Origin of the sequence: Flavobacterium sp. 270 (assembly GCF_004368785.1) — a bacterium.
Lineage (GTDB): Bacteria > Bacteroidota > Bacteroidia > Flavobacteriales > Flavobacteriaceae > Flavobacterium.
Window position 1 is genome coordinate 1 of sequence record NZ_SODM01000002.1, and the last position, 461,373, is coordinate 461,373.

The 461,373-nt window shown below is 33.6% G+C and carries 390 protein-coding genes, 7 tRNA genes, 1 pseudogene and 3 riboswitches (1 of these 401 only partly in view); of the genes and pseudogenes, 199 read left to right on the top strand and 199 right to left on the bottom strand.

Features of this window, described 5'->3' with window-relative positions; all coding sequences use genetic code 11:
- The 12 genes and pseudogenes from EV144_RS07365 to EV144_RS07420 all read right to left on the bottom strand — a co-directional run.
- A pseudogene (locus EV144_RS07365) lies at positions 1-4,076 on the bottom strand (DUF11 domain-containing protein); the annotation flags it as partial.
- Between the two features lie 516 nt (positions 4,077-4,592).
- On the bottom strand, positions 4,593-5,513 hold the full coding sequence (queG, locus tag EV144_RS07370) for a tRNA epoxyqueuosine(34) reductase QueG (RefSeq protein WP_134147588.1): 921 nt from the start codon (positions 5,511-5,513) through the stop codon (positions 4,593-4,595).
- A gap of 1 nt (position 5,514) precedes the next feature.
- A complete protein-coding gene (locus EV144_RS07375) occupies positions 5,515-6,330 on the bottom strand; it encodes an alpha/beta hydrolase (protein ID WP_134147590.1) in 816 nt (271 codons plus the stop codon).
- A gap of 3 nt (positions 6,331-6,333) precedes the next feature.
- The gene (gene ruvB / locus EV144_RS07380; RefSeq protein WP_134147592.1) at positions 6,334-7,359 is read right to left on the bottom strand and encodes a Holliday junction branch migration DNA helicase RuvB; all 1,026 of its coding nucleotides are present in this window, start codon (positions 7,357-7,359) and stop codon (positions 6,334-6,336) included.
- A gap of 109 nt (positions 7,360-7,468) precedes the next feature.
- Entirely contained in the window at positions 7,469-9,271 is a 1,803-nt protein-coding gene (locus EV144_RS07385; protein WP_134147594.1) for a cbb3-type cytochrome c oxidase subunit I, read from the bottom strand.
- A gap of 33 nt (positions 9,272-9,304) precedes the next feature.
- Positions 9,305-10,492 (bottom strand): cytochrome c oxidase subunit II, encoded by a 1,188-nt coding sequence (locus EV144_RS07390; RefSeq protein WP_134147596.1) that lies wholly within the window; start codon positions 10,490-10,492, stop codon positions 9,305-9,307.
- A gap of 19 nt (positions 10,493-10,511) precedes the next feature.
- Positions 10,512-11,906 carry a quinol:cytochrome C oxidoreductase gene (locus EV144_RS07395; RefSeq protein ID WP_134147598.1) on the bottom strand — a complete coding sequence of 465 codons (1,395 nt, stop codon included), beginning with the start codon at positions 11,904-11,906 and terminating at the stop codon, positions 10,512-10,514.
- A gap of 28 nt (positions 11,907-11,934) precedes the next feature.
- The gene (locus tag EV144_RS07400) at positions 11,935-12,480 is read right to left on the bottom strand and encodes a c-type cytochrome (protein WP_134147600.1); all 546 of its coding nucleotides are present in this window, start codon (positions 12,478-12,480) and stop codon (positions 11,935-11,937) included.
- Between the two features lie 8 nt (positions 12,481-12,488).
- Positions 12,489-13,013 carry a DUF3341 domain-containing protein gene (locus EV144_RS07405; protein ID WP_134147602.1) on the bottom strand — a complete coding sequence of 175 codons (525 nt, stop codon included), beginning with the start codon at positions 13,011-13,013 and terminating at the stop codon, positions 12,489-12,491.
- Positions 13,006-14,409, bottom strand: coding sequence for an NrfD/PsrC family molybdoenzyme membrane anchor subunit (gene nrfD, locus EV144_RS07410; RefSeq protein ID WP_134147604.1), 1,404 nt, complete (start codon positions 14,407-14,409; stop codon positions 13,006-13,008). The genes EV144_RS07405 and nrfD overlap by 8 nt, the downstream gene beginning before the upstream one ends.
- A 38-nt stretch (positions 14,410-14,447) precedes the next feature.
- Positions 14,448-17,501, bottom strand: coding sequence for a TAT-variant-translocated molybdopterin oxidoreductase (locus EV144_RS07415; protein ID WP_134147607.1), 3,054 nt, complete (start codon positions 17,499-17,501; stop codon positions 14,448-14,450).
- Between the two features lie 32 nt (positions 17,502-17,533).
- Positions 17,534-18,865 (bottom strand): c-type cytochrome, encoded by a 1,332-nt coding sequence (locus EV144_RS07420; RefSeq protein ID WP_134147609.1) that lies wholly within the window; start codon positions 18,863-18,865, stop codon positions 17,534-17,536.
- A gap of 219 nt (positions 18,866-19,084) precedes the next feature.
- Here EV144_RS07420 and EV144_RS07425 point away from each other — a divergent pair, with 219 nt between their 5' ends.
- Entirely contained in the window at positions 19,085-19,474 is a 390-nt protein-coding gene (locus EV144_RS07425) for an SPOR domain-containing protein (RefSeq protein ID WP_134147611.1), read from the top strand.
- 155 nt (positions 19,475-19,629) lie between these two features.
- On the opposite strand, the gene infB is transcribed toward EV144_RS07425, so the two are convergent.
- The 3 genes from infB to rimP are packed head-to-tail and all read right to left on the bottom strand — an operon-like array spanning position 19,630 to position 24,306.
- Positions 19,630-22,515 (bottom strand): translation initiation factor IF-2, encoded by a 2,886-nt coding sequence (infB, locus tag EV144_RS07430; protein WP_134147613.1) that lies wholly within the window; start codon positions 22,513-22,515, stop codon positions 19,630-19,632.
- A gap of 59 nt (positions 22,516-22,574) precedes the next feature.
- Entirely contained in the window at positions 22,575-23,828 is a 1,254-nt protein-coding gene (gene nusA / locus EV144_RS07435; RefSeq protein WP_089052704.1) for a transcription termination factor NusA, read from the bottom strand.
- A 13-nt stretch (positions 23,829-23,841) separates the two neighbouring features.
- Entirely contained in the window at positions 23,842-24,306 is a 465-nt protein-coding gene (gene rimP / locus EV144_RS07440; protein ID WP_166670552.1) for a ribosome assembly cofactor RimP, read from the bottom strand.
- 176 nt (positions 24,307-24,482) lie between these two features.
- Here rimP and EV144_RS07445 point away from each other — a divergent pair, with 176 nt between their 5' ends.
- The 3 genes from EV144_RS07445 to EV144_RS07455 all read left to right on the top strand — a co-directional run bounded on the left by EV144_RS07445 (position 24,483) and on the right by EV144_RS07455 (position 27,777).
- Complete coding sequence (locus EV144_RS07445) at positions 24,483-25,307, top strand: universal stress protein (RefSeq protein WP_134147617.1); 825 nt, start codon at positions 24,483-24,485, stop codon at positions 25,305-25,307.
- A gap of 182 nt (positions 25,308-25,489) precedes the next feature.
- Complete coding sequence (locus tag EV144_RS07450; RefSeq protein ID WP_134147619.1) at positions 25,490-26,905, top strand: aldehyde dehydrogenase family protein; 1,416 nt, start codon at positions 25,490-25,492, stop codon at positions 26,903-26,905.
- A gap of 68 nt (positions 26,906-26,973) precedes the next feature.
- On the top strand, positions 26,974-27,777 hold the full coding sequence (locus EV144_RS07455) for a helix-turn-helix domain-containing protein (RefSeq protein ID WP_134147621.1): 804 nt from the start codon (positions 26,974-26,976) through the stop codon (positions 27,775-27,777).
- A gap of 163 nt (positions 27,778-27,940) precedes the next feature.
- Here the strand turns inward: EV144_RS07455 and EV144_RS07460 are convergent.
- Both EV144_RS07460 and EV144_RS07465 read right to left on the bottom strand, forming a co-directional pair.
- Positions 27,941-28,011 (bottom strand) — tRNA-Gln (locus EV144_RS07460).
- A gap of 108 nt (positions 28,012-28,119) precedes the next feature.
- Positions 28,120-28,190, bottom strand: a tRNA-Gln gene (locus EV144_RS07465).
- A gap of 246 nt (positions 28,191-28,436) precedes the next feature.
- Between EV144_RS07465 and EV144_RS07470 the strand changes: the two genes are divergently transcribed.
- On the top strand, positions 28,437-31,715 hold the full coding sequence (locus tag EV144_RS07470; RefSeq protein ID WP_134147623.1) for a DUF2723 domain-containing protein: 3,279 nt from the start codon (positions 28,437-28,439) through the stop codon (positions 31,713-31,715).
- Between the two features lie 97 nt (positions 31,716-31,812).
- Positions 31,813-32,454: a polysaccharide deacetylase family protein gene (locus tag EV144_RS07475; RefSeq protein WP_134147625.1), complete on the top strand. Its 642-nt coding sequence runs from the start codon at positions 31,813-31,815 to the stop codon at positions 32,452-32,454.
- A gap of 23 nt (positions 32,455-32,477) precedes the next feature.
- Here the strand turns inward: EV144_RS07475 and EV144_RS07480 are convergent, their stop codons facing one another.
- The 6 genes from EV144_RS07480 to EV144_RS07505 form a co-directional block, all read right to left on the bottom strand.
- Complete coding sequence (locus EV144_RS07480) at positions 32,478-32,780, bottom strand: thioredoxin family protein (protein ID WP_110347818.1); 303 nt, start codon at positions 32,778-32,780, stop codon at positions 32,478-32,480.
- A 73-nt stretch (positions 32,781-32,853) separates the two neighbouring features.
- Entirely contained in the window at positions 32,854-34,089 is a 1,236-nt protein-coding gene (locus EV144_RS07485; protein ID WP_134147627.1) for a metallophosphoesterase, read from the bottom strand.
- 193 nt (positions 34,090-34,282) lie between these two features.
- Positions 34,283-34,477 carry a hypothetical protein gene (locus EV144_RS07490; protein WP_134147629.1) on the bottom strand — a complete coding sequence of 65 codons (195 nt, stop codon included), beginning with the start codon at positions 34,475-34,477 and terminating at the stop codon, positions 34,283-34,285.
- 107 nt (positions 34,478-34,584) lie between these two features.
- The gene (locus EV144_RS07495) at positions 34,585-35,922 is read right to left on the bottom strand and encodes a sensor histidine kinase (protein WP_243854637.1); all 1,338 of its coding nucleotides are present in this window, start codon (positions 35,920-35,922) and stop codon (positions 34,585-34,587) included.
- Between the two features lie 12 nt (positions 35,923-35,934).
- Positions 35,935-36,609, bottom strand: coding sequence for a response regulator transcription factor (locus EV144_RS07500; protein ID WP_134147631.1), 675 nt, complete (start codon positions 36,607-36,609; stop codon positions 35,935-35,937).
- 193 nt (positions 36,610-36,802) lie between these two features.
- Complete coding sequence (locus EV144_RS07505) at positions 36,803-37,021, bottom strand: hypothetical protein (RefSeq protein ID WP_134147633.1); 219 nt, start codon at positions 37,019-37,021, stop codon at positions 36,803-36,805.
- A gap of 291 nt (positions 37,022-37,312) precedes the next feature.
- On the opposite strand from EV144_RS07505, the gene polA reads away from it, so the two are divergent.
- Entirely contained in the window at positions 37,313-40,156 is a 2,844-nt protein-coding gene (polA, locus tag EV144_RS07510) for a DNA polymerase I (RefSeq protein ID WP_134147635.1), read from the top strand.
- Positions 40,157-40,254: 98 nt separating this feature from the next.
- Here the strand turns inward: polA and EV144_RS07515 are convergent, their stop codons facing one another.
- On the bottom strand, positions 40,255-41,280 hold the full coding sequence (locus tag EV144_RS07515) for a LacI family DNA-binding transcriptional regulator (RefSeq protein WP_134147637.1): 1,026 nt from the start codon (positions 41,278-41,280) through the stop codon (positions 40,255-40,257).
- Positions 41,281-41,770: 490 nt separating this feature from the next.
- Here EV144_RS07515 and EV144_RS07520 point away from each other — a divergent pair, with 490 nt between their 5' ends.
- The 6 genes from EV144_RS07520 to tsf all read left to right on the top strand — a co-directional run bounded on the left by EV144_RS07520 (position 41,771) and on the right by tsf (position 46,434).
- Positions 41,771-42,517 carry a ferritin-like domain-containing protein gene (locus EV144_RS07520; protein ID WP_134147639.1) on the top strand — a complete coding sequence of 249 codons (747 nt, stop codon included), beginning with the start codon at positions 41,771-41,773 and terminating at the stop codon, positions 42,515-42,517.
- Positions 42,518-42,544: 27 nt separating this feature from the next.
- Positions 42,545-43,357, top strand: a complete 813-nt coding sequence (locus EV144_RS07525) for a ferritin-like domain-containing protein (protein WP_134147641.1) — start codon at positions 42,545-42,547, stop codon at positions 43,355-43,357.
- A 192-nt stretch (positions 43,358-43,549) separates the two neighbouring features.
- Positions 43,550-44,005: a 50S ribosomal protein L13 gene (gene rplM, locus EV144_RS07530; protein ID WP_134147643.1), complete on the top strand. Its 456-nt coding sequence runs from the start codon at positions 43,550-43,552 to the stop codon at positions 44,003-44,005.
- Entirely contained in the window at positions 44,005-44,391 is a 387-nt protein-coding gene (gene rpsI, locus EV144_RS07535; protein ID WP_134147645.1) for a 30S ribosomal protein S9, read from the top strand. Before rplM ends, rpsI begins: the two co-directional genes overlap by 1 nt.
- 176 nt (positions 44,392-44,567) lie before the next feature.
- Positions 44,568-45,335, top strand: coding sequence for a 30S ribosomal protein S2 (gene rpsB / locus EV144_RS07540; RefSeq protein WP_134147647.1), 768 nt, complete (start codon positions 44,568-44,570; stop codon positions 45,333-45,335).
- Positions 45,336-45,471: 136 nt separating this feature from the next.
- On the top strand, positions 45,472-46,434 hold the full coding sequence (tsf, locus tag EV144_RS07545; RefSeq protein WP_134147648.1) for a translation elongation factor Ts: 963 nt from the start codon (positions 45,472-45,474) through the stop codon (positions 46,432-46,434).
- A gap of 73 nt (positions 46,435-46,507) precedes the next feature.
- Here tsf and EV144_RS07550 read toward each other — a convergent pair whose 3' ends face one another.
- Positions 46,508-48,613 carry a M3 family metallopeptidase gene (locus EV144_RS07550; RefSeq protein ID WP_243854638.1) on the bottom strand — a complete coding sequence of 702 codons (2,106 nt, stop codon included), beginning with the start codon at positions 48,611-48,613 and terminating at the stop codon, positions 46,508-46,510.
- A 190-nt stretch (positions 48,614-48,803) separates the two neighbouring features.
- Between EV144_RS07550 and EV144_RS07555 the strand changes: the two genes are divergently transcribed.
- The 14 genes from EV144_RS07555 to EV144_RS07620 all read left to right on the top strand — a co-directional run bounded on the left by EV144_RS07555 (position 48,804) and on the right by EV144_RS07620 (position 58,982).
- On the top strand, positions 48,804-49,484 hold the full coding sequence (locus tag EV144_RS07555) for a queuosine precursor transporter (RefSeq protein ID WP_134147651.1): 681 nt from the start codon (positions 48,804-48,806) through the stop codon (positions 49,482-49,484).
- Complete coding sequence (locus EV144_RS07560) at positions 49,484-49,663, top strand: hypothetical protein (RefSeq protein ID WP_134147653.1); 180 nt, start codon at positions 49,484-49,486, stop codon at positions 49,661-49,663. The genes EV144_RS07555 and EV144_RS07560 overlap by 1 nt, the downstream gene beginning before the upstream one ends.
- A gap of 191 nt (positions 49,664-49,854) precedes the next feature.
- Positions 49,855-50,112, top strand: coding sequence for a hypothetical protein (locus EV144_RS07565; RefSeq protein ID WP_134147654.1), 258 nt, complete (start codon positions 49,855-49,857; stop codon positions 50,110-50,112).
- Positions 50,113-50,238: 126 nt separating this feature from the next.
- Positions 50,239-50,685: a lipocalin family protein gene (locus EV144_RS07570; protein ID WP_134147655.1), complete on the top strand. Its 447-nt coding sequence runs from the start codon at positions 50,239-50,241 to the stop codon at positions 50,683-50,685.
- 72 nt (positions 50,686-50,757) lie between these two features.
- Entirely contained in the window at positions 50,758-51,318 is a 561-nt protein-coding gene (locus tag EV144_RS07575) for a DNA-3-methyladenine glycosylase I (RefSeq protein ID WP_134147657.1), read from the top strand.
- Positions 51,319-51,439: 121 nt separating this feature from the next.
- Positions 51,440-51,537, top strand: a riboswitch (TPP riboswitch).
- 64 nt (positions 51,538-51,601) lie between these two features.
- Positions 51,602-51,808: a sulfur carrier protein ThiS gene (thiS, locus tag EV144_RS07580; RefSeq protein WP_134147659.1), complete on the top strand. Its 207-nt coding sequence runs from the start codon at positions 51,602-51,604 to the stop codon at positions 51,806-51,808.
- A 147-nt stretch (positions 51,809-51,955) separates the two neighbouring features.
- Positions 51,956-53,779 (top strand): phosphomethylpyrimidine synthase ThiC, encoded by a 1,824-nt coding sequence (gene thiC, locus EV144_RS07585; RefSeq protein ID WP_134147661.1) that lies wholly within the window; start codon positions 51,956-51,958, stop codon positions 53,777-53,779.
- A 72-nt stretch (positions 53,780-53,851) separates the two neighbouring features.
- Positions 53,852-54,457 (top strand): thiamine phosphate synthase, encoded by a 606-nt coding sequence (locus EV144_RS07590; RefSeq protein ID WP_134147663.1) that lies wholly within the window; start codon positions 53,852-53,854, stop codon positions 54,455-54,457.
- Positions 54,415-55,170 carry a hydroxymethylpyrimidine/phosphomethylpyrimidine kinase gene (locus EV144_RS07595; RefSeq protein WP_134147664.1) on the top strand — a complete coding sequence of 252 codons (756 nt, stop codon included), beginning with the start codon at positions 54,415-54,417 and terminating at the stop codon, positions 55,168-55,170. Before EV144_RS07590 ends, EV144_RS07595 begins: the two co-directional genes overlap by 43 nt.
- A complete protein-coding gene (locus EV144_RS07600; protein WP_134147666.1) occupies positions 55,160-55,798 on the top strand; it encodes a thiamine phosphate synthase in 639 nt (212 codons plus the stop codon). Before EV144_RS07595 ends, EV144_RS07600 begins: the two co-directional genes overlap by 11 nt.
- Entirely contained in the window at positions 55,779-56,555 is a 777-nt protein-coding gene (locus EV144_RS07605; RefSeq protein WP_134147668.1) for a thiazole synthase, read from the top strand. Before EV144_RS07600 ends, EV144_RS07605 begins: the two co-directional genes overlap by 20 nt.
- A 133-nt stretch (positions 56,556-56,688) precedes the next feature.
- Positions 56,689-57,066, top strand: coding sequence for a GxxExxY protein (locus EV144_RS07610; RefSeq protein ID WP_134147670.1), 378 nt, complete (start codon positions 56,689-56,691; stop codon positions 57,064-57,066).
- 36 nt (positions 57,067-57,102) lie between these two features.
- On the top strand, positions 57,103-58,215 hold the full coding sequence (gene thiH / locus EV144_RS07615; RefSeq protein ID WP_134147672.1) for a 2-iminoacetate synthase ThiH: 1,113 nt from the start codon (positions 57,103-57,105) through the stop codon (positions 58,213-58,215).
- Positions 58,216-58,268: 53 nt separating this feature from the next.
- Positions 58,269-58,982, top strand: a complete 714-nt coding sequence (locus EV144_RS07620) for a HesA/MoeB/ThiF family protein (protein WP_134147674.1) — start codon at positions 58,269-58,271, stop codon at positions 58,980-58,982.
- Here the strand turns inward: EV144_RS07620 and EV144_RS07625 are convergent.
- The 4 genes from EV144_RS07625 to EV144_RS07640 form a co-directional block, all read right to left on the bottom strand.
- The gene (locus tag EV144_RS07625; RefSeq protein WP_134147676.1) at positions 58,979-59,773 is read right to left on the bottom strand and encodes an MOSC domain-containing protein; all 795 of its coding nucleotides are present in this window, start codon (positions 59,771-59,773) and stop codon (positions 58,979-58,981) included. The genes EV144_RS07620 and EV144_RS07625 overlap by 4 nt on opposite strands.
- A 1-nt stretch (position 59,774) precedes the next feature.
- Positions 59,775-60,413 (bottom strand): leucyl/phenylalanyl-tRNA--protein transferase, encoded by a 639-nt coding sequence (gene aat, locus EV144_RS07630; protein WP_134147677.1) that lies wholly within the window; start codon positions 60,411-60,413, stop codon positions 59,775-59,777.
- A gap of 180 nt (positions 60,414-60,593) precedes the next feature.
- Entirely contained in the window at positions 60,594-60,965 is a 372-nt protein-coding gene (locus EV144_RS07635) for a DUF3127 domain-containing protein (protein WP_134147679.1), read from the bottom strand.
- A 34-nt stretch (positions 60,966-60,999) separates the two neighbouring features.
- The gene (locus EV144_RS07640) at positions 61,000-61,875 is read right to left on the bottom strand and encodes a flavin reductase family protein (protein ID WP_134147680.1); all 876 of its coding nucleotides are present in this window, start codon (positions 61,873-61,875) and stop codon (positions 61,000-61,002) included.
- 159 nt (positions 61,876-62,034) lie between these two features.
- Here EV144_RS07640 and EV144_RS07645 point away from each other — a divergent pair, with 159 nt between their 5' ends.
- Positions 62,035-63,186, top strand: a complete 1,152-nt coding sequence (locus EV144_RS07645) for a sensor histidine kinase (RefSeq protein ID WP_134147682.1) — start codon at positions 62,035-62,037, stop codon at positions 63,184-63,186.
- A 74-nt stretch (positions 63,187-63,260) separates the two neighbouring features.
- On the opposite strand, the gene EV144_RS07650 is transcribed toward EV144_RS07645, so the two are convergent.
- Positions 63,261-63,650, bottom strand: coding sequence for an HIT family protein (locus tag EV144_RS07650; RefSeq protein WP_134147684.1), 390 nt, complete (start codon positions 63,648-63,650; stop codon positions 63,261-63,263).
- Positions 63,651-63,661: 11 nt separating this feature from the next.
- Positions 63,662-64,138, bottom strand: coding sequence for a transcription elongation factor GreA (greA, locus tag EV144_RS07655; RefSeq protein WP_029271926.1), 477 nt, complete (start codon positions 64,136-64,138; stop codon positions 63,662-63,664).
- Between the two features lie 155 nt (positions 64,139-64,293).
- Here greA and EV144_RS07660 point away from each other — a divergent pair, with 155 nt between their 5' ends.
- A complete protein-coding gene (locus EV144_RS07660) occupies positions 64,294-64,710 on the top strand; it encodes a hypothetical protein (protein WP_134147686.1) in 417 nt (138 codons plus the stop codon).
- Between the two features lie 55 nt (positions 64,711-64,765).
- Here the strand turns inward: EV144_RS07660 and EV144_RS07665 are convergent, their stop codons facing one another.
- The 5 genes from EV144_RS07665 to EV144_RS07685 all read right to left on the bottom strand — a co-directional run bounded on the left by EV144_RS07665 (position 64,766) and on the right by EV144_RS07685 (position 71,057).
- Positions 64,766-66,928 carry a TonB-dependent receptor gene (locus tag EV144_RS07665; RefSeq protein ID WP_134147688.1) on the bottom strand — a complete coding sequence of 721 codons (2,163 nt, stop codon included), beginning with the start codon at positions 66,926-66,928 and terminating at the stop codon, positions 64,766-64,768.
- Between the two features lie 281 nt (positions 66,929-67,209).
- A complete protein-coding gene (gene arfB / locus EV144_RS07670) occupies positions 67,210-67,614 on the bottom strand; it encodes an alternative ribosome rescue aminoacyl-tRNA hydrolase ArfB (RefSeq protein ID WP_134147690.1) in 405 nt (134 codons plus the stop codon).
- Positions 67,614-69,728 (bottom strand): DUF4301 family protein, encoded by a 2,115-nt coding sequence (locus EV144_RS07675; RefSeq protein WP_134147692.1) that lies wholly within the window; start codon positions 69,726-69,728, stop codon positions 67,614-67,616. The genes arfB and EV144_RS07675 overlap by 1 nt, the downstream gene beginning before the upstream one ends.
- Positions 69,692-70,312 carry a nicotinamide riboside transporter PnuC gene (pnuC, locus tag EV144_RS07680; RefSeq protein WP_134147694.1) on the bottom strand — a complete coding sequence of 207 codons (621 nt, stop codon included), beginning with the start codon at positions 70,310-70,312 and terminating at the stop codon, positions 69,692-69,694. Before pnuC ends, EV144_RS07675 begins: the two co-directional genes overlap by 37 nt.
- Before the next feature lie 16 nt (positions 70,313-70,328).
- Positions 70,329-71,057: a geranylgeranylglyceryl/heptaprenylglyceryl phosphate synthase gene (locus EV144_RS07685; protein ID WP_134147696.1), complete on the bottom strand. Its 729-nt coding sequence runs from the start codon at positions 71,055-71,057 to the stop codon at positions 70,329-70,331.
- 92 nt (positions 71,058-71,149) lie between these two features.
- Here EV144_RS07685 and EV144_RS07690 point away from each other — a divergent pair, with 92 nt between their 5' ends.
- From EV144_RS07690 to EV144_RS07700, 3 genes are all read left to right on the top strand, one after another.
- Positions 71,150-71,746, top strand: coding sequence for a Crp/Fnr family transcriptional regulator (locus EV144_RS07690; protein WP_134147698.1), 597 nt, complete (start codon positions 71,150-71,152; stop codon positions 71,744-71,746).
- Positions 71,747-71,827: 81 nt separating this feature from the next.
- Positions 71,828-72,115, top strand: coding sequence for a hypothetical protein (locus EV144_RS07695; protein WP_134147700.1), 288 nt, complete (start codon positions 71,828-71,830; stop codon positions 72,113-72,115).
- Positions 72,112-72,522, top strand: coding sequence for a group III truncated hemoglobin (locus EV144_RS07700; RefSeq protein ID WP_134147702.1), 411 nt, complete (start codon positions 72,112-72,114; stop codon positions 72,520-72,522). Before EV144_RS07695 ends, EV144_RS07700 begins: the two co-directional genes overlap by 4 nt.
- Positions 72,523-72,629: 107 nt before the next feature.
- Here EV144_RS07700 and EV144_RS07705 read toward each other — a convergent pair whose 3' ends face one another.
- Positions 72,630-73,034, bottom strand: a complete 405-nt coding sequence (locus tag EV144_RS07705) for a DUF1761 domain-containing protein (protein ID WP_134147704.1) — start codon at positions 73,032-73,034, stop codon at positions 72,630-72,632.
- Positions 73,035-73,181: 147 nt separating this feature from the next.
- Positions 73,182-73,832, bottom strand: a complete 651-nt coding sequence (locus tag EV144_RS07710) for a 4'-phosphopantetheinyl transferase family protein (protein ID WP_134147706.1) — start codon at positions 73,830-73,832, stop codon at positions 73,182-73,184.
- Between the two features lie 266 nt (positions 73,833-74,098).
- Here EV144_RS07710 and ahcY point away from each other — a divergent pair, with 266 nt between their 5' ends.
- The 8 genes from ahcY (at position 74,099) to EV144_RS07750 (ending at position 79,551) form a co-directional block, all read left to right on the top strand.
- Complete coding sequence (gene ahcY, locus EV144_RS07715) at positions 74,099-75,415, top strand: adenosylhomocysteinase (RefSeq protein WP_134147708.1); 1,317 nt, start codon at positions 74,099-74,101, stop codon at positions 75,413-75,415.
- A gap of 217 nt (positions 75,416-75,632) precedes the next feature.
- Positions 75,633-75,917 (top strand): hypothetical protein, encoded by a 285-nt coding sequence (locus EV144_RS07720; RefSeq protein ID WP_134147710.1) that lies wholly within the window; start codon positions 75,633-75,635, stop codon positions 75,915-75,917.
- A 211-nt stretch (positions 75,918-76,128) separates the two neighbouring features.
- Positions 76,129-76,461 carry a DMT family transporter gene (locus EV144_RS07725; protein WP_134147712.1) on the top strand — a complete coding sequence of 111 codons (333 nt, stop codon included), beginning with the start codon at positions 76,129-76,131 and terminating at the stop codon, positions 76,459-76,461.
- A 9-nt stretch (positions 76,462-76,470) separates the two neighbouring features.
- A complete protein-coding gene (locus EV144_RS07730; protein WP_134147713.1) occupies positions 76,471-76,659 on the top strand; it encodes a hypothetical protein in 189 nt (62 codons plus the stop codon).
- Positions 76,660-76,868: 209 nt separating this feature from the next.
- Entirely contained in the window at positions 76,869-77,720 is an 852-nt protein-coding gene (locus EV144_RS07735; protein ID WP_134147715.1) for a bifunctional helix-turn-helix domain-containing protein/methylated-DNA--[protein]-cysteine S-methyltransferase, read from the top strand.
- Positions 77,721-77,849: 129 nt separating this feature from the next.
- Positions 77,850-78,563 carry a 2OG-Fe(II) oxygenase gene (locus EV144_RS07740; RefSeq protein WP_134147717.1) on the top strand — a complete coding sequence of 238 codons (714 nt, stop codon included), beginning with the start codon at positions 77,850-77,852 and terminating at the stop codon, positions 78,561-78,563.
- 147 nt (positions 78,564-78,710) lie between these two features.
- A complete protein-coding gene (locus EV144_RS07745) occupies positions 78,711-78,956 on the top strand; it encodes an Ada metal-binding domain-containing protein (protein WP_134147719.1) in 246 nt (81 codons plus the stop codon).
- Positions 78,943-79,551 (top strand): alpha-ketoglutarate-dependent dioxygenase AlkB family protein, encoded by a 609-nt coding sequence (locus EV144_RS07750; protein WP_134147720.1) that lies wholly within the window; start codon positions 78,943-78,945, stop codon positions 79,549-79,551. The genes EV144_RS07745 and EV144_RS07750 overlap by 14 nt, the downstream gene beginning before the upstream one ends.
- A gap of 53 nt (positions 79,552-79,604) precedes the next feature.
- On the opposite strand, the gene EV144_RS07755 is transcribed toward EV144_RS07750, so the two are convergent.
- Both EV144_RS07755 and EV144_RS07760 read right to left on the bottom strand, forming a co-directional pair.
- The gene (locus tag EV144_RS07755) at positions 79,605-79,922 is read right to left on the bottom strand and encodes an MmcQ/YjbR family DNA-binding protein (RefSeq protein WP_134147722.1); all 318 of its coding nucleotides are present in this window, start codon (positions 79,920-79,922) and stop codon (positions 79,605-79,607) included.
- A 24-nt stretch (positions 79,923-79,946) separates the two neighbouring features.
- On the bottom strand, positions 79,947-80,702 hold the full coding sequence (locus EV144_RS07760; RefSeq protein WP_134147724.1) for an NUDIX hydrolase: 756 nt from the start codon (positions 80,700-80,702) through the stop codon (positions 79,947-79,949).
- Between the two features lie 315 nt (positions 80,703-81,017).
- Between EV144_RS07760 and EV144_RS07765 the strand changes: the two genes are divergently transcribed.
- Both EV144_RS07765 and EV144_RS07770 read left to right on the top strand, forming a co-directional pair.
- The gene (locus EV144_RS07765; protein WP_134147726.1) at positions 81,018-81,275 is read left to right on the top strand and encodes a hypothetical protein; all 258 of its coding nucleotides are present in this window, start codon (positions 81,018-81,020) and stop codon (positions 81,273-81,275) included.
- Between the two features lie 318 nt (positions 81,276-81,593).
- Entirely contained in the window at positions 81,594-83,615 is a 2,022-nt protein-coding gene (locus tag EV144_RS07770) for a DUF3857 domain-containing protein (protein ID WP_134147728.1), read from the top strand.
- An 81-nt stretch (positions 83,616-83,696) separates the two neighbouring features.
- Here the strand turns inward: EV144_RS07770 and EV144_RS07775 are convergent, their stop codons facing one another.
- From EV144_RS07775 to EV144_RS07815, 9 genes are all read right to left on the bottom strand, one after another.
- Positions 83,697-85,919, bottom strand: a complete 2,223-nt coding sequence (locus tag EV144_RS07775; RefSeq protein WP_134147729.1) for a glycoside hydrolase family 3 N-terminal domain-containing protein — start codon at positions 85,917-85,919, stop codon at positions 83,697-83,699.
- A 13-nt stretch (positions 85,920-85,932) separates the two neighbouring features.
- Complete coding sequence (locus tag EV144_RS07780; RefSeq protein WP_134147731.1) at positions 85,933-87,357, bottom strand: glycoside hydrolase family 30 protein; 1,425 nt, start codon at positions 87,355-87,357, stop codon at positions 85,933-85,935.
- A gap of 1 nt (position 87,358) precedes the next feature.
- Positions 87,359-88,198, bottom strand: coding sequence for an endonuclease/exonuclease/phosphatase family protein (locus EV144_RS07785; RefSeq protein WP_134147733.1), 840 nt, complete (start codon positions 88,196-88,198; stop codon positions 87,359-87,361).
- A gap of 94 nt (positions 88,199-88,292) precedes the next feature.
- On the bottom strand, positions 88,293-90,038 hold the full coding sequence (locus EV144_RS07790; RefSeq protein ID WP_134147735.1) for a cellulase family glycosylhydrolase: 1,746 nt from the start codon (positions 90,036-90,038) through the stop codon (positions 88,293-88,295).
- 31 nt (positions 90,039-90,069) lie between these two features.
- On the bottom strand, positions 90,070-91,536 hold the full coding sequence (locus EV144_RS07795) for a glycoside hydrolase family 30 protein (RefSeq protein WP_134147737.1): 1,467 nt from the start codon (positions 91,534-91,536) through the stop codon (positions 90,070-90,072).
- Between the two features lie 27 nt (positions 91,537-91,563).
- Positions 91,564-93,030 carry a glycoside hydrolase family 30 protein gene (locus EV144_RS07800; protein WP_134147739.1) on the bottom strand — a complete coding sequence of 489 codons (1,467 nt, stop codon included), beginning with the start codon at positions 93,028-93,030 and terminating at the stop codon, positions 91,564-91,566.
- Positions 93,031-93,126: 96 nt separating this feature from the next.
- The gene (locus tag EV144_RS07805; RefSeq protein ID WP_134147741.1) at positions 93,127-94,581 is read right to left on the bottom strand and encodes a glycoside hydrolase family 30 protein; all 1,455 of its coding nucleotides are present in this window, start codon (positions 94,579-94,581) and stop codon (positions 93,127-93,129) included.
- Between the two features lie 165 nt (positions 94,582-94,746).
- Complete coding sequence (locus EV144_RS07810; RefSeq protein WP_134147743.1) at positions 94,747-96,255, bottom strand: RagB/SusD family nutrient uptake outer membrane protein; 1,509 nt, start codon at positions 96,253-96,255, stop codon at positions 94,747-94,749.
- A gap of 13 nt (positions 96,256-96,268) precedes the next feature.
- Positions 96,269-99,385, bottom strand: coding sequence for a SusC/RagA family TonB-linked outer membrane protein (locus EV144_RS07815; RefSeq protein WP_134147745.1), 3,117 nt, complete (start codon positions 99,383-99,385; stop codon positions 96,269-96,271).
- 345 nt (positions 99,386-99,730) lie between these two features.
- Here EV144_RS07815 and EV144_RS07820 point away from each other — a divergent pair, with 345 nt between their 5' ends.
- On the top strand, positions 99,731-102,601 hold the full coding sequence (locus EV144_RS07820) for a triple tyrosine motif-containing protein (RefSeq protein WP_134147747.1): 2,871 nt from the start codon (positions 99,731-99,733) through the stop codon (positions 102,599-102,601).
- A gap of 44 nt (positions 102,602-102,645) precedes the next feature.
- Here EV144_RS07820 and EV144_RS07825 read toward each other — a convergent pair whose 3' ends face one another.
- Both EV144_RS07825 and gldJ read right to left on the bottom strand, forming a co-directional pair.
- Positions 102,646-103,932 carry a UDP-N-acetylmuramoyl-tripeptide--D-alanyl-D-alanine ligase gene (locus tag EV144_RS07825; protein ID WP_134147749.1) on the bottom strand — a complete coding sequence of 429 codons (1,287 nt, stop codon included), beginning with the start codon at positions 103,930-103,932 and terminating at the stop codon, positions 102,646-102,648.
- Positions 103,933-104,050: 118 nt separating this feature from the next.
- Positions 104,051-105,736 (bottom strand): gliding motility lipoprotein GldJ, encoded by a 1,686-nt coding sequence (gene gldJ, locus EV144_RS07830; protein WP_134147751.1) that lies wholly within the window; start codon positions 105,734-105,736, stop codon positions 104,051-104,053.
- A 214-nt stretch (positions 105,737-105,950) separates the two neighbouring features.
- On the opposite strand from gldJ, the gene porU reads away from it, so the two are divergent.
- From porU to EV144_RS07870, 8 genes are all read left to right on the top strand, one after another.
- Positions 105,951-109,787 carry a type IX secretion system sortase PorU gene (gene porU, locus EV144_RS07835; RefSeq protein WP_134147753.1) on the top strand — a complete coding sequence of 1,279 codons (3,837 nt, stop codon included), beginning with the start codon at positions 105,951-105,953 and terminating at the stop codon, positions 109,785-109,787.
- A 44-nt stretch (positions 109,788-109,831) separates the two neighbouring features.
- Positions 109,832-111,037, top strand: coding sequence for a type IX secretion system outer membrane channel protein PorV (gene porV / locus EV144_RS07840; RefSeq protein WP_134147755.1), 1,206 nt, complete (start codon positions 109,832-109,834; stop codon positions 111,035-111,037).
- 78 nt (positions 111,038-111,115) lie between these two features.
- Positions 111,116-111,598 (top strand): cytidine deaminase, encoded by a 483-nt coding sequence (cdd, locus tag EV144_RS07845; RefSeq protein WP_134147757.1) that lies wholly within the window; start codon positions 111,116-111,118, stop codon positions 111,596-111,598.
- Between the two features lie 156 nt (positions 111,599-111,754).
- Positions 111,755-112,753, top strand: a complete 999-nt coding sequence (gene pdhA, locus EV144_RS07850; RefSeq protein ID WP_134147759.1) for a pyruvate dehydrogenase (acetyl-transferring) E1 component subunit alpha — start codon at positions 111,755-111,757, stop codon at positions 112,751-112,753.
- A gap of 4 nt (positions 112,754-112,757) precedes the next feature.
- Positions 112,758-114,431: a pyruvate dehydrogenase complex dihydrolipoamide acetyltransferase gene (locus tag EV144_RS07855; RefSeq protein WP_134147760.1), complete on the top strand. Its 1,674-nt coding sequence runs from the start codon at positions 112,758-112,760 to the stop codon at positions 114,429-114,431.
- Between the two features lie 109 nt (positions 114,432-114,540).
- Positions 114,541-116,400: a hydrolase/aminopeptidase gene (locus EV144_RS07860; RefSeq protein WP_134147762.1), complete on the top strand. Its 1,860-nt coding sequence runs from the start codon at positions 114,541-114,543 to the stop codon at positions 116,398-116,400.
- 197 nt (positions 116,401-116,597) lie between these two features.
- Positions 116,598-117,137, top strand: coding sequence for a carboxymuconolactone decarboxylase family protein (locus EV144_RS07865; protein ID WP_134147764.1), 540 nt, complete (start codon positions 116,598-116,600; stop codon positions 117,135-117,137).
- Positions 117,138-117,222: 85 nt separating this feature from the next.
- On the top strand, positions 117,223-118,098 hold the full coding sequence (locus tag EV144_RS07870; protein ID WP_134147766.1) for a helix-turn-helix domain-containing protein: 876 nt from the start codon (positions 117,223-117,225) through the stop codon (positions 118,096-118,098).
- Here the strand turns inward: EV144_RS07870 and EV144_RS07875 are convergent.
- Positions 118,095-119,339, bottom strand: a complete 1,245-nt coding sequence (locus tag EV144_RS07875) for a glycosyltransferase (RefSeq protein ID WP_134147768.1) — start codon at positions 119,337-119,339, stop codon at positions 118,095-118,097. The genes EV144_RS07870 and EV144_RS07875 overlap by 4 nt on opposite strands.
- Positions 119,340-119,453: 114 nt before the next feature.
- Here EV144_RS07875 and EV144_RS07880 point away from each other — a divergent pair, with 114 nt between their 5' ends.
- Together EV144_RS07880 and EV144_RS07885 are read left to right on the top strand one after the other, a co-directional pair.
- A complete protein-coding gene (locus EV144_RS07880) occupies positions 119,454-120,035 on the top strand; it encodes a tRNA-(ms[2]io[6]A)-hydroxylase (RefSeq protein WP_134148906.1) in 582 nt (193 codons plus the stop codon).
- A gap of 62 nt (positions 120,036-120,097) precedes the next feature.
- The gene (locus EV144_RS07885) at positions 120,098-122,854 is read left to right on the top strand and encodes an AsmA-like C-terminal region-containing protein (protein WP_134147770.1); all 2,757 of its coding nucleotides are present in this window, start codon (positions 120,098-120,100) and stop codon (positions 122,852-122,854) included.
- Positions 122,855-122,982: 128 nt separating this feature from the next.
- On the opposite strand, the gene EV144_RS07890 is transcribed toward EV144_RS07885, so the two are convergent.
- From EV144_RS07890 to rplU, 3 genes are all read right to left on the bottom strand, one after another.
- Positions 122,983-124,281: a hypothetical protein gene (locus tag EV144_RS07890; RefSeq protein WP_243854639.1), complete on the bottom strand. Its 1,299-nt coding sequence runs from the start codon at positions 124,279-124,281 to the stop codon at positions 122,983-122,985.
- A gap of 147 nt (positions 124,282-124,428) precedes the next feature.
- Positions 124,429-124,689 carry a 50S ribosomal protein L27 gene (gene rpmA / locus EV144_RS07895; RefSeq protein WP_017497241.1) on the bottom strand — a complete coding sequence of 87 codons (261 nt, stop codon included), beginning with the start codon at positions 124,687-124,689 and terminating at the stop codon, positions 124,429-124,431.
- Between the two features lie 24 nt (positions 124,690-124,713).
- Entirely contained in the window at positions 124,714-125,160 is a 447-nt protein-coding gene (rplU, locus tag EV144_RS07900) for a 50S ribosomal protein L21 (protein ID WP_134147771.1), read from the bottom strand.
- Positions 125,161-125,432: 272 nt separating this feature from the next.
- Here rplU and EV144_RS07905 point away from each other — a divergent pair, with 272 nt between their 5' ends.
- Complete coding sequence (locus tag EV144_RS07905) at positions 125,433-126,755, top strand: M16 family metallopeptidase (RefSeq protein ID WP_134147773.1); 1,323 nt, start codon at positions 125,433-125,435, stop codon at positions 126,753-126,755.
- A gap of 12 nt (positions 126,756-126,767) precedes the next feature.
- A complete protein-coding gene (locus EV144_RS07910) occupies positions 126,768-128,816 on the top strand; it encodes a M16 family metallopeptidase (protein WP_208326842.1) in 2,049 nt (682 codons plus the stop codon).
- Between the two features lie 279 nt (positions 128,817-129,095).
- On the opposite strand, the gene EV144_RS07915 is transcribed toward EV144_RS07910, so the two are convergent.
- Positions 129,096-129,989, bottom strand: a complete 894-nt coding sequence (locus EV144_RS07915; RefSeq protein ID WP_134147775.1) for a DMT family transporter — start codon at positions 129,987-129,989, stop codon at positions 129,096-129,098.
- Between the two features lie 100 nt (positions 129,990-130,089).
- Here EV144_RS07915 and EV144_RS07920 point away from each other — a divergent pair, with 100 nt between their 5' ends.
- Positions 130,090-130,470, top strand: coding sequence for a heavy-metal-associated domain-containing protein (locus EV144_RS07920; protein WP_134147777.1), 381 nt, complete (start codon positions 130,090-130,092; stop codon positions 130,468-130,470).
- Positions 130,471-130,633: 163 nt separating this feature from the next.
- On the opposite strand, the gene gldD is transcribed toward EV144_RS07920, so the two are convergent.
- Genes gldD through mutY form a run of 4 tightly spaced genes read right to left on the bottom strand, consistent with a single transcriptional unit; the run spans position 130,634 to position 134,056 of the window.
- Positions 130,634-131,194: a gliding motility lipoprotein GldD gene (gene gldD / locus EV144_RS07925; RefSeq protein ID WP_134147779.1), complete on the bottom strand. Its 561-nt coding sequence runs from the start codon at positions 131,192-131,194 to the stop codon at positions 130,634-130,636.
- 1 nt (position 131,195) lies between these two features.
- Positions 131,196-132,491, bottom strand: coding sequence for a gliding motility-associated protein GldE (locus EV144_RS07930; protein ID WP_134147781.1), 1,296 nt, complete (start codon positions 132,489-132,491; stop codon positions 131,196-131,198).
- A gap of 24 nt (positions 132,492-132,515) precedes the next feature.
- A complete protein-coding gene (locus EV144_RS07935) occupies positions 132,516-132,956 on the bottom strand; it encodes a single-stranded DNA-binding protein (protein ID WP_134147783.1) in 441 nt (146 codons plus the stop codon).
- Between the two features lie 53 nt (positions 132,957-133,009).
- Entirely contained in the window at positions 133,010-134,056 is a 1,047-nt protein-coding gene (mutY, locus tag EV144_RS07940; RefSeq protein WP_134147785.1) for an A/G-specific adenine glycosylase, read from the bottom strand.
- A gap of 140 nt (positions 134,057-134,196) precedes the next feature.
- On the opposite strand from mutY, the gene EV144_RS07945 reads away from it, so the two are divergent.
- Positions 134,197-134,487 carry an HU family DNA-binding protein gene (locus EV144_RS07945; protein WP_007805026.1) on the top strand — a complete coding sequence of 97 codons (291 nt, stop codon included), beginning with the start codon at positions 134,197-134,199 and terminating at the stop codon, positions 134,485-134,487.
- Between the two features lie 400 nt (positions 134,488-134,887).
- Complete coding sequence (locus tag EV144_RS07950) at positions 134,888-136,432, top strand: ribonuclease E/G (protein ID WP_134147787.1); 1,545 nt, start codon at positions 134,888-134,890, stop codon at positions 136,430-136,432.
- A gap of 137 nt (positions 136,433-136,569) precedes the next feature.
- Here the strand turns inward: EV144_RS07950 and pbpC are convergent, their stop codons facing one another.
- From pbpC to EV144_RS07965, 3 genes are all read right to left on the bottom strand, one after another.
- Complete coding sequence (gene pbpC, locus EV144_RS07955; RefSeq protein WP_134147789.1) at positions 136,570-138,945, bottom strand: penicillin-binding protein 1C; 2,376 nt, start codon at positions 138,943-138,945, stop codon at positions 136,570-136,572.
- Between the two features lie 110 nt (positions 138,946-139,055).
- Positions 139,056-144,740, bottom strand: coding sequence for an alpha-2-macroglobulin family protein (locus EV144_RS07960; RefSeq protein ID WP_134147791.1), 5,685 nt, complete (start codon positions 144,738-144,740; stop codon positions 139,056-139,058).
- 203 nt (positions 144,741-144,943) lie between these two features.
- Positions 144,944-145,387: a nucleoside deaminase gene (locus EV144_RS07965; RefSeq protein ID WP_134147793.1), complete on the bottom strand. Its 444-nt coding sequence runs from the start codon at positions 145,385-145,387 to the stop codon at positions 144,944-144,946.
- 61 nt (positions 145,388-145,448) lie between these two features.
- Between EV144_RS07965 and EV144_RS07970 the strand changes: the two genes are divergently transcribed.
- The 3 genes from EV144_RS07970 to EV144_RS07980 are packed head-to-tail and all read left to right on the top strand — an operon-like array spanning position 145,449 to position 149,200.
- The gene (locus EV144_RS07970; protein ID WP_134147795.1) at positions 145,449-146,321 is read left to right on the top strand and encodes a hypothetical protein; all 873 of its coding nucleotides are present in this window, start codon (positions 145,449-145,451) and stop codon (positions 146,319-146,321) included.
- Between the two features lie 59 nt (positions 146,322-146,380).
- Complete coding sequence (locus EV144_RS07975) at positions 146,381-148,168, top strand: 1-deoxy-D-xylulose-5-phosphate synthase (RefSeq protein ID WP_134147797.1); 1,788 nt, start codon at positions 146,381-146,383, stop codon at positions 148,166-148,168.
- A gap of 30 nt (positions 148,169-148,198) precedes the next feature.
- A complete protein-coding gene (locus EV144_RS07980) occupies positions 148,199-149,200 on the top strand; it encodes a DUF3078 domain-containing protein (RefSeq protein ID WP_134147798.1) in 1,002 nt (333 codons plus the stop codon).
- Here the strand turns inward: EV144_RS07980 and EV144_RS07985 are convergent, their stop codons facing one another.
- The gene (locus tag EV144_RS07985) at positions 149,201-150,547 is read right to left on the bottom strand and encodes a deoxyguanosinetriphosphate triphosphohydrolase (RefSeq protein ID WP_134147800.1); all 1,347 of its coding nucleotides are present in this window, start codon (positions 150,545-150,547) and stop codon (positions 149,201-149,203) included.
- A gap of 76 nt (positions 150,548-150,623) precedes the next feature.
- Positions 150,624-150,890 (bottom strand): Lrp/AsnC family transcriptional regulator, encoded by a 267-nt coding sequence (locus tag EV144_RS07990; RefSeq protein WP_243854640.1) that lies wholly within the window; start codon positions 150,888-150,890, stop codon positions 150,624-150,626.
- A 315-nt stretch (positions 150,891-151,205) separates the two neighbouring features.
- Between EV144_RS07990 and EV144_RS07995 the strand changes: the two genes are divergently transcribed.
- Complete coding sequence (locus tag EV144_RS07995) at positions 151,206-152,702, top strand: P-loop ATPase, Sll1717 family (protein ID WP_134147802.1); 1,497 nt, start codon at positions 151,206-151,208, stop codon at positions 152,700-152,702.
- Between the two features lie 58 nt (positions 152,703-152,760).
- On the opposite strand, the gene EV144_RS08000 is transcribed toward EV144_RS07995, so the two are convergent.
- Both EV144_RS08000 and EV144_RS08005 read right to left on the bottom strand, forming a co-directional pair.
- A complete protein-coding gene (locus EV144_RS08000) occupies positions 152,761-153,345 on the bottom strand; it encodes an outer membrane beta-barrel protein (RefSeq protein ID WP_134147804.1) in 585 nt (194 codons plus the stop codon).
- Positions 153,346-153,527: 182 nt separating this feature from the next.
- The gene (locus tag EV144_RS08005) at positions 153,528-154,112 is read right to left on the bottom strand and encodes an outer membrane beta-barrel protein (RefSeq protein WP_134147806.1); all 585 of its coding nucleotides are present in this window, start codon (positions 154,110-154,112) and stop codon (positions 153,528-153,530) included.
- A gap of 151 nt (positions 154,113-154,263) precedes the next feature.
- Here EV144_RS08005 and gldA point away from each other — a divergent pair, with 151 nt between their 5' ends.
- Positions 154,264-155,160: a gliding motility-associated ABC transporter ATP-binding subunit GldA gene (gene gldA, locus EV144_RS08010; protein WP_134147808.1), complete on the top strand. Its 897-nt coding sequence runs from the start codon at positions 154,264-154,266 to the stop codon at positions 155,158-155,160.
- A gap of 78 nt (positions 155,161-155,238) precedes the next feature.
- Here gldA and EV144_RS08015 read toward each other — a convergent pair whose 3' ends face one another.
- The 17 genes from EV144_RS08015 to EV144_RS08090 all read right to left on the bottom strand — a co-directional run bounded on the left by EV144_RS08015 (position 155,239) and on the right by EV144_RS08090 (position 177,695).
- Complete coding sequence (locus tag EV144_RS08015) at positions 155,239-156,648, bottom strand: pyridoxal phosphate-dependent decarboxylase family protein (protein ID WP_134147810.1); 1,410 nt, start codon at positions 156,646-156,648, stop codon at positions 155,239-155,241.
- Between the two features lie 75 nt (positions 156,649-156,723).
- On the bottom strand, positions 156,724-159,792 hold the full coding sequence (locus EV144_RS08020) for a T9SS type B sorting domain-containing protein (protein WP_134147812.1): 3,069 nt from the start codon (positions 159,790-159,792) through the stop codon (positions 156,724-156,726).
- Positions 159,793-159,927: 135 nt separating this feature from the next.
- Positions 159,928-161,151 carry a dicarboxylate/amino acid:cation symporter gene (locus EV144_RS08025; RefSeq protein WP_134147813.1) on the bottom strand — a complete coding sequence of 408 codons (1,224 nt, stop codon included), beginning with the start codon at positions 161,149-161,151 and terminating at the stop codon, positions 159,928-159,930.
- 141 nt (positions 161,152-161,292) lie between these two features.
- A complete protein-coding gene (locus EV144_RS08030) occupies positions 161,293-161,946 on the bottom strand; it encodes a class I SAM-dependent methyltransferase (protein WP_134147815.1) in 654 nt (217 codons plus the stop codon).
- Positions 161,947-162,153: 207 nt separating this feature from the next.
- A complete protein-coding gene (gene metF / locus EV144_RS08035; RefSeq protein WP_134147817.1) occupies positions 162,154-163,110 on the bottom strand; it encodes a methylenetetrahydrofolate reductase [NAD(P)H] in 957 nt (318 codons plus the stop codon).
- Between the two features lie 91 nt (positions 163,111-163,201).
- Positions 163,202-165,877: a methionine synthase gene (gene metH / locus EV144_RS08040; protein WP_134147819.1), complete on the bottom strand. Its 2,676-nt coding sequence runs from the start codon at positions 165,875-165,877 to the stop codon at positions 163,202-163,204.
- A gap of 242 nt (positions 165,878-166,119) precedes the next feature.
- Complete coding sequence (locus EV144_RS08045) at positions 166,120-166,554, bottom strand: hypothetical protein (protein ID WP_134147821.1); 435 nt, start codon at positions 166,552-166,554, stop codon at positions 166,120-166,122.
- A gap of 94 nt (positions 166,555-166,648) precedes the next feature.
- Positions 166,649-167,647, bottom strand: coding sequence for a homocysteine S-methyltransferase family protein (locus tag EV144_RS08050; RefSeq protein WP_134147823.1), 999 nt, complete (start codon positions 167,645-167,647; stop codon positions 166,649-166,651).
- Between the two features lie 316 nt (positions 167,648-167,963).
- Positions 167,964-168,079, bottom strand: a riboswitch (SAM riboswitch).
- Positions 168,080-168,333: 254 nt separating this feature from the next.
- Positions 168,334-168,468 carry a hypothetical protein gene (locus tag EV144_RS24405; RefSeq protein ID WP_262712219.1) on the bottom strand — a complete coding sequence of 45 codons (135 nt, stop codon included), beginning with the start codon at positions 168,466-168,468 and terminating at the stop codon, positions 168,334-168,336.
- 268 nt (positions 168,469-168,736) lie between these two features.
- The gene (locus EV144_RS08055; RefSeq protein WP_134147825.1) at positions 168,737-169,789 is read right to left on the bottom strand and encodes an NAD(P)/FAD-dependent oxidoreductase; all 1,053 of its coding nucleotides are present in this window, start codon (positions 169,787-169,789) and stop codon (positions 168,737-168,739) included.
- A 97-nt stretch (positions 169,790-169,886) separates the two neighbouring features.
- Entirely contained in the window at positions 169,887-170,468 is a 582-nt protein-coding gene (locus EV144_RS08060; RefSeq protein ID WP_134147827.1) for a bifunctional precorrin-2 dehydrogenase/sirohydrochlorin ferrochelatase, read from the bottom strand.
- Between the two features lie 301 nt (positions 170,469-170,769).
- Complete coding sequence (gene cobA / locus EV144_RS08065; RefSeq protein WP_134147829.1) at positions 170,770-171,546, bottom strand: uroporphyrinogen-III C-methyltransferase; 777 nt, start codon at positions 171,544-171,546, stop codon at positions 170,770-170,772.
- Positions 171,539-173,629, bottom strand: coding sequence for a HEPN domain-containing protein (locus tag EV144_RS08070; RefSeq protein WP_134147830.1), 2,091 nt, complete (start codon positions 173,627-173,629; stop codon positions 171,539-171,541). Before EV144_RS08070 ends, cobA begins: the two co-directional genes overlap by 8 nt.
- A 23-nt stretch (positions 173,630-173,652) precedes the next feature.
- A complete protein-coding gene (locus tag EV144_RS08075) occupies positions 173,653-174,897 on the bottom strand; it encodes a sulfate adenylyltransferase subunit 1 (RefSeq protein ID WP_134147832.1) in 1,245 nt (414 codons plus the stop codon).
- 111 nt (positions 174,898-175,008) lie between these two features.
- Entirely contained in the window at positions 175,009-175,908 is a 900-nt protein-coding gene (cysD, locus tag EV144_RS08080) for a sulfate adenylyltransferase subunit CysD (RefSeq protein ID WP_012023580.1), read from the bottom strand.
- 151 nt (positions 175,909-176,059) lie between these two features.
- The gene (locus EV144_RS08085; RefSeq protein WP_134147834.1) at positions 176,060-176,770 is read right to left on the bottom strand and encodes a phosphoadenylyl-sulfate reductase; all 711 of its coding nucleotides are present in this window, start codon (positions 176,768-176,770) and stop codon (positions 176,060-176,062) included.
- Positions 176,771-176,792: 22 nt separating this feature from the next.
- Positions 176,793-177,695, bottom strand: a complete 903-nt coding sequence (locus EV144_RS08090; protein WP_134147836.1) for a sulfite exporter TauE/SafE family protein — start codon at positions 177,693-177,695, stop codon at positions 176,793-176,795.
- Positions 177,696-178,009: 314 nt separating this feature from the next.
- Between EV144_RS08090 and EV144_RS08095 the strand changes: the two genes are divergently transcribed.
- On the top strand, positions 178,010-178,792 hold the full coding sequence (locus EV144_RS08095; protein WP_134147838.1) for a sulfite exporter TauE/SafE family protein: 783 nt from the start codon (positions 178,010-178,012) through the stop codon (positions 178,790-178,792).
- 96 nt (positions 178,793-178,888) lie between these two features.
- Here EV144_RS08095 and EV144_RS08100 read toward each other — a convergent pair whose 3' ends face one another.
- The 12 genes from EV144_RS08100 to EV144_RS08155 all read right to left on the bottom strand — a co-directional run bounded on the left by EV144_RS08100 (position 178,889) and on the right by EV144_RS08155 (position 193,222).
- The gene (locus EV144_RS08100; protein ID WP_089354631.1) at positions 178,889-179,299 is read right to left on the bottom strand and encodes an RrF2 family transcriptional regulator; all 411 of its coding nucleotides are present in this window, start codon (positions 179,297-179,299) and stop codon (positions 178,889-178,891) included.
- A 218-nt stretch (positions 179,300-179,517) separates the two neighbouring features.
- The gene (locus EV144_RS08105; RefSeq protein WP_134147840.1) at positions 179,518-180,015 is read right to left on the bottom strand and encodes an RDD family protein; all 498 of its coding nucleotides are present in this window, start codon (positions 180,013-180,015) and stop codon (positions 179,518-179,520) included.
- 28 nt (positions 180,016-180,043) lie between these two features.
- Positions 180,044-180,457 carry a hypothetical protein gene (locus EV144_RS08110; RefSeq protein ID WP_134147842.1) on the bottom strand — a complete coding sequence of 138 codons (414 nt, stop codon included), beginning with the start codon at positions 180,455-180,457 and terminating at the stop codon, positions 180,044-180,046.
- 99 nt (positions 180,458-180,556) lie between these two features.
- Positions 180,557-181,729 carry a trans-sulfuration enzyme family protein gene (locus tag EV144_RS08115; protein WP_134147844.1) on the bottom strand — a complete coding sequence of 391 codons (1,173 nt, stop codon included), beginning with the start codon at positions 181,727-181,729 and terminating at the stop codon, positions 180,557-180,559.
- Between the two features lie 173 nt (positions 181,730-181,902).
- On the bottom strand, positions 181,903-182,331 hold the full coding sequence (locus tag EV144_RS08120; RefSeq protein WP_134147846.1) for an OsmC family protein: 429 nt from the start codon (positions 182,329-182,331) through the stop codon (positions 181,903-181,905).
- Positions 182,332-182,475: 144 nt separating this feature from the next.
- On the bottom strand, positions 182,476-184,890 hold the full coding sequence (gene thrA / locus EV144_RS08125; RefSeq protein WP_134147848.1) for a bifunctional aspartate kinase/homoserine dehydrogenase I: 2,415 nt from the start codon (positions 184,888-184,890) through the stop codon (positions 182,476-182,478).
- A gap of 1 nt (position 184,891) precedes the next feature.
- Positions 184,892-185,875 (bottom strand): alpha/beta fold hydrolase, encoded by a 984-nt coding sequence (locus tag EV144_RS08130; protein ID WP_134147850.1) that lies wholly within the window; start codon positions 185,873-185,875, stop codon positions 184,892-184,894.
- A gap of 77 nt (positions 185,876-185,952) precedes the next feature.
- Positions 185,953-186,061: riboswitch (SAM riboswitch) on the bottom strand.
- A 190-nt stretch (positions 186,062-186,251) separates the two neighbouring features.
- Positions 186,252-186,452: a hypothetical protein gene (locus EV144_RS08135; protein ID WP_134147852.1), complete on the bottom strand. Its 201-nt coding sequence runs from the start codon at positions 186,450-186,452 to the stop codon at positions 186,252-186,254.
- A 625-nt stretch (positions 186,453-187,077) separates the two neighbouring features.
- Positions 187,078-188,166 carry an aspartate kinase gene (locus EV144_RS08140; protein ID WP_134147853.1) on the bottom strand — a complete coding sequence of 363 codons (1,089 nt, stop codon included), beginning with the start codon at positions 188,164-188,166 and terminating at the stop codon, positions 187,078-187,080.
- Positions 188,167-188,352: 186 nt separating this feature from the next.
- Positions 188,353-189,657 (bottom strand): O-acetylhomoserine aminocarboxypropyltransferase/cysteine synthase family protein, encoded by a 1,305-nt coding sequence (locus EV144_RS08145; RefSeq protein ID WP_134147855.1) that lies wholly within the window; start codon positions 189,655-189,657, stop codon positions 188,353-188,355.
- Positions 189,658-189,738: 81 nt separating this feature from the next.
- Positions 189,739-189,924 (bottom strand): hypothetical protein, encoded by a 186-nt coding sequence (locus EV144_RS08150; RefSeq protein WP_134147857.1) that lies wholly within the window; start codon positions 189,922-189,924, stop codon positions 189,739-189,741.
- A gap of 451 nt (positions 189,925-190,375) precedes the next feature.
- A complete protein-coding gene (locus EV144_RS08155; RefSeq protein WP_134147859.1) occupies positions 190,376-193,222 on the bottom strand; it encodes a TonB-dependent receptor plug domain-containing protein in 2,847 nt (948 codons plus the stop codon).
- Positions 193,223-193,763: 541 nt separating this feature from the next.
- On the opposite strand from EV144_RS08155, the gene metK reads away from it, so the two are divergent.
- Positions 193,764-195,014 carry a methionine adenosyltransferase gene (gene metK, locus EV144_RS08160; protein ID WP_134147861.1) on the top strand — a complete coding sequence of 417 codons (1,251 nt, stop codon included), beginning with the start codon at positions 193,764-193,766 and terminating at the stop codon, positions 195,012-195,014.
- 109 nt (positions 195,015-195,123) lie between these two features.
- Here metK and EV144_RS08165 read toward each other — a convergent pair whose 3' ends face one another.
- The 4 genes from EV144_RS08165 to EV144_RS08180 form a co-directional block, all read right to left on the bottom strand.
- Positions 195,124-196,590, bottom strand: a complete 1,467-nt coding sequence (locus EV144_RS08165; RefSeq protein ID WP_134147863.1) for a M28 family metallopeptidase — start codon at positions 196,588-196,590, stop codon at positions 195,124-195,126.
- Positions 196,591-196,734: 144 nt separating this feature from the next.
- Positions 196,735-198,978 (bottom strand): hypothetical protein, encoded by a 2,244-nt coding sequence (locus EV144_RS08170; RefSeq protein ID WP_134147865.1) that lies wholly within the window; start codon positions 198,976-198,978, stop codon positions 196,735-196,737.
- Positions 198,979-199,068: 90 nt separating this feature from the next.
- Complete coding sequence (locus EV144_RS08175; RefSeq protein WP_134147867.1) at positions 199,069-201,756, bottom strand: carboxypeptidase-like regulatory domain-containing protein; 2,688 nt, start codon at positions 201,754-201,756, stop codon at positions 199,069-199,071.
- Between the two features lie 27 nt (positions 201,757-201,783).
- Positions 201,784-202,695, bottom strand: coding sequence for a GLPGLI family protein (locus EV144_RS08180; protein ID WP_134147869.1), 912 nt, complete (start codon positions 202,693-202,695; stop codon positions 201,784-201,786).
- A 234-nt stretch (positions 202,696-202,929) separates the two neighbouring features.
- Here EV144_RS08180 and EV144_RS08185 point away from each other — a divergent pair, with 234 nt between their 5' ends.
- From EV144_RS08185 to EV144_RS08195, 3 genes are all read left to right on the top strand, one after another.
- Entirely contained in the window at positions 202,930-203,745 is an 816-nt protein-coding gene (locus tag EV144_RS08185) for a hypothetical protein (protein ID WP_134147871.1), read from the top strand.
- Positions 203,745-204,359 (top strand): deoxynucleoside kinase, encoded by a 615-nt coding sequence (locus EV144_RS08190; protein WP_134147872.1) that lies wholly within the window; start codon positions 203,745-203,747, stop codon positions 204,357-204,359. Before EV144_RS08185 ends, EV144_RS08190 begins: the two co-directional genes overlap by 1 nt.
- A gap of 86 nt (positions 204,360-204,445) precedes the next feature.
- The gene (locus EV144_RS08195; RefSeq protein WP_134147874.1) at positions 204,446-204,814 is read left to right on the top strand and encodes a type II toxin-antitoxin system HigA family antitoxin; all 369 of its coding nucleotides are present in this window, start codon (positions 204,446-204,448) and stop codon (positions 204,812-204,814) included.
- 81 nt (positions 204,815-204,895) lie between these two features.
- On the opposite strand, the gene EV144_RS08200 is transcribed toward EV144_RS08195, so the two are convergent.
- The 5 genes from EV144_RS08200 to EV144_RS08220 form a co-directional block, all read right to left on the bottom strand.
- Positions 204,896-207,439 carry a sodium-translocating pyrophosphatase gene (locus EV144_RS08200; protein ID WP_134147876.1) on the bottom strand — a complete coding sequence of 848 codons (2,544 nt, stop codon included), beginning with the start codon at positions 207,437-207,439 and terminating at the stop codon, positions 204,896-204,898.
- A gap of 112 nt (positions 207,440-207,551) precedes the next feature.
- Positions 207,552-208,082, bottom strand: coding sequence for an inorganic diphosphatase (locus EV144_RS08205; protein WP_055097158.1), 531 nt, complete (start codon positions 208,080-208,082; stop codon positions 207,552-207,554).
- A gap of 111 nt (positions 208,083-208,193) precedes the next feature.
- Positions 208,194-208,793 carry a DNA-3-methyladenine glycosylase family protein gene (locus EV144_RS08210; protein WP_134147878.1) on the bottom strand — a complete coding sequence of 200 codons (600 nt, stop codon included), beginning with the start codon at positions 208,791-208,793 and terminating at the stop codon, positions 208,194-208,196.
- 245 nt (positions 208,794-209,038) lie between these two features.
- Positions 209,039-211,540 carry a DUF5686 family protein gene (locus EV144_RS08215; RefSeq protein ID WP_134147880.1) on the bottom strand — a complete coding sequence of 834 codons (2,502 nt, stop codon included), beginning with the start codon at positions 211,538-211,540 and terminating at the stop codon, positions 209,039-209,041.
- A gap of 66 nt (positions 211,541-211,606) precedes the next feature.
- Positions 211,607-212,584, bottom strand: coding sequence for a pyruvate dehydrogenase complex E1 component subunit beta (locus tag EV144_RS08220; RefSeq protein WP_127337862.1), 978 nt, complete (start codon positions 212,582-212,584; stop codon positions 211,607-211,609).
- Between the two features lie 489 nt (positions 212,585-213,073).
- Between EV144_RS08220 and EV144_RS08225 the strand changes: the two genes are divergently transcribed.
- The 5 genes from EV144_RS08225 (at position 213,074) to EV144_RS08245 (ending at position 217,135) form a co-directional block, all read left to right on the top strand.
- Positions 213,074-213,820, top strand: coding sequence for an electron transfer flavoprotein subunit beta/FixA family protein (locus tag EV144_RS08225; protein ID WP_134147882.1), 747 nt, complete (start codon positions 213,074-213,076; stop codon positions 213,818-213,820).
- Between the two features lie 74 nt (positions 213,821-213,894).
- Complete coding sequence (locus EV144_RS08230; RefSeq protein ID WP_134147884.1) at positions 213,895-214,863, top strand: electron transfer flavoprotein subunit alpha/FixB family protein; 969 nt, start codon at positions 213,895-213,897, stop codon at positions 214,861-214,863.
- A 165-nt stretch (positions 214,864-215,028) separates the two neighbouring features.
- Complete coding sequence (locus EV144_RS08235; protein ID WP_134147886.1) at positions 215,029-215,652, top strand: bifunctional nuclease family protein; 624 nt, start codon at positions 215,029-215,031, stop codon at positions 215,650-215,652.
- Positions 215,653-215,684: 32 nt separating this feature from the next.
- Complete coding sequence (locus EV144_RS08240; RefSeq protein ID WP_134147888.1) at positions 215,685-216,287, top strand: hypothetical protein; 603 nt, start codon at positions 215,685-215,687, stop codon at positions 216,285-216,287.
- Positions 216,284-217,135, top strand: a complete 852-nt coding sequence (locus EV144_RS08245) for a thymidylate synthase (protein ID WP_134147890.1) — start codon at positions 216,284-216,286, stop codon at positions 217,133-217,135. Before EV144_RS08240 ends, EV144_RS08245 begins: the two co-directional genes overlap by 4 nt.
- Before the next feature lie 40 nt (positions 217,136-217,175).
- On the opposite strand, the gene EV144_RS08250 is transcribed toward EV144_RS08245, so the two are convergent.
- Positions 217,176-217,472 carry an isoamylase early set domain-containing protein gene (locus EV144_RS08250; RefSeq protein ID WP_134147892.1) on the bottom strand — a complete coding sequence of 99 codons (297 nt, stop codon included), beginning with the start codon at positions 217,470-217,472 and terminating at the stop codon, positions 217,176-217,178.
- A gap of 238 nt (positions 217,473-217,710) precedes the next feature.
- Here EV144_RS08250 and EV144_RS08255 point away from each other — a divergent pair, with 238 nt between their 5' ends.
- The 4 genes from EV144_RS08255 to EV144_RS08270 all read left to right on the top strand — a co-directional run bounded on the left by EV144_RS08255 (position 217,711) and on the right by EV144_RS08270 (position 220,571).
- The gene (locus EV144_RS08255) at positions 217,711-218,055 is read left to right on the top strand and encodes a 2TM domain-containing protein (RefSeq protein ID WP_134147894.1); all 345 of its coding nucleotides are present in this window, start codon (positions 217,711-217,713) and stop codon (positions 218,053-218,055) included.
- 12 nt (positions 218,056-218,067) lie between these two features.
- On the top strand, positions 218,068-218,550 hold the full coding sequence (locus EV144_RS08260) for a dihydrofolate reductase (protein WP_134147896.1): 483 nt from the start codon (positions 218,068-218,070) through the stop codon (positions 218,548-218,550).
- 574 nt (positions 218,551-219,124) lie between these two features.
- Positions 219,125-219,856 carry a bifunctional demethylmenaquinone methyltransferase/2-methoxy-6-polyprenyl-1,4-benzoquinol methylase UbiE gene (ubiE, locus tag EV144_RS08265; protein ID WP_134147898.1) on the top strand — a complete coding sequence of 244 codons (732 nt, stop codon included), beginning with the start codon at positions 219,125-219,127 and terminating at the stop codon, positions 219,854-219,856.
- 1 nt (position 219,857) lies between these two features.
- Positions 219,858-220,571 (top strand): porin family protein, encoded by a 714-nt coding sequence (locus tag EV144_RS08270; RefSeq protein WP_134147900.1) that lies wholly within the window; start codon positions 219,858-219,860, stop codon positions 220,569-220,571.
- Positions 220,572-220,580: 9 nt separating this feature from the next.
- On the opposite strand, the gene EV144_RS08275 is transcribed toward EV144_RS08270, so the two are convergent.
- Positions 220,581-221,309: a TrmH family RNA methyltransferase gene (locus EV144_RS08275; protein ID WP_134147902.1), complete on the bottom strand. Its 729-nt coding sequence runs from the start codon at positions 221,307-221,309 to the stop codon at positions 220,581-220,583.
- Positions 221,310-221,346: 37 nt separating this feature from the next.
- Between EV144_RS08275 and EV144_RS08280 the strand changes: the two genes are divergently transcribed.
- From EV144_RS08280 to EV144_RS08295, 4 genes are all read left to right on the top strand, one after another.
- Positions 221,347-223,905 (top strand): BamA/TamA family outer membrane protein, encoded by a 2,559-nt coding sequence (locus tag EV144_RS08280; protein WP_134147904.1) that lies wholly within the window; start codon positions 221,347-221,349, stop codon positions 223,903-223,905.
- Positions 223,906-223,965: 60 nt separating this feature from the next.
- The gene (gene fbaA / locus EV144_RS08285; protein WP_072970385.1) at positions 223,966-225,033 is read left to right on the top strand and encodes a class II fructose-bisphosphate aldolase; all 1,068 of its coding nucleotides are present in this window, start codon (positions 223,966-223,968) and stop codon (positions 225,031-225,033) included.
- Positions 225,034-225,114: 81 nt separating this feature from the next.
- Complete coding sequence (gene accD / locus EV144_RS08290; RefSeq protein WP_035686148.1) at positions 225,115-225,969, top strand: acetyl-CoA carboxylase, carboxyltransferase subunit beta; 855 nt, start codon at positions 225,115-225,117, stop codon at positions 225,967-225,969.
- A gap of 81 nt (positions 225,970-226,050) precedes the next feature.
- A complete protein-coding gene (locus EV144_RS08295) occupies positions 226,051-226,659 on the top strand; it encodes a hypothetical protein (protein ID WP_134147906.1) in 609 nt (202 codons plus the stop codon).
- A gap of 3 nt (positions 226,660-226,662) precedes the next feature.
- On the opposite strand, the gene EV144_RS08300 is transcribed toward EV144_RS08295, so the two are convergent.
- Both EV144_RS08300 and EV144_RS08305 read right to left on the bottom strand, forming a co-directional pair.
- Positions 226,663-227,544 (bottom strand): cupin-like domain-containing protein, encoded by an 882-nt coding sequence (locus EV144_RS08300; RefSeq protein WP_134147908.1) that lies wholly within the window; start codon positions 227,542-227,544, stop codon positions 226,663-226,665.
- Positions 227,545-227,638: 94 nt separating this feature from the next.
- Positions 227,639-228,886: an ABC transporter permease gene (locus EV144_RS08305; protein WP_134147909.1), complete on the bottom strand. Its 1,248-nt coding sequence runs from the start codon at positions 228,884-228,886 to the stop codon at positions 227,639-227,641.
- Positions 228,887-229,050: 164 nt separating this feature from the next.
- On the opposite strand from EV144_RS08305, the gene purH reads away from it, so the two are divergent.
- The 6 genes from purH to rodA all read left to right on the top strand — a co-directional run bounded on the left by purH (position 229,051) and on the right by rodA (position 236,305).
- Positions 229,051-230,577, top strand: coding sequence for a bifunctional phosphoribosylaminoimidazolecarboxamide formyltransferase/IMP cyclohydrolase (gene purH / locus EV144_RS08310; protein WP_134147911.1), 1,527 nt, complete (start codon positions 229,051-229,053; stop codon positions 230,575-230,577).
- Between the two features lie 54 nt (positions 230,578-230,631).
- Complete coding sequence (locus EV144_RS08315) at positions 230,632-231,660, top strand: rod shape-determining protein (RefSeq protein ID WP_007804822.1); 1,029 nt, start codon at positions 230,632-230,634, stop codon at positions 231,658-231,660.
- A 112-nt stretch (positions 231,661-231,772) separates the two neighbouring features.
- Positions 231,773-232,597, top strand: a complete 825-nt coding sequence (gene mreC / locus EV144_RS08320) for a rod shape-determining protein MreC (RefSeq protein WP_134147913.1) — start codon at positions 231,773-231,775, stop codon at positions 232,595-232,597.
- Positions 232,590-233,096 (top strand): rod shape-determining protein MreD, encoded by a 507-nt coding sequence (locus EV144_RS08325; protein WP_134147915.1) that lies wholly within the window; start codon positions 232,590-232,592, stop codon positions 233,094-233,096. Before mreC ends, EV144_RS08325 begins: the two co-directional genes overlap by 8 nt.
- Positions 233,093-235,054 (top strand): penicillin-binding protein 2, encoded by a 1,962-nt coding sequence (gene mrdA / locus EV144_RS08330; RefSeq protein WP_134147917.1) that lies wholly within the window; start codon positions 233,093-233,095, stop codon positions 235,052-235,054. The genes EV144_RS08325 and mrdA overlap by 4 nt, the downstream gene beginning before the upstream one ends.
- A 15-nt stretch (positions 235,055-235,069) precedes the next feature.
- Entirely contained in the window at positions 235,070-236,305 is a 1,236-nt protein-coding gene (gene rodA / locus EV144_RS08335) for a rod shape-determining protein RodA (RefSeq protein WP_134147919.1), read from the top strand.
- A 145-nt stretch (positions 236,306-236,450) separates the two neighbouring features.
- Here rodA and EV144_RS08340 read toward each other — a convergent pair whose 3' ends face one another.
- The 6 genes from EV144_RS08340 to xrtF all read right to left on the bottom strand — a co-directional run bounded on the left by EV144_RS08340 (position 236,451) and on the right by xrtF (position 241,197).
- Positions 236,451-237,131 carry a DedA family protein gene (locus tag EV144_RS08340; RefSeq protein ID WP_134147921.1) on the bottom strand — a complete coding sequence of 227 codons (681 nt, stop codon included), beginning with the start codon at positions 237,129-237,131 and terminating at the stop codon, positions 236,451-236,453.
- A 128-nt stretch (positions 237,132-237,259) separates the two neighbouring features.
- A complete protein-coding gene (locus EV144_RS08345) occupies positions 237,260-237,601 on the bottom strand; it encodes a heavy-metal-associated domain-containing protein (RefSeq protein ID WP_134147923.1) in 342 nt (113 codons plus the stop codon).
- Between the two features lie 64 nt (positions 237,602-237,665).
- Positions 237,666-239,672, bottom strand: coding sequence for a TonB-dependent receptor plug domain-containing protein (locus tag EV144_RS08350; RefSeq protein ID WP_134147925.1), 2,007 nt, complete (start codon positions 239,670-239,672; stop codon positions 237,666-237,668).
- A gap of 107 nt (positions 239,673-239,779) precedes the next feature.
- Positions 239,780-240,178, bottom strand: coding sequence for an HYC_CC_PP family protein (locus EV144_RS08355; RefSeq protein ID WP_134147927.1), 399 nt, complete (start codon positions 240,176-240,178; stop codon positions 239,780-239,782).
- Between the two features lie 46 nt (positions 240,179-240,224).
- Complete coding sequence (locus EV144_RS08360) at positions 240,225-240,671, bottom strand: exosortase F system-associated membrane protein (RefSeq protein ID WP_134147929.1); 447 nt, start codon at positions 240,669-240,671, stop codon at positions 240,225-240,227.
- Positions 240,661-241,197, bottom strand: coding sequence for an exosortase family protein XrtF (xrtF, locus tag EV144_RS08365; protein WP_134147931.1), 537 nt, complete (start codon positions 241,195-241,197; stop codon positions 240,661-240,663). The genes EV144_RS08360 and xrtF overlap by 11 nt, the downstream gene beginning before the upstream one ends.
- Positions 241,198-241,268: 71 nt before the next feature.
- Between xrtF and EV144_RS08370 the strand changes: the two genes are divergently transcribed.
- From EV144_RS08370 to rpe, 13 genes are all read left to right on the top strand, one after another.
- Positions 241,269-241,724, top strand: coding sequence for a GAF domain-containing protein (locus EV144_RS08370; protein ID WP_134147933.1), 456 nt, complete (start codon positions 241,269-241,271; stop codon positions 241,722-241,724).
- A 33-nt stretch (positions 241,725-241,757) separates the two neighbouring features.
- Complete coding sequence (locus EV144_RS08375; protein WP_134147934.1) at positions 241,758-242,453, top strand: hypothetical protein; 696 nt, start codon at positions 241,758-241,760, stop codon at positions 242,451-242,453.
- Between the two features lie 141 nt (positions 242,454-242,594).
- The gene (gene rpsO, locus EV144_RS08380) at positions 242,595-242,861 is read left to right on the top strand and encodes a 30S ribosomal protein S15 (protein ID WP_134147936.1); all 267 of its coding nucleotides are present in this window, start codon (positions 242,595-242,597) and stop codon (positions 242,859-242,861) included.
- Positions 242,862-243,082: 221 nt separating this feature from the next.
- Entirely contained in the window at positions 243,083-245,218 is a 2,136-nt protein-coding gene (locus tag EV144_RS08385; RefSeq protein ID WP_134147938.1) for a polyribonucleotide nucleotidyltransferase, read from the top strand.
- A 178-nt stretch (positions 245,219-245,396) separates the two neighbouring features.
- Entirely contained in the window at positions 245,397-246,122 is a 726-nt protein-coding gene (locus tag EV144_RS08390) for a hypothetical protein (RefSeq protein ID WP_134147940.1), read from the top strand.
- A 12-nt stretch (positions 246,123-246,134) separates the two neighbouring features.
- Entirely contained in the window at positions 246,135-248,888 is a 2,754-nt protein-coding gene (locus EV144_RS08395; protein WP_134147942.1) for a carboxypeptidase-like regulatory domain-containing protein, read from the top strand.
- Positions 248,889-248,894: 6 nt separating this feature from the next.
- A complete protein-coding gene (locus EV144_RS08400) occupies positions 248,895-250,100 on the top strand; it encodes a DUF4249 domain-containing protein (protein ID WP_134147944.1) in 1,206 nt (401 codons plus the stop codon).
- Positions 250,088-251,824, top strand: a complete 1,737-nt coding sequence (locus EV144_RS08405) for a hypothetical protein (RefSeq protein ID WP_134147946.1) — start codon at positions 250,088-250,090, stop codon at positions 251,822-251,824. Before EV144_RS08400 ends, EV144_RS08405 begins: the two co-directional genes overlap by 13 nt.
- 114 nt (positions 251,825-251,938) lie before the next feature.
- The gene (locus EV144_RS08410; protein ID WP_134147948.1) at positions 251,939-253,258 is read left to right on the top strand and encodes a hypothetical protein; all 1,320 of its coding nucleotides are present in this window, start codon (positions 251,939-251,941) and stop codon (positions 253,256-253,258) included.
- Between the two features lie 62 nt (positions 253,259-253,320).
- Positions 253,321-253,872, top strand: a complete 552-nt coding sequence (locus EV144_RS08415; protein ID WP_134147950.1) for an RNA polymerase sigma factor — start codon at positions 253,321-253,323, stop codon at positions 253,870-253,872.
- A complete protein-coding gene (locus EV144_RS08420) occupies positions 253,862-255,331 on the top strand; it encodes a porin family protein (RefSeq protein WP_134147951.1) in 1,470 nt (489 codons plus the stop codon). Before EV144_RS08415 ends, EV144_RS08420 begins: the two co-directional genes overlap by 11 nt.
- 85 nt (positions 255,332-255,416) lie before the next feature.
- A complete protein-coding gene (locus tag EV144_RS08425; protein ID WP_007804760.1) occupies positions 255,417-256,280 on the top strand; it encodes an RNA polymerase sigma factor RpoD/SigA in 864 nt (287 codons plus the stop codon).
- Between the two features lie 325 nt (positions 256,281-256,605).
- Positions 256,606-257,268, top strand: coding sequence for a ribulose-phosphate 3-epimerase (rpe, locus tag EV144_RS08430; RefSeq protein WP_134147953.1), 663 nt, complete (start codon positions 256,606-256,608; stop codon positions 257,266-257,268).
- Here the strand turns inward: rpe and EV144_RS08435 are convergent.
- Both EV144_RS08435 and EV144_RS08440 read right to left on the bottom strand, forming a co-directional pair.
- A complete protein-coding gene (locus tag EV144_RS08435) occupies positions 257,245-258,042 on the bottom strand; it encodes a DNA/RNA non-specific endonuclease (RefSeq protein ID WP_134147955.1) in 798 nt (265 codons plus the stop codon). The genes rpe and EV144_RS08435 overlap by 24 nt on opposite strands.
- A 94-nt stretch (positions 258,043-258,136) precedes the next feature.
- Complete coding sequence (locus EV144_RS08440) at positions 258,137-260,320, bottom strand: carboxy terminal-processing peptidase (RefSeq protein ID WP_134147957.1); 2,184 nt, start codon at positions 260,318-260,320, stop codon at positions 258,137-258,139.
- A gap of 203 nt (positions 260,321-260,523) precedes the next feature.
- Between EV144_RS08440 and surE the strand changes: the two genes are divergently transcribed.
- From surE to EV144_RS08465, 5 genes are all read left to right on the top strand, one after another.
- A complete protein-coding gene (gene surE, locus EV144_RS08445; RefSeq protein WP_134147959.1) occupies positions 260,524-261,303 on the top strand; it encodes a 5'/3'-nucleotidase SurE in 780 nt (259 codons plus the stop codon).
- Positions 261,296-261,568 carry a hypothetical protein gene (locus EV144_RS08450; RefSeq protein ID WP_134147961.1) on the top strand — a complete coding sequence of 91 codons (273 nt, stop codon included), beginning with the start codon at positions 261,296-261,298 and terminating at the stop codon, positions 261,566-261,568. Before surE ends, EV144_RS08450 begins: the two co-directional genes overlap by 8 nt.
- Before the next feature lie 65 nt (positions 261,569-261,633).
- On the top strand, positions 261,634-262,752 hold the full coding sequence (gene lpxB / locus EV144_RS08455; RefSeq protein ID WP_134147963.1) for a lipid-A-disaccharide synthase: 1,119 nt from the start codon (positions 261,634-261,636) through the stop codon (positions 262,750-262,752).
- Positions 262,753-262,764: 12 nt separating this feature from the next.
- Positions 262,765-263,250 (top strand): C40 family peptidase, encoded by a 486-nt coding sequence (locus tag EV144_RS08460; RefSeq protein ID WP_134147965.1) that lies wholly within the window; start codon positions 262,765-262,767, stop codon positions 263,248-263,250.
- 52 nt (positions 263,251-263,302) lie between these two features.
- Positions 263,303-265,339 (top strand): ComEC/Rec2 family competence protein, encoded by a 2,037-nt coding sequence (locus EV144_RS08465; protein ID WP_134147966.1) that lies wholly within the window; start codon positions 263,303-263,305, stop codon positions 265,337-265,339.
- A 12-nt stretch (positions 265,340-265,351) separates the two neighbouring features.
- On the opposite strand, the gene EV144_RS08470 is transcribed toward EV144_RS08465, so the two are convergent.
- From EV144_RS08470 to EV144_RS08495, 6 genes are all read right to left on the bottom strand, one after another.
- Positions 265,352-265,753, bottom strand: coding sequence for a thioredoxin family protein (locus EV144_RS08470; protein ID WP_243854641.1), 402 nt, complete (start codon positions 265,751-265,753; stop codon positions 265,352-265,354).
- 304 nt (positions 265,754-266,057) lie between these two features.
- Positions 266,058-266,510: a thioredoxin family protein gene (locus EV144_RS08475; protein WP_134147970.1), complete on the bottom strand. Its 453-nt coding sequence runs from the start codon at positions 266,508-266,510 to the stop codon at positions 266,058-266,060.
- A 227-nt stretch (positions 266,511-266,737) separates the two neighbouring features.
- Positions 266,738-267,205, bottom strand: a complete 468-nt coding sequence (locus tag EV144_RS08480) for a thioredoxin family protein (RefSeq protein ID WP_134147972.1) — start codon at positions 267,203-267,205, stop codon at positions 266,738-266,740.
- Between the two features lie 52 nt (positions 267,206-267,257).
- Positions 267,258-268,742, bottom strand: coding sequence for a peptide MFS transporter (locus EV144_RS08485; protein ID WP_134148910.1), 1,485 nt, complete (start codon positions 268,740-268,742; stop codon positions 267,258-267,260).
- A gap of 1 nt (position 268,743) precedes the next feature.
- Positions 268,744-270,420, bottom strand: coding sequence for a peptide MFS transporter (locus tag EV144_RS08490; protein ID WP_134147973.1), 1,677 nt, complete (start codon positions 270,418-270,420; stop codon positions 268,744-268,746).
- A gap of 45 nt (positions 270,421-270,465) precedes the next feature.
- The gene (locus EV144_RS08495; RefSeq protein WP_134147975.1) at positions 270,466-272,637 is read right to left on the bottom strand and encodes a S9 family peptidase; all 2,172 of its coding nucleotides are present in this window, start codon (positions 272,635-272,637) and stop codon (positions 270,466-270,468) included.
- Between the two features lie 182 nt (positions 272,638-272,819).
- On the opposite strand from EV144_RS08495, the gene EV144_RS08500 reads away from it, so the two are divergent.
- Entirely contained in the window at positions 272,820-274,133 is a 1,314-nt protein-coding gene (locus tag EV144_RS08500; protein ID WP_134147977.1) for a hydroxymethylglutaryl-CoA reductase, degradative, read from the top strand.
- A gap of 88 nt (positions 274,134-274,221) precedes the next feature.
- Complete coding sequence (locus EV144_RS08505) at positions 274,222-275,136, top strand: GYDIA family GHMP kinase (RefSeq protein ID WP_134147978.1); 915 nt, start codon at positions 274,222-274,224, stop codon at positions 275,134-275,136.
- 30 nt (positions 275,137-275,166) lie between these two features.
- Here the strand turns inward: EV144_RS08505 and EV144_RS08510 are convergent, their stop codons facing one another.
- The 7 genes from EV144_RS08510 to EV144_RS08540 form a co-directional block, all read right to left on the bottom strand.
- Positions 275,167-275,631, bottom strand: coding sequence for a hypothetical protein (locus EV144_RS08510; protein WP_243854642.1), 465 nt, complete (start codon positions 275,629-275,631; stop codon positions 275,167-275,169).
- A gap of 267 nt (positions 275,632-275,898) precedes the next feature.
- On the bottom strand, positions 275,899-277,998 hold the full coding sequence (locus EV144_RS08515) for a peptidylprolyl isomerase (RefSeq protein WP_134147980.1): 2,100 nt from the start codon (positions 277,996-277,998) through the stop codon (positions 275,899-275,901).
- A gap of 107 nt (positions 277,999-278,105) precedes the next feature.
- Positions 278,106-279,365: a hemolysin family protein gene (locus tag EV144_RS08520; protein WP_134147982.1), complete on the bottom strand. Its 1,260-nt coding sequence runs from the start codon at positions 279,363-279,365 to the stop codon at positions 278,106-278,108.
- 2 nt (positions 279,366-279,367) lie between these two features.
- The gene (locus EV144_RS08525) at positions 279,368-279,562 is read right to left on the bottom strand and encodes a hypothetical protein (RefSeq protein ID WP_134147983.1); all 195 of its coding nucleotides are present in this window, start codon (positions 279,560-279,562) and stop codon (positions 279,368-279,370) included.
- 11 nt (positions 279,563-279,573) lie between these two features.
- On the bottom strand, positions 279,574-280,125 hold the full coding sequence (gene lptC, locus EV144_RS08530) for an LPS export ABC transporter periplasmic protein LptC (protein ID WP_134147985.1): 552 nt from the start codon (positions 280,123-280,125) through the stop codon (positions 279,574-279,576).
- Between the two features lie 52 nt (positions 280,126-280,177).
- Entirely contained in the window at positions 280,178-281,407 is a 1,230-nt protein-coding gene (locus EV144_RS08535) for a hypothetical protein (RefSeq protein ID WP_134147987.1), read from the bottom strand.
- Entirely contained in the window at positions 281,400-282,134 is a 735-nt protein-coding gene (locus tag EV144_RS08540; protein WP_134147988.1) for a type III pantothenate kinase, read from the bottom strand. The genes EV144_RS08535 and EV144_RS08540 overlap by 8 nt, the downstream gene beginning before the upstream one ends.
- Before the next feature lie 99 nt (positions 282,135-282,233).
- On the opposite strand from EV144_RS08540, the gene EV144_RS08545 reads away from it, so the two are divergent.
- The 3 genes from EV144_RS08545 (at position 282,234) to EV144_RS08555 (ending at position 284,349) form a co-directional block, all read left to right on the top strand.
- A tRNA-Phe gene (locus EV144_RS08545) sits at positions 282,234-282,306 on the top strand.
- 313 nt (positions 282,307-282,619) lie between these two features.
- The gene (locus tag EV144_RS08550) at positions 282,620-284,113 is read left to right on the top strand and encodes an MFS transporter (protein ID WP_134147989.1); all 1,494 of its coding nucleotides are present in this window, start codon (positions 282,620-282,622) and stop codon (positions 284,111-284,113) included.
- A gap of 11 nt (positions 284,114-284,124) precedes the next feature.
- Positions 284,125-284,349, top strand: a complete 225-nt coding sequence (locus EV144_RS08555; protein WP_134147991.1) for a DUF6814 family protein — start codon at positions 284,125-284,127, stop codon at positions 284,347-284,349.
- Positions 284,350-284,424: 75 nt separating this feature from the next.
- On the opposite strand, the gene EV144_RS08560 is transcribed toward EV144_RS08555, so the two are convergent.
- The 4 genes from EV144_RS08560 to EV144_RS08575 form a co-directional block, all read right to left on the bottom strand.
- Positions 284,425-287,301: an alpha-amylase family glycosyl hydrolase gene (locus tag EV144_RS08560; protein WP_134147992.1), complete on the bottom strand. Its 2,877-nt coding sequence runs from the start codon at positions 287,299-287,301 to the stop codon at positions 284,425-284,427.
- 82 nt (positions 287,302-287,383) lie between these two features.
- The gene (locus tag EV144_RS08565; RefSeq protein ID WP_134147993.1) at positions 287,384-288,481 is read right to left on the bottom strand and encodes a SusE domain-containing protein; all 1,098 of its coding nucleotides are present in this window, start codon (positions 288,479-288,481) and stop codon (positions 287,384-287,386) included.
- 18 nt (positions 288,482-288,499) lie between these two features.
- Entirely contained in the window at positions 288,500-290,128 is a 1,629-nt protein-coding gene (locus tag EV144_RS08570) for a RagB/SusD family nutrient uptake outer membrane protein (protein ID WP_134147995.1), read from the bottom strand.
- Positions 290,129-290,165: 37 nt separating this feature from the next.
- Complete coding sequence (locus EV144_RS08575) at positions 290,166-293,141, bottom strand: SusC/RagA family TonB-linked outer membrane protein (protein WP_134147997.1); 2,976 nt, start codon at positions 293,139-293,141, stop codon at positions 290,166-290,168.
- Positions 293,142-293,377: 236 nt separating this feature from the next.
- Between EV144_RS08575 and EV144_RS08580 the strand changes: the two genes are divergently transcribed.
- The 15 genes from EV144_RS08580 (at position 293,378) to EV144_RS08650 (ending at position 311,451) form a co-directional block, all read left to right on the top strand.
- Positions 293,378-294,409: a LacI family DNA-binding transcriptional regulator gene (locus EV144_RS08580; RefSeq protein WP_134147998.1), complete on the top strand. Its 1,032-nt coding sequence runs from the start codon at positions 293,378-293,380 to the stop codon at positions 294,407-294,409.
- A gap of 175 nt (positions 294,410-294,584) precedes the next feature.
- A complete protein-coding gene (locus tag EV144_RS08585; RefSeq protein ID WP_134147999.1) occupies positions 294,585-295,940 on the top strand; it encodes an MFS transporter in 1,356 nt (451 codons plus the stop codon).
- Between the two features lie 16 nt (positions 295,941-295,956).
- Positions 295,957-296,610: a beta-phosphoglucomutase gene (pgmB, locus tag EV144_RS08590; protein ID WP_134148001.1), complete on the top strand. Its 654-nt coding sequence runs from the start codon at positions 295,957-295,959 to the stop codon at positions 296,608-296,610.
- Positions 296,611-296,790: 180 nt separating this feature from the next.
- On the top strand, positions 296,791-299,094 hold the full coding sequence (locus EV144_RS08595) for a glycoside hydrolase family 65 protein (RefSeq protein ID WP_134148002.1): 2,304 nt from the start codon (positions 296,791-296,793) through the stop codon (positions 299,092-299,094).
- Between the two features lie 28 nt (positions 299,095-299,122).
- On the top strand, positions 299,123-301,237 hold the full coding sequence (locus EV144_RS08600; protein WP_134148004.1) for a glycoside hydrolase family 97 protein: 2,115 nt from the start codon (positions 299,123-299,125) through the stop codon (positions 301,235-301,237).
- A gap of 185 nt (positions 301,238-301,422) precedes the next feature.
- On the top strand, positions 301,423-301,965 hold the full coding sequence (locus EV144_RS08605; protein ID WP_134148006.1) for a hypothetical protein: 543 nt from the start codon (positions 301,423-301,425) through the stop codon (positions 301,963-301,965).
- 26 nt (positions 301,966-301,991) lie between these two features.
- Positions 301,992-303,866, top strand: a complete 1,875-nt coding sequence (locus EV144_RS08610; RefSeq protein WP_134148008.1) for a glycoside hydrolase family 13 protein — start codon at positions 301,992-301,994, stop codon at positions 303,864-303,866.
- Positions 303,867-304,065: 199 nt separating this feature from the next.
- Positions 304,066-305,730: an alpha-amylase family glycosyl hydrolase gene (locus EV144_RS08615; RefSeq protein ID WP_134148010.1), complete on the top strand. Its 1,665-nt coding sequence runs from the start codon at positions 304,066-304,068 to the stop codon at positions 305,728-305,730.
- Between the two features lie 159 nt (positions 305,731-305,889).
- Positions 305,890-306,567 (top strand): glycerophosphodiester phosphodiesterase, encoded by a 678-nt coding sequence (locus EV144_RS08620; RefSeq protein WP_134148012.1) that lies wholly within the window; start codon positions 305,890-305,892, stop codon positions 306,565-306,567.
- 171 nt (positions 306,568-306,738) lie between these two features.
- Positions 306,739-307,947 carry an NAD(P)/FAD-dependent oxidoreductase gene (locus EV144_RS08625; RefSeq protein WP_134148014.1) on the top strand — a complete coding sequence of 403 codons (1,209 nt, stop codon included), beginning with the start codon at positions 306,739-306,741 and terminating at the stop codon, positions 307,945-307,947.
- Between the two features lie 7 nt (positions 307,948-307,954).
- The gene (locus tag EV144_RS08630; protein WP_134148016.1) at positions 307,955-308,602 is read left to right on the top strand and encodes an HAD family hydrolase; all 648 of its coding nucleotides are present in this window, start codon (positions 307,955-307,957) and stop codon (positions 308,600-308,602) included.
- Positions 308,603-308,604: 2 nt separating this feature from the next.
- Positions 308,605-309,177, top strand: a complete 573-nt coding sequence (locus tag EV144_RS08635; protein ID WP_134148018.1) for a Crp/Fnr family transcriptional regulator — start codon at positions 308,605-308,607, stop codon at positions 309,175-309,177.
- A gap of 67 nt (positions 309,178-309,244) precedes the next feature.
- Complete coding sequence (locus EV144_RS08640) at positions 309,245-309,907, top strand: MBL fold metallo-hydrolase (RefSeq protein WP_134148020.1); 663 nt, start codon at positions 309,245-309,247, stop codon at positions 309,905-309,907.
- Positions 309,908-309,992: 85 nt separating this feature from the next.
- On the top strand, positions 309,993-310,724 hold the full coding sequence (locus EV144_RS08645; RefSeq protein ID WP_134148022.1) for a hypothetical protein: 732 nt from the start codon (positions 309,993-309,995) through the stop codon (positions 310,722-310,724).
- Positions 310,725-310,734: 10 nt separating this feature from the next.
- Positions 310,735-311,451: a hypothetical protein gene (locus EV144_RS08650; protein WP_134148024.1), complete on the top strand. Its 717-nt coding sequence runs from the start codon at positions 310,735-310,737 to the stop codon at positions 311,449-311,451.
- 29 nt (positions 311,452-311,480) lie between these two features.
- Here EV144_RS08650 and EV144_RS08655 read toward each other — a convergent pair whose 3' ends face one another.
- Positions 311,481-311,957: a TspO/MBR family protein gene (locus EV144_RS08655; protein WP_134148026.1), complete on the bottom strand. Its 477-nt coding sequence runs from the start codon at positions 311,955-311,957 to the stop codon at positions 311,481-311,483.
- A 151-nt stretch (positions 311,958-312,108) separates the two neighbouring features.
- On the opposite strand from EV144_RS08655, the gene EV144_RS08660 reads away from it, so the two are divergent.
- The 7 genes from EV144_RS08660 (at position 312,109) to EV144_RS08690 (ending at position 317,670) form a co-directional block, all read left to right on the top strand.
- A complete protein-coding gene (locus EV144_RS08660; protein WP_134148028.1) occupies positions 312,109-313,221 on the top strand; it encodes a diphosphomevalonate/mevalonate 3,5-bisphosphate decarboxylase family protein in 1,113 nt (370 codons plus the stop codon).
- 31 nt (positions 313,222-313,252) lie between these two features.
- Positions 313,253-313,471, top strand: a complete 219-nt coding sequence (locus tag EV144_RS08665) for a hypothetical protein (RefSeq protein ID WP_134148029.1) — start codon at positions 313,253-313,255, stop codon at positions 313,469-313,471.
- Positions 313,471-313,773, top strand: coding sequence for a type II toxin-antitoxin system RelE/ParE family toxin (locus tag EV144_RS08670; protein ID WP_166670553.1), 303 nt, complete (start codon positions 313,471-313,473; stop codon positions 313,771-313,773). Before EV144_RS08665 ends, EV144_RS08670 begins: the two co-directional genes overlap by 1 nt.
- Before the next feature lie 8 nt (positions 313,774-313,781).
- On the top strand, positions 313,782-314,720 hold the full coding sequence (locus tag EV144_RS08675) for a mevalonate kinase (RefSeq protein WP_134148033.1): 939 nt from the start codon (positions 313,782-313,784) through the stop codon (positions 314,718-314,720).
- A gap of 111 nt (positions 314,721-314,831) precedes the next feature.
- Positions 314,832-315,419: a DUF502 domain-containing protein gene (locus EV144_RS08680; RefSeq protein ID WP_134148035.1), complete on the top strand. Its 588-nt coding sequence runs from the start codon at positions 314,832-314,834 to the stop codon at positions 315,417-315,419.
- 50 nt (positions 315,420-315,469) lie between these two features.
- Positions 315,470-316,426, top strand: coding sequence for a geranylgeranylglycerol-phosphate geranylgeranyltransferase (locus EV144_RS08685; protein WP_134148037.1), 957 nt, complete (start codon positions 315,470-315,472; stop codon positions 316,424-316,426).
- Between the two features lie 335 nt (positions 316,427-316,761).
- Positions 316,762-317,670 (top strand): pseudouridine synthase, encoded by a 909-nt coding sequence (locus EV144_RS08690; protein ID WP_134148039.1) that lies wholly within the window; start codon positions 316,762-316,764, stop codon positions 317,668-317,670.
- 65 nt (positions 317,671-317,735) lie between these two features.
- Here the strand turns inward: EV144_RS08690 and EV144_RS08695 are convergent, their stop codons facing one another.
- Both EV144_RS08695 and EV144_RS08700 read right to left on the bottom strand, forming a co-directional pair.
- Positions 317,736-318,338, bottom strand: a complete 603-nt coding sequence (locus EV144_RS08695) for a DUF937 domain-containing protein (RefSeq protein WP_134148041.1) — start codon at positions 318,336-318,338, stop codon at positions 317,736-317,738.
- A 280-nt stretch (positions 318,339-318,618) separates the two neighbouring features.
- Positions 318,619-319,119 (bottom strand): DUF456 domain-containing protein, encoded by a 501-nt coding sequence (locus EV144_RS08700; protein WP_134148043.1) that lies wholly within the window; start codon positions 319,117-319,119, stop codon positions 318,619-318,621.
- Positions 319,120-319,168: 49 nt separating this feature from the next.
- On the opposite strand from EV144_RS08700, the gene EV144_RS08705 reads away from it, so the two are divergent.
- Entirely contained in the window at positions 319,169-319,552 is a 384-nt protein-coding gene (locus EV144_RS08705; protein ID WP_134148045.1) for a hypothetical protein, read from the top strand.
- A 48-nt stretch (positions 319,553-319,600) separates the two neighbouring features.
- Complete coding sequence (locus tag EV144_RS08710) at positions 319,601-320,086, top strand: hypothetical protein (protein WP_134148047.1); 486 nt, start codon at positions 319,601-319,603, stop codon at positions 320,084-320,086.
- An 87-nt stretch (positions 320,087-320,173) separates the two neighbouring features.
- Here the strand turns inward: EV144_RS08710 and EV144_RS08715 are convergent, their stop codons facing one another.
- On the bottom strand, positions 320,174-321,277 hold the full coding sequence (locus tag EV144_RS08715; protein ID WP_134148049.1) for a glycosyltransferase family 2 protein: 1,104 nt from the start codon (positions 321,275-321,277) through the stop codon (positions 320,174-320,176).
- On the bottom strand, positions 321,274-322,218 hold the full coding sequence (locus EV144_RS08720) for a lysylphosphatidylglycerol synthase domain-containing protein (RefSeq protein WP_134148051.1): 945 nt from the start codon (positions 322,216-322,218) through the stop codon (positions 321,274-321,276). Before EV144_RS08720 ends, EV144_RS08715 begins: the two co-directional genes overlap by 4 nt.
- A 208-nt stretch (positions 322,219-322,426) precedes the next feature.
- Here EV144_RS08720 and EV144_RS08725 point away from each other — a divergent pair, with 208 nt between their 5' ends.
- The 9 genes from EV144_RS08725 to EV144_RS08765 all read left to right on the top strand — a co-directional run bounded on the left by EV144_RS08725 (position 322,427) and on the right by EV144_RS08765 (position 329,888).
- Entirely contained in the window at positions 322,427-324,103 is a 1,677-nt protein-coding gene (locus EV144_RS08725) for a WG repeat-containing protein (RefSeq protein WP_208326843.1), read from the top strand.
- Between the two features lie 6 nt (positions 324,104-324,109).
- On the top strand, positions 324,110-324,664 hold the full coding sequence (ruvC, locus tag EV144_RS08730; protein ID WP_134148055.1) for a crossover junction endodeoxyribonuclease RuvC: 555 nt from the start codon (positions 324,110-324,112) through the stop codon (positions 324,662-324,664).
- Between the two features lie 106 nt (positions 324,665-324,770).
- The gene (gene hemW, locus EV144_RS08735) at positions 324,771-325,904 is read left to right on the top strand and encodes a radical SAM family heme chaperone HemW (RefSeq protein ID WP_134148057.1); all 1,134 of its coding nucleotides are present in this window, start codon (positions 324,771-324,773) and stop codon (positions 325,902-325,904) included.
- An 82-nt stretch (positions 325,905-325,986) separates the two neighbouring features.
- Positions 325,987-326,769, top strand: coding sequence for a cyclase family protein (locus EV144_RS08740; RefSeq protein ID WP_134148059.1), 783 nt, complete (start codon positions 325,987-325,989; stop codon positions 326,767-326,769).
- Between the two features lie 59 nt (positions 326,770-326,828).
- On the top strand, positions 326,829-327,230 hold the full coding sequence (locus EV144_RS08745) for a GNAT family N-acetyltransferase (protein ID WP_134148061.1): 402 nt from the start codon (positions 326,829-326,831) through the stop codon (positions 327,228-327,230).
- A complete protein-coding gene (locus EV144_RS08750; RefSeq protein WP_134148063.1) occupies positions 327,227-327,589 on the top strand; it encodes a DUF4260 domain-containing protein in 363 nt (120 codons plus the stop codon). Before EV144_RS08745 ends, EV144_RS08750 begins: the two co-directional genes overlap by 4 nt.
- Before the next feature lie 41 nt (positions 327,590-327,630).
- The gene (locus EV144_RS08755) at positions 327,631-328,692 is read left to right on the top strand and encodes a DUF4421 family protein (RefSeq protein ID WP_134148065.1); all 1,062 of its coding nucleotides are present in this window, start codon (positions 327,631-327,633) and stop codon (positions 328,690-328,692) included.
- 7 nt (positions 328,693-328,699) lie between these two features.
- Positions 328,700-329,068, top strand: coding sequence for an MmcQ/YjbR family DNA-binding protein (locus tag EV144_RS08760; RefSeq protein ID WP_134148067.1), 369 nt, complete (start codon positions 328,700-328,702; stop codon positions 329,066-329,068).
- 109 nt (positions 329,069-329,177) lie between these two features.
- Entirely contained in the window at positions 329,178-329,888 is a 711-nt protein-coding gene (locus EV144_RS08765) for a PH domain-containing protein (protein WP_134148069.1), read from the top strand.
- A 159-nt stretch (positions 329,889-330,047) separates the two neighbouring features.
- Here the strand turns inward: EV144_RS08765 and EV144_RS08770 are convergent, their stop codons facing one another.
- From EV144_RS08770 to EV144_RS08785, 3 genes are all read right to left on the bottom strand, one after another.
- Positions 330,048-331,148 (bottom strand): DUF4407 domain-containing protein, encoded by a 1,101-nt coding sequence (locus EV144_RS08770; protein ID WP_134148071.1) that lies wholly within the window; start codon positions 331,146-331,148, stop codon positions 330,048-330,050.
- A 565-nt stretch (positions 331,149-331,713) separates the two neighbouring features.
- Positions 331,714-333,318, bottom strand: coding sequence for a phosphoenolpyruvate carboxykinase (ATP) (gene pckA / locus EV144_RS08780; protein ID WP_134148073.1), 1,605 nt, complete (start codon positions 333,316-333,318; stop codon positions 331,714-331,716).
- A gap of 202 nt (positions 333,319-333,520) precedes the next feature.
- On the bottom strand, positions 333,521-333,907 hold the full coding sequence (locus EV144_RS08785) for a DUF423 domain-containing protein (protein ID WP_134148075.1): 387 nt from the start codon (positions 333,905-333,907) through the stop codon (positions 333,521-333,523).
- Between the two features lie 188 nt (positions 333,908-334,095).
- Between EV144_RS08785 and EV144_RS08790 the strand changes: the two genes are divergently transcribed.
- Positions 334,096-335,460 carry a saccharopine dehydrogenase family protein gene (locus EV144_RS08790; RefSeq protein ID WP_134148076.1) on the top strand — a complete coding sequence of 455 codons (1,365 nt, stop codon included), beginning with the start codon at positions 334,096-334,098 and terminating at the stop codon, positions 335,458-335,460.
- A gap of 83 nt (positions 335,461-335,543) precedes the next feature.
- On the opposite strand, the gene EV144_RS08795 is transcribed toward EV144_RS08790, so the two are convergent.
- The 6 genes from EV144_RS08795 to EV144_RS08820 all read right to left on the bottom strand — a co-directional run bounded on the left by EV144_RS08795 (position 335,544) and on the right by EV144_RS08820 (position 340,740).
- Complete coding sequence (locus EV144_RS08795) at positions 335,544-335,972, bottom strand: energy transducer TonB (RefSeq protein ID WP_134148078.1); 429 nt, start codon at positions 335,970-335,972, stop codon at positions 335,544-335,546.
- A gap of 43 nt (positions 335,973-336,015) precedes the next feature.
- Complete coding sequence (locus tag EV144_RS08800) at positions 336,016-337,221, bottom strand: M56 family metallopeptidase (RefSeq protein WP_134148079.1); 1,206 nt, start codon at positions 337,219-337,221, stop codon at positions 336,016-336,018.
- Positions 337,218-337,589, bottom strand: coding sequence for a BlaI/MecI/CopY family transcriptional regulator (locus tag EV144_RS08805; RefSeq protein WP_134148081.1), 372 nt, complete (start codon positions 337,587-337,589; stop codon positions 337,218-337,220). Before EV144_RS08805 ends, EV144_RS08800 begins: the two co-directional genes overlap by 4 nt.
- A 78-nt stretch (positions 337,590-337,667) precedes the next feature.
- Positions 337,668-338,090: a hypothetical protein gene (locus tag EV144_RS08810; protein ID WP_134148083.1), complete on the bottom strand. Its 423-nt coding sequence runs from the start codon at positions 338,088-338,090 to the stop codon at positions 337,668-337,670.
- Positions 338,091-338,422: 332 nt separating this feature from the next.
- The gene (locus EV144_RS08815; RefSeq protein WP_134148085.1) at positions 338,423-339,166 is read right to left on the bottom strand and encodes an energy transducer TonB; all 744 of its coding nucleotides are present in this window, start codon (positions 339,164-339,166) and stop codon (positions 338,423-338,425) included.
- 185 nt (positions 339,167-339,351) lie between these two features.
- On the bottom strand, positions 339,352-340,740 hold the full coding sequence (locus EV144_RS08820) for a dipeptidase (RefSeq protein WP_134148087.1): 1,389 nt from the start codon (positions 340,738-340,740) through the stop codon (positions 339,352-339,354).
- 109 nt (positions 340,741-340,849) lie between these two features.
- Here EV144_RS08820 and EV144_RS08825 point away from each other — a divergent pair.
- The 5 genes from EV144_RS08825 (at position 340,850) to EV144_RS08845 (ending at position 343,907) form a co-directional block, all read left to right on the top strand.
- Positions 340,850-340,931, top strand: a tRNA-Leu gene (locus tag EV144_RS08825).
- 212 nt (positions 340,932-341,143) lie between these two features.
- Complete coding sequence (locus tag EV144_RS08830; RefSeq protein WP_134148089.1) at positions 341,144-341,890, top strand: hypothetical protein; 747 nt, start codon at positions 341,144-341,146, stop codon at positions 341,888-341,890.
- 73 nt (positions 341,891-341,963) lie between these two features.
- Complete coding sequence (locus EV144_RS08835; RefSeq protein WP_134148091.1) at positions 341,964-342,728, top strand: Abi-alpha family protein; 765 nt, start codon at positions 341,964-341,966, stop codon at positions 342,726-342,728.
- A gap of 103 nt (positions 342,729-342,831) precedes the next feature.
- Positions 342,832-343,482: a DUF1080 domain-containing protein gene (locus tag EV144_RS08840; RefSeq protein ID WP_134148092.1), complete on the top strand. Its 651-nt coding sequence runs from the start codon at positions 342,832-342,834 to the stop codon at positions 343,480-343,482.
- 2 nt (positions 343,483-343,484) lie between these two features.
- Positions 343,485-343,907, top strand: a complete 423-nt coding sequence (locus tag EV144_RS08845; protein WP_134148094.1) for a hypothetical protein — start codon at positions 343,485-343,487, stop codon at positions 343,905-343,907.
- Between the two features lie 116 nt (positions 343,908-344,023).
- Here the strand turns inward: EV144_RS08845 and EV144_RS08850 are convergent, their stop codons facing one another.
- The 11 genes from EV144_RS08850 to EV144_RS08900 form a co-directional block, all read right to left on the bottom strand.
- The gene (locus EV144_RS08850; RefSeq protein ID WP_134148095.1) at positions 344,024-344,683 is read right to left on the bottom strand and encodes an HAD family hydrolase; all 660 of its coding nucleotides are present in this window, start codon (positions 344,681-344,683) and stop codon (positions 344,024-344,026) included.
- A 219-nt stretch (positions 344,684-344,902) separates the two neighbouring features.
- Positions 344,903-346,486: an MFS transporter gene (locus EV144_RS08855; RefSeq protein ID WP_134148097.1), complete on the bottom strand. Its 1,584-nt coding sequence runs from the start codon at positions 346,484-346,486 to the stop codon at positions 344,903-344,905.
- A gap of 1 nt (position 346,487) precedes the next feature.
- Positions 346,488-347,540: an HlyD family secretion protein gene (locus EV144_RS08860; RefSeq protein WP_134148099.1), complete on the bottom strand. Its 1,053-nt coding sequence runs from the start codon at positions 347,538-347,540 to the stop codon at positions 346,488-346,490.
- A gap of 51 nt (positions 347,541-347,591) precedes the next feature.
- On the bottom strand, positions 347,592-348,899 hold the full coding sequence (locus EV144_RS08865) for a TolC family protein (RefSeq protein WP_243854643.1): 1,308 nt from the start codon (positions 348,897-348,899) through the stop codon (positions 347,592-347,594).
- Positions 348,900-349,310: 411 nt separating this feature from the next.
- Positions 349,311-350,135, bottom strand: a complete 825-nt coding sequence (locus EV144_RS08870) for an AraC family transcriptional regulator (protein ID WP_134148101.1) — start codon at positions 350,133-350,135, stop codon at positions 349,311-349,313.
- A 421-nt stretch (positions 350,136-350,556) separates the two neighbouring features.
- Positions 350,557-350,630 (bottom strand) — tRNA-Asp (locus tag EV144_RS08875).
- Positions 350,631-351,143: 513 nt separating this feature from the next.
- Positions 351,144-351,217: transfer RNA gene (locus EV144_RS08880), tRNA-Asp, on the bottom strand.
- An 86-nt stretch (positions 351,218-351,303) separates the two neighbouring features.
- On the bottom strand, positions 351,304-352,230 hold the full coding sequence (locus EV144_RS08885; protein ID WP_134148102.1) for a DUF58 domain-containing protein: 927 nt from the start codon (positions 352,228-352,230) through the stop codon (positions 351,304-351,306).
- On the bottom strand, positions 352,227-354,803 hold the full coding sequence (locus tag EV144_RS08890; protein WP_134148104.1) for a M1 family metallopeptidase: 2,577 nt from the start codon (positions 354,801-354,803) through the stop codon (positions 352,227-352,229). The genes EV144_RS08885 and EV144_RS08890 overlap by 4 nt, the downstream gene beginning before the upstream one ends.
- A 236-nt stretch (positions 354,804-355,039) precedes the next feature.
- The gene (locus EV144_RS08895; protein ID WP_134148106.1) at positions 355,040-355,618 is read right to left on the bottom strand and encodes a DUF4082 domain-containing protein; all 579 of its coding nucleotides are present in this window, start codon (positions 355,616-355,618) and stop codon (positions 355,040-355,042) included.
- Positions 355,619-355,690: 72 nt separating this feature from the next.
- Positions 355,691-356,236 carry a hypothetical protein gene (locus EV144_RS08900; RefSeq protein ID WP_134148108.1) on the bottom strand — a complete coding sequence of 182 codons (546 nt, stop codon included), beginning with the start codon at positions 356,234-356,236 and terminating at the stop codon, positions 355,691-355,693.
- Positions 356,237-356,461: 225 nt separating this feature from the next.
- On the opposite strand from EV144_RS08900, the gene EV144_RS08905 reads away from it, so the two are divergent.
- Both EV144_RS08905 and EV144_RS08910 read left to right on the top strand, forming a co-directional pair.
- Positions 356,462-357,169 (top strand): LytR/AlgR family response regulator transcription factor, encoded by a 708-nt coding sequence (locus EV144_RS08905; protein ID WP_134148109.1) that lies wholly within the window; start codon positions 356,462-356,464, stop codon positions 357,167-357,169.
- Positions 357,166-359,241: an ATP-binding protein gene (locus EV144_RS08910; protein ID WP_134148110.1), complete on the top strand. Its 2,076-nt coding sequence runs from the start codon at positions 357,166-357,168 to the stop codon at positions 359,239-359,241. Before EV144_RS08905 ends, EV144_RS08910 begins: the two co-directional genes overlap by 4 nt.
- A 207-nt stretch (positions 359,242-359,448) precedes the next feature.
- On the opposite strand, the gene trxA is transcribed toward EV144_RS08910, so the two are convergent.
- Complete coding sequence (gene trxA, locus EV144_RS08915) at positions 359,449-359,766, bottom strand: thioredoxin (protein ID WP_035686427.1); 318 nt, start codon at positions 359,764-359,766, stop codon at positions 359,449-359,451.
- Positions 359,767-360,007: 241 nt separating this feature from the next.
- Here trxA and EV144_RS08920 point away from each other — a divergent pair, with 241 nt between their 5' ends.
- Positions 360,008-362,476, top strand: coding sequence for an AsmA-like C-terminal region-containing protein (locus EV144_RS08920; protein WP_134148112.1), 2,469 nt, complete (start codon positions 360,008-360,010; stop codon positions 362,474-362,476).
- Between the two features lie 70 nt (positions 362,477-362,546).
- Positions 362,547-363,317 carry an HNH endonuclease gene (locus tag EV144_RS08925; protein WP_134148114.1) on the top strand — a complete coding sequence of 257 codons (771 nt, stop codon included), beginning with the start codon at positions 362,547-362,549 and terminating at the stop codon, positions 363,315-363,317.
- A 34-nt stretch (positions 363,318-363,351) separates the two neighbouring features.
- Here the strand turns inward: EV144_RS08925 and EV144_RS08930 are convergent, their stop codons facing one another.
- Both EV144_RS08930 and EV144_RS24130 read right to left on the bottom strand, forming a co-directional pair.
- Positions 363,352-363,510, bottom strand: coding sequence for a hypothetical protein (locus EV144_RS08930; protein WP_317129079.1), 159 nt, complete (start codon positions 363,508-363,510; stop codon positions 363,352-363,354).
- 31 nt (positions 363,511-363,541) lie between these two features.
- A complete protein-coding gene (locus EV144_RS24130; RefSeq protein WP_166670554.1) occupies positions 363,542-363,712 on the bottom strand; it encodes a hypothetical protein in 171 nt (56 codons plus the stop codon).
- A 219-nt stretch (positions 363,713-363,931) separates the two neighbouring features.
- On the opposite strand from EV144_RS24130, the gene EV144_RS08935 reads away from it, so the two are divergent.
- Entirely contained in the window at positions 363,932-364,246 is a 315-nt protein-coding gene (locus EV144_RS08935) for an HPF/RaiA family ribosome-associated protein (protein ID WP_134148117.1), read from the top strand.
- Between the two features lie 183 nt (positions 364,247-364,429).
- Here EV144_RS08935 and EV144_RS08940 read toward each other — a convergent pair whose 3' ends face one another.
- A complete protein-coding gene (locus tag EV144_RS08940; protein ID WP_134148119.1) occupies positions 364,430-365,098 on the bottom strand; it encodes a hypothetical protein in 669 nt (222 codons plus the stop codon).
- A 290-nt stretch (positions 365,099-365,388) separates the two neighbouring features.
- On the opposite strand from EV144_RS08940, the gene EV144_RS08945 reads away from it, so the two are divergent.
- The 5 genes from EV144_RS08945 (at position 365,389) to EV144_RS08965 (ending at position 369,618) form a co-directional block, all read left to right on the top strand.
- A complete protein-coding gene (locus tag EV144_RS08945; RefSeq protein ID WP_134148121.1) occupies positions 365,389-365,880 on the top strand; it encodes a nuclear transport factor 2 family protein in 492 nt (163 codons plus the stop codon).
- 262 nt (positions 365,881-366,142) lie between these two features.
- Positions 366,143-367,528: an ammonium transporter gene (locus EV144_RS08950; protein ID WP_134148123.1), complete on the top strand. Its 1,386-nt coding sequence runs from the start codon at positions 366,143-366,145 to the stop codon at positions 367,526-367,528.
- 196 nt (positions 367,529-367,724) lie between these two features.
- A complete protein-coding gene (gene trmB, locus EV144_RS08955) occupies positions 367,725-368,402 on the top strand; it encodes a tRNA (guanosine(46)-N7)-methyltransferase TrmB (protein WP_134148914.1) in 678 nt (225 codons plus the stop codon).
- 42 nt (positions 368,403-368,444) lie between these two features.
- Entirely contained in the window at positions 368,445-369,080 is a 636-nt protein-coding gene (locus EV144_RS08960) for a LysE family transporter (RefSeq protein WP_134148124.1), read from the top strand.
- A gap of 211 nt (positions 369,081-369,291) precedes the next feature.
- Positions 369,292-369,618, top strand: a complete 327-nt coding sequence (locus tag EV144_RS08965) for an MGMT family protein (RefSeq protein WP_134148126.1) — start codon at positions 369,292-369,294, stop codon at positions 369,616-369,618.
- Between the two features lie 206 nt (positions 369,619-369,824).
- On the opposite strand, the gene EV144_RS08970 is transcribed toward EV144_RS08965, so the two are convergent.
- Positions 369,825-371,150: a sensor histidine kinase gene (locus EV144_RS08970; RefSeq protein ID WP_134148128.1), complete on the bottom strand. Its 1,326-nt coding sequence runs from the start codon at positions 371,148-371,150 to the stop codon at positions 369,825-369,827.
- A 48-nt stretch (positions 371,151-371,198) separates the two neighbouring features.
- A complete protein-coding gene (locus tag EV144_RS08975) occupies positions 371,199-372,539 on the bottom strand; it encodes a sigma-54-dependent transcriptional regulator (protein ID WP_134148130.1) in 1,341 nt (446 codons plus the stop codon).
- A gap of 157 nt (positions 372,540-372,696) precedes the next feature.
- Between EV144_RS08975 and EV144_RS08980 the strand changes: the two genes are divergently transcribed.
- From EV144_RS08980 to EV144_RS08990, 3 genes are all read left to right on the top strand, one after another.
- Positions 372,697-373,941 (top strand): efflux RND transporter periplasmic adaptor subunit, encoded by a 1,245-nt coding sequence (locus EV144_RS08980; RefSeq protein WP_134148132.1) that lies wholly within the window; start codon positions 372,697-372,699, stop codon positions 373,939-373,941.
- 120 nt (positions 373,942-374,061) lie between these two features.
- Positions 374,062-374,769, top strand: a complete 708-nt coding sequence (locus tag EV144_RS08985; RefSeq protein WP_134148134.1) for an ABC transporter ATP-binding protein — start codon at positions 374,062-374,064, stop codon at positions 374,767-374,769.
- A gap of 105 nt (positions 374,770-374,874) precedes the next feature.
- On the top strand, positions 374,875-377,307 hold the full coding sequence (locus EV144_RS08990) for an ABC transporter permease (RefSeq protein ID WP_134148136.1): 2,433 nt from the start codon (positions 374,875-374,877) through the stop codon (positions 377,305-377,307).
- A gap of 104 nt (positions 377,308-377,411) precedes the next feature.
- Here the strand turns inward: EV144_RS08990 and EV144_RS08995 are convergent, their stop codons facing one another.
- On the bottom strand, positions 377,412-379,028 hold the full coding sequence (locus EV144_RS08995) for a murein L,D-transpeptidase (protein ID WP_134148138.1): 1,617 nt from the start codon (positions 379,026-379,028) through the stop codon (positions 377,412-377,414).
- 427 nt (positions 379,029-379,455) lie between these two features.
- Between EV144_RS08995 and EV144_RS09000 the strand changes: the two genes are divergently transcribed.
- The 4 genes from EV144_RS09000 (at position 379,456) to EV144_RS09015 (ending at position 382,054) form a co-directional block, all read left to right on the top strand.
- Positions 379,456-380,586: an Mrp/NBP35 family ATP-binding protein gene (locus EV144_RS09000; protein ID WP_134148140.1), complete on the top strand. Its 1,131-nt coding sequence runs from the start codon at positions 379,456-379,458 to the stop codon at positions 380,584-380,586.
- Between the two features lie 156 nt (positions 380,587-380,742).
- Positions 380,743-380,982: a NifU family protein gene (locus EV144_RS09005; protein ID WP_116753908.1), complete on the top strand. Its 240-nt coding sequence runs from the start codon at positions 380,743-380,745 to the stop codon at positions 380,980-380,982.
- 212 nt (positions 380,983-381,194) lie between these two features.
- Positions 381,195-381,677 carry a hypothetical protein gene (locus EV144_RS09010; RefSeq protein ID WP_134148142.1) on the top strand — a complete coding sequence of 161 codons (483 nt, stop codon included), beginning with the start codon at positions 381,195-381,197 and terminating at the stop codon, positions 381,675-381,677.
- A gap of 59 nt (positions 381,678-381,736) precedes the next feature.
- Positions 381,737-382,054, top strand: coding sequence for a 2Fe-2S iron-sulfur cluster-binding protein (locus tag EV144_RS09015; protein ID WP_047777672.1), 318 nt, complete (start codon positions 381,737-381,739; stop codon positions 382,052-382,054).
- A 161-nt stretch (positions 382,055-382,215) separates the two neighbouring features.
- Here EV144_RS09015 and EV144_RS09020 read toward each other — a convergent pair whose 3' ends face one another.
- The 4 genes from EV144_RS09020 to EV144_RS09035 form a co-directional block, all read right to left on the bottom strand.
- The gene (locus EV144_RS09020) at positions 382,216-383,205 is read right to left on the bottom strand and encodes an aspartate-semialdehyde dehydrogenase (protein WP_134148144.1); all 990 of its coding nucleotides are present in this window, start codon (positions 383,203-383,205) and stop codon (positions 382,216-382,218) included.
- A 176-nt stretch (positions 383,206-383,381) separates the two neighbouring features.
- On the bottom strand, positions 383,382-383,852 hold the full coding sequence (locus EV144_RS09025; protein WP_134148145.1) for a hypothetical protein: 471 nt from the start codon (positions 383,850-383,852) through the stop codon (positions 383,382-383,384).
- Positions 383,853-383,935: 83 nt separating this feature from the next.
- Positions 383,936-384,313 carry a large conductance mechanosensitive channel protein MscL gene (mscL, locus tag EV144_RS09030; RefSeq protein ID WP_134148146.1) on the bottom strand — a complete coding sequence of 126 codons (378 nt, stop codon included), beginning with the start codon at positions 384,311-384,313 and terminating at the stop codon, positions 383,936-383,938.
- A 58-nt stretch (positions 384,314-384,371) separates the two neighbouring features.
- The gene (locus tag EV144_RS09035; protein WP_134148148.1) at positions 384,372-386,840 is read right to left on the bottom strand and encodes a bifunctional UDP-N-acetylmuramoyl-tripeptide:D-alanyl-D-alanine ligase/alanine racemase; all 2,469 of its coding nucleotides are present in this window, start codon (positions 386,838-386,840) and stop codon (positions 384,372-384,374) included.
- A 189-nt stretch (positions 386,841-387,029) separates the two neighbouring features.
- Between EV144_RS09035 and EV144_RS09040 the strand changes: the two genes are divergently transcribed.
- Entirely contained in the window at positions 387,030-387,635 is a 606-nt protein-coding gene (locus EV144_RS09040) for a hypothetical protein (RefSeq protein WP_243854644.1), read from the top strand.
- Here EV144_RS09040 and EV144_RS09045 read toward each other — a convergent pair.
- Entirely contained in the window at positions 387,630-388,364 is a 735-nt protein-coding gene (locus tag EV144_RS09045) for a porin family protein (RefSeq protein WP_317129080.1), read from the bottom strand. The two genes, EV144_RS09040 and EV144_RS09045, sit on opposite strands and share 6 nt — an antisense overlap.
- Positions 388,365-388,554: 190 nt before the next feature.
- Between EV144_RS09045 and EV144_RS09050 the strand changes: the two genes are divergently transcribed.
- From EV144_RS09050 to EV144_RS09065, 4 genes are all read left to right on the top strand, one after another.
- Complete coding sequence (locus EV144_RS09050) at positions 388,555-388,908, top strand: hypothetical protein (protein ID WP_134148149.1); 354 nt, start codon at positions 388,555-388,557, stop codon at positions 388,906-388,908.
- 169 nt (positions 388,909-389,077) lie between these two features.
- Positions 389,078-391,285: a TonB-dependent receptor gene (locus EV144_RS09055; RefSeq protein ID WP_134148151.1), complete on the top strand. Its 2,208-nt coding sequence runs from the start codon at positions 389,078-389,080 to the stop codon at positions 391,283-391,285.
- A 223-nt stretch (positions 391,286-391,508) separates the two neighbouring features.
- A complete protein-coding gene (locus EV144_RS09060) occupies positions 391,509-393,617 on the top strand; it encodes a prolyl oligopeptidase family serine peptidase (protein WP_134148152.1) in 2,109 nt (702 codons plus the stop codon).
- 249 nt (positions 393,618-393,866) lie between these two features.
- Positions 393,867-394,862 (top strand): Gfo/Idh/MocA family protein, encoded by a 996-nt coding sequence (locus EV144_RS09065; RefSeq protein ID WP_134148154.1) that lies wholly within the window; start codon positions 393,867-393,869, stop codon positions 394,860-394,862.
- Positions 394,863-394,992: 130 nt separating this feature from the next.
- Here the strand turns inward: EV144_RS09065 and EV144_RS09070 are convergent, their stop codons facing one another.
- On the bottom strand, positions 394,993-395,964 hold the full coding sequence (locus EV144_RS09070; protein ID WP_134148156.1) for an outer membrane beta-barrel protein: 972 nt from the start codon (positions 395,962-395,964) through the stop codon (positions 394,993-394,995).
- Positions 395,965-396,142: 178 nt separating this feature from the next.
- Entirely contained in the window at positions 396,143-400,678 is a 4,536-nt protein-coding gene (gene dnaE / locus EV144_RS09075) for a DNA polymerase III subunit alpha (protein ID WP_134148158.1), read from the bottom strand.
- Positions 400,679-401,160: 482 nt separating this feature from the next.
- On the opposite strand from dnaE, the gene EV144_RS09080 reads away from it, so the two are divergent.
- The 7 genes from EV144_RS09080 (at position 401,161) to leuB (ending at position 408,968) form a co-directional block, all read left to right on the top strand.
- A complete protein-coding gene (locus EV144_RS09080) occupies positions 401,161-401,964 on the top strand; it encodes an SDR family oxidoreductase (RefSeq protein WP_134148159.1) in 804 nt (267 codons plus the stop codon).
- A gap of 66 nt (positions 401,965-402,030) precedes the next feature.
- Positions 402,031-402,951, top strand: a complete 921-nt coding sequence (locus EV144_RS09085; RefSeq protein ID WP_134148161.1) for a helix-turn-helix domain-containing protein — start codon at positions 402,031-402,033, stop codon at positions 402,949-402,951.
- Positions 402,952-403,456: 505 nt separating this feature from the next.
- Positions 403,457-404,851 (top strand): 3-isopropylmalate dehydratase large subunit, encoded by a 1,395-nt coding sequence (gene leuC / locus EV144_RS09090; protein WP_057121561.1) that lies wholly within the window; start codon positions 403,457-403,459, stop codon positions 404,849-404,851.
- Between the two features lie 97 nt (positions 404,852-404,948).
- On the top strand, positions 404,949-405,545 hold the full coding sequence (gene leuD / locus EV144_RS09095; RefSeq protein ID WP_134148163.1) for a 3-isopropylmalate dehydratase small subunit: 597 nt from the start codon (positions 404,949-404,951) through the stop codon (positions 405,543-405,545).
- An 88-nt stretch (positions 405,546-405,633) separates the two neighbouring features.
- Positions 405,634-406,206, top strand: coding sequence for an O-methyltransferase (locus tag EV144_RS09100; protein WP_134148164.1), 573 nt, complete (start codon positions 405,634-405,636; stop codon positions 406,204-406,206).
- Between the two features lie 36 nt (positions 406,207-406,242).
- Positions 406,243-407,763 carry an alpha-isopropylmalate synthase regulatory domain-containing protein gene (locus EV144_RS09105; protein ID WP_134148166.1) on the top strand — a complete coding sequence of 507 codons (1,521 nt, stop codon included), beginning with the start codon at positions 406,243-406,245 and terminating at the stop codon, positions 407,761-407,763.
- A 149-nt stretch (positions 407,764-407,912) separates the two neighbouring features.
- Entirely contained in the window at positions 407,913-408,968 is a 1,056-nt protein-coding gene (gene leuB, locus EV144_RS09110; RefSeq protein ID WP_134148168.1) for a 3-isopropylmalate dehydrogenase, read from the top strand.
- Between the two features lie 131 nt (positions 408,969-409,099).
- On the opposite strand, the gene EV144_RS09115 is transcribed toward leuB, so the two are convergent.
- Entirely contained in the window at positions 409,100-409,447 is a 348-nt protein-coding gene (locus EV144_RS09115) for an RNA recognition motif domain-containing protein (RefSeq protein ID WP_134148170.1), read from the bottom strand.
- Between the two features lie 134 nt (positions 409,448-409,581).
- Positions 409,582-410,064: a DUF6252 family protein gene (locus tag EV144_RS09120; RefSeq protein WP_134148172.1), complete on the bottom strand. Its 483-nt coding sequence runs from the start codon at positions 410,062-410,064 to the stop codon at positions 409,582-409,584.
- A gap of 210 nt (positions 410,065-410,274) precedes the next feature.
- Between EV144_RS09120 and EV144_RS09125 the strand changes: the two genes are divergently transcribed.
- The 4 genes from EV144_RS09125 (at position 410,275) to EV144_RS09140 (ending at position 412,751) form a co-directional block, all read left to right on the top strand.
- Entirely contained in the window at positions 410,275-410,835 is a 561-nt protein-coding gene (locus EV144_RS09125; RefSeq protein WP_134148173.1) for a 30S ribosomal protein S16, read from the top strand.
- Positions 410,836-410,850: 15 nt separating this feature from the next.
- On the top strand, positions 410,851-411,375 hold the full coding sequence (gene rimM / locus EV144_RS09130) for a ribosome maturation factor RimM (RefSeq protein WP_134148174.1): 525 nt from the start codon (positions 410,851-410,853) through the stop codon (positions 411,373-411,375).
- Positions 411,376-411,572: 197 nt separating this feature from the next.
- Positions 411,573-411,923, top strand: coding sequence for a four helix bundle protein (locus EV144_RS09135; RefSeq protein WP_134148176.1), 351 nt, complete (start codon positions 411,573-411,575; stop codon positions 411,921-411,923).
- A 120-nt stretch (positions 411,924-412,043) separates the two neighbouring features.
- Positions 412,044-412,751, top strand: coding sequence for a tRNA1(Val) (adenine(37)-N6)-methyltransferase (locus tag EV144_RS09140; protein ID WP_134148178.1), 708 nt, complete (start codon positions 412,044-412,046; stop codon positions 412,749-412,751).
- A gap of 32 nt (positions 412,752-412,783) precedes the next feature.
- Here the strand turns inward: EV144_RS09140 and EV144_RS09145 are convergent, their stop codons facing one another.
- The 5 genes from EV144_RS09145 to EV144_RS09160 all read right to left on the bottom strand — a co-directional run bounded on the left by EV144_RS09145 (position 412,784) and on the right by EV144_RS09160 (position 418,801).
- A complete protein-coding gene (locus tag EV144_RS09145) occupies positions 412,784-414,076 on the bottom strand; it encodes an HlyD family secretion protein (RefSeq protein WP_134148179.1) in 1,293 nt (430 codons plus the stop codon).
- A 2-nt stretch (positions 414,077-414,078) separates the two neighbouring features.
- Positions 414,079-416,271 carry a peptidase domain-containing ABC transporter gene (locus EV144_RS09150; RefSeq protein ID WP_134148181.1) on the bottom strand — a complete coding sequence of 731 codons (2,193 nt, stop codon included), beginning with the start codon at positions 416,269-416,271 and terminating at the stop codon, positions 414,079-414,081.
- 573 nt (positions 416,272-416,844) lie between these two features.
- Complete coding sequence (locus EV144_RS24410; RefSeq protein WP_262712221.1) at positions 416,845-416,973, bottom strand: hypothetical protein; 129 nt, start codon at positions 416,971-416,973, stop codon at positions 416,845-416,847.
- 47 nt (positions 416,974-417,020) lie between these two features.
- Positions 417,021-417,203, bottom strand: a complete 183-nt coding sequence (locus EV144_RS09155; RefSeq protein ID WP_134148183.1) for a hypothetical protein — start codon at positions 417,201-417,203, stop codon at positions 417,021-417,023.
- Between the two features lie 41 nt (positions 417,204-417,244).
- A complete protein-coding gene (locus EV144_RS09160) occupies positions 417,245-418,801 on the bottom strand; it encodes a vitamin K epoxide reductase family protein (protein ID WP_134148185.1) in 1,557 nt (518 codons plus the stop codon).
- A gap of 403 nt (positions 418,802-419,204) precedes the next feature.
- Here EV144_RS09160 and EV144_RS24280 point away from each other — a divergent pair, with 403 nt between their 5' ends.
- Genes EV144_RS24280 through EV144_RS09175 form a run of 3 tightly spaced genes read left to right on the top strand, consistent with a single transcriptional unit; the run spans position 419,205 to position 419,725 of the window.
- Positions 419,205-419,381, top strand: coding sequence for an rSAM-modified peptide (locus EV144_RS24280; protein ID WP_208326844.1), 177 nt, complete (start codon positions 419,205-419,207; stop codon positions 419,379-419,381).
- An 18-nt stretch (positions 419,382-419,399) separates the two neighbouring features.
- Entirely contained in the window at positions 419,400-419,537 is a 138-nt protein-coding gene (locus EV144_RS09170; protein ID WP_134148187.1) for an rSAM-modified peptide, read from the top strand.
- 50 nt (positions 419,538-419,587) lie between these two features.
- Positions 419,588-419,725 (top strand): rSAM-modified peptide, encoded by a 138-nt coding sequence (locus EV144_RS09175; protein WP_134148188.1) that lies wholly within the window; start codon positions 419,588-419,590, stop codon positions 419,723-419,725.
- 55 nt (positions 419,726-419,780) lie between these two features.
- On the opposite strand, the gene EV144_RS24455 is transcribed toward EV144_RS09175, so the two are convergent.
- The gene (locus EV144_RS24455; protein ID WP_410501176.1) at positions 419,781-420,038 is read right to left on the bottom strand and encodes a helix-turn-helix domain-containing protein; all 258 of its coding nucleotides are present in this window, start codon (positions 420,036-420,038) and stop codon (positions 419,781-419,783) included.
- 169 nt (positions 420,039-420,207) lie between these two features.
- Between EV144_RS24455 and EV144_RS24460 the strand changes: the two genes are divergently transcribed.
- The 4 genes from EV144_RS24460 (at position 420,208) to EV144_RS09195 (ending at position 424,576) form a co-directional block, all read left to right on the top strand.
- Complete coding sequence (locus EV144_RS24460) at positions 420,208-420,267, top strand: hypothetical protein (protein WP_410501177.1); 60 nt, start codon at positions 420,208-420,210, stop codon at positions 420,265-420,267.
- 1,428 nt (positions 420,268-421,695) lie between these two features.
- A complete protein-coding gene (locus EV144_RS09185; protein WP_134148192.1) occupies positions 421,696-422,874 on the top strand; it encodes an acyl-CoA dehydrogenase family protein in 1,179 nt (392 codons plus the stop codon).
- Between the two features lie 87 nt (positions 422,875-422,961).
- Positions 422,962-423,744, top strand: a complete 783-nt coding sequence (locus tag EV144_RS09190; RefSeq protein ID WP_134148194.1) for a DUF3050 domain-containing protein — start codon at positions 422,962-422,964, stop codon at positions 423,742-423,744.
- A gap of 67 nt (positions 423,745-423,811) precedes the next feature.
- Positions 423,812-424,576: an SGNH/GDSL hydrolase family protein gene (locus EV144_RS09195; RefSeq protein ID WP_134148196.1), complete on the top strand. Its 765-nt coding sequence runs from the start codon at positions 423,812-423,814 to the stop codon at positions 424,574-424,576.
- A 279-nt stretch (positions 424,577-424,855) separates the two neighbouring features.
- Here EV144_RS09195 and EV144_RS09200 read toward each other — a convergent pair whose 3' ends face one another.
- Together EV144_RS09200 and EV144_RS09205 are read right to left on the bottom strand one after the other, a co-directional pair.
- Positions 424,856-425,200 (bottom strand): hypothetical protein, encoded by a 345-nt coding sequence (locus EV144_RS09200; protein WP_243854645.1) that lies wholly within the window; start codon positions 425,198-425,200, stop codon positions 424,856-424,858.
- Positions 425,197-425,784, bottom strand: coding sequence for a hypothetical protein (locus tag EV144_RS09205; protein WP_134148198.1), 588 nt, complete (start codon positions 425,782-425,784; stop codon positions 425,197-425,199). Before EV144_RS09205 ends, EV144_RS09200 begins: the two co-directional genes overlap by 4 nt.
- A 164-nt stretch (positions 425,785-425,948) precedes the next feature.
- Between EV144_RS09205 and EV144_RS09210 the strand changes: the two genes are divergently transcribed.
- Entirely contained in the window at positions 425,949-426,353 is a 405-nt protein-coding gene (locus EV144_RS09210; RefSeq protein WP_134148200.1) for a lipocalin family protein, read from the top strand.
- A gap of 69 nt (positions 426,354-426,422) precedes the next feature.
- Here EV144_RS09210 and EV144_RS09215 read toward each other — a convergent pair whose 3' ends face one another.
- The 4 genes from EV144_RS09215 to EV144_RS09230 all read right to left on the bottom strand — a co-directional run bounded on the left by EV144_RS09215 (position 426,423) and on the right by EV144_RS09230 (position 430,196).
- Positions 426,423-427,913: a serine hydrolase gene (locus EV144_RS09215; RefSeq protein WP_134148202.1), complete on the bottom strand. Its 1,491-nt coding sequence runs from the start codon at positions 427,911-427,913 to the stop codon at positions 426,423-426,425.
- 409 nt (positions 427,914-428,322) lie between these two features.
- Positions 428,323-429,027: a hypothetical protein gene (locus tag EV144_RS09220; RefSeq protein ID WP_134148204.1), complete on the bottom strand. Its 705-nt coding sequence runs from the start codon at positions 429,025-429,027 to the stop codon at positions 428,323-428,325.
- Positions 429,028-429,179: 152 nt separating this feature from the next.
- Positions 429,180-429,266, bottom strand: a tRNA-Ser gene (locus tag EV144_RS09225).
- 60 nt (positions 429,267-429,326) lie between these two features.
- Entirely contained in the window at positions 429,327-430,196 is an 870-nt protein-coding gene (locus tag EV144_RS09230; RefSeq protein WP_134148206.1) for a LysR substrate-binding domain-containing protein, read from the bottom strand.
- A 90-nt stretch (positions 430,197-430,286) separates the two neighbouring features.
- Between EV144_RS09230 and EV144_RS09235 the strand changes: the two genes are divergently transcribed.
- Positions 430,287-431,528, top strand: a complete 1,242-nt coding sequence (locus EV144_RS09235; RefSeq protein WP_134148208.1) for an MFS transporter — start codon at positions 430,287-430,289, stop codon at positions 431,526-431,528.
- 92 nt (positions 431,529-431,620) lie between these two features.
- Here the strand turns inward: EV144_RS09235 and EV144_RS09240 are convergent, their stop codons facing one another.
- The 6 genes from EV144_RS09240 to EV144_RS09265 all read right to left on the bottom strand — a co-directional run bounded on the left by EV144_RS09240 (position 431,621) and on the right by EV144_RS09265 (position 438,115).
- A complete protein-coding gene (locus EV144_RS09240) occupies positions 431,621-432,649 on the bottom strand; it encodes an asparaginase (protein WP_134148210.1) in 1,029 nt (342 codons plus the stop codon).
- On the bottom strand, positions 432,639-433,775 hold the full coding sequence (locus EV144_RS09245) for a 1-acyl-sn-glycerol-3-phosphate acyltransferase (protein ID WP_134148212.1): 1,137 nt from the start codon (positions 433,773-433,775) through the stop codon (positions 432,639-432,641). Before EV144_RS09245 ends, EV144_RS09240 begins: the two co-directional genes overlap by 11 nt.
- A 60-nt stretch (positions 433,776-433,835) precedes the next feature.
- Positions 433,836-434,603, bottom strand: a complete 768-nt coding sequence (locus tag EV144_RS09250; RefSeq protein ID WP_134148920.1) for a TatD family hydrolase — start codon at positions 434,601-434,603, stop codon at positions 433,836-433,838.
- Between the two features lie 294 nt (positions 434,604-434,897).
- A complete protein-coding gene (locus EV144_RS09255) occupies positions 434,898-436,547 on the bottom strand; it encodes a S41 family peptidase (protein WP_134148214.1) in 1,650 nt (549 codons plus the stop codon).
- Positions 436,548-436,801: 254 nt separating this feature from the next.
- Positions 436,802-437,527, bottom strand: a complete 726-nt coding sequence (locus EV144_RS09260; protein WP_134148216.1) for a tetratricopeptide repeat protein — start codon at positions 437,525-437,527, stop codon at positions 436,802-436,804.
- A gap of 6 nt (positions 437,528-437,533) precedes the next feature.
- The gene (locus EV144_RS09265) at positions 437,534-438,115 is read right to left on the bottom strand and encodes an RNA polymerase sigma factor (RefSeq protein ID WP_134148218.1); all 582 of its coding nucleotides are present in this window, start codon (positions 438,113-438,115) and stop codon (positions 437,534-437,536) included.
- 124 nt (positions 438,116-438,239) lie between these two features.
- On the opposite strand from EV144_RS09265, the gene EV144_RS09270 reads away from it, so the two are divergent.
- The 6 genes from EV144_RS09270 (at position 438,240) to EV144_RS09295 (ending at position 451,323) form a co-directional block, all read left to right on the top strand.
- Positions 438,240-438,545, top strand: coding sequence for a hypothetical protein (locus EV144_RS09270; protein ID WP_134148220.1), 306 nt, complete (start codon positions 438,240-438,242; stop codon positions 438,543-438,545).
- 137 nt (positions 438,546-438,682) lie between these two features.
- On the top strand, positions 438,683-439,672 hold the full coding sequence (locus EV144_RS09275; protein ID WP_134148221.1) for a hypothetical protein: 990 nt from the start codon (positions 438,683-438,685) through the stop codon (positions 439,670-439,672).
- A gap of 110 nt (positions 439,673-439,782) precedes the next feature.
- Positions 439,783-441,735, top strand: coding sequence for a PKD domain-containing protein (locus EV144_RS09280; RefSeq protein ID WP_134148223.1), 1,953 nt, complete (start codon positions 439,783-439,785; stop codon positions 441,733-441,735).
- Between the two features lie 102 nt (positions 441,736-441,837).
- Positions 441,838-444,501, top strand: coding sequence for a CHAT domain-containing protein (locus EV144_RS09285; protein ID WP_134148224.1), 2,664 nt, complete (start codon positions 441,838-441,840; stop codon positions 444,499-444,501).
- On the top strand, positions 444,453-444,890 hold the full coding sequence (locus EV144_RS09290; RefSeq protein WP_134148225.1) for a retropepsin-like aspartic protease: 438 nt from the start codon (positions 444,453-444,455) through the stop codon (positions 444,888-444,890). Before EV144_RS09285 ends, EV144_RS09290 begins: the two co-directional genes overlap by 49 nt.
- An 88-nt stretch (positions 444,891-444,978) precedes the next feature.
- Positions 444,979-451,323, top strand: coding sequence for a T9SS type A sorting domain-containing protein (locus EV144_RS09295; RefSeq protein WP_134148227.1), 6,345 nt, complete (start codon positions 444,979-444,981; stop codon positions 451,321-451,323).
- Between the two features lie 75 nt (positions 451,324-451,398).
- Here EV144_RS09295 and EV144_RS09300 read toward each other — a convergent pair whose 3' ends face one another.
- The 6 genes from EV144_RS09300 to EV144_RS09325 all read right to left on the bottom strand — a co-directional run bounded on the left by EV144_RS09300 (position 451,399) and on the right by EV144_RS09325 (position 459,740).
- Positions 451,399-452,634, bottom strand: coding sequence for a TCR/Tet family MFS transporter (locus EV144_RS09300; RefSeq protein ID WP_134148228.1), 1,236 nt, complete (start codon positions 452,632-452,634; stop codon positions 451,399-451,401).
- Positions 452,635-452,755: 121 nt separating this feature from the next.
- Positions 452,756-455,932, bottom strand: coding sequence for an efflux RND transporter permease subunit (locus EV144_RS09305; protein ID WP_134148229.1), 3,177 nt, complete (start codon positions 455,930-455,932; stop codon positions 452,756-452,758).
- Between the two features lie 96 nt (positions 455,933-456,028).
- Positions 456,029-457,096, bottom strand: coding sequence for an efflux RND transporter periplasmic adaptor subunit (locus EV144_RS09310; protein ID WP_134148231.1), 1,068 nt, complete (start codon positions 457,094-457,096; stop codon positions 456,029-456,031).
- 9 nt (positions 457,097-457,105) lie between these two features.
- A complete protein-coding gene (locus tag EV144_RS09315) occupies positions 457,106-458,440 on the bottom strand; it encodes a TolC family protein (RefSeq protein ID WP_134148232.1) in 1,335 nt (444 codons plus the stop codon).
- 72 nt (positions 458,441-458,512) lie between these two features.
- Positions 458,513-459,112, bottom strand: coding sequence for a TetR/AcrR family transcriptional regulator (locus EV144_RS09320; RefSeq protein WP_134148233.1), 600 nt, complete (start codon positions 459,110-459,112; stop codon positions 458,513-458,515).
- 106 nt (positions 459,113-459,218) lie between these two features.
- On the bottom strand, positions 459,219-459,740 hold the full coding sequence (locus EV144_RS09325; protein ID WP_134148235.1) for a YceI family protein: 522 nt from the start codon (positions 459,738-459,740) through the stop codon (positions 459,219-459,221).
- Between the two features lie 255 nt (positions 459,741-459,995).
- On the opposite strand from EV144_RS09325, the gene EV144_RS09330 reads away from it, so the two are divergent.
- Positions 459,996-460,970 (top strand): polyprenyl synthetase family protein, encoded by a 975-nt coding sequence (locus EV144_RS09330; RefSeq protein WP_134148236.1) that lies wholly within the window; start codon positions 459,996-459,998, stop codon positions 460,968-460,970.
- A gap of 102 nt (positions 460,971-461,072) precedes the next feature.
- On the top strand, positions 461,073-461,373 hold the 5' portion of the coding sequence (locus tag EV144_RS09335; protein ID WP_134148237.1) for a hypothetical protein. Its footprint extends 53 nt past the window's final position; the window shows 301 of its 354 coding nt (coding positions 1-301); it begins with the start codon at positions 461,073-461,075; its stop codon lies beyond the right edge, outside the window.

Consider the following 461,373-nt stretch of genomic DNA (forward strand, 5'->3'; position numbering starts at 1 on the left):
GCGCTGTACCATTTAATTCCTGTTCCTGATGGAAGAAGATCACTTACCTTTTTAGCATCAGCCGAGCAGAATGTCTGCGCCGAAGCCGCCGGTGCTGACGGCGTAGTATTCACCGTTACACTAACTGAAGTTCTTGTGCTCTCGCATCCGTTTGTAGTCTGGCTTACAAAATAAGTACCTGTAGCCAATACCTCTGTGCCTGCATATAAAGTACCGCCTGTTGATGCGCTGTACCATTTGATTCCTGTTCCTGATGGAAGAAGATCACTTACCTTTTTAGCATCAGCCGAGCAGAATGTCTGCGCTGAAGCTGTCGGTGCTGATGGAATGCTGTTAACCGTTACTGCAGTCACAGCTGAAGATATACTTTTACATCCTGAAGCTTCACTAACCTGAACACTATAATTTCCTGAAGCTGTTACCGTGATAGACTGTGTAGTAGCTCCATTTGACCATAAATAGTTATAGCCATTGCTTGAAGTAAGAGTTACACTTCCTCCTGTACAGAATGTTGTTGCACCGCCTGCAGTAATTGTAGGCTGTCCTGGAGTTGGGTTAACTGTTACCGCTACTAAAGTTCTCGAACTCTCGCAGCTATTTAGCGTCTGACTTACATAATAATTTCCTGATGCAAGGGTTTCTGTCCCTCCATATAAGGTACCTCCTGTAGAAGCATTATACCATTTATATCCTGATCCGTTTGGACTCAGGTCGCTTACCTTTTTATTATCCGAAGAACAAAAAGTCTGCGCTGATGCTGTTGGTGCAGCTATATTGTTTACTGTAACTGATACTAAAGTTCTTAAACTTTCGCAGCTATTTAGAGTTTGACTTACATAATAATTACCTGAAGATAATGTCTCAGTTCCTGTATAAAGAGATCCGCCTGTATTAGCTGTATACCATTTTAAAGCCGTACCTGTCGCAGCTAGATCACTAACCTTTTTATTATCAGCAGCACAAAATGATTGAGAAGAAGCAGTTGGGGCAACAGTGTTGTTTACTGTAACAGAAACTGATCTTCTTGTACTTTCTCCACAGCTATTACTCTGACTTACATAATAAGTTCCTGTTGTAAGGGTTTCTGTACCTGTGTATAAGGTTCCTGCTGTTGAAGCATTATACCATTTTAAACTAGTTCCTGTGGCAGTTAAATCACTTACTTTTTTAGCGTCAGCAAAGCAAAATGCCTGTGATGAAGCTGTTGGTGCTGCCGGAATTGTATTAATAGTTACTACAACTAAGGTTCTTGCGCTTTCTCCACAACTATTAGCTGTCTGACTTACATAATAATTACCAGATACAAGATTCTCAGATCCGTTATATAAAGTGCCACCTGATGACGCATTGTACCATTTGTATGTTGGTCCGTTTGGACTTAAGTCGCTTACTTTTTTATTATCAGCAGCACAAAATGACTGAGCTGATGCTACAGGTGCTGAAGATGTAGAATTTACTGTTACAGATACTGAAGTTCTTGAACTTTCACATCCATTTGTGGTCTGGCTTACATAATACGTTCCTGTAACCAATGTTGCATTTACCGCATATTGTGTTCCGTTTGTTGAAGCATTATACCATTTTAAAGCGACTCCCGAAGCAACTAAATCACCAACTTTTTTATTTTCAGAAGAACAAAATGTTTGAGATGAAGCTGTTGGCGCTGCAGGTTTAAAAGTAACCACAGCTGGGGCTGATGCACTAGTTACACAACCCGAAGAACTTATTCTTTGTACTGTATAACTACCATCAGTAGTTACTGTAATTGTTTTAGATGTATCTCCTGTTGACCATAAATAGGTTCCACTACCCCCCGATGCAGTCAAAGTTACACTTCCTGTTGCACAGGTAGTGGCACCACCTATAGTGTTATTGCTTGATGGAAAATTAACTGTTACAACAACTGGTTTTATAAAAGTACATCCATCTGATGATACTGCTTTTATATAATAAGTACCTGCTGTAGAAACTGAAGATGGCGAAGACAAAGCAGTCGATGCATTAGAATTTGTCCAATATGAAAGTGTCAAATTTGAAGAACTTCCTGAAGTAATTGCCGGAACTGTTAAATCTACAGTTGACGGAGAGCAAACTGCCGCTGGATTTGTAACTACTAGATTCGCCACTTTTGGCGTAACTGCAGCACTGGCTGAATTATTTGCTGTATTAGTATCTATTGCATTTGGTAACGATGCTGTATTAGTATAGTTTCCAGATGAATTTACTGTAGCAACAATTTTTAATGTCATTGATGTTTGTGCTTCTACGTCACCAATAGTCCAGATACCAGTTCCTGAATCATAAACTCCTACTGATGGTGTTGAGCCAACGTAAGTATAACCAGAAGGAAGCAAATCATTTACTGAAACTCCCGAAACATTATTACCTCCTAAATTACTTACTTTAACTGTAAATTCTACATTAGATCCTAAACAAGGTGCAGCATTATCTACTGTTTTTGTAATTCCTAAATCTGTACATAATGTTACATTAACAGGTTTTGATTGAGTTTGGGTTCCACAAACTAAAGTAGAGCCTACTGAATAAGCTCCTGTTTTAGTAGCTGTATAAGTTGCTGAGTTAGCTCCAGTAATAGCAACTCCGTTATAATACCATTGATATGGTGCAAAACCTGCTGGTGTTGTTAATTCAGCTGTATTATTTGTACAGCCTCCACCTGAAATATAGGTTAAAGTTGGGTCTTCGGGCTGCGCTGCAAAATTTGAGAAAAATCCTGCCATAGAGAAACCCCCAGCCTGTTGTACAATCGAAACAGTCATTTTAGAGTTGCTCGCTATAGAAAGAACATCTGGACTTCCTATCTGTACACTATTAAAATTTATTATATACCAACCACTTGTACCTATTTGATAACGGGCACCAACACCAGATATGGTTGCAATATTAGTACCATTTACTGTTACAACATCTGTAGCACTTCTTAGAAGTATATATCCAAAATAATCTAATGTTCCTGAATTATAATTTCTAAATTTTGCGGTTTCAATAAAATTAGATCCTCCACATTCGGATACTGGTGCAATAGTTGAAATATCAACCTCACAGCCTTGAGCTGTTCCTGAATAAACAGCAACTCTTTTATCTGCAACAATACGAGATGCTGTAAAATTTGTGTTTGTAGAACCATTCACAAAAGTGTAAAAATTTCCTGCTTGCGCCAAAGTAACAGTATTGGTAGAGACAAGCGTCCCGGTAGTAGAGTAACCCTCTACTGTTACAACTGTATTGTCTTTTGTAGCCACAACGGTAGTTTGTTCAGCTGTACTGTTTCCAGTTCCTCTTTCCAAAAAATATTCTGTTCCTAAAACAGCTTCTGGAGGAACTTGATTATATGCACTATCTCCACAGCCATCCGGCGTATCTATTGCCGCACATGTATTCATCACAACAGGATTCGAAGATTCAACTAATGATCCAATATCTGCTTTAAACAAATAACTTTGACCTGAATTTAATGTAGTTGTAACAATACCATTAATTTTTATTGTCGTATTATCAGCAGTAGCCATAATACTATAAATAGGACGTTGATCTCCATAACCCCCAAAGTTTCCTAAAGAACCATTCCTGTAATAACCTATCCTAAATCTTATTCCTAGTCCTGCATCTCCAAAACCTGTCAATGCAGCATTTCCTTTAATATCTTTATCTACATCAGTACCTGCTAAAGCATCAGAAGCAACGTTTCTTAAATTAATAGCTACTGGAGCACTAGCTTTAACAATTAATCCTGCTCCTTTTAAAACAGTATTAAAAGCATATGCCTTAGTTGTATTTGGTACACCAGTAAATCTGTATACTGCGGGAGTTCCTTTAACTGCGGTTAAGTTAGTTACTAATGTCCCATCACTTTTAGACAGAACAATATTTACTGTGCTTGTAGAATTTGTCGCTATGACAATTTCATTAGCATCATTAAAATACTGCCAAGGAGCTGGCGCAATATAATGCTTGGTATAAAATTGAGCAGAAGCACTGAAAGTGATTAGTGAGAAAAAAGCAATAAGAAAGTTTAATCTAAAAAAATTAGATCGATTAAAAGTAATGTTACGCATAGACAGCTGAGATTTGTGGAACAGAAATATCAAAAGCCGACGAACCTGATGCGGTTTTCAGCTCATAGATGAAATACGAAAAAATAATGGGATTGGATTTTGCAAATTCAATAAAAATCTTAAAAAGATTTTTATAACAATTACATAGCATTTGGACCATAGTCATGATAGGTTCAAAGACACAAAATGTGTTTTAGGTTAATAGTAGTTTTGGAGCAGCGAAAATATGCAAAGCCCTAAAAACTAGCTACATTAGTCGATAAACTACCCATAAAAACGTTGAATAACACATTTTGACGACAAAAAAGCATTTTAGAAGTCGAAAACTATAGACATTTAACAACAAAAGTGTTAAAACGAGGTAAATTATTATTGACATCTTAAATTCTTACAAAATTTAATGCCAAATATTCAAAAAACACAAGGGTTTTCACGTGAGAAAATTACCCGTAAAAATAACTCAAAAGACTAAAATACAACCAATTAGACTAAAATTAAATTAACATTAATTTGATGTTATTTTAAAAAATTAATATTACGTTTTAGGCCTTCGAATTTTGTTCTTTTTATAGGTGAATTTTTAAAGACAACTCGAAAAGTTTCCTCGGTAATTTCAAGCCAATCTTTTTTAGAAAAAGAAAGTATTTCAGGATTTGGATTAAATAACGGTTCTGAATGTGGTTTAGAAAAACGATTCCAAGGACAGACATCTTGGCAGGTGTCACAGCCAAACATCCATTCATCAAATTTTCCTTTCATATCGTAAGGAATATTTTCTTTTAATTCGATGGTGTAATATGAAATACATTTACTTCCATCTACAACATAAGGTGCAACAATTGCTTGCGTAGGACAAGCATCAATACATGCGGTACAGGAGCCGCAGTGATCGCTTACAGCATGATCATATTCTAAATCTAAGTCTATAATAAGTTCGGCAATAAAATAAAAAGAACCCACTTTCTGCGTTAAGAGATTACTATTTTTACCAATCCATCCTAAACCACTTTTAGCAGCCCAAGCTTTATCTAAAACTGGAGCAGAATCTACAAAAGCGCGACCAGAAACATCACCTATGTTTTCCTGAATTGAATGCAGAAATTCTTTTAATTTTTCTTTAATTACAAAGTGATAATCCTGACCATAAGCATATTTTGAGATCTTGAAACTTTCATCATTTTGAGATACATCAGGATAATAATTAAGCAGAAGAGATACAACACTTTTAGCATCATCAACTAATAATGTTGGATCTAAACGTTTATCAAAATGGTTTTCCATGTATGCCATTTGGCCATTGCGATTATTCTTTAACCAATTCTCAAGTCTCGGTGCTTCTTGCTCTAGAAAACCAGCTTTAGAAACACCACAAGAAAGAAAGCCGAGTCTTTTAGATTCGGCTTTTATAAATTGCGTGTATTTTTCCTTATTAGTCAAACTATTTATTGTGATTTTTAACCCATGAGGCAATATCAGATATATTTTGAATTTCCGTATCAGGTGAATTCATTCCTACATCATGTCCTTTACCTGGCCTAATAATCAAATTAGACTCTATACCCTTGTTTTTTAATTCTTTATAGAGATTTTGAGACTGGCTTACATTTACAAGCGGATCAGCATCTCCATGTATCAATAATGTTGGAGTATTTGTTATATTGTTAAATGGACTTATAGCGGTAAATGCGGCATTGTCTCCATTTTCATTCAGCTTTGCTCCCGCTAGTTTTTCAATGATATCAATATGTCCATTCTTTTTAATAAAATCTAGTGATTCTAAAGAATCTAATCTTGATGGCGCACAAAGAGCAGTTATAGATTTCATGTTTTTCTTAGTGTAACCATAAAGCAAAGCTAAATGTGCTCCTGCACTAATTCCAACAATATGATAACCACTTTTAGCAAAACCATATTTGTTTGAAACATTAGACACATATCCTACAGCATCATCAATATCAGATAATAAATCTTTAGCCGATATTTTATCTGTTACATAGCGATAATCTACATTTGCTACCACAAACCCAAGATTCGAAATATCTTGTGCATGTTTACTTGTATATTCTAAACCACCCATAGACCACGCTCCCCCATGAAGTAATATTATTACCGGTGCATTATTTAAATTTCCATCAGGCAAATAAAGATCCAATACTTGTTGCGATGATTTTCCATAGGAAAGATGTTGCACCGTTTTAGCTTGCGCTAAAGAGCAAAAGTGAATCAGAAATAAAAAAAAGGTTAATTGTTTCATATCTTATTCGAATAAACCGCCTTGAATATTTGTGTTTATTTTTCCTAAATGTTTATAAGCTTTATCGGTAACTTCTCTACCTCTAGGAGTTCTCATAATAAAACCTTCTTGAATTAAAAAAGGTTCATAAACTTCTTCAATAGTTTCACTACTTTCACTCACAGCTGTTGCTAAAGTAGAAAGTCCAACCGGACCTCCTTTAAACTTACTGATAATAGTAAGCAAAATTTTATTATCCATTTCATCAAGACCATGTGCATCAACATTTAATGCTTTTAAAGCATATCGAGCAATCTCTAAATCGATAGTTCCATTTCCTTTAATTTGTGCAAAATCACGAACTCTACGCAATAAAGCATTTGCGATACGAGGTGTACCTCTGCTTCGTCCTGCAATTTCAATAGCAGCGTCAAGAGCAATTGGCATTTTTAATATAGAAGCACTACGCTCAACAATTGTCGTTAAGAGTTCAGTAGTATAATATTGTAAACGAGAAGAAATACCAAAACGAGCCCGCATAGGTGCAGTTAATAATCCTGATCGCGTTGTAGCTCCAATTAAGGTAAAAGGATTTAAATTGATTTGCACCGTTCTTGCGTTCGGTCCAGATTCAATCATAATATCAATTTTAAAATCCTCCATTGCAGAATATAAATATTCTTCTACGATAGGGCTTAAACGGTGAATTTCATCAATGAATAAAACATCTCTTTCGTCCAGATTGGTAAGTAAGCCAGCTAAATCGCCAGGTTTATCAAGAACAGGACCAGAAGTAATCTTTATTCCAACTTGAAGTTCATTAGCCAAGATATTAGCCAAAGTAGTTTTTCCTAATCCAGGAGGGCCATGAAACAAAGCATGATCCAATGCCTCGCCACGCTGATTCGCTGCAGCAACAAATACTTTTAAGTTTTCTAAGACTTGGTCTTGTCCTGCAAAATCATCAAATGAAAGAGGCCGAAGTCTTTTTTCAAGATCTAATTCTTCTGAGTTGTATCCGTTTGTAGTAGGATCTAAGTTTTCATTCATTTTACAAAGATATACAAAGTAATCAGTTTGTAAAACAGTAATGTGGTACAGAAAGAATTTTAACTAAGCAAAAAAGGCTGTCCAAATTGGACAGCCTTTTAAATATATTTTAGTGGTGTAAAACTTCTTCACCTTCTTTCATTGGTACATTTTGAGGAACAAAATCTACATCGTGATTCGGGTTACTGTAGTCATACGGCCAACGGTATACGTGAGGGATTTCACCTGGCCAGTTACCGTGAATATGTTCTACTGGAGTAGTCCACTCTAATGTTGTAGATCTCCATGGATTTTGTACTGCTTTTTTACCGTAGAAAATACTGCTAAAGAAGTTATACAAGAATACCAATTGGAAAGCACCTCCAACAAGAGCAAATGTTGTAATCAAAACATTCACATTTTGTAAATCATCAAATAATGGGAAGTTTGTATTTGTATAATAACGTCTTGGTAAACCAGCTAATCCAATAAAGTGCATTGGGAAGAAAACTCCGTAAGCGCAAACTGCTGTTACCCAGAAGTGAATATAACCTAAGTTTTTATTTAACATTCTTCCGTACATTTTAGGGAACCAGTGGTAAATACCAGCAAACATTCCGTAAAGTGCAGAGATACCCATTACTAAGTGAAAGTGAGCAATTACAAAGTAAGTATCGTGAACGTTAATATCTAAAGTACTATCTCCTAAAATGATACCTGTTAAACCTCCAGTGATGAAAGTAGAAACCATTCCGATAGAAAATAACATTGCAGGGTTAAATTGTAAGTTACCTTTCCATAAAGTCGTAATCCAGTTAAATGCTTTTACAGCAGATGGAATTGCAATTAATAAAGTAGTAAATGTAAATACAGATCCTAAGAAAGGATTCATACCTGAAATAAACATGTGGTGACCCCAAACAATTGTAGATAAAAATGCAATTGCAAGAACAGACATAATCATCGCTCTGTATCCAAAGATTGGTTTACGAGAGTTCGTAGCCATAATTTCAGAAACCAGACCCATTGCAGGTAAGATTACGATATAAACCTCAGGGTGACCTAAGAACCAAAATAAGTGTTCAAACAATACAGGAGAACCACCTTGGTAATGTAAAACTTCTCCAGCTATATAAATATCAGACAAGAAGAATGAAGTACCAAAACTTCTATCAAAAATTAATAATAACGCAGCAGATAATAATACCGGGAATGAAATAACACCAATAATAGCTGTTACGAAAAATGTCCAGATAGTAAGAGGAAGTCTAGTCATAGACATTCCTTTAGTTCTTAAATTGATAACAGTAACGATATAGTTCAAAGATCCCATTAATGAAGATGCAATGAAAATAGCCATTGAAACTAACCATAAAGTCATACCTGTTCCAGATCCTGGAATTGCTTGTGGTAAAGCACTTAATGGAGGATAAATTGTCCAACCTGCAGAAGCTGGTCCAGCTTCAACAAATAAAGAACTTAACATAATTACAGCAGATAAGAAAAACAACCAGTATGAAATCATGTTCATAAACCCAGAAGCCATATCTCTAGCTCCAATTTGAAGCGGAATAAGTAAGTTACTAAACGTTCCACTCAAACCGGCCGTCAGTACAAAGAATACCATTATGGTACCGTGAATTGTAACTAAAGCCAGATAAATATCATTTGCCATTACACCATCAGGTGCAAATTTGTCTCCTAATAAAACATTGAAGATTTTGAAAGACTCTTCCGGCCATGCCAATTGCATTCTGAAAAGCAAAGACATTGCAATACCAATAATTCCCATAACAATACCTGTAATTAAGTATTGTTTAGCAATCATTTTGTGATCAATACTAAATATATATTTGGTAATGAAAGTGTCCTTATGGTGATGTTCGTGCTCGTGATCGTGTTCGTGTCCGTGATCGTGTGCTTCTGCTGACATATATGTATACTTTAAATTTTCTTAATAATATTATTATTTCATTGCAACTTTAGCTACAACAGCTTTAACAGTGTCAATAACTGCTTTAACAGTATCTTGTACAGCACTATCTTTAGTAGTAGCTTTACCTTCTTCAGCTGGTTTTTCAGTAGCAGCTGCAGCTTTAATATCTTGAGCTAAAGTAGTTTTTTCGCTTAACCATTTTTTATAATCTTCAGGAGTATCTACAACTACTTTCATTTGCATGTTGTAATGAGAAGCTCCACAAATTTTGTTACATAATAATAAATAGTCAAAAGTATAAGGATCTAAAGCTGTACCACCTTTAGCAACTAACTCAACACTTTTTTCTGCTCTAAGTTTATTAATGTTTGAAACTTTTTCAACCATAAATGGCAATTCTCTATATTCTGCAGTTGTGTAAGTTGGAACGAAAGCAAATTCAGTAACCATACCTGGAACACAGTTCATCTGCGCTCTAAAGTGAGGCATATAAGCTGAGTGCAGAACGTCTTGAGAACGCATTTTGAAATGTATTTTTTTCCCTTTTGGAATATGTAATTCAGAAACTACGATATCATCTTGCGCATTAGGATCTGACATATCAACTCCTAAAGTATTGATACCTTCAATTAAACGAACGTTAGCTTTTCCTAAAACATTATCTTGACCAGCATATCTAGCCGTCCATTTAAATTGCTGAGCATATAATTCAATTTCGATTACATCTTCATCTTTATCAACAAACATAATGTTGTTCCAAGCGTACAATCCATAAAGAATCAAACAAGCTAAAACTACAGATGGAATAATACTCCAGATTGCTTCTAATTTATTACTGTCAGCAAAGAATAATGCTTTTCTATCTTTATTACCTCTATTTTTAAAAGAAAACCAATATAATAAACCTTGAGTAATAAATTGAACTATGAAGATCAAAACCCAAGTAATATTCATTAAACTATCTACTAAAAGACCATGCTCAGAAGCAGGAGTATGAAGCGCTAAATTACCCCATTTTAGTAGACCGTAAATAGTAAATATATATATGAAAGCTAAAAAGCCAAACATAACATATCCTTGAATATTATTATCATTATCTGATGCAACTTGAGAATCGTCCGAAGAAGATCCTACTTGAGTAAGATCAAATATCTTGGTCAATTGCCATAATGCAACTGCTAATAAAACTACAACTATAATTACCAACAAACTTGTCATCTGTTTATTTCTTTAAATATTAATAATGAAAATGTTTACTTTCTTCTATGAAAGGATTTCTTTTTGCTAACAGAGGAGCTTTAGTTAATGCAGTAAATACAACAAAAATAAATAAACCTAAGAAGAAAAGAATAGATGCAATTTCAGGAACTCCAATAAACCATTTATCTCCAACAGTACCAGGCATAATCATATTAAAGAAATCAACATAATGACCTAATAAAATTACAACACCAGCCATTACAATAATCCAATTAAGACGTTTGAAATCAGTATTAATTAAAATCAATAAAGGGAAAACAAAGTTCATAACAACAGCTCCAAAGAATGGAAGGTTATATAATTGAATTCTTGTTATAAAATAAGTAACCTCTTCCGGAATATTAGCATACCAAATCAACATAAATTGAGAGAACCATAAGTAAGTCCAGAAAATACTAATACCGAACATAAATTTAGCTAAATCGTGAATGTGGCTTGTATTTACGAAATCTAAATATCCTTTTGATTTTAAGTATACAGTAACTAAAGCAATAGCAGTAATACCACTTACAAAGAAAGAAGCAAATACATACCATCCAAATAAAGTACTGAACCAGTGTGGATCAAATGACATAATCCAATCCCAAGACATAATAGACTCAGAAACTATGAAAAACACTAAAAATCCAGCAGTTTGTTTGAAATTCTTTTTATAATTTAAATCATCATTAGCATCATCTTGAGCTAAACAATTTTTTCTAGTAGCATAATTATATAAATTCCACCCTAATAAAAACACTGCAGCTCTAACAATCCAGAAAGGAAAGTTTAAGTATCCAGATTTACCAGCAATGATAGCATCATAATTTGCATTTTTAGGGTCTGTAACCCCTTCTCCTAACCATACAAAAATATGATTAAAATGAAGTCCACATAATACTAAAATTATAAAAAAGATTAAAGAACCAACAGGTAAGTAAGCAGTAATACCCTGCATAACTCTAAACAAAACTGGAGACCAGCCTGCTTGCGCAACATGTTGAATAGCATAGAATGCTAAAACTCCCATAGAAAGAAGCAAGAAGAAAATACAAGCAACATATAATGCAGACCAAGGCTTATTTTGCAATTGGTGCAATACGTGATTTAAATGCTCTTCTTTTTCCTTAGAAGCGCTTACTTCTGCATGCTCGGCACCTTTGTGTTCTTCATAAGAAGCTACAGCACCTTCATGATGTTCTGCAGTTGTATGAGAAGCTTCAGCAGCTTCTCCATGTGCAGCACCATGAGATCCATGACCATCTGCTTCTAGAATTTTTTCAACTTCTTGAATATTTTTAGGTGCACTTAAAAAACCATATCCAATCCCTAATAAACCCAAAGCCATTAGGATGATAGAAAAAGTTTTTAATTTACTTGAAAATGTATACATATCTATTACGATCAGTTTTGTTCAACAATTATAATTGGCTTTTTAGTTTCAGAACATAGTCAGCAACTAACCAACGTTCGTGAGCACTTAATTGATTTGCGTGCGAACCCATTGCATTTAAACCATAAGTCTCAACATGAAAGATACTTCCTTCTGTGATATCTCTGTCTTTGTAGCTAGGTACTCCAAGAAATTTTTCTCTTTCAACCAATTTACCTTTACCGTTTCCAGCTGCACCATGACAACTAATACAGTAAATTTCGAAAAGTTCTTTTCCTTTTCCAGAATTTCTCTCTATAGAATCCAAAGGTGATTTTGAATTGGCTTTTGCTAACTCATAACCCGCAGTTGAATTTTCATATTCGTAAGGTTCAAAACCTCTATTAATAGTTCCTACAACAGGAAGCTGTCCTTCTTTTCCTCCTTTAAATATTTTTGCCTCTGCGTAAGGTTCATAACCTACTGATTCATACATATTAGGAAAGTACTGATAGTTTGGTGCCGAATTATTGTGGCAAGAAGAAACTAAAATCGTTATACCAACTAAAAGTGTTATTTTATATATCCTTTTCATAGCTACAATTAATTCTTTTCAATTACTTTAACTTCAACTGCTCCTGTACCTTCGAAGAAAGAAATCAATTCTGCTTCGTTATTGTTTACGGCAACCTCCATTAAAAAGTGGTCATCTGTTGTTCTTACATCAGGATTTTCAGCTTGTTTAAATGGCCATAATCTACTTCTCATATAAAAAGTGATAACCATTAAGTGAGCAGCAAAAAATACAGTCATCTCAAACATAATTGGCACAAAAGAAGGCATATTCTGAATGAAACTAAAACTTGGTTTTCCACCGATATCTTGTGGCCAGTCATGAATCATAATATAACTCATCATGAAAGTTGCAAAAGAAATCCCAACACAACCATAAAGGAAAGCACAAATTGCTAATCTAGATGGTGCCAATCCCATAGCTTTATCCAAACCGTGAACAGGAAATGGAGTAAAAACTTCTTCGATATGATGATGTGCTGCTCTAGTTGATTTTACAGCATTCATCAAAACATCATCGTCATTATAAATGGCGTATATTACTTTATTACTCATGATGTGAATTTTTATTTTCTTTTCTTTCTCTAATATAATTATCTCCAGTTCCTTTCAAAATTGTTTTTACCTCTGCCTGAGCAATTACAGGGAATGTTCTAGAGTATAATAAAAACAACACGAAGAAGAAACCAATCGTCCCAATAAATATTCCAATATCAACAAAAGTTGGAGAGAACATTGTCCAAGAAGACGGAAGATAATCTCTATGCAAAGAAGTAACAATAATTACGAATCTTTCAAACCACATCCCGATGTTTACTACAATCGAAATAATAAATGAAAACATGATACTTGTTCTTAATTTTTTAAACCACATAAATTGTGGAGAGAAAACGTTACAAGTCATCATTGACCAATATGCCCACCAGTAAGGTCCAGTAGCTCTGTTTAAGAAAGCATATTGTTCATACTCTACACCTGAATACCAAGCTACAAATAACTCAGTGATGTAAGCAACCCCAACGATAGAACCTGTAATCATGATTACGATATTCATTAATTCGATGTGTTGAAGTGTAATATAAGCTTCTAAGTTAGAAACTTTTCTCATGATGATCAACAAAGTGTTTACCATTGCAAATCCAGAGAATACCGCTCCAGCAACGAAGTATGGAGGGAAGATTGTTGTATGCCATCCAGGAATTACCGAAGTAGCAAAGTCCATAGATACAATCGTATGTACTGAAAGTACAAGTGGTGTAGCTAAACCAGCAAGAACCAAAGATACTTCTTCAAAACGCTGCCAATCTTTTGCTCTACCACTCCATCCAAAACTTAGGATAGAATATACTCTTTTATTAAAAGGCGTTATTGCTCTATCACGTAGCATTGCAAAGTCAGGTAATAAACCAGTCCACCAGAAAACCAATGAAACTGAAAGATAAGTTGAAATTGCGAATACGTCCCATAGCAATGGTGAGTTAAAGTTTACCCATAAAGATCCAAATTGATTTGGAATAGGTAAAACCCAGTATGCTAACCATGGACGTCCCATGTGAATGATTGGGAATAAACCTGCCTGAACTACCGAGAAGATAGTCATAGCTTCTGCAGAACGGTTAATTGCCATTCTCCAACGTTGACGGAAAAGTAATAATACCGCTGAAATTAATGTTCCAGCGTGACCGATACCAACCCACCAAACGAAGTTAGTGATATCCCAAGCCCAACCAACTGTTTTATTTAATCCCCACGTTCCGATACCGGTAGATACGGTGTAAATAATACAACCTAATCCCCAAAGGAAGGCTATTAATGCAATAGAAAATACAATCCACCATTGCTTGTTTGCAGGTCCTTCAACAGGAGCAGCTACATCTACTGTTACATCGTGATAAGATTTATCACCTATAACTAAAGGTTTTCTAATGGGTGCTTCGTAATGAGACGACATAATCCTTTATATTGTTTCTTAATTAATAATTTTTTGTACTACGTATTTCTAACTTTAACATGGTAAACCACATTAGGTTTTGTTCCAACATGTTCTAATAAGTGGTATGATCTTTCATCGGCAGCTAATTTAGCTACTTTACTTTCTTTATCATTAACATCTCCAAATATCATTGCCCCAGAAGAACAAGCGCTAGAACAAGCTGTTTGGAATTCTCCATCAGCAACTGGACGTCCTTCATTTTTCGCTTTTAATTTTGTAGCCTGTGTCATTTGAATACACATAGAACATTTCTCCATAACTCCACGAGAACGAACATTTACGTCTGGATTTAATACCATACGACCTAAATCATCATTCATGTGATAGTCAAATTCACTGTTTTTGTTGTACAAGAACCAGTTGAAACGACGTACTTTATACGGACAGTTGTTTGCACAGTAACGAGTACCTACACATCTATTGTATGCCATGTGGTTTTGACCTTCACGACCGTGAGATGTTGCAGCAACAGGACAAACTGTTTCACATGGTGCATGGTTACAGTGTTGACACATTACCGGTTGGAAAGCTACTTGAGGATTGTCCCCAGGTTTTTCCATTTCGTTAAATGTAGACAATGAACTAGATAAACCAGCAATATTTTCTTTTCTTTCGTTATCTCCAGCAAAAGTACTTTCAGAAGAGTAATATCTGTCAATACGCAACCAGTGCATATCACGACTTCTTCTTACCTCTGCTTTACCTACAACAGGAACGTTGTTCTCTGCATGACAAGCAATAACACATGCTCCACATCCAGTACAAGCGTTTAAGTCAATAGACAGGTTAAAATGATGTCCTGTAGAACGATCAAATGACTCCCATAAATCTACTGTTGTAGCAGCAACTTCTTGGTGATCTAAAGATACCCTTGGTTGTTCGTTCCAATGTTCAGCATCTTTAGTATTAAAGATCTCTAAAGTAGTTTCTTTAATAATATCTCCTCTACCCATTAATGTTTTCTGACCTTGAACACAAGCAAACTCATGTACTCCATCAGCTTTCGCTAAAGAAACAGATTGAACACCATTAAAGTTTTTATATAAAGCGTAAGCATTTAAACCTACTTGCATTTCTTCTTTTAAAGCAGCTTTACGACCGTAACCAACAGCTAAACCAATTGTACCAACTGCTTGTCCTGGCTGAACAATTACTGGAACATTTTCTAATTTAGCACCGTCAGCAGTAGTAATAGTAACATAACTACCATTTAAACCACCATTTGCAACAATTTCGTTAGATAAACCAAGTTTTTTAGCATCTGCATTAGAAACTGTAACATAGTTATCCCAAGAAACTCTTGTGATTGGATCTGGAAACTCTTGTAACCAAGGGTTATTTGCTTGTTGTCCATCACCCATACCCGTTTTAGTATATAATACTAACTCGTAATCTCCTGTTGATTTTGATTTTGAAACTGCAGATGCTGCAGAAGCATGATCAAAAGAACCAGCAGTTAAAGCTGTAGAACCTATTACAAATACACCATCATGTAAAACCTTGTTCCATGTAGAACCTACTACTATACCTGCAGAACTAACTTTAAGATAATCGTAGAAAGATCCAGAAACTCCGTTTAATGATAATAAAACTTCCTGAAATTGTTTTGTATTGAATATCGGACGAATAGTTGGCTGTGTTAAACTATAAGTTCCTTTAGTGATCTCAACATCTCCCCAAGACTCTAAGTAATGAGGCGCAGGAGCAGCAACTGTAACAATTGATGCAGTTTCGTCTTCTTTTAAAGAAAAAGCAACTGATGTTTTCACTTTTTTCAATCCTGATACAAAAGAAGCAGAATCTGCTAATGTATAAACAGGATTAACTCCACTCATTATTAAAGTATGAACACTTCCAGCATTCATATCTTTTAATAACTGTGCAACAATTGCATTAGAACCTTTTCTAATTTGTCTTGTTCCTACAGTACTAAAAGACTCACTAGCTAAAATTTGATTAATAGCTAAAACTAATAATTGAGCATTTTTATCTTCAATTCCAGATACTAAAACTCCTTTTGAACCTGCTGCTTTTAATTGCTGAGCAGCTTTAACTACATCAGCTTTAAATTTAGCATCTAAAGAAGTTCCAACAGAAGCACCTGCAATAATATTGTAAATTTCAACTAAAGCTTGCTTTTGATTAGCAGTATTCATCGGAATACGCTTGTCAGCAGCAGCTCCAGATAATGTCATGTTTGATTCGAACTGAAAGTGACGAGACATTTTTCCGTTTTGCGGAATACGTCCTTGTGCATATCCACTATCGTATCCACCACCTTGCCAATCTCCTAAGAAATCAGCACCAACAGAAACAATTAAAGAAGCTTTTGAAAAATCATAATCAACTAAAGCTCTTTCACCGTAAGCTGCTTCAAATGCATCTAATGCTTCTGATGACGAAACTGCATCATAAACAACATGCTTTGCATTTGGGTTTTTCGCGATAAATTCAGCAATTAATCTTTCTGTAGATGGACTTGCTAAAGTATTTGTTAATAATACTATCTGTCCGCCTTTTGCTTTTGCATCAGCTACACTTGATTTAATTTTTAAATCAACAGCTGACCAGCTGCTATTTTTTCCATCCAATTTAGGTTCTTTCAAACGCATACTATCATATAATGATAAGATAGACGCATGAATTCTTGCATTGGCTGCAAACTTAGCTCCAGAAATAGTATTGTTTTCAATTTTAATTGGACGACCCTCACGAGTTTTTACTAAAAGGTTAGCAAAATCAAAACCATCAAAAACAGTTGTTGCATAATAATCTGCAACTCCAGGAATGATTTGTTCTGGTTGTAACACATAAGGGATAGACTTGTGAACAGGACCTTCGCAAGCAGCAAGTGTAACCGCTGCAGTACTAAACCCTACGTACTTTAAAAAGTCACGACGTGAAGTTCCAGATGAAGCTAAAGCATCTGCATTTCCTAAGAATTCTTCAGTAGGAATTTCTTCAACAAATTCGTTATTTCTAAGCGCCTCAACAATAGAACTATTTTCTAGTTCTTCAACACTTTTCCAGTATTTTTTGTTTGATGACATTGTATATAAATATTAAAATCTTAATAATTCGATTAATAGTGGCATTTACCGCATTCTAAACCTCCCATTTGCGCTGCAGTCAATTTTTCTACACCGTATTTTTTAGAAAGTTCAGCATGAATTTTATCATAATATGCATTTCCTTCCATCTTAACATCAGTTTTTCTATGGCAGTCAATACACCATCCCATTGTTAATTTAGAATATTGCTTCATGATTTCAAATTCCTGCACTGGACCGTGACAAGTTTGACATTCAATTCCAGCAACAGAAACGTGTTGTGAGTGATTGAAGTAAACAAAATCAGGCAAGTTGTGAATACGAACCCATTTTACAGGCTGCGTTTTTCCAGTATAAGCTTGTTTAGTTTTATCCCAACCAACAGCATCATATAATTTCTGGATTTGAGCATCGTAAAAAGCTTTGCTGTACTCAGCTGTAGCTGTAGTTTCAGCAACTTCAGAGATGTTTTTATGACAGTTCATACAAACATTTAATGAAGGAATACCAGCAGTTTTACTTACACGTGAAGCTGAGTGACAATATTTACAATTGATCTCGTTATCTCCTGCGTGAATTTTATGAGAATAATGAATTGGCTGAATTGGTTCGTAGTTTTGATCTACACCAACCTGCATTAAGTAAGCATATACAAAGTAACCACTTGCCAAAAGCAAAAAGATAGAAGTAACCAATACTAAAAATTGATTTTTAGCAAAAGCTTTCCAAATTGGCGTTCTAGCTTCTCTAGGAGCAACCTCAATACCATTTTTATTTGCAACTTTAGTTAAAACCTTGTTTACCATGATTAACATGACAACCAAAATAGCCATTACTAAAGCAAGAGCACCTAAAATAATATTATTTGAGATTCCACTTCCCTCTTGAACACCACCAGTTGGCAATGTAGCTGTACCTGGCGCAGGAGCTGCGTCTACTTTTACTTCAGAAGTATAAGCAATGATATTATCAATATCAGCTTCTGCTAATTGAGGAAAAGAAGTCATTACAGACTTATTATTTTCTTCAAAAAGTTTAACTGCAACAGCGTCTCCTGATTTAATTACTTCAGAACTGTTGTGCACCCACTTGTAAATCCAAGCCATTTCATGCTTAGCCGCAACTCCTCTTAAAGCAGGACCTGTTGATTTAGCATCTAATTTGTGACATGCAGCGCAATTTGCATTAAAAAGTTCTTTCCCTTTTACTGGATCACCACCCGCTGTTGCGGCTGGAGCAGCAGCTGCAGGTGCCGCAGGAGCTGCAGCATCTTGAGCAAATGAAGTTAGGGAGAAAATCAGCGTTAGCGATAAGCTAAGCATTAATTTTCTTGAGATCGAATTATGGTTACCCACCTTTTTCATATAGTATAATAATTATCTACTAATTTTTGGTATGATTTTTTCTGTAATAAACCAGTTAAAAATATATACCTTCTTTTAAAACTTGCACAAAAATACGACTTATGAGTTATTCTCAAAACCTTAAAATACTCTTAAATACCAATTTATATCAATTCTAAATAAAATTAAAATTTTACACTCAAACTTTAAATACTATTTTTGCATAAAAACCATCACATTATGAGAATTTTAACTCCCTCTAAAAGTGTTTTCTTAACACTGACAATGCTAAGCTTAACATATAGCATTAACGCTCAAGACCAAAATTTAACATTAAACCAAGATCCCAAATTTGAGCAATTACTTAATGACAAGAGGAAAATTAACAATACATTAAGCACAAACGATACTTATAAAATTCAAATATTTAGCGGGAAAAGCGAGGAAGCTAAAAAGACCTTATCAGACTTTAAAAGAGAATATACCGATATTGACGGCACTATCATTTTCAACACACCGAATTACAAAGTAATGGTTGGCAATTTCAAAACAAGAATAGAAGCTGAGCGTAATTTAGGGGAAATTAAAAAAAGATACAAAAGTGTGTTTTTAATTAAACCCAGCAAATAAGCCCATTTAAAACAACACACAAGCCACTTAAGAACAACTTATGCGTTTTATTAATTAAGCCTCAATATATACTTTCCTAAAAAGATTTTCAAAAAGAGACATAACAAAAAAAGTCCCAATTTTCATTGGGACTTTTTTTGTTATAAACTTGAATTTTATTTCAATTTTTTCTTGATTGCAACTTCATGATATGCTTCAATAACATCTCTTTCTTCGATGTCATTGTATCCTTTTATTTGGATACCACAGTCGTAACCTTTACTCACTTCTTTAACATCGTCTTTGAAACGTTTCAAGGCCACAAGCTCACCTGTGTGCACCACTACTCCATCTCTAATAACTCTAATTTTAGAAGATCTTAAAATCTTACCATCAGTTACCATACATCCTGCAATAGAACCAACTTTAGAAATTTTGAAGATCTCACGAATTTCAGCAGTTCCAAGAATTTCTTCTTTCATTTCAGGAGCTAACATTCCTTCCATTGCATCTTTTAAGTCGTCAATAGCCGCATAGATAATAGAATAATAACGGATATCGATTTCTTCTTTATCAGCAAGCTGTCTCGCATTTCCTGCAGGACGAACATTAAATCCGATAATAATTGCATCAGAAGCAGAAGCCAACATAACGTCAGTTTCAGTAATTGCTCCAACACCTTTATGTATGATATTGATCTGAATTTCTTCTGTAGATAGTTTAGAGAACGAATCTGATAATGCTTCAACAGATCCATCCACGTCTCCTTTAAGAATTACGTTCAATTCTTTAAACTGACCTAGAGCAATACGACGACCAATTTCGTCTAATGTAATATGTCTTTGTGTACGTACTGATTGTTCTCGCATTAATTGAGAACGTTTAGATGCAATTTGTTTTGCTTCTTTTTCGTCTTCAAAAACGTTGAATTTATCACCAGCTGTTGCCGCACCATCTAAACCTAAAACTGATACTGGAGTTGAAGGACCTGCTTCTAAAACAATATGCCCTCTCTCATCATGCATCGCTTTAACTTTTCCGTGGTGTTTACCAGCTAACATATAATCTCCAACTTTTAATGTTCCGTGTTGAACTAATATAGTTGAAACATATCCTTTTCCTTTATCCAAAAATGCTTCTACTACAGTTCCCTGCGCTGCTTTATTTGGATTAGATTTTAAATCAAGTATTTCCGCTTCTAATAAAACTTTTTCAAGTAATTCTTTCACACCTGTTCCAACTTTTGCAGAAATATCATGTGATTGAATTTTCCCTCCCCAGTCTTCAACAAGTAAATTCATACTCGCCAAACGCTCTTTGATTTTCTCAACATTCGCATTTGGTTTATCAATTTTATTGATTGCAAATATAATTGGCACTCCCGCAGCTTGTGCGTGAGAAATCGCCTCTTTTGTTTGTGGCATGATATCATCATCCGCTGCTACTACAATGATTGCGATATCGGTAACTTGAGCTCCACGTGCACGCATCGCGGTAAACGCCTCGTGACCTGGTGTATCTAAAAATGCAATTTTTTGACCATTATCTAAAGTTACTCCGTAAGCCCCAATGTGCTGCGTAATACCCCCAGATTCACCAGCGATAACATTTTCTTTACGAATATAATCCAGTAAAGATGTTTTACCGTGATCGACGTGACCCATTACAGTAACAATTGGCGCACGAGCCACTAAATCTTCTTCTTTATCTTCAACTACCTCGATAGCTTCTTCAATATCTACTGTGATAAACTCAACTTCATAACCAAACTCGTCAGCTACAATAGTTAATGTTTCAGCATCTAGACGTTGGTTCATGGTTACCATGATTCCAAGCGACATACAAGTTCCAATTACTTTAGTAATCGGCACATCCATCATGATTGCAATTTCACCTACAGTAACGAATTCTGTAACTTTAATAGTTTTACTTCCTTCGTCAAGTGCTCTTTGCTCATCATCAGATTTCTGACGGTGTGTTTCTCTTTTATCTCTTCTATATTTAGCCGCTTTAGATTTTCCTCCTTTACCTTGAAGTTTTTCAAGAGTTTCTCTAATTTGGTTTTTTACTTCTTCTTCAGTAGGCTCTACTTTTGCTACGATTGCAGGACGATTTCCTTTTACAAAACCTGGTCTTGCACTTCTGTTAGCATTAAAACCTCCACCACCAGTATTTGGCGTAATTTTATTTGGATTTGGAGTTCCCGGCGCATTACCTGTTGCAGGTCTTGGCGCACCCGGCGTACCTGGTTTAGGAGCGATTCTTTTACGCTTATTTTTGTTAGCGTTATTATTATTTCCAGCTCCTGGAGCTCCCGGTTTATTTGGAGTTATCTTCGGATCTTCTTTCTTTTTCTTAGGCTTATTGAATTGAGACAAGTCAATTACCTGACCAGTAAGAGTCGTTCCTGATAATTTTTGATATTGAGTAGTAATAGCTTCTTCTGCAGTAGAAGGATCAGTTGAAACAACTGGTTCCGGAGCTGTTTTTGAAGTCTCAGCTTTTACTTCTTTTTTCTCTGTAATAATAGGTTTTTCTACCTTTTTCTCTTCAGAAACTACAGGAGCAACCACAGGCTCAGGCTGTACAATTTCTTTCTGAACAGGTTTTTCTGTTTGAACAGGAGGAGTAACAACCACTTTTGGTTCTTCAACTTTTACCGGCTCTTCAGTCGGAGCAACCGCAGCAGGTTTCTTTGGATTTAAATCAATTTTACCTACTTGAACAGGTCCTGTTACAACAGCTCTCGCTTTTATAATTTCCTGTTGCTTTTGACGTTCCTCGTCTTGTCTGCGTTTGTCTTCAATTTCTTTCTCACGCTCTACACGTAACGCTTCTTTTTCTTTTCTTTTCTCTTCTCCAACCTCTTTAGAAGCTTCCTTATTCCCCTTATCGCCCGCAAATTGGCTTTGTAGGATATTAAATTCGCTATCAGAAATTTTCGCATTTGGATTTGCATCAATAGCAATTCCCTTATCTTTTAGATAATCAACAGCTCTTTCTAACGAAATATTTAATTCCCTTAAAACCTTGTTTATTCTTATTACTCTCTCTTCAGACATATAACCTTTTTATTATTACCTTTTTCGTTGTGTTGTTAGAGCCAATACTCAGCTATCGCCTAGCTATCAAACTCTTCTTTTAGTATTTTCATAACGTCTAGAATTGTTTCCTCTTCTAAATCTGTTCTTCTTACTAAATCTTCTACTTCTTGTTTTAAGATACTTTTTGCTGTATCTAAACCTATTTTAGCAAATTCTTCTATTACCCATTCTTCAATTTCGTCAGAAAACTCTGTTAATTCAACATCATCTTCGTCTGCAACTGTACCGGCAACGTCTCCTTCACGAATTACATCTAATTCATAACCTGTAAGCTGACCTGCCAATTTAATATTATGGCCACCTCTACCAATTGCCTTAGAAACTTCTTCTAATTTCAAGAAAACTTCCGCTCTTTTATTTTCTTCATCAATTTTGATAGAAGAAACTTTTGCAGGGCTTAGTGCTCTTGTAATAAACAACTGAATATTGTTTGTATAGTTGATTACATCGATATTTTCATTTCCTAACTCACGAACAATTCCATGAATACGAGATCCTTTCATACCTACGCAAGCTCCAACCGGGTCAATTCTATCATCATAAGAATCTACCGCTACTTTTGCTTTTTCACCAGGAATACGAACTACGTTTTTAACTGTAATTAAACCGTCGAATACTTCTGGAATTTCTTGTTCAAATAATTTTTCTAAAAACTTCTCAGAAGTTCTAGACATGATAATTTGAGGCTTATTCCCTTTTAATTCAACGCTTTCAATAATTCCACGTACATTATCTCCTTTACGGAAAAAGTCAGATGGAATTTGTTTTTCTTTTGGAAGCACAATTTCATTTCCTTCATCATCAACCAAAATTACTACTCTTGGGCGCACGTGGTGTACCTCTGCAGTATAAATATCTCCAATAATATCTTTAAATTGCTTGTAAAGATTTGTATTATCGTGTTCGTGAATTTTAGATATTAAGTTTTGACGCAATGCCAAAATAGCTCTTCTTCCTAAATCAATCAGTTTAACTTCTTCAGAAACTTCTTCACCAATTTCAAAATCCGCTTCAATCATTCTTGCTTCTGTCAAAGTAATTTCTTCATTTTCAAAATCAAGATCTTCGTCAGCAACAATAACTCTTCTTCTCCATATTTCCATATCTCCTTTATCAGGATTTATAATAATATCGAAGTTATCATCAGAACCGTATTTTTTCTTTAATGCATTTCTAAACACGTCTTCTAAAATTGCCATAAGCGTTACACGATCAATAAGTTTATTATCTTTAAACTCTGAGAATGAATCGATTAATGCTAAATTTTCCATGCGAATTCTTTAATTAAAATGTTACTGTAACAATTGCCTCTTTAATTTCTGTATAAGGTATTTGTTGCTCTTTTTGAACTGTTTCTTTTCCTTTTCCTACTTTTTTCGGTTCTCTCGCTTCCCAAGACAAAATTATAAAAACATCATTAGCTTCCACTAATTCTGCTTCAATTTTTTCAGTATTTGTGGTAACAATCAACGTTCTACCTACATTTTTCTTGTATTGTCTTGTTAATTTTAAAGGAGAACCTACTCCAACTGATGCTACTTCCAGCGAAAAATCCTGCTCTTCACGATCCAGATTATTCTCAATTGCACGACTAATATCGATACAATCCTGCAGCGCCACTCCATTATCACCGTCTAAACCTACACTAATTTTGAAAGCATCCGAAACAGCCAGGTCAATCAAAAAGATTGATGGCTTTTCTAAAAGAGCCTCCGTAATTAATCTGTTTACTTTTTCTTTAAATGTCATAATTTTATAAAAAGAGGGGACAATTAGTCCCCTCATTATTTAGATTTTAATAAATAACAGTGCAAATATAGTGTTTTTTTTATAAATCAAAATAAATAGATTGCTCTAAAATATTTCTTATCTTTATAGTAGCATTAAATGTAACGGAATATTCATACTATTTAACCCAAAAAATTATGAAACGAATTTTAGTACCTACCGACTTCTCAGAACACGCAGAAGATGCTTTAAAAGTTGCTTCACAAATTGCTAAAAAAAATGATTCTGAAATTGTCATTTTACATATGCTCGAATTACCACACCAAACAACTGATGCCATTATGGGCGGTGTAAGCATTCCTGAAACGCTCTTTTTTATGAAAAAAGCCAACGAAATGCTGGACGAAGTATCCGCAAGACCTTATTTGGACGGAATTCCTGTGACTGAAATTGTAAAACTAGACAAGCCTACCCACGGAATTTCACAAGTTAGCAAAGAGTATGATATTGATTTGATAATAATGGGGTCTCATGGTTCTTCTGGTATTGAAGAATTATTAATAGGATCGAATACCGAAAAAGTAGTACGAAATTCTGAAATTCCGGTTTTAGTCATCAAGAAAGATATTTCTAATTTTAATGCCGCTAATATTGTTTTTGCTTCTGATTTTTCTTCGGAAACAAAAAAACCATTTGAAAAATTCTTGAATTTCACCAAATTCTTTGATTCAAAAATACATTTGGTTACAATCTGTACACCAAACAGCTTTAAACCTACTCATGCAATTCAAAAAGCAATGGGTGAATTTATTTCTGAATTTAACCTGACAAATTATTCTACCAACATTTACAATGACACTAATATTGAAAAAGGAATTATTAATTTCTCCAATAGCGTCAATGCCGATATCATCGGAATGTGTACGCACGGAAGAACCGGTTTTGCACACTTTTTTAACGGAAGTATTAGCGAAGGCTTGGTAAATCATGCGGTAAGACCTGTAATAACTTTTAAAGTTTAAATCAAAATATATGTAAGCAACATTACTTTTAGTTAATTACACCAAAAGCTTCTCGATCGGGAAGCTTTTTTTATGCAAAAAAAATGAGCTTTATAACAAAGTTAACTTGAGCTTTCCAGCAAAGTTAAAACAAGCATTTGTGAGGAACTTTGTCAAATATAAAAATCATAAATAAAAACAACATGAAAACAATTGACAAGATTTATATCAATGGTGAATTTGTAACACCAAAAGGAACTGAATATTTTGACCTTATAAGCCCAACAACTAATGAAAAATTAGGACAAGTTCTTTTAGGAAATAAAGAAGACACTATTGACGCGATCGAAGCAGCAAAAACAGCTTTTAAAACATTTTCCCTAACAACTAAAGCAGAACGTATTCAATATTTACAAAACTTGCAGGCTTCGATTAAAAAGAGAAAACAAGAATTCATAGATGTAATGATTGAAGAATATGGAGGCACTTTTCAATTTGCGACAGTTAGCTTTGATTATATTTTGAAAAGTTTTGACTCGGCAATAAACTTATTAGGCACTTATTCTTTCAACAAAACAATGGGACAATCTGAAGTTCAGATGGCACCAATTGGAGTTGTCGGAATTATCATCCCCTGGAACTCAAGTAACGGTTTTATATGCGGAAAATTAGCAACTGCGATTGCTGCCGGATGTACAACTGTAATAAAACCAAGCGAAATGAGTGCACAGCAAACACAATTAATTCTGGAATGTTTTCACGAAGCTGGCTTACCAAAAGGAGTTTTTAACATTGTTAATGGTTTAGGCGAAATTGTGGGTGCAGAAATTAGCCGTAATCCAGATATTTCTAAAATTTCATTTACAGGCTCAACTGTTGTAGGTAAAATGATTGCCAAAGAAGCAGTAGACAATTTAAAACGCGTAACATTGGAGCTTGGCGGAAAATCTCCAAACATAATTTTAGACGATGCCGATTTATCAAAAGCAATTCCGATGGCAGTTGCCGCGGCTTTTATGAACAGCGGACAAGCCTGTGTTGCCGGAACGCGTTTATTAGTTCAGGAAAATAAATTAGACGAAGTAAAAACATTAATTTCAAACATTGCCTCAAAAACAATTGTAGGCGATCCGAAAAACGAAAACACGGCTGTAGGACCAATGGTAAGCAACAAACAATTTGAACGCGTTCAGAACTATATTCAAATTGGAATTAATGAAGGTGCTGAAATTTTAGTTGGTGGATTAGGAAAACCAACAGGTTTAGAAAACGGGAACTTTGTAAAACCTACCGTTTTTGTAAATGTAAACAACCAAATGCGAATTGCAAGAGAGGAAATTTTTGGTCCGGTTTTATCTATTATTACTTATAAAACAGAAGAAGAAGCTATTGAAATCGCCAACGACACCACTTACGGACTACAAGCTTATGTGAGCTCTGCGGACGAAGAAAGAGCATATAGAGTTGCATCACAAATAAATGCCGGACGCGTTCAGGTAAACACAATCGGACATGATCCAATGGCACCATTTGGCGGATTTAAACAATCTGGAATAGGCAGAGAGTTTGGAACAATTGGACTTGAAGCTTATCTTGAACCAAGAGCTTTAATTAGATAATTAAAAAATCTTTAGATACAGAAAGTTTTCTACTCGAACTTTCTGTATCTTTTTAGTAATTTTACATTATGTCATCAATCAAAACAAGTACAAAACCCAAAATATTATATTCCTGCTATTTTGCGCGAAGTCGCGAAGGAGAACATTTTATTCCCGAACACGTGTTTAGTTTTCAAATAGCCGGAGAAATGATCGCTTCAGACAGCAAAAAGACGTATCATTCTAAGGCTGGTGATTTTCGTATCAGCAAAAGAAATCATTTAGCCAAGTTTGTAAAAATCCCGCCAGAGGGAGGCGAATTCAAAGTCATATCTTTGTTTTTAGATCAGGAAATTTTACGTGAGATATATCAGGAATACCAATTTAAAACCGAAAAAAAACCTCAGGACGATGCCATAATTCCGCTAAATCCACATCCATTATACCAATCTTTTATGACTTCGCTTTTATCTTATCTAGAAGTCGAACAGGAAAACAATGAAGTTTTGTTTAATTTAAAAATTAAAGAAGCCATTCATCTTTTACTAAAAATAAACCCTGAACTTAAAGATATCCTATTTGATTTTAATGAGCCTGGCAAAATAGACCTGGAAGCTTTTATGAACAAGAATTTTCATTTTAATGTTCATTTAAATCGTTTCGCGTATCTTACCGGAAGAAGTTTAGCAACCTTTAAGAGAGATTTTCAAAAAGTATTTCAGGAAACTCCCGGACATTGGTTATTAAACAAAAGACTTCAAGAAGCCTATTATTTAATTAAAGAAAAAGGAAAAGCTCCATCTGAAGTATATTTAAATGTTGGTTTTGAAGATTTGTCTCATTTCTCCTTTTCATTCAAAAAGAAATTTGGCGTTGTTCCTTCTTCCCTATAATGAAAAAGTAAATTCCAATTTCACACCTGCTTTAAAAAGAAATTCCAAATTCCAACTCTAAAAACTTAATCAGTTTAAAAGTTGGAATTTGGAATTTCTTATTTGGAATTTTCCAGAAAATTTATTGCATAAAAAAAGCCTCTCATTTCTGAGAGGCTTTATGTTGGTCTACAAGGACTCGAACCTTGAAAGACTGCACCAAAAACAGTTGTGTTACCATTACACCATAGACCAGCAGTGCTGTTAAGCGGGTGCAAAATTAGAACTTTATTTAAGTTATGCAAATTTTAAACGAAACTTTTTTCAAATAAAAAAAGCCTCTCATTTCTGAGAGGCTTTATGTTGGTCTACAAGGACTCGAACCTTGAAAGACTGCACCAAAAACAGTTGTGTTACCATTACACCATAGACCAGCAATGCTGTTAAGCGAGTGCAAATTTAAGGCTTTATTTAGTTTGTGCAAACTTTTTGACCAAAAAAAATCATTTATTTTATTTTTTTTAACTTCAAAAATCTTACTGCCAACCGAAGCACCTCATAAACAACGCATTACTTTTTAAAGATAGTTTTGTAGAATTTTATGTTAATGCTCTTTTCTTTCCATAAAAAAACATTTTCTTTGTAGGATAGAAAAACATACAAAATTATAACACCTAAATATGGCACAATTCAATTTCAATAAATGGAATACTATTATTGGTTGGTTTGCATTTGCAATCGCTTTAATTACCTACACACTAACTGTTGAACCTACCATGAGCTTTTGGGATTGTGGCGAATACATTGCTACAGCCGCTAAACTAGAAGTTGGCCACCCTCCGGGAGCGCCTTTGTTTCAAATGATGGGTGCTTTTTTCGCCATGTTTGCCATAGATGATCAACATGTGGCGGTAATGGTAAATATGATGTCTGTTTTCTCTAGCGCATTTACTATTCTATTTATGTTTTGGTCTTCGTCTATGATTTTGAAAAAAATTGTGGCTCGTTTTGCCGAAATTGATCAAAATAATTCAGTTGTTATTTTAGGAAGTTCATTTGTGGGTGCTCTTGCTTATACTTTCTCAGATAGTTTCTGGTTTAATGCAGTAGAAGCCGAAGTTTATGCAATGGCCTCTTTATTAATTGCTTTACTTTTCTGGCTTGGATTACGTTGGGAACAAGACATGGATAAACCTAAAGGAAATAAATGGTTATTAATCATTTCGCTTGTTATCGGGCTTTCTTTCGGAGTTCACTTTATGGCTTTGCTAACTATTCCTTCTATAGGCTTCTTATATTATTTTAAGCATTACGAAAAAGTTACCATCAAAAACTTCCTTATAGCGAATGTTGTTGTTATTGGTATCTTATTGTTTATTTTCAAATTGCTTTTACCGCTTACAATGGCTTTCTTCGGAAAAACAGAAGTTTTTATGGTAAACAGCATGGGAATGCCTTTTGATTCGGGAACTATTTTTGTCACTTTAGTTCTTATCGCTTTCTTTTATTTTGGATTAAAATTTACCAAACAAAAAGGATTTGTTTTCTATAACACGATCATTCTTTGTATTTTATTCATCTTAATTGGTTTTTCTACCTGGATGATGCTTCCTGTGCGTGCAAATGCAAATACGGTTATCAACGAAAATAAACCGTCTGATGCTGCCGAAGTTTTAGCGTATTACAATCGTGAACAATATGGTGTAAATCCTTTGTTTTATGGACCTCAATACACAGAAGTTTTTGCCGGTCTTGATGCAACAACTCCTTATTTGGACAAAAAACCTAACTACGAAAGAGATTATAAATCTGGTAAATATATTATTACCAATAATTTTAAGAATGCAGATCAGAATATGGATGACAACCAGAAAACGATTCTGCCAAGAATGTGGAGTACAGAAGTGCCACACATTCAAAACTATATCAATTTTACAAGTCCTCCAAAATTTAAAATAAATAATGATTATAATTTTGAAGATGATTTACAGAAATATGGTATTGATCCTACGAAATTAAGCGAAGAGGAATACAATAAGGCTATTGAACAATTACGTCACGAAGTTGAAAAAACAGTTTCTGAATTCAGACAAGCATATGCTCAAAAACAAATTGACAATGAGGGCTATGTTAAATTCTTAAAAAGTTACGGAGATTACTTGATTATTGAAAAACCATCAACAGCAGAAAATTTTAGTTTCATGTTCGAATATCAATTTGGATATATGTACTGGAGATATTTGATGTGGAATTTTGTTGGCCGTCAAAGTGACAATCAAGGTAAGTATGATAATCTTGACGGAAACTGGATTAGCGGCATTAAGGCTCTTGATTCTATACACTTAGGCTCTCAGGATAATTTACCAAGTGATGTTCTAAACAACAAAGGCCGTAACGTTTATTTCTTCCTGCCTTTTATTTTAGGTTTAATTGGAATAATGTATCATGCTAATAAAGATCTTAAAAGTTTTTATGTTCTTTTGGCTTTATTTTTATTTACTGGAATTGCCCTAAAAATTTACTTAAACGAAAGGCCTTTTGAGCCTCGTGAAAGAGATTATGCTCTTGTGGGATCTTTTTATGTATTTGCTATCTGGATTGGTTTTGGAGTTTATTCTCTTTATGAAAGCTTCCAGAAATATCTCGCTCCTAAAATTGCAGGTCCTGTTATTATTGCTGCAAGCTTATTAGCAGCTCCTGTTTTAATGGCTTCTCAAAACTGGGATGATCATGACAGATCTGGTAAATATACAGCTGTTGCAATGGCAAAAGCTTATTTAAGTTCTTGCGATAAAGATGCTATTTTATTTACTATTGGAGACAATGATACGTTCCCACTCTGGTATGCCCAGGAAATTGAGCACTACAGAACAGATGTTAAAATCGTAAACACAAGCTTAGTGAACACAGATTGGTATATTGACCAAATGAAAGCTAAAGCTTATGAATCTGATCCGTTACCAATCTCATTTACGCATGATGAATACGTAGGAGATAACCGAGATTATGTGGCTCATATTCAAAAAACAGAAACACGCTGGAACATTGTTGATTTTATTAATTTTATTAAAAATCCAAAATCAACGGTACAAATGCAAAATGGACAAACAATCCATTTTTATCCAACAGATAAAATTAGAATTAACGTTGATAAAAATACCATTATCAAAAATAAAGTCGTTAATCCTAAATACAATGATTCTATTGTACCATACATTGATCTTACTATAAAAGGAAGCGCGCTTTACAAAAACCGTTTAATTATGCTTGATATTATAGCTAATAATAATTGGAAAAGACCAATTTACTTTAGCGGCGGTGCTTTTGATGATGAAGATTATTTATGGATGAAAGATTACCTGCAATTAGACGGTATGGTTTACAAACTAGTTCCTATTAAAAATACGCCTTCAAAAGATGGCGGACCTATGGATATGGGACAAATTGATGCCGATAAAATGTACAATATCGTTATGAAATGGGATTGGGGAAATAGTAATGGTAATATCTATCATGATCCTGAAACCAGAAGAAACAGTATTACCTACAGAACTAATTTATCGCGCTTAATGGATCAGCTTATAGCTGAAGGTAAAATTGATAAAGCTAAAAATGTAATCAATCTGGCTATTACTAAACTGCCGTTGGATAAATACGGCTATTATTCGCTGGTAGAACCTTTTGCAAATGGATACTATAAAGTAGGAGAAACGGCAAAAGCTCAAGATTTGTTGAATAAACTGATTCAGAAGTATAAGGAAGACTTAAATTATTACAGCACTTTATCTGCTTCAGACCAAACTGATTTAGCAATTGATATTATTACAGATATCGAACGTTACAGAAGTTTATTGCAGGTTATGAAGGAAAACAAGGATGTAGCATTCTACGAAAAACACAAGAAAACTTTTAATACGTATGTAAATGTTTTTGAACGTTTTGGAAGAGAAAAAGAATAATAAGATACGAAAAATATACTGATTAAAAAAATGCAGCGCTGTTTGATAAATAGCGCTGCATTTTTTAATTTTACGTATATCTCTAAATCATTTCATCATGAGCTTTTATTGGGTAAAAACAAATTCATTTATAAAAAGGGTATTTTCTAAATATTGCTGGGACATTCCTAATAATGAAAAGAAGATATACCTAACTTTTGATGACGGTCCAACTCCCGAAATTACAGATTGGGTTTTATCTGAATTGAAAAAATTTGATGCAAAAGCCACTTTCTTCTGCATCGGAAAAAATATAAAAGCGAATTTAGCCTTATTCCAAAAACTGATAACCGAAGGACATTCTATCGGAAATCATACGATGAATCATGTAAATGGCTGGAAAATCCACACAAACGATTATATCGAAAATGTTAAGAATTGTGCTCATGTACTAGAAGAGCAGGAAAAAACATGCGATCGTTTATTATTTCGTCCTCCTTATGGAAAAATTAAAAAGACACAATCTAAGATACTCCGTAAATTAGGTTATAAAATTGTGATGTGGGATGTTTTAAGTGCAGATTTTGACCAATCTATTACTCCGGAAAAATGTCTTGAAAACGTTACTAAAAACGTAAAATCAGGAAGTGTGATTGTATTTCATGACAGTGTAAAGGCATCTCCGAATTTAAAATTCGCATTGCCTAAAACCTTACATTTTTTAAAAGAAAATGGATATTCATTTGATATTATTCACTAAATAACATCAACTTTAGAAGTGTATTATACCCCGAATTGTTCCTGAACAATTCCGATAATAGTATTTGCATCAAGTTCTCCTGACTGTCTCCAGATCATTTGACCTTCTTTATAAATCATTAAAGTCGGAAGTCCTTTTATACGAAGCGCTTCTGCCAGTTCTTGATTCTTATCTACATCAATTTTGATTACTTTGGCTTTATCACCAAGCGCAGCCGCAACATCCTTAATAACAGGATGCATAGAAACAGACGATTCATTCCAATCTGTGTAAAAATCAATTAACACAGGAACTTGAGCATTTATTAGTTCTCCAAATTTTGACATAAAACCAAAAATTTAAATTTTTTTTAATCTACAAAAGAGATCAATATTATACAAATGTAGCATTTTTAACGAATTAAGCCACATTGTTGCCCTTTTTTAGTTCTATAACTGTTATTTCGGGCATGATCCCAACTCTACCTGGATAGGCATGAAAACCAAATCCACGATTAACATAAACGTAACGACCGGCTTCTTCGTATAAACCTGCCCATTGTTTATAAATATATTGTGCGAGACTCCATTTAAAATAGCCCGGAATTTCGATACCGAACTGCATACCGTGCGTATGACCCGCTAATGTTAAATGAAAGTTCTTTGGATGCTTTTTAATTTCGTATTCCCAATGACTTGGATCATGACTCATTAAAACCTTAAAATCATCTTGATCAACATGCTGAGAAGCCTTGTTTAAATCACCGGCTTTTTTAAAATTCTGTCCCCAATTCTCTACACCAATCAACGCGATTTTATCATCACCTTTCTGGATGTAAGTATGCTCATTTAGCAAAAGTTCAAAACCAATTTTTCCGTATAAGTCTTTTATCGCTTGAAAATTCTCATCTTTTTCTTTTTCAGAAGGCCAGGTTACATATTCGCCGTAATCGTGATTTCCTAAAACAGAGAACTTTCCGTATTTATAGTTTTTTATTCTTTTAAAAGTCTCTAACCACGGATTCATTTCTTTTGCATGTGTATTTACAATATCTCCTGTAAACAAAATCATATCCGATTCTTGCGCATTAATCAAATCAATAGCATAATTGATCTTATCCGGATTATCAAAACTACCACTGTGCACATCTGAAATCTGAGTGATTCTAAAGCCATCAAAAGCGTCTGGAAGATCTGGAAAGAAAACAGTCTGCTTGATCACTTTAAAATTATATTTTCCTTCAAAAATTCCATAAATTAAAGACAAGAACGGAATCGCAGCAAGTCCTAAAGCGATCTGGCTGACAAACTTACGTCTGTCTGGCATTATTTCCTTTCGAGGCGCATTATACATGCAATAATTTAAAATACTAGCTCCGATTCTAAAAATATCTTCTCCAAATAAAATTAATGTAATTACAATTTTAGGAACATAAATTAAAAGCATCAATCCCATGGTAAACATGGTCTGTTTGGTTTGTCCAACAGAACGATCAAATTGCGTAAAAGAATAGATAATAAAAATTAAAAGCAGTAAGCTAATAATTTGATAACTAACCAGAACCCATCTAATTTTGATTAAAGTTCGAAAAGCTTGATAAGAATAAAACTCTACAAATAAAAAAAGAGCACAAAGGATTACAAAACGAAAGATCATTGGTTATAGTTTTAAGCAAAGTAACAAAGAATGAAAATTTTATTGCTTTTTATTATCAAAAATTTAACTCAATTAAACCGCAAAAAGCTGATAGATTTCTCCATCAGCCTTTTTTCTGTTAAAACTATTATTATCAACGTTGTTTCATAAACAAAATCCTAATCTATGAAACCAAAAAATCTAAATTAGATTTTTATTTTTTTGCTTCAGCTTTTGGAGCTGCTTCTGTTTTAGCTGTAGCTGCTTTTTTGTCTTCTTTTTTGTGGTGTTTTTTCTCTTTTGGAGCTTTAGTTTCTTTTGCTGGTGCTGCTTGTGCTGGAGTTGCTTGTGCACTTACCATTGCTGTTGTTCCTAAAACTGCTACTGCTAACATTACTAATTTTTTCATGACTTTAAATTTTATAAATTAATTATTATTTGATTATTTATAAGCCAAAGATATAATCAGTAAATGAAGATTAAATGAAGATTAATAGGGTTAAAAAAAATTAACTTTTAATTGGGTTTTGCAGTTTCCGGAAACGAAAGAACAAAGGTTGTACCTTCGTTAATTATTGAAGTTACGTTGATTTCGATATGATGAAAAGAAGCAATACTCTTAGCAATAGCAAGCCCTAATCCCTGCCCTTCCTGATCTGAACTGATTCGGGTAAATCGGTTAAATATTTTTTCGATCTGAAAAACATCCATTCCAATACCAGAATCTGCAATAGAAATAAAATACTGATCATCCTGAAAACCATCTGAAATAATAATTCCGCCATTTTCTCTATTGTATTTGATCGCATTGGTAATCAAATTATAAATTAGAATATGAATTAGAGTCTTATTTCCTTTAAAACTAAAATTATGCTGCATGGTATTCGTGAAACTAAGCCCTCTGTCTTCTATTCTATCCTGAAGGTCTTCCTGCATATCTGTTACCATTTCTCCAAAATGAATTTCTTCATCAGTAGCATATTGATTATTTTCGATTCTGGAAATCAGCAGCAAATTATTGATGATCTTTTTCAGCATGTCTAAAGTTCGCAGTGAACCCGCAATTTTATCTACTGCATTATCATCCAAAGAATCATTTTGCAATAAATTTTCGAATTTGTTTTTTAGAAGTGCAATTGGCGTAAGAAGTTCGTGCGAAACATTAGAAATAAATTGTTTCTCTTTTTTAAAAAGTTCCGCAATACGATCCATCATTTGATTTAAAACAAAATCCAGTTCTCTAAAATCCCGCGATGCCGCTTTTATCGGAGTATGATCAAAAGCTTCAGGTTCGTTTACGCGTCTAATTTTAGTATCAATAATTTTATAAAAAGGTTTTAGCAGATATTCAATATAAAAGGTATCGGCCAAAAAAGTAATCAAAAGCACCACAACGAAAACAATAATAATAAAAAAACGAATAATAAATGTAAGGTCTTTTATTTCGCTGATACTACTTCCTATTTCAAGTTGATAGCCTTGATTTTCATAAGTAAAAAAGTGACGCAGAATTCGGTATTCATTATCCTCTCCTTCTATAACTCTGTAATCATTGCTAAAAGTAGTTTTCTTTTGAGTAGGTTTTGCAGCAGCTCTTGAAAGCACCAAAAATTCACTGTGCAGTGTAGAAAATTGAGAATAAGTATCGGTAGAATCGGCAGTGTTTTCTATAAAATCATTAATTTCATTTCGATTTAAATGATCAATAAACTTTTTCTCTTTTTCAACCAGACTATTATTAATATGCCGGTAAACTACTTTTTCAACCAAAATGGGTAGCATCAGCCACAAAATCAAGATTAACAACAATCTTGTTAATGCATTAAAAATAGCCAGTTGGTGTTTTATTTTCAAAGTAATTTCTTTTTAAGCATTAATACGATAACCAACGTTTCGAACTGTTTCAAACCAGCTGATATCGGTATGTTTATCAAGTTTTTTTCGGAGATTTCTAACGTGCACATCTATAAAATTCGAATCTGAATTTACTTCCAGAATATCGCCCCAAATATGTTCTGTGAGCTGTAATCTGGTAATTACACGATTTTTATTTAAAACTAAATATTGAAAAATATCAAACTCCTTTTTGGTTAAATTAATCGGAATGTCATCATAACTTACTTTATAATCCTGCAGCTGCAGACAAAATCCGTGTACGATTAAATCATTCATCGTATAACCGTGCATTCTGCGAATAACCGCAAACAAACGCGCACTAAGTTCCGTTAAAGCAAATGGTTTTGTCAAATAATCATCGGCACCAAGATGAAGCCCATTAATTCTGTCGTCTAATTCGCCGCGGGCCGTAATTACGATAACAGCCATTTTTGATTTTGTTTTACGAACTGCTTTTAGAATTTCAAAACCATCGCCGTCTGGCAGGCCAAGATCCAAAAGCATTGCATCATAATCGTTACTGTTGATTTCTTCGAGCGCATCACTGCAATTATGAGCAAGTTTGCACACATAACCGCCATTGCATAAAAAATCGTAAACTTCTACAGCTAGTTCTTTATTATCTTCAACAACTAAAATATTCATAACTATATAGGATTGTAAGCGCAAATAAAAGTAAGAAATTATAGAAAGTACTGTTGCGCCTTATTAAAATATTAACGTATTAAAAAAAGCTGATAAATTTCTTTACCAGCTTTCCATCATCTGCATTTTTCTAATTACCCTTTCTGTTTTACTGCCCTTGTCATGTTTTTTGATAGTAAAACAAAATTTGCATTTATTTTTTCATTTTTGCAGTTTCTGTTTTAGAGGCTTCTTTTTTCTCTGTTTTAGCTTTTTTATCTGATTTTTTATCTGATTTTTTTTCAGCTTTAGCTTTTGGTTCTTTAATCGCTTTTACCTCTTTTGCAGGACCAACTTTTACTGCCGGAGGAAATGCATGTACCATTGCGCTTGTTCCTAAAACTGCTACGAGTAACATTAAAAAATTTCTCATGATTTCTATTGATTTAATTAATAACCTTTTAATTATAGACCAAATTTACCCCTGTAAAATGAAGAAAAAATGAAGAATACTGGCGTCATAAAAACTTTAACTTGATATTAACGAATGCCTTTTTTTCACCATATAAGTTATATAAGTAAATGTAAGCAAGATATCTTTAAATGAACTTATATAACTTATATGGTAAAAAAAGATTCTGTTACAAAACTTAACTATTTAAATTCGAAAAACAGAATCGATTTTAAACTCAATTGATTATTTTTACGGACTAAATTTTTTTATATGTCAACTCAAAAACGTCTTTTTCTTCTCGATGCCTATGCATTAATTTTTCGCGGATATTATGCTTTTATCAAAAATCCGAGAATAAACTCAAAAGGAATGGATACATCTGCAATTATGGGTTTTATGAACTCACTTTTGGATGTTATTAAAAGAGAAAAACCGGATCATTTAGCAGTTGCTTTTGATAAAGGAGGAAGTCATGTACGTACAGAAATGTATGTAGAATATAAAGCCAATCGAGACGAAACTCCCGAAGCAATCAGAATTGCAGTTCCTTATATTCAAGAATTACTGCGCGCTATGCATATTCCTATTATAGAATCTAATGGTTGTGAAGCCGATGATTTAATTGGTACAATTGCAAAACAAGCCGAAAAACAAAACTACAAAGTCTTTATGGTTACGCCTGATAAGGATTTTGCACAATTGGTTTCTGAAAATATTTTCATGTACAAACCTGCCCGTATGGGTAATGGAATTGAAATTTGGGGAATTCCTGAGGTTCTAGCCAAATTTGAAATCGAAAGACCAGAACAGGTAATTGATTTTCTTGGAATGATGGGCGATGCTGTCGACAATATTCCGGGACTTCCTGGTGTTGGTGAAGTTACCGCTAAGAAATTTTTGAAAGAATTTGGAACAATGGAAAATCTTTTGGCCAATACGCATTTGCTAAAAGGAAAAATGAAAGAAAACATTGAAGCTAATAAAGAAAAAGGTATTCTTTCTAAAAAACTAGCTACAATTATTATTGACTGCGATGTTACCTTTAATGAAGAAGATTATGAGTTAACTCGTCCTGATATCGAAAAAACAGACGCTATTTTTCAGGAATTGGAATTTAGAAGAATGGCGGAACAATTTGATAATTTATTTAAAGTTGGTGGAACTGCCGAAACTGCGAGCGCACCAGCTGATGCCAAATTATATAAAAAACCACAACCAAAAAATGAAGATCAATTTGATCTTTTTGGTGGTGGAAATACTGATGGAGAAAATACAGAGCAAGCAAGAACTTCATTTTACGAGACTTTAGAAACTACACCTCACTCCTACCAAGCAATTGAAGGTGATTTAGGAGTAAAATTGCTTTTACAGAACCTGCAAAAACAAACTGCGGTATGTTTTGATACTGAAACGACAGGTTTGGATGCTTTGCATGCAGAATTGGTTGGAATTTCTTTCTCTTATGAAAAAGGAAAAGGCTTTTATGTTCCGTTTCCGGAAAGTCAGGAAGAAGCACAAGTTTTAATTGAAAAATTTGTTCCGTTTTTTGAAAATGAAAACATTGAGAAAATTGGTCAGAATTTAAAATACGACTTGAAGATTTTATCGAAATACGGAGTTACTGTAAAAGGAAAACTTTTTGATACGATGATTGCGCATTATTTGATTAATCCGGATATGCGTCATAATATGGATATTTTGGCTGAAACGTATTTAAAATATTCTCCAAAATCTATTGAAACTTTAATTGGCAAAAAAGGTAAAAATCAAATCTCAATGCGTGATGTTGCTCTTGAAGAAATCAAGGAATATGCTGCAGAAGATGCCGACATTACGTTACAATTAAAAGAAGTTTTTACATCTGAATTAGACAATACCGAAACTAAAAAATTATTTGACGAAATCGAAATTCCGTTAGTAAGTGTTTTAGCCGATATGGAAACCGAGGGAATTCGTCTTGATGTAGAGTTTTTAAGCGCAATGTCTAAAGAAATGGATGTTGAAATTAAATCTTTGGAACAAAAAATTTACGAAACAGCTGGAGAAAAATTCAATCTGGCTTCACCAAAACAATTGGGAGATATTTTATTTGATAAAATGAAAATTGGTGGTGCCAAACAAAAGAAAACTAAAACCGGACAATACGCAACCGGTGAAGAAGTTTTGACTTATCTGGCAAATGACAACCCAATTGTAAAAGAAATTTTGGACTGGCGCCAAATGGTAAAATTACAGAGCACTTATATTTTGGCTTTGCCGGAACAAGTGGACAAAAAAACACTTAGAGTTCATACCGATTACATGCAAACCGTTGCCGCTACGGGACGTTTGAGTTCTAATAATCCGAACTTGCAGAATATTCCGATTCGTACTGAAAGAGGTCGCCAGATTCGTAAAGCTTTTGTGGCACGCGATGAAAACCACACTTTAATATCTGCCGATTACTCGCAAATTGAATTAAGAATTATTGCTGCTTTGAGTGGCGAAGAAAATATGATAGCCGCTTTTCAAAACGGAGAAGATATTCACCGAGCAACTGCGTCAAAAGTTTTTGATGTTGCTTTAGAAGAAGTTTCACGCGAACAAAGAAGTAATGCGAAAACGGTAAACTTCGGAATTATATACGGTGTTTCTGCTTTTGGATTGAGCAGCCAGACTTCATTATCAAGAAGTGAAAGCGCCGCTTTAATTGAAGCTTATTATAAAACATACCCAAGATTAAGATCTTATATTAATGAGCAAATAGAATTTGCACGCGAAAAAGGATATGTACAGACTATTCTGGGTCGTCGCCGTTACTTAAAAGACATTAATTCTGCAAATGCAGTTGTAAGAAGTGCAGCAGAACGAAATGCAGTAAACGCACCAATTCAGGGAAGCGCTGCCGATGTGATTAAAATTGCCATGATTAACATTCATAAAAAATTAAAAGAAGAAAACTGGAAATCTAGAATGCTGCTACAGGTACATGATGAGCTTGTGTTTGATGTTCACAATGATGAACTCGAAAAAATTCAGCCAATGATTAAACACGAAATGGAAAATGCATTTTTAATGGCAGTTCCTTTGGAAGTGGAATTAGGATTGGGTAAAGATTGGCTGGAAGCACATTAATATTAATTTCAGATTTTAGATTGTTGACTTTAGATTTGAAAAACATCTAAAATTGAGACATAAAAAAACCATCAGTTTCTGCTGATGGTTTTTCTTTTTTATTTTTTTCGAGTTGATTCTCTTTCTTTCAATTTTGTTTTGATGACAATCGTTTCGTAATTTGAAGTTTCTTCTTCCGATTCTTCTAATCTTTCGATTAATTTTTTGGCAGCAACTTCGCCAATCTCGATTCCGTGCTGACTTACTGTTGTTAAACTTGGCGACAAACGTCTCGAAGCTAAAATTCCGTCAGCAAAACCTATTATCGAAATATCTTCTGGAACTCTGTATCCTTTTTTCAAACTAACTCTTAATGCAGCAACTGAGTCATTTTCATCCAAAGCAAAAATTCCGTCGATTTTATTATCAAAAAGAACATCCAATTTACTTTTCATTTCATCTTCAGAATCTGTTCTAATAATAATTTTTTCGTTTACCGGAATATTATTATCTTTTAATGCTTTTAGATATCCATCTGCTCTCAATTTACCCACACTTAAATTATCTACAGAAGAAATAAGGGCAATATTTTTACATCCTAAATCAATTAAATGCTGTGTAGAATTTAAAGCCGAATCAAAATCGTCAACTACAACTTTATCGCATTCTACTTCATCAGCAATTCTGTCAAACATTACTATAGGAGTTCCATCATTTATAATAGCCGAAAAATGATTGTAATCCTGAAGTTTTTGCGCTTCCTGAGAAACAGATAAAATGAAACCGTCTATTGTTCCATTACTCAACATTTCAAGCGTGTGTACTTCTTTTTCTAAAGATTCATTAGAAATACACGTAATTACATTATAACCTTTTTTATCGGCAACTTTTTCAATACCGCTAAAAACCTTTGCAAAAAAGGAGTTTAATATATTAGGTATAATTACTCCGATCGTTTTGGTTTTACGATTCTTCAAATTCAAACCAATAACATTCGGTTTATAATTTTTGAGTTTGGCATACTCTTTAATCTTCACCTTTGTTTGTTCGCTGATTTCAGGGCTGTCATTTAACGCTTTAGAAACTGTCGACACAGAAACACCAAGTTCTTTCGCTATTTGTTTTAGAGTTGCTTTAGCTTTCATCCAATTGAATTTTATGTAATTAATACAAATATAATAGAATTACTGAAATTACAACAAAAACTACTGAAAAGCAGTGCTAAAATTGAGAATCATTTTACTTAGAAAACAAGTTTTTAAAAAAGAATCATTTGATATTTAAATTAGAAAAGAATCTTTATTATTAAGTAATAACTTACTTAATAGCTGTAAATATGTTAAAAAAAGATTACACTGATAAAAAAAATTATGAAAAAATTATTATTTCCGTTTTTTAAATAATAAGTAATTACAAGTGTTTTTTATTAAGAATTAACAAATAAATACATCTAAAACGCAACAAAACTAAGTTTTTTAATAATTATGTTAAAGAATTTTATTACAATTTTTAACGTATCTTTAATATAAATGATGCTAAAAAAAGAAAAAAGCAAAATAATTCAAAAACCGCATCTCCAAAAATTTCGTTAATAAGTTAAGACCAATGTTATTAACCTTATAAAAATCTATTATTATGAAAAACGAAGTTAAAATTCATGAAGTTGATCCTTCATTGAATAGCAGAAGGAGCTTTCTTAAGCTCAGTGGATTAACATTAGTGACCACCGGTTTGGTCTTGGCTGGTTGCAGCAACAATGATGATGATAATGATATGGAGGATACTTCTCTGCCTGGAGTTAGAAATGGTGTGTTTGATTTAGGCTCCGGTGATTTTGGAGTACTGACTTACGCTTATGCTTTAGAGCAGTTAGAAGCAGACTTTTATACTAAGGTAGTAAATGGCAGTATGTTTAATTCTGCATTCAGTTCTTTAGAACGAGAAGTCTTAACCGATTTATACCATCACGAAGTAGTACATAGAGATTTTTTTAAAGCAGCATTGACCGGAGCACTTCCTGATCCTAGTTCACAATTACTGCCTACTTTGGCTTTTAATTATGGTTCTTTAAATTTTAATAGTCGTAACGAGGTATTAGCAACTGCAAAAGCACTTGAAGATACAGGAGTTGCAGCTTATAATGGCGCGGGAAGATTAATTAAAAGTCCTGATTATTTATTATTAGCCGGAAAAATTGTTTCTGTAGAAGCAAGACATGCTTCTGCAATACGTAGTTTGATTAATCCAAATTCTAAAGATTTTGCTGGTGACGATATTGTAAGCGATTCAACCGGGTTGGATGTAGCTAAAGATCCTTCAAAAATTTTACCAGTTGCGGGAGGATTTATTACAACAAAATTTACCGCTAAATATCTACCTTAATACTAACCAGCTTAATACTTAGAAATTATGAATATTTTAAAATTAATAGAATCCTTCACTGATGATAATTTAATGAAAAGCACGGGTTCTCGCAGAGACAGTTTTTCACAGTTTGGAAATATCGGAAAAAATCTGGCGCTAGCATCAATTCCATTCGGATTATCAGCTCTTGCCAATAAAGCAATGGCAAAAGATATTACTGCAACTCCTGCAACTCCTATTGGAGCTTTGCAATTTGCATTGACCTTAGAATATCTTGAAAACGAATTTTACGCTATGGCATTAGATTCCGGAGTAATTCCGGCTTCTGAAAATGGCGGACGCGATTTAAAAGTTTTTCAGCAGATCGCTGCGCACGAATCAGATCACGTAAAATTTTTAATTGCAGGATTAGGCGGTACAGCAAGTGCCAATTTTGTCCCAAAACCTACTTTTGACTTTACTGTTGGTGGTGCATTTAATCCTTTTGGAGATTACCCAACATTTTTAGCATTAGCACAAGCTTTTGAAGATACAGGTGTTAGAGCATATAAAGGTCAGGCAGCAAACTTAATTACTACACCTGATTTATTAACTGCTGCATTGCAGATACATTCTGTAGAAGCACGTCATGCCTCTGAGGTACGAAGACTTCGCGGTTTAAAAGGATGGATTTCTAATGCCGAAAGAGGTGCAGGAATGCCTCCTGCAACACAAGCCGTTTATGATGGCGAGGGAGTAACTATGCAGGCAGGATTTAATACTGCATCTGCATTTGGAGCTGCCGCTGGATCAGAAGCTTACGATGAGCCTCTGACTACGCAACAAGTAGTTGACATTGCAAATATATTTATTGTTTAACAAAACAATTCTAAATATTGAACCGCCTTCACTTTATTGTGAAGGCGGTTTTTTTTTATTGTTTTAAATTAAAAACATAACCCCTGATTTTCAGCATATAAAATATTCTTTTAAGGTATTTGGTTTTAAAATAATTAATTGTACTTTTGCATCCCCTTTATTGGGGATGGAATGTTTAATTAAAATAATATTATGGACGCATTAAGCTACAAGACAGTTTCAGCTAGCAAAGCCACAGTAACTAAAGAGTGGATTGTTGTTGACGCTGAAGGTCATAACTTAGGACGTCTTGCTTCAAAGGTTGCAATGATCTTAAGAGGTAAGTACAAGCCAAGTTACACACCGCACGTTGACTGTGGAGATAACGTAATTGTTATCAACTCAGAAAAAATTAACCTTACAGGTACAAAGATGAATGACAAAATTTACATGCGTCATACAGGTTACCCAGGAGGACAAAGAACTTTAACTGCTAAAGTATTGCAATCTAAAAACCCTGCATTATTAGTAGAAAAAGCTGTAAAAGGAATGTTACCTAAAAACAAATTAGGAGCAGAACTTTTTAGAAATCTAAATGTTGTTGTAGGATCTGAGCACAAACAAGCAGCTCAAAAACCTAGAACTGTTAACCTTAACGATCTTAAGTAATGGGAGTTATTCACAAAATCGGTAGAAGAAAAACCGCTGTTGCACGTGTATATGTTTCTGAAGGAACAGGAAAAATCACTGTAAACAAAAAAGAATTCGCAACTTACTTTCCAACTGCAACTTTACAATACAAAGTTTTACAACCAATGTCTATGACAGAAAATGTAAACAACTTTGATGTAAAAGTAAACGTTTACGGAGGTGGTTCAACTGGTCAGGCAGAAGCTGTAAGAATGGCATTAGCTCGTGCAATGTGCGAAGTAAATGTTGAAAACAGAGGAATCCTTAAACCAGAAGGTTTATTAACAAGAGATCCAAGAATGGTTGAACGTAAGAAATTCGGTCAGAAGAAAGCTCGTAAGAGATTCCAATTCTCTAAACGTTAATATTACCTATCTTGTTCAGATGGGACAAGACATACTCAATTATTTATTGAAATTAAAAAACACAGTTATTGTTGCTCTCCTACCGAGGTAGGAAATAGTTTAGCATCTAAATGTATAAAGCCTGGGAAACCGCCATTTATACATTGCTAATCAACAGAACGTAAACTAGTACAAAAATGGCAAACAAAATAGAAGTTAAAGACTTACTAGAAGCAGGTGTTCACTTCGGACACATGACTAGAAAATGGGATCCAAACATGGCTCCTTACATTTATATGGAGCGTAATGGTATTCACATTATCAATCTATATAAAACAGCAGCTAAAATTGAAGAAGCTAACGAAGCTTTGAAAAAAATCGCTGCATCAGGTAGAAAAATTTTATTCGTAGCTACCAAAAAACAAGCTAAAGACATCGTTGCTGATAAAGCAAAAGCTGCAAACATGCCTTACATCACTGAAAGATGGCCTGGTGGAATGCTAACTAACTTCGTAACTATCAGAAAGGCAGTAAAAAAAATGTCTTCTATTGATAAAATGAAGAAAGATGGTACTTTCATGACTCTTTCTAAAAAAGAGCGTTTACAAGTTGATCGTCTTCGTGCTAAATTAGAAAAAAACTTAGGTTCAATTGCTGATATGTCTAGACTACCTGCAGCATTGTTCGTAGTAGATATCAAAGCTGAACATATCGCAATAAAAGAAGCACAAAAATTAAACATTCCAGTTTTCGCAATGGTTGATACGAATTCTGACCCAAGAGAGGTTGATTACGTTATTCCTGCAAATGATGATGCTTCTAAATCAATTGACAAAATTTTATCTTTAGTAACTGCTGCTGTAATCGAAGGTCTTTCTGACAGAGGTTCTGAAAAAGAAACTGAAGTTGCTGCCGAAGAAGCTCCTGCTGTTGAAGCTGAAGCTGCTCCTGCTACTGAAGAATAAATCAAACTTTAAATTCCAATTTTAAATTCCAAAATCCAAAATAAAATTAAAAACATTATGTTGATAATTTAATAAAATTGGAATTTGGGATTTAAAAATTGGAATTTTTACTTTTAACATTAAAATTCAAAATATTATGGCAACAATTACTGCTGCAGACGTAAATAAATTAAGACAAACTACAGGTGCCGGAATGATGGACTGTAAAAAAGCTTTAGTTGAAGCTGATGGAGATTTCGATAAAGCTATACAAGTCCTTAGAGAAAAAGGACAAAAAGTTGCTGCTAACCGTTCTGACCGTGAGTCTTCTGAAGGAGCTGCTGTTTCTTTTATCAATGCAGACAATACTAAAGGAGCTATCATTACTTTAAACTGTGAAACTGATTTCGTAGGGAAAAATGAAGCTTTCGTATCTTTAGCTAAAGCTTTAGTTGAAAAAGCAATCAATTTCTCTTCTAAAGAAGAATTTTTAGCTTCAGATTTCAACGGAATTACTGTTGCTGAAAAATTAATCGAGCAAACTGGTGTAATCGGTGAAAAAATCGAAATCGGTGGTTTCGAAATTTTAGAAGGAGCTTTCGTTGGATCTTACGTTCACGTTAACAAAATTGCTGCTTTAACAGCTATTTCTGCAAAAGTTGACAACGCTGAGACTTTAACAAAAGACATCTCTATGCAAGTTGCTTCTATGGGAGCTGATACATTATCTTACAAAGATTTTGATCCTGCTTTTGTTGAATCTGAACTTGCTGCTCGTATTGCTGTAATCGAAAAAGATAATGAAGAAGCTAAACGTTTAGGAAAAACTTTAAAAAATGTTCCTAAATATATTTCTTTCTCTCAATTAACTCCAGAAGTTATCAAACAAGCTGAAGAAGATGCTAAAGCTGAATTAAAAGCTGAAGGTAAACCAGAACAAATCTGGGATAAAATTATTCCTGGAAAAGTACAGCGTTTCATCTCTGACAATACTACATTAGATCAAGAGAAAGCTTTATTAGACCAAAACTTCATCAAAGATGACAGTAAAAAAGTTAGTGATTACGTTAAAGGATTCAACGTTGAAATTACAGGTTTCAAAAGAGTTACTTTAGGTTAATATATTATTTTTTCAATACAAAAAAGCCCGAATAATTATTTATTCGGGCTTTTTTATTTCAGCTTTTTTCTAATTATTTTTTATCTGTAATAGGAAAATTTCTTGCTCTCATTAAAGCATCAGATTTAGGAGCTCTTCCTCTAAAGTTTTCATATGCTTTTTCCTGATCGATAGTATTACCTACACTGAATACATTATCGTAAAGACGTTTTGCAACAGCTTTATCATAAGGACCTTTACCTTCTAAGAAAGCTTCCCAAGCATCTGCATTGATAACATCAGCCCATAAATAACTGTAATATCCAGCAGAATAGCCATCCCCAGAAAAGATGTGTCCGAATTGTGGAATTCTATGACGCATTACAATCTCTGACGGCATATTTAGCGCGTCTAAAGTTTCTTTTTCAAATTTATGAGGATCAATAGTTTCTGTAGCTAAGTGAAGCTTCATATCTACTAAAGAACTTGAAATAGTTTCAACAGTAGAAAAACCTTCGCCAAAATTAGCTGCTTTCTCAATTCTTTCTACCAATGCTTTTGGCAATGGCTGATTTGTTTTATAATGTAAAGCAAATTTATTTAATACTTCCGGAGTCGCTAACCAGTGCTCTAACAATTGAGATGGAAACTCAACATAATCTCTTGCAACAGATGTTCCTGCTAAACTTGGATAGGTTACGTTTGAACATAAGCCGTGTAAAGCGTGTCCAAATTCGTGAAATAAAGTACTTGCATCTTCCCAAGAAACCAAAATCGGCTCATCTGTACTTCCTTTAATAAAGTTACAGTTATTAGAAACAATTGTAAGCACATCCCCATCCAGTTTTTGCTGATCGCGATAAGCATTCATCCATGCTCCAGAACGCTTTCCTGCACGTGCGTAAGGATCAAAATACCATAATCCAACCGTTTTACCCGTAACTTTATTACTTACTTCCCAAACACGCACATCTGGATGATATACAGGAACATTTGTAATTTGTTTAAATTGTAAATTAAACAATTCACCTGCAACCCAGAACATTCCTTCGCGCAATTTCTCTAGCTGTAAATAAGGCTTAACTTCATTTTGATCTAAATCATATTTCGCTTTTCTAACTTTTTCAGCATAAAAACGATAATCCCAAGGCTGAATTTTAAAATTCCCACCTTCAGCATCTACAATCTTTTGCATTTCTGCTACATCATCGTGTACTTTTTCTACAGCAGGTTTCCAAACAGACATCATTAGGTCTAATGTTTTCTGCGGATCTTTTGCCATTTTATTAGACAAGCTCCAATGTGCAAACGTAGGAAAACCAAGTAATTTTGCTTTTTCCTGACGTAATTTTAAGATTGAAACCAAAGTTGAATTATTGTCATTTGCATTTCCGTTATCGCCACGTTTTACAAAAATATCAAAAGCTTTTTCTCTTAAATCTCTGCGAGTCGAAAAAGTTAAAAATGGTTCGATAGAAGAACGTGTATTTGCCACGCACCCTAAAGCATCTAATTTTCTTTCTTTAGCCTCTGCCATTGCAGCATTTTTTACTTCTGGAGGAAGACCATCAAAATCTGCTTCTGTTTTTAATGCCACATATTGATTATGTTCTTCTGCCAATAAATTCTGGCTGAATTTTGTATAAAGTGATGCTAATTCTGCATTAATTTTTGCCACTTTTGCTTTATCTGCTTCATTTAATTTTGCACCTTCACGAACAAAATCTGTGTAATACAACCAAATTAAACGTTGCTGCTCACTCGTAAGCTTTTTACTTTCTTTTGAGTTATACAAAGTTGCTACTCTTTCAAAAAGTTTTTTGTTTTGATTAATTTTATCTGTAAACTCAGAAAACTTTGGTGACATTTCTGTATCAACAGCATTAAATTCCGGACTGCTCAAATTAGATCTAAAGATTCCGTAAACCGTAGCAATTCTTGTAATTGTTTTACCCGAACGCTCTAAAGCTGCAATTGTATTATCAAAAGTCGGTGCTTTTGGATTGTTAGCAATAACATCAATTTCATTCAGTTTCTCCTGAATTGCAAATTGAAGCGCCGGCTTAAAATCTGAAACCTTATATTGATCAAAAGCTGGAACACCTCCGTAAGGACCTGTCCAGTTTTTTAATAAAGGATTTTCAGCATTGGTTTGTGCGTTTGACGCAAAAAAGGTTGTACCCATGAGAAAAATTGTCATTAATTTTTTCATTATCATTAATTTGCTTTAATATAAATTAAACTTGTTGTTTCAAAAATAACCAAAAATCATCAATCTATAGAAAAATTTAACTTTAAGACCATTTAAAAACTAAAGTTTAAATTAAAATCAAACCATTTTAAATTTTGAAGAAATAGCTTAAATTTGAAAATCAATTTAACAAACTACTATGTTTAAAACCAGAAGAGAAATTGTATTTGTAATTCTTGCAGGTATTTTTATAACCAATGCCGTTGTGGCTGAACTTATTGGAGGGAAATTAATTCAGATTGGGCCGTTTGTAATGAGCATAGGAATTCTGCCTTGGCCAATTGTTTTTCTAACAACAGATTTAATAAATGAATATTTTGGAGAGAAAGGTGTAAAAAAACTTTCTTTTATAACAGCCTGTTTAATTGCTTATGCCTTTCTTATATTATTTATGGCGATCGTAGTTCCCGCCGCAAAAGGGATAAGTCCCGTAAATGACGAACAATTTCAAGCCGTTTTTGGGCAGAGTATGTGGATTATTGTTGGAAGTTTAATCGCTTTTATGGTATCTCAATTGATTGATGTCTGGATTTTTTGGTTTTTTAAGAGAAGAACCGGCGAAAGAAAAATTTGGCTCAGAACAACTGGTTCAACTGTAATTTCGCAGTTATTTGATTCTTTTATTGTACTTGGAATTGCTTTTTGGTTACCCGGAAAAATTGATTTTGATACTTTTATTTCATCTGGTTTAACGGGATATATTTTTAAACTTTCTGTAGCCGTTATATTAACCCCTCTTATATATGCAGGACATCATCTGATTAAAAAATATTTAGATAAAGATAATCTTCAAGAAAATAATAAAGAAGATTTACAATAATGAAAAATTATAAAATATATTTTTCAATCCTGATCTTATATTGCTTTACAGCTTGTACAGAGAATATTAAAAAACAGGTAAAAGACACTACCGAAGGAATTACAAACAAAGTAGTTACTATTTCAGAAAGTACTGCAGCAACAGTATCAGGCTATAAAAATGCAATTGTAAAAAAATAACAGCTGCCAAAGAAATCGTTTCTGAAACTGTAGAAACCAAAACTGACAGCGTTGTAGAAAACCAAATTGGAAATGAAAAATTTCTAGGAATTACTTATTTCAAAAAATTTCTATCGGATTGCAAAACAGGAGAAACTTTAACACAAAAAGAACTTATTGAAGAGCATAACATTCCTGCCGACGGAATAAAAATGATAAAAAGTATTACCAAAACAGCCGAAGATGAAATTGAAGTGAAATGGAAATCGACTTGGTTTGTAGAACGAATTTCTGATGCAAAATTTACAGATGCTAAAATGAAACTTAAGTTTGAAGCTAATAAAATGTATACTTCTGGTAAAGCAATTGGTATAAAATACAATAAGAAAGTCTATAACAACTTAATCATAATTGGAAACAAGGCTTACATTCCATCCGTAAAAGGGTATCATTGGAAAATAGGCAAATAATTTATTCTAAATAATTCAACAATAACATTTTATGAATTTTGTAAGAAAAAACATCTCTTTAAATTGTTTTTTCTTACAAAATGATTTATTTTTGTTAAAAATATTAACAAGTAAAATCATAAAAAAATGAAAAATTTAAAAGTCTTATTTTTGTCTGTAGTGGCATTGGCATTATCCGTTTCTTCTTGTAGTAATGACAATAACAATGAAGATACTAACACAAATGGATCTCTTATAGGCAAATGGGAACTTTCTCAAGTGGGAACTATCCTTGGAAACGAGGAAGTATTACAACCATATACAAATGATGGCTGTGATAAAGATGTTGTAGAATTTACAACAGATGGCAAATTTATAGACCGCTATTCAGAATTTACAAATAATGCTTGTAAAGCGTATACTCAGGAAGGAACATGGACAAAAGATGAAAACACACTATCAAAAAAATACGCGTCTAATGATTCTGAAAAATTTGAAATCACTGAATTATCTGGAAGCAAGCTAAAAGTAAAAGAAACATATAGCCAAGCAGGTATAACAGTTATAGCCATATCTGTTTACAAAAAAATCTAATTAGAAGATTAAAATCTTTAAAACCTCAAATCAATCTAGATTTGAGGTTTTTTTATACATTTGAAAAAAAACATGGAACCAATAAGATGTAGCTGGTGTTTGTCCAGCGATTTATATAAAAAATACCATGACGAAGAATGGGGCGTTCCTATTTACGATGATGCATCTTTATTTGAATTTTTAATTTTGGAAACTTTTCAAGCCGGTTTAAGCTGGATTACCATTTTAAATAAAAGAGAAAATTTTAGAGAAGCTTTTGATCATTTCGATTATAAAAAAATCGCCAATTATTCTGAAGACAAAATAGAAGAGTTACTTCAAAATACTGGAATTATTAGAAATAAATTAAAAATTAAAGCGACAGTTTCTAACGCACAAGCTTTCATGAAAGTGCAAGGTGAATTTGGCACTTTTTCTGATTATATTTGGAAATTTACCAACGGAAAACCAATTATAAACAATCCAAAAACATCAAAGGATGTTCCCGCCACTACTCCACTTTCAGACGAAATCAGTAAAGATTTAAAAAAAAGAGGTTTTAAATTTGTCGGTTCAACCGTAATTTACGCTCATATGCAGGCAACTGGAATGGTCAACGATCATGCCGAAGATTGCTGGACGAGAAGATCCTAAAAGTTTATTTTGTTTCAGGTTTCAGGTTTAAAGTTACGGTCGTAATTAACTATTCGCAAAAAACTTGAGACCTAAAACCTGAAACAAAAATAAATTTAAACCAAAAATTCATTACATTTGCTTCACACTTTAGGGGTGTCTGCAACATTGCAGGCTGAGATTTTACCCTCTGAACCTGATCTAGTTCATACTAGCGTAGGGAAAAGTAAGATGACTTCACGCACGCGTTTACGCGTATTTTGCAGCCATTCCTATTGTGTAACTATACACTAAACTTAAAGGAATGGAACTAAAAATCAACCAACAATTCAAAACATTCGATGCTGAAACTTTTAGCGTTCAGGCATTGCTCGATCTCGAAATTCCGAACAAACAAAACGGAATTGCCGTTGCTGTTAACAACACTATAATTCCAAAACTCAAATGGAATTCCCATTTCATTCAGGAAACGGATGAAATTATTATTATTTCTGCCACTCAGGGTGGTTGATAACAAATTCCAACTCTAAAAATTCCAAATTCCAATTTAGAATATTAAATGGAGACGTACTACTGTGCACCTTTACGGAATACATTGCATTAAAACACAATCAAGATCAAACTTGAAACCTGAAACTTGAAACAAATAACTTCTCTTATGACAAACGAAGAAAAAATATCCAGAACGCCTTTTCCTAATTCAGAAAAAATATATGTTGATGGAGAAATCCATCCTATAAAAGTGGCCATGCGCCAAATTAAATTAAACGACACCAAACTCTCAAATGGAGGCATCGAAAAAAATCCTCCCGTTACAGTTTACGATACATCAGGAGCTTACACTGATCCTAATATTCAAATCGACATTAGAAAAGGACTTCCACGCTTACGCGAAAAATGGATTCTTGACAGAAATGATGTTGAGATTTTAGACGAAATAACGTCTGATTATGGACAAAGCAGATTGAAAGATGAAAGTCTAAATCATCTAAGATTTGAATATTTACATCAACCAAAAAGAGCCAAAAAAGACGCAAATGTAACGCAGCTCTATTACGCCAAACAAGGAATTATTACTCCAGAAATGGAATACATCGCGATTCGGGAAAACCAAAGAATCGAGCTTTTAAACGAACAAACCAAAGCCATGCAATGCCAACACGCAGGTCATAGTTTTGGGGCCAATACACCAAAAAGTAAAATTACACCAGAGTTTGTGCGAAGCGAAGTTGCCATTGGTCGTGCTATTATTCCGAATAACATTAATCATCCCGAAAGTGAACCCATGATTGTGGGACGCAATTTTTTGGTAAAAATAAACGCCAATATCGGTAACAGCGCTGTGACTTCGAGTATTGAAGAAGAAGTAGAAAAAGCCGTTTGGGCGTGTCGTTGGGGTGCCGATACGATTATGGATTTATCAACCGGAAAAAACATACACGAAACCAGAGAATGGATTATTCGAAATTCTCCAGTTCCAATTGGTACTGTTCCAATTTATCAGGCTCTTGAAAAAGTAAAAGGAATTGCCGAAGATTTAACTTGGGAAGTTTTTCGCGATACTTTGATTGAGCAGGCAGAACAAGGCGTTTCGTATTTTACGATTCATGCCGGGGTTTTACTTCGTTACATTCATTTAACCGCGGATCGCGTTACGGGAATTGTTTCTCGCGGTGGGTCTATTATGGCAAAATGGTGTTTATTTCATCATAAAGAAAACTTTTTATACACCCATTTTGAAGAAATCTGCGAAATCATGAAACAATATGATGTTGCTTTTTCTCTTGGCGACGGCTTGCGCCCGGGTTCTATTGCAGATGCCAATGATGCCGCACAATTTGCCGAATTAGAAACTCTTGGTGAATTAGCCAAAATTGCATGGAAACATGATGTTCAGGTTTTTATTGAAGGACCAGGCCACGTACCCATGCACATGATTAAAGAAAATATGGACAAACAATTGGAACATTGTAACGAAGCTCCATTTTACACCCTTGGGCCTCTTACAACAGATATTGCACCGGGTTACGACCATATTACTTCTGCAATTGGCGCCGCTATGATTGGATGGTACGGTTGTGCAATGTTGTGTTATGTTACGCCAAAAGAACATCTTGGTTTACCAAACAAAAAAGATGTAAAAGACGGTGTAATCACGTATAAAATTTCGGCACATGCTGCTGATTTAGCCAAAGGACATCCGGGAGCGCAATACCGAGACAATGCTTTGAGTAAAGCACGATTTGAATTCCGTTGGGAAGATCAGTTTAATTTATCACTCGATCCCGACACTGCAAGAGAATTTCACGATGAAACTCTTCCGGCTGAAGGCGCAAAAGTGGCGCATTTCTGTTCTATGTGCGGTCCAAAATTCTGTTCTATGAAAATATCTCAGGAAATTAGAGATGTGGCTGCAGCCGAAAAAGGTATGCAGGAGAAATCAGAGGAATTTATCGAACAAGGGAAAGAGATTTACATTTAAGAAAAAAGAATATAGAGTAAAGAGAATAGAATAAAAATCTCCATAATCTGCTAAATCTGCGAGAGAAAAAACATGATCGTAATATCAAATCCAATTGCAATAGCAAACGAAATCAATCTAATCCATTCTCTTTTTGAGGAAGGATTAGAATTGTTTCATTTGAGGAAACCAGATTATTCTTTAGAAGAAACTCAAAATTTTATAAATCGAATAAATCCAGATTTCAGATCGCAATTGGTATTACACAATCATCATCAAATTGCAGAAGATTTTGGAATTAACAGAATTCATTTTTCAGAAAAAACAAGAAGTTCAAGTTTAGTTCCTGCAAGGTTTCCAAAACCTTGTAGGTATTCCACATCAACTCATTCAATTAAGGATTTCAACACTTTAGAAAATCATTTTGAATATGCTTTTCTAAGCCCAGTTTTCAAAAGCATTTCTAAAGAAAATTATGTTTCTGAAATTGATTTATTCGAAGCTCTAAAATCAAGAACAAACACAAAGACAAAAGTTATCGCTTTGGGCGGAATCAATTCTGAAAACATTCAAAAAACTCTTGAAAATGGTTTTGATGACGCCGCACTTTTGGGAGCAATTTGGAGCAATGAAAATCCTTTAAAACAATTTAAATTATGTCAGCAAATCGTCCGTACACACTTACTATCGCAGGTTTAGATCCGAGCGGAGGCGCTGGTGTTCTGGCGGATATCAAAACTTTTGAACAGCATCAAGTTTCAGGTTTTGCGATTTCGACTGCTAATACTATTCAAACCGAAAATCGATTTTATGATATTCAATGGACAGATTTGAGTTTTGTAATTCGTTCGATAGAAGCTTTATTTCAAAACTATAAAATCAAAGCTGTTAAAATCGGAATCGTGCCAAGTTTAGATTATCTGAACCGAATTCTCTCGACTATAAAATTCCTTTCTCCGACAACACAAATTGTCTGGGATCCGGTTTTGAAATCTTCAACTGAATTCGAATTTATGGAAATTACTGATGCTTTAGATTTAAATAAAATTCTCTCCCAAATCGATTTGATTACACCTAATTATAATGAAATAATGTTCTTATTTCCTGATTTTTTCTCGAATCAACTTTGGCTTAAAAATGAAATTCCAACAACTATTTTATTAAAAGGCGGACACAATGAATCAGCAATTGGTACAGATCGGTTATTTCTAAAAAATGAAATTATCGATTTGATTCCGTCAGAAAAAAAATGTTACGAAAAACATGGTTCCGGCTGTGTGCTTTCGGCTGCAATTACTGCAAATCTAGCTTTGAATCAAGCCCCAAAAGAAGCTTGCAAAAATGCCAAAACCTACATAGAAAAATACCTGAGTTCAACTTCAACTTTAATCGGATATCATTATGTACCCTAAACTGCAATACATATCGCAAGGCGAAACAATCGAAGAACAATTGTACAATATTCATCAGGCTCTTGATGCAGGATGCAATTGGGTACAAATGCGTTTTAAAAACCAAACCGAGAAAGAGGCTGTTACTTTAGCGGAAGCGACAAAACTTTTATGCGAAAAATATCTGGCGAATTTTATTGTAAACGACAATTTACATCTCGCACAGCAAATCGCTGCAGACGGCGTTCATCTTGGTTTGACAGACATGAAAATCGATGAAGCACGAGCCATTTTAGGAAATACAAAAATCATCGGAGGAACTGCCAATACTTTTGAAGACATTCAGAATCATGCAAAAAATGGCTGTGATTATATTGGTTTGGGGCCTTTTCGGTTTACGAATACAAAAGAAAAATTAAGTCCGATTTTAGGCTTGTCCGGTTATTTTGAGATTCTTCAAAAACTGAAAAAAAATAAAATCAACATTCCGGTTTATGCTATTGGAGGTATCACATTGCGGGATTTAAATCCGTTGATGGAAACTGGAATTTATGGAATTGCTGTTTCTGGTATTATCACAAAAAGTGACGAAAAAGCAACTCTTATTCAACAACTAAACGAAAAATTATATGCAAACGTCATTGTTTAAAATTGGAGATAAAACCCTGACTTCTCGCCTATTTTTAGGAACGGGAAAATTTGGTTCGAATATCGAAATGGAACGCGCGATTTTAGCCTCGGAAAGCGAATTGGTAACCGTTGCCTTAAAACGAATTGATTTAGAAACTGAAACGGATGCTATTTTATCGCACCTTAATCATCCAAAAATCAATTTATTGCCTAATACTTCTGGTGCAAGAAATGCCAAAGAAGCCATTTTTGCTGCGCAATTGGCGCGTGAAGCTTTAGAAACAAATTGGTTAAAACTAGAAATTCATCCTGATCCAAAATACTTAATGCCAGACCCGATAGAAACTTTAAAAGCAACTGAAGAACTGGCTAAATTAGGATTTATCGTTCTGCCATACATTCATGCTGATCCTGTTTTATGCAAACATTTGGAAGATGCTGGAACTGCTGCCGTTATGCCTTTGGGTTCGCCAATTGGCAGTAATAAAGGCTTAAAAACTATTGATTTCTTAGAGATTATTATTGAACAAAGCAATGTTCCGATAATCATTGACGCCGGAATTGGTTCTCCATCAGATGCTGCAAAAGCTATGGAAATTGGTGCCGATGCTATTTTAGTAAATACTGCAATTGCGGTTGCAGGAAATCCGGAATTAATGGCGGAGGCTTTTAAAGAAGCTGTTATTGCAGGTAGAAAAGCGTTTGAGGCTAAACTAGGAAAACAGTTTAATCATGCGGTCGCTTCTAGTCCTTTGACTTCTTTTTTATATGAGTAGTTATTTTTCTCCCGCAGATTTTGCAGATAACAGAGATTTTTTATCAGCTTAATCTGCAAAATCTGCGGGAGAAAAAAATTTAAAAAGAAAGAAAATTCTTAATTTTATTTTTTAATAATTTAATTTAGAAAATATGTTAGAGAATGAAATCTCATATAGAATAAGAGGATCAATTTTTAAAGTTTATAATTTATTAGGACCGGGATTATTAGAATCAGTTTATGAGAGCGCACTGTATTATCAATTACAAAAAGATGGTTTAAACGTCATCAAACAAATTGATTTACCTGTAAAATATGAAGAAGTGATATTAGATGTTTGCTTCAGACTTGATTTATTAGTTGAAGACAAAGTAATTGTTGAATTAAAATCTGTTGAAGAATTAAAGTCAATTCATTTTAAACAATTAAATACTTATTTAAAATTAACAAATAAAAAACTCGGGATATTGGTCAACTTTAATTGTACTAATATTCTAGATAGTATACATCGCGTAGTAAACAAAATATAATCCGCTTAATCTGCAAAATCTGCGAGAAACAAAAAAATGAAAACATTTAAATCGGTTTTTGAAAACTATGATTGGGATTCCATTCAATCTAAAATATATCAAACTACAACAAAAGAAGTAGAACAGGCATTAGCAAAAAACAAAAGAAATCTTGATGATTTTCTGGCATTGATTTCACCCGTGGCGCAGTCATATTTAGAGCAAATGGCACAACAATGTCACGAACTCACTAAAAAACGTTTTGGGAAAACCATTCAAATGTATGCGCCATTATATTTAAGCAACGAATGCCAAAATATCTGTACGTATTGTGGTTTTAGTTTAGACAATAAAATCAAGCGAAAAACACTTTCAGATGCTGAGATTAAACTTGAAGTTGAGGCTTTAAAAAAAGCGGGGTTCGATCATGTTTTATTAGTTACCGGCGAAGCAAATTATACCGTAAATATTAATTATTTTCTGAATGCAATTACACAAATAAAAGAACAATTTTCGATTATTTCTGTTGAAGTGCAGCCACTTTCTACAGAAGAATATGTTCGTTTACACGAAGCTGGTGTTTATTCGGTTTTGGTTTATCAGGAAACGTATCATCAGGAAGTTTACAAAAAATATCATACAAAAGGTAAAAAGTCAAACTTTGATTTTCGACTGGAAACTCCCGATAGAATTGGAACTGCGGGAATTCATAAAATAGGTTTAGGTGTTTTATTAGGTTTGGAGGACTGGCGAACGGACAGTTTTTTTAATGCTTTGCATATCGATTATCTACAGAAGAAATACTGGCAGACCAAATATTCTGTTTCTTTTCCGAGATTACGCCCAGCTGAAGGAATTATCGAACCGAATTTTATTATGGATGATAAAGATTTGGCACAGCTTATCTGCGCGTATCGTTTATGGAACGAAGATTTAGAAATTTCGATTTCTACACGTGAAAATGAGAAATTCAGAAACAACATTATTCCGATTGGCGTTACGAGTATGAGTGCAGGTTCTAAAACCAATCCGGGTGGCTATGTTGTTGATCCGCAATCTTTGGAACAATTTGAAATCAGCGATGAACGTTCAGCAGAAGAAATTGCACGAATCATAAAAAAATCAGGTTACGAACCCGTTTGGAAAGATTGGAGCAAAAGTTACAAATAGAAAAATTCCAAACTCTTTAAAATTCCAAATTCCAAACAATCTAAAATCAAAAAATGAGTACTATTATACAAGAATTCTTGCGCTACAACAGACAAACTATACTTCCAGAAATTGGCGATGAAGGTCAGGAAAAAATCAAAAATGCAAAAGTATTGGTTATTGGCGCGGGTGGTTTGGGTTGTCCTGTTTTGCAATATTTAGCTGTTGCGGGAGTTGGAACTATTGGCATTGTAGATTTTGATACCATAGAAATTCATAATCTTCATCGGCAGATTTTATATACGGAAGATCAAATTGGTTTTTCTAAGGCTTTAACAGCAAAAGCAACTTTAGAAAAACTAAATCCGTTGATTAATGTTATTGCTTTTGAAGAAAAACTTACGGAAGAAAATGCATCAAAACTTATCGAAGATTTTGATATAATCGTTGATGGTTCGGATAATTTTAAAACGCGTTATTTGGTTAATGACACTTGCGTAGAATTAAACAAAACATTGGTTTATGGAAGTATTTTAAAATTTGAAGGACAAGTTGCCGTTTTTAATTATAAAGGAAGTAAAAATTTACGCGATTTATTTCCGGAAATACCTGATCCAAAAGATGTTCCGAATTGTAATTTGAATGGTGTCTTGGGAACTTTACCCGGAATTATCGGCAATATGATGGCGCACGAAACTTTAAAATTGATTGTAGGATTACCAACTTTACAAAACGAATTAATTGTTTTTAATACGCTGGATTGGAATTTTACAAAACTGAATTTTTAGAAAATAACTGAATCTCCTACCTTAATAATTCCAGAATTTAAGCTGACGATATTGGTTCCGAATAAAACAGAATTGTTCACATTTCTATATTTGGCTAAAGTTTTCAAAGGTTCTTTTTTTATAATTCCCTTCTTCGGATCATTATTTACCATAATACATCTTCCGCAGGGTTTTATGTTTTTAAATTGTACTTCACCAATTTTAAAAGTATCATAATCATCTTCTTCGTGAGCAACTTCACTACTAACTACTATGTTCGGACGAAATCTTAAAATAGTAATTTTATCTTCTAGTTTTTCATTCAAAAAATCCAAACTTTTTGTTCCGATCAGTAAATACGGATAACCGTCGGCAAGACTTACATTGTAGGTTTCTTTTGTGCGTGAACTTTCATGTTTACGCGCTCCAATGTTATTGATTTTAACCAATTTGCATTGAAAACCAAGTTGTTTACTAAACCATTCCGATGTTGCTTTATTAACCTCAACAACTTCACTTTTATCTTCCCAAACTTTTGTTTCTATTGGAGTTTCCAAATTTTCATCTATAGAAAATTCATGTTTTTGATCTTGAAAAGTGATGCTGATTTTTCCGTCTGAAATCTGCGGATAAAACTGACTCATGATCGGATATTCGCGTTGTGTTACGTGTAGATTTTCTGCATTGATCAACATCCATCGACGATCGTTTTCGAATCCCATTTCTTCGGCTAAAACATTTTTACAGCTGATTCCTGCCAGACTTTTGATCGGATAAATATAAATTTCTTTTACAACATGAATGGTGCTCATTTTACTCACTTTTTAAAATAGATATAAATACTTCGCGGTCAATTTCGACACAGCCTAAACTTTCTAAGTGTGGATTATAAACCTGACAATCCAGTAATTTATAATTGCCTCTTCTTAAATATTCAACCAAAGCTATAAATGCCACTTTTGATGCATTTGAAACTTTAGAAAACATACTTTCTCCACAGAAAATATTTCCTAAATCAATTCCGTACAAACCGCCTACTAAAACTTCATCCTGCCAAACTTCAATAGATTTTGCAATTCCTTTTTCATTTAATGCGCAATATGCATCAATCATTTCATTGGAAATCCACGTTCCGTTTTGCCCGTCGCGTTTTATTTTTTGGCAGTTGGAAATTACGTCCCTAAAATTTTTATTAAAAGTAACTTTAAATATTTTTCTGTTCAAAATATTACGCATGCTTTTTGACACAATCAATTCATCCAAAAACAAAACCATTCTCGGATCTGGCGACCACCAAAGAATGGGTTCTCCAGGATTAAACCACGGAAAAATGCCGTTTTTATAGGCTAATTGTAAACGTTCCGGACTTAAATCGCCTCCAATAGCAAGAATTCCTTCTTCATCGGCTTCTGAAACTGGCGGAAAAAATAAGTCTTTTGATAAATAATGCATTTTTAAAATAAATTTCAATTTAGAAATTCCAAATTCCAACACTTGAGAATACTCAATATTAAAATCCCAAATTCCATTTTTCTTAAAGTTACCTCAATCTAAATAAAAACAAAAATTCCAAATTCCAAACAGATTAAAGATTTGGAATTTGGAATTTAAAACTATTGAAATTTAACCTTTTTAGAAAGGTAAATCGTCTGGTTCGTCGTTGTTTACGTTTGTTGCTGGAGCAAAAGCTTCTGCAGCAGGCATTGGAGGTGCTTGTGAAGGTGCTTCGTTTCCTACTCTTTCGATTCTCCAACCTTGGATACTATTAAAATATCTAGTTTCTCCTTGTGGATTAACCCACTCTCTTCCTCTCAAATTGATAGAAACTTTTACTGGCTCTCCTTGCTTATAGCTGCTTAACAAATCGCATTTATCTTGTGTAAATTCGATTAAAATATGTTGTGGATATTGCTCATCTGTAGTAACAACTAATTCTCTTTTTTTAAATGAGGCACTAACTTGTTGCTCCGGATTAACCACTTTTACTTTTCCTATAACTTCCATCTTCGTTCGTTTATATTAATTATTGATTCTTTTCTTATTTTTTTGCTAAAAGCACTTTCCACGCCGACAAAACATCATCTTTGTCGAGATATTTTTTGGCTTCCAAATGTATCTTTTCCTGATCATCGGAGCTTAATACTCCTTTTACAGAAAAATTTTCCTTCACAAATATACTAACTTCTTCCGTTGTAGGCAAGGATTCTATGTTGCCTAATTTGCCAAGATCATTTCCGTTAAAAACGGGACTTTCTTTGATAAAATTCGGAATCACATCTACTCCAACGCCTAATGTTGTGAGTGGTTTTGGCACTTCAAAAAGTCCTTCGTTTGATCTTGAATACCAATTACTTCCTAATCTTGAAACCAAATCTATTTTATGCTGATCGATTGCTCCGTTTTCGTCTACAATCGACTCGTGAATGTGCATTTTTACTACTTCACAAAGTATCAAATTTCCTGCTCCGCCTTCGGTTCCTAACGAAATAATCTGCGTGACTTTGCACTCAAACTGCACCGGAGATTCTTTTACGCGATATGGTTTTACCAAATCTGACGGAATTTGTGTAAGTCCGGCTTTTAGAAATTCATTTACGCCTTCTGCATATTCTGTACTTGCCAAAGAGGTTTGCTGTACCATGTCATAATTTACAACATTTATTACGACTTCTCGGGTTGCTTCTGCATTTATCAAAGTATGTTTGACTGTATTGTCGCGTACCCTTCTTGCAGGTGAAAAAACCAAAATTGGCGGATTGGCACTAAATACATTAAAGAAACTAAATGGTGACAAATTCGGAATTCCTTTTGCGCTTATTGTACTTGCAAAAGCAATAGGTCTCGGTCCTACAGCGCTTTGCAGATAAGCATGCAGTTTTACCGTTGGTATCTCTTTTGGATCTATGCTAATCATATTTTTTTCTTTTTAACTGAATCTCGTTTCAGCTGTTACAAAAGTATAGAAATCCTTTAATTCCGTGAAATAGTTTTGGGTTTAAAAACAAAAATCTTTACGGTTTACAAAATATTAAATGTGTATTATTCGTTATATTTATACCTCAAAAAAATGCATATGTCTTTTTCCGAAAGAAGAAATACAACTCGTTGGATAATTATTTTTATTTCCTTTTTAATCATTACTCTGATTCTCTGGAACACTTATACTTTTTTTCAAATTTTTAAAAATGAGGAGCGTTTAAAAATGAATCTTTTTGCGAATGCACAGATTACTATTGTAAATGCTAATGAAAATACTGATGTTGAACTTCCTCTGCAAATTTTCAGTAACAATACTTCCATTCCTGTCATGCTGATGATGTATGATAAGGTGGTGAGTTCTAAGAATGTTCCCGATGCTGTTCTTAATGATAAAAATAAGACAAAGGCTTTTTTAAATAATTTAAGAAATGAAAATGAACCTATAATTTTTGAATATGCTCCGGGAAAATATCAAAAACTGTATTATGGTAATTCAGAATTACTTAATAAACTTAAATATTATCCTGTTGCTTTATTGCTGATTATATTTTTGTTTGTGGCTTTGATTTACAATTTCTATAAAAGTACCAAAATGGCTACTCAAAATAAACTTTGGGCAGGGATGGCTAAAGAAACGGCGCATCAAATTGGTACTCCGCTTTTTTCTTTAATTGGATGGGTTGAGATTTTGAAAACTGAAGATATTGATCCTTCTATTACTATTGAGATTGAAAAAGATATTGAGCGTCTGCAGACTATTACAGATCGTTTTTCTAAAATTGGCTCTGTTCCGGCTTTAGAAGAGCACGATATTATTGCCGAAACTTTAAATACTTATGAATATCTGCAATCGCGTTTTTCTAAACAAGTTGCTTTTTCTTATCAGGGTCCAAAAGAACGTATTCTTGTTATGATTAATCCGACATTACATAGTTGGACTATCGAGAATCTGGTTAAAAATGCTATTGACGCCATGAAAGGTAAAGGAACATTAGAACTTCAGATTGAACAGGATTTGCATCATGTAAAAATAAATGTAAAAGATTCTGGTACCGGAATTTCTAAAAAACAATTCAAAACTATTTTTGAACCGGGATTTACAACCAAAAAACGCGGCTGGGGATTGGGACTTTCTTTAACGAAACGTATTGTTGAGGAATATCATAACGGAAAAATTAAGGTCTTACATTCTGAAATTGGGAAGGGAACTACTTTTCAGATTTCGTTAAATAAAAAAGTGCAGTAGTTTATACTGCACTTTTTTTATATTAATTTAAAACTGGGCTTCGACTCCGCTCAGCCTGACAATCAAAATTTAATTTATAAATTAGATTGAATATCTTTTGCTAAAGCTTCAAATTCTTCTTTAGAAAGTTTCACTTTGTTAATAAAACGCATTTCATCCATTTCATTTAACGGAATTAGATGAACATGTGTATGTGGAACTTCAAGACCAACAACTGCCATTCCGATTCTTTTGCAAGGAACTGTTTTTTCTAATGCTATTGCAACTTTCTTAGAGAACGCCATTAAACCTAAATACAATTCGTCATCCATATCAAAAATCTTATCGATTTCTTGTTTTGGAATGCAAAGTGTATGCCCTTTGGCATTTGGGTTTACGTCTAAAAATGCAAGATATTTATCGTCTTCTGCAACTTTATAACTTGGTATTTCTCCGTTTACTATTTTGGTGAATATACTGCTCATCGTGAATTGTTTTAGTCTCTTGAGATTTCAAGAATTTCAAATTTCAAAACACCATTTGGCACTGTAATTTCTGCTACTTCTCCAACTGATTTTCCAAGTAAACCTTTTCCAATAGGAGAAGTTACCGAAATTTTACCCGTTTTTAAATCTGCTTCGCTTTCTGCAACAAGAGTGTATTTCATTTCCATTCCGTTGCTTTGGTTTTTGATTTTAACATTAGAAAGCACCAATGCTTTAGAAACATCAAGTTGTGATTCGTCTATTAATCTTGCATTAGAATATACTTCTTCCAATTTAGCAATTCTCATTTCTAATAATCCCTGCGCTTCTTTGGCAGCATCATATTCTGCATTTTCAGATAAATCTCCTTTGTCTCTTGCTTCTGCTATATCTTGAGATGCCTTTGGACGCATTACACTTTTTAGGTGCTCCAATTCATCTTTTAATTTTTTTAATCCTTCTGCTGTATAATAAGATACTTTACTCATAACTTCATCGTTTATATAAATACAAAAAATCCCATCGGGACGGGATTTCTTATTACAAATATACTATTATTTTTTATAGTACATAATTATATGTTAATCATATAAAATTCAAAACTAAATAATTTAAATTTGTTTCACTAATTCTTATTAAAGTAATGAAAAAAATCTGCCTCTTTATTGTATTTGTTTCTGTGCTTTTTTCTTGTAGCGATAATGGCAACAGCAACAAAAATCCATACATACCTAATTATTCTATAAATGCGTATTTAGACACCAATCTGCCTTTATATAATAACTTAAAGTACATTAGCAATCCTGTATTTGTGGCCAATTATGGTGCAAAGGGATTAATTATAATGAAAACAGGCGAAGGAACCTACAATGCTTTTGATGCTGCCTGCCCTAATCAGGCCGTGACATCTTGTACTGCAATGACTATTGACGGCATAAATGCGGTTTGTTCCTGCGATAAGACTTCTTACAATTTATTTACTGGTCTTGGCAATAAAGAATACCCAATGAAACAGTATCGAGTTGAAGCCAGCGGTACCGTTGTACACGTTTATAACTAAAATAAAAAAGCCTGAAAATTTAAAACTTTCAGGCTTTTTTTATTTTCAGGATATATTAAAATTTCAGTGTTAATCCTACCAGGAAATTAATTCCTGCCTGTGGATAATAGTATGGATAAATATCATACATGGCTCCGTTTGAAACATATTTTTTATCTAAAAAATTATTTACCAAACCTGTTATGATAATAGATTTAAAAATTGAATTGGGTTTAATCTCATAAGACGCATTAAAATCATTTACAAAATAATCTGCCAGTTTTGCTTCCGGTAATTCAATATTGTTCATGTATTGTTCGCCAACAAATTTTTGCAGTAAAGAAAGATGCAAACTTTTAATTGGGCTGTAAACAATTATATTTCCTGCAATAACAGCTGGTGAATAGGCAATATCCTTTGTTCCGTAGTTTTGACCTTCTACCGCTAAATCAACATTTTTATTACTGCTTAATGTAAAGTTTGGTCTAAGAATAAATTTTTCTGAAAGTGCAATTGTCGCATCAACCTCAAGACCTAAACGATAACTCTTTTCGCTGTTTGAACGAATTGGCGAACCTACATCGTCTAATCTTCCGGTTAAGATCAATTGATCTTTGTATGCCATATAATAAACATTAGAATTCAATTGAAATTTCTCTGAATTGAATCTCCAGCCTAACTCAAAATCGTTTGATTTTTCCGGTTTTACATTTCCACCTTCGTAATCGGTTCTGTTTGGTTCACGATTGGCTCTTGCATAAGAAAAGTATAATGTATTTTTTTGATTGATTTCGTAGTTTAAACCAGCTTTTGGATTAAAGAAATTAAAAGTATCATCTACAACTCCAGTTTCATAACTGTTTGCTTTATATCCTACTCTTCTGTATTGTAAATCTCCGTAAAAACTTAATTTTTCTGTGAATTGATAATTTGCTTTCGCGAAAATATTCCCGTCCGTTTTAGTTGAGAAATCATCGTAATAATGATCGCCCAATTCTGATTGAGAAGCATATCTTGCCCAAATTACTTTTCCGTAATGATCGCCTTCATATTTGTTCCAGCCTCCTCCAAAAATAACATCCAGTTTTTCATCTTTGTATTTTGCAGAAAATGTAGTTCCGTAAAAATCATTATCTAACCATTTCTGGCGAATTAAATCGGTGGTTGTAATTGCTCCTACAGGATTTAAATTATAATCGGCCATGTCGGCATCTTCTTTATAATTTTCGTAATACCCTTTTCCTTTTGTATAATGAAAAGCTAAGTTGGTACTCCATTTATCAGAAACAGATTCACTCCAATGTAATTGATAATGATCTTGTTTGTAATTATCGGTTTCATTGTCATAAAAACGAACATTTCCAAATTCATCTGTGTACATTCCTGCCGAATTAAAAGTACGATTTGAATTTAAAGTTTCAGCATCAATTCCGTTCCAGGATTGGTATGTTTTTTCTGTTCCACCAAAAACCAAAGCTTTAATTAAAGTCGTTTTTCCAACATAAGTTCCTTGCAGAAAATATGATTTTAAATCAGAACTTGCTCTGTCTACATAACCGTCAGATTTTATTGTAGACAAACGTCCGGCAAGTTCAAAATGATCGTTTAATAAACCTGTACTAAATTTTACGGTATGTTTGTGAGAATTGAAACTTCCGTAAGAATTCGAAATTTCACCATTTGCTTTAGAAGCATAATTATCGGTCAGCATATTCAAACTTGCTCCAAAAGCTCCAGAGCCGTTAGTCGAAGTTCCCACACCACGCTGTAATTGTAAACTTTCTACAGAAGAAGCAAAATCGGGCATATTTACCCAAAAAGTTCCCTGACTTTCTGCATCATTGTACGGAATTCCGTTAATCGTAACGTTAACTCTTGTAGCATCACTTCCGCGGACTCTGATTCCGGTATAACCCATTCCGTTTCCTGCATCAGAAGTCGTTACAACAGACGGAAGGTAATTCATCAGAATTGGAATATCCTGTCCCAGATTTCTAAATTTGATGTCTTTTTTATTCAAATTACTAAAAGAAACAGGTGTTTTTGTAGTAACACGAACTGCAGAAACCAAAACCTCATCAAGAGAATTTACTTTGGTAGAATCTTTTACCTGTGCATTAGAAGACAGAGAAAAGAATAAAGAAAATAGAATAAAGAAAATAGATTTGGTTGCGTCCAGTTTTAAAACCTTAGAACCTTTGTAGCTTAGTACCTCAGTACCTTTAAAAAAAGTTTTCATTCGTAAATAATTACGAATAAAAGGGGGAATTATTCTTTGTTAAATTAATAAAATTGTTTCACGACAAAATATAGTGTGCACGCTAAAATTTGTCGTTTTTTCCCTTAGCGACATTACTCGCTCAGGTTCTTTGGGTATGATCTCAGCTCGTTATTTAGAGCACCCCTTTGAGACAGGGCAAATGTAAGGCTAAAAAATCAAACTCCAAAAAAACAAATTCCAAATTCCAAAAATTCACTTTTTAGTAATTCTTTGTTGGAATTTGGAACTTGAAAATTGATTTATTCGAAATTAGGTTTTCTCCTTGATTGTTTAATTTCAGAAACGTTCTTTTTGTCTTTAATTCGTTTCTTGATAACTGATTTTGGAATTTTGGTTGCTTTACGAATTTTAGGCACAAACAATCCTTTTTTTATGATTTCTAAAAAACGCTTTACAACAATCTCCTTATTTTTAAGCTGGCTTCGATCTTCATCACAATTCAGAATCAAAATATTTTCTGATGTCAAACGTGCCGCTAAATTCATTTGAAGTAAAGCTTTTTCTTCTTCAGATAAAGATTGAGAAGCATTCAAATCAAAAGACAAAACTACTTTTGAAGAGACTTTATTTACATTTTGTCCGCCGGCGCCACTGCTCCTAACGGCTTTAAAGCTTAATTCTGATATGATTTTCTCGCTTTCCATTATTGAGGCTGATGTGCCGGTTTTAATAAATCGTTTACCGTTTTAACCGGGTTGAATGTTATCAACGGAACCACAACAAAAACAGTTAGCCAATTTGCCATCGCTCCATTCCATAATCCTGGAAGTTCGTAGCTTTTTACCACTTTTCCGTCAGCACTTTTTTCTACAATAAATCCTGTTGTATGATCTACAAATTCATTCAGATCAAATTTTTGATTCTTATAATTTTTGATACCGCAAACCAAATCAACTGGATTAAAATGTGTTGCCTGAGTTAAAATTTTGGCTTGTTTTTTATTTTCTATATCTACTTGAGAGGTTTCAACAATTTGCAGCGAAACATGACCTTTTTCATTCATTACCCAAAACGGACCTCCGCCTGGTTCACCTTCATTTTTAACCATTCCGCAAACTCTGATTGGTCTATCCAGCAAATCTTTAATTTTATTGATTTTATTTTCGAAAGTAAATTTGCTTAAATCCTCAGTGATTTTTATGTTTAGTTCCTGTTCTAGAAAGGAAACAACTTCATCAATATTATTTTCTGTAATTTCTTGATTATCGATCGCTTGTAGATAACTAAAAACTTTTTGCTGTATTTCTAATAAAATACCTGCTAAACCTTTTTTATACAATGTAATTTGATCTATATGATTCTGAATTACATTATCAATGTTTTTAATGAAAATAATATCACCATCAAGTTCATGCAGATTTTTAATCAACGCTCCATGTCCGCCTGGTCTAAAAACAAGCATTCCATCTTGATCTCTCACGAATTTATTTTTGCCATCAATAGCAATAGAATCGGTACTCTTACATTGATAAGAATAGCTTATATTAATTTGAGTATTAGAATCGCTTTCTACTTTATGTTTTACTTGTTTAGCAGCTTCTTCAAATAGATCCTGATGTATTTCTGAAACTGTAAAATGCAGATTAGAAACGTTATTTGCACAAGCATAGTGAACACATTCGTTCAAATGTTCCTCAATTGGATTTGCAATATGTGTTTTGTATTTATGAAATGGCAATACTGCTTTAGGCTTATTTGCAAAATCAAATTGCCCCAAAGACAATATTTCTTTTATAAAATAGTAATTTTTGTAATTTCTGTCTAAGGCATCAAAGTCAGGGTAAAGTGTCTTTAGTTTTTTATCTACTGCTTTAAAAAAAGCAAACTTCTCCATTGCTACAATAAAAATAGGCAGCTCTTTATTTTTCTTTCTATTAATATAGGCGTTTATAGTTTCGGTATCAATATCAAATTCATTCAAAAAAGTCTTCAAAAACTTAAACATTCTTGTTGCTGCTCCAGAAGCGGGAACAAATTTGTTTATTTTTAAATGTTCTTTCTGATTGTCGTAAAAAAGCGCTTTTTCTTCAAAATCAGTTTCAGACAAACTTAAAATTCCATTGTTTATAGTTGCCGGACTTATTAAATTACTTTTTGCAATTCCTTTTTTTAATATTTTTAATTGTTTAAAAACATTTTCAAAAGAAACTCCATGATTGTATAACTGCACAAAATCTTCAGAAGAAAAACCACGTTCTTTAGCAATAGCAAGATTATCTACAATAGCAGTTGCTTTTGCTAAACGACTTTCTTCGTTTCCGGAAAGTGTTATAAAAGGTTTTTTAGCATCAATTAAAGTTTGTTTGAAAACAGAAAAAACAGTTTCTCTTCCATCAGGAGTATCCCTAATATCATCTTTTTCCCAAGGAACGTCAATGTCTGTCAGGAAAAACAAATCGTATTCATGTTCTAAAGCCGCTTTATCTAAATGTGGATCGCAGAAACCGTAATACATTTCAGAAAAAACTTTAGTTACCATTAAATTGGTATCAGAAAACAGATATTTTGATGCCGTAGCCAATTTTTCGTTTTCTAATGCAGTTTGACCGTAAGCAATAGGCATCATATCATCGGCAGTACAAATATGCTGATTCTCTTCCCATTTTTGCTGTAAATAATCGCGTGCAAACTCGGGAACCCACTCGGTTTCGTATTGAGCTGCAAGCTGTTTTGCTAAAGTTGTTTTACCTGTACTTTCAGGTCCAAATAAAGCAATTTTTATTATAGATGTTTTTTGCTGTCTAAGATTTTTCTCCATTCTAAATAAGCTGAAATAGCCAAAATTGTAAAAATTAAATACTGAAGTGACAGCATCCCTAAGCCGCGATAAGCATAAAGAGGCACTACAATAATGTCGCCAATAATCCAAAGTGTCCAGTTTTCGATTTTTTTCCTGGCCATGTACCACATTCCTGCAAAAAATATTCCAGACGAAACCATATCGACATAATTGTCTTTTTTGATTTCGTAATCAAAATATTTATAAATCCCGAAAACCACAAATACAGTTACGACAAACAATAAAATTCCGATGATTTTTTCATTAAAACTTGTTCTCGTAATTGGTAAATTCTCCTCTACAGTTCCTCCTTTTGCCCACACATACCAGCCATATATGCTCATAATAGAAAAATATCCATTAATAATCATATCACCAATATAGCCAGCAATATACAAAAGATAAACCGATATTACAGTAGCAATTAATCCTGTAGGATATACCCAGATATTTTCTTTTTTAGCAAACCAAACGCTTAGAATACCACAAACAAAAACTAAAAATTCTAAAGCAATATGCCATAGCGGTGCGTTCTTGTAACTGTCTAGAAAAAAATCTATCATTGGGGCTGATTTTTAATTATGATTCAAAAAAATGGCTGTTATTTTCAAAAGCTGTTCCTATCACCACCAAATCTGCACCTGCCTTATGCGCGCTCTCAATTCCGTGCAAATCTACAATTCCTCCGCCAACAATAATAGGAATTTGAATATTTTGAGATATTAACGCTATCATTTCCAGCGGAACTGCCTTTTTTGCTCCGCTTCCTGCTTCTAAATACACCAATTTGTTACCTAACATTTCACCGGCTTGTGCTGTTGCCAAAGCCAAATCAAAATCTTCACGATCTAAAGGCTGTGTTTTGCTAACTCTTGCCACTGCTGTTTCGTTACCGCTTTCTATCAAAATATAACCTGTTGAAATAATTTCCAGATCTGTTTTTTTAAGAATTGGTGCTGCCTGAACCTGATATTCAATTAAATAATCCGGGTTACGGCCAGACAATAAAGACAAGAACAAAATAGCATCTGCCTGAGGTGAAATCTGCGACGGATCTCCCGGGAAAATTACAACGGGCAAATTTGTTTTTTGTTTTAACTCTATAAGCAATTCATCTAAAATATCTGCCTCCACAATACTTCCTCCAACAAATATATGTGTGGCGGGAGATTGGTTTATTTTAAGGAGCAGATGTTCTAAATTTTCCCAGACAATTTTATCCGGATCCAAAAGAATAGCTAGAAGCTTTCGCTTTTCAGTCTTAGCTTCAACAATCTGTTGGTATATATTGAGTATTTTTTGTCTCATAGCGGGCGTAAAAGTAAAAGTTTTTTAATGCAGAAGAACTATTTTGAATCAATTATATTTGTGTGCCCACTTGAATATTAAAAGACAAATTTATGATCGCAATTGAACTGTTAGAAAAATACGGGGCTTTGAAGAAAGTTTACGACAAAACTTCTATCATTTTTGAGGAAGGTAAACTGCCCGCAAATTACTATCAAATTATTTCGGGCGAAATAAAAATGAATAATTATAACGATGACGGGCGGGAATTTATTCAGGGTATTTTTTATAAAAATCAATCTTTTGGAGAACCTCCTTTATTTTTAAATCAAAATTATCCTGCAAGCGCCGTTGCTGTAGAAGATTCTGAAATACTTTATCTCTCCAGACCAAACTTTATGCGATTGCTGGAAGAAAATCCCGTAATAAGCCTAAAAATCATCGAAAATCTGGCGCAGCGTTTGTATTACAAATCGGTTATGGCGGCCGAAATGTCTACACAAGAACCAGAGCATCGAGTATTAAAATTGATTGATCACGGAATTGCATATTTTAATTTTAAAAAAGACCAAAATGGTTATCTCATTAATTTTACCAGACAACAAATTGGCGACCTGACTGGTTTACGTGTAGAAACGGTGATTAGAACTATTAAAGCTCTGGAAAAGAAAGGGGTACTAAAGATAATTAACAGAAAAGTATATCGATAAAAAAGTTCTTGTTTTATGATTTAAGTCATAAAACTGTAGTGTATTGTGGTGGTAAATTTGCCTTATAAAACACTATATATCATGACACTTTATAACACAACATTCGAAAATTTCAATAAAAGTTACATTGGTTCTGCTACGATGGCAGTAATTGGACAAAGCTGTCTGGGAGCTACCGCAGCAATGTTTGTATTAACAAACGGAACATCTGCAACACAAATGATTCAATTGGCAATTATCGTATTTACAAATATGTTTGCCAACACTTCTATTCTGGCACAAATGAGCCATAAAACAGTTTTTAATTTGATTTTAACGAGCGTATTTTTTAGTACCTTGTTTATTATTATCAACAATACTTTAATATGAGAAAGCAGATAGAAAACAGAGCTGATGTTGCTTTTTTAGTACATCAGTTCTATGCTAAAATAAGAACCGATGAAGAAATTGGTTTTTATTTTAATACGATGATAAAAGACTGGGATGCGCATCTGGAAAAATTGACAGATTTTTGGGAAACCAATTTATTTGCAGTTAAAAAATACAAAGGAAACCCTCATGCGGTGCACAATAATGTTGATGAGCATTTTGAAGGTAAAATCACATCAAATGAATTTGGAATCTGGCTTAACTATTGGTTTCAGACTTTGGAAGAACACTTTGAAGGTGAAAATGTAGAAACTTTAAAAAGACGCGCCAGAAAAATGGGAACGTTTCTTTTTATGAGTATGTTTGAGCATCGAAAAAAATTGGCGGAGGCTAATCCGGATTTATAATTAACAGCTTATTTCGTCATTGCGAGAAACGAAGCAATCTCACCAACAATAACACAACGTGTATATCCAAATGAGATTGCTTCGTTCCTCGCAATGACAAGAAATGATTATTTCCACAAACTCAATATAATCGCTGTTGCCAAAATAGAAGCCAAATATCCAAAAACAATAATCATAAAAAACTGAAATGATTTGGCTTCAAAAGCATAAATCGGTCCAATAATCGAGACTACAAATCCTAGCCAGACTAAAAACGCTAATTGTATTCCCTGAGAAATTGTTTCGTATTGAAGACTATTTATAAGCCAGGCTAAAACAAATGCGAGAACTAAGTTTGCGCCTATTTGTATCGCAAAAGAAAGTGCCATAGACGGACCTTTTGCGAGTTCTTCTTGTGTTTTGTCTACTCCTTTCATGTAAGGAGCTCTAAATAAAACAGTAAACCAAAGAAAACCAATGGCAAAACTTACAAGCGCCGAAACTAATATTGCTAAAACATTACATCCTTCCATAATATAAATATTTAAAAATCAGATTATTAAAGTTACGATATTTATATTTTAATATCAGAAAAAATTCACAAAACAATAACTATCACTTTCTAATAAAATCCAAAAAATTGAAATTTGGATTTTTTTTATTTTGAAATTTAATTAGATTTATTTCTCGAAAGCAAAAACCAAAGTAAACTTATCTTCAGAATTCTCCGATTGAATTTCCTTGTAATGAACATCAAAATCCTTAACCAAATTATCAAAATGAAGACTCGCCTGAGTTTGACTTTCGTCTAAAGAAAAAGCCTCGATCTGAATATGGTCTTTAAAACTAATTCCTTTTTCATTTCTAATTTTAAAAATTGCTTCTTTAGCTCCCCAGATTACGGTCAGTTTTTTGACATATTCCTCAGAAAAATCAGGTTTTAAGTAATTGCATTCGTAGTCGGTAAATTTATCGCCAATTCTGATAATTTTCTCACGCTGCAATTCCATATCAATTCCGACAGTTTCATCACTAATGATTATTGCCGCAAAATGATACGAATGCGTTATCGAAATAAAATTATGACAATCAAAATAAGGTTTTCCAAATTCGTCATAATGCAAATCTTTATCCGTAAAACCCATTTCCTGAATCAGCATTCGTACGCTCAAAAAAGCACGCTGATGCATTTCAGATTTCATTCCATCCAATCGTAATTGCGTTTTCTCTTTCAGGACAACTTTGCTTCGCAATTCATCAAAAGATTCTGTTATTTCCCAAATTAAAATTCGGGTATTGTCATTGCATTGTATGGTTTGAAATAAAGGCATTTTTTTAGTTATAATTATAAATTGTGAGTTATGAATGGTTTTCGCAGAAATTATTCCACCATATAAGTGAATAAGTCAATTTAAGTAAGCATAAACAAACATTAAATGAACTTCTATCACTTATATGGTTTAAGCAAACAAAACATTTATCTAAGGTACAAAAGATTAAGCGATTAAACATTTCACAAATCTTACAGAAATTAGCAAAGTTTTAAAGTTATTACGTAAATTTGCAAAAATTTTACAATTCTACAAATATAATATAAATGAGTACTACAACTACGCCATATGTGGCTTTCAAAGTAAAAGACATTTCTCTAGCGGCTTGGGGAAGAAAAGAAATTGAATTGGCTGAAGCTGAAATGCCAGGTTTAATGGCACTTCGTGCTGAATACAAAGACGAACAACCTCTAAAAGGTGCTCGTATTGCAGGATGTCTTCACATGACAATCCAGACTGCAGTTTTGATCGAAACTTTAATCGCTCTTGGTGCAGAAGTTACTTGGTCTTCTTGTAACATTTTCTCTACTCAGGATCAGGCTGCTGCTGCTATTGCTGCTGCTGGAATTTCTGTATATGCATGGAAAGGTCTTGATGAGCAATCATTTGACTGGTGTATTGAGCAGACTTTATTTTTTGGTGAAGACAGAAAACCATTAAACATGATTTTGGATGATGGTGGAGATTTAACAAACATGGTTATCGATCGTTTCCCAGAATTGGTTCCTGGAATTAAAGGTCTTTCTGAAGAAACTACAACTGGTGTACACAGACTTTACGAAAGAGTAAAAGCTGGAACTCTTCCAATGCCTGCAATCAACATTAACGATTCTGTTACTAAATCTAAATTTGATAACAAATACGGCTGTAAAGAATCTGCTGTAGATGCTGTACGTCGTGCAACTGACTTAATGTTAGCTGGAAAAAGAGTTATCGTTTGTGGATACGGTGATGTTGGAAAAGGAACTGCTGCTTCTTTCAGAGGTGCAGGTTCTATTGTAACAGTTACTGAAATTGATCCAATTTGTGCTTTACAAGCTGCAATGGACGGTTATGAAGTTAAAAAATTAAACACTGTAATTGCTAATGCTGATATCATCATTACAACTACAGGAAATAAAGATATCGTTCTTGGAAGTCATTTCGAGCAAATGAAAGACAAAACTGTTGTTTGTAACATCGGACACTTTGATAACGAAATTGATATGGCTTGGTTAAACAAAAACCACGGTGCATCTAAAATCGAAATCAAACCACAAGTTGACAAATATACTATCGCTGGAAAAGATATCATCATTCTTGCTGAAGGTCGTTTAGTAAACTTAGGTTGTGCTACAGGTCACCCAAGTTTTGTAATGAGTAACTCATTTACAAACCAGACTTTGGCTCAAATCGAATTATGGAAAAACAGCGCTGCTTACAACAATGACGTTTACATGTTGCCAAAACATTTAGATGAAAAAGTTGCTGCCTTACACTTAGCTAAATTAGGAGTTGAATTGGAAGTTTTACGTGACGACCAAGCTGCTTACATTGGTGTTGAGGTTCAAGGTCCATTCAAACCAGAATACTACAGATATTAATAATTTTAGATTTCTGAGTTTAGATTTCAGATTTCTTTGATTTATATATTCAAACCCGAAAGATTTAAAATCTTTCGGGTTTCTTTTTTTTAATTTAAAATTAATCCGGACGTGCCACGCTCACGTAGATCAAGAACGAGTTAATTTAACAAGACATTTGAAGCTTTTTTATTTTATAATTTTAAATTTGAACTTAAAGCTTTTTAAACAATAGAAAATGATAGAAAAAATTTTATGTGACATACATGGCTCAAAAGAAATGTCATTTTCATGTATTCACATTGCAATGGCAATAGACGAAAAAGAAAAAGTTGGTTTCTATTATTCAGAAGCCGAAGGAAATCTTCCTCAAATTGCCTGGTGTACTTCATGCGAACAATATCTTCTCGATAATGGAGAAGAATGGACAGATACATTTCAGGAATTAGCAGATTTTAAAACACTATGCGCCGATTGCTTTGATGAAGCAAAAAATAATGAATTAGAAATCCATCTTAGATAAATAATTGCTCACAAATTCGAAAATATAATCGTTCGAAATATCTGGTAAAAAGTATTGTAATCAATCCCAAAAGCAAAACTGATCGCAGACAAGATGAACTCGAGTTTCTTAGAATAGAAAACGGCTATAAACTTATTAGTGTTTCTGCCACAAAAGATAATCTAAAATAATTCGTTCTACTTTAAAGTTTACCTTTGTAAAAAAAGTAAACATGAAGAATTTTTTATTTTTATTCGCAGCCATCATCTTCGAAATAATTGCTACTACGGCATTAAAAAAATCGGAAGAATTTACTAAACTCATTCCAAGCATTATTACCATAATTGGATATTGCGGCGCTTTTTATTGTTTAAGTTTTGCGATAAGAACTATTCCTGTTGGCTTTGCTTATGCAATTTGGTCTGGAGTCGGCATTGTTTTAATCACCATTATTGGTGCTGTTTTCTTTAAAGAAATTCCAGATCTACCAGCAATTATTGGTCTGGCATTAATTATAATTGGAGTTATCATTATAAATGTTTTTTCTAAAACTGTTGCACATTAATTTTAAAATATGAATTTCAGAAACGCAGTATTTTCAGATTTAGAAGAAATGCAAAAATTGTATATAGAAACCATTAAATCTATCTGCCAAAGCGATTATAATGAATTAGAAGTTGAAGCCAGAAAAAACAACTCAAAAATCATAACTTCGGATATCAGTATTACAGCAAAACCTTTTTTGAAAAGAAAGGTTTTATAGTAAAAGCTGAACAAAAAAATATCCGTCATAACGTTGAATTAATCAACTATAAAATAGAAAAGAAATTATAGTTTTTGTTTAGAGTTTAAGGTTTAGTTAAATAACCTGAAACAAAACAAACCTGAAACCTGAAACAAAAAAACTTCCGCAAGTTTCGGATTTTATAACCGCAAAACCCGACCGATATTTGTATTATAAAATCATACAAAATGAACACACAGGAAAACATTAATTATAATCGAATTGCAGAAGCGATTGATTATATCAAAACCAACTTTCGGGAACAACCTAATCTTGATGAGGTTGCAGAGAAAGTACATTTGAGTCCGTTTCATTTTCAGAGACTATTTACAGATTGGGCAGGAACAAGTCCGAAGAAATTTTTGCAGTATATAAGTGTAGAGCATGCCAAGAAAATATTAAAAGAGAACAATCAGGCGACTTTATCTGAAACTGCATACGAAACCGGACTTTCGGGCACTAGCCGTCTGCATGATTTATTTGTAAATATCGAAGGCATGACTCCGGCAGAATACAAAAATGGTGGTAAAAATCTTTTTATAAATTACAGTTTTGCAGAAAGTCCGTTTGGAAATATTGTTGTAGCTTCTACCGAAAAAGGAGTTTGTTTTATGGCTTTCGCCGAAAATGAAGCAACTGGTTTTGAAGATTTAAAACATAAATTCCCGAATGCTACATTCAATAGAAAACTTGATTTAGCACAACAAAATGCATTATTTATTTTTCAAAACGACTGGAGTAAATTATCTGAAATAAAACTGCACTTAAAAGGAACTGATTTCCAATTAAAAGTTTGGGAAACATTGCTAAAAATACCAATGGGACAACTTTCTACTTACGGCTCTATTGCACAGCAAATTGACAAACCAAATGCATCAAGAGCTGTTGGAACTGCAATTGGCAGTAATCCTGTTGCTTTTTTAATTCCTTGTCACCGCGTGATTCAATCTTCTGGAACATTTGGCGGTTATATGTGGGGAAACACTCGTAAAACGGCTATAATAGGCTGGGAAGGCGTTCAGTCAAATCCCAACATATAATATTCGCAGGTTTTTTTGCCACGAATTGCACGAATGTTCACGAATTAATTTTTAAAAAAAAATACGCAGAAAAATTTGTGTTAATTCGTGCAATTCGTGGCAAAAAACAACACCATTTAAAAAACATTCATGAAAAATATACAATCTAAAATTGCTTCTCTTAATTGGGACAGCATCACTGCATCTATGCACGAAAGTGGTTTTGCCATTATCCCAAATCTTCTTGACAACGAACAATGTGAGGACTTAAAAGCAAATTATTCGAACCCAAATTTATACCGTAAAACGGTTGTTATGGAGCGTTATCGTTTTGGCTTGGGCGAGTATAAATATTTCAATTATCCGCTTCCGGATTTAATAGAAACAATTCGAACTTCGGTTTATCCTAAATTGGCACCAATTGCAAATGCGTGGATGAAAGTTTTGAATATAAATACTGTTTTTCCGAATACACATGACGAACTTTTGGAACAATGCCATGCAAATGAACAATTGAAAGCAACGGTTTTAATTTTAAAATATGGCAAAAGTGGTTTTAATACGCTTCATCAGGATTTATACGGAGACATTTATTTTCCTATTCAAACCGTGCTTTTTTTAAACGAACCTGATGAAGATTTTACCGGAGGTGAATTTGTCCTGACGCAGCAAACGCCCCGCGCACAATCTAAAGCGATTGTGCTTAAACCTAAAAAAGGTGATATGCTTGTTTTTACAACTAATTTTAGACCAATAAAAGGTTCAAAAGGATATTATCGTGTAAACATGAAACATGGAGTTAGTGAAATTCATTCGGGAGAGCGTCATACTTTGGGAATTATTTTTCATGATGCTTTGACATAATTTATTTCTCGCAAAGACGCGAAGTCGCAAAGGTAATTGCTCTACTGTATTTTTTTAAGCTTTCTTAGACTTTATTCAAATCATTAGAAGAAAACTTTGCGCCTCTGCGTCTTTGCGAGATTCTAATCAATAAAAAAAATGATAATTATGCTTCGACATAACAACATTTCAGATTTCGATCTTCGAAATCAAATTAAAAAAAGCGAAATTTGCTTTGGTGGCAACCGGAAACTAAAAATCTACGGAACGCTAAAATGCAGTTCGGGAAAAAGAATGAAACGCGAAAACCGGGTTTTCTTTTTGTCTGAAAATGAAGCAAAACAAAATGGTTTCAGACCTTGTGGGCATTGTATGAAAACCGAATATCAAAAATGGAAAAATGGACTTATTTAATCCTGAAATAAACGAATCTACAAATCTGCTTCCAAAAGACGGAAAGGTAAATTATTACGGAAAGGTATTCTCCAGAGAAGATGCCGATTTTTATCGCGAAAATTTACTAACCACAATTGACTGGAAAAATGACGAAGCTGTTATTTTTGGAAAACTGATTTTAACGAAACGAAAAGTAGCTTGGTACGGCGATCATGAATTTGAATATACGTATTCTAAAACCACAAAGAAAGCTTTGCCTTGGACAGCAGAATTATTGGCTTTGAAAACTATTATAGAAAGGAAAACCGGCGAAACTTTTAATTCCTGTCTGCTTAATTTATATCACTCTGGCGACGAAGGAATGGCCTGGCACAGCGATGCCGAAAAAGATTTAAAAAAGAATGGAGCCATTGCTTCTGTAAGTTTTGGTGCCGAACGTAAATTTGCTTTCAAACATAAAGAAACGAAAGAAGTTGTTTCCTTGATTCTGGAACACGGAAGTTTATTAATTATGAAAGATACTACGCAAACGCATTGGCTGCATCGGCTTCCTCCAACAAAAACTACTCTTAAACCTCGTGTTAATCTAACCTTTAGAACAATCGTAAGGTAGAATATTATTTTTTAGACCTGACAGGTTTTAAAAACCTGTCAGGTCTATCTCGGTTAATTTTTATTCGCTACAGTATGGTAAGAAAGAGCCAAAGCGTCTTGAAACATTTCAAGTGGAACTTTATCTAAATCAACAAATGTCCAGCCCTGTTTTCCCCATTTATTTGGGATTGGATAGAAAAAATTTTCGCTTGATGCACAAAAAACAGATTGGTCGATTTCGGTAAATTTTAAAACTCCTCTATTATTTTTCTCGTCTATTGTTGCGAATATTTTTTTCTTAATCCGGAAAGAAGTTTTATCAAAATGCGGTTCTTCTGTTGCTTCGGGAAACGCTAAAGCTAAAGTTTTAAAAGTTTCAATACTAACCATAAATTATCAGTTTTAAACCATGTTTTACCAACCTTGATTCAATCCATTTTTAAGGACTTCATCGTATTTTTCTTTATCAAAAGAATATAAATTTGGTGCTTTGTGCGCCACATTACTTTTCTTTTCGTCGAGTTTCGTCAGGATTCCGATGTTGGTTATTTTTCTAAGAAAATTTCTTCTGTCTAACTTCTTATCCAAAATCGTTTCGTATAATTTCTGAAGTTCTGGAATGGTAAATTTTTCGGGTAATAAATTATATCCAACAGGCATTAAATTCAATTCTATTCGAAGTGTGTCTAAGGCTTTATCTAAAATTTCTTTATGATCCAGAATAAGTTCTGGCACTTCTTTATGATCAATCCACTCGGCGACCTCGTATTTATTTACAGGATTTGGAATTATCTTTAAAAAATCAACTAAGGCATAATATCCAATTGTTACAAAACGCTGTGTAAGCCATTTTCCCTTTTCTTCGTCTATATTAAGACGCTCTAAAATTGCTTTTCCAAAATGCTGATCGTTTCTTTTTATTTTTCCAAAAGTCGCAAATTGCCTTAAAAAAACGCCCTCAACTCCAGTTCGGGTATTTAGAACCGTAACTGCTGCGGTATCAATATCCTGATCAATTGGTATAAATCCTCCTGGCAATGAACATTGTAAACTGTCGGGAATTTTATTCAATAAAACTTTTAGCTGATTGTCATGAAAACCAAAAATCACACAATCTATTGATAACCCAGGCTGGTAATTTTGATTGTTTTCTATAATATCTTTTAACATTCTCTACTATTAAGTTATCAAGTCTGATCTGAAATGAATATGCAATTTAATACTTTTTGTAATTAAGGTTTAGATTTTTGAATCGCTGCATCTTTTTTTCCAATTAAAAATTGAAAAAAAACACAAGTGTATAAATCACAATTTTTATTTAAAATGAAAAAGTAATCAAAAAAATAAGTACATTGCGTCATAATAACACATTTAAGGTCTAAATTGTGATTATTCGACTGAAAAGAAAGAATAAAACTACGAAATGAACTTAGGTTTGCAGCGGTTTATAAAAAAGCGAGAAACGAGATAGTTAATGACAGAGATATGATTACCAATTCGTTAAAAAATATCAATAAAAAAATTAGGTCCAAAATCTGGACTTCTTTTGGTTTTGTTTCTAAAACTTATCTTTTAGAAGCTTCAATCAAATATAGCGAAGAACAGGAAAAAATTTTCAACCAAATGATTGTTGAAACTGAAGCAAAAGATAAAAAAGCAAAACGTGAAGCTTTTGACAAAGCTTTGTATGCTTCTTATAAAGGAATCGGCGCTATGGATTTTATAAATACGGTTTTAAAATAATTCAGAATTTTACCAATCATTACTGTTTTTAAACTTTAAGCTATTCTGTCTGGCTTTTTATTTCCCTTAGACTTTATACAATTTGTCTCTTAAAAATTGTTTACTCCTTACTCAATTGTCCTTTGTGGCTTTCTCATTTTTTTTAGGTTTTCTATTACATTATCTAAGATTAAATCTTTATAAATCAAGATAACGAAATGTTTATTTCCAGAAAACTGAACTTCTATTAAAATTAATCTAATCGTATTTATTTTTAGCAAAATTCTATATTTTTGTTAGAGACGAAAGATTTTACTTACTACTAATAAAAGCCGAACTATGGAAGAAGCCGTACATTTAGAAAATTACAAAATTCAAAAACCAGAACATTGGGCCAGTAACATTGATGATGCCCAACTTATAGAATATATTAAGGAATCTGATTTCTCGCAAAAACAAGCTGACGAAGGACGCGATTACTGCTATTTTTTAGACAAAATCTATTATACTAATGACAAAGAAAACAGCGAATATGCTTGTTTGGCGTACACACTAAATGAACCTTCGAATTTAGAAAGAGCTTCTGTTGTAGATATTGTGCTGGAAGAAAATGAAACGTATGTTATACACAGAATCAGTGTTTTGAGAGATGGGGTTTTGGTAGATAAAATTCCAGACACAAAAATTAAAATACTAGATAATGAAAACCAGAGTGGCGGTGGAGTTTTAAACAGTACCAAAAAAATTAACCTGACTATAAAAGATCTTCGCTTGTATGATATTTTGATTATGGAAGATTCCAGAATTAAAATCTTTACAGAGCGCGATTTTTTACGCAAAGAATTTTTAAAATATGTTTGGGTTGGTCCCGATAGTTATTGGGCTTATGGAAAATATAAATTTACTTTTAAAAACGATCGTCAAAAAACAATTGCTTACAAAAAAACCTTTTTTAGAGATACAGACGGAAATGTATTAGAACCTGAAATCAGTTATTTAAAACAAGGCGAAGAGTTTGTAATTGATGAAGAAAATTATATCAATTTTGTTGATACGAATCGCGAAATTTCTCCTTTTATAGATTTTGCCACAGACAGTAACTGGATTGATTTGTCGAATTATATTTATCCTATTTACGAAGAGATTTTTACTAAATCTTCATTGCAGGAATTTGCGCCAAACTTGGTAGAAAAACTTGATGCAATTACAAATAAAGACGAACAGCTGCAGTTTGCTATAGAATATGTGCAAAATCATATCAATTATATTTACAATGCAGATGAGATGAACGGCCACAAACCGCAGGAACCTTCTATTACTTATGAAAATAAGCAGGGAGATTGCAAAGCAAAATCGGTTTTGCTCAAAGTGGTTTTAGATTATATTGGTGTTGATTCTTCTATTATTCTAGTCAATTTCAACACTGACTTTTACATGAAATATTATTTACCGTCATTGCTGACTTTTAATCACGTAATTGTAAAGATTAATTATAATGGCGAAAGTTATTTTGTTGACGCTACAACCCGTGATGAATTTGGTTTGATCGAAAATCGCGGTTTTATCTTTTTCATGCATTATCTGGAAGTTAAACCAAATCTGGGATTACAGATAAAACAGCCACATCGTTTTTCTTATTATTGTGTGGATGAAAAATCGGAAGTGAATGTTCAGAATAATATTGGAAAACTGAAATTAACTACAATATACAAAGGAAATCGTGCCAATAATATGCGCAAGTATTTTAAGAATACAAACAAAAGAGAAATTATTGACAGTTGGAATAATTTCTTCTTTTACACGCTGAATTATTCGAATGACAGAAACGGAACTGATCTTAGAAATATATTTAAAGACGCTGCAATTGAGATTATCAGCGATGATAAAAAGCTGAACGAATTTAAAGTAGAATATAAAACTACTATTGAAAATGCTTATTTTACGGATGCGAAAAACAACCGTTTTTTAATGTATTTTGATCGAAATATTGTGAAGAACAGTGCACGAGATTTTATGCATAAAGACATTACGTTCTGGCATAATTTTGATAATGAAAGATATGAAATTAGTCTTCAGACAGATCAAACGATAGATGTTTCTGAGAAATTTACGATTCAGGAAAGCACGATCAAAAATCCGTATTTTGATTTTACCAGTCGTAAAAAAATCACGAAAAACGGAGGGACGATTTATATTGATTTTAAACCTTTGGTGAACTTAGAGATTCCAGAAAAAGATTTTGAAGATTTCAGAAATGCACATCACGATGTGGCAGACAGTAACTTCGGAATTGGGGTTGATATTATTGAAGATGGTTTTATGAATAAACTAAAATTCAATTTTAAAAAACGTTTTAACTAAGAATTAATTTTTCTAAATAAAAAAAGCGGAGCTCCTCAGGCTCCGCTTTTTATTTTAATTACACGATTTTAGAAATTGCAATTAATTTAATTCAAAATTAGATTTTAATTTAATATCTGCAGAAGAAGCTCCGATCATTACTTCGAAATCACCAGGTTCTGCCGTCCATTCTAATTTATTATTGTAGAAAGAAAGTTTTTCTTTGTCGATTATAAATTCAATTGTTTTAGATTCTCCGGCATTTAATTTCACTTTCTGAAAATCTCTTAATTCTAAAATTGGTCTTACAACAGAACCAAATTTATCTTTTAAGTATAATTGTACTACTTCTTCTCCGGCAACTTTACCAACATTTGATAATTTGAAAGAAACTTTAATCGTTTCATTACTGTTCATTTTAGTCGAAGATAATTTCAAATCAGTATAATCAAATTTAGTATAACTTAATCCGTATCCAAATGCAAATTTTGGAGTTGTTGGCAAATCAATATAAGCAGATTTGTAAACTTTATTTTCATTTACAGAAGGTCTTCCTGTACTAAAATGATTGTAATAAATCGGAATCTGTCCTACTTCTCTCGGGAAAGTGATTGGTAATTTTCCAGACGGATTATAATCTCCAAATAAAACATCAGCAATAGCATTTCCTGCTTCTGTTCCTAACCACCAAGTATATACAATTGCAGGAACATTGTCTGCTGTCCAATTAAAAACAAGCGGTCTTCCGGCATTTACTAAAACCACAACTGGTTTTCCTGTTGCCATAACTGCTTTTACTAAATCTTCCTGAACTCCCGGAATATGAAGATCGCTTCGGCTTTTTGCTTCGCCGCTCATGTCGTGTCTTTCTCCAATACTCAAAATTACCACATCGGCTTGTTTTGCGGTTGCAACAGCTTCTGCAAAACCATCTTTATTATCACCTTCTACTTCACAACCTTTTGCGTAAAGTAATTTTGTGTTTTTACCCACTTTATTCTGTAAACCGTCCCATTGCGAAACTACCCATTTGTTGTAATCTACGTTTGGTAATTCTACAGACCAAAATCCCATATTTGCTTTGTATTCTTTTACCATTGGTCCGATAAAAGCAATTGTTTTTAGGTTTTTAGAAAGTGGTAATGTCTGGTTTTCGTTCTTTAATAAAACGATACTTTTTTCTGCAACTTCTAGCGCAGCTTTTCTATTTTCTGGATTATTAAGTACTTTTTCTGCTCTTTTTTCGTCAGAATAACGATAAGGATCATCAAATAAACCTAACTCGTATTTTTTACGAAGAATTCTTTTTACAGCATCATCAATTAGATCAACAGAAACTCTTCCATCTTTTACTAATTCGGCTAAATTATAGCGATACGCATTACTTTCCATATCCATATCACTTCCTGCGGTAATCGATGCGTAAGCTGCTTCTTTAAGGTTTTTTGAATAACCGTGGGCAACCATTTCTCCCATAGATCCCCAATCTGAAACTACAAATCCCTGAAATTTCCATTTTCCTTTTAGAATATCTCTTTGTAAGTGCTCATTTGCAGTAGCAGGAATTCCGTTTAAATCATTAAAAGAATTCATAAACGTTGCTGCTCCGGCGTCTAAAGCCGCTTTAAAAGGTGGCAGATACGTTTCTAGAAGCATTCTCTCGCTCATATCTACAGAGTTGTAATCTCTACCGCCAACTGCTGCTCCATACGCTGCAAAGTGTTTTACGCAGGCCATTACAGAATTTAAATCGCCTAATTTATTTCCTTGAAATCCTTTTACTCTTGCATAAGCAATTTGAGAACCAAGATAGGTATCTTCTCCTGCTCCTTCCATCACTCTTCCCCAACGCGGGTCACGGCTAATATCTACCATTGGTGCAAATGTCCAGTGAATACCGCTTGCAGAAGCTTCTGTAGCGGCAACTCTAGCTGCTAATTCAATAGCTGCTAAATCCCAGCTTGCTGCTTCGGCTAACGGAATTGGAAATGTTGTTTTATAACCGTGAATAACATCCTGACCAAATAACAACGGAATTTTAAGGCGTGACTGCATTGCCAATTCCTGATATTGTCTGGTATATTTTGTTCCAATGATATTCAGCATTGAACCAATTAAACCTTGTTTGATTTCAGTTTGTTTGTTCGGATTTATGGTAATAGGTCCAGTTGCCTGATTGTCTCCTGTGTATTGATTAAGCTGACCAATTTTTTCTTCAATAGTCATTTTTTTCAATAGCGCATTTACTTTCTGATCTATTGTTTCCTGCTGTGCTACCGCTATAAACGATACCAGCAACAAGGTAAAAGTGGTTATTTTTTTCATGAAATTAGTGTTGTTACCAAACGTAAGTTGCTACTGAACCTGCATTTAATGTAGTTGAAATTTGTTTTTGATTGTATTTTATATTGAATGTTTCTGCTTCAGTTCCATCATTTTCTACAATTAGAACAATTTGTCCAGATGGTGTTTTAAAGGCTGCATTATATAAATTCCCGCTTATATTACTGCCTATTCTAACGGATCCTTCTGGAACAAATTTTGAGGCGTGACCAATAATATAGTAACCTACTTCTCTTTTTATATTTTGGTTTTGATCGATCATTAAAGCTCCTTTACAAGTAGAACAACCGCCTGGTGTAAAAGGTTTATAGAATTCATCGTTTGCCAATCCCCACGAAAGTGCATTTTTACTCCAGTTACGCATAGAACCAATTACTACATTTTTTACGCTCCATCTTAAATCATTCTCAAAACTATTTTTTGATCCTGTATATTGTTCTGTAAAATATAAATCTTTGTTTGGAAATGCATCGTGCACTTTTGAAAGCGCGCTGATATCTCCTTCGTATAAATGAAAAGCTGAACCTGTTACAAACGGAAGTGCTTTTGGATTGTTTAAAATCGTTAGAGGGTATTCTGGTTTGTTGCAGTTGTGATCGTAAACGATGATTTTGGTTTTGATTTTTGCTTTTGCGAAAGCGGGACCTAAATTATTTGCAATAAAGTCTGCCTGCTGTTCTGCCAGCATTAATAAACTCGGGTTATTTCCCGGATGCAATGGTTCGTTTTGAGGCGTAATGGCATCGATTGTAATTCCTTGCGCTTTCATTGCCTGAATGTATTTTACAAAATATTGGGCATAAACTTCATAGTATTTTGGCTGTAAGCTGCCGCCTTTAGTGCTTCCATTGTCTTTCATCCAAACTGGTGGCGACCACGGAGAACCCATAATTTTTATGTTTGGATTTATGGCTAAAATTTCTTTTAAAACCGGCACAACATCATTTAGATCCGGACCAAGATTAAAATGTTCCAGCGTTAAATCGGTTTGGCCTTCTGGCATATCATCATACGAAAAAACCTTTTCATTCAAATCTGAAGCTCCAATACTAATACGCAGATAACTCAAACCAATCGCGTCATTTTTTCTAGAAAACAATTCCTGAAGCAAGGCTTCTTTTTTGTCTTTGTCTAGTTTTAAGATCGTTTGAGCACTTCCTCCTGTTAGAGAAAATCCAAAACCTTCTATGGTTTGAAATTTTTGAGAAGTGTCTACTGTAATGGTTTGGTTTGAATTGGTTTGGGTATTAAAAACCAAATCATCCTGTTTTTTAAGTAGCGAAGATTCGTCTGATGCTGTAACCCAAGCTTCAGCTTTATTTGAAGCGCTTACTGCATTTTTTGAAGTACCGCATTTTATTTGTACTGCGATAAGCGGCAGTAAAATTAAAATTTGAAGTTTTTTGTTGATGTTTTTCATTTTAATCTATTTCTATTAAGACAGGTAAATGATCCGATGGATATTTTAAATCTTTTGAATCACTTAAAACTGCATGTTTTTTTACGGTTAGACCACTATTTTTAGAAATAAAAATATAGTCTATTAATAACGTAACAGGCTCATTATGTCTGAATCCGTTAAATGTTCCTGATGGGCCAAAAGGTTTTTCTTTCGATACTTCTCTGGTGTCATCCATTACTTTTTTGACTTCGGAAATTTGTGTGGTTTGAGGTTCTGAGTTAAAATCTCCCATTAAAAATGCCGGGTAATTTTTGGTGTTCATTTCTTTCATTTTAGAAAGTATCAGCTGTACTCCTTTTACTCTTGCTTCATTCCCCATATGATCCAGATGAACATTAAAAACCCAAAATAATTTCTTTGTTTTTAAATCTTTAAAAAGACCATAGGTACAAACTCTGTTACACGCTGCATCCCAACCTCTTGAAACCACATTTGGTGTTTCTGAAAGCCAAAATGTATTGCTTTGTTCTACTTTAAAACGATCTTTTTTATAATAAATCGTACAAGCTTCTCCTTCGCCTTTTTCTTCTCTTCCTATTCCAAATTTGTTATAATCTGGCAATGCCGAAGCAATATTAATTACCTGATTTGGTGTTGCTTCCTGAACTCCAAAAATATCCGGACTGTAAAATTGTATTTGATCTGTAAAATAATCTTTTCGGTTTGGCCATGCATTTTCGCCATCTGAAGCAACATCCAAACGAATATTATAAGTCATAATTTTTAAATTTTGACCATAAAATAAACCACTGCTTAAAAGCAATAGTATTACTAAAACAATTCTACTTATGTTTTTCATCTTTAAAAAATTTTGTTTCGGCAAAGCTAGTATTTCTGCGACTTTATCGGAAAAAACTTATTTAAATGTTTTAATTAATTATAGACTCTTTAGATTACTTTTTTGAATTGGCTTTTTTACTTTCTGAAAAATCTAAATAATTCAGATTCAAACCGCCTTTGTCAAAAACTACTTTGATTTTATTTGTTTCGGCTTTTAGTTCAACTCCAGATAAAATTGCTGTTTTCCATCCTTTGGTTGCCGGAAGAACAATTGTTTCTGATTTTATTCCGTTTTCAATTTCTAGATGAAGTTTTGCTTCAGCATCACTTGAATAACGAATTGCAACCTGATATTTATTTTGTTTTGAAACTTCAACAGTAAATTGCAGCCATTCGCCGTCTTCAATAAAGGAAACCTGATATCCGTTTGATCCTGAATCTTTGCATGGCAGAATATCAACTCCGTCATTTCTCATGGTATTACCTTTGTTCCATTCGTCAAATTTTCCTGTTGCTACTCTGTAGTTTACAAAATCTGTATCTGAATAGGCGTAACCGTTTGTTCCTAAATCGTATTGTGTTGCAGCAATCTTTCCGGGAATACTATGTTTTTTATAAGGTTTTGTATCATTGGTTTGCACTTGTCTAAACATGGCGTCTATTACATCTGGTTTTACGGTTACGTTTTCCATTTTGTAATTATCGGCCATTTTCATCAAAGTCTTTTTTGCAAATTCCGGAGTTGGTTTTTGACCGCCGTCTTTCCAGTATTTCAATAAAACATCATATTCCGGAATTTTGGTTACTGAGGTTACTCCTGCAATATTTTCGATTTTTTTCATTGGCCAGAAAGCCCAGCCAATATTGTTGGTTTCCATAAGTGTAAGGGCGTCTTTAAACCAAACATTAGAGTTTTCGCCGCTTTCTCCTAACCAAATAGGAACGTTATATTGTGTTCTGTAATCCAACATTTTCTGGATCGATTCTTTGTCATTGTGATTCCAATATTTATGAAAACTCAACGCCATATTTTCATCCCATAAAGGAAAAATTCCGTTGTAATTATTTCCCCAGCAGTTTCCTTCAATAATTACCATGTGGTTGGTATCTACTTCACGAATTGCTTTTGTAATGGCAACCATCAAATCTCTCAAAGGTCCGTTTGAGTTTTCGTCACAGCCATTTTTATTTGTTCCTGTAAAATTCCAGTTGGGTTCGTTTATGATATCGTAACCACCAATCCAAGGATTATCTCTATATCTTGAAGCTAATTTTTTCCATAAAGCAATCATTTTTTTCTGATTGGCTTCACTTTGCCAAAGCGATGGTTTTGTGGTATCAAAATCCGAAATTGCGGCATCATTTCCTTGTCCGCCTGGCGTAGCATGCAAATCTAAAATAAGATAGATTTTGTTTTCTGCACACCATTTTACCAAGTTATCGGTCATGGTAAAACCTTCTTCTATCCAAGTGATTTCACCATTCTTTTCTTGTTCTATTGGCGGTGTGTATAAATTGTAGTGCATTGGCAAACGAAGCGAATTGAAGCCCCAAGCTGCAAGAGAATCGACATCACGTTTTGTAATTCCGTTTGCTTTGTATGCTGCATAAAATTCCTTTGTTCCCTGCTCGCCTATTACGTCTTGAATTTTTTGTTTGATCTGATATTGCGGACTTGCAAATGGCTGTGTCTGTATCATATATCCTTCCTGCACCATCCATCCGCCAAGACCAAGACCTCTTAATATTACGTTTTTGCCATTTCCGTCTACAATTTTTTGCCCGTCTCTATGCAGAAATCCCTGCCCAAAAGAAGCAACCGAAACCAAAAGCTGTATAGTGATTAATATTTTTTTCATATCAAGAAATACCTTTTTTTAATAATTACTTTTACTTCCAAGTATAGGTTGCTACAGATCCTCCGCCTAGAGAAACTGCTGCCCATTTATTATTGTATTTGATGTTGAAATATTGTGTATCTGATCCATCATTTTCAACAATTAGAACTTTCGATCCTGTTGGTGTAATAAAGGCAACATTTTGTAAATTTCCGCTTATGTTACTGCTAATACGAATGGATCCCATTGGAACAAATTTAGAAGCATGAGCAATAATATAATACGCCACATTTCTCTGAAAATTGTCTGCTGATGTAATCGTGATTGCGCCTTTGCAAGTGGTGCATCCGCCTTGTGTGTGAGGTTCGAAAGAAGCATTGTTGGCTACATTCCATTCTAATGCATTTTTGCTGTAGTTACGCATCGAACCAATAATTACATTTTTAAGATGCCATTTTAAATCTCCTCCAAAATCTCCTGTAGAAGCTGTAAATTGTTCTGTGAAATAAACATTTTTAGTCGGATATGCATTATATACATCACTCAGCGCGCTGATATTTCCAGAATATAAATGAAATGCAGAACCGTCTACAAATGGAAACGCTCCGGCATTTGCTAAAACTTCTTTTGGATAATTTGGATTGTCACAGTTATGATCGTACGCTATAATTTTTGTTGAAAGACCGGCTGCTTTTAAAGCTGGACCTAAATTTGTTTTTATAAATTCTGTCTGATCTGCTGCTGCCATATACATACTCGGATTATTTCCGTCATGAAGAGGTTCGTTTTGAGGTGTAACAGCATCTATTGTAATACCTTCTGCTTTCATCGCCTGAATGTATTTGACAAAATATTTAGCATAGACGTCATAATATTGCGGTTTTAATTTACCTCCTATAAAACTGTCTTTGTCTTTCATCCAAAGTGGCGCTGTCCATGGGGTTGCCAAAATTGGAATTTTTGGATTGATGGCTAATATTTCTTTTAAAAGCGAAATGACACCATTTTTGTCTTTTGCAAGACTAAATTTTGCCAGATCAAGATCGGTTTCTCCTGTTGCAAGATCATCATAGGTAAAAGTAGATGCATGCAGATCTGATGCTCCTATACTAATTCTTAAATAACTTACACCAATTGCATTTTCTCCAGAACCAAATAATTCCTGCAATAAAGCAGTTTTTTTTGCAGCTGTTAATTGGTTGATCATATCGGCGCTTCCGCCTGTAAGAGTGTAGCCAAATCCGTCTATGGTTTGGTATTTTTGAGAATCTGAAACTTCTATATTTGGATATGTATTAGAAGTAGTTCCAAAACCTAAAATTTCAGTTTGTTTTTGCAACAATACACTTTGATCCGATTTGGTAAGCCAGGATTCAATATCATTTGTAACGGCTACTGGAGGATCAACTGGTGGCAAAACGGGATCAACGGCATCGTTTGAAGAAGAACATCCTAGCTGCGTGCATATTGTAGCCGCAAAAAATAATGTCTTTATGTTGGTGGTTAAACTGAATTTCATATTTATAGTTTTTAGTGGGCCGAACTGCTAGTAGACAATTGTCTGTATAGCGTGGGCTGGAATAGTTATAGTAGTTTTTGATGTTTTGTTTATTAGGCTGTAAACAATCTCTTTATCTGATTGGTTCATGACAATGGTAATTATTTTGTCATCAGAGTTTTTAAAAGAGGTGCTTAATAAACTTTTATCTGTAGTGGTTTCGATTATTCTTTTGGCGTTTGGCCTGATAAATTTTGAAAGATGTCCGATATAATAATACATCGGTGTATAGATCAATTCGTCTTTTGTAATATCTGCGTGTATCGGCGCGAAACAAAAATTGCCAACATGATTTGGACCTCCGTTTTGGTCTAAAAGAATATTCCAATCTGTCCAGCCAACGGTTCCGTTATTAAAATCGTTGATCATGTTAATTCCGTAGCGCTCTGCATTTCCCCAGAATTGAAAATTCTTCGCGTCAAATTTCTCGATACAGCCTTCTGTAAAAAGTAAATTTTTGTTTGGGAATGTTTCGTGAACTTTTCCAACCGATTCAAATTTTGGAGTTCCGCCGTTCCATGTTTCATACCAGTGAAATCCAATTCCCCAAACAAATTTTGAAACCTCTGGATCTGAGAAAACCAAGTTGGCCCTTTTTTCTAACATATCGCCACGATTGTGATCCCAGATGATAATGTTTTTAGAACCGAGTCCTTCTCTTTCTAAAGTTGGGCCTAAGATTTTCAGAAAATCTCTTTCGGCTTCTGGAGTATAAATACAAGATTCCCAGCGCTGTTTTGCCATTGGTTCATTTTGTACGGTTAATCCCCAAATTGGTATTCCTTCTTTTTCGTATGCTTTTATAAATTTAGCATAATAATTAGCCCAGGACTGGGCAAACTCAGGCAATAAAACGCCGCCGTGTAAAATATCATTATTGTCTTTCATGAAAGCTGGGGGACTCCATGGACTAACAAATAAGGTTAGTTTTCCGCCGGCAGTTTCAATTGCTTTTTTGAGTAATGGTATTCTGTATTTTTGATCGTGGTCTATACTAAAGGTTTTGAGATCTTTATCTCCTTCTGTAATGTAGGTATAACTATCGCTGCTAAAATCACAGCTATGTATGTTGGTTCTGGCTAATGTGTAGCCAATTCCTTTGTTTGCGTCGTAGTAAGCAGTTAGAAATTCTTGTTGCTTTTTTGGAGATAATTTAGCAAATACTTCGGCACTTGCATCTGTAATTGCGCCTCCGATTCCTAAGAAAGTCTGATCTGTTTTTTCAGCATCTATTGTAATTGCTACTGTTGATTTTGTTTGTTGTGAAGGTGTATTTGAGATTAAATTATTCGACAAAGACAACCTTAAGTTTGTGTTTTCGGCAGTCGTATAAACTTCTATTTTTTGATTTGATTTAGAAGCTGTAACAGCACTATTATTTGCAATTTTTGATGAAGAACAACTTAACTGCAGTACTAATATTGGGATTAATAAAATTTTAGGTGTGGCTTTCATTGGTTCTTTCAAAAATCGATTTAATTAAATTTAAAGTAAATAGAGGGCTAAAAGGATGATTCCGCTTAACCCTCATTTTTACTTAACTACAAAATATTAATAAACAAGCGTTTGTATTGCATGTGCAGGAATTTTAACTACTGTTTTTTCTGCACCGATAATTAAATTATAAACCAGTTCTTTGTCTGATTGATTCATTACAATTGTTGCCATTGTACCATCGGTATTCAAAAATGATGTACTCAACAAAGCGCTTCTGCTTACTGCAGTGCTAACTCTTTTTGCATTTAGGTGAATGAATTTTGAGAAATGTCCGATGTAATAATAAGAAGGCGTATAAATTAGCTCTCCCGTTGTTGTATCGGCATGAATTGGTGCAAAACAAAAATTACCAACATGGTTAGGTCCTCCGTTTTGATCTAAAAGAATATTCCAATCAGTCCATCCCGCAGTTCCGTTATTGAAATCGTTGATCATAGAAATTCCATAACGCTCTCCGTTACCCCAAAATTGGTATTTTTTGGCATCAAATTTTTCTACACATCCTTCTGTAAACAAAAGTCCTTTATCTGGATAAGCTTCATTTACTTTGGCAACGTTATCAAACATTGATGCGCCTCCAGACCAGTTTTCGTACCAGTGAAAACCCATTCCCCAAACGTATTTTGAAGCTTCCGGATCTGAGTAAATTACGTTTGCACGGTAATTCATTAAATCACGATTATGATCCCATGCAATGATTTTTACATTTCCTAGGTTTTCTTTTTTTAATGTTGGGCCAAGGAAATTTTTAATGAAGTCTCTTTCGTCTTCAGCACTATAAATGCAAGATTCCCAAGTTTGAACTGCCATTGGCTCGTTTTGGGTTGAAGTTCCCCAAATTGGAATTCCTTCTTTCTCGTATGCTTTTATAAACTTGGCATAAAAGTTTGCCCAAGTCTGGTAATATTCTGGTAGTAATAAACCACCTTTTAATACACTTTTATTGCTTTTCATAAAAGCGTTTGGCGACCATGGAGCAACATAAGTCAATAATTTTCCTCCTGCTGTTTTTATGGCTTGCTTTATTAATGGAAGGCGAAATTGTCTGTCATGATCTATAGAAAAAGTTTTTAAATCTTTATCTCCTTCTTCGATATAAGAGTAGCTTCCACTGCTAAAATCAGAACTTTGTATCGTGGTTCTTAGCAAAGAATAGCCAATTCCTTTTTGTTTATCGTAATAGGCGTTTAAAAATTCTGTTTGTTTTTCTTTAGAAAGTTTAGCAAATATTTCGGCACTTGCATCTGTAATAGCTCCACCGATACCCATAAAGGTCTGAAATTTTTTAGCTGGTTCTACAAAAACAGACGACTCTATTTCCAGAGGTTGTTTTGATGCTGAAAAAGTCAAATTATCTGTAGCTGTTAATCTTAAATTTGAATTTTCTGCTGTTGTGTAAACCGTTACTTTTTTTCCATTGGTTGTGAATTCTTTTTTTGTTTTCTGTTGTTGCGCCAAGGCTGTTATTGAAAACAAAAGACAAAGAACTTTTAAACTATTTTTTCTCATTCTTTCCTTAATTATTTAAATTCTGAATTGGAGCTTTTTAAAGACACTCGATCTATAAAAAACACATTTTAATAGCTTAAGGATTTAAAAATAGCCCATACTCATAATGATTATGGGCTATTTACAACCAAACTTAAACTTAACTTAAACTTTATTATTTATTTCTTATTGATAATGAGGGTTTTGTTTCAATTTAGTACCATTAAGCTCTGTATATGGTATTGGAAAAATCTCGTCAGTACCTGCATCAAAACCTCTGTCAGATAATGCAGCAGCTGCATCTCCCCATCTTACTAAGTCAAAGAATCTATGTCCTTCACCAGCTAATTCCATTCTTCTTTCTAATTTAATAGCTGCTAATGTTACAGGAACTGGACTTAATCCAACTCTAGCTCTTACTGCATCAAGTAAAGCTTGCGCTCTTGCACCAGATCCTAAAGCTTCTGCTTCCATTAAGTAAGTATCTGCAAGTCTGATAACATAAGAGTTTTGTTTGTAATTCAACTCTTGGTTACCACCACCTGTACGAACATCTGATTGTCTTGGAAGATATTTATTCAAGAAATAACCTGTATCCTGATAAGCAGGAATATAATCTGCTTTACCAGCCGCTTTTAAAGCTTTTAAATCATAAACAGTAGCTGCAAATCTTGGGTCAGTCTTGATTACATCGTATAATTTTTGTGTAATAGGATTGAAAGCCCATCCTGAAGGAAGGTCAGCAGCATCAGATCCTGCTGGTCTTGAATATCCTCTTGGTCCAACCATTTGGTTTAAAGAGTTACCTTCGTCTTTACCACCTCCCCAGAAAGTCCAGTCAGTGTTACCTGCACTACTATGAGATACTTCGATAAGTGATTCTGCATTAAACTTGTTAGAAGTAACCCATAAATCACTGAAGTTTGTAAGCAATTTATTTCCGTATTGGTTAGTCGCTCCCGGCGTACCATTTACTTGTGCTAAAATTGCAGCGGCTTCTGGTTTTTTACCTTCAAATAAATATACTTTTCCAAGTAATGCTTGAACAGCACCTTTATTGAATCTTCCTGCCTCAGTTGCAGCTACAACAGTATTTGGAAGAGCAGGAATAGCTTCTAATAAATCTTTTTCAATCTGTGCATAAATCACTTCTGGTGCTACTTGCTCAGGATCATAAATTGTCTGAGTTGTTAAAGGCTCAAGTACCAAAGGAATATTTTTAAACAATCTTACTAAATTGAAGTAGTAAAATGCACGTAGTGCTTTAGCTTCAGCTGTAAATCTTGATCTTACCGCATCACTCATTGTTGCTGCAGGAAGTTTTGAAATCAACATATTTGCTCTTGCAACACCTTGATAATGATCATTCCAGAAACTACCAGGAATGTTAATTGAAGTAAGTGAGTGCGTTGAGAAGTTTTGAATTCCGTTTCCATCTGTAGAACTACCTCCACCAGCATAAAAATCATCAGAACCAGCGTTTAACATTGCTACTAAATTTTCAAAACCACCAGTGTTTTTTCTTAATGGATCATAAGTTCCAATTAAAGCAGCATAACATTGTTGTTCGTTAGAAAAGTAGATGCTCGAGTCAAATTTTCCTTCTGGATTAATGGTTACAAAATCTTCAGAACAAGATCCCATAATAGCCATTGCAACAGCGGCACATATATATTTAAAATTTTTAGTTTTCATAATTTTTTAATTTTTAGAATTGAACGTTAGCTCCTAATAGGAAAGATCTAGCTTGCGGATATACTCCTTTATCTACACCAAAAACTTGACCTCCAATTTCAGGATCGTACCCTGTGTATTTTGTAAAAGTCAATAAATTTTCTCCAGTTAAGTAAAAACGAATTTTATCTGAACCAATTTTAGATGATAAGTTAGCTGGTAATGTATATCCAACTTGAACAATTTTTAAACGCGCGTAATTGCCACTTTCAAGATAAAAATCAGACATATTAGTGTAGTTTTTGTTCGGATCATTGTTTGTTAATCTAGGATAATCATTAGATGTTCCTTCTCCATGCCAACGATCTAAAGCATCTGTCTGATAATTTGCATTTAATACATCTAGTCTTCTTAAACCTTGGAAAATTTTACTTCCAGCTGCTCCTTGAGCAAATGCCATGAAATCAAAGTTTTTGTAATCTAAGTTAATTGTAAGACCAAAAGTATATTTAGGGATATTTGTTCCTAAGTATCCTTTATCAGCATCTGTAATAGAACCGTCACCATCTGCATCTACCCAACGGAAATCTCCAGGTCTAGCATTTGGCTGAATTAAATTTCCTGCCGCATTTTTGTAAGCTGCAACTTCAGCTGCATTTTGGAAAATTCCAGCAGTTTTAAATCCGTAGAATTCATTGAATGAATGACCAACTTCTGTTCTTGTAACAGGTCCCATAGATTGAAAACTAGCATCTCCAACAATGTAGTTAGTAGACGAACCTACATAAGTGATTTCATTTTTCAAGTAAGCAACGTTAGCGTTAACTCCTAAATTAAAATCTCCAAGTTTTTTCTTGTATCCTAATTCAACCTCAAAACCACTGTTATTCATATCAGCAACGTTTGCAGAAGGCGCATCAACAACTCCTACATATCCAGGAATAACAACGTTTCTTAAAATTCCTGTAGTTTTTTTCTTGTAGTAATCAAGAGTAAGATTAAAATCACTAAAAAGTTTTGTATCAAGACCAATTGTAGTTTGAGATGTTTCTTCCCATCCTAAATCTGCATTAGGTAAAGTTGAGTTACCATAACCTGTTGTAATGTCTCCTAAATTTCCAGTAGAATAATTATATCCTCCAACAACTAAACCTCTGTATTTAAAGTCATCGATATTATCATTTCCAACAACTCCATAACCTCCACGTAGTTTTAAAGAATTAACTACATCATTTTCTTTCCAGAAACCTTCTTTTGAAATTACCCATCCTAAAGAGAATGAAGGGAAAACTCCCCATTTTTTATTTTCTCCAAAACGAGTTGATCCATCACGACGAATAATTCCTGTGAAAAGATATTTCTCCATGTAATCGTAATTCGCACGTAAGAACAATGAAGCTAATTTGTGCTCAATTTTATCCTCTGTATTTGTTGATCTATCTGTTTGAGGAATGTTAAAGTTCCAAGAAGCATCTTTATAACTTGTTATTGGAAGTCCGAACATTGTTGTATTTACAACAGTTCCGATATTCTCAACATAAGCACCTTGACCTGCTAATACATTTACACTATGATTTCCAAATTTATTGCTGTACGTCAAGATATTTTCAAGAGTCCAAGCAAATGATTTTTCATTGTTTTGGTTAAAGTTATTTTTATCCGCTTTCATGTTTGGATTTAAGAAGAAAACAGGTGTAAAAGCTTCACTTCCCCAGTATGACAACTTACCTCCAAGTGTAGTTCTGAATTTTAAGTGGCTTGTAATATTAGCCTCTAAATAAGCATTACCAACAAAATCATCAGACCAGTTGTAAGCCCCTAATCTTGTTTGAGTATAAGCTAGAGGGTTTGTCATTTCTTGTTGTACTAAAGAAGAAATTCCGTAAGGATTTCCATTTCCGTCTCTAACCACATTTGGGTTTGTGTAGAAACCTGTACTAGCTACCGCTGGATCTGTAACAACTAATGGAGTAAGCGGATCTAAGTTAATTGCAGAACTTAATGGCCCTCCAAACTCACTGTTAGTATTTCCTAAACTACTTGATTTTTGGTGTGTGTAACCAAAAGTCTCACCAAACGTAAAATAATTCGAGATTTTATGTGTAGAGTTTAAACGGAAATTTTTCTTTGTATAATTAGAAATATCTGTTGTAACAATACCTTCCTGATCTTGTAAACCAAAAGAAGCATAAAAAGTAGATTTATCTCCACCCCCGCTAATACTCAATTCGTGCGTGTATCTGAAAGCTGAATTATTGAAAATTGCTTTCTGCCAGTCAGTACCATTACCTAATGCGCTAATTTGTGCAGGAGTATATTTTATAGCTCCGCCATCATTAACTGATTTTTCATTCATTACTGTTGCATACTGTTGAGCATTCAGCAAATCTAATGTCTTAGCTGGTGCAGAAGTACCAGCAAAACCATTATAGTTTACAGAGATTTTTCCAGATTTACCTTTTTTAGTTGTAACCAAGATAACCCCTGTTGCAGCACGAGTACCGTAGATTGCAGCAGAAGCAGCATCTTTAAGGACTTCAATAGACTCAATATCTGATTGGTTAATAAAACCAATTGCACCTGCATCTACAGCAATACCATCTATAACCCATAACGGATCATTTCCACCTTCTCTGAAAGTAGTTATACCTCTAATACGAACTTTTGAAGCTGAGCCTGGCTGTCCAGAAGTAGCAGCTACATTAACACCTGCAGTACGACCTTGTAAAGCTTGCTCAACACGTCCGTTTGGAACTTTCTCTAGATCAGCAGCCTTTACACTAGAAATTGCTCCAGTAACTACTGATTTCTTTTGAGTTCCGTATCCAACTACCACAACTTCATTTAATGATTGAGATTCTGGTTTTAGTTGAATGTTGATTTTTGTTCTTCCATTTACAGCTTCACTAACTGTAGTATAACCTATAAAAGTTACTACTAAAGTTCCGTTTGAAGGTACTTGTATTTGGAATTTTCCATCAAAATCTGACGCCGCAGCTTTAGTTGTACCTTTTAATAATACAGTTGCACCTGGAACTGGCATCCCACTTTCATCATTTATCATCCCATTTACTGTGACATCCTGAGCCACAGCCATAACCGAGAATAACAAAGACGAAACACAAAAAATAAGTAATTTTGTTAATTTCATTTTTCTAAAAATTTTGGTTAATTAATTAGTAATTCGATGCAATAATAATGTTAATATTTTACTATTTGCAATTAAATTTCATTACAAAAACACATCAAAGTAATTTTTTATACATTACAAAAACACATCAAAATTTTTATAAATATCTGATTTTTAATAAAATAAAAATAATTTTAACGATGTTATTAAAATGTTAATTACAAAAATAAACACTACACTAATATAAGAATGCTTATTTTTATAAAAAAAACATGCTTCTACATCGAGATAGTAGAGAGAAAACCACTCTAAAACACTACAAACAAAGAAGTTAACACCCCAAAACCAAAACAAATAAAAAAAATTATGAAATTGATAAAATCATATTTTTATATTACTTTTTTTACATTATTCACAATTACATTTTTCGGACAGGTAAAAGACATAGGACTTCCGGATGTAAGAAATTACAAGCGAAACGAATACAGAGGAGGCACTCAAAATTGGAATATTAATCAAGATAAGAATGGAAATTTATATTTTGCCAACAATAGTGGCCTTTTACAGTTTGACGGATCGTCATGGAAAAAATTTCCACTCCCAAATTTAACTTCTGTTAGATGTCTAAAAATTGATGATTCAGGAAAAATCTTTGTTGGAGGATATAATGAATTTGGTTATTTCCTTCCTGATCATAAGGGAAAGCTTAAATACACATCATTATCCAAGTATGTAGATAAGAGCAAAATCAAAATCATTGATTTCATTTGGAAAATTCATTCTTTTAATAATCAAATCGTTTTTCAATCTTTTGCAAGAGCATATATTTTTAAAAATGGGAAATTATCCATTCTAAAAGCACCAAAACGTTTTCAGTTTTCATTTGTAGTAAACAACAAACTTTATTTACAAGATATACAGAAAGGAATTTTGGAATATCGAAATGGTAAATTATACACATTACCAAATACAACCAGCCTTAATAACACAGAGGTATGGGGAATGTATCCTATCGCAAAAGACAAAATCTTAATTATAACATTAGAAAAAGGTTTGTTTACTTATGAAAACAATACCGTAAAACCGTGGAATACTGATGCAAATAATTTTGTCAAAAAAAATAACTCGCTTGGGGGCGAAATCATCAACAATAAATTTGTCGTTTTAAACTCCGTTTTGGACGGTATTATTATTTGTGATTTTAACGGAAAAATAATTCAGCACATCAATCAGAAGAAAGGACTGCAGAACAACACTGTTTTAACCTCTTTTATAGACAATAAAAACAATCTTTGGCTTGGACTCGACAACGGTATCGCATTTGTCAACGAAAGCTCTCCATTTACTTATTTTGGCTTTAGTTACGATATTAGTACTGTATACGCCTCAGTTATTCATGAGGGTAATTTATATGTAGCCACAAACCAAGGTGTTTTTTATCATGCCTGGAATAATAGTTTTAAAGAAGATGTTTTTAAACTTGTAGAAGGCACAACAGCTCAATCCTGGAACGTACAAGTTGTAGACAATGAACTTATTTGCGCAAATAACCGCGGTGCTTTGGTTATAAAAGGAGGAAAAGTAACCAATATAATAGATTCTAAAGGATATTTTGGCTTTAAAAAAATCCCTAATCATCCCGGTTTTTTTATAGGATCAAATTATGATGGATTTGCAATTTTCCAGAAAACAGCAAACGGTCTGGTTTTTAAAAATCAAGTTTCGGGATTTGACAAATCTTCTAATAGTTTTGAGCTTGATGAAACTTATTTATGGCTCAAAAAAGACGAATCTTTGTACAGAATGTTACTTAGTGATGATTTATCACGATTTGCTTCAATAAAAAAAATAAATCAGCTTACCTCGCAATTTAAAAATATCGGAAGCATTCAGCAAATTGATAATAAAATTTATTTTCAAACCCATAATCACTTTTATAAATACTCCAATGAACAGGATTTGTTTTATGAAGACAAAAACTTAAGCAATCTTTTTAAAAATATTCCTGTAATTAATGCATTAAGCCAAGATTCGCAATCCAATTTATGGTATGCTTTTGATGAATCTCTGGGAGTTTTAATGAAACAAAATAATAGATATAGAAACGTTGTCGCGCCATTTTCAAATTTAACCGGCAATCTGGTTAGCAATTATTTGTCTGTAAACACAATTGATCCTAAAAATATTTTTATTGGATTAACAGATGGTTTGGCACATTATGATTCTGAATTCTTAAATAATTTTGTGACTAAACCAAAAGCTTTTATTCGCAGTTTCTCTTTTCCGGGCGACACCATTGTTCTTGCCAACAATCAAAAGAAAACAGAAAATATCAGAATTCCATATTCGTCAAACCATGTTCGTTTTACATTTTCTTCTCCAACATATGAAAACCTGGAAAACGTACAATTTTCTTATCAATTAGAGCCTTTTGATGATAAATGGAGCAATTGGTCGAATATTTCAATTAAAGAGTACACAAACCTTCGCGAAGGCGATTATACAATGAATGTAAAGGTTAGGAATAGTTACGGAATCCAATCAGAACCCTCACAACTTTCTTTTGTAGTTTCTCCGCCTTGGTATAGGCATTTTTTAGCTTTAATGATTTATTTTATATTTTTTATCATCGGTATTTATGTCGTTTCGAATCGAATAAAAATGAAGATTCGAAAAAACAAATATTATGAAACTATAGAACAAAGAAGACTTTATCTGGAAAAAGAATCCAGAATCAGACAGGAGCAATATGACTTGGAAAAAGAAATTGAAAAATTAAAAAATGACAAGTTACAGATCAAAATTCTTGCAAAGGACAAAGAACTAGTTAATAATTCCCTGCAGGTTGTAAAGAAAAATAAAATTCTAAACGGAATTATTCATAAACTAAAAGAAATTGATGTTGAAGCATTAGACGACTCAACCAAGTTTCAAGTAAGTAAACTAAACAAGAGTATTGTAAAAGAAGTAAATACAGATAAAAGCTGGAAAGATTTAGAAAAACACATCAAAAACGTGCATTTTGAATACCTCAAACGTCTAAAGGAAAAATACCCAACTATTTCACCGCGTGAGCTCGATTTATCGACTTATCTGTTAATGAATATGTCCACGAAAGAAATTGCCGAAATCATGAATATTTCGACCGGAGGAGTTGAATTAGCAAGATACCGTTTAAGAAAGAAACTTGGTTTAAATAAAAAAGAAAACTTAATCGGATTCTTAATGAGCATTTAGAGAAAACAAAAAAAGCCATTCGTTACAGCGAATGGCTTTTTTTATTATGAAATAAATTCTAATGTTCGTTCCAGAGCCATTCCTCTCGAACCTTTTATTAAAATGGTATTATCATTAAAATGAATTGTTTTTAAGAAAGCTGCGAAAGCATCAAAAGTTTCAAAAAACTGGATATTCTCTTTAGAAATCTTATTCTCGTAAAATGATTTTCCTATCAGATAACAAATCGATTGATCTTGTTTTGATAGCGATTCTACGATGATTTTATGTTCCTGCTGGCTTTCGTTTCCTAACTCAAACATATCGCCAAGAATCATCACTTTATTCTGATTTTCCAATTGCAGAAAATTAGCAATTGCCACTTCCATACTACTCGGATTTGCATTGTAAGCATCTAAGATAATTTCATTAGATCCTTTTTTCAACAATTGAGATCTATTGTTTGCCGGAATGTAATTCTCAATCGCATGTTTTATATCTTGGTCTTCAACTTTAAAATAACGACCAATAGAAACTGCTGCATTGATATTATTTGCATTATAAAGTCCTATTAAATGAGAATCTACTGTGAAATTTTCGTACTGTACAACAACAAAAGGATTTGCTTGAATTTTCTCGATTTTCACATCAGCATTTTGCTTCTGAACACCAAAAGTAAATGATTTTATATCTTTTGTTTTCTCAATCTGAATTGGATCTTCAAGATTTACAAAAGCTGTTTTATTATTTTTAGAAAGATATTGGTACATTTCACTTTTACCTTTTATCACACCTTCAACACCGCCAAAACCTTCTAAATGTGCTTTTCCGAAATTAGTAATATAACCAAAATCAGGTTGCGCGATTTCGCACAAAAACTCGATTTCTTTTTGATGGTTTGCTCCCATCTCCACAATACCAATTTCAGTTTCTTTTGTAAAAGAAAGCAAAGTTAACGGAACTCCGATGTGGTTATTTAAATTTCCAACCGTAGCTTTAGTTTTAAATTTTTCAGCCAAAACAACATTAATAAGTTCCTTTGTCGTGGTTTTTCCGTTACTTCCCGTTAAAGCAATAATTGGAAGTTTTAAATAAGCACGATGAAATTTAGCCAGTTCCTGAAGCGTTTCTAAACTATTTTGAACCAAAACAGTTCTTTCATCTATAAAATAAGATGCGTTATCAATAATAACATATAAAGCATCTAAATCAAGTGCTTGTCTAGCAAAAGTATTCGCATCAAAGTTCTCTCCTTTAATAGCAAAAAACATAGAATCCTTCTCAATCTTTCTCGTATCAATTGAAAGGGATTTACATTGTAAAAACAAGTTATGAATGTCTTGAATATTCATTTAATTTTATTTTAATAGATCATAAAAGTAGAAAAAAAACAATAAAAAAATTCCAAATTCCATACTGAATATTCAGCTTTTGGAATTTGGAATTTTTTTTATTGGGAATTTCTAAATCTTAATTCCTTGGTGATTTTCTTCTTTCAGTTTTAGCACCTACTCTAGACATTGCACATCTGAAACCAATGTAATCAGTTGCCATATCTTGAGGGAAGTATCTTCTTTGAGCTGGATCTAACCAGTAAGCTCTATCTCTCCAAGAACCTCCTTTGTAAACTCTTACTTTATCATCGATAAGTGTAGTACGTTTACTAGAGTTATCATATTTTCTGATCATTTTACCTAAACTATCCGTTGTAACATTATGTTTTGGAGAGTTGTACATAGCTTGATCTGCTTTTGGACCTGATTCAGAATCTCCAAAGTCAAAATATCTAGAAGATTGTTTATCACCATCTCTATAGTTGATGTTATCACTTTGGCTGAAGTTTTGTCTCAAATATGTTTCTTGTTCGTCAACAGGAACCTGAGCGATTTCACCTGGAAGGTTTCTTGCCACAACTTTTCCGTTACTTAATGTATCGTATTTAATGTTAGCAGGAGTAACGATTTCAAGTTTACCGTCTTTACCAATTTTGTTTTTAGCATATTGATTTCCTCTAAAGTAGTTAAAATCATTTGCTTCATTATCAATAATAGGTCTGTAAACATCGGCAACCCATTCTGCAACGTTACCTGCCATATCGTATAGACCGAAATCATTTGCAGCATAGCTTTTTACAGCATTTGTAATATCTGCACCATCATCAGACCAACCTGCAATTCCACCGTAATCACCGTTTCCTTGTTTAAAGTTAGCCAATTGATCACCTTTGTTTTTACGTTTTGAAGAGCGAGTATAATCTCCAGACCAAGGGTATTTCTTTTGTCCTTTATAGATATTATATTCTCTTTGTCCAACATCAGCTGCAGCTGCATACTCCCATTCTGCTTCAGTAGGAAGCCTGTATTCTGGAAGAATAACTCCAGAAGAACGTTGTGCGTAAACATTTTTTGCTTCTGGTGTAGTACCGTCTTTACCTGCTTTTAGTCTTCTTCCGCTAGGATTTTTCTTTAATACTAACTCTTCACTTCCACCGTAAGTAGTAGATGGAGATGCAAGGTAAGCTTCTGTGTTGAATAAACTTTCAGCACTTACATCGTTAGTTTTAGCTCCTTTTTTAAGATAACCGCTTTTTTCTAAAACTGCCTCATTTACACGGTCAGTTCTCCATTTACTAAATTCAACTGCTTGAATCCAGTTTACACCTACTACAGGGTAGTTAGCGTAAGAAGGGTGTCTTAAATAGTTATTAGTCATCGTTTCGTTGTATCCTAAACGATTTCTCCAAACAAGAGTATCAGGCGATGCTCCTTCGTATATGTTTTTGTAATTTTCTTCTGTTGGAGGGAAAACTTTCTTTAACCACTCTAGGTATTCTAAGTACATACCATTAGTAACCTCAGTTTCATCCATATAGAATGATTGAACGTGTTGTTGGGTAGCTGTGTTATTCCAATCGTGCATAACATCATCTTGTACTTTACCCATAGTAAACGTACCTCCTTCAACAAAAACCAAACCAGGTCCAGCCTGTTGTTTTTTTCCTGCGTTTCTAGCAGCGGTTCCATTCTGACTGTCTACATCCCAACCAGTGGCTCTTGAAGCGTGAGAGGAACTCGACTTTTTGCTACAACTAGCCGTGCCCAACATCAATACCATTGACATCATTAATTGCAAGACTACAATTTTGTTTACTTTCATACTCATTCTTAGGTGATAAATTTAGGTGCTGCAATATAATAATTAACATTTAATTAGCAACATCTGTTCTAATAATTTTGTTTAGCTGTTTTTTTACCAGAAAATAACCTATAGTTACGAACGCAAAAATATACTTTTTATTATTTACTATAACATGAAATACTATATTTTTACTTACTAAAATATTTTTAATTAAATTTGGTTTTTAGCACCGATGAAACAAGCCTTAATCCTATATCTTTTTCTGATTCCAATCCTCTCATTTTCCCAGATAAATGGGGCTTTCACACTCGATTGGCAAAACAAAAAAGAGATGAGTTTTGGCGATTTCAAAACTACAATTCCGTACTTCACCGGCAATAGTTTTCGGTACGACATTACTAAAAAAAGCATAACGCTGCTCCTAAATCTGGATAATTTCGGCTATTCAGGAGGCAGTTCCATACAAATTACAGACGTAATTTACGAATCAATTTCAGCTGCTGATTTGGGAGATTTAGCCGTTGCAAACCTACCCGAAAAACCAAACGAATCACTCAAAACCGTCTCTTCAAGAGATAAAAAACAATCATTCTTGTCGCTTTCTCCTATTATAAAGAGCGGAAACAGTTTTAAAAGAATTAAATCTTTCTCTTACACTTCAAACAACTCAACATCAAAAAGTAACAACGCTTCTTCATTTCAAAAGTCAGCTACCGTTTACAATTCTGTTTTGGCTTCTGGCGACTGGTACCGCTTTTATATTGAAAAATCCGGAGTTTATAAAATTTCAAAAGCATTTTTACAAAGTTTAGGTTTTGACGCCGGAAAAGCTGATCCGCGAACCATAAAAATCTATGGTAATGGCGGACGAATGCTTCCTTTGGCCAATAATGCGTATTATCCAGAAGATTTAACCGAAAATGCCATTCAGATTACTGGAGAAAGTGACGGCGTTTTCAATAACGAAGATTATATCCTTTTTTACGCTGAAGGTGTTGAAAACTGGAATACAGAAAGCCAGACTAATTTAAATTTATTCGATACAAAATCATACTATTATATTACGACTGCCGGAGGTATTGGAAAACGAATTTCAAACATTAATCAGCCAACAGGAAGCAGCACTTTGGAGCTGAACACGTTTGATGACTATCAATTTCACGAAGTTGACTTAACAAATATTGCTCATTTAGGACGTCAATGGCTTGGTGAATCGTTTGATGTGAATCAGGATCAGGAATTTACTTTTAATTTCCCTAACATAGACACCACAGTTCCTGTAAAAATTGAGTTAAGCGCCGCTTCTGCTGCCTTCACTCCTACTTCTTTCGCAGTTGCCGCTAACGGACAAGCTATCGGGAATATTAATTTCACTGCTTTGGTTTCGAGTTCCGACATTAAATATTATCCCGGAAAACTTCCTTCAAACACCACATTTACTGGCGCTGAAACTGTAAAAATTAAACTTACCTATAATAATAATGGTGTCCCGGGATCAAAAGGCTATCTGGATTACATCAATCTTATAGCAAAAAGAAAACTTATCGGCACAGGAAAACAGTTTAAATTTCAATACGATGCTGCTGGAGCCACTACAGGAATTGCCAATTATACGATTACAAACGCCGCTGCTATTTCGCAAATTTGGGATATTACAGACCTATATAATGTATCCAAAATAGAAAACACCAATCTGGCTTCTTTTAGCTTTAAGGCTTCGTTAGGCGAAATCAGAAAATATATTACCATTGATCCTGCAGATTATTATACGCCGTTAAAGGAAAATCAATCTAAAATTGCCAATCAAAACTTAAAAGGAACACTTTTAAAAAACGCTCAAAACAGTTTTCAGGATGTTGATTATATTATTGTAGCTCCAAAAAATTTAGTTTCACAAGCCGAGAAATTGGCCGCTTTTCATAGAAGTTATTCTAATTTAAATGTAAAAGTAATTTCACTAGAAAGCATCTATCAGGAATTTTCATCGGGAAAACAAGATATTGCCGCTATTAGAAACTGCGTGAAATACGTTTACGACAATGCTTCTTCATCAGAAAAAAGAATAAAATACCTTAATTTATTCGGAGATGCATCTTTCGATTATAAAGATCGGATTTCTAACAATACCAATATTGTTCCAATTTATCACTCCTTAAATAGTAATACGGTTGGAGAATCTTCTTTTGCATCCGATGATTTTTATGGTTTAATGGATGCCGATGAAGGAAATGTAATTTCGTTTTTTGGAGGTATCGACATTGCCGTAGGCAGAATGTTAGTTTCAGATAATGCGCAGGCCGGAGAAATGGTCAATAAAGTTTTAGAATATCATGATGCTAAATCTTATGGAAACTGGAGAAACAATTTTGTTTTAATAAGTGATGATTCAGACCAAAGTTCTGATGCTTCATTACAATCCCGCCAGAATGCTTTAGCGGATGTGATAGGAACTGCAAAACCTTTTTTTAATATTGATAAAATCATTTTGGATTCTTATACTCAGGAAGCTTCCGCAGGAGGATCAAGATATCCAAAAGCCAGAACTGATTTTTTTAATGCTTTTGAAAAAGGAGCTTTAGTGTTTAATTATTTAGGACATGGCGGTGAAGATGGTTTGTCTAGCGAAAGAATTTGGGAGAAATCCGATGGTCAAAATTTAAACAATCAATATAAGTATCCTTTATTTATTACGATTACTTGTGAGTTTTCTCGTTTTGATGACCCAACAAGACCTACAGCTGGAGAATATACGTTTTGGAATCCAAAAGGTGGCGCTATTTCAATGTTAACCACCATTCGTGCTATCGGACAGTTTAATGCAGAGAATTTTAATGACAATTTGAGTAAAAATTTACTTTCATACAATTCTAATACCTACACTACAATTGCAGAAGCGCTTCGAATTTCTAAAAATGAAAATCCAAGTTCTTCCAGTAATGTTATTTTTTATATTGGAGATCCTGCTTTGATGTTAGCGATTCCAAAACCTCGAATTAATTTAACAAAAGTAAATGATATTGTGATTTCGCAGCCGATTCCTGATTTAAAATCATTAGCAAAAATTAAAATCTCCGGTGAAATTACAGATGAAAACAATATTCTTTTAAGCAATTACAATGGGGAATTGTCTACAGCGATTTTCGACAAAATAATTACTTCTTCTACCTTAAATAATGATGGATATAGTCCTGCAATGCAATTTAAAACTCTTGGAGAAACTATCTTTAGAGGAAATGCTTCTGTAACCAATGGACAGTTTGAATTTAGCTTTGTTGTACCGCGTGATATCCGAATTCCAGTTGATAACGGCAGAATTAGTTTTTATTCGAAGAAAAATCAAATATTAGAAAACCAATCAGGCTACAGCAGCGCTATTAAAATAGGAGGAATAAACGAAAATGCACCTCAGGACAATATAAGTCCGAAAGTTAAGTTATATATGAACGATGAAACTTTTGTATCTGGAGGAATTACAAACGAATCGCCTTTTCTTTTAGCGTTTCTTGAAGATGAAAATGGGATCAATACGGCAAGCGGCATCGGACATGATATTATTGCCATTTTAGATGGAGACGTAAGTAATCCGTACATTTTGAATGATTATTATCAGACAAAACTGGACGATTATACTAATGGAAATTTACGTTTCCCACTAAGAAATCTTGCTCCGGGATTACACACCATAAGCTTTACAGCGTGGGATGTTTACAATAATCCGGTAACAAGCGAGATCCAATTTACAGTTGTGGGCGACGAATCATTAACATTAACCCACGTTCTTAATTATCCAAATCCTTTTTCTACATATACGCAGTTCTGGTTTTCTCATAACAGACCTTATGAACCTTTAGATGTTCAGGTACAGGTTATGACGATTACTGGAAAGGTTGTCTGGACAAAAAATCAAATTATTACGACCGAAGGTTTTTTATCCCGAGAAATTACCTGGGACGGGAAAGATGATTTTGGCGACCGAATTGGAAAAGGTGTTTATATTTATAAACTTACTGTTAAATCGAATTTAACAAATAAAAAAGCAGAAAAGTACGAAAAACTTGTCATTCTATAAAAATATATATATTTGCATTACCGAAAATCTATTTAACCTCCTAAATGAAAAAAATATCACTCCTATTAATCTGTTTTTTAACTATCACATTTGTAAAAGCCCAAGAAGCACAACCCATAACTACTGGAGTTCCTTTCTTATTAGTTGCAGCAGACGCTAGAGCAGCCGGTTTAGGCGATCAAGGTGTCGCAACTTCTGCTGACGTTTTCTCTCAACAATGGAATCCGGCAAAGTATGCTTTTTCAGAAGACAAACAAGGCCTTTCTATCAGTTACACTCCGTATCTGACAGATTTAGCAAATGACATCTCACTTGGACAATTAACTTACTACAACAAAATTAATGAGCGAAGCGCGTTTGCGACAAGTTTTCGTTATTTTGGTTTTGGAGGAATTGAACTAAGACAAACTGGCGACCCAAACGAAGCTGTTAGAGAAGTAACCCCAAACGAATTTGCCTTAGACGGATCGTACTCACTAAAACTTAGTGAAGAATTCTCTATGGCAGTTGCTGCAAGGTTTATCAACTCTAATCTTAAAGTTGCCTCAGAAACTGTTGACGCAAAAGCTGCGCGTACATTTGCTGTAGACATTGCCGCATTTTATCAATCTGAAGAAATTGCCTATAGCGATTTTAACGGAAGATGGAGAGCTGGTATCAATCTACAGAATTTGGGACCAAAAATAAGTTATGATAACGACGATATTAGTTCGAACTTTATACCAGCTAACTTAAGATTGGGTGGTGGTTTTGACTTTATTCTAGATGATTATAACAAAGTTGCCGTTAGTGCAGAACTTACAAAACTTCTTGTGCCAACACCTCCAGGACTTGGAACGCCAGTTGATGGAAATGGAGATGGTGATTTTAACGATCCTGAAGACATTACACAACAAGAAGCAAACGATATTAATTATAAAAACTACAACGACATTGGCTGGGTTTCTGGAATTTTTAAATCTTTTGGAGATGCTCCGGGCGGCTTTAGCGAAGAACTAAAAGAAGTTACGTATAGTGTTGCTGCAGAATATATGTATCAGGATTCTTTTGCAATGCGATTAGGATATTTTCATGAAAGCCCGGAAAAAGGAGCTAGAAAATTCTTCTCTTTAGGAGCCGGTTTCAAGTACAATATCATAAAAGTTGATGTTTCTTATTTATTTTCAGCATCAAAAGTTAAAAATCCTTTAGAAAATACACTTCGTTTTTCTTTAACCTTTAACTTTGGAGACAAATACGAAACCTATTAAAGAGTAAAAATAAAAAAGCAATAACAAATCCAAATTTCTATATTTTAGAAATTTGGATTTTTTTTCCCATAAAAACAAATGAAAGAAATAAGCATTACATCATCATTTATAGTTTACGACAGCTTAGATGAGCTTTCAAAAGAAATTCAGGATTTAATGAACCAAGCTGTTGAAGTTCGCAAAAAAGCTTATGCACCTTATTCGCAATTTAGAGTTGGAGCAGCATTACTTTTAGACAACGGAAAAATAATTTTGGGGTCAAATCAGGAAAATGCCGCGTATCCGTCGGGATTATGTGCAGAAAGAACCGCTATTTTTTATGCTGGAAGCACTTATCCTGAAGCTAAAATCTTAAAAATGGCTATTACTGCTGCTTCAGACACCAACCAAACAACAGCTCCAATTCCTCCTTGCGGTTCTTGCAGACAATCAATCGCAGAATACGAAATCAGGCAGGAGACCCCTATAGAAATCTATTTTATGGGCGAAATTGGTGAAGTTTATAAATCGGCATCCCTTAAAAATCTGCTTCCTTTTATGTTTGATAAAAAGTTCTTGTAAAAAAAAGCCAAAAAGTCCCTTTTAAATTTTAGTTCTTAATAGGAATGTCTTATTTTTGCATCCCGACCTTTCGGGCGCAAATTTGTGGGAGGAGACTATTTTGCGTTTAAGGCAACAATTGATAACACAACAACTTTAGCAAAAGAAAGAATTCAAATGAAAGAAGTTACAAAAGAGGTATATTTAAAGTGGTACGAAGACATGCTGCTTTGGAGAAAGTTTGAGGACAAACTTGCAGCATTATACATTCAACAAAAAGTTAGAGGTTTTCTACACTTATATAATGGTCAGGAAGCTGTATTAGCAGGCGCTTTGCATGCTATGGACTTGACTAAAGACAAAATGATTACTGCTTACAGAAATCACGTGCAGCCAATTGGTATGGGAGTTGATCCTAGACGAGTAATGGCTGAACTTTTAGGAAAAGCAACAGGAACTTCTAAAGGTATGGGAGGTTCTATGCACATTTTCTCTAAAGAACACCGTTTTTACGGAGGTCACGGAATTGTTGGTGGACAAATTCCTGTAGGAGCTGGTTTAGCTTTTGCTGATAAATATTTTGAAACTGGCGGTGTTACTATGACTTATTTTGGTGATGGTGCTGCTAGACAAGGTTCTCTTCACGAAGCTTTCAACATGGCTATGTTATGGAAATTACCAGTTGTATTTATCGTTGAAAATAACGGTTATGCAATGGGAACTTCTGTAGAAAGAACCGCAAACCATACTGATATCTGGAAACTTGGTTTAGGATACGAAATGCCTTGCGGACCTGTTGATGGAATGAATCCTGTTAAAGTTGCTGAAGCGATGACAGAGGCTATCGAAAGAGCGCGTCGTGGCGACGGACCAACTTTCTTAGAAATGAAAACGTACCGTTACAGAGGACACTCTATGTCTGATGCACAATTATACCGTTCTAAAGAAGAGGTAGAAGAATACAAAAAAATTGACCCTATTACTCAGGTTTTAGATGTAATTATGGATCAAAAATATGCGACAGAAGAAGAAATTGAAGTAATTGACCAAAGAGTTAAAGATTTGGTTGAAGAATGTGTGAAATTTGCTGAAGAATCTCCATATCCAGAATTACAACAATTATACGATGTAGTATACGCACAAGAAGACTATCCATTTACACCTCATAAACTATAACATCATGGCGATTAAAGTAACAATGCCTCGTTTGAGCGATACTATGACGGAAGGAACGGTAGCGACTTGGCTTAAAAAAGTAGGCGACAAAATTAGCGAAGGAGATATCTTAGCTGAAATTGAAACAGACAAAGCAACAATGGAGTTCGAATCTTTTAACGAAGGAACTCTTTTACATATCGGAATTCAAGCTGGAGAAACTGCTCCTGTTGATTCATTATTAGCCATCATCGGTAACGAAGGAGAAGATATTTCTGCTCTTTTAGCTGGTGGTGATGCTCCTGCTGCTAGTTCCGAAGCTTCGGAACCAAAAGCTGAAGCAAAATCAGAAAGTACTCCTGCTGCTGAAACAAAAACAGAAGCTGCTCCTGCAAAAGCTGCAAGTGCATTACCTAAAGGTGTTGTAGTAGTTACTATGCCACGTTTGAGTGATACAATGACAGAAGGAACGGTAGCAACCTGGTTGAAAAAAGTAGGTGATGCTGTTGCTGAAGGTGACATCTTAGCTGAAATCGAGACTGACAAAGCTACTATGGAGTTTGAGTCATTCAACGAAGGAACTTTATTATACATTGGAATTCAAGAAGGAAACACAGCTCCTGTTGACAGCTTATTAGCGATCATTGGGCCTGCAGGAACTGATATTTCTGGAATTGCTGAAAATTATACTGCTGGAGGTGCTTCAACTACAAGTGCTCCTGTTGCTGAAGAAACAAAAGCTGCTCCTGCTGCCGAAAGCGCGACAGAAACAGTTGCTGATTCTTCAAACGGAAGAGTTTTAGCTTCGCCATTGGCAAAGAAAATCGCTTCTGACAAAGGAATTCAATTATCTCAGGTTAAAGGTTCTGGAGAAAACGGACGTATCGTAAAAAGCGATATCGAAAACTTTACTCCTTCTACACAAGCTGCACCATCTTCTAACGCTACTGCTCCTGCAGCAAAAGCACAAGAAACTGCTGCACCTGCTGCACCAAAAGTATTTGTTCCTGCTGGTGAAGTTTTCACAGAAGAGATCAAAAATTCTCAAATGCGTAAAATTATTGCTAAACGTTTGGCTGAATCTTTATTTACAGCACCTCACTACAACCTAGTGATCGAAGTAAGTATGGACGAAGCAATGGGCGCAAGAGCTACAATCAACACAGTTCCAGATACAAAAGTATCTTTTAACGATATGGTGATCAAAGCTTGTGCATTAGCATTGAAAAAACATCCAAAAATCAACTCTCAGTGGAAAGAAGATGCAATTATCATCAACCACCACGTTAATATTGGAGTTGCTGTTGCTGTTGAAGACGGATTAGTAGTTCCTGTATTGAAATTTACAGACGCTATGAGTTTATCTCAAATTGGTACTTCTGTAAGAGATCTTGCCGGAAGAGCTAAAAACAAAAAACTTGGACCACAAGAAATGGAAGGAAGTACTTTTACAGTATCTAACCTTGGAATGTTTGGTATTACTGAATTCAATTCAATTATCAATCAGCCAAACTCTGCTATCCTTTCTGTAGGTGCAATTGTAGAAAAACCAGTTGTTAAAAACGGTCAGATTGTAGTAGGAAACACAATGATGTTATCATTAGCTTGTGACCACAGAACAATTGATGGTGCTACTGGAGCTCAATTTTTACAAACATTAAAACAATACATCGAAAGTCCAGTTACAATGTTGGCATAATTCGCCAGTCTAAGTAAAACTTAAGATTATTTATATTAAAATCCCGTTTTGAACTTTCAAAACGGGATTTTTTATTTAATTTAGTTGCTTTAATTCAATTTTTAGCAATATGAAAAAAATATTTCTCTTCGCTTTATTTTTGACAGCTCTGGCGTGTCAGAAGAAAGAAACCACCAAAGAAACGGATAAAACAACGACAGCTGTAAATGACGAACACACGTTCTCTAAACCAGATTTAGCCATTGTAAAACATTTAGATCTTGATATTAAAGTTGATTTTGACACACAAACAATTTCCGGAAAAGCTTCTTGGCAGATTGACAATACCAGCAAAGGAAACGAAATTATCTTTGACGAAAACACGCTTACTATTACAAAAGTAACTTTGGGTGATGAAGAAAAAGAAACCAAATTTGAACTTGGAAAGGAAGTTGAATTTCACGGAAAACCACTTCATATTACCATAGAACCAAATACCACAAAAGTTAATATTTATTACAGTACAAGCAAAGATGCAGTAGCTTTGCAATGGTTAAATCCAGCACAAACAGCAGACAAAAAGAAACCTTTCGTTTTTTCTCAGGGAGAAAGCATTTGGTCACGCACCTGGATTCCGTGTCAGGATTCTCCGGGAATTCGTTTTACGTATAATGCAAAAGTTACCGTTCCTAAAGATTTAATGGCCGTAATGAGTGCTGTAAATCCTCAGACGAAAAACGATACAGGAGTTTATACTTTTAAACAAGACAAAGCAATTCCTTCTTATTTAATGGCAATTGCTGTTGGAGATATTGCTTTTAAATCTATCGATAATAGAACTGGAGTTTATGCAGAACCATCTGTTTTAAAAAGCGCTGCATGGGAATTTGCTGATTTAGGAAAAATGGTAGTTGCTGCCGAAAAACTTTACGGTCCTTACCGTTGGGGACGTTATGATGTTTTGGTTTTACCGCCAAGTTTTCCTTACGGCGGAATGGAAAATCCAAACTTAACCTTTTTAACACCGGGCGTTATTGCCGGAGATCGTTCGCTAACCAGTTTATTAGCACATGAATTAGGACACAGCTGGAGCGGAAATCTAGTTACCAACGCAACTTGGGATGATATTTGGTTAAATGAAGGTTTTACTACTTATGTAGAACACAGAATTGGCGAAGAAATTTTCGGTAAAAAAGAAGCTGCAATGCAAGATGTTTTAACCCGCAAAGATCTTGACGACAATATCGCAGAATACGGAAGCACAAATCCAGATACGCGTCTTAAAGTTTCATTAACCAACAGAAATCCAGATGACGGAATCAGCCAGATTCCTTATGTAAAAGGTTACAACTTCTTGAAAGTAATAGAAAATGCTGTTGGACGCGCTAAATTTGATCCGTTCATTAAAAACTATTTTGATGCTCATGCTTTTAAATCAATCACTACAGAAGATTTTGTAAAATATCTAAATGAAAATCTTATTAAAGATGATAAAGCGCTGGCTGACAAAATAAAAGTTGAGGATTGGATTTACAAACCAGGCGTTCCATCCAACATAATTCCATCTGTTTCTGAAGATTTTGCTGCTATAGATGCCATTCAAAAAAGCTGGAGAACAACTGGAGTTAAAGGATTAAGTCAAAAAATAAAATCAACTACAGAAAAACAACACTTTATAGATTACCTTCCTGCAGATATTACAACTAAAGAAATAGAAAGCATTGATGCAGAATTTAATTTTACTAAAGGAGGAAATTTTGTAATTAAAAGACAATGGTTTGTACAGGCAATTCGTCATCAATACAAACCGGCATATCCTGCAATTGAGCAATTTATGATTGCAACAAGCAGAACCGGATCTTTAATGACATTATATAAAGAACTGGTAAAAACACCAGAAGGAAAAACCTGGGCAAAACAGATTTTTGATAAGGCAAAATCTGGTTATCATGCTACAACAGTACAAGCTGTTGAAGGCTTATTAAAATAAATAAATTCTTAATTGATACGAAAGTCCCGATTTCACTAGGAAATCGGGACTTTTTTTATGCAAAAAACATGGCAGGGAAAATTGTCCACCACATAGCGTAAATTCTCCATGTTCTAAAATCTGGCATCGTCGCATCTTTGTAATGTCAAAAGACAACAAATAATAAACAATAATTATAACATTAAAAATTAAATAAAATGACACGATTAACAGCATTAAACCCAGAAGAAGTAACAGGAAAAACAAAAGATTTATTCAATGCCGTACAAGCAAAATTAGGAACAGTTCCGAACATGATGAGAACAATGGGAAATTCTCCAGCGGTATTAGAAGGTTATTTAAATTTGAGCGGCGCTTTGAGCCACGGAAAATTAAGCGCAAAAACTGGTGAACTTTTAGCTTTAGCAGTTTCAGAAGAAAACTCTTGTGATTACTGTGTTGCCGCTCACACTTTTATTGGAGAAAAATTATTAAAAGCAGATCCAGAAGTTTTAAAAAGTGCAAGAACAGGAAATGCTGCAGATGAAAAAACGCAGGCAATTTTACAATTTGCTAAAACTTTGATCAGCAAAAATGGTTTGGTAAACGATCAGGATGTTGCAGCAATAAAAAATGCAGGAGTTTCTGATGCAGAATTGGCTGAAACTGTAGCACACGTAGCTTTAAATGTACTTACAAACTACTTTAATAATACTGCAAATACAGAAATTGATTTTCCAGCAGTAGCAAGTCTATAATTACAAAACCACAACACAACTTAGACTAAAGATAGTTATGATTCATTTCGTAACTATCTTTATCTTTACAAAACAATTCGAGATTATGAACAATCAAAATGTTTTTACTTTAACAAATCCTCAAAGCGGTAATCTGGCATTCAAACTGCTTTCGTTTGATGACAATAGCCATTTTGACCATATACAGCGTAATAATTATTTTTCTTTAATTTGGGTTACTAAAGGAAAAGGCAAAGTAAAAGCAGATTTTGCAGAACATCATTTTGAAGAAGACTCACTCCTCGCCTTTTCTCCGTATCAGCCGTTTATGATTTGCACACAGGAAGATATTCAAGGAATTGCAATACATTTTCATCCTGATTTTTATTGCATACACATGCATCAAAAAGAAGTTTCCTGCAATGGCGTTTTATTCAATAATGTGTATCAGCCACCATTTACCAAAATCACAGATCAGGCAAAATTTACTTTTCAGATGGTTATAGATCAGATGAAAGCCGAAATACAAAATGCAGAATTGGCACAATATGAATTGCTGATTTCATATCTAAAGATATTTTTAATCACAGCTTCGCGATTAAAAACAGAACAATTGGAACAATTAAAATCTACACCGGATTCTAAAGAACCATTTATTCTTCAAAACTTAAAAGATGCTATTGAAGATCATTTTAAAACCAAACATTCTGCCGGAAATTATGCCGAAATGCTAAATATTTCGCCAAAAGCTTTAGCCAAATTATCCAAGAATTATTTCAATAAAACACTTACAGACCTTATTGCCGAAAGAATTATTATTGAAGCAAAAAGAGAATTATACATGACGAACAAAACGGTAAAAGAAATTGCTTACGAATTAGGTTACGATGATGAACATTATTTCAGCCGATTCTTTAAAACGAATGCTGATGTTTCGCCACAACTGTATCGTGAAACGGTAGGATTCGGAAAAATGGCTTAATTTTTATTCTTAGCTTCAATCCATTTCGCCATGTATTTTGTGCTTTTTAAGGTATGATGCTGCAATAAACTTCCCATAAAATTATGCAGACGATGATTTTCAGAATCAGTCATTAATGTGCTTACTTCATCTATTAATGCAGCTCCAAATCCTTTTTTTTGGTAACATTTATTTATAATGGCAATTCCATTTTTTTGAGATTCTTTCCACAACTTCTCATCCTGATATAATGCAATTGCCTGTTTAGCAAAATGTTCAATATCATTAGAAATAAAACCATTCCACGGTAAATTGGCATGCATTGCTTCTGCTCCTACTTCTGTCGTTACACTTGGCGTGCCACATTGCATTGCTTCTAAAAGTTTTCCTTTTAAACCTGCTCCAAACCGAATTGGCGCCAAAACTACTCTTGCTTTTTTTACAATTTCATTAGCATCTGCAGCTCTTCCTTTTATAAACAACCCATTTTTAGGCTGATGCAATTGCAAGACTTTTTGTGACGGATAAGCGCCATAAACTTCTAAAACAGCTTCTGGAAATTCATTTCTGATCAAAGGCCAAATCGTTTCTTTAAGATGCTGAACGGTATTCCAATTAGGTTCATGAAGAAAATTTCCGATGAAAACAAAATGCTCTCGTTCTTCAAATAAGGGTAAGTTCAAAAGATCACTTTCACTCATTTCTTCTACTAAAAAAGGAAGATAAAAAAGCAGTTTCGAATCAATTTTAAAAACATCATTCAAAATTTTCATTTCAAATTCTGAAATTATCAGAGACAAATCGCATCTCAAAATACTGGCAATTTCGCGTTTAGCCACTTCTTCAGACAATAAATCAGTAAACTCAAAAGTTCTGTTTTCCTTAAAAGCTTTTTGCCTTGCTGTTCTTAAACAATGTAAATCTTCAGTATCTAATAATCGAATTGCTTTTGGGCATTTTTCAGAAACGCGCCATCCAAACTGTTCTTCGATCATAAAACGATCAAACAAAACTACATCAGGATTTAATTCGATTACAAAATCATCAAAACTAGAATTATTCAATTCTATGGCTTTTTTTTCTACTCCAAAAGCAGATAAATCAACCATAAAATCACTGTCTAAAGCCGGACTTGCAAAAGTAATTTCAAAATTATTTTCCTTAAAGATAGAAATCAACTGCATCATTCTGCCGCCAGCCGCAGACGAATTTGGTTCGGGCCAGACAAAACCAATAATTAGAAGTTTTTTTGTTGGATTCATTGTAAAATCTTTGAACTACAAAATAATGCTTTTTTAGCCGTATTTACACGATCTTTCCTGACTTTCGGTCGTAAAAAAAGACTAATTTTGCAAAATATAAAAGCTGCAATCATTATGTTAGGATTAAAATTGGCCACAGATCCACGTTGGGTAAATATAGTTGAATCGAATATCGAAGAAATTTTGACAGACCACGCTTGGTGTGAGCAGAAAGCCGCTTCAAATGCGATCAGTTTAGTTACCTATAACTCTGAACTAGAGGAATTAGTAACTGAAATGCTGGTTATTGCGAGAGAAGAATTAGAGCATTTGCAAATGGTGCATGACCTAATCAAAAAAAGAGGTTTGACTTTGGGACGTGAAAGAAAAGATCATTATGTAAATGAACTTTTTAAGTTTATGAAGAAAGACGGAAGCCGAAAAGACGCGCTTTGTGATCGTTTATTATTTTCGGCAATGATCGAAGCCAGAAGCTGCGAACGTTTTAAAGTGCTTTCTGAAAATATAAAAGACGAAGAATTAGCCAAATTTTATCGCGATCTGATGATTTCTGAAGCCGGACATTATACTACTTTTTTAGGTTTTGCACGAAAATATACCGACAATATAGATATTGATAAACGTTGGAAAGAATGGATTGAATATGAAGGTTCTATCATTACCAATTATGGAAAAAGTGAAACTGTACACGGATAGCGTACAGTTTCTTTTCTTTTAATTCATCCTTTTACAATACCATATCGTATAACACTTTTGTTATGTCAAAAAATAAAAAAAAATCTATCTTAGTAAAAATAGCAAAATACACAGGAATTACTCTTGCTGTAATTTTAGGGCTGTTGTTTTTAACGCCTATTGTTTTTGCGGATCAAATTAAAGAACAAATCAAAAAAACGGCCAACGAGAGATTAAGTGCAGAACTTAATTATTCTGATGTTTCTGTTTCGTTTTTTCGTCATTTTCCTTCGCTCACATTAACTTTAAATGACTTACATCTTAACGGTTCTGCGCCTTATACAAACGAAAAATTTATTACTGCCAAAGAAGTTTCTTTTGGTATAAACGTCGCAAGTTTAGTTTTTAGCAAATCCGTAAAAATAGATCAGATTTATTTGTCTGATTCTTTTATCAATGTAAAAGTCAATAAAAACGGAGAAGCAAATTATAATATTTACAAATCATCAGCAAAAGCTTCAAACCCAAAAGACAGTTCTGATACGGCATTAAAACTGGAACGAATTGAAATTATAAACAGTAAAATTATCTACGACGATCAATCGACCAACGTTCATTTTGATGCTTTAGGATTTGATTATTTAGGAAAGGGAGATTTAAATAAAGCGGTATTTGATTTGCATTCTAAAGCTAAAATCGAAAAACTGAATATCATTTACGAAAATGAACCGTATTTGATGAATAAAAAAATAGATGCCGATTTGATTACTCAGGTAAATGTAAACTCGTTGTCTTTCTTTTTCCAGCAGAACAACTTAAAAATCAATCAGCTTTTGGTCGATTTTAAAGGGAAATTTGATTTCCTGAAAGACGGCTATAATATGGATTTGGTTTTAAAATCAGACAATAGCAATTTATACGATGTATTTACCGCATTTCCTCCAAAATACATAACCTGGCTTTCTAAAACAGAATTAAAAGGAAATACAAATCTGCTTTTAACCTTAAAAGGAAATTATATTGCGTCGCAAAAAATTGCGCCAGATTTGAATTTAGATTTAAAATTAGACAATGGTTTTGTCAATTATGATAAAAGTGCTTTTCCTGTTTCTAATTTAAATTTAGAAGTAAAAACAACTGTTCCTTCTTTAAATCCGGATCTTTTAATTGTTGATGCTAAAAACTTATCCTTAAACATTGATAAAGATTATGTAAAGTCGAAGTTTTACATGAAAGGCATAAATGTTCCGGAAATCAATGCTGAGTTTAAAGCTAAAATTGATCTTGAAAAATTAAATAAAGCGCTCGGAATTCCGAATTTAACTTTAAAAGGTTCTTTGGCCGGCGATGTAAAAGCAAATGGAAAATTTGATCAGAAAAACAAACTTTTCCCTGTAACAAATGGCTTTATTGATCTTGAAAACGGATATTTAAAAACGCAATATTACCCAAATCCGATTACCAATATTATTATTAAATCTAAAATTGAGAATCAAAAGGGAACTTTTCAGGATTTAAAAATCAATCTTAAACCTGCACAATTTACTTTTGAAGGAAAACCTGTTTTTGTACAAGCTGATCTAAGTAATTTTGATGATTTAAATTATGATATTAAAGCAAAAGGCGAACTTGACGTAAACAAAATTTACAAAGTTTTTTCTCAAAAAGGCCTTGATTTAGACGGTTTTATAAAAGCTGATTTAGCCTTAAAAGGAAAACAAAGCGATGCCGAAAAAGGAAATTACAGCAAACTGAACAATAAAGGAACGCTGGAATTAAGAAACATCGGAATTGCTTCTGAATATCTTCCTCAAAAATTTATTATCAAAGAAGGTATTTTTAAAATCAATCAGGATAAAATGTCGTTTAATAATTTCTTAGCTGCTTACGGACAGTCGGATTTTACGATGAATGGTTATCTGCAAAACGTTTTTAACTATGCTACAAGCAAAACAGGAATTTTAAGAGGTTCGTTTACAGTTTCTGCCCGATATATTAATGTGGATGAATTTATGTCGAACACAACGGCAAATACAGCTGTAACTGAAGCTCCGGCAAAAACTCCGGCACCGCAGAACGAAGCAAAACAAACTGGAGTAATTATAATTCCGACCAATTTGGATTTACAGTTAATGGCAAATGCTCAAAAAGTATATTTTGATAAAATGACACTGCAAAATGCCAAAGGACATCTAAAAATGAATAAAGGCAAACTGAGCATGCAGAATACAGGTTTTAACCTTATTGGCTGTAATGTTGCCATGAATGGAAATTATCAGGCTGTAACACCTCAAAATGCAAACTTTGATTACAACATTAAAGCTTCGGATTTTGACATTAAAAGAGCTTATAATGAAATTGATGTTTTCAAAAAAATGGCCAGCGCCGCAGAAAAAGCACAAGGAATTGTTTCACTTGATTATCAGCTTAAAGGAAGATTAAACGGTAACATGGAACCTGTTTATCCTTCTCTTGCCGGCGGCGGAACGCTTTCTGTAAAAGATGTAAAAGTGAGAGGATTGAAAATGTTTAATGCTGTTAGTAAAGAAACAAATTCTAAATCAATGAAGAATCCTGATCTTTCTAAAGTCGATATTAAAACGACAATCAAGAATAATATCATGACGGTAGAACGATTTAAATTTAAGTTTGCAGGCTTTAGACCAAGAATTGAAGGAACAACAAGTCTGGACGGAAAACTAAACTTAAAAATGCGTTTAGGACTGCCTCCATTTGGGATATTCGGAATCCCATTAACCGTTACCGGAACTCAGGATAATCCAAAAATAAAAGTGGGAAGAAAAACAGAGGATTTGACAGAAACAAAAGATTCGGAATAGGTTTTTAAATTCCAATTTTTTAAAATTGCTTCGCCTGTTCGCTATCGCTCGGGTCCAAATTCCAATAATTTAGACTAATGAAAGCTTTGTCAAAGTTTAGAACTTTGACAAAGCTTTTTTATTACCATTTATTTTAAATACAATTCCTGAGAAACAAACAAAATACCTTTTGCCAATAACCATAGCAGCACTGCCATTCCTAAAAAACCCCATGTGTAGTTTGATTTTTTCCAATTAATAAAAAACGACGGGATTTCCCAATATTTAATTAGAATAAAAATGCTTGCTCCAATTATGGATACCCATATTAATTCTGGAGAACGAACATCAAAACTGTAAAACAAAACAATCGCAAAAAATACAGCTACAACGATTTGCAGATAATAATAATTCTTATAGTTATTTCTATAATTTTCTTTGAGAGAAAGTACTAAGAATGCCATAATTAACAAAGTTGTCAAAGCGGTAATCAAATAAGAAAAGAGAATATTGCTCTGCCCTACTAATACAACGTCAATAATTAAGGCTAAAATTGTACCGGCTGCAATAGAGCGAAAACTTCTTTCCAGTTTTTCATCTTTAAACGGAATCAAAATCAAACAGATATATTTCTCTAAATAACGCCAGAAAGGAAGTGCGTATACAAAAGTCAAAGTTGATATTACAATTTCGTAGTAATAAAAAGTGTCTTCGGGAACTTTGTAAATCACATACAAAATTGCAAGAGTCAATAACACAGCAGGAAAACAAATTGTTTTTATAGCTTCCCACTTATCATCTTTCCAAAAATTGTCTTTGATCTTAAAGACATATTTTTTCACTAAATATTCTCCTGTAAAAATAGCCGTTGACTGACTCCATAATAAGAAAAATCCAACATGAATCATAACCGTTCTCAATACCATTTCGTGAACCATACAACCGCCTGCAATGCAAAGAAGACCTATAAACAATAATTCATAAGTTAACAAAACCGCTGAAAACAAAAATCGGAATAAGGGAGCAAACTGCCTGATTAATATATCAATAAGAGAATTCCAGTAATTGCGCATCAGCGCTATTATTGAGCAAATTGCAATAAATGCTGCAAGATACAGCATCCAGTTTGTGAGCGACTGTGTCTGCATCCATAATTGTACAGAAGATTTTTTTGCTGGAGCATACAACAAATGCGAATTGGCAAAAATCTCTTCTGCCATTTTATTTCTAATGGTATCATTTAATGGCGGAAACTGATTTTTGTTTCGCAACCAGAAACCATCAGCATCTGAATTGTTTTTTTGTAAAATCGCAAAATCGTATAAGATCTTTTTTTGCGGTTCAGTCAGCATCGAAACTTCCTGAGTAATATTAACTTCTTTTGAGGAGCGGGCTTCTTTAGCATAAATGCTGATGCAAAAAAGAAATAAGAGGAATATTTTTTTCAAGTTTTGAGTAGATTTATTCAATCAAAAATAATAAATAAATTTACTCAATTGCTAGTTAAAAAATCAAATCTGTTTTTAATCGCAAAGAAACGCAAAACAAAAAACCCGTTCTTTTCAGAACGGGTTTTGTAATAAGTAGTCTAATGATTATGCTTCGAATGGAAGGATAGATACATAAGATTTGTTATCTTTTTTCTTTTGGAACTTAACAACTCCAGCTACTCTTGCGTGTAATGTGTGATCTTTACTGATGTAAACGTTTTCACCTGGATTATGTTTTGAACCTCTTTGTCTAACGATGATGTTCCCAGCAATAGCAGCTTGTCCACCAAAAATCTTTACGCCTAGACGTTTTGATTCTGATTCTCTACCATTCTTCGAACTACCGACACCTTTCTTGTGAGCCATGACGTATGAGTTTAAATATTGTTATTATTCTTTAGTAGCTTCTTTTTTTGCTTTTGGAGCTGCTGCTTTTTTTGCTTTTGGAGCTGCTTCTACTTCTTCAGTAGCTGCTGCATCTTCTGCTACAACCGCTTTTTTAGCTGCTGCTTTTTTAGTTCCTCCTGCTGCAGTAATACCTTCAATTACAATTTGAGTAAGATATTGTCTGTGACCATTTCTTTTTTTGTATCCTTTTCTTCTTTTCTTTTTGAAAACGATAACTTTATCTCCTTTTAAGTGTTGTAACACTTTAGCTTCTACTGAAGCACCTTCTATAGCTGGGGCGCCTAAAGTTACGCTTCCGTTATCGTCTAATAAAAGAACTTTGTCAAAAGAAACTTTTGAACCTTCTTCGTTAGACAAACGGTGAACATAAACCTTTAAGTCTTTGCTTACTTTAAATTGTTGCCCTGCTATCTCTACGATTGCATACATACCAAATTGATTTATTGATTTTTAAGGTTGCAAATATACAATTAATAATTTACTGTGCAATGTCTAATTTTAAAAATATTTAATCCGCCTTAAAGTCTGTTTTTCAAGGTGTTTTGGCACTTTAAAAGGAACATTTAGAGCCAAAATACTGTTAAAATACAATCTAAATGAAGTCAAATCTCAAAATGATGATTAAAAAAGTTATTTTTGATGTAACTAAAACCAATCCTAAGCTACCTACATTATAAGGTAACTAAAATTTATTAATCTTTATGAAAAATTCAATAATGATGTTAAGTGCAGCACTAATGCTCGGCGGAGTGGCTCATGCTCAAAAAGTAGCTTTTGAAGAATATAATTTAGATAACGGTATGCATGTTATCCTGCATAACGATCCTTCTGCTCCAGTTGTTATTACTTCTGTAATGTACCATGTAGGATCTAAGGATGAACGACCGGACAGAACTGGTTTCGCACATTTCTTTGAACATTTATTATTTGAAGGAACTCAAAATATAAAACGCGGCGAATGGATGAAAATCGTCACGGCAAACGGCGGTGTAAATAACGCCAATACTTCTGACGACAGAACGTATTACTATGAAGTTTTTCCTTCTAACAGTCTTGAACTTGGTTTATGGATGGAATCTGAACGTTTGATGCATCCTATTATTAATAAGATTGGTGTTGACACGCAGAATGAAGTTGTAAAAGAGGAAAAAAGAATGCGTTACGATAATCAGCCTTACGGAAATATTCTTCCTGAGGTGAAGAAAAACATGTTTAAAAATCACCCGTATCGCTGGACAACTATTGGTTCTATGAAGGATTTAGATGCTGCAACGCTTGAAGAATTTCAGGCTTTCAACAAAAAATTCTACACGCCAAATAATGCCGTTTTGGTTGTTGCAGGAGATTTTGAAAAAACCAAAACCAAAGAATGGATTCAGAAATATTTTGGATCAATTCCGAAAGGTGAAGTGGTAAAAAAACAAACTTTTACCGAAGAACCAATCACACAGACTATTAAAGCAACTTACGAAGATCCGAATATTCAGATTCCGATGATCGTTGCTTCTTATAGAACTCCATCAATGAAAACAAGAGACGCTAGAGTTTTAGACTTGATTTCTTCTTATTTAAGTGATGGAAAAAGTTCAAAATTGTACAAAAAAATCGTCGACGACAAAAAAATGGCGCTTCAGATTGGCGCTGTAGGTTTTAGTCAGGAAGATTACGGAATGTACATTTTGTACGGATTGCCAATGGCAGGATATACTTCTGCCGATATTCTAAAAGAAATGGATGAGGAAATTGTAAAAATTCAAACCGATTTGATTTCTGAAAAAGATTATGAAAAATTACAAAACAAATTCGATAATAATTTTGTGAACGCAAATTCAAACGTTGAAGGAATTGCAGAAAACCTGGCTTCTTATTATTTGCTTTACGGGGATGTAAATCTTATAAATACCGAAATCGACCTTTATCACTCTATAACAAGAGAAGAAATCAGAGAGGTTGCCAAAAAGTATTTAAACCCAAATCAGCGTTTAATTTTAGATTATGTTCCTTCAACCAAAGTTCAAAACTAAGAATATCGAATCATGAAAAAAATACATAAAGTTTTAATCCTTTTATTCCTAACTGGAATTATGCAAGCACAAGATCGTCCACAACCCAAACCAGGAAACTCACCAGTAGTCAACATCAAAAAACCTCAAACTTTTGTTTTGGCAAATGGCATGAAAGTCCTGATTGTTGAAAATCATAAATTACCTAGAGTAAGTTTTAATCTAACGCTAGACAATGCTCCTTTTACTGAAGGAAACAAAAAAGGTGTTGACGAATTAACCAGCAGTTTAATCGGAAACGGAACCAAAAAAACGCCAAAAGAAGCTTTTAACGAAGAGATTGATTTCTATGGCGCAAACATCAATTTTACTTCTCGTGGCGGTTACGCAAGTTCGCTGTCAAAATATTCCGGACGTGTTTTAGAACTTCTGGCAGAAGGCGTTTTACAGCCAAACTTTACTCAGGAAGAGTTTGACAAAGAAAAAGCCAAATTAATTGAAGGGCTTAAAGCCGATGAAAAAAGCGTTCCTGCAATTGCTAATCGTGTAGTTGATGTTTTGGCTTTCGGAAAAAACCATCCTTCTGGAGAATACATTTCTGAAGAAACTGTAAAAAACGTAACTCTTGCTGATGTTCAGGCAAATTACGCTACTTATTTTGTGCCTGAAAATGCTTATTTAGTAATTATTGGAGATATTAAATTTAAAGAAACAAAAGCCGCTGTAGAAAAACTTTTTAGCGGATGGAAAAAACAAAGCGCTCCAAAAAACACTTATCCAGATCCTGTAAATGTTTCTAAACTTCAAATTGATTTTGTTGATGTTCCAAACGCCGTACAATCTGAAATTTCGTTAGTAAATACGGTAAACTTAAAAATGAGCGATCCTGATTTTTTCCCTGCAGTAATTGCAAATCAAATTTTAGGAGGCGATTTTAATAGTTATTTAAACATGAATCTGCGTGAGCAGCATGCCTGGACTTATGGCGCAAACTCAAGTATTGGAAGCGGTAAATACGTTACTAAATTCAAAGCTTCTTCTGCCGTTAGAAATGCTGTTACCGATAGCGCTGTAGCACAATTTGTAAAAGAAATTAAAAGAATTAGAACCGAAAATGTTTCTGAAGATGTATTGAAAAACGTAAAAGCGGGTTATATCGGACGTTTTGTAATGCAGGTAGAAAAACCGCAGGCTGTTGCGCGTTATGCTTTGAATATCGAAACGGAACATCTTCCTGCTGATTTCTACGAAAAGTATATTCAGACTATAAATAATGTTACTTCTGCTGATATTAATCGTGTTGCCAACAAATATTTCCTTTTGGATAACATGAGAATTATAATTGCCGGAAAAGGTTCTGAAGTAATTGAAGGTTTAGAAAAACTTCAAATTCCGATTTTCTATTTTGATAAATACGGAAACCCTATTGACAAACCTGTTTCTAAAAAAGAAGCTCCATCTGGAATTACAGCACAAACTGTTTTTGAAAACTACATCAAAGCCATTGGCGGTGAGAAAGCAGTTTCGACAGCAAAAACACTTTTTATGACGGGGACAACAACAATTCCGCAAGCACCTTCTCCATTGAGTTTTATTTCAAAATTAGATTCAAAAGGAAAAATGATGATTTCTCTAAATATGGGAAGTATGGCGATAATGAAACAAGTTGTAAACGACAAAGGTGCTTATGTAGAACAACAAGGACAGCGTAAAGAGCTAAAAGGTGACGATTTAGCCGAAATGAAAGCAAGCGCCGCTCCTTTTGAAGAATTACGCCTAAGTAAAAGAACAGACCTCAAAGTAAGCGGAATTGAATCTATAAATGGCAGTGATGCTTATTCTATAAAAGACGGCAAAACTATTTATTACTATGACGTAAAATCAGGTTTAAAAGTGGCTAAACTAAAAGTAAAAGAACAAAGCGGTCAATCTACTACGCAAACGACTTATTTTAATGATTACAAAGATGTAAAAGGGATAAAAGTTCCTTTCAACATTGTTCAGAATGCTGGTTTTGAATTGGACATCAAAATGTCTGATATCAAAATTAATGAAGGCGTTTCTGATGGAGATTTTTTGTAAATAAGGTTCAGAGCCGCAAAGGCTCAAAGGCACAAAGTTTTCTGAAGGCTTTGTCAAAGTTTAAAACTTTGACAAAGCCTTTTTTTTTAAACAGGGGTTAAATTGGGTAATTGTTATGCAGATTATTTCGTTCCTCACAACAACAAAAATGTGGGTAATTAGGAATGGAATCCCGCGTGTGATTTCTCCTTCGTCGAAATGACAAACTAGGCGAAAAATCCCTTTAATCTGCAAAATCCGCGAGAAAAAAATTAAGCCTCTACAAGATTATTGAGTTCCTCAATTAGTACTATTTTTAAAAGTCTTTTCTTTTTTAGCCGATAAATAAACCCCAATCAAGATAATAAATGCGCCCAGAAACTGGATTCTTGTCAGCATTTCATTGTCTAATAATCCCCAGAAAAATGCCACTATCGGAATCAAATAAGTAACTGATGTTGCAAAAACCGGCGATGACATTTGTATCAATTTAAAAAAAAGAACATTTGCGATTCCGGTACCTAAAATTCCCAGAATCATAACAAAGAAAATAGAATGCTGTGCAGTCTCCAAATGTACTTTTTGACTAATATCGGTTGTGCTCAAAATAATTAAAGCAGGAATAAGCAGTACGGTAAAATTTCCGGTAGTAATACTTACCGAATTCAAATCTGGTAAATATCTCTTGATTAAATTTACATTTATAGCGTAACAAAGCGTAGCAATTACAACTAGAAGAACATAATAATAGTTTTGCCCAGGGTGCGCCGATGCACCGCTTAATACTAAAAGCAAACAACCAATTAAACCAACAAAAACTCCTAAAACCTGTTTTTTCTGAAACTGCAGTCCAAAAAATAAGATTCCAAAAATTAACGTATTCAGAGGGGTAAGAGAATTTAAAATCGCCACTATAGAACTATCTACTTCTGTCTCGGCGATAGCAAAAAAGTATGCCGGAATACAGGTTCCAAAAACGGAAGTAAGTGCCACAAATTTCCATTGCTTGCGCGAGATTTTCTTTAAACTTTTAAAACCAAAAATCAGGAGAAACAAAGCAGCAAAAATAATTCGGAATGAACCAACCTGAATTGCTGATAAACCAACCAATCCTCTTTTTATCAAAATAAATGAACTTCCCCAAATAAGGGAGAGTACAAATAAATAAATCCACTTTAATTGTTTTGCATCCATAAACTGTAGTTTACTGCAAATTTGTACTATTTTTATGAACTGACCGCCTGAATTTTATTAATTTTGCAAGAATGTTATTAGCAATTTAAAATTATATAAAATGAAATTTACAAAGATTATAGCTGCCATAGCAATTTCGAGTTTAGTATTCGTTAGCTGTAAAAAAGAAGAAGATAAAAATCTGGCTAATATCAAAAATATAGAATCTGCTTCGCTTAAAGAACACAAAGCAATTGCTCCTGAAAATGTACAAACAGCAAGTTTTGAAATCGAAGGAATGACTTGTGCAATGGGATGCGCTAAAACAATTGAAAAAGAATTATCTAATCTTGACGGAGTAGAAAAAGCTGCAGTTGATTTTGATACAAAAACAGCAACAGTAACTTTTGATAAAACAATTCAAAATCCAGAATCTTTGACTAAAGTTGTTCAAGAAACTGGAGACAGGAAAACATATAAGGTTTCGAATATGAAATCGTAATCAAAAAAGCATAAAAAAAACAGGCTTCTCATAATTATGAAAAGCCTGTTTTTTTTTTTATGTTTCAGGTTTCAGGTTTCAAGTTTCAGGTTACTAGATTCCTAATTAACTTTGTCCCTTTGTCCCTTTGTCCCTTTGTCCCTCTGCGCCTCTGAACCTTTTATTATTTCCACTTCAATGTTTCCATCAAATGCTGCATATCATTTTTAATATAACTTGCTGCAGGCATAATAGAATCAAAATTAGGTTTAGCATAAAAATAAACCGATCCTATTAAGAAATGCTTTGTACTGTCTGTAACGTAAAATTGAGAGTTTGTAGCGGCGTTTCCGTCAACCTGATAAAACATTCCATAAACCTTTTTTTGCGGGTTTAAATACGGCTGTTCTAGTATATCATCTGCTTTGATAACGTGCTCGTAAGTAAGTTTTTGAGCATCTCTTAGCAATTTATCAATATTACCGCTGACAGGTTTATAGGTTAAATAAATGGTCGCTTTCATTTTTGGATAAGTAATCGCAAAACCACATTCTTTTTCTCCTTTAATAATAGCTCCTTCATTCATATCAAAAGAAAACGGACAGTTATTTTCGAAATGAACATATTTTGCTTCGGGATAATCTAAACGAAGAAAACTTCCCGGTTTAGGAAGTACATCATCTTTACAACTTAAAACAGTCAACGCTAAAAGTATTGACGCTATTGAAATTGTTTTTTTAAGCATTTTATTCTATTGTTACTTTTATTTGTTTTATACGCTTTTTATCTACTGTTTCTATGGTAAAAAGACAGTTTTCAAAAGTTACTTTTTGATCTTTTTTAGGGAAATTACCCAGAATTTCCAGAATGAATCCTGCCAATGTTTCAGCTTCTCCTTTCTGATCTTCAAAAGCTTCTTCATCAACATCAATAATTCTATAGAAATCTTTCATGTTGATTTTCCCTTCAAAAAGAAAATTCTTATCGTCGATCTGAGAATAATTCAAATGTTCATCATCAAACTCATCGCTTATATCTCCAACAATTTCTTCAATAATATCTTCTAAAGAAACCAAGCCCGATGTTCCGCCATATTCGTCTACCACAATTGCCAAATGGCTTTTAAGGCTCTGAAAATCCTTTAACAAGTTGTCTAATTTTTTATTCTCAGGAACAAAAAAAGCTTTTCTCATCAAAGTCGGCCACTCAAACTCTTCTTTATCGATATGAGGAAGTAAATCTTTAACGAATAAAACGCCTTCTATCTGATCTATATTATCCCGATAAACCGGAATTCTTGAAAATCCTTTTTCGATAATCTTCGGACAGATGGTTTGAAATGATTCTGATATTTCTAAAGCAAAAATATCAATCCTCGGACTCATAACCTGCTTTGTATCTGTGTTTCCAAAAGAAACAATTCCTTCTAATATTTTTTGTTCTTCTGTTGATGTTCCTTCAGAATCTGTTAATTCTAAAGCCTGAGAAAGCTGATTTATAGAAAAATTATTCTTTTGTTTTCCTAATTTATTTTGCAAATATAAGGTAAGACTACGCATTGGCAGACTAATTGGCGATAGTAATTTGTCTAAAAAAGCGATTGGATAAACAAAACGTTTTGCAAATTTGATATTGTTACGACTGGCATATACTTTCGGCAGTACTTCACCAAATAGTAAAATAAGAAAAGTAACAATTGTAACTTCTAAAAAGAATTTTAAAGCTGGAGAATCTATACCGGTAAACATATGCTGTCCCATAAAGGCGAACAAGATTACAACTCCAATATTTAAAAAATTATTTGCCACCAGCAAAGTCGCCAACAGCTTTTTGGGCTTATCTAAAAGATTTGAAATGATCTTTCCTTTTGAAAGATTTTCATGGAGCGCTTCGTCAATTTCTTTTTGAGTTAAAGAAAAAAGGGCTACTTCTGCGCCTGAAACAATTGCAGACAAAAGAAGCAAAATAAAGATTCCGACAAAACCAATAATTAAATTGGTGTCTAAATTAGTAGAAAAAAGTAAACTGGGCTCCGGGTCCAAAATGTAAAAGATTAGTTAGGTGCATCAAAAAGGTAAATCATTTATAGGTAAACCTTCATTTGCCGCATCAAAGTTAGCATTTTTTACGGGTTCTGCATCGTGATTTGGTTTATGTCCGCCAGTTTCTTTTTTGGTAGTCAGGAAAGTAAATTCTGTAACCTGAATTTCGGTAGTATATTTTGTTGTACCATCTTCTGCCTGCCACTGACGTGATTTTATGCGACCTTCAACATAAATTTTATCTCCTTTAGAAAGGTATTTTTCGCAAATTTCAGCTGCTTTATTGCGCACAACTAAATTATGCCATTCTGTAGAAGTAATTTTTTCATTAGTCGTCTTATTAATATAAACCTCATTTGTAGCCAGCTGAAAACGTCCAATGCAATTCCCTCCATCAAAATAATGCATTTTTACATCATCGCCCAAATGGCCAATGAGCATCACTTTATTTAATGTTCCGTTCATAGTTTTTGGTTTTAGGTGGTTTTTGGTGGTAATTCTATCAAAGATACATTTTTTTAGCAATTTATTTCCTGCTTTTCGATAAAATTGTAAATTACGATGGGAAATGGAAATGTTTTCAAATTTGCCGCATCTACTCCATTTTCTATTTTTTCATTGATTTTAATTTTCCAAAATTGAATGTGCAGATGCTGATGTGAAAGTTTATGAATAACTGTAGTTTCATTACATTCTTCTATACCTATAATAGTATAGTCTGAAAAAATATTCTCGTGAATGGTTTTTGAAACAAAATCAAAACCAACAATTTCATTAGTTTCTAAAAGTGGAAACTCATATAAGTTATGCCAAATTCCTTTTGCCATTCTTTTTTGAATTAAAGTATTTCCTACAGCATCTTCGAGAATCAGATAATTAAAGAAACGATTGGTAACTTTTATCTTTTTAGATTTAAAGGGCAATATATTTACTTTCTTTTTTTGTAACGCTGCACAACTCTCATTAAAAACGCAAATACTACAATCTGGGCTTTTAGGTGTACACTGCAAAGCACCAAACTCCATTATGGCCTGATTAAAAATTGCAGGATTATCTTTTGGCATCAATTCTAAAGCAAGCGCCGTAAAATCTTTTTTGGTGGCTGGCAGCGCAATATCTGATTCAATGTCAAAATAGCGAGAAAGCACACGAAATACATTCCCATCAACAACCGGAACTTTTTCATTGTAAGAAAAAGAAGCAATTGCGGCAGCGGTATATTCACCTACACCTTTTAAATTTAATAAATCTTTATAAGAACCCGGAAAAATGCCGCCCAACTCATTTGCAACATATTGAGCTGTTTTATGCAGATTTCTGGCACGAGAATAATATCCTAATCCCTGCCAAAGTTTCAAAACCTGCTCTTCTGAGGCATTTGCCAAATCAAATACGGTAGGAAATTCCTTCGTAAACGCAAAAAAATAGGGCATTCCCTGCGCAACTCTTGTCTGTTGCAGCATAATTTCTGAGAGCCAAATATGGTACGGATTGACCGTATTTCGCCACGGTAAATCACGCTTATTTTGTAAATACCAATTTATCAATATGTTATGAAAATTCATTGCAAAATACTTAGAATACAAAAGTAAATGTTTATGTAATTAAAATTTAACGATTTAGCTTGATTAATTATTTTTTTAATTCCTATATTTGCAAACTCAAAAAAATAGTACATCATTTATAAAATAAAATAGGAAAGAAAATGACGAAAGCAGACATCGTAGCAAAAATTTCAGAGAAGCTAGGTCTTGAAAAAGGAGACGTTCAGGCAACAGTTGAAACTTTTATGGAAGAAGTTAAAACTTCATTAGAAACTGGAGACAATGTTTACCTAAGAGGTTTCGGAAGTTTTATCGTAAAAACAAGAGCTGAAAAAACAGGTAGAAACATTTCTAAAAACACTACCATCAAAATTCCAGCACACAACATCCCTGCTTTTAAACCTGCAAAAGTTTTTGTAGAAGGAGTTAAAACAAACAACGAAGCAAAATAATATTAATTAATCATAAAATCGACACGATATGCCAAGTGGTAAAAAAAGAAAGAGACATAAGGTAGCTACTCACAAAAGAAAAAAAAGAGCGAGAGCTAACCGTCACAAAAAGAAAAAGTAGTTTTAAACTACTTTTTTCTTTTTAACGTTCATTGAAATTTGGGAAATTTCAAAAATTCCAAAAAATAAAATCCAAAATCCAAAAATTGAAATATCAATTGGGATTTGGAATTTAAAATTTGAAATTTAATATTTCCCTCCGGGTTAATACCTGTTAAAAAATATTGTTTAATCCATCTGTAGATAAGATTTTAGATTTTGGATTTTAGATTTAGATTTTTCAATCTATATTCTATTCTCTTTATTCTATTTTCTGAAAAAACAGATAAAAATTTACAGTGTGAATAAAGAATTAATCATTAGATCTAGTTCTGAAGCCGTAGATTTTGCCTTATTAAAAGATGGAAAACTAATTGAATTACACAAAGAAGAAGAGAAAAGCAATTTTCAGGTTGGTGATATTTTTATTGCCAAAATCAGAAAACCAGTTGCCGGACTTAATGCTGCTTTTGTAAATGTAGGTTTTGAAAAAGATGCCTTTTTACATTATCACGATTTAGGTCCAAACTTAGCTTCCCAACTGAAATTCATAAAACTTGTAAGCGCAGGTAAATTAAAAGATTTCTCCCTAAAAACCTTTCAGTTTGAAAAAGAGATTGACAAAGATGGCATCATTACTGATATTTTAAGTGCCAATCAATCTGTTTTAGTACAAGTTGTAAAAGAACCTATATCTACCAAAGGTCCAAGAATAAGCGCTGAGCTTTCTTTGGCAGGAAGATTTATTGTTCTCGTTCCGTTTTCTGACCGCGTTTCTATTTCTCAAAAAATAGAAGACAAAAAGGAAAAGGATCGTCTAAAAAAACTTGTAGTATCGATCAAACCTAAAGGATTTGGTATTATTGTTCGCACAGTAGCCGAAGGCAAAAACGTAGCCGAATTAGAAAAAGATTTGCAGAACCTGCTTGGCAGATGGACTGCAATGTGTAAAAAATTACCAACTGCTCATCATCCATCAAAAGTATTAGGAGAGCTCAACAGAGCATCTTCGATATTAAGAGATGTATTTAACGATACTTTCAGCGGTATCCAAATAGATGATGAAGAGTTGTACCATCAAACAAAGGAGTATTTGCAAGAGATTGCACCTTCAAAACAGTCAATTGTTAAGTTTTATCAATCAAATGACACTCCAATTTTCGAGAAATACAATATAGAGAGACAAATCAAGACTTCGTTTGGAAGAACGGTATCTATGAGCAAAGGTGCTTATCTTATTATTGAACATACCGAAGCTTTGCACGTTATAGACGTAAATAGCGGAAACCGTTCTAATAAAGCAACTAATCAGGAAGATACTGCCATGGAAGTAAATATGATTGCAGCCGCAGAAATTGCCAGACAACTTCGTCTGCGTGATATGGGCGGTATAATCGTAGTTGATTTTATTGATATGTCTAATCCTGAAAACAGGAAAGTCTTGTTCGACTTCTTGCGAGAAGAAATGAGCGACGATAAAGCAAAACATAAAATCTTACCTCCAAGTAAATTTGGTTTAGTCCAGATTACAAGACAAAGAGTAAGACCAGAAGTTAATATTAAAACTAGAGAAGAAGATCCAAACAATGAAAATGGCGAAATTGAAGCGCCAATTTTAATCATTGATAAAATTAATTCTGATTTAGAAAGAGTTTTAAAAACCCACAAAAATGTTGTGCTTAATGTACATCCGTTTGTGGCTGCTTACCTCAGTAAAGGTTTTCCATCCTTACGTTCAAAATGGTTTTTTGAACATAAGAAATGGGTGAAAATCATACCTCGTGACGCTTACACGTACTTAGAATATCATTTCTACGATAAAAAAGGGAATGTTATTTCAGAATAAAAAAACAAAACCGCCTTTCTAAAGATTGGCGGTTTTTTTATGCTTTTTATTTTACCATTAAGACATTAAGATTCATTAAGCTAATCTTTTAAAAATATAAGCGAATTAAGAATATAGAAAGCCTTATTCCATAGAAATCATTCTCGCACAATTTCAACTTTTCTCGTAATTTCGTTTCCGGCTTCATCTACAACTGTTATGTAATGAAATCCAGCGCTCATTAGGATTGGTTTTTCGTGAAAAACTTTTGTCTCGCCTTTATACACATGATCTACGTACCAGAATAATTGTTTTTCTCTTTGCGAATAAGCAACTTTAAAAATTACTGGTTGCACTTCGCTGTTAAAATTCTTTGTCAAATAAATTTTGCTGTTTGTTTTTGGATAAATAAAATCCATAGAAACAGATTGTGTCCCTAAACAATCGTCTTTAAACGGCGGTAACGGCAGATATTCGATATGTTTGCCTTTATAATACCAAGCCATAACGGGCGGTAATACAAACCAGTTTTTAGAAACTATATTATCAACGCTTTCACAACTGCTATTGACCTGAAATTGTTCTGTTTTATCTAAATGAACCATTTTATGATACGGACAAACTGTTGTTGCTTTTCCTTTTTTAGAAACCCATTGTTTTATTTTCGGACAGCCTTCTTTTGCCAGATAACCGCTTAATTTACAAACCTCAACTTCGTCTAAATCTTTATATGGAGTCTGAAACCATCTTTGTCTTGGCAATAAATTAAAAACATCAAACAAAATTGGCGCCGCGCTGGTAACTCCTGTTAGCGTTGGTCTTCCCTCCCCTGTTGCATTTCCAACCCAAACTCCAACTACATATCTTGAATTTGTACCAATTGCCCAAGCATCGCGATTTCCGAAACTTGTTCCTGTTTTCCAGGCAATTTTTAGCGAACTGTCGTAAAACTTCCAAGCTTCATCTCCTTCCGGCCTGTTTACTTCTTCCATTGCGTTATATGTCAGCCAAATTGACCCCGCGCCTATTATATTCTTTTGATCGGTTTCTGAACCAAAATCGTTTTCAAAACCGTTTTTATAATTTAATTCTGTAAATTCGTTTGTTCGATATTGTCCATTGCTTTTATTAAAATAATTTATAGTTGAAGATAAATTAGAATAAGTTCGGCATAAATCCCACAAATTACTTTCGGCACCGCCCAAAATAAGCGAAAGTCCATAATGATCTGATGATTTATTGATGTTTCGTAATTTAAATTTCTGCAGTTCTTCATAAAATTTTTCTACTCCAAAATCCTGAAGCATTAAAACCGCCGGAATATTTAGCGAACGCGATAAAGCGCGATGTGCCGGAACAGCTCCGTCAAAAGTTAAATTAAAATTCTGAGGCGTATAACCTGCAATCTGCGTTGGAACATCGGCAACTAAAGTGTTCGGAAGCAATTCGCCATCATCTAGCATTGCAGCGTATAATAATGGTTTTAAGATACTTCCCGTACTTCTTGGTGCATCTATAATATCAACATCTTTTTGATGATCTTTGTCTGTTGGAGAATTTCCAACATAACTTACTACATTTCTGTTCTGAACATCAATTACCAAAACCGCCAGATTATTAACTTCGTTTTGTTTGTATTGATTGTAATAATACTTCGCAATTTGATTTACTCTATTTTGTAATGCAAAATCTAACGTTGTTTTTACGCGCGTTCCTTCTTCATTTTTCGCAACACGCTGTAGTAAATGTGGTGCGATTTGAGGTAAGTCAAAAGGTTTTTGAGGCAAAGGTTCGTCTATAGAAAGTTCGTAGGTCTGCTTATCAATTATACCTTCCTGATTTAATTTTAATAAAAGTCGATTACGTTTCTGTAAAAGTTTAATCTGATTTTTTCCGGGATAAATTAAACTTGGAGCATTTGGCAACACTGCCAAAGTCGCGCTTTCTGCCCACGATAATTGATGGGATTGAACCCCAAAATAACGCCAGGAAGCCATTTCGAGTCCAACGACATTTCCGCCAAAAGGCGCATGAGCTGCATATAATTCTAAAATTTCATTTTTAGAATATCCTAATTCTAATCTTGTTGCCAGAATAACTTCTATAATTTTTTCAAAATAAGTTCTGCCTTTTCCTTTCCTTGATAATCGAATAACTTGTTGCGTAAGCGTACTGCCACCTCGAACCACTTTTCCTGCTTTTCGGTTTTGTTTGATCGCATTTACCATTGCAACGGGATTAAAACCGGGATGTTTATAGAAATATTCGTCTTCAAAATAAACGATGCATTTCTTGAATTTATCCGGAACACTGTCTTGGGCAGGAAAACGCCATTGTCCGTCGCGCGCTATTTTTGCACCGAGTAATTCGCCTTCGTGACTTTCTATAACAGTAGAATAAGGTTCTTTGAATAAAGTTCGAGGTATCGAAAAATAGTAAATCAGCAAGAGCAGAAATGCAATTGCTGATTTTATTTTGTTCTTTTTAATCCAATTTATAATGCGCTGAAAAAGCGCTTTTAATTTATTTTTCAATCTATTTAAGTTTTAGCACACTGATTAAACGGATTCAACGAGTTTTCGCAGTTTAATTAAAAAGCTGTGTAAATCCGTTCAATCTGTTTATCAGTGTTCCATTACCGTAACTATTTCACAACCTCAACCCAGAAACCTTTTGTTCTGGCTAAGAAGGTGTGATCGTACATTGCCTCACATTGTAATCCTGGCAGATAATAATTTCCTAAATACGACGCATTCAATAAAATTTTGAATGTTTTGGTTTCTCCGGCTTTTAAACCAAAGTAGAAATTAGTTCTGTCGTCTCGTATATCAATATAATCGGCTGTATTGTTTGTTGCTTCTCCATAATCGGTAAAACGAGTATTTACAATTTCGAATCCTGATGGTAAAATTTGAGACAACGCTACATTTTCTACACGTTCGTTTTTCTGATTTCTAATGGTAACTTCGGCAACAAACTCAGTTCCCTGTGCAATTTTAGAAACGTTAATTACACCGCCTTTTCTGTTTTTGAAAACAATATTGGCAGAAAGATTACTCTGAACAACATTTTCCTGACCAATTGGTAGAATTCCTGTATTTAATACGCGAACATAAATGGTATTCTTTTTATTGTTTTTTAAAGTAATACTATTTGTTCCTGATTTTACAACTAAACTTCTGTCTGCAACCGTTTTATTCGTTTTTATACTTTGTGCTTTTCCATCTTTACTAAACTGAACGTCGATTCCTTTTGGACCATTATTTAATGAGAATTTCGACATGGCATACAAACAATATGCTGTAGTCTGCGTGCTCATCCATTGATCACTTGCCATATTTTTGGCCAATTTCGTTGCCATTGTAAAAGCTTTTTGCTTCTGATTCAGTAATAACATTGTTTCCAGCGCCATTGCTCTGTTTCTGTCGCTTGAACCATAATAGTAATAATTATAATCGCTGGAATCCTCATCAATTTTACTGTTTAATAATAATGATGAAGCGGCACTATTTTGCCCTGCCAAAACATACGCTGCAGCCAAACGTAATTTACTTTCGTTAGAAATTCCTTTTGTTTCGCGCAATCTGTTCATCGATGATAAATCAGAAGAACCTGCCAACGCCAAAGTATACAAACGATACGCTTGTGCTAAATCATTTCCGTAACGTGGTTCAAAACGCCAATTTTTAGCTTCTTTTTTCTGGTATGAAGTCCATTTTGATTTAAAATTAATTGGCAGTACATAACCTTTTTTCTCTACTTCAATAAGGAAATGCCCTGCATAAGAAGTTCCCCAATCGTCTGCAATCGTATTTCCCTGCCAGTACGAAAATCCTCCATTTGATAATTGGAAACTTCCAAGTCTTGTAATTCCTGCCGTAACATTTTTTTGAATTAACTGCTGGCGCGTCGCATCGATATCTGCAACATCATTTAAGAACAATTGCGGAAATACTGACGATGTTGTCTGCTCTACACAACCATGCGGATATTGAATTAAATATTGCAATCTTCCGTTCAGGTTTATTGTCGGCATAGAAGAAACTTCTAATTTCGCTTTATTACTGCCGGAAACCCCGAAGGTTTTCCACGAAATAGTTTTAGAACTATTCGGTTCCAAAATCACATCAGTATATGTATTCGTAACCGGATTAGGATTTGTCATATCAATCTCAACATCGTAAGATGATTTCTCACTTCCAAAAGTGGCAACAATCTGCACTTTTGCAATTCCGGTCAGACTTCCAACTGCCAGATTAAAATACGCCATTTTTTCGTCTGGCTGCGCAAATGTTACTGTTTGAGTGGCATTTCCAATTACTTTTAATCCGTTACTGGTTTTGATCTGAACTTTTACATTTTTAATGTTTTTCTCTGTTGCAAAAACCGTAACCGGAATGGTTACTTTTTCTGATGGCGAAATTTTTCTTGGCAATGAAGCCAATACCATCAACGGACTACGAACCGGTGTTGCTTTCTCAACGCTTCCGTATGCGCTCGTTGCTGCATCACCCGCGACAACCATTGTTCGTACAGATCCAATATATTTTGGTAACGTAACCTGATGTGTTTTCGTTTCTCCTTTTTCTAATTTAAATGGCCCAAGATAGATTACGACTGGTTTAAAACGGTTGGCTTTTTTCGCTTTTCCACCGCCTAAATCCTGATCTCCACCAATACTAAAAATCTGATTTACTTTTCCGCCGTAAGCACCAATAACATCATCGTAAACATCCCAGGTTTTTACACCCAAAGCTTCACGAACATAGAAACTATCCCATGCATTTGGCGTTTTAAAACGAGTTAAATCCAATAAACCTTCATCTACAATCGCAATGGTATACGTCATTTCTTTGCCGGATTTTTCGCTTACTGTAACAGGAAATGATTGTTCTGGTTTTAAAACGTCAGGCATTTTTAATGCTGGTTCCAGTTTTGTGTTTTTATCTACAACACCAATCGGAACAATTCCGTACATACGTATCGGCGAATCGTTTTTGGTCGATGCATGCGGTTGTAAAAGTGTAATATTAAAATAGACATTCGGAGCCATTGCTGCCGTAATCGGAACTTCGACTTTTGTTTCTCCTTTCTGGGTTTTCACCCAAAGTGTCTGCACTACTTTTGATCCATTTTCTATCGAAACCAAAGCGCGTCCACCTTCACTTGAAGGAAACGAAATCTGTGCTTTTTCGCCTACAGCATAATCATTTTTATCTGTAGAAAAAACAAGCATATTTGCAGTAGATGCATCAGTATTTCTGGTTTTTCCAGACCAGATTGGCCAATCTATATTTACTGTTAATGCCGTTGCGTGCCCACCCGTTTCGTCTGAAACACGAATCATATAACGTCCCCATTCTTCATCCGTCAAGGCAAATTGAATACTTCCTTTTCCGCTTGAATCGGTATTTACTTTAAATGTTTTGTATGAAGTTGTCGCTTCTGATGAATTGTAATTAGACAAATTGTCGCTAGATGCATCCCACCACCAGCGCCATTCTACTTTATATACTTTTACCTCAAGATCTCTTACTGCTTTTGGTCTTCCGTTTTCATCAACCGTAACAATATCAAAACGATTGTTGGTTCTGGTTTCCAGCATTCCGTAACGGTTTACTTCCGGCGATTTTACTCCAACATACGTTTTATATGGCGAATAAGTCGTTGCCATTGCATCCATACTGAAATCACCGCCTTCTTCGTAAACTTTAGTAATAAAAGAAGCGCGAAGCATTCCCGGAGCCTGACCTTGCAGTTTTGGATTAATGTTTACAGTCGCTCTACCATTGGCATCTAATTTTCCTGAAAATATATTGACTTCTTCTGTACTAAATCTGCGTACTAAATCATCAAAAGTATATTTTTCGTATCCTTTAAATGTTGTTTTTTGTTCCGAGAATTTAGCCTGCATTTCTACATTCAGATTCTTGGCAATTGCACCGTGTAACCAAGCAACTTCAAGATTGCTTGAATTTGGATAAGACGAAGATAATATTGCTCTCTGGAAACTGTTTTTAATTTTTAAACGATTTGGTTTTATCGTTTCTATTTTTATGTTCTTATAAAATTTTGCACCACCAACGCTTACCATTGCTTCCCAGCTTCCTGTTGGCGCATCCTGATCTGTCGGCACAATAAAAGCGTAATGATTTAGCTCATTTGTCTTTTTAAAGATTTGATAAACAACCTTTCCGCTTGGATCTGATAATCTGAATTTTATCGGATGTCCTTTTGGCAATTTATTCGAAGCATCATTTAAAATAAAAGACAAATACAAATTATCTCCCGGACGCCAAACGCCGCGTTCTCCATATATAAATCCTTTTAATCCTTTTTGAAGTGTTTCTCCCGCAACATTAAAATTACTTACAGACAGCGAATTTCCGTCGTCAAGTTTCACGTAAGTGGCTTGATCTCCTAGCGTTACAATAGCAAAATAAGCAAATTTATCGATTTGAAATGTTGCAATTCCTTCGCTGTTAGTTGCCATTGTAGCAATTTTTTGCTGTTGAAAGGTGTACAAATCTACCCTTGCATTCGAAACGGGTTCTGTTGTAATAATATTATTTACAGCAAATAAATACGATTTATTCTCGCCTCTTTTGGCAATTACTCCTAAATCTGAAGCTAAAATATTGGTTGCAATTTTCGCATTGTAATAATATGAACCTGAACACGGATCCTGACTTTCTCTCCATTCGTAATCATCATAATAATAATCGTCGTAAGAGTTCTGGCTGTAATTCACATCGTTTTCGTCCACTTCTTCTTCCTCTTCGTTTTCATCAGAATCACTTGATGAACTGTCGCATTTATACAACGAGTATTTTCTTTTATACGAGAATTCTACTCTGTAAATTGCTCCTGGCTCGGGTTTAATTATTTTGGATAAATCCAGAGCAAAAGTGTTCCATTTTTTTAAATTGACCACTCTGTTTTCTTTCAGATTTATGGTTGTTTTGGCGACAGGCTGCGAAACTCTTTTTAAATTCTGCGAGCCGTTTAATTCGTTATTCTGTAGAAACTGCAGAATGTTATTTTTATAAATTTTATAAACCTTTACATCTACTGCGCTAAGATTGGCAGTTTCAAAATTCAGTTTTAAGTTATTTGAACTTGGCAGAATGGTTCCGTTTTTTACGAAACGCACACTTGGTTTTATCTGATCAAAAGAAATTTTCTGAGAATAGTTCTCTTCCATTTTCTTGCCGTACTGACTTTCTATTCCCTGAAAAACTTCCAGTAATAATTCGCCCGATAAACTTTGTTCTGGTGCAGCTTCTTCTTCTACAACTTCTGGTTCATTTTCTACTGTTACTTCCGGCACTGCAACAGCCGCGCTATCTACAGCAACACTTGCAGAATCTACGGCAACAGAAGCAACAGGCTCTTCTACCACAGCTTCATGAATGACTTTTGGTGCTGGTTTTTCGTTACTAAAATATACTTTTAGTATGTTTCCCTGAGTCGAAAATTTTAAATTATTAGTATTTTGAATGGAGACTAAACCGGCAAAATCCTGTCCTTTTTCCAGCGGTTCAGAAAAATTAATCATAACAGATTGATTGTTTTCATCTGGAACTTCGACTTTTACAATCTTAAATTGATTGATACTTGTAATTGGAAAGTTTATTTCGCCTTTTTGATCAATATCAAAATCATTTCCGTCGTAAGCGATTTCAATTTCACTTACTTCAGAGAAACGCTGTATATTATCTATAATAAATTTGAATTCTTTTCCTGATTTTACAGCATTATCAAACGTAATTTTCAGATCAGTTCCTTTCTGGCTTGCCGAAACTAGTTTTTGGGCCGTTTCGAGATCTATATCATCTGCCGTTTTTAATACACAATTTAAGTATTGAATTTCTTTACTACGAGATTGAATATCCAGTGTATTTATTGTAAAATCCTGTTTGATGGTTTTTACGGTAAAATTGAATTTAGAAAGTTTTTCTTCTTGTTCTTTAGGAAGCGTAATTAGTTTATCTAAGTTTAAAGTAACCTGATATTCTGTTCCTGCTTTTAGTTTTTTCTCTGGAATAAAGGCAATTGTATTGCTGGAAAGTGCCACAACTTTACCTTTTACGCTTGGCGAAATATCAAATAAATCGTCGTCTAATTCTTCGTTGATTTTCCATTCTTTTTTATCGAAAGCCAAAACGACACGTATGTCGGATTGTGAGGGGACTATGCCGCCGGTAAAACTAGTTATGTACTCTTTGAATAATGAAAAATCGGAATTAAAATCGGCAGCTGATTTTCTGCCACAGGCTTGAAAAATAAAAAACACAAAAAATACGAGAACTAATCTTTTTACTTTCACTTTGAATAAAATTAACGGTTAGAAATTAAGATTGTATATAACGCTTTAGCATTTTACAATTTAAAATCATAACTGTAAAATGTTAATTATATTACAGTAAATGTATGATATTTTTATTTTATTTTTAAGAAGAAAATTCGGTAAACGAATGTTAAATTTATGTACAAAGATGAAAGTGATTTGTCTGAATGTAATCTACACCATTATTTACGTTTTGACGCAAAAAAACGAATCATCAAATCGGCAGCTTCATTGGCCATAACGCCAGAAACTACAGTTGTTTTAGGATGAAGTTTTGTTCCCATTGTCATAAAACCGCGTTGCTCGTCGCGCGCGCCAAAAACAATTTTTGTAATCTGGCTCCAGTACAATGCGCCAGCACACATTTGACAAGGCTCGAGTGTTACATACAAAGTACAATCTTTAAGGTATTTTCCGCCAAGAAAATTGGCTGCAGAAGTTATCGCCTGCATTTCAGCATGAGCGGTAACATCGTTTAATAATTCGGTTAGGTTGTGCGTTCTTGCAATAACTTTGTCAGCAACAACAATTATGGCTCCAACAGGAATTTCGCCTTTATCAAAAGCCATTTCAGCTTCTTGCAAAGCTTTCTTCATAAAATACTCGTCGGTGAAAGGATTTATCATAATTGCAAAAATACATTTTTAGTTAGTAATTTTTATTACATTTATTTTCTGATATTTAAATATGAGCACAAAACACAAAATCACCATTCCAGAACCCTGTCATGAAAACTGGGACAAAATGACTCCAAAAGACAATGGAAGATTTTGTTTGAGCTGTTCTAAAACTGTAGTAGATTTTACCAAAATGATGTCTGAAGAAATTCAGCATTTTTTCATTCAAAATCAAAATGATAAAATATGCGGCAGATTTAAAAAATCGCAGTTAGATACGATTACAATTCAAATACCGACTCAAGTTTTATACTCACAAACCAATTATTACAAAATGTTTTTATTGGCTTTGTTTATCGCAATGGGAACTACTTTGTTTAGCTGTGCCGATAAAGAAGGAAATAAGAAAAAAATTGATAAAGTTGAAGTAGTAAAGGAAGAAACAATAAAAGAAGAAACGGATAGACATACAAGCCTAGGAATGCCACTACCAGAAAAGGATTCTTCTAACAATACCACTCAACCAAAAATAGATAAAGAATCAAAAAATAGCCTAAAGACAAATAAGAAAGCCGTTTGTTCTCCTGAATCATCTTCTAAAAGCACAAAAGCACAAACGCCTAAAGAAGAACCTGTTTATAATGGAGGAGTTGCCATTGACACCAATGCAGAATTTCCAGGAGGAATTGAACAATTTTATAACTTTTTCGCGAAAGAATTTAAAAAACCTGAAAATTCAGGAATTTCAAAACTCAAAATTAACCTCTCATTTGCAGTCGAAAAAAACGGTTCTGCATCTTATCTCCAATCTGTTCCTGAAATTGATAATGCTATCAAAGAAGAGATTATCAGGGTTTTAAATTCATGCCCTAAATGGCAGCCTGGAGAAATAAATGGTAAAAAAGTTAGAAGAATGTATTCATTACCTTTAGTATTACAATAAAGGTTCTTCTAAGATCGCAGTAATAAAATTAAAACCGTAAATTTGTTTTTTATCTTAAAATGAAAAGCAATTTAATCTCCAACATAAACAATCCAGCCGATTTACGTTTACTCGACGAAACTCAATTACCAGAATTGGCAAAAGAATTACGTGATTTTATTATTGATATTGTTTCGGTAAAAGAAGGGCATTTGGGCGCAAGTTTAGGCGTTGTAGAGCTTACAATCGCTTTGCATTATGTTTTTAATACACCCAAAGATTTATTGGTTTGGGATGTTGGACACCAAGCTTACGGACATAAAATCCTAACAGAAAGAAAAGAGAATTTCCATACTAACAGACAACTCGGTGGAATTTCCGGCTTTCCCAAAAGAGCTGAAAGCATTTACGATACTTTTGGCGTTGGCCATTCTTCTACTTCTATTTCTGCTGCGCTTGGAATGGCGATTGCATCCAAATTAAAAGGCGAAATCAACAAAGAGCATATTGCGGTTATTGGCGATGCTTCTATCGCTTCTGGAATGGCGTTTGAAGGTTTGAATCACGCAGGGGTTACAGATGCCAATATTTTGGTTGTTTTGAATGACAATGCAATCGGAATTGATCCAAGTGTTGGCGCTTTAAAAAAATATCTGACTGCTGTAAAAAACGGAAAAAACCCAAAACAGAATAATATTATAAAGTCTTTAAATTTTGATTATTCTGGACCGATTGACGGTCATGATCTTCCGGCTTTGATTAAAGAATTAAATCGATTAAAAAAGATAAAAGGCCCAAAATTTCTTCATATTGTAACTACAAAAGGAAAGGGTTTACAACAGGCCGAAGAAAATCAGGTAAAATATCATGCTCCGGGAAAGTTTGACGCTTCTACGGGCGAACTTCAATTAAAATCCGAAGAAAATTTACCTCCAAAATATCAGGATGTTTTTGGTTTAACGATTTTAGATTTAGCCAAAAAGAATCCAAAAATTATCGGAATCACGCCGGCAATGCCGTCCGGAAGTTCCTTAAAATTTATGATGGACGAAATTCCGGAACGTGCTTTTGATGTCGGAATTGCAGAACAACATGCGGTAACTCTTGCAGCTGGAATGGCAACGCAAGGTATGATTGTGTATTGCAATATTTACTCTACTTTTTTACAACGCGCTTATGATCAGGTTATTCACGATGTAGCATTGCAGAATCTGCCTGTTATTTTCTGTTTAGACCGAGCTGGTTTGGTTGGCGAAGATGGAGCGACACATCATGGTATTTTTGATATTGCTTATTTACGCGCAGTTCCGAATATGATTGTTTTTGCACCAATTAATGAAATTGCACTTCAAAATATTTTATACACGGCTCAATTGGGATTAGATCATCCGATCGCGATTCGATATCCGAGAGGTCGCGGTGTTATTGCGGATTGGGAAGTAAAAAATTTCGGACACTATCAATTAATTGAGATTGGAAAAGCAAATTGCTTAAAAAAAGGAACGAAAATTGCTGTGCTATCAACGGGAACTATCGGAAACAACGTAACGCTGGCAATAAACGAATGTATAAATTCTGAAGCTATCGCGCATTACGATTTTCCTTTTGTTAAACCACTAGACAACAATCTTTTAATTGATATTTTTTCTAGTTTCGAACGCATTATTACTATTGAAGACGGAACTATAAAAGGAGGTTTTGGAAGTGCTGTTTTGGAGTTTGCAGCCATGCATAATTTTAAAAATAAAATAGAAGTTTTGGGTATTCCTGACGCTTTTATTGAGCATGGAACCGTAAATCAACTACAACAATTGTGCAAAATTGACGTTAAAAGTTTGATAAATCTTTTTTCTAACGATGTAAAATAATTATTTTGCAGCACCAAAAAAAATACCAAAATGAAATTATTGCGTTTTACCTTTCTGCTTCTATTACTTTTTTGTACCTCTAATAACTTTGCTCAAATTATTAAAACAACTTTAGGTCCAGATCAAACTCCGCCTCCGCCTTCTAACTGGAGTAAAAAGAATCAAATTGGTTTTGACATTTCTGAAATTGCATTTGTGAATTGGAGTGCAGGGGGAACAAGTTCTGTTTCAGGTTTATTTAAGGGTGAATTTAATAGAACTTACGCAAAAAAGAATCATAAATGGGTAAATGAGCTTATTGTAAAATATGGCTTAAACAAACAGGACGGTATCGAATTGAGAAAAACAGATGATGCGATGCAGTTTAACTCTACGTACGGATTTAGAAAAGATACGCTTTCAAACTGGTATTATTCTGCTAAATTAAATTTTAATACGCAGTTTACAGACGGTTACAATTATCCAAATCGAGATGTTGCCATTTCTAAACCTTTTGCACCAGCGTATATCTTTTTAGGAGCTGGAGCTGAGAACTCAAATAAAGCCAAAAACAGAGTGTTTTATTTCTCTCCAATTACATTAAAAACCACTTTGGTTTTAGATCAATACTTAGCAAATCAAGGAGCTTTTGGTGTTAAAAAAGCAGTTTATATGGCTGACCCTCTTAATCCTGATGCTCAAATTCTGGTTGAAGAAGGACAGAAAGTAAAAGCCGAATTTGGTATTTTATTTACTGGATACATGAAAACGGAAATCTACAAAAACGTCTTCTATGAAAACAGATTAAGTTTATATACCGATTATCTTAACCGTTTTGGGAATGTTGATATTGATTACGACACAAAATTAGATCTTGTCGTAAATGCTTATGTAAAAGCAAATATCGGGCTTCACCTTGTCTATGATGATGATATCAAAACCAAAAAAGATGTTGTTGACCCTGTAACAGGATCAACAAGTCAGGTTAATGACGGGCCAAGAATGCAGCTTCGCCAGGTTTTAGGAGTTGGTTTAGTATATGCTTTTCAGTAATTAATTCGGTTTTCTTCCGTTAATCATTTCGAATAATTCCAACGCATTTCCGTCTGTTAAAAGTGAAACATAATGACAGATATGAAGCAAACGCTCGTATAAATTAGTTTTGTCTAAATGGTGTTTTTCTGGCAGCATTTTTAGAATTAATTTATCGTAGTTTGACGCTGTTCCTTCGTATTTGTTATTAAAAGCAGTGATGAATTTATCTAACAAGGTTTGAATTATTTGATAACCAACAATTTCTTTCTCAATAACTTCACGGCTTTGGTAAATTTTGCTGACACTCAAATTGATAATATCATCCATTTGAGCTTTGTATTTACTTTTATCCGTTAAAGCATAAGGAAAATTTCCGGCTAAAATTGCTTCTTCATTTTCGATAAAAACACTTACGGCATCATTTATTAAAGTTCCAATTGCAAGCGCTCGCAAATAACTTATGCGGTCTTCTTTGGTTGTTAATGTTTTGTATTTTGCAACGCCAATATTGTCTTTTACCAATTTTATAAGGTATTCTAAAGCATAATCTTCAGAAACTAAACCAAGATTTATTCCGTCTTCAAAATCGATAATCGTATAGCAAATATCATCTGCAGCTTCTACTAAATAGGCCAAAGGATGTCTTTCAAAACCAATATCATCGCCAGATTTATTGGCAATCATACCCATATCTTTGGCTACTTCTTCAAAAAACGCTTTGTCGGTTTGAAAGAAACCATATTTTTTATCGGCAATATTTGAAGTTGGTTTTTTAGGAAGACTTTCTTTTGGATATTTCATAAACGCACCCAAAGTGGCATAAGAAATTCTCAAACCGCCTTCTATTCCCGGGCGACTTGCTGTAAGTACAGAAAATCCGTTTGCATTTCCTTCAAAATCTACTAAATCCTGCCATTGTTTGGCAGTTAACTGGTCTTTATATTTTTTTCCGTTTCCGATAGAAAAATATTCTCCAATGGCTTTTTCACCAGAATGTCCAAAAGGAGGGTTCCCGATGTCGTGCGCCAAAGATGCGGCTGCAACAATTGCCCCAAAATCATTCATGTGATAACCATGAACTTCTTTTAAATACGGATATTTTTCGATGATTTTTTTTCCAACCAAACGACCTAATGAACGGCCTACAACAGAAACTTCTAAACTATGCGTAAGGCGCGTGTGCACAAAATCTGTTTTAGAAAGTGGAATTACCTGTGTCTTATCCTGCAACGATCTAAATGCAGCCGAAAATATAATTCGGTCATAATCTACCTCAAAACCTAAACGGGTATCATCTTGTTCTATACGTAATCTTTTGCCTGTGTCGCCTTGTTTTTTTAGAGATAAAAGTTGTTCCCAGTTCATTATAATTGTAGATTTCTGATTTTAGACTTTAGATTGAAAGGTCAAAAATACGTTTTATTTTAGGATTATTTAAATTCTAAAACTCCAACGCCGTACTGTGTTTAATTTCGCCCATTACAAAAATACTGTTCGTGTTTCCAATGTTTTCTATTGTCGATAATTTATTCATTACAAAATCCTGATAACCAACCATATCCTGAACCAGAATCTTCAGCATAAAATCGTAATCTCCGGCAATATTATAACATTCTATTATTTCTGGAAGCGTAACAATGTCTTTTACAAAATTGCTTCCAACATTTCTGGCGTGTTCTTTTAGACGCACATTACAAAAAACCGTCATAGCGGGTTGCAGCGGCACAAGAAATGAGAGCAGCGGTTGAAACTGCAGTTTAGTTAATCCTTTTACTTTAATAATTTTTGTTTTTTATTGCCAGCTGGTAAAGTCGAAATCTTGTAGTTATAAATTGTTTCGATTTTATTAGCTGGCATTATTTTTATTTGTAAAATTGTTTTAGAATATTCTGTTATAAATTCTTTTGAATGTCTTTTTTTAGTAAAATTCTTAAGAAACACTATCTTGTTATTTAAATTAAATTATATTTGAAATTAATTGCAATTTTTAAAATATACCTCAACAATAATTTAACAATTTGAAATGACAAAAAAAGAATTAATTGAGAAGATAAGCTTTGGTGAAAGCATTGCAGAACAAGAATCTGATAAACTAAAAGATTATTTTTTTCAAACAGAATATTGGAAATCTATAAGAGGAGGTAAGAATGACATTGTTTATGGAGCTAAAGGAGCCGGTAAAAGTGCTTTGTATACAAGTCTTGTTAATGATATTGACAGCTTATTTGATGAATCAATCTTAGTCTCTCTCGCTGAAAATCCTACTGGGAACACAGCCTTTTCGAACTTAACTAATGAACCTCCTACTTCAGAAATTGAATTTATAAGACTTTGGAAGCTTTATTTCCTTGTAATCACTTCAAAAGTTTTAGAAGAATATGACATAAAAGATGTTCATGCTACAAAAATTCATCAAATATTAGTCGATTGCAATTTAATACCTGCACAAAACAAATTAGCCAGCTTTCTAAAAGTTTGTTACGACTTTATGAAATCATTTAGAAATAGTAAAGAAATTAGCACAACTGCAGAATTTGATCCTATCAGTGGCATGTATTCTGGACAGAAATTTTCAATATCATTTGGAGAAACGTCGAAAAGTGATTTTGAAAATGGCTTGATTCCTATAGAACATGCTTTTGATCTTCTTTCTAACTCTTTAAGAATAAACAAAATAAATCTTTGGATAATTATTGATCGATTAGATGTTGCTTTTATCGAAAGTGAAGAATTAGAAACAAATGCATTAAGGGCACTATTTAAAGCATATTTAGATTTAGCGCAATATTCTCAAATAAAGATTAAAATTTTTCTTCGAGATGATATTTGGCAAAAGATTACTGATGGTGGATTTAGAGAAGCTAGTCATATAACGAAATTTCAAAATTTAAGTTGGTCTAGAGAAACCCTTTTAAACCTACTAATCAGGAGAATACTAGATAATAAAGATTTAGTAGAAAATTATTCTATAAATAAAGATGAAATATTAACAGATATTTCTCAGCAAGAAGAGCTTTTTTATAGATTATTTCCAAGACAAATTGATGTTGGCTCAAAAAAATCGGAAACTATTGATTGGGTTTTATCTCGAACGAAAGATGGTAAAGGAATTAACACTCCTAGAGAACTAATTCAATTATTTGGTCATGCAAAAACTATTGAATTAAAAAAATTAGAAACAGGCGTAGATAACTTAGAAAATGATCAAATTATATCTCGACAAGCTCTTAAAGAAGCAGTACATGAAGTAAGTAGACAACGATTAGAACAGACTATTTATGCCGAATTCCCAGATTTAAAAGTATATATAGAAAAATTGCGAGGAGATAAAGCTGAACATTCCTTAGACACTCTAAAAGCAAAATGGAATTGTTCAAATGAAGATTGTATAACATTTGCGAATCGTTTAGAAAAAATAGGTTTTTTCGAACAAAAAGGAAAAACTTCTACACCAAAATATAAAATTCCTTTTTTATATAGATCATATTTAGATATAATTCAAGGTGTTGCTAGTTTATAAACAAAAAAAAAGCACTCCAAATAAAGAGTGCTTTTTAAAATTGAAGTCTATATTTTAATTAGAAATTCTTTGAAACTCCAACAGAAAATGCTTTTCCTAAAGTAAAATTAAAGGTTTTAAGATCCCCTACATGATCATCAAAATTTAGAGTACCATATCTTAAGCCTCCAATATTAAAATTTAATCCAAATCCTTTATGAACATTAATAAAAATTCCAGGAGTAATTCCTGTGTAAAATCCATCTGCTGTTTCTTTAAATCGACCGCCAGTCTGAAGATCGCTTTCATTTTTTTGATTTTGAAAACCTAAACCTAAATCTGTATAAAAAGAAAAAGTTTGATTTAATGTTTTAGTATAACGAATAAATCCTCCTACAGAAAAGGTATTTGTTTTTTGCTGCAAAAAATCATTATTCTTATATTTTAAACTACTTATTCCCCCTTCAATACCAGCTGTCCAATTTTCGTGGAACTGGTAACCTACTTTTGGGGAAAAACTAATGTAATCTTGTTTACTATCTCCAGGATTATATTCTGTTTTTTGAGAATTATAATCAATACTTCCCATAACCAAAATCGACCCTTTTTGGGCATTCGCAAAGCTAAACATAGTCAATGCAGCAATAACTAGAATTTTTTTCATAAGTGATATTTGTTTAATTTTAGTTTAATTTAACAAGAAAGATGCCAATCACTTATTTTGTTAAGTTCTTAACAAAATACACTCAAAAACAACAAATTAAAAGATTAAATCTGAATGTTTTAGAAACAAAAAAAGCACCCAAATTAATGAGTGCTTTTTTAAAAATTGAAAAAAAATCTAGATTAGAAATTTTTAGAAACTCCAATATTAAATGTCTGACCAAAATTGAAGTAAAAGTTATTAACGTCTGGTCCGTTATTATCATAACTTAAAGTATTGTAACCTAAACCACCAATACTGAAGTTAAGACCAAATCCTTTTTTCATATTGATAAAAAGAGCTGGAGTTACACCAACATACATACCATCTGCTTTAGATTTGTCTATAGTACCATTATTGTTATACGTTTTGTCTTTTTGATTTTGGAATCCTGCTCCTAAATCAGCAAAAACAGAAAACGTTTGGCTCAATGGCATAGAGTAACGTAAAAAAGCTCCTAATTTAAAAGCATTAGTTTTGTATTCTGCTGCTCCTAGTTGATCATTTTTTGAAGATGCTACAGTAAATTCACCTCCTACAGTCCAGTTGTCATTAAATTGGTAACCTACTTTTGGAGAAAAACTAAATTGGCTTGTTTTTGCTTCTCCTATTCGGTAATCTGTATTCTCAGAAGTATAACCAATGTTACCACCTACTAAGATTGATCCTTTTTGAGCGTTTGCAAAACTGCATACTGCGAATGCAGCAATAAGTAAAAATTTTTTCATGATTTGGGGTTTTAATTTTAAAATTCAGTAACCCTTTAGCAATAACGATGCCGTCTGCACTTAGAATTTTATATTTTATTTAAGTTCTTTGAAAGCTAAATTTTAGCAATCAAGACTATTTCTGTTTACTTTTGTAGCAAATAAAAAGTCTATGTCGATAGAAGTAAACAGCATATCAAAAAGTTACGGAGAGCAAAAAGCTTTAAACGAAATTTCGTTTTCAATTCAGAAAGGAGAAATCGTTGGATTTCTTGGTCCAAACGGAGCAGGAAAATCTACTTTGATGAAAATTTTGACCACTTATTTACTTGCCGATAGTGGCTCAGCCCTTGTAAATGGCCACGATGTCATGACAAACCAAAAAGCAGTGCAACTTTCTATCGGGTATTTACCAGAGCACAATCCGTTGTATTTGGATTTGTATGTTCGTGAGTATTTGGCTTTTAATGCCGATGTTTACAAGGTAGAAAAATCAAGAATTGAAGAGGTAATTCAACTGACAGGCTTGTCAGCCGAAAGCCATAAAAAGATAGGACAATTGTCTAAAGGTTACCGTCAGCGTGTGGGACTTGCCAATGCTTTACTGCACAATCCGGATGTTTTGATTTTGGATGAACCAACTACTGGTCTGGATCCTAATCAGTTAATGGAAATCAGAAATGTGATTAAAAATGTTGGAAAAAATAAAACGGTTTTCCTGTCAACTCACATCATGCAGGAAGTTGAAGCGATTTGTGATCGTGTCATAATTATTGACAGAGGACAGATTGTTGCCGATAAAAAATTAGACAAATTAATTTCTGAAGATAAACAGCAAGTTATTGAAGTTGAGTTTGATTATCAGGTAGAAGAACAATTATTGGCGAGATTAGAAAACATCAGCACGTATATAAATACGCACGACATGACTTGGGAACTTACTTTTGTGACCGAAAAAGACATGCGCCCGGCAATTTTTGATTTTGCCAATGCCAACGGATTAAAAACTTTGCAATTGAATCAGAAAAATAAAAATCTGGAAGCTGTTTTTAGAGAAATTACTAAGTAAAAGTTTCATTCACAGTTAAAAAAAACTCATTCTACTATTGAATGAGTTTTTTGTTTATGAATTAAATATGATTTGAAATTATATTTCTAAATCGCTAAGAACAGCTTTCATTTCCTCAATTACAATCTTAATATCTTCTTCTGTAGTTCTCCAATTGACAAACGAAGCTCTGATTCCTTTTCTGTTTTGATACACGGTTGGTGTCATAAACACTTTTCCGGTATCATTCAAAGCCGTTAAAAACGGACTTACTTTTTCCTGATTGTGTTCTCCTTTTAAAGTAAAACAAACATTGTTTAATCGAATTGGAGCTAGGAGTTCAAAATTTCCGTCTTCTATTAATTCGTTTCCAAAATGTAGTGCCAATCGCGAACTGTTTTCTACAATATCGCAAAAGCCTTCTTTTCCGTACGCTAATAAAGAAAACCAAACCGGAAGCGCTCTCAAACGACGTGAATTTTCAGGAAGTACATTTAAGTAATTGAAATTCTCCAACGGATTTCCTAAATATGGTGCATTAGAATTCTGAAAAGTTTCGATCTGAAGATTCATGTGCTCTTTTTTTACCAAATAAAAAGCACTTTCATACGGCACATTCAACCATTTATGACAATCAATTGTGATGCTGTCTGCTCCTTCCCAACCTTCAACAAGATGTTTGTATTTATCTGTAACCGCTGCAAAACCTCCAAAAGCAGCATCTATATGCCACCAGAAATTGTATTTCGTTTTTAGTTTTGAAATAGCTTCAAAATCATCAAAATCGGCTGTATTTACCGTTCCTGCACTTGATATTAAAATAAAAGGTTTTCCGTTTAATGCTTGAATGTTTTTTTCTAAATCTTCAAGATCAATTGCTTCACGATTTCCTTCTACAGTTTTAACTACAGTATAATTTTGACTTCCAATTCCTAACATCGATAGTGTTTTTACAGAAGAAGAATGCGGTGTTGCTGTTAGAATATTGATTTTTTCAGAAATTCCGGTTTTAGCAAAATCTTTTCCAAATTGCGCGCCAAACCATTGTCTTGCAACGCCTAAACAAGTAAAATTAGACATTGTTGCGCCCGTTACAAAGCCGCCAAGAAAATCTTTCGGAAGATTTAATAATTGCAATAAAAGATGAATAGTTTCAAATTCTATTAAAGCCGACGCTCCACCCTGCGCTTTTACTGCCTGCGTATTTTGATCGTAAACTGTTGCCAGCCAATCACCAACAATAGAAGCCGGAGTTGAACCTCCCGTTACAAATCCCCAATATCTTGGTCCTGGAGAAGATACCATAAGAGGGGCTAATCTTTCATTAAATTCGTTTAAAGCTTTTAGAGATCCTAAACCTAATTCGTTTAAATCACGATTAATATCAATAGTTGCTGTATTTGAAGTAGGGATATTTTCGAGGTTATTTAAGAAATCAATTCCTTGTTGTTTTACTCTATCAAGAATATTTTCAATTTCATTTAAATCATGTTGTAATGCTGCGTTCATTTTTTGTGTGTTGAAATATTTTTTTTCGAATTTAAGGAATAATCTTTATTCAATAAAAAAACAACAAGAAAACCTTTACCTTTTCATTGCAAAATGACCTTTATAAACTTTTCCGTTTTCTCTTGTTACAACAAACCAATAATCAGAAGCTGGCAAATTTTGGCCATTAAAAGTTCCATCCCAAGATGTGTATGCATTTAATTCTTTAATGAATTTACCGTATCGATCAAAAATCTTGGTATTGATTTTGGGTTCTGTTTCAGAGAATTTTATTCCCCAAGAATCATTAAAACCGTCTTCGTTTGGAGTAAAGAACTTCGGATAATTCAACAGAAATACTTCTTGGTTTACGGTACCGCAGCCGTTTTTATCGCGAACATATACTGTATAATCGCCAGTTGCTAAACCCGAAAAAGTATTGTTGTCCTGATAAGTTATTCCGTCAATAGAATATTCATAATTGCCCAGACTTGTGTCTGCCAATTCTACCACAATTGTATTATCAGCATCCGTCCAATCCTGAACAGTAAGATTCTGAATTGTGGCTGTATTAGAAAATTTTACCTGAAAATCTTTGGTTGAAGAACAAATTGCATTGCCATGATTTTGAGTAACGGTAACGGAATAAGATCCTGTTTCTGTAAATGTTTTCGCTTCTGAAATTTCTCCTGTTGACCATAAATAGCTGTCAAATCCTGTACCTGCGTGAACCTCAACAGTTGCGTTTTGGCATAATGAGACAATTTCTGGAATTGCAATTATTGGAACGTTTACCAATGTCAAATTCAATTGTGCCACTTGGTAACATTTATCATTAGAATCAATTCTCACATAAATTATAATACTTCCTGCAGATAAAGTATAACTCGAAACATTGCTGATTTGTTCTAATAAAGTTTGATTTTCTGCACCTTCTAAACTTTTAAAGTAACTAAAAGTACAAGAAGTACAAGTTGCTATCGAAGCATTATAACTGGTAAGATCTAGTGTTTCAGATCCATCATTTAACTCATCACAGATGTTAGACGAAACATTATGAATAGGCAGGCTTGGAGCAACAATTGTAACTAAAACTGCTAAACGATTTGCACTTTGGCAGCCATTTATAGTTTGAGAAGCAAAGTAAGTTGTACCGTTTACTAAACTTTCTGTTGATGCTAAAACGGTTCCGTTTACTGCGCTGTCGTACCAAACAACATTTGTTCCTGTAGCTTCTAAATTAGAAATTGCAGGTTTCTGACTTGTACAAAAATTTTGCTCTAAAAGTCCAGCTGGCGCGGCTGTATTTTGAATATTAATTACAACTGGAATTCTTTCGCTTTCGCAGACCGCAACTGTCTGAGAAGCATAATATGTCATGTTTTTTAGAATTTCTGAATTAGACAATAGATTTCCGTTTACCGGTGCATCGTACCATCTAATAGTATTGCCAGTTATATTAATATCCCCTACAACCGCATTTTGCTGCACACAAAAGATTTGGGGAGTTTGAGCCGTTGGAAGTGGCTCTGTATTAATGTATGCTTTTATTGCTGTTTCTTTTGGAGAAAGAGAAACGCATCCTAAATCATTTTTTATAAGGATTTGGTACGTTCCAGGTACTAAATTATTTTTTGTGTTTGAAGTTGTCCATGTCGCTCCGTTATCAAAACTATACACTGCTGCAATATCAGAAACTGTTATTGTTCCTGTTGCAATTAAACAATCGGGCTGTGTAACTGCAATTGTTGGCGTTGGCGGATAGCCGGGCGGTACTAAAATAGAAACCGAAACTGCCGCTGTTTCACAACCCGAACTATTTCTTGTTTTTATTAAATAATCTCCTGCTTCAAATCCAGATTTTGAATTATTCGTTGACCAAGTTGCTCCGTTATCAAAACTATATTCGTAATCTGAACTTGTTATCGTTATTGTCCCTAATGGATTAGAACAAATAACGGGCTGAATTACCGAAAAAGTTGGAGTCGCACTAGAAGTTGCAACCGTATTAATGTGCGCCATTAAAGGACTAGAAACACAACCTGTACTTAATTTTGCTGTAACATTATAATCTCCTCCTGCCAATCCAGAAAAAATACCTGATGGTTGATAATTTGTACCATCAATACTATAAGTCGTATTTGCTGTTGTGGTTATACTTATAGTTCCAGTTGGCACATCGCATGTAGGCTGCACAGTCGTGAAAGTTGGGACAACGGTGCTTTCATTTACTTTAAAGCTGATAGTATTTGATACGACTCTACAAGAAGCCGATGAAATATTCGCGCTTTGCGCAACCGCCATGCGATATAAATAAGTGCCCACTGTCGGGTTTGGGACAAAAGAGTACGTTAATGTATTTGCTCCGGAAATATCTGACCAAGTAGTTCCGTTATCTGAACTTACCTGCCACTGGTACGCCGGATTTGAATATCCGGAAGAAACTGTTCCTGTTAAGGTATAAGTCTGCGAATCGCCTTGGCAAATCGTTAAACTGGTATTGGCATTGTTTTGAATGGTGGAAGTAACGGTTGGCCCGCAAGCTCTAAAAGTAATATCGTCTAATGCAATATCGTTTCCGGGTGCGGCGCCGGCTTTATTATTTCGCATTCTAATTACTACAGTAGAAATTCCCGCCGGAGTTGTAAAAAAGAAACCATATTGTTTCCAAACTGCACTAGAACTTAAACCAATATCGCCTGTATTATATGTCCCTAATATTGTACCTGTTGTAGACTCAATTGTAAAAGTAATATTAGGCGGACTTGTATCGTTTGATCGCAGCAAATTCAAAATCCAGGCTGCAAACTCATAAGTTGTGTCGGGACAAAGATCGGTAACTGTATTTTTATAAAAATAATCGGTTGTAGAAAGACTTGCATTTACAACCATCATATAGCCGCCGCCAGTATGATCTGTTGTTGTCCACCAAGTTCCGGCAGTGTTGGTTGCTTTTTCGATTGTATAAGAACCATCGTTAGGAAAATCTGCTGTAGTATAGTTATAGCTTGTAATTCCTGTTCCTAAAGCAGTTCCGTGAGATGTAGTTCCTGTTCCAAAATCAATTTTGACAACAGCATCTCCCAAGCTTCCAGTACATAACTGTGCATGCACCTGGAAGCTGAAGAAGAATAAACCTAAAATAAAAACGAAATTATTTTTCAAGACTAAAAAACATTTTATCCTCAGTAAAACTACTTTATAATAAAATGAATTATTAAACTTTTATACTAACGCAAACAAAGTGTCGATATATAAGAAAGTCTTATCTACCAATGCGTTATTTATTTTTTGATTATTCTACCATTTTGTCTTTTCGGAAAACCGTGAAATTACCATCGAACAGATTAAATCACCATTGACATTCAGCAAAGTAGCAATTGGATCAACCAAAGTTCCTAATATCATGGCGACCGGTAAAGCCTGCTCCATTGGCAATCCGTAAACCGTAATTGCTAGAACTTCGCCAATATAACCTCCATTCGGAATCCCTCCTTCTACAATTGAAACTATAACAGTAATTCCTAATGCTAAAAGTATGGTTGAAGGTGAAGTAAAATCTTTTCCAAACATGGCAAAAAGCACGGTGATTTTTAAAATTGAAGACATACTCGATCCGTCCTTGTGCAAAGGTGCACCAAGCGGAATCACCAGGTTACGGACGTGCGCGGGAATATTCATTTTTTCTGCTGCTTCTAGATTTGCCGGAATTGTGGCAATACTGCTGCAAGTTCCCACTGCGGTTAAAGCAGGCGTAATATTGTTGCTCCAAAAAACTCTAAAAGCTCTTTTTCCTCCGGCTATAAAAGCATAAATACTAAAAAAAGTGAAAAAGTAAAAAGTACAGGCTCCGTAATAAACGCCCAAAGGTTTTGCATAAACACCAAATAACTGCGGACCAAAAACACCAACTTGGTAAGCAAAATAGGCTCCAAGACCAATTGGGGCCATTTTCATTATGATGTTTAATAATTGTTTCATGACTTCGTTTCCAGAATCCAGAAAACTTCTAAAACTACTGCCTTTTTCGCCAGATTGCAGACATGCAAATCCAATCATGAAAGAGAAAATAATAAGTGCCAGCATACTTTTTCGCGAAAGCAATTCGAAGAAATCATTTACAGTCAGCAATTTTGCAATCTGGTCGCCAATACTTCCTGATTCTATATGTTCTAAAGGTATTTTTGAAATTATAATACTTTGATGTATCGGAAAAAGATAAACCGCAATAATCATTACCATTGCCGAGATTAAGATGGTTCCCAGAAAAACCAAAACCATAATTATAAACAGTTTCCCTAATTTTTCTGTTCGTTCTAAATTAGCAATTGAAGAAGCTATGGTAAAAAAAATGAGCGGAATAATGGCTGTGAAAAGTAAATTTAGAAAAATATCTCCGAGCGGTTTTATGACCTCAACACCTTTTCCGAAATACAATCCGAGAATACTACCTAAGATTATACCGCCAAGAAGCAAAAGAATACTGCTGTAACTTTGTAAAAAATTGATCTTTTTACCTTCCATAATTTTTTAGAAAATTTAGACTTAAAAATAGCGATATAATAGATTAAATATTGAAAGTTAGCTGATATTTTTTAGCCTTTTTGTCATTGCGAGGAATGACAAGATTGTGGCAAAAAATAATAATATAATCTGAGTGAATCGTTATTTCTCTAAAACAATCGTTGTATAATCTCTGTTGACCAATTCGCCTGTTTTGCTTTTTACTTTTTCAGTTAAAGTTTCTTTGTAAACGATTTTGAAAGAAGTTCTCTCAATTAAGTTTTGCGCTTTTTCTGTACTGTAAAGTTCAAATTCGAATTGCGTAAATGGAAGTGTTTTCATAAAACTTTCCTCTGCAAACGTCAAACAGAAAGTTCCGTTTGGTTTTAAAACCCTATAAATTTCTGAAAGTAATTCTTCTGGCTTCTGCCAAAAATAAAGTGTATTTACTGTAAAGATTTTATCGAAAAAAGAATCCTGAAACGGAATCAAATTTCCATCATAAAGGGAGAAGAAAGCTTGTTTTTGAGAAACAAAATTTCGGTTAATTTGTCTTGCTTCCTGAAACATCAAATCTGACATTTCTAGTCCGTAATATTTTAGGTCTTTGGCTTGTTCCAATAAAAACTCAACATGTCCAGCGTTTCCGTGACCTAATTCGAGAATTTTATTTGACGAAGAAATATTCAAATTCTGAATCGAATGATGCGTCATATTGATGTTCGTTTCGTTCATCATATTGGCCATTTCGATTCCTTTTTCTCCTGAAGGATGTTTTAATTGAGAGGCAATGGCTTGTAATTCTTCTTGTTTCATAAGAGTAGATTTAAATTCCAACATCAAAAATTCCAAATTCCAAATTCCAATTGTGCAATATCTTTGTCAAAGTTTAAAACTTTGACAAAGATTAAATTCTATCTTTTTTCTACAATCTTGTCATTGCGAGGAACGAAGCAATCACACTAACAAAAACACAAAGATATACAACGTGAGATTGCTTCGTTCCTCGCAATGACAAAAAGGCTAAAAAATATGACTAGCGATCTGTCTAATATTTTCAGATTTCCCCATTGAATAATAATGTAATACAGGAACTCCGGCCGCTTTTAATTCTAATGACTGCTGAATCGCCCATTCGATTCCAACTTGTTTGATTGCAGCATTATCTTTACATTGATCTACGGCGTGAATTAAATCTTCCGGTAAATCAATTCTAAAAATCTGCGGTAAAACCTGCAAGTGTTTTTTTACTGCAATTGGCTTAATCCCTGGAATAATAGGAACTGTAATTCCCATTTCTCTTGCTTTATTTACAAACTCGAAATATTTCGCATTGTCAAAAAACATTTGCGTTACCACATAATCGGCACCAGCATCTACTTTTTCTTTCAGTCTTTTTAAGTCCGATTGTAAAGATGGAGATTCTAAATGTTTCTCCGGATAACCCGCAACACCAATACAGAAATCGGCTTTGTTGTCGATATCCATTACTTCATGAAGGTATTTTCCTTGATTTAATAAATTGATCTGTTTTACCAAATCAATCGCATAATCGTTTCCTCCTGCTTTCGGAATAAAATATTGTTCGTCTTTCATGGCATCACCACGCAAAGCCATAATATTATCAATTCCTAAGTAGTTACAATCTACCAAAAGATATTCTGTTTCTTCTTTGGTAAAGCCTCCGCAAAGTACGTGAGGAACTGTATCTACATTGTATTTATGTTTTATAGAAGCGCAGATTCCAAGCGTTCCCGGACGCATACGAGTTAATTTTTTATCTAAAAGGCCGTTGCCTTTGTCAATGTAAATATATTCTTCACGAGAAGTCGTTACATCAATAAACGGCGGTTTAAACTCCATTAATGGATCGATATTATCGTATAATTCCTGAATGCTTTTCCCCTTTTGAGGCGGAATAATTTCAAATGAAAATAATGTATTTCCTTTGGCGTTTTCTATATGTTCTGTTACTTTCATTATTTGTTTTTGTTTCAAAGTTTCAAGTTTCAAGTTTCAAGTTCTCTACAGCAACCTGAAACTTTAAACATGAAACCAAAATAACTTTTAGTTAATCTGCTATATTAGGGTTTAACCATTTCATTGCGTAATCCAGCGGAACATTTCTGCGTTTCGCGTAATCTGTAACCTGATCTTCTTTTATTTTTCCGAGTCCGAAATACTTACTTTTTGGATTTCCGAAGTAATAACCCGAAACCGATGATGCTGGCCACATTGCCATACTTTCTGTTAAGGTTACTCCAATTTCTTCAGCAACATTTAAAAGTTTCCAGATTGTTGGTTTTTCCAAGTGATCCGGACATGCAGGATATCCTGGCGCTGGACGAATTCCTTTATAATTTTCTTCGATCAAATCTTCTTTAGACAACGTTTCTCCCGGATCGTAGCCCCAATAATCCATACGAACTTGCTCGTGTAGATATTCGGCGAAAGCCTCTGCAAAACGATCTGCAAGCGCTTTAACCATAATCGAGTTATAATCGTCAAGATCTTTTTCAAATTCGGCAGCCCATTCGTCTACACCAAAACCTGTTGTTACACAGAACGCGCCCATATAATCTGTTTTATTGCTTTCTTTTGGAGCGATAAAATCAGCTAAAGCAATATTCGGAGCACCTTTTGTTTTTTGAGACTGCATTCTCAGCGTTAAGAATTTCTCTAAAACTTTTCCGTTTTCATCACGCAATTCGATATCATCATCGTTTATCTGATTACAAGGAAAAATTCCGTAAATACCTTTTGCTGTTAGTTTTTTCTCTGCCAAAATAACTTTCAGCATTGCCTGAGCATCTGCAAAAACCGAAGTTGCTTGTTCGCCCACAACTTCATCCGTTAAAATTGCCGGATATTTTCCGAACAATTCCCAAGTTCTAAAAAACGGTGTCCAGTCAATATACGGAACTAAAACATCCAGTTCCACTTCAACGATTTGCTTACCGATTTTCTTTGGCGTTACCGGAGTATATTCGTCCCAGTCTAATTGCAGTTTATTTTTACGAGCCTGCTCAATCGTTAAGAAATTTTTATCTCTCGAACGGCTTAAGAAAGTCTCTCTAAAAGCATCGTATTCTGCACGAATATCGCTTGCGTATATTTTTCGGTTATGATCTAACAGATTTCCTGCAACGGTTACGGCTCTAGAAGCATCGTTTACGTGAATTACAGTTTCTCTATATTGAGGCGCAATTTTCACGGCCGTATGTGCGCGCGAAGTGGTTGCCCCACCAATCATAATCGGGATTTTAATTCCTTGTTTGTCAAGCTCTTTGGCCAAATAAACCATTTCGTCAAGCGAAGGCGTGATCAGTCCGCTTAATCCGATAATGTCTACTTCGTGCTCGATTGCCGCTGCAATGATTTTTTCCGGAGGCACCATTACACCCAAATCTACAATCTCGTAATTATTACAAGCTAAAACCACCGAAACAATGTTTTTACCAATATCGTGAACGTCACCTTTTACAGTTGCCATCAGGATTTTTCCGTTTCCGGATTTATCTCCCGCTTGTTTGCTCGCTTCAATAAATGGCAGTAAATACGCAACGGCTTTTTTCATTACACGCGCCGATTTTACAACCTGAGGCAAGAACATTTTTCCGCTTCCGAATAAATCTCCAACCACATTCATTCCCGTCATCAAATTGATTTCGATAACTTCAATTGGTTTTGTTGCAGCCAAACGCGCTTCTTCTACATCTTCTTCAATAAAAGCATCAACTCCTTTTACTAATGAATGCGTAATACGCTCCTGAACTGTTCCTAAACGCCATTCCTGAATCGCTTTTTCGTCGCTTTTTACTTCGCCTTTTACATTTTCTGCAAAATCCAAAAGTCTTTCGGTTGCGTCGTCGCGACGGTCAAGAATTACGTCTTCTACGTGCTCTAATAAGTCTTTTTCAATATCATCGTAAATCGTCAACATTTCTGGATTTACGATTCCCATCGTCATTCCGTTTTTGATCGCGTGATACAAGAAAACCGAGTGCATGGCTTCACGTACGTGATCGTTTCCTCTAAAAGAAAACGAAACGTTACTCACACCACCACTAATATGTGCATGAGGCAGATTGTCTCTAACCCATTTTGTTCCTCTAAAAAAGTCGATTGCATTTAAACGGTGTTCTTCCATTCCCGTTGCAACCGGAAAAATGTTCAAATCGAAAATAATATCCTGCGGAGGAAAACCAACCTGATTCACCAAAATATCATACGAGCGCTGACAAATCTCAACACGACGATCGTAATTATCGGCCTGACCAACTTCGTCAAAAGCCATAATAATCGCCGCTGCACCGTATCTTTTTATCAATTTAGCATGATGAATAAAAGCTTCTTCTCCTTCTTTTAATGAAATGGAGTTTACAACACTTTTTCCCTGCACAACTTTCAAACCAGCCTCAATGATTTCCCATTTTGAACTGTCGATCATAATTGGCACTCTCGAAATATCCGGTTCAGATGCTATTAAATTCAGGAATTTGGTCATTGCCTGAACTCCGTCAAGCATTCCCTCGTCCATGTTAATGTCGATAATCTGTGCTCCTCCTTCTACCTGCTGTCTTGCAATATCAAGCGCCTCGTCATATTTCTCTTCCTTTATTAAGCGCAAGAATTTTCTTGAACCTGTTACGTTTGTACGCTCTCCAATGTTTACAAAAACACTTTCGGGCGTAATAATTAACGGCTCTAATCCGGCTAATACAAGGTCTCTTCTTTTTTCAGTCATTTCTTTTAAAGTTGCTAAGCTTCTAAAGGGCTTAGGTTCTAAGTTTTTTATTCTTTATTTCTTCCTGCTCCCGAGGCTTCGGGACGAAACCTTGTAGGCATTTACTTTTCTATAATTTTATTTTGGGCGTGTCCTCCGGCCGGGCTATCCGTTACAAGTCCTCGCTCTTCCTCCGTCAGGCTTTGGGCTTTTCACTTCTATCCCTCACGCAGTACTACCAATCATTTGTTCCTAAAGAACTTTTACTTCCATTTTGAATGCTCTATATATTTGCAAGTTACTCCTGCATCATATATGTAATATTTAGTTTTAGTAAATCCTGCTTTAACTAATGAAATTGAATCTGGTTCTAATTCTTCTTCTAAAACTATATAGTTTTTTTCTGGGTTGTCTAAATCGTATTTTACTTTATAAAACTTATTTACCTGCCCATAATCAATAGAAACCTCAGCTAAAACTTTTTTATTTGTATAAAAATAATATCTCAAAGACCTAGTTTTTCTGTGGTATTTGACTCTAGTTGTAAGCCCTATTGTTTCTCCTTTTAAATTTTTATCGTGTTCATCATACTTCTTTTCATTCTTATTTGAAAAGATACTAACCACAAATATTAATGCAAGCAGGGCTACTCCTACAATTCCTTTTATTTTATCTGAATCGCTTTTGTTTTCTTTCACTTTTTAATTTTCAATCGAAAAAATTCTATTGTTTCTGAATATCTTAATTTCAATTTAACCTACAAGGTTTTAAAAACCTTGCAGGAACATGACTTTACGCTAATACTGGCGAAACTCTCGGCTTATAATCCTTCGCAACTTCAGCCATTAATCGAATATGATCTGGAGTAGTTCCGCAACAACCACCAATAATGTTGATTAAATTATCGTCTAAATATTCTTTGATAAAAGCCTGAGTTTGTTCTGGTGTTTCATCGTATTGTCCGAATGCGTTTGGCAATCCTGCGTTTGGATGCGCCGATACATTGAACTGTGTATGTTGTGCTAATGTTTTTAAATACGGTTTTAACAAATCGGCTCCTAAAGCGCAATTGAAACCAACACTTAATAAGGGAATATGCGATACTGAAATCAAAAACGCTTCTACAGTTTGCCCGGAAAGTGTTCTTCCTGAGGCATCTGTAATCGTTCCAGAAACCATGATTGGAATATCTATATTTCTTTCATCTTTTACTTCTTCAATCGCGAAAAGCGCCGCTTTTGCATTTAAAGTATCGAAAATAGTTTCTACTAAAAGTAAGTCGCAACCTCCGTCTAGTAAAGCTTCTACTTGTTCTTTGTAAGCGATTCGTAAATCGTCAAATGTTACGGCTCTGTAACCCGGATCGTTTACATCTGGCGACATACTTGCGGTACGGTTTGTTGGTCCGATTGAGCCGGCTACAAAACGTGGTTTTGATGGATTTTTAGCCGTGAATTCGTCTGCAACTTCACGAGCAATTTTAGCCGATTCGTAGTTTAATTCGTAAACCAAATCTTCCATGAAATAATCGGCCATCCCGATTGTGGTTCCAGAAAATGTATTGGTTTCTACGATATCTGCGCCAGCTTCGTAATACGCGGCGTGTACATCGCGAATGGCCTGCGGTTGTGTCAGTGATAATAAATCATTATTTCCTTTTAACGGATGTGGAAAGTCCTTGAAACGTTCACCACGAAAATCTTCTTCTGAGAAGTTGTAGCGTTGTAACATGGTTCCCATTGCTCCGTCAAGGATCAGGATTCTTTCTTTTATTGCTTCTTTTATAGACATATTGTTTTGCCTTTTGCCACTAAGACGCTAAGACACAAAGCTTTTTTTATAATTTAATCTTGCGGCTAAACCTGACGAGGTTTAAAAACTCGTCAGGTTTAAACTCAAATGATATGTTTTAATTTGTTTCCAAAAGTTCACAATTGTGGCTCTTTAGCCCCGATTGAGCCGGTATCCTCGGAGAGATATAGGCGAAAGCGGGAACCCATGACGGCAAAAAATGCGTCAATGAATCGCTCCTTTCACTAAATTTTATTCGGTGAAATTTAGTGTAATGTTGTCAGGAAAAGTTTTGAGAAATACGAGTAATGTATTTGTGTTATCTATCTTAGATACTGTATTTACAGTATAAAGTAGAATTTAGCACCTTCTTTATGGTAAAGGGTTGCTAAGGTTTCATCGGGTCTATCCCTCCGCCTTTCGTGATAACTGTCAATAAAATTATGAACGGTGCAAAGTAACGACATAAAGCCGTTAATTGCAAGTTTTTTTTAAGATTCTAAGCGACTAAAGTTCTGAGGTTCTAAGTTCTTTTATAAGCAACTAGGTTAATAAGCTCCAAAGGTTCAAAGTTTAAAAACATTTGAACAAAAAAAGCTCGAACTTATTTAAAAGTTTGAGCTTTCTGTTAAGATCTTAGCGTATTATTCCGTGATTGGCTTGTTATTTGAGATAAAAAATGGTGTTTAGAAACTTCTGTCCCATTTTAGAAATGTATCCATAACTTCTTGATGATCTATTAATTCGTTAGCGGTCATCTTGATCTCATTTTCAATTTTTGCCTTTTCTTCGGGTGCTAATTCTTCATTCCAATTGTTCATAATAGATAATTTTTGAATACTTTCTTAAAGTTACGATTTTATCTTGGTTTTTCAAATACCAAAATCAAATTTTTTATTTTAAGATACAAAGCTACTATGCCGAAGTTTCGGGAACAAGAAATGAAGATTAAGTTAATGTGAATAAAATTTTAAAGGTGCTAAGGTTCTGAGATGCTAAGGTGCTAAGCTAAAAAAGCCCAAACTTTAAAAAGTTTGAGCTTTACTATATAAAAATCTTAGAATCTTAGTCTCTCAGAAACTCAGAACCTTAGACAATCGCTTTCACAACTGCTTTTGGCGCCTCTTTACGTGTTCCGTCGAAACCGTCTACTCCTGATACTGTTGTATATTTTAATACGTATTTTTTACCCGGATTGATGATTCCGTATGCAGCCTGACACATTAAAGTTGCTTCGTGGAAACCACAAAGAATTAACTTTAATTTTCCCGGGTATGTGTTTACGTCTCCAATTGCGAAGATTCCAGGAATGTTCGTTTGGTAATCTAAAGCATTGTTTACTTTGATTGCGTTTTTCTCGATTTCTAATCCCCAGTCTCCGATTGGACCTAATTTTGGTGTTAATCCGAAAAGTGGAATAAAGTAATCGCATTCGATTTTACGGTGCGCACCGTTTTCTTCGATATCCAAAGATTCTACGTGCTCAGCACCATTGATTCCAATTACTTCTGCTGGAGTAACTAATTTAATTTTACCGGCAGTTTTTAATTCCTGCACTTTTTCTACAGAATCTAAAGCGCCTCTAAATTCGTTTCTTCTGTGAATTAAAGTTACTTCTGAAGCTACGTTTGCTAAGAAAATTGACCAGTCTAACGCTGAATCTCCTCCTCCTGCAATAACAACTCTTTTATCTCTGAATTTCTCCGGATTTTTGATGAAGTATTTTACTCCTTTATCTTCATAAAACTCGATATCTTCAATTAGTGGCTTACGAGGCTCGAAACTTCCTAGACCTCCAGCGATAGCGATAACCGGCGCGTGAAATTTAGTTCCTTTGTTTGAAGTTACGATAAAACTTCCGTCTTCTTGCTTTTCTACTGTTTCAGCACGTTCTCCTAAAGTAAAACCTGGCTCAAATTGTTTAATTTGTTCCATTAATCCATCAACTAAATCTCCTGCCAATACTTCTGGAAATCCAGGTATATCGTAGATTGGTTTTTTTGGATAAAGTTCAGAAAGTTGTCCTCCCGGCTGTGGTAAAGCATCTAGAATGTGGCATTTTAGTTTTAATAATCCTGCCTCGAAAACGGCAAATAAACCTGTTGGTCCTGCTCCAATTATAAGTATATCTGTTTTAATCATTATGGTTGTTGTTTATAATCATTCTTAATAACGCAAAGAAACGAATAAATCCTTGTACTTTCAATGATTTTTATCATTTATTTCTTTTCGAAACTTTTTACTCTTTATTTTTTAATGACGAAGTAATCTCGTTCATTCTTTTCACCTTTTCTTCGAAATCGCCTTTTAAGGTTTTTCTATATTCATTCAGGTTTTCGACCATTGCATTGATATCTTCCGGAATTACTTCTTCAAAAAACTCGCGAAGCCTTTTTGCTGTTGTCGGCGATTTTCCGTTGGTCGAAATGGCAATTTTTACATTTCCTTTTGTTACGATTCCGCCTAAATAATAATCACATAAATCGGGCGTATCGGCAATATTGCAAATCAAATAACGCTTTCTGGCCAAATCATAAATTCGTTTATTGACTTGTAAATCGTCTGTACAAGCAATTACCATATGACGCTTTTTGAGCATTTTCTTTTTAAACTTCGATTCGGTTAAAGTTATCGAAGGATGTTTTTCTGCCAAAACTTTAATGTCCAGATGAAAATCTTTTGCTACGACCTCAACATTGGCATTCGGACTCGATTTTAATAAAAAAGAAAGCTTTTCTAATCCAACATTTCCTCCGCCTACAATTAATACATTTAGATTGTGCAGTTTTAAAAAGATCGGATATAATTCGTTTTGTTCCATTTTAATTTTTTGTTTCGTCGAAATTACAAAAATCTGACGTTACAATATTTATCTCAAACCACGTTTCCCACGGTTGAAACCGTGGGCTATATTTTTCAATCTTTCGTTTTATTAAATTGACATTCAATTTAATTTTTGCATTGTTTCCCGGATTAAAATCCGGCGCTACAATATTGATCGTTCTTACGGAACTTATCTTGCGATTTCTTTTGATAAAAAATTCTTCTTAGAAACCTTTACCTTTAATTTGCTCCCCCGGATTAAAATCCGGCGCTACAATATTGATCGTTCCTACGGAACTTTATCTTGCGATTTCTTTCGATAGAAATTCTTCGTAGAAACCTTTTAATTTATGGCTTTGTTTTACAACTTCTCCAAGAACAATAATTGCTGGCGAACTCAGTTTTTGTTGTTTTACAATTTCTTCAATAGAATTTACTGTTCCAACGCCTACTTTTTCTTCTGTCGTTGTTCCGCTTTGAATGATCGCTACAGGTAAATCGCCTTTATTTTCTTGTTGAAATAATCTCACAATTTCGTTCAGTTTGTGCATTCCCATTAAAATCACAACAGTTGCTGACGATTTTGATGCCAAAGCAACATCTGAAGATAATTTTCTGTCGGATGTTGTTCCGGTAATCGCCCAAAAGCTTTCTGAAACGCTTCTTTTGGTAATCGAAATTCCGAGACTTGCCGGAACTGCTACTACTGAAGATATTCCGGGAATTACTTTTGTTTCAATTCCGAAGCTTTCTGCGAATTCTATTTCTTCACTTCCTCTTCCAAAAATAAACGGATCTCCGCCTTTTAATCGAACAACATGACCGTAAGTCAACGCATTATCAACAATCAACTGATTGATTTGATCCTGCCTATAACTGTGATTTCCTTTTCGTTTTCCAACAAATAATTTGATGGAATCTTTTGGAGCATGCGCCAGAATTTCTTCATTCGCAAGCGCGTCGTACAAAACCACTTTCGCTTCAGCAAGTGCTTTTACGGCTTTTAGCGTAAGCAAATCCGGGTCTCCGGGACCTGCGCCAACTAAAGTTACTTTGGGTTTTATGGTATTATGCATTTGCTAATTCTTGTGCTCTGTATTTTTCTATAATTGCAAAAAATGCAATTCCTTCTTCAATGTATTGTTTTGCGAAAGCTTCAGAAGGCTCCGTTTTATTGATTTGGTAAACCAATTCGTTAAACGTTGTCGGCAAACCGATTTTAGCGCTTTCAACAAAAACTTTATCAAATAAATCTACGATTCCGGCGTGGTTGTTTGTTTTTTCGTTTTCAGAAAGTAACAATGCTTTCGCACCGTTTACAAATCCAGCGTAAGCGTGATAAATTGCATCTGACCATTTTCCTTCGTCGAAAGATTCCTGAGCGAAAGTCAATTTGTCTTTTGCTTCTAATAATAAAGTAGCAACCAAATCAATTACAACTCCGGCACATTCTCCAACTCCAACCGCTTTTACATAATTGTCTGCATTACCCCAATCGATAAAATCAGCTTCTGTTAAGTTGGTTACGTCTGCGAAAGGTTTTAAGATTTCATAGAAATATTTCTCTCCTTTTGCATCGTAATAGTTAAGGAATTTTTCGCCGTTTGCATTCGCATCAAAATCATTCAAAATTGTACGTAATGCATCTGGTCCTCTTCTACTTGGAATTTTGATTACTTTATCTGCAAAACGACCTTCTCCGTTTCCTAATCTTCCTCCACCCAATAAAACCTGCAACGCTGGCGCCACTAATTTTCCTGAGTTGATAGACATTCCCTGAAAACCAATTGCCGACATATTATGTTGTCCGCAGGCATTCATACAACCTGAAATTTTAATCTCAATTTCGCTGTTGTTTCTGTACTGAGGATATTCGGCATTAATTACTTTTTCTAATTCTTCAGCTATACCGGTACTACTTGCAATCCCCAAATTACAAGTATCTGTACCCGGACAAGCTGTAATATCTGCCGTAGAATTATAGCCTAAATGAACAAAGTCCAATTTGGCTAATTCCTGATAAAAGAAAGGAAGATTCTCTTCTTTTATGTGGCGGATTACAATATTTTGACGCAATGAAAAACGTAATTCATTGGCTCCGTAATTTTTAATTAATTCGGCTAATGCTCTGGCTTTATCGGTATAAAAATCTCCTAATAAAACTTTGATTCCGATAGCGTAATAACCTGCTTGTTTTTGTGCAATTACATTTGAAGCTTTCCATGTTTCATAAGCTTCTTTGTCTTCAATTGTAACTTGCGGAACAGCTAATAAAGGTTCCGGAATCGGACCTTCAAAAGCAGTTGTATCTATTTCGTATGTTTCGAATGCAATTGCTTTTTTCTCTTTTTCAACTAAATCTAAGAAAACATCTTTTCCGATTTCTTTGATTAAGAATTTCATACGCGCTTTCATTCTTTTTGCACGTTCTCCGTAACGATCAAAAATTCTGATAATTCCTTCTGCTGTCGGGATAATTTCGTTTACCGGAACAAACTCAGAAAGCAATTCAGCGTGCGCTGGCTGAGATCCTAAACCTCCACCAAACATGATTTTAAATCCGCGTTGTCCGTCTTTGATTTTCGGAATAAATCCTAAATCGTGTAAATAACTCAAAGCCGTATCTTCGTCTGAAGAAGAGAACGAAATTTTGAATTTACGTCCCATTTCCTGACAGATTGGGTTCCTCAACAAATATTGAAACATGCCGTGTGCATAAGGCGAAACATCAAATGGTTCGTTTACGTCTACACCAGCCAATTCGCTTCCTGTAATATTTCTCACTGTGTTTCCACAAGCTTCACGCAATGTAATATCATCTTTAGCCAGATTTGCCCAAAGCTCAGGAGTTCTGTCTAAACTTACATAGTGAATCTGAATGTCCTGACGCGTCGTAATATGCAGACGCCCGGTAGAATATTCGTCAGAAACTTTTGTGATACGCACCAATTGCTCGCTGGTAACTTTACCATAAGGCAATTTAATACGTATCATTTGTACGCCTTCCTGACGTTGTCCGTAAATTCCGCGCGCTAAACGAAGACTACGAAAACGCTCATCATCAATTTTTCCTCCACGGAATAAGTGAATTTTTTTCTCTAAATCGATGATCTCCTTTTGTACGATCGGATTTTCTATTTCTGTTCTAAAACTTTCCATGTTCTTTTTCGCTTTAGGCTTTATTATCTAATGAATCCTACTCCTGCAGTTGTGTTTGTTGCAGTGTCAATTAAAATAAAAGCTCCGTTTGATTTGTTGTCGTTGTAGGCATCAAAATACAAAGGCTTGCTTAGTTTGATAGTTACTTCTCCAATTTCGTTGATTGCTAATTGCGAAGCTTCTTTTGTTCCTGAATAATCAGTTGAGATTGTATTTTTGATACTTTCTACTTTCGCCAAAACTCTGTTGGTATTGTGTTGTACCAAATATTTTGTTCCTGCAACCAGTTTTTTACTGTCCATCCAGCAAACTGTTGTTGTAATATCTTTTTCAATTTTTGGAAGCTCGTCTGATTTTACAATCATATCGCCTCTTGTTACATTGATGTCATTTTCTAATTCGATTGTTACTGAAGAACCTGCAACAGCTTCATCAAATGTTTTATCGAAGAAATGAATTTTAGTAACTTTTGATTCTGTTAAAGAAGGAAGAACTGTTACTTCATCTCCAACTTTAATTGAATTTCCGTATAATTTTCCAGCATAACCTCTAAAATCATGATATTCTTCTGTTTTTGGACGAATCACAGTCTGAACCGGGAAACGCGCTTTTCCTGGCTCGTAAACATCATGAGAATGTAATCCTTCTAAATGTTCCAAAACAGTTTGTCCGTCGTACCAAGTCATGTTTTCTGATTTGTCAACCACGTTTCCGCCGTTGATTGCGCTTAACGGAATATAACTTACGTTTTGTTCTTTGAAAGTACTTTTTGCATTTAATGCCTGAAAATCAGCTTTGATTTTATTGAAAACTTCTTCTGAATAATCTACTAAATCCATTTTGTTGATGGCAACAATTACCTCTTTTACTCTCAATAAATTATTGATGAAAAAGTGACGGTACGTTTGCTCAATTACTCCTTTTCTGGCATCGATCAAAATAATAGAAACCTGAGAAGTCGAAGCTCCTGTAACCATGTTTCTCGTATATTCTACGTGACCCGGAGTATCGGCGATAATGTAACTTTTCTTTGCTGTAGAAAAATAAATGTGTGCAACATCAATCGTAATTCCCTGCTCTCTTTCTGCTACTAATCCGTCTGTCGCCAAAGAAAAATCAAGATAATCGTATCCTTTTTGTTTACTGCTTTTCTCGATTGCTTCGATTTTATCTGTTGTCAATGATTTTGTATCGTACAATAATCTTCCGATCAAAGTACTTTTTCCGTCATCTACACTTCCTGCTGTTGCTATTTTTAAAACGTCCATTCTCTTTATTTTGTTTCAGGTTTCAAGTTTCAGGTTTCATGTTCTCTCGAAACTTATAAATCTGTATGTTTTTTTGATTCTTCTAACTTCTAACTCTTAACTACTAACTTATTAAAAGTATCCTTGTTGTTTTCTTTTTTCCATCGCCGCCTCAGATCTTTTATCGTCGATTCTGGCTCCTCTTTCTGAGATTGTTGATGATCTGATTTCGCCAACAACTTCTTCGATTGTTGCCGCGTAAGATTCAACAGCCGCTGTACAACTCATATCTCCAACGGTTCTGAAGCGAACAATTCTTTCTTCGATTTGTTCGTCTTCTTCTTGGTACACAAAAGGAGAATGTGACCAGATTAAACCGTCTCTCAAAAAAACTTTTCTTTTATGTGAAAAATAGATTGATGGAATCTCGATATTTTCTTTTTCGATATAACTCCAAACATCTAATTCTGTCCAGTTTGAAATTGGGAAAACACGAACGTTTTGACCATTTTCGATTTTTCCATTCAAAATATCAAACAATTCAGGTCTTTGATTTTTTTCATCCCATTGTCCGAAATCATCACGAACAGAGAAAATACGTTCTTTCGCTCTTGCTTTTTCTTCATCACGACGCGCTCCACCAATACAAGCATCAAATTTGAATTCTTCGATTGCATCTAAAAGTGTAGTCGTTTGCAAGCTGTTTCTACTAGAATATTTTCCGGTTTCTTCCACCACTTTTCCTTCATCAATAGCATCCTGAACATTACGAACAATCAATTCTAAACCTAATTCTTCAACCAATTTATCTCTGAAAGCAATTGTTTCAGGGAAATTGTGTCCCGTATCAACGTGCAATAGAGGAAACGGAATTTTAGCAGGGAAAAATGCTTTTTGTGCCAAACGCACCAATGTAATAGAATCTTTTCCTCCTGAGAAAAGTAAAACCGGTTTGTCAAACTGTGAAATTACTTCTCTGAAAATGTATATTGCTTCACTCTCTAAAGCGTTTGTTTTTAATACTGAACTCATTGTTGTTTTTTGTTTGATATTTTTAGTTTCAAGTTTCAGGTTTCAAGTTTTACTAACCTGATCTAAAATTCTCCACTCTATATTCTATATTCTTTACTCTATTTTCTTTTTCTAACTAAGGACTTTGGACTAATGACTAAGTACTAATTCCTTACTCTTTCTTAGCACCGTGTAAACCACATTCTTTATGACTTGATTCCCACCACCATCTTCCGGCTCTGATATCTTCTCCTGGGAAAATTGCTCTTGTACAAGGCGCGCATCCAATACTTACGAAACCTTCTTTATGTAAAGCATTTTGCGGAACATTAAATTCTTTTAGATGATTTTCAACTTCTTCTAAAGTCCATTTTAATAATGGATTGAATTTAATGATGTCAAAACCTCCGTCGTATTCAAACAGATTTAAATCGTGTCTGTTTTCTGATTGTTCGGCTCTTAGACCTGTAATCCAGACTGCATTTCCAGCCAAAGCTTTTCGTAACGGAACCACTTTTCGAATAAAACAGCATTCTTTTCTGTTTTCAACCGAATCGTAAAAACTGTTCGGTCCTTTTGTTTGAAGCAGATTTTCTACTGCCGTCGCTTCCGGAAAATAAACTTCGATTTGTTTTTTGTATCTTTTTAATGTTCTGTGAAAAACATCATACGTTTCCTGAAATAATCTTCCCGTATCTAAAGTAAAAACCTTAATATCAATATCATTTTTGAAGATAAAATCAGTAATTACCTGATCTTCCTGTCCAAATGAAGTTGAAAAAATAACTTGGTTTGGATATTTTTCTGCCAGAAAACTTAACGTTTGTTCCAGCGAAAAATCTTTTGTTTGTTCTAATAATGACTCTACAATTGTCGCACTCATATTCTCTTTCCTTTCTAAATCTTTATAACAATTTAGATAATGTTTTTAAACTCAATAAGATGATTAAGATTCCAACCGCAATCATCATTGATTTTCTTTTAATTTTATTTACTAAAAATGCCGCAATTGGTGCTGCAATCACTCCTCCTAAAATCAATCCGATAATTACCTGCCAGCCGTGGATTCCTCCAAAAAGCATGAAAGTGATTCCACTTGCAAACGAAATCGCGAACTCAGCTGCATTTACAGAACCAATCGTATATTTCGGATTTCTTCCTCTTCCTAATAAAGTTGAAGTCACAATCGGCCCCCAGCCTCCGCCTCCAACTGAATCCATAAAACCTCCAAAAACAGCTAAAACGCCTAGTTTTTTGGTTTTCTTTTTTTTAACATTTTTCTTTAAAGCTTTCTTTATAATGATTGCCGCTAAAACAATCATGTAAACCGCAATAAAAGGCTTAATTACATCACCATTAATTACATCAGACAATAAATATGCTCCTGTAATCGATCCTAAAACTCCCGGAATCAACAAATGTTTTACCAGTTTTTTATTGATGTTTCCAAAACGATGATGCGAAAGCGCTGACGCTCCCGTTGTAAACATTTCAGAAACGTGAACTGCCGTACTACTTACTACTGGCGGCACTCCATAAGCCAATAAAAATGACGTAGAAGTTGCTCCGTAACCCATTCCTAAAGCTCCATCTACCAATTGAGCAAAAACTCCAATTAAAAAGAACGCTAAAAGATTTTCATCAAAACCTTCCAGGAAACTGTTCCATGAAAATTCGGCATGATGATTATAAATCAATGTAGCTACCAAACCTAACAATAAAACAACAGGTATTATAACCCATAATCTTTCTTTGGATAAAGCATCAGCTTTAATCGCAGTATTGTTTAACTTAAGTTCATTTTCCATACTTATAGGATTTGTTTTTTGTCTTCCAAAATCCATTACCCTATCGGCTTAGTAGATTACTTTGCAAATGTACTATATATTTTGAAATATCAAAACAATATATTTACTTTTTTGCGTTAGTAATTCCCTTTAAACCATGATAAAAGACATTCTAAAGACGATTAGTAATTAATTTAACAAATTAGTTATTGGTTTGTGAGATTCTAACAAGTCAATCTAATTTTGTGATTTGCAAAAATACACATTTAAAGTCTACAAAATCTATAGGATTATTATAAAATTGTATTTACTTTTACCGCAAAATTTTTTTATTTATGGATTTTCAGATCGGTCTTGTCATTGCAGGTTTAGTAGTTGGTTTTATTGTTGGATTAACCGGAGTTGGAGGCGGTTCTTTAATGACGCCGATTTTATTGTACTTTAATATCCCTCCTACAACTGCCGTTGGAACCGATTTACTTTATGCCGCTTTTACTAAAGCCGGCGGTATATTTGTCCACAATAAAAAAGGTAATATCAATTGGAAAATTACAGGCTGGCTTACTTTAGGAAGTGTTCCTGCGGCTTTGGTCACTTTATGGATCTTACACAGTATTAAAACAGATATTGAAACCGTAAATCGCGTTATCAAACACAGTTTGGGCTGGGCATTATTATTTACCTCAGTTGCCATTATCTTTAAACAAAAAATATTAAAATTTTCCCAGAAACACGCCGGAGATAAATTTCACAGCGAAAGCACTACTCAAAATATGCTGACTATTGCAATTGGTGTTTTACTTGGCGCAACGGTAACTTTAACATCAATTGGAGCGGGAGCTTTGGGAACTGTTACTTTATTCTTCCTTTATCCATTATTACCAACTCCTAAATTGGTAGGAACTGAAATTGCGCATGCCGTACCGTTAACGTTAGTTGCAGGAATCGGTCACGCTTCTATGGGAAATTTAGATTTAGGATTATTAGGCCAATTACTAATGGGATCACTTCCAGGAATTTATATGGGAAGTATGTTAAGCGGAAAAGTTCCTGATCAGTTTCTTAGAAATGCAATTGCAGTGATGCTTTTTATTGCTGGATATAAACTGATTTTTTAAATAGTTTTTACCATATAAGTTATATAAGTTCATTTAATTAAACTTTTAAACACAAAGTCTAAAATGAACTTATATAACTTATATGGTTTAATTTATCTAGAATGCTATATCTGCTAAGGAATTACTTTCTAATATTTTAAGTGTATTATCTCTTACTTCCGTCATTAAACGGCGTGCTGCGCAAGTCGTTTCATCATCGCAGTCGTCGCATTTTTCGTAGAAATTGTGACTTGCACAAGGTAATAGCGCAATCGGACCTTCAAGAATACGATAAACTTTGGCCATGCTGATATCTTTTGGATCTTTTATCAGATAATAACCGCCGCCTTTTCCTTTTTTGGCTCCAAGAAAACCAGAGTTTCTTAGCAGCAATAAAATGCTTTCTAAAAATTTAATCGAAATATGTTCACTTTTTGCAATTTCAGCAATTTGTACGGGTTCGTTATTTTCGCGTCTTGCCAGATAGGTTAAAGCTTTTATTCCGTATTTTGTTTTCTTTGAAAGCACGTAGGATGATTTTAGATTTCAGATTGTTGATTTTAGATTTCTCTTGTCAACAATCTAATTTATTAGAAAACAAAAGTATGCTTTTTACATGACTTATACTCTACTTAATCTATCTTATTTAAAAAACGAGTATTATTAAAACGAAAAAACGATTTTCAACAGTATAAAATAACGTCAAAAATCGCCTTTAGATTAATATAGAATTAATCACTATTTCATCATTCCTGTCCTATCAAATTTATAGCGTTGAAAATTTCCATATCTTTTTCTAAATCTTTCTTTTCGACCACATACGTTTTAGAAAGAGAATCATGCCATATTCTCTCTGATTTTCCTAAAAAAGATAGTGCATCAAAAGGAATTAAACGACAAAGAGTTCTTATACAAATAATACCAAAACTCGGCTTTAATCCATTTTCATTTACTACAATACTGCCTGTAATAAATTTTCCAATTGTTCTACTGAAAAAACTTTCAAAAAACAAATAATAAAATACTGCAAAAGAAAAATAGGTTCCCCAGATTCCTAAGCTTACCAAGATATCCGACCATATATTATAAATATTTATTTGAAAAATATTTCCTGTAATAACTATAAGAAATGAAACAACAAATATCAAAATAAGAATAAATACAAAATCAATAACACAATTAAAAAATCGATCACGATCAGAAGTTAATAATTTCTTTTCAATAATATAATTGGCATTGTTCATATTTCATTTGTTTGAATGCATTTCATAATTAAAACGGTTCATGTTCTTCTCGGTAAAAACCAAAAAGAACTGCAATTAAAGATCCAATTCCTGCTATAAAGCACAAAACTGCACCTGCTATAATTTTTAAAGATATTATTCCTGATTCTGTCCAAACATGATATGTAAAATAAGAACAGATAAAACTAACCAAGAGGAAGAAAAAAGCCCAAAAATATCCTTTTCTATTTTGTCTTTTAAACTCTCCTCCACCTGCTAAATATAGATCATTTAGCAGCGCTGTGGCTTGTCCAAAAGTCATTCCTCTATAATCTGCAGTTAGACTTTGAACGATATATTCTCTTTTTGTGCCGTCGAGAACTTCTTGAATGGCGTATTCAATATTTACTTCACTTATTCCGTATTCTGTATATCTTTCAATTACATTATTAAATTTTTTCATCTTGAGCAATTTAGGGCGATTTGGTTCAATTTTAATTACAATAAAAAAGAGGTAATTTAAACAAAAATTACCTCTTTTAACATTTATGATAAATTAATTTTAATCCAGCGCTTGCTTTAAATCTGCAATTACGTCTGCTACGGTTTCTAAACCAACAGAAACACGAACCAAACCTTGCGTGATTCCAACAGCTAATTGATCTTCTTCAGATAATTTGCTGTGAGTTGTTGAAGCTGGGTGCGTTACAATCGTTTTTACATCTCCGATATTTGCAGAAAGAGAACATAATTTAATTTTGTCCAAAAATTTTCTTCCTGCTTCAAGACCGCCTTTAATTTCGATCGCAATAATATTACCGCCTAAAAGCATTTGCTTTTTGGCAATTTCATATTTTGGATGTGATTTCAGGAATGGATATTTCACACTGTTTACATTCGGATGGCTTTCTAAAAACTCCGCCACTTTTAAAGCATTTTCACAATGTCTGTCTACACGAACAGCCAAAGTTTCTAAACTTTTTGACAATACCCATGCGTTAAATGGCGACATTGCCGGTCCTGTATTTCTTGAAAATAAGTATATTTTACGAATTAATTCGGCATCACCAACGGCAACTCCTCCTAAAACGCGTCCTTGTCCGTCCATTAATTTTGTAGCAGAATGAACTACGATATGTGCACCATATTTTATTGGCTGTTGAATGTATGGCGTTGCAAAACAGTTGTCGATAATTAAAATCAGATTGTGTTTTTTTGCAATTTGACCAAGAAGCTCCAAATCAACTACATCTACACCAGGATTTGTTGGCGTTTCAGCATATAGAATTTTAGTATTTGGTTTAATAAAACTTTCAATTGTTTCCGGTTTGTTGATATCGAAATAAGAAGTTTCAATTTTCCATTTTGGAAAATACGTCATGAACAACGCGTGAGTTGATCCAAAAACGCTTCCTGCAGAAACAATATGATCTCCTGATTCTAATAATGCTGCAAACGTAGAATATATTGCTGCCATTCCAGTTGCAAAGGCATAACCTGCTTCTGCACCTTCCATCGCACAAACTTTATCTACAAATTCTGTTGTATTTGGATTGCTGAAACGAGAATAAATATTACGGACTTTTTCTTCCGTAAAAGAAGCTCTCATGTCTTCTGCATCTTCAAATACAAAACTTGATGATAAATACAAAGGTGTTGAATGTTCCTGAAATTGTGATTTTTCTAAATGTGTGCGTATTGCAAGGGTCTCAAAACCCAAATCTTCTATATTCATTGTGTTGTTTTTTTGTTTTAAACACGAATTGCACTAATTAGCACAAATTCGATTTCTTTTGAAATTTCACAGAGATTCGCGAAGTAAAACACAAAGTTTTACAAAGGATTAAATGTGAATTTTCAGTAAGTCAAAAAAGAATTATCTAATTCTCAAATTGACTAATTATCTAATTAACTTAATTCTTCGTTGTTTAAAACAACTTTGTATTTTATTGTTGCTGTTGGTTCAACCGTTTTGGCTACTGAACAGTATTTCTCGAAAGAAAGTTGTGCCGCTTTTTTTGCTTTTTCCGGATTGATTTCGCCTTCTAAATAGAAAACCACATCAATTTCTTTGAATGGTTTTGCTTCTTCAATTTGTACACGTGTTCCTTCAACCTCAGCATTAAAAGAAGTGATTTCCTGACGTTGTTTCTTTAGAATTGAAATCATATCGATAGCGCTACATCCCGCAACTCCCATTAATACTAATTCCATTGGACTTGCACCTAAATCGCTTCCGCCAAATTCTGCTCTGCTGTCAACGTCAACTATATGTCCGCGTTCATTTTTTACTTTAAAATGAAAAGCGTCGTTTACTCTGTTTAAGGTTACTTTCATTGTGTTGTTATTTTTTTTGTTTTGTTGTTTTTTTCCTGTCATTGCGAGGAACGAAGCAATCACACTAACAATCACACAAAGCTTAATTTTGCAAATGTGATTGCTTCGTTCCTCGCAATGACAAACTCAATCTAAAATCTAAAATTACTCCTTATCCGACAATCTCAAAATATCTCCAAAAACTCCTCTCGCTGTAACCGCAGAACCTGCACCGGCTCCCTGAATTACAATTGGACGGTCTCCATAAGATTCTGTATAAATTTCGAAGAAAGAATCTGACCCCTTTAATCCGCCCAAAGCGGTGTCTGAAGGAACAGAAACTAATTTTACTTCTAAAACTCCTTTGTCATTTTGAAGATCTCCAGACAATTCTCCGATATATCTTAAAACGTGATTTGGTTTTTGATCTGCTTTTACTTTTTCGTAAATCGGATCGAATTCTTTTAATTTCGTCAAGAAATCAGAAACGTTTCCGTCGCGTAAATGTTCCGGAATTAGATTCTGAATTGAAATTTCTTCAAATTCATTTTGCAAATCTAATTCTCTTGCCAAAATCAATAATTTTCTTCCCACATCATTGCCACATAAATCTTCACGCGGGTCTGGCTCCGTATATCCGTTGTCAATTGCTTCTTGCAAAATCTCGCTGAATAGAGCATCTTTTGCAGAGAAATTATTGAATAAATAACTTAATGTTCCAGAGAAAACTCCTTTTATTTTCGTGATATTTTCACCCGAAAGGTGTAATAATTTGATCGTATCAATTAATGGCAACCCTGCACCAACATTGGTTTCGTACAAATAATTCTTTTGGTTTTCTGCTAATGATTTTCTGATTTCTTTGTAGAAACCATAGCTTAATGTATTGGCTACTTTATTCGAAGAAATCAAATCGAAACTGCTTTCGATTAACGAAATATAGTTTTCTACAAAAGAAGCACTTGCCGTATTATCAATCGCAATTAAGTTTTCTAAATGGTGCTCATTCGCGTAGGCGATAACATCATTAATGGTATAAGCCTGCCCTTCTTTTTGAATTTCATTTTTCCAGTCTGAAGTTACGCCATATTTATTTAAAAGCACTTTTTTAGAATTCGCGATAGCAAAAACATTCAGTTTAATTCCTTTACGTTTTTCGATTGCAGCAGAAGATTCTAAAATTTGATTGATTAAAGTTCCACCTACTAATCCGTGGCCGAAAATCGCAATATTGATTTTTTTAGAAACTCCAAAAATCTCTCCGTGAATTACACTTAATGCTCTGTTTAGTTCTGATTTTTTCACCACCAAACTCACGTTTTTACCCGTAACGGTATTATTGAATAATATCGGAACTATTTTATTTTTGATTAAAGCGGTATATGGTTTATGGAACGTACTCAAATCCTGACCAATAATCGAAATTACCGAAACATTATCTGTTACCGTGATTTGGTTTACATCTTTAGAATAAAAGTCATTTTCGAATTCTTTTTCTAACTCAACCATTGCTGTTGTTGCTTTTTCTGTTGCTACAACCAAGCCGATTCCTCTTTCTGAAGATCCCTGAGAAATAATACTTACCGAAATATTATTATCTCCCATTACTTTAAAAATACGAGCATCAACACCGGCTTTTCCTAGCAATCCGCGACCTTCTAGATTTACAAGAGAAACGTTTTCTAAAACAGAAAGTGTTTTAATTCCTTCTTTTGAAGAATCTGAAGTAATTAAAGTTCCGCGGTTTTCGTGGTTGAATGTATTTAAAATTCGTAACGGAATATTTTTCTCTAATAACGGAATTATCGTTTTTGCATGAAGAATTGTTGCTCCAAAATTGGCAAGCTCGTTTGCTTCGTTAAAAGATAAAAATTCAATTTTTTTAGCATCGGCAACTAAATCCGGATTTGCTGTGTAGATTCCGTCAACGTGTGTAAAGTTTTGAAGTTCTTCTGCATTCAAATAATTTGCTATTAAAGATGCTGTATAATTACTTCCGTTTCTTCCTAAAGTTGTGGTGTCGTTGTTGTTGTTTGAACCAATAAAACCTGTTACAATGTTTACGGTTTTTCCGTTATGTTCTTTAAAATAATTGACTACGTTTTTCTTAGAAAGCTGTTCTAATGGTTGTGCATCACCAAATTTAGAATCTGTTTTCAGCAAAGATCTTGTGTCAACAAAATTGGCCGGAATTCCTTTTTCGATCAAAATTGCAGTCAGCAATCTAGCCGAAAGCAATTCTCCTTTAGATAAAATCTGATCTTTAATTTTGTTGCTGTAATCGCCAATAAGACTTACGCCTTCAAAAAGTTTATCTAAAACATTAAATTCTTCTGATAAATCAACTTGTGGATAATCTGAAATCTGGTATTTTTTAAAATTCTCTAATAATTCTTTGTAACTGCCGTTTTTTGCAGCAATGCTTAAAATAAATTCAAGTTCGTCTGTAGCGTTTCCGCGCGCAGAAACTACAACAGCAATTTGTTCACCCTGATTTACTTTATCTGTAATAATAGAGACAACCTTGTTAAGTCCTTCTCCGTTTGATAATGATTTACCTCCAAATTTTAATACTTTCATTTTATTTCTTTATTGTTTCTGCCTTAAAAACGTCGGCAAGTAAATGATCTAATTGTTTGTACTCGATTAAAAAAGCGTCATGTCCGTGTACGGAATCTATTTCGCTATAAAAAACATTGTCTTTAAATCGCTTCAATTCTTCATACGTTTCTTTGTTTTCTCTGGCCGTAAAAAACAAATCAGAATTAATTCCGATAATATGTATTGAAGCTTTGGTTTTAGATAATAAAGTTTTAAAGTCTTCGCTGTTTCTTGTAATGTCTATTGTCTTAAGCAATTGATTCATTAGTTTATAAGAAGACAGCTGGTATCTTTTTTGCAATTTTTCTCCGTGATGTGCCAGCCAGCTTTCGATATTAAATACAGAAAGTTTCTCGTGGGTTGTACGTTGAAATTTTTCTTTGAATGATTCTGGAGATCTGTAACACAGCATTGCGTGAATTCTGGCATCTTCTATTGGTCTTGAAGAATTGTTTAGAATCTGTTCTTGCAAATAGCAATTGGCAATCATCCAGTCGGTCGATTTCCAATCGGTCGCAATCGGAATTAAGTGTTCTGTGATGTTGGGTTCAAGTGCGAGCATTTCCCAGGCAATTCCGCCGCCGACAGAGCCTCCAATTATAGCAAAAAGCTGTTCGATTTTAAAGGTTTCAATTCCTTTTAGAAAGATTTTAGCAATATCTCTTGTTGTAAAATCAAGATAATTTTCAATAACAAAAGAATCGTTTCCGTTTCCGGGAACATTAAATGCTAAAACGGTATATATGTTGGTGTCTATTGTTTTTCCTTCGCCAATTAAATCATTCCACCAGCCTTTTTCGCCTGTAACCTCAGCATTTCCTGTTAAGGCATGATTTACTAATACAATTGGCGCTGTATGTAATGGCAGACCAGAAAGTGTAAAACTTAATGGTAATGTAGAATATGATGCACCACTTTCTGTGATGAAATCTTTTATTATGATGGGATTGGTTCTATTTTCCAATTTTCAAATCTTTTATTTTTGATTTGTATCTGGAAATATTAAAAAGAAAGCCTAGAGTTGAGCTAGAGAATTTCTTGTTGTTATCTTTCCACGTTTGGGCGTGGTAGAATGCAGCACCTTCTTCGAATTAACGAAGGGTTGCTAAGGATTCATCGGGTCTAATCCCTCGTCCTTTCTTTATAACATTTCAATACGTTTTTGAACTTAAAGGTGCAAATTAACTACTATTTTCTTAAACAAACAAATTTTATCGAAACTGATTCTTTATTTCTTTAAACATCTTACAAAACAGAAACTCTTGTACGCAAAAAATTACCGAACGTAAAGATCAGTAAAATTAAGCGGGATTTACCCTATTTGTACGACACTTTCGATTTTAGATAAAAAGTGTTTCATTCTCTTTTGAATACATCAAAAACAATAAAGAATTTGGTACTTTTTTCTCCGCTGTATCTGTTTCGGTTATGCCAAATCTTGGATGTGCCAATTCATTTGCTGGTGGCGGCGGGTTGTTTCTTTTTGTTCTTCTGTTTTTCAAATTAGAAATTTTTTCTGCTAAGTAGTTTAATGTGCTCATGATATTTTAAGTTTAAGTTAGTTCTCGTTTTATAATGATTATTATTTGTTTATGTTTTTGTTACCTCAACCAAAAGGAATAAAAAAACCCTTTTGGATCACAATACCAAAAGGGTTTAAGTTTTTTACAACTCTATATACTTTTAGTATCAACAGACGCGTACACAAATACGTGCGACGTTAAACATCTTGTTCATCTGTAGGGACTTATTCATCTGTGATTTATATATTTTTAATTCTTGCATTTTCTGTAAATTTAAAAAGCCTCTCAAAAAAATCTTGGGAGGCTTTGCTATATTATATTATGTTTTTCAACATTTAAGCAATACCTATCCCAACGGTTTTAACCGAAATGGCACAAAACATTTTGTAGACATTTAAATTCATTTGATTAGTAGCTTTTGGGTTTAACAAATATCGAATTATTTTTTCTATTACACAAATAATAATGAAGAATTTAATTACAAAAAACGTTAAAAAACAACCTTTTAACGTTAAAAAACATCTTACAAAAAATAAATCTTAACAGAAATAGGTTAAAACTTACATTTTTCAAACTTTACTTTGCTTATATATCTCCACAAATCAGATTATCAAAGAACATTTCTTTCCTTTTTATGAAGGATTTAAAGCCAGACCGCTTCTTTATTTTTAATTTTTTCGGCTACTTTCAAAATATCAGTTATAATTCCTCTTGAAATTGCCTGTTTACATGCCGAAGCGCTTTTAATAACAATAGGAACATTGGCGTAAGATTGTGTATAAATTTCAAAAATCGTATCGGAACCTTTTAATTGTCCGATTGCAGAAGTTAAAGGTTCAGAAACCAATTTAACTTCCAGCGTATTTTTCTGAATATCAAATTCTCCAACATACCTTAAAACATGATCTTCGGCCTGCGTTATTTTGGTTATTTTAAAATATCGGTCTATTGCTTCTTTATTTAGGATTCCGTTTTTTTCTAAATGTTCGTCTTTTATAAGTGAATTGATTTTTATGTCTGAAAGCTCAAAATCTTTTCCAATTTCTCTGGTTAGAATCAGCAGTTTTTTTGCGGTATCGTTTCCAGATAAATCTTCTTTAAATGTAGATCGCATCAATCCTAATAAACTGGCATCTTTGAGAACGGAAGAAAAAGAACTTTCTTCTGCAGCAAACCGATTGAAAACATAACTGAGATTGTCTGAGAAAACGCCTCTGATTTTTGTAATTTTTTCGCCCGAATAATACAAATCTCTTAAAGTCTGCAAAACCGGAATTCCAGTATCAACAGAGGTTTCATACAAAAACTCTTTGTCGTATTTTTTAAGATTTTCTCTTAGTTCTTTATAAAGTTCGATTGGCAGTGTATTGGCTTTTTTGTTGACGGCTACAATATTAAATCCGTTTTGGATCAAGGTATTATAATGACCAATCAATTCGTCACTTGCCGTGGCATCGACTGCTATCAGGTTTTCAAATTCGTTTGCTTTGGCAAATTCAATAATATCTTCTACTTTAAAAGGTACTGCCAATTGCACAAAATTTGTTTCCCAGGCATATCCAACGCCTTCTTTCTCGAAAAAAGCAACTGTAGAATTGGTAATAATCGGAAAATGAAAATCGATGTTCTTGCTTTCCAGAAAAAAGTCTTGACTTTCTACAATCTGATTGATCAAAGTACTTCCGATATTTCCAATTCCAAAAAGGATAATATTTATTTTAAGCTTCGACATAATTTTAAAATTTTATAAACCATATAAGTGATATAAGTTCATTAAAGAACAGAATTTGCTTAACTGAACTTATATTACTTATATGGTGTAAATTATTTACTGTTTTATAGTTCTTTTTCATAAAAAATCACCTCTAGCATGATCACAAATGCTAAAGGCAATTTTTCAAACAAAAAACAAAAAAACCTAATTTTTATTGATACTGTACTGAGATTCAGTTACGCTTGTAAAAACCGTTTGCAAATCTGCAATCAAATCTTCGATATCTTCAATTCCCACAGAAAGACGAACCAGATCTTTAGAAACTCCGGTTTCTATTTGTTCGCTGTCTGTTAATTGCTGATGCGTCGTACTTGCCGGGTGAATAATTAATGATTTTGTGTCGCCAATATTGGCCAAAAGCGAGAAGAGTTTCGTTTCGTCAACCACTTTTTTGGCAGCATCAAAACCACCTTTTAATCCAAAAGTGATTACGCCGCTTTGTCCTTCCGGAAGATATTCTTTGGCTAAATCAAAATATTTATTTGATTTTAAACCCGGATAATTTACCCAAACTACTTCTTCTTGTTTTTCTAACCATTCGGCCAAAGCCAAAGCATTTTCGCTGTGCTTTTTAATTCTTATTGGTAATGTTTCTAATCCCTGAATGATCTGAAACGCATTAAACGGACTCAAAGCGGAACCGAAATCACGTAAACCTTCGATTCTTGCTTTTGCAATAAACGCAGCGTTTCCTAATGCTTCATGATAAACCAAACCGTGATATCCGGCAGAAGGTTCTGTAAATTCAGGAAAATTTCCGTTGGACCAATCGAAGTTTCCGGCATCGATAATTACACCTCCTAATGAAGTTCCGTTTCCAGAAATATATTTTGTTAGTGAATGAATTACAATATCGGCTCCGTATTTAATTGGGTTTAATAAATAAGGAGTCGCAACTGTATTATCTACTATAAATGGCACTTTGAAGGCTTTGGCTTCCGCTGAAATAGCTTTTAAATCCAATACATCTAATTTTGGATTCCCTAATGATTCTACAAAAAATGCTCTTGTGTTTTCTTTTGATGCTTTTGTGAAGTTTTTAGCATCAGACGGATCTACAAACGTTGTTGTAATTCCTAATCTTGGCAAAGTCACTTTTAATAAGTTATAAGTTCCTCCGTATAAACTGTTTGATGCTACAATATGATCACCAGCTTTTAGCAAAGTTAATAATGTGGTAGAAATTGCCGATGCTCCAGATGCCGTAACAACAGCTCCGATTCCGCCTTCGAGCGCAGCTAACCGTTGTTCTAAAACATCGTTTGTTGGGTTATTTAATCTGGTGTAAATAAATCCAGCTTCGGCAAGACCAAATAAATTGGCAGCGTGATCTGAATTGTTAAATACATAAGATGATGTCTGATAAATTGGCACCGCTCTGGTTCCTGCGTTTTTAGTAACATCGTGTCCTGCGTGTAATGCGTTTGTTGAAAATTTTTGTGTGCTCATGATTTTATATTTTTTATATTGTTAATAGTATATTGTTATTGAATTTTGATATTGAATTTTGATATTGAATTTTGAATCTGTTTAATTGAAAAGATCTTCTTCTTCCAGATCATATAACTGAGCCAATAATGATTTTTGACCTTTGAAATATTCTTCCTGCCGAAATTCTATGGCTTCTCTTGTTGGTTCTTCTGATTTATTATTTTTTTGAGAATCTGTTCTCAATAAGTACTGAAATGCAATTGTGTTTATATCTAATGTTTTCATGATTTATAATTTTTAAAGTGTTGGAAATAAAAAACCCTTTTGGCTGGCTTACCAAAAGGGCTTATAGTTTAACTATAACAAAGATTTTATCTTTTACTTTTGGCAACAACAGAGTGGGGCGCATTTGCGCATCATACAACACATCATCATTTTGTCTGCTATTGTTTTCATATTATAAATTTTTAATTAGAATTCTTTATTTTTAAACTCGACTAATTTGATAGAGTAAATATATAAACTATTTTTAGACTACCAAGCAGAAATATAAATTTTAACATTTAAAAAGTATTTCTCAACATAAATACTGCTGTAATCTTTTTAAAATCCGTGTAAATCCGTGTCTTCGCGATAGCGAATCTGCGTTGTCCGTGTTCTAATTTTCAACGCTGATTATACGGATTCGCTATCGCGAAGACGCGGATTTAAAAGGATTTCTATTTTTAATTGAGAATTAAAATTTAAATCCTACACGTGCAAATGCAAATCTTCCGTTTAATCCGAATTGCGAAACGGCTCTTGAATACGCAAACTGATTGGCATTGCTTAAATCTGTACTCGGCGCCGGCGATAAAGTTGGCGTTGTATTGGTAAAAGCAGGCGTTGCAGGATTATTTCTGTCTGGATAAACGTCTCCTATATTATTAACCCCAAGTGTCAATCTAAAATGCTCGTTTATTTGATATCCTAAAGACAAATCGGTAACCACTTTTGCGCTGTATTCAGGATGCTCGTATACAGAAGAAAATCCATCTAAATTAACATCTGTTGCTCCTGGGTCTGTTACTTTTCCGAAATAACTGTTTCTTAAATAAATATCCAGCTTTTTGATATTGAATGTTGTCGTTAAGTTTGCTTTTAATCTCGGAATTGCTTCTTCTAAATAAACGCGGCTTGATTCTGGAAAAAAGGAATACACAAATGGTTCTCCCCCCGCATTTACAATAGATTGAGGAACATTTAATGCGCCTACTCTTTTGGTTTCGTTGTAACTAATGGCGAAATCATTTCTGATGGTGAAGTCCTGAATTACATCGTATTTCTGCGAAATCACGACATCTATACCTTTTGTTTCAGAGTTGATTCCGTTGGTCCAGAATGAAGCTCTTTCTACACCTTTTAGGTCAAAAGCTTCCTGAAATAAAGTTAATGCTTCTGCTTGTTCCGGCGAAGTTGCGCCTGTAATCTGTGCGTCTGTTGGTCTTGAATATTGTCCTGTTAATACAATTCTGTCGTCGATTCTTGTGAAATAGGCATCTGTAGAAATCGTAATATTTGCATCTGGAATTTTGAATGTAAATCCTGTACTGATACTTTTAGATTTTTCTGGTTTTAAATTTTCTACACCAATGCTTTTCGCTGCCTGAGAATCGTTTGTAAAATATCCTACTTGATAAGGCGAACCGTTGATAAACTGCGTTGAACTGGTTTCGAAATATTTTTGCTGCAATGATGGTGCTCTAAAACCTGTTTGTCCGGAAACTCTCCAATTGATAAAATCGTTCAATTTTAAAAGTGACGCCAATTTGAAAGTTACGGTATTTCCAAAATCAGAATAATTTTCAAAACGTGCTGCTCCGTTTAAAAGCCAGTTTTCTGTTGGGTTTAATTCTAAATCCACGTAAGCAGCAACACTTTTTCTGTCTTTTTCTTTAGCATCCGAAGGCTGAAATCCTGAGAATCCCTGCGCTCCTGCAGATCTTTTATTTCCAAAGAAATCTGTTACGATCAATGGTGATGTTGTTGGTAAAACCCCAGTAACCAAAGCTCCGTTTGTATCGTATAAACCGTATGAAGCTTCTTCGCCAGCTTTAATCTGATAGTTTTCATATCTAAATTCTCCTCCAAAAGCTACGTTTAAACCTTGTAAAACATCGTATTTTTTACTGAAATCTAAATTGGTTGTGCTTTGCAAAAACGAAACTTTTCCTGCATCAAAACTTGTAGCCGAATTGGTTCCTAATGTTGCATTGATAGTATTGTTTACATCATATTGAAAAGAGTTTGTTCCTAAATTGGTGCTGATATCGGTATCAAAACCAAATAATTGTGTTGTAACGCCAACTGCTGCTGAAGCATCCAAAATACCTGATTCAATTTCTGGTAAGAATCCATTTTCATACACTTGTGTGAAAGTTCCAGAACCGTTTGGCAATCTGTTGAAAGCATACGATTTTCCGTCACGATACGAAATTCCACCAAAAGAATATAATGCAGTACTTTCTGTAAGTGGATATTTTGCATTATAATAAACTTGCCCAGACGCCAATTCTGACTGGCCGACACTCATATTATAATCGCTTCTTTGCTGGCCTCTGTAATTAAGTTCGTTGTTGGTAACATCAAAATTCAGCGCCGTTTGCATTTGAGCAATTGTACTTGCTCCGGCAATAGCAGTTTGCTGCGCTGGAGTAAAATAACCAACCTGAGGCGCATATTGCTTTAAACTATTCAGTATTTGTGCCGAATTTGGCGTATTATTAATGTTGCCGAATAAGGAGTTTATCTGAACTCCGTTTTGTGCTGCTCTATTTTCGACCGCATTGTAAGCATTAAAAATGGCATTACTTCTAATTCCTGCACGGCTTGTTGCATCTCTGGTAACTGCGCTTCCGGTAACGTTTAAAAAACTTCCTGCTTTACCTAGAGAAGTTCCGTAGTTTAGGTTTACTTGTAAAGTTTCTCCGTCGCTTCCGCCTTCAAAATTATTAGAACCCGAAGACAAATTGGCTCCGTACTGCACGTCTCCCGAAAGGAAATTGGCATTTTTCTTTAATACAATATTAATGACACCTGCAATGGCATCAGAACCATATTGTGCTGCCGCGCCGTCACGCAAAACTTCGATTCTCTCGATGGCAAATGACGGAATTGCATTTAAATCGGTTCCTACAGATCCTCTTCCCGGCGATCCGTTTATGTTTACCAGTGCGCTGGTGTGTCTTCGTTTCCCATTCACTAAAATTAAAACCTGATCTGGGCCTAAACCTCTTAATTGTGCCGGATCTACGTGGTCTGTTCCGTCGGCGGTAGAAGTTGGGTTACTGGTAAAAGACGGCGCCACATAATTTAGTATCTGAGTAACGCTTGTCGATGGCGCTCCTTTTGTAATTTCATTGATATTAAAAACATCAACCGGAACAGGAACATCTGTTTTTACACGGTTTTTACTTCTTGATCCAACAATGGTCACTTCAGACAATTCATTGTTTTTTAAAGTATCTTGTTCTACTTTGTTTTCTTGTGCATACAGACCTGAAAATGTAAAAAGGCTTGCAATAAGTACTAGGTTTTTTTTCATTACTTTTCTGATTTTAGTATTGTTTTTTTGTTTAAAAAGCTTGTGGTTAAAATATTGTAAAAACAAAAAACCTCTGCTGTAGGCAGAGGTTCTATTTATATTTTTCTGAAAAAAAATCTACAATAGCGTCTCTGCGGAGAACTCCGGCATCTTACAAGACATCATATTGCAAATAATTGTTTTCATTGTTTTTGTTAATTTGAAGTAGCAAAGTTGAGAACTATTTTTGAATCAGCCAAACAAAAACAAAAATATTTTCTATTACCCTATCAAATTAGTATGCTTGTGTTAAATTTCTATGGTAAAAAGTAAAAAAAGTTGAACTTTGATTTGCAAATCAAAATGGTTTCATACCTTTGCACCCGAATACAGAGGAAAAATTTGAACTGATTGCAACCTCTTCATAATGAAATGATTCGTTATGAGTACTGAAAGGTTATAGTTTCGGTATTAAAAAATGCTAAAGCAGGAATTCTCCTTTAGCCTTTTTTGCAATTATTTTCCTCGCTAAATTTAATATATACAAATTTAATACATTATTATGGCTTATTTATTTACGTCAGAATCTGTTAGTGAAGGTCATCCAGACAAAGTTGCAGATCAAATTTCGGATGCATTAATTGACAACTTTTTGGCATTTGATGCTGACTCAAAAGTAGCATGTGAAACTTTAGTAACAACTGGTCAGGTAATTTTGGCTGGTGAGGTAAAATCAAATACGTATCTGGATGTGCAGCAAATTGCACGTGAGGTAATCCGTAAAATTGGTTATACTAAAAGTGAATATATGTTTGAAGCGAATTCTTGTGGAATTCTTTCTGCTATTCACGAGCAGTCTGCAGACATTAACCAAGGTGTTGACAGAGCTAAGCCAGAAGAGCAAGGTGCTGGTGACCAAGGTATGATGTTTGGTTACGCTACAAACGAAACTGAAAACTACATGCCATTGGCATTAGATTTATCTCATAAATTATTACAAGAATTAGCAATTTTAAGACGTGAAAACAAAGAAATCACTTATTTACGTCCAGATGCTAAATCTCAGGTAACTCTTGAATACAGCGACGATAACAAACCAACTCGTATTGATGCAATTGTTATCTCTACTCAACATGATGATTTTGATGAAGAAGCTACTATGTTGGCTAAAATCAAAAAAGATATTATTGAAATTCTTATTCCAAGAATCATTGCAAAAAATCCAGCTCACGCTCATTTATTCAATGATAAAATTCAATACCACATTAACCCAACTGGAAAATTCGTTATCGGTGGACCTCACGGAGATACTGGTTTAACAGGAAGAAAAATCATTGTAGATACTTACGGTGGTAAAGGTGCTCACGGTGGTGGTGCTTTCTCTGGAAAAGATCCAAGCAAAGTGGATAGAAGTGCTGCTTACGCTACACGTCATATTGCTAAAAACTTAGTTGCTGCTGGTGTTGCTGACGAAATCTTAGTTCAGGTTTCTTACGCAATTGGAGTTGCTGAACCAATGGGAATTTTCATCGAGACTTACGGAACTTCTAAAGTAAACTTAACTAATGGTGAGATCGCTAAAAAAGTAGAAGCTATTTTTGATATGCGTCCTTACTTTATCGAGCAAAGATTAAAATTAAGAAATCCTATCTACAGCGAAACTGCTGCTTACGGACACATGGGACGTAAACCAGAAACGGTAACTAAAACTTTTTCTGCTCCTGGAGGAAACGAAAAAACGGTTACTGTAGAATTGTTTACATGGGAAAAACTTGATTTTGTTGACCAGGTAAAAACTGCATTTGGATTGTAATTTAGATTATTAGACTAGCTTAGATTGTTAGACAACTTAGATAGTTAAACATAAAAAATCCCGATTTCTAGAATTAGAAATCGGGATTTTTGTTTTTATTGAAATGAATTTATCTTTCTAATTTTACATTTGGTAATGTTTTCGGTCTGCCCGGATCGTTAGATAAAATCCATCCTGTGCGGTACATCCATTCTGTCATTTTGTGCAGTTTTACGTAATCGATGTTTTCCGCTTCATCCATTGGTGTGTGGTATTGGCTGTGTAAAACGCTGGTGTAAAATACAGACGGAATTCCTCTTTTTGCATAAGGTAAATGATCTGAACGGAAGTAAAAATATTCCGGATGTTCTGGTCTGTCCCAAAGTTTATCTAAATCAAATTTTGGTCCTTCATCGTTGGCTCTTTTAGCAATTGCTACTAAATCTGAAGAGTTTTCGTGAGGTGAACTTGAACCTAATAAAGCCGCTTGGTTTACATTATTTCTTCCGATCATATCTCCATTTAAAACGGCTATAATATCTTTTTCAGGAACTGTAGTATGCGATGCGTACCATCTTGAACCTAACAATCCTCTTTCTTCTGAACCGTGAAAAACAAACAATGCCGTTCTTTTTCCCGGTTGTTTTTTATATGCTCTTGCAATCGCCAACATGGCAACACAAGTACTTGCGTTATCATCGGCTCCGTTGTAAATAGAATCTTTACCGTATTTTTGTCTCACTCCGTCGTGATCTTGGTGTCCGCTAAAAAGAACGTATTCATTTTTTAATTTAGGATCTGTTCCTTCTATTGTTCCCACAACATTTACAGACGGATATCTGTAGGTTTCAGAAACTACTTCTGTAGATAATAAGTCTTTTGTATTTTTCAAAAATTCTAACTGATCTCCGTGAAGCCAAAAAACAGGCATTGTTGTACCAATTTTATCACGAACGCCTTCAATTCCGTAAATACCTCTTGTCATTTGCGGTTCAACCTGAGACCAGCTTTCTTCTCCCAGTTTATCAGCAACCATAATCATTGCCGAAGCGCCTTTTTTAACCAAAAGGTCATAATATTTATTTCTCACAAGACCTGGATAACGTCTGTCAAAAAGCGAAATATCATCTGCAATTCCTTCTTTAGAAGCTAATATAACAACTGCTTTTCCTTTGATGTCTGCTTTTTCAATTTCTTCTTTTGTTGCTGCCCCCAAATATACTATTGGCGCTTCCACTTTTGTATTTGTGGTTTCTGCTACCAGAACTTCACTCCACAATTTATATTCTTTTGTTCCGATTTTAAATTTTGTATTTGCTGTAACCTGATGCCTGTACAAATCAAAAAACTGAAAATAAGTGCCGTCATCACCGGCAGGTTTCATTCCGGCTTCTTTTGCTTTATTCGCCAGCCACATAGAGACTTTTAATTCGTCTAAAGTTCCTGCTTCGCGACCGTTAAAGTGATCGCCGGCCATCTCATACATGTCTGTTCTAAGATCTTTATCAGTAATTGCCGTTACCAAAGGTTTTTTAACTGCCTGAGAAAAAGCTATTCCTCCAGAAGCAAGTAAAACAAGGATCATTTTGTTTTTCATAGGATTTAATTTTATAACTCAAACTTAATGATTTCGAGACAAAAACTTTGATTTTTTAACAACAAAAACCGTTAATCACATGTAATCAAAAAACAAATGGCTGTCTATAGAGACAGCCATTGCATTTTTGATAAGTTGTATGTTTTAGTAAGTACCGTTTTGCATTTTGCTTAAAGTCTCACGAATTTCACTTGCTGTTTGTTCTTCAACCAGACTGTTTAAATACTTTACTGCTAAAGTCTGCGTCTCGATTGCTTTTTGTTTTTGTCCGTCTTTATAATACAGCTGCGCCAAAGTATCTAAATAATATGGATTATTTTTGGTTACCGCCAAACTGTATTCTGACCATTGAATTGCTGGTTTTAAATAACCTGAATTTACAGGATTTTCTACAACAGACCAAGCCGCAGAATTGCATAAATTAGAATGATAATCTTTAAAAGCAGTCCATCCGTCATAAGAATATTCATTTGTGCTGTCTAAAGAAGTAAACATTTCGTCTAATTTTTCTATCGCATTTCCTTTTTCTGTACCTAAATAAGTATCAAAATAAGTGCTAAATTCTTTTAAATAAACCGTATCGTCGCCACTCGCTTCACTTTCCTGAGTCAGATAAGCGAGGTAATTTTTATAACAGTCAAAACCACCTTTTCCGGATGCGATTAATTTTTTATAGATTGAAATTGTTTTTGTCTGATTGGCTTTTCCTTCAACTCCTTCTTGCGCTATATAAGTATTTGCTTGTAAAGCAGATGAAATCTCCGCACCTACATTTCCCATTACAGGAACATAATCAACTGAATTTGATCTTTTTTCTGCATTTAAAATTTCTATTGCATCGTAATGTTTGATCAGGTAATCTATAGAAAGAAAATCGGTATCGTTAAGTACTCGGTCTTCATTAAAAAACTGTTTCGAAAAACCTTGATTTTTAATTTCTTTTACAATAGTTTCAGCAAGTGCTAAATTTGGCTTTGTATCTTTTTGATGTGCTTCTATCAGTTTTTTCCAGATTTGAGCAACTTCTTTTTTGTCCAAATTAACTTTAACTACTTTAAAATCTGCCGGATCTTCAACTTTATCTACACTATATTCAGAATCATAACTGTACGGAAGTTCTAATGCCGATGCTTTACTAAAAGCAGCAACCAAATCTGCGTCTGTTGCTTTCTTGTTCTTAGCTGTTTTGCTGAAAGAAAGTAATGCATTTGTTCGCTGCAATTTTTTGTAGAATTCGTCATAATAATACAATTTTGACTGCTGTTCTGTAAGCGTAGTTTTTGCAACGGCAAGAACATCACCTTCTCCATTTAAAACAATCACATTTGGACCATCAGAAATTTTATTGGTTTTAAGCCATTTTTTATCATCGGCTGTAGCCAGATAATAATTATAGATGTCAAATTGCGGATCGTATTTGTCATACATATTGTATGTCGCCTGTTCTTCCTGAGCTTTTACAAAAGCATCAAAATCGGCTTTTGCTGTTTTATTTTTGGTGTCTGTATAAACGATCAAAAATTTAGCCGGTGTATTTTTAGTAACGTTTATTGCGCCTTTTAAATTGTTTTCTACTTTTAGTTTAAAATCAATTTTGCTCGGCGTATAAGCTTCTACAACAGTTGCTGTCGTGTCTACTGCTACTAAGGGATTTTCAGTTGTGTAAGTATCTTTTCCTGGATACGTCCAATTAGAAACAGTTTGGTTTTCTACTGCTTTAACCGTCGATTCTTTAGCCGGAGGTACATCTTTTTCATTCAAAAATACCAGCGGATTTAATCCTGCTTTTTCAGAAATACGAAGCTCGTTTGTTTTTTTGTCTAAATAGCCCTGAATATTCAAATTAGACAAAAGATTTGGCTCGTATTTTATCGTGATTTCTGCAACATCTTTTGGCAGTTCGTATTTTGCAATTTGAGTTTGAACGTCATAATAACCTTCATTAACCAAATACAAATAATCGGCACGATCAATTTCAAAATCCAAAAAGGCTTTATCAAAATCCGGATTTGTTTTGTATTGAATATCTGAAATTTTTTGATAATTTACGGCTCCAGAACCGTTTTGTGTTCCTATATATAAGGAATACAATGATGAAGAATCTGGAAACTTAATTTTTATTTTCTTGGCATTTTTTTCTCTTTTAAAATCAAGATCAAAAATACTTCCTTCTTTTTTATCATTAATAAACAAAAGCGAATCGCCTTTTATTTCGTAATTCCCTGAACTAAAAACCAGTTCATATTTATTATTTTCTAATAAGTTTAATTTAATCTGTTGTCCTTTATTTGTAGACAGATACGAGCCTTTTTCAATACTTTTTGTTTGAGAAAAAGAAGTAAATATGAAACAAAAAAAGATTGAAAAACTCCATACAATATTACGCATGCTATAAATTTTGATTGTTAATATCTCTAGTAAAGATATTTCATTCTAATTAAAATCTAGCATTAAAACGAAAACTTAATAGTTAAAATACTATAAATTATATTTCATTGAAAAAATAATGTAACGTGGCTGCACAGTGTATTGCGAAACTCTTGTAGAAAACTGCGAAAAGCTGTCGTCATTTAAATAAGTCGTATTTAATAGGTTTGTCGCCGAGATTTTATACTCCCACTTGCTGTCTTTCTTTTGATAAATTAAACTCGCGCTCAAAAAATCATATTCGTTATCAACCGTTTTATTAGAGTTGTAGTAATGATAAAATTCATATTCTGAAACAAAAGAAAAACTATCCAAAAAGTAATAATCTAATCGTGCAAAAGGTTTGTCTGTATAATAAGTAGAACCGCTGTATTGATTAATTAAAGCATTATAACCAAATTCTAAGTTTGGAAAATTTTTATAATTTGTTGAAGCTTTTACGGTATAACTTTGACTAAAACTTTCTGTTGTTGCCAATACATTGTTTTGGATATTATTGAATTTTGACCAATTGAATGTAGCATTTGCCGATGCTTTATAATTCTTCAAAAAAGAGCGTCCGTAATTTCCCATTCCAGAAAAAGTTTCGTCAGCAAGATTAGAATTATAAGGTGTAGAAGATTGATTTACACCTGTAAAATCGGCTTTGGTTTTTATGGCATCTACTTTTTTGGTGTACGTTGCGTTGGCAAAAATGTTTTCAAAATTGTACATATTGTATTTGAAATAACGCAGCGAATGTACTTGTGAAGTTGCATTTTCTAAATAGCGATTTCCGCGGAATAAACTGCTGTAATCGGACAAAACATAACCAGAAGCTAACTGATTTATATCTGTAAAATCATTGGTTAATGAAAAATTATACGTTAATGTTTCTGATTTTTTGATTTGATATAAAACAAAAAAATCAGGCAGGACTTTCATGAAATTCTGCGAATAATCTGTTCCTAATTGCGTGTTAGTCATTCCGTATGAATGCAGACTTACTCCGGGAGTTAAAGTAAATTTTCCGGTCAGGATTTTATAATGAAATCCCAAGAAAACATCATTAAAATTATAATTTACATTGTTATTATTTTCGGTACTTTCTAAGTCATTTCTATCACCATTATCCAACATTTGAAAAATATGTGAATCGAAATTTTGATGCGAATAAGTATTTCCTAAAGTAATATTGATGTTGCTTTTTGGCGTTACCATGTAATAATAATCCAGCTTTGCATCTAGTTTATTGGTTTTTACAAATCGATCCTGATTTAAATCGTTTCTGTTTTGTCCCAAAATGTATCCAGAAAAATCAAAAGGCTGCGAGCGTAAATTGGCATTATAAAATGGATTTTCGTCTTGATATAAATGCTGCATTTCAAAAGCAAATATATTTTTACTGCTTTGGGTATAATACAAACTCAAATTCTGGTTTACCGATGTAGGATCTTGTTTTTTATTGGTTAAAATTGTTTCTGTCGCAGTATTATTGTTTACAACAGATTCGCGCAGCAAATCGGTATCTTCATCTTGTTTTGAGAGTTTGGTTAAGATATCATAATCAAACTGAAATTTTGCATTTGGTTTATAACTTGAACTTAATTTAAAAAGTCCTAAATTATTTTTCTGATGTGTTTCTTCGTCTCTGTTCTGCTGATCACCAGAATCTAAAATCGTTGTTTTTGACTTGGTTTCTAAATCTGTTTTTGATGTCGAAAGAATTCCAAAACCGCTAATATTCCAGGCTTTATTCACGGAATAAGCAAAGTTAGTAGCTCCAAATTTGGTTTCGATTTCTTTGGCGCGATTGTTTCTCAAAATCGAAATTCCCAAATCATTAGAAGAAAGATTAAAGTTGCTTCCTCCTTTTTTCATCATATTTTTAAAGCCTCCGGTAAATTTAAAATAATCCTGCGCGGTAAGTGGCAATTCACCAATATTATTAAAATTAGTAATTAGATTAATGCTGTATTTTGGACTGTAATAAAACAATTTGGGGTTAATAATATAACGGCTGTCTAATTCTCCAACGCCAATTCCTGCAGTCATATCGCCAAACCAAAAGTTCTTTTTCCCTTCTTTTAGTTTAATATTCATAGCCACATTATCCTGATCATTTTCTAAACCTTTTAGCTGGCCAACTTCATTGTAATTTCTTAAAACCTGAACTTTATCAATGGCATCTGCCGGAATATTTTTAACTCCAAGTTTGGTATCTCCGTCAAAGAAATCCTTTCCTTCAACCATTAATTTAGAAACTTTTTTTCCTTCTACTTCTATTTCTCCATCGGCATTTACCTCTACGCCAGGAAGTTTTTTAAGTACGTCTTCCAGTTTTTTTTCTGTTCCTGTTTTAAAAGAATCTGCATTGTACACAATAGTATCTCCTTTTATAGAAACCGGCATTTCGCGTACAATTTCTACACCTTCTAATTCAATTCCTGCATCATCAAGAACAATGTTCTGCGTCATGCTTTCTGTGGAAGTTGAAACTGCAATTTCTTTTGATTTCATTCCCAGAAAACTCACTTTTATCGTGTAAGCCGTATTTGGTTTTAAAGTCAATTGAAACTTTCCTTTGTCGTTTGTTATTCCGTAAGAATCCATTGCTTTTGTGGCCGTATTTACAGCCATGATGTTGGCCATTTCTAACGGATTTTTCTGTCCGTCCTGAATGAAACCATCAAAACGAATACTCTGAGAAAAGGAAATTGAAGTCAATAAAAAGGCGAAGAAAAAGTATATTTTTTTCATTAGAAGGATCTCAAGTAAGGTATAAAATTATCGTCTGATCATGACCGGACCTGGCCCGCCGCCGTTTCTGCCACGGTTCATTTCTCTAAATTCTTCCATTTTTTTAATGACAGTATCATCGTAATCTTTTTGAGAAATTACTTTTCCTTTTGTAGATGGTTTTATGGCTACTTTGTCTTTAGCATTCAGTACAATTTTAGAACATAAAATTACCGTTCTGCCATCGTTTATTTCTAAAATTAAACCCGGAAGTCCCCAGTAATTTTCTGGTCCCTGATTCACCGGAATTTCTGGCGAATACCAAGCTGTTATTACCACTTCTTTTGGCATTTCAAAATTATCTTCAAAGTTGGTTTTAGTCCCTTCGGTTGTTTTTTTAGTATCGTCTTTTTTCTCTTCCGGCTTTTTGTCGTCGTTATTTTTAGGTCTGAAATTTCTAAAATCGGTTTTACTGGCTTCTTTTACTGCTGTTGCTTTATAACACGTATAACCTCCAATTTGTTTGGTTTCAGATTCTAATTTCCAGTTTAGTTTAGGCAGAGAATCAACAACAAGAAATTCTTTCCCCATAAATTCTTTATCAACAGTATACGATTTTGTTTTTACATCTTTGTAGAAAGTGCCGCCGCCTCCCATAAAAGAATTCATCATTATTCGCATACCGCCGTTTTGTTGTCCCGGAGCGTCAAGCTTTTCTTCTTCTTTATAAATGGATGCCGATTTATCGAAATTCAGAATGAATGTTTTTTCGAGCATTTGTTTCATACGCTCCTCCATATTTTTCTGCATTTCTGGCGTAATATCTCGGTTTGCACGCATTCCGTCAAATTTAGGCGCTTGTGTTTTAGACTCATAAACCGCCATTCCCTGAAAATCTTTTTGGGCCTGCATCTGCGTGCCTAAAAGCATTAAAACTCCATAAAATAATATCTTTTTCATTGTGGTCTTTTTTTGATAGTTGAGTAAGCCGGATAAACTTACAATCAAATGTATTATTAATTTTAAAATATTAAAACTTAAATATATCAATACTAATAAGGTATCGACAAAATAGCTGATTATTAAGACAATTTAAATTTAAAACAGTTTAACGCGGAAATTCTTCTAAACTTGTAGTTTTAATCTGTTCTGATGTAGTTTTTTTGTAATTTGGCGCTTTAGAATTCAACTATTATGAGGAAAATGGTACGCAATTTTTTATTCTTATTTTTTATTTTGTGTCCATTAGCACTTGCTTTTTCGCAAAATAAAAAAATAAATGCCACGACTATTTCTCGTATTGCAATTGATGCTGATGAATTTTTAGGTTACGATTCTTTTGGATATTCTTATCAGATCAAAAACAACGTCTTTAGTAAAATGAAAGGAAATGAAAGTTGGGAATACAAAAACATTTCGTTGGGAAGAATTGCTAAAGTCGATCTGCAAAACCCGCTTAAAATCGTTTTGTTTTACGAAGATTTTAATACCGTTATTTTACTCGACAATCAGCTTAATAAAATTACGGAGATTAATTTTTCTCAAAACAATATTCCTATTGTGGTCACGTTTATTGGTATGTCTGCACAGAATCAGTTATGGATTTACAACGCATTGAATCAGCAAATTGGACTTTTTGATTATTTAAAAAATGAATATAAAACGGTTTCTACGCCATTAACTGAACCGATAAAATATTATCAGACTGATTTTAATACTTTTTATTGGATTGATAAGAAGAACAACTGGTTTTCGTGTGATATTTTTGGGAAAACTACTGCTCTTGGGAAAACAGCTGATTTTGATAAAATTGAAATAATTAATAATCATCAATATATTTTCAGCAAAGCTAATTTGCTGTATTTTACAGATAATAGCCACACAAATCCAGATGATGTTTCTGAGATTGAAGTTTTAGAAAAAACCTTTAACAAATTTTATTACAAAGACCAAATTTTATCTATTTTTACAGCTAAAGAAATTTTAAATTATAAAATCGTAACACCGTAATGCACATAGCAATAGCAGGAAATATAGGGGCAGGAAAAACAACTTTGACTAAATTATTGGCGAAACATTTTAAATGGGAACCTCATTATGAAGACGTAGTTGATAATCCGTACCTAGATGATTTTTACCACCAGATGGAACGCTGGTCATTTAACCTTCAGATTTATTTCTTAAACAGTCGCTTCCGTCAAGTGCTTCAAATTCGCGAAAGCGGAAAAAAAATCATTCAGGACAGAACGATTTATGAAGATGCTTATATTTTTGCGCCCAACTTATATTCTATGGGTTTGATGACAAGCCGCGATTTTGAAAATTATACTTCTCTATTTGAATTGATGGAATCTTTGGTAAAAGCGCCGGATTTATTGATTTATTTAAGAAGTTCTATTCCAAATTTGGTGGGACAAATCCACAAACGCGGACGCGAGTACGAAAACTCTATTTCGATTGAATATTTAAGCCGTTTGAACGAACGATACGAAGCCTGGATTCAGACTTATACTAAAGGAAAGCTTTTAATCATTGATGTTGATAATATTAATTTTGTTGATAATCCAGAAGATTTAGGAAACATCATTAATAGAATTGATGCTGAATTGAATGGGTTGTTTTAGAACACGGATTTCACAGATTTACACGAATAAATAAAATGCCTCTAAAAAATTTTAGAGGCATTTTATTTTTTAATATTATTTTAAAAATGGAAATAAAACCTATAAAAACTGAAGAAGATTATGATTTTGCATTAGAAAGAGTAAATGTTTTATTTGACGCAAAACCAAATACAGAAGAAGGAGATGAATTAGACATCCTAGTTACTCTTATCGAAAAATACGAAAAAATACACTACCCTATTCCGGAACCAGACCCCATTGAAGCAATTAAATTTGTAATGGAACAAAGAGGTCTTACAGATGCTGATTTAGGTATTTTATTAAATAGCCGTTCAAGAGTAACTGAAATCTTTAAAAAGAAAAGAGCCCTTACAATAAAACAAATTAGAGTTTTAACAAAAGAACTTCAAATTCCTGCTTCTATTTTAATCAAAGAATATTCTTTAATCCCATAAAAAAAGCCTCTAAAATTTTTTAGAGGCTTTTTTTGTTGTTAATAGCTTTGCCAAAGTTTAAAACTTTGACAAAGCTGCTCTTTATTTTGCTGTTTCAATTTGTGCTTTTACCTCTTCTTCAGTTCCTTCAAAAACTTGCGTAGTTGTTTTTCCATTAGAAGTTATGGTAACTGTTCCTTTTGTAACACCATTTATTGTTGACATTTCAACTTGCTTTTTAACCAATTTACTGGTATCAAAACAATCTGTTTTTTGATGAATGTATTTTCCGTTGGCATCAAAATTTGCTAAACATTTTGCAGTTTCTTCTGCCGAACATCCTTTTTCTTTGCACATTTTTGCACATTCTTCTTTTGTCATTTTAGACATATCACCACATTTAGAATGCCCTGCAACATGCATTTCTGTTTTTTTACAGCACGAAGCCATTGCGGTTGCTTCCGAACTGTGTCCTTCACCTAAAATTGGTGCAATTACTAAGCCTATTAAACAAGTCAATTTGATTAAGATATTCATAGACGGTCCTGAAGTATCTTTAAACGGATCTCCAACTGTATCTCCAGTTACCGCTGCTTTGTGAGCATCAGAACCTTTATATGTCATTTCGCCGTTGATCATTACTCCGGCTTCAAAAGATTTTTTAGCATTGTCCCAAGCACCTCCGGCATTGTTTTGAAAAACTGCCCAAAGCACTCCAGAAACAGTAACTCCAGCCATATAACCACCAAGCATTTCTGCAATTAATTGATTATTATCAGCATAAACCAGCTTTCCTAATAATACAATTGCAATTGGGAAACCAATTGTTAAAATTCCTGGCAGCATCATTTCGCGTAAAGCAGCTTTTGTTGAGATTTCAACACATTTTCCGTATTCTGGCTTTCCGGTTCCTTCCATAATTCCTGGAATTTCCTTAAACTGACGACGAACTTCGTAAACCATATCCATTGCCGCTTTTCCAACAGAATTCATGGCTAAAGCTGAGAAAACTACCGGAATCATTCCGCCGACAAATAACATCGCTAAAACAGGTGCTTTAAAAATATTGATTCCGTCGATTCCTGTAAAAGTTACATACGCTGCAAATAAAGCTAATGAAGTTAAAGCTGCAGAAGCAATCGCAAATCCTTTTCCGGTTGCTGCAGTTGTATTTCCTACTGAATCTAAAATATCGGTTCTTGTACGAACTTCTTTTGGTAATTCGCTCATTTCTGCGATTCCTCCTGCGTTATCAGAAATTGGTCCGAAAGCATCAATTGCTAACTGCATTGCTGTAGTCGCCATCATTGCAGAAGCTGCCAATGCAACTCCATAAAATCCTGCTAATGCATAAGAAATCCAGATCGCTACAGCAAACAAAATTACAGTTGGAAAAGTAGAAATCATTCCGGTTGCCAAACCTGCAATAACGTTTGTTCCTGCACCAGTTGAAGATTTTTGCACGATTGCCATAACTGGTTTTGTACCTAATCCTGTATAATATTCCGTAACGGATGAAATTGCACCACCAACTACTAATCCGACTAAAGTTGCATAGAAAACACGCATCGAAGAAATCTGCTGAGAGCCTTCTCCAAAAAATTCCATTGTCATGACTTCTGGAAGCATGTGTTGTACCAAAAAGAAACAAGCAATCGCTGTTAAAACAATCGAAACCCAGTTTCCTATATTTAATGCTTTTTGCACTTGTGCTTCTTTAGCATTATCATCTGATATTTTTACTAATAAAGTTCCTATAATTGAAAATAAAATCCCGAAACCGGCAATTGCCATCGGAAGTAAAATTGGGCCAATTCCGCCAAAAGCATCGTTGATACTTCCGCCCATATCTTTAATAACATAATTTCCTAATACCATTGCTGCTAATACAGTTGCAACATACGAACCAAATAAATCGGCTCCCATACCTGCAACATCTCCTACGTTATCTCCAACGTTATCTGCAATTGTTGCCGGATTACGAGGATCATCTTCTGGAATTCCAGCTTCTACTTTACCTACTAAATCGGCTCCAACATCGGCAGCTTTAGTGTAGATTCCACCACCAACTCTTGCAAATAATGCAATTGATTCTGCACCAAGAGAAAAGCCGGCTAATGTTTCGAGAACAACAGTCATAGTTTCAGTGTCTTTCCAAACACCGCCCGATAATAAATTAAAGAAAATTATAAAAAAGGTTGTTAAACCTAAAACTGCTAAACCAGCAACACCAAGCCCCATCACTGTTCCGCCTCCAAAAGAAACTTTTAAAGCTTGTGGTAAACTCGTACGCGCAGCCTGTGTGGTTCTAACGTTTGTTTTGGTCGCAATTTTCATTCCCATATTTCCTGCTAAAGCGGAGAAGAATGCGCCAAAAATAAATGCAACTACGATTAATAAATGTGTTTTAACTCCCGGAATAAAAGTAATTCCGGCTAAGGCAACACTTGCAATAATTACGAATATGGTTAATAATTTGTATTCTGCTTTTAGAAAGGCGAGCGCTCCTTCGTAGATGTGATCTGAAATCTCTTTCATCTTGCCATCTCCAGCGTCTTGTTTTAAAACCCAAGTCCTTTTTATTCCCATGAAAAGTAATCCTAAAACTGCCATAACAATTGGCAGGTAAATCATAAATGCATTCATAATATATTAATGGTTTTGGTTAATAGTCAACAATCTAACTAAAACGAATTTAAACAAAAAAGCAATACTCCTAACGGAGTATTGCTTTTTTTATAAAATATGAGGCTAAAAATTATTTAATGCTAAATAATCCCTCTGGTTTGTTTTCGATATCGTTAAAACGTTTTGTACACTCTGCAATAATAGCAAAAGCTTCGTTTACGTCTCCCCAACCTTCAACATCCACTTTTTTGTTTTCAAGATCTTTATAAACCTGGAAAAAGTGTTCGATTTCTTTTACTAAGTGTGGGTTCATGTCTGACAAGTCAGTTAATGAATTCCAGATTGGATCTGAAACTGGTACACAAATAATTTTTTCGTCTGGTCCTTTATCATCTGCCATGTGGAAAACACCAATTGGTTTTACTTCCATAACACATCCAGGGAAAGTTGGTTCGTTTACTAAAACCAATACGTCAAGAGGGTCACCGTCAAGAGCTAAAGTTTCCGGAATAAATCCGTAATCAGCCGGGTACATCATTGAAGAGAATAACATTCTGTCGAAACGCATTCTTTTGATTTCAAAATCGTACTCATATTTATTTCTGCTTCCTCTTGGTATTTCGATTAATACATCGAAAGTCGTTAGTTTGTCTGCGGTCATTTTCTTTTTTTATTATATCTATAATTTCGGTTGCAAAAGTAACCAAACATTCTATTTTTACAATAAAAAAACAGGTTAAATTATCTGCATTATTGTTTAAAAAACAACGTTTTAATAGGTAATTTTCCGATTTCGCTTCGTCAGGTAATAATGCCAAAGCAAATATGTGGCATAAGACCGATACGGACTCCATTGCTGCGTATGGATTTCCATTTCATTTTTGTCATGGATATTCAATAATTCTTTAATTGTATTTATGACTGCAATATCGCCAAGCGGAATTAAATCAGGCTCTTCCAGACAAAACATTAGATAAATATCAATTGTCCAGTTTCCAATTCCTTTTAACTTTATAAGTTCTTCACGTACTTGTTGTGCCGATTTTGAAGCAAGACTTTCAATATCGAGTTCTTTGTTTAAAACTGCTTCCGCTAAAATTTTGATGTATTTTGTTTTCTGACGGCTGACTCCGAGATTTCTAAATTCTTCATCAGATAAAATAGCCATTGTTTCGGGATTGCAAGTCATATAAGCTTTTATTTTTAAGAATGTAGCTTTTGCCGAATCTACAGAAACTTGCTGTTCGAGTATTAGCAATACTAATGTCTCAAAACCCTGTGGACGTTTTGGAATTTGTGGTAATCCGTATTTTTCTATAATTTCTAGAAAGATGGGACTTTTTAATGAAAGAAAATCTATGGCTTCCTGCATGATTTAAATTTAGCTTCAATTTCAAAATTAAATAAAAAAGAATCTAGCAAAGGCATTAAGTCGCAAAGTTTTGTTTCACGCAGATTTTACAGATTTGAGCAGATTTAATAATTTAAAACATTTTCATGAAAAAATCTGTGGAGATCAGCTTAAATCTGTAAAATCTGCGTGAAATAAATATCCAATAAAAAAGTCGCAGAGAAATAAACTTTGCGACTTTATAACTTTTTAACCTTCAGCTTTGCCTAAAAATAGAATCCAAAAGATCCTTTTACAGCAAATTTATTAGCATCCGGATTATTTAAATAACTTCCTCTCCAAGAAAAATCGATACGGAATACTTTAAAGATATTACCGATTCCGGCATTGTATTCCCAGTATACATTTTCTGGTGCAACATAAGGCTGATCTGATGCATTTATGGCACGATTGGCATTAGAGATAGTTCCGTGTACGGCTTTTATACCAATAAATTCTCTCCAATTTAACTTTCTCATAAATGGAACTCTGGCGAATAATCTTCCTCCAAAATCATGATTCCACTGTAAAGTAGTATATTGATCAGTTATAAACTCGTAGAAATTTAAGTTACTAAAAGTATTTTCGATCGTAAAATAAGTCTGGTTTCCAGGAATAACACTCATTAGTCCTAACGGAATTGTACCAAAAGTTTTCCCGGTTTCTAAAATAATATTTGATCTTCCTAAAGGCCCAATAATAATGGGCTGTTTATAGAAAACTTGTATTTTTTCGTATGCAAAATCGCTGTCCAGAACTCCTTTAAGACCATAACTAAAGTTTACAAAGAAATGACTAAAAGGACTGTCAACTAAATCTCTTTCAACACCAAAACCAATCGTTTTTCGTTTTGGCATATATTCAAACTGAATATTAGCTTCTGATTGTTTTACATCACTTTTGATCACACCGGTCGGATTTGCAGCTGATGGCAAAGTAGTGTAATAATCTAAACTAAATGTTGGCGATGCCGATTCTAAAGTCCTGTATGAGAAGCCAGCCGAAACTACAAAATTCTTTTTAGGCTCCATTTCAAACGAAACGTTACTTAAATTAATGTTCGTCAATTTTCCGTTGCTTCCTGTTGTAAACAATGCAGACGAGGCAAAACTTCTTCCTAATATATCGTTTGTTGTCGTTAAACTGGCCCCAATTTGCTCGATGTCGCGCCTGTTTCCTCCGGAGATAATGATTCGGTTTTTCTTATCAACCATCCATTTTCCAGAAACACCATATTTAAATTTACTATCGTCAAAACCATAAGCTGTGTAAGCTTGTATACGCCACGGATCATTCGGTCCAAAGTACGTACGTCCTCCAACTCTTAAACGTAAACCTTCAACTTCATTATATCCAAAAGTTGAGAATATAGGTCCAAAATCAAAGTTTTTAAACTCAACATAACCGCTTCCTAAAATCGAAACCAGACTATATAATTGCTTAAATCGCTTGACCGTTTGCAGTGTGTCGAGCATTTTATAAATGCCTTGTTCATCTTTATTTAGTTTTTCAAAACGGTTTTCTTCCCAAAAATCATCCGGTCGTTCATAGACTGCATTGTCTATAAAATTGACTTCTTCTTTATAAAATTTCTCTGGTTTTGGGATATTAAATTTATGGTTTCTGAATAAAGTCGTTCGTTTACCGTAAACTCCTTTTGATTTTTCTTTTTTATTCAAAGCAAAATCAGACATCATATAATCACGTGTCAGTAAGAAAACAGAATCGTTTTCTACTTCAAATTCCTGTTCGATATAAATATCTTTTACCCAGTTAATATTGGCACTTTTAGTAACGCCCATATTAATTTTTTTGATGGCAAAAGTGGTATCATTTACCCAGAAATCTCCTTTAAAAGTCAATTCGTTTTTACGTCTTGGATAAAAAACAATATTGTAACACCATTTTTTATCAATATAAGCACTGTCTTTCAAGACATAATTGTAAACATCGATTCCTGTTCGCGAAAGCGGACTTGTAAAACTTTTATCAAAAAATTTAAGGTGATTGTCGTAAATATTATAATCAGAATAAAGGTCTTTTACAAAAGCCAAAATCTGCTGATTTCCATTAAATCCAGAGGTTTTGCTTCCGGTAATGTTTTCTTTTGTCTTTTTTAGTTTGTTATCTCCATAAACATCATATACCGATTCATTGATAAAGATTGGCAGATATGTTTTTCCGGTAACATCAGAAGTATCAACATGATTAAAGATAAACTCCATTCCTTTAAAGAGCTTATTTTTCATAAAAGCACTGTCGATCGTGTTCATATCAAACTCGACTTTTTCGTACTTCTGCATTTGGTATTGATTGAAAAGATAAAGACCGTTTTTACGCTTTCTTTCCCATATTTTTCTCAAAATATCCAAAGCTGGATTGTTCTTTTTGGATGTCTTTCCTGTAAAAATTACAACTTCGTTAAGCGCTTCAGCTTCGCCAAGAACAATTTTAAAATCGTAATTAACGGCTTTTTCCAGTGGCACTTCTTTATCTGAAAAACCAGCAGAAGTTACTAATAAAGCGGTATAAGTATTTGGAGATTCCAGATAAAAACGTCCATCTTCATTAGAAACAATTCCTGTATTTGACCCTTTAAAAACAACATTGGCAAAAGGAACAGGCTGATTTGATTTATCCAAAACAATTCCACTCACTTTAGTTTGTGCAAAACCGATATTCACAAGTGCGAATACAAAAAACAGGCTGAGTAAAATTATTCTTTTCATATTTTGACAAAAAAAAACTTCACCAATTATTCTGACTGATGAAGTTTTTAAAGTATGTTTTTATTACTATTTGTACATTACTTTTTTTACTGCTTTTACTACATCAGCTGCATTTGGCAACCAGTCTTTTAGTAAAACAGGAGAGTAAGGTGCTGGCGTGTCTGCTGTCGTAATACGCTGAATTGGCGCATCAAGAAAATCAAATGCCTGCTCTTGTACGATATAGGTGATTTCAGAAGAAATACTTGCAAATGGCCAAGCTTCTTCTAAAATTACTAAACGATTTGTTTTTTTAACAGAAGTTAAGATCGCGTCTTTATCCATTGGACGTACTGTTCTTAAGTCGATAATTTCGCATGAAATTCCTTCTTTAGCCAATTCATCAGCAGCGATAAAAGCTTCTTTGATAATCTTTCCAAAAGAAACGATAGTTACATCTTTTCCTTCACGTTTAACATCTGCAACTCCTAAAGGAATTGTATATTCTCCGTCTGGCACTTCTCCTTTGTCACCATACATTTGCTCAGATTCCATGAAAATTACAGGATCGTTATCGCGAATTGCAGATTTCAAAAGCCCTTTTGCATCGTAAGGAGTTGAAGGCACAACAACTTTAAGACCCGGAGTATTTGCAAACCAGTTTTCTAAAGCTTGTGAGTGAGTTGCTCCTAATTGACCTGCAGAAGCAGTTGGTCCGCGGAAAACGATTGGCACATTAAATTGACCACCAGTCATTTGACGCATTTTAGCAGCGTTATTTATAATTTGATCAATACCTACTAAACAGAAGTTGAAAGTCATGTATTCTACAATTGGTCTACATCCGTTCATTGCAGAACCTACTGCAATTCCAGTAAAACCAAGCTCAGCAATTGGAGTATCGATTACTCTTTTTTCGCCAAACTCTGCAAGCATTCCTTTTGAAGCTTTGTATGCTCCGTTGTATTCTGCAACTTCTTCGCCCATTAAATATATGGATTCATCGTGACGCATTTCTTCGCTCATCGCTTCGCAAATGGCCTCTCTAAATTGTATTGTTCTCATATTTATATTGTATGTTGAATTTTCTGAAGAGCAAAAATAAATATTTTAAATAACTTAAAAGCATAAATTGAATTTAAAATACAGGAACTTCTTTCTCTTTGCCTCCATTTAACTTTTTAAAAATTATTGTGATATTTACGAAATCGTTGTAATTATCCTTTTATTTCTTAAAAAAATTTTAGACAAATTCAACTCTATTTGTTTAATTCTAAAATTTATAAAATTACACCATACTAACGTAAGAACTGAAAACGTAGTATAAATTGACGTAAAGTTTAACACTTGTTTACACCACTCTAGATTGTAAAATTACTAAGAATCAATAGAAATGAGTAAATTTTTAATTTTGTTTGCCGACAAAAAGCCTTCAATATTAAACAATCTTCGAAATCGTAATAGTTTTTAAAAATATTATGCATGCATAGTATAATTATTCCAAATTAAATTCTAAATTTGTAAAAGCATATTACAAATTCAAAATATATACTTATGAAAATATTGGTTTGCATCAGCCATGTGCCTGATACTACTTCAAAAATTAACTTCTCCAATGGTGATTCAGAATTTGATACCAATGGCGTACAATATGTAATTAATCCTAATGATGAGTTTGGTCTTACTCGTGCAATTTGGTTTCAAGAACAACAAGGTGCTACTGTAACTGTAGTAAATGTTGGAGGTCCAGATACAGAGCCAACTTTACGTAAAGCATTGGCAATTGGTGCAAACGAAGCAATTCGTGTAAACGCTAATCCAACTGATGGTTTTTTTGTTGCAAAACAATTGGCTGAAGTAATTAAAACTGGCGGATACGATTTAGTAATTGCAGGAAAAGAATCTTTGGATTATAATGGCGGAATGGTTCCTGGAATGATTGCCGGAATTTTAGGTTCAAACTTTTTAAACTCTTGTACAAGTTTAACTGTTGACGGTAATAATGTAAAAGCGGTTCGTGAAATCGACGGTGGAAAAGAAACTGTAAGCACTACTCTTCCTTTAATTATTGGAGGTCAAAAAGGTCTTGTTGAAGAAAAAGATTTACGTATTCCTAACATGAGAGGAATTATGACAGCGAGAACTAAAGCACTTACTATTTTAGAGCCTGTTGATGCTCCTGTAAATACAAAAGCAGTGAAATTTGAAAAACCAGCTCCTAAATCTGCAGTAAAATTAATTTCTGCTGATAATTTAGATGAGTTAATCAATTTATTACACAACGAAGCGAAAGTAATCTAGTAATCAGTATTCAGTCGCAGTTTTCAGTTTTTCGAACTTGAAACCTGAAACTTTAAACTCTTAAACAAAAAATTATGTCATTATTAATATATGCAGAATCTGCAGAAGGAAAATTTAAAAAAGTTGCTTTTGAATTAGCTTCATACGCTAAGAAAGTGGCTGAAACTTTAGGAACAACTGTTACTGCTGTAACCGTAAACATCAGCGATGTAAGCGAATTAGCAAAATACGGAGTTGATAAAGTTCTAAAAGTAAACAATGATAAATTAGCTGGTTTTACTGCAAAAGCTTACGCCGATGTTATCAAACAAGCTGCTCAAAAAGAAGGAGCAAAAGTAATTTTACTTTCTTCAACTACAGACAGTATTTATCTTTCATCATTAGTTGCTGTATCATTAGAGGCTGGTTTTGCTTCAAATGTTGTAGGACTTCCTGTAAGCACTTCACCTTTTCAGGTAAAAAGAAATGCTTTTTCAAACAAAGCTTTTAATATTACAGAAATCAATACTGATGTAAAAGTTCTTGGTCTTGCTAAAAACTCTTACGGAATTTTTGAAAGCGCCGGAGCCGGAGCTGTAGAAGACTTTAACCCAACTATCGGTGATAATGATTTTGGTGTAAAAGTAGAATCTGTAGAAAAAGTAAGCGGAAAAGTTTCTATCGCTGATGCTGATATTGTAGTTTCTGGCGGACGCGGACTAAAAGGCCCGGAAAACTGGGGATTGGTAGAAAATCTAGCAGAAGTTTTAGGTGCAGCAACAGCATGCTCTAAACCTGTTTCTGATTTAGGATGGAGACCTCATAGCGAGCACGTTGGACAAACAGGAAAGCCTGTTGCGACTAACTTATATATCGCAATTGGTATTTCTGGAGCAATTCAGCATATTGCGGGAATCAACTCATCAAAAGTAAAAGTGGTAATCAACAGCGATCCAGAAGCTCCTTTCTTTAAAGTTGCAGATTATGGTATTGTTGGAGACGCATTTACTATTGTACCAGAATTAACAGAGAAATTAAAAGCTTTTAAAGCACAGCATTCATAATTTAAAAATTCTCTATAAATTTATAGCTGCCTAAAAATAAGATAATCGTATCTTTGTTTTAGGCAGCTTTTTTGTTTCACATTTTTTGATTAAAATTGCAGCTTTATTTTCCAATCAAAAAAAGCACTAAAATGAGGCATTAACTGCCCTTTTTTACCAACATATATGAGTCTAGTAAAACTATCTATAAAAGGAATATCATACAGTCAAACTCAAAACGGGGCTTATGCCTTAATTTTGAATGAAGTTGACGGCGAAAGAAAATTACCAATCGTTATTGGTGCTTTTGAAGCTCAATCAATTGCTATTGCCTTAGAAAAAGAAATAAAACCTCCTCGCCCATTAACACACGATTTATTCAAAAATTTTGCCGAAAGATTTGATATTGTTGTAAAACAAGTAATCATTCACAAATTGGTTGACGGTGTTTTTTACTCTAGTTTAATCTGCGAAAGAGATAAAATAGAAGAAATAATCGACGCCAGAACTTCTGACGCTATCGCATTGGCATTGCGTTTTAATGCGCCAATTTTTACTTATAAAAACATTTTGGATAAAGCCGGTATTTACCTTAAATCAAATACTGCTGACACTGATCAAGGCGCACAGGAAATTGATGATGTACTTTCTAACCCGGAAACTTTTGGACACGAAGAAGAAAGCAATCAATCTGGAGATGTTTATGCAAAACATAGTTTACAAGAGCTTAATGATCTTTTAGATCAGGCAGTTTCTCAGGAAGATTATGAAAAAGCAGCCAAAATTAGAGACGAAATTTCTAAAAGATAATTTCAAATTTTAAAAAAACTAATCAAATTAAAATGAATATTAAAGTCATAATTTTTTTAGTAATTTTTATTATTTGTGGGTGTTCCAGAAAAACCAATCCTATTGAGGCGTATAGAAATTTAAAAGAAAACAGAACGCTTAGTACACATATTCCAACTGAGCCATTATCATTAAACGAAAATCACAAATTAGAATTAAAAATTAGTGATTCTGTAATGACTTATGGTGAAAACGAAAAAAAAACTTATACAAACTATAAAGGTTACAATTTTACCTTAGAATCGAATAAAAAATACAAATTAACTATTAGCAGCATTTGTGATTGTTTTGGTTTTAAAAAATATATGTTTATCCCTTTAGCATCAATTTTAGATCAAAACGGAATGACAACAAAAACAGAGGAACTGCCTGATACATTTGATTATCGATATGGACCTCTATCCTTGAATAAAACCTGGATAATAGAAAATACAACGAATGGCAATTACAAATTGTACCTTGCTTCGAATAATAAAAATCTAAACGAAAGTATTTATAAATTTTTCACTAATCCAGTGCCGATGACGATAAATATTAAATCAACAACGGTAGGAAAATTTACAATTAGAATTGAAGAAATAAAACAAGACCTATGAAACAATACTTAGACCTAGTAAAACACGTATTAGAAAACGGCAACCAAAAAGGAGACCGTACGGGAACTGGAACCAAAAGTGTTTTTGGCTATCAAATGCGTTTTGATTTAAGTGAAGGTTTCCCAATGGTTACGACCAAAAAATTACACTTAAAATCGATCATATACGAATTACTTTGGTTTTTAAAAGGTGATACTAATATAAAATATCTTCAGGAAAACGGAGTTAAAATCTGGGATGCCTGGGCAGATTCAAATGGAGATTTGGGACCAGTTTACGGACATCAGTGGCGCAACTGGAACAGTGAAGAAATTGATCAGATTTCGGAATTAATTACAGAATTAAAAACGAATCCTAACAGCAGAAGAATGTTAGTTTCTGCTTGGAATCCTTCTGTTCTTCCAGATACTAAAAAATCATTTGAGGAAAATGTGGCAAATAATAAAGCCGCTTTACCTCCTTGTCATGCCTTTTTTCAATTTTATGTAACAAGTCCTGATCCTGAAAAAGGAGAAACAAGAGGAAAACTTTCCTGTCAATTGTACCAAAGAAGTGCTGATATATTTTTAGGAGTTCCTTTTAATATTGCATCATACGCACTTTTAAACATGATGATTGCTCAGGTTTGTGATTTAGACGCAGGCGAATTTATTCATACCTTTGGAGACGCACATATTTACAACAATCACTTCGAACAGTTGGAATTACAACTAACACGTGAACCAAAACCATTACCAAAAATGATTTTAAATCCAGAGATTAAAAACATTTTTGATTTTGATTACAATGATTTTACACTTTTAGATTATGAACCGCACGCTGGCATAAAAGGAAGTGTTGCAGTATAAAACATAAAAAAAATATCCGCTCAAAAGGCGGATATTTTTTTTATACTACTAATACACTATTTTCGCTTCCTGCATACTCATTCCATTGGTAAGAATCTGCTTCGGGATCGTTTATATATATTCCGTCGATTACATATTTAAACTCGTAAATTGCATCTTTAACCAAATCGTAAGTTGCTTTAAAAGTTCCATTTTTGAGTTTACTTAAAGTTCCTTCTTCAGCATTCCAATTGTTAAAATCGCCAACAACTGCAGCAGAATTTGCTTCTTTAGCATCAATAGAAAAAGTAACTTTACATACTGGTTTCGTTTTAATAAATTGTTTCTTCAAAGACATAACTGTTTAGTTTTTAGATTTATACATTAAAATTAAGCAAATTCTTTCAAACATCAGATACCGCTCTAATCGATTTACGAGAATATTAAAAACAGCATATTTTTTTAGTCATATCAATAATTTAAACTGCCTTATATTTTGTATTTCAAATTGTTAAGACATTTAAAGACAAATATTCTGCGGTCAAAATAGTATGTTTTCAAAATAAATTTTAACTTTATAAACTCATTTATATCTTATGGAAAAAGAAGTGCACGAACAATATGAATATGCAAGAAGAAGATTAAGACAGAAAAAAATCTTATACTTTCATTTTGTATTGTTTCTTATAGGAAGTTTGTTTCTATTTGTTGCAAATAGGTTTTTTGGTTTTGGTGCTAATACAGATCAAAACTGGTGTATTTGGGGTATTACGATATGGCTTTTTATATTTATCCTGCATTTTATAAAGGTTTATATTACAGATCGATTTATGAATAAAAAATGGGAAAGAGAGCAAATTGACAGACTTGTTGCTTTACAGCAAAAAAGAATTACTCAGCTAGAATCCAGAGTAAATGAGGATACCGAAAATAAAATTTAGTTTTAGAATACCATGATTATAATGATAGCGGCTGTTGCCGAAAACAATGCTCTTGGAAAAAACAATGAATTGGTATGGCATCTGCCAAATGATTTTAAAAGATTTAAATCATTAACTACTAATCATCATATTATTATGGGGAGAAAAACTTTTGAGAGTTTTCCGAAACCATTACCAAACAGAACTCATATTGTAATTACACGCCAAACGGATTACAATCGCGAAGGTTGTATTGTTGTTGATAGTATTGAAAAAGCAATTGCATTATGTCCGGAAGATGAAGATTCTTATATTATTGGCGGAGGCGAAATTTATGAACTCGGAATGCCTCTTGCTGATATTATCGAAATAACCAAAGTACATCACAGTTTTGATGCTGATGCTTTTTTTCCAAAGATTAATAAAAATGAATGGATGCTGGTAGAATCGGAAGAAAATTTTAAAGATGAAAAACATCTTTATGATTATACTTATGAAACTTACATTAGAAAATAAAAAAACATCCTCTTTTGGAGGATGTTTTTGTAAAAACGATTGATATTTAAATCTGACCCATTCAAGAAATAATTTTGTTAAAAATCACAAATGTTAAGAACACTTGAAATAACTGAATAACATTTAATGTGAATTGAGACCTAAATCTCAAAACGCCTTTAATAACAAATACCACTAAGATATTAAAGGCAGAAAATTAAAATTTCCAAAAACAAATTTAATCCTAAGAACGTATTTTGCACTTTATAAATAGTATTTACCCCAAGAACAATACTTTTTCAAAACTACTTCAAGAACAAATGATTACCAGCGCAAAAAAGCAACCATCTGATTAAGTCATTGAATTATTATCAACCATTAGAATTTTCATCATTTTTACTTCAGCAAATTTCTTCATAAAATCAGCATTGCACAATACCCACTTTTAGTGATTTTTTAAAAATACCCACTTTTAGTGATGGCTAAAAGACCATACAAATTGCTAGAAAAAACAACTTTCTAAAACATTTTATTACAAAGTAAAAAACTCAATTACAGTTAAGCTAGATTGTTTATATTTGCCTAAATAAAAAAAATGTCTGAAAAAATAACTCCGTATAAAGATTCTACTCTTGGTAAAAAAGAGCAGGTAACTCAAATGTTTGATACCATTTCTGGGAATTACGATAATTTAAATCGTGTAATTTCATTTGGCATCGATATTAAATGGCGAAAAAAAGTATTAAAAATAGTTTCAGACAAAAAACCAAATCACATTCTTGACATTGCTACAGGAACTGGTGACTTAGCTATTTTACTAGCACAAACTAATGCAGAAAAAATTATTGGTTTAGATATTTCTGCCGGAATGCTTGAGGTTGGAAAAAAGAAGGTTGCAGAAAAAAAATTATCTAATGTTATCGAATTGGTATTAGGAGATTCTGAAAATATGCCTTTTGAAGATAATTCTTTTGATGCGATAACTGTTGGCTTTGGTGTTAGAAATTTTGAAAACCTGGAGAAAGGTTTTGCTGAAATTTTACGCGTTTTAAAACCAAATGGTGTCTTTGTAATTTTAGAAACTTCGGTTCCTGAAAAAACGCCTTATAAACAAGGATATCGTTTTTATACTAAAAATATTCTTCCTATTATTGGAAAATTGTTCTCTAAAGACAATGAGGCTTACGGCTATTTATCTGAATCTGCAGCAGTTTTTCCTCATGGAGAAGTATTAAACAATATTTTAAGAAAAATTGGGTTTATAGATGTTGTGGCTATGCCTCAAACTTTTGGCGTCGCAACTATTTATTCTGCATCTAAAAAATAGTATGAAAAAAATTGTAATCTTACTTTTATTAGTCTTAACGACCAACGGATATTCTCAGTTTGCTAAAAATATGTTTAGCAAAGATCCTATTATCAATCTTGAAAACTGGCAGAAACAACGCCTTTATTTTGGATACTATTTAGGTTTTAATAGTTTCGACTTTAAATTTGATTACAAAGCTCCTCCTACTGAAGACATTCAGGTAAAAAAAACTACCGGATTTAATGTGGGTGTTGTTGCTGATTTAAGACTGCAGGAATATATCAATCTTCGTTTTGAACCTGGATTGTATTATACTAAAAGAGATTTGTATTTCCCAAATTTCACTTCAGAAAACGATTATTTCAGAGAAGTAAATAGTACTTATATTCACTTTCCTTTATTATTAAAATTTTCTGCTTTACGAACTGGGAATATTCGCCCTTATTTGGTTGGCGGAATGTCAACGACATTAAACTTGTCGAGTAATGCAAAATCTCAGGACGACAATTTTCAACAAAAATTCAGGGTAAAACAATGGACTGCTGCTTACGAATTAGGTTTTGGAGTTGACCTTTTTACCGAATATTTTATTTTCTCTCCTTCTATAAGAGGAATGTTTGGTATTTCTGACGAATTAATCCGTGATAATCCTGCTAATGGCCCAAGCCCATGGACGGATAATATTGATTCTATGAAATCTAGAGCGATTTTAATAAATTTTACTTTTCATTAAAACAAAAGCTTAACTATTTCGTTTAAATTCACTGAGAACAATTGCGGTTGCAGAGGCTACATTTAAACTTTCGGTTTTTTGAAGGTCTCCAAATCTAGGAATTGTGATTCGGCTGGTGATCATTTTTTCAATTTCTGCTGAAATACCATTGCCTTCATTCCCCATAATAATGATTGCATTTTGAGGCAGATTCGATTGATAAATATTTTCACCGTCCATAAAAGTTCCAAAAACAGGTAGTTTTGTTTGGCTCAAAAAAGTTTTCAAATCAAGATAACTTACATTTACTCTGGTAATTGAGCCCATTGTGGCCTGCACTACTTTTGGGTTGTAAATATCTACGGTTTCTTTTGAACAGATTATTTGTTTGATGCCAAACCAATCGCAGAGACGCATGATGGTTCCTAAATTTCCAGGATCACGAATATCGTCTAGAGCCAGAATTAAACCTGAGTCTATTATTGGATTTTCGGCAGGAATTTTGAAAACTGCCAAACATGTATTTGGAGTTGATAAAGCACTTATTTTTTTAAGTTCTTGTTCATTAATAAGAGTGCGTTTTGAAATCTGAACAGATTCAAAATCATTGAGTGTAGTATATAAATGCTCTAATTCAAAATTGGATTGCAACAATTCTTGAATTACTTTTACTCCTTCGGCAAAAAATAATTGATTTGCAGAACGCTGCTTTTTTTGATGTAAACCTGAGATAAGTTTTATTTGGTTTTTACTAACCATAAAATAATGTACTTTTGAATTAAATATTTAAAAACACTTGAAAAATAATTCCACAAAAATAATAGCATTTATTCTAATAGCAACATTAATTTGTGCTTGTAATGCCGTAAAAAGAGTTCCCGATGGAAAAAATCTTCTTGTAAAAAATAATATTCTTGTAAACAGTAAGTCTACAAATGACGAAATTGCAGCTAACCAAATGTACCAAAAACCAAATGGTACTTTGCTTGGATACCGCTTACGCTTAAACTTATACAATTTAGCGAAACTAAATCCTGATTCTTCTTATCAGGCAAAATTTAAAAATAATCCGGGCTTGTACGAGCGTCAGTCTAAAATTTTATCTGCAAAACAAGTAGATCGTCTAGGACAGTCTTTTTTGTACAAAGGTATTCATGAATTCTTAAAAAACACTGGTGAACCGCCTGTTATTATTGATACTGCCAAAACTAAGAAATCTTTATTACGCCTAAAATTCTATTATTTTAACAATGGTTATTTTAATGTAACAACAGATTATACGATTGATAGTATTGCCAGAAAAAAAGCGCAGATAAATTATAATATAACTACTGGACCGGCTTACACTTTAGACACGATTAGCACTAATATAATGACTCCCGCTTTAGATTCATTATACAAAACCAATAACGAGCCTTCATTTTTAAAATCTGGAAATCAATATAAAACTTCTGACTTTGAGGAAGAAAAAAACCGTATTACAACTTATTACAGAAATCACGGCGCTTATTTTTTCCAGCCTACTTATGTTACTTTTGATATTGATACTATTGGCAAGAAAAACAAGGCTAACGTTACCTTAATTATTAACAACAATAATATTCAGGAAAGAGATTCAAGCAGAACAGAACCTTTTAAATTGTACAAGATTAGCGATGTTAATATTTACACGGATTATTCTGCAGCTAATTCAAAAAAGAAAATTGCCGACAGTACAAGTTATAATAACTTTAATTTATACAGTTACAAAACATTAAAATACAAACCACGTGCTATTACAGATGCTATCTTTATTACCAAAGGAAGCACTTTTGCCGATTTTAGAACAACTCTTTCTTCCCGATATTTAAATAATTTAAAGATTTTTAATTATCCTTCTATTCAATATGAAGTGGATAAACGCGACTCAACAGCGCAATCTTTAATTGCAAATGTATATTTAACGCCAAGGAAGAAATACAGTTTTGGAGCTACTTTAGATTTGACACACTCTAATATTCAGGATTTTGGAATTGGAGCAAGTTTATCGGAAACGATTCGAAATGTATTTAACCGAGCAGAAACTTTAGAAATCTCTACCCGATTAAATATTGGATCTTCGAGAGATATGGCCAATCCGAATAATAATTTCTTTAATGTATCTGAATACGGAGTTGATTTAAAACTGAATTTCCCAAGGATATTATTGCCTTTTGGAACGGAGAAGATTATTCCGAAAAGTATGATTCCTTCCACGCAAATAACTTCGGGTTTTTCTAAACAGCGAAATATTGGTTTGGATAAGGAAAACTTTACCGGTGGTATTGCCTACAATTGGTCTCCTAAAAGACACAACACAGCAAAATTAGATTTATTGAATGCGCAGTTTGTGCGTAATCTAAATCCGGGAAATTACTTTAATGTATATACTTCATCTTATGATGATTTAAATAACATTGCAAATGTCTACAACACGGAGGGAAAAGCAGAAGTCGATTCTCAAAACAACTTAACGATTCCCAAAGGAACCAACGAATTTACCAATCTGGTTTTAACAAAACAAACAGCATTACAACCCGGTGACGCACAATATCAAGATGTTGAGAGTATTGAAGAAAGAAGAATACGTCTGACCGAAAATGATTTTATTTTGGCCACAAGCTATACTTTTACCAAAACAACCAAAAAAGATTTACCAGACAATAACTTTTATCAATTTAGAACAAAAATAGAATCGGCAGGTAGTTTATTATCGGCTGTTTCTGCGATTGGTAATTTATCTAAAAACTCGAGAGGAAATTATGAAATATTCAATTTAGAATATTCAGAATATCTAAAAACCGAATTTGATTATATTAAACACTGGGATTTTGGAAAAGAAAAAGTACTGGCTGTAAGGGGCTTTTTTGGAATTGCAATTCCATTTGGAAATTCAGATTACATTCCGTTTTCACGAAGTTATTATGGTGGTGGTTCAAATGATAATCGCGCATGGCAGCCGTATGCTTTGGGACCGGGAAGCACAAACGCCGTAAACGATTTTAACGAGGCAAATATGAAACTTGCTATGAGTGCCGAATTTCGCTTTAAAATCTTCGGCGATGTTAAAGGAGCGATCTTTGCAGACGCCGGAAATATCTGGAATGTACTCGATAATGTCGTAGATCCGAAAGCAAAATTTGACAACTTAAACGATTTAGAAGAAATTGCTTTGGGTTCAGGATTTGGTTTACGTTACGATTTAAGCTTTTTTGTTATTCGTTTAGATTTAGGCTTTAAGACTTATAATCCGGCACATGACAAGGGAGACCGATGGTTTAAAGAATACAATTTTGGGCACTCGGTCTTAAATTTTGGAATAAATTATCCGTTCTAATGCTAATTAATTCTTATTTTTGCAACCTAAAAACTAAAAACAACTATAAAAAAAATTAAAATGGCACACAACATTAAACCGGGAGTAGCTACAGGAGATCAAGTTCAGGAGATCTTTAATTATGCAAAAGAAAAAGGTTTTGCTTTACCAGCTGTAAACGTAACTGGATCTAGCACAATCAATGGGGTTCTTGAAACTGCAGCAAAACTAAACGCGCCAGTTATCATCCAATTTTCAAACGGAGGAGCACAATTTAACGCAGGTAAAGGTCTATCTAATGCAGGTGAGAAAGCAGCTATCGCTGGTGGTATCGCTGGAGCAAAACATATTCACGCTTTGGCAGAAGCTTACGGTGCAACTGTAATTTTACACACTGACCACTGTGCTAAAAAATTATTACCTTGGATTGACGGTTTGCTTGATGCTTCTGAAAAACATTTTGCAGAAACAGGAAAACCATTATTCAGTTCTCATATGATCGATTTGTCTGAGGAGCCAATCGAAGAAAATATCGAGATCTGTAAAGAGTATTTAGCTAGAATGAGCAAAATGGGCATGACATTAGAAATCGAGCTTGGTATTACAGGTGGTGAAGAAGATGGTGTTGACAACTCTGATGTTGACAGCTCAAAATTATACACACAACCAGAAGAGGTTGCTTATGCTTACGAAGAATTATCTAAAGTAAGCCCTAAATTTACAATCGCTGCTGCTTTTGGAAACGTTCACGGTGTTTACAAACCAGGAAACGTAAAATTGACTCCAAAAATCTTAAAAAATTCTCAGGATTTCGTTCAAAACAAATTCAACACTGGTCATAATCCAGTAGATTTCGTTTTCCACGGAGGTTCAGGTTCTACACTTGAGGAAATCAGAGAAGGAATTAGCTACGGAGTTATCAAAATGAACATTGATACAGATTTACAATTTGCATATACAGAAGGAATTCGTGATTATATGGTTAAAAACCTTGACTATTTAAAATCACAAATTGGTAACCCAGAAGGTGCTGATGTTCCTAACAAAAAATATTATGACCCAAGAAGATGGGTACGTGAAAGCGAAGTGACATTCAATACAAGATTGGAGCAAGCTTTTGCTGACTTAAACAACGTAAATACACTATAATTTCAGATTGCTGATTTTAGATTTTAGATTTTCATCAATCTAAAATCTAAAATCTTAAGTCTAAAATCAAAAATCAAAAATATGGCTTGGTTTAAAAGACAGGAAAAAGGGATTACGACCGCTACAGAAGATAAGATGGACGTTCCGAAAGGATTGTGGTACAAATCTCCTACTGGAAAAATTATTGATGCTGACGAATTAGCAAGAAACTTGTTTGTAAGTCCAGAAGATGATTTCCATGTTAGAATTGGAAGCGCAACCTATTTTGAGATTTTATTCGACAATAATGAATTTGTTGAATTGGATAAAAACATGACTTCTAAAGATCCTCTGCATTTTGTGGATACAAAAAAATATGCAGAAAGATTGAAAGATGTAATGGAAAAAACTCACCTGAAAGATGCTGTGCGTACAGGAGTGGGAAAATCTAAAGGAAAAGAACTTGTAATCTGCTGTATGGATTTTGCCTTTATTGGTGGATCTATGGGAGCTGTTGTAGGTGAAAAAATTGCAAGAGGAATTGATCACGCGATCAAAAACAAAATGCCTTTTGTAATGATTTCTAAATCTGGTGGTGCCCGTATGATGGAAGCAGCTTATTCTTTAATGCAATTGGCTAAAACTTCTGTAAAACTAGCACAACTTGCTGAAGCTGGATTACCTTACATCTCTTTATGTACAGACCCAACTACAGGAGGAACTACTGCATCTTACGCTATGTTAGGAGATATTAATATTTCTGAGCCTGGCGCTTTGATTGGTTTTGCTGGTCCTCGTGTTGTTCGTGATACTACAGGAAAAGATTTACCAGAAGGTTTCCAAACTGCTGAGTTCTTATTAGAGCACGGTTTCCTTGACTTTATCACGCCTAGAAAAGATTTAAAAGACAAGATCAATTTGTATATCGATTTGATTCAGAATAACAATATTAGATAGTTTTAAAACTTCTAAAAATAGAAATCCCAAGAAATTGCTTCTTGGGATTTTTTTATATCTTTAATTTAAATCTTATTCTTTATGACTAGAATTTTTATTGGTTTTATAACTTGCTTATTTCTTTTTAATTGCACTAAAAAAGAATCTAAAAAGGTTGAACAAAATTTTCAATTTATTATTTCTCAAGAAAATGAGAAATTTTTAAAGGAATTAAAAATAAGTAAAATTCCGCCACCTCCTCCTGGGTTTTATGGATATAATCAAATCATTATAGACAAAAACAATAATTTCTATTTTTATCACAAAGAAAGCATAGCATGGCATTGTGTTCCATCAGATAGAGATACTATTCCAGATTTTATTAATCTTGAACCAAAAGATCTTATTAGAATCCCCAATTACAGTGTTGTAGATTTCATCAAACAAAATGTATCAAACCAAGATTATCGACATAGAATGCTTGTAATTGGATCCCAGAATGATACTATTAAAAATAAGGATTTCAAAAGAATACTAAATTTTCTAAATGATCAATCTAAAAGCGGAATAACAATTTTCAGTGTAAGAAGATCAACTCAACAAGAAGATACTGTTATAAATTATAAGATACTAAATAAATATTATAATTCAGATGAAATTAAGTGGGATAAAAACAGAATTCAATTCCCGTTTGTAAAACCAAAATTATAAAACTCATTTCGGTCTATTTTTCTTTAATTCATTTTCTGCTATTTCAAAAACCAATTTTTCACGCCATTTTGCATAACGTTGTTTAAAAACTAATTTTATTGCGCTGTCAACAGCTCCGTGCATAAATAAACTCCAAACGCTTGCCATTTTTCTGGTTATGGAACTATCCCAAGCACGAAGTGTTAAGGAGAAAGAACCATCGATATAACGCATCCAGTGCCACATTCCGGTTGGCATAAACAAGGTGTCGCCATGTTCCAGAAAAACTTCATAACCTTGAACTCCTTTCAGAGCCGGAAATTTTTCAAAATCAGGATTTGCAACATCGTAATCTTCTAATGCGTAAGTTGTATTAGGAAAACAATAGAGTCTTTTCTTCCATTTATTATCAAATAATATGATGTGTTTTCTTCCTCCAAAATGAGTATGAAAAAGATGAGGCAGATCGATATCATAATGTAAAAAAGTAATCGCTTTTGAACCTCCAAAAAACATCGCAGGCATACTTTCTATAAAACCGCCCATTAATTCTTTCGGAACTTTTACATCATTAACTAAATCAGGTCTGTGCTTAAAAAGATTGAAGAAAAAAATTCGCAAATCTGTCGGTTCTCTTTTTATTAAATCGAGATATTCGCCAAATTTCATGCTGGCAATCGAAGCATTGATTACTTTGGTGGGATCTGCTTTTGAATTATCGACTAATTTAACTTCGATATCTCCGGCAATTTCCTTAAAATAATCAGTAGACCATTTTTCTCTTGCTGGCCAGTCTTTCGTTAATCCTTTTATAATTAAAGGCTTCCTTTTATCTAAATAGTTTCTTTTGAATTCTTCTCTGGTAATAGAATCAACAGTGTCTACAGGATTTAAAATAAAGCTCATCTATTATTATTTTTTGAATTAAAAATGTATGCTTTAAAAATTCTAAAAAAAATAGTTTCAAAAATTCTCAACCACTAACAAAGATAGACGTTTATTACATACCAGTTCGAATTGCTTCAACGGGATCTAGATTTGCAGCAGAAATCGCCGGCAGAATCCCCGATATTAAACCAATAAGTGCAGCTAAGCCGGTTCCTAAAAGAATATTTCCTAAGCTTAAAACAAATTCAAAATCTAATAATTTAGTCAGTAAAAGAGAAATTCCCCAAACCATCAATAAACCAATTATTCCTCCGATTACGGATAAAATAACAGCTTCAAATAAAAACTGAAATAATATGAATTTATTTTTCGCTCCCAAAGATTTTTGGATTCCGATAAGATTTGTACGCTCTTTTACAGAAACAAACATAATATTGGCAATTCCGAAACCTCCAACCAAAAGAGAAAATCCACTAATAATCCAGCCTACAACATTCATCTGACCTAAAATTCCGTCGATAAAATCAGTGAAACCCGAAAGAACATTAACAAAGAAATTATCCATTTCTCCTGCTTTCATACCACGAATTGCTCTTATTTTTTGTGCAACTTCTGCTTTATAAGCATCCATATCAATTCCTTTTACAGGTTTTATCACAATTACAGGCGTCATAGAATCGCTGTCACCATACATTTTACGTAAAAAATTGGCCGGCAGATAAACAGAAGTATCATTGCTGTCACCAAAAAATCCGGCACCTTGTTTAGCAATAACTCCAATTACGGTAAAACGCTGTCCGTACAAACGAATATTTTTCCCTATCGGATCAGTAGATCCAAAAAGTCCATCGGCAATGGCGTATCCTAAAACAATTACAGCTGTACCAGAATTTGATTCAGATTCATTATAAAATCTTCCTTTATCAAAACTTAAACCGTCAATATCCACCATTTCAAAAGAAGAAGGTACAATATTTACATCGGCAACTGTTTTAGAATCGTATTTTAAACTTTCGTGATTTACAAAAAGCTGATAACCGACTTGTTCTGTATTATTGAGTGAATTTTTAAGGCCAATATATTCGTCATATTTCACATTTGGAAACTGTTCCCTTTTCCATTGTGGAATTTCTGAAGGTCCAAAGCAATACTTCATTAAATAAATTGTATTTTTATCTAAGCTGCTCAAATCTTTAGAAATTTTTCGATCTAAAGAATCAACAGCTGCCAACACGGCAATTATCGAAAAAATACCAATTGTAACACCAAGTAAAGACAACAGTGTACGCAGTTTATTATTTCGTAATGCGTTTATGGCAAAGCTTAAACTTTCTTTTAATAACCTTAGATAAACAATCATATTTTAAAAATTTTCAATAAAGTAAAATTCAATAATTTAAAAACAAAAACCTAACAAAACTTAACTTACTCATCAGTAGATTTTTTTACCATATTGTTACATCAATTACTTTAAAATAATATTTAAAAAAACTACTTTTGCAGTCTGAAAAATATAACTACACAATGAGCACAACAAAAAAAATACAATCTGCATTAATTTCTGTTTTTTCGAAAGATGGTTTAGAGCCAATTGTTAAGAAATTACACGAACAAAATGTAACACTTTACTCTACTGGAGGAACTGAAGAATTCATTAAAAACCTTGGTATTCCGGTAGTTCCTGTTGAAGATATTACTTCTTTTCCTGAAATTCTTGGAGGAAGGGTAAAAACTTTACACCCGAAAATTTTTGGTGGAATTTTGAATCGTCAGGATAACGAAAGTGATGTACAGCAAATGAAGGAATTTGATATTCCTCAGATTGATTTGGTTATTGTTGACTTATATCCTTTTGAAAAAACGGTTGCATCTGGTGCAAGCGAACAAGATATTATTGAAAAAATTGATATTGGAGGAATTTCATTAATTCGTGCCGGAGCAAAAAACTTTAAGGATACTGTAATTGTTGCTTCTGTAAACGAATACAGCTTGCTTCTTGATTTAATTACAAATCAAGACGGAGCTACAACTCTTGAAAACAGAAGATTATTGGCTACAAAAGCATTCCATGTTTCTTCTCATTATGACGGAGCTATTTTTAATTATTTTAATACAGACGAAACGATCTACAAAGAAAGTATTGCAGGTGGCCAAGTTTTAAGATATGGTGAAAACCCACATCAAAAAGGCTTCTTTTTTGGAGATTTTGATGCTATGTTCAAAAAAGTTCACGGAAAAGAATTATCATACAACAACTTACTAGATGTTGACGCCGCTGTAAATTTAATTGCTGAATTTAAAACTGACGGACCAACTTTTGCAATCCTAAAACACAACAATGCATGCGGATTAGCTTCTAGAAAAACAATCAGTGAAGCTTATTTAGCAGCTTTGGCTTGCGATCCGACTTCTGCCTTTGGAGGTGTTTTAATTTCAAATGTTAAAATTGATTTGGCTACAGCTCAGGAAATCAACAAATTATTTTGTGAAGTTGTAATTGCGCCAGCTTATGATAATGAGGCGATTGAGGTTTTACAAGAGAAGAAAAACAGAATTATATTGGTTCAAAATGATGTTGAATTACCATCTCGTCAAGTAAGAACTTGTCTTAATGGTTTGTTAATTCAGGACAGAAATAATATTACGGATAATAAAGAGCATTTAAAAACCGTTACAATTACAGAACCTACTGCTCAGGAGATCGAAGATTTGATCTTTGCTTCTAAAATCTGCAAGAATACAAAATCAAACACTATTGTATTTGCTAAAAACGGAACATTGATCTCATCTGGTACAGGTCAGACTTCAAGAGTTGATGCTTTAATACAAGCTGTAGATAAGGCAAAAGCTTTTGGATTTGATTTAACTGGTGCTTCTATGGCAAGCGACGCGTTTTTCCCGTTTCCGGATTGTGTTGAATTAGCTAAAAATGCAGGAATAACTGCTGTAATTCAGCCAGGAGGTTCGATAAAAGACGAATTAAGCATAAATTATTGCAACGAAAATAATCTTGCAATGGTATTTACAGGAACACGTCATTTTAAACATTAATTTGTTTAACTTTGTTCAAAATATTTTTTAACATTTTAAACCCCTAAAAAACTTATGGGATTTTTTGATTTCATGACCGAGGATATTGCGATAGATCTTGGTACCGCAAACACTTTAATCATTCATAATGATAAAGTTGTAATTGATAGCCCTTCAATCGTTGCACGTGATAGAATATCAGGCAAAATTATTGCTGTTGGTAAGGAAGCTAACATGATGCAGGGTAAAACACATGAAAATATCAAGACCATAAGGCCTTTGAAAGATGGTGTAATTGCTGATTTTGATGCTTCGGAAAAAATGATCAATATGTTCATTAAAAGTATTCCTGCATTAAAGAAAAGAATGTTTACTCCAGCGTTAAGAATGGTAGTATGTATTCCGTCTGGTATTACTGAGGTTGAGATGCGTGCAGTAAAAGAATCTTGTGAGAGAGTAAACGGAAAAGAAGTTTACTTGATACATGAGCCAATGGCAGCAGCAATTGGTATTGGTATCGATATCATGCAGCCAAAAGGAAATATGATTGTTGATATCGGAGGTGGTACAACAGAAATCGCTGTAATCGCATTAGGGGGAATTGTATGCGACAAATCTGTAAAAATTGCAGGTGACGTTTTTACAAACGATATTGTTTATTATATGCGTACGCAACACAACTTATTTGTTGGAGAAAGTACTGCAGAGAAAATAAAAATTCAGATTGGAGCTGCTATCGAAGATTTAGACGGTCCTCCAGAAGATATGTCAGTTCAAGGTAGAGATTTACTTACTGGTAAACCAAAACAAGTAGATGTTTCTTACCGTGAGATTGCAAAAGCATTAGATAAATCAATTCAGCGTATTGAAGATGCTGTAATGGAAACATTATCGCAAACTCCTCCAGAATTAGCAGCAGATATCTACAATACTGGTATTTATTTAGCTGGTGGTGGATCGATGCTTAGAGGTCTTGACAAACGTATTTCTCAAAAAACAGATTTACCTGTTTATATTGCAGAAGATCCTTTACGTGCTGTTGTACGTGGTACAGGAATGGCCCTTAAAAACATTGCAAAATTCAAAAGCATCTTAATCAAATAAGATTCTTTAACTAATAATCAAAATACTTTTATTAGAGTTGAATTGAGAATATTTAACTCTAATAAAATTTGAACCTATAAGCATATCCTGAAACAAAATAACCAAACAAGAAATGCAGCAAATTTTTAATTTCATTATAAGAAACAGTAATCGATTGCTGTTTTTGCTGCTTTTAGGTATTTCGTTGTCTCTCACAATTCAATCACATTCATATCACAGAAGCAAATTAATCAGTTCTGCTAATTTTTTAAGCGGAGGTGTTTATGAAAGAATCAATCATGTAAATGAATACTTGAATTTAAGAACTGAAAATGACGAACTTGTACTTGAAAACGCAAGATTAAAAAGTCTTTTATTCAACAAAGAAGACACTACAAAATTACCTTTGGCTGATAGTATAAAAGGAGTAAAACCTGCAGATATTATTGTTTCAAAAGTAATACACAACTCATACAGCACACATGAGAACTTTATTACTTTAAATTCAGGAGAAAACGATGGTGTTAAACCTGACATGGGAGTAATTAACAGCCTTGGTATTGTTGGTATTATAGACAATACTTCTCCTAGATATTCTACTGTAGTTAGTATTTTGAATATGAAGTCGCAGATTAATGCGAAACTAAAAAAATCAAACCATTTTGGCTCCTTGACCTGGGACGGAAAAAGTACAGGTTTTGTTCAATTAGTGGATGTTCCTAGATTAGCCACTATTAGAAAAGGTGATACTATTGTTACTGGAGGACAGTCGGTAATTTTCCCTGAAGGAATTAATATCGGAACAGTAGACAAAATATATAAAAAGGATGACTCTAGTTTTTATGTTATAAACGTTAAACTATTTAACGACATGACTAATTTAGGTCACGTGTACATTATCAAGAGTAAAGACAGAGAAGAACTTATTAATTTAGAAAACAAAGGAAAAGATGAATAGCGCATTGTTAGTCAATATTTTTCGATTTATTATGTTGCTGGCAATTCAGATTGTTATTTTTAATAATATGAATTTCCTGGGCTACATAAGCTCTTTTCCATACATCTTATATATTATTTTATATCCTGTAAACAGTAATAGAACCGGGCTGATCATTTCTAGTTTTTTACTTGGACTTACGATGGATATGTTTTGTAATTCTGGCGGTATTCATGCTGCGGCGTGTCTTGTACTAGCTTATTACAGGCCTTATATTTTTAAATTTTCATTTGGTCTGAGTTACGAGTATCAAACCATAAAACTAAACGAATCATTGACACCCGAAAGGTTTTCATTTATTCTCGTATCGGTTTTATTGCACCATATTGTATTGTTTATATTAGAAGCTTTCCAATTTAATTTTATTTGGGACATTCTGCTCCGAACTTTGTTTAGTACAATATTTACAATAATCACTTCAATCATAATAATATATCTTATTAAGCCTAATAAACGATGAGAAAAGTCCTGCTGCCCACTTTAATTATTATTGCAGCATCTTTGCTAGTAATTCGGATATTTTATCTGCAGGTTATTGATGATTCGTTCAAACTAAAATCAGAAAATAACGCTATTAAGAAAAAATATGATTATCCAGAAAGAGGTTATATTTACGATAGAAATGGCAAACTATTAGTTGCCAATCAGGCATCTTATGATATTATGGTGATTCCTAGAGAAGTAAAGGAAGATCTTAATATTAATGAGTTCTGTGCTTTATTAAACATCACAAAAGAAGATTACGATAAAAGAATTGCAAAGGCTAAAGTATATAGTCCGAGATTACCATCTGTCTTTTTATCTCAGTTAAACAAATCTGAATTTGCTGCTTTTCAGGAAAAAATCAGAAAGTATGAAGGTTTCTATTTTCAAAAGAGATCTCTTCGTGATTACGAAGTAGATTACGGCGCAAATATTTTTGGATCTATTACTCAGGTAAACGAAAAAATAATTGCTAAAAACCCATACTATAACAGCGGTGATTTAATTGGAAAACAAGGTGTTGAAGAAAGCTATGAAGATATTTTACGCGGTATAAAAGGTGTAAAATACATTCAGAAAGACAAATACAACCGAGAAATAGGTTCTTATAAAGAAGGAAAATACGATACTATTGCAGTAGCCGGAGAAGATATCAATTTAACTATTGATGCTGAACTTCAAAAATACGGTGAAGAATTAATGATCAATAAAAGAGGTGGAATCGTAGCCATTGAACCTGGTTCTGGTGAAATTCTAGCTTTAGTAACTGCCCCTTCTTATGATCCGGGAATTTTGGTTGGAAGACAAAGATCTAAAAACTATACGCTTTTGTATCATGATTCTATTGCAAAACCTTTATATGACAGAGGACTTTTAGCAGAATATCCTCCAGGATCTCCTTTTAAAATTCTAACGGGATTGGTTGCACTTCAGGAAGGTGTGATTAATGAACAGACTACATTTATGTGTCATCACGGATTCAGCTACGGAGGCGGCCGTTTTATGAAATGTCACGGTTTTGGACCACATCAATTACATAACGGTATTTATAATTCTTGTAATACGTATTTTGCACAATCGTATATGCTGACGATTAATAAATATAAAGATCCGGGACAAGCCGTAGATGTTTGGAGTGACCATGTTAAGAGTTTTGGGCTAGGTCAGTTTATGGGTTACGATTTACCAATCGGTAAAAGAGGAAATATTCCAACCTCTAAAACCTACAAGAAAATCTATCCTAACGGCGGCTGGAGAAGCACAACAATTGTATCTAATGCGATTGGTCAGGGAGAGGTTTTAATGACCCCTATTCAATTAGCTAATATGATGGCAACTGTTGCCAATCAAGGATTTTACTATACTCCTCATATCATTAAAAAAATCGAGGGAAGAAAAATTGATACTAAGTTTACAACAAAGCATGTTACTACAATTGACAAAAAATATTTCCCGCCTGTTATAAGTGGTTTATTCGATGTATATAATTTTGGTACTGCTCATGCGTTGAGAGTAGAAGGCATTGATATTTGTGGAAAAACAGGTACTGCAGAGAATTTTGCAAAAATAAACGGTAAAAGAACACAATTAGAAGATCACTCAATATTTGTAGCTTTTGCGCCTAAGGACAATCCGAAAATTGCAATTGCCATTATGATCGAAAACGGAGGATTTGGTGCTTCTGTAGCTGGTCCTGTTGCGAGTTTGATGATTGAGAAATATCTAAAGAAAAAAATCTCAAGAACAGATTTAGAAATTAGGGTTTTAAACAAAAGTTTGGCAAGCGAATACGCAAAAGTAGCGCCTCCAAACCCAGCCAGTATTATAGAATCTACACCAAGAGATTCTACTTTAAGAGCAAAAATTATTGTTCCAAAAGTGGTTAAGCCAAAAGAAGAAATTAAAAAAACACCATTAGACACTACTGACAACTAACAAAGATTATTTCAAATGAAAAATCAAAGTGTAAAAAATAACATTGACTGGATAAGTGTCTTTATTTATATTGCCTTAGTAACATTAGGGTGGTTGAATATTTACTCCTCTTCGTTATTATCTACAGACGGAACATACCAAAAACAATTGATTTTTATTGGTTGTACAATTCCTTTGATATTTGTCGTGCTTTTTGTTGATGGAAAGTTTTACGAAAAATACGCCAGTATTATTTTTGGTGTCGCACTTTTATCATTGGCAGGTTTATTTCTTTTTGGAAAAACCATTGCAGGACAAAGATGCTGGTATGCTATTGGAAGTTTTACTTTGCAGCCTTCTGAGTTTGCAAAAGCAGCTACATCACTTGCATTAGCCAAATATTTAAGTGATTCTCAGATTAATTTAAAAGATGTAAACAGGCAGGTACAGGCATTGGCAATTGTATTTTTACCCGTAATGCTTATTTTACCGCAACCCGATCCTGGAAGTGCCTTGATTTACAGTATTTTTATTGTTGTTTTATATAGAGAAGGTCTGCCTTCCTGGTATGTTTGGACAGGTTTTATAACTATTCTACTGTTCGTATTAACACTCGTTTTAGAACCGTATGTCGTTATTTTAATTGCTTTGGCAGTATTAATGATTATTCATTTTAAAGGACGTGCCGTCGATCGAAATGTGCTTTTAAGCGCTATTTTGCTGGCTATTATTTCGGCTTTTGTTTTGTCTGTTGATTATGTTTTTGATAACGTTTTTAAACAACACCATAGAGACCGTTTTAATATTTTACTTGGGAAATCGGTCGACATGAAAGGAATTGGATACAATACCAATCAATCGGAAATTGCTATTGGATCTGGAGGATGGATTGGAAAAGGATTCTTGGAAGGAACGCAAACTAAAGGTGGTTTTGTTCCTGAACAACATACAGATTACATCTTTACCACTGTTGGTGAAGAATGGGGTTTTGCAGGTTCATTGGTTGTTATTTTACTTTTTGTTGGATTATTTTTAAGGGTAATTTATTTAGCTGAAAGACAGAAAACAAAATTCAGCCGGGTTTATGGCTATTGTGTTGCCGGAATTTTATTTATTCACTTCTTTGTAAATATTGCAATGGTTATTGGGATTTTCCCAACTATTGGTGTACCATTACCGTTCTTTTCTTATGGGGGATCTGGACTCTGGGGCTTTACTATCCTACTCTTTATTTTCTTGAAAATGGATGCTAATAAAGTTAATGAATGGTAGCTGCTGCAAAGGTACTAAGGTGCTAAGATTCAAAGCTACAAAGGGTGTACCGAAATATAAATATTAGAGACTCTACTTAAGATATTATACATAAAAAAGTCCGAAGTTTTTAAGCTTCGGACTTTTTTGTATTTATATATTTCTATTATATTTTTTCGCTTGGTCTCTTTTTTAAGAGTTTTAAAAGAACCGGGAATGTTGAGATTATAATAATGATTATAATGATGTATTCTATGTGTTTCTTTAAATCTATTCCTTGTTTTAAAAATACGCCGTATAAATAGTGTCCTGCAAAAATCAATATGAAAGACCATAAAACTGAACTCACAATATTGTAAAACATGAATTTCTTTTTATCCATAGAAACTATTCCTGCAATAATTGGAGCAAAGGTTCTGAAAATTGGTAAGAAACGTGCATAAATTATAGCCTTTCCACCATATTTTTCGAAGAAATCTTTAGACTGTAAAAGGTATTTCTTTTTAAACCAAAATGTATCTTCTTTTTTAAAGAGATAATAACCACTTTTTGCACCAAACCAATACCCAGTCATGTTACCAAAAACTCCCATAGTTGCAACAGCAATAGAAAGTAAAAGTACATTTACAAAATCACTCGGAATATCTACAACATTTTGAATTAGGTCGCGGCTATAAATACCTGCTAGAAAAAGTAAACTATCTCCGGGCAGAAAAAAACCTGCAAAAAGTCCTGTTTCAGCAAAAACTATAAACAAAACAATAAAAAGACCAATTTGAAAACCTCCTATACTTAAAGTAATATAAAATTCAGGGTTTACTAATTGTGTCCATTCAAAATTATTCATAAAAGTTTGGTTATATTTATAAGTCGTGAAAGTAGCAATAATTTACCTTAACTACAATAAAATACGGTATTTTAAAGATAAATTAACTATTAAAAAAGCCCAAATATTACCTTGGGCTTCAAAAAATATTACTCTCTAACGTACTTGCAGCAAGTATGCAAATTGTCATAATCTGCTTCGGCCGCTTTAACTTCTTTAGTATCATGTCCTACTTTTGCAATCGCATTATTCAAGTCTGCTGTCGATGATTTTTCTTCATTTAAAATTACCGTCAATTGGTGTGAAGTTATGTCCCAATTGGCAGTCTTAACGCCCGGAACTCCAAAAGCAGCTTTTTCGATACGTTTTTTACATTGCTCGCAATTACCATTTACCTCTGTTGTATATTTTAAATTCTTACTTTTTTTAGCTTGTGCCTGAGCTGAAAAACCAACAAAAGTTACTAGTATTATTAAAATTATTTTTTTCATTTTTATAAATTATTAATGTTTAAAAATTTGTTATTGCTATTGCTATTAAATTTGATATGTTAACTTATTTTATTTTAAATCTTAACCCGGCATAATACATCTGCCCAAATATTGGAGCGTATGCTATTGAAGCATCAAAGTTAGGACCAAACGGATCTTCTGCACCCAAAATTGCTTTTTTCTGTTTGTAATTTCCAATGTTTTCTCCACCTATATAAACTTCAAAAACTGGAGAAAAAACTCTTGTTACCTGAAAATTCATAACTGCATAAGAGGGCGAAAAATCAGGAAATTGATCTTCCACAGGATTTGATGCCGTATAAGGCAATTGTTGTTTTCCAGACCAATTAAATGTATAATCAAACTTCCATTGTTTATCGTCATTTAGAGCCGTTTCATATTCTAAATTTCCTAAAAAACGATGTTTCGCCTGTAACGGGCGCTGAAAAGTACCGCGCAAATAATCGGTTTGAATGTCGTAATATTTATAAGCCGTTCTCAGATTTAGATTATGAATTAGTTCGTAATTAAATTCAATCTGCAAACTGTTTGCAAAAGAATTTCCTTTTAAATTATAAAATAAAACTTCCTGTGGACTTTGCATCAAATCTACAACGGCTTGATTTTGAAAATCAGTTCGGTAGACATCAAAACCTGCTTCTGCATTTTTATTAAAAATTTTAAATTTCTGCGAAAAGCTAACGCCATAATTCCATGCAATTTCAGGATTCAAACCATAAATTTTTCCATTATTATCTAAAATCGAAAAAGTTCTTGAACTTGCAAAAAGCTGTTGGTTTTCGGCAAAAATATTCGCCGAACGTTTTCCTCTTCCGGCAGAAAAACGAAGAACCCCATTTTTCCATGGATTATATCGCATGTGCAAACGTGGCGTTACAAAAAATCCAAGCCTGTTATGATTATCTACCCTTCCTCCTAATATTAAACTAAAATTATCGGTATTGTCATAAGTATATTCAAAGAATGCTCCAATCGAATTATCAATTCTGCTGTAATCGTTTACGTTTACAAATTCCTGATATTGATCGTACGTAAAATTTAGTCCGGTTGTAAATTTGTGCATCGTGTTATTGATAATCGAATTGAATATTAAATTCGAATAAAAGCTATTTTGCTTAATATCATATTGATTTAAACCGTAATACGAATCTTGCTTATGACTATTGAAAGCATTTTGAAAACCAATACTTTGAAAAGGCATATCGGGAAAAACATAGCCGATTTTTGTAGAAACATCAAAACGTTCTGTATTGATTTCTGAGCCCCAATAATTGGTCGTTCCCTTATCTCTGTCTTTATCAAAATCTACTTCGCCAGTTTGTTTTTTATCATTCATATACCTGAAATTGATAAAACTAACTAAACCGCTTTCCGGATCGTAATATTGATATCGGTTTAAAATATTGACTTGTTTTCCTAACGGATTATCCAAAAATCCGTCGTTGTTCATGTCGTTTTTTGCTACGCGAGTATTTCCGTGAAGAAACAAACTCGTTGCCCATTTATCGGATAATTTTTTATTAAAATGAGTATTTAATTCAAAACGTGAATCGGTTGAACCGTAGGCGTTCAAAAAGAATGGAATGTCGTTTAAAGGTTTTAAGAGTTCGGTATTAATTTGTCCCGAAATGCTTTCATAACCATTAATAACACTTCCGGCGCCTTTAGTTATCTGAACACTTTCAATCCAGGTTCCAGGTGTAAATGATAATCCGTATGCCTGAGAAGCGCCTCGAACCGAAGGAATATTTTCCTCGGTAATCATTAAATATGGACTCGTTAAACCGAGCATTTTTATTTGTTTTGTTCCGGTTAAGGCATCAGAAAAATTGACATCTATAGACGGATTTGTCTCAAAACTTTCTGCCAGATTACAACAAGCGGCTTTCAATAATTCTTTACTTGTAATTACTGAGGTATTGGCGGTTAGGGTATAAGATTTTTTAATTCCTTTTTGCTTTTTAGTGACTTTTACTTCCTCTAAATCTTCTTGTGAAAAGACAGAAACGGAAAGCAAAATCATTACTAAAAGCATGATATTTTTTTGCATAAAAAATTGATTTTAATGTGAATTAGAAACTGTTTTTGAGAGTTTCAGACAAGAAACAGGCAAACAGTAAAATACAAGCTATAACAGCTTGATTCTAAACATTAAAATCAGGAATAAAAAATGTATTGATTGTATAATTTGAATAAGGGGGGCGCATTCGCATCTGAATAATACGAAATGATCTGTCTGCTTTTGAAGTTTGGAACTGATAAAAAAGCAATTGGTTTGTATTCCTGAATTACGGCAGGAAATGCAAATTGAAAAAAGAAAAACTTGAGTGTAGCATTATCTGATTTTTTTTCCAGATGTACCACTTTGTCTTTACAGCAAGATGATTTTTTTTCGGAAGCACCACAACATTTTTTTTCTGGAGATCCCGAAACTGTAGTATTTAAAGATATCGAAGCTATTTTTCCGCCGCAATAATGCACATCAAAAGCAAACCCAATGTTGGAAACCAACAATAGGAACGCTAGAAATAATCCTGTGCACTTTTTTAAATTCATACTGCAAAACTATTTAAAAGACTTGAAATAAAGGTTAAATAAAATGTTATTTTTTAGAATGCTGCAACTGATAATAAAATGCGGGAATAAATAACAGCACAAATATGGGCTGAATGATAAATCTTCTAACATAAAAAAGAAGCCAGCTCGCATCTGGAAAACATTTTAGAATAATAAAAAACATTCCTAAAAGCAGAAATAGAAAAACAACATATAAATAGGTAGTGAATTTTAAAATTTCTTTGTCCTTAAATAATGTATAAATCAACAACAGCGATAAAACCGAATTTAAAATGTATCGAAGTAAAAGTCCGCAGAAAAGACTGAAAATATTTACTTCCGGAAAAGGCCGGTTTAAAAAATCAGATTCAAAATAATCCAGGAAAGGATCGTAGAACAATTGATTTTCAAACGCCCTGACAACACCAAAACATAATACGACAATAATGGTAATTAGAATTTTTGATTTATTCTCTTTTATCTTATTTAGCATATTTTGAGAATTTGTTTACCCAAATAATCCACAAAAGAAAAACGTAACCATAAATAATCAGCGGAAAGACAACACCGTGCAAAAAATGGGTGTTTTCTGGAAAATGAGATACCAGCACGGTCAGTAAAGCAATTCGAACCACATTTAAAACATAAATAGAGAAAATTCCAAAAAGAACAAAAAGTAAGGTTGTTTTTAGTTTTCCAGAAAAGGCAAGGACAAAAGCAATAAATAAAATAATGACACTTACAGCATTACAGCCTTCAATAATACGAGCCCAACTCTGACCGTTGAATATAATATCGAACCAAGCATTTGATTCGTTTTTCTGAACTTTGACATCATAATTAAACCAATGCATGAGTTGTTCTACATTCCGGCTTACCATTACAGTTATTCCATCCGCTTCATTAACTTCAAAACAATTTAAATAAATCTTATAAACTACTGTAAGCGCAATATAAGCCGCAAAAAAAGTGCTTATAAAAATTAAGAAGGGTTTAAATTGTATTAAATATTTTTTCAAGTGAATTTTTTTTTCAAATTTATGTTTTTTTGACTTCAGCTTTAAATACTTTTGTATAAAATTTTTACATCATGACATTTCAAGAATTACAACCAAAGATAAGCGCTATTGTTTCTGATACTACTATTGTTAGAGACGAAAAATTATTGGCAATCTGCCAGTTATTAAGCGAAAATATAGAATATTATAACTGGGTTGGTTTTTATTTTGCTAATCACGAAACTAAGACTTTACATTTAGGACCTTATGTAGGTGCCGAAACAGATCATACAGTAATTCCTTTTGGAAAAGGAATCTGCGGACAGGTTGCAGAAAGCAATGCTAATTTTGTAGTCCCGGATGTTAATGCGCAAGATAATTATATTGCCTGCAGTTTTACAGTAAAATCTGAAATCGTTGTTCCTTTATTTGTTGACGGAAAAAACATCGGTCAGATTGATATTGACAGCCACGTAATTGATCCTTTTACTGAAGCTGACGAAAGATTTTTAGAATTTGTAAATCAAGAAGTTGCTAAATTATTCTAGAAGAACTATTTTTAATAGAAAAAATAGAACTGAATGAAAAGAAACATCTTCCTATTTTTGCTTTTCCTAATTTCAGTTCATCTGTCTGCGCAAATTAATATGGTGTCTAAAAAAATCTTTTTAGACTCTTTAAACCGCGAATGTAAACCTGAAAATCAAATTTACACAAGAGTAATTACAAATTACTCTCAACAAAGTGTTCGCTATGTTGTGACTGACTTCTATAAAAATGGAAGAAAGAGAATGACTGGCTGTACGTTAGACAAGGATATTTTGAAGAAAGACGGCGAGTTTATCTACTATTTTAAAAACGGTTCAAAAGAATCTGTTATAAACTTCAAAGAAGACCATAAAGAAGGTAAAGAAATAAACTGGTACGAAAACCAAAGCAAAAAATCTGAGAAACAGAATGTTTGGAATCCTAAAACTAAAACTGTTCAAACTTTAATTCTAAATTTTTGGAATAAAGACAAAGAACAAGTTGTAACGGATGGAAACGGGGAATATGAAGGAACTGAAAATTTTGTTACAGAAAAAGGTGTTCTTAAAAATGGATTAAAACAAGGTATCTGGCAGGAAAATGATACAGTTCTTAAAATTACTTTTACTGAAAATTATGATAAAGGTGTTTTATTATCCGGAACAAGCATTGACGAGAACAATGTAAAATATTCGTATTCGTCTCTGGCACAGAAGCAAATGCATAAAAAAACACAATCAAATCATTAAAAAAGTATTATTTTGAGTTGAAATTACATAATCTTTAAAATTTTCAATCTTTAAATTTATTTTTTCGGAAAAAAGATGTATTTTTGCACCCGTCTTACAAAAGATGTATGACATACATAAAAATCATTAAATAATATTGGAATGTATTTAACTAAAGAAAAAAAAGAAGAGATTTTTGCACAACACGGTGAAGCAACAAACACTGGAAAAGCAGAATCTCAAATTGCATTGTTCACTTACAGAATTTCACACTTAACTGAGCACTTGAAAAAAAATCGTCACGATTACAACACTGAGCGTTCTCTTGTACTATTAGTAGGTAAAAGAAGAGCTTTGTTGGATTACTTGAAGAAAAAAGAAATCAACAGATATCGTGAGATTATCAAAGTATTGAATATCAGAAAATAATCAATATAGAAAAGAGGTGCGAAAGTGCCTCTTTTTTTATTTAAAATTTTAGACATCAGATTTAGATTTTAAATTTACAAACACATTAATATTGATTTTTGAAATTGATATTGGCATTAAAAAAAGTTTGGTTTTTCATTGGGTTTTAGAATACAACAACTACACACAACAACACTACAACACAACTAAAACCCATTGTATAATCAAAAAGGAAAAAAATTATGATTCCACAATTATTTGTAGAAAAAATCGATTTAGGTGATGGCAGAAGCATCACAATCGAGACAGGACGTTTAGCAAAACAAGCTGATGGTTCTGTAGTAGTAAGAATGGGAGATACGATGATACTTGCAACAGCAGTTTCAGCACGTACTTCTAACCCAGCGGTAGACTTTTTACCATTAACGGTAGATTATCGCGAAAAATTTGCAGCAGCTGGTCGTTTCCCAGGTGGTTTCTTCAAAAGAGAAGCACGTCCTAGCGACAGCGAGGTGTTAACAATGAGATTAGTAGACCGTGTTTTACGTCCGCTTTTCCCAGACGATTACCATGCAGAAACTCAAGTTATGATTCAATTAATGTCTCATGACGAAACTGTTATGCCAGACGCACTTGCTGGTTTAGCTGCCTCTGCAGCATTAGCAGTTTCAGATATTCCATTTTACAACTTAATTTCTGAAGTACGTGTTGCGCGTATCGACGGAAAATTAGTAATCAACCCAAGCAGAGAAGATTTAGAAAAATCAGATATCGACATGATGATCGGTGCTTCTATGGATTCTGTAGCAATGGTTGAAGGTGAGATGAAAGAAATTTCAGAAGCTGAAATGATCGAAGCTATTAAATTTGCTCACGAAGCTATTAAAGTTCAAATTCAGGCGCAATTACGTTTACAAGCTGCTTTTGGTAAAAAAGAAATTCGTACTTACGAAGGTGAGAAAGAAAACGAAGAAATTTACAAAAAAGTAAAAGCTGCAGCATACGATAAAATTTATGCCATTGCAAAAGTTGGTTCTGCTAAACACGAAAGAGGCGCTGCATTTGCTGAAGTAAAAGAAGAAGTTAAAGCTTTATTTACTGAAGAAGAATTAGCTGCTGACGGTGATTTAGTTTCTAAATATTTCTACAAAACAAACAAAGAAGCTGTTCGTAATGTAGTATTAGAATTAGGAGTACGTCTTGACGGTAGAAAAACTACAGACATCAGACCAATCTGGTGTGAAACTGATTATTTACCAAGAGTACACGGTTCTTCTTTATTTACACGTGGAGAAACTCAAGCATTGGCTACGGTAACTTTAGGAACTTCTAGAGAAGCTAACCAAATTGATTCTCCATCTGAACAAGGTGAAGAGAAATTCTACTTACACTATAACTTCCCTCCTTTCTCTACTGGTGAAGCAAAACCATTAAGAGGAACTTCAAGAAGAGAAGTTGGTCACGGTAACTTAGCTCAAAGAGCATTAAAAAATATGATTCCTGCAGATTGTCCTTATACAATTCGTGTTGTTTCTGAAGTTTTAGAATCTAATGGTTCTTCTTCTATGGCAACAGTTTGTGCTGGAACAATGGCTCTTATGGATGCTGGAGTTCAAATGGTAAAACCAGTTTCTGGTATTGCTATGGGATTAATTACTGACGGTGAGAAATTTGCTGTATTGTCTGATATTCTTGGTGATGAAGATCACTTAGGAGATATGGACTTTAAAGTAACTGGTACTGCTGATGGTATTACTGCTTGCCAAATGGATATCAAAATTGACGGATTACGTTACGATATCATGGAACAAGCCCTTAACCAAGCTCGTGACGGACGTATGCACATTTTAGGTAAATTAACTGAAACTATTGCTGCACCAAGAGCTGATGTAAAAGCACATGCACCAAAAATCATTACCAGAACTATTCCTGGAAACTTTATTGGAGCATTAATTGGACCTGGAGGAAAAGTAATTCAGGAATTACAAAAAGCTACTGGAACAACTATTGTAATCAACGAAGTTGATGAGCAAGGTGTTATCGAAATCTTAGGTACAGATCCGGCTGGAATTGAAGCAGTATTGGCTAAAATTAAGTCAATCACTTTCAAACCACAAATGGGAGAAGCTTACGAAGTTAAAGTAATCAAAATGCTTGATTTTGGAGCTGTAGTAGAATACACTTCTGCACCTGGAAACGAAGTATTACTTCACGTATCTGAGTTAGCTTGGGAACGTACTGAAAATGTTACTGACGTAGTTAATATGGGAGACGTTTTCCAAGTGAAATACTTAGGAGTTGACCCTAAAACTAAAAAAGAAAAAGTGTCAAGAAAAGCACTTTTACAAAGACCTCCACGTGAGGACAAAAAAGAGTAATCAGATCTTAGTTTACTAAAGGTTTATTCATAGAAAACCCCAATTCATTTGTTTGAATTGGGGTTTTTCGTTTAAGCTTATATTAATAAACTACATTTTATCGGGTTTTTATGATTTTTATAACATTTTTTTAATATTTTTGAAGCCACCAACCAAAAACATTAAAACCACCAATCCTTTGAAAAAACTTCAAAAAAAACCATATTTTATAATTTTATTTGGATTATTCCTAAGCTTTCAAAGCATTTATAGTCAAAACAACAATGAAATTTCAACCTATAATTGGTTTGATAAAAACTTAGGTGTAGAGTCTCTCGACTTCAAAAATGGACCTGCACATTTCAATTTTGATAAAACTGTCGAAGGTCAGAACCGTTATTATATCTCTGATCAGTTTAAGAATGGCAGCATTAACTACAATGGTCAAAATTACTATAATATAGATTTGAAATATGATATCTATGCTGACGAAGCGATTATAAGACCATACAACGAAACAAATCATACGCAAAGCAATCTTATCAAGGAAACCGTTACTTTCTTTAAAATTGGGAATGAAAAATTTGTTAATCTAAAAGAATTACCTGCTGGATACAAACCTGGTTATTATGAAGAAACTCTTACTGGAGAAAACTCAATACTCTATATAAAATATTACAAAGAGAAAAAAAATGTTCTTAAAGACAATCTTTTTCTAATTGAATTTGTGCAGAAATACGATTTTATACTATTAAAAGACAACAAATTTACATTAGTAAATGACAAAAAAGAAATCATAAAATTGTATCCTGACAAAAAAAGAAAAATAAACGATTTCTTTTTTATGAATAGAAATTTGAGAAAGGATGATCCTGGATTATTTATGAAAAGTCTAATGAAATACATTAACAATTTTAATCTCTAGAAAATCATCCAAATGAGAATTTTTACTATTATTTTATTATTTTTTGGTTTAAATCAATTGATGTATTCGCAAGACCAAAAATCCACAATTAGCATTAGTTACAGTAACATTACACAAATTGAAGTTTTAAAGAAAATTGAAGCTTCTACAAATTTTAAATTTTATTTTCAAGACGAATGGTTTGATAATAAGGTTTTAATTTCCGGAACGTTTTCTAACAAAACAATAGAAGAAGTACTGTCTAAAATTTTTAAAGAAACTGATCTTAATTTTTTTATTGATAAAAATAAGATCATCTTCACCAAAAACAGTATTATTTACAACAAGTATCCGGTTAAAAATGCAGCGGATACTAAGAATGGTAAAACACCAATCTTCTTCAAACAATACGATTCGGTCACAAAAGGAAAAGCAAACACTCCAGATGCTTCAATAGCATTAATTGGTAAAGAAGAAATAGATTCTGATATTGATTATTATACTCTTTCTGGTCATATTACAGACTTAAAAGATGACAAGCCTTTGGCAGACATTACAGTGAAAGCAAAAAACACAACGGCTAGTACAATAACCGATGCGACTGGTTTTTATAGTTTAAAACTTCCAACGGGAATAAGTACCATTGAAGTTGAATCTCTAATTTACAGAAATACTTCTAGAAAAATAATGATTTACAGCAACGGAACTTTAGATTTTTCTATTGTTGAAAAAATAAACCAGCTTAATGAAGTTGTTGTAAAAGGAAAAAGCACTCAAAATGTTAGGACTGCCATTACGGGCGTAACAACAATTGAAGCAGAAGGAATTAAAAATATTCCCTTGGTTTTAGGAGAGAGAGATATTCTAAAAGTTGCCTTAACCATTCCTGGAATAAAAACTGCAGGTGAAGGATCATCTGGATTTAGCGTTCGAGGCGGAAAAGAAGATCAAAACTTGGTTCTGTTAGACAACGCAACAATATACAATCCTACTCACCTATTTGGTTTTTTCTCTTCTATTAATCCATACACAATCAACAAAGTAGACATTTACAAAGGCGGTATTCCATCGGAATTTGGAGGTAGATTATCTTCTGTTTTTGATATTATTTCTAAAAATGGAAATACAGAAAAGTTCACTGGAGAAGGTGGTGTCGGGCCCGTAACAAGCAATCTAACGGCATCAATTCCTGTTGTAAAAGGCAAAGCGAGTTTATTGGTTGGTGGAAGAGCCACATATTCTGATTGGATCTTAAAAAGTCTTGATGATGAAGATCTAAAAAACAGTGAGGCTTCTTTTTATGATTTGTTTGCCAAATACACGCACAAAATAAACAAAAACAATTCTGTTGAAGGAACTGCGTATTACAGCAAAGACAAGTACAGCATTACTCCAGACTCACTTTATCAATACAGCAACAGACTTATTTCGCTAAAATGGAAACACGCTTACAGCGAAAAAACCAGTAGCGAATTTAATGTTACCAACAGTGAATATAAATTTAGCATTAACTATGACTCGACAAACCCTGAATCTTTTGTTTACAAATATAAAATAGACGAAACTCAGGCTAGTTTAAAATTTAATACGGCTTTTAAAGAAAAACATAAGTTTACTTACGGAGTTCAAAGTAAATTATACAAAGTTAATCCGGGAGAAATAAATCCAAACGGATCATCTTCTATTGTAGATCCTTTAAAATTAGACATCGAAAAAGGTTTAGAATCGGCGATATTTTTTTCTGATAAATTTGAAATTACAGAAAAATTACTGCTTGATGTAGGAGCCCGATATTCTTTGTATGCAGCTTTAGGGCCGTCAACTCAAAAAATATATGATGATGGCTTTCCAAAAACACCTTCTACAGTAGTTGAAGAAAAAACGTATGCCAACAATAAAGTAATTAATACTTCTGGAGGTTTTGAACCTAGAATTGGTTTGCGTTATATTGTTGATGAAAATTTCTTTATCAAAGCTGGTTTCGATAAAAACTTTCAATATCTTCATTTATTATCAAACAATACTACTCAGGCACCTACAGATACTTGGAAATTATCTGATTTGAATGTAAAGCCCGAAAGCGGTTTGCAATATTCGCTTGGTCTTTTCAAAAAGCTAGATGATAAAGATATTGAGTTAAGTCTGGAAGGTTATTACAAAACATCTAAAAATATTTTAGATTATAAAGTAGGAGCCAATATAATCTTAAACCAGGATTTAGAAACAGAATTACTTCAGGGTGAAGGAAAATCGTACGGAGTAGAATTTTTATTAAAAAAACCTAACGGAAGACTTAACGGATGGATTGGTTACACGTATTCTAGAGCATTTATAAAACTAGACAGTCAATTTAACGATGAGAAAGTAAATAACGGCGATTATTTCCCTACAAATTTCGACAAACCTCACGATGTGAGCATTGTAATGAATTATAAATTTACACATCGTTACAGTTTTTCATCTAATTTTGTTTACCAGACCGGAAGACCTGTAACATATCCGATAGGTAAATATGTTTATAATGGCGCCGAATACACGCTTTACAGTGACAGAAACAAATTTAGAATTCCAGATTATTACAGACTAGATATAGGAATAAATATTGAAGGAAATCATAAAATAAAAAAATTAACGCATAGCTTTTGGAACATTTCAGTATACAATGTATTAGGCAGAAACAATCCGTATTCGATCTTTTTTGTAACGCAAAATGGGCAGATAAAAGCGTATCAGACTTCAATTTTTGCCGTTCCGATTCCAACAATTACTTATAATTTTAAATTTTAAAAGATTATGAAAAAAATCTTACTATATAGATTCCTTTCCGCATTATTCCTCACATCTGTATTTGGGTGTACAACGCCATACAATTATCAAACTAATGGCTATGAAGATATTATTGTGATAGAAGCAATGATCACAAACGATTATAAATATCATGAAATAAAACTTTCAAGATCTTATGCACTTGAAGAAAGCGCTCCGAAAACGGAAACACAAGCAATTGTATATGTTAGTGACGATGCTGGCAATACATATGAGTTTGTAGAAAGTAACGGCTCATATATTTCCAAAATCCAATTTCAAGCTGTTGCAGGTAGAAAATATCAATTGCATGTTCTTACTAAAAATGGGAGAACTTATCTTTCAACTCCAGAAATATTAACAACCCAAACTTCTATAGAAAGCTTACAAGCCGCAGCTGTTACAAAAAATAATGTTCTCGGAGTAGAAATAACAGTCAATAGCACAGATCCTACAAACACATCCAAATATTACCGCTATGAGTACGAAGAAACATCTAAAATCGTGGCTCCAAAATGGTATAGCGAAAAAGCTGTAGCAAATGGCAGAAGGATAACATTTGTACCAAGAACAGAAGAAGCCCGTATTTGCTTTACAAGCAGAAAATCAAATGAGCTACTTACAACAAATACGAGCGATTTGACTGAAGATAAAGTGAGTAATTTCCCGGTTAGATTCATTAGCAGTTCAGATAACTTTATTAGAAGCAGATACAGTATATTGGTAAAACAATATGTTGAAAGTTTTGCCGCACATACTTTTTACGAAACATTAAAAACAATATCAAATTCCGGAAGTATCTTATCACAAACACAACCAGGTTTTCTTTCTGGAAATATTAAATCAGTTGATAATCCCGGCGAAAAGGTAATGGGTTTTTTTAATGTAAGTTCTTATTCTGAAAAACGATTGTTTTTTAATTTTACGGATCTTTTCCCTAATACGAGACTTCCAGAATACCAATATTATTGTCCTGCTGAAATTCCAGAAATCGAAATTGCTGATTATTATTATACTTATTGCGCTAATACTATAGGGCCATCTTGTCAGAATGATGTAATTGTAGATTTGATTACTAAAAGGATAAGAGTCTTTTTCCCAAATGACAGCCCATCTTATTTATTATATCCTATAGAATGCGGCGATTGCACCTCTTTTTCATCAAATATAAAACCATCATTTTGGATAGATTAAAACATATAGCAGTCTTAACTTTATTGTTAAGCTGTCAGCAGATTATTTTTGCTCAGAGCAATACTGCTTTGGTAGAATTGAATGAAATTGATAAAAACCTAAACGAATCGGTTTTTATCACTACAAACACCAATTCTTACCTAACAGGAGAAACTTTGCTATACAAGATATTTTGCATTAACAAAATAACTAATGTTCCGACAAAATATAGCAAAGTTTCCTATTTTGAACTTATTGACAGTAATAAAAAAGTTGTTTTTACCCATAAATTGTTTCTTGAAAACGGAAGTGGAAACGGCGATTTTTTTATTCCCACTACTTTAGAAACCGGCACTTACAAAATTGTAGGTTACACAAACTGGATGCTAAATAAAAATGCTGACGAATATTTCACAACCGATATTTACATCATAAATCCATATCAGGAAAAGCTTACTACAGCAAGTTCTCAAAACGGAATAACAGTTTCTGAACCTGTAACGGATAATAATATTTCATTTGGTTTTCAAACGAAGACATTTAACAATCGAACTCCGGTTGAGCTGAAAGTTAAAACAGCTTCTGATGATTTCTTAAAAGGAAATTATGCAGTATCTGTGAGAAAAGCAGATGGTTTCCTTACTCAAAACAAAACATCTTTTAAGGATTATCAATTAACAAATCAAAACAAAGCTTTTAATACTCCTATTAACAACATAAATTTTGTTTTGCCAGAATTGCGAGGCGAAATTATATCCGGTAGAATAGCATCTGCAGTGGGAAACATACAAAATAAAAAAATAGCACTTTCGATTGTTGGAAAAAATAGCGATCTAAAAATAACCAAAACAGATGAACAAGGCAGGTTTAATTTCAATCTGGAAAAAGCAAACCCGGGAGCAAACATCATCGTTCAAATTCTTGACGAAAACAAAGCAGATTATACTATTGAAGTAAACAAAGCCAAACAAATTGATTTATCTAATCTTGCATTTTCTAATTTTCAGCTTACTGCAGCATCTAATAGTATTATAACAGAAAGACTGATTTCAAGTCAAGTAGAAAATGCGTACTACAACATAAAAAAAGATAGTTTAATTACTCCTGTCAAACTTATTCCTTTTTATGGTGCGTTATCTAAAGAATATGTATTTGACGATTTTACAAGATTCCCGACAGTGCAGGAAACTATTACCGAAGTCGTAAGCGGTGTAATTTATAAGAAAACAAATAATAACTATGAAATACAAGTTTACGATTATGATGAAAATTATGAATCTGTATTGCCTCCACTAGTTACTGTAGATGGTTTAATATTGGAAAATCTTAATGAGTTTTTTGCTTCGAGCCCAAAAAATCTTTACAAAGTAAATGTTGTAAAAGGACTTTATTATTATGGTGCAAAATCATTTAACGGATTAATTTGTTTTACAACCAAAAATGGCGATTACGAAACAAATCTTAAAGGTAATTTTCTAATAAAACCTGAAATTTTGAGACCGCAGCCTAAAAAAGAATATTTTCAGCCAGATTATTCCAATAATAAGAACTCCAGAATTCCTGATTACAGACATCAGCTTTTGTGGCTTCCGAATGCAGATTTAAGCAAAATAAATTCAGACATTCAGTTTTATACTTCTGATGTTTCAGGAAAATTTGAAGTTACTTTAGAAGGTTTTTCCGCAAGTGGTAAACCTGTTTTTATAAAAGAAATTATTGATGTAAAAGATGCAACTTTAAATTAAAATTTTAAATCCTAATTCAACTAAATGAATTGGGGGTTTTTTTTTGAATTTAAAACGCAACCTTTTTGGCTTTTTTAGACTATTAAATGATAGCAAACTATAAAAGTCATTACAATGAAACATCCAGCACATAAAACAATTTCTCTCTTCCTTTTATTTTTATTGTTTTTAATAGCAGGATGCACTGATTTTGATGATAACGCACGCCTTTTTAGTGCCGAAAATTTAAAAAACCACGGTGCAATATTTGAAAAAAAATCTGAATTATACCAAACTCTAAAAAAGGCAACAGCAAATGAAGTATCAGCAGGTGAAGAACCGCCATGCGTCGAAATCATTTATCCTTTAAGTCTTGTAAAATACGACAGCGAACTCCGCCCAATTGGTTCTGCAAATGTTAAAAGCGATGCCCAATTCAGTCAGCTCTTGTCCAATCTTCCCGAAGAGGAATCACTCAGTATCAGTTTTCCTATAAAGACTGTTTTAGCAGACAATACGACCTATACTGTCAACAACAATTCTGAATTAAATATAGCATTAAACAATTGCACAAGAGATGATATTATAAGAACTTTTACGGATGCTTTTGTTTCTCCATTCGAAATTAAATCTATTTTTTGGAAAGTTAAATATTCTGAAAATGGAGATAATACTTATTACAGCGGTATTTTTCAGATAAGTACTGGAGGATTTCTTACTTTTTACTATAACAATAAAAAGTATCACGGTACTTGGTTCTTTTTAATGGTTGATGATAAACTACACCTTAATATAAATTTAGATGACACTTCTGAAGTTGGCAAATATTGGAATATGGATAACGCTATGGAACTTAATGGTCCCGAAATGATTATAAAAACGCTTCCTAAAAATATTTTGTTAGAGCAGATTATAGAATCGAGAATTGTTTATAAAGTTGGCGATAAAGGTCCGTCTAAAGGAACCATTTTTTACGACAAAGGAGAATATACTAATGGCTGGAGATATATAGAAGCCGCTTCAAACGATTTAAAATCATCAGAATGGGGATGCGCAAGTTCCGCCATAACAAAAGCCAGAAACTCAGAAATAGGAAGAGGTGCTTACAATACTGCACAAATCTTACGATACCATGACAGCCTGGTAAATTATTATAAAAATCCTGCAATTTGCAATCCTGCAAATGACGGAAGTCTATTGGCTAAATATGCTGTAAGATATATTCAGGAACAAAGTGCAGACTGGTTTTTACCTTCTTCAGAAGAATTGGAATTAATCCACAAAAATCTGTATTTAAATAATTTAGAAAATTTGACTAACTCAAATTATTGGAGTTCTACAGAAATAAACGAAGCTGCGGTATCAACAATTTTGTTTGAAACAGGCGAAAAAGTTTCAACACCAAAAATACCAGCAAAAAACACCGTCAAAGCCAGAGCGATAAGATACTTTTAATATTACCTATAATAATCCGCTTACAATTTTATACATTTAAAAACATCTAAAATCATTCATTTTTGAATCAAGATCAATTAATAAAAGGATGCGTTCGGCAAAACCGGAAATCTCAGGAAGAACTTTATAATTTATATTATAAAACTCTTTTTGTTTTAAGCCTCAAGTATTGCCCTAATGATGCTGAGGCTGAAGATAATCTTCATGATGCTTTTATTGAAATATTTACGAGTATAAAAAACTTTAAGGGAACAGGAAGTTTTGAAGGCTGGATAAAACGAATAACCATAAATAAGGCGATTGCCCGGTATAAAAATTCGAGTTTTTTAACCCCAATAAAGGATGATATTACTCAGGATGTTTTTATTGATGACAGCGAAATAGATTTTTCACTCGATTATATATTGTCATTAGTACAAGAACTCCCGCATCAATATCGCTTAGTATTTAGTTTATACGAATTGGATGAGTTCTCACATAAAGAAATCGCATCGATGCTTTCTATAACCGAAAGCACTTCAAAATCTAATCTTTACAGGGCAAAATTAATATTAAAGGAAAAAATTACATCAAAAAAAACATTCCATAATTACCAAGTCAACCATGGAAAATAGAAACGAAATTGGCACAACTATCAAAGATAAACTGGCGCTTTTGGATAAAAAGCCAAGCGATAAGTTGTGGGCCTCAATAGAAAGCGATCTAAACAAAAAAAGAAAAAGAAGAATTTTATTCTGGCTTATTCCTAGCCTATTAACCGCTGTCGTCTTAACGTCTGCTTTCTTTTTTATAGAATTTGATCAAGAAAAAGACAACTTATCAAACGACAAACAAAAACAAATTACAACACAGCAAAATCCATCAAAAGTTTCTATAACAAATACAACTTCAAAAGTGGCTGTTTCTAAAACCAAAACAAACACAAAAGGTACAGAAGAACAATCTACAGAAACAACAACAATTAAAAAAAGCCGAACCGAGAAACTTATAAAAGAGTCTAAAAAATTAATTCTTTCTACAGATGAATATGAAGAATATGAAGTGGTTAAAAAATACAAAGTCATTGTAAAAAAGAAACAAACAACCACGACCCATAAAACGTCATTTCCTAAAATTGCAAAAACAACAAAAAAGCCATACAAAGCTCCAATAAATAAAAACAAAATCAATAAAAAGAAACCTCTAAATAAGCCAAAAAAATCAACTCCATTTCCAGCAACTAAAGCAACTGATTCAATTAATGACAAAATTTTTTCTAAAGAAATCGGTAAAAGCGATAAAATCCTTCCTTCTATTACCGAAGAAATAAAAGTTACCGAAAAAGACAGCGCAGTCGAAAAACCAAAAAGGCAGACAACTCCAAAACGAGAATATGTAAAAAGAGATTATCCGCAACAAAAAGAAAGTTCTGATGCAGAATATAGCGTTTCTGCATTTTATGGACCTGCCCTTTTTGGTTCTTTATCCAATCAATCTATGGTAAACCCGATTCTTTCCAATAGGTCTAAAGGTCATCCGATAACTTCACATTATGGATTTTATTTTAAATCGATGTATAACAAGCTGGGATTTAGAGTTGGAGTTTCTAAAATAAATTTAAAAATCACAACAAGTTTAGATCAAAACCAATTAATAACGAACTACAATAATATTACACTAAAATATTATTCCAGCGAAATGATTAATAACGAGTTTAAAAATTCGGGACCGGTAGATTTAGAGCAGAAGTTATCGTATTACGAAATGCCTTTGGAATTTAATTATGCCTTAAAAAAAGACGAAAGCCCATTTGGCATAGAAGTTTTTACAGGATTTAGTATTTTAATATTAGATGATAATAAACTATTTCTTTCATCTGACAAAATAAAAAACAAGCAGATTGGTAAAGTTAAAAGTATATCTGAAACCAATTTGTCTTATAATCTAGGATTAGGCTTAAACTACAAACTAACAGAAAAAATTCAATTAGATTTTAATCCAATTTTCAAATATTATCTCACCACTTTTAATGAAGGTAATGCCTCAAAACCATATAGTTTGTCTATCCAATCTGGAGTAACTTATAAATTTTAAAAATATTTTTAAATTAATTGTAACTTTTTGAATACTTCTTACGTATAACTATTTGTACACTTTAAAAAAATAGGGAGACAACAACATGAGACAACTTAAAATTACCAAGCAGGTAACCAATCGTGAGACTGCATCGTTAGACAAATATCTACAAGAAATTGGAAAAGTTGACCTAATTACCGCTGATGAAGAGGTAGAATTAGCACAAAGAATAAAGGCTGGTGATCAAAGAGCATTAGAAAAATTAACAAAAGCCAACCTACGTTTCGTAGTATCTGTGGCAAAACAATATCAAAATCAAGGTTTAACACTTCCCGATTTAATTAATGAAGGAAACTTAGGTTTAATTAAAGCGGCTCAACGTTTTGATGAAACTCGTGGTTTCAAATTCATTTCTTACGCTGTATGGTGGATTCGTCAATCGATTCTTCAAGCTTTGGCAGAACAATCACGTATTGTTCGTTTACCATTAAACAAAATTGGTTCTATCAATAAAATCAACAAAATGTATGCTTTATTAGAGCAATCTAACGAGCGTCCGCCTTCTGCTGAGGAAATTGCAAAAGAACTTGATATGACTGTAAACGACGTAAAAGAGTCTATGAAAAACTCTGGTCGTCACTTATCTATGGATGCACCTCTTGTTGAAGGTGAAGATTCTAACCTTTACGACGTTTTACGTTCTGGTGAATCTCCAAACCCAGACAGAGAATTAATCCACGAATCTTTACGTACTGAAATCGAGCGTTCTTTAGAAACATTGACTCCAAGAGAGGCAGATGTTGTTCGTTTGTATTTTGGTCTTGGCGATCAGCACCCAATGACTCTTGAAGAAATCGGAGAAACTTTCGACCTAACTCGTGAGCGTGTTCGTCAGATTAAAGAAAAAGCAATCCGTAGATTAAAACACACTTCTAGAAGTAAAATTCTTAAAACTTATCTTGGATAAACAATATTAAATTTCAATATTTAAAATTCCAAATTCCAACTAAAATTGGGATTTGGAATTTATAATTTGGAATTTTCTCCCAAACAACAGTTTGATTGACTGTTCGTTTTTTGATTGATGATTGAAACTCCGGCTGATTACCGGAGTTTTTTATTTTCTTTTTTGAACCATTAAGGCATTAAGTTTCATAAAGAAGAAAATTTATTAACTTATTACAGAAGCAATTTAAAGCAAAAACTTAATTTTCTTAATCTCTTAATGGTTCAAAAGAAAACTTTGCGGTCAAAAAAATTTATCTTTGTAAAAAACAACACACAACTACAAAATGAAGAATACACTTATAGCACCTTCTGTACTTGCCGCTGACTTTGCTAATTTGCAGCGCGATATCGAAATGATTAATAACAGTCAGGCAGATTGGTTTCATATTGATATTATGGATGGCGTTTTTGTTCCGAATATCTCCTTTGGAATGCCAGTTTTAGAAGCTATTTCTAAGCATGCAAAAAAATATATTGATGTGCATTTAATGATTACTGATCCAGACCGATATATTAAAACTTTTGCCGATTTAGGAGCAAATGGTTTAACGGTTCATTATGAGGCCTGCACACATTTACATAGAACTTTACAAGCTATTAAAGCAGAAGGAATGAAAGCCGGAGTAGCTATTAATCCTCATACTAATATTGACTTACTTGAAGATGTTATCAACGATATTGATTTAGTTTGTGTTATGAGCGTAAATCCTGGCTTCGGCGGGCAAACGTTTATAGAAAACACTTACGATAAAATAAAGAAGCTAAAAGCTTTAATTACACACAAAAATGCTTCAACACTTATCGAAATTGACGGTGGTGTAACAAACAAAAATGCAAAACAATTGGTAGAAGCCGGAGCTGATGTTTTGGTTGCCGGAAGTTTTGTTTTTAAAGCAGAAAATCCAGTTACAACAATTGCAGATCTAAAAGTTTTGACTGCTTTTTAAGTTTTTCAAATTCGGAAAGAAATCAATTCCAGTCCTTTTTTCTAATGTTTCAATAGTAACTACAAAATCATAAAGTGACTTATCGCTGTCTTCATTTGGAACCAAAAATGCAATTGCTTTGTGTTCCTTTCCAGATTTGGCTAAGATAATTTTATAAAAACATTTAGGGACAGCAACTTTTTCTGTCCCTATTTTTTTGTCTGAATCATCCAAAATTCCGCCTGTTACTACATAAATATCATTATACTTTTCTGCCCAATAACGTGTTTTCTGTTCTAGTCGGTTCCATATACCAGAATTAAAATCATGTTTTTGAGGCGAAATGTTCGAAGTATAAAAAGTATCATTATAAGCGTTTTCATCAAATTCCATATCTGCTGCAGGGCAAAGATGTCCTTTATCATAACCCGAATTTTTATAATTTCTCCAATCTGCAGAACCCGTCGTTACTTTTGGATCTTCTATAAAATAAGGGCGTTTATAATTTCTGTTTATCAAATTCTCTTTCTTCAATTCATACGCAACCCATTCGGCCTGCTCAAATTTTTCATTATAAGAAAGTGTGTAATATTGATGTTTCACAATTTGTTTAGTTGTAGAAGTCGGCAAATAAGCAAAAGAATAAGTCGAATAGGCAGTGTTTTGACTTGATACAAGAGAAACAGGTTCTTCCTGAATTAATTTCTTATCAGCACTTATTCCTTCGACAGTACTTTCTTTTTTACAAGACACAAATACAACGGTAACCAAACTTAACACAATAAACCATTTCATATAACGTAATTTTATTTCGGGATTAAACTTACAAAAAAACGCTCCATAAATTAAATTATGGAGCGTTTTAATAACAAATTAATTTTCTTTCGAATTAAGATTTTACCAGCTTATCTTTTTTCATTTTAGGAGAAACTGTATTTTTCACAAGACCTTTCGTTTGTAAATCATCCAAAACGTTTAATGCTTCTTCAACATAAACATCTTTAGCTAAAGCTTGATGCCAAACGTCTCTTTTCTCTTTTAATGCAGCATCGCTTTTCATTTCAAGATCTTCATAAGGCAATGATTTAAACACTAAATCATTTTTATAATCCGAGATTGGTTTGTATTTTTTACCTTCATTTTCTACTTGTTCCTGAGTAGCTTTAAAGCTTTTGATATTTAAGCTGTATGTGTTTTCTTTGTTCTTAATATCAATCCATTTTGCATTGTCTTCAATCAATTTAAACTGATCGTTTTGAGCGATTCTGTTTTTACTATTTAAGATTGCTTTATTAAAGTTTTCATTAGAAGTCCAGGTAGCATAATCTGCCGGATCAATTTTATCCCAAGGCATTGCATTGTCAATATCTCTCTCACCCATTTTTAAGTAAGCATAACGATCTGGCATAACAACATCACTATGAACACCTTCTAATTGAGTAGAACCTCCGTTTATTCTATAAAACTTTTGTCCTGTAATTTTCAACGCTCCTAAATCTCCATAGTTTGCATTACGAACAAATTGGTTTAGATCTAGTACATTTTGTACCGTTCCTTTTCCGTAAGTTTGTTTACTTCCAATGATTACGCCACGTTTGTAATCCTGAATTGCAGCAGCCAAAATCTCTGATGCCGAAGCCGAGAAGCTGTTTACCATAATAACTAACGGTCCGTCCCACTCGATTTTTTTATCTTTATCGTATAAAACTTCTTTCTTTTTACCAGCAGATTTCACCTGAACAATTGGTCCTTCTTCGATAAATAAACCAGCAATATCAACTACTGTAGAAAGAGATCCACCACCGTCATCACGTACATCAAGTACAATACCGTTGATGTTTTCTTTTTTCAGTCTTTCAACTTCAAGTGCAATATCTTTTCCGGCATCACGACCGTCTTTATTTTCAAAATCGATATAAAATTTAGGCAGATAAATTACGCCATATTTCAATCCGTTTTTCTCAACAATACTAGATTTAGCGTACGTTTCTTCAATTTCTACAACATCTCTGATAATCGTAATTACTTTGATGCTTCCGTCAACTTTCTTTACCGTAAGTTTTACTTCAGTTCCTTTGTGTCCTTTAATTTTTTTCACAACATCATCCAAACGCATCCCTACAACATCTACAGGCTCTTCGTTTCCTTGTGCAACTTTCAAAATTAAATCTCCGGCTTCTAGTTGTTTACCTTTCCATGCCGGACCTCCAGAAATCAATTCATCAATTTGAGTAAAATCATTTTTCTTAGTTAATCTTGCACCAATTCCTTCTAATTTTCCGCTGATATTTACATCAAAACGGTCTTTTTCTTCTGGAGCAAAATAACTTGTATGCGGATCAAAACGCGCCATGATAGAATTCAAATAAACAGAAAACCAATAATCTCTATTTAAATCTTTAATAACACTAAAGTTATCATCTAATGATTTTAACGAATTGTCACGAGTTTCTTTTTCTAAAACTGCAAAAGTTTTTTCTTTGTAAGCAGGATCTTTTTTCTTCTTTTCGTCTTCAATTTTTTGTTTTGTAACCAGCGAAGAAAGTGTAGATAACTTGATTTGTTTTCTCCATCTTTCGTTAATTTCTGCTAAGTTCTTTGCATACGGAATGTGCTCATAATCGGCATTAAAAGTCTCGTCAACATCATAATTAAATGGTTGAGCCAAAATAGTCTTATAACGTTTTTTGCTTTCTTCCATACGTTTCATCAATCTTGTATAAGTAAGGTTGAAAAACGTAATATCTTTATTCAAAAACTGATCATCCAACATCAACTCATATTGCTTAAATTCATCAATATCAGACTGTAAGAAGAATCTTTTTGAAGGATCTAAAGCTTCTATATAATCTTTAAAAATTCCTTTAGAAAATTCATCGTTTACTTCTGCTGGGTTATAATGCCCTTTTTCAATAACAAATGCAAGTAATTCTAAAAGTGTTTTATCTTTATTTGGATCAGGATCTATAGACTTATCTGCGTTCATTTTAAATGCAAACAAGGTAAGCGACAAGCATAATACGGCTATAAGTATTTTATAATTTCTTTTCATAAATTCAATAATAGCATTCATCAATTTTTTTATCTAAGTTACGGTAAAAACTATGCCACAACAGCCAAGTTCATTGTAATTTTTTGTTAAAGATATAAAAATGTTTGACGCCCGAAAATCTTCTAGGAATTAGTTAACAATTTTTATTTTATTTGTAATTATTCAACCCAAAACTGTTACTACATTTGTTTTTTAAATCCTGTAATCGTTAAAAATTAAAAATAATGAAAAAAGAAAAACCCCTTATTTTAGTGACTAATGATGATGGTATTCTAGCTCCCGGAATCAGAGCTTTAATAAGCGTTATGGAGACGATTGGCGAAGTGATTGTAGTGGCTCCAGACAAACCACAAAGTGCAATGGGCCATGCAATTACTATAAATAATACTTTATTTTTAGATAAAATATCCAAAGAAGGCGACCTTATTACGGAATATAGCTGTTCTGGAACTCCTGTAGATTGTGTGAAATTGGCAGTTAATAAAATTTTAAAAAGAAAACCTGACCTTTGTGTGTCTGGAATTAACCACGGATCGAATTCTTCTATAAATGTAATTTATTCCGGAACAATGAGCGCCGCGGTTGAAGCCGGAATTGAAGGTATTCAGGCGATCGGATTTTCATTATTGGATTTTGACTGGAATGCTGATTTTGAACAAATAAAATCTTTTGTCAAAAAAATAACTTTAGAAACACTTAACAATAAACTTCCCGAAGGTGTTGTTTTAAATGTTAATTTTCCGAAATTAAAAGAAAAGGAAATCAAGGGAATTAAAATTTGTCGTCAGGCGAAAGCTTATTATGCGCAGAAATTTGACAAAAGACAAACGCCTTACGGAAAAGATTACTACTGGCTTACAGGCAAATTTACCAATGAAGATAAAGGTGAAGATACCGATGAGTGGGCTTTGGAAAACGGATATATTTCTGTTGTTCCGGTACAATTTGATTTAACGGCACATCATACTATGCAGCAACTTAATACTTGGAAACTAAATGGATAAGAGAGATTTTTTTATTGGCTTTATAATCGGAATTTTTACTTCTCTTTTAGGAAGTTATTTGTTCATTACTTTTTTTACCACTTTTGATATCTCGACCGAACTTGGCGTTATAAAACAATACGGCTATCTAGGCAAAATAATTACTTTGGGCACTATTTTAGACTTGGCTGTTTTTTTGCTTCTTCTAAAAAAGAACAAAGAATTTATGGCCAGAGGTGTTGTTTTGGCCGTGATTGTTCTGGCAATTTCTACTTTATTTATTTAAATCCTATCTTTGCAATTCAGAAAATTGTCTGCTGACAATTGAAATCCCTTTTCAAAAAAATTGATATGAAATATTACATAATTGCTGGCGAAGCCTCTGGAGATTTACACGGTTCTAATTTAATGAAAGCTTTGTATGAAGAAGATCCTCAAGCCGATATTAGATTTTGGGGCGGTGATTTGATGCAGAAAGCAGGCGGTACTTTGGTAAAACATTATCGTGATTTGGCATTTATGGGTTTTATTGAAGTTGTTTTTAACCTAAAAACCATTTTAAGCAATATCAAAGTCTGCAAAAAAGACATTTTAGAATTTAAACCTGATGTTTTAATTTTTATTGATTATCCGGGATTTAATATGCGTATTGCAAAATGGGCTAAAGAACTGAATTACAAAACGCATTATTATATTTCTCCGCAAATTTGGGCTTGGAAAGAAAATAGAATCAAAGCGATTAAACAAGATGTCGACAGAATGTTTGTGATTCTGCCTTTTGAAAAAAGTTTTTACGAAGACAAACATCATTTTCCTGTAGATTTTGTTGGGCATCCATTAATTGATGCTATTCAGAATCAGCCGGCTTTTGATGAAGCTTCTTTTCGAAAAGAAAATCAATTGGGCGAAAAACCAATTATTGCAATTTTACCTGGAAGCCGAAAACAGGAAATTACCAAAATGCTGAGCGTAATGTTAAGCGTAGTAAATGATTTTCAGGATTATGAATTTGTAATTGCCGGTGCTCCAAGTCAGGATTTTGAATTTTATCAGCAATTTATCAGCAATAAAAATATCAAATTTGTTTCTAACAAAACTTACGATTTACTTCGTTCTTCTACAGCTGCATTGGTAACTTCTGGAACGGCAACTTTAGAAACGGCTCTTTTTAAAGTTCCCGAAGTAGTTTGCTACAAAGGAAGTAATGTTTCTTATCAAATCGCAAAACGTATTATTACTTTAAAATATATCTCGTTGGTAAATTTAATTATGGATCAGGAAGTTGTAACCGAATTGATTCAAAGTGAATGCAATACGAAACGTATTAAAGAAGAACTTCAAAAATTATTAGAACCTGTTTATCGCGAAAAACTTCTAAAAAATTATGATTTATTAGAAGAAAAACTGGGCGGAGCGGGCGCGAGTAAAAAGACTGCAAAACTTATTGTTGCCGATTTAAAACAAAATTAAAAAAATATTGTTTTGAAAAAATTGATCCTCTTTTTGCTTTTAGCAGTCGCTTTTACCTCATGTAAATCAACTTCTAGCGTTGTAAGCAAAAATGAACCTAAAAAAGAAAATAGATCTTTGGTCAATAATCTGATCGAAAAAGCAACAGATAATATTGGCGTGAGATACAAAGCTGCCGGAACAACAAAAAATGGTTTTGACTGCTCCGGTTTAGTTTACACGACTTTTGAAAGCGAAAACATTAAACTTCCCAGAAGTTCTTTTGAGCAGGCAAAAGTTGGAAAAATAATTCCTTTAAGCGATGCTAAAAAAGGCGATTTGATTTTCTTTAAAACCAACAATAGCAAACAAATAAATCATGTTGGGTTAATCACCGAAGTTACTTCAGATGAAGTAAAATTTATTCATTCTTCTACTTCAAAAGGTGTTATTATTTCTTCAACAAAAGAATCTTATTATAAAAATTCTTTTGAACAGGTAAATCGAGTGATCAATTAAAGAATAAATTATTTATATTCTTTTTCTTACAAAATTTTAATACTTTTATCTCATGAAAGTATTAGGTTTTCCTTTAGTTAAAATTACTATTAGCTTCATTATAGGCATTTTTGTTTCGTATTATTTAGTCCCTTCATTGTTTGAAGCTATTACAGCATTTGCTGGCAGTGTCGTCCTTTTTGTATTGTCTTATTTTTTAAATCAAAAGAACAAAAAATATAATTCCTTTTTTGGTTTAAGCACTTATATCATTTCTTTTTTTACCGGATTAGTAATTCTGATTTTGCATACAGAAACAAATGAAGCATCAAATTATACACATTCAAAATCAGATTCTAAAAACCCTTCTTATATAACTTTTACATTACGGGAAAAGCTAAAAAGCAATGATTACAATGATCGGTATATCGGAATAATAAACAGCATTGCAAACAAAAAGTATTCGGGTAAAATTATTGTCAATATTCAAAAACACAGCACGCCAAATTCTTTAATTATTGGCAATACAATTAGAATAAAAACATTGTTGCAGTACACAAAAGCAAACAAAAATCCGAATCAATTTGATTACAGCAGTTATCTGGCAAACAAGCAAATTTATGCTCAGGTATTTTGCAAAAAATCAGAAGTAAAAGTCAGCAGAAAAATTCAAAAAGACATTTGGTATTATTCTGGACGTCTGCACGCCAGAATACTTCGTAATCTGGAAAAAGCCAATTTTAACAAAGCGGAAATGAATGTTGCTCTTGCATTAATTCTAGGCCAGCAGCAAGAAATCTCATCTGATATTATACAAGATTATCAATATTCTGGCGCAACTCACGTACTTTCGGTATCTGGTCTACATGTAGGATTTATTATGTTGTTTATTGCTTTTATTTTAAAACCAATTCCTAATACTAGAAGAGGTTCTGCAATAAAACTAGCTGCAATTTTATTTTCATTGATTGCATTTGCCATTATTTCTGGTTTATCACCATCTGTACTGCGCTCTGTTGTAATGTTTTCTTTTGTAGCCATCGGAAATCATTTACGCAGAAGTGGCAATATCTACCACACACTGTTAGTTTCTATTTTATTGATACTGATTTTCGAACCTTATTTCTTATTTGATGTAGGTTTTCAATTGAGTTATTTGGCCTTGTTTTTTATTATTTGGTTACAGCCTTTATTAAAAAAAATCTGGTCGCCCAAAAACAAAATAATTGTATATATCTGGGATACTTTGACGGTTTCTTTTGCAGCGCAAATTGGAACTCTTCCGTTGTGTTTGTATTATTTTCATCAATTTCCGGGATTATTTTTTATAACGAATATCATCATACTTCCTGTTTTATCTTTTATAATGATTGCAGGGATCATAGTAATGTTATTTGCCGTTTACAGTAGTCCGCCATTACTTCTCATTCAAATTTTTGAAAAGAGCATTTTTCTTTTAAATCAAATGATTCATTTTGTCGCTTCGTTTGAATCGTTTGTTATTCGGGATATTAGTTTTAATTCGTATTATCTCTTAGGTTTTTATCTCTTTATAATTTCAGGTATTATTTGGTTTAAGAAACCGACTTACACCAAATTTACAGTTGCTTTAAGTTCAATAATTTTGATACAGCTTTCGTTTATTTACACTAAAAAAGAAATCGAAACGCAACAAGAATTTATTGTTTACAATACCAAGAAACAAACGTTGATTTCTCAAAGATCTGGAAAAACAATTTCTCTTTTTACAAGTGATACAATTGATACAAAAACGAAAAGAAATCAAATATTCACTTCTTATTTAGTAGGCAATTTTGGAAATTTAAAAGAAACCAACTTGCTTAAAAACACAATGTTCTTTAATGGAAATAAAATTCTCATTATAGACAGTACTGGTATTTTTGAAACGAAAATAAATCCTGACATTGTTCTTTTAACTCAGTCGGCAAAAGTAAATCTTGATCGCGTATTGCAAAAGATCAGCCCAAAAGTAATCGTAGCAGATGCATCAAATTCCTATTCTATTTTAAAGAACTGGCAAGTAAGCTGTCTTAAAAAAAATATCCCTTTTCACGCCACGAGCGAAAAGGGATTTTATAAGTTAAATTAAAAGTTTAATTCACTATTCTGGATGCAAAAGTAACTCACAGTCTTTAATCCACAATTTTGGACCTCCTGGTTTATAAGAAACTTTGCCAAGCGCATTAAAAGTTGTTTTACCTTTTCGAACAGACGCTAATGCAAAACATACCTGTGGCAGTTCTTCAACCCCAAAAGCATTTTTTATTTTCATATTCTGTTCTCGTATTGCATCAGACACACTTTCATCAGATAAATCAAGCTTTACTAAAATCACATTATCACGTGACCACACGGCAAAATCTGGCGTTTTAAAAATTTCACTTTCAATTTTTAGCGGTGCTCCGGCAATAGTAAAATAAATCAGTAATGGTTTTTTTTCTTCATTACTCATTGTAATAGCATCATTAAAGTTCGTCTTCCAAAGAATATTCTGTGACTTCATGGAAAAAGAAGCTAAAACAAACAGTAGGATAAGTAGTTTTCGGACCATAAAATTAGAATATTTTTACGTTAATGCGACTAAATTAACATAATATCCTTATAAAACAAGTCTATTTACTGTCTAAAAATGAAAAAAAATCACGGAAAATGAATTTTACCAATTAAATCCTAAATTTTTACCGATATGAAAAAAAAAGGCGTTTTAAAATATCAATACACATGATTCAAGAGACAAATGGATTGAAAAAAAATATCCCTCTTCGCAAAAGCAAAAAGGGATATTAAGTGTGCTTAATTACGTTTAATTATTCACTTGGATGCAGGATTGCATTTGCTTCTGCAATCCACGCTTTTGCACCTCCTGGTTTGTAAGCCAGTTTGCCTAAAGCACTAAAAGTTGTTTTGTTCTTTCTAATAGAAGCTAATGCATAACATACTTCCGGTAAGTCTTCAACACCAAATGCTGCTTTCAATTTAAGATTTTGTTCTCTATCACCGTCAGAAGCAGAAGAATCTGATAAATCAAGTTTTACTAAGATTACATTATCACGTGACCAAACGGCAAAATCTGGGGTTTTAAAAACTTCGTTTTGGAGATTATCTGATACACCTGAGGCAGTAAATAAAATCAACATTGGTTTATTTTGTTCATTACTAATTGCAATGGCATCTGTCATGCTGGTTCTCCAAGCTAGATTTTGTGCATGCATAAAAAATGAACCTAAAAATAATAGTAGGATAAGTAATTTTTTGGTCATATTATATTGGTTATGGTTAGTATAGTATGACGAAATTAACATAATATTTTAATTTTCCAATTTTTATTGAGACAAAAAATACATTATATGTTTTTTTTATATAAATTAAATATCATACTAATAATTTACCTAAATGTAATTGAAAATAAAATCTTACGAAACAAAAAAAACTCCTTACAATTACGTAAGGAGTTTTTTAAATATTTTGACCTAAAGTTATCTACATATTAAGATTTCTTCGGATGAACAATTTCTTCTGCAACGGTTAACCAAGCAGCAGGACCGCCTGCAACATAACCCGTTTTACCAAGTCCTTTAAAATTTACTCGCCCATCTTTAGTTTCAGCACTTGTAAAGAAAACGGTTGGAAATCCCTGAATTCCAAAAGCTTGCTGTAACTCATTATTCTGATTTTTAAGTTCTGGTGTTTGAGGTACTGCTCTAGGATAATCTAATTCTACCAAGACAACATTATCTGCTGCCCATTTTTTAAATTCAGCCGTTTTTAGCACTTCGTTTTGCAAACGAATACACCATCCGCACCAATCACTTCCGGTAAAAAACAATAACATTGGTTTTTGTTCCTTATTACTTATAGTAATGGCTTCTTTAACATCAGTATACCATTTTAATTCTTGCGCCTGACTTGCAAATGCTCCAATTAAAAAGAAAGCTATTAGAAATATTCTTTTCATAATGTTTTAATTTTGGACAAATTTAAGCAAAATTTGAATTACAAAATGTCGTCTATTTTACTTCTTGCATTAATTTTTTAATTAATGGTGTAGCAACAATCAAAACCACACCCGCAATTAATGAATATATGGCCAATTGGTAATATCCGTCTGTGTATGCAATAAGTTTAGACATTAAGGTTGTTCCTGTATTCGCATTAGACATTTCAGATCCTAATTTACCTGCAGCTAATTGACCAAAAGCACTAGATAAGAACCATAATCCCATCATCATACCAAATAATCTTTTTGGTGATAATTTTGTAATTACAGACATTCCAATTGGGCCAATGCACAATTCTCCGAGTGTATAGATTAGATATCCTAATGCAAAAACATTTAAAGAACTTAAGCCTTGCGGATCGATAAAAAATCTTGCACTGTAAAAAATAAAAAATCCTGCAGCTAATAAAACAAACGAAAGTCCGAATTTTATAACTGTATTAGGTTCAATTTTTCTCTTGTACATAAAAATCCAAAGCAAGCCGATAAGCGGACTAAAAATGATAACATACAATGAGTTTATACTGTTGTTTACCACATTTGGATCTATATTAAAAAACAACAATTTGTTTGATAAATTGTCTTTTGCAAATAATGATAACGAACCTCCTGACTGCTCAGAAATAGCCATAAACATAAAATACCCGAAGATAAATATAAATGCAGCCATTAGTTTGTATTGTTGTTTTCTATCTTTTATGTTAATCAACTCATATAAGAAGTATCCAACAGCAATAATACCAATTGTGTACATAAAATAATCTGTATAATCAGAATTGATTACCATGATATATACAAGCGGAATTACTAACAATGAACCTGCATAAACTGCAATTTCGTATGTTTTTCTTTTTGATGGCAAAGCGTTTTCCAGAGGAGAATTTCCAATTGGAGCTAAATATTTTTTAGTCAAAAGAAACGTAACGACCCCGATGATCATAACAACCGCGGAAGAAAGAAAACACAGACTCCAAGAGTAATTTTTTCCTAAATAAATCGGAATTGCACCACCCAACATTCCACCAATATTGATTCCGGCATAAAACAATCCGTAACCAGCATCTCTACGACCATCATTTTCATGATATAACTCTCCTACCATCGAAGATACGTTGGGTTTAAAAAAACCTGTTCCGATAATAGACAATGTTATACCGTAATAGAAAAAATCATGCGGCGAAGCTGCGATCAGCAAATTCCCCAAAATCATGATTATACCACCAAAAAGCAGTGATTTTTTAAAACCTAAAACTTTATCGGCAAATATTCCTCCAATAAAAGTAAAGGCATAAACAAACGCTTGGATTGCTCCGTATTGAAGATTAGCTTTTCCTTCAAGTAAACCTAATTGATCTACCATGAAAAATGCTAAAACTCCTCTCATTCCATAGAAACAAAAACGTTCCCACATTTCAACTAAAAATAAATACCACAATTGTTTTGGGTATTTGCCTTTAAAATTTTGAATTCCTTCTAAAGTAAGCTCGTTTTCCATTTTATCTAACACCATGCATCATTTTTTTCAAGAAAGGAGTCAACGCAAATAACACAATTGCAGCAATTCCTGTAAGCACAACGAATACCATAAAGAACTCGTTTAAGTTATGAATTTCAAATCCTGCAAAAAAGTGATTTGCTGCACTAATTTGATGCTTGTCTAAAAGAGCCAATTGCTCTGCAGTTGGCGTAACTGTTTTATCTAATATAGCCTGAAGATCAATTCCTAATTCTTTTGCTTTTGCAAATTTATCACCTGTTGCAGGCAAAATAGAACCTAGAGTTCCTCCTAATGCATAACCAGAAGCATTAGACAAGAAAAACACTCCGTATAATAAAGAAGCAAAACGTTTTGGAGATAATTTACCTACCAATGATAAACCAATTGGAGATAAACATAATTCAGCACAAGTATTTAAGAAATATAATAAAATCAACCATTTCACTAATAACAAACCAGAAGTCCCAATGTATGAAACCTGAGTTGCAATCATGAAGAAACTAATCGAAATGATCACCAAACCAACTGCTAATTTTACAGGAGAAATTGGTTCTTTTCCTTTTGCTCTAAGCGTATCCCATAATATACTGAAAGGAACTGCTAAAGCCACAACGAATAATCCGTTGAAAATCTGAACCATCGATGCCGGCATTTGAAAACCAAAGAAGTTTCTATCTGTCTGGTTATCTGCAATAAAAGTTAAAGAAGAACCAGCCTGCTCAAACGCAGCCCAAAAGAAAATAATAAAGAAAGAAACAATATAGATTACGATAATTCTATCTCTTTCTACTTTTGTTAATGAAGAATCAGAAATGATTAATCCGGCCAAAGATAAGCCGCTGGAATAGATTAAAGTATAAATTAAATTCTGTCCTACTACATAGTGAAAGAACAAGCCTAAAACTAAGAATGCAACACCAGCAATAGATAAAGATTTACTAGAAAAATTGGCTTTTTGAGCTTCTCCTTCTTCAAAATCTGCAGCTTCATTTTTAGAAGGCAAACCTCCTAATGGTCTTCCTTCCGGAGAAACCACATATTTATTTTTTAAGAAGTAAAAAAGCAAAGTTCCTAAAAGCATAGCAACAGAAGCCGCTAAGAATCCCCATCTAAAAGCGTGTATATCTCTAATACCGCCAGTATCTTTAACATCTCCTAACAAAGGACAAATTGATTGCCCTAAGAAAGCTCCGATGTTAATACCCATATAGAAAATAGTAAAAGCTGTATCTAGTTTTGTTTTTTCTTGTTTTGGATATAAACTACCCACCATACTAGAAATATTTGGTTTAAAGAAACCATTACCAAAAACAATAGTTGCCAAACCGCAGTACATAATAGCTTTTGCCAGACCTAAATTTCCTTCAAAAACACTACCGCTGGTAAACAACAGTAATTGCCCGATTGCCATTAATAATCCGCCTAATAAAATACAATTTCTGTTTCCTAAAAAACGATCTGCTACAAAACCTCCCAACATTGGAGTCAAATAACAAAGACCAAGAAAACCACCATAAATTAATGAAGCTTCTTCTTCTTTCATTAATAATGAGTTAACAAGAAACAACGTCAATAAAGCACGCATTCCATAAAAATTGAACCTCTCCCACATCTCCGTTCCAAACAATACCCAAAGTCCTTTTGGATGCGCTGATTTCACTTGAGTTTCTCCCATATTATTCATTATTTTATTTTAGGTTATTTTTAGATTTTTAGGTTATTATAAATTTGCTTTGATAAAGTTAGTCATTTTATTGTACAGCTGAATTCTCGTTGCACCACCATAAATTCCGTGGTTTTTATCTGGATATATTTGAGAATCAAATTGTTTGTTTGCCTGAATTAATGCTTCCATCATTTGCATAGAATTTTGCACATGAACGTTATCATCACCAGATCCGTGAATTAATAAAAACTTACCTTTTAATTTATCAACATGATTTATTGGAGAGTTTTGGTCGTAACCACTTGCATTTTCCTGAGGCGTCTGCATGTATCTTTCTGTGTAAACACTGTCATAAAAACGCCAGTTCGTTACAGGAGCTACAGCAATAGCCATTTTGAAAACATCGTTTCCTTGAAAAATACAGTTCGAAGCCATAAAACCTCCGTAACTCCATCCAAAAATACCAATACGTGAAGCATCAACATACGGATAAGCACCAATTACTTTTGCTGCATCAATCTGATCTTCAACTTCATATTTTCCTAATTCTTTTTGTGTTACTTTTTTAAAGTCGGCACCTTTATAACCCGTTCCTCTTCCATCTACACAAGCTACAATATAACCTTGCTGTGCCAATGACTGAAACCAGTAATCATCAGAATTATTCCAGTCATTATTTACCTGTTGTGATCCTGGACCAGAATATTGATACATGAAAACAGGATGTTTTTTTGAAGGATCGAAATCTTTTGGTTTCAAAATCCAAGCATTTAATTCATTTCCTTTAGCAGTTTTTAAAACAAAAAACTCTTTTGTAGGCAAATTATAATTTTTCAGTTTAGCAGATAATGCCTGATTATTCTCAATAACCTGAATTTCTTTACCCGATTTTGCTTCGTTTAAAGTGTAAGTTGTAGGCTGAGAAGCACTAGAAAAAGTATTAATATAATATTGGAAATTAGGGCTGAAAGTTGCCGCATTTGTTCCTGTAGTTTTAGACAAAGCTGTTTTATTTTTTCCGTCTAATGAGATGCGGTAAATTGCTCTGTTTATAGAACCATTTTCTGTAGATTGATAGAAAATAGTTTTAGATTTTTCGTCGAAACCGTAGTATGAAGTTACTTCCCAGTTTCCTTTTGTAACCTGATTTTTAAGTTTTCCGGTATTATCATATACATAAATATGATTGAAACCATCTTTTTCGCTTGTCCAGATAAAACTGTTATCTTTTAAAAATGTCAAATTATCAGTAACATCTACATAAGCTTTGTCTTTTTCATTCAAAACTAGTTTTGCGACTGCCGTTGTACCATCAACAAACAACAAATCAAGATTATCCTGATGGCGGTTTAAAACCTGTGCAGACAATGTATTATTATCATTTGTCCATTGTAATCTTGCTATATAAAAATCATTATAATTTCCAAGATCTACTTTTTTAACAGCATTACTCGCCGCATCATAAATATGCAATGAAACTACAGAGTTCTTTTCTCCCGCTTTAGGATATTTAAAAGTTTCGATTGTTGGGTATAAATCTTTATGAAAAATTGACATCGAAAATTCTGGAACTGCACTTTCGTCAAAACGAATATACGCTAGTTTTTTACTGTCTTTACTCCAGTCAAAAGCCCGGACAAAAGCAAATTCTTCTTCGTAAACCCAATCCGTAATACCATTAATCACAGCATTTTTCTTTCCGTCTGTAGTAACTGCAGTAGATTTTTTTGAAGCTACGTCGTAAACATATAAATTGTTTTCTTTAGCATAAGCAATCTTAGTTCCGTCTGGCGAAAAAGTCGGCTCCTGCACCTGAAAATTAAAAAGCTTAGTAAGCGATTTAGAAGCTATATCATATAAAAAATAATCTGCTGTAAAAGAATGGCGAAAAATTTGATTTGAATTGCAGGCAATTAAGATCTTTTTTTCAGAAGCATCAAAAGTATAACTGTCAATTCCGTCAGCTAATGCTGCATGATTTTTAGTATCTATTAAGTTAGAAACTTTTTTTAGCGTTGCAAAATCATACAAATCGATCTGCATGGTTCTGTTTGCCTGATCAACATTTAGCACCGTATATCGATCTGTATTTTTCAAAGATTGCAGTTCATCCATCCCTTTAGCTCGGAATGCTCCACCATAAATATCCTCAATAGTGATTTTTTGTTGGCCAAAAACGGTTGCAACCAAAAATAAAAGAACAAGAGTAATTTTATTTGTATTCATTATAATTTATTTTAAACATAAAAAAGAGTCCAATTTTAGTGAAAAAAATAAACATAATACACATTTTAAGTGTTAAATGTTAAAAAAAATAACGATTGCGCTTTTTGATGTTTCAAATACATTTTAAAGAAAACTCTTAAAATGGTATATTTGCCGCAACATTATTATTTAATATACTGAGAATGAACAACGCTGTTGCCGGATTTTCTAAATTATCCAAAAAAGAAAAAATTAACTGGATCGCTACTGAATACTTTTCTACACCAGATGAGGCTGTAAACATTATAAGAAATTACTGGAATTCAGACGACAAGCTCCAACAGCTGCACGATGAATTTATCGAAAATACGATTACCAATTTATATATCCCTCTTGGAGTTGCTCCTAATTTTTTAATCAACGGAAATTACAAAACCATCCCTATGGCTATTGAGGAAAGCTCTGTAGTGGCTGCAGCATCTAAATCTGCCAAATATTGGGCAACACGCGGCGGGTTTAAAGCAACTGTAATTGATACCGAAAAAATTGGTCAGGTGCATTTCATTTTCAACGGAGACGCTCAAAAATTACATACCTTTTTTGATCAAATCAAACCAAAATTTTTCTCAGACACGCAAAGCATTACTAAAAATATGCAGCAACGTGGCGGCGGAATTCTAGACATTCAGCTAAAAGACAAAAGAAATTTACTGGAAAATTATTTTCAATTGCACGCCACTTTCGAAACGAAAGATAGTATGGGAGCCAATTTCATCAATTCTTGTCTGGAACAATTTGCAACAACATTAAAAGAAGAAGCTCAAAATTCTGATTTACTTTCAGAAAACGAAACGCTTCAGGTGGTCATGAGCATTTTATCTAATTATGTTCCGAATTGCGTAGTTAGAGCCGAAGTTTCCTGCCCTATCGAAGACTTAAAAGAAAAACATATTACCAATCCGCAAGAATTTGCCGAACGTTTTGTACAGGCTGTTCAGATTGCCGAAGTTGAACCTTTTAGAGCCGTTACGCACAATAAAGGTATTATGAATGGTGTTGATGCTGTAATTTTGGCAACAGGAAATGATTTTAGAGCTGTAGAAGCCGGAATTCATGCTTATGCTTCCAGAAACGGACAATACGCGAGTTTGTCGCACGCCAAAATAGAAAACGGAATCTTTACTTTCTGGTTAGAAATACCTCTTGCTTTAGGTACCGTTGGCGGATTAACTTCGTTACATCCTTTAGTAAAATTGTGTTTAGAGATTCTTCAAAAACCTTCGGCAAAAGAATTAATGGAGATTGTTGCCGTTGCTGGTTTGGCACAGAATTTTGCAGCTTTACGTTCTTTAACTACAACCGGAATTCAGGAAGGACACATGAAAATGCACTTAAATAATATCCTCAACCAATTTGAAGCCAACGACGAAGAACGTCATTTGATTAAAGCTTACTTTAAGAAAAATGCTATTTCGCACAGTGCCGTAGTTGAGTTTATAGAAAATTTACGAAAATAATTAGAAGCTATTCCCGCTATCCGCTGTATCTTTTGGGCTGAACCCCACCCCAAAAGGATGCCGCTGCTATCGGGGCTAAAAATATAGAATGAAAAATACCTTTTACAGTAACGGAAAACTTTTAATTACAGGAGAATACTTAGTATTAGACGGCGCCAGAGCTTTTGCATTACCTACAAAATTCGGTCAAAATCTAGTAATAGAAAATGGTTCCAATCAAGAAATCAAATGGAAAAGTTATGATTTTGACAAACACGTTTGGTTTGAAGATAGTATTTCTTTTTCTGAGGTAATAAACAATCCTGAAGTCAAAATAGAAACGGTAAAAACTACTTTAATTAATATTCTGCACGAAGCTTATCTACTCAATTCAGATTTTATAAATAATGCCGAAGGATATATCGTTTATACACAACTTACGTTTCCTAAAAATTGGGGTTTGGGCACTTCTTCAACTTTATTGAACAATATTGCACAATGGACAAAAATTGATGCTTTTACATTGCTTAAAAACAGTTTTGGAGGAAGTGGTTATGATATTGCCTGTGCACAAAACAATACTCCTATAACATATCGCTTAGAACAAAATCGTCCGGTGGTTGAGTCTGTAAATTTCAATCCAGATTTTACTCAAAACATATTCTTTGTTTATCTAAATAAAAAGCAAAACAGCAAAGCCGCTATAAATGCTTATTACAATAACAAAAACCAGCATTTAGCCGAAAGTATTGCAGCTAATAATAAAATTACTGATGCGGTTATAAATGCCAAAACACTAAAAGAATTTGCCCGTGCTTTAGAAAAACATGAAATTCAATTGAGTAACATTTTAGAATTGCAAACTATTAAAGAAATTGCTTTTCCGGATTTTAATGGTGTGGTTAAAAGTCTTGGTGCTTGGGGCGGTGACTTTGTAATGGTCGTTTCTAAAGAAGATCCTAAAGAATATTTTATATCAAAAGGATATGAAACTATACTTACTTATGCAGAAATGATTTTATAGAACTCTAATGTTATAAATTAAGGCAAAAAACTAATTAAGATTTACTTTCTTATTTTTAGATTCTTTTGTTTCGAGTCGTCTCACAATTTGATTTTCCTGTTCAGTCTGTTCATTCGACTCTATAAGGGTATTATGCAGGCGTTCTGCCATCTTTTCTATACTATTAGTAATAGAATCATAAACCAGTTCCATTCTGCGGTGTTTTTCTTCTTTTACCGCTTTCAAAACATCTTCTACAAAAATCTTATCGTATTTTTCGGCAACAGAATCACGAGTGTTGGTTAATCGTATTACATTGTCGTTGCCCAATATTGTTACCTTAAAGTGCTGCTCTTCGTTACTTAGATAGTATTTCCCTCCCAGTTCATCACAATTGATGTCGGTGCTAGGTACTTTAAGCAATTCAGTAATAATTCCAAAAATATGATTCTCGATTTTGGAATATACTTTAGGCTTCTTTTTAAAAATCTTAAGCATTCTTAAATACCGCAACATTAAAGTAATTTTTTTATCATTTTCACTTTGTTTTTGTCTTGATTTTCAGACAGATATATGTTTACTAAAATAAAAATCGAGACAAATTAACTGTAATATTTTTAATATCCCAAATTTTTCCTATTATATTTCCATTATTCCTATATAGTCAGAGATATTTAACAGATTATTATTACAAAAACATTTAATATTTTTCACATTCAAACATAAAAAACCCGAAACATTCAAAAGAACATTTCGGGCTTTTTTATAGCTGTTTACTAGAGACTAGTAATTAAATTGTAACCTGTTGTCTTCGATTTTAGCATTGCTTTTTAAAGCTGGTAAAACTCTGTTTGCATCAGATGCGCTTTGAGCTTTTACTTTCTCGATGTAAGGAGCGTGATTTGCAATTGCAGGCGCTTTTACTGTACTAATGTTTTTTACAACATAAACTCCAGTATTTCCTTCAATTGGAGCAGAAACTTTGTTTGCAGCTAAAGCAAATGCATTACCAACAACTTTTGGCTCTTGTCCAACTCCACCAGGTAAAACTGGATTGTCTAAAGTAACATTAGTTGCTTGTTGTACTGCTACACCAGCGCTTTTTGCTACAGCTTCAAGACTAGAACCAGTCATTTTAGCTTTTAGAATTTCAGCTTTTTTCTTGTTTTTCAAGATTGGCTCAACATAAGGTCTTGCCATAGTAACAGAAACTAAACCTGATTTGTTTTCACCTTTATATTGTGCAATTACGTGACCAATATTAGCAATTTCAAAGCGTTTTACGTCTCCAGTACTAGTTTCTTTGTCAAATGCCCATCTTACAATGTTACGTTGGTTTCCTAGAGAACCAAACACTTCATCCATAGCTTTTGCAGTTACAGGAGCAGCAACTTTTAAACCTAATTCTTTTGCAGTAGCATTAAAATCTTTATTAGCAGCATCCATTTCAAATTTAGTTGCTAATGTAAATACTTTATCAGAAGTAGCTTCAGATGGCTCGATTTTTTGAGCAATAGTAGCTAAACGAATTCCGTCTTGTTTGTCAGTGATTTTGATGATATGAAATCCGAAAGGAGTTTCTACTAAACCAACTTTTCCAATTCCGTTGCTGAATACAAAATCATTAAATGGTTTTACCATTTGATTTGGACCAAAATATCCTAAATCACCACCTTGTTGTGCAGATGAATCATCAGAGCTTGTAAAAGCCAACATCATGAAACTATCTGGATTTGCCTGAACCTGAGCTAAAATTTCTTCTGCTTTAGCTTTTGCTTCTTCTTTAGTTCTTTTTTCTTTTTGGTTTGGAGTTTGAGATCCTTCGTAACCAATTAAGATGTGACTTGCTTTTGCGTTAACGCCAGCTTTAAATCCTAATGATTTAGAAAGACATAAGTATTTTCCAAATACGTATGGTCCGTAAATTGCACCTGGAGCTAAGCTGAATAATTTATCAGCATCAACCGCAGGAAGACTATTTTTAGCCACGTAAGTTGAATCGTATGGTACATCAGAATTTGAGTTTACAAATTCTGCAATGTTTGTAGCATTTCTAAAACCTGCTAATGTATCGTTTTTACCCGTTTTTGCGTTGTAAACAACACTTCCTGATAATAAAGATGTCAATTTAGCTCTAATTTCAGCTTCGTCTTCTTTAGAAGGTTTATCTTCTACTAAAACGTATTGAATTTCACGAGTGTCATCTGCTTTAAATTTCTTCTCGTTTTTCTTCATATAATCTACGATTTCAGAATCAGAAATTTTTACATCACTATCTTTAATAGAAGAATATAATGCACCAGCATAAGCAAAATTTACTTTGTTAGCTTCCATTTCATATTTCAACTTTCCTTCACTAGCAGTTGTGTAAAGTCCAGCTTTGATTAATGTATTGTAGATTTGAAATTTTGCGTTTAATGCAGCGTCTTTTTCTTTTTCAGCAATATATTGTGCAGCTTCAGGATTAGTTTTGAAATAGTCTTTGAATTTTACAATATCAAAAATACCTGCAGCATTTAAGAACATAGGGTTTTTTCCAATATTTGGATCTGCTTTTAAAACTTCAATTAAGTGTTTTTCGCCAACTCTCAATCCTAATTTATCAAACTGAGCAGATAATAAAGCGATTGAAACTTCTTGATCCCAAACTCTGTTTGCAGCTTCAGTGGAAGTAATACCTTGTCCACTTTTTTCAACATTACTAACTTTAATTCTAAAGTCTTCAAATGAAATATCTTTTCCATCGATGCTTCCTACATCTTTTGAACTTTGACTAAATGTTCCTTTACCGATAAGATCTTGGATTATAAATGCAAATAATGCAAGTGCAATAACTCCTATCAATAAAGCGGAACGCTGTCTAATTTTTGCTAAAACTGCCATTTTTATGTTATTAATTTTATATTCAGTTTGCGAAAATACAATTATCTAGTTAATAACAATACAACTAGCGTTTTATTTTGCACAATTTTTTTAATTAATGAAAAAAATCACTCTTTTATTGTCATTCTGACCAATTCGATTTTCTTATCTGTTGCTTCTTCTATCACAAAATGATAGTTATTTATGATGATTTTATCCCCTTTTTGAGGTATTTCTTTGGTAGAATTTACTATAAAACCTCCTAAAGTCCCGTAAGAATCTTCTTCAGGAATCATTAAATCGTAGGTTTCGTTTAAGTATTCAACATCTAATCGAGTAGAAAACAAATATTTACCTTCTCCAAGTTCTTGCTCTATCAATTCTTCGTCAGAATCATGTTCGTCTTCAATCTCTCCAAAAAGTTCTTCAACAATATCTTCAATGGTTACAATACCAGAAGTTCCTCCGTATTCATCTAAAACAACCGCAACATTTTTTCGCTTTTTAATAAGCAGATTTAAGGCGTCTTTTATTAGAATTGTTTCCGGAACAAATTCTACAGTCATTAAAACTGATTTTATTGTTTTCGGCTTTTTAAACAAATCAAAAGAATGCACATAACCAACAATATCATCTAATGAATTTTGACTGACTACAATTTTAGAATAACCGGTTTCTATAAACAATGCTTTTAATTCTTCGACACTTTGAAATATGTCAATATCTACAATTTCTGTTCGCGGCGTCATGATGTCACGAGCCTTAACTCCAGAAAACTCTAAAGCATTTTGAAAAATCTGAATTTCAGAATCTACTTCTTCATCATCCTCTACAGCATTCATCTGCTCGGTTATGTAATTTCCCAATTCTATTTTACTAAAATACAATTGTACAGGATCGCCTTCGGTTTTGAAAAATTTGCTCAAAACTAAATCTGCTATCCATATAAAAAAACTAGAGATATAATAGAAAAGCCTGTAAAACAAATAGGCAGGAATTGCAAATATCTTAATTAAGGAATTGGCATAAATCTGAAAAAAGACTTTCGGAAAAAATTCTGCCGTTATCAAAACTACAAAAGTTGCGATTAAAGTCTGAATAAGCAGACTTGTTATCTCAGAAAACTGAAATGTTGATTTGGTAATCCAGTGAAGAATTAGATCACCCATAAAAAAACCATAAATCACCAAAGCAACATTATTACCAATAAGCATTGCGGCAATAAATTTTGATGGATTTTCAGTAAGTTTAGTCAGGATTCGGGACAGAAAATTATCTTGCTTTTTTTCGATTTCAAGATAAATTTTATTCGAGGAAATAAAAGCAATTTCCATTCCCGAGAAAAAGGCTGCTAGTATTAAACATAATATTATAATACTAATTTCCATTTTTACTGTTTTTTATTACGATCATCAAATTTCCTGGCAAATCTTCTTCTAAAGAAAAACATAAAAACAGCCATTCCTGCAATTAAAAAACTTAAAGTAGATTTGTCATTTCCTTCATTAATTTTTGTAAATCCGTCATAGACAAAATAAACTGCAAATAAGATGTAAACGTATTGTGTATATTTTAAATAACCCATAATCTTTATTTTTATTCGTTTGATTCAATCTCACCGCTTATTCGCTGCGAATTGATCACTTTAAAATCTTTGCTAAAATCAATTCCTTGTCCGTATGAAACTCCTTTAGCATCTGTTAATTTAAATTTTCTTTCCGTATAAAACCATTCGTTTTTCTGGTCGAAATACAATTGTTCCGTTTCTAAAACCTGTCCTTCTTCAGACGTGATTTTCACTTTTCCCTGTAAATCAATTATTCCTGTAGTTTTATACGAAACGGCGTAATTTGATTTTATAAAAGTACGCTTTTGTTTTTTATCATATATGGTAAGATCGATTCCTTTGGGAAATTCTGTAAAAGGGAAATCCAAATTAGAATAATCCAGCATTTTTGGACTAATAAGCACTCCTGTTATGCGTCCAGAATCGGTATATTTAATGTTTACAGTATCGGCATCGCTTCCCGGTACAAACTCAGAGAAGTTAATTTTCTGGACGTCTTTAAAATTACTTTCGCACCCAAAAAACAATGCCACAGTAAAAACTGTGACAACTGTTATACTATATTTCTTTAGTAAATTCATTCGCCAAATGTAGTAAATTGCAATGAGCTTAAAAAAACATAAAAGCGTATGCTTAGTTAAATTTACTTTTTACAAACCATTTATCATTGAAAGAGAAACTTACGCTGAAGTTTACATAATTTTCCTGAACTAAGTTTGAAGATACTGTACCTCTTTTACCAAACTCAACTCCTACATTGACATTGGAGAAAGATCCCGGAATTGGAATTCCTGCACCTAAAGTCATTCCGACATCATTTATTGATTCGTTATTGACTACTAAACCGATTTTCTCGTATTTTAAACCAGCTCTATATGTAATTCTGCTTAAGTAACTTGTAAATGATGCATAGTTTGGAAGGTAATATCCTCCAATAGCATATTTTGCATATTTTTCGTAACGAACTGTTTCGCTAGAATTGTAATAATTTGCAAATTGACCGTTTCCTTGAAAAGACATCGAGGTTCCTACTAACCATTTTCTGGCTTCTCCGATACCGGCACCAATTGTTAGTTTGTTTGGTAATTTTAAATCGTCTTCATGCGGATCATAAGAATATGGAAGCGGATCTCCATTTACCGAAATAACTCTTGTACTTTTTGAACTTAAAGTACTTGCAAAAGTATAATTCAAACTAGTAAACAAACTTAATTTTTTATCGATTTTCTTTTGATACATAGTACCAATATTGAAGTTAACTCCAGATAACTCTGCCGTATTTACTTCTGCTGTTTCGTTTTGAACTCCAGTAATTCCTTCTACACTTGTTGTAGTGATTTTACCAAAATTGTATTGCACATCAGCTCCAATATTCCAGTGTTTATTTACTTTATAACCTAGACCAAAAAACACTTTATTTACACCACCTTTTCCGTCAAGCTGTGTACTTGTTGCTCCTTCAGTATCCGTATTATTATCAAAAATTTTATATCCTACAGAAGATAAAGGGATCAAACCAAAAGCTGCTCCGAATTTTCCCATCGGAACTCCAACCGCCAAATAATCAAAAGTAGATCGTTGTGCTTTTTCAGATTGTGTACTGGTTTTTAAATTAGATGTCCCGAAAGTACCTCCAACAGTAAACGTTGTCTGAATCAAACTAGCATAACTTGAAGGGTTTTCTATATTCAAGTGAATACTATCCTGCTCTACAACAACACCTGCCATAGATCTGTTTTCAAGAGTTCCCTTGAATCTCACATCTCCAATTCCGTAGAAAGAATAAGGCGAGGCTGTACCTTGTTGAGCGAATGAAACGAACGATATAAGCAAACAAGCGCTTATTATAATTTTTTTAATCATTGTCGATTTTATATTGATATGTTTGGTTCAAACTCTCCAAAAGGAAATTTGAATTGGCAAATATGGTATTTTTTAATCGTTTAGCCAAAAATTCTGCATCGCCTCCCGTTAAAATTATTATAAAATTTGCAAAGTTTGCTCGATATTCATCGATAAAACCGTCAATCTCATAGACCAAACTGTTAACAACTCCCGAATGAATCGCCTGTATTGTTGAGTTTCCTATATAATGTTCCGGCGATTCTAAAGTCAGCAAAGGCAGTTTGGCCGTGAACTGATGCAGGGATTCATATCGCAATCTAAGTCCCGGCGAAATCGCTCCGCCCAAATAATGATCATTTTCGTCGATAAAATCGTAGGTAATACATGTTCCGGCATCAATAACTAATCTGTTTTGTTTTGGAAATTGTAAAGTTGCGCCTGCAGCCAAAACCATACGGTCAATTCCTAAAGTTTTTGGAGTCGCATATTTATTTATGAAAGGAAAAATGTCTTCATTGGTTAAAAAATGGACTTTAAGCTGTTTTTCGAAAGATAAAAAAGACTCTTTTTCGATTTTTCCGACTGATGCAACGATTAAATCAGAGCAATTTTGAAATTTTTTTAAAATTTTTTTAATTTCTTTTTCGAATTCTTCTTTGTCAAAAATAAAATTTTCCAGAGCAGTATTTCCCTCAAAGACAGCTGCTTTAATTCTAGTGTTTCCAACATCAACCGTTAAAATCATGTTTCCTTTTTTGTTTCTGCGAAGATACGAATTGATTTTTTTTAAAAAATGTTTTGGATAAACGAAAAATGATTCTATCTTTGCACCCGCAATCAGCACGGTGCCTTAGCTCAGATGGTAGAGCAATGGACTGAAAATCCATGTGTCCCTGGTTCGATCCCTGGAGGCACCACCTTTAAAAACCCGAATAGCAATATTCGGGTTTTTTGTTTTTAATACTTTCCTATAGATTTTTTAACCGAAAAGACACAACGTATATTTCTCAACCTAAAACAAGATTTTGCGAACCTTGCTTAAATCTTAGCGTTTCTTTGCGGTAAAACTTTTTCTACTAAGCCTTTTGTTACTTCTTGTGCATAATCTCAAATTGTCAATAAATAATTGGTTTTTGTTAAAAAAGTATTGACTGAATAAAAATATATCTTCTATATTCGTAAAAATATATTTTTATCTTTCTTTTACTAATAAGATTATAAAGCAGTTTTATGAGCAAAACTTCTACTAAGGGCATTTGGAAAGTGATTTCGGCATCTTCAATGGGAACCATGATTGAATGGTATGATTTTTATATTTTTGGTAGTTTGGCAGTTGTCATTTCAACCAAATTTTTCCCAAGTGACAATCCTACTGCAGCATTTTTATCTACGCTGGCGACTTTTGCAGCCGGATTTGTAGTTCGCCCTTTTGGTGCTTTGTTTTTTGGAAGACTTGGTGATATTATTGGTCGTAAATATACTTTTATGGCTACTTTATTATTAATGGGAGGTTCTACTTTTCTCATTGGATGTATTCCGAGTTACGAAACGATTGGCTTTTTTGCGCCTTTATTGGTTTTGATTCTTCGTTTATTACAAGGTCTTGCTCTTGGTGGCGAATACGGCGGCGCAGCAACATACGTAGCCGAACACGCACCGGTAGGACAGAAAGGATATTGGACTTCCTGGATTCAGACTACGGCAACTGTCGGACTTTTTATTTCATTAATGGTTATTCTGGCCACAAAAAATGTGCTTTCGCCTGAAGATTTTGATACTTGGGGATGGCGTGTTCCGTTTTGGGTTTCTATTGTGATGGTTGGGGTTTCGTATTTAATTAGAAAAAATATGGACGAGTCTCCAGTTTTCGCGAAAGCGAAAAAAGAAGGCACAACGAGCACCAATCCGCTAAAGGAAAGCTTTGGTAACCGATATAATTTAAAATTTGTTTTACTGGCTTTATTTGGTGCTACAATGGGTCAGGGTGTGGTTTGGTACACCGGGCAATTTTATGCGATGAGTTTTATGAAGACGGTAATGAATGTGGATTCTTCGCAGGTTGACGGCTTACTGGGAATTGCGTTATTAATTGGAACACCGTTTTTTATCGTTTTTGGATGGCTGAGTGATAAGGTGGGACGTAAATATATTATGATGTCTGGGATGCTTCTTGCCATCCTATTTTACAGACCAATTTATAAAATGATGTACAACACTACAGATGTTACGTACAAAACTGAAATTGTCGAAAAAACAAAACAAACTACAGAAACTAAAAGCAACAGAGATGTCGTAACTACGACACAAAAAAATTATACTGATGGTACAACCGCGGTGGAGAAAAAAACGTATGTACCTAATAAAGAAGCACAAACAAGTATTTCTATTGCAATAAATTCTAGTGATGAATGGACTTTGATTTTCCTGGTTTTTATACAGGTTTTATTTGTTACAATGGTATATGGTCCGATTGCAGCATTTTTAGTGGAAATGTTTCCTACTAAGATTCGATACACTTCGATGTCGCTGCCGTATCATGTTGGGAATGGAATTTTTGGAGGTTTGCTTCCGGCGATTTCAACTTATTTTGTAACGCATGCTAAAGAAGCTGGAAAACCTGATTTTTATCTGGACGGATTATGGTATCCTATTATTATTGCTTCGGTCTGCTTTGTAATTGGAATGATTTATATTGATAATAAAAACAAAACTACTCACCTTTAAATTTTTAGAACATGGACGCGATTAAACAAATTTTGGGTGTTTTATGGGTAATCCTGGCAGTGGCTGCTGCTTATTTTTGCGTGTTTGAATTTGGTTTACCTAAACTGCTTTCAGACAAACAAGACGATTTAGTATTTGGTATTATTATCCTTTTTATTCTAACACCGCTAATTGTTCTGGGTCTGGGAACTTTTGGTTATTTTGCTGTGATTGGAGAATACAACAAAAAGAAATAAACACAAGACCACAAAAAACCACAAAATAAAAAGGCTGTCCAGAAATAGACAGCCCTTTTACATTACTAACCAAACCTAATTCTTGATAAACTTCACGACTTGAATTTTGTCATTTTCGTCGAAAGCTTTTACTATATATATTCCTGTTTTTAAATCGTTTACTGCAAACTGAAAATCAGTATTTCCGTTTGGCGTATAACTTTTTACTAATTGGCCTGAAAGGGCATAAACCTGCACTTTAGATGCTTTAAAATTTAAAGTAAAATAATTGGAAACCGGATTAGGGTACAAACTTATTGTATTTCCTTTTTCAAAATTTTCTATTGCTAAATTTGCTTGTTTATTACCGTAAATTCTATATTCGCCCGGAGCTAAACTAATTGGCGCAGAAGCATCTGTAATATTTACAGCTGAATTATCCATTAAATTATACCAAGTTCCTGTGTACTGAAATCCTGTTGGTACATTTTGTGTTGTAACATCAAAATTGGCTATGATTAAAACATCTTTTAATTGTGTTGAAGCCAAAGCTGCATTGGTGATTTTAATGTTTACACTTAATGAATTTGCGCTGGCAATTGTAGGCGTTCCTAAAAATACAGGTTCTACAGTTTTAAGCGTAATCATTTTTGCCCAATCGTTATAGATTTTATTTCGGTTTGAATCTCCTGCCCAATTTTCTACCCATTGAGGTTGTGGTTTTGTATCGAGTTTACAATCGCCGGGAATTGTTCCTGATGCATCATTTACAGTGCCATTGTTACAAGTAAAAATAGAATCGTCCCAGCCTAATTCTCCAAAATGCCAAATCATTTTTGGACCAGGAACTAATAAAGAAACCGCTCCAATAGCCGGCATTCTTGATAATGCAGTATTTAATGTTTTTACATTATAACTTGCTGAAGAAGCTCCGTATTGAACATTTTTGTACATTAATCGTTCTTCGTCATGACTTTCTGCATAACCCATTAAGCGGTTTGCGGTAAAACCTCGACTGGCACTTGCCATTTTAGAAATATTACTATCCGTTGCATATCCCATAGATAGTTGATTGTACGGATCGGTCATTTTTCCCCACATCATCACGCCTTTACTTGGTGTTTCTCCAACTCTGTAATTGGCCCATTGCTGTTCTTCGGCATCCGTTCCCAAATGTTCAAAAATGGTATAATGTGTTGGATCAAGATTCCACGAATAATCAGCATATTTTTTTAAAATATCTACTCTGTCTTGCTGATACTGATTAGTACAAGATTCATCTAATGCTGTACAAGCTTGTGTAAATCCTTTTGTTAAATCCCAACGAAAACCATCAATTTTATATTCTTGAATCCATTGTTTTACAACTCGTTCTACATAATATTGTGTTTTTAGCGATTGATGATTAAAATCTTCACCTACACTATAAGTATGTTTTGCAACGGTATTAAAATATGGATTTTCTGCTGTTGGAGATCCAAAACCATCACCATCAGGATCATTCATCCACATTCTTACCATTGGATTTCTTCCGAATGCGTGGTTTAGAGCTACGTCAAGAATAACGGCAATTCCGTTTTGATGGCATAAATCGATAAATTCTTTTAGTTTGTCTGAAGTTCCGTAAAATTTATCCAAAGCCATGTGAAATGAGGTATTATAGCCCCAGCTTTCGTTACCTTCAAACTCCATTACAGGCATTAATTCGATGGCATTTATTTTAAGGTTTTTAAAATAATCGATTCTGTCAATCAAGCTTTGGTAACTTTTACTGGCATCAAAATCACGAACTAAAACTTCATACACTACCAATTTATCTTTCTCTGGTTTAGTAAAGTTGGTAACCTGCCAATTGTAAGCGATTTGTCCTGTTTTTAAAACCGTAACTTCAAAATTTTGTCCTGCTGGATAAACCGGCATATTTGGATAATTTGCTGCCGGAATCGAAGCATCATCATAAGGTGACAAAACTAAAGTAGAATAAGGATCTGCAGTTTTTACCATTGACGGAGAATTGGCCAACGGCGTTGCATCTACAACCCAATATTGATACGTATTATTAACTCCGGAAACTAAACCTGTAAGTTCTATCCAAAATTTTCCAGACACTGGGTCTTTTTTCATGGCATAGGCCGATGTTGGCTGCCAATTATTAAAACTTCCGGCAACGTAAACAAAATCTTTTAATGGAGCATCTAAAACTAATGTTGCTTTTGATGCATCTGAAGTATTATAGTTAATTCCGTCAACTAAACCCGTTGGCATTGCTTCTGAAACCGTATTTGGATTTACAACTACCGAAAACTTTTTGACGATTGTTGTGGCTCCCTGAGTTATACTTAATTCATAACTTTGATTAGCTGTAACATTTGTATCTGCATAAGAATAACTTGAAGTACTTGCATTTGTGTTGATTGTCTCTCCGTTTGATTTTAAGGTATAACTTGCTGTTCCATTTGTATTTGTAGCAGCAATACTAAAATTTGCGCCAGAAGCAATAATTGAAGTGCTGTTTTCTATCGGAGAAGTCAGTGAGACTTGAAACGATCCTACTTCAACTGTAATATCCTGCGATTTTTTATCGCCAGTTCCATCTTTGGCTTTAACAAGAAAACCAATTTTTCCTATGCCGTTTCTGGCAAAATATACAGAAGGTGTAATTGTTTTAGTATAAGTATCTGTTCCTGCATTGTATGTAAATGCACTTGAATCACTAGATGCTGTCCAGGATCCGTTAGACGGACTATCGGCTTGATTTGTATCGTTTACATCATAAGACCACGACCAAAGGTATAAAGCATGAGTTGCACTTATTCCCCACGAAGTTTCGTTAACACTGGTTCCATTAATTGTAATGGTTACGGATGCAGTATCTTCAAATGTTGTTGGATTTATTGTATAGGTCACTGTCTGCACTTGAGCAGAAACAGCAAAGGACAACAATAAAAATAATATTAGTAAAGTTCTTTTCATAATAATAGTGGTTAGCTAAATAGTTAGTTGGATTAAAAAAGGGCTATCCGCAGATAGCCCTTTTTAATATTTAAGAAGTTTATTATTGATTTGGAATCATTACATAACTTCCGTCTAAATCATTGAAATAAATTAGATATTTAGATTTTGCTACCGGAATATTATCTCCAGTTCCTCCACCAGAGAAAGCAGTTTTGCCTCCCCATGAAACATCCCATGCATCATTTGCTCTAAATTTAGCTTCTCCATCATTTAATGAAGTCACACCCAATGTCCAGATGTGTGCATTGAAAGATGATTTTACCATTGCTGTAGAAGCATCCCAACCTTTAGCTGTACTGCTTCCTATAATACCTACTGTAGAATAAATTGCTGCACCAGCTCCAGCTGCGTATGGCTCTAAAGTGTAAGTTAACTTTTGAACATCCATTTTGAATTTATAATATCCATCAGCAGTGATTTCAATACTTGCTGGATCAGGATCGCCATCAGTTCCTCTGTAAGCTAATGCCCCAGCAGAACCTCCGTACATTGGAGCCCAGTTTCCTAGGTTTTTAATAGCTTTGAAATATCCTTTTTTAAAGAATCCTGTAAATACATATTCATTAGCATTTGTTCCGCTTCTGAATAAGATTTGGTTTCCTTTATTGTTATCCCAGCCAGAAACAGTTGCATCTCCAACTAAATACCAGTCATTAAAGTTATAATCAACTTTTCCAACATAAGGAGTTACAGTAATTGTAATCAAACCCTTTCCTGTTTGTACAAAACCACCAGATACATTTGAAGCAATCTTTATATCATACATTGCTGCTATTTCTGGTTTACCACCAAGATCAATTGCTGCCTGATTCAAATCTTTGGCTAGAATTGAAGCTTCTGCAATATTTGTTGTAGTTGCAAGCGTTTTTGCCGCAGTAAAATCCCCACCTTTTTTATCAATCAATAAGGTATATTTTATTACTACGTCTGTAGAATATGCAGCAGCAGACCAAGTAAATTTAGCTGCTTCTTCTTGTGCTTTTTCAACATCTAAAACATACGTTTTCCCTGTTGCTGGTGCAGTAATCTCTGGCACTGTAACAGCGTCAAGAACTTGTCTTTCGTCTACAGCATCCGCATTACACGAAACCGCCAATACACCAATAAATGCGATTAAAATTTTATATATATTTTTCATTTTAATGGTTATAAGATGTTAGTACCCTGGATTTTGCTTCAATGTTGGATTTGCCTGAATGTTTCTTGCAGGAATTGGCATTAAATCTCTGTAAGCTTCAGTTGCTCCTCCATTTACAGTACCACCTTTCCACTGCCAGATTTTAGATCCGCCGGTAAATTTCCCGAAACGAATTAAATCTGTTCTTCTGTGACATTCCCAGAACAATTCTCTTCCTCTTTCATCTAAAATAAAATCAAGAGTTAATTGTGCAGCTGAAATATTTGTTGCGCCCGCTCTTGTTCTGATTTTGTTTACATAACCTAAAGCTGTATTTATGTTTCCTGTAGTTGCTCCTCTAAGAGTTGCCTCAGCATACATTAAATAAGCATCAGAAATTCTGAACATTGGGAAATCGATATCTGGCATATCATTTCTTTGAGCAGCAGTACCGTCAGAATTAACATTGATGTATTTTGTTACCGCATAACCATCTGTAAAAGTTCCTACGTTACTGATATCTTTAGCTTGTCCGTCTGTATAAAAAGTTCCTCTTTTATCACCCGTTGCAGTAGCGTCTGGAAAAAGGTTTACAAACTCTCTACGAGTTCTAATCCCTTGCCATCCACCGTCCATACCTCTAGACGCTGCATTCATAGTTCCTCCAATAGAAGCGTGCATGATAAAACTCATTCCTCCACCAATAGCTCTAATTGCATTACCATCACCAACAATTGGGAAGATAACTTCGCTTTGAGCACCGTTTCTGTTATTATCTGCAGCGAATAAGTTTCCGTAAGGAACATTCGCAAAAGTATAACCTGAACTTGTAATGATATCATTTAACAAAGTTGCAGCTTCATCATTTCTTGCAGTTCCTGTGTATACTTTAGCATTTAAATAAACCTGAGCTAATAAAAATTTAGCAGCCGTTTTATCAACTCTACCGTATTCGTTTGTTTTTGAAGCTGCAAGGCTTCCGTCTAAATCTTTTAATTCAGATTCAACAAAAGCAAAAACTTCTGCTCTTGTTTTTTGTTCCGGATAAAAGAATCCAACAGGATCTTTTTCTGTAGTAATTGGCACATTTCCGAACAAATCCATTAAGTTGTAGTATGAAAATGCTCTTAAGAAACGAGCTTCTGCTCTAAAAGTTGCAATTTCAGCTTTTAGGTTTGCATCAACATTTCTTGCTGCTAATTTCTCATCTGTAGTTTGTCTTAAAAACTCATTGGCAACACTAATGTGGTAAAATGCTCTAGAGAAAGCTCCAGCCAAAAATTCGTTAGCTGGTGACCATGTTTGAGAATTTAATGTTGGCAAAGTACCATCTGCCCAAGCAATAATAGCTTCGTCTGTTGTAAATTCCTGAGTTACAAAAAGTAATCTTAAGTAACTACTAAAATCTCCTCCAAGTCCAGCGATATCCGGGCTTTTTGTTGGAACCGCAGCATCTCCATCTCCATCATTACCACCTACATAAAGTCCAGCGTATAATTTTGCCAAAACTTCTTTGTACGATTTAGGATCTTGAAAAAAGGTCTCAGATAAAAATTCATCATCATCCTTTGGCGTCACATCTAAGTCGCTCGTACACGAAGTAAGCGTCATATTTAATCCTAAAATAAATAGGAAGAAATAAGATATATATTTAAATGATATTTTCATTTTGTTTATTTTTAAATTTTTGATTTTCAGTCTACTATTAGAAATTCGCATTCACTCCAAACAAGAATGTTCTTGCTCTTGGATAAACATTATTATCAATTCCGTTGAATTTCTCAGGATCTAAACCATTGTATTTCGTTAATACGAAAACATTCTGTACACCAGCTGTAAATCTTAAAGAAGCAGCTTTAATTAAGTTTTTATCAAAAGTATACCCAAGAGTAACATTATCTAATTTTATGAAAGAAGCATCTTTAATAAAATAGTCAGACAAATAACGCTCTGTACCATTATCTTCAAAAGTAAAACCTGTATTGAAGTAATCAGAACTTACGTTAGACAAATCTGTTTGTCTTCTTAAACCAGCATCAGAATATCCTAAGTTAGAACTTACGTTATCAAAAATATGGTTTCCAACACTTGCTCTCCAGTTCATTGTAAAATCAAACTTTTTGTAGTTTAAAGTAGAAAATAAACCAAAAGTGTAATCTGGTGCTACTTTAGCAGCTCTGTAACGGTCACCCGCATCGATTTTTCCATCTCCGTTTCTATCCACATAAGCTCCAGCAATTGGTCTTTTGTTAGCATCGTATAATTGCTCATAAACAAAGAAAGAGTTTGGAGCATATCCTACTGAATTGATCAGGATTTTGTTTCCGCTTCCTCCGGCAATATTATCACCCGCTAAGTAACCTTGAAAACCAGGAACAGTAATTCCTAAATTACCAATTTTTTGATCAATATAAGTAGTATTAAAAGCTACATTCCAAGTCAAATTATCTGTTTTAACGATGTCTGACGCTATACTAAACTCGATACCTTTTGTATCTACACTACCAATATTAAAGAAACCTTGATTTCTAATATTTGCTCCATCAGGAACTGCAATATCAGCTAATAAATCAGTTGATTTTTTATTAAAGAAGTTGATCGAACCTGTAATTCTATCATGTAAGAATCCGTAATCGATACCAACGTTAGTTTCTGCCAATTCTTCCCATTTGATATTTTCGTTGTATCCTTCTGGTCTAGCTGTAGAATATACTGTATTACCAAAAATATACTGAGAGTTAATTGTACCAATGGTTACTCTACGTAAATAATCGTACTGCGCAGAAATATCCTGCTGACCAGTTGTACCGTAACCTACTCTTAATTTTAAAGTAGATAGTGTTGCATTCCCTTTTAAGAATTCTTCTTCAGACAAGTTCCATGCAAAAGCAGCTCCACCAAAATTACCCCATCTGTTCGCTTCAGAAAAACGAGAAGTTCCGTCTCTTCTGTAGTTTAAAGTCAATAGGTATCTGCTGTCATAACCTAAATTCAAACGACCGAAGTACGATTGAAGGTTAACATCTGGATCTGTAGCAACATCCTCGTTAGGATTTGGCTGTCTAACTTCTCCAGAAGAATATTTCTCTTTTTGAAACAATTGGTAGTTGTAACCAGCAGTTGCATCAATTTTAAATTTCCCTAAATCTTTAGTATAATTAAAGTAAGCATTTAAGTTTTTGTTCTGTAATGCATCTGTGTAACTATTATAGTTTCCTAGATTTACATAAGCTGCATCAGTAAATGGTTTTGGCTGATATCCTAAAGCACTTTGAGTACTTACTTCAGTAAATCCGCTGCTGTCAAATCTATCGATTCCAGCTTCTACCACAACTCTTAAATCTTCGAAGAAATGAAGTTTGTAGTCTAATCTTACGTTACCCCATTTTCTTGTAGAAGTTGCTCTTCTGTTGTCTTGATTTAATCTTGCAACAGGGTTTCTTGCTGGTAACAATGGTAAGTTTCCAGTTGGCTCTAACCATTCAAAATAACCTCCGTAACGAGAACCTGCCTGATAAACTGGTTGTGTTGGATCAAATCCGATTGCACTTCCGATAACCGCTCCTTCATCTTGAAATTGGTTTTTACCAAAAGATAAATTTCCGCTAATGTCAATTTTTAAGTGATTATCAAATAAAACAGGGTTTAACGATATCGATGTCGTAGTTCTTTCAAAAGAAGTGTTTCTTAAGATTCCAGGATTATCAACATTTCCAACAGATAAACGTACTGGTAATTTATTAAATAAAGAACCACTTACAGAGATATTGTTGTTTGTTGTAAGCGCTGTATGGAAGATTTCATCCTGCCAGTTTGTATTAGCATTACCTAATAAAGCTTGTTGAGCAGGTGTACCTTTTGTGTTTACCAATTCGCGGAATTGATCTGCACTCATTACATCTACTGTATTAGCTACAGTATTGACACCAACCTGAGAACTAAAGTTTACTTTAACTCCGCCTTTTGTTCCTTTTTTAGTTGTAATAACGATTACACCATTTGCAGCACGAGATCCGTAGATCGCAGCAGCAGAAGCATCTTTAAGAACTGTAAAAGACTCAATATCATTAGGATCAATAGTAGACAAGATACTTGTAGCTCCACTTGGAACAGTGTTACTTAAAGGCAATCCGTCTAATACAATTAAAGGTTCGTTTGAAGCATTTAAAGAAGATCCTCCACGGATTCTAATATCTGCTTTTGCACCCGGTGCTCCTCCTCCTGTTACATTTACACCCGAAATACGGCCGCTAATTAAACTTTCTGGAGTTACGTTAATACCTTTATTAAAATCTTTAGCAGCAATTTGAGATACAGATCCTGTTGCGTCCTTTTTCTTAACAGTACCATAACCTACTTGTACCACAACTTCCTTAAGTTGATTCGTATCTTCTTCTAAAGAAATATTTAATGATTTTTGACCATTATAATCAATGGTTTCAGTTTTATAACCGATGAAAGAAACGATAATTTTGTTACCGTTTTTAACATTTGACAGCTGGTAATTACCATCAAATCCGGTTGATGTTCCGCCCGGAGCACCTTGTACACTTACATTTACCCCTGGTATTGGCTGACCTGTAGCTTTGTCAACAATAGTTCCACTTAAAGTACTTTGAGCTAGTACAGTAAACGGTAACAATAGGAATAAAAATAACAACTTTTTGTAAATTGTTTTCATACTTTTTGTTTAAATTAGTTTTGAGTTTTTGTTTGTTAGTTAAGTTTTTAATTTTACTTCGAATTTCAAAATTATGAATTTATTAACATGCTCGACCAGACACCAATTATAATGCGTTACGAAAACGTGGTAGTGTTGAAAACTTTCTATTTTTTGTAATCTTTTCAGTCAAAAATTATCAATTATTAAAATAAAATCTACCTTTATTATCAATTAGATTTTTTCATATAAATAACATGAAACGTAAAATAACCCTAAAACAGATTGCAAAGGAACTCGACGTATCGATTTCAACTGTCTCAAAATCACTTAGAAACAGTCTGGAAATCGGGGAAGAAACGCGCTTAAAAGTGCAGGCTTTTGCCAAGTTTTACAACTATAAACCTAACAACATTGCCCTTAGTTTAAAAAATCGGAAAACCAAAAGTATTGGTATTATCATTCCGGAAATTGTACATTATTTTTTCTCTACTGTAATCAACGGAATTGAACAGGTTGCCAATGAAAATGGATACAGTGTTGTGATTTGTTTGTCGGACGATTCATTCGATAAAGAAGTCCTAAATATGGAAATGTTAGCCAACGGAAGTATCGATGGTTTTATCATGTCTCTTTCTAAAGAAACGCAATACAAAGGTGATTTTCACCACATTACAGAAGTTATCAATCAGGGAATGCCAGTCGTAATGTTCGACCGCGTGACCAACGATATTTTATGCGATAAAGTTATTATTGATGATAAAGCTGCAGCGTATGAAGCTGTTCAGAGTCTTATTGATAATGGGCGTAAAAAAATCGCTCTTGTAACAACTGTAGATTATGTAAGCGTTGGAAAATTAAGAACCGACGGTTACGAAAAAGCACTATTAGACAATGGTTTATCTTTCAACGAAGATTTAATTATCAAAATTGAAGATGTTGATACCTGCGAAATCACAATTAGCGAACTCTTACACGCCAGAGCATTCGATGCCGTTTTTGCTGTAAATGAGCTTTTTGCCGTTACCATTATCAAAACAGCAAGTAAAATGGGACTGAAAGTTCCAGAAGATTTAGCCGTAATTGCTTTTACTGACGGAATTATCTCTAAATATTCAACGCCAAGTATTACAACCGTTAGCCAAAGCGGTGAAAAAATGGGTAATAAAGCAGCCAAAATGCTGATCGAAAGACTCGAAGCCGAACACGACGACGATGAAGAAGAAAACGAAAATTATACTACCGAAGTGATAGAAACACATCTTATAAAAAGAGAATCTACTGACTAATTTTCTTAAAATCAACCTTTTCCAAAGCCATAATTAATATTTATGGCTTTTTTGTTAGCATATTTAAAAAAATAAATACTACTTTTACGGCGCTCAAAGCTTTTACTTTTACTTCGAAAAAATAGTAAGTTTTGATAAGCAAAGCGCTTATCGTATAATTTTTCAAATTACGATAATGGAAAAGCGTAAATTAAGTTTCTGGGAAATTTGGAACATGAGTTTCGGTTTCTTGGGAATACAAATGGGGTTTGCATTACAAAATGCAAATGCCAGCAGAATTCTTCAAATTTTTGGTGCCGACGTACATGAACTTTCGTGGTTCTGGATTATTGCTCCCCTTATGGGATTAATAGTGCAGCCTGTTATTGGTCATTACAGCGATAAAACCTGGGGAAGATTCGGAAGACGAAAGCCTTTCTTTTTAGTTGGCGCAATTTTAGCCTCTGTCGGTTTAGTTTTAATGCCACAGGCTAATATTTTCATTTCTGTATTGCCTGCTTTATGGGTCGGAGCTGGAATGTTAATGATCATGGATGCTTCTTTCAACATTGCAATGGAACCTTTCCGTGCTTTGGTTGGAGATAATTTAAGAACAGATCAGCGTACTGCCGGTTTTAGTATTCAAACTTCATTAATTGGTTTTGGAGCCGTAATTGGTTCTGCCCTGCCTTACGTTTTAGCAAAATGGTTTCATGTTTCAAACAGTGCTGTTCCGGGAAGTGTACCGCTAAATTTAACTTTGTCGTTCATTATTGGTGCAGCAGTTTTAATTGGTTCAATTTTAGTTACCTTATTTTCTACTAAAGAATATTCGCCAGAAGAATTAGCCAATTTTGAAGACCCTCAAAACGAGGAAGAAATCAAAGAAGAAGAAAAATCAAAACTTTCAGACATTTTTACAGATTTTGCAAAAATGCCAACCACAATGCGTCAGTTAAGCTGGGTACAGTTTTTTTCTTGGTTTGGTTTATTCGGAATGTGGGTTTTTACCACTCCGGCAATTGCACATCACATTTACCATTTGCCGTTAAGCGACACCTCAAGTCAGCAATATCAAGACGCCGGCGACTGGGTCGGAATTCTATTTGGTGTTTACAATTTAGTTTCAGCCATTATCGCACTATTTTTTCTGCCATACATCGCTAAAAAAATCGGACGAAAATCAACACATTCTCTCTCTTTAGTCATTGGAGGAATCGGATTAATTTCTATTTATTTTATGCCTAATGAAGACTGGGTTGTTCTACCAATGATTTTAATTGGCGTGGCTTGGGCAAGTATTCTGGCAATGCCATACGCAATTCTTGCAGGATCTATAACCCCTAAAAAAATGGGTGTTTACATGGGAATCTTTAACTTCTTCGTAGTTATTCCGCAGATTGTAAATGCACTTATTGGCGGGCCAATTGTAAAATATCTTTATAATGGCGACGCAATTTATGCCCTAATTACAAGCGGTGTAAGTTTCTTAATCGCTGCGGCATTAGTTTACAAAGTAAAAGATGTTGACGACATTACTATTAAATCATAAATAAGAACCACTACTTATAATGAAAAAAGCATTCATATTCGATCTTGACGGTGTAATCGTAGACACTGCCAAATATCACTTTTTGGCTTGGCAAAAAATTGCACAGTCATTAAACATAAACTTTACACACGAAAACAACGAGTTACTTAAAGGCGTAAGTCGTGTTCGTTCTTTAGATATTATTCTTGAATTAGGAAATGTTACTGTTTCGCAGGCAGATAAAGACAAATTTTTAATTCAAAAAAATGAAGATTACTTATCTTATTTAGTTGACATGGACGAAAGCGAGATTCTTCCAGGAGTTTTTACAATTCTAAAACTATTAAAAGATAAAAACCAAGGAATTGCACTGGGCTCAGCCAGTAAAAATGCAAGACCAATTTTAGAAAAAACAGGGATCATCTCTTACTTCGATGTTATTGTTGACGGAAACGACGTTACCAATGCAAAACCAGATCCTGAAGTATTTTTAAAAGCAGCTCAATTATTAAACATTGATCCGAAAAATGCAATTGTATTTGAAGATTCTATTGCCGGAATTCAGGCAGCAAACATAGGAGAAATGGTAAGTGTTGGAATTGGTGAGGAAACAATTTTACATGAAGCCGATTATATTTTTAAAGATTTCACCGAAATCGACCCAAGCTTTATTGAGGAATTAATTGGATAATTAGAAAATGTGACGATTAGATAATTCCTTCCGAGAGAATTATCCAGTCATCTAATTGATAAATTCTCTCAATTAAAAAAATGTAAAACAACAGCAATTCATTAGAAAAAAGTCAACGAATAATTATCTAATTATTCAAATTGGCACATTTTCTAATTAAAAAATTATCTAATTTAAAAAATGAATCAAGATTATATAAAACCAGACAATTGGTCGATCATCGAAGAAGGATTTGATGCAGACAGCGTAAAATCGTCTGAAAGTCTTTTTAGTATCGGAAACGGTGCTATGGGACAACGTGCCAATTTTGAAGAAAAATACACTGGAGAAACTTTCCAGGGAAGTTATATTGCAGGAATTTATTATCCGGACAAAACAAAAGTGGGCTGGTGGAAAAACGGTTATCCGAAATATTTTGCCAAAGTATTAAATGCGCCAAACTGGATTGGAATTGACATTGAAATCAATGAAGAAAATCTTGATTTAAACAATTGTACCGAAGTTAGAAATTTCCGCAGAGAACTAAACATGCAAGAAGGATGGTACAACCGTTCTTTTGAAGCAGTGCTGAAAAACGGAACCGAAATCGCGGTAAACGTTCGTCGTTTTCTTTCTATGGATTTAGATGAAGCCGGAGTTATCAAATACGATATTACGCCTTTAAACAAAGATGCTAAAATCGTTTACAAACCGTATATCGATGCTGGAGTAACCAATGAGGATGCGAACTGGGAAGAAAAATTCTGGGAACCGCTTGAAGTTAAAAAAGGTACAAATGAAGCTTTTGTAACCGCGCAGACTTTCAAAACGCATTTTAAAGTTACGACTTTCATGCACAACACGATTTTGGCAAACGGAGAAAATATTAATGTTTCACCTTCCACAATCGATTCAACAACAGACAAAGTTCAATATACATACGGAACTATTATTGCAAAAGGACAAACCTCATCAATTCAAAAAATTGGCGGATATACTGTTTCTTTAAATCACGAAAATACTTTGGCTGGAGCCGAAAAAGTAATCAAATCTGCAGTTGGTTTAGGTTATGAAACTTTACTTCAAAACCAAATTGATGCCTGGGCAAAAATCTGGGAAATGTCAGATATTACTATTGAAGGCGATGTGAAAGCACAGCAGGGAATTCGTTTCAATATTTTTCAATTAAACCAAACGTATTCCGGAAAAGACAGCCGATTAAACATTGGACCAAAAGGATTTACCGGAGAAAAATACGGCGGATCTACATATTGGGACACTGAGGCTTATTGTATTCCATTTTATATGGCTACTAAAGATCAACAAGTTGCAAGAAATTTATTGACGTATCGTTTCAATCAATTAGACAAAGCGATTGAAAATGCAAAAGATAATTTAGGGTTCAAAAACGGCGCTGCACTTTATCCAATGGTTACCATGAATGGTGAAGAATGCCACAACGAATGGGAAATCACACACGAAGAAATCCACAGAAATGGTGCGATTGCTTTTGCGATTTTCAACTATTACCGTTACACCGGAGATTACTCTTATATCCCAGAAAAAGGATTAGAAGTTTTAATCGGGATTGCGCGTTTCTGGCACCAAAGAGCCTCTTTTTCTACTGTTAAAAGTCAGTACGTAATTCTTGGTGTTACAGGTCCAAACGAATACGAAAACAATATCAACAATAATTTCTACACCAATTATATTGCAAAATGGTGTATCGATTTTGCTGCTGAACAAATTGATAAAGTTGCTTCAGAATATCCTGAAGATCACAAACGTATTCTAGAAAAAACAAATCTTGAAGTTGCTGAAATTCTCGAATGGAAAAAAGTGTCTAATGATATGTATTTCCCTGTTTCAGAAGAATTGGGAGTTTATTTACAACAAGACGGTTTCTTAGACAAAGATTTAGTTCCCGTAAAAGATTTAGATAAATCACAACGTCCAATTAACCAAAAATGGTCTTGGGATCGTGTTTTACGTTCGCCATACATCAAACAAGCCGACGTTTTGCAGTGTTTTTATTTCTTCGAAAGTCATTTTTCTAAAGAAGAACTAAAACGTAATTTTGAGTTTTACGAATCGTTTACCGTTCACGAAAGTTCGCTTTCCCCTTGCGTACACTCGATTCAGGCTGCAGCTTTAGACAAAATGGATATGGCGTATACATTCTATTTAAGAACTTCTCGTTTAGACTTAGACGATTACAATAAAGAAGTAGAAGAAGGTTGTCACATCACGTCTATGGCCGGAACTTGGATGAGTATTGTTGAAGGTTTTGGTGGTATGCGAGTTGTAAATGATCAATTGCATTTTGCACCAAAAATCCCGAAAGAGTGGAAAGGCTATTCGTTTAAAATCAATTTCAGAAATCAAATTTTGAAAGTAACTGTAAATCATAACGAAACAACTTTTACTGTTGATGGCGATCAGGATTTAACAATTATAGTGAATGGAAAACCACAAACAATAAGTAAATTCGTTCAAATAAATTAAATTACAATACACTTAAAACTTAAAAAACATGAAAAACTTATTTTTCGCAAGTTTAGTTCTGTTTGCGGTTAGCACAATTGCTAAAGCGCAACAATTAAAATCTCCCGAAGGAAAGTTCGTAATGGAATTTTCGCTTCAAAGCGACGGAACTCCAACTTACAATTTAAAATACAAAAACAAGGAAGTTGTAAAAACAAGTAAATTGGGTCTTGAACTTAAAGACGACAAAAAATCTCTACTAAACGATTTTACAATTGCTGATTCTAAAACCACCACTTTTGACGAAACCTGGAAACCGGTTTGGGGCGAAGTGGACAACATTAGAAATCATTATAACGAATTGGCTGTAACATTAAACCAAAAAAGTACAGACAGACAAATCGTAATTCGTTTTCGTTTGTTTGATGACGGTTTAGGATTTAGATATGAATTTCCAGCGCAAAAGAATCTTACTTATTTCGTAATTAAAGAAGAAAGATCTCAATTTGCCATGACTGGAGATCATACTGCTTTTTGGATTCCGGGAGATTATGATACTCAGGAATACGATTATACAAAATCGAAATTGTCTGAAATTAGAGGTTTATCTCAAAAAGCATATACAGCAAACGTTTCGCAAAAAAACTTTTCTCCAACAGGAGTTCAGACTTCATTAATGCTAAAAACGGCTGACGGAATTTACATCAACTTACACGAAGCTGCTTTGATCAACTATTCTTGTATGCATTTGAATCTGGATGATAAAAACATGATTTTCGAATCTTGGTTAACGCCAGATGCAAAAGGTGACAAAGGTTATATGCAAGCGCCAAGTCATTCTCCTTGGAGAACAATTATGGTAAGCGACGACGCGAGAGAAATCTTAGCTTCAAAAATGACTTTAAACTTAAATGATCCTTCAAAAATTGACGATACTTCTTGGATTAAACCCGTAAAATATATCGGAGTTTGGTGGGAAATGATTACAGGAAAAAGTTCTTGGTCGTACACAAATGATTTTCCAACAGTTCAATTGGGAGTTTCTGATTTCTCAAAAGCAAAACCAAGCGGAACACACGGAGCAAACAATGCTAACGTAAAAAAATACATTGATTTTGCAGCTACAAATGGTTTTGATGCTGTTTTGGTTGAAGGCTGGAACGAAGGCTGGGAAGACTGGTTTGGACATTCTAAAGATTATGTTTTTGATTTCGTAACACCTTACCCAGATTTTGATGTGAAAGGTCTGCACGAATACGCAAAATCTAAAGGCGTAAAAATCATCATGCACCACGAAACTTCTGGTTCTGTTCGTAACTACGAGCGCCACATGGATGCTGCTTATAAATTCATGAAAGACAACGGATACGACGCTGTAAAAAGCGGTTACGTTGGAGATATTTTACCTCGCGGTGAAAATCATTACGATCAATGGATTGTAAACCATTATCAATACGCAATCGAAAAAGCAGCAGATTATAAAATTATGGTGAACGCTCACGAAGCCGTTCGTCCAACAGGAATCTGCAGAACATATCCGAACTTAATTGGAAACGAAGCAGCAAGAGGAACAGAATACCAAGCTTTTGGTGGTTCTAAACCAAATCACGTTACAGTATTGCCATTTACAAGATTAATCGGTGGTCCAATGGATTACACTCCTGGAATCTTCGAAATGGATATCAGTAAAATGAATCCGGACAACAAATCTCACGTAAATAGTACTATCTGTAACCAATTGGCATTGTATGTAACTATGTATAGCCCGTTGCAAATGGCTGCTGATACTCCAGAGAATTATAATCGTTTTCCAGATGCTTTCCAATTCATTAAAGATGTAGCAGTTGACTGGTCTGAAAGTAAATATATCGAGGCTGAGCCGGGAGATTTTATCACTGTTGCCCGTAAAGCAAAAGGAACAAACAACTGGTTCGTAGGAAACGTAAACGGAGAAACTTCTCGTACGTCAAACATAGATTTCAGTTTCCTTGAAAAAGGCAAAAAGTACACGGCAACAATTTATGCTGATGCAAAAGATGCGCATTACAAAACAAATCCGCAGGCTTACACCATCAAGAAAATTGCTGTAACAAACAAATCAAAATTATCGCAGCTTTCTGCTCCGGGCGGAGGATATGCAATAAGTATTATCGAAACCAAATAACACCCTAAAAAGACAGGTAATTTTCCCCAAGATTGCTTGTCTTTTTTTATAAAGCTTACTTCCTGCAAGGTTTTCAAAACCTTGTAGGTTTAATATACTCAAAGTACATCTATAAGTTTATATAAGATATACCTACAAGGTTTTGAAAACCTTGCAGGAAGTATAATTTTTCAGTAATTCAGATTATGAAAAAATCATTTACAATAATTATTTCAAGTTTATTTCTTTTAAGTTGTGATAAAAAAGAGAAAACTTTTGATTCTCTAGAATATTCTTTTGGAGGAACATTTAGTGAAGTTTATTCTCTTAAATTCACTGACAATGATACTGTTTATGTATATCAAAAATGGATTGCGAAAGACTTTGACGACAGTATCTCTGATCCAAAAAGCAAAACACAATATTATGGAATTATAAATCTCGAAGAAAAACTAAAACTATATAATTATATAGAAAAAGTCAATCTCTTCAAATATAAATCAGAATACTACGAACATTATCTTGATGGAAGTTGTTATGCAATTGCTATAAAAAAAGACAATAAAAGCAAAACAATATTTGCTCATAGCCATAAAACTCCGAAAGAGATTGATTCAATTGCGGGATGGATAAACAAGGTCAAGAAAAACCTTCATTTAAAGAAGACTAATAAACATCTTATTTATAAAACTTCAGATTCCGTTTTTCCACCTCCTCCTCCACCGCCTATAAAAAACATCAACAATTAAATCTTCATTAATTTAAAATTCAAATTATGAATATCCAAAAAACATACTTTACTACAAACCATCTATTCTACAAACTAATTCTACTGGTTCTCTTATTTACCGCTTCCGCGAAAGCGCAAATCCAAAAAGTAGAACCGCCTTTCTGGTACGCCGGAATGAAAAATCCGGAAGTACAGATTATGTTCTACGGAAAAAATATTGCACAATATGAAGCTTCGGTTTCCAACAATGTTGCGATTAAAAATGTAGAAAAAACAGAAAACCCTAACTACGTTTTCATTACAATTGATACACAAAACTTAAAAGCTTCTGAGCTTGTTTTTTCTTTTAAATTGAAAAACAAAGTCGCTTTTACTCAAAAATATTCGCTTAAAGAAAGAAGAGCCAATTCTGCTGACAGAAAAAGTTACGATGCATCAGACATGATGTATTTAATTATGCCGGATCGTTTTGCTAACGGAAATCCGAAAAACGACAGCGATCCTGTTTTAACTGAAAAAGGAAACCGCGCAGAACCGGGCGGGCGTCACGGCGGAGATCTCGAAGGAATTATCAAAAACTTAGATTATATTTCGTCTCTTGGCGCAACGACAATTTGGAGCACGCCTTTATGCGAAGACAACGACAAACAGCATTCATACCATACTTACGGACAATCGGACGTTTACAAAATTGATCCGCGATACGGAACCAATGATGATTACGCGCGCTTATCTGCAGAAATGCACAAAAAAAACATGAAACTGGTTATGGATTATGTAACCAATCATTGGGGAATTACACATTGGATGATGAAAGATATGCCAACCAAAACCTGGTTCAACCAATTCGAAACTTTCACGCAAACACATCACAGACGCGAGGTAATTACAGATATTCATGCTTCAAAAATAGATCAGGAAGTTTGTGTTGATGGTTGGTTCGTACCTTCTATGCCGGATTTGAATTTAAGAAATCCGCTTGTGGCAAAATACTTAACGCAAAACGCTATTTGGTGGATTGAATTTGCAAATCTTGACGGTTTCCGTGTTGATACTTATAATTATTCAGACAAAACAGCAATGTCAAATTGGGCAAAAGCGATTACAGATGAATATCCAAACTTTAATATTGTAGGTGAAATCTGGATGCACAATCAGGCAAATCTAGCTTTTTGGCAGAAAGACAGTAAAGTTGGGGCAATTGAAAACTACAATTCGAATCTTCCAAGTGTAATGGATTTTACGCTTCAAAGTCAGGTAACTTCTACTTTCAACGAAGACGAACCAACTTGGGAAAACGGATTGATTAAATTCTACAACAATTTTGCAATGGATTTTCTATATCCAAACACCAATAACATTTTGGTTTTTGCCGAAAATCACGATACAGATCGTATGAATGATAAATTCAAATATGATCTTCCAAAATACAAACTGGCTATGACTTTATTGGCAACAATTCGCGGAATTCCCCAAGTATATTACGGTTCAGAAATCGGAATGGGCGGAGACAAAAGCAAAGGTGATGCCGATATTCGTCAGGATTTCCCAGGCGGATGGGCTGGCGATAAAAACAATGCTTTCACAAAAGAAGGAAGAACGGCACAACAGGCTTCTTACTTTGATTTCACTTCAAAATTATTCAACTGGAGAAAAACAAACGAAGCCGTTCATTTCGGAAAAATGACGCATTATATTCCGGAAAACAATACTTATGTGTATTTCAGATATACAGATGCAAAAACGGTAATGGTCGTTTTCAATAACAATGCAAAAGAGCAAGTTGTAAAAACAAACCGTTTTAAAGAAAACATCAAAAACTTTAAATCAGGAAAAGATGTGATCACCGGAAAAACATTTGATTTAAGTTCTGAAATTAAATTGGAACCAAAATCGGCAGTGGTTTTAGAATTGGAATAACAATATTTTTCTCTCGCAGATTTAGGAGATTGAGCAGATAATTTAAAAAGAAAATCTGCTGAATCTGCGAGATCTGCGAGAAACTATTTTTTTTTCGCCACGAATTCACGAATTATTTTTCACAATCTTTGAGAATAAAAATTCGTGAATTCGTGGCTATTTTTTTCAACATTATGTACGTCTAAAAAATTCCTAAATAATGAAAAAATACGCTATCCTTTCTTTATCTTTAATATTCATAATTACGAGTTGTTCTGGCTCAAAATCAGTTTTAATGAATACAGATATTTCAAAGACACCTTTCGTTTGGGAAGGCGCAAATGTTTATTTTTTACTTACAGACCGTTTTTACAACGGAGATAAATCCAACGACATCAATTTTAACCGAACCAAAACTCCCGGAAAACTCCGCGGATTTGAAGGCGGTGACATTATAGGAATTACAAAAAAAATCGAAGAAGGTTACTTCGACAAACTCGGAATCAATGCGATTTGGTTTACACCGATTGTAGAGCAGATTCACGACGGCGTTGACGAAGGAACCGGATTGAGTTATGGTTTTCACGGTTATTGGGCGAAAGACTGGACAGCTCTTGATCCCAACTTCGGAACAAAAGAAGATTTAGCAAAATTGGTTAAAAAAGCGCACGAACACGGCATCAGAATTGTTCTGGATGGCGTTATTAATCACACCGGACCCGTAACTCCAGAAGATCCCGTTTGGCCTTCGGACTGGGTTAGAACAGGCGTTGTCTGCGATTACAAATCTTTCGAAAACACAACAATGTGTACTTTAGTCGAAAATCTTCCGGATGTCAAAACTGAAAGCACTCAAAATGTAGAACTTCCTCCTTTTTTGATTGAAAAATGGAAAAAAGAAGGCCGTTACGAAAAAGAAATTGCTTCGTTAGACGAATTCTTCAAAAGAACAGGATATCCAAGAAGTCCAAAATATTACATCATAAAATGGCTTACCGACTATATTACCGAATTCGGAATTGACGGTTACCGCGCCGATACTGTAAAACATACCGAAGAAGGCGTTTGGGCCGATTTTAAAAAAGAATGTGATTATGCTTTCGCGAATTGGAAACAAAATTATCCTCTTCAGGTTTTAGATCAAAACCCGTTTTATACGATTGCCGAAGTTTACGGTTACGGAATCAGCGGTGGTCAGGATTATGATTTTGGTGATCGAAAAGTCAATTATTTTCAAAACGGCTTCAACAGCATGATTAATTTTGAATTTAAGTGGAATGCCGGACAAAGCGATTATGAGACTTTGTTTTCGAAATATTCCAATCATTTAAATAATGAGTTAAAAGGTTATTCAGTTCTTAATTATATATCTTCACACGACGACGGTCAGCCTTTTGATGCCAATCGCTCAAGAGGTTTTGAAGCAGGAACTAAATTATTGCTTTCACCCGGAATATCTCAGGTTTACTATGGCGACGAATCGAATCGTTCTTTGGTAATTGAAGACGCTCAGGGAGATGCGACTTTGCGTTCGAGCATGAATTGGGACGATATTCAAAACAATTCTGACACACAGAGAATGCTTTGGCATTGGCAGAAATTAGGTCAATTTAGACGAAATCATCCTGCCATTGGTGCCGGAATCCATTCAAAAATTGAAAGCGAACATTACGTATTTTCAAGAACATATTCTAAAGGTTCATTTACAGATAAAGTAATCATTGGTTTGGATTTACCGGAAGGAAAAAAAGAACTTCCTGTAAACACCATTTTCGAAAACGGAACAAAAGTAAGAGACTGTTTCTCTGATCAGGAAACAGAAGTTATGAATGGAAAAGTGATTATTGATAGTCAATACGGAATTATTTTACTGGAGAAAATTTAAATTTTTTCTCTCGCAGATTATGCAGATTATGCAGATAAAAAAATCTGTCGAATCTGCTAAATCTGCGAGAAACCTTTTTTTACACAGATTATTTAAAAATCCCATTTTACTTTCTTTGCACCTTTGTACCTTTGCATCTCTGAACCTTATTCAAAAAAAATGCTGAAAATAGCACACAGAGGCGCCAAAGCATACGAACCTGAAAACACGTTAAAAGCTTTTCAAAAAGCATTAGACTTAAATGCAGATGGAATCGAACTCGACGTTCACTTAAGCGCCGACGGAAATATCATTGTAATTCACGACGAAACCATCGATAAAATGACCAACGGAAAAGGTTTTGTAAATACCTTATCTTTGCCGGAATTAAAGCGTTTTTTAATCGACGGTCAATACGAAATTCCAACTTTAAAAGAAGTTTTTGACTTGGTAAATAAAAAATGCCTGATCAACATCGAATTAAAAAATGCCGATACTTTAACGAAAGTTGTTTCATTAATCGATGAATATGTTTCGGATAGAAATTGGAGTTACGAGCATTTTATCGTTTCGAGTTTTGATTGGAATGCTTTGCAGGAAGTTCACAATTTAGATTCTAAAATTCCAATTGGAGTTTTAGCAGAAACCAATCTTGATTTGGCTGTGGCTTTCGCCGAAACAATAAAAGCAAAAGCCATTCATCCGTATTATCATTTATTGAATGAGGAAAACACAAAAGCCATTCAGGAAAAAGGATTTCTGGTTTTACCGTGGACGGTTAATATTGAAGAAGATATTCAAAAAATAAAAAGTTACAACGTAAACGGAATCATTAGTGATTTTCCAGACAAAATATAAAGTAAAGTTAGCCACGAATTACACAAATTTTCACGAATTAAATCATGAGAAACTTTGTCAAAGTTTAAAACTTTGACAAAGTTGCAAAGCAAAAATCCTTTTAATCTGTATAATCTGTGGCAGAAAAAAATTAGTGCCAATTCGTGTAATTCGTGGCAACCAAAAAAAATTATGATTAAAAATTTCGACATAATTATCGTTGGCGGAGGCGCTGCAGGATTTTTTACAGCCATTAATATTGCTGAGAAAAATCCGAAACTGAAAATTGCTATTTTAGAAAGAGGAAAAGAAGTCCTTTCTAAAGTCCGCGTTTCCGGAGGCGGGCGATGCAACGTGACACACGCCTGTTTTGAACCGAATGAATTAGTCAAATTTTATCCGCGTGGCGAAAAAGAACTTCGCGGGCCATTTCATCAATTTTGTTCCGGCGACACTATCGAATGGTTTGAAAAACATCGTGTCGAATTAAAAATCGAAGAAGACGGGCGAATGTTTCCCGTTTCGAATTCTTCGCAGACAATTATCGATTGTTTCTTAAAAGCAACCGAAAAATTAGGTATAAAAGTACTTACAGGACAAAGTGTACAATCTATTTTCAAGAAAGAAAATCATTGGAAAATTGACACGCAAATTGAAAATTATGCTTGTGAAAAATTAGTAATGGCAACCGGGAGCAATCCAAAAATTTGGGAAATGCTTCAGGAACAAGGTCACGCGATTGTAAGCCCCGTTCCTTCCCTATTTACTTTTAATATTAAAGATTCCCGTATAAAAGAATTACCGGGCGTTGCGGCGCAGGTAACTGTAAACGTAAAAGATACAAAGCTAGAATCAACGGGACCTTTATTAATCACACATTGGGGAATGAGTGGTCCTGCAATCTTAAAACTTTCGGCTTGGGGTGCCAGAACTTTATTCGATAAAAATTATCAGTTTACGATTTTTGTGAATTGGTTAAATGATGTTGATACTGAAGACGCAGAAAAAATCCTCAAAGATTTAAAACAGGAACATGCAAAAAAAGCAGTTTCTAAAAAATCCCCATTTGATTTCCCAAATCGTTTGTGGGAAAGTTTGGTTTTGGCTTCAGAAATTGATGCAGAAACCAAATGGGCTGACTTATCTAAAAATCAGTTGCAAAATCTGGCTTTACAGCTTACAAAAGCAAAATTTCAGGTAAACGGAAAAAGTACTTTTAAGGAAGAATTTGTAACGGCTGGAGGAATCGATTTAAAAGAAATCAACTTTAAAACTATGGAAAGTAAACTGCACGAAAATCTTTATTTTGCTGGAGAAATTGTAAATATTGATGCCATTACAGGCGGTTTCAATTTTCAAAATGCATGGACAAGCGGTTTTATTGTGGCAAATAATATTTAAGAATAAAATGAAATTTAAAGGAATTATTTTTGATTTAGACGGAACATTAGTGAATTCATTACACGATATTTCAGATGCCATGAATATTGTTTTAACAGATTTAAATCACCCCACTCACACATACGATACTTATCAATATTTTATTGGAAGTGGTTTGCGAAATCTGGTCAGCAAAGCTTTGCCTTCAACGCATAATTCTGATGAGCAGGTTCAAATTTGTTTTGATTTTATGATAACCGAATATCGCAAAATCTGTACTTTAAAAACAAAACCATACGACGGCATTTTAGATTTACTAAATAATCCGGCTTTGGAAAATATCAGAATGGCTGTTTTTTCTAATAAAGCAGATGAACTGACGAAGAAAATAGTGTCCGAAATATTTCCAGAACATTTTGACGAAGCGGTTGGTTTAAGCACGGAAGAATTGAAAAAACCAAATCCGTTTGAGGCTGTAGCAATCAGTAAAAAATGGAATTTAAGTCCGGAAGAAGTTCTTTTTGTAGGCGATTCTGATATTGATATGCAGACTGCCGTTAATGCAAATATGTTTCCTGTCGGCGTTACCTGGGGTTACAGAACCGAAGAAGAATTGAAACAAAGCGGTGCAAAAGTGGTGATTCATAAAGCTTCGGAATTAATTGAAATCCTATAAAAATGCATTCTTCATTACAAAAGCAAATCACAGCAATTGCCTCTTTTTCTGAAAATGAAATTGAGAAAATTGCTTCTTGTTTTGAATATGAAAAATTCAATTCTAAAGAATATATTTCTAAAATGGGAAAAATCAGCAACAGGATTTTTTTCATTTTAAATGGTTTAGCACGAGTTTATTATTTAAAAGACGGAAAAGAAATTACTACTTATTTAAGCTGTGATGAGGGTTTTATTGCTTCGTATTCCAGTTTTATAAATCAAACACAATCATTTGAGAATATTCAGTGTCTTGAAGATTGTGAAGTTCTTTCGATTACTTTTGAAAATATGCAATCTCTTTACAAGGAAATTCCAAACTGGGAACGCGTAGGGAGAATTTTAGCTGAACAAAATTACCTTTGCATGGCAGATCGTGTTTTAAAACTGCAAATGATTCCCGCCAAAGAAAAATATCTTGCTTTTTTAGAATCGGCTCCGGCCAAAATAATTCAACGAACACCTTTAATTTACATTGCTTCGTTTCTCGGGATTACGCCCGAATCTTTGAGCCGAATCCGCCAAAGTATTTCTTAATTCTTAACATTTATCAAGTGGATTGAGAAGCGGAATTCAAATCTTTGTCAAAATAAAATTGCAAAAGATGAAAAATATTGCCAAAGACGTTTATCAGATTTCCCTATTTCCAAGAAATGCCATAAATTGTTATGTAATTGAAGATGTTTTAATTGACTCTGGAATCAGAAGTTCCGGAAGTACAATTTTAAAAGCTTTAAAAAACAAATCCATAACCAAACACGCACTTACACACGCCCACGCCGATCATCAGGGAAGCAGTAAAGTAATCTGCGAGACTTTAGGGATTCCGCTTTTATGCAGTGAACCTGAAAAAGCTTTGGCTGAAAATGGAAATGTTACATTTGAATATCCGAATCCAAATCATTTTATCTCCAAATTTCAGCAAAATTTCTGGGCCGGAAAAGGTCATCCAGTTTCTCAAACTTTAAAAGAAAATGATATAATTGGCGGATTTACAGTTATTGAAACACCAGGACATTCAAAAGGTCATTTATCTTTTTTCAGAGAAAAAGACGGCGTTTTAATTGTGGGTGATGTCATGACCAATATGAATCTTTTAACAACAATAGTTGGGCTTCATGAACCACCGAGTTTATTTACATCTGATAAAGAAACTAATCGAAAATCCATTTTGAAATTAGCTTCTTTAAAACCAAAAATACTTTGTTTTGGGCATGGTCCTGTTTTATTTAATAATGGCGAATTGGAGAAATTTTCAAAACGCTAATTAAATAATTAACAAGAATTTACAGAATCCGTAAGTTTTCATTAAGAGCATTCTAATAATTTTACTTTCAACAAATTAATCTTGTATGAAAGTAAAATTACTTACCACAATTTCTTTTTTCACTTATCAGCTTACTATTTCCCAAACAGAAAAACTTCTTAGCGGAAAAGTCATTGATCAAAATTATCCACTCAAAGGAATCGAGGTTATCAACAAAACAGCAAAAACCAGTACACGGACAAATGAATTAGGCGAGTTTTTAATTTTGATCAACCCGAAAGACAGTTTGCTTTTCTTTCACAAAGATTATTTTTTTTCCCGTTTGAAAGTTACTTCAGAACAAATTCAAACCAATAATCTTGTTGTAAAAATGGTTTTAAAACCCGAAGAACTTGAAGAAGTTGTAATTACTAAAATCAAATTTGACCACGTAAAATCAAACAGAAATTCTCTTATTGTTCCATATAGTCCATTACAAAGCGCTACAGGAGTTTATATGGGGAATATTCCGGGCGGAATAAATCTAATTGCAGCTGGCAGTATGATTGTAGATTTATTTAAGAAAGACAAAGAGAAACCTAAAAAGAAAACTCCAGAAATAAGTTTTAAAGATTTAATCGAAACAACTTGCTCAGAAGATTATTTTATTAAAGATTTAAAATTAAAACCTGAGGAAAAAGAGCTTTTTATTCAATTTTGCGATGCAGACCCACAATCAAAAATTCTTGTACAGCAGAAAAATTTACTTTATACAATGGACTTTTTATATAAAAAAAATGAAGAGTTTAAAAAACTGAATTCTGGCATTAAAAACTAAAAACCATTTTATGAAAGTAAAACTACTCACAACTATTTCATTTTTTACCTATCAATATAGTATCTCTCAAACGGAGAAATTACTTCACGGAAAAGTTATTTCTCAAAATTTAGCTCTAAAAAATGTAGAAGTTATTAATAAAACAGCCAAAACAAGCACCACCACAAACGCTTCTGGAGAATTTTCTATTTCAGTAAAAGTTCATGATAGCTTATTGTTTTTTGCTAAAGATTATTTCTTCACCCGTTTAAAAATCTCTAATGAAGATATAACTACAAACAATCTTGTCGTAAACTTGATTCCGAAAACTGAGGAATTAAATGAAGTAGTTATCACCAAAATTAAAAGTATAAAAATTGTTGATAATGTTTATAATCGAGAAGCAATTAAAGAAATACAAAACCGAAAAAAATTTAATGATTTAAACCAACAATATTTACATATTAATGATGGAAGAATTGTAAATGCTATAAGTTACAATCACCCTATTTTTGATAGACCAAAGCAAAAAATTGAAGATGACCATCGTTTTAAAAAACTTGTAATTGCTTCTTGTTCTTCAGATTTTTTCATTAAAGATTTAAAGATAAAGCCTGAAGAAAAAGAAATTTTTCTAGATTTTTGCGATGCCGATCCAAAATCTAAAACACTTTTAGAACATCCAAATATTTTGGCCGTTATGGATTTTTTGTATGCTAAAAATGAAGAATTTAAGAACCTAAAATAGTTACATGAGAATTGTCATTAAACAAAAATCTATTTATTCAACCACCAAATACTAGCATTCAAAATAGCAGCAAAACCCACCCAAGCCATATAAGGAATCAATAAATATCCCGCAGTTTTATTGATTTTGATAAATTTTAGATAGGTTTCATAAATCATCAGCCATAAAAGAACAATTTCTACCAAAGCCAGCATCGGATTTTTTAATCCGAAGAATAAATAAGACCAAATAGCATTCAAAGTCAATTGAATCAAAAAGAAGCCTAAAGCTTTCTTTACTTCCTCATTTTGTTCTTTTATTTTATCCCAAACCAACCCTGCGGCAACAGCCATTAAAATATAAAGCAATGTCCACATTGGCATAAAAATCCAATTGGGCGGATTAAAAACTGGTTTTGCAATTGTCGGATACCATGTTTCTACACTTGGTCTTGTTACCAAACTTGCAGAATATCCAACTGCTAAACAAACAATTAAAGCTATTATAATTTTGACGGTCTTATTCATTCTATTTAATTTTTAGCCAAAAATAAACAAAAGAAATTTCAAACCGTATAAGCTATATAAGTTCATTTTAGTTTAAGCTTGGTTTATAATTTCTTATATAACTTATATGGTTGAATATTTTAAAACTATCTTTGCCAAAATTTTATAATTCATGTTTACAGCAGCTGATTTTATTCCAAATAAATACACTTCAACAATCGAAAACGGAAACTTTGAGTGGAGCGCTCCCAGCAATATTGCATTAGTTAAATATTGGGGGAAAAAAGACAATCAGATTCCGGCAAATCCTTCGGTAAGTTTTACGCTAAATAATTGCAAAACGATTACTAAAGTTGCTTTTTCGAAAAAAGACATTTCTCCCGAAGTTTCGGGATTGCTCAATGTGTCAAATGGTTTTTCTTTTGATTTACTTTTTGAAGGAAAACCAAAAGAAGATTTTAAACCAAAAATTCAGAAGTTTTTAGAAAGAATTGAAGTTTATCTGCCGTTTTTGAAAGATTATCATTTTACGATTGATACACAAAATACATTTCCGCACAGTTCAGGAATTGCTTCTTCGGCTTCTGGAATGGCTGCTTTGGCGATGAATTTTATGAGTTTGGAAAAAAAGCTAAACCCAGAAATGACGGATGAGTATTTCTATCAAAAAGCATCTTTTTTAGCGCGCTTAGGTTCAGGAAGCGCTTGCAGAAGTGTAAAAGGACAAGTTGTTGTTTGGGGAAATCAAGCAAATATTGAAGGAAGTTCTGATTTATTTGGAGTTGAATTTCCGCATACAATTCATCAAAATTTCAAGAATTATCAGGATACTATTTTATTGGTTGATAAAGGCGAAAAACAAGTTTCGAGTACTGTCGGACATGATTTAATGCATAATCATCCGTATGCGGAAAGACGTTTTGCACAGGCGCACGAAAATCTGGATTTGTTGATTTCGATTTTTGAAAATGGAAATATCGAGGAATTTATCAAAGTTGTAGAAAGTGAAGCATTGACTTTGCATGCTATGATGATGACTTCGATGCCTTATTATATTTTGATGAAGCCAAATACACTGCAAATCATCAATGCAATCTGGAAATTTAGAGCCGAAACCCAGATTCCAGTATGTTTTACTTTGGATGCCGGAGCGAATGTTCATGTACTTTATCCTGAAAACGTTAAAGAAAAAGTACTTCAATTTATTCAAGCTGATTTAGTTGCATTTTGTCAGAATAGTCAATACATTTGCGACGAAATTGGAAACGGTGCAATTGCATTGTAATTTTCCGTATCTTTAGTTAAATTTATTAGTTATGGATATTCAATTAGACAGAGAAGAAGCAATGAAAATGTTGCAGGAAACGGATGATCATTCATTGATAATGAAAGTTAAAAAAATGCTTGAAAAAAAGAAAAAAGATTGGTGGGATGATTTGACTGAGCAACAGAAAGCTGATATAACTCAAAGTGAATTAGAATTTGAAAGAGGTGAAGTTATCAGTTACGAAGATGTGATGAAAAAATACAGATAGTGAATCTAAAAGTAAATTTCTCAAAGACAGCTGAGAAAAATTTAAATGATGTTCTAGATTTTATTGAAGCAAGATGGTCTGAAAAATCTAAAAAAATGTTTATTATAAAGTTTGAAAAAGCAATTTCAATAATAATTATGAATCCTGAGGTTTTTCCAAAATCATCCATCAATAAAAAATATCGTAAATGCGTAATAACAAAACAATCAAGTTTGTTATACACTTTTAGTTCAAATGAGATTAAAATTCATACCATTTTCGACACCAGACAAGATCCAAATAAAATAAACAAAAGACATTAAATAAAAACATGAAAGGACCATTATTTTACTCGAAAATATTACTCTTTGGAGAATACGGAATTATCCGCGACTCTAAGGGACTTTCTATTCCTTATAATTTTTACAATGGTACATTAAAGAAATCCGAAGAACCTTCGGCGGAAGCTATTGCATCAAATTCAAGTTTAAAACGTTATGTTGTTTATCTTGAAACTTTACAAACAGAACAGCCAGAATTGGTTGCTTTTGATTTGACAACTCTAAAAAATGATGTTGAAACGGGTATGTATTTCGATTCTAGTATTCCGCAAGGTTACGGAGTTGGAAGCAGCGGTGCTCTTGTTGCGGCAATTTATGATAAATATGCAACCAATAAGATTACAGTTTTAGAGAATTTAACTCGTGAAAAACTATTACAGCTTAAAAATATATTTTCTCAAATGGAGAGTTTTTTCCACGGAAAAAGTTCTGGTTTAGATCCTTTAAACAGTTATTTGAGCATTCCGATTTTAATTAATTCTAAAGATAATATTGAAGCTACAGGAATTCCTACTCAAAGTTTTGACGGGAAAGGCGCTGTGTTTTTATTAGATTCTGGAATTGTAGGCGAAACGGCTCCAATGGTAAACATTTTTATGGAAAACCTTAAAGATAAAGGTTTCCGTACGATGCTGAAAAACCAGTTTGTAAAATACACTGATGCTTGCGTAGAAAACTTTTTGCATGGAGACATGAAATCGTTATTTACCAATACAAAGAAACTTTCTAAAGTTGTTTTAAATAACTTTAAGCCAATGATTCCAGAACAATTTCACGGAATCTGGCAGCACGGAATTGACACAAACGATTATTATTTAAAACTTTGTGGTTCTGGTGGCGGCGGTTATATTCTTGGTTTTACAGAAGATTTAGAACGCGCCAAGGTTTCTTTGAAAGACTATAAATTAGAAGTTGTTTATCAATTTTAATTTATAATTTATCCTAAAATTTATCGTTTACATTCAGTAGTTATTATTCTATCTGCCTTTTGATTTTGTTACTTTGTCGTATTTTTTTATAAAAAATTTATACTCAGCAATATGAAAAGCATTTTAAGGATTATTAAAACTACTTTTATTGGAGGGATTCTTTTCTTAGTGCCAATTGCTGTGCTTTTAATTCTTATTGAAAAAGTATATCATATTGTACAGAAAATAACACTTCCTTTATCGAGTCATCTGCCAAAAGTAAAAATATTAGGATTGGCACTGCAGGAAATAATAGGATTGCTGATCATTATTGTTATTTGTTTTCTGGCTGGTATAATAGCTAAAACGAAAGCTGCAAAAAATTTGATTTCGAAACTTGAAGACAGTATTTTAAGTTTGATTCCTGGATATTCGTTTATGAAAGGAATCAATGAAAAGCTCTTAGGAATTCAAAATGAAAACCTGAAAGTGATTTTGGCCCGTGTAGATGATGGGTGGCAATTTGCTTTTTTAATTGAGCAGATTAATGAAGATCATTTTACTGTTTTTGTTCCAGATGCACCAAACCCAATGAGTGGAGGTGTTTATTTTATGGAAAAAGAACGCATTAAAGAAGTTCCTATTTCGCAAAAGGAAGCTATGGCTTGCATAAGAAAACTTGGATTTGGTTCTTCAAATTTATTAAAAGATGTACTTTAGCATTAATATACAATTGCATTTTAAAATAATATAACCCCACTAAACCACTAATGTTAAGCAGAAAGAATAAAATTTTAGCGATGAAAGTTATTAGTTTGTTCTCTGTAGTAAGAGGTTATAACATTCCTATTATTGTTTTAGCACAATATTTATCTTCGATTTTTATATTGGCTCCAGAAAAAGGAGCTTTAGAAATTCTCCTTGATTTTAAATTGTTTTTGATTGTTTTTGCTTCGGCGCTTACAATTGCTTCTGGATATATTATCAATAATTTTTACGATAGTCAGAAAGACTTAATTAACAGACCGAACAAATCGATGCTGGATAGATTGGTGAGTCAGAAAACGAAACTATCAGTTTATTTTACTTCAAATTTTATTGCTGCTTTGATGGCTTTGTTTGTTTCGTGGCGGGCTTTTTTGTTTTTTTCCGGTTATATTTTTCTGGTTTGGTTTTACTCTCATAAAATAAAAAAATATCCTATTGTAGGCAATTTGACTGCTGCTTTATTGGCGGTTATTCCGTTTTTTGCGATTTTATGGTATTTCTACAATTCTGTTTCTTTTGAAGAAATCGAAGATCATATGAGTCATTTTGTGGTTATTTCGGCACATGCTATTTTCTTATTTTTATTGTTGCTGATTCGCGAAATGATAAAAGATTTGGAGAATCTGAAAGGTGATTTGGCTAACGATTACAGAACAATTCCGATTTTATATAATGAAAGGACTTCTAAACAAATTATTACTGCTCTGACATTTTTAACCTTGATTCCGGTTTATATTTTGGTCAACGTTTATGATGTAGGTTATATGGATATCTATTTTTATGCTTGTTATGTGGCAATGCTTTTTTTCTTGCTTTATTTATGGAGATCCAATTCTAAGGAACAATATTTACTTTTGCACAATGTTTTGAAATTCCTGATTGTTTCGGGCGTTTTTTGTATTGTGCTTATAAATCCCAGCGTACTTTGGCATGGGAAAAGCCTGCTTTTGAAATCTTAATTTTTTTTGGCTCGTAGATTTTGCGCATTCAACAGATTTTCACTGGTTTTATTTTTATTGATTTTAAAATTTTAATCTCGTTTTTGTAATTTGATCTTTCTTTAATTTTTTAAAAGAAGCCTTTTGATTGTATCTAGCCCCGATGGAAGGGAAAATCCTTTTATTTTTTTCCTTTAAAAAAATAAAAGATTTGGAATGAACAGCGGGAACTATGTTTGAATAAATGCCAATTGTGATGCTTCTGATCATCAAAACATTACGGGTATTAATCTAAGAACAACGAACTTAGGAATATTTGGCAAGAATAAACTATCTTTGCACAAATTACAGAATTTATGAACAATAAGGAAGGCAATAATAAAAGAGGTGGTTCTAGACCAAATAGCTCTAGATCAAACTCTAACAAGCCAAAACCTGCGATGGCTAAACGTGCTCAAGGGCCGAAGAAAGTGAAGCCTGAAGTTAAAGCGGCACAAGAAGCTGCTGAACAAAAAATTAAGAAACAAAATCAGGCTCCAAAGAGACAAAAGGCTTCAGATGAAATTCGTCTGAACAAATACATTTCAAATTCTGGAGTGTGCTCTCGTCGTGATGCAGATATATACATTCAGTCTGGAAATGTTAAAGTAAATGGCGTTCCGGTTACTGAAATGGGTTATTTAGTAAAATTAAATGATGTTGTTAACTTTGATGGTGTTGTTTTGACTCCTGAAAAGAAAGAATATATTTTGCTGAATAAACCTAAAAACTTTACTACAGCTCTTGACGAAGGTCAGGAATATCGTAATGTTTTGGAGTTGGTTCGTGGTTCTACTACAGCAAAAATTGGTCCTATTGGCAGAATGGACAAAAACACAACTGGTTTATTATTGTTTACAAACGATACAGATATGATTCGTAAATTTACATTACCGAATCAGAAATCTTCTAAAATTTATCAGGTTTCTTTGGATAAAAACCTAAAATTTGAGGATTTAGAAAAAATTAGCAAAGGGTTGGTTCTAGACGGACACCGCGTTTTTGTTGAGGAAATAAGCTATATTGAGAAAGAAGCGAAAAGTGAGGTTGGCCTAAAATTACGTTCTTCCAATGTAAAAGTAGTTCGTGCAATTTTCGAACACTTTGAGTATGATGTTTTACGCATTGATCGTGTTGCATTTGCCGGTTTAACTAAAAAGAATTTACCTAGAGGTAATTGGCGCTTTTTGACAGATCAAGAGGTAATCAATTTGAAAAACGCATAAGCATAACCCAAATTGATTGAGAAATATAAATCCTGTTTTACTTTTGTAAAATGGGATTTTTTTATTTAGAAACTGAAAAAGTTATGTCCGAATAAAGTAAAAATTGATCTTCCCATTGTTTGGTTTTTATCTTCAACGGTTTCATAACAAGTAAAACCTAACATGATTTTGATTCCAGGAGGGATACTGTTTAAAACATCTCGTTTTTGGTCTTCTAAAAGAAGTTTTAAACTTTTTAATAATGGGGTATTGTTTTTAAGGTACGAAACAACTAATAAGGCTGAGAAGTTTAGGATTTCTCTGGCTGTTTCACTTTTGATTCCGACTTCGTTTGAAATCATTTCGGAGATTCTGCCTTTTTTGTTTGAAAAAATTTCTTTTAATAAAGTGTTCCCTTCTATGCGGTAACAATCGTCTACAGATAAAATTCGGCCTGAAGTAAAATCGACTTCCTGATAAAAGGTTGAATCGTCTTGAATTTGGTTAACTAATTCTTTGTAAAAACCAGTTTCTTCGGCTTTATTATATAAGCCCATTAAAACTGTACCAATCGAAACATCTATTCCTTTTATTAATAGTGCATCATTTTCGAAATAAAACTTGTTTAATTTGGAGACAACGTTAGAAGAAATAAAACGTCTAAGTTCAATTTGTAGGTTTGGGGTCATACGATTAACTTATTAAATTATTTAAATCAGTTCAAAATAATCGACAAAGTGAGGCTTTTCATCGTTTATCAGGATAAAAATATAAAATAAATTAACATTTCCAAAAAATTAGTTAAAAATTTACTTTAAGGATTTGCAGGACTTTATCTTAAAAAAATAAGAATCTCAATAAACATAACGCTTTCGTTATCAAAAGAATCAAAAATAAGGAATAAAAAAAATTAAGAGTTTTTTTTAAATTAAAAAAAGATAAGAAAATGCTTAAGGGTAATTTTAACATTTAAAATAAAAATGCACGATTTTGCCAGACAATATTCAGAAACATACCAAGATAAATAATGCAGAAAAGAAAGTTTATAAAACTTGATGCCAAAAATCCTAATAGTGATCCTGTTGCTGCTTTTAAAGCGCGTTTATGATTTTGAGAATCATACAATAATTCTCCTATAAGCGCTCCTAGAAATGGCCCAATAATAACTCCAAAAGGTATTGGTGCCAAAATACCAACGATTAACCCAATATTGGTTCCCCAAACTCCGTAAGAACTTCCCCCAAATTTTTTGGTGCCTTTTGCAGGAATCACATAATCTAATATGGTAATTATTATAGTTATAATAAGTGTAATTACTAAAACCCAATAATTATTCTCTACCGATTTTGTGAGATATAAAAGTAAGAGGCCAACCCAACAGCTTGACAAACCCGGCAACACTGGTAAGAAACTACCAAAAACACCTACAATCATACAAACAAAACCTAGAAGTAATAATAGTGAATCCATATATTTTTTTTTGTAATTTTGCACTTACAAACTTTACATTAAACCAATCATGCTAAGACTTTTAAGATTGTTCATTTTCATTATTTTGATCTTCCCGATCAACAATATTGTATGTGCACAAAATAAAAAACTTTCGCTAGACGATAAAATACTTCAAGACAGCATCTATAAAAGCAACAAGAAAAAAATATTAAACTTTTCTATGAAGGATTTTGATGCTCTTTTCTTTGAATATTTTAATCGCAAAAATGACCGAAATATTATTTTAACTAAAACCGAATTTTATAATTATACTGTTCAGATTGCAACTTTTTCAGACCGATTGGCAAAATTGTATCCGGATCAAAAAACTATAGCTGCTCAGAATAAAGAAAAATGGCTATCTGAAAGTTATGAAGATTATCTGGAATACAAAGCTTCTCAGAAAAAATAATCGTATTTTTATACCACTCTTTAATTTATCTAATCCAAAATCACACTCTTGAAGTATATTCCTTTCTTTTTGATTCTTTTGCTTTTTAATTCTTGTCAATATTTTGAGAAGAAGGTTCCGTCTGAAAAAGATTTACTTCAAAAAGAATTAAAATCTATCAATTGGAAAGAGGTTGATGAATATCCAACTGTAGCAGACTGCGAAAAAATTACGGATAAAAAACTTCGTCAGCAATGTTTTTTTGAGGTTATGTCGACGCTGATTCAGGAAAAACTCAATATTGATACTTTGTCAATTATGTACCCAGAACTTGATACGATTGAGGTAAAAGTGACAGTTTATCCTAATGCTGCTCTTAAATTTGAACCGCAGTTTCGCAAAGATTCCACTGCTTACGATACTACAAAAATTGATAGTATTTTACGCGCGCGCTTAGTCGATTTTCCGAAAGTAAATCCAGCAATTAAACGCGGTGTTCCGGTAAAAACACAATTTATTCTTCCTGTTATTTTAAAAGCTAAAAAAGACAAATAATTTATTACCATATAAGTTATATAAGTACATTTTAGTTAAAGTGAATCCTTCAAAATAAGCTTATATAACTTATATGGTTTAAAAACTTTATTTTGAAAACGTTCTATTCTTCCACTTATAACTTCCAAACAAGCTGTAAAATGCTACTGCAGAACTAAAAAAAGGATATAAAAGACTGCTTAAAAGTACGCTCTTCATTCTTGTTTTGGTTAAAAATTGATTTGTGATGTAAAGCAATCTAAAGTCTATTGCAAATTTTAAAAAAGCAAACAAAACGAAAAACTCCCAAAGCCAGATTTTTAAAATCAATCCGATAAATCCGATCGCGAAACTTAGATTTCCGAAGAAAACAATCAGACCTAAAATTTTCCCGAACATACTTTGATAAGAACTTGTTTTGGCTGCCCAACGAACGCGCTGGTAAAACAATGATTTCCAATCTTCTGTTGGTTTGGTCAATACAATAGCTTCATCTGATTTTAGATAATGAACTTCGTTTGGGTATAAATTTGCAACTTTTTGGAGTAAAAACACATCATCTCCGCTTGCAATTTTGTCATTTCCGTCAAAACCATTCAGTTTTTGGAACAATGACTTTTTGTAGGCAAAATTTGCACCGTTGCACATAAATGCTTTTTGAAGACCAAAACTTCCGATTGTTGCGCCTTGCAGACTCGTAAGATCCAATTGCTGAAAATAATGCAGAAACGAATTTTTGCAATCGTAAGTAACTGCACCAGCAAGCATAGAAACTTGATTCTCCTGAATATAATTATCAAAAGCTAAAAGCCAATTTTCCAGTACAATACAATCTGCATCAGTTGTAATAACCCAATCCGTTTTTACATGCTGCATTGCAGTTGTAATGGCATCTTTTTTTGGAGAATTTGATACTCGAATATTATCTATTATTGAAACTTCAAACCTGAAACCTGAAACCTGAAAATTTTCATCTGACTCATCATCAACCAAAATAACTTCGAACAAATCATTTGGATAATTTAGTTTTGAAATACTTGCTAATAAATTTGGTAAATTTTCGGCTTCATTTCGAAAAGGCACTATAATTGTAAAACTGGTTTGAGGCTTTAAATTTGTTCTTTGATGTTTTTTTATTTTGAAAAAACCATAAATAAGCAGACCAATTGTAATGGCATAAATACTTAATATGGCAAATAAAACAAAACTCATTCTGTAGTTTTTGTTTTAAAATTCAGCACATAATAACTTCCTAAAATTACAGGGAGAACAACATTTAAAAACCACATTAAAGTCGTAATAAAAACAACAATCCATTCGTTTACACCTAATTTTCCGAAGAAATAAATGGCGACACTTCCTTTTACTGCAAAATCTAAGAACTGAAATGTAGGCAATGAGGATGCTAAAAAATAAACCGATGTAACGGTTGCCATTAAAGTTAAATAGGGCAGATCAACATCAAATGCCAAAAACAAAAAGTAATATTGATGCGAAAAAACGATGTAACGGCAGATTCCTAAAAGGATATTTTTTTGATGAATAGACTTCGGAATTTCGTTAATTTTATGAAGCAGTTTTTCTATTGAATATCCTTTGATTTTGATCTTTTTGATAGAAAACAAAACGATCAAAATTATTATAAAGCCGCCAAACAAAACAGCTACGGTTTGCGTCGTAATTACATTAAATTTTGCATTGAAATATAATAAACCGAAAACGCCGTATATTACCGTTAGAATCATCTGGATCCCGTTGCAGATTAAGTTTAGAAAAACCACTTTTTTAGCTTCTGTTTTCGGGTAATACAATGCTTTTCCTGCGTACTCTCCTACTCCGTTTGGTGTAAATATTCCTGCTGTTAATGCCGCTAAAACTTGTTTTGTTGCTTCTCCTACAGAAATTTGACGAATTACTTTAACAAGATTCTGCCATTTTAGAATTTCGAAATAGCGATTTAAAACACTCAAAAGCAAAATAAAAGCAATTCCTACAACAGATTGATTTTTCCGGAATAAAGCAATGAATTTCTGCCAGTCTAGTTTGTTATTGTTTGCCAGCTGATCGTAAATAAAATAAAATGCGCCGCCAACAACCAAAAGTTTGACTAGAAGAACAAGGAATTGTTTAGCTTTGTGAGGAATTGAAATCATGCCGCAAAAGTAAACAATTTGAGAATGAGAAAATGTGGCAATTAGTAAATTAGACAATGATTATTCGAGGTTCAGAATAACTTGAAACCTTAAACTTGAAACAAAAACTCTCTTGACAAAAGAACGCATCATATTATACTTTCTTTTATTTCTTGTATTTGCATGCAAGAGAATTGAGAATAATTCTCCTAAAATGTATGTTAGAATCATGGGAGAAAATTCGTGGGGATATAATGATGAAAAAGGAAAAGTTCTTATTCCACTAGGAAAATATAAATTTCTAAACCCTATTGATGAAAAAGGGATGATTTTTGCAAATAAAGACAACAAATATGGTTATATTGATATTCATGAGAATATAATTGTTCCGTTTGAATATGATGATTTAACTGTTTTTTCTGAAGAACTGTCTTGTGTCAAAAAGAAAGGAAAATTTGGGTTTATTAATAGAAAAGGAAAAATCGTAATTCCGCTCCAGTTTGAAAACGAAACTTATTTTAGAAAAACAGGATTAGCACTTGTAAAAAAAGGAAGTCTTTATGGTTTTATAAATAAAAAAGGGAAAGAAATAATTCCTATAATTTATGAAAATGCACAAGTGAGTTTCTTTGACAGTTTAGTTACTTTGAATAAAAAGGAAAAATGGGCTTTTTTTGATTCTTTTGGAAAACAAAAGACCGACTTTATTTATGACAAAATTGCTTTAACGGATATAGATATAAAAGGAGAAAGCGGTAGTACTTTTTGGAAAAATGGCTTAATCCTAGTTCAAAAAAACAAACAAATTGCCTATTTGGATAAAAATTTAAAAGAAATAATTCCTTTTGGTAAATATGAAACAGGAGAAAGATACAACGAAAACAGAATTGCTATCGTTTCTAAAAATCTCAAATATGGAATCATTGACGAATTTGGAAAAGAAGTAGTAAAACCAGATTACAATATTATTGAACATCCGCAAGAAGATTATCATGAATCTGAAATTTTTGCAGCCAGAAAAAGTAACTATCTGACTTTGTTAGATAAAAATGGAAAGAAAATATTTGATCGAATAAAAGACTTTTCATTTGATCACGCTCGTATAAATAATAAGATTGAAAAAATTTACCATATTCAGGATCTGAATGGAAAATATGGGGGAATAAATACAAAAGGAGAACTAATAATTCCTGTTATATACGATGAATTTCAGGATTTTAGGAGTCAACAAAATGCTATTGTAAAGTATAAGGGAAAATTTGGACTTATTGATTCTAACAACAAAATTACTTATCCAATCAACAATATATCAATCGAAACGAATCCTAGAGAGCCTGACTTCTATATTGTAAACAAGAATAATAACTTTGGAATTTTAAATAAAGATTTCAAAACTATTTTAGATTTTAATTATCAATATTTATCTCCTTGCTTTTATGATCGAAAAAATAAATTTATAGCAAAGAAAAATGGTAAATATGGAGTTATATATAGAACTGGAAGAATAATTATTCCTTTCGAATATGATGAAATATCAAATTGGGTTGAATATGGCCCTGGTTCAAATTATCATTTTGTAGAAAAAAACAACAAACATGGCTTAATTACGAATGAAGGTAAATCAGTTATTCCGCCAATTTATGATACTCTTTTCTATGAGAATGATAAAATAATTATTCTTTCAAAAAATGGAAAATATGGCGTCGTTACAATTCAAAACAAAGAAGTAATTCCTTTTACTTATGAAAAAATCTATATTGAACCAACCATATTTTCTAAAAAGGAGCAAACAGAATTTTACGTTTCAAAAGATGGGAAATATTCAATCATAAACAATAAAAATGAGATAATTAAATCCAACATTTCAAAGAGCGAAGTGGAAGATAAATTCTCGCACTATAATTAAGAAAAATTGACAAAAGAACGCATCATATTAGGCATTGACCCTGGAACAACAATTATGGGTTTTGGATTGATAAAAGTCACCAATAAAAAAATGGAATTTTTGCAATTGAATGAATTGCAGCTTTCCAAATACGACAATCATTACCAAAAACTGAAAATAATCTTCGAAAGAACCATAGAATTAATCGAAACACATCATCCAGACGAAATTGCGATTGAAGCGCCTTTCTTTGGTAAAAACGTACAATCGATGTTAAAGCTTGGTCGTGCGCAAGGTGTTGCAATGGCGGCGGGACTTTCGAGAGATATTCCTATTACGGAATATGAACCAAAAAAGATAAAAATGGCGATTACCGGAAACGGAAACGCCAGCAAAGAACAGGTTGCTAAAATGCTTCAACAGCTTTTAGGTTTAAAAGAACTTCCTAAAAATCTGGATTCAACTGATGGCTTGGCGGCAGCAGTTTGTCATCATTTCAATTCAGGAAAAATCGTGGCAGGAAAAAGCTATTCTGGCTGGGACGCTTTTGTAAAACAGAATGAAGATAAGATTCGAAAATGAGTTGAAAAATTAATGTGTCAATGTGTCAATTTGAAAATTAGATTATTTATTGACAACCGCATGAATTATCTAATTATCTAATTTTCACATTCTCTAATTAAAAAAAATGAGCGGAATCTACATTCACATACCATTTTGCAAGCAGGCTTGTAACTATTGCGATTTTCATTTTTCGACTTCGATAAAGAAGAAAGACGAAATGGTTTTGGCTTTGGCTAAAGAAATTGTTATGCGAAAAAATGAAATTGATAATGTAATTGAAACGATTTATTTCGGTGGTGGCACTCCTTCTGTTTTAGAAAATTCTGAAATACAGCTTTTAATTGATACAGTTTATGCGAATTATAAAGTTGCTGAAAATCCGGAAATTACACTCGAAGCTAATCCTGATGATTTATCTGCTGCACGAATTTTAGAATTATCCAACAGTCCGATAAATAGGTTAAGTATCGGAATTCAGTCGTTTTTTGAAGAAGATTTAAAAATGATGAACCGCGCTCATAATTCGGCGGAAGCTAAAAATTGTTTAGCGGAAGCTACTAAGTATTTTGATAATATTTCGCTCGATTTAATTTACGGAATTCCGGGAATGAGTGACGAAATGTGGAAACAAAATATTGAAACGGCACTGAGTTTTGGGATTCCGCATATTTCAAGTTACGCTCTTACGGTTGAACCTAAAACAGCTTTGAGCAAATTAATTCAAACCGGAAAAATTGCTGAACCTCAGGATGAAGTGGCTTCTAATCACTTTATGATTTTGGTTGAAACACTTCAGAAAAACGGTTTTATTCATTACGAATTATCGAATTTTGGGAAAGAGAATTACTTTTCAAAAAATAATTCGGCGTATTGGCTCGGCAAAAAATATATCGGAATTGGGCCTTCGGCACACAGTTATGACGGCGTAAAACGAGGTTGGAATGTCGCGAATAATTCACTTTATATAAAATCGATTCAGGAAAATAAACTGCCAATCGAGACTGAAATTTTGACTATTTCTGATCGTTATAACGAATATATTATGACGGGATTGCGAACGATTTGGGGCGTTTCTCTGGAAAGAATTGAAAAAGAATTCGGTTCTGAATATTTAGATTATTTGAAAAAACAAAGTCAGAAATTCTTAAATGACGATTTACTTTCAATCGAAAATAATATCCTGAAACCAACTTTAAAAGGAAAATTCCTCACGGATGGAATTGCTTCAGATTTATTTTTTCTAAATTTGGAAGAGTAAAAAAAATAGCCACGAAGGCACAAAGGCGCAAATTATTTTAAACTTTGTGACTTAGCGTCTTTGCGGCATAAAAACCAAATTTGTGTTAGCAAAAATCAACAACTTCGAAATCGATCTATCAAAACCTATTGATATCTCAATTCCATTAACGAATACAGACGAAAATCCGATTGCGTGGTACATTGAAAAACCCAGCATTGAACCTGTAGTTTTTGGAGATTGGATCGGGAAAGTTTCTGAAGGAAAATCTTCGACTAATTTCAATAATATTTTCTTTAATCCGCATGGACATGGAACTCACACGGAATGTTTGGGACATATTACAAATGATTTTTATAGTATTAATCAATCGCTTAAACAGTTTTTCTTTTTTGCAAAATTGATTACGATTGAACCTGAGAAAATTGAGGAAGATTTTGTTATTACTAAAGAGCAGGTTTTGCATGCGTTGAGTGCTTCGACTCCGCTCAGCATGACAATTGAAGCTTTGATTATCAGAACGCTTCCAAATCAAAAGGATAAAAAATCTAGAAAATATTCGAATACAAATCCGCCTTATTTGGCTGAAGATGCTGCAGTTTTTATCCGCGAAAGCGAAATTCAGCATTTATTGATTGATCTGCCAAGCGTTGATAAAGAACATGACGAAGGAAAATTATTAGCGCATAAAGCATTTTGGAATGTAAAAGATGCGCTTCATTTAAATTCGGACGCACGATTAAATGCAACAATAACAGAAATGATTTATGTTCCAGATGAAATTGAAGACGGAGATTATATTCTAAATCTTCAAATCGCTTCGTTTGAAAATGATGCGAGTCCGAGCAAACCTATTTTATATACCATTTCAGATTTTAGATTGTAGATTTTAGATTCTACGGAAGCAAAAAATCTGAATTCTAAAATCTTAAACCTACAATTAATATGATTACAATATCAAAAGATAAAAACAAACTCGACGTTCCATTTATTCAAAATTTTTTGAAAGACATTTATTGGGCGGCCGGAAGAACTATTGAAGAAGTGCAAAGAACAATCGATGCTTCGGTTTGTTTTGGAATTTACCTTGACGGCAAACAAATTGGTTTTGCGCGCGTTATAACCGATTATGTGGTTTTTGCTTATTTAATGGATGTTTTTATTTCGGAAGAATTTCGTGGAAAAGGCTATTCTTCTTTATTAATAGAAAATATGATGAATGATTCTGAGTTACAGGAAGTAAAAATCTGGCGTTTAGCAACTACTGATGCTCATTTTTTATATGAAAAATTTGGTTTTAGAGTATTGGCGCATCCCGAAAAAATGATGGAAAAAATTATCAAATGAAAACAGTTATCAAACTCGAAGAATTAGGATTATTTATCCTGGGCATTTATTTATTCAGCCTTTTACATTATCAATGGTATTGGTTTTTGGTCTGGATTCTGGCACCGGATTTCTCTATGATTGGTTATGCTTTTAATGCTAAAGCTGGCGCATTCTCTTATAATTTATTTCATCATAGAGGAATTGCGGTTTTGCTTTATCTCTTAGGAATTTATCTCAATAACGAAGTGTTGCAACTAATTGGAATTATCTTATTTTCTCACGCAGCAATGGACCGCTTCTTTGGTTACGGACTAAAATATGAAACTAGTTTTGAGTACACGCATTTGGGTAAAATTGGCAAAAATAAAGTGGATTAGAAATGATATATTTGTAATACACATCTTTCAAAAAACAGAAAATGAGAACACTAGCCTTTTTTAATATCGCAATTAATTATTTAGGTTTTTTAAAATCGTTCTTATTAGTACTTTTTGTTTTAATTCAATTTCAACATCTATCTGCCCAAAGCTTAAGTAAAAAAGATACCGTTAATTTTATTTATTATCCGGATAAAATAATGGTTCGTGCCAATTTAAGCACACAGACCGATACTTATTTTTTAAAATCAAAAGAAAGTGTCAATCTAAAATTAATTCCCAACAACGATTATAAATTGTTTTTTACGGTTGATTATAAATTTATTGGTTTTAGTTACGGCTTTGTTCCTAAGATTTTTGGTGCAAATAATGACAATGATTTAAAGGGAAAATCGTCTTTTTCAGATTATAACTTTCGTTTATTTTTAGGCAAATGGCTTCAAAACTTTAATTATAGTAAAGTCCGCGGTTATTATGTCGAAAATATGGCTGATTTTGTCCCGGACTGGCAAGAAGGAAAAGATCCTTATCTGCAATTTCCGAATTTAAAAGATGAAACTTTCGGAATGTCAACTTCTTATGTGTTTAATCCTAAGTTTTCTTTAAAAAGTATTTCTTCTTTTACAGAATGGCAGAAACATAGCGCCGGCAGTTTTATCCCGACATTTTCGTACGAATACAATCGCTTTTCTTTTGATCAGGAAGGGTTAAATTCTAAAGAAGATAACTTTAATTTTAGATTGGGTCTGAGTTATTTTTATAATTTTATCATCAGCGAAAAATTCTATATTGCGCCCAATTTTACACCATCAATAGGCATTCGTTTTTCTAGAGATAACGCAATTGATGACAATGTAAGAACTATTGATAAAAATACTTTTTTTACAAGATTTTTAGAAGGCGGTATTAAAGCGGGTTACAATTCGAATAATATTCTTTTTGGCGCGGGATTTAATTTTAATGTAAACTGGTACAATGAAGACAGCAAAAGTCGCACTGAGAATGATAAAGTATTTGGATTACTGTATTTTGGATATCGTTTTGATGCACCAAAATTTATTGCAAAACCAATAGAAAAAACCGAAGAAAAATTAAAACTATAAAGTGATTATGAACTTAGAAACATTTTACGAATATTGTCTTTCAAAAAAAGGAGTTACAGAACATTTTCCTTTTGATGAAGATACGCTGGTTTTTAAAGTAGGCGGCAAAATGTTTGCTTTATCGTCTTTATCACAATGGGAAAAGAACGAAGCTTCGGCCAATTTAAAATGTGATCCCGACCGAGCAGAGGAATTAAGAGCGGAATATGACGAGATAAAACCAGGCTATCATATGAGTAAAGTGCATTGGAATACGATTGCTCTAAACGGAAATCTACCTCTTAAAATGGTCAAGGAATTGATAGATCATTCGTATGAATTGGTTTTCAAAAGTTTGACAAAGAAAATTCAGAATGAAATTACTGACCCCAGGTAAAATTTTTACCGAACAGGCGGAGCAATTAGAAAATTAGGCATTACATTTGCAACGTCAGTAAAAAAACTTAGCTGGTTTACAGCTTAGAAACTTAGCAACTTTATAAAAAATGAAAGAACAATTTAAAAAGTTTTTAAACGAAGAACAAGATCCAAAAGCGATTGAAAAAATCACTTCTAAACTCAACGATTTACTTATGAAAGGTGAAGAAGTTGGATATATCGCTGTTCAAAAAAAACCGGCAATTACTGTTTTTCCAGATAGTATTGTATTAACAAATAAAAGAATCATTATCTGTAAACCGAAAAACTTAGGTCTTTCTATGGATTTTACAGATTATACTTGGGACGAAATTGTTGGAACTTTTGTAAAGGAAGGCATTTTGGGTTCTGAGTTTTCTTTTTCTACAAAAACTGACATTCAGACTTCTATAGATTATATCCCGAAAATTCAGGCTCGTAAAATTTTTACTTATGCTAAAGAACAATTGGATATTCTAAAAAATCCTGTTGCAGCTACAACTCCAATAGTTGAAACTGTACAAGTTGAAGAAGTTGAAGAGGAAGAAGACGAAATTGAAGAAGTTGAAACCGAAGAAGTAACAAGCTATGCAGAAATTTTACCTGCTGCGCCTGTTTACGAAACTTACGAACAAATTCAGCCTCAGGCACCAGCTCCAACCGGAGATCGTAAATTAAGCGAATTGTCTAAAGAAGAACTTTTTGATAAACTTCAGAATTACAAAAAGTTATTGGATAACGGTTTGATCATGCAAGGTGAATACGATGCATTCAAAAAAGAAATATTGAGTTATATGTAATTTTAGTACTTAGTTTCAAAGTTCTTAGTCTCTAAGATTTATTAACTTAAATAAAAAAAGCCAGAATATTAATTTTACTGTTTCTGGCTTTTTTATTTTGTCTATAAACTTTTACCCATATTAAAAACTAAGGACTTTCAGACTAATAACTAAGAACTTTTACAACGTCGCCTTCTGCTTTTCTACAAATTTATGCGATTGCAGTTCCAACAATTCCGTTGCGTTTTTGCGTTGCAGATCGTAGAGACTTTTATCTTCGGCAATATCGGCGTAAACCCTGTCGTGCATCGATGCACTTGTTTTTTTCAATAATTCGCGTTGGTATTTATTTTGTTCCAAAGTCGCTTTCATTGCGGTTTCGGCTTCTTCTTGTTTAAAGTCGAATTCTCCTTTTGGAGCTAATAATTTAGCGATAATTGGCGAAGTTTCGATTGCCAAAAACAACAACATGATAAAAAATGATGGTAACCATGGAAGTTTATTCAGCGCATTGATACGCGCCATTAAACCGTCAAAACCTTCAATAATGGGTTGTGTCTGCGAAACTTTTTTGTCTAAATCTGCCTGAAGCTGTGTTCCTGCTTTTTCTTTTTCAGCAATTTTTGCTTCGTTAGTTTTTTTCAGAATTTCAAATTCTTTTAGAGAAGCATCGTGTTTTTCTCTTTTTTCTTTGTAAACCGGACCTTTTCCCAGTTTTTTAGTTCCAGTCGTTCCTTCGGCTTCTGTTATGTAAGTGGAATATAAAGCGTTTACTTCTTTTTCTTTTTTAAGAATATCTGCTTTCAATACTGCGATTTCGGCTTTGTTTTTATCTAAATCAGATTTGAAATAATTACCAACTTGTTTTTTATTCGCCAATTCCATTTCGTTTTTCTCTTTCAACAAAACAGTATTAATTTCTTTTTCGAAGATTTTTATTTCTAATGGTTTCGAAATTACGATTGCAATAATAATAGCTAATGCAATACGCGGAGTCGCCTGCAGGAATTCATCCATAAAACGATCTCTTTTTTTAATTGTCGAAACAATAAAACGGTCAAGATTGAAAATTAATAAACTCCATACAAAACCGAAAATCAAAGCCGGATAAATAGAGTCAAAAACAGTAAAAAGCGCATAAGCACTGGCAAGGAAAGCCATAACTGCGGTGAAGAAAACGGTGGCGCCAATACCCACATATTTGGTTTGTTCGCCTTCTGAACAGCCATCGAGAAGATCGCGGTCGGCTCCTGAGCACAGGATAAAAAATTGTTTTAACATGATTGATGATTTTTGATTGTGATTGATAGGGCAAATTTAGCGCCAAATTTTTGATTCTCACATAAATAGTTGATTTGTTTTTGCATTCTGGTTTGTTTTGGAACACAGATTTAACCGATTGAACGGATTTTCACGGAATGGAAATTATTATTTTTAAATCTGTTTAATCCTCTTCATAGGTATTCCGTTTATCAAAGATGTTACAAATGTAATTTAGGCCCAAAATACAAAAACGGACTTTTCGCAGCCATGAGCAACGGAATGACGTTTCATTATTATACTTGGGATTTGTTGCAAAAACGTATTGACGAAGCTAAGAAATAAGTTTTTTGTTTCAGGTTTGTTTGTTTCAGGTTTCAAGTCTCAGGTTTCAAGTTTCAGGTTTTTAGCTTTGAACACAATACTGTCAGGCTGAGCGGAGTCGAAGCCCCGTTCCAATTGGAGTGCCCTTCGACTCCGCTCAGGGTGACAAACGAAAACTGACTTCGCGTTTAGGGTGACAAATAAAAACAAAAAAGCTGTTCATTACTGAACAGCTTTTTTTAGTTTGAATTAGTAATTGCCCTTATTCTGTAATCGGTGCGCCAGCCAAGATTTCGGCATTGGCAAACTCTTCAAATTTGGCGAAATTAGCTTTAAATTTCTGTGCCAATTCAATTGCTTTTTTATCGTATAAATCTTTGTCTTCCCAAGTATTTCTAGGATTTAAAATTTCGCTAGGAACGTTCGGACAAGATTGTGGTTTTGCAATTCCAAATACATCGTGGTTTTTAAACTCAACATTGTCCAGTTCACCGTTTAATGCAGCGGTAATCATAGCACGAGTGTATTTAAGCTTCATACGGCTTCCTGTTCCATACGCTCCACCTGTCCATCCAGTGTTGATTAACCAAACTTTTACGTCTGCATCTTTCATTTTTTTAGTCAGCATTTCTGCGTAACGCGTTGGGTGCAAAGGCATAAATGGCGCTCCAAAACAAGCAGAGAAATTCGGCTGTGGTTCTGTAACTCCTGCTTCTGTTCCTGCAACTTTTGCCGTGTATCCAGAGATAAAATGATACGCAGCCTGACCTGGAGTCAGTTTTGAGATTGGAGGCAAAATTCCGAAAGAATCTGCCGTTAAAAAGAATATATTTTTTGGATTGTGCCCAATAGAACCTGGTTGAATATTATCAATATGTGTTATTGGGTAACTTACACGTGTATTTTGAGTGATCGAAACATCATCATAATCAACTTCGTTTGTTCCCGGTTTGAAAACTACATTTTCTAAAAGCGCTCCTTTTTTGATTGCTCTAAAAATGTCTGGTTCGTTTTCTTCTGTTAAATTAATAACTTTAGCATAACAGCCACCTTCAAAGTTAAAAACAGTGTTTTCGCTTGTCCATCCGTGCTCATCGTCACCGATTAATTTACGATCTGGATCTGCCGATAAAGTTGTTTTTCCTGTTCCAGACAATCCGAAGAAAATGGCTGTATCTCCTGCTTCACCAACATTGGCGCTGCAGTGCATTGGTAATGTATTTTCAAAAACTGGCAAAATGAAATTTAATGCAGAAAAAATTCCTTTTTTCATTTCTCCTGTATAACCAGTACCGCCAATAAGGGCGATTTTTTTAGTAAAATCAAGGATTGCAAAATTAGACTGACGCGTTCCGTCTACAGCAGGATCTGCCATAAAACTTGGCGCACAGATTACCGTCCATTCTGGAGTAAAGTTTGCCAATTCTGATTCTTCGGGACGAAGAAACATATTATAACAGAATAAATTAGACCATGCAGTTTCGGTTACAACACGAACATTTAATCTGTAATTTGGATCTGAACATACATAAGAATCACGAACAAAAACTTCTTTGTCTGATAAAAATGCTGTTACCTTATTATATAATTTCTCAAAAGCTTCAGACGAAAACGGGATATTTACATTTCCCCACCAAACTTTATCTTCTGTAATACTGTCTTTTACTATAAAACGGTCTTGCGGAGAACGACCAGTAAATTCACCTGTATTAATTGCCAGTGCCCCTGTAGAATTCTCAACGCCTTGCCCTGACTGCAAAGTAATCGCGTGCAATTCATCTGCAGACAATTGATACCGAACTTTTGCATTTTCAATTCCTAAATTTTTCAACGAAATCGATTGCGCGAAAACTGTGTTAGTGTCCATAATTTTTAAGTTGTGTGTGATATTTTATTAAAGAATCAGATTTAAACTGATTCTGTTTATTACTATAATTCACAAAATGAACTTGTTATATTCTTTCTTGTTTTTCGGAAAAAATATTAAAAATTCACAGAAGCGACATTATATGTTATTAATGACACAAAATTAAAAATTAATTTTCAGATAGAATTTTTTATTCTGGATTTTATGATTTTCTCCTCAAAATTGTAACAAATAATACCGCCCAAGCTATAATTAATAGAAAACCTCCTAAAGGAGTTGCGAATACGATAATTTTAGAATCAAAAACGGTAACATCTTTAGTAGCTAATAAATAGATTGATCCGCTAAAAAGTACAACACCCGCTACTACTAAATTATAGATTGTTTTAAGTGTTTTTTCTGCAATGTCTTTTCGGGTTGACAAAAAGAATAAAAAGAAGGCATGATACATCTGGTAGCGAACACCAACTTCAAAAGTATTTAATTGATCTACAGAAAGATACTTCTTTAATAAGTGAGCTCCAAAAGCCCCCAAAATAATAGCCAACATTCCGATAAAAGCTCCAGTTAAAACGATTCTTCTTTTCATAATAGATATACTTTCAATTTTTAAACAAAAATACTTCAATCACGCTAAAAAACGCTTTACTTTCTTGACTTTTTTAAATATAAAAAGCAGTGTTAATGTTAAATTTGAAAAAAAATATTTCAACTTTATTACATATTTAATTGTTATATTTATAACATTTAAATATATTTGTGTTAAATAATTACAATATGAGAAGCGTTTTAATAATTGGAGCCGGAAGATCTGCATCTTCTTTAATACGGTATTTGCTTTCAAAATCAGAAAGTGAAAAACTACATCTTGTTGTTGCCGATTTATCTTTGGCTTTGGCCGAAAAGAAAACGCAAAAACACCCAAACGCAACTCCAATCGCTTTAGATATTTTTAATGCTGATGAAAGAAGAGCTGCCGTAGAAAAAGCTTCGATTGTAATTTCGATGCTTCCGGCGCATTTGCATATCGAAATTGCAAAAGACTGTCTTCAATTTAAAAAACATTTGGTAACGGCTTCATATATAAGTGATGCCATGCAGGAATTAAATCTGGAAGCGAGATCCAACAATCTCATTTTTATGAATGAAATTGGTCTTGATCCCGGAATTGACCACATGAGCGCCATGAAAGTTATTGACGAAATTAGAGCAAAAGGCGGCAATATGCTTCTTTTTGAATCTTTTTGCGGTGGTTTGGTAGCACCCGAATCGGATAATAATCTTTGGAATTATAAATTTACCTGGGCGCCACGAAATGTTGTTTTGGCCGGACAAGGCGGTGCAGCAAAATTTGTTCAGGAAGGCACTTACAAATACATTCCGTATTGCAATTTATTTAGACGAACAGAATTTCTAGAAGTTGAAGGTTACGGAAAATTTGAAGCCTATTCTAACCGCGATTCGCTAAAATACAGATCAATTTACGGTCTTGATGATATTCTGACTTTATATAGAGGAACAATTCGTAGAGTTGGTTTTTCTAAAGCGTGGAATATGTTTGTACAATTGGGAATGACAGACGACAGTTATGTTATGGAAGATTCTGAAAACATGAGTTATCGCCAGTTTATAAATTCGTTCCTGCCCTATCATCCAACAGATTCTGCCGAAATAAAAATGCGCTTGATTTTAAAAATTGATCAGGACGATATTATGTGGGATAAATTGCTGGAACTGGATTTATTTAACCCAGATAAAAAAGTGAATTTACCAAACGCAACGCCTGCTCAGATTTTAGAAAAAATACTAACCGACAGCTGGACGTTAGAACCCGACGATAAAGACATGATTGTCATGTATCATAAATTCGGATATGAACTCAACGGCAAAAAAGAACAGATTGACTCTAAAATGGTTTGTATTGGCGACGACCAGATTTATACTGCAATGGCAAAAACAGTTGGCTTGCCGGTTGCTATGGCAGCATTATTAATTTTAAACGGCAAGATTACAACTCCTGGCGTTCAGCTTCCTATAAACAAAGAAGTTTACGAACCTATTTTGAAAGAATTAGAAGAGTATGGCGTCATTTTTAATGAGCAGACCATGCCTTATTTTGGATACAATCCTGATTTATTTTAATCTGATTTAGTTTTTTTGAGAATTTTTTTTAGTTTTTAATTTTATCCGCTTCTATTTCTAGAAGCGGATTTTTTTATGTTTTATTACGTGCTGATCATTATTGGCAAAGAGTACATAACCCTTACCCGTTTTCCATTAATTGAAGCGGGAGTCCATTTTGGCGAAAGTTTCAAAACGCGCGCTGCTTCATCTCCCAAACCATAACCCATATCTTTTAAGATTATGACCTCATTTACAGAGCCGTCTTTTTCAATTATAAATTGTAAATACACTTTTCCCTGAACTTTATTTTTACTTGCTTCTATGGGCATGTTAAACGTTTTGCCTACAAATTTGTAAAAGCCGTTCATTCCGCCCGGAAATTCTGGTTTTATCTCAACGTCTGCCAATTTGCTTGCTTCTTGCTTTTCAATTGCGCTATTTTCTGTTTCTTGTGCAAAACCTTTTGCACTTAAACATAGTAAAGCAAGGAATACAATTGTCTTGAAATTTATTCTTGAAATTAATTTCATATTTAAATTTTATATAATTATTTGTAACTAAAATACATCTTTTTTATTTCTCTGGCTGAATCATAATTGGCAGATTATACAACACTCTAACCGGCACACCTTTATCCATGCCTGGATTCCATTTTGGCGAAAGTTTTAAAACACGAACAGCTTCATCTGCAACTCCATGTCCAATATCTTTTAAAATCTTAAACTCAGACAGAGAACCATCTTTTTCTACTATAAACTCCAGATAAATTTTTCCCGCTGTTTTATTATCCGCAGGTGCTTTAAAATTCTTTCCAATAAATTTGTAAAACTCAGTCATGCCTCCAGGAAATTCGGGCTGTTTTTCTATCGGATCATTATTATTTATTACACTTTTTTGCTGCTGCTTATTTTGCTGCGCAATAGTCTTGGCACTAAACACAAACAACAACAAACCAGAAATAACGGCAACACAAAATACTTTTACAACAGCTGTAACAGGAGATTCTTTTTTGGTCATCATAACGAAACGTTTTTTAGTTATTAAATAATTAATATTACTTGCCAAAGCAACATTTGTCTTGTTTGAAGCAATATCAAGCAATAGATTTTGATAATGAGAAACAGCATTAAATTGATTGTTTACAGCTTGATCTGCCAGAAATTCGTGATTTAGTTTTATAGCCTTTTTGTAAAAAATCAACAACGGATTAAACCAAAATACAATTTGAAGAAATTCTACAAATAAAATATCCAGACTGTGTTTTTGTTTTAAATGTGCTTTTTCGTGCGCAATTAATTCAGATGGAATTTTATTGTTTTCAAATTCGACTTTATTAATAAAAATGGCATTCCAAAACGAATGAGGCAATATTGATTCCTGCAGTAAAATCACTTTTTCACCACTAATAAATCGTACTTCATTTGTTTTTGCGTTTTTATAAAAAGCATATAAGTTTATGGCAAAACGTAATATCAATATAAAAACGACAAAAAAATAAAGCCTCAAAATAACATTACTCAAATTTAGATTTTCAATAAATGCAGTTAGACTTTGATTGCTTTTCTGAATCACCAAATCATCTAATTGAACATATTCTATTTTATTTGAAATGGAAGATTCAAAAGAGACAAATTGTAATGGAATTGTTAGACTAAAAACCAAACTCAGCAACAGATAAGCACGATTAAAACGAAACATTTTTTCGTTTTCCAGCCACAACTTATATACTGCGTAAAAAACCAAAAGCAGTATTCCTGATTTTAAAAGATAGTTTATCATTTTTTCTTTTTTTGAATTTGCGAATCAATTATTTTTTTGAGTTCTTCTAATTCTGAAGTCGATAAATTGGTTTCGGTAGTAAAAAACGAAGCAAATTGCGATGCCGAATTATTAAAAAAATTGCTGATTAGTCCTTTTACATGTTTCGAAAAATAATCGGTTTTCTTTACCAGCGGATAATATTCACGAGAATTTCCGAATTCATTATAAGCAACAAATTTTTTATCAATCATTCGTTTTAGAAGTGTTGCCACGGTTGTTGTTGCGGGTTTTGGTTCTGGATACGCTTCAAGCAAATCTTTCATAAAAGCTTTTTCAAGCTTCCAAAGATGTTCCATTAATTGTTCTTCTGAGTTTGATAATTGCATTTTTTTTAAGGTTCTAAGGTTCTGAGATGCTAAGGTTCTAAGTTTTTTACTTTGCCCTAGTTCTTAATTCTATTTTCTTTACTCTATTTTCTGTTCAGAGATTAATTCTCCGTTTTTGTATTTTTTTAACTCTGTTAGTTTTCCTTTATCAGAGTAGAATTTCCAATTTCCAAAATAGAACCAATGAGATATTGAGTCATTAACTTCTAATTTAGTATTTCCTTTAGATTCTATTTTTCCATTTTCGAAATAATTTTTAACGATGCAAATTCCGTTTTTGTATTTTTCTGTTTTGTAGATTTTACCATTAATAAAGGTTTTCCATTTTTTAACAGGCTGATCATTTTTATAATATTCAATAGATTTATATTCTACACTATCCTGGACATAAACATCGACCCATTTTCCTTCTTTTTTATGATCGATTTTCTGGTTTACAGAAGCAGTTTTACAACCAAAGAAAGAAAAAATCAATATTGTGAAAAGGATTTTCGGATTCATTATGCTCTACATTTATAGATTTTATTCTACAAATGTAGAGTTAAATTTCAAATGCGCAAGTTTTTTCTTAGAAAAGATTCTAAGTCACGAAGATTATGAGGTTCTAAGTTTATTTTAAAACAGATAGACTTAGTCTCTTAGAAACTTACGAACTTAGAAAGCGTTAGGGATAGAAGCGATATCCTTTTTATTTTTCCTTTAAAAATAAAAAGATATAGCGGATAGCCCGGCCGGAGGTAACGCCCAAAATTTAATTCAAATTCCAAAAGTTCAAATTCCAAATTCCAAAAAAAATCCGCTCATTGCTAAACGGATTTTTAGGCTTTAGATAATTAATTAGGTGATTGAATTGTAATGGGCAAACTATATGCAGTGTTTACTGCTGTTCCATCTTTAAGTTTACCCGGAATCCATTTTTTAGTTAATTTTATACATCGAATGGCTTCTTCGCCTGTACCGTAACCGAGATCTTTTAAAATCGACGTTTGACTTACAGAACCATCTTTTTCGATTATAAAACCAATAATAAGCTGTCCTTTCAGCCCTGCTTTTTCAGGACTTTTAAACTGTTTCGAAAGATCTATGTAAAAATTTTGCAAACCTCCCGGATAAGTTGGTTTTTCAAAAACTTCTGCAACAGAATATATTTTTTCTCCAAAACCTCCAGTTGCCTCAATCTTAATGGGCAAAGAGTATAAAGCCCGAACCGCTTCTCCTTTATATTTTCCGGGAATCCACTTTGGAGAATTTTGAAGTACTCGAATTGCTTCAGTTCCCGTACCGTAACCAATGTCTCTTAAAACTCTAATATCTGCTAAGGATCCGTCTTTTTCGATTATAAAAGTAACATAGATTTTACCCGATAACCCTTGAACTTCTGGTGTTTTATAATTGGCTCCTATGAATTTATAAAATTCATAGATTCCACCCGGAAAATCTGGTTTTTCATCCAATTCAGACATAATCAGAAAATCCTTTTTTGTACTTGCAACTTGTTGTGCTTGAGCTTTAGTTTCTGCAACAATAAAGAGAATAATTAAAGATAGAATAGGTAAAAGCTTTTTTTGAATTTTCACGATTGGTTGTTTTTTGGTTATACATAGTAACTGCAATTTTAACAAATAAAACAATACAAATATTTTTATTTTTCAATAAAAAAATCCGCTCATTGCTGAACGGATTTCTATCGTATTTATCTTTGTCAAAGTTTAAAACTTTGACAAAGATTTAAAATCTAAAATCTGACATCTAAATTCTAAAATTACTTCGAAAGCTCTACAAAATATTTATAAAACAAAGGAATTGTCTCAATACCTTTTAAGTAATTAAAAATTCCAAAATGCTCATTTGGCGAGTGAATAGCGTCGCTGTCCAAACCAAATCCCATTAAGATTGTTTTGCTTTTTAGTTCTTTTTCGAATAAAGCTACAATCGGGATACTTCCTCCAGAACGAACAGGAATTGCCGGAACTCCAAAAGTTTCTGTATACGCTTTATTTGCTGCCTGATATCCAATGCTGTCAATTGGCGTAACATAACCTTGTCCACCGTGGTGCGGTGTTACTTTTACCGTAACTCCAGATGGCGCAATGCTAGTGAAATGTTTGGTAAACAATTCTGTAATTTCATGCCAATCCTGATTCGGCACTAAACGCATTGAAATTTTAGCGAAAGCTTTGCTCGCAATAACTGTTTTTGCTCCTTCACCTTGATAACCACCCCAAATTCCGTTGACGTCTAATGTCGGACGAATTGAATTACGTTCGTTGGTTACATATCCTTTTTCACCGTAAACATCGTTTAGGTCTAAAGCTTTTTTATATTTTTCTAAACTGAAAGGCGCTTTTGCCATTTCGGCTCTTTCTTCTGCAGATAATTCCTGAACTTTATCGTAGAATCCCGGAATCGTAATATGATTGTCTTCGTCGTGAAGCGAAGCGATCATTTTTGCCAAAACATTAATTGGGTTTGCTACTGCTCCGCCATATAATCCTGAATGTAAATCACGGTTTGGTCCCGTAACTTCTACCTCAACATAACTCAAACCTCTTAAACCAGTCGTGATAGACGGTTGTTGGTTGGAAATCATTCCAGTATCTGAAATAAGGATTACGTCGTTTTTCAGTTTTTCCTGATTGCGTTCTACAAACCAAGCCAAACTTGCTGAACCAACTTCTTCTTCCCCTTCGATCATGAATTTTACGTTGCAAGGCAAATTGTTCGTTTGCACCATATATTCTAATGCTTTTACGTGCATGTACATCTGACCTTTGTCATCACACGCTCCACGTGCAAAGATTGCTCCGTCTGGGTGAATGTCTGTTTTTTTGATAACCGGTTCAAATGGCGGCGAAGTCCATAATTCTAATGGATCTGGCGGTTGCACATCATAGTGTCCGTAAACTAAAACCGTTGGAAGATTTGAGTCGATTATTTTCTCTCCGTAAATGATTGGGTAACCTGGAGTATCGCAAATTTCGACTAAATCACAGCCTGCTTTTGATAAACTTTCTTTAACAGCTTCGGCAGTATCGATAACATCTTGCGAGTATGCGGTGTCGGCACTTACCGACGGAATTTTTAATAATTCGATCAACTCATTGATAAAGCGATCTTTATGTTGTTGAACGTATGCTTTAATGTTTTCCATTTAAATAATTTTTATAGAAAGTCAAATGTACGAAATAGAAAATGAATATTTTTTTTCAAAAAACGCTTTGATTATTGGAAACTATGCTTATCTTTGCACCCACAATTACGCGGATATGGTGAAATTGGTAGACATGCCAGACTTAGGATCTGGTGCCGCAAGGCGTGTAGGTTCGAGTCCTATTATCCGCACTAAAAAAAGCTTCTGAAGATTTTTCAGAAGCTTTTTTGTTTTTGGTACACTTCTGCCTTTTTTTATTAAAGTAAAACTCAATTATAATATTGAAAATAACTCTCTTAATAATTTACAAAAATACTTTTCTATCTTTGATTAATTAAATATAAAAACTTTATTTTGAAAAACTAACATCTTATTCGATTATAAATAAGCTATCTTAATAAATATGAGAAAATTTAAAACTTTTGACACTACTCGAGAATATTATGAAGAATTATCTTTTAAAGAGTTTGAGAAAATTCTTGATAAAATGGGGTTTAGTTCAAAAGATTTAAAATACTTAAGTAGCGAACAACTTAGAAATAAATTAGAGGAATTAGACAACCTATTAAAGAATAAAGAGCTTAACGAAAAGCATTCTACTAGCTACTTTGAAAATGAAGATTATATTTTAGAAGATAAAAGATCAGCAAAAAACCGCGTGGGCTTTTATATCAGTATAGAAACAAATTTAATTGCAAAGAAAAAAGAAGTTTTTGAACTTTTGAAATCAATAGAAAGAGATGACAAAATTGATTCTGTGAGCAAACTAGTCAAAAACATTGAAAATAAAGATTTACAAACACAATTAACAAAAGAGCTAAAGGAGCTTCAACAACAAGCAGGTAAATTTGCACAAGAAGAAAAAGCAATAGATAAAGAATTTAATAAAATTAATTTGATAAAAGAAGAACTTGAATTATCAAGGTCAAGGTTAGACATTTTTGATAAAAAATCTCAAATATGGTTAAAAATTTTGGCTAAAGAATCAATCGCTTCAATTTTAGGAGGAGTGATATTATTTATTATGACTGTTAGTTTATTAGTTTCAATGTTTATAGGAATCAAAACAACTAGCATAATCGAAAATGCATTTCTATTAATCTTAGGGTATTTCTTTGGTCAAGCTGTTAGTAAAAATAAAAACGAATAGATCTTCAATGTTTTTTAGATAAGACACTAATTAGAGAAATCTAATACAAATAATAAATTAAAAATATTCTCATATGAAAGAATTAATAGATAGTTTAAATCTTCCAAAACAAATATTAGATAAAACAGAAAAACTTTTAAGTACACTATTAGGCGAAGGTTTTCATGAAATAGGAGGTATTTTTGGTAACAAAATGAGATTAAAACGATTGGAAAATCAAATAAAGATATTAGATAAAGCCAATCAAATTATGGAAAAAAATGGTAAAAAACCGCATCAAATTAACTTAAAAACCCTTGTTCCATTATTAGAAAAATCTTCATTAGAAGAAAACGAAAATCTTCAAATTAAATGGGCAAATCTTATTTCAAATATTGCTTCTTCTAAAGAATATGGAATTGAACACAAATTAGTAATTACTCTATCTAATTTATCTTCAGAAGAAGCAAAAATTTTAGACTATTTACAATCTAAATTTAATTATAGAAGAGATCAGATTCTTGAGAGATCTCTATTATCTCATAGAAAATATAATGAAATAAATCCTAACACAATAATATTCTCATTCAATGATATAAAGAAACAATTTAATTTAACTACTGAATTTGCTAATATTTATATTGATAATTTAGAATCCTTAGGAATCCTTCGCAATGATGATCCCGACATAGATATTGAAGATGGGTTTTCTGATGGAGAAATTGTTGAAGATAAGCGCAGAGGAATGGAGCAGGCAGTTTCTTTAAATCTAGATTTATCTACTACATACTCAAAATCAGAAGATTATTATTTTACTCCTTATGGACTTTATTTCGTAAATCAATGTAAAAGCATTTAATAATATCAAAGAACAACTACAAATTTATATATACACTATATAATTATTTCTACGCTTATTAAATCATCAATCAACAAATCGATTTTGTTTTAAAATTATTCTTATGTTCCAAAAATTAGCCTTTGTACTTCTTCTTGTCTTTATTTTAAATTCCTGTGCCGTTCAGCAAAAAAGCTTAGAAACAGACGATTGGTATGCTTTTACAAAAGCAAATACCGCAAGACAAGAACCATCAAAAGTATACGAGTTTACAGATGGAATGATTCGTATGTACGGAGAAGAAAATGGTTGTTTGATGACTAAAAAAAGTTATAAAAACTTTGAACTTACTTTAGAATATAGATGGAATCTTGAAGAGAAATACAAAACAAAAAGCACCAAAAACAGCGGTGTCATGTATAACATTCCTTTGGACGCATCTGATAAAATCTGGCCAAAAGGAATTCAATTTCAGATAAAAGAAAATACTACCGGCGATTTTATCTTTTTGGATCAAGTGACCGCAAAAGTAAACGGGAAATCGATCGAAGCCGGTGCAAGTGTGGTTTCTGCTAAGTTTTTAGCCAATGAAAATCCGTATGGTGAGTGGAATTCTGTTGTGATTAAATCTTTCAACGGGAAAATCACGCAATATTTGAATGGTAAATTGGTAAACGAATGTACGGAAGCTTCTTCTACAGAAGGGAAAATTTCGTTGAATTATGAGCATTCGCCAATTGATTTTAAGAATATTAAATTGAAAAGTATTCACTAAAAATGAGAATATCGAAAGAAAGAAAAATAGAACTTTTTGTTTTTGCATTAGCAATTATATTTATCTTAACTAGTTTTATAACCTTTAGAGGTTTTCATGCCAAATTTTACAATAAAACTGGAGAAGATATCGATTCACTTATCATTGCCGGAACTTTAATAGGAGAACTTAGAAACAACAATTCTACAGAAAAAATCAGTTTTAAGAGTTTCGAATTTGACAGTAGTTATCCATATGACGAAATAAGCGGCATCATAAAAAACAAGAAATTAGATCAACTAAACTGGAGCTGGTGCGGCACAGAAAGATATACCGAATCTAAAGGCTCTTATAGTTTTGATATACGAAAAGCAGTTGACGAAAAAGGTAATGATTGTTTATATTTAGTAGAACATAATAAAAAAGCTTTTTTCGAAGGAGAGTGAAATTTTGGCTAAAGCCTTTTCTTTCAAAACATAAAAAAACCTCCAGCTAAAGCTGAAGGCAATTCATTGAGTTCAATGTTTTAAATGAACTTATATTTCTTATATGGTTTAAAAACTTAAGCTTTCAACAACTCCAAAATCTTATCCACATTTACTTCACTATAATCATTAATATAAAAATCACAAGGCGGAAGCTGTTCTTTGGTATGTGTGCTCAAAACGCCAACGACTTTCATTCCGGCATTTAGCGCTGCGGAAACTCCCGAAAATGAATCTTCAAAAACCACACAATCCGACAGAGAAACACCAACACGCTCTGCTGATTTTAGATAAACTTCCGGATCTGGTTTATGATGTTTTACGTCTTCGCTAGACATCATCGAATTCATTTTGTTTTCGATTTGTAAAGCGTTTATAATCAAATCGAGATTGGCGCGCGGTGCAGAAGTTGCAACAGCAGTTTTAAAACCACGTGATTTTAGTTCATCAAGAAACTTCAAATAATGCGGAATCGTTTCTACTTTGTCTTTATAAATTTCACGGAACATGGATTCTTTTTCGTCTTCTAGTTTTGCAAGTTCTTCTCCGGCAACAGAACGCTTAAAGAAATGCGTCATAATGTAGCCGTTATGTTTTCCGTACATATGGTCTTCAAATTCGTCTTGTGTATAAGGAATTTTGTATTTATCAAAGAAGGCTTCAAAAGCTTTTACGTGATGCGGATTGGTGTGACAAATCACGCCGTCCATATCAAAAATAACACATTGCTGGCTCATATATTTTAGTTGTATTTTTAATGTTGACAAGATACTGATAAGTGTTGTTTGTCGCAAAGTTTAATTTTGCCACAGATTAATAAGATTAAAAGGATTTGTCTCTCGCAGATTTGGCAGATTTAGGAGATTTTAATTCTTGTAAAATAATCCGCTTAATCTGCCAAATCTGCGAGAGTAAAAAACTTTGTGTCTCTGCAACTTTGCGAGATTAACTTAAACTTAACCAATCCAAATCCTGCTTTTAACTAAATCTACCGTCTGTCTTAAATGCTGATTCAACGCAATAAGAATAATTAAAACTACCAAACCATAACCTACAATCGTATAAATCTCCATATTTGTTAATAAGGTTGATTGCTTGGCAACGGTGCTAAAAACTTTTTTCAACGCCAAAGTATTAGATTCGTCAAGCGAATATCCTTTTGCCATAAAACTTTGGCTTGTTTTGGCTAAAGTTTCCTGCGTTTCTGCACTACTGTCGGTTACGAATTGACTTAATTTCAAGAAATGTTTTTTGTTTAAAAATACAACCGCATTCTGCATAATGCAAAAACCAATTGTACTTCCCCAAAATCTTCCCGAAACGCCGACAATTCCAGAAGAAACTGCCATATTTGCAGGAACCGAAGAGGTTGTAAATAAAATCAAAGGCACAAATAAAAGTCCTACTCCAATGCCTTGTAAAACGTACGGAATTATAATATCACTCAGCGAAACATCGGGCACAAAAAGAAACGTAAACCAAAAATGAAATACTGCAATAAGCGAAAATCCAATCATAAAAATGTATTTGGTCGACATGGATTTCATCAGGAAAATTGCTCCGAGAATTAATCCTATTACATTTCCGAATCCGTTGATGTACTGCACGCCCGCCACTCGCGACGGGTCCCAATTCCAAATTGAATACATGGCTCCGTGACAAAGGCTTAATGTTGCTCTGCTGATATAAAAAAGGAAAAATAACAGAAAACCAATACGGAGATTGGCATATTTGAAAACTTCAAAATTAAAACTTGGTCGTTTTACCAAAAGTTCTTTAAAGATAAATAAACCTCCCGTAATCAGCGAAATCATTAACATGAGAACCATTTGTGAAGATTCAAACCAATATTTTTTCTCGGCATAAACAAAGAAATAAGCTCCGCAGAGAATTGAAGTCAGAATCAGGAAATAACTCATCCAGTCGATTTGGTATAACGGAATTTTCTTTGTGATTCGATGTCCTTTAAAAGTAACTAAAATCAAAAAAACATTCAAAACCTGAAGCATTCCCGAAACATACAGCATGTATTTCCAATCGTAATGATCGAGAAACCAAACGGCAATATTCATAATAAAAGGTGTTGATAATAACAGCGAGCCGTAATAAAATGAAAACCCAATAATTATGGCATTTTTAGAATGAAAACGCTCAATCAATAATTGTCTGATTGTAATTACAGGCAATGCCATTAAAATTCCTTCGGCAACACGCATCAATAAAAAAACGGCAAAATTGGTAATATAAGCTGACGAAACAATCGTGATTCCGATAAGGGAATAAACCATCATCAGATAATTTTTGGTTGGAAAAAAACTCGAAAATCGACCTTCGATTAAAATTGTTGCCAGCAAAGTTCCGTAGGTTACGCACATTGCAAACTGCAAATCTTCGGGCTCAATGTCCAGAAAACTTGCTGCATAAGTTACGTTTGAAGTATAAACTCCAAGCAAAATCATCGAGTGCAGCAAACAGACAAATAATATGATAATTATTGCCCAATTTGGAACCCAGGATTTAAAAATACTCGTATCGTTCATTTTATTGATGTGCTGCAATAACGGTTATATTCATTCCAGCTCTCAGGAAATCGGCTTTTTTGTCGGTTTCTTTCAGCTGAATTCTAACCGGAATTCTTTGTTCTATCTTCACAAAATTTCCTGTTGCGTTGTCTGGAGGCAAAAGCGAAAATCGCGCGCCACTCGCCGGAGAAAGTGAGGTAATTACACCCACAAAATCACGATCGCTTACGGCGTCGGCTTTTATTTTTACTTCCTGACCAACCGTTAAATACTGCAATTGAGTTTCTTTAAAATTGGCAGTAATCCATTTTTCTTTACTTACAATAGAAAGTAAAGTTTGTCCTTCTTTTACCATTTGTCCGGGCTGCAAAATTCTTTTTCCAATCCAGCCGTCGTAAGGCGCTTTAATTATCGTGTACGAAAGGAATAAAGCCGCATTGTCTGCCACTGCTTTTTTAGATTCTATATTGGTCTGTGTTGTCGGAACATTGGCCTGTGCCTGCGAAGTGCTTAAGTTTGCAGCGTTAATACGATCACGCATTTCCTGATAGTGTGCCTGCGCAGCTTCATAATCTGCTTTTACTTTTTCTAATTGCTGAGACGTTGCCGCTTCTTCTTTTACAAGCGCTTCGTAACGTTCAAATTCGAGTTTTGTTTTCCACAAAGTTGTTTTTGCTCCGGCCAATTGTGCTTCGCCAATTGCGGTTGAAGTTGCGCTTACTGCCACACTTTTCTCGGCAACAATACTGGTTTGTTTCGCACTTTGTACATCGGCCAAAGCCACATTTAGTTTCGATTTATACTCTCTATTATCAATCACCACTAAAGTATCGCCTTTGTGCACAAACTGATTTTCTTCAAAACGAACTTCCTGCACATATCCCGTAATACGCGACATAATTGGCGTAACGTATTGCTCGACCTGAGCATCATTGGTTTCTTCGTGATTACGATTGAAAACATAAAACCAAATCCCTAAAATAACGCCGCTGATAACCAGCGCACACGCAATAATTGTAATTATAATATGAAACGATTTATTTGCTCTAGTTTCATTTTTAATCTTTACCATAAACTTATATCTATCTATTTCTATTCTCTATATTCTATTTTCTCTAAAAAACTAAATCTCATTTGGCATTGCGCCTGCTGTATGCAGTAATTCGTAATGTTTCATAACGGCATCAATTCGGGTTGAAATCTTATTGTATTTTGCCTGTAATAAAGCGTTGTCCGCATCAACCATTTCGGTAATTAAAACCAATTGATTAAGGTATTTCAGTTTTACAATTCTGTAGTTTTCGTCTGCCAGTTCTAAGGCTTTATCAACCACAACAAACTTTTCGAGAATCTCTTCGTATTGTGTATGATTTTTGAATAATTCGTCCTGAACTTTATCTTTCAAAATCGCTGTTTGATTTTCCTGCCACTGAATTCTGGTATTCGCCATTTGAACTTTGGTTTTGTTTTTATACAAACCCGAAATATCAAACTTCGCAGAAACTCCAATTTGCCCTAAAGTGTACAAATAAGGATTTGGCGGAAAAAATTTGTAGTTGGGATAATTAAAACCGTAATTTCCGAAGAAATTGATGCTGGGATAATAATTGCCCTTTACCAGATTTAATTCGGTTTTTCTAATGTCAACTTCCTGATCTGCTATTCGCATTTCTTCATTTTTAAAAGCTTTGTTCAGATAAGAATCATACGAATCAATTCCGTTCATTTCGTCCAGATTTTGCGTTGTATCGATGGTTATTTCCTCGTTTTCCGGAAGCTGAACCAACGTTTTAAAATCATGAAGTGCGATTTTGATGTTTTTTGAATTTGTCAAAGCATTTAATTCACGATCCGAAAGTTGCAATTCGGCACGGATAACTTCATTTTTAGTAACCGTTCCGTGTTTTTGTAAGGACTGCACTTCTTTCAATCGGCTTTTTTCTTCTTTGATATTTTCTTCAAAAATTTTCTGAAGTTCCATCATTTTATAAATTGCCAAATACGTATCCACTACCGCTAACTGAATATCGTTTTCTGTTTTTTCTTTTTTAATCTGCGAAATCTGATTTTCCTGATTGGCAATTTTTATCGCATTGTTGATTTTATTTCCTGCGTAAATAGGCATCGCAAACGAAGTTCCAACTTCATAGATTTCCGGAATTGCTTTTGTAACTACTTTGTCTTTTAAGAATCCGCTTCCGCGAAATTCGGTGATGTTGGTAATTCTGGAGTACATTCCGTTTAGTTCTATTTCCGGAAGGCGCTGTTCTTTATTTTCTTTAATGTTTTGCTCAGAAAGCGTAATCTCAAGTCGAGATTTAAGGATGTTTTTGTTGTTTTCTTTGGCTAGTTTTATCGCTTCGTTTAGCGTAATCGAATGTACTTGCTGTGCCTGCGAAGTACCAACTGCTAAAACAATTAAAACTAACATTACCTTTTTGAGAAAACAATCTACTGTAATAATCGATTTTTTAAGGAACATAAGTACATAAATAATTATGATGCAAAGTTCCTTCATTTTTTTATTGACTGATAATTCTAAAAAGCCAAGAACGTATTCATTTCAGCCAAATGTTAAAATATTGTTTTCCGAAAACGTTATATTATAACATTGAGAAACAAAGGGTTGTGTTTCACGCAGATTTGAATAGATTTAGGCAGATGTGGCAGATTATTTTTTAATATTCATTTTGATAAAAATAAAGATTTGCGTTAATCGCTTTAATCTGTAAAATCTACGTGAAAATTATACTCTCGCAGATTTTGGAGATTTAGCAGATATTTTTAAAATAATTTACGCTCATAAAATCAGCTTAATCTGCCGAATCTGCGGGAGAAAAAATTATTTCTGCTGTTCCAAAATCTCTTCACGATTAGAATAATCAGACGGACGCTGTCCAAGTATTTTAAAAAAAGTATTACTAAACGTTGGAACACTATTATAGCCCACTTCCAGCGCTATTTCTTTTACAGAAAGTTTTCTTTCTAATAAAAGTTCGATTGCCTTTAAAATTCTTCTAATGGTATAATATTGAATGAAAGACATTTTGAGATCTTTTTGAAATAAACGTGATAACGATCTTTCGCTATAGCCAAACTCATGCGCTACGTTTGAAAACAAAATGGTTTCGCCCAGATTATTCTCGACGTGGCGTAAGATTTTACCAAGTCGTTTGTCTTTGGGCTGTGGTAATTCTAACGGAAGATTGGTTGGACAAATCTGTGGTAAAATGGCTTTTATGGCTTTAGCAATGGTAAAATTAGGCGTTCCTTCTTCAAGATGTCCATTCCAGCGATTGGTAAAAAGCATCATTTGAAGCAAAAGGTTATTTACAGGATAAATGCCTTCGTTTTTATAAAATTCATCTTCGCCATTTTCAATCGGAAAATACAGATTTCGCATCATCACCTGTTCCGATTTTGGTTCGATGCTGTGTTCTAATCCGGCGGGAATCCAAATAAAATGTCTTGCAGGTAAAAAGTAAGATTTCGTTTCGGTTGTCACAAAAACTACATCGCCTTCTGCATAGAGCATTTGTGCTTTTTCGTGTTTATGTTTTGGAACAAACAATTCACCCATTATATTATGATGACAATAAATGCTTTTTTTATCGGCATCTACTTTCTCGATATAATATTTATCTACTTTAAAGGTTGGTTGTTCCATTGAATTTTTTTAACCGCAAAGAGCGCTAAGTTTTACGCAAAGTTCGCTAAAATTATTTATTGGACAGATAATTTGCTCGCAAAGACGCGAAGTCTTCATTTTTTTAGCCACAGATTACAGGGATTAGAAGGATTTTTGTTTCACGCAGATTGAAAAAGATTTTAGCAGATGTTTAGATGATTTCTTTTTTAATGCTCTTGCAGATTCGCAAATAAATTAAAAATTTGTCAAATCTGCGAGAGAAAAAATTATACATTCCAACACAAAAAAATCAAAATTAAATCTGCAAAATCTGCGTGAAAGAAAAACTTGGCGTCTTTGCATCTTTGCGAGATTAAAAAAAACTTTGCTTGAGTCTTCGGCACAGTTAAGCAAAAAAAAATGCCTTTTCTTAACGAAAAGGCATTTTTAAAAAACTAAGCGGTCTGGACGGGACTCGAACCCGCGACCCCATGCGTGACAGGCATGTATTCTAACCAACTGAACTACCAAACCCACTGCTTATTGTGAGTGCAAAAATACAACAGAAGTTTGATTCTGCAAGGGTTTTTGCGAATAAAAATCAATAAAATTTTAACCCCTTAAATTCCAATATTTTAAAATTTCAAATTTCAACTTTATAAACCTATTTTTTACAATCTAGTGCGATTTCCCGTTCCTCGAAATGACAAACTACACTTAATTACTCACAAAAAAATGCAAGGTTAAAAAAAAGGTTTGAAAAGCTTATTAAAAAAACCTTGCGTAAATCTTAGCGCTCTTTGTTATAAGAAAATCTTGCTATAAATTTTGGAATTTGGAATTTTTCCTGGATTTCAGGATTGGATTTTACCTTTTACAAAAGGTCTTAAATCAAAAAAGCCATCCACAAAGTGGAAAGCTTTTCATTGGTCTAACTACTAAACCGAGCTGAGAGTTACAAATTCTCAGCAAAACAACACAACTAATCTTAGATACCGTATTTGGGCAAAAAAGCCTTTCTTTACAGAAAGGCTTCTCCCAATATTGCGGTCTGGACGGGACTCGAACCCGCGACCCCATGCGTGACAGGCATGTATTCTAACCAACTGAACTACCAAACCTCTGCGTTATTGCGGTTGCAAAGATAGTACAGAATTTCATTTCTGCAAGTGTTTTTATAAAAAAAATTAAATTTTTATTTTAATCGTTATCCAAAGTTTTGTTTTTCAACTAAATAAGTGGTTAATATTTTTTCAAAATTATCGCCCACATTTACCGAAACGTACTTAATTTGGTTCTTCGCGCAGGTTAAAGCTAGATTTTTAAAGTACGCTTCTGCTCTTTTTTCGTATTCGTCTTTTACATTATCAGCATAAATGGAGACTTCTTCTCCTGTTTCTACATCGATAAATTTGCGAGGTGTATTGTCAAAATCAAATTGAAGTTCGGTTTTATGATCTACAACATGAAATAAAACTACTTTATGTTTATTATGTTTTAGATGCTGTAAGGCGCTGAATAACTTCTCATCGTCTGCCGACTGAAACATATCGGTAAACAAAACAATCATCGATCTGCGGTGCATTTTCTCTGCAATCTGATGAAGATAGGTAATGGTATCGGTACTTTTTTTGACTTTTGGCTGTTCTAATAATTGCTCCAGTTTATTCAAAAGCATTCTATGATGACGATCGCTTCCTTTTTCTGGCGCGTAATATTCGTAATTATCTGAGAAAACACTCAAACCAACGGCATCGCGCTGTTTCTTTAAAATATTCATTAAAACTGCCGAAGCCAAAACCGCAAAACCAATCTTTTTTTCGTAAAAAGGCTGATTTGATTTCAGTTCCGGATAATGCATTGACGACGAATTATCGACAATAATGTGACAACGCATATTGGTTTCTTCTTCAAAACGTTTGGTATATAAACGGTCAGTTTTGGCAAATAATTTCCAATCGATATGTTTGGTGCTTTCGCCGGCATTATACACTTTGTGTTCCGAAAATTCGGCAGAAAATCCATGAAACGGACTCTTGTGCATTCCCGATATAAAACCTTCTACAACTTGGTTTGCCAACATTTCGAGATGCTGAAAACTGGAAACTTTCTCTATTTCTGATTCGATTTTCATTCGGTTTCTTTTTTAATATTTTGTGCGCGGTACAAACCGTCTGTTGCCTGAAACAATTTTCGCTTCAAAATCGGACTAAAATTAGGGTTTTCTTTTAAGAATTTCTGTACTTCATCAAAAGCATATTTCGACGAATATTTTCCAATCGTATTGTTCAGCCAGTCTTTCGGAAAGAAAATATCTCCGGTACGCTGAATTTCATCAATCAAATCTAATGAAAATCTGATATACTTTTGTGCACTTTCCTGACGCAACGGATGATGAATATTAGCCAATCCTACAGAAACCCATGATTCTTTTTCTCTGTTTTTATCGTCTTTTAAAGATTCCATAAAAGCATTTCTAACGGATTCTTTTTGAGATAAAGAGGGAAGCAGAAATTCAAAACGTTTTACTTTGTCTGGATTTGTAATCGCAGTTTTCGCTTTCGCTAAAATTTCATCGGCTTTTTTATGTTTAAAAATCGCCAGATTCATTGCCATATTGGTATAATCGTCTTCGTTTAATTTTAAGCCCGAAATAACGGTTTCTTTCGTCCAAATCTTGTATAATTTTTCTTTTCCAGAATCAGAATAGGCAATTGAACTGAATAAATTGAATAATGTCTTTTTGATATTACTTGACAAATTGGTTTGCAAACGCTCGAAAAGAATATTTTCTAATTGTTTCTGACTTGCAATTTGTTGTTTTTCGGTCAGGAATTTCCAAAATATATTGCTGGTTGAATTCGTGATTATTTTCAAAACCAATTCATTTTGTTCCGTTTGAATTCCTTTTACGAAACAATCAAAAGCTTTTATTGGCGAAACATTTCCTGCTAAGGTGTTTTCATAAATATTAATATAAGTCGAAGCTCTTGCAACCTCATCTTTTAGAGTTAAAACAGACGCTATAGTATTCCCGTCAAGCGGAAAAACTCCGTAACCGAAACCATTATAATTGTAAATTACATCAATTGGTTTTGGAAGTCCAATAACTTCTTTTAAAAGCAAATCTCTTTCTTTTAAATTGACATTTACCACTTTTACACTATCATTGTAAACCAAACCAATTTCAAAAATCTGAGGCCAGACATTATCCGATTTACCTTCTGCTTCTTGAAAGATTAAAAAACTCTTGATTCTATTTTGATCATCGTAATCAACTTTATCTGTTATAATTGGTCTTCCCCATCTATTTACCCAGATTTCACTCCATTTCTTCATATCGAGAGGAGTTTCTGCATCTAAGATTTCGACAAGATTATTCCAATCTGCGTTGTCGTTGGCATATTTCTCAATATACTTTTGAATTCCTTTCTGAAAAGCTGCTGCCCCCATAAAAGCTTCAAGCTGGCGCATCATAATGGGCGCTTTGTTATAAATAATAGCACCGTAAAGTGAGCCTGCATCTTTTAGATTTTCCAAATGTTGTTTTATCGGATGTGTTCCTAACGAACGATCTTCCGCGTAAGCGTTAGGATAATGCGCCGTAAGAAACTGCAGATTATGATTGACTTTCGGGAAAATTGGATTCATGATTTTGTCGGCCATAAAATTGGCAAAAACTTCTTTCATCCAAACATCATCAAACCATTTCATGGTGACTAAATCGCCAAACCACATGTGTGAGGTTTCGTGCGCTATTAGTTTTGCGCGATCTAATTTCTCGCTGTCGGTTGCGCTGTTATCCAGAAACAAAGTCGATTCTCTGTATTGAATCGCGCCAACATGTTCCATTCCGCCATATTGAAAAACGGGAATTGAAGCGAAATCTAATTTCTGAAATGGAAATTTATAATTGGTATATTTTTCTAAGAAATCTACGGATTGCTGGTGCAGTTTAAAAATGGTATCGGTGCTGCTTTGTATTTTTCCGCGATCATTTTCGCGATACAAAAAAGTCATTTCTCTGTTCTCCGGTTTCTTTGTAACGCTATTAAATTTTCCGGCTACGAAAGAAAACAAATAAGTGCTCATTTTATCTGTTTCACCAAAAGTATATTTTGTAAAACTGCCTTGCTCTTGTTTTTCTTTTACAAATCCGCCAGCGAGAACAGACCATTCTTTTGGAACAGTTAGACTCAATTTATAAGTTGCTTTTATATCGGGCTGATCAAAACACGGGAATAAGGTGCTCGCACGATCCGGAACTAATAAAGTATAGAGAAAATCATCGTTTCGGTTGAGAGATAAATTTCCGGCAATGAATGAAATTACAATCTCGTTTTGCCCTTTAACTAATTTATCAGCAGCAATAACAATATGTCCTTTTTCATGAACAATAGCAATGCTTTTTCCGTTTACCAAAATTGATTTTATATTTTGGGTTTTCTCTTTAAAATCTAAATATAAAGGTTCGCTTAAATCAGCTAAAACAAGATCTAAACTAAGATTGGCATTAATATCCTGCTGTTTTTCATTCGGAATTTCAAAAGACAATCCGTACGTAACTTTTGAAATTTGCTGTTTTCTAAAACGCGCCATTTGTTCTGAAACACCGTTTTCTAAAATAAGATTTTCGTTCTTTTTTGACTGAGAAAAACCAGAAGTTAGTATTATAAAGAAGATAAGAAGGCTGTAGAAAATTTTCATTTTTAAGGAATATAAGATTCGTAAAAATAAAAAAAAAGTTTGCCACGAATTGCACGAATCCTCACGAATTTTATTTTTCATTTTAATATGAAATCATCAACCAAAAAATGTAACCTCTCAAGACAAAAAATAATTTGTGAAAATTTGTGGAATTCGTGGCAAACCGAAAATCAAAAAAGGCTTGACTCTCGCCAAACCTTTTTCAACTAACTAATTCAAAGCTATCCAAATTAGAATTATTCCGTTTGTTGAAAATCAAAGCTTAAATCTCCTGCATTATAACTTGCAGAAACATTTGTTGGAAAAGTTTGTGTAGTTCCCGCAAGCCATCTGTATTCATTAATCGTAATATTCCCAGCAACAATTGGATAAGTTACATTGCTATTATCTGCTTTACTCTTTTTATACCAATCATTAGAATTCATGGTAATCATGTATTTTTTGTCTTTGTCTAAAGCCAATTCACTGATTTCTTTAGATACCTGAACGTCTGCAGTTGCAACATTTAAAGTTTCTGAACGCAATACTGCTTTTGATGTATAGTCCCAAATCGTAACACGAACCGCTGCATTTATTGCAGGAAGTTTTAAAGTAATTGCTTTAATTTTTCCTTTTACAGTTGGTGTAAATACCAATCCGAATTCATAATCTCCAGAATTTACAAAGTTTGCCACAGTAGTAAATCCTGTTTGTGTATAATATGCCGTTAATGGGTTTTCTGTTGCAAATGTTGGTCCATTGTCTTTGTCACTGCTGCAAGAAACTGCAGAAAGTGTAATAATTAAAAGTGCAAGAATTGTTTTTAAAGTTTTCATAATAATTTAATTTATCTCGTTCTTAATTTGGTTTTATTTCTCTTAATTATATCAGTACGTTTCTTCTAAAATTTAGAGTTGAATATTGAAGTGCGAACAAACTTCTTCGTAACTCATTTTAGAATAATCTGTTTTTGCAGCTTTTCCTGTCGTGGCTGCAACGCCTCCTGGAATAAGTATATAGCGCCATGAAAGAGATGTTGGAAGTCCTACTGTTCCGTCTTGTGCATGTTTAAATCTGAACAGTTTGATTTTCTGTAAAGTTGAAATAGCTGTTATCGTATTTACTGCACTGCCTGCTGTAGAAGTGTAAGGCAGTGCATAAGTGCCACCCCCAAAAGACATATAAACTAATATGGTTCCTTTTGAAAGAATATCTGATGATAGTTCTGGCGCATTAATAGAAGTAGACAATCCAGATGTCCCATCTATCGTTTCTGCAACTGCTGTTGGAGCTGTTATCCAGGCGCTATAAATAACATTTGCTGTTCCTGTTGCTCCTTTTTGTCCGTCAACTCCGTTAGTACCGTTAGTTCCATCAGCTCCGTCGTCACCGCTGCATGAAACAGCAAATAATGCAATTGATAAAAGGGTAAAAATGGTTTTTAAAATTTTCATAACATTTTGGTTTAAAAATTGATTAAATAATTCTTTTTTAACTTAATAGCTTTATTTTTGCATCAATCAAAAGGCATTATTGATTTGTTTTTGATTAATTACATGGCAAATGTGCGTGATTAAAATCGGCATGAAAACCACTAATAGACAAACAACATTTTAAATAGACAGACGACCAATTTTTAGTCGTTTTAGCGATTTTTTTATTTAATTAAGTTCCGTTTTATGGTTAAAAAATACACTTGTATTATTGTTGATGATGATGAAATAGACAGGCTTACGGCGCTTTCGTATGCTAAAAAATTTCCAATTTTGGATATTGTGGGTGTTTTTGAATCGGCAGAAAAAGCGTTACCGTTTATCGAAAGAGAAAAAGTTGATATCTTGTTTCTGGACATTGATATGCCGGGCCTAAACGGCATTGATTTTAGAAAACAAACGTTAGAGATTCCGATTTGTATTTTTATCACCGCGCATCCGGAACATGCTGTTGAGAGTTTTCAGATCGAGACTTTAGATTTTATTGTAAAGCCATTAAAACTGGATCGCTTTACCCAAACCATAAACCGAATTGAGGAGTTTATGGAAATAAAACTAAAAGCTTCTCTTTTTGAAGCAAGCATTGGCGGTGACACTATTTATATAAAGGAAGGCCACGAACAAACAAAGGTAAAACTCCACGAAATCTTGTATCTGGAAGCTTTAAAAGATTATACGCTTGTGATTACAGATAAAAAAAGGCATTGTGTTTTGTCGAGTATTGGAAATCTGCTGAAGGAAGATCATTTTCAATCTTTTATTAGGATTCACAGAAGTTATGCGGTTCAAAAGCAATTCATTCAAAAAATAAATTCAAGTGAAATTATCTTAAATAACAATATTGCCATTCCGGTTGGAAGAAGCTATAAAGAAAACCTAAACCTGATCTCATGAGAAAGTTAGGTTTCTTGCTTTTATTCTTTATCAGCTTTCCTGCTTTTGCACAGCAAGAACCTAATTTGGCGCGATACAAAACCGACGCCGAAAAACTGAAAGTCTGGCTGCAGTATTGCAAAGCATTTTTAGAAACCGAAGATTATCCAAAACTTTTAAAAGCTGCCGACAAAGGAATTCTTCTTTCAAAGAAGCATTATGCATATACGTCGAAGTTTTATTTCTTAAAAGGAAATGCATACGAATTCAGCAATAATCAAAACCAAAAAGCTTGTGTAAACTATGAGACTGCTTTAAAATATGCTCAAAAAGCCAGGCATCTCAAGAATGAAACTTCTGCTTTAATGCGTCTTAGTTATGCGTATTACGCTCTTAATGACACTTTAAAAAGAAAGAATTTAGTACACTATATTAAGCAGGTTCTTGACACAACAAAAAGCGTTTACGTCAAATCTGTTCTTAACGGAAGTCTTGGCGAATATTACCTTGACAATGCACAATATGAAACTTTTATTAATTACCAGCTAAAAGCTATTAATTACAAAAAACAGCTCGACAAAAATGTTGCAAACGAAGAAACCATTGGTGTCTCGTACAGCCAGATTGCGGCCGCATATACCAAAATGAAGCTTTATAATAAAGCGCTTGAGTATTTAAGTTATGCAGAACCTTACATCAAAACTTCACCATATATAAGTGCATTTTCCTGCAATTATTATCTGCAGTGTTTTGTTCCTCTAAAAAAGCTGGACAGCATTAAAAAATACTATAGTCTCATTTATACCTATCCAAACAAAAAAGATTCTTTATTTCTTAATTTGAGTTTTGCAAACAGAAGTGTATCTGAATACTATGCAAATCAAGGAAAAATAAACACGGCATACAGTTATGCTAAAAAAGCTATTGTATTGGGTTTAAAATCTAATGATGAAGATATTATCATGGAGGCCAATGCTGTAATGGGAAGGATTTTATATGAAAAAGGAGAATATAAAAGCGCAATAGAAACACTTAAAAAAGCCTCAAAAAATGCTTTAGCATACGACAAAGAGTCTTTTGTAAATATTAATAAAAAACTATCTCAAAGTTATGCCGCATTAGGAAATTGGAAAGAAGCTTACCAATACAATGAAATTTACAGCAAAGCCAATGATGAAATGATGCAGCAATCGGCAAAACAGAACATTTCTAATGCCGAAGCCCGTTTTCAAAACAAAGCCAAAGGGCAGGAAATCAAGAATCTTTCGATTCAGAATACCATAAAAAACATTCAGATTGAGGAAGCAAAGAAACAGCGTTACTTCTTAATTGGCGGTCTTTTATTGGTTGCCATTATCGGATTATTGCTTTTTAATCAAAGTAGAAACCGCAAGAAAACAAATCAACAATTACAGCTTTTAAATCAGGAATTAGACGAGGCCAATAAAATTAAGGCTCGCTTTTTTGGCATTTTAAATCATGATTTAAGAAGTCCGGTTTCTAATTTAATTCACTTTTTACACCTTCAGAAAGAAAGCCCGGAATTAATTGATGAAGAAACAGCTTTGCGTATGCAGACCAAAATTATTTCTGGCGCCGAAAATCTTTTGTCTTCTATGGAGGATATTTTACTTTGGAGTAAAGGACAAATGGACAATTTTAAACTTCATTCTCAAAAAATTCCGGTTGCTGTTTTATTCGAGGAAACAAAAAAACACTTTTCGAGTGTAGAAAATGTCGCTTTTGTTTTTGAAGATCCTGAAAACATCACTTTAGAAACAGATGAGAATTATTTAAAAACAATCATCCGAAATTTAACCGGAAACGCCATAAAAGCACTTGATAAAAAAGAAAACGCCAAAATTGTCTGGAAAGCCTGGAAAGAAAACAATCAAATTTATCTTTCTATTACCGATAACGGATCTGGCGGCACGCAGGAACAATTTAAAGCTTTATACGATGACTCGGAAGTTATCGGAATTAAATCTGGTTTAGGACTGCATCTTATTCGGGATTTGGCAACGGTTCTTAACTGTAAAATAGAAGTGAATTCGCAACAAAATTCTGGAACTGTTTTTACTATTGTTTTTTAGTTTGCCACGAATTGCACTAATTTTCATTAATTATATATTTGATGTTGCTTAGAAAAAGTTGCCACAGATTAAATTATAATTCGTGAAAATTAGTGCAATTCGTGGCAAAAAATCCTTTTAATCCATATAATCTCTGGCAAAAACCTTTATAAATAAAAAAGGCTTGACTTTCGCCAAACCTTTTTTATATAAATCATAATCTTACGATTACAACAAAGCGTCTAAACTATCTGCGTAAGTTTGTTTCGGAGCAACTCCTACTTGTTTACCTACAACTTCACCTTTGTGAAAAACTAAAACAGTTGGTATGTTACGCACACCATATTTAGCAGCGAATTCTTGGTTTGCATCTACATCTACCTTACCAACAACTACTTTACCAGCGTACTCATCGCTTAATTGGTCAATAATTGGACCAACCATTCTACAAGGACCACACCATGCTGCCCAAAAATCTACCATTACTGGTTTATCTGATTTTAAAACTACTTCGTCAAAAGTAGCATCTGTTATTGCTAATGCCATAATATTTATTGTTTAAATTATGTCTGAGTTATTAATGTTCAAACTAGAGTACAAATTTAAAACTTTAATACAAATGAAACACCATAGATAAATTAGTTTTCATTATAAATGCATTGTTAATAGTTATATAAATCCCACATTGCCCGAATCTGTAGGTTTTAACTCATGTAATTGGAGTTGTAATTTAACAAAACGTCAAAATTTTATAGTACCTTTAATCATTTAAGAAAAATCCACACAGATGAAAGAAACTTTACATAAAATAAAAGATTATCTCCAATCTGTACATTTTAGAAAATATGCCAGACGCTTTGGTATTTTTCTTTTAGCCTTTATTGCATTACTCCTTATTGCCTGCGGTGGTTTGTCGGTTTACTTTAATCAAAATAAAACCGAAATCATTGCTAAAATTAATAGTAAAATCAATGAGAATATTAACGGAAAATTTCATATTGGCGATTTTCATTATAAATTTCTAACGGGTTTTCCTAACTTTACTTTAGCCTTAAAAGATGTAGAAATTAAAGACAATCAATGGCAGACACATCATCATACTTTGCTAAAAGCCAAAGAAATAGAAGCGAGATTAAATGTTTGGAGTTTATTGCAGCACGAAATCAACATTCATAAAATTATAATCAACGAAGCCGATATTTATGTTTATAAGGCCGAAAACGGTTATTCTAATGCGGATATCTTTAAACCTAAAAAGAAAAAGACCGCAGAAAACAAATCAAAACCAGAAACTACAATTGATGAAATAAATCTTAGTGATGTTCATCTAATTATAGACAATCATTTAGGTCATAAATTATTTGATTTTGAAGTTGCAGACTTAGACTCAAAAGTAGATTTTGACGACGATGACTGGCAGACCAATTTGTATCTGAAAACCAAAATAAACAGTCTGGCTTTTAATACCGTACACGGAAGTTTTTCTAAAGAAAAAGTCCTCGAAGGCAATTTTGATGTTTCTTATTCTGATGAAAATCAAAAAATAAATGTTGAGACCAAAAACCTAAAAATTGGTTCGGATGCTTTTGATATTGCCGCTTATTTTAATCTTGCTAAAGGCAATGGACTTTTCGGAATCAATATCGGGACGAATATTTTATGGCAAAGTGCTTCTAATTTATTATCGGGAAACATTAGTTCAAAACTAAATCAGTTTGATTTGAAAAAACCAATTGCCGTAAACTGCGACATTAAAGGCGATTTTAATGCAGAAGGCGATCCTAAAATTGTGGTGCAGGCGGTTATTAAAAATAATGAACTTACAATTCCCGACGGCGGTTTTACCGATTGCAGCTTTAGAGGAATTTTTACCAATAATTTCAACCCAAAAAAAGGATTTAATGATCCTAATTCGGCTGTTGTTTTAACGCATTTTACAGGAAATTACGAAACTATTCCGCTTAAGATTCCGCAAGCTGTAATTAGCAATTTAGAAAAACCAATTGCAACCGGAATGGTAAATGCTGATTTTGATGTGAAAAAACTAAACGGAATGATGAACGAAAAAATGATTCATTTTGAAGACGGACACGCCACTGCCAATTTGAGATTTCAGTTTGATATTGTGGGTTTATACATTAATAAACCGCGTTTTATAGGCGATGTAAATATCAAAGATGCTACGTTTGATTATCTTCCGAAAAATATTCGGGCAGAGAAAACAGCGATACAATTGTCGTTTACAGAGCAAGCGCTTTTAATCAAAAAAATTGCTTACAAACACAAAAAGAATATCATTCAGGTTGACGGAAAAATCGATAATTTTCTGAATCTTTATTACGACGCTCCCGAAAAAATGGTGGTAAACTGGAATATTTACTGCCCCAATATTGACGTAAAACAATTTTTGGGAGTTCTGAAAAAATCGCAGTCACAACAGGTTGCACAGAAAAAATCTCCGAAAAAAAATGTCAATTTCTCTAACCAAATGAAATCGGTAATCGAGAAATGCATTGTAATTATTAATCTAAAAGCCGATAAAATAAATTATGGAGCGCTGACCGCGACCAATACGCGTGCAACCCTGCAAATGCTGGATTCGAAACTGCTCCTGAAAAACGGAAACGTACAAACTTCTGGCGGCACAATTGCATTTAATGGCGCGATCGAACCGAAAGGAAATTATTATGTTTTTAGTTCGGTAGCGCAGGTAAACCGCGTGGATATTGCGAGTTTTTTAAAGTCTTTTAATAACTTTCAAATCAAATCTTTTAATCCAAAAAACATAAAAGGAAAACTCAGCAGTAATGCCAACGTTACCGGATTAATGAGTGCCAAAGGCGATTTGATTGTAAACTCGATGCGTGGCAAATTAAAATTTAATGTCAATCAAGGTGCTTTAGTTGATTTTGAGCCAATTGTAAAAATGGGCAAATTTGCGTTTCCGTTTCGCGATGTTAAGAACATTACGTTTAGCGATTTGTCTGGAGATCTTAATCTTCGCGGCGAACAAATAGACATTAACGATCTTACCATAAGTTCTAGCGTTCTTAATTTAGATATAGAAGGTGTTTATTCTTTTGGCCGAGGCACAAATCTTGCGCTTACTGTCCCGCTTCGTAATTCTAAAAACGATGCAAAACTAGAAAGCAAAGCAGAACGCGATGCTGTTAGGGAACGCGGCATTGTTTTGCATTTGATTGCTGCAGATGATGATGGGAAGATGAAAATTAAGTGGGGGAAGAAGGGGAAGTGAAATAGCTTTGTTATAAATTTATAAGAGTGTTTAATTATTATTTATATTTACTAAAAACAAATTATAAATAATGCCACAACCCAAAAATCGACTTTGGACACGAGACGAATTTATCGTTGCCTTCAATTTATACCTTGCAATTGAATACAAAAATATTAACGATAAAAATCCAGACGTTATCAAATTAGGAAAACTTATCGACAGAAGTCCTGGTTCAATATCCGCAAGATTAATAAACTTTGTGAGCGTAGATCCACGCAGAAATAGTGGTGGTTTAAAAAATGGAGGGAAGAATATCCAATCAATCTGGGATGAATTTTATAACAATAGAGAAGAGCTATCATTTCAAAATGAAGTAATTATTGCTGGTAAAGAAAATACATCAATTGAAAATAAATATGAAGATATTCTTTTTGACCTAAAAGATTTAAAAGGAGAAACTGTTACTCGTGAAATAAAAGCTAGAGTAAATCAATGCCTTTTTAGAAAAATGGTATTAATAAATTATTCTTTTAAATGTGCAATAACAGGAATCGACATTCCTGAACTATTATTTGCAAGTCATATAATTCCTTGGTCAAAGAATGAAAAAGAAAGACTAAATCTAGAAAACGGAATATGTTTATCTGCACTTTATGACAAAGCTTTTGATACTGGATTAATTGGAATTAATACAAATCATGAAGTGATTTTTTCTTCTCTACTTCAAAAGAAAAAAGATACGGATTTTTTCAAACTACATTTTTCTCCAATAGAAAATCAAAAGATACTTAAAGCTCAAAAACATTCACCAAGAAAAGAATTTCTAGAATATCATTTAGATACAATTTTTAAAAAATAAAAAAAGCCACTACAAAGTGGCTTTTCTAATTTAATCATTCAACATCCAAATAAGGATCCAAAATTTCGGCTAATTCATTTAAATAATAAAAACTCGAATCGAGCCATTCTTTATTTACAGCATTTCTTTTTTGATCTTCATAAATAAGCGTTTGTGCTAAAATGAAATTTACTCTTCTAATGTACTTTGCCATGTCTTTTGAGTCGACTGAATTATTAAAAAAATCAGTTAATTTCGATTGAGTTTCTTTTGAAAGGTTGTTTGTAATCATAATTTGAAGTTTTAGGGAAAACAAAACCCGCATGGGTTAGCTGTCCTACGCCTTCAAATTCGCGATGCGGTTGTTTCCAATACCGCCAGCATACCACACGGGCAAAAAATTTTGTTGAGTTCATAATTCGAAGTTTAGGAATTACAAACATACAAAATCAAAAATAAATTGTAAGTTTTTTCTTTATTTTGTTTTAGGGTCTAAAATGTAATTTTCCTTTACTTCTAAATTACAAAATTGATAAACACACCTTCAAAAAAATTCATAATGTTTTATTAACTCACTTGGCTTTTAAATCTCAAAATAATAGCTTTGAGAAACAATCATTAAATATAATCCGATTATGAAAGTACAAATCAACACCGACAAAAACATTGAAGGAAGCGCAAGATTAGAATCGTATTTTTCTGCCGAAATAGAAAAAAGCTTAGACCGTTTTGAAGACAAAATAACACGCGTAGAAGTACATTTTGGAGACGAAAACGGCGAAAAATTCAGCTTGCATGATAAGAAATGTGTAATTGAAGTTCGTCCTGTAAAATTACAGCCAATTACTGTAACGGAACATTCTGATACGCTTGAAAAAGCTTTTAGCGGGGCTTTAGCCAAAGCAAAAAAAGCGTTGACTACTACTTTCGAAAAAATAAAAGAACACTAAAAAGTTTAAACCATATAAGTGATATAATTTCATTTTAGTTTTACTGGAAAGAATTAATCTCGCAAAAATACAAAGCCGCAAAGTTTATATATACTTTGCGGCTTCGTGTTTTATATTTGTTTTTTAACCAATAAGAAAGAAAACTTAAATTATCTTATATCACTTATATGGTTTTAAAAAAAATTATGATTTTGGTAAAGGCGCACCAACCGCAATATCGCAACGGTGTCCCGGTTGTCCGTGAGCAGGATTCATACCTTCGGCAACCTGATTGTTAGTTTCTGTACTTAACAAAGCTGGAACAGGATTATTTCCTGCCGGCGGTGAAACCGTAAAGGTCTGCGAACTTGATCCGCTTTGTGCAGAATTTGTAGCAGCAACTGGTTTTGCAACTGGCGAATTTAAAGGTGCTCCTACCGGAATATCACATCTGTGTCCAGGTTGTCCGTGCGACGGATTCATTCCTTTTCCCACTTTTACAGGCTGTGCAACTGTAGTTGTTACTATTCTTTGTTGCTGTTGTGCCGGATTTACTTGTACAGTTTGTTGTTGTGCTTGAGCAGTCGTAGTTTGTGTTGGAGCAGAATTTAACGGCGCGCCAACAGCAATATCGCAACGGTGCCCCGGTTGTCCGTGTGCAGGATTCATTCCCTTATTTTCACTCAAAACCGTATTTGGATTTGAAGGCAAAGCTTGAACTGCAGGCGTTGCAGCTTTAGTAGTATCTTTTGCAAGTCCGAGTCTAATTAATTCAGACGTTGCGGTTGTTTTCTGAGGTTCTAATTCTTTTTTGCAGGAAACAAGAACTAAAGAACTGACTGCCAAAGAATATAGTAGGATTTTAGTATTCATAGTGGTATTTTTTAAGAGCTCTCAAATATACTTGTTTTTTGAATTTAAACCATATAAGTTATTTAAGATATTTTAAGCATTTTGGTTAGAGGATTTCTCTCAAAGAAGCACAATTTGTTTTTCCCGCAGATTTAGCAGATTTGGCAGATTTTTTAAAATAGCAAAACTAAAAATCCCCTAAATCTGCTAAATCTGCGGGAAAACGATCACTTGCTACAAATTAAATGAACTTACATAACTTATATGGTTTAAAAAATTTAATCCTAACTTTATACCAAACAAAACTTCATATGAAAAAATCTATCTTACTTTTAGTATTCATCAGCGCTTTCGCGAATGCGCAAACTACAGAAAAAGACAAAATCAATCAGACGCTTGATACTTGGCATAAAGCTGCTGCCGATGCAAAATTTGATGCGTATTTTAGTTTAATGTCTAGCGACGCCATTTTTATTGGTACAGATGCAACCGAAAACTGGACGAACCCAGATTTTAAAGTTTGGGCAAAACCTTATTTTGACAAAGGTAAAACCTGGAATTTTACAGCTTTGGAACGTCATATCTTTTTTGACAAATCTGGAAAAATTGCATGGTTTGATGAATTACTAAATACACAAATGAAAATCTGTCGCGGTTCTGGTGTTTTAGTTAAAGTTGGGAAAGAATGGAAAATTCAACATTATGTTTTATCGATGACAATTCCGAACGACGAAGTTGATGCGGTTACCAAAATAAAAAGTCCAGTTGAAGATGTTTTGATTGATAAGCTTAAGAAAAAATAAACATTTTAAGCCATTCTTATTATAATCCTAACTTTTCTAGCGCTTTACAAGAGAATATGTCAAATTAATTTTAATACAATTGGCAATAATAGTCGTAAATTAGAAGTTGAAAATAAGATTGTGTCAAAAAAACGAATTGAATTTTGTAAAATTGACTAAAATAAAAGACAGCCCTCTTATTTAACAGCCCTTGAAATCAAAATATTTATTTTTTTTTAACTTTGACCCCAAAAAAAATAGGGTTAAATAAAGTATTTGAAAAATGAAAATAGAAAGACGCTGGATCATTTCCTTTATCATTATTAGTATCGTTTGTATTATAGGTGCATTTTGGCCAACGGTTACTGAAAATAATAGTTATGTATTATCTGAATTTGGAACTACAGATCATATTGTTCCTGCTGATGTTGCCTGGATGCTTACATCTTGTTGCCTTGTATTGATTATGACTCCGGGATTATCATTTTTTTACGGCGGAATGGTCGGTAAGAAAAATGTAATTTCTACAATGCTTCAGAGTTTTATCTGTTTAGGTGTTGTTACACTTTTATGGGTTGTTGTTGGTTTTAGCCTTGCTTTTGGAGATCCGATTGGGTTTGGATCTGGAGATCACTTTTATAGTTTCTTCGGAAATCCAACTACTTTTGCTTTTATGGACTATGTGAACATTTTGCCGCATAAAAAATTAGCCAGCACAATTCCGTTTATGCTTTTTGCTTTGTTTCAAATGAAATTTGCGATTATTGCACCGGCAATTATTACAGGTTCATTTGCAGAGCGTGTTCGTTTTATCTCGTATTTAATTTTCATTAGTTTATTTACCATTTTTATATACGCTCCTTTGTGTCACGCTGTTTGGTATCCAACAGGAGTTTTAGGAAGTTTCTTTGGTGTTAAAGATTTCGCAGGAGGAACTGTAGTTCACATGAGTTCTGGTTTTGCAGCTTTGGCTGGCGTTATTGTTTTAGGAAAAAGAAAAAACAGTCTTCATATTCCAACCAATATTCCGTTTGTATTATTAGGAACAGGAATGTTATGGTTTGGCTGGTTTGGTTTTAATGCTGGTTCTGCACTTGCAGCCAACGGAACTGCCGCTATGGCTTTTGCAACGACAACCACTTCATCTGCAGCTGCTATGTTAACCTGGATTTTCTTTGACCGAATGAACGGAAGAAAAGTTTCGGCTTTAGGAGCTTGTATCGGCGCCGTTGTTGGTTTAGTTGCCATTACTCCTGCTGCTGGATTTGTATCGGTTCCAGAAAGTATGTTCTTTGGTTTTGTAACTGCTTTGGTTTCAAACTCTGCTGTAAACTGCCGTTTCTCAAAAAGATTTGATGATACTCTGGATGTTTTTGCTTGTCACGGAGTTGGCGGTATTATGGGAATGATTCTAACTGCTATTTTCGCTCATGGTAAAGATGCCAGCTTACTTCACGGAGGCTGGAGCGTTTTCGGACACCACATGATGGCTTTGGTTTTGGTTTCAATTTTCACATTCTTCGGAGCTTACTTTTTATTCAAAGTAACCAACTTTATTATTCCACTTCGTGTTTCAGAAGAATCAGAACATATCGGATTGGATTTATCACAGCATGACGAAACGCTTGATCCTTCTTTATTGTCTGTGCATGAACAGCATTACGGGTAAAAATATATTTTTATTAGTTTGCCACGAATTGCACTAATTTTTACGAATTAATCTTTATCTCTGATTTTTACACAAAATTAAACAGAAGAAAAATTTGTGAAAATTCGTGTAATTCGTAGCAAAAAAATTTTAAAACACACTTTGCACAGTATTCATTCGTTTATATTCCTTAATTTTGCTGAAAATTTTTGTAAAAGTGGGAAGTAAAAATAAACTAAAAAGATTCAGAGAAAACGAAACATTTGAAAACGTTTTTCAACCAACCAGAGAAGAAGTTGTAGGCAATTTAATGCCCTTAAGAGGAAAATGGAATTCTGATTTCTTTAAAAATGATAATCCTTTAGTTTTAGAATTAGGATGTGGAAAAGGAGAATATTCTGTTGGATTGGCAGAAAGATATCCTAACAAAAATTTTATCGGAATTGATATTAAAGGTGCTCGTTTCTGGAGAGGTGCAAAAACTGCCGTAGAAACTGGCTTACATAATGTTGCTTTTATTCGTACTCAAATCGAATTAATCGATCATATTTTTACCGAAGGTGAAGTTGACGAAATCTGGATTACTTTTCCGGATCCGCAAATCAAATACAAAAGAACAAAACACAGAATGACAAATTCTGAATTTTTAAAATTGTATAAAAAAATCCTTAAAAAAGACGGTGTTGTAAACCTTAAAACCGACAGTGAATTTATGCACGGTTATACTCTTGGATTGCTTCATGGCGAAGGTCACGAGGTATTGTATGCCAACCATAATGTATATACAAATGAGGGAAGTCCGGAAGAGGTTACTGCATTCCAGACTTTTTATGAAAAACAATATTTAGAAATTAACAAGGCAATTACGTATATTCGTTTCAAAATTAAAGATTAATTTAATTTCAAAACAAATATTGTTAACCCATTAAACCACTGAATGGCCTTACTTACCCCTTTACTTTCAGGTTTCATTGCAGCTATCATCGGGATTATTCCACCAGGTTTAATCAATATGACGGCAGCCAAAATAAATCTGAAAGAAGGAAAAAAGAATGCTTTATGGTTTGTTATTGGTGCTGTTTTAGTTATTCTTTTACAGGTTTCTTTAGCTGTTTTATTTGCTCAGGTTATTGATAACAGACCAGATGTTGTGACTTTGTTGCGTGAAGTTGGGTTTGCTATTTTTTCTATTCTAACGATCTACTTTTTGTTTATCGCAAAAGAACCGAAAGCCAAAAAATCTAAAATCAAAAAGAGCAGCAAAAAAAGTCGTTTCTTTTTAGGTATGTTGCTTTCTGGTTTAAACTTTTTCCCGATTCCGTATTATGTTGTTGTAAGTGTTACTTTGGCTTCTTATCATCTTTTTGCGTTTGAAAACAACGTGATTTTTACTTTTGTTTTAGGTTCTGTTTTGGGCTCTTTTGCTGTTCTTTACAGCTACATTGCGTTCTTTGGAAGAATCGAAAAGAAAACCGATTACATAATGAGAAACATGAATACTATTATTGGAAGTATTACTGGTTTAATTTCTATCGTAACACTTTTTAATATTTTAAGTTATTACTTTGGGTAATTATTTTTTGCCACAGATTTAAAGGATTAAAAAAGATTTTTTTGTTGTTCTCGCAGATTTTGCAGATTAAGCGGATATTTTCTTGAAAGCTTTTAACTTTGGCATTAATTTATTAGCCACATTAAACTGATTATTCTTTTAATAGCTTTATAAAAAATCCTTTCTAATCCTTATCCCGATAACTATCGGGAGTGCATAAAAATCAATTTCTATGGCTGAAGAAAATTTTTTCGAAAGAGTATATGTTATTGCAAAACAGATTCCGTACGGGAAAGTAACTTCTTATGGCGCTATCGCAAAAGCTTTGGGAACTGCCCGCTCTGCGCGAATGGTCGGCTGGGCAATGAATGCGTGCCATAATAGAGATGATATTCCGGCACATCGTGTTGTAAATCAAAAAGGTCTTTTGACGGGTAAATTTCATTTTGACGGAACTAATTTAATGCAGCAACTTTTAGAAAGTGAAGGTATTAAAGTAGTCAACAATCAAATTGTAGATTTTGAAAAGCATTTTTGGAAACCAGAAGTTGAACTTTAAATTTATTTCACCATATAAGTGATATAAGTTTATTTCCTTAATTTATAATCTCGCAAAGTCGAAGAGTCGCTAAGATTTATTACTTAAAATGAAAAACTTTGCAACTCTGCGACTTTGCGAGATTCAAACATACATACACCTACAAGGTTTTGAAAACCTTACAGGAGCCTAAAATGAACTTATATAACTTATATGGTTTAGAAAAATCAAATCAAGCAAATCACAAAATCGGTTTTGTCTTCATCTGTCTGACAACTTAAATAACCGCCATGTGCTTCAATAATATTTTTAGAAAGCGTTAATCCAATTCCGGCGCCGTCTTTTCTGGTGGTAAAAAAGGGTAGAAAAACTTTGTCTTTTATTATTGGATCAATTCCTTTTCCGTTATCCGAAATCACAATAAAAAAGCGATTATTATCCGTGTAACTAGACAGAAACATTTTTTTATCTGTCTTTTCTTTTAAAGCATAAATACTATTTGTAATCAGATTTATGATAACTTGTTCCATTTGGTTTTTATCAATTAAGATAGAACGGGAACTTTTGATTTCGTTTATTAATTCGATATTTTCATCTTTCAGAATCGGATTCATAATTCTGAGACAATCATCAAATAATGCATTAATCGGCGTCATTTGCTTGTTTGGAGTTGGCAACATCGCCAGTTTTCGGTAATTCTCAACAAAAACCTGCAAATGGTCGCTTCTGTTTATAATAGTCGAAATACTGCTTTTAATGTCGTCAAAATCTTCTTCTTCAAGCTTTTCCTGATCTACAATCTGCAATAAATTTTGAGACAATGCACGAATTGGCGTCAGCGAATTCATTAATTCATGCGAAATAATTTTCATCAGATTAATCCAGGCTTCTTTTTCTTTTTTCTCGATCACACGCTGAATGCTATCCAGCAAAATGATAAAATATTCTTTGTCGTAAGTCTGCGTCTGCGAAGTCTGCAAAACAAAAGTCTGCAAATCCTGATCTTCTATTTTTATGGAAATTGCCGATTTTATATCTGTAAAACCCACTTTTTCGATTTCGTCACAAAGCGATGGCAGGTAATTTTTAAGGTATTTCCAATGACTTACTTTTGGCACTTTAAACAAGTCCGAAAAGCAGTCATTCATCATAAAAATATTCCAGTCTTCGTCTTCTTTTTCCAGAATCAAAGCTGCAGTATCAATATTGTCCAGAATCGAACGATAGATCAGTTCTTTAGAAGTCTGTTCTTGTTTTTGAAATTTTAATGTGTCGTATAAAAGATATAAGTTCCTAAAATTATTTTTTTTATTTTCTTCCGGGAAATTGGCAGAAAAGTCATTTCTTAAAATCGAAAGCAAGATTTTATCATAAAATGAAAATTGATTTTTGATATAAAAATACAATTCAACCAATAATACAATTCCAAATAAACCGGCTAAAACTGCATTATAATAAAACCCTTTTCCGATCAGAAAAAGACATCCAAAAAAGAATATCATAATGAGCAAAACTCGTGCAAACAAACCGTTGTAAAGTTTTTGGTTTTTCATGTTTTATTTCTTTTTTGCCGCTTCCTATAGTTATCGGGAGTGGCAAATTTATTTTAAATCGTATTTTTCAATTCTTCTGTAAAGTGCAGCTCTGGAAAGTCCAAGTTCTTCAGCAGTTTTACTGATGTTACCGTTGTGTTTAAACAAAGCTTTTTCGATTGCCATTTTTTCCATTTCAGACAAAGGATTATCATCTTTCTCGTCAAAATCTTCAAAATTGAGAATATCTAAATCAGTTACAGAAATCGTATTATTATCCGATAAAATCAAAGCCCGTTCGATTTTATTTTCCATTTCACGAACATTTCCTTTCCACGGATATTTTTCTAAATAAGGCGCTGCATTTTCTTCAAAACGCCAATTGTTCTGATTGTATCTTATAGCCAATTGTTCTAAAATAAAATTCGCCATCGGAACAATATCGTCTTTTCGCTCGCGCAGTGGCGGCAGATAAATTTCCATCGTATTAATTCTATACAACAGATCTTCTCTGAATGTTTTGTTTTTTACTTCGGTTTTAATATCACTGTTTGTTGCCGCAATAATCCGCACGTTGAGAGGTCTTGCTTTGCTTTCGCCCAAACGAGTAACAGTTTTGGTTTGTAAAACATGCAGTAATTTTGCCTGAAGATGGAGCGGAATATTCCCAATTTCGTCCAGAAAAATAGTACCGTTAGCGGCCATTTCAAATCTTCCCGGTGTATCTGTTTTAGCATCTGTAAAAGCGCCTTTGGCATAACCAAAAAGTTCACTTTCGAACAAACTATCACTTAGCGAACCCAAATCTACGTGTACAAAAGGCGCTGTTTTGCGTTCTGAATTTTGGTGAATAAACTCGGCAAAAACATATTTCCCAGTTCCATTTTCGCCCAAAATCAAAACATTGGCATCGGTTTTGGCCACTTTTTCGGCAATTGAATACGCGTGTTTTATTTTGGCAGAAGTTCCGGTAAAATATCTTTTATCCGTTTTTTCAATGACTTCTTTTTTAGTGTTCTTTCTGCTTTCTGTAACTGCTTTATCAATTATTTCGAGTAATTTTTCATTATTCCACGGTTTTAAAACATAATCAAAAGCACCAATTTTTATACCTTCAACAGCGGTTTCTATTTTACCAAAAGCGGTCATCAAAATCACAATAGTTTTTGGCGAAAGTGTTTTTATTTCTTTAAGCCAATGAATTCCTTCTCGTCCATCTTCAAAACCAATCCGATAATTCATGTCTAATAAAACCACATTTATTTCATTTTCATTCAAAATTGAAATGATTTTTTTGGGGCTGCTGGTGGTAAAAATGGTTTCAAAATGCTTTTTCAGAATCATTTTTGCCGAAAAAAGAATTTCTTCCTGATCGTCTACGACTAATATTTGAGCTTGTTTTTTTCGCATGGTATCTTTTTTTGTCCGATTCTGAACGGTCAACTGTTCATTATCGGACACTCCTTTTTTTGATGGTTTTTAAAGCTTCTTTAAAATCAACACTTTACAAATAATAATTTTTATGGCACAGTATTTACCTATTGATTATCAGTAAATTATTTAAAAAATGGACACGGTAATTCCTCGTAAAAATAGAAAATTTAGATATCTCACAATAGCAATTGGTGTTTTTTTAGCTTTGCTGGTAATCGTATTTTTTGCTTTTAATAGTAAAAGAAGTTTAAATGTAAAAGCAGATGAACTTTCGATTCAGAAAGTAGAAAAAGCTTTTTTTGAAGACTTTGTTGTTTTTCAGGCTAAAGTAGAACCATTGAATGTGATGCTGGTAAATGTTACCGAAGGCGGATCTGTAAAAGAGATTTTTGTAGAAAACGGCGCAATGGTTACCAAAGGTCAGTCTTTAGCACGTTTGTACAACCCGAATACTGAACTTAATTATCTTACTCAGGAAACGGCAATTATTGAGCAGATTAATAATTTGAATAACGGAAAATTGAACATTAGAAATCAGGAATTAAACTTAACTAAAGATTTGGTTTTAATTGAACATGATTATAATGACGCAAAAAGATTGTACGACATGAATTCTAAATTATTTGCGAAGGATGTAATTTCTAAAAATGACTGGAATACTTTTAAGGAGAATTTACGTTTTCAGGAAGAACGTAAAAGAACGATTCAGCAAAGCATTCAAAAAGAAAAACAAAGCAATCAAGTTCAGATTTCACAAATAAACCGTTCGATACAAACAATGGAAAAAAGTCTGGATATTCTTCGAAATAATAAAAAGAACTTTTTGATTACGGCGCCGGAATCGGGCAGATTGACTTCTTTTGAACCTGTTTTAGGAAAATCGTTTCAAGCTGGAGAAAGTATCGGAAAAATAGATTCAAAACAAGGTTACAAACTTGCAGCTGAAGTGGATGAATTTTATCTGGAAAAAATTAGAGAAGGTTTAAAAGGTCAGGTAGAATTTAAAGGAAAAAATCTCGAAGTTTTGGTTAGTAAAGTAATTCCAGAAGTAAAAAGCGGTCATTTTACAGTCGAATTGGTTTTTACTTCTAAGGAAGATATCACATTGCAAGACGGTCTTAGTTTTGGGGTAAAATTAATTTTATCAGAGAAAAACAAAACTTTGGTTGTGCCAAAAGGAAGCTTTAATCAAGATACGGCAGGAAAATGGATTTTTGTAGTAAAAGGAAATAAAGCGGAAAGAAGAAACATAAAGTTAGGCCGCGAAAATCCTTCTTTCTATGAAGTTTTAGAAGGCTTAAAAGAAGGCGAATCGGTAATAACTTCTTCTTATTCTGACTATAAAGACATCGAAGAGTTAGCAATTAATAAGGAATAGTTTGTTTTGTTTCAAGTTTCAGGTTTCAAGTTAAAAACCTGAAACCTGAAACTTGAAACAAAAAAAATCAATCATCAATCAAAAAACGAATACAATAACATTTTAAAACCAAAAAAAATTATGATAACAATTCAAAATTTAACCAAAGTTTTTAGAACAGAAGAAATAGAAACTGCTGCTTTAAGCGGTATCAATGTAGAAATTAAAAAAGGCGATTTTCTAACGATAATGGGACCTTCTGGCTGCGGAAAATCGACTTTACTAAATATCATCGGACTGCTGGACAGCGCTACTGGCGGCAGTTATAAATTATTGGATCAGGAAATGATTGGTTTAAAAGAAAAAGGAAGAGCTAAAGTCCGCAAAGAAAATATCGGGTTTATTTTTCAGAATTTTAATCTGATTGATGAGCTTTCGGTTTACGATAATATCGAACTGCCTTTGCTTTATAATAATGTAAAAGCATCAGAAAGAAAACAAAAAATTGAGGCTATTGCCGAAAAATTAAATATTGCACATCGTCTAAAACATTTTCCGCAGCAACTTTCGGGCGGACAACAGCAAAGAGTTGCGGTTGCGAGAGCCTTGGTTAATGATCCTAAAATTATTTTGGCGGATGAGCCAACAGGAAACTTAGACAGTAAAAATGGTAATGAAGTAATGGAACTTCTTACGGATCTGCACGCTAAAGGCGCGACGATTCTGATGGTTACGCACTCTGATTATGACGCTTCTTTTTCGCAAAGAACGATTCATATGAAAGACGGTGTTATATTTTCTGAGAAACTAAATCAGAGAAATGTGGATGTTTTTATGGACGCTAAATAAATTAAAGATGATCAAAATTATTGTTACTGCATTTGTAATTCTGGTAGAATTAGTATGCAAAATATTGACTATTATATAAAGTAAAACAACCAAAAAATAACCGACATGATTTACAATTGGTTTAAAATATTTATTTACCATTTAAAGCAAAACAAACTGTTTTCGTTTTTAAATGTTTTAGGATTGAGCATCGGAATTGCGGGTGTTATTTTCGCCATTTTATATTGGAATAACGAAAACGCATACAATCAATGGAATCCTGAAAAAGACAACACGTATCAGGTTTTGAATAAAATTGGAATTACGGGCGATACCTGGGCTTCTTGCTCGATACCGTTTGGAAATACCTGTAAAGCCACTATTCCTGAAATTGAACAAATCTGTTTTTTGAACACTTGGTATAATGATGGTGCGATAAAATATCAGGGAAAGAAATTGATCGATAAAAAGATTCTGGTTTCTGATGGTAACTTTTTTGATTTTTTCCGTTTCCCAATTATTAAAGGGGCTAAGAAAGATGTTTTGAAAGAAAAAAACAGTGTAGCTGTTTCTGAAGAACAGGCAAAATTGCTTTTTGGAAATGAAGATCCGATCGGAAAATCAATTACTTATGATAACACTGTCTATATTGTAAAAGCGGTTTACCAAATTATTACGCCTTCTTCTGTTGAACCCAATTATGTTTTTAGCGGTATTGTACGCGAAAGTGATCTCAACAGCTGGGGAAATTTTAGTTATGGTTTAATGATTAAGCTTAAAAAAAATACAGATCCTGCTGTGGTTTTAAAGAAAATGCAAAATGTAAATTTTGTGAACAGAACTTTAAAAGATGCTAAAGAAAGCGGCCAGACTGTAGCGCAATATGTAAAAGAAAACGGAGAAATCCAGATTATTCTTGACCAATTAAATACGGCTCGCCTGCATGGAACAAAAAGCTCGGCAGGTGCTAATTTTCCTGAAAGAGACGGTAATCTAAAGTTACTTTATATTATGGTTGGCTTGTCTATTTTGATATTAGTTTTATCGCTGGTAAACTATATTAATCTGGCAACGGCATCTGCGATTAAACGTGCCAAAGAAGTTGGTGTGCGTAAAATTGTAGGCGCAAGCAAATCTCAAATCATTTCGCAGTTTATTTTTGAAACGGCTATTATTGTAATCTTATCTATTCTTTTTGCGCTGGCTATTGTAGAACTTTCTCTTCCTTACTACAATATTTTCCTTAAAAAGACATTAACATTAAATGGTAGTGAATTTTACCTGCAGCTCATTTTTATATTTGTATTAGTCATTGGACTTGCGGGTATTTTTCCTGCCGTTTACATTTCAAACTTCGAAACTTTAAAGGTTTTAAAAGGTAATTTTTCAAGAAGTAAAAGCGGTATCTGGATTCGAAATTCTATGCTTATTTTTCAGTTTGGTATTGCTGCGTTTTTTATCATTGGCGCTTTGATTGTAAATTCTCAGGTTACTTATATGATGAATAAGGACCTCGGATTTAGCGGAAGTCAGGTAATTAGAATTCCTTTTAATTATGATGATTACAATACTAAAGGCAAAAAATATTACACGACGAAACAAGAAATTCTTAAAATGTCGGGTGTAGAAGAAGTATCAACTTTTGCAGGCACTTTTGGCCAAAGTACCAATTCGAGTTCTGGTTTTACACACAATGGTGTTTTTGTACAGCCTCGAAATGTAGAAATGGATTTTGATTTTCTTGAAATGATGAAAATTAAAATTGTTGAAGGCCGTAATTTGTCTCCAAAATTTGCTTCGGATACTATAAACAATTGGCTTATAAACGAAGCTTGCGTTAAAGCTTTGGGGCTTAAAAAACCAATTAATACTATAATAACTTCGGGGTGGAGCAAAGATGGATCTGATAATTTAAAATTTAAAGTTGTTGGTGTTGTGAAAGACTTTCATATTACTGGTTTTCAGAATAAAGTACCACCAATGATTTTTATTAACTTAAAAGTTTTGGAAACAAATAATTTTCAGAATGTGTATGTAAAAGTTTCTCCAAATAATTTGCCGGAAACATTATCTAAACTAAAAGCCTATTGGGAGAAAAACGTTAATCAGGATTATCCTTTTGATTATGAATTTGTAAACAAAGGTTTTGCTAAAACGTATCTGGAACAAGTAAAACAAAAAGACTTGTTTTTTATCCTGAATCTTGTTGTAATTATTATTGCCATTTTTGGTTTGTTTGCTTTGGCTTCGTTCTCAATGGAAAGACGATTAAAAGAAATTGCCATTAGAAAAACTTTAGGCGCAGAAACAGATATGCTTTTAAAAGAATTATCGAAGCAATATGTTGCTTTTTGTCTGCTTGGATTTGTCATCGGAATTGTTCCGGCTTATATTTTATTACAGAAATGGCTTGAAGATTTTGCTTTTAGAATTGGGATTTCGCCAGTTCCGTTTGGAGTTGCGCTGATTTCTTTACTCGTTTTAACTTTACTAATTGTATTAGCAAAAGCCTATCAGGTAACGAAAATAGATATCTTGAAATATTTAAAATACGAATAATTTGTAGACCATTTTTAAAAATTAAACCCGTCAGATTTATAAAATCCGACGGGTTTCTTATTACTATGAACCTTTGTAGCTCTGTACCTTTGCGCCTAAATTATTTACTTCATCGTAACAGAATCCGAATAAAGCAGTTTGTCTAAACTTGTGTCTCTATCGTAAACATCTGGAAAGAAATTAATTTCGCCATTGTCCTGAACCCAGGCCGTAAAATATCCAATATAAATTGGTATCTTCTTTTTAAGCATGCAGGTTGTTTCTTTTTCGCCGTTCATTGCCAGATCAATTTTCGTTGTAGGCCAATCCGGATCATCTTTTAAAATTGCATACGCCAATCCTTTTGCTTCTTTTACGTTGATACATCCGTGACTAAAGATTCGTTTTTCGAATTCAAATAAACTCTTTGCTGGCGTATCGTGCAGGTAAATATCATTTGGATTTGGAAACATAAATTTTACTAAACCCAGCGAATTTTTTGGCCCTGGTTTTTGTCTTACGCGACCACCGTTCCATTCCATATTATGATCTGCCAAATAATTTTTATCACTTGCCATCTGCAGTTTTAATTCGTTTTGAATAATGCTCGTTGGCACATACCAATACGGACTGAAAACAATTCGATCCATATCGCCACTAAAAATTACGGTTTCTGTCATTCTGGAACCCACAAAAACATCGGAAACTAAATCGTATTTGCCGTCTTTCACAAAAATCAAACGAAACGACGGAATATTGACCATAATATACCGATCTGCTTTTGCCAGTTTTGTCGGTATCCATCTGCAGCGTTCCATATTCAGCATAATGGTTTTTATTCTTTTTGAAATGGGTTCATTCAACTGATCGATATGTTCTTTGGTTAAAGTATAATTCAATTTTAGTCCATATCTTTTTTTATAATTCAGAACTCCTGCCATCAATTCTTCATCATAAACATTACTTTTAGAATCGTGAGAAAGATCGCCAACAACAAATAAGCGCTGTCTGACATCTTTTACAGTAGAAGAAGTATCAAAAGGTTTCAGCTCTTTGTAATTGGCTTCGTCAATGGTAATTTTCTGCCACAAATTATCAGTTTCTATTTTACGGTATTTTTTTAATGCATCCTGAAGTTTGTAATATTGGCTGAACAAAAGATTATCGTCTTTATCTAAACGATTAGAATCTACAATTAGTGAATCTAATATTCTGGAATACGAAATAGTTTTTGCTGGCAGAAACCATCCAATTTTCTTCAGTGTCGCAGGATCAACGCCAGAATAAACATTGCTTGCGTAAAAAACATACATATTGGTAAGCAGTAATTCAGTTTCCAGCTGAGAAGGTTTTTTGGTCACACTTTCGTTAAAAGCTTCATCAATTTCATCTTTATAAGGCATGATATTATCTATACCCTGATCTTTTAAAACATTAACTTTTTGGTATAACAATGCACCAAATTCGGTAATGTTTTTTTCATCATACCAAATCGATTTGTATTCTTTATTTTTATAAATATCTTGAACATCTTTTTGATACTTTTTTAGTTTCGGATATTTTTTATAGAATGCCGCAATTGCCGCCGCATCAATAGAAACAGCCGAAACAAGCTTTTTAGTATTGAATACATTTTCAGAATTGTGAATCTCTTTTTTATTTATTTCATTAGAAAATGAAGTAAATGAAAATGCAAAAAAGCTGATCGCAATAATTACAGTTTTGGAAGTAAAATTTCGCATATTTTTTACGGTTTAAATTTTTAAAATAAAGTGTATTTAAAAAAACCGAAAACTCAAGAATAGCTCCTAAAATAAGTTTTCACAAATTTTTTCAATTATAAGAAAATCATCGATTTAGGGTACTCAAATATAACCAAGATTATTGATATTTAAGGTATAAAAAGTTCAGAATTTTCATTGTAATTTGATTATTGTGTATTTTTAAATCCGATTTTAAATAAATCCAAAAAAACATTTAATTCTACTTAATCTATTAAAGATCTTGATTTGAAATTATAAAGAATCATTTTGAACAATCTCAATATCAATAAATCCAATTTAAAAAAGTTTAAATCCAAACTTAATCCGTTATCTTTGCAGTCTGAAATCAGTTTAAATAAATACAATGCTTAAATCGATTTCGTTCAATAGAAAATAGCACATCAAAATGAAATTAGACAGAAAAGAAATTCTTAAAGCTCTAGAAACAATTACTATAGCTGGAGAAGGAAAAAATATGGTTGAAAGCGGCGCTGTTGCCAATGTTATTACTTTTGGCGATGAAGTTGTGGTAGATTTAGTACTTCATACACCAGCAATGCACATTAAAAAAAGAGCCGAAGATGATATCAAAAAAACAATTCTTGAATTGGTATCTCCTGAAGCAAAAATTAAAGTAAACATTAAAGTAGAAACTCCTGAGAAAAACGAAATTAAAGGTCGTGCTATTCCGGGAATTAAAAATATTATTGCCGTTGCTTCTGGTAAAGGCGGTGTTGGAAAATCTACTGTTACAGCAAATTTAGCTGTAACATTAGCAAAAATGGGATTTTCTGTCGGAATTTTAGATGCTGATATTTACGGTCCTTCTATGCCAATTATGTTTGACGTAGAAAACGAAAAACCAGTTTCTATTACTGTTGACGGAAAATCAAAAATGAAACCTATTGAAAGTTTTGAAGTTAAAATGCTTTCTATTGGTTTCTTTACAGCTCCAAGTCAAGCTGTTATCTGGAGAGGTCCTATGGCTGCAAAAGCTTTAAACCAAATGCTTTTTGATGCAGACTGGGGAGAATTAGATTTTATGCTTCTGGATTTACCTCCGGGAACTGGAGATATTCACCTTTCTATCATGCAATCGCTTCCAATAACTGGTGCGGTTGTAGTAAGTACACCGCAAGCTGTGGCACTTGCAGATGCTAAAAAAGGAGTTGCAATGTTTATGCAGGATAATATCAATGTTCCTGTTTTGGGAATTATTGAAAACATGGCTTACTTTACACCAGAAGAATTGCCAGAAAATAAATATTACATCTTCGGAAAAGAAGGAGCAAAAAATCTTGCAGAAGATTTAAATGTTCCATTTTTAGGAGAAGTTCCAATCGTACAATCTATTCGTGAAGCTGGAGATTACGGTCGTCCGGCAGCACTTCAAACAGCATCTCCAATCGAGGGTATTTTTGAAGAAATCACTAGAAATGTAGTACAAGAAGTTGTAAGCAGAAATGAAAGCCTGCCTGCAACAGAAGCTATCAAGATTACAACAATGGCAGGATGTTCTGCAGTTAAAAAAAACTAGATAATGAGACAATTCGATAATTAGATAATGTAAATTAGATAATGAGGAAATGAAATAATTAGATAATGTTTAAAATTTTCTAATTATCACATGGACAAATTATCTGATTAAAAAAATTATCAAATTATCCTATTTTCTAATTGACACATTAATATTATGACAACAGAAGAATTAACAAGCAACGTATTATTAGCTCTAGACGAAATCAGACCATTTTTAAAGTCTGATGGAGGTGATATTTCTCTAATCTCTATAGACGATGACAAACATGTCAAAGTTCGTCTTGAAGGAGCATGCATTAGTTGCAGCGTAAATCAAATGACTTTGAAAGCAGGAGTTGAAACGACAATAAAAAAATACGCACCACAAATTGAAACTGTGGTAAATATTATGTAACAAAAATGCGTTTTTGCTGAGTACTTCAATTCTGACAATTAACAAGAATAGTAGGCCTTAAGTCGATTTTGTGTTTAAAAAAATAATAAAAACACTAAACATCACTGTGTTTTTGCGTTTTTAATAATAAATAGCTCGAAGTTTTAAGAGATTTTGATAAGGAATTGTTACATTTTAATCTAAATTTGTAACATAATCCTAAATCTTAAATTATGAGAAATTTTTACGCTCTTTTTTTATTATTGTTTTTTGTTTCCGTAAGTCATGCACAGCAAACTGGCGAAACTTTAATTGTTGATAAAGCCTGGGTAAATGAAGCTGAAGAATGGTCAGATTTCCAATACACAGGACAAATTGTTTTTTCAACTAACATCAGCGCCGAAGAAGGAAGCCTTAGAATTGGCAACTATGATTTTTTATTTGACTTTAGCGACGGGAAAGCAAAATTTGCAAACAAAGCTACATACAGCTCTGCAGAATTTTCTCATCCTAGAAAAATAAAAGAACTGACAGATAAACAAGGAGTGGTAAACTCAACGTATGAAGGTACTTTAATTTTTCAATCTGATAAAGACTATTATTCTGTAATTGCTTTGGTAACCTTATTAGAAAAAGGAGGTAATACAATTGGAGTAAAAATGCGTCTTAAAGACAGTAATAGAAAAGAATACGCTTTTAGTCTAAAACAAAGTTAACTAAATATTGAGGATTTGATCACGTTATTAGATCCAGACCAAAATTCCAAATAATTAAAATGGATGTATTAATAAAGATTAAAGATCGAGAAGGAGTTATACATGAATTACAGGCTCCTACTGATATGGCAATGAATATAATGGAGTTATGCAAGGCATACGAACTTCCTGTTGAAGGAACCTGTGGCGGAATGGCCATGTGTGCTTCCTGCCAATGTTACGTTCTAAATGATGTTGCATTACCAGAAATGGGAGATGAAGAAGAAGCCATGCTTTCGGAAGCATTTTATGTTAAGTCTAATAGTCGTTTAGGCTGTCAGATACCAATTACAACAGATTTAGAAGGACTGGAATTAGAATTGGCTCCAGAATATTAAAAAAATAAAAAAAGCGGGAAACTTAAATTTCCCGCTTTTTTGTTTTAAAACATTAAGGCCGACAGGCTTTGAAAATTCAACAGATTTAAAACATAAAAAAACCGTAATCACATTTCTGCGATTACGGTTTTTTCTTTATAACAATTTTCTTTAATCTCAGATTAAACCAAACCAGCCTGAATTAAATATTCAGCAATTTGGATGGTGTTTGTTGCTGCACCTTTTCTTAAGTTGTCTGCAACAATCCACATATTTAATGTATTTGGCTGGCTTTCGTCACGACGGATTCTTCCAACAAAAACATCATTTTTACCTTCTGCATACAATGGCATTGGATATGTAAAAGTATCCAGATTATCCTGAACCACTACTCCATCTGTATTATGAAGAATCTCGCGAACTTCATTTACATCAAAATCATTTGTAAACTCAACATTTACTGCTTCACTGTGTCCGCCTACAACTGGAACACGAACTGCTGTTGCTGTAACTCTAATTGTATTGTCACTAAGAATTTTTTGAGTTTCGCGAACTAATTTCATTTCTTCTTTAGTGTATCCGTTTTCTTCAAAACTATCGCAGTGCGGGATTGCATTTCTGTGAATTGGATATTTGTATGCCATTTCTCCTTGTATTCCTGCATACTCATTTTCTAACTGTCTTACTGCTTTTACACCAGTTCCTGTAATAGATTGGTAAGTAGAAACAATAATTCTTTTGATGTTGTATTTTTTATGCAAAGGCGCTAAAGCCAAAACCATTTGAATTGTAGAACAGTTTGGGTTTGCAATAATTTTATCTTCTTTTGTTAATGATGATGCATTGATTTCTGGCACTACCAATTTTTTAGTAGGATCCATTCTCCACGCAGATGAGTTATCAATAACAGTAGTTCCTGCAGCTGCAAATTTTGGAGCCCATTCTAATGATGTATCTCCACCGGCAGAAAAAACAGCAATATCTGCTTTTAAATCTACTGCATTTTGCAATCCAACAACTTTATATTTTTGACCTTTATATTCAATTTCTTTTCCAACTGATTTCTCAGAAGCAACAGGAATTAATTCTGTAACCGGGAAGTTTCTTTCTGCTAATACTTTAAGCATGATTTCGCCAACCATACCAGTGGCACCTACAACTGCTATTCTCATTTTTATATTTTTATAGTATGAATTAATCTAATTTGTATTGCAAAAGTAGGTATAATAAAAACCAAAACAAGGGGCTTCACAAAAAATAACAAAATGTTACAAATTAAACAAATATTGAAATTTGTTTAATTGAAGTTGTTTCTTATATTTTTAAAATGAATAAATATTTAAGTTAATTATCTTTTTATAAATCCAGCTATAATATTGTCACCTAGATATTCCTTATTTGATTCCCAATAATAGCATTCAGACGTTCTGTAATCATCAAGATTTAATTTATGGAATTCATTTTTGCTATTGGAAGCATTAACCCCAATTTGTTGTAACAATACATTTATTTCTCCTTCATTAATTTTAACAGCATTTTTATATAACTCTCCATAAAATTCGAAACTTAGATATGCAATTATATATTCTTCAAATTGAATTTCTTTAGCAAAATAATGAACTAATTCGTCTCCAAAACGCAAATTTTCATTATCAGAAACATAATCTAAATTTAGCTTTAAATTCCAATGAAATAGATGATCTTCATCCAAGAAAATTATTGCAAAGTTATCTTCAAATGCAACTGCTAATCCATAAAATTTTAGCTTATCAATATTAATTGGCAATCGTCCAATCAAAGCACTTGTATTATGTCCCATTAAGCTTATCTATTAATTATTAAAAAAAAACCGCTTCAATCAAGAAGCGGTTAAGTTAGACTTAGTGTAGCGGTATTATATTTTTATTTATTTTTTAATAAATCTCTAATTTCTGTAAGTAATTGTTCCTGAGTTGGTGGTGCAGGAGCTGCCGGAGTGTCGTCTTTCTTTTTGACGCTGTTTAATCCTTTGATGATTAAGAATAAAACAAATGCTACAATTATAAAATTAATTACTGCCGAAAGAAACAAACCATATTTTACACCGCCAAAAGCAGTTAGATCTTCTATCTTAGATAAATGAGCCGCATCCAAGGCAGGTTTTAATACTAAAGGTGTAATTACATCTTCAATAAACGAATTCACAATTTTACCAAAAGCTGCTCCAATAATTACAGCAACAGCAAGATCAACTACGTTGCCTTTCATTGCAAACGCTTTAAACTCAGAAAAAAATCCCATAATTGATTGTTTTAATAATGAATATCGAAAATACGGAATTTTCTTGAATATTTTTACTTTATCTAAAAAATACCCGTTTTACGCGCTGCGAGATACTGGTCATAATTTCATACGGAATGGTTTTAAGCGCTACTGCCATTTCTATTACCGTTGGGCTTTCGCCAAAAATAATTACTGAATCTCCTTCTTTACAATCAATCTCGCTTACGTCAACCATAAGCATGTCCATGCAGACACTTCCTACTATATATGCTTTTTGATTTTTTATCAATACATATCCCACTTGATTTCCCCATAATCTTGAGATTCCGTCGGCGTAACCAATTGGAATTGTGGCAATTTTTGTTTCTTTTTCGGCCATAAATCGACGTCCGTAACCTACGCTGTCGCCAGCCGGAATGGTACGAACCTGAGAAATAATCGATTTTAATGTTCCTACATTTTCCAGATATTTTTGTTCTGCAGAATCGTTAGAAACTCCGTATAAACCAATTCCTAAACGTACCATATTATATTGTGCATCTGGAAAATTACTAATTCCGGAAGTATTCAAAATATGACGGATCGGATTGATTTTTAATTCTGATATCAATCTTGATGATAATTTTTCGAATAAACTAACTTGTTTCATCACAAAATCAAAGTGCTTCGGTTCATCGCTTGTTGCCAAATGCGATAAAATACTTTGAACATGAACTGTAGAATTTCCTCTTAAAGTCGCAATTAATTCTTCAATTGTATTGTCTTCAAAACCTAAACGATGCATTCCTGTATCGAGTTTTATGTGAATTGGATAGTTTTTTAACTTCTTTTCTTCTGCAATTTTCAAAAATGCTTTTAAACCTTTTACACTATAAATTTCAGGTTCTAGCTGATATTGAATAATCGAAGGAAAACTAGTCGATTCTGGATTTAAAACCATAATTGGGAGTTTAATTCCTCCGTTTTTCAACGAAATTCCTTCATCGGCGAAAGCCACACCTAAATAATCTACTTTATGATGTTCCAGTAATTTTGCAATTTCCAAACCGCCGTTTCCATAACCAAAAGCTTTTACCATAACCATTAGTTTGACGTTTGGCTTTAGTTTTGATTTGAAAAAATTAAAGTTATGGCTAATTGCATCCAAATTAATTTCCAGAACCGTTTCATGTGTTTTTTCTTCTAACAGCGAAACAATTTCTTCAAACTGAAATGATCGTGCTCCTTTTATCAGAATGGTTTCGTTGGCAAAATTCAAACTTTCAATTGCATCAATAAATTCGGCAGTGTTTTGAAAAGTAGTACAATTCGAAAATTTAGAAGCGTAAGAAGAAATCGTCGGCCCAATTCCTATTACGCGGTTTATTTTATTATCCGAAATAAGCTGTGCGACTTTAGAATATAATTCTTCGTTTGAAAAACCGCTCTGAAAAATATCGGACAGAATTACGGTTTTAGAAACATTTTTATTCTGGCTTTCCAGAAAATCTAACGCAATTTTAAGCGACTGAAAATCGGAACTGTAACTATCATCAATAATACTGCAATTATGAATTCCGTTTTTAACCTCCAAACGCATTTCTACGGGATACAATAATGAAACACGATTCTGAATTGTTGCTGCATCGTATTTAAAGTACAATAAAACTAATAAACAGGAAATTGCATTTTCTACAGAAGCAGCATCGCTAAACGGAATTTCTAAATCAAAAGTTTCGTTTTTGTATCGATATTGAATGCTTGTTGTTTCACTTTTACTGCTCTTTTTTTCAATAAAAACATCAGCAGTATTATCAGTAAAACTCCACGAAAAAAGAATTCTGTCTGCTAAAGGATATGTTGAAGAAAACTTAGTAAAACATTCGTCAACGAGTTTATTCTTCTGATATATAATTTCTGTTGAATGCTTAAAAAGCAATAATTTTTCGTTGATTTTCTGTTCCAGATTTTCAAAACCTTCATCGTGTGCAGAGCCAATATTGGTTAAAACGCCAATGTTGGGTTTAATGATTTTTTCGAGTTTGGCCATTTCATTAACGGTAGAAATTCCGGCCTCAAAAATGCCAAGATTATGTTTTTCATTAATAGCAATAACAGACAACGGAACTCCAACTTGCGAGTTATAACTTTTTGGACTTCTGATAATATTATAATCCGGGCTCAGCAGGAAATTAAGCCATTCTTTTACGATGGTTTTTCCGTTACTTCCAGTTAATCCAATGATAGGAAAATGAAATAAATCACGATAATAACCTGCAAATTCCTGCAAAGCTTTTTTGGTGTCCTTTACCACCAAAAAGTTGGCTTTTCCAGAATAGTTTTCAGGAATATATTGCACGACAAAATTCTGAACACCTTTTTCTATCAATTCAGGAATGTACAAATGAGCATCATTATTTACACCCGATAAGGCAAAAAATAAAGTTTGTGAACCGTTTTGAAGCGAACGGCTGTCGATCGAAATATGATCTATAAAAATATCCGTATTTGAGCCGTTCCATTCGGCATCAAGAACCGAAATAAGGCTTTTAAGATTTATGCTCATTTAAAAAAGTTTCTTTTTGTAAAATTAAAAAAGTTTGCCACGAATTGCACTAATTTACGCTAATTTTAATTGTTGCTGCATACAAAAAACAAAACTCATTACGTTTTAATTCAATAATCTAATTCGTTAAAATTTGTGCAATTCGTAGCAAAAAATTTTATATTTGTTGAATACCACAATTGTACTGTTTTGAAAAAAATCCTGCCTCTCTTCTCCTATATACTGCATCCGATTTTTATATCGATGTATGCTACTTTATTTTATCTTTTTTGCAAAAAGGATATCTTTTCTAATCAGGAAAAATATTTTGTTTTGTTTCAGATTCTGATTATTACTATTGTAGTTCCTATTTTATTTTTCTTACTGCTTCGTTCAACAGGACATGCAAAATCGATAATGCTGCCGGAGACTTCGCAGCGCAAAATTCCGCTTATTCTGCAATGTTTCTTGTATATTTTATTGGTAAAAAGAAGTATTGTTGTGGTGCGTTATCCAGAATTGCATTTCTTTTTTCTTGGTGCTTTATTCACTACTATTTTAGCATTAGTCTGCTCGCTTTTCAAGATCAAAGCCAGTTTACATATGGCTGCTATTAGCGGTTTAGCAATATTTGTGATCGGATTAAATATTCACACACAATTACACAATCCGTATTGGCCTGCTTTCTTGATTTTAATGACTGGAATTGTTGCTTCTTCTCGTTTAGAAATGAATGCTCATACGCCAAAAGAGCTTGTAATTGGATTTTTTATCGGGATATTTCCGCAATTATTGTTTCTGTATTTGTGGCTATAAAATATAAAAAATCAAACCTGCATTTAGGGTTTTCAGGTTGATGTTCTGTCCATCAATTGTCTTTGCAGATTTAAACAACGGATTTAAACCATAATACAAATACAAATTCCAGGTATTATAACCAGCAGAAAGATAAGCGCCGTACTGAATTTTATTGATGTCTGGATTATTATTTATTTTATAGGTTGTTTCTCCATCGTCTAAAATAGATGAATTTGAAAAAACATAACTAAACTTCATTCCGCCATAAATTCTCCAAAACTTGGTACTCTCAAAAGTCGAATTTCTCCATCTAAATTCAATTGGAACTTCTACAGCATATTGCCTGTATCGGTTAGAAACAAATTCACCATAACTGTTTACGCCATAAACCAAAGCACCAGTCCCATCCTTAGAAATATTTAGATTTTGAAAATAATTCTGATAACTCAATCCAGCACCTGCAGCGATGGCAATTGTTCGCATTTTATTTAAAGGAATATCGCGCAGAAAACCACCAGACAGACCTAGAGAAAATTTATTTTGTTTGAAACTTTGAGGAACATCGGTAAACATATTATAGGTCATCGAGAAATAAAATTGGTCTTCGCGATACAAAGAATCAATTTTAACCACAGGTTTTATCTCAGGCTTAACTTCGTCCTGAGCAAACATATTAAAAAACGTTACAAAAAATAAACAGCTAAAAAGAAATCGCATATCGTATTTTGGTTTTATAGTGGTTTTCAAGTAAACGTTTTTAGGGTTGATTTATTTCACTTACAAATATAATATAATGCTGCCTCTGGATGCGATTAGAACGCAATTATTCTCTTTTTGATGGCGATTAAAATCATTTGCTGCACTTTTTTTAACAAAATTAGAATAGAGTCCAAAAAATAAATCAATTTTCTTTAGATCTTTTATACCTTTGTCAAGGATGAAAAAAAAGCAACTCATATTAAGTTTGTCTTTGGCTGCAGTGGTATTGTTCTCAATACTATTTCAGTCGATACACAGTTATGAGCATATTGCAAAACAGCTTTCAGAAAAACAATGTCACCACAACTACAATGATCCTAGTGGTGAAATAACGCACCAGCACCATAATTATGACTTATGTTATGTTTGTCATTTTGCTTTTGGAAGTTATATTGTACCTGATCATTTTTCATTTCAATTCCATACTTTTCAAAAAGAAATTCCATATTTCTTTACCTTTTCAGAAAATGTTTTTACATCTCCTGAAAGTTCGTATTTATTACGTGGTCCTCCCGTTGCTGTAGTTGCTTAATTTTTCGAAGTATTCGAAATAAAAAAAACAAAAACACTTTCTTTTTTAAATTGATTTTAAAAATCAGTTCAATTTTCCAGTCTTAATATTTATTAAGATCGGAAGGTTTTACTATTATTTTCATTTCATTTTACAAAGAAAAATCAATTAACTATAGCATCATTTTCAAATGAAAAAAATAATATTAGCCCTTATTCTAGGCTTATCGAGCATGCTGCATGCTCAAAATTCTGTTTCTGGAACCGTAATCAATTCTCAGAACCAGCCAATGCCGGGAGTTTCTGTATATGCACCCGAATTACACAAAGGAACAACAACCGACGCCAACGGAAAATATGAATTTACAAATCTGCCAAACGGAAGTTTACGACTTTCTTTTGCCTTTGTAGGTTTTACAACGCAGAACAATACAATTCCTAAATTAGTAAAAGAAAACACTTTAGACATTACGCTTTTGGAATCTGTTTTTGAAATGGACGAGGTTATTGTGTCTACTCCTTTTAACAAACTGCAATCGCAAAATGTTATGAAAGTGGAGCATGAAAGCATTAAAACTTTACAGCAAAAGGGAACTTCAACTTTAATTGAAGGTTTGGCCACGATTCCCGGAGTTTCGCAGATTTCAACTGGAACTTCTATCGGAAAACCTGTAATTCGAGGACTTAGCGGTAATCGCGTTTTAGTATATTCTCAAGGTGTTCGTATCGAAAATCAACAGTTTGGTGATGAGCATGGTTTAGGGCTTAATGATGCCGGAATCGAAAGTGTTGAAGTTATCAAAGGCCCGGCTTCTTTATTGTACGGATCGGATGCTTTGGGCGGTGTTTTGTATTTTAATCCTGAAAAATTTGCTGACGCGAATACTTTTAAGGCTAATTTCAGTCAAAAATATTTTACGAATACACAAGGAAGTAACTCATCTATTGGTTTAAAAACTTCTACTGACAACTGGAAATTCTTAGCTCGTGGCAGTTTCAACACGCATTCTGATTATAAAATTGCTGATGGAGACCGCGTAACGAATTCTCGCTACAACGAAACTGATTTTAAAACGGGTGTTGGTTACAGTAATTCTAGTTTTTCTAGTGTTTTAAGATACAACTATAATAAATTGGATATTGGGATTCCGGAAGACGGAATTGCCGAGCAATCTTCTAGCAAAGACACTCAATTCCCGAGACAAGGAATTTTTAATCATTTGTTGAGTTTAAACAACGTTATCTTTTTTCAAAACTCAAAATTAGATGTTGATTTAGGTTATATTTCTAATGACAGAAGCGAATTTGAAGACAGCAATGTAGCGTCTTTACATATGAGATTGAATACGCTTAATTACAATGCAAAATATCATTTCCCTAAATTGGGAAAAATTGAAACTATTGTAGGCGTACAGGGAATGCATCAGACAAATAAAAATTCCGGGGAAGAATATTTAATTCCAGATGCGACTACAAATGATTTTGGTGTTTTTGGAACTGCAAATTACGAATGGGACAATAGTGTTATTCAAGCCGGATTGCGTTTTGATAATCGAAATGTAACTTCTGATCCGCACGGAATTGATGGCGAAGAAGGTTATTTTCAGCCTTTAGACAAATCATTTGACAGTTTTAATGCTTCTCTTGGTTATAAAACAAAATTGGCCGAACCTTTAACGCTACGTCTAAATGTAGCAACTGGATTTAGAGCGCCAAACTTAGCGGAATTAACTTCAAATGGTGTTCACGAAGGAACAAATCGTTATGAAATTGGAAATGCTGACTTGAAAACAGAACAAAACGTTCAGACGGATTTAAATTTAGAATATAAAAATACGCACTTCGAATTTTTTGTAAACGGTTTTTACAATCACGTAAACAATTATATCTATACTTCGCCAACTGGAGAGGTTAGAGAAGACAACGATGTTTTTGCTTATATTCAGGATAATGCACAATTGTATGGTGGTGAAGCCGGAATTCACTTTCACCCTCACCCATTAGACTGGTTACATTTTGAAACAAGTTTTGAGACTGTTACAGGTAAAAAAGACAATAACGATTATCTGCCTTTAATTCCTGCAAACAACTGGAATAACACGCTTAGAACAGAATTTAATATTAAAAACTGGCTGCAGGAAGGTTTTGCTTCTTTGAATGTTTCATCAACTTTCAGCCAGGATAATGTCAGCGGTTTCGAAACGGCTTCTAAAGGTTATACTTTGGTAAACCTAGGCTTTGGAGGAACTGTAAAACTAGGAAAAACTGCCTTTGATGTAAATCTTAATGGAAACAATTTATTCGATAAAAAATATATCGCCCATCTTTCGAGATTAAAAACGGACGGAGTTCCTAATATCGGACGAAATATAGTTTTGGGAGTGAATTTTAATATCTAACATTTTTAAACCATATAAGTGATATAAGTTCAGTTTAGTGCCAATGCTTTCCTGCAAGGTTTCTAAAACCTTGTAGGTATGTCTAAGTTTATTGCATTTACTTTTGAAAATTATACCTACAAGGTTTTAGAAACCTTGCAGGAAAAACTAAACTTATATCACTTATATGGTTTAGTTTTCACAACAAAAAGTGTTATTTTTGTTACAACACATAAAATTAACTATGAAAAAAACATTTTTACTAATGGCAGTCACAACCGCAGGAATTTCATTTGCACAAAATAAAATTCATTATCCCGAAACTAAAAAAGGAGAAACTGTTGATGTTTATTTTGACACTAAAGTAAGCGATCCTTATCGCTGGCTTGAAGATGATAAATCTGCCGAAACCGGCGCTTGGGTAAAAGCTCAAAACGAAGTAACTTACGGTTATTTAGATAAAATTCCATTTCGCGAAGAACTTAAAAAGCGAATGGAAAAACTTTGGAATTACGAGAAAATCAGTGCGCCTTTTACACAAGGAAAACATATCTATTATTCTAAAAATAATGGTTTACAAAATCAATCTGTTATTTACAGAAAAGGAGAAAATGGTAAAGATGAAGTTTTCTTAGATCCAAATACATTTTCTAAAGATGGAACAACTTCTCTTGGTGGTTTAGATTTTTCTAAAGACGGAACAAAAGCAGCTTATGCCATTTCTGAAGGAGGAAGCGACTGGAGAAAAGTGATTATTATTGATGCTTTGTCTAAAAAAGTTTTAGAAGATACTTTGGTTGATGTAAAATTCAGCGGTATTTCATGGCTTGGCAACGAAGGGTTTTATTACTCTAGTTATGACAAACCAAAAGGAAGCGAATTGTCTGCAAAAACAGATCAGCATAAATTGTATTTTCATAAATTGGGAACACCTCAAAAAAATGATAAAGTTATTTTTGGAGCAGATCAAAAAAGAAGATATGTTAACGGTTATGTAACAGAAGATGATCATTATTTGATTATTTCGGCTGCAAATTCTACTTATGGAAATGAGCTGTATATTAAAGATTTAACCAAGTCAAACAGTCCGATTACAACTATTGTTGACAATTTCAACAGTGACAACAGTATTATAGAAACTGAAGGAAGCAAACTTTTTATCGACACGGATTTGAATGCGCCGAACAAACGTATTGTAACGGTTGATGTAAGCAATCCGAAACCAGAAAACTGGAAAGATTTTATTAAAGAAACAGAAAATGTTTTATCTCCAGCAACAGGTGGTGGTTATTTCTTTGCTAATTATGTTAAAGATGCTGTTTCTTTAGTTTTGCAATATGATTATAACGGAAAATTAGTTCGCGAAATCAAACTTCCGGCAGTAGGAACTGCAGCTGGATTTGGCGGCAAAAAGAAAGAAAAAACACTTTATTACACTTTTACTAATTATACCACTCCGGGAAGCGTCTTTTCTTTTGATCCAAAATCTGGAAAATCAGAAATTTACCAAAAACCTCAAGTGGATTTTAAAAGTGAAGATTATGAGTCTAAACAAGTATTCTATACTTCTAAAGACGGAACTAAAATCCCTATGATTATTACGTATAAGAAAGGATTAAAATTAGACGGTAAAAATCCAACAATTCTTTATGGTTACGGTGGATTTAATATTAGTCTGACTCCAAATTTCAACATTGCAAATGCAGTTTGGATGGAAAATGGAGGTGTTTACGCTGTTGCCAATTTAAGAGGTGGTGGTGAATACGGAAAGAAATGGCATGATGCAGGAACGAAACTGCACAAGCAAAATGTATTTGATGATTTTATTGCTGCTGGTGAATATCTAATCGCTCAAAAATATACTTCTTCTGATTTCTTGGCAATTCGCGGAGGTTCAAACGGAGGTTTATTAGTTGGAGCAACAATGACACAGCGTCCAGATTTAATGAAAGTAGCTTTACCAGCTGTTGGAGTTATGGACATGTTACGTTACAACGCTTTTACTGCAGGTGCAGGATGGGCTTTTGATTACGGAACTGCTCAGGACAACAAAGAAATGTTTGAATATCTTAAAGGTTATTCTCCAGTTCAAAACGTTAAAAAAGGGACTCATTATCCTGCAACAATGGTAACAACTGGAGATCATGATGATCGTGTTGTTCCGGCGCACAGTTTTAAATTTGCATCTGAATTACAGGAAAAACAAACAGGCGATAATCCGGTTTTAATCAGAATTGATGTAAAAGCTGGGCATGGAGCAGGAAAATCTGTTGCTGCAAGTATTCAGGAAAATGTAGACATTCAAGCGTTTACACTTTACAATATGGGCTTTAAGGCTTTGCCTTCAAAATAAATTTATAAAGATTTTTTTAGCCACAAATTCACGAATTATTTTGTGAGTTTGTGGCTATTTTTTTTGCCACGAATTACACGAATTATTATTTCACGCAGATTTAAAATGATTTTGGCTGATTGATACAGATTTATATTAAATCTGCGCAGATCTGCAAAATCTGCGTGAAATAATAATTCGTGTAATTCGTGGCAAACCTTTTTTAAACAAACGTTTTCTTTTAAATTTGAGGAACTAAAAAACCAAAGAATGGAAACTATTAGATGGGGAATAATTGGCTGTGGGAATGTAACGGAAGTAAAGAGCGGTCCTGCTTTTCAGAAAATACCAAATTCAGCTTTAGTGGCTGTAATGCGAAGAGATGCTGCTCTTGCCGAAGATTATGCCAAACGCCATAACGTACCAAAATGGTACTCGAACGCCGTCGATTTAATTAACGATCCAGAGGTTGATGCTGTTTATATTGCAACACCTCCCTCTTCTCATAAAGAATATACGATTTTGTGTGCCAAAGCCGGAAAACCGGTTTACGTAGAAAAACCTATGGCTTTAACATTTGAAGAATGCAACGAAATGATCAGCGTATGCAAAGAACACAATGTTCCGTTATTTGTAGCCTATTACAGAAGAAGTTTACCAAGGTTTCTCAAAATAAAAGAATTAATTGACGAAGGAAAAATTGGAACGGTAAGACACGTAAATTGTGTTTTATACCATCCGTTTGAAGAACGCTATGACGACGAAATCAACTTACCGTGGACTGTGATGCCTCATATCTCTGGCGGTGGGATTTTTGTTGATTTGGCTTGCCATACTTTAGACTTCCTGGATTTTGTTTTAGGACCAATAAAATCGGTTCGCGGACATGCAAGTTCGCAACTTCTGGCTTATCCTGCCGAAGATGCTGTTTCGATGTCATTTTTATTCGAAAACGGAATTCACGGTTCTGGTTTATGGAATTTTGCCAGTTTTGAACGTTATGACAATACCGAAATTGTGGGCGATAAAGGCAAAATATCCTTTTCTACTTTTGGAAATGATCCAGTTCATGTTCAGTATTTGAATGGCGAAAAAGAAAGTATTACGATTGAAAATCCGTTGCATATTCAACAGCCTTTTATAGAAACTGTTGTTGCAGAACTTTTGGGTAAAGAAGACGCTTCTCCATCAAAAGGAATTTCAGGCGCGAGAACGACTTGGGTAATTGATGAAGTTTTGAAAGAGTTTAGAGATTCTTCTATATAATGTTTTTACACTTGTTTTGTCATTCGAGAAACTAGGGATGAGAAAACTGGAAAATTTAAAACTTAAAGACAATAAAAAAGAGGATATCAAATGAATATCCTCTTTTTTTGTAAACTTAAATTGTATAAAATTATAGGCTGTATTTAAGACCAACTGTCAAACCAATACCACTAATTCCAACATAAGTACTCACATCATCAGTAGCTTTAGTACTATCAAAACCAGCCGCATTTGTTACTTTACTATTTGAAGTAGAATTAATTGACTCCACATATTTAGTATGACTTGCAGAATAAGAAGCATCTGGACGAATAGTAGTTGCTGTATTTAATTTATCTACACCATTTTCAGTATATATTTCTGTTTCTTTACTTTTTCCATGTACAGTAAAGTTACGGCACTCTAATTCAGCAAAAGCAGAAATGTGTTTTCCTAATTTATAAGAAGTACCAATAGAAGCCATAAATCCAAGTGAAGGATTAGGTTTCACAACATCTTTTGAATAAGCATCTGTTGCAGCAACCTGATTAGCACCTACAAAGGTAGTATATTGTCTGTCTGTTTTAATGTCTAAAGTACCGTGAACTGGAACAATAATTCCAACTTTAGTATACGGTTCAAAACCATGAGATTCACCTAAAAACATTACCAATGCCGGAGCGATATCAAAAGCTTTGATTTGTCCTTCCGCAGTAAAACTTAAATAAGTAACTGGCACAGTAGCTGAAGGGGCTGGAGTGACCATTCTGTCTGTAGTCTGAGCCATTGTTTTAGTATTACTAGTATAGTAATTTGCTGCTACCTCAACTCCTAAACGTGTAGAAAAACGGTAACCTGCTGTAATACCACTTCTAAAACCCTGTCCAAAAGAACCTGTAACACCTTCTCTAGAAACTAATTTATTATTAGCTAATGTACCTGCATAAACATCTCTATTTGGCAATTGACCTCCAACAGTTGGAAATTCAGTAGAAGCAGTTTGATTGAAGTATGATCCGCCTAATTTAAAATACCAGCTTTCTGGTTTATCTGCCTTTTCAGTTTGCGCTACTGCAACAATAGAGCAAAACATTAATCCTAATACTAATAGGTTCTTTTTCATAATTCTTGTTAATTAATTTATACAAACTTAAAGCATTTTAACAAAATCTTTGAGCTTGAATTGTTAGACTTGGAACGAAAACGTTGTAATTTTGGGCAATATTACTAAAAAAGTATTATGCGTGCATATTTTTAACATAATTAAACCCTAATATGTTAAAATTTTAACTGTTAAATTTTTAGTTCAATTTAAAATTAATCTGCATTTTCTCTAATTCCTGCAATAATTCATTGGAAATCCTCACTTTTAGGCGTCGGCTTGGCATCGTTAATTTGGTTACAACCTTTATTTCTTCTACTTCATTTACTTCCTGAATTTTAGTCTCCTGAACGATGTCTTCGCCATCATTTTCGTCTTCAAAAACAGGATCTTCGGCTTCTTCAAAATCAGTTGGTGTTTCTACCGCTACTAAGCGCTTTACATTTTCTAATTCCATGATTTCAAAAGTTACAGAATTATCACCTTTATTAGCATTAAATAAAGCACTTAGATTATGAATAAATTCGGTTTGAAGATCTTTTACATTCAATAATAAAATCAACTTTTTAGCAAAAGCTTCCAAAATATCCTGCAATTGTCTGATTTCAACAAACTGCATTCTTGGGTCTGATTTTTTACCGGTATCTTGATTTACCCAGCCGTCTTTTATTAGAATTTTTAGAAAGGCAAAATTATTCTGAAGCAGGAAATGACGAAATTTTAGGTATTCTTCACCAAAAATCTTAAACTCATAACTTTCATCATAACCTTCTAAGTTGAATACCGCCCAGCCTTTTCCGTTCTTGGCTACACGATGCTGTACATTATTAATGATTCCGGCAAACGTTAGATTTTTTCCCACATATTCATTCATACTTTTCAACGCTTCCAATCGGGCATTACAGAAGTATTTCATTTCAAATCTAAAATCGTCGAGCGGATGTCCTGAAATGTAAATCCCGACAACTTCTTTTTCTTTTGCCAATTTTTCCATCGTGCTCCAGTCTTCACATGGCGGCACAACTGGCTCGGCAATCTGAACTTCACTGGCTTCTCCAAACAAACTTACCTGAGATGAATTTTCATTTTCCTGAAATTTCGATCCGTAACGCATCGCTTTTTCGTAGAATGTAATTCCGTCGCCATCATCGTGGAAATATTGGGCTCTGGTTGTTCCTTCAAAAGAATCAAAACCTCCGGCCAATGCTAAATTCTCAATCGCTTTTTTATTCGCAGCGCGCAAATCAATTCGCTTTGCCAAATCAAAAATCGATTTATATCTTCCGTCTTTTCTATTTGCTACAATCGTTTCTACCGCTCCGGAACCCACACCTTTAATCGCTCCCATTCCGAAACGAACAGCGTAATCATCGTTTACCGTAAATTTATAGTACGATTCGTTTACATCTGGCCCAAGAACCTGCAAGCCCATTCGCTTACATTCTTCCATAAAAAAGGAAACTTGTTTGATATCATTCATATTATTAGAAAGTACCGCCGCCATATATTCTGCCGGATAATGCGCTTTTAAATATGCCGTTTGATATGCAATCCAGGCATAACAAGTCGAGTGCGATTTATTGAAGGCGTAACTCGCAAATGCTTCCCAGTCTTTCCAGATTTTCTCTAAAACTTTCGCATCGTGACCTTTTGCAGAAGCTTGTTCTACGAACTTAGGCTTCATTTTATCCAGTACGTCTTTTTGTTTCTTACCCATCGCTTTACGCAAAACGTCGGCCTCACCCTTTGTAAATCCTGCCAAAGACTGAGACAAAAGCATTACCTGCTCTTGGTAAACTGTAATTCCGTAAGTTTCTGATAAATACTCGGCACAGGCATCTAAATCGTATTTGATTTCTTCGTCACCGTTTTTTCTTCTTACGAAAGACGGAATATACTCTAAAGGTCCCGGACGATATAATGCGTTCATTGCAATTAAATCTCCAAAAACCGTTGGTTTCAGATCCTTCATGTATTTCTGCATTCCGGGTGACTCGTATTGGAAGATTCCAACCGTTTCTCCTCTTTGGAAAAGCGCATACGTTTCTTCATCATCAATCGGGAAAGTATCCGGATCAAGATCAATATTAGTTCTATATTTTACCAGTTTAACGGTATCTTTTATCAGCGTAAGGGTCTTTAGACCCAAAAAGTCCATCTTCAAAAGACCAGCACTTTCTGCAACCGAGTTATCAAACTGTGTTACATATAAATCCGAGTCTTTTGCGGTGGTTACAGGAACGTAATTCGTAATATCCGACGGCGTAATGATTACCCCGCAGGCGTGAATTCCCGTATTACGCATCGAACCTTCCAGAATTTTTGCCTGTTGAATGGTTTCTCCAGCCAAATCATCTTCATTGGCAATGGCAATTAATTCTTTTACATTATCAAATTCATCAGATCGAAGGGCTTTTTTGACCTCATCTTCACTTTCTGAAATAAAACGCGCCAAATTCCATTTTGACGGCATCATTCCCGGAATCAGTTTTGCAATTCTATCCGCCTCAAATAAAGGTAAATCCAATACACGCGCCGTATCACGAATTGCCGACTTGGTTGCCATTTTACCATACGTGATAATCTGTGCCACCTGTTTTTGACCGTATTTATTGATTACGTAATCCATAACACGACCACGACCCTCATCATCAAAATCGATATCAATATCGGGCATCGATACACGGTCAGGATTTAGGAAACGCTCAAAAAGCAAATCGTATTTAATCGGGTCAATATTGGTGATTCCGAGACAGTATGCAACCGCAGATCCGGCTGCAGAACCACGACCCGGACCAACCGAAACGTCCATATTTCTGGCTTCGGCAATGAAATCCTGAACAATCAAAAAGTAACCCGGATATCCGGAATTCGAAATCGTTAAAAGTTCAAAATCCAAACGTTCCTGAATCGATTCTGTAATTTCGCCATATCTTTTTGCTGCACCAACCATAGTAAGATGTCGCAAATATTTATTTTCACCACGAACTCCGCCGTCAGCTTCATCTTCGGCAACTACAAATTCTTCCGGAATATCAAATTTAGGAAGCAATACGTCTCGATAAAGCGAATATCCTTCAACCTTATCTACAATTTCCTGAATATTTATAATGGCATCTGGAAGATCTGAAAAGAGCTTTTTCATCTCTTCTTCCGATTTAAAATAATATTCCTGATTCGGAAGTCCGTAACGATATCCGCGTCCGCGACCAATTGGCGTTGCTTGCTTTTCACCGTCTTTTACACACAGCAAAATGTCGTGTGCATTGGCATCTTCTTTATTTAAATAATACGTATTGTTTGTTGCAATTAATTTGACATTGTGCTTTTGTGAAAACTCAATCAGTGTTTTGTTCACACGATTTTCGTCTTCCTGATTGTGGCGCATTACTTCCAGATAGAAATCTTCGCCAAATTGTTCTTTCCACCAAATTAAAGCTTCTTCGGCCTGAACTTCACCAATGTTTAGAATTTTACTTTGAATTTCTCCATATAAATTTCCAGACAAAACCATGATATCTTCCTTGTATTGCTCGACAATTTTTCGGTCAATTCTGGGAACGTAATAAAAACCGTCGGTAAAAGCAATCGACGACATTTTTGCCAGATTGTGATAACCATTTTTGTTTTTGGCTAATAACACAACTTGGTTTCCGTTGTCTTTTTTAGATTTATCTAAGTGATTATCGCAGACATTAAATTCACAACCTACAATTGGTTTAATTTCGGTTTCTGTTGGTTCTTCACCAGCTTCAACCAAAGCTTTATTTTTTCCGGAAGCAGCTTTATTATGATTCATAACAGCGCTCACAAAGTGGAAAGCGCCCATCATGTTTCCAGTATCGGTCATTGCAACAGCTGGCATTCCATTTTTGGCTGTAGCCGAAACGATATTTCCAATTCCGATTGTGGATTGAAGAACCGAAAATTGTGTATGATTGTGTAAATGCGAATATTTTGCTGCTTTAAAATCTGCTTTTGCAGAATCTGAAACTACAGTTGGTGTTTCATCAACTTGTAAAGCTTTGATCTGCTCTCTGATTTTATCAGAAGCGGCTTTTAAATTGATATGTTTTAAACCAATTAAAGGAAATTCTCCTGGGTTCCTTTCCTGAAATTCCTTAAAATAATCTTTAGGAACACCAAGTTCTTCTTTGGTAAAAACTTCTCTTCTTATTAATTCTAAAAAACAACGCGTCGTCGCCTCAACGTCGGCAGTTGCGTTGTGCGCTTCCGCGAAAGGTTTATCGAAAAGATAACTGTGTAATTCTGTTAAGGTTGGAAGTTTGAATTTTCCTCCACGACCTCCAGGAAGTTGTAATAGTGAAGCCGTAACTTCGGTACAAGTATCTAAAACAGGCATTGAAGCCATAGGAGAATCAACACCCATTCTATGGAATTCAGCTCCCATAATATTGACGTCGAATCCTAAGTTCTGACCAACGATAAATTTGGTTTTGCTTAACGCGATATTGAATTTCTCCAAAACTTCGGCCAGCGTGATTCCGTCGGCTTCTGCCAATTCGGTAGAAATTCCGTGAATACGCTCGGCATCGTACGGAATATTAAATCCGTCTGGTTTTACCAAATAATCCTGATGTTCGATCAGCGTTCCCATTTCGTCGTGCAATTGCCACGCGATTTGTATACAGCGCGGCCAGTTATCAGAATCGGTAATGGGCGCGTCCCAGCGTTTTGGTAATCCGGTTGTTTCGGTATCGAATATTAAATACATATATTTTTATGGAAAAGTCAATTTTTAAATCCCAAATTCCAAAACTTTCTTATTGCAATTAACTGACAATATGGAACATAACTAAATGCGAAATGAAAAATGGAAGGAATTCAAATTTACGCTTTTTTTAGAGAAATAACGAAACGAAAGTTGTTAACAAAAGCACTTTTAACACCTTGGCAGAATGTAATTCGTAAAATTTTAAACACATAGAAACATAGGTCTTGGTTTTATAAAAAGAAGCTTGAAAAAAATCTAGATTTTTAACACATAGCTATGTGTATTCAAACAAGTGAAACGCCTTTGTTACGATTCTAAATCTATGTCTCTATGTGTTAAAACAACTGTACTCAAAGCACTTTAACTTTAAAAATCTTCGATTATTCATTTTGGATACTCATTGCACCAAAATGAACACTTTTAAACTTGACTGTATCCTGAACTTTGCTTCATCAAATTATAACAATTAAAAAATAATAATCATGAAAACAATTTTTATCACAGGAGCATCATCAGGTTTAGGAAAAGCAACAGCTAAATTATTTCAGGCAAAAGGCTGGAATGTAATCGCAACCATGAGAAATCCTGAAAAGGAAACAGAACTTTCTACTTTAGAAAATGTAACGCTTTTACCTTTAGACGTTACCAATTTTGAGCAAATTCAAAGTACCGTTAAAAAAGCTTTGGAATTAAGCGATATTGACATCGTTTACAACAATGCAGGCTATGGCTTAATAGGTCCTTTGGAAAGTCTTTCTGATACTCAAATCACCAAACAGCTTGACACTAATTTATTAGGCGTAATTCGTGTTACAAATGCTTTTATTCCTTATTTCAGAGAAAGAAAAAGCGGTTTATTTATTTCAACAACTTCTATCGGCGGATTACTTGCGTTTCCTTTAGGATCCGTTTATCATGCCACAAAATGGGGATTGGAAGGCTGGAGCGAAAGTATGGCTTATGAATTGAATCCGTTTGGAATAAACATTAAAACGGTTTCTCCAGGCGGCATCAAAACAGAATTTATTCACGGTTCTCTGGATACACGAACAAAACCAGAATACGAAGCCATGACCAACAATATGTTTGCAGGTGTGGATGCAATGCTTCAAATGGCCTCAACTCCAGAACAAATTGCAGAAGTTGTTTATGAAGCCGCTACAGACGGAAAAACACAGTTGCGATATGTGGCTGGCGAAGATGCAAAAGCGCTTTACAAACAAAGATTAGAACAAGGCGATGAACTGTTTCGCGAAGAATTTGGCAAACAATTCTTTGGTGCTTAATTTATTCGAATAGCTTTCAGACTTAAGAAATCTGAAAGCTATTTTTAATTTTTATACATTTATATCATGGAAAAGAAAAATAATAATCCTGCAAAAATTACGTCAATATCGCAATTTCATAGTTTGCTGAATCTGTCAAAACCGCTTAATCCTATGATTAGTCTGGTTGATAATACACAGCTGGTTGTAAGTGGCGATTTAGACAACAACGCTTTTCTGCTTGATTTTTATAAAATATCTTATAAGTTTTCTACTAATGGAAAAATAGGCTACGGTCAGGGTTATTATGATTTTAATGAAGGTGGTTTAATGTTTGCTTCTCCTAATCAGCTGATTTTTACGGATAACGAAGAAGGCGCGAAATATGGCGGCTTTACTTTACTTTTTCATCCCGATTTTATCCGCAATTATCCTTTAGGGAAAACCATAAAAAAATACGGTTTCTTTTCTTATGATACTAATGAAGCACTGCATCTTTCTGACCAAGAAAAAAACATTATTATTGGATTATTAACAAGCATTGATAACGAACTTCATACCGCTATTGACGAAATGAGTCAGGATGTAATTGTTTCTTATATTGATGTTTTACTTAATTACAGTAATCGTTTTTACAAACGTCAGTTCATTACCAGAAAAACAATCAGCCATGATTTATTATTGAAAGTTGAAGATACGCTGGACAATTACTTTAATAATTCCGAAAGCCTAAAAAAAGGCCTGCCAACAGTTGACTTTCTGGCTTCAAAAATTAATGTTTCTTCACATTATTTAAGTGACATGCTTCGAAATTTAACAGGGCAGAATGCACAGCAGCACATTCATTCTAAATTAATTGAAAAATCAAAAGACTTTCTGATTTCTACTAATCTTTCGGTAGCAGAAATTGCGTATCAATTGGGTTTTGAATATCCACAGTCATTTAGCAAATTATTTAAAAAGAAAACGAATCAAACTCCTTTGGAATTTAAAAATGCGTTAAATTAATATTTAAAATTATCCGTTCTATTGGATCAATTTTTCTCTTCGAATTCATAAAAAAACATAAAAAATCACTTCTTGGATGTCGTAGTATTTTAGTCTGTTTTTTAGGTCATAGAATGATTCTAAAAAGGCATTTTAGTGTTATAAATGAACAAATTTCTGCAAAATCAAAAAATAACAATTATTACTATTTTTATTCATTTTGTTACATTTTTTCAAAACAATTACTATATTTTATAGTGATTTTGAGATAAATTTGCAAACTATTAAAACAAAGAACAAACAAGCAGAACTAAATTTGAAAGAGAAAAACAAAATCAGTTTCTAAATCATTTTTCTGTCAAATTTGAATTCACAAAAGCCATTTCGCAATTTGTAATTTAGTTTGGGTATCGTATATAATGAAATATTGAAATTGACTGTTTTTTACCTTTTTTTAATTTTGCTTACCTATTATAATCAACAGGAATGGCTGTAGTTATAAAATTACAATTAAAAAAAAATAAAAATGAGTAAGACATTATTTGACAAAGTATGGGATTCACACGTTGTGCGTAAAATTGAAGATGGACCAGATGTGTTTTTTATTGACCGTCATTTCATTCACGAAGTTACGAGTCCTGTTGCTTTTTTAGGATTAAAATCAAGAGGCGTTAACGTTTTATACCCAGAACGTACTTTTGCAACTGCAGATCACAATACACCAACTATAAACCAGCATTTACCAGTTCAGGATCCATTATCTGCTAATCAGCTTCAAGCACTTGAAGACAATGCAAATGAATATGGAATTTCACACTGGGGATTAGGTCACCAAAAAAATGGAATTGTACACGTAGTTGGTCCTGAAAACGGAATTACTTTGCCAGGTGCTACTATTGTATGCGGGGATTCGCATACGTCTACTCACGGTGCTTTTGGAGCTATCGCTTTTGGTATCGGAACCTCTGAGGTTGAAATGGTGCTTTCTACTCAATGTATTATGCAGCCAAAACCAAAGAAAATGCGTATTAACGTAAACGGACAACTTAGTAAAGGTGTTGGACCAAAAGACGTTGCGCTTTATATTATTGCTCAATTAACTACTTCTGGAGGAACGGGATATTTTGTTGAATATGCTGGTGATGTTTTTGAAAACATGACTATGGAAGGCCGTATGACAGTTTGTAACTTAAGTATCGAAATGGGTGCTCGTGGAGGAATGATTGCTCCTGACCAAACTACTTTCGATTTCTTAGAAGGAAGATTATACGCTCCAAAAGGAGAAGCTTGGACAAAAGCTGTTGAATATTGGAAAACTTTAAAAACGGATGCTGATGCTGTTTTTGATGCTGAATTAAACATCAAAGCATCTGATATTGAACCAATGATTACTTATGGTACTAACCCTGGAATGGGAATTGGTATCACAAAACATATTCCGAACGCTAAAGAAGTTGAAGGCGGTGAGGAAACTTACAAAAAGTCTTTAGCTTACATGGGCTTCAACGAAGATGACGTAATGATCGGAAAACAAATCGATTACGTTTTCTTAGGAAGTTGTACAAACGGACGTATTGAAGATTTTAGAGCTTTTGCTGAAATTGTAAAAGGAAGAAAAAAAGCGGATAATGTTACAGCTTGGTTAGTTCCGGGTTCTCACGTTGTTGAAGCGCAGATTAAAGAAGAAGGAATTTTAGATATTTTGACAGAAGCTGGTTTTGTATTACGTCAGCCTGGATGTTCTGCATGTTTAGCAATGAACGACGATAAAGTTCCTGCTGGAAAATATGCAGTAAGTACTTCAAACAGAAACTTTGAAGGTCGTCAAGGTCCTGGCTCAAGAACGCTTTTAGCAAGTCCAATTATGGCTGCTGCAGCTGCGGTAACAGGAAAACTAACGGATCCGAGAGAATTGTTCTAGTCAATTTCAAAAATCAATTAAAATTGTTTTTAGGTTATAAAGATTTCATTCCAGAGAGAAAAATCTAAAATCTAAAATCCAAAAATCTAAAATTAAAATGGCATACGATAAATTTAATATACTTACAAGCAGCGCAGTTCCGTTGCCAATTGAGAACGTTGATACAGATCAAATTATTCCAGCTCGTTTCTTAAAAGCTACAAAACGTGAAGGTTTTGGAGACAACCTTTTTAGAGACTGGAGATACAACGGAGACGATACTCCAAAAGCAGATTTCGTTTTAAACGACTCTACTTACTGCGGAAAAATTCTTGTTGGAGGAAAAAACTTCGGTTCAGGATCTTCAAGAGAGCACGCTGCATGGGCAGTTTACGATTACGGATTCCGCGCTGTGGTTTCTAGTTTCTTTGCTGACATCTTCAAAGGAAACTGTTTGAATATTGGTGTTCTTCCAGTTCAGGTGAGCCCGGAATTTGCTGAAACAATCTTCAAAGCAATCGAAGCTGATCCTAAAACAGAATTAGAAATCAACTTACCAAACCAAACAATTACTTTATTGTCTACAGGTCAACAAGAATCTTTTGCTATCAACGGATACAAAAAGAACAATATGATCAATGGTTTTGATGATATTGATTATTTACAAAATATTAAAGGAGATATTCAGGCTTTCGCAGATAAACTTCCTTATTAATAGAAATCACATTCAGTCTATTAGACCCGACAGGTTTCAAAAAATCTGTCGGGTCTTTCTAAGTTAAATAAAAACACTTCCCAAAAAAATGAATGACAATAACATTGTAGTACCTAAATGGTATTCAGAAATCAAAAAAGATTCTGAAGCAATTTCGTTTTCAATGCCGTCAGATTTACAAACAGGAAGTTTTCTTCGAACATTAGTTGCAACCAAAAAAGACGGTCATTTTCTGGAATTAGGAACTGGAACCGGATTATCACTTGCGTGGATGATCGAAGGAATGAATGGAAATTCTAATTTAATTTCGATAGACAATTCATCAGAATATCAAAATATTGCAAAAAAGTATTTTCAGCAATCCAATGTTTCATTTGTTTGTGAAGATGCCGAAAAATGGATTTTAGATTATAAAGATTTAAAATTTGATTTGATTTTTGCCGATGCGTGGCCGGGAAAATATGTGGTATTAGAAGAAACATTAAACTTATTAACTTCTGGCGTCATTTATTTAATTGATGATATGTTACCGCAACCCAACTGGCCTAAAGATCACGATAAAAATGTCGAAAATCTTATTCAGGATTTAGAAAAAAGAAAAGACATTCAATTGACAAAAATGTGCTGGTCAACAGGCTTGATTCTGATAACAAAATTATAAAGCATAATTCGGCTTACTAATAAAGCTAACAATATAATGGAAAAAAGAAAAATTGAAATAATGGATACGACGCTTCGTGACGGTGAACAAACGTCTGGAGTATCTTTTTCTGCTGCAGAAAAACTGACCATTGCACAATTATTGTTGGAGGAATTAAATATTGATAGAATCGAAATTGCGTCAGCACGTGTCAGTGAAGGCGAATTTCAAGGCGTAAAAGGCATTATGTCCTGGGCCGAAGAAAAAGGATATACCAACCGAATCGAAGTTTTGACTTTTGTTGACGGCGGTCTTTCTATAGAATGGATGAAAAAATCGGGCGCTAAAGTTCAGAATCTTTTAACTAAAGGCTCTCTGAATCACCTTACGCATCAATTAAAGAAAATTCCGGAACAACATTTTTCTGAAATAGCTCAAGCTATTTCTTTAGCGAAAGAAAATAATATTGAAACGAATGTTTACTTAGAAGACTGGAGCAACGGAATGCGAAATTCTCCTGAATATGTTTTTCAATATTTAGATTTTTTGACAAAACAGCCTGTAAAAAGAATTTTACTTCCAGATACTTTAGGCGTTTTAATTCCGTCGCAGGCATTTGAATTTATTTCGAAAATTACAACAAAATATCCTAATACTCATTTTGATTTTCATGCTCATAACGATTACGATTTAAGTGTTGCCAATGTTATGGAAGCTATTAAAGCGGGAATAAACGGACTTCATGTAACCGTAAACGGAATGGGAGAACGTGCAGGAAATGCGCCTCTTGAAAGTACTGTTGCAGTTATAAATGATTATATGCCAGAAGTTAGCATCGGCATAAAAGAAACCTCTTTATATTCTGTAAGCAAACTGGTTGAGACTTTTACAGGCTACAGAATTCCTGCTAATAAACCAATTGTCGGAGATAATGTTTTTACACAAACTGCCGGAATTCACGCCGATGGTGACAACAAAAACAATCTGTATTTTAATGATTTACTTCCGGAACGTTTTGGAAGAAAAAGAAAATATGCGCTCGGAAAAACTTCCGGAAAAGCAAACATCGAAAAAAATCTTCAGGAACTGGGTTTAAAACTAAACAACGAAGATTTGAAATTGGTCACCCAAAGAATCATCGAGTTGGGCGACAAAAAAGAAACCGTTACCAAAGAAGATTTACCTTATATTATTTCTGATGTTTTAGACAGTCATACGTATCAGGATAAAATCACGATCGATTCTTATATGCTGGTTCATTCTAAAGGAATGCGTCCATCGACAACTTTATCTCTAAATTTAGATGGAGAAATAATCGAAGAAAATGCACAAGGCGACGGACAATTTGATGCTTTTATGAATGCGCTTTCGAAAATTTACAAACAAAAGAAATTAACTTTACCAAAACTGATTGATTACGCTGTAAGAATCCCGCCAGGAAGTAGTTCTGACGCTTTATGCGAAACCATCATCACGTGGGTAAATAACGGAAAAGAATTTAAAACCAGAGGTTTAGATTCAGATCAAACAGTTGCAGCAATCATTGCAACACAAAAAATGCTTAATATAGTTTCCTAAGCTTCTAAGATGCTAAGTTGCTAATGTTCGAAGATTTGCTGGAACTTAGAAGCTAAGTATCTTAGGAGCTTAGAGCCTTTAAAAATAATGCTAGGAAAAGCTTAGAATCTTAGCAACTCAGAACCTTAGAACCTTTTAAATAAAAAAGAATGAAATTAAACATAGCCCTTTTAGCCGGTGACGGAATCGGACCAGAAGTTATCAATGAAGCTGTAAAAGTATCGGATGCTATTGCACAAAAATTTGGACATGAAATTACGTGGAAACCAGCTTTAACTGGTGCTGCTGCAATTGATGCAGTTGGTGAACCTTATCCAGATTCAACACACGAAGTTTGTAAAAATGCTGATGCAGTCCTTTTTGGAGCGATTGGCCACCCTAAATACGATAACGATCCTTCTGCGCCTGTAAGACCAGAGCAAGGTTTGTTAAAAATGCGTAAAGCATTAGGTTTGTTTGCAAACGTAAGACCAACTTTTACATTCCCGTCATTATTAGATAAATCTCCATTAAAAAGAGAAAGAATCGAAGGAACTGATTTAGTTTTCTTAAGAGAATTAACTGGCGGAATTTACTTTGGAGAAAAAGGTAGAAAAGATAACGGAGACACTGCTTTTGACAACTGTGTTTATACAAGGGCTGAAGTACAACGTTTGGCTAAAAAAGGTTTCGAATTAGCAATGACCCGTTCTAAAAAATTATGCTGTGTTGACAAAGCAAACGTTTTGGAAACTTCTCGTTTGTGGAGAGAAACAGTTCAGGCAATGGAAAAAGATTATCCGGAAGTTACGGTTTCTTACGAATTTGTTGATGCTGTTGCAATGCGTTTGGTACAATGGCCAAACTCTTATGATGTATTAATTACTGAAAATTTATTTGGAGATATTTTAACAGATGAAGCTTCTGTAATTTCTGGTTCAATGGGATTAATGCCATCTGCCTCTATGGGAGCTGAGGTATCTTTATTTGAACCTATTCACGGTTCTTACCCACAAGCTACCGGATTAAACATCGCTAATCCAATGGCTACTATTTTATCTGCTGCTATGATGTTTGAAAACTTCGGACTGATGGAAGAAGGAAAAGCAATGAGAGATGCTGTAAACAAGGCTTTAGAAGCTGGAATAGTGACTGAAGATTTAGCTGACGGAGGCAAAGCATACGGTACTAAAGAAGTTGGTGACTGGTTAGCTACGAATGTATAATTAGTTAATTTTTGTTTCAGGTTTCAAGTTTCAGGTTACTACTGAAACCTGAAACTTGAAACAAAATAAACCTGAAACAAAAAAAAGGCGTCAATGAAAATTGACGCCTTTTATATATTTAGAAAAAAATATTAATATCCTCCTCTACCACCACGGTCATTTCCACCACGGTTGTTTCCGTAACCTCCGCGGTCATTTCCACCACGGTTGTTATTGAAGCTTCTTCTTTCACCTTCAGGTTTTGGTTCAGATTTATTAACCACAATTGCACGACCTTGAACAGTAGCTCCGTTCAATTCATCAATTGCTTTTTGAGCTTCAGCATCGTTTGGCATCTCAACAAAACCAAAACCTTTGCTTCTTCCAGTAAATTTATCAGTGATAATTTTAACTGAATCTACTGCTCCGTAAGCCTCGAAAGACTCTCTTAAATCTGCTTCCTCAATACTGAATGGAAGGCTTCCAACAAAAATGTTCATATGTACTTATTTATAATAATCTCACAAATGTAATCTTATTTTTCTCTAATCTACTATATATTAGCTTATTTATGTTTTTATTTTGATTTTTAAAAACATATTCTAATAAAACCTATTAGTTCCGAGATAAAAACTTAAAACTCAGCCGTAACCTGAACGGGTACTTTATAAAAAACACCTTCTGTAAAATTTACTTTTGGATTTTCAACATTTCCGGCGTCAGAATTAATTGCCGTAAATTTAAATGTTCCAGAAATGGTATTATTTTCACGATCAAATTCAGTAATTACAATCTGTCCGTTACCTTTATTTTTACCCGTAGAAAATGAAGCTAAATGTCCAGGTAATGCATTAGAATAAGAAGCTTTAGAAACCTCATCAACACCAAGATTATAAGTTTTAACAGCCAGAGAAGCCGTAATTAAAGTCACTTTTTCATAGCCCAAAGTTCCTTCTATAGTCATACTTCCATTGGTAGTCATATATGCAATATGATTTTGTGCTCGCCAAAAAACATTGTCTTTTAAGGTTTGAAATGCCGGATTATTAAATTTTACATCTTCTGTACACGAAGATATTATCAATAGTAACGGCAGAATAAACATCCATTTTTTCATAGATTGTGGTATTTGAAAAAAAATTCTAGGCAAAAATACCGTATTTAACAGAAATAAATAAAATTTGAATCAAAAAACAATTCATTTTTTAACCAAAAACATCACTTTGCCTATTAAATATAATTTTGAACGAACTATTCAGAAAAAAAATTATATCTTTGCGGCCTTAATTAATAGAGGTCGAGTACCTCAAAATTTAATCACACGATTATGTCAGTAAAAATTAGATTACAAAGACACGGTAAAAAAGGAAAACCTTTTTACTGGGTTGTAGCTGCAGATGCACGCTCAAAAAGAGATGGTAAATACTTAGAGAAAATCGGTACTTACAATCCAAACACAAACCCAGCAACTGTTGAGTTAAACCTTGACAGCGCAGTTAAATGGTTACACAATGGTGCACAACCAACTGATACTGCTAGAGCAATTCTTTCTTACAAAGGTGCTTTATTGAAACACCACCTTGATGGAGGTATTCGTAAAGGAGCTTTAACTCAAGAACAAGCTGATGCAAAATTAGCTGCTTGGTTAGAGGCTAAATCTGGAAAAGTTGATGCTAAAAAAGACGGTTTATCAAAAGCGCAAGCTGATGCTAAAGCTAAAGCTTTTAAAGCAGAACAAGAAGTTAACGCTAAACGTTTAGCAGCTGCAGCTAAAGCTGAGGCTGATGCTATCGCAGCTGCTTCTGCTACAGAAGAAGTTGCTGAAGTAGAAGAAGCTACAGAAGAAGCTCCTGCTGCTGAAGAGAATAACGAAACAACTGAAGCATAATTTTAGCCAGCGATAATGCGTAAAGAAGAATGTTTTTATTTAGGTAAAATCGCTAAAAAATTTAGTTTCAAAGGTGAAGTTCTGGCTTATTTAGACACAGACGAACCTGAGTTATACGAAAACCTGGAATCAGTGTTTGTTGAATGCAACAAACACTTGGTTCCTTTTTTTATTGAAACAAGTTCACTACACAAAAACGATTTCCTTAGAATTCGTTTTGAAGATGTAACTACCGAAGAAGAAGCCGATGCGCTTCTTGGAAATGGTATTTATCTTCCTCTTTCTATGTTGCCAAAACTTTCTGGCAACAAATTTTATTTTCACGAAGTTATTGGTTTTGAAATCGAAGATCAGCGTTTAGGCGTTTTCGGTAAAATTGCAGCTGTAAACGATACCACTGCACAACCTCTTTTTGAGGTTTTAAATGGCGAAGTCGAAATGTTGATCCCAATGATTGACCAATTTTTGGTAAAAATCGACCGCGAAAATAAAAAAGTCATCATGAACCTGCCGGAAGGGTTGGTTGAGATGTACCTTTAGTTTTAAATTCCAATTTTTTAAATTCCAAATTCCAACTTTTGAAAAGGAAATTCCAATAGAGAAATTCCAAATTCCAAGATTGCTGAGAATTGAATTTATACTTTTTTATTTTTGAAAGAAAAAGACTATTTTTTATCTTTTAATTTATCTTTATAATCTCAATTGGAATTTGGGATTTAAAAAGATTGGAGATTATTATGAGTAAACCATTTGATTTAGAAGAGCGAACTTTTTTGTTTGCTAAAGAATGCCGAAACTATATTAAAATTTTACCTAAAACAATTTCAAATATCGAAGATGGGAAACAACTCGTTAGATCTTCTGGTTCTGTTGGAGCTAATTATATTGAAGCGAATGAAAAACTTGGAGATAAAGATTTAATTTTCAGACTTAAAATAGCACGAAAAGAAGCAAAAGAATCTAAATTTTGGATTCGATTATTACACGAATTAAATCCTGAACAGAAAACACAATCCGAATCTCTTTTATTTAAAATTGAAGAATTACGAAAAATTCTATCAGCAATAATTACTAAAACATCAAAGTAATTAATCCCTATTTTAATATTATTTTTGCTGCTCATCATTTCCATTGGTATTTGGAATTTCTCTATTGGAATTTCCTTTTCAAAGTTGGAATTTGGAATTTAAAAAATTGGAATTTATTATATGTTTACATTCAAACAATTCTCTATAAAGCAAGACAAAACCGCAATGAAAATCGGAACCGATGGCGTTTTACTAGGCTCTTGGGCTCCCGTAAATCATAATCCGTTTAGTGTTTTGGATGTTGGTGCAGGAACTGGAATTATTGCTTTAATGCTTGCTCAGCGAACTCATGCCGAACAAATTGATGCTCTTGAAATTGATGAAGAGGCGTACGAACAAGCTGTAGAAAATTTTGAAAGTTCGCCTTGGGGAGATCGTTTATTTTGTTTTCATGCTGGTTTAGATGAATTTATTGAAGAACCAGAAGACGAATACGATTTGATTGTATCGAATCCGCCGTTTTATTCTGAAGATTATAAAACCGAAAATGAGCAACGTGATTTAGCCCGTTTTCAAGATGCCATGCCTTTTGAAGAATTGGTCGAAGCTGCCGATTTATTACTTTCTGAAAACGGAATTTTCGCTTTAATCATTCCTTTTAAAGAAGAAGAAAATTTTATCGCTTTAGCGAAAGAATCAGAATTGTATCCCGTTAAAATTACCCGCGTAAAAGGAACTCCAACTTCGGCTGTCAAACGCAGTTTGTTAGCTTTTAGCCGAAATGAAAATCCTCAAATCGAAATCGACGAATTGACTATTGAAATTGACAGACATGTTTACACACCAGAATACATTGAACTTACTAAAGAGTTTTACCTGAAGATGTAAATTGCTTTAGCTGAATGGTTTTATACTGTTTTTTATACCTGTTCAAAAACACTCTTAAACTGATACAAAATTCTTTCAATTAATCTTAAGTCTTCGGTTACGATTTCAGCGCTTCCTTTCATTTCCTGCTGAAAAGGAATTTGTTTTTTATACGAAGTCTGCAATCCGTTTGGAAGAGCGACATCTAATAATAAATTACCGTCTTTATCGGGAACTAAAGAAATATTCAGGATTTTACCGTATAAAACCCCAAATTCTCGGTCGGGAAAGTTAGCGAGTCTGATATTTACACGCTGTCCTACTTTTATTTTTCCAGAATTCAAGGCTGGCGCTTTTACTTTACCAACAAAACCATTTTTGGCATCGGGTATGATCGAGAAAACATTATCGCCGACGTTTATAGTTTGATTTTCTGTCCAGACCTGCAGAAAAGTAACAACACCGCTTACTGACGATTGTAAGGAATAGGCCAATTCCCAGTCTTTTATTACTTTTTTAAGCTGATAAAAGGACTGCGCCATGTTCCTTCCGAGGTTTACTTCTTCTTTAGTGCTGTTTACATGCGAATTCTGGCTCGATTTTGTATTATCGATCAAAGAGGACTTTAATTGAGAAATCGACGAAAGAAGACTCTTATAACCCTTCATCGCCTGAAGATAGCTTAATTTTTTGGCTTCCATTTCCTGAGCCGAAATAATGCCTTTGTTGAACAAGGTTTCAAAACGGCCGATTTCGTTTTTCTGAAGCTGTAATTCGCTTTCGTTGATGACTTTTTGTTGCTGCAGAATATCCAGTCGTTCTTTGATTTGGATTTTTTCTGAAACCTGTGCTCTGTTTTCAATTGCAAATGGCTGCAGGTCTTTGTTTAATTCCTGCGCCTGATAGTCTTTTTGAAAAACGGCATAAGCACTTTCAATTTCTCCTAATTGTTTGTTTTTAAGTTTCTCAAACGGAAACACTTTTTTAGGATCATTGATGTCATAACCGTCTACTATTTTTTTCAATAGAAAAACATCTTTGTAATTGGCCGTATTTTCAATAATAGCAAGTACGCTGTTTTTAGATACTAAAGATTTATCATGTACAAGAATGGCTTCAATTCTTCCCGATGATTTGGATACAATTTTCTCCGGCGGTATATTGGTTGTGATAACAATTTCTGTATTTACAACATCTGGATATTTGATAAACCACGATACAAAAAACAGCATTACAATGATAACAAATATCAGAACTGTTCCCCAGCGGATCATCCAGTGCGGTACTTTGGTGAGAATGTCCTGAACTTCTTCACTTCTTAATTCGAATGTGGTATCTTCTGCCATGATCAGTTTCCTAATTGTAATTGATTTTTAACGAGCTCAAAATAATTCCCTTTCTGCTCTACTAGTGCAGAATGACTTCCAATTTCGATGATTTTTCCTTTATCTAAAACCACAATCTGATCGGCATTCATTACGGTGCTTAATCGGTGCGCGATTACAACGACAGTTTTGTCTTTGAAGAAAATATCCAGCTTTCGCATAATTTCTTTTTCATTGTTTGCATCTAAGGCTGAAGTAGCTTCATCAAAAAACAATATTTCGGGATTTTTGTACACGGCTCTGGCTATCAGCAGACGCTGTTTCTGTCCTGTGCTCATACCGGTTCCCTCTGCTCCAATTTTGGTGTTATAACCCAAAGGCAGTTCGCTGATATATTCTTTTATATTGGCAACATCTGCAGCATAAACTAAACGTTCTTTATCTACTTTGTCAACTCCAATGGCGATATTATTGGCAATAGTGTCGCTAAAAATAAAGCCTTCCTGCATAACGGCTCCAATGTTAGCACGCCAGGCTTTCTGCGAGATATTTTTGAGCTGTGCATTTCCGATCGTAACTTCTCCTTTTTCGGGTTCATAAAACTTAAGAAGCAGTTTCATCAAAGTGGTTTTTCCGCTGCCGCTTACCCCTACTATTGCCGTTACTTTATTTGCTGGAATGGTTAAAGTCAGATTGTCTAATACCGGAATATCAGATCCTAAATAGCGGTAAGAAAGGTTTTTGATTTCAATATCTTCATCATAAGGAACATCACTGCTCTGATGGGTTTCCTGCTGGCTTTCATCTTCTTTTTCGTGAATTTCAGATAATCTTGCCAGTGATATTTTAGCATCCTGAAGTTCTCTCACAAATTCAATTAATTGCGTAATAGGTCCGTTTAAACTGCCTACGATTGAACTGATGGCAAGCATCATCCCTAAAGTTATCGAACCGTCTATAACGAGTTTCGCTGACAGGAATATGATGAAAATATTTTTTAATTCGTTGATAACAGAAGAACCAATAGTTTGTGTCTGTTCTAAAACCAATCCTTTTATCGAAACCCTAAAAAGCCTTGCCTGTACATATTCCCAGCCCCAGCGTTTTTGTTTTTCGGCATTGTGGAGCTTGATTTCCTGCATGCCGTTGATGAGTTCCATTACTTTGCTCTGTTCCTGTGAAACTTCGGCAAAACGTTTGTAATCCAGTACTTCCCTTCTTTTTAAAAAAAGTGTAATCCATCCAAAATACAGAAGACTTCCTGCAAAAAACACAAAGAATATCTTCAGATTAAAATAAGCTAATACGCCACCCATCACAAACATATTGACAACTGAGAATAAAACATTCAGAGATGATGTGGTCAGGATTTTTTCGATACGGTGATGGTCGTTTATACGCTGCATAATATCGCCTGTCATCCGCACATCAAAAAACGAAATTGGAAGGTTCATCAGTTTTATAAAAAAATCTGAGATCAGCGATATGTTTATTCTGGTGGAGAGATGGAGCAATATCCAGCTTCTGATAAGTTCTAAACCAGTTCTTCCTGCAAAAAGAAATAACTGCGCAAAAAGTATTAAATAGATAAAATGAATGTTCTGGTTTTGTATCCCAACATCTACGATACTCTGGGTTAAAAACGGAAAAATAAGCTGTAATAAACTGCTGGCAAGAAGGCCGATACTCAGCTGCATTAAAAAGGATTTGTAACGCAGTACATACTGCGACAAAAGTTTAAATCCTAAGCCTTTGTTTTCTTCTTTATCAAATTCTGACTGAAAAAATTTTGGGGTTGCTTCGATCAATAAAGCAATTCCTTCTTTTGTAGATTCGTCTGCATTATTACCGATCCAGAATTTTATAAAATCTTCTTTATTATATTCGATTAAACCAAAAGCGGGATCAGAGATATAATATTTATCTTTTTTTATTTTATAAAGTACTACATAATGATCTTTATTCCAATGAAGTATACACGGAAGAGGAGCTTCTTCTAATCTGGAAACGGATAATTTTACACCCAGGGTTCTAAAGCCAATTTTTTCGGCTGCATCACTCAAAAAAAGCAGATTACTTCCTTCACGAGTTGTTTCACTGCTGTCTCTCAACTCCTGAATATGGATTGTTTTACCGTAATGTTTCGCAATTATTTTTAAACATGTCGGACCGCAATCTTTATGATCTGCTTGTTTATAATGTGTGAATTTTTTCACTTTATTTTGATTTATTCAAGAGCAATTTAAGAATAAATTTTCTTCTTGGTACATAAAAAAACAGAGAAGATATATATCTTCTCTGTTAGGTATTTAAAAACGTATTTATTTATAATACAATTTCTCAAGGATGTGGCACTTGGTTAACCCTAACCAAATAAAATTAACCCAGTGCCCTTGCTCCTTAGAATCCCTACACCAATCATCAATGTGGGGAAATTGCTCAATGTTCCACGATTGAGCGCCTATACATTCAAAAAAAACATGACTAAATTCTAAATAAGGCTTTATCGTATTACTTTATAAAAGTTTAAAATCAGCAGCAAACACGGCTCGAATCACAAATGCCTGGTAAAGTATTTGTGGGACATAAACCGCCGTTTGGTATTAAAATGCATCCAGCTTCTATAGCATAAACCCAGCAATCAGGTATTCCTCCCTTGATTGTTTTCTGTTCATTTTTACTAATATTTTGAACATCTACCAGATTTAAAATCTTCTTTAGCATAAACAATACCATTTTAATAGTAACAGAGTAATTTTATTTCTCTGTTACTATTTTAATTACTCAAATTAGCAAGCATTATATTTATCAGCAGCAGCATTATTGCAATTTAGCTCTGGTTGTCCTTCGCTAATTTTTATTTGCTCTGCTTTGGTCAATTTTTTAGTGTCTTTATTTTTTAAAAATTTTTCTAACATTGTATTAAATTTTTATTGTTGCTTTATTTTCTAAAATCAGTTTTGGTTTAACAGCTTCCTACGTAACTAACCGGAACACAACTCCAGTAAGAAGGAACAGTACCAAACTCTGTACATCTTTTTGCTTTAAATCCATCTTCACAAATTGGTGCATTGCCACCAATAATTGTTTTTTGTTCACTTGCAGTTAATTCTACTGCACCTTTCAATTGTAAAATACTTTTTAACATAATCGCAGGTTTTTAATTTAGGTTTGGGGAGATAATTCTTTTTATGCTGTTTTTTCTAATACTTCTTCTACATCTTCCATAAAGTCATTTAAGAAGTATTTTAGTTCGCTCAATTCATATTCGTTAGGGAATAATCTTTCGTTTACAATTTTAACGGGCGTGTAATTAAAATTATTTTTAGAACACCACTCGTACTGTTTTTGTATTTCCTGATTAATCATCATACTCACAGAATCTACATGCCATTTTTTGAGCCATTTTTTAAGACCCATTCTTTTTATATACCAATCTGAAATCGCTTCTACAGTTTTTCCAGGTGTTGCTCTATTTATGGTTAATAATCTTTCGACAATAACTTTGTACGGATTATCATTATTTTCTGGATTGATATTAAACAAAACATTCAAAAATATTTTATCAGGATATCTTAAAACCAAATCAAATGCTTCTTGAAATGTTTTATAACAATGTCCGCAGCTTGGGCTGATGATGATCGAAAGCTTAGCCACAGCATTTTTATTTCCAAAAGTCAAACCTCTTAAATCATCAAATCCTTTTGGATAGATTACTTTTTTGGATAAGAAATTCAACAATGAATAATTTCTTTTAAATTTTTTCAGCTCTTTTAAAGAGTTATCGTTGTCTAATATATTTCTCAACATCGACTTAATTACGGCCCATATTGGGATAAAAAGGATGAAAGAAAACAAGAACGGGAAAATCGTATTAAAAGTAAAATTCAATGTAAACAAGTCTGATGAAAACCAAATAACGCTTTGTGTAAAAATCAAAAATGAAACTACCAGACACATTACACACCATTTTTGAATCTCAAATTTTTGAATCCAGATTGAGCATACGATAATCGGGATTGATAATAGACTTAAAAAGCCCACAAAAACAGATGATGCAAAAGGCTGAATTAATAATGCTATAACACTAGAACTGAAAAACAGTAATGGTAAGTCTGAAAAATTAACCCATTTATTATTGCCTTCATCAAAATTTAAAACCGAATTACAAGATGAGTTGATACTTAAATTACAAAATCTTGAAATAACACTATTTTTAACTCCTAATTTCTCTTGTACGATAAAAAAGCTAACAACCAATCCTATAATTGATGTGGTTAAAAAAACCATGCTGAATAAACTATAAGTATGATAGAAAAATGATAATCCGGTTAAAAGCAAAAGAGGCAGAAAATATTTTACCCAATTGTATTCAACTTTCAAATTTTCTCTTGCAACAACATTATTAGGTTCAATTGCAACAATTACTCCATTCCAATCTAAAAGGAAATTTTCGTAAGTCATTTTTAAGCCGCTTTTTTTGCTTGTATTAATACGAACAAAATTTTTCGCCTTTTCTACCAATATTAATTCGTCTTTAAAATATGCCAAAAAATTTGCAGGCAAATCAACAATCTGCTCTTTCGAAACTCTTACTGCTGCGTTCTCAATCGAAAGCAAATCAAAAGAATCTGTAATAGCAAATAAGCTAGGATAATTTGGATGAGAAAGAAACAAATCTTTAAACTCATTTTTTATATCCGAGTATCTGTTTATTTGTAGAAATTTTTGGACAAGTTTTAACATCGTTATGGACGCTTTAAAATCATAATTACAGTACAAATATTGGTGTTTTTATTGGAAAAAAACATGCAAAGGCACACATTTTATTAATTATACCACATACAATTTATAAATTATGCCAGTCATAGGCAATGCGTTAATTTATTGGATATCAATTAATTAACCTCAATGTTTTCAAAAAAAAAGCTTAAAAACCTCATTTCCGATTAAAGGTTTATCTTTTTCTCTAGTTTTGATAAAGAAAGAACCTCATTACGCTTTGTCGTAAAAAAAACAAGCTGACAAGCTGTAAATTCTGAGGCTTAGAATTGATGTAAAATCAATAAAAAAGACAAATTAAAATAGAGTTTACAAGCTCTAAAAATCAAAAATTCATCTTATAAACAAATCTTAAATACACATTAAAATGAAAAAAAAGGCATTAAAATTTCAAGATTTTCAAAATGAAGAGTTGTCTAAAAAACAACAAAAAACGGTTAGAGGCGGTGACGGAGATGGTGAGCCAAAAGATCCAGGAAAAAACGGCGGAAATGGAAATAATGCTGAAGAAGAAGCACAAAGAATTTATTTAAATAAGATATAACTTAATTATAGAATCATTATGAAAAATATAAACGTAAAATTTGAAGAATTCGAAAACGAAAAATTATCAAAAAAACAACAAAAAACAGTTAGAGGCGGAGGCGGAGATGGCGAACCAAAAGATCCAGGGAAAAATGGTGGAAATGGAAATGGCTAAAAATTCACCTCAATATATAATATAGTAACAACCACTAAAAAATCCAAATCATGAAAAATATAAACACAAAATTTGAAGAATTCGAAAACGAAAAATTATCAAAAAAACAACAAAAAACAGTTAGGGGCGGAGACGGAGATGGTGAGCCAAAAGATCCAGGGAAAAATGGTGGAAACGGAAATGGTTAAATTTGTTTTTTGAAAGCATGATAAGAGTACTGAATAATCACAGTACTCTTATTTATTAAATATTATTTGCAAACTGAGCTGGCGATACTCCAGTTCTTTTGCGAAATGATTTTGCAAAAGATACCGCATTTTTAAAACCAACACTTTCGGCAATCGCCTGAGTAGAATATTTACGATATAAGTGATTAGTAATCATCTGATTAATCACATAATTTATCTTAAGTTCATTAGAATATTCACCAAAAGACTTACCAAATCGCTTGTTTACAATATAGGATAAATAAGTTGTATTTGTTTTTACTTTTTTGGCCACATAAGTCAATGTAAAATCGGCATTTAAATATTCTAGTTTTTCTTCTAAAGCCAGCAATTTTTCGACAATTTTATTCTCTTTTGCCTCATCAATAGTCAAATTGGCATTTTCTTTCTTTAGGCTAATGTCTTCTGGTTCCGGAACTTCAATTACTTCTATTGGTAGTTCGATTTCTTTCTTCTCTAAATTAGCTTTAAACTCTTCGATCAAAGCATTCATTTTTTTATGAGCCTTGTTCTTGTCCCGTATATTTTTAACCAACAAAAATACTATTCCAACCACAAGTAAAACATAGAATACCTTTAATGCTTTGTTCCAAAAAACTTCATATTTGTATTTTTCCTGGATATCGAGCATTTCATCTCCCAGATTTTCAACACCTAATTTATAATTAACCTCAACTGCCTCATCTCTTAACTTTCCTTCAAATTGTTCGTAAGCATCCAGATAAATCTTAGAATGTTTATACGCCAATTCGGGTTCATTTTTTAGATTATAAATCTTCGCCTGAAGGTAATTTGATTTTAAGAAATTATTATTTTTTAATTTTTCCTTTGCAGCAAGAGAATCAACTCTTTTAAAAAAAACTAAAGCTTTATCGTATTTTTTCATGGCAAAATACAAGTCTCCCAAATTGTAAGTTGCAAGTTGAAGAATGCCTATATTATTATTTTGCTTAGAAGAAAAAATAATATCATAATATACTTTCTCTGCATTTTGATAATCATTTTTAATAAAATAGATATTGCCCAGACTTAACTTGGCAGTAATCTTATTATCTGTGAATTTTTGAGAAAATGTAATGGCTCTTTTATAGAAATATTCAGCTGAATCTAACAGGAATCTTTTGGTTTGGTTTTTCATATAATAACCTTCATAGGAGTTTCCTAAGTTGGTATACATGTTACTCTTACTATTCTGAAATTGATCTTTTTCGTACAAATTTTCATTTTTATCCAGAAAATTGTTGTTTTGTTTCAGAATTCTAATAGAAAGTTGATAGTTACCAACTTCCTCATTAAGCAGCGCAATGTTGCTTTTAAATTTTATGATTTGAATAGCATCGCCAATTTTGGCAGACAGTTTTATTCCGTCCTGATAACTGCTGAGAGCCCTGCTAAAATTGCCTCTCTTCCACTCTGTCAGACCTTTGTAATTATTTATATAAGAATTTAATTTTGTTTTTTCATCAGACTCTGGCATTTTTTTTAAATACTTAATTGCCAAAGCGTATTTTAGGTCAGAAGTTGCTTTATCTCCTTTTAGTTGATATAAATACGAAGCCGCAGCATTGGCAAATGCCAAGTGCTTATTATTCTCCGATTGCAGCATTTGATCTGCATATTTGAGACCTTGATCCAAATCTGAGTTCATGCTAAATCGAATTTTATCCTGTAACTCAGAATACTCCTGCTCTGTAAGCTCTTTTTTTGGCTGAGCAGCTGTAGTATTCAGTACAAGTAAAAATAAAAAAGAGATGATCAGCCTCATTTAATTTGTTTTTGGAATTCAAAAATAGTTCATAAATAATCAATAAACTACATTTAATTTGCCAAAATCCTATTAATTTTATGAAAGCCTTTTAAAAATATCACAAAATAGCCTTGTTTTGTTATATTTTTATTGCGTAAATTTGTTTTGTTAAAAACATACAAAGATGAAACCAGACTTATTTCAAGCTCCAGATTATTACAACCTTGACGATTTATTGACAGACGAGCACAAATTAGTTCGCGAATCAGCACGTGCATGGGTAAAAAGAGAAGTTTCTCCTATTATAGAAGAATACGCTCAAAAAGCAGAATTTCCAAAACAAATTATAAAAGGACTTGGAGAAATTGGTGGTTTTGGTCCGTACATTCCGGTCGAATATGGCGGAGCAGGCTTAGACCAAATTTCTTACGGTTTAATTATGCAGGAAATAGAACGAGGTGATTCTGGTGTAAGATCTACTTCATCTGTACAATCTTCTTTGGTAATGTATCCGATTTGGAAATATGGAAACGAAGAGCAAAGAATGAAATATTTGCCAAAACTGGCAACTGGTGAATTTATGGGTTGTTTTGGTTTGACCGAGCCAGATCATGGTTCTGATCCTGGAAGTATGATTACTAATTTTAAAGATATGGGCGATCATTATCTTTTAAATGGTGCTAAAATGTGGATTTCTAACGCTCCTTTTGCAGATATTGCTGTAGTTTGGGCTAAAGATGAAACAGGAAGAATTCACGGTTTAATTGTAGAACGCGGTATGGAAGGTTTTACAACACCTGAAACTCATAATAAATGGTCGCTTCGTGCATCATCAACCGGAGAATTGATTTTTGACAATGTAAAAGTTCCTAAAGAAAACTTATTACCAAACAAATCTGGATTAGGTGCTCCGCTTGGTTGTTTAGATTCTGCACGTTACGGAATTGCGTGGGGCGCAATTGGCGCTGCAATGGATTGTTACGATACTGCATTGCGTTATGCTAAAGAAAGAATTCAGTTTGGGAAACCAATTGGAGGAACGCAGTTACAACAAAAAAAATTAGCTGAAATGATAACCGAAATCACAAAAGCACAGTTATTAACCTGGCGTTTAGGTGTTTTAAGAAACGAAGGAAAAGCAACAACGGCTCAGATTTCTATGGCAAAAAGAAATAATGTCGATATGGCGATTCATATTGCCCGCGAAGCCAGACAAATGTTGGGTGGAATGGGAATTACAGGCGAATACTCTATTATGCGCCACATGATGAATTTAGAAAGTGTGATTACTTACGAAGGAACTCATGATATTCATTTGTTGATTACAGGAATGGATGTAACTGGAATTCCAGCGTTTAAATAACAGGCAACTATTAAATAATATACAAAAACAATATTAAAAGCTTCTTCTTACCGAGAAGCTTTTTATCTTTGTACAAAATTTATAAAAATGAATATTGAAACTATAAACAATAGCATTCAACCTCAAAAAGACCAGCTTTTAAAACATTCTTTATACAATAAAATTCAAAACATTGATGATTTACGAACTTTTCTAGAGACTCATGTTTTTGCTGTTTGGGATTTTATGTCTTTGTTAAAAGCTTTACAAGCCAAACTTACCTGTACTACAACACCTTGGTTCGCCACAAAAAATCCTGAAACCAGATATTTAATCAATGAAATTGTCCTGGCAGAAGAAACAGATTTAACTATTGACGGAAGAAGACAAAGTCATTACGAAATGTATCTTGAAGCAATGATAGATTGCGGCGCTGATACTAACGGAATTAATAATTTTTTGTCTGAAGTAAATTCGCTTCATAACATATTTGTAGCCATCAAACAAAGTGCATTGCATCCTGATGTAAAAGCTTTTTTAGATTTTACTTTTAGAGTTATTGAGGAAGGAAAACCACACGAAATTGCCGCTGCGTTTACCTTTGGAAGAGAAGATCTTATCCCAAGTATGTTTACTGAAATCCTTAAAAACTTTCAGAAAAACCTGCCTGAAACTAATTTAAGCAAATTACTATACTATTTTGAAAGACATATCGAACTGGATGCTGACGAGCACGGACCAATGGCCATGCAGATGATTACAGATTTATGCGAAGATGATACTGAAAAATGGAAAGAAGTGGAAGAAATTTCGATTCTGGCTTTAGAAAAAAGAATCGGACTCTGGAACGCTATCGAAGAAGAAATTCTGATGAAAACAGAAATGGTGTAAAAACCAAATCAAGTTATTTAACGTAACTATTTGTTTAAAATGACCCGAAACTTAATTGATCCCGATTATGAAAACGCATTTCAAACAAGTAGTTACTTTTTTATTTATAATACTTTCGTTAGGCTGCAGTTCTGAAGAAATGCCAACAGATCCTACTACACCACCACCAGTTGTTGTAACGCCTCCGCCAACAACTCCTACATTGCCAATTTCTACTTCTGTAAATTATCTCGCTTTAGGCGACAGTTATACCATTGGTCAAAGTGTCTGCGAAACCTGCCGATTTCCAGAGCAGCTAAAAGCCACTTTAAAAGCAATTTATCCAACATCTGCTTTTTCCTTAAAAGTTATTGCCAAAACAGGCTGGACAACTTCTAATTTGATTAATGCAATAAATACAGAAAATCCGGATCCAAAATACGATTTGGTTACGCTGTTAATTGGTGTAAACAATCAATATCAAGGAAGAGATTTTTCTATTTACGAAAAGGAATTTCCCGAATTGATTGCCAAAGCAGTTGCTCTGGCCAAAGGAGACAGAAAAAATGTAATTGTCGTTTCAATTCCAGATTATGCTTATACACCTTTTGGTACTATTCAAATGCAAGGTCAGGGCGAAAGGATAAGTTCAGAAATAAACAAATACAACACTTTTGCCGAAAATTATTGCATCAGCAACAATATTGTTTTTGTTTCTATTACAGATATTACAAGAAAAGGTTTAGAGATCCCTAGTTTAGTCGCTGCAGACGGCTTACACCCTTCTGAGAGCGCTTATAATCTATTTGTGGAGAGAATGTTGCCTAAAGTAAAAATAGCGCTTCAGGAGTAAGATTTTAGGATTTCAAATTCTCCATTCGTTTGAAATGCAAATTATTACCAAAAATAACTGCACCCGTCATAAACGGAACAAAATGAGAAAATTGTCTAAAAAGATCCATTCCTGTTTTGAGTTCCTCATTTAATGTGTCAAATATTCCTAAACCAATAAAGAATAAGCAAATAACAAATAGACAAAATTGAACTTTATAATGTGTCTTGATCATAAATTAATAAATTTATAGTGCTAATTTATTTAAATCCTTGAGAAGTTGTCTCAAGGATTTTGTTTTTATTTATAATTTTCAAAATCAACCTCTACTTTTTCAAAAAGTTCAGAATCTTCTAAAATCGAACTGATCCGAATTAAACCTTCCTGATTTCCATCAGCCATTATAAAAGCAAAACCCCAAATGTCTTTAGAAATTGTAAATTGGCCAACATCAGAATCAAAGGTTATTAAAACCTCATCATTCATCCATAAATCCAGAATATCGGTCATTTTTGGATTTATCGTAACAATTGCATTTAGCAAATCAGAATTAAAAGTTTCGCCTTCTGCTCCTCCAAAAATGTCAATTAAAAGTTCTTTTGATTTATAACCCGGTCTTAAATGATACTGATACATTTTAGTCATTTATTCTCGATTTTTTTATAATGATATCCTAGATTATAAGTTGAACCAGCCCAAAACATAAAGAGTAAAGCACCTGAATTGTCATAAGCGTAATGTACCAAAAGTCCGTTGTCTTTCGTTAATCCAATTCTGGTTTTATAATTAGTATATCCTCCAGCAAGATACGGAACCCCGTTACTTTTTAAGTAAGTATTATCAAGATAAAAAAATCCGTCTTTTTTTAGTTCGCCTCCTAATTCTATACTGTCAATTTTAACGTTGTCTTTCTGTGTAATAAATTTCATCCGGTTTTGACCTGCAGCTTTTAGCTCAACAGTATAACTTTCGGAATAATCATATTTTGCTTTGTGAGATTTTACAAAATAATTCAAATTGTACATCGATTTTGATTCTAATGTTTCTATTAGCTGCGGTTTCCCTTTCTTATCATAACTGCTGTCGGGAAATAACGCATAAAGCCCTTCAAATGTTTTTAAATTAAAATCTGATACTGTTTTTTTGTTTCCCATGACCATTTTATTCGAAAATCCGGCGCATCCTGACAAAAACAAAATAATAAAAAGGGCGTATAATATTGATTTCATAGCGTAATAATGCTCAAATTTGAAATCTAATTTAGGTATAATTATCTTATTTTTCTTCCTTAAACAAAAATCTTTACGCAACCTTTTAAGGATTTAATCATCTTGTTTATAATGTGATACTATTTTCAGATCAAAAAACTAACCCAACCACTAAAACCTAAATTATGAAACAAATCATTTTAATTTTAACTCTAATCTTTCTCACATCCAGTTGCAGTAATGATGATAAAAAACTAGACACAAGTAATATTGTTGGCACATGGAAACATTATGAAGAGTATGACAATTTTAAATGGAATAAAGTTAAGGACAGCTACACTTATACGTTTAATGCCAATGGAACTTTTAAATCTACTCGTTTTACGGAATGCATAAAAGGAAAATATTCTGTTGTTTCAGATAAATTAACATTAGATTACGACTGCGATGAATTTACTACTCAAGTAGAATCTCCAGCTGGTACATTTATAGAAAATTATAAACTAGAAAAAGGCTATATCTATCTTTCACCAACTTATAAATCTTGCTTTGAAGGATGTGGTTCTAAATTCAAGAAAATCAGCGATTAATTATAAAACAAATAAAAACCCTTGTGGTTAAATTACAAGGGTTTGTTTATTCAAAGACAAAACGGTTTCTTATAAACCTGCTAATTTCTTTGCTTGTTCCTGCGCATTCACATTCTTCGGATTTAATTGAAATGCTTTTTTATAATTTTTAATTGCCTCTTTTTTATTTCCTAAACTAGCAAGCGTTTCTGCATAACTATCATAAGTATTTCCGCTCTGCGGATAAAGATCTACATTCAGTTTAAAAATCTTTAAAGCTTCTGTCTGCTTGCCTTCTCCCAACAATCTGTATCCAAAATCATTTACTTCATTTTCATCCAAATTAAAAGCCGTATCCTTCTTTTTTAGGTTTTCTGCAACTTCAAATGCATTATTATATTTTTGTTTTATCAATTCTCTTCGTAATTTCTTTACCGAAGCTGATAATCCAAACCCATTTGCTTCATGCATTTCAGGAATGTAATAACCACCAATTTCATCAATAAAAAACTCAGGATTTGCCCCTTGAAGGTTGGTTAAAACCACAATCGAAATATCATCTTTTGGATAAACAAAAAATGCAGATCTCATACCGCCGACTGGCCCAATTGCAGGATGTTCTTCTCTTATAACCGTTGGCCAGCCAATTGCGTAGCCATTTACTAATTTATTAAAACCGCGAATTCGACCGTTGTTTAGAATTGCCGGATTCCAAAGTAAATCTAAACTTGATTTTTCTTTTAATAATGTTCCGTTTTGTAGTGCAATAATCCATTTTGCAATTTCATCAGAGGTAGAAATTATTCCTGTACAAGTTCTAAAATATTCTGGAAATTTTGCATAACTATTTCTCACTTCAGTAGTTGTAACCCATCTATCATTAACAATATCTTGAGTAGTGTAAGCTCCCGCAGAATTAGGTATTATATCATTTGAATCTCCAAAACGAGTTTGTTTCATTCCAGCTGCTTTAAACTGACGTTCTTCAATAAATTTAGTAAAATGTACACCGCTTATCTTATTAATAATTTTTCCAATAATAACATATCCAGTCTGATTATAGCGAAATTTATCTCCAGTATTAAATTCCATCGGCAATGTCTTTACCTTTTCCCAAGAACCATTTTCGGTATCGGCTAATAAATTTTCTTTTCCATCAATAATGTTCGGAAGTCCTGAAATATTAGAGAATAATTGTTGAATGGTTAGACTTTGCCACGCGACCGGCAAATCTTCTAAGTATTTTGAAATCGGGTCGTTAATATTTAGTTTTCCTTCTTCCTGAAGCTGCATTACCGCAACACCAACAAATGCTTTTGTACAAGAATTGATATTAAACATGCTTTTGTTTGTCACGCTAACGCTATTCTCAATATTTGCAAGTCCATAACTATTGCTTTTTACAATTTTACCGTGTTGTACAACGGTAAGCTGTAATCCGGGAATTTGCAGTTTTTCCATTTTATCTTTAAGAAAAACATCTATACTGTCTGCAGATTGTTTCGTTTGAGAATTTGCTGTAAAACCAATTAAAGCGGTTAAAAAAGAAAATACCAGAGATTTTGAAAAAAATATTTTCATGATTGTGATTGATTTGATGATTTGATTGATGATTGATACCTGATGTCTTTTTACTAATTGGCCATTGTCGTAATAAGAAAGTTTCAGGCATTTTAAATCAAGACGAATCCAAAACAGATTTGCTACACGTTTTTTGAAATTATTTTTAAATTCAAACCCAATAACAAGATTAACTGTTTAATTTTTAAATAGTTATACAAACATTCTTTAGGTAAAATTATTTATAAATCTTATTTAGATCTCTTTTTGTTTTTAAACAATATTTAGCTAGCGCGAGCGTCCCGCTCGTGCCCGCATTTTTGTCTCGTCTTGAAATAAGTTTACATATTTCAGAACAATATACCTTTACTTTGATTGCGGTCACGAGCGGGACGCTCGCGCTAGCGGATGAGGATAGAAAAATATCAATCTATTTATCTTCTAATATAGCTTTTCCTTTCGTTAACCATGAAAAACCAAAAGCCTCAACTGCCAATACTTCCATCCAAAAAGTAATCGGATAATTGTCGTAAAAATTTGGAAACAAGATTTTCGAAAGGCCAATAATTAATATCGACAATACAATTATAGTAGCACAGCATCTATAAATTCGATTTCTTATCTTTTTTCTTTTGCTTCTTTGTTCAACAGGACAATCTGATTTTGTAAACAAAAAAGCAGACATATAAGCCAGTGCTAAAAGAAAAATAGCAGCGCATGCAAAATGAAAATACATTCTAAAATCACTAACTCTTAAGGTCGTAACACTTATCACTTTGAAACTTTCTGGAAGATTATCTGTTGGAAAAAGCAATAACAATAACGAAGAAAAACCAGCAATCGCCGAAGTATAAAAATCTCTCGGTGCTTCGCCTTTATAGATTAATAAAAAAACGGAAAGCATACTGACTATAATAACAAAAACACCGCTTGCACGAGTAAAATAATAATGACTTATTGAGGGCAAAATCGCCACAAAATTACTGTCTATATAAAGAGTAAGAAACAAAAACAACGGCAGTAACATACCCAAAGTGCCTACAATTTTGCGTAAAGTATTCTGATTTTTTAAAGCAATATCGCCTGTTTGTTCGTAGGTTATTAAAGATCCCAGCGCTTTTTCTGATTTTGACATAGGGTTTGTTTTTTGATTAGGGATAATAAATGTAAAAACTTATTTTCTAATTAAAGCAAAAAGCAAACGTAAATATATTCTCACGATAAGAAACTGATTAAAAAACAAAAAGTCCCATATTTCATTTTCATGAAATATGGGACTTTATTTTGCAGAGAGGAAGGGATTCGAACCCTCGATACAGTTGCCCATATACTAGCTTTCCAGGCTAGCTCCTTAAACCACTCGGACACCTCTCTATTTGGGTTTGCAAATAACACAAAAAAATCTGAGTTACAAAAGTAAAATCTCACATTCCTTTAAATGCTTTTTCTAAATTCTTCCATAAACAATTTTACGGCCTTTTTTTGATAACCGCCAATCGTGAGCATAAACGAATCTCTTCTCGTTGGGACTCCTGTAATCTGGATTCCTCTCAGGTTATCCCAGCCTTTTAGGGCTTTTTCTGCAACTATGGTTGCCCAATCGCTGTCCTGCACCATTTGCAATAAGGCATGAATAGAGTTTAATTCTATCGAAATTTTAGGCGTCATTTTATTTTTGGCGAATAAATCTTCGACAAATTCTCTCGAATTAGAGCCTTTTCCCGGCAAAACAAGCGGAATTTCTTCTATTTTCTTGAAGGCTATTTTATCTAAAGCGGCCAGAGGATGCGATTTTGAAACTGCCATAACCATCTGTGAAGTAAACAAGGGTACTTTTTGTACGGGAAGATTAATTTCATGCGACGAAATAACCAAAACCAAATCTAACTCATTGGTCAATAATTTTTGTTCTAAAGCTTCTGTAGTTCCATATTCTACAACAATTTTTAAGTTTTGATATCTCTTTGCAAACGTATTGATTACGGGAAGAATCAAAAGTCCAAAAATATAGGTTACGCCAATTCGGAGTTCACCGCCAATCATTTCGTTTAAATCTTCGATTGCCTGTTTTCCGTTTTCTACATTTTCCAAAACTTGTTTGGCGTGAATCAGGAAAACCGATCCGGCTTCTGTAAGCTGTACTTTTTTTCCGATCCTTTTAAACAAAGGCATTCCGAGTTCTTCTTCAAGTTTTTTAATTTGCTGCGAAAGTCCGGATTGCGTTACAAAACAGAGTTCGGCTGCTTTTGTAAAGTGAAGTACTTCAGCCGTTTTTATAAAATATTGCAGTTGATAGATTTCCATATTGATAAGTTTTAATACTTATTATAAGTAAAATTATTAATTTTTCTAATGAAATCATAATTCCGACCTTTGTATTAAATATTTAAGGTTATGTTTAAAGCGTTAAAATCAAGAAATTTCAAGTTATTCTTTTCCGGTCAGTCTGTTTCTGTTATCGGAACATGGCTTCAGAAAACAGCCGTAAGCTGGATGGTTTACAGCATAACAGGTTCTGTATTTTTACTGGGATTGGCGACTTTTTTAAGTATGATTCCCTCCTTATTTTTAGCACCATTGGCAGGAAGTATTATTGGTCGTTATGATAAACACCGCGCCATGATTGTACTTCAGTCTTTGGCGATGCTGCAAGCCGGAAGTTTGGCTTTCCTGATTTATCTTAAAATATATAACATCAATTTTATTCTGGCGCTGAGTTTAATTCAGGGAATTATCAATGCTTTTGATATGACTTGCCGCCAAACTATGATGATTGATATTGTAAACGACAAAGAAGATCTTGCGAATGCGGTGGCGCTGAATTCTACAATGAATAATTTTGCCCGAATTGCCGGTCCTGCTTTGGCGGGTATTATTTTGCACCAATATGGTGAAGACATTTGTTTTATCGGGAATTTTGTGAGTTATATTCCAGTTTTGATTTCGCTTTTTATGATGAGAATTCCAAAACACATCAAAACCGAAAACAAACTCAATATGCTGGAAGATCTTATTGAAGGTTTTGATTATATTAAAAAAGAAACCGAAATGGCAAGAATGCTTCTTATGCTAACTTGCAGCAGTATGTTTGTGATTTCTTTTAATACTTTGATGCCGGTTTTTGCGAAAGATATTTTTAGCGGTAACGCACAGACTTTTAGCTGGTTTGAAAGTGCTGCCGGAATTGGTTCTGTTATTGCTGCTGTTTATCTTGCTAACTTAAAATCAGCCAATAACATGAATAAAATAATGATTTCGGCTAGTTTATTATTGGGCTTAAGTATTATCATTTTAGCGGTTTCCAGCAGTTTGACCGTAACGCTTGTTTGTATGACTTTGAGCGGTATCGGAATGATGGGACAAACCTCATCTATTAATATTTACATTCAGACACAAAGTACTGTAAATATGCGTTCCAGAAGTATTAGTTATTATATGATGGCGTATCAGGGAATGATTCCTGTGGGAAGTTTGATTATTGGATATGTTTCTCACTCGCTTGGCGTACGAACTACGGTTGCGATTCAGGGTGTAATTTGTATTATTTCTGTGATTGCTTATGTGTATTACAAAAATCAAAAAACTGTTGAAGAATTGGAGAGTTGTCCGGTTGAGTATAGAAATTCCAAATTTTAAATTCCACCATATAAGTTATATAAGAAATTATAAGTTAGTTTTATACTTAAACTAAAATGACCTTATATAACTTATATGGTAAAATTTAGATTCTACGAAATCTCCCCACGCAAAGCAGTTTCAAAAATAGTTTTGAAATTTTTTGCTTCTATTTGATGACCAAGCAAATACATTAGTTTTGTAATTGCAGCTTCGGTTGTAATGTCTTTTCCTGAGATTACGCCTAATTCTTTCAAAACAGTACTGGTTTCGTATTGTCCCATATTTACGCTTCCGCCAGAGCATTGTGTTACGTTTACAATATGTAAACCTGACTGAATTCCTTTCTGAATTAGGTTTAAAAACCAAGCTTCCGTTGGTGCGTTTCCAGAGCCGTAGGTTTCCAGAACAATTCCTCTTAAGTTTGGAATTGCCAAAATTGATCCTAAAACAGTTTCGCTCATTCCGGGAAACATTTTTACAATGGCTACGTGATTGTCTAAATTCTTGTGAACAATCAATTTAGCATCGGTTTTTATCGGGAGGAATAAATGAGAATTTAAAGTAAGATGAACGCCAGATTCTACCAATTCTGGATAATTTGGCGCTGTAAAAGCTCTAAAATGTTCTGCATTTACTTTTGAGGTTCGGTTTCCGCGGTATAATTTATATTCAAAATACAAACAAACTTCGTGAATTACAGGTTTTCCGTTTTCCTGAAGTGATGCAATCTGAATCGCTGTAATAAGGTTTTCTTTAGCATCGGTACGCAAATCACCAATTGGTAATTGTGATCCTGTAAAAATGATAGGTTTCGCTAAATTCTCCAGCATAAAACTCAATGCCGATGCAGAATACGACATTGTATCTGATCCGTGTAAAACAACAAAACCATCAAAAAGGGTGTAATGATCCTCGATAATTGTGGCAATTTTTGTCCACATTTCGGGATTCATATTTGAGGAATCGATTGGATCTTCAAAAGAAATCGTTTCGATTTCACAATCCAATTGTTTTAACTCGGGAATTTTTTGCAATAATTTACTAAAGTTGAAAGCTTTGAGCGCTCCCGTCTCAAAATCTTTACTCATACCGATTGTTCCTCCGGTATAAATTAAAAGTATTTTGGCTTTAGATGACATCTTGGTATTTTAATTTATTGACTACAGGATTGGCATACATGGATAAAAATCCTAGTCTTGTAACAGGATTATCGCTGCCAATTCTCATTTCTAAACGACGCTCAAACAATGATTTCTCGCTGTCTTTGTATAAATGAGCAAACTTATTGGTTTCGTTTAAGATATCGTACGCAATAAAATTTGTCGGCCATAATTGGTAATTCTTTAAAATAGTATCATCAATTACTTGTGCCAAAGCCTGAATCTGCTTATTTGCATTGTCATTTTCGGCCACAATTTGGTCAATTTCTGTGTTTAAAACATCACCAACAGAAATATGTATTCTTTTTTTAGTTCCCATGATACCACTTAAAATGGTCATGAAATCTTCGTTTTTTTCTTTAATATAAACTTCGTTGTTTGCTTCTGCCATTAATTGCGGCATTTTCAAAACATCTGTAGGATCGTATTCGTACGAAATAGAAACCGGAACAATTTTTATTTTCTTAAAATAATCCATTAAATTGGCTTCATCAGAACCCATTCCGATCATTTTTAAAACTCCTGGATTGGTTTCGTCATTTCCGTCTTTAGTACGTCCTTCTCTTTGTGCAATCCAAACCGAACGATTTTCGCGAAGCAGTAACTGCCCCATGTATTCTGCTAATAATTTAGAACTCTGTAACATTTCTCTTGGCGTTAAACCTCTTAAAACCAAAAAGTTTCTATTTAGTTTTGCCAGTGTGCTTAAAAATGCTTTTTTAACCAGATTGTCTCCAATTGCAGAAGCTGTCATTACCAAACCATGTTCGAATAAGCAAACATTTAAAAGTGTAGTATCTAATAATATGTCTCTGTGATTCGAAACAAATAAATAAGAAGTATTGGGCTCTAGTTTTTCAAAACCCGATGTAGTAAGTCCTTCAGAACTTCTTTCGAGTACTTTTTGAATGGTATTATAGATAAAATTGCATTGAAAATCACGAATCGAGTGTGTTTTCTTAAGTTGTTCTTTCCAAGCATCATCCTCTAATTCCGGAAAAGTAAAATTCATCATGGCTTTCATCATCGGATGATTGACTACACCATGAAGTGCTTCATTTATTTCTGAATCATAAAACGGTCGAATGGCATCAAATCTCTGCATTAATATCAATTTTAGTGGGCAAAAGAACAAAAAAAAAACTAAAGTATTGTAAGGCGATAGTTAAATCCCAAAAACATCTTTGGAATTCTGAGTGGTTCTTGAAGCGATTTCTTCTTCAGAAACGTCATATATATCTGCCAGCTTCGCAATTACATTTACCAAATAACTGCTCTCATTTCTTTTTCCGCGGTACGGAATTGGCGCCAGATAAGGTGAATCGGTTTCTAAAACGATATGTTTTAAATCGATTTGATTCATAAACTGATCGATTTTTCCGTTCTTGAAGGTTACTACACCACCGATTCCTAATTTCATATTATATGAAATTGCTTGCTGCGCTTGTATTAAAGTTCCGGAAAAACAATGAAAAATCCCAAACAAATCTTCAGATTTTTCTTCTTCTAATATTTCGAAGATTTCATCAAAGGCTTCACGACAATGAATTACGATGGGTAATTGGTATTGTTTTGCCAGCTGAATTTGTCTTCTAAAAGCGATTTGCTGTTCTTTTAAATGCGTTTTATCCCAATACAAATCGATTCCGATCTCGCCAACAGCGTAGAATTTTCTTTTGGCCAATTCGGTTTCAACATGTTTTAATTCGTCCAGGTAATTATCTTTCACGTAAGTGGGATGCAAACCCATCATGAGGAATACATTTTCGGGATAATCTTTCTCTAAATCATACATGGATTGCGTTGCTGCGGCATCAATTGCCGGAATAAAAAAACGGGTTACTCCTGCATCTATTGCACGCTGCATCATTTCGTTACGATCCTGATCAAATTCTTCAGAATATAAATGCGTGTGTGTATCGGTAATTGTTATAGTAGGTTTCAATGGTCTAATTTTAAAAAAAGCAAAATTACGATAATAATAAGGACTTTTACAATGATGCTTTTTATAGAACGTTGATGACGCGGATTTAAACGGATTTTTATTATTGTTTTCTACACTGAATGTCATTGCGAGGAATGAAGTAATCGCATTAAAAAAATCAAACTTCGTGTAAGCATAGTGAGATTGCTTCGTTCCTCGCAATGACTATGACGCACAAACCTTTGTCAAAGTTTAAAACTTTGACAAAGGTTGAAATTGTTTATCAAGGACCAAATTTTTTACTTATTTCCCAGACTCAATAAATAATAAAGCACGTTCTAAAACCTCATCTCTGCCTTCCTGAATTCCTTTTATGGTTGGTTTAACTTCGATATCCGGAACAATTCCTATTCTTTGTGTTTCGCGTTTATCAGGATAATAAACTCCAATTCCTGTGTATCTTGTATGAAATTGTTTCAAATCAAGTTCAATTACATTTCCATCAGCACCTGCAGTTTGGCTTCCAATAATGGTTGTATTTCCGGCAGTTTGAAAGCACATTGCTGTCCATTCTGATTGGCTTAAAGATTCTTCATTAAGAAGAACAATTACTTTTCCTTTGTAATTATCCTTATTTTCTGTACCTCCCGATGATCCTTCTGTCCATTTAAATCTTCCAGGATAACTAAAATCTGGATAGGTATAAATTGCAAATTTTTCTTCGTGAGCATTTAGGAACTTGGCAATATCATCATAAGTACCTCGGGGATAATTTCTTAAATCAAATACAATTGCTTTGGTGGCTTTTAGCGATTCAATCATATCCGGAACATTTTCAATTTTTAGAATTCCCATATCTACATACCCAATATTGTTGTCTAAAACTTTAAATTTTTCCTTTTTTTTCTTCTTTGGTCCTCTTTTAAATTCATTACGATGAGAATCATGATAATCATACCACGTCATTGCTTTTGTTGTGTATTTGCCGTCTTTTAAAAACTCAACATTTACGTTGTCCGAATTGCTAATTAGAAATTTTTTAATAAGCTTATCTAAAAGTGAAGGCTCATTTGAAGCAGTAAATAAATCCCTGTATTCTGCAATGAGATCTTTAATTGTTTTGTCGTTAATTTTTGTAATTACGTCTCCCACTTTTATATCATCGGACTGAGCCAGACTGTCTGCTAAAATCTTTGTAACAACCATTTTGTTATCCATAATTTTGCAGTCTGCGGGAAAATATTTTCTGTCCTCATCAAATTTACTATACTTATATATATAAAATTCTACATGACTATCATTGAGCTTAGATGCTGCTTTTCTCATTGCTGTGTAAAAATCGTCTTCATTTTTAGCATCAAGTACTAGAGGAATTGTTTTTTCTAAAGTGATGTCCCATTTCTGATCCATTACATATTTATATGAAAAAAAATACTCAATCAAATTCCAATACATAAACAGCGTTACAATTCTAGATTGTTTATTATCAAAGGTAAGATCAAAATAATTTCCATTTTTAAACGGTCTAAAGTCTGGTCCGATTTCTTCATCGGTTTGAAATCTGTTTTGTTCTATAAATCTCAATTTTTTCGAAAGATTTTTTGAAAACAATTTGTTGCTGTTGATCCACGACAAATCGAAGTTTTTATCAAAATATTCAACACCTTTCTGTGGAATAATTGGAGCAATCACCGGAACTTCTCCCAAAGAATCTATCCAGTTTGTCATTATTAAAGAAAACTCTTCTTTAGTTTGTGCTTGTTCTATTTTTGGTAAAACATCAAGTAACTGCTGGTCCCAGTTAAAATCTCCTTTGGCCACCTTAGGATGATAGTATTTTAGGAAACCCCATATTTTGCAAGTAGCGGTAAGTTTTTCGGTTTCGGTTATTTTGGGATTTGATAATACAATTTGAGAAAATGTGAGAAGTAGTAATAGGGTAATTTTTTTCATTTTTAGGCTTGTGGTTTGTTTTTTGGTTTGCCGAATGTAAATATTAAATTTTAATATCGATGTATTTTACGACAAAACATACACCGTTTGTCATTGCGAGGAACGAAGAAATCACATTTACAAAATCAAACTTTGTATCAATATTAGTGAGGTTGCTTCGTTCCTCGCAATGACAACTTTATCTACATTAGAAACAAAAAAACGAGGAACATCAATTAAGAGATTCCTCGTTTTAATTTTAATAACAACTTTTTTTAATCTAATTCATCAAGCAATTGCTGTACTTCATCGTAATTTTCGTAATCCTCAGAAATGGTCTGCAGGATTTCTTTACAGCCTTTATAATCTTTTTGTTTTAGTTTTGATAAGGCAAGATTCCAAACTGCTTTTTCTTTGTATGCAGATGTTCCTGCTTTTAGTTCTATAAAAATAGTTTCTGCTTTTTTATATTGATCTTCTTCTAAAAGTGAAACGCCATAAAAATATTGTATTTCGGGTGTCTTAACTTGTTTTAAAATGGCTTCAAAAAGCGGAATTGCTTCTTCATATTTTTTCTTATTGAAGGCTTTTTCGGCTTGTTTTAAGGTTACAGAAACTTCTCCTCTTTCTGTAAAATAAGCTTTTTCGGGATGGTTATAATCTCCAAAATTTGGATTCTGATTGTAATCAAAAAAGAACAATCCTGCCAGAACAGCTATAGATGCTGCAACCGCATAATACCACGGTTTAAGCAACACCACTTTTGATTTGTTTTTATTGAAATGATTGTCGGATATTCTGGTTAGATTTTCTACGAACGCTTCTCTTTCCTCTTCATGACCGAATCTGTTTTCTAACTGAAAATGCACTTCTTTGAAGGTTTCCAATTCTGAAGCCATTGCTGCGTCTTCAGATAATTGTTTTTCAAAAGCAATTCTTTCATCAACAGTCATTTCGCTTTGAAGATATTGGTCGAATAATATATAGCGTTCTTCGTTCATGACTAATTATTTTTTTAATGATTTAAAGTTTTTCGTTTCCTGAATCCACTGTGTTAACTGGCCAATGCATAACGATTTCTTTTTACGAACATATCCGTAAGTCACGTTTAGTTTTTCGGCAACTTCTTCCATCGATTTAATGCTAAAACTCAACTTTAGTAATTCCTGGCATTTGTCTCCCAATTTCTGAAACATGGTGTCAAAAAGCTGTTGTTTCTCATCAAATTCTTCGGTGTGAGCAATTAATTCCAATGCAGATTCATTCATAGATACAATGTCTTCTGTAATTGTTACCCCTTTATTAGAAGATTTTTTAAATTCATTAAGCCATTTTCTTTTGCAGAGTAAAAAAAAGTACGCATCAAAAGGACAAGTGAGCTGCAGTTTATTGGCTTTGGCCTGATTAAAAAGTAAAATCATGATTTCCTGAACCACATCTTGCGCCTGATCTTTGTCTCCAGAATTGTTCATGATGAAAAAAACCACTTTGGGAACATATTTTTTATAAATGGACTGGATAATTGCTGAATCATTTGCAGCAAGTCCTTCTATATAAATTTGATCAGGATGAATTTTACTTTGGCTCATAAAAAACTTTTTGTAGCTAATTTAGAAAAGAATCTTAAATAAATTTCAAATTAAGGGGTAACAATTAACAAATCAAGTTGATATACTGGTAAAATCTTTTAAAATCATTAAAAAATTAAGAGAAATGGAAAGTTATCAATTTATAGACGACAAAAATCTGGATCAGTTTCAGAAAATGCTTTCTACGAAAATCAGAAATGGTTTTGTAATTACAGAGCAGAACGACAAGTTACCTTATGTGGTTTTATCGAAAGAAAAAAAAGCCATCAATCATCCGCTTCATCTTTTTATCACTTTTATAACGCTGGGACTTTGGGCTTTGGTCTGGATTTATCTTATCGTGGCGCATTCGCATAAAAAAAACATTTTGGTTGCGGTAGACGAAGACGGAAATCTTTTTGAAGATAAATGCCTTTCAAAAATAAATTGAAAAAAAATAAAAAAGTGGGGTAACAAATTTTAACCGCAGTTGATCTACTTATATAAAACTTAAATAAAATAAAAACAGGGGTAACAATTTCTCCGCAATTAACATCTATTAAAATTTAACTATTAAAACTGAATATCATGAAAACAAATTTTAAATCAATCGGACTTTTATTATTAGCAATAACGACAACTTTAATAAGCTGCGACAACAGCGATGGTGACGACAACAATTTGGTTTTGCCTCCTACCAGCGCAGCTTTTAAAAGTATCAGCGAAAAAGGAGTAAAAAGAAATACACAAAACTTTACTGTATCTCCTGTAAGTGGTGTGATTTCATTTACATCTGCAAAAGGAGTAAAAGTAAACATCAACGCAAGCTGTTTGACTAAAAACGGAGCTGCAGTAACAGGAGCAATTGATATTGAATATATCGAACTTTTTGATAAAGGAAATATGCTGGTTACCAACAAACCAACTATGGGAGTTACGGCAGACGGAAAGAAAAACTTATTGATTTCTGGCGGTGAATTCTTTATTAAAGCTACTCAGGGCGGTGTTGAACTTCAGGCTTCCTGCTCAATGAATATGCTTGTTCCTGCAGCTCTTACAGATGGTGTTGATAACACGATGACTTTATGGACTGGTGCGATCGACGATGCCGGAGAATTAGCTTGGAGAGAAGCAAAAGCTGGTGCTGATGGAGCGAACGGAAAAGGCGGCGTACAAGGTGAAGGAAATAATTATTATGTGACTTTTGGAAATTTTGGATGGACAAATGTTGACCGTTTTTACAGCGATCCAAGACCTAAAACGACTATTCTTGCAGATGCCCCTGACGGTTATGATAATACGAATAGTGCTATTTATTTGTCTTATGATGGTGAAGGAACAAATGCTTTGGCAAAATTAGATACTTATACCGCTGCTGGATTGTTTAGCGAGCACTACGGACAAATCCCGATTGGATTAAAATGCCACGTGATTTTTGCAACCGAAGATAATGGCCAATGGCGTTATGCTATCAAAGCAGTTACGGTTGCTGCCAACGATATTTATACTTTCTCTCTTGCCGAAACAACAGTCGGTACAGAAGCTCAACTGGTAGCAGCAATCAATGCTATTCAGTAACTTATAAATACTTTTTTGAGAAAAAGTGGTGATTTGCTCACCGCTTTTTTTTACATTTAATCCTGTTTTAAATTCATTTTCATGATTTTAAGACCCAAAACTGTCTAGTTATGAAACCACAACTGTCTATTTTCTTTCTTCTATTTTCTATTTTTTCAATAGGACAAACCAAAGTAAAAGACACCATAACCCGAAGAGCCAATATTATTTACAATCAGAACGGAAATCAGGTTTCTTTTAAACCAGAAACACCGCCTCTGATTCCGATTGCGGGCGCGCCAAAACCAAGTTATTCTTATTTATGGGAACTTGGCGACGGTCATTACAGCAAAGAAGCGGAGCCAAAACATGTTTATAAAAACAAAGGAACTTACACCACAAGACTTGCCGTAACCAACAATTACGATAACGGAAAACCTCCGGCAACACGTCCAAAAAAAGTCGCTGTAAATGATATTACGGATACTAATTATAAAGATATTGCTTCGATTGCGGATCAAAATGGATTTTCGATTTTAAAAAACTGCGATCCAATTCCAGATCAGGAAATGGTAGTTGTAGTAAGTTATCAGAATTTAGAAAATTATGTGGCGAGCGGGAAGCTTTATTTGTTTTATAATGAAAAGCAATTTAAGAATAATAATTTTGAATTGGTCGATTTTAGAACCTATGCCAACGAACGCGAAGTAAAAGAAAATACAGTTGCTTCTGTTGATGATCTTGACGATACAAAGTCTTATCTGGCTTCTGCCGAAAGTAATTTTAAAACCAAAAAATACAGAAACACAACGACCGAAGAAGATTTGGATGCTTCGTTATTAGACGCTCATAAAACGTATCATAATGTTTCTGTTTTGGAGTTTGATGATGCCAATCCGAGTGAAACCCGAAATGTATTTTATACTTTTAAAACAACTCCGGAAATGATAAAAGATACAAGCGCGACGGTTACGATGCGCGGCATTTTTGTTCCGAATAGAAGTTTTAAAAATCATAAAGTAAAAAACCTCGAAATGGAAATTGTAACTTCTCACGATCCCAATAAAATGGGCTCTAATGGAAGTTTTATGAATTACAGATTGGTGCGCTTTAAGAGGATAAATTTTAAAACCCGTTTCCAGAATAACGGCAAAGGGCCAGCGAGAATGATTCGTCTGGAAACTGATATTCCCGATATGTTTGACAAGAAAACATTTAAGGTAGAAAGTATGTATCCAGAATGTCCGATTTGCCCAAAAGGCGAAGAACCAACCGTAAGCTGTCTGGATACTATTATCAAACAAAAACAGATTTTCTTTACTTTCAAAAATATTTACCTGCCCGGAAGTGAGCAGAAAAATGTACACGAAAAAGACAGCACAAAAGGTTTTGTAAAATATTCAATGAAGTTTGCTGAAGATTTTCACAAAGTAAAAACCCGAAGCCGAACTGCAATTATTTTCGATAAAAACGAACCTATTATTACCAATTATGCTACTACCCGATTTTTGCCCGGAATCTCGATTGGCGCAAAAGCAGGTTATAATTTGTACCCTGATTTAGATAACTCTACAAGTTATTTTGTTGGTGCGACGGTTTCGCCTTTTAAATCGTATCGCTTTTATTGGCAGGCAGAATGGGTAAATAGCTTAAATAAATATGATAGTGCAACTACTATTGTAAACGATGTTATTGTCAATGCAAATGGCGTAAAACAAAGGCAGCGAACTACAACTAGCACCGAAAACAAAAGTGTAAATTGGGAAGTTCCGGTTCTTATTCGCTATAACATTAATAATTATATTGGTGTTGGTGCAGGTTTGCAGGCCAATTTTAATGTTTCGCAGGAACAGAACCAAAGTATAAAAATTGAGACTTTTGAGGGTGATTCTGATAAATTTATAATTAATACAGAAGAAAAATCTAACTCTATTAAAGATTCTTTTACTGGTTTTAAAACAGGATTTTTACTTGATTTAACTGTTGGTGCAGCGCGAATTGGTCCGAGCTTGGGCGCACGATATGTAATTAATTTTGAACAGAATTTTAATTATTTTCAGTTTTATGGAATTTGGAAGTTTTAAGAAAAATTTTAAACCATATAAGTTATATAAGTTCATTTTAGTTGTACTTTAAGTCTAATTATATGCTCTTTTTTGAAGTTTTACATTATCGCACTATTTTATATGACCTTACATAACTTATATGGTGTAATTTTTCTCTTCTTAACTCTGAATATTTTCGGGCAGAAACCGATTGCTCCAGAAGATAAAATATATAATGCGATTGATGTTTTTACTGAGAATCCTTCCGCGGAAGCGTTACAAAATCTTGCCAAAGAAGAAGCTGATTTCTGGAAAAGCGCTAAACCAAAATCTAAAGACGAACTTTTGGCAATTGTGGTTTTAAATTGTAACAAAGCCTATTTTGAAAATCAATTTGGTCAATCTGAAAATGCTATAAAAAGCTACGAAAAAGCCTGGCAGCTGTATCAAAAAAACAAATTAAAAAATTATGATATTATTGAATATTGCCTGAAACCTTTAGGCAATTTATATACAATTATTGGCGATTACGACAATGCAGAAAACACGATAAAACAATATTATTTTATTGCTAATCTGGAGAAAAATGAACCGCAGAAAGTGGCCGCGATTCTTAATTTATCGAATGTATATCAGAATACAGGAAATATCTATAAAGCAATTGATTTAATCGAAAAAACCATTCAAACTGAAAAACTGACTTCTTCTCAGAAAGGTATTTTATTGAATAATTTAGGAACCAATTATTTTTTAACTATTGGCAGTCCCTACAGCAAAGTAGATGTTTATGAATTAACAGAAAGTTCTTTTTTGAAAGCGATTTCATTATTAAAAAATGATAAATCACAAACGGAAACGTTATCTAACTCGTATCGAAATTTAGCCAAACTAAAACTGCAACTTCAAGATTATAAAGCGGCTTCTGAATATTTTAAAAAAGCGCAAACAGAATTTAGTAAAATCAAAAATCAGGAACCTCGAAAAACAGCTCAATTCTATTATGAGATTGCGCTTCTTGCATTTAAACAAGGAAATACAGCAGATGCAAATCAAAATATTCAATTTGTTTTTAAAACGCTTCTTCCAAAGTATTCAAACGCAAAAAATATTCTTCCAGACCAAAATTCTCTTTATGCAGAAACTATTTTATTGGATGTTTTAGATTTACAGGCCGAAATTTATCTGGCACAAAACCAACCTCAAAATGCTTTAAAAAGTTATACGCTTTCATTTTATATCGAAGATTTGTTTCAATCGCTTTTGGTTTATGAAAATTCTAAAATTGTAACTCAAATCAGGAACCGAAACCGAACCGAAAAATGCATCGATATTTATCTTTCTCTTTATCAAAAGGATAAAAAAATGAGTTATTTAGAAAGTGCTTTTTTACTTTCGGAGCAAACAAAATCGGTGGTTTTAAAAGATCACCTCAGCGAGACTAAAAATCTTTCTAGAGAAGAAAAACTCATTTTACAACAGCTTCAAAATTGGAATACTATTATTGTAAAAGAACAGCAAAAACGGGAATTGGCCGATATTTCTAAAATTAACGAAGCTATTCAAAAACAAAATGAATTGATGTTGCTGCTGAAAAAAGATAAAAATAATAAGGCAAAGGAAAGCAACACTGAATTTGATTTACAAAAATTATACGCCAAATTAGAAAATGACAATGCTGTAATGGTTAACTATTTTTGGGGTAAAAAAACAACTTATGCTTTTACGATACAAAACAATTCTATTTCAGTAAAATTATTGTACAACGCCCCTATGTATTTAGAGCCTGTACTTGGGTTTGTTTCTCTTTTTAGCAATGCCAATACTATTACAAATGATCCTCAATACTATAATAAAACAGCTTTTCTCGCTTCTGGTATTTTGAGACTGCCGAAAAAATTGCATTATAAAAATCTTGTAATTATTCCAGATGGTATTTTAAATTTCCTTCCTTTTGAAGCTTTAATCACAAAGCAGTCCAACACTACCAATTTTGCAAAAATGCATTATTTATTGAATGATTTTAATGTTGCTTATAATAATTCGGCTTCTTTTTATCTGAATTCAGTTCCATTTTCTAAAACTAAAAAAACGGTTTTGGGTGTTTTTCCCATTTTCGAAAAAACAGATTTTGCTTTGACTTTCTCTAAGAATGAATTGCAGTCTATAAAGAAAAAATTTGATGGTCAGTATTTCGAAAACCAAAATGCGACTTTTTCTAATTTTAAAAATAATGCTGCTAATTATTCTATCATACATTTGAGTACGCATGCTTCTTCGGGCGATTTGGAAACGCCTGCGAGCATCAAATTTTACGATCAGGAAATCTTATATTCAGAATTGTATAATTTAAATCTAAAACCTGATTTGGTAGTTTTAAGTGCCTGCGAAACTGGAATTGGAAAACTCTATAAAGCGGAAGGCGCAATGAGTGTTGCACGAGGTTTTCAGTTTGCCGGCGCTCAGAATTTATTGTTTTCGTTATGGAAGGTTAATGATTTTACAACTTATATTTTTATGAATGATTTTTATAAAAACATTAAAAGCAATCAATCTTATTTTGAAGCAAATGCCAATGCAAAACGTGATTTTTTGAAAGATTCCGATATTCCAAATGCTAAAAAATCACCTTATTACTGGAGTGCTTTTGTGTATTACGGAAGTATTACGCCACCCGAAAAATCTTCAAATTATATCGTATATATCATTAGTTTATTGGCTGTAATTGGTTTATTTTTGATATTCAATCGTTATCAAAAATGGAAAAACTTCAAAAAGTCCTCAAAAAAGAACAATACCGAAAAATAAAATTTAAAATTACTAAAACCCAGCATTTGTCTATTAAGGCAAAAATCAATGGCGTTTCCGGAAGTTTTATTTTAGATACAGGCGCTTCTAATACTTGTATAGGATTTGAAAGTATTGAACATTTTGAATTGCAGGCAAAAAAATCTAAAACCAAAGCTTCCGGCGCTGGCGGAACGGGCATGGAAACTCAGATTTCGGCCAATAACATTTTGAAAATCGGAAGCTGGAAAAATAAAGATTTTAGTATTGTAATTTTTGATCTTTCGCACGTTAACGAAGCTTTAGAATCTTATAAAGCAAAACCTGTTCACGGCATTATTGGTGCTGATGTTTTGCTGGAAGGAAAAGCTATTATTGATTATTACAATCATTATTTGTATTTGAAATAGAATATTAACTTACCTTTTACGAGAAACCGTAATTTTAACAATATTTATAGTATTATATTTGTTGTACCATTTTAACAAATCTGATACTATGAAAAAAACTCTACTCTGTTTTCTTTTATTGTTTACCTCTATTTTTTATGCCCAAGTAACTTCTATCACAACTTGTAGTGATGTTCCTTTTAATTTAACAAATCTTAAAGCCGATTTTATTGGTAACTTAGATCCTGTTGAAACAAGTGTAAGTTATTTTTTAAGTCTTGATGATGCATTAAATAATACAAATGTAATTGCAAATCCAACAACATATATTGGAGCTGCAGGCATTTCAAAAATTTATGGCAGAATTGACAATAATGGAACTATTACAACCAATTATTTTAATCTGACTGTATTTAAGCCTTTGACTGTAACGGCTTCTAATCTACCAATACTCTGTAAAGGAGATAGAACTTCATTGACTGTTAATGTTTCTGGAGAATACAGCTCTTATCAATATTCTATAAACGGTGGCGCTTTTACAAGTAATAATTATTACAACAATCTCCCTGCTGGCGTTTACACTATAAAAGTAAAAAGTCCAGATAATGTTTGTCCGGATGTTACAATTAATCATACCATTACAGAGCCAAACGCATTACTTGCAACAGCTGCGATTTTAAACCAAAATACGATCATTACTACTGTTGTTGGTGGAACTGCTCCCTATGTGTATTCTTTAGACGGCGCTGTTCCTCAAACGAATAATATTTTTCCAAATTTAAATCCTGGTAATCACAATATAATTGTAAGAGATGCTGCAGGTTGCGAAACAGTGGTAGCTGCAAATGTTTTGCCTCCTTTAAGTGCAGTTGCAGCTATTGTTAAAGAATTAGACTGTACAAATAGCGGTGCTGTGTTAAATATTATTGGTGTCGGCGGGCAGGCTCCGTATGTTTATTCAATAGATAATGGCTATACCTATCAACCATTTAATGTTTTTAATAATGTAAACGCTGGTACTTATCACATAATTGTGAAAGATGCTCAAAATACAACCTCCAATCCTTTTTTAATAACAATAAACCCACTTGTGCCGTTGGCGATAAATTCTGCCATTACTAAGCAAATAGATTGCAATAGTAATGCTATTATAAACGCAAATGCAACTGGAGGAAGAACTCCTTATCAATATTCTTTTGACGGCGGTATTACTTATACCAGCAGCAATGTTTTTTCTAATGTAACTGCAGGAACTTATGCAATAACTGTAAGAGACAGCAATGGGTGTATTTCTACATCTCAGTCTATTACTATAAATCCAGTTTCACAAGTAATTGCAACAGCTTCCAGCACGACATTATTCTGTGCTACAGAGAAATCGACATTAACGATTACTGCGGTTTCTGGACAAGCTCCTTATCAATATTCTTTAAACAATAGTGCATATTCAGCCAGCCCTATTTTTACTAATCTGAGTCCAGGAAATTACAATATTTCAGTAAGAGATGCTAATGGATGTTTATCTACATTTCAATACACGATAATATCGCCATTACCAGTATATCCGGATTTGAGTGTAAATGGTCAGACTTTGACAATTACAGGTCAAGGGGGTACTGTACCTTATCAATATTCTGTAGATTCGGCTGCTTTTCAGAGTAATAATGTCTACACGAATTTATCTGCAGGGGATCATTTTATAAAAATCAAAGATGCAAATGGTTGTCAATCTTATGATTTTATTGTTTCTATTGAAGTTCCTACTCCTTTAACTGCTGTTTCCACAATAACTAAAGAATTGGATTGTATGAGTAATGCGTCAATACAAGTTAATGCAGCAGGAGGTACTCCGCCATATTTATATGCTATAAATGGAAGCGCATATCAAAGTAGTTCTAGTTTTACTGTTTTTACTGCAGGAAATTATGTGATAAATGTAAAAGATGCTCAAAATACTGTCGCAGCAACTTCTGTTGTTGTATATCCAATCACTCCTCCAACATTTTTGTATGAAAAGCAGAATACAAGATGTAACGGATCAAGTGATGGCAGTATTAGAATTATAGCATCAGGAGGAAAAGCTCCTTATCTTTATTCACTTAACAATGGCCCTTATCTAAATAATAATTTTTATACTGATTTAAGTTCTGGCATCTATACTGTTAATGTAAAAGATGCTAACGGATGCTTATCATATGAAAATACTATAATGATTGCACAGCCTAGTACAATTACAGCAGATGCAACTCTTGCTGCTCAAAATATAACAATTGCTGCAACAGGAGGAAACTTGCCTTATCAATATTCGTTAGACGGATTAAGTTTTCAATCTGATAATACTTTTGTGAATTTACCTGCTGGAAACTACAAGGGCTGGGTAAAAGATGCTCAAGGTTGTACATCTTCATCAAACACTATTGAAATTTCTAATGTGCCTTTAAGTTCTGGTGGTATGACAGTTAAACTGATAGACTGCCGAGGCAATGGTGTTCTTCGCGTGATTGGATATGGCGGAAATCCTCCCTATACATATTCAATAGATGGAGGAACAACGTTTCAAACAAATGATACTTTTTATGATTTAAGCGCCGGAATTTATCCTCTTGCGGTAAAAGATGCTTCGAATACAATTGTAAACAATCTTTCTTTTGGACTAAATCCATATATTCCTGTAACAGGCACTACAGTTGTTACCAAGCTTTCAAATTGTATCAATAATGGCACAATAACTGTTTCTGGAAATGGAGGTCAAATTCCTCTTTATTATTCTATTGATGGCGGCGTAACATATTCTCAAAATAATACATTTTCTGATCTTCCTGCCGGTAATTATACTGTATTTGTAAAAGATAGCTTTGATTGTGTTTTTGCTCCTATTTCTACTGTAATAGAATCTTCTGTTCCATTAGTTGCAACAGCTTCAAACACACCATTATCTTGTGCTAATGATAAATCGACAATAACAATTACTGCGTCTGGAGGACAAGCTCCTTATTCATATTCTTTTGATGGCGGAATTACTTTTACCAGTAGCAATACTTTTTCTAATGCAGTAGCTGGAGTTTATTCAATAATTGTAAAAGATAATTATGGATGTATTTCTAACACATCATTTATAACTGTTAATCCTATTACAGCACTTATCGCAACGGCTACTATTACAAAAGAAGTTGATTGCATCAATGGAGCTTTCAGAGTAGATGTAACAGGTGGAAAAAGCCCATATCTGTATTCGATTAACAACGAACCTTATACAGCAAGCGTACCTCTTTTCTATAAACAAGCAGGCACTTATACAATAAATGTTAAAGATGATGCCAATTGTATTGCTACTGTGGCAATAACCTTAAAACCATATACTTCTGTTAGCGCTACCACAATTGTTACCAATGCAACTTGCGCAGGAACTGCAAACGGTACGATAAGAGTTAATGCAAGCGGAGGAGTTCCACCATATACTTATTCATTAGATGGTACTAATTATCAAACCAACAATATTTTTAATAATGTAATGGCCAAATCTTATGTTATTAGAATTAAAGACGATCGCAGATGTATAACAAACGTTGGAACAGTTGTAACACAACCCACAAATTTAGCTGTGACTTCAACAATTAAAAATGTAACTTGTAAAGGTTTGAACAATGGATCAGTTTCATTAACCGTTTCTGGTGGCAAATCTCCTTACACCTATTCAAAAAATGGATCAACGTATTCATCTAATCCTAATTTTACTTCTTTGACTGCTGGAACTTATACTTTTTATATTAAGGATGCTAGTGGCTGTATTGTATCTTATAATTCAACTATAACTGAGCCAAATTCTTTAGAATTAATTACGGATATTAAGACTTTAAACAACGACGAACAAATCGGAGCGTATATCAAATTAGATGCTACTGGTGGAACAGCACCTTATTTATATTCTATAAAAAATGAAACCTCGGGCGTAGTATATGCTCAAAACTCAACAATAAAGATCTATAGTGGTATGCTTGCAGGTTTATACACAATGAGTGTCGTTGATGCTAACGGATGCCAGACAACAAAAAACAATATAAATATCACATTGGCTAACCCAATTGTACTGAATGCTATTAAAACATATCCAAATTGCATCAATAGTTACGGGTCTTTAAGCGTAAATCTTTCTGGAGGAGTACCTCCTTATTATTATTCAACGGATAAAGGAGTAACTTACACAACTACAAACACGGGAATGACAAATTTACCTCTTGGAATTCATTCATTATTGGTAAAAGATGCAATTGGCAATCAAGGTCAAACCCATATATCTGTAAAATCATATGTTCCTCCAAAAATGACTCCTATTGTTACTTATGAAACCTCAGATAACTATACTTCTGGTGTAATAACTGTAAGCACTAGCGGCGGAACTGCTCCTTATTCTTATACAGTTAAAGGAACCAGTGCTAGCAGAATACTAATAGAAAATCAGACTTCTACTATCTATAGTGGATTGCCAGCTGATACCTATACTATATTTTCTAAAGATTCTAATGGTTGCGAATCTGCAAAAACTGAAGTAACTCTTACAATTCCAGAACCTATTTTAATAAATGCATCAATTAGTAGTCCTTTAACATGTTCAAATAGTACCACATCTTTAACTTTTAGTGCAACTGGAGGAACTGGACCATATCTGTATTCAGCAAATGGTGGCAGAGGTTATACCTCAACCGGTATTTATACTGTAGAAGCAGGAACTTATAATCTTTATATAAAAGATGCCCTTGGTAATACAAGTTGGATACTTTATAAAATAAACCCTTATATTCCTTTAATTGTTAGCAATACTACTCAAGATGTAAATTGTTATGGAGCTGGAGACGGAACCATTACAGTAACCGCAGCAAAAGGAATTGCTCCTTATACTTATTCAATAGGAAATGGATATACAACATCGAATGTTTTTACTAATTTAAGTGCTAAAACATACACTATAAGTGTAAAAGACGCTGTAGGATGCATTAGTACATCTAATGCTACAATTACGCAGCCAAATAATTTATCAGTATCTACTGTTATTACTAACAGCGCTACTGTCGATAGTAACGACGCAAAAATAACAGTTACTGCTTCTGCTGGAACTGCTCCTTATACTTATTCGCTTACGGATCAAAATGGAATAATGATAACTTCTCCTCAGTCTTCAAATATTCTTGCAAATTTACCAATAGGTACCTTTAATTTACAAGTTACTGATGCAAAAGGATGTACATTCATTAGAACAGGATTAAGAATCACTTCAAATATAGTTTCTGCTACAGTAGTTGTAACACCTATTACTTGTACTTCTTTGGGTACAATAACAATAAATACAGTTGGAGGTAAACTGCCATTCGTTTTTTCATTTAATAATGGTGTTACATGGGGAATTTCAAATGTTGCTAAAAATTTAAATCCGGGTAATTATATCATTAAAGTTAAAGATACTCAGAATAATATTGTTACAGTTTTAGCTACTATAGCACCTTTAGAACCATTAATTATCACAGCAACACTTGTCTCTCAAATACACTGTTATGGAGGTCCTGATGCTGTAATACAACTAACGGCAATTGGAGGAAAAGCTCCTTATTATTATTCTTTAAATGGAAATGCTTATCAATCGAGTAATACCTTTTCGAATCTTTCTGCCGGCGATTATCAGATTAACGTAAAAGATAGTAATGATTGTATTATGGCTATAATTTATAGAGTAACACAGCCTTCATTATTAACATCTACAGTTGAAGTTAAGAATCAATCCATAACAATTAATGCTCAAGGTGGAACAGGTGAAATTAGATATGCAATCTCTCCTAATCTAAATATCTTCTCAACAAATAATACCTTTGAAAATTTAGACTCTGGAATTTATACTGTAATCGCGCAAGATCAAAATGGATGTGTGATGCTTTGGGAGGTTTCAGTAGATCCGCCGGCTCCAATTACAGAAGAAGGCAAAAATGAGATTGTTTACGAATATAAACCTGGACAAACTTTAGGCGATATTGTCATTGAAGGTGAAAACATAAAATGGTACAGCAGTCAAAATAGTCCGACTAGCAAAACCGTTGAAACAGTTTTACCACTAACAACCGTTTTGGTAAATGGCGTAACCTATTATGCGTCGCAAACTGTAAACGGAATTGAAAGTAAAGATCGTCTTGCAGTAACGGCAAAATTAAACGGATCTCTTTCTACTCCTAATTTTGATTTAGCAGGTTTTAAATTTTATCCTAATCCGGTAAAAAATATATTAACTGTAAACAACACTTCTGTAATTGATGAGGTGCAAATCATATCAATTTCCGGAGAATCTGTTTTATTGAGAAAAATAAACAATACACATTCTGAAATTGATTTATCAAACCTTTCTACCGGAGTTTATATCTTAAAAGTAAAAGCTGACGGTAAACAAAAAGCAACAAAATTCATTAAAGAATAATTCAACTTTAATCACAACAAAAAAGCCTTCATTTTCTACAATGAAGGCTTTTTTTATATCGAATGATTCTCTTAACTAATTATTTTCTGCCTTTGGAACAGCATGCTTTTTCAATGAAAAATAAGCAACAATTGTACTTAATAACATTAAAATACCACCTAATATAAAAGGCGCTCCGGCAAATTTAAATGGAGCATTTTCATGCGTAAAAAAGTAAAACGTATTTGCCATCATAGGCGGCCCGATAATCGCAGAGGCACTCATTAAACTGGTTAATGTTCCCTGAATTTCTCCTTGCTCGCTTGGCAATACTTTACTTGCAATTACAGATTGAAGTGCCGGCCCGGCAATACCGCCAAGGCAATACGGAATTAAAATCACAAATATCATCCAGCTTTCTGTTGCAAAAGCAAACAATAACATTCCGATTGTGTATAATGCCAAACCTGTGTAAATACTTTTCTCGTTTCCTAATTTTGGATTTATCCACCGAATTAAAACTCCTTGTACCAATCCAATTAGTAAACCAATTATTCCTAAAGAAATACCGATCATTCGTTCATCCCAATTAAATTGATAAATCGTGTAGAAACTCCAGTTGCTTTGTACGGCATGTCCGCCAACATACAATAAAAACATGGCAGAAATTAATCCGATTAAAGTTGGGTGTTTTTTTAAGCCTAGAATAGCTCCAATTGGGTTGGCACGCTTCCATTCGAAATTCCTGCGGTTTTCTTTTTTTAAGGATTCAGGTAAAATGAAAAATCCGTATAAAAAGTTAACCATACACAAAACCGCTGCAGCATAAAACGGAACTCTAGATCCGTACTGACCTAACAATCCGCCAATAACTGGCCCTATAATAAATCCTAAACCAAAAGCAGCGCCTATTAATCCAAAGTTTTTTGCTCTATTTTCGGCAGTACTCACATCTGCAATATAAGCTGATGCTGTCGTAATACTTGCTCCGGTTACTCCTGCAATTATTCTTCCGATGAACAACCAAATAATTGTAGGCGAAAAAGCCAATAAAATATAATCTAATGAAAATCCAAAAAGAGAAATCAAAATGATTGGTCTTCTGCCATATTTATCACTCAAATTTCCAATTACGGGTGCAAATACAAACTGCGTTATCGCATACGCGAAAGTTAACCAGCCGCCAATTTTTGCTGCTTCACTAATGTCGCCATGAATCAATTCTTCGATTAATTTTGGGATTACAGGAATAATAATTCCCCATCCTGTAATGTCAATTAACATGGTTATGAAAATAAAACCAATCGCGGCAGATTTATTCTTTTGTAGCATATTTTTAAAAATTAATTACAAATAAACAAAAAATCCCAAATTCCAATTAAGGAACTTGAGATTTTTTGTATTTGAAATTCTAATTTGGAATTTGGAATTTCAATATTGAGATTTTAAATTCTTAGTGTGTATGTTTCGGATTAAAACCGTCTTCACTTAATTCTGTGTGCTCATAATCAGCAACCATTTCAGCTTCGTAATCGATTTTTTCTCCTTTAGAGAATTTCTGAATTAATTTCTCCATAATGTTATAAATAACCGGAACTACAATCAAGGTTAAGAATAAAGAAGAAATCAATCCTCCGATAATTACCCAAGCCAATCCGTTTTTCCACTCAGCTCCTGCTCCAGATGCCAATGCAATTGGGAACATACCAAATACCATCGCAATTGTTGTCATCAAGATCGGACGTAAACGTGCGTGGTTTGCCTGAATCAATGCTGTTCTGATCGATTCTCCGGCCGCTCTTCGCTGGTTGGTATAATCGACAAGCATGATCGCGTTCTTACACACCAGACCAATCAACATGATGATACCTAAGATGGTAAAGATATTTAATGAGTTGTTTGTTAATGCTAATGCTAACATCGCACCAATAAACGAAAGCGGAATTGCAAACAATACTACGAATGGATGCGCGAAACTGTCGTACAAACTCACCATTACAAGGTAAACCAAAATAATAGCGGCCAATAAAGCGATTCCTAAAGTACCAAATCCTTCAGATTGGTTCTCTTGGTCACCACCCCAGATATAGTTAACTCCGGCTGGTTTTTTAAGTTTGTCTAATTTAACCTGCCATTGTTGTACAATTGTTCCAGAAGGAACCCCAACGTTTTGTCCTTTTACCGTTACAGACGCAGATTTATCTCTACGCTCTAGCTGGCTAGGTCCAGAACCTTCTGTAATATCTGCAAACTGAGACAATTTAATTTGTTGTCCTGCAGCGTTTACAAAAATCAAATTACTTACGTCAGTAATACTTTTTCTGTCGAATGCATTGTACCTAATGTTGATATCGTATTCGTATTCTCCGGCTCTGTATTTACCATCAGTGTTTCCACTAAAAGCAGTCTGCATGGTAAGACCAACCGTTTGAAGTGTTAATCCTAAAGCAGCCATTTTATCACGGTCCACTTTTACGTTAATTTCAGGGTTTCCGTCCTCAACCGTTAATTTAATCTCAGTTGTTCCAGGAATAGTACGTAATTCAGCTTCAGCTAATTTAGCAAAAGCCATAGCGCTTTCTGTAGATGGACCTGTTACGATCAAACCTAAAGTTGCATCTTCTGCAGTTCCTAAGATACCTACAGGAACGGTTTTTACTTTTGCACCAACTAATACTTTTTCTAACTTACGTTTGATTTTTGCTGCATAAACATTCGCATCATCGGTACGATCTTTTTGCTCGATCATTTTTACGTCGATCTCTGCTTTGTATGCCGTAGCCTGAGATGCACCAAAACCTTCACTCGTTTGTCCTACAGTTGTAATTTGACTGTGAACATATTCTTGTGATTTTAAAAACGCTTCTGCTTTTTGCGTCATAAAGTTCGTTTGTTCTAACGACGCATCTTTTGGCATTTCAATCTGAACTAAGAACTCCCCACTATCAGAAGATGCGAAGAACTCTCCACCGATGAAACCACCGCCCATTAATCCAATTGTAGAAGCAAAGAATAATACCACTACAACTAAAATGGTTTTAATATAGTGATCTAAACACCAAGTTAATAATCCTGAAACCCAGTCCGTAAAACGAGTTAAATAATTTTCGAAACCAAGAATAATTCTTCCAAATAAATTCTTTCCTTCAATATGCTCTAATTTACCATAACGAGATGATAACCAAGGAATAATTGTAAATGAAGCTAAAAGCGACAATAAAGTTGATATAATTACAGTTACACAGAATTGTGTAATAATATTAGAAACCAATCCAGAACTCATCGCGATTGGCAAGAACACCACCACAATTACTAATGTAATAGAAGTTACCGTTCCACCAATTTCGGCAGTACCATCATACGAAGCACGAATTCTGCTCTTACCCATTTCCATGTGTCGGTAAATATTCTCGAGGACCACAATCGCATCATCGACCAGAATACCAACCACAAGAGACAATCCTAATAAACTCATTAAGTTTAAAGTATAGCCCATTAAATAAATACCGATGAAAGTTGCAATCAACGATGCAGGAATAGATACCATTACAATTAATGAGTTTCTAATACTGTGAAGGAAGAACAACATTACAAAGGCAACAAGTACAACCGCGATTAATAAATCGTGTACAACAGAATCTGCAGCTTCAAGTGTAAATATTGTACTGTCTTTTGCAACTTCTAATTTTAACTGGTTTGATTTATAATCTTTTTCAAGAGTAGCAATCGTTTTTAATAACTGCTCACTTACCGCAACGGCATTGGCATCTGATTGTTTTACGATTTGTAAAACGATCGCGCTTTTTTGATCTACACGAGAAATTTTCTCTGCAATTTTCTGAGTATCCTGAACATCGGCAATTTCGCCTAAACGAATCTGAATTCCGTTTTGAGAAGAAACTACTAAGTTTCTTAATTCATCAACACTTTTATATTTACCCGCTAAACGAATTAATATTTTTTGATTTCTAGTTTGGATATTTCCTGTTGGGAAATCTAAGTTTGATGTTAAAATATTTTGCTGGACTTGCGGAACAGACAATCCGTAACCCTGCATTTTTACAGCATCAAGATTTACCTGAATTTCACGCTCAGAACCACCAATAATATTTACCTGCGCCACACCTTGGACACGAGATAAAATAGGAGCGATTTTTTTGTCAATTAAGTCATAAAAAGCGGCTTCGTCCATTTTTCCGTTAGCACCAAGCGTCATAATTGGTAAATCACTCAGCGAGAATTTGGTTAGCGCCGGCGTTTTTACATCATCTGGCAAATCACTAATAATCGCATTAATTTTTCGCTGTGCATCATTCAAAGAGAAATCCACTTTTGCGTTAGATGTCAGAGTAATCGAAACGATAGATAAACTTTCGTACGATTTCGAGTCAATTTTCTTGACATTCTCCAGAGACCCAATCGCATCTTCAATTTTCTTTGTTACGGTATTTTCAACCTCACTTGGAGAAGCTCCAGGATAGATTGTAGAAATTGTAATAACGTTTTGTTCAAATTTCGGGATCAGCTCATAGCCCAATTGGCTGTAACTGAACAATCCACCAAGTGTCAGAATTGTAAACAATACAATTACTAACGACGGACGTTTTATGGATATTTCGGCTAATTTCATATGTTTTTTTATTAAGTCGTTAGTTTTTAAGTCCTGAGTTCCTAGTCGTTATTTAATGCTAACGACTAAGTACTCTGTACTAATAACTAATTACTCTTATTTAATAATTTCTACTGTATTTCCGTCTTGTAAGTTAATCTGACCAGTCACGATTACTTTTTCTCCGTCAGTTAAACCATTGATGATTTCAACCTGATCTCCTAAAATTCTTCCAGCAGTTACTTTTCTTAATTTTGCTACACCGTTTTGAGCTACAAAGATTTCGTTGCTGCTTACACTTCCAACAAATGCGTTTCTAGGTACAACCATCAAATGTTGTTTTTGTTGGTTTGATGCAAAATTTGCAGTTCCGTACATACCCGCTTTTAGGTCGTTGTTTGTGTTGTTTGTAATTTCGATTTCAACTGGGAAATTTAAAGACGCGTCTGCTTTTGCAGCAATAAAAGTAATTTTTCCAGAAAAAGTTTTATCAGGATAAACACTAGCCGTTACATTAATATGATTTCCTAGTTTTAAGCTTGCCACTTGGTTTTCATTTACAGTAACTGTCAGTTTTAATTTAGAAACATTTACAATATCAAACAAAGCAGTAGCTGGCGTTGCTGCTAAAATAGATCCTGGCTCAATGTATTTTTTATTAATAAAACCATTAATTGGTGCTTTTACTTTAGTATCACCAACATTAATATTAGCTTGTGTAAGGCTTGACTGAGCATTTGTCATCGCCAATTTTGCCTGATCTAATTGTTGTTTTGTAACACCACCCGTTTTAAAAGCATTTTCGTATCTGCTGTAATCCGATTTAGCGTTTTGATAAACTGCTTGTGCTTGTTGTGCATTAACATTTATTACATCACCTCTTACAGTTAATAAAGCTTGTCCAACTCTTACATAATCTCCTTCTTTAACTAAAACGTTGATTACTTTTCCAGATTTTTCTGCAGAGAAAGTCAATTCCTGAATTGGCTCAAAATTTCCGTTTGCAACAAAGTCTAATGAAACTTCTTCTGTTTTTACATCAGAAACTTTTACAGAAACTGCCGCATTTTTTTCGGCAACGATATCTGTTTTTGCTTTATTCTTTTTCTTATTATTATTTAAGACATATCCAATCACACCCAAAGCTGCGATTATGATTACGATTGTTATAATAGTTTTCTTCATTGTAATTAGTTATTTAATAAGAGATTTAAGTTCGCCTTTTGATTTAATTAGTGCTACTTCGGCAATTTTATAATTTAAAACTGCTCTGGTATAGTTATTTTGAGCTTCCAGAGATGCATTTTCAGAATCTAATAAATCTGTTAATGATGCTAATCCCTGAAGGTAATTGTTTTTTGTATTGTCTAAAATTTCTTTAGCCAATCTCATATTTTCTTTTTGATTCTCGATAGTTACAAGATTATTCTCCATTTGCGTTATTGCATTTCTATAATCTAAATCAAGAGAAAGTTTAGTGTCTTTAATATCTTCCTGAAGCGATCTGATTTGTACATCTGCTTGTCTAACTTTAGCACGAGTTCCAAAACCTGTAAAGATTGGTACGTGTAAGTTTAATCCAATTGCAGAATAATCAGACCAGTAAACTCCATCAGCAGGTTTTGCAAACCAAGGAAATTGAGGTCCCTGACCAATATAGTTATAACCTGCAGTTAAAGATAGTGTTGGATAATATCCTGCTTCAACAGCTTTTTTATTGTATACCAAAAGCTCTTCTTGTTTTTTCAAAAGCAGATATTCTGTTCTGTTTTCAATATTTGGCTCTTGAGTTAATGCAGCCGGAACAACTTCAAATTCTTCTTTTGGCAATACGATTTGAGTTTCAATAGGCATTCCCATATAAAACTTTAAAGCATTTTCCTGTAATGTAATTTGATTTTTAATTTGCTGACGTTCTGTATCAATGTTAGACATTTTTACTACAATACGATCCAAGTCAATTTTTTTAGCTAAACCATTGTCAAATTGTCCCTTTACGATATCACGAACTTTTGTCGTATTCACAAAATTACTGTCTAGTAAAACTAATCTTTCTTGCTGTACATAAACAGAATAATAGTTATTAGCAACTCTTTCAATTACTTGTTCTTCTGTTAATTGATCGTTTATTTGATAAAATTCACGAGTAGATCTTGCTGCTTTTAATCCTGTAAAAACAGATTGATCAAATATTGCCTGAGTTAATGAAAGTCCGGCATTTGATGTAAACTTTTGACCAAATGCTGCCTGAATTGTTGTTCCTGGCTGACCAAATCCTGCTCCGTCAATAACAGTTGTCTGAATAACTGGATTGTACGTTATGTTTCCGTTTGCAGAAATTTGAGGTAATGCTCTCGAGCGTACTTCCTGAATTTTATATTCACTGTTTTCAACCTCCAGCTTCGACTTTTTAGCGTCTGACTTATTCTGAAGCGCGTAGTTAATCGCGTCCTTTAAGGTTAGAGTGGTTACTTGTGCGTTGGCAGACAAGCCAATTGTACACAAAAATATAAGAATGACTCTTTTCATAGTTACAATTTATTTTTAAAGTTGAATATCTCCATCTTCCTTTTAGATATTATGGCGATTTTTTGATGATGATTAATTATTGATTCTTTTAAGCTGTTTTTCCAGTTCTAGTATTCCTAAAGGAGTAGACATTGCTCTGGTATGATATTCTAAAGCTTCTAATTCTAATTGCTGTGATTCTTTGTCTGAGACTGTAGTTTCGTTAATGTTAAAAATTAACGTGTAATAAAATCTCACATATACATCTATGTTCAAATCTGCTCTGTATAATTTTTCGCGGATTCCTTTTTCGATGTTTTCTCTAAACCATTGACTGCAGAGATCAATTTCTTCAGTCATTATTTTTTGGTAGATTTCTGGGTAATGTTTTTTTAGCTGATAGATTGGCGAAGAATCAATACTGTTTTTAAACATTTCACAAAACATTTCGCGAATCTCAAAATTCTCATGAATAGCATTGTGATTTTTGGCCACTATTGTATCGATAACTTCATGTACCTGTTTATGAACTACTTCAGTACTTTCCTCTATTAAAACTTCTTTATTACAGAAATATTTGTAAATCGTTTTTTTAGAAATACACATTTCACCTGCAATATCATCCATCGTAACACTTTTAAAACCAAGTTTTAAAAACAATTCGCTGGCCTTTGCTATGATTTTATCTTTCATTTTAATTCCGAATTGCATTACAAATATAAATCGGAAACTTAAATTCTAAAAACAGTTTCCTTTATAAATGTAATATTTTTACATTAATTTATTAAGAGCGTAAGATTTATATGCTAAATTCTAAGTTTGCAATCAGTTTAATATCTTTTCCTAGAGCCAAACCTCCGTTATGGTTAAAAGAATTATAATCCAATCCAAAATCCTGACGTTTGATATCTCCTTTAATTTCAAAAGCAACTTTTCGCTCACCATTGTATGTATTCACACCAATAAACTCAGCATCAAGTTCTACCACTTTAGTAACATCTTTTATAGTTAAATCTCCTTTAAAAAAATTGATGTTATTATTCACCTTTTGAAATGAGGTAGATTTAAAACTTATAATCGGATGCTCATTTACATCAAAAAGATCCTGAAGCTGTAAATACGTATCGATTTGCTGAAAACTATCATTTTTGTTATTAATATCTAAAGAAAACTCAACCGATGCATCTTCAATTTCATTGTCTTCAATATCCACATGTCCGCCAAACTTATTTGAAGTTCCACCTAAATAAGCAATTATAGAGTGTCTCATTTTAATTAAAACATCTGATTGGCTAGAATCTAAAGTCCATGTTGTTTTCATAATATTGGCATTTGTTTAGTTTATAAACTTCTAAACTGGTTCTTGGAAACTTTTTTAGTGTTTCGAGTTTCCAATTAAAAATGCAAATATAAACAGGAAACTTTAAACACCAAGAAAGTTTCCAAGTTTTTTTTTGAAAAATTTTAACAGCTCCAAAAAAGACATTTCTAAAACTATTTTTCGTTTTCATTTATTAAAGCAATAATTCATATTTGAATTGTATCTTTGAGCCTCGTAAATCAGATTTTCATTTTTATGCACGATATTAGTCAGTACCAGGATTTCTTCATCACTTATTTAAAGAATCAAAACATACAGAAAGAACCCAAAAACCTTTATGAACCTATAGATTATATATTAGGTCTTGGCGGTAAACGTATGCGTCCGGTATTAACTTTAATGGCAGCAGAAGTTTTTGATGCGAATTACGAAACAGCACTTCCGGCAGCAATGGCGGTTGAGGTTTTTCATAATTTTTCGCTTGTTCATGATGATATTATGGATGATGCGCCTTTAAGAAGAGGACAAGAAACCGTACACGAAAAATGGGATCTTAATACCGGAATACTGTCTGGAGACGCGATGCTTATTCTGGCGTACCAATATTTTGAGCAATACGAACCTATTATTTTTAGGGACTTAGCCAAATTATTCAGCAAAACTGCTTTAGAAGTTTGCGAAGGCCAGCAATGGGATGTAGATTTTGAAAAAAGAAATGATGTTACGATTCCCGAATATCTAAAAATGATCGAATATAAAACGGCTGTTTTGGTTGCCGCTGCCATGAAAATGGGTGCAATTGTTGCCAAAACTTCTGAAAAAGACGGTGATTTAATTTATGATTTCGGACTTAATTTAGGTTTGGCTTTTCAGCTTCAAGACGATTATCTGGATGCTTTTGGAGATCCGGAAACTTTTGGAAAACAAGTTGGAGGTGACATTATCGAAAACAAAAAAACCTATTTATATCTGAAAGCTATTGCGTTTTCTTCGACGGAAAAAGCAGTTGAATTGAAAGATTTATTCACTTTAAAATTAGAAGATAATTTAAACAAAATAGAAACTGCTAAAGCTATTTTTAATGAATCAGGCGCTTCAAAAGCAACTCAGGATGCTATAGAAATGTATACTTTTAAAGCTTTTGAAACTTTAGAAAAAATGGACATCAACGCAGAAAAGAAGAACATTCTAAGAACTTTCGGCGAAAATTTAATGGGCCGTAAAGTGTAAAAAATCCAATATCAATGACAATTACAAAATTCAATTTCAATAATTGAAATAATATTTAAAATTGGCATTGATTTTTGAAATTGATATTGTAATTGATTAATTATGTTTGTAGCACCAAAAAACACAGAATCTTTACTTGAAGAAGCGCAAGCTCAAACTTTGTATCTAAATCTGATTGAGCAGATTAACAAAGATTTTAATCTGGCAAACGAAGGAATCGATTTCCCGTTGAGTATTTCTCCCGATGAATTAAAAATTCAGCTTCACGAAAAAATCTACAGAATGATTCAGTACAAATTTGCTGAATATTTGAATCTTCTTTATATTATTGATGTTTCTGAAAACGAAATAAAAAGCCTCGACGGTTCTGATTTAGTAATTCTAGCCGAACAAGTTTCTTTTT

Bases quoted from the DNA above. Each gene is read 5' to 3' on its own strand.
- EV144_RS07375 (WP_134147590.1), bottom strand. From the start codon at position 6,330: ATGAAACAATTAACCTTTTTTTTATTTCTGATTCACTTTTGCTCTTTA.
- ruvB (WP_134147592.1), bottom strand. From the start codon at position 7,359: ATGAATGAAAACTTAGATCCTACTACAAACGGATACAACTCAGAAGAA.
- EV144_RS07385 (WP_134147594.1), bottom strand. From the start codon at position 9,271: ATGTCAGCAGAAGCACACGATCACGGACACGAACACGATCACGAGCAC.
- EV144_RS07390 (WP_134147596.1), bottom strand. From the start codon at position 10,492: ATGACAAGTTTGTTGGTAATTATAGTTGTAGTTTTATTAGCAGTTGCA.
- EV144_RS07395 (WP_134147598.1), bottom strand. From the start codon at position 11,906: ATGTATACATTTTCAAGTAAATTAAAAACTTTTTCTATCATCCTAATG.
- EV144_RS07400 (WP_134147600.1), bottom strand. From the start codon at position 12,480: ATGAAAAGGATATATAAAATAACACTTTTAGTTGGTATAACGATTTTA.
- EV144_RS07405 (WP_134147602.1), bottom strand. From the start codon at position 13,013: ATGAGTAATAAAGTAATATACGCCATTTATAATGACGATGATGTTTTG.
- nrfD (WP_134147604.1), bottom strand. From the start codon at position 14,409: ATGTCGTCTCATTACGAAGCACCCATTAGAAAACCTTTAGTTATAGGT.
- EV144_RS07415 (WP_134147607.1), bottom strand. From the start codon at position 17,501: ATGTCATCAAACAAAAAATACTGGAAAAGTGTTGAAGAACTAGAAAAT.
- EV144_RS07420 (WP_134147609.1), bottom strand. From the start codon at position 18,865: ATGAAAAAGGTGGGTAACCATAATTCGATCTCAAGAAAATTAATGCTT.
- EV144_RS07425 (WP_134147611.1), top strand. From the start codon at position 19,085: ATGAGAATTTTAACTCCCTCTAAAAGTGTTTTCTTAACACTGACAATG.
- infB (WP_134147613.1), bottom strand. From the start codon at position 22,515: ATGTCTGAAGAGAGAGTAATAAGAATAAACAAGGTTTTAAGGGAATTA.
- nusA (WP_089052704.1), bottom strand. From the start codon at position 23,828: ATGGAAAATTTAGCATTAATCGATTCATTCTCAGAGTTTAAAGATAAT.
- rimP (WP_166670552.1), bottom strand. From the start codon at position 24,306: ATGACATTTAAAGAAAAAGTAAACAGATTAATTACGGAGGCTCTTTTA.
- EV144_RS07445 (WP_134147617.1), top strand. From the start codon at position 24,483: ATGAAACGAATTTTAGTACCTACCGACTTCTCAGAACACGCAGAAGAT.
- EV144_RS07450 (WP_134147619.1), top strand. From the start codon at position 25,490: ATGAAAACAATTGACAAGATTTATATCAATGGTGAATTTGTAACACCA.
- EV144_RS07455 (WP_134147621.1), top strand. From the start codon at position 26,974: ATGTCATCAATCAAAACAAGTACAAAACCCAAAATATTATATTCCTGC.
- EV144_RS07470 (WP_134147623.1), top strand. From the start codon at position 28,437: ATGGCACAATTCAATTTCAATAAATGGAATACTATTATTGGTTGGTTT.
- EV144_RS07475 (WP_134147625.1), top strand. From the start codon at position 31,813: ATGAGCTTTTATTGGGTAAAAACAAATTCATTTATAAAAAGGGTATTT.
- EV144_RS07480 (WP_110347818.1), bottom strand. From the start codon at position 32,780: ATGTCAAAATTTGGAGAACTAATAAATGCTCAAGTTCCTGTGTTAATT.
- EV144_RS07485 (WP_134147627.1), bottom strand. From the start codon at position 34,089: ATGATCTTTCGTTTTGTAATCCTTTGTGCTCTTTTTTTATTTGTAGAG.
- EV144_RS07490 (WP_134147629.1), bottom strand. From the start codon at position 34,477: ATGAAAAAATTAGTAATGTTAGCAGTAGCAGTTTTAGGAACAACAGCA.
- EV144_RS07500 (WP_134147631.1), bottom strand. From the start codon at position 36,609: ATGAATATTTTAGTTGTTGAAGATAATAAAGAACTAGCTGTAGAAGTT.
- EV144_RS07505 (WP_134147633.1), bottom strand. From the start codon at position 37,021: ATGAGAAATTTTTTAATGTTACTCGTAGCAGTTTTAGGAACAAGCGCA.
- polA (WP_134147635.1), top strand. From the start codon at position 37,313: ATGTCAACTCAAAAACGTCTTTTTCTTCTCGATGCCTATGCATTAATT.
- EV144_RS07515 (WP_134147637.1), bottom strand. From the start codon at position 41,280: ATGAAAGCTAAAGCAACTCTAAAACAAATAGCGAAAGAACTTGGTGTT.
- EV144_RS07520 (WP_134147639.1), top strand. From the start codon at position 41,771: ATGAAAAACGAAGTTAAAATTCATGAAGTTGATCCTTCATTGAATAGC.
- EV144_RS07525 (WP_134147641.1), top strand. From the start codon at position 42,545: ATGAATATTTTAAAATTAATAGAATCCTTCACTGATGATAATTTAATG.
- rplM (WP_134147643.1), top strand. From the start codon at position 43,550: ATGGACGCATTAAGCTACAAGACAGTTTCAGCTAGCAAAGCCACAGTA.
- rpsI (WP_134147645.1), top strand. From the start codon at position 44,005: ATGGGAGTTATTCACAAAATCGGTAGAAGAAAAACCGCTGTTGCACGT.
- rpsB (WP_134147647.1), top strand. From the start codon at position 44,568: ATGGCAAACAAAATAGAAGTTAAAGACTTACTAGAAGCAGGTGTTCAC.
- tsf (WP_134147648.1), top strand. From the start codon at position 45,472: ATGGCAACAATTACTGCTGCAGACGTAAATAAATTAAGACAAACTACA.
- EV144_RS07550 (WP_243854638.1), bottom strand. From the start codon at position 48,613: ATGACAATTTTTCTCATGGGTACAACCTTTTTTGCGTCAAACGCACAA.
- EV144_RS07555 (WP_134147651.1), top strand. From the start codon at position 48,804: ATGTTTAAAACCAGAAGAGAAATTGTATTTGTAATTCTTGCAGGTATT.
- EV144_RS07560 (WP_134147653.1), top strand. From the start codon at position 49,484: ATGAAAAATTATAAAATATATTTTTCAATCCTGATCTTATATTGCTTT.
- EV144_RS07565 (WP_134147654.1), top strand. From the start codon at position 49,855: ATGATAAAAAGTATTACCAAAACAGCCGAAGATGAAATTGAAGTGAAA.
- EV144_RS07570 (WP_134147655.1), top strand. From the start codon at position 50,239: ATGAAAAATTTAAAAGTCTTATTTTTGTCTGTAGTGGCATTGGCATTA.
- EV144_RS07575 (WP_134147657.1), top strand. From the start codon at position 50,758: ATGGAACCAATAAGATGTAGCTGGTGTTTGTCCAGCGATTTATATAAA.
- thiS (WP_134147659.1), top strand. From the start codon at position 51,602: ATGGAACTAAAAATCAACCAACAATTCAAAACATTCGATGCTGAAACT.
- thiC (WP_134147661.1), top strand. From the start codon at position 51,956: ATGACAAACGAAGAAAAAATATCCAGAACGCCTTTTCCTAATTCAGAA.
- EV144_RS07590 (WP_134147663.1), top strand. From the start codon at position 53,852: ATGATCGTAATATCAAATCCAATTGCAATAGCAAACGAAATCAATCTA.
- EV144_RS07595 (WP_134147664.1), top strand. From the start codon at position 54,415: ATGTCAGCAAATCGTCCGTACACACTTACTATCGCAGGTTTAGATCCG.
- EV144_RS07600 (WP_134147666.1), top strand. From the start codon at position 55,160: ATGTACCCTAAACTGCAATACATATCGCAAGGCGAAACAATCGAAGAA.
- EV144_RS07605 (WP_134147668.1), top strand. From the start codon at position 55,779: ATGCAAACGTCATTGTTTAAAATTGGAGATAAAACCCTGACTTCTCGC.
- EV144_RS07610 (WP_134147670.1), top strand. From the start codon at position 56,689: ATGTTAGAGAATGAAATCTCATATAGAATAAGAGGATCAATTTTTAAA.
- thiH (WP_134147672.1), top strand. From the start codon at position 57,103: ATGAAAACATTTAAATCGGTTTTTGAAAACTATGATTGGGATTCCATT.
- EV144_RS07620 (WP_134147674.1), top strand. From the start codon at position 58,269: ATGAGTACTATTATACAAGAATTCTTGCGCTACAACAGACAAACTATA.
- EV144_RS07625 (WP_134147676.1), bottom strand. From the start codon at position 59,773: ATGAGCACCATTCATGTTGTAAAAGAAATTTATATTTATCCGATCAAA.
- aat (WP_134147677.1), bottom strand. From the start codon at position 60,413: ATGCATTATTTATCAAAAGACTTATTTTTTCCGCCAGTTTCAGAAGCC.
- EV144_RS07635 (WP_134147679.1), bottom strand. From the start codon at position 60,965: ATGGAAGTTATAGGAAAAGTAAAAGTGGTTAATCCGGAGCAACAAGTT.
- EV144_RS07640 (WP_134147680.1), bottom strand. From the start codon at position 61,875: ATGATTAGCATAGATCCAAAAGAGATACCAACGGTAAAACTGCATGCT.
- EV144_RS07645 (WP_134147682.1), top strand. From the start codon at position 62,035: ATGTCTTTTTCCGAAAGAAGAAATACAACTCGTTGGATAATTATTTTT.
- EV144_RS07650 (WP_134147684.1), bottom strand. From the start codon at position 63,650: ATGAGCAGTATATTCACCAAAATAGTAAACGGAGAAATACCAAGTTAT.
- greA (WP_029271926.1), bottom strand. From the start codon at position 64,138: ATGAGTAAAGTATCTTATTATACAGCAGAAGGATTAAAAAAATTAAAA.
- EV144_RS07660 (WP_134147686.1), top strand. From the start codon at position 64,294: ATGAAAAAAATCTGCCTCTTTATTGTATTTGTTTCTGTGCTTTTTTCT.
- EV144_RS07665 (WP_134147688.1), bottom strand. From the start codon at position 66,928: ATGAAAACTTTTTTTAAAGGTACTGAGGTACTAAGCTACAAAGGTTCT.
- arfB (WP_134147690.1), bottom strand. From the start codon at position 67,614: ATGGAAAGCGAGAAAATCATATCAGAATTAAGCTTTAAAGCCGTTAGG.
- EV144_RS07675 (WP_134147692.1), bottom strand. From the start codon at position 69,728: ATGGAGAAAAATCTTAGACAGCAAAAAACATCTATAATAAAAATTGCT.
- pnuC (WP_134147694.1), bottom strand. From the start codon at position 70,312: ATGATAGATTTTTTTCTAGACAGTTACAAGAACGCACCGCTATGGCAT.
- EV144_RS07685 (WP_134147696.1), bottom strand. From the start codon at position 71,057: ATGAGACAAAAAATACTCAATATATACCAACAGATTGTTGAAGCTAAG.
- EV144_RS07690 (WP_134147698.1), top strand. From the start codon at position 71,150: ATGATCGCAATTGAACTGTTAGAAAAATACGGGGCTTTGAAGAAAGTT.
- EV144_RS07695 (WP_134147700.1), top strand. From the start codon at position 71,828: ATGACACTTTATAACACAACATTCGAAAATTTCAATAAAAGTTACATT.
- EV144_RS07700 (WP_134147702.1), top strand. From the start codon at position 72,112: ATGAGAAAGCAGATAGAAAACAGAGCTGATGTTGCTTTTTTAGTACAT.
- EV144_RS07705 (WP_134147704.1), bottom strand. From the start codon at position 73,034: ATGGAAGGATGTAATGTTTTAGCAATATTAGTTTCGGCGCTTGTAAGT.
- EV144_RS07710 (WP_134147706.1), bottom strand. From the start codon at position 73,832: ATGCCTTTATTTCAAACCATACAATGCAATGACAATACCCGAATTTTA.
- ahcY (WP_134147708.1), top strand. From the start codon at position 74,099: ATGAGTACTACAACTACGCCATATGTGGCTTTCAAAGTAAAAGACATT.
- EV144_RS07720 (WP_134147710.1), top strand. From the start codon at position 75,633: ATGATAGAAAAAATTTTATGTGACATACATGGCTCAAAAGAAATGTCA.
- EV144_RS07725 (WP_134147712.1), top strand. From the start codon at position 76,129: ATGAAGAATTTTTTATTTTTATTCGCAGCCATCATCTTCGAAATAATT.
- EV144_RS07730 (WP_134147713.1), top strand. From the start codon at position 76,471: ATGAATTTCAGAAACGCAGTATTTTCAGATTTAGAAGAAATGCAAAAA.
- EV144_RS07735 (WP_134147715.1), top strand. From the start codon at position 76,869: ATGAACACACAGGAAAACATTAATTATAATCGAATTGCAGAAGCGATT.
- EV144_RS07740 (WP_134147717.1), top strand. From the start codon at position 77,850: ATGAAAAATATACAATCTAAAATTGCTTCTCTTAATTGGGACAGCATC.
- EV144_RS07745 (WP_134147719.1), top strand. From the start codon at position 78,711: ATGCTTCGACATAACAACATTTCAGATTTCGATCTTCGAAATCAAATT.
- EV144_RS07750 (WP_134147720.1), top strand. From the start codon at position 78,943: ATGGACTTATTTAATCCTGAAATAAACGAATCTACAAATCTGCTTCCA.
- EV144_RS07755 (WP_134147722.1), bottom strand. From the start codon at position 79,922: ATGGTTAGTATTGAAACTTTTAAAACTTTAGCTTTAGCGTTTCCCGAA.
- EV144_RS07760 (WP_134147724.1), bottom strand. From the start codon at position 80,702: ATGTTAAAAGATATTATAGAAAACAATCAAAATTACCAGCCTGGGTTA.
- EV144_RS07765 (WP_134147726.1), top strand. From the start codon at position 81,018: ATGATTACCAATTCGTTAAAAAATATCAATAAAAAAATTAGGTCCAAA.
- EV144_RS07770 (WP_134147728.1), top strand. From the start codon at position 81,594: ATGGAAGAAGCCGTACATTTAGAAAATTACAAAATTCAAAAACCAGAA.
- EV144_RS07775 (WP_134147729.1), bottom strand. From the start codon at position 85,919: ATGAAAAAAATAACCACTTTTACCTTGTTGCTGGTATCGTTTATAGCG.
- EV144_RS07780 (WP_134147731.1), bottom strand. From the start codon at position 87,357: ATGAAAAACATCAACAAAAAACTTCAAATTTTAATTTTACTGCCGCTT.
- EV144_RS07785 (WP_134147733.1), bottom strand. From the start codon at position 88,198: ATGAAAAACATAAGTAGAATTGTTTTAGTAATACTATTGCTTTTAAGC.
- EV144_RS07790 (WP_134147735.1), bottom strand. From the start codon at position 90,038: ATGAAAAAAATATTAATCACTATACAGCTTTTGGTTTCGGTTGCTTCT.
- EV144_RS07795 (WP_134147737.1), bottom strand. From the start codon at position 91,536: ATGAAATTCAGTTTAACCACCAACATAAAGACATTATTTTTTGCGGCT.
- EV144_RS07800 (WP_134147739.1), bottom strand. From the start codon at position 93,030: ATGAAAGCCACACCTAAAATTTTATTAATCCCAATATTAGTACTGCAG.
- EV144_RS07805 (WP_134147741.1), bottom strand. From the start codon at position 94,581: ATGAGAAAAAATAGTTTAAAAGTTCTTTGTCTTTTGTTTTCAATAACA.
- EV144_RS07810 (WP_134147743.1), bottom strand. From the start codon at position 96,255: ATGAAAACTAAAAATTTTAAATATATATGTGCCGCTGTTGCAATGGCT.
- EV144_RS07815 (WP_134147745.1), bottom strand. From the start codon at position 99,385: ATGAAATTAACAAAATTACTTATTTTTTGTGTTTCGTCTTTGTTATTC.
- EV144_RS07820 (WP_134147747.1), top strand. From the start codon at position 99,731: ATGAAATTGATAAAATCATATTTTTATATTACTTTTTTTACATTATTC.
- EV144_RS07825 (WP_134147749.1), bottom strand. From the start codon at position 103,932: ATGAATATTCAAGACATTCATAACTTGTTTTTACAATGTAAATCCCTT.
- gldJ (WP_134147751.1), bottom strand. From the start codon at position 105,736: ATGAAAGTAAACAAAATTGTAGTCTTGCAATTAATGATGTCAATGGTA.
- porU (WP_134147753.1), top strand. From the start codon at position 105,951: ATGAAACAAGCCTTAATCCTATATCTTTTTCTGATTCCAATCCTCTCA.
- porV (WP_134147755.1), top strand. From the start codon at position 109,832: ATGAAAAAAATATCACTCCTATTAATCTGTTTTTTAACTATCACATTT.
- cdd (WP_134147757.1), top strand. From the start codon at position 111,116: ATGAAAGAAATAAGCATTACATCATCATTTATAGTTTACGACAGCTTA.
- pdhA (WP_134147759.1), top strand. From the start codon at position 111,755: ATGAAAGAAGTTACAAAAGAGGTATATTTAAAGTGGTACGAAGACATG.
- EV144_RS07855 (WP_134147760.1), top strand. From the start codon at position 112,758: ATGGCGATTAAAGTAACAATGCCTCGTTTGAGCGATACTATGACGGAA.
- EV144_RS07860 (WP_134147762.1), top strand. From the start codon at position 114,541: ATGAAAAAAATATTTCTCTTCGCTTTATTTTTGACAGCTCTGGCGTGT.
- EV144_RS07865 (WP_134147764.1), top strand. From the start codon at position 116,598: ATGACACGATTAACAGCATTAAACCCAGAAGAAGTAACAGGAAAAACA.
- EV144_RS07870 (WP_134147766.1), top strand. From the start codon at position 117,223: ATGAACAATCAAAATGTTTTTACTTTAACAAATCCTCAAAGCGGTAAT.
- EV144_RS07875 (WP_134147768.1), bottom strand. From the start codon at position 119,339: ATGAATCCAACAAAAAAACTTCTAATTATTGGTTTTGTCTGGCCCGAA.
- EV144_RS07880 (WP_134148906.1), top strand. From the start codon at position 119,454: ATGTTAGGATTAAAATTGGCCACAGATCCACGTTGGGTAAATATAGTT.
- EV144_RS07885 (WP_134147770.1), top strand. From the start codon at position 120,098: ATGTCAAAAAATAAAAAAAAATCTATCTTAGTAAAAATAGCAAAATAC.
- rpmA (WP_017497241.1), bottom strand. From the start codon at position 124,689: ATGGCTCACAAGAAAGGTGTCGGTAGTTCGAAGAATGGTAGAGAATCA.
- rplU (WP_134147771.1), bottom strand. From the start codon at position 125,160: ATGTATGCAATCGTAGAGATAGCAGGGCAACAATTTAAAGTAAGCAAA.
- EV144_RS07905 (WP_134147773.1), top strand. From the start codon at position 125,433: ATGAAAAATTCAATAATGATGTTAAGTGCAGCACTAATGCTCGGCGGA.
- EV144_RS07910 (WP_208326842.1), top strand. From the start codon at position 126,768: ATGAAAAAAATACATAAAGTTTTAATCCTTTTATTCCTAACTGGAATT.
- EV144_RS07915 (WP_134147775.1), bottom strand. From the start codon at position 129,989: ATGGATGCAAAACAATTAAAGTGGATTTATTTATTTGTACTCTCCCTT.
- EV144_RS07920 (WP_134147777.1), top strand. From the start codon at position 130,090: ATGAAATTTACAAAGATTATAGCTGCCATAGCAATTTCGAGTTTAGTA.
- gldD (WP_134147779.1), bottom strand. From the start codon at position 131,194: ATGCTTAAAAAAACAATTTCAATAGCGTCAATACTTTTAGCGTTGACT.
- EV144_RS07935 (WP_134147783.1), bottom strand. From the start codon at position 132,956: ATGAACGGAACATTAAATAAAGTGATGCTCATTGGCCATTTGGGCGAT.
- mutY (WP_134147785.1), bottom strand. From the start codon at position 134,056: ATGAATTTTCATAACATATTGATAAATTGGTATTTACAAAATAAGCGT.
- EV144_RS07945 (WP_007805026.1), top strand. From the start codon at position 134,197: ATGACGAAAGCAGACATCGTAGCAAAAATTTCAGAGAAGCTAGGTCTT.
- EV144_RS07965 (WP_134147793.1), bottom strand. From the start codon at position 145,387: ATGATAAATCCTTTCACCGACGAGTATTTTATGAAGAAAGCTTTGCAA.
- EV144_RS07970 (WP_134147795.1), top strand. From the start codon at position 145,449: ATGAGCACAAAACACAAAATCACCATTCCAGAACCCTGTCATGAAAAC.
- EV144_RS07975 (WP_134147797.1), top strand. From the start codon at position 146,381: ATGAAAAGCAATTTAATCTCCAACATAAACAATCCAGCCGATTTACGT.
- EV144_RS07980 (WP_134147798.1), top strand. From the start codon at position 148,199: ATGAAATTATTGCGTTTTACCTTTCTGCTTCTATTACTTTTTTGTACC.
- EV144_RS07985 (WP_134147800.1), bottom strand. From the start codon at position 150,547: ATGAACTGGGAACAACTTTTATCTCTAAAAAAACAAGGCGACACAGGC.
- EV144_RS07990 (WP_243854640.1), bottom strand. From the start codon at position 150,890: ATGACGGTTTTTTGTAATGTGCGTCTAAAAGAACACGCCAGAAATGTT.
- EV144_RS07995 (WP_134147802.1), top strand. From the start codon at position 151,206: ATGACAAAAAAAGAATTAATTGAGAAGATAAGCTTTGGTGAAAGCATT.
- EV144_RS08000 (WP_134147804.1), bottom strand. From the start codon at position 153,345: ATGAAAAAAATTCTAGTTATTGCTGCATTGACTATGTTTAGCTTTGCG.
- EV144_RS08005 (WP_134147806.1), bottom strand. From the start codon at position 154,112: ATGAAAAAATTTTTACTTATTGCTGCATTCGCAGTATGCAGTTTTGCA.
- gldA (WP_134147808.1), top strand. From the start codon at position 154,264: ATGTCGATAGAAGTAAACAGCATATCAAAAAGTTACGGAGAGCAAAAA.
- EV144_RS08015 (WP_134147810.1), bottom strand. From the start codon at position 156,648: ATGAACGCAGCATTACAACATGATTTAAATGAAATTGAAAATATTCTT.
- EV144_RS08025 (WP_134147813.1), bottom strand. From the start codon at position 161,151: ATGGAAGGTAAAAAGATCAATTTTTTACAAAGTTACAGCAGTATTCTT.
- EV144_RS08030 (WP_134147815.1), bottom strand. From the start codon at position 161,946: ATGAAACAAGAAGAATTACAAGCCATTGCCTCTCAATTAAAACATCCT.
- metF (WP_134147817.1), bottom strand. From the start codon at position 163,110: ATGAAAGTAACAGAACATATAGAAAACGCCAAAGGAAATACATTATTT.
- metH (WP_134147819.1), bottom strand. From the start codon at position 165,877: ATGACTGAAAAAAGAAGAGACCTTGTATTAGCCGGATTAGAGCCGTTA.
- EV144_RS08050 (WP_134147823.1), bottom strand. From the start codon at position 167,647: ATGTCTATAAAAGAAGCAATAAAAGAAAGAATCCTGATCCTTGACGGA.
- EV144_RS24405 (WP_262712219.1), bottom strand. From the start codon at position 168,468: ATGAACAATTGGAATGAAGAATTAGCACCCGAAGAAAAGGCAAAAATT.
- EV144_RS08055 (WP_134147825.1), bottom strand. From the start codon at position 169,789: ATGATTAAAACAGATATACTTATAATTGGAGCAGGACCAACAGGTTTA.
- EV144_RS08060 (WP_134147827.1), bottom strand. From the start codon at position 170,468: ATGGAACAAAACGAATTATATCCGATCTTTTTAAAACTGCACAATCTA.
- cobA (WP_134147829.1), bottom strand. From the start codon at position 171,546: ATGCATAATACCATAAAACCCAAAGTAACTTTAGTTGGCGCAGGTCCC.
- EV144_RS08070 (WP_134147830.1), bottom strand. From the start codon at position 173,629: ATGGAAAGTTTTAGAACAGAAATAGAAAATCCGATCGTACAAAAGGAG.
- EV144_RS08075 (WP_134147832.1), bottom strand. From the start codon at position 174,897: ATGGACGTTTTAAAAATAGCAACAGCAGGAAGTGTAGATGACGGAAAA.
- cysD (WP_012023580.1), bottom strand. From the start codon at position 175,908: ATGAGTTCAGTATTAAAAACAAACGCTTTAGAGAGTGAAGCAATATAC.
- EV144_RS08085 (WP_134147834.1), bottom strand. From the start codon at position 176,770: ATGAGTGCGACAATTGTAGAGTCATTATTAGAACAAACAAAAGATTTT.
- EV144_RS08090 (WP_134147836.1), bottom strand. From the start codon at position 177,695: ATGGAAAATGAACTTAAGTTAAACAATACTGCGATTAAAGCTGATGCT.
- EV144_RS08095 (WP_134147838.1), top strand. From the start codon at position 178,010: ATGGATTTTCAGATCGGTCTTGTCATTGCAGGTTTAGTAGTTGGTTTT.
- EV144_RS08105 (WP_134147840.1), bottom strand. From the start codon at position 180,015: ATGAACAATGCCAATTATATTATTGAAAAGAAATTATTAACTTCTGAT.
- EV144_RS08110 (WP_134147842.1), bottom strand. From the start codon at position 180,457: ATGAAAAAATTTAATAATGTAATTGAAAGATATACAGAATACGGAATA.
- EV144_RS08115 (WP_134147844.1), bottom strand. From the start codon at position 181,729: ATGAATATAGAAGATTTGGGTTTTGAGACCCTTGCAATACGCACACAT.
- EV144_RS08120 (WP_134147846.1), bottom strand. From the start codon at position 182,331: ATGAAAGTAACCTTAAACAGAGTAAACGACGCTTTTCATTTTAAAGTA.
- thrA (WP_134147848.1), bottom strand. From the start codon at position 184,890: ATGAAAGTATTAAAATTTGGAGGTAAATCATTATCAAACGGAGAAGGA.
- EV144_RS08135 (WP_134147852.1), bottom strand. From the start codon at position 186,452: ATGAGCACATTAAACTACTTAGCAGAAAAAATTTCTAATTTGAAAAAC.
- EV144_RS08140 (WP_134147853.1), bottom strand. From the start codon at position 188,166: ATGTCGAAGCTTAAAATAAATATTATCCTTTTTGGAATTGGAAATATC.
- EV144_RS08145 (WP_134147855.1), bottom strand. From the start codon at position 189,657: ATGAGCACACAAAAATTTTCAACAAACGCATTACACGCAGGACACGAT.
- EV144_RS08150 (WP_134147857.1), bottom strand. From the start codon at position 189,924: ATGAAAACATTAGATATAAACACAATTGCATTTCAGTACTTATTGAGA.
- EV144_RS08155 (WP_134147859.1), bottom strand. From the start codon at position 193,222: ATGAAAAAAAACCTAGTACTTATTGCAAGCCTTTTTACATTTTCAGGT.
- metK (WP_134147861.1), top strand. From the start codon at position 193,764: ATGGCTTATTTATTTACGTCAGAATCTGTTAGTGAAGGTCATCCAGAC.
- EV144_RS08165 (WP_134147863.1), bottom strand. From the start codon at position 196,590: ATGAAAAACAAAATGATCCTTGTTTTACTTGCTTCTGGAGGAATAGCT.
- EV144_RS08170 (WP_134147865.1), bottom strand. From the start codon at position 198,978: ATGCGTAATATTGTATGGAGTTTTTCAATCTTTTTTTGTTTCATATTT.
- EV144_RS08175 (WP_134147867.1), bottom strand. From the start codon at position 201,756: ATGAAAAAAATATACTTTTTCTTCGCCTTTTTATTGACTTCAATTTCC.
- EV144_RS08180 (WP_134147869.1), bottom strand. From the start codon at position 202,695: ATGAAAAAGATATTATTTTATGGAGTTTTAATGCTTTTAGGCACGCAG.
- EV144_RS08185 (WP_134147871.1), top strand. From the start codon at position 202,930: ATGAGGAAAATGGTACGCAATTTTTTATTCTTATTTTTTATTTTGTGT.
- EV144_RS08190 (WP_134147872.1), top strand. From the start codon at position 203,745: ATGCACATAGCAATAGCAGGAAATATAGGGGCAGGAAAAACAACTTTG.
- EV144_RS08195 (WP_134147874.1), top strand. From the start codon at position 204,446: ATGGAAATAAAACCTATAAAAACTGAAGAAGATTATGATTTTGCATTA.
- EV144_RS08200 (WP_134147876.1), bottom strand. From the start codon at position 207,439: ATGAATGCATTTATGATTTACCTGCCAATTGTTATGGCAGTTTTAGGA.
- EV144_RS08205 (WP_055097158.1), bottom strand. From the start codon at position 208,082: ATGACCGCAGACAAACTAACGACTTTCGATGTATTAATCGAAATACCA.
- EV144_RS08210 (WP_134147878.1), bottom strand. From the start codon at position 208,793: ATGCAGGAAGCCATAGATTTTCTTTCATTAAAAAGTCCCATCTTTCTA.
- EV144_RS08215 (WP_134147880.1), bottom strand. From the start codon at position 211,540: ATGAAAAGAATAATTTTACTCAGCCTGTTTTTTGTATTCGCACTTGTG.
- EV144_RS08220 (WP_127337862.1), bottom strand. From the start codon at position 212,584: ATGAGAACAATACAATTTAGAGAGGCCATTTGCGAAGCGATGAGCGAA.
- EV144_RS08225 (WP_134147882.1), top strand. From the start codon at position 213,074: ATGAAAATATTGGTTTGCATCAGCCATGTGCCTGATACTACTTCAAAA.
- EV144_RS08230 (WP_134147884.1), top strand. From the start codon at position 213,895: ATGTCATTATTAATATATGCAGAATCTGCAGAAGGAAAATTTAAAAAA.
- EV144_RS08235 (WP_134147886.1), top strand. From the start codon at position 215,029: ATGAGTCTAGTAAAACTATCTATAAAAGGAATATCATACAGTCAAACT.
- EV144_RS08240 (WP_134147888.1), top strand. From the start codon at position 215,685: ATGAATATTAAAGTCATAATTTTTTTAGTAATTTTTATTATTTGTGGG.
- EV144_RS08245 (WP_134147890.1), top strand. From the start codon at position 216,284: ATGAAACAATACTTAGACCTAGTAAAACACGTATTAGAAAACGGCAAC.
- EV144_RS08250 (WP_134147892.1), bottom strand. From the start codon at position 217,472: ATGTCTTTGAAGAAACAATTTATTAAAACGAAACCAGTATGTAAAGTT.
- EV144_RS08255 (WP_134147894.1), top strand. From the start codon at position 217,711: ATGGAAAAAGAAGTGCACGAACAATATGAATATGCAAGAAGAAGATTA.
- EV144_RS08260 (WP_134147896.1), top strand. From the start codon at position 218,068: ATGATTATAATGATAGCGGCTGTTGCCGAAAACAATGCTCTTGGAAAA.
- ubiE (WP_134147898.1), top strand. From the start codon at position 219,125: ATGTCTGAAAAAATAACTCCGTATAAAGATTCTACTCTTGGTAAAAAA.
- EV144_RS08270 (WP_134147900.1), top strand. From the start codon at position 219,858: ATGAAAAAAATTGTAATCTTACTTTTATTAGTCTTAACGACCAACGGA.
- EV144_RS08275 (WP_134147902.1), bottom strand. From the start codon at position 221,309: ATGGTTAGTAAAAACCAAATAAAACTTATCTCAGGTTTACATCAAAAA.
- fbaA (WP_072970385.1), top strand. From the start codon at position 223,966: ATGGCACACAACATTAAACCGGGAGTAGCTACAGGAGATCAAGTTCAG.
- accD (WP_035686148.1), top strand. From the start codon at position 225,115: ATGGCTTGGTTTAAAAGACAGGAAAAAGGGATTACGACCGCTACAGAA.
- EV144_RS08295 (WP_134147906.1), top strand. From the start codon at position 226,051: ATGACTAGAATTTTTATTGGTTTTATAACTTGCTTATTTCTTTTTAAT.
- EV144_RS08300 (WP_134147908.1), bottom strand. From the start codon at position 227,544: ATGAGCTTTATTTTAAATCCTGTAGACACTGTTGATTCTATTACCAGA.
- EV144_RS08305 (WP_134147909.1), bottom strand. From the start codon at position 228,886: ATGATTGTTTATCTAAGGTTATTAAAAGAAAGTTTAAGCTTTGCCATA.
- purH (WP_134147911.1), top strand. From the start codon at position 229,051: ATGAGCACAACAAAAAAAATACAATCTGCATTAATTTCTGTTTTTTCG.
- EV144_RS08315 (WP_007804822.1), top strand. From the start codon at position 230,632: ATGGGATTTTTTGATTTCATGACCGAGGATATTGCGATAGATCTTGGT.
- mreC (WP_134147913.1), top strand. From the start codon at position 231,773: ATGCAGCAAATTTTTAATTTCATTATAAGAAACAGTAATCGATTGCTG.
- EV144_RS08325 (WP_134147915.1), top strand. From the start codon at position 232,590: ATGAATAGCGCATTGTTAGTCAATATTTTTCGATTTATTATGTTGCTG.
- mrdA (WP_134147917.1), top strand. From the start codon at position 233,093: ATGAGAAAAGTCCTGCTGCCCACTTTAATTATTATTGCAGCATCTTTG.
- rodA (WP_134147919.1), top strand. From the start codon at position 235,070: ATGAAAAATCAAAGTGTAAAAAATAACATTGACTGGATAAGTGTCTTT.
- EV144_RS08340 (WP_134147921.1), bottom strand. From the start codon at position 237,131: ATGAATAATTTTGAATGGACACAATTAGTAAACCCTGAATTTTATATT.
- EV144_RS08345 (WP_134147923.1), bottom strand. From the start codon at position 237,601: ATGAAAAAAATAATTTTAATAATACTAGTAACTTTTGTTGGTTTTTCA.
- EV144_RS08350 (WP_134147925.1), bottom strand. From the start codon at position 239,672: ATGCAAAAAAATATCATGCTTTTAGTAATGATTTTGCTTTCCGTTTCT.
- EV144_RS08355 (WP_134147927.1), bottom strand. From the start codon at position 240,178: ATGAATTTAAAAAAGTGCACAGGATTATTTCTAGCGTTCCTATTGTTG.
- EV144_RS08360 (WP_134147929.1), bottom strand. From the start codon at position 240,671: ATGCTAAATAAGATAAAAGAGAATAAATCAAAAATTCTAATTACCATT.
- EV144_RS08370 (WP_134147933.1), top strand. From the start codon at position 241,269: ATGACATTTCAAGAATTACAACCAAAGATAAGCGCTATTGTTTCTGAT.
- EV144_RS08375 (WP_134147934.1), top strand. From the start codon at position 241,758: ATGAAAAGAAACATCTTCCTATTTTTGCTTTTCCTAATTTCAGTTCAT.
- rpsO (WP_134147936.1), top strand. From the start codon at position 242,595: ATGTATTTAACTAAAGAAAAAAAAGAAGAGATTTTTGCACAACACGGT.
- EV144_RS08385 (WP_134147938.1), top strand. From the start codon at position 243,083: ATGATTCCACAATTATTTGTAGAAAAAATCGATTTAGGTGATGGCAGA.
- EV144_RS08395 (WP_134147942.1), top strand. From the start codon at position 246,135: ATGAGAATTTTTACTATTATTTTATTATTTTTTGGTTTAAATCAATTG.
- EV144_RS08400 (WP_134147944.1), top strand. From the start codon at position 248,895: ATGAAAAAAATCTTACTATATAGATTCCTTTCCGCATTATTCCTCACA.
- EV144_RS08410 (WP_134147948.1), top strand. From the start codon at position 251,939: ATGAAACATCCAGCACATAAAACAATTTCTCTCTTCCTTTTATTTTTA.
- EV144_RS08420 (WP_134147951.1), top strand. From the start codon at position 253,862: ATGGAAAATAGAAACGAAATTGGCACAACTATCAAAGATAAACTGGCG.
- EV144_RS08425 (WP_007804760.1), top strand. From the start codon at position 255,417: ATGAGACAACTTAAAATTACCAAGCAGGTAACCAATCGTGAGACTGCA.
- rpe (WP_134147953.1), top strand. From the start codon at position 256,606: ATGAAGAATACACTTATAGCACCTTCTGTACTTGCCGCTGACTTTGCT.
- EV144_RS08435 (WP_134147955.1), bottom strand. From the start codon at position 258,042: ATGAAATGGTTTATTGTGTTAAGTTTGGTTACCGTTGTATTTGTGTCT.
- EV144_RS08440 (WP_134147957.1), bottom strand. From the start codon at position 260,320: ATGAATGCTATTATTGAATTTATGAAAAGAAATTATAAAATACTTATA.
- surE (WP_134147959.1), top strand. From the start codon at position 260,524: ATGAAAAAAGAAAAACCCCTTATTTTAGTGACTAATGATGATGGTATT.
- EV144_RS08450 (WP_134147961.1), top strand. From the start codon at position 261,296: ATGGATAAGAGAGATTTTTTTATTGGCTTTATAATCGGAATTTTTACT.
- lpxB (WP_134147963.1), top strand. From the start codon at position 261,634: ATGAAATATTACATAATTGCTGGCGAAGCCTCTGGAGATTTACACGGT.
- EV144_RS08465 (WP_134147966.1), top strand. From the start codon at position 263,303: ATGAAAGTATTAGGTTTTCCTTTAGTTAAAATTACTATTAGCTTCATT.
- EV144_RS08470 (WP_243854641.1), bottom strand. From the start codon at position 265,753: ATGAAGTCACAGAATATTCTTTGGAAGACGAACTTTAATGATGCTATT.
- EV144_RS08475 (WP_134147970.1), bottom strand. From the start codon at position 266,510: ATGACCAAAAAATTACTTATCCTACTATTATTTTTAGGTTCATTTTTT.
- EV144_RS08480 (WP_134147972.1), bottom strand. From the start codon at position 267,205: ATGAAAAGAATATTTCTAATAGCTTTCTTTTTAATTGGAGCATTTGCA.
- EV144_RS08485 (WP_134148910.1), bottom strand. From the start codon at position 268,742: ATGGAAAACGAGCTTACTTTAGAAGGAATTCAAAATTTTAAAGGCAAA.
- EV144_RS08490 (WP_134147973.1), bottom strand. From the start codon at position 270,420: ATGGGAGAAACTCAAGTGAAATCAGCGCATCCAAAAGGACTTTGGGTA.
- EV144_RS08495 (WP_134147975.1), bottom strand. From the start codon at position 272,637: ATGAATACAAATAAAATTACTCTTGTTCTTTTATTTTTGGTTGCAACC.
- EV144_RS08500 (WP_134147977.1), top strand. From the start codon at position 272,820: ATGAACAACGCTGTTGCCGGATTTTCTAAATTATCCAAAAAAGAAAAA.
- EV144_RS08505 (WP_134147978.1), top strand. From the start codon at position 274,222: ATGAAAAATACCTTTTACAGTAACGGAAAACTTTTAATTACAGGAGAA.
- EV144_RS08510 (WP_243854642.1), bottom strand. From the start codon at position 275,631: ATGTTGCGGTATTTAAGAATGCTTAAGATTTTTAAAAAGAAGCCTAAA.
- EV144_RS08515 (WP_134147980.1), bottom strand. From the start codon at position 277,998: ATGGCAGTTTTAGCAAAAATTAGACAGCGTTCCGCTTTATTGATAGGA.
- EV144_RS08520 (WP_134147982.1), bottom strand. From the start codon at position 279,365: ATGGAAATTAGTATTATAATATTATGTTTAATACTAGCAGCCTTTTTC.
- EV144_RS08525 (WP_134147983.1), bottom strand. From the start codon at position 279,562: ATGGGTTATTTAAAATATACACAATACGTTTACATCTTATTTGCAGTT.
- lptC (WP_134147985.1), bottom strand. From the start codon at position 280,125: ATGAATTTACTAAAGAAATATAGTATAACAGTTGTCACAGTTTTTACT.
- EV144_RS08535 (WP_134147987.1), bottom strand. From the start codon at position 281,407: ATGATTAAAAAAATTATAATAAGCGCTTGTTTGCTTATATCGTTCGTT.
- EV144_RS08540 (WP_134147988.1), bottom strand. From the start codon at position 282,134: ATGATTTTAACGGTTGATGTTGGAAACACTAGAATTAAAGCAGCTGTC.
- EV144_RS08550 (WP_134147989.1), top strand. From the start codon at position 282,620: ATGAGCAAAACTTCTACTAAGGGCATTTGGAAAGTGATTTCGGCATCT.
- EV144_RS08555 (WP_134147991.1), top strand. From the start codon at position 284,125: ATGGACGCGATTAAACAAATTTTGGGTGTTTTATGGGTAATCCTGGCA.
- EV144_RS08560 (WP_134147992.1), bottom strand. From the start codon at position 287,301: ATGAAAAGAACTTTACTAATATTATTTTTATTGTTGTCCTTTGCTGTT.
- EV144_RS08565 (WP_134147993.1), bottom strand. From the start codon at position 288,481: ATGAAAAATATATATAAAATTTTAATCGCATTTATTGGTGTATTGGCG.
- EV144_RS08570 (WP_134147995.1), bottom strand. From the start codon at position 290,128: ATGAAAATATCATTTAAATATATATCTTATTTCTTCCTATTTATTTTA.
- EV144_RS08575 (WP_134147997.1), bottom strand. From the start codon at position 293,141: ATGAAAACAATTTACAAAAAGTTGTTATTTTTATTCCTATTGTTACCG.
- EV144_RS08580 (WP_134147998.1), top strand. From the start codon at position 293,378: ATGAAACGTAAAATAACCCTAAAACAGATTGCAAAGGAACTCGACGTA.
- EV144_RS08585 (WP_134147999.1), top strand. From the start codon at position 294,585: ATGGAAAAGCGTAAATTAAGTTTCTGGGAAATTTGGAACATGAGTTTC.
- EV144_RS08595 (WP_134148002.1), top strand. From the start codon at position 296,791: ATGAATCAAGATTATATAAAACCAGACAATTGGTCGATCATCGAAGAA.
- EV144_RS08600 (WP_134148004.1), top strand. From the start codon at position 299,123: ATGAAAAACTTATTTTTCGCAAGTTTAGTTCTGTTTGCGGTTAGCACA.
- EV144_RS08605 (WP_134148006.1), top strand. From the start codon at position 301,423: ATGAAAAAATCATTTACAATAATTATTTCAAGTTTATTTCTTTTAAGT.
- EV144_RS08610 (WP_134148008.1), top strand. From the start codon at position 301,992: ATGAATATCCAAAAAACATACTTTACTACAAACCATCTATTCTACAAA.
- EV144_RS08615 (WP_134148010.1), top strand. From the start codon at position 304,066: ATGAAAAAATACGCTATCCTTTCTTTATCTTTAATATTCATAATTACG.
- EV144_RS08620 (WP_134148012.1), top strand. From the start codon at position 305,890: ATGCTGAAAATAGCACACAGAGGCGCCAAAGCATACGAACCTGAAAAC.
- EV144_RS08625 (WP_134148014.1), top strand. From the start codon at position 306,739: ATGATTAAAAATTTCGACATAATTATCGTTGGCGGAGGCGCTGCAGGA.
- EV144_RS08630 (WP_134148016.1), top strand. From the start codon at position 307,955: ATGAAATTTAAAGGAATTATTTTTGATTTAGACGGAACATTAGTGAAT.
- EV144_RS08635 (WP_134148018.1), top strand. From the start codon at position 308,605: ATGCATTCTTCATTACAAAAGCAAATCACAGCAATTGCCTCTTTTTCT.
- EV144_RS08640 (WP_134148020.1), top strand. From the start codon at position 309,245: ATGAAAAATATTGCCAAAGACGTTTATCAGATTTCCCTATTTCCAAGA.
- EV144_RS08645 (WP_134148022.1), top strand. From the start codon at position 309,993: ATGAAAGTAAAATTACTTACCACAATTTCTTTTTTCACTTATCAGCTT.
- EV144_RS08650 (WP_134148024.1), top strand. From the start codon at position 310,735: ATGAAAGTAAAACTACTCACAACTATTTCATTTTTTACCTATCAATAT.
- EV144_RS08655 (WP_134148026.1), bottom strand. From the start codon at position 311,957: ATGAATAAGACCGTCAAAATTATAATAGCTTTAATTGTTTGTTTAGCA.
- EV144_RS08660 (WP_134148028.1), top strand. From the start codon at position 312,109: ATGTTTACAGCAGCTGATTTTATTCCAAATAAATACACTTCAACAATC.
- EV144_RS08665 (WP_134148029.1), top strand. From the start codon at position 313,253: ATGGATATTCAATTAGACAGAGAAGAAGCAATGAAAATGTTGCAGGAA.
- EV144_RS08675 (WP_134148033.1), top strand. From the start codon at position 313,782: ATGAAAGGACCATTATTTTACTCGAAAATATTACTCTTTGGAGAATAC.
- EV144_RS08680 (WP_134148035.1), top strand. From the start codon at position 314,832: ATGAAAAGCATTTTAAGGATTATTAAAACTACTTTTATTGGAGGGATT.
- EV144_RS08685 (WP_134148037.1), top strand. From the start codon at position 315,470: ATGTTAAGCAGAAAGAATAAAATTTTAGCGATGAAAGTTATTAGTTTG.
- EV144_RS08690 (WP_134148039.1), top strand. From the start codon at position 316,762: ATGAACAATAAGGAAGGCAATAATAAAAGAGGTGGTTCTAGACCAAAT.
- EV144_RS08695 (WP_134148041.1), bottom strand. From the start codon at position 318,338: ATGACCCCAAACCTACAAATTGAACTTAGACGTTTTATTTCTTCTAAC.
- EV144_RS08700 (WP_134148043.1), bottom strand. From the start codon at position 319,119: ATGGATTCACTATTATTACTTCTAGGTTTTGTTTGTATGATTGTAGGT.
- EV144_RS08705 (WP_134148045.1), top strand. From the start codon at position 319,169: ATGCTAAGACTTTTAAGATTGTTCATTTTCATTATTTTGATCTTCCCG.
- EV144_RS08715 (WP_134148049.1), bottom strand. From the start codon at position 321,277: ATGAGTTTTGTTTTATTTGCCATATTAAGTATTTATGCCATTACAATT.
- EV144_RS08720 (WP_134148051.1), bottom strand. From the start codon at position 322,218: ATGATTTCAATTCCTCACAAAGCTAAACAATTCCTTGTTCTTCTAGTC.
- EV144_RS08725 (WP_208326843.1), top strand. From the start codon at position 322,427: ATGGGAGAAAATTCGTGGGGATATAATGATGAAAAAGGAAAAGTTCTT.
- hemW (WP_134148057.1), top strand. From the start codon at position 324,771: ATGAGCGGAATCTACATTCACATACCATTTTGCAAGCAGGCTTGTAAC.
- EV144_RS08745 (WP_134148061.1), top strand. From the start codon at position 326,829: ATGATTACAATATCAAAAGATAAAAACAAACTCGACGTTCCATTTATT.
- EV144_RS08750 (WP_134148063.1), top strand. From the start codon at position 327,227: ATGAAAACAGTTATCAAACTCGAAGAATTAGGATTATTTATCCTGGGC.
- EV144_RS08755 (WP_134148065.1), top strand. From the start codon at position 327,631: ATGAGAACACTAGCCTTTTTTAATATCGCAATTAATTATTTAGGTTTT.
- EV144_RS08760 (WP_134148067.1), top strand. From the start codon at position 328,700: ATGAACTTAGAAACATTTTACGAATATTGTCTTTCAAAAAAAGGAGTT.
- EV144_RS08765 (WP_134148069.1), top strand. From the start codon at position 329,178: ATGAAAGAACAATTTAAAAAGTTTTTAAACGAAGAACAAGATCCAAAA.
- EV144_RS08770 (WP_134148071.1), bottom strand. From the start codon at position 331,148: ATGTTAAAACAATTTTTTATCCTGTGCTCAGGAGCCGACCGCGATCTT.
- pckA (WP_134148073.1), bottom strand. From the start codon at position 333,318: ATGGACACTAACACAGTTTTCGCGCAATCGATTTCGTTGAAAAATTTA.
- EV144_RS08785 (WP_134148075.1), bottom strand. From the start codon at position 333,907: ATGAAAAGAAGAATCGTTTTAACTGGAGCTTTTATCGGAATGTTGGCT.
- EV144_RS08790 (WP_134148076.1), top strand. From the start codon at position 334,096: ATGAGAAGCGTTTTAATAATTGGAGCCGGAAGATCTGCATCTTCTTTA.
- EV144_RS08795 (WP_134148078.1), bottom strand. From the start codon at position 335,972: ATGAAATTAATTTCAAGAATAAATTTCAAGACAATTGTATTCCTTGCT.
- EV144_RS08800 (WP_134148079.1), bottom strand. From the start codon at position 337,221: ATGATAAACTATCTTTTAAAATCAGGAATACTGCTTTTGGTTTTTTAC.
- EV144_RS08805 (WP_134148081.1), bottom strand. From the start codon at position 337,589: ATGCAATTATCAAACTCAGAAGAACAATTAATGGAACATCTTTGGAAG.
- EV144_RS08810 (WP_134148083.1), bottom strand. From the start codon at position 338,090: ATGAATCCGAAAATCCTTTTCACAATATTGATTTTTTCTTTCTTTGGT.
- EV144_RS08820 (WP_134148087.1), bottom strand. From the start codon at position 340,740: ATGGAAAACATTAAAGCATACGTTCAACAACATAAAGATCGCTTTATC.
- EV144_RS08830 (WP_134148089.1), top strand. From the start codon at position 341,144: ATGAGAAAATTTAAAACTTTTGACACTACTCGAGAATATTATGAAGAA.
- EV144_RS08835 (WP_134148091.1), top strand. From the start codon at position 341,964: ATGAAAGAATTAATAGATAGTTTAAATCTTCCAAAACAAATATTAGAT.
- EV144_RS08840 (WP_134148092.1), top strand. From the start codon at position 342,832: ATGTTCCAAAAATTAGCCTTTGTACTTCTTCTTGTCTTTATTTTAAAT.
- EV144_RS08845 (WP_134148094.1), top strand. From the start codon at position 343,485: ATGAGAATATCGAAAGAAAGAAAAATAGAACTTTTTGTTTTTGCATTA.
- EV144_RS08850 (WP_134148095.1), bottom strand. From the start codon at position 344,683: ATGAGCCAGCAATGTGTTATTTTTGATATGGACGGCGTGATTTGTCAC.
- EV144_RS08855 (WP_134148097.1), bottom strand. From the start codon at position 346,486: ATGAACGATACGAGTATTTTTAAATCCTGGGTTCCAAATTGGGCAATA.
- EV144_RS08860 (WP_134148099.1), bottom strand. From the start codon at position 347,540: ATGGTAAAGATTAAAAATGAAACTAGAGCAAATAAATCGTTTCATATT.
- EV144_RS08865 (WP_243854643.1), bottom strand. From the start codon at position 348,899: ATGTTAGTTTTAATTGTTTTAGCAGTTGGTACTTCGCAGGCACAGCAA.
- EV144_RS08870 (WP_134148101.1), bottom strand. From the start codon at position 350,135: ATGGAACAACCAACCTTTAAAGTAGATAAATATTATATCGAGAAAGTA.
- EV144_RS08885 (WP_134148102.1), bottom strand. From the start codon at position 352,230: ATGAAAATCGAATCAGAAATAGAGAAAGTTTCCAGTTTTCAGCATCTC.
- EV144_RS08890 (WP_134148104.1), bottom strand. From the start codon at position 354,803: ATGAAAATTTTCTACAGCCTTCTTATCTTCTTTATAATACTAACTTCT.
- EV144_RS08895 (WP_134148106.1), bottom strand. From the start codon at position 355,618: ATGAAAACTTTAAAAACAATTCTTGCACTTTTAATTATTACACTTTCT.
- EV144_RS08900 (WP_134148108.1), bottom strand. From the start codon at position 356,236: ATGAAAATTTTAAAAACCATTTTTACCCTTTTATCAATTGCATTATTT.
- EV144_RS08905 (WP_134148109.1), top strand. From the start codon at position 356,462: ATGGTTAAAAAATACACTTGTATTATTGTTGATGATGATGAAATAGAC.
- EV144_RS08910 (WP_134148110.1), top strand. From the start codon at position 357,166: ATGAGAAAGTTAGGTTTCTTGCTTTTATTCTTTATCAGCTTTCCTGCT.
- trxA (WP_035686427.1), bottom strand. From the start codon at position 359,766: ATGGCATTAGCAATAACAGATGCTACTTTTGACGAAGTAGTTTTAAAA.
- EV144_RS08920 (WP_134148112.1), top strand. From the start codon at position 360,008: ATGAAAGAAACTTTACATAAAATAAAAGATTATCTCCAATCTGTACAT.
- EV144_RS08925 (WP_134148114.1), top strand. From the start codon at position 362,547: ATGCCACAACCCAAAAATCGACTTTGGACACGAGACGAATTTATCGTT.
- EV144_RS08930 (WP_317129079.1), bottom strand. From the start codon at position 363,510: ATGGCAAAGTACATTAGAAGAGTAAATTTCATTTTAGCACAAACGCTT.
- EV144_RS24130 (WP_166670554.1), bottom strand. From the start codon at position 363,712: ATGAACTCAACAAAATTTTTTGCCCGTGTGGTATGCTGGCGGTATTGG.
- EV144_RS08935 (WP_134148117.1), top strand. From the start codon at position 363,932: ATGAAAGTACAAATCAACACCGACAAAAACATTGAAGGAAGCGCAAGA.
- EV144_RS08940 (WP_134148119.1), bottom strand. From the start codon at position 365,098: ATGAATACTAAAATCCTACTATATTCTTTGGCAGTCAGTTCTTTAGTT.
- EV144_RS08945 (WP_134148121.1), top strand. From the start codon at position 365,389: ATGAAAAAATCTATCTTACTTTTAGTATTCATCAGCGCTTTCGCGAAT.
- EV144_RS08950 (WP_134148123.1), top strand. From the start codon at position 366,143: ATGAAAATAGAAAGACGCTGGATCATTTCCTTTATCATTATTAGTATC.
- EV144_RS08960 (WP_134148124.1), top strand. From the start codon at position 368,445: ATGGCCTTACTTACCCCTTTACTTTCAGGTTTCATTGCAGCTATCATC.
- EV144_RS08965 (WP_134148126.1), top strand. From the start codon at position 369,292: ATGGCTGAAGAAAATTTTTTCGAAAGAGTATATGTTATTGCAAAACAG.
- EV144_RS08970 (WP_134148128.1), bottom strand. From the start codon at position 371,150: ATGAAAAACCAAAAACTTTACAACGGTTTGTTTGCACGAGTTTTGCTC.
- EV144_RS08975 (WP_134148130.1), bottom strand. From the start codon at position 372,539: ATGCGAAAAAAACAAGCTCAAATATTAGTCGTAGACGATCAGGAAGAA.
- EV144_RS08980 (WP_134148132.1), top strand. From the start codon at position 372,697: ATGGACACGGTAATTCCTCGTAAAAATAGAAAATTTAGATATCTCACA.
- EV144_RS08985 (WP_134148134.1), top strand. From the start codon at position 374,062: ATGATAACAATTCAAAATTTAACCAAAGTTTTTAGAACAGAAGAAATA.
- EV144_RS08990 (WP_134148136.1), top strand. From the start codon at position 374,875: ATGATTTACAATTGGTTTAAAATATTTATTTACCATTTAAAGCAAAAC.
- EV144_RS08995 (WP_134148138.1), bottom strand. From the start codon at position 379,028: ATGCGAAATTTTACTTCCAAAACTGTAATTATTGCGATCAGCTTTTTT.
- EV144_RS09000 (WP_134148140.1), top strand. From the start codon at position 379,456: ATGAAATTAGACAGAAAAGAAATTCTTAAAGCTCTAGAAACAATTACT.
- EV144_RS09005 (WP_116753908.1), top strand. From the start codon at position 380,743: ATGACAACAGAAGAATTAACAAGCAACGTATTATTAGCTCTAGACGAA.
- EV144_RS09010 (WP_134148142.1), top strand. From the start codon at position 381,195: ATGAGAAATTTTTACGCTCTTTTTTTATTATTGTTTTTTGTTTCCGTA.
- EV144_RS09015 (WP_047777672.1), top strand. From the start codon at position 381,737: ATGGATGTATTAATAAAGATTAAAGATCGAGAAGGAGTTATACATGAA.
- EV144_RS09020 (WP_134148144.1), bottom strand. From the start codon at position 383,205: ATGAGAATAGCAGTTGTAGGTGCCACTGGTATGGTTGGCGAAATCATG.
- EV144_RS09025 (WP_134148145.1), bottom strand. From the start codon at position 383,852: ATGGGACATAATACAAGTGCTTTGATTGGACGATTGCCAATTAATATT.
- mscL (WP_134148146.1), bottom strand. From the start codon at position 384,313: ATGGGATTTTTTTCTGAGTTTAAAGCGTTTGCAATGAAAGGCAACGTA.
- EV144_RS09035 (WP_134148148.1), bottom strand. From the start codon at position 386,840: ATGAGCATAAATCTTAAAAGCCTTATTTCGGTTCTTGATGCCGAATGG.
- EV144_RS09050 (WP_134148149.1), top strand. From the start codon at position 388,555: ATGAAAAAAAAGCAACTCATATTAAGTTTGTCTTTGGCTGCAGTGGTA.
- EV144_RS09055 (WP_134148151.1), top strand. From the start codon at position 389,078: ATGAAAAAAATAATATTAGCCCTTATTCTAGGCTTATCGAGCATGCTG.
- EV144_RS09060 (WP_134148152.1), top strand. From the start codon at position 391,509: ATGAAAAAAACATTTTTACTAATGGCAGTCACAACCGCAGGAATTTCA.
- EV144_RS09065 (WP_134148154.1), top strand. From the start codon at position 393,867: ATGGAAACTATTAGATGGGGAATAATTGGCTGTGGGAATGTAACGGAA.
- EV144_RS09070 (WP_134148156.1), bottom strand. From the start codon at position 395,964: ATGAAAAAGAACCTATTAGTATTAGGATTAATGTTTTGCTCTATTGTT.
- dnaE (WP_134148158.1), bottom strand. From the start codon at position 400,678: ATGTATTTAATATTCGATACCGAAACAACCGGATTACCAAAACGCTGG.
- EV144_RS09080 (WP_134148159.1), top strand. From the start codon at position 401,161: ATGAAAACAATTTTTATCACAGGAGCATCATCAGGTTTAGGAAAAGCA.
- EV144_RS09085 (WP_134148161.1), top strand. From the start codon at position 402,031: ATGGAAAAGAAAAATAATAATCCTGCAAAAATTACGTCAATATCGCAA.
- leuC (WP_057121561.1), top strand. From the start codon at position 403,457: ATGAGTAAGACATTATTTGACAAAGTATGGGATTCACACGTTGTGCGT.
- leuD (WP_134148163.1), top strand. From the start codon at position 404,949: ATGGCATACGATAAATTTAATATACTTACAAGCAGCGCAGTTCCGTTG.
- EV144_RS09100 (WP_134148164.1), top strand. From the start codon at position 405,634: ATGAATGACAATAACATTGTAGTACCTAAATGGTATTCAGAAATCAAA.
- EV144_RS09105 (WP_134148166.1), top strand. From the start codon at position 406,243: ATGGAAAAAAGAAAAATTGAAATAATGGATACGACGCTTCGTGACGGT.
- leuB (WP_134148168.1), top strand. From the start codon at position 407,913: ATGAAATTAAACATAGCCCTTTTAGCCGGTGACGGAATCGGACCAGAA.
- EV144_RS09115 (WP_134148170.1), bottom strand. From the start codon at position 409,447: ATGAACATTTTTGTTGGAAGCCTTCCATTCAGTATTGAGGAAGCAGAT.
- EV144_RS09120 (WP_134148172.1), bottom strand. From the start codon at position 410,064: ATGAAAAAATGGATGTTTATTCTGCCGTTACTATTGATAATATCTTCG.
- EV144_RS09125 (WP_134148173.1), top strand. From the start codon at position 410,275: ATGTCAGTAAAAATTAGATTACAAAGACACGGTAAAAAAGGAAAACCT.
- rimM (WP_134148174.1), top strand. From the start codon at position 410,851: ATGCGTAAAGAAGAATGTTTTTATTTAGGTAAAATCGCTAAAAAATTT.
- EV144_RS09135 (WP_134148176.1), top strand. From the start codon at position 411,573: ATGAGTAAACCATTTGATTTAGAAGAGCGAACTTTTTTGTTTGCTAAA.
- EV144_RS09140 (WP_134148178.1), top strand. From the start codon at position 412,044: ATGTTTACATTCAAACAATTCTCTATAAAGCAAGACAAAACCGCAATG.
- EV144_RS09145 (WP_134148179.1), bottom strand. From the start codon at position 414,076: ATGGCAGAAGATACCACATTCGAATTAAGAAGTGAAGAAGTTCAGGAC.
- EV144_RS24410 (WP_262712221.1), bottom strand. From the start codon at position 416,973: ATGTTAGAAAAATTTTTAAAAAATAAAGACACTAAAAAATTGACCAAA.
- EV144_RS09155 (WP_134148183.1), bottom strand. From the start codon at position 417,203: ATGTTAAAAAGTATTTTACAATTGAAAGGTGCAGTAGAATTAACTGCA.
- EV144_RS09160 (WP_134148185.1), bottom strand. From the start codon at position 418,801: ATGTTAAAACTTGTCCAAAAATTTCTACAAATAAACAGATACTCGGAT.
- EV144_RS24280 (WP_208326844.1), top strand. From the start codon at position 419,205: ATGAAAAAAAAGGCATTAAAATTTCAAGATTTTCAAAATGAAGAGTTG.
- EV144_RS09170 (WP_134148187.1), top strand. From the start codon at position 419,400: ATGAAAAATATAAACGTAAAATTTGAAGAATTCGAAAACGAAAAATTA.
- EV144_RS09175 (WP_134148188.1), top strand. From the start codon at position 419,588: ATGAAAAATATAAACACAAAATTTGAAGAATTCGAAAACGAAAAATTA.
- EV144_RS09185 (WP_134148192.1), top strand. From the start codon at position 421,696: ATGAAACCAGACTTATTTCAAGCTCCAGATTATTACAACCTTGACGAT.
- EV144_RS09190 (WP_134148194.1), top strand. From the start codon at position 422,962: ATGAATATTGAAACTATAAACAATAGCATTCAACCTCAAAAAGACCAG.
- EV144_RS09195 (WP_134148196.1), top strand. From the start codon at position 423,812: ATGAAAACGCATTTCAAACAAGTAGTTACTTTTTTATTTATAATACTT.
- EV144_RS09200 (WP_243854645.1), bottom strand. From the start codon at position 425,200: ATGACTAAAATGTATCAGTATCATTTAAGACCGGGTTATAAATCAAAA.
- EV144_RS09205 (WP_134148198.1), bottom strand. From the start codon at position 425,784: ATGAAATCAATATTATACGCCCTTTTTATTATTTTGTTTTTGTCAGGA.
- EV144_RS09210 (WP_134148200.1), top strand. From the start codon at position 425,949: ATGAAACAAATCATTTTAATTTTAACTCTAATCTTTCTCACATCCAGT.
- EV144_RS09215 (WP_134148202.1), bottom strand. From the start codon at position 427,913: ATGAAAATATTTTTTTCAAAATCTCTGGTATTTTCTTTTTTAACCGCT.
- EV144_RS09220 (WP_134148204.1), bottom strand. From the start codon at position 429,027: ATGTCAAAATCAGAAAAAGCGCTGGGATCTTTAATAACCTACGAACAA.
- EV144_RS09230 (WP_134148206.1), bottom strand. From the start codon at position 430,196: ATGGAAATCTATCAACTGCAATATTTTATAAAAACGGCTGAAGTACTT.
- EV144_RS09235 (WP_134148208.1), top strand. From the start codon at position 430,287: ATGTTTAAAGCGTTAAAATCAAGAAATTTCAAGTTATTCTTTTCCGGT.
- EV144_RS09240 (WP_134148210.1), bottom strand. From the start codon at position 432,649: ATGTCATCTAAAGCCAAAATACTTTTAATTTATACCGGAGGAACAATC.
- EV144_RS09245 (WP_134148212.1), bottom strand. From the start codon at position 433,775: ATGCAGAGATTTGATGCCATTCGACCGTTTTATGATTCAGAAATAAAT.
- EV144_RS09255 (WP_134148214.1), bottom strand. From the start codon at position 436,547: ATGAAAAAAATTACCCTATTACTACTTCTCACATTTTCTCAAATTGTA.
- EV144_RS09260 (WP_134148216.1), bottom strand. From the start codon at position 437,527: ATGAACGAAGAACGCTATATATTATTCGACCAATATCTTCAAAGCGAA.
- EV144_RS09265 (WP_134148218.1), bottom strand. From the start codon at position 438,115: ATGAGCCAAAGTAAAATTCATCCTGATCAAATTTATATAGAAGGACTT.
- EV144_RS09270 (WP_134148220.1), top strand. From the start codon at position 438,240: ATGGAAAGTTATCAATTTATAGACGACAAAAATCTGGATCAGTTTCAG.
- EV144_RS09275 (WP_134148221.1), top strand. From the start codon at position 438,683: ATGAAAACAAATTTTAAATCAATCGGACTTTTATTATTAGCAATAACG.
- EV144_RS09280 (WP_134148223.1), top strand. From the start codon at position 439,783: ATGAAACCACAACTGTCTATTTTCTTTCTTCTATTTTCTATTTTTTCA.
- EV144_RS09285 (WP_134148224.1), top strand. From the start codon at position 441,838: ATGACCTTACATAACTTATATGGTGTAATTTTTCTCTTCTTAACTCTG.
- EV144_RS09290 (WP_134148225.1), top strand. From the start codon at position 444,453: ATGGAAAAACTTCAAAAAGTCCTCAAAAAAGAACAATACCGAAAAATA.
- EV144_RS09295 (WP_134148227.1), top strand. From the start codon at position 444,979: ATGAAAAAAACTCTACTCTGTTTTCTTTTATTGTTTACCTCTATTTTT.
- EV144_RS09300 (WP_134148228.1), bottom strand. From the start codon at position 452,634: ATGCTACAAAAGAATAAATCTGCCGCGATTGGTTTTATTTTCATAACC.
- EV144_RS09305 (WP_134148229.1), bottom strand. From the start codon at position 455,932: ATGAAATTAGCCGAAATATCCATAAAACGTCCGTCGTTAGTAATTGTA.
- EV144_RS09310 (WP_134148231.1), bottom strand. From the start codon at position 457,096: ATGAAGAAAACTATTATAACAATCGTAATCATAATCGCAGCTTTGGGT.
- EV144_RS09315 (WP_134148232.1), bottom strand. From the start codon at position 458,440: ATGAAAAGAGTCATTCTTATATTTTTGTGTACAATTGGCTTGTCTGCC.
- EV144_RS09320 (WP_134148233.1), bottom strand. From the start codon at position 459,112: ATGAAAGATAAAATCATAGCAAAGGCCAGCGAATTGTTTTTAAAACTT.
- EV144_RS09325 (WP_134148235.1), bottom strand. From the start codon at position 459,740: ATGAAAACAACATGGACTTTAGATTCTAGCCAATCAGATGTTTTAATT.
- EV144_RS09330 (WP_134148236.1), top strand. From the start codon at position 459,996: ATGCACGATATTAGTCAGTACCAGGATTTCTTCATCACTTATTTAAAG.